The 346,129-nt window shown below is 66.5% G+C and carries 273 protein-coding genes and 4 pseudogenes (1 of these 277 only partly in view); 126 read left to right on the top strand and 151 right to left on the bottom strand.

Annotated elements, in window-relative coordinates; all coding sequences use genetic code 11:
* On the top strand, positions 1-684 hold a 684-nt coding region (locus BLU54_RS03150), incomplete at its 5' end, for a zinc-binding dehydrogenase (protein ID WP_139169440.1).
* 18 nt (positions 685-702) lie between these two features.
* Here BLU54_RS03150 and BLU54_RS03145 read toward each other — a convergent pair.
* Positions 703-1,755: a GlxA family transcriptional regulator gene (locus BLU54_RS03145; RefSeq protein ID WP_091904409.1), complete on the bottom strand. Its 1,053-nt coding sequence runs from the start codon at positions 1,753-1,755 to the stop codon at positions 703-705.
* 290 nt (positions 1,756-2,045) lie between these two features.
* A complete protein-coding gene (locus BLU54_RS03140) occupies positions 2,046-2,915 on the bottom strand; it encodes an NAD(P)-dependent oxidoreductase (protein ID WP_091904407.1) in 870 nt (289 codons plus the stop codon).
* A gap of 697 nt (positions 2,916-3,612) precedes the next feature.
* Between BLU54_RS03140 and BLU54_RS03135 the strand changes: the two genes are divergently transcribed.
* From BLU54_RS03135 to BLU54_RS03115, 4 genes are all read left to right on the top strand, one after another.
* Entirely contained in the window at positions 3,613-4,023 is a 411-nt protein-coding gene (locus tag BLU54_RS03135; protein WP_235837752.1) for a TetR/AcrR family transcriptional regulator, read from the top strand.
* A 357-nt stretch (positions 4,024-4,380) separates the two neighbouring features.
* A complete protein-coding gene (locus tag BLU54_RS03130) occupies positions 4,381-6,036 on the top strand; it encodes a methyl-accepting chemotaxis protein (RefSeq protein WP_091904405.1) in 1,656 nt (551 codons plus the stop codon).
* 258 nt (positions 6,037-6,294) lie between these two features.
* Positions 6,295-7,182 (top strand): alpha/beta fold hydrolase, encoded by an 888-nt coding sequence (locus BLU54_RS03125; RefSeq protein WP_091904403.1) that lies wholly within the window; start codon positions 6,295-6,297, stop codon positions 7,180-7,182.
* 354 nt (positions 7,183-7,536) lie between these two features.
* Positions 7,537-10,185 (top strand): ATP-binding cassette domain-containing protein, encoded by a 2,649-nt coding sequence (locus BLU54_RS03115; RefSeq protein ID WP_091904399.1) that lies wholly within the window; start codon positions 7,537-7,539, stop codon positions 10,183-10,185.
* Between the two features lie 161 nt (positions 10,186-10,346).
* On the opposite strand, the gene BLU54_RS03110 is transcribed toward BLU54_RS03115, so the two are convergent.
* The gene (locus tag BLU54_RS03110) at positions 10,347-12,743 is read right to left on the bottom strand and encodes a hybrid sensor histidine kinase/response regulator (RefSeq protein WP_091904397.1); all 2,397 of its coding nucleotides are present in this window, start codon (positions 12,741-12,743) and stop codon (positions 10,347-10,349) included.
* A 286-nt stretch (positions 12,744-13,029) separates the two neighbouring features.
* Here BLU54_RS03110 and BLU54_RS03105 point away from each other — a divergent pair, with 286 nt between their 5' ends.
* Together BLU54_RS03105 and BLU54_RS03100 are read left to right on the top strand one after the other, a co-directional pair.
* Complete coding sequence (locus tag BLU54_RS03105; RefSeq protein ID WP_091904395.1) at positions 13,030-13,518, top strand: nuclear transport factor 2 family protein; 489 nt, start codon at positions 13,030-13,032, stop codon at positions 13,516-13,518.
* 233 nt (positions 13,519-13,751) lie between these two features.
* Positions 13,752-14,162, top strand: a complete 411-nt coding sequence (locus BLU54_RS03100; RefSeq protein WP_091904393.1) for a hypothetical protein — start codon at positions 13,752-13,754, stop codon at positions 14,160-14,162.
* Between the two features lie 211 nt (positions 14,163-14,373).
* Here BLU54_RS03100 and BLU54_RS03095 read toward each other — a convergent pair whose 3' ends face one another.
* The 4 genes from BLU54_RS03095 to BLU54_RS03080 form a co-directional block, all read right to left on the bottom strand.
* On the bottom strand, positions 14,374-16,299 hold the full coding sequence (locus tag BLU54_RS03095) for a hybrid sensor histidine kinase/response regulator (RefSeq protein ID WP_091904559.1): 1,926 nt from the start codon (positions 16,297-16,299) through the stop codon (positions 14,374-14,376).
* A gap of 611 nt (positions 16,300-16,910) precedes the next feature.
* Positions 16,911-18,512 carry a peptide chain release factor 3 gene (locus tag BLU54_RS03090; RefSeq protein ID WP_091904391.1) on the bottom strand — a complete coding sequence of 534 codons (1,602 nt, stop codon included), beginning with the start codon at positions 18,510-18,512 and terminating at the stop codon, positions 16,911-16,913.
* 432 nt (positions 18,513-18,944) lie between these two features.
* Complete coding sequence (locus BLU54_RS03085) at positions 18,945-19,541, bottom strand: hypothetical protein (protein WP_091904389.1); 597 nt, start codon at positions 19,539-19,541, stop codon at positions 18,945-18,947.
* A gap of 25 nt (positions 19,542-19,566) precedes the next feature.
* Positions 19,567-20,736, bottom strand: coding sequence for a zinc-dependent alcohol dehydrogenase (locus BLU54_RS03080; RefSeq protein ID WP_091904387.1), 1,170 nt, complete (start codon positions 20,734-20,736; stop codon positions 19,567-19,569).
* Between the two features lie 167 nt (positions 20,737-20,903).
* On the opposite strand from BLU54_RS03080, the gene BLU54_RS03075 reads away from it, so the two are divergent.
* Entirely contained in the window at positions 20,904-22,136 is a 1,233-nt protein-coding gene (locus BLU54_RS03075; protein WP_091904385.1) for a serine hydrolase domain-containing protein, read from the top strand.
* A gap of 181 nt (positions 22,137-22,317) precedes the next feature.
* Here the strand turns inward: BLU54_RS03075 and BLU54_RS03070 are convergent, their stop codons facing one another.
* From BLU54_RS03070 to BLU54_RS03055, 4 genes are all read right to left on the bottom strand, one after another.
* Positions 22,318-23,475, bottom strand: a complete 1,158-nt coding sequence (locus BLU54_RS03070; protein ID WP_091904383.1) for a glycerate kinase — start codon at positions 23,473-23,475, stop codon at positions 22,318-22,320.
* A gap of 260 nt (positions 23,476-23,735) precedes the next feature.
* Positions 23,736-25,163, bottom strand: coding sequence for an ATP-dependent RNA helicase DbpA (gene dbpA, locus BLU54_RS03065; RefSeq protein ID WP_091904381.1), 1,428 nt, complete (start codon positions 25,161-25,163; stop codon positions 23,736-23,738).
* Positions 25,160-25,423 (bottom strand): hypothetical protein, encoded by a 264-nt coding sequence (locus tag BLU54_RS03060; protein ID WP_091904379.1) that lies wholly within the window; start codon positions 25,421-25,423, stop codon positions 25,160-25,162. Before BLU54_RS03060 ends, dbpA begins: the two co-directional genes overlap by 4 nt.
* Before the next feature lie 345 nt (positions 25,424-25,768).
* The gene (locus tag BLU54_RS03055; RefSeq protein WP_091904377.1) at positions 25,769-26,923 is read right to left on the bottom strand and encodes an MFS transporter; all 1,155 of its coding nucleotides are present in this window, start codon (positions 26,921-26,923) and stop codon (positions 25,769-25,771) included.
* Between the two features lie 167 nt (positions 26,924-27,090).
* Between BLU54_RS03055 and BLU54_RS03050 the strand changes: the two genes are divergently transcribed.
* Entirely contained in the window at positions 27,091-27,657 is a 567-nt protein-coding gene (locus BLU54_RS03050) for a TetR/AcrR family transcriptional regulator (RefSeq protein WP_091904375.1), read from the top strand.
* Between the two features lie 221 nt (positions 27,658-27,878).
* Here the strand turns inward: BLU54_RS03050 and BLU54_RS03045 are convergent, their stop codons facing one another.
* Positions 27,879-28,871: a LacI family DNA-binding transcriptional regulator gene (locus BLU54_RS03045; protein WP_091904373.1), complete on the bottom strand. Its 993-nt coding sequence runs from the start codon at positions 28,869-28,871 to the stop codon at positions 27,879-27,881.
* Between the two features lie 353 nt (positions 28,872-29,224).
* Here BLU54_RS03045 and ptsP point away from each other — a divergent pair, with 353 nt between their 5' ends.
* The 6 genes from ptsP to BLU54_RS03020 all read left to right on the top strand — a co-directional run bounded on the left by ptsP (position 29,225) and on the right by BLU54_RS03020 (position 37,040).
* The gene (gene ptsP, locus BLU54_RS03040) at positions 29,225-32,377 is read left to right on the top strand and encodes a phosphoenolpyruvate--protein phosphotransferase (RefSeq protein ID WP_091904371.1); all 3,153 of its coding nucleotides are present in this window, start codon (positions 29,225-29,227) and stop codon (positions 32,375-32,377) included.
* Positions 32,374-33,447, top strand: a complete 1,074-nt coding sequence (locus BLU54_RS03035) for a 1-phosphofructokinase family hexose kinase (RefSeq protein WP_091904369.1) — start codon at positions 32,374-32,376, stop codon at positions 33,445-33,447. The genes ptsP and BLU54_RS03035 overlap by 4 nt, the downstream gene beginning before the upstream one ends.
* 122 nt (positions 33,448-33,569) lie before the next feature.
* The gene (locus tag BLU54_RS03030; protein WP_091904367.1) at positions 33,570-35,741 is read left to right on the top strand and encodes a PTS fructose transporter subunit IIC; all 2,172 of its coding nucleotides are present in this window, start codon (positions 33,570-33,572) and stop codon (positions 35,739-35,741) included.
* Positions 35,742-35,806: 65 nt separating this feature from the next.
* Entirely contained in the window at positions 35,807-36,097 is a 291-nt protein-coding gene (locus BLU54_RS23090; protein ID WP_139169436.1) for a hypothetical protein, read from the top strand.
* A gap of 332 nt (positions 36,098-36,429) precedes the next feature.
* Positions 36,430-36,771 carry a type II toxin-antitoxin system RelE/ParE family toxin gene (locus tag BLU54_RS03025; RefSeq protein ID WP_091904557.1) on the top strand — a complete coding sequence of 114 codons (342 nt, stop codon included), beginning with the start codon at positions 36,430-36,432 and terminating at the stop codon, positions 36,769-36,771.
* The gene (locus tag BLU54_RS03020; RefSeq protein ID WP_091904365.1) at positions 36,768-37,040 is read left to right on the top strand and encodes a helix-turn-helix domain-containing protein; all 273 of its coding nucleotides are present in this window, start codon (positions 36,768-36,770) and stop codon (positions 37,038-37,040) included. Before BLU54_RS03025 ends, BLU54_RS03020 begins: the two co-directional genes overlap by 4 nt.
* Before the next feature lie 592 nt (positions 37,041-37,632).
* On the opposite strand, the gene BLU54_RS03015 is transcribed toward BLU54_RS03020, so the two are convergent.
* Complete coding sequence (locus BLU54_RS03015) at positions 37,633-39,285, bottom strand: UdgX family uracil-DNA binding protein (RefSeq protein WP_091904363.1); 1,653 nt, start codon at positions 39,283-39,285, stop codon at positions 37,633-37,635.
* Positions 39,286-39,330: 45 nt separating this feature from the next.
* A complete protein-coding gene (locus BLU54_RS03010; RefSeq protein WP_091904555.1) occupies positions 39,331-40,644 on the bottom strand; it encodes a putative DNA modification/repair radical SAM protein in 1,314 nt (437 codons plus the stop codon).
* An 828-nt stretch (positions 40,645-41,472) separates the two neighbouring features.
* Here BLU54_RS03010 and BLU54_RS03000 point away from each other — a divergent pair.
* The 8 genes from BLU54_RS03000 to BLU54_RS02965 all read left to right on the top strand — a co-directional run bounded on the left by BLU54_RS03000 (position 41,473) and on the right by BLU54_RS02965 (position 50,205).
* A complete protein-coding gene (locus tag BLU54_RS03000) occupies positions 41,473-42,504 on the top strand; it encodes a glycosyltransferase family 4 protein (RefSeq protein ID WP_091904361.1) in 1,032 nt (343 codons plus the stop codon).
* A gap of 192 nt (positions 42,505-42,696) precedes the next feature.
* Positions 42,697-43,686, top strand: coding sequence for a MurR/RpiR family transcriptional regulator (locus BLU54_RS02995; RefSeq protein ID WP_091904359.1), 990 nt, complete (start codon positions 42,697-42,699; stop codon positions 43,684-43,686).
* Positions 43,643-44,770, top strand: coding sequence for an ABC transporter substrate-binding protein (locus BLU54_RS02990; protein WP_091904358.1), 1,128 nt, complete (start codon positions 43,643-43,645; stop codon positions 44,768-44,770). Before BLU54_RS02995 ends, BLU54_RS02990 begins: the two co-directional genes overlap by 44 nt.
* Positions 44,740-45,900, top strand: a complete 1,161-nt coding sequence (locus tag BLU54_RS02985) for an ABC transporter ATP-binding protein (RefSeq protein ID WP_235837751.1) — start codon at positions 44,740-44,742, stop codon at positions 45,898-45,900. Before BLU54_RS02990 ends, BLU54_RS02985 begins: the two co-directional genes overlap by 31 nt.
* Complete coding sequence (locus BLU54_RS02980) at positions 45,897-46,772, top strand: ABC transporter permease (protein WP_235837750.1); 876 nt, start codon at positions 45,897-45,899, stop codon at positions 46,770-46,772. Before BLU54_RS02985 ends, BLU54_RS02980 begins: the two co-directional genes overlap by 4 nt.
* Positions 46,769-47,566, top strand: coding sequence for an ABC transporter permease (locus tag BLU54_RS02975; protein ID WP_091904354.1), 798 nt, complete (start codon positions 46,769-46,771; stop codon positions 47,564-47,566). The genes BLU54_RS02980 and BLU54_RS02975 overlap by 4 nt, the downstream gene beginning before the upstream one ends.
* A gap of 48 nt (positions 47,567-47,614) precedes the next feature.
* Complete coding sequence (locus BLU54_RS02970) at positions 47,615-48,754, top strand: M24 family metallopeptidase (protein ID WP_091904352.1); 1,140 nt, start codon at positions 47,615-47,617, stop codon at positions 48,752-48,754.
* Between the two features lie 8 nt (positions 48,755-48,762).
* Positions 48,763-50,205, top strand: coding sequence for a M81 family metallopeptidase (locus tag BLU54_RS02965; protein ID WP_091904350.1), 1,443 nt, complete (start codon positions 48,763-48,765; stop codon positions 50,203-50,205).
* Between the two features lie 44 nt (positions 50,206-50,249).
* On the opposite strand, the gene BLU54_RS02960 is transcribed toward BLU54_RS02965, so the two are convergent.
* The 3 genes from BLU54_RS02960 to BLU54_RS02950 form a co-directional block, all read right to left on the bottom strand.
* Entirely contained in the window at positions 50,250-51,365 is a 1,116-nt protein-coding gene (locus BLU54_RS02960) for a transporter (RefSeq protein ID WP_091904348.1), read from the bottom strand.
* Between the two features lie 384 nt (positions 51,366-51,749).
* Complete coding sequence (locus BLU54_RS02955; RefSeq protein ID WP_091904346.1) at positions 51,750-53,174, bottom strand: type II toxin-antitoxin system HipA family toxin; 1,425 nt, start codon at positions 53,172-53,174, stop codon at positions 51,750-51,752.
* A complete protein-coding gene (locus BLU54_RS02950; RefSeq protein ID WP_091904344.1) occupies positions 53,171-53,461 on the bottom strand; it encodes a helix-turn-helix domain-containing protein in 291 nt (96 codons plus the stop codon). Before BLU54_RS02950 ends, BLU54_RS02955 begins: the two co-directional genes overlap by 4 nt.
* Before the next feature lie 785 nt (positions 53,462-54,246).
* On the opposite strand from BLU54_RS02950, the gene BLU54_RS02945 reads away from it, so the two are divergent.
* The gene (locus BLU54_RS02945) at positions 54,247-54,675 is read left to right on the top strand and encodes a TOBE domain-containing protein (protein ID WP_091904342.1); all 429 of its coding nucleotides are present in this window, start codon (positions 54,247-54,249) and stop codon (positions 54,673-54,675) included.
* Between the two features lie 125 nt (positions 54,676-54,800).
* Here BLU54_RS02945 and BLU54_RS02940 read toward each other — a convergent pair whose 3' ends face one another.
* The 3 genes and pseudogenes from BLU54_RS02940 to BLU54_RS02930 all read right to left on the bottom strand — a co-directional run.
* Positions 54,801-55,505, bottom strand: coding sequence for a DJ-1/PfpI family protein (locus tag BLU54_RS02940; RefSeq protein ID WP_091904340.1), 705 nt, complete (start codon positions 55,503-55,505; stop codon positions 54,801-54,803).
* 105 nt (positions 55,506-55,610) lie between these two features.
* A pseudogene (locus BLU54_RS02935) lies at positions 55,611-56,243 on the bottom strand (GNAT family N-acetyltransferase); the annotation flags it as partial.
* Between the two features lie 171 nt (positions 56,244-56,414).
* Positions 56,415-57,065: pseudogene (locus tag BLU54_RS02930) on the bottom strand (pyridoxamine 5'-phosphate oxidase family protein); the annotation flags it as partial.
* A 177-nt stretch (positions 57,066-57,242) separates the two neighbouring features.
* On the opposite strand from BLU54_RS02930, the gene pdxR reads away from it, so the two are divergent.
* Together pdxR and BLU54_RS02920 are read left to right on the top strand one after the other, a co-directional pair.
* Positions 57,243-58,745 carry a MocR-like pyridoxine biosynthesis transcription factor PdxR gene (pdxR, locus tag BLU54_RS02925; RefSeq protein WP_091904338.1) on the top strand — a complete coding sequence of 501 codons (1,503 nt, stop codon included), beginning with the start codon at positions 57,243-57,245 and terminating at the stop codon, positions 58,743-58,745.
* A gap of 111 nt (positions 58,746-58,856) precedes the next feature.
* Entirely contained in the window at positions 58,857-59,750 is an 894-nt protein-coding gene (locus BLU54_RS02920; protein WP_091904335.1) for a LysR family transcriptional regulator, read from the top strand.
* A gap of 150 nt (positions 59,751-59,900) precedes the next feature.
* Here BLU54_RS02920 and urtE read toward each other — a convergent pair whose 3' ends face one another.
* From urtE to BLU54_RS02875, 9 genes and pseudogenes are all read right to left on the bottom strand, one after another.
* Positions 59,901-60,593, bottom strand: coding sequence for an urea ABC transporter ATP-binding subunit UrtE (gene urtE, locus BLU54_RS02915; RefSeq protein ID WP_091904549.1), 693 nt, complete (start codon positions 60,591-60,593; stop codon positions 59,901-59,903).
* A 101-nt stretch (positions 60,594-60,694) separates the two neighbouring features.
* A pseudogene (gene urtD, locus BLU54_RS02910) lies at positions 60,695-61,483 on the bottom strand (urea ABC transporter ATP-binding protein UrtD); the annotation flags it as partial.
* 68 nt (positions 61,484-61,551) lie between these two features.
* Positions 61,552-62,847 (bottom strand): urea ABC transporter permease subunit UrtC, encoded by a 1,296-nt coding sequence (urtC, locus tag BLU54_RS02905; RefSeq protein ID WP_091904331.1) that lies wholly within the window; start codon positions 62,845-62,847, stop codon positions 61,552-61,554.
* Complete coding sequence (urtB, locus tag BLU54_RS02900; protein WP_091904329.1) at positions 62,847-64,709, bottom strand: urea ABC transporter permease subunit UrtB; 1,863 nt, start codon at positions 64,707-64,709, stop codon at positions 62,847-62,849. Before urtB ends, urtC begins: the two co-directional genes overlap by 1 nt.
* A gap of 144 nt (positions 64,710-64,853) precedes the next feature.
* Positions 64,854-66,152, bottom strand: coding sequence for an urea ABC transporter substrate-binding protein (gene urtA, locus BLU54_RS02895; RefSeq protein WP_091904547.1), 1,299 nt, complete (start codon positions 66,150-66,152; stop codon positions 64,854-64,856).
* Between the two features lie 453 nt (positions 66,153-66,605).
* Positions 66,606-67,307 (bottom strand): GntR family transcriptional regulator, encoded by a 702-nt coding sequence (locus BLU54_RS02890; protein ID WP_091904327.1) that lies wholly within the window; start codon positions 67,305-67,307, stop codon positions 66,606-66,608.
* A gap of 80 nt (positions 67,308-67,387) precedes the next feature.
* Positions 67,388-71,050 carry an urea carboxylase gene (gene uca / locus BLU54_RS02885; protein WP_091904325.1) on the bottom strand — a complete coding sequence of 1,221 codons (3,663 nt, stop codon included), beginning with the start codon at positions 71,048-71,050 and terminating at the stop codon, positions 67,388-67,390.
* Positions 71,051-71,060: 10 nt separating this feature from the next.
* Positions 71,061-72,995: an allophanate hydrolase gene (gene atzF / locus BLU54_RS02880; protein WP_091904323.1), complete on the bottom strand. Its 1,935-nt coding sequence runs from the start codon at positions 72,993-72,995 to the stop codon at positions 71,061-71,063.
* A 693-nt stretch (positions 72,996-73,688) separates the two neighbouring features.
* Positions 73,689-76,253, bottom strand: coding sequence for a phosphoketolase family protein (locus BLU54_RS02875; RefSeq protein WP_091904321.1), 2,565 nt, complete (start codon positions 76,251-76,253; stop codon positions 73,689-73,691).
* Positions 76,254-76,653: 400 nt separating this feature from the next.
* Here BLU54_RS02875 and BLU54_RS02865 point away from each other — a divergent pair, with 400 nt between their 5' ends.
* From BLU54_RS02865 to BLU54_RS02830, 7 genes are all read left to right on the top strand, one after another.
* Entirely contained in the window at positions 76,654-77,844 is a 1,191-nt protein-coding gene (locus BLU54_RS02865; RefSeq protein ID WP_091904545.1) for an acetate/propionate family kinase, read from the top strand.
* A gap of 71 nt (positions 77,845-77,915) precedes the next feature.
* Complete coding sequence (locus BLU54_RS02860; RefSeq protein ID WP_091904317.1) at positions 77,916-78,431, top strand: gamma-glutamylcyclotransferase family protein; 516 nt, start codon at positions 77,916-77,918, stop codon at positions 78,429-78,431.
* Positions 78,431-79,411: an aldo/keto reductase gene (locus BLU54_RS02855; protein WP_091904543.1), complete on the top strand. Its 981-nt coding sequence runs from the start codon at positions 78,431-78,433 to the stop codon at positions 79,409-79,411. The genes BLU54_RS02860 and BLU54_RS02855 overlap by 1 nt, the downstream gene beginning before the upstream one ends.
* A gap of 30 nt (positions 79,412-79,441) precedes the next feature.
* Positions 79,442-79,771, top strand: coding sequence for a DMT family transporter (locus BLU54_RS02850; RefSeq protein WP_091904315.1), 330 nt, complete (start codon positions 79,442-79,444; stop codon positions 79,769-79,771).
* Between the two features lie 61 nt (positions 79,772-79,832).
* Positions 79,833-80,759 carry a PIG-L deacetylase family protein gene (locus BLU54_RS02845; protein WP_170844994.1) on the top strand — a complete coding sequence of 309 codons (927 nt, stop codon included), beginning with the start codon at positions 79,833-79,835 and terminating at the stop codon, positions 80,757-80,759.
* A 472-nt stretch (positions 80,760-81,231) separates the two neighbouring features.
* Complete coding sequence (locus BLU54_RS02835) at positions 81,232-82,083, top strand: amidohydrolase family protein (RefSeq protein ID WP_091904309.1); 852 nt, start codon at positions 81,232-81,234, stop codon at positions 82,081-82,083.
* Between the two features lie 74 nt (positions 82,084-82,157).
* Positions 82,158-83,459 (top strand): MFS transporter, encoded by a 1,302-nt coding sequence (locus tag BLU54_RS02830; protein WP_091904307.1) that lies wholly within the window; start codon positions 82,158-82,160, stop codon positions 83,457-83,459.
* 138 nt (positions 83,460-83,597) lie between these two features.
* On the opposite strand, the gene BLU54_RS02825 is transcribed toward BLU54_RS02830, so the two are convergent.
* The 4 genes from BLU54_RS02825 to BLU54_RS02810 form a co-directional block, all read right to left on the bottom strand.
* Positions 83,598-84,545: a LysR family transcriptional regulator gene (locus BLU54_RS02825; RefSeq protein WP_170844993.1), complete on the bottom strand. Its 948-nt coding sequence runs from the start codon at positions 84,543-84,545 to the stop codon at positions 83,598-83,600.
* A gap of 95 nt (positions 84,546-84,640) precedes the next feature.
* Positions 84,641-85,723, bottom strand: coding sequence for an Lnb N-terminal periplasmic domain-containing protein (locus BLU54_RS02820; protein WP_091904303.1), 1,083 nt, complete (start codon positions 85,721-85,723; stop codon positions 84,641-84,643).
* Positions 85,724-85,979: 256 nt separating this feature from the next.
* Positions 85,980-86,858, bottom strand: a complete 879-nt coding sequence (locus BLU54_RS02815) for an endonuclease/exonuclease/phosphatase family protein (RefSeq protein WP_091904541.1) — start codon at positions 86,856-86,858, stop codon at positions 85,980-85,982.
* 366 nt (positions 86,859-87,224) lie between these two features.
* Positions 87,225-88,115: a LysR family transcriptional regulator gene (locus tag BLU54_RS02810; RefSeq protein WP_091904301.1), complete on the bottom strand. Its 891-nt coding sequence runs from the start codon at positions 88,113-88,115 to the stop codon at positions 87,225-87,227.
* Between the two features lie 112 nt (positions 88,116-88,227).
* Here BLU54_RS02810 and BLU54_RS02805 point away from each other — a divergent pair, with 112 nt between their 5' ends.
* Positions 88,228-89,058: an SDR family oxidoreductase gene (locus BLU54_RS02805; protein ID WP_091904299.1), complete on the top strand. Its 831-nt coding sequence runs from the start codon at positions 88,228-88,230 to the stop codon at positions 89,056-89,058.
* Positions 89,059-89,083: 25 nt separating this feature from the next.
* On the opposite strand, the gene BLU54_RS02800 is transcribed toward BLU54_RS02805, so the two are convergent.
* The 3 genes from BLU54_RS02800 to waaC form a co-directional block, all read right to left on the bottom strand.
* Positions 89,084-90,814, bottom strand: a complete 1,731-nt coding sequence (locus tag BLU54_RS02800; RefSeq protein ID WP_091904296.1) for a chloride channel protein — start codon at positions 90,812-90,814, stop codon at positions 89,084-89,086.
* A 3-nt stretch (positions 90,815-90,817) separates the two neighbouring features.
* Positions 90,818-91,243, bottom strand: coding sequence for a MarR family winged helix-turn-helix transcriptional regulator (locus BLU54_RS02795; protein WP_407919392.1), 426 nt, complete (start codon positions 91,241-91,243; stop codon positions 90,818-90,820).
* 526 nt (positions 91,244-91,769) lie between these two features.
* Positions 91,770-92,759: a lipopolysaccharide heptosyltransferase I gene (gene waaC, locus BLU54_RS02790; RefSeq protein WP_091904537.1), complete on the bottom strand. Its 990-nt coding sequence runs from the start codon at positions 92,757-92,759 to the stop codon at positions 91,770-91,772.
* A gap of 247 nt (positions 92,760-93,006) precedes the next feature.
* On the opposite strand from waaC, the gene BLU54_RS02785 reads away from it, so the two are divergent.
* Complete coding sequence (locus tag BLU54_RS02785) at positions 93,007-93,933, top strand: pyridoxal-phosphate dependent enzyme (RefSeq protein WP_091904294.1); 927 nt, start codon at positions 93,007-93,009, stop codon at positions 93,931-93,933.
* A 58-nt stretch (positions 93,934-93,991) separates the two neighbouring features.
* Here the strand turns inward: BLU54_RS02785 and BLU54_RS02780 are convergent, their stop codons facing one another.
* Together BLU54_RS02780 and BLU54_RS02775 are read right to left on the bottom strand one after the other, a co-directional pair.
* Positions 93,992-95,041, bottom strand: a complete 1,050-nt coding sequence (locus tag BLU54_RS02780; protein WP_091904291.1) for a ProQ/FinO family protein — start codon at positions 95,039-95,041, stop codon at positions 93,992-93,994.
* A 121-nt stretch (positions 95,042-95,162) separates the two neighbouring features.
* Complete coding sequence (locus BLU54_RS02775) at positions 95,163-95,510, bottom strand: hypothetical protein (protein WP_091904289.1); 348 nt, start codon at positions 95,508-95,510, stop codon at positions 95,163-95,165.
* 497 nt (positions 95,511-96,007) lie between these two features.
* On the opposite strand from BLU54_RS02775, the gene BLU54_RS02765 reads away from it, so the two are divergent.
* Entirely contained in the window at positions 96,008-97,291 is a 1,284-nt protein-coding gene (locus BLU54_RS02765; RefSeq protein WP_091904535.1) for an arsenic transporter, read from the top strand.
* Between the two features lie 171 nt (positions 97,292-97,462).
* Positions 97,463-97,996, top strand: coding sequence for a YbaK/EbsC family protein (locus tag BLU54_RS02760; RefSeq protein ID WP_091904283.1), 534 nt, complete (start codon positions 97,463-97,465; stop codon positions 97,994-97,996).
* Between the two features lie 66 nt (positions 97,997-98,062).
* On the opposite strand, the gene BLU54_RS02755 is transcribed toward BLU54_RS02760, so the two are convergent.
* The 4 genes from BLU54_RS02755 to BLU54_RS02740 form a co-directional block, all read right to left on the bottom strand.
* The gene (locus tag BLU54_RS02755) at positions 98,063-98,314 is read right to left on the bottom strand and encodes a GlsB/YeaQ/YmgE family stress response membrane protein (RefSeq protein ID WP_091904533.1); all 252 of its coding nucleotides are present in this window, start codon (positions 98,312-98,314) and stop codon (positions 98,063-98,065) included.
* A gap of 104 nt (positions 98,315-98,418) precedes the next feature.
* Positions 98,419-99,084, bottom strand: a complete 666-nt coding sequence (locus tag BLU54_RS02750) for a ParB/Srx family N-terminal domain-containing protein (RefSeq protein WP_170844992.1) — start codon at positions 99,082-99,084, stop codon at positions 98,419-98,421.
* 349 nt (positions 99,085-99,433) lie between these two features.
* Positions 99,434-99,742, bottom strand: a complete 309-nt coding sequence (locus tag BLU54_RS02745) for a chaperone modulator CbpM (protein ID WP_091904279.1) — start codon at positions 99,740-99,742, stop codon at positions 99,434-99,436.
* 6 nt (positions 99,743-99,748) lie between these two features.
* A complete protein-coding gene (locus BLU54_RS02740) occupies positions 99,749-100,681 on the bottom strand; it encodes a DnaJ C-terminal domain-containing protein (RefSeq protein WP_091904277.1) in 933 nt (310 codons plus the stop codon).
* 702 nt (positions 100,682-101,383) lie between these two features.
* On the opposite strand from BLU54_RS02740, the gene BLU54_RS02735 reads away from it, so the two are divergent.
* Complete coding sequence (locus tag BLU54_RS02735; RefSeq protein ID WP_211435286.1) at positions 101,384-102,703, top strand: Nramp family divalent metal transporter; 1,320 nt, start codon at positions 101,384-101,386, stop codon at positions 102,701-102,703.
* Positions 102,704-102,939: 236 nt separating this feature from the next.
* Here BLU54_RS02735 and BLU54_RS02730 read toward each other — a convergent pair whose 3' ends face one another.
* From BLU54_RS02730 to BLU54_RS02710, 5 genes are all read right to left on the bottom strand, one after another.
* Positions 102,940-104,250, bottom strand: coding sequence for an MFS transporter (locus BLU54_RS02730; RefSeq protein WP_091904274.1), 1,311 nt, complete (start codon positions 104,248-104,250; stop codon positions 102,940-102,942).
* A 32-nt stretch (positions 104,251-104,282) separates the two neighbouring features.
* Positions 104,283-105,221, bottom strand: coding sequence for an amidohydrolase family protein (locus BLU54_RS02725; RefSeq protein WP_091904272.1), 939 nt, complete (start codon positions 105,219-105,221; stop codon positions 104,283-104,285).
* Between the two features lie 190 nt (positions 105,222-105,411).
* Entirely contained in the window at positions 105,412-106,446 is a 1,035-nt protein-coding gene (locus tag BLU54_RS02720) for an amidohydrolase family protein (protein WP_091904270.1), read from the bottom strand.
* Complete coding sequence (locus BLU54_RS02715) at positions 106,443-107,771, bottom strand: MFS transporter (protein ID WP_091904268.1); 1,329 nt, start codon at positions 107,769-107,771, stop codon at positions 106,443-106,445. Before BLU54_RS02715 ends, BLU54_RS02720 begins: the two co-directional genes overlap by 4 nt.
* A gap of 113 nt (positions 107,772-107,884) precedes the next feature.
* Positions 107,885-109,261 (bottom strand): NAD(P)H-dependent oxidoreductase, encoded by a 1,377-nt coding sequence (locus BLU54_RS02710; protein WP_091904266.1) that lies wholly within the window; start codon positions 109,259-109,261, stop codon positions 107,885-107,887.
* A gap of 415 nt (positions 109,262-109,676) precedes the next feature.
* Between BLU54_RS02710 and BLU54_RS02705 the strand changes: the two genes are divergently transcribed.
* Positions 109,677-110,417 (top strand): GntR family transcriptional regulator, encoded by a 741-nt coding sequence (locus BLU54_RS02705; protein WP_091904529.1) that lies wholly within the window; start codon positions 109,677-109,679, stop codon positions 110,415-110,417.
* Positions 110,418-110,671: 254 nt separating this feature from the next.
* On the opposite strand, the gene BLU54_RS02700 is transcribed toward BLU54_RS02705, so the two are convergent.
* Positions 110,672-112,066 carry a diguanylate cyclase gene (locus tag BLU54_RS02700; protein ID WP_091904264.1) on the bottom strand — a complete coding sequence of 465 codons (1,395 nt, stop codon included), beginning with the start codon at positions 112,064-112,066 and terminating at the stop codon, positions 110,672-110,674.
* A gap of 223 nt (positions 112,067-112,289) precedes the next feature.
* Here BLU54_RS02700 and BLU54_RS02695 point away from each other — a divergent pair, with 223 nt between their 5' ends.
* On the top strand, positions 112,290-112,907 hold the full coding sequence (locus BLU54_RS02695; RefSeq protein ID WP_139169433.1) for a FecR/PupR family sigma factor regulator: 618 nt from the start codon (positions 112,290-112,292) through the stop codon (positions 112,905-112,907).
* Between the two features lie 126 nt (positions 112,908-113,033).
* Here BLU54_RS02695 and BLU54_RS02690 read toward each other — a convergent pair whose 3' ends face one another.
* Positions 113,034-114,137: a DUF1176 domain-containing protein gene (locus tag BLU54_RS02690; RefSeq protein WP_170844991.1), complete on the bottom strand. Its 1,104-nt coding sequence runs from the start codon at positions 114,135-114,137 to the stop codon at positions 113,034-113,036.
* 280 nt (positions 114,138-114,417) lie between these two features.
* Between BLU54_RS02690 and BLU54_RS02685 the strand changes: the two genes are divergently transcribed.
* Positions 114,418-115,023, top strand: a complete 606-nt coding sequence (locus BLU54_RS02685) for a cupin (RefSeq protein ID WP_235837748.1) — start codon at positions 114,418-114,420, stop codon at positions 115,021-115,023.
* Positions 115,024-115,036: 13 nt separating this feature from the next.
* On the opposite strand, the gene BLU54_RS02680 is transcribed toward BLU54_RS02685, so the two are convergent.
* A complete protein-coding gene (locus BLU54_RS02680; RefSeq protein ID WP_091904258.1) occupies positions 115,037-116,821 on the bottom strand; it encodes an alpha/beta hydrolase in 1,785 nt (594 codons plus the stop codon).
* Positions 116,822-117,036: 215 nt separating this feature from the next.
* On the opposite strand from BLU54_RS02680, the gene BLU54_RS02675 reads away from it, so the two are divergent.
* The 3 genes from BLU54_RS02675 (at position 117,037) to BLU54_RS02665 (ending at position 121,553) form a co-directional block, all read left to right on the top strand.
* Positions 117,037-118,329 (top strand): solute carrier family 23 protein, encoded by a 1,293-nt coding sequence (locus BLU54_RS02675; protein ID WP_091904256.1) that lies wholly within the window; start codon positions 117,037-117,039, stop codon positions 118,327-118,329.
* 624 nt (positions 118,330-118,953) lie between these two features.
* Positions 118,954-120,123: a YncE family protein gene (locus BLU54_RS02670; RefSeq protein WP_091904254.1), complete on the top strand. Its 1,170-nt coding sequence runs from the start codon at positions 118,954-118,956 to the stop codon at positions 120,121-120,123.
* A gap of 335 nt (positions 120,124-120,458) precedes the next feature.
* Positions 120,459-121,553, top strand: coding sequence for a calcium:cation antiporter (locus BLU54_RS02665; protein ID WP_091904252.1), 1,095 nt, complete (start codon positions 120,459-120,461; stop codon positions 121,551-121,553).
* A 34-nt stretch (positions 121,554-121,587) separates the two neighbouring features.
* On the opposite strand, the gene BLU54_RS02660 is transcribed toward BLU54_RS02665, so the two are convergent.
* Complete coding sequence (locus tag BLU54_RS02660) at positions 121,588-122,919, bottom strand: MFS transporter (RefSeq protein ID WP_091904250.1); 1,332 nt, start codon at positions 122,917-122,919, stop codon at positions 121,588-121,590.
* 114 nt (positions 122,920-123,033) lie between these two features.
* The gene (locus BLU54_RS02655) at positions 123,034-124,656 is read right to left on the bottom strand and encodes a gamma-glutamyltransferase family protein (RefSeq protein ID WP_091904248.1); all 1,623 of its coding nucleotides are present in this window, start codon (positions 124,654-124,656) and stop codon (positions 123,034-123,036) included.
* Between the two features lie 170 nt (positions 124,657-124,826).
* Between BLU54_RS02655 and BLU54_RS02650 the strand changes: the two genes are divergently transcribed.
* Positions 124,827-125,732 (top strand): LysR family transcriptional regulator, encoded by a 906-nt coding sequence (locus BLU54_RS02650; protein WP_091904246.1) that lies wholly within the window; start codon positions 124,827-124,829, stop codon positions 125,730-125,732.
* Between the two features lie 246 nt (positions 125,733-125,978).
* Positions 125,979-127,076, top strand: a complete 1,098-nt coding sequence (locus BLU54_RS02645; protein WP_139169431.1) for a D-2-hydroxyacid dehydrogenase — start codon at positions 125,979-125,981, stop codon at positions 127,074-127,076.
* 24 nt (positions 127,077-127,100) lie between these two features.
* Here BLU54_RS02645 and BLU54_RS02640 read toward each other — a convergent pair whose 3' ends face one another.
* The 6 genes from BLU54_RS02640 to BLU54_RS02615 form a co-directional block, all read right to left on the bottom strand.
* Positions 127,101-128,171, bottom strand: coding sequence for an aldo/keto reductase (locus BLU54_RS02640; RefSeq protein WP_091904525.1), 1,071 nt, complete (start codon positions 128,169-128,171; stop codon positions 127,101-127,103).
* A gap of 114 nt (positions 128,172-128,285) precedes the next feature.
* Positions 128,286-129,398: a flagellar motor protein MotB gene (gene motB / locus BLU54_RS02635; RefSeq protein WP_091904242.1), complete on the bottom strand. Its 1,113-nt coding sequence runs from the start codon at positions 129,396-129,398 to the stop codon at positions 128,286-128,288.
* Positions 129,399-129,462: 64 nt separating this feature from the next.
* Positions 129,463-130,326 (bottom strand): flagellar motor stator protein MotA, encoded by an 864-nt coding sequence (motA, locus tag BLU54_RS02630; protein WP_091904240.1) that lies wholly within the window; start codon positions 130,324-130,326, stop codon positions 129,463-129,465.
* Positions 130,327-130,869: 543 nt separating this feature from the next.
* The gene (locus BLU54_RS02625; RefSeq protein WP_091904238.1) at positions 130,870-131,925 is read right to left on the bottom strand and encodes an alkene reductase; all 1,056 of its coding nucleotides are present in this window, start codon (positions 131,923-131,925) and stop codon (positions 130,870-130,872) included.
* Positions 131,926-132,014: 89 nt separating this feature from the next.
* Entirely contained in the window at positions 132,015-133,187 is a 1,173-nt protein-coding gene (locus BLU54_RS02620; RefSeq protein ID WP_091904236.1) for an MFS transporter, read from the bottom strand.
* A 148-nt stretch (positions 133,188-133,335) separates the two neighbouring features.
* Positions 133,336-133,656 carry an ArsR/SmtB family transcription factor gene (locus BLU54_RS02615; protein WP_091904234.1) on the bottom strand — a complete coding sequence of 107 codons (321 nt, stop codon included), beginning with the start codon at positions 133,654-133,656 and terminating at the stop codon, positions 133,336-133,338.
* Between the two features lie 250 nt (positions 133,657-133,906).
* Between BLU54_RS02615 and ypfJ the strand changes: the two genes are divergently transcribed.
* The 3 genes from ypfJ (at position 133,907) to BLU54_RS02600 (ending at position 137,690) form a co-directional block, all read left to right on the top strand.
* Complete coding sequence (gene ypfJ, locus BLU54_RS02610; protein ID WP_091904232.1) at positions 133,907-134,782, top strand: KPN_02809 family neutral zinc metallopeptidase; 876 nt, start codon at positions 133,907-133,909, stop codon at positions 134,780-134,782.
* 597 nt (positions 134,783-135,379) lie between these two features.
* Positions 135,380-136,711 (top strand): MFS family transporter, encoded by a 1,332-nt coding sequence (locus BLU54_RS02605; RefSeq protein WP_091904230.1) that lies wholly within the window; start codon positions 135,380-135,382, stop codon positions 136,709-136,711.
* A gap of 349 nt (positions 136,712-137,060) precedes the next feature.
* Entirely contained in the window at positions 137,061-137,690 is a 630-nt protein-coding gene (locus tag BLU54_RS02600) for a LysE family translocator (RefSeq protein ID WP_091904227.1), read from the top strand.
* A gap of 141 nt (positions 137,691-137,831) precedes the next feature.
* On the opposite strand, the gene BLU54_RS24340 is transcribed toward BLU54_RS02600, so the two are convergent.
* The 4 genes from BLU54_RS24340 to BLU54_RS02580 form a co-directional block, all read right to left on the bottom strand.
* Complete coding sequence (locus BLU54_RS24340; protein WP_268874487.1) at positions 137,832-137,960, bottom strand: hypothetical protein; 129 nt, start codon at positions 137,958-137,960, stop codon at positions 137,832-137,834.
* A gap of 221 nt (positions 137,961-138,181) precedes the next feature.
* Positions 138,182-140,161: a PhoX family protein gene (locus tag BLU54_RS02590; protein WP_091904225.1), complete on the bottom strand. Its 1,980-nt coding sequence runs from the start codon at positions 140,159-140,161 to the stop codon at positions 138,182-138,184.
* Between the two features lie 126 nt (positions 140,162-140,287).
* Positions 140,288-142,531 carry an ATP-binding cassette domain-containing protein gene (locus BLU54_RS23580; protein ID WP_170844990.1) on the bottom strand — a complete coding sequence of 748 codons (2,244 nt, stop codon included), beginning with the start codon at positions 142,529-142,531 and terminating at the stop codon, positions 140,288-140,290.
* Position 142,532: 1 nt separating this feature from the next.
* Positions 142,533-143,411 (bottom strand): extracellular solute-binding protein, encoded by an 879-nt coding sequence (locus tag BLU54_RS02580; protein WP_091904223.1) that lies wholly within the window; start codon positions 143,409-143,411, stop codon positions 142,533-142,535.
* A 407-nt stretch (positions 143,412-143,818) separates the two neighbouring features.
* Between BLU54_RS02580 and BLU54_RS02575 the strand changes: the two genes are divergently transcribed.
* Positions 143,819-144,955, top strand: a complete 1,137-nt coding sequence (locus tag BLU54_RS02575) for a DUF4062 domain-containing protein (RefSeq protein WP_091904221.1) — start codon at positions 143,819-143,821, stop codon at positions 144,953-144,955.
* 27 nt (positions 144,956-144,982) lie between these two features.
* Here the strand turns inward: BLU54_RS02575 and BLU54_RS02570 are convergent, their stop codons facing one another.
* Positions 144,983-146,467, bottom strand: coding sequence for an EAL and HDOD domain-containing protein (locus tag BLU54_RS02570; RefSeq protein ID WP_091904219.1), 1,485 nt, complete (start codon positions 146,465-146,467; stop codon positions 144,983-144,985).
* Positions 146,468-147,208: 741 nt separating this feature from the next.
* Between BLU54_RS02570 and flhD the strand changes: the two genes are divergently transcribed.
* The 13 genes and pseudogenes from flhD to cheZ all read left to right on the top strand — a co-directional run bounded on the left by flhD (position 147,209) and on the right by cheZ (position 160,063).
* Positions 147,209-147,529 (top strand): flagellar transcriptional regulator FlhD, encoded by a 321-nt coding sequence (flhD, locus tag BLU54_RS02565; protein ID WP_091904217.1) that lies wholly within the window; start codon positions 147,209-147,211, stop codon positions 147,527-147,529.
* 8 nt (positions 147,530-147,537) lie between these two features.
* Positions 147,538-148,059, top strand: a pseudogene (gene flhC, locus BLU54_RS02560) (flagellar transcriptional regulator FlhC); the annotation flags it as partial.
* 386 nt (positions 148,060-148,445) lie between these two features.
* Positions 148,446-149,318, top strand: coding sequence for a flagellar motor stator protein MotA (motA, locus tag BLU54_RS02555; protein WP_091904523.1), 873 nt, complete (start codon positions 148,446-148,448; stop codon positions 149,316-149,318).
* Complete coding sequence (gene motB / locus BLU54_RS02550; RefSeq protein WP_091904213.1) at positions 149,315-150,232, top strand: flagellar motor protein MotB; 918 nt, start codon at positions 149,315-149,317, stop codon at positions 150,230-150,232. Before motA (BLU54_RS02555) ends, motB (BLU54_RS02550) begins: the two co-directional genes overlap by 4 nt.
* Positions 150,229-150,612 carry a response regulator gene (locus BLU54_RS02545; RefSeq protein ID WP_091904211.1) on the top strand — a complete coding sequence of 128 codons (384 nt, stop codon included), beginning with the start codon at positions 150,229-150,231 and terminating at the stop codon, positions 150,610-150,612. The genes motB (BLU54_RS02550) and BLU54_RS02545 overlap by 4 nt, the downstream gene beginning before the upstream one ends.
* Positions 150,613-150,692: 80 nt before the next feature.
* Entirely contained in the window at positions 150,693-152,990 is a 2,298-nt protein-coding gene (cheA, locus tag BLU54_RS02540; protein WP_091904210.1) for a chemotaxis protein CheA, read from the top strand.
* Positions 152,983-153,498, top strand: a complete 516-nt coding sequence (gene cheW / locus BLU54_RS02535; RefSeq protein WP_091904208.1) for a chemotaxis protein CheW — start codon at positions 152,983-152,985, stop codon at positions 153,496-153,498. The genes cheA and cheW overlap by 8 nt, the downstream gene beginning before the upstream one ends.
* Before the next feature lie 130 nt (positions 153,499-153,628).
* A complete protein-coding gene (locus tag BLU54_RS24420) occupies positions 153,629-155,887 on the top strand; it encodes a methyl-accepting chemotaxis protein (protein ID WP_091904206.1) in 2,259 nt (752 codons plus the stop codon).
* A 32-nt stretch (positions 155,888-155,919) separates the two neighbouring features.
* On the top strand, positions 155,920-156,939 hold the full coding sequence (locus BLU54_RS02525) for a CheR family methyltransferase (protein ID WP_091904204.1): 1,020 nt from the start codon (positions 155,920-155,922) through the stop codon (positions 156,937-156,939).
* A 2-nt stretch (positions 156,940-156,941) separates the two neighbouring features.
* Positions 156,942-157,631, top strand: a complete 690-nt coding sequence (cheD, locus tag BLU54_RS02520) for a chemoreceptor glutamine deamidase CheD (RefSeq protein WP_091904202.1) — start codon at positions 156,942-156,944, stop codon at positions 157,629-157,631.
* 64 nt (positions 157,632-157,695) lie between these two features.
* A complete protein-coding gene (locus BLU54_RS02515; RefSeq protein ID WP_091904200.1) occupies positions 157,696-158,817 on the top strand; it encodes a protein-glutamate methylesterase/protein-glutamine glutaminase in 1,122 nt (373 codons plus the stop codon).
* Between the two features lie 153 nt (positions 158,818-158,970).
* Entirely contained in the window at positions 158,971-159,366 is a 396-nt protein-coding gene (cheY, locus tag BLU54_RS02510; RefSeq protein WP_091904198.1) for a chemotaxis response regulator CheY, read from the top strand.
* Between the two features lies 1 nt (position 159,367).
* The gene (gene cheZ / locus BLU54_RS02505) at positions 159,368-160,063 is read left to right on the top strand and encodes a protein phosphatase CheZ (RefSeq protein ID WP_091904196.1); all 696 of its coding nucleotides are present in this window, start codon (positions 159,368-159,370) and stop codon (positions 160,061-160,063) included.
* Between the two features lie 12 nt (positions 160,064-160,075).
* Here the strand turns inward: cheZ and BLU54_RS23940 are convergent, their stop codons facing one another.
* Positions 160,076-160,630: a protease inhibitor I42 family protein gene (locus BLU54_RS23940; RefSeq protein WP_091904195.1), complete on the bottom strand. Its 555-nt coding sequence runs from the start codon at positions 160,628-160,630 to the stop codon at positions 160,076-160,078.
* A gap of 672 nt (positions 160,631-161,302) precedes the next feature.
* On the opposite strand from BLU54_RS23940, the gene flhB reads away from it, so the two are divergent.
* The 7 genes from flhB (at position 161,303) to BLU54_RS02465 (ending at position 175,626) form a co-directional block, all read left to right on the top strand.
* Positions 161,303-162,694: a flagellar biosynthesis protein FlhB gene (flhB, locus tag BLU54_RS02495; protein WP_091904193.1), complete on the top strand. Its 1,392-nt coding sequence runs from the start codon at positions 161,303-161,305 to the stop codon at positions 162,692-162,694.
* On the top strand, positions 162,691-164,787 hold the full coding sequence (flhA, locus tag BLU54_RS02490; RefSeq protein WP_091904191.1) for a flagellar biosynthesis protein FlhA: 2,097 nt from the start codon (positions 162,691-162,693) through the stop codon (positions 164,785-164,787). The genes flhB and flhA overlap by 4 nt, the downstream gene beginning before the upstream one ends.
* Positions 164,784-167,816 carry a flagellar biosynthesis protein FlhF gene (flhF, locus tag BLU54_RS24095; protein ID WP_235837747.1) on the top strand — a complete coding sequence of 1,011 codons (3,033 nt, stop codon included), beginning with the start codon at positions 164,784-164,786 and terminating at the stop codon, positions 167,814-167,816. The genes flhA and flhF overlap by 4 nt, the downstream gene beginning before the upstream one ends.
* Before the next feature lies 1 nt (position 167,817).
* The gene (locus BLU54_RS02480; RefSeq protein WP_091904189.1) at positions 167,818-168,657 is read left to right on the top strand and encodes a MinD/ParA family ATP-binding protein; all 840 of its coding nucleotides are present in this window, start codon (positions 167,818-167,820) and stop codon (positions 168,655-168,657) included.
* A 13-nt stretch (positions 168,658-168,670) separates the two neighbouring features.
* A complete protein-coding gene (locus BLU54_RS02475; protein WP_091904187.1) occupies positions 168,671-169,399 on the top strand; it encodes an RNA polymerase sigma factor FliA in 729 nt (242 codons plus the stop codon).
* Between the two features lie 562 nt (positions 169,400-169,961).
* Positions 169,962-171,812 carry a dihydroxy-acid dehydratase gene (ilvD, locus tag BLU54_RS02470; protein ID WP_091904185.1) on the top strand — a complete coding sequence of 617 codons (1,851 nt, stop codon included), beginning with the start codon at positions 169,962-169,964 and terminating at the stop codon, positions 171,810-171,812.
* Between the two features lie 679 nt (positions 171,813-172,491).
* Positions 172,492-175,626, top strand: coding sequence for an NEL-type E3 ubiquitin ligase domain-containing protein (locus tag BLU54_RS02465; RefSeq protein ID WP_170844988.1), 3,135 nt, complete (start codon positions 172,492-172,494; stop codon positions 175,624-175,626).
* A gap of 939 nt (positions 175,627-176,565) precedes the next feature.
* Here BLU54_RS02465 and BLU54_RS02460 read toward each other — a convergent pair.
* From BLU54_RS02460 to BLU54_RS02450, 3 genes are all read right to left on the bottom strand, one after another.
* Positions 176,566-177,729, bottom strand: coding sequence for a Fic family protein (locus tag BLU54_RS02460; RefSeq protein WP_091904519.1), 1,164 nt, complete (start codon positions 177,727-177,729; stop codon positions 176,566-176,568).
* 623 nt (positions 177,730-178,352) lie between these two features.
* On the bottom strand, positions 178,353-179,240 hold the full coding sequence (mmsB, locus tag BLU54_RS02455; RefSeq protein ID WP_091904181.1) for a 3-hydroxyisobutyrate dehydrogenase: 888 nt from the start codon (positions 179,238-179,240) through the stop codon (positions 178,353-178,355).
* Between the two features lie 67 nt (positions 179,241-179,307).
* Positions 179,308-180,921: a CoA-acylating methylmalonate-semialdehyde dehydrogenase gene (locus BLU54_RS02450; RefSeq protein WP_091904179.1), complete on the bottom strand. Its 1,614-nt coding sequence runs from the start codon at positions 180,919-180,921 to the stop codon at positions 179,308-179,310.
* A 348-nt stretch (positions 180,922-181,269) separates the two neighbouring features.
* Between BLU54_RS02450 and BLU54_RS23570 the strand changes: the two genes are divergently transcribed.
* Positions 181,270-181,419, top strand: coding sequence for a hypothetical protein (locus BLU54_RS23570; RefSeq protein ID WP_170844987.1), 150 nt, complete (start codon positions 181,270-181,272; stop codon positions 181,417-181,419).
* Between the two features lie 85 nt (positions 181,420-181,504).
* A complete protein-coding gene (locus BLU54_RS02445) occupies positions 181,505-182,467 on the top strand; it encodes a LysR family transcriptional regulator (protein ID WP_091904177.1) in 963 nt (320 codons plus the stop codon).
* Between the two features lie 252 nt (positions 182,468-182,719).
* Here BLU54_RS02445 and BLU54_RS02440 read toward each other — a convergent pair whose 3' ends face one another.
* The 3 genes from BLU54_RS02440 to flgA form a co-directional block, all read right to left on the bottom strand.
* Positions 182,720-183,196: a flagella synthesis protein FlgN gene (locus tag BLU54_RS02440; protein ID WP_091904175.1), complete on the bottom strand. Its 477-nt coding sequence runs from the start codon at positions 183,194-183,196 to the stop codon at positions 182,720-182,722.
* Between the two features lie 34 nt (positions 183,197-183,230).
* Complete coding sequence (gene flgM / locus BLU54_RS02435; protein ID WP_091904174.1) at positions 183,231-183,584, bottom strand: flagellar biosynthesis anti-sigma factor FlgM; 354 nt, start codon at positions 183,582-183,584, stop codon at positions 183,231-183,233.
* Positions 183,585-183,729: 145 nt separating this feature from the next.
* A complete protein-coding gene (gene flgA, locus BLU54_RS02430; RefSeq protein WP_407919391.1) occupies positions 183,730-184,482 on the bottom strand; it encodes a flagellar basal body P-ring formation chaperone FlgA in 753 nt (250 codons plus the stop codon).
* Between the two features lie 206 nt (positions 184,483-184,688).
* Here flgA and flgB point away from each other — a divergent pair, with 206 nt between their 5' ends.
* From flgB to flgL, 11 genes are all read left to right on the top strand, one after another.
* Positions 184,689-185,174: a flagellar basal body rod protein FlgB gene (gene flgB / locus BLU54_RS02425; RefSeq protein ID WP_091904170.1), complete on the top strand. Its 486-nt coding sequence runs from the start codon at positions 184,689-184,691 to the stop codon at positions 185,172-185,174.
* A gap of 97 nt (positions 185,175-185,271) precedes the next feature.
* Positions 185,272-185,712 (top strand): flagellar basal body rod protein FlgC, encoded by a 441-nt coding sequence (gene flgC, locus BLU54_RS02420; RefSeq protein WP_091904168.1) that lies wholly within the window; start codon positions 185,272-185,274, stop codon positions 185,710-185,712.
* A gap of 49 nt (positions 185,713-185,761) precedes the next feature.
* Positions 185,762-186,490 (top strand): flagellar hook assembly protein FlgD, encoded by a 729-nt coding sequence (locus BLU54_RS02415; RefSeq protein ID WP_091904166.1) that lies wholly within the window; start codon positions 185,762-185,764, stop codon positions 186,488-186,490.
* A gap of 43 nt (positions 186,491-186,533) precedes the next feature.
* Entirely contained in the window at positions 186,534-187,772 is a 1,239-nt protein-coding gene (gene flgE, locus BLU54_RS02410; RefSeq protein ID WP_091904164.1) for a flagellar hook protein FlgE, read from the top strand.
* 13 nt (positions 187,773-187,785) lie between these two features.
* Complete coding sequence (gene flgF / locus BLU54_RS02405) at positions 187,786-188,535, top strand: flagellar basal-body rod protein FlgF (RefSeq protein ID WP_091904161.1); 750 nt, start codon at positions 187,786-187,788, stop codon at positions 188,533-188,535.
* A gap of 130 nt (positions 188,536-188,665) precedes the next feature.
* Positions 188,666-189,454 carry a flagellar basal-body rod protein FlgG gene (flgG, locus tag BLU54_RS02400; protein WP_091904517.1) on the top strand — a complete coding sequence of 263 codons (789 nt, stop codon included), beginning with the start codon at positions 188,666-188,668 and terminating at the stop codon, positions 189,452-189,454.
* A gap of 16 nt (positions 189,455-189,470) precedes the next feature.
* Complete coding sequence (locus BLU54_RS02395; protein ID WP_091904159.1) at positions 189,471-190,196, top strand: flagellar basal body L-ring protein FlgH; 726 nt, start codon at positions 189,471-189,473, stop codon at positions 190,194-190,196.
* A 10-nt stretch (positions 190,197-190,206) separates the two neighbouring features.
* Positions 190,207-191,412 (top strand): flagellar basal body P-ring protein FlgI, encoded by a 1,206-nt coding sequence (locus tag BLU54_RS02390; RefSeq protein WP_091904157.1) that lies wholly within the window; start codon positions 190,207-190,209, stop codon positions 191,410-191,412.
* A gap of 7 nt (positions 191,413-191,419) precedes the next feature.
* Entirely contained in the window at positions 191,420-192,352 is a 933-nt protein-coding gene (gene flgJ / locus BLU54_RS02385; RefSeq protein ID WP_091904155.1) for a flagellar assembly peptidoglycan hydrolase FlgJ, read from the top strand.
* A gap of 426 nt (positions 192,353-192,778) precedes the next feature.
* Positions 192,779-194,710, top strand: coding sequence for a flagellar hook-associated protein FlgK (gene flgK / locus BLU54_RS02375; protein ID WP_091904151.1), 1,932 nt, complete (start codon positions 192,779-192,781; stop codon positions 194,708-194,710).
* A gap of 28 nt (positions 194,711-194,738) precedes the next feature.
* Positions 194,739-195,962, top strand: a complete 1,224-nt coding sequence (gene flgL / locus BLU54_RS02370) for a flagellar hook-associated protein FlgL (RefSeq protein WP_091904149.1) — start codon at positions 194,739-194,741, stop codon at positions 195,960-195,962.
* A 102-nt stretch (positions 195,963-196,064) separates the two neighbouring features.
* Here the strand turns inward: flgL and BLU54_RS02365 are convergent, their stop codons facing one another.
* Positions 196,065-198,140 (bottom strand): hypothetical protein, encoded by a 2,076-nt coding sequence (locus tag BLU54_RS02365; RefSeq protein ID WP_091904146.1) that lies wholly within the window; start codon positions 198,138-198,140, stop codon positions 196,065-196,067.
* A 317-nt stretch (positions 198,141-198,457) separates the two neighbouring features.
* Here BLU54_RS02365 and BLU54_RS02360 point away from each other — a divergent pair, with 317 nt between their 5' ends.
* Both BLU54_RS02360 and BLU54_RS02355 read left to right on the top strand, forming a co-directional pair.
* Positions 198,458-199,792 carry a hypothetical protein gene (locus tag BLU54_RS02360; protein ID WP_139169428.1) on the top strand — a complete coding sequence of 445 codons (1,335 nt, stop codon included), beginning with the start codon at positions 198,458-198,460 and terminating at the stop codon, positions 199,790-199,792.
* A 341-nt stretch (positions 199,793-200,133) separates the two neighbouring features.
* Positions 200,134-201,261: a hypothetical protein gene (locus BLU54_RS02355; protein ID WP_139169426.1), complete on the top strand. Its 1,128-nt coding sequence runs from the start codon at positions 200,134-200,136 to the stop codon at positions 201,259-201,261.
* Between the two features lie 9 nt (positions 201,262-201,270).
* Here BLU54_RS02355 and fliR read toward each other — a convergent pair whose 3' ends face one another.
* The 13 genes from fliR to fliF form a co-directional block, all read right to left on the bottom strand.
* The gene (fliR, locus tag BLU54_RS02350; RefSeq protein ID WP_091904140.1) at positions 201,271-202,065 is read right to left on the bottom strand and encodes a flagellar biosynthetic protein FliR; all 795 of its coding nucleotides are present in this window, start codon (positions 202,063-202,065) and stop codon (positions 201,271-201,273) included.
* Positions 202,065-202,334, bottom strand: coding sequence for a flagellar biosynthesis protein FliQ (gene fliQ / locus BLU54_RS02345; protein ID WP_091904137.1), 270 nt, complete (start codon positions 202,332-202,334; stop codon positions 202,065-202,067). Before fliQ ends, fliR begins: the two co-directional genes overlap by 1 nt.
* Before the next feature lie 55 nt (positions 202,335-202,389).
* Positions 202,390-203,262, bottom strand: a complete 873-nt coding sequence (gene fliP / locus BLU54_RS02340) for a flagellar type III secretion system pore protein FliP (RefSeq protein ID WP_091904515.1) — start codon at positions 203,260-203,262, stop codon at positions 202,390-202,392.
* A gap of 75 nt (positions 203,263-203,337) precedes the next feature.
* On the bottom strand, positions 203,338-204,363 hold the full coding sequence (fliO, locus tag BLU54_RS02335) for a flagellar biosynthetic protein FliO (RefSeq protein WP_091904135.1): 1,026 nt from the start codon (positions 204,361-204,363) through the stop codon (positions 203,338-203,340).
* Positions 204,360-204,746 (bottom strand): flagellar motor switch protein FliN, encoded by a 387-nt coding sequence (gene fliN / locus BLU54_RS02330; protein WP_091904133.1) that lies wholly within the window; start codon positions 204,744-204,746, stop codon positions 204,360-204,362. Before fliN ends, fliO begins: the two co-directional genes overlap by 4 nt.
* Positions 204,739-205,734 (bottom strand): flagellar motor switch protein FliM, encoded by a 996-nt coding sequence (fliM, locus tag BLU54_RS02325; RefSeq protein WP_091904131.1) that lies wholly within the window; start codon positions 205,732-205,734, stop codon positions 204,739-204,741. Before fliM ends, fliN begins: the two co-directional genes overlap by 8 nt.
* A 224-nt stretch (positions 205,735-205,958) precedes the next feature.
* On the bottom strand, positions 205,959-206,441 hold the full coding sequence (fliL, locus tag BLU54_RS02320; protein ID WP_091904129.1) for a flagellar basal body-associated protein FliL: 483 nt from the start codon (positions 206,439-206,441) through the stop codon (positions 205,959-205,961).
* Positions 206,442-206,812: 371 nt separating this feature from the next.
* Entirely contained in the window at positions 206,813-208,342 is a 1,530-nt protein-coding gene (locus BLU54_RS02315) for a flagellar hook-length control protein FliK (RefSeq protein WP_139169424.1), read from the bottom strand.
* Positions 208,343-208,346: 4 nt separating this feature from the next.
* Complete coding sequence (fliJ, locus tag BLU54_RS02310) at positions 208,347-208,796, bottom strand: flagellar export protein FliJ (protein ID WP_091904125.1); 450 nt, start codon at positions 208,794-208,796, stop codon at positions 208,347-208,349.
* A gap of 11 nt (positions 208,797-208,807) precedes the next feature.
* The gene (gene fliI / locus BLU54_RS02305; protein WP_407919390.1) at positions 208,808-210,472 is read right to left on the bottom strand and encodes a flagellar protein export ATPase FliI; all 1,665 of its coding nucleotides are present in this window, start codon (positions 210,470-210,472) and stop codon (positions 208,808-208,810) included.
* Positions 210,466-211,110 carry a flagellar assembly protein FliH gene (locus BLU54_RS02300; protein WP_091904123.1) on the bottom strand — a complete coding sequence of 215 codons (645 nt, stop codon included), beginning with the start codon at positions 211,108-211,110 and terminating at the stop codon, positions 210,466-210,468. The genes fliI and BLU54_RS02300 overlap by 7 nt, the downstream gene beginning before the upstream one ends.
* Positions 211,103-212,098, bottom strand: a complete 996-nt coding sequence (fliG, locus tag BLU54_RS02295; RefSeq protein WP_091904121.1) for a flagellar motor switch protein FliG — start codon at positions 212,096-212,098, stop codon at positions 211,103-211,105. Before fliG ends, BLU54_RS02300 begins: the two co-directional genes overlap by 8 nt.
* The gene (gene fliF, locus BLU54_RS02290) at positions 212,088-213,797 is read right to left on the bottom strand and encodes a flagellar basal-body MS-ring/collar protein FliF (RefSeq protein ID WP_170844985.1); all 1,710 of its coding nucleotides are present in this window, start codon (positions 213,795-213,797) and stop codon (positions 212,088-212,090) included. Before fliF ends, fliG begins: the two co-directional genes overlap by 11 nt.
* 252 nt (positions 213,798-214,049) lie before the next feature.
* Between fliF and fliE the strand changes: the two genes are divergently transcribed.
* Positions 214,050-214,430, top strand: a complete 381-nt coding sequence (gene fliE / locus BLU54_RS02285; protein ID WP_091904117.1) for a flagellar hook-basal body complex protein FliE — start codon at positions 214,050-214,052, stop codon at positions 214,428-214,430.
* An 11-nt stretch (positions 214,431-214,441) separates the two neighbouring features.
* On the opposite strand, the gene BLU54_RS02280 is transcribed toward fliE, so the two are convergent.
* The 5 genes from BLU54_RS02280 to fliD all read right to left on the bottom strand — a co-directional run bounded on the left by BLU54_RS02280 (position 214,442) and on the right by fliD (position 218,778).
* On the bottom strand, positions 214,442-214,729 hold the full coding sequence (locus BLU54_RS02280) for an EscU/YscU/HrcU family type III secretion system export apparatus switch protein (RefSeq protein ID WP_091904115.1): 288 nt from the start codon (positions 214,727-214,729) through the stop codon (positions 214,442-214,444).
* Entirely contained in the window at positions 214,726-215,856 is a 1,131-nt protein-coding gene (gene fliK / locus BLU54_RS02275; protein ID WP_091904113.1) for a flagellar hook-length control protein FliK, read from the bottom strand. Before fliK ends, BLU54_RS02280 begins: the two co-directional genes overlap by 4 nt.
* Before the next feature lie 61 nt (positions 215,857-215,917).
* A complete protein-coding gene (locus tag BLU54_RS02270; protein WP_091904111.1) occupies positions 215,918-216,271 on the bottom strand; it encodes a flagellar protein FliT in 354 nt (117 codons plus the stop codon).
* Positions 216,268-216,714, bottom strand: coding sequence for a flagellar export chaperone FliS (fliS, locus tag BLU54_RS02265; protein WP_091904108.1), 447 nt, complete (start codon positions 216,712-216,714; stop codon positions 216,268-216,270). The genes BLU54_RS02270 and fliS overlap by 4 nt, the downstream gene beginning before the upstream one ends.
* A 57-nt stretch (positions 216,715-216,771) precedes the next feature.
* The gene (fliD, locus tag BLU54_RS02260; protein ID WP_170844984.1) at positions 216,772-218,778 is read right to left on the bottom strand and encodes a flagellar filament capping protein FliD; all 2,007 of its coding nucleotides are present in this window, start codon (positions 218,776-218,778) and stop codon (positions 216,772-216,774) included.
* Between fliD and BLU54_RS23565 the strand changes: the two genes are divergently transcribed.
* Entirely contained in the window at positions 218,750-219,190 is a 441-nt protein-coding gene (locus BLU54_RS23565; protein ID WP_170844983.1) for a hypothetical protein, read from the top strand. The two genes, fliD and BLU54_RS23565, sit on opposite strands and share 29 nt — an antisense overlap.
* A 65-nt stretch (positions 219,191-219,255) precedes the next feature.
* On the opposite strand, the gene BLU54_RS02255 is transcribed toward BLU54_RS23565, so the two are convergent.
* The gene (locus BLU54_RS02255; protein WP_091904104.1) at positions 219,256-221,148 is read right to left on the bottom strand and encodes a flagellin N-terminal helical domain-containing protein; all 1,893 of its coding nucleotides are present in this window, start codon (positions 221,146-221,148) and stop codon (positions 219,256-219,258) included.
* 671 nt (positions 221,149-221,819) lie between these two features.
* Between BLU54_RS02255 and BLU54_RS02250 the strand changes: the two genes are divergently transcribed.
* The gene (locus BLU54_RS02250) at positions 221,820-222,092 is read left to right on the top strand and encodes a hypothetical protein (RefSeq protein ID WP_139169422.1); all 273 of its coding nucleotides are present in this window, start codon (positions 221,820-221,822) and stop codon (positions 222,090-222,092) included.
* Positions 222,093-222,250: 158 nt separating this feature from the next.
* On the opposite strand, the gene BLU54_RS02245 is transcribed toward BLU54_RS02250, so the two are convergent.
* Complete coding sequence (locus BLU54_RS02245) at positions 222,251-222,901, bottom strand: response regulator (protein ID WP_091904099.1); 651 nt, start codon at positions 222,899-222,901, stop codon at positions 222,251-222,253.
* 156 nt (positions 222,902-223,057) lie between these two features.
* The gene (locus BLU54_RS02240) at positions 223,058-223,861 is read right to left on the bottom strand and encodes a sensor histidine kinase (protein WP_091904097.1); all 804 of its coding nucleotides are present in this window, start codon (positions 223,859-223,861) and stop codon (positions 223,058-223,060) included.
* Between the two features lie 506 nt (positions 223,862-224,367).
* On the opposite strand from BLU54_RS02240, the gene BLU54_RS02235 reads away from it, so the two are divergent.
* The 10 genes from BLU54_RS02235 to BLU54_RS02185 all read left to right on the top strand — a co-directional run bounded on the left by BLU54_RS02235 (position 224,368) and on the right by BLU54_RS02185 (position 239,461).
* Positions 224,368-226,698, top strand: a complete 2,331-nt coding sequence (locus BLU54_RS02235) for a tetratricopeptide repeat protein (protein ID WP_211435285.1) — start codon at positions 224,368-224,370, stop codon at positions 226,696-226,698.
* 838 nt (positions 226,699-227,536) lie between these two features.
* Complete coding sequence (locus tag BLU54_RS02225) at positions 227,537-228,508, top strand: ChuX/HutX family heme-like substrate-binding protein (protein ID WP_139169417.1); 972 nt, start codon at positions 227,537-227,539, stop codon at positions 228,506-228,508.
* A gap of 1,222 nt (positions 228,509-229,730) precedes the next feature.
* Positions 229,731-230,999 carry an amino acid deaminase gene (locus tag BLU54_RS02220; protein WP_091904089.1) on the top strand — a complete coding sequence of 423 codons (1,269 nt, stop codon included), beginning with the start codon at positions 229,731-229,733 and terminating at the stop codon, positions 230,997-230,999.
* A gap of 13 nt (positions 231,000-231,012) precedes the next feature.
* Positions 231,013-231,879 (top strand): MurR/RpiR family transcriptional regulator, encoded by an 867-nt coding sequence (locus BLU54_RS02215; RefSeq protein WP_091904087.1) that lies wholly within the window; start codon positions 231,013-231,015, stop codon positions 231,877-231,879.
* Positions 231,880-231,891: 12 nt separating this feature from the next.
* Positions 231,892-233,388, top strand: coding sequence for an N-acyl-D-amino-acid deacylase family protein (locus BLU54_RS02210; protein WP_091904084.1), 1,497 nt, complete (start codon positions 231,892-231,894; stop codon positions 233,386-233,388).
* Between the two features lie 26 nt (positions 233,389-233,414).
* Positions 233,415-233,807 (top strand): RidA family protein, encoded by a 393-nt coding sequence (locus tag BLU54_RS02205; RefSeq protein WP_091904082.1) that lies wholly within the window; start codon positions 233,415-233,417, stop codon positions 233,805-233,807.
* Between the two features lie 62 nt (positions 233,808-233,869).
* The gene (locus tag BLU54_RS02200; protein ID WP_091904080.1) at positions 233,870-235,228 is read left to right on the top strand and encodes a GntT/GntP/DsdX family permease; all 1,359 of its coding nucleotides are present in this window, start codon (positions 233,870-233,872) and stop codon (positions 235,226-235,228) included.
* A 150-nt stretch (positions 235,229-235,378) separates the two neighbouring features.
* On the top strand, positions 235,379-236,437 hold the full coding sequence (locus tag BLU54_RS02195; RefSeq protein WP_091904078.1) for a 4-hydroxythreonine-4-phosphate dehydrogenase PdxA: 1,059 nt from the start codon (positions 235,379-235,381) through the stop codon (positions 236,435-236,437).
* Positions 236,438-236,902: 465 nt separating this feature from the next.
* Entirely contained in the window at positions 236,903-237,928 is a 1,026-nt protein-coding gene (locus BLU54_RS02190; protein WP_091904076.1) for a LysR family transcriptional regulator, read from the top strand.
* A gap of 279 nt (positions 237,929-238,207) precedes the next feature.
* Positions 238,208-239,461 (top strand): MFS transporter, encoded by a 1,254-nt coding sequence (locus BLU54_RS02185; protein ID WP_091904074.1) that lies wholly within the window; start codon positions 238,208-238,210, stop codon positions 239,459-239,461.
* Positions 239,462-239,650: 189 nt separating this feature from the next.
* Here the strand turns inward: BLU54_RS02185 and BLU54_RS02180 are convergent, their stop codons facing one another.
* From BLU54_RS02180 to BLU54_RS02055, 26 genes are all read right to left on the bottom strand, one after another.
* Positions 239,651-240,265, bottom strand: a complete 615-nt coding sequence (locus BLU54_RS02180) for a superoxide dismutase (RefSeq protein WP_091904072.1) — start codon at positions 240,263-240,265, stop codon at positions 239,651-239,653.
* 484 nt (positions 240,266-240,749) lie between these two features.
* The gene (locus BLU54_RS02175) at positions 240,750-242,096 is read right to left on the bottom strand and encodes a hypothetical protein (RefSeq protein ID WP_091904070.1); all 1,347 of its coding nucleotides are present in this window, start codon (positions 242,094-242,096) and stop codon (positions 240,750-240,752) included.
* Positions 242,097-242,167: 71 nt separating this feature from the next.
* Entirely contained in the window at positions 242,168-243,697 is a 1,530-nt protein-coding gene (locus BLU54_RS02170) for a type II secretion system protein (RefSeq protein WP_139169415.1), read from the bottom strand.
* Complete coding sequence (locus tag BLU54_RS02165; RefSeq protein WP_170844982.1) at positions 243,672-245,180, bottom strand: hypothetical protein; 1,509 nt, start codon at positions 245,178-245,180, stop codon at positions 243,672-243,674. Before BLU54_RS02165 ends, BLU54_RS02170 begins: the two co-directional genes overlap by 26 nt.
* Complete coding sequence (locus tag BLU54_RS02160) at positions 245,177-245,683, bottom strand: hypothetical protein (protein WP_091904064.1); 507 nt, start codon at positions 245,681-245,683, stop codon at positions 245,177-245,179. Before BLU54_RS02160 ends, BLU54_RS02165 begins: the two co-directional genes overlap by 4 nt.
* 14 nt (positions 245,684-245,697) lie before the next feature.
* On the bottom strand, positions 245,698-246,144 hold the full coding sequence (locus tag BLU54_RS02155; RefSeq protein ID WP_091904062.1) for a lytic transglycosylase domain-containing protein: 447 nt from the start codon (positions 246,142-246,144) through the stop codon (positions 245,698-245,700).
* On the bottom strand, positions 246,132-246,914 hold the full coding sequence (locus BLU54_RS02150; protein WP_091904060.1) for a prepilin peptidase: 783 nt from the start codon (positions 246,912-246,914) through the stop codon (positions 246,132-246,134). Before BLU54_RS02150 ends, BLU54_RS02155 begins: the two co-directional genes overlap by 13 nt.
* Before the next feature lie 4 nt (positions 246,915-246,918).
* Positions 246,919-247,935 (bottom strand): ATPase, T2SS/T4P/T4SS family, encoded by a 1,017-nt coding sequence (locus BLU54_RS02145; RefSeq protein ID WP_235837746.1) that lies wholly within the window; start codon positions 247,933-247,935, stop codon positions 246,919-246,921.
* 19 nt (positions 247,936-247,954) lie between these two features.
* Positions 247,955-249,106: a type II secretion system F family protein gene (locus tag BLU54_RS02140; protein ID WP_091904056.1), complete on the bottom strand. Its 1,152-nt coding sequence runs from the start codon at positions 249,104-249,106 to the stop codon at positions 247,955-247,957.
* A complete protein-coding gene (locus BLU54_RS02135) occupies positions 249,103-250,740 on the bottom strand; it encodes a GspE/PulE family protein (protein ID WP_211435284.1) in 1,638 nt (545 codons plus the stop codon). The genes BLU54_RS02140 and BLU54_RS02135 overlap by 4 nt, the downstream gene beginning before the upstream one ends.
* Positions 250,741-250,782: 42 nt before the next feature.
* Entirely contained in the window at positions 250,783-251,235 is a 453-nt protein-coding gene (locus BLU54_RS02130) for a hypothetical protein (RefSeq protein ID WP_139169411.1), read from the bottom strand.
* A 200-nt stretch (positions 251,236-251,435) separates the two neighbouring features.
* Positions 251,436-252,689 carry a type 4b pilus protein PilO2 gene (locus BLU54_RS02125; protein WP_091904050.1) on the bottom strand — a complete coding sequence of 418 codons (1,254 nt, stop codon included), beginning with the start codon at positions 252,687-252,689 and terminating at the stop codon, positions 251,436-251,438.
* A 3-nt stretch (positions 252,690-252,692) separates the two neighbouring features.
* Entirely contained in the window at positions 252,693-254,399 is a 1,707-nt protein-coding gene (locus BLU54_RS02120; RefSeq protein ID WP_091904048.1) for a secretin N-terminal domain-containing protein, read from the bottom strand.
* Positions 254,400-254,439: 40 nt separating this feature from the next.
* Positions 254,440-255,012 (bottom strand): toxin co-regulated pilus biosynthesis Q family protein, encoded by a 573-nt coding sequence (locus BLU54_RS02115; protein ID WP_091904046.1) that lies wholly within the window; start codon positions 255,010-255,012, stop codon positions 254,440-254,442.
* Positions 255,013-255,229: 217 nt separating this feature from the next.
* A complete protein-coding gene (locus tag BLU54_RS02110; RefSeq protein WP_170844980.1) occupies positions 255,230-255,769 on the bottom strand; it encodes a type 4 pilus major pilin in 540 nt (179 codons plus the stop codon).
* A gap of 804 nt (positions 255,770-256,573) precedes the next feature.
* Positions 256,574-257,347, bottom strand: coding sequence for an alpha-amylase family protein (locus BLU54_RS02105; RefSeq protein ID WP_235837745.1), 774 nt, complete (start codon positions 257,345-257,347; stop codon positions 256,574-256,576).
* Positions 257,348-258,122: 775 nt separating this feature from the next.
* Positions 258,123-261,212 (bottom strand): NfrA family protein, encoded by a 3,090-nt coding sequence (locus BLU54_RS02100; protein WP_091904042.1) that lies wholly within the window; start codon positions 261,210-261,212, stop codon positions 258,123-258,125.
* On the bottom strand, positions 261,209-263,347 hold the full coding sequence (locus tag BLU54_RS02095) for a glycosyl transferase family protein (RefSeq protein WP_235837744.1): 2,139 nt from the start codon (positions 263,345-263,347) through the stop codon (positions 261,209-261,211). The genes BLU54_RS02100 and BLU54_RS02095 overlap by 4 nt, the downstream gene beginning before the upstream one ends.
* Position 263,348: 1 nt before the next feature.
* Complete coding sequence (locus BLU54_RS02090; protein WP_091904040.1) at positions 263,349-265,607, bottom strand: serine/threonine-protein kinase; 2,259 nt, start codon at positions 265,605-265,607, stop codon at positions 263,349-263,351.
* Between the two features lie 38 nt (positions 265,608-265,645).
* Positions 265,646-266,971 carry a non-hydrolyzing UDP-N-acetylglucosamine 2-epimerase gene (gene wecB, locus BLU54_RS02085; protein ID WP_091904038.1) on the bottom strand — a complete coding sequence of 442 codons (1,326 nt, stop codon included), beginning with the start codon at positions 266,969-266,971 and terminating at the stop codon, positions 265,646-265,648.
* Between the two features lie 1,133 nt (positions 266,972-268,104).
* Positions 268,105-268,527 carry a PIN domain-containing protein gene (locus BLU54_RS02080; protein ID WP_091904036.1) on the bottom strand — a complete coding sequence of 141 codons (423 nt, stop codon included), beginning with the start codon at positions 268,525-268,527 and terminating at the stop codon, positions 268,105-268,107.
* Entirely contained in the window at positions 268,524-268,766 is a 243-nt protein-coding gene (locus tag BLU54_RS02075) for an AbrB/MazE/SpoVT family DNA-binding domain-containing protein (protein WP_091904034.1), read from the bottom strand. The genes BLU54_RS02080 and BLU54_RS02075 overlap by 4 nt, the downstream gene beginning before the upstream one ends.
* A 246-nt stretch (positions 268,767-269,012) precedes the next feature.
* Positions 269,013-269,861, bottom strand: coding sequence for a 3-hydroxybutyryl-CoA dehydrogenase (locus BLU54_RS02070; protein ID WP_091904032.1), 849 nt, complete (start codon positions 269,859-269,861; stop codon positions 269,013-269,015).
* Between the two features lie 6 nt (positions 269,862-269,867).
* The gene (locus BLU54_RS02065) at positions 269,868-271,553 is read right to left on the bottom strand and encodes an electron transfer flavoprotein-ubiquinone oxidoreductase (protein WP_091904031.1); all 1,686 of its coding nucleotides are present in this window, start codon (positions 271,551-271,553) and stop codon (positions 269,868-269,870) included.
* Complete coding sequence (locus BLU54_RS02060; protein WP_091904029.1) at positions 271,550-272,797, bottom strand: CaiB/BaiF CoA transferase family protein; 1,248 nt, start codon at positions 272,795-272,797, stop codon at positions 271,550-271,552. The genes BLU54_RS02065 and BLU54_RS02060 overlap by 4 nt, the downstream gene beginning before the upstream one ends.
* A 1-nt stretch (position 272,798) precedes the next feature.
* Complete coding sequence (locus BLU54_RS02055; RefSeq protein ID WP_091904026.1) at positions 272,799-273,986, bottom strand: acyl-CoA dehydrogenase; 1,188 nt, start codon at positions 273,984-273,986, stop codon at positions 272,799-272,801.
* A gap of 131 nt (positions 273,987-274,117) precedes the next feature.
* Between BLU54_RS02055 and BLU54_RS02050 the strand changes: the two genes are divergently transcribed.
* Positions 274,118-275,029 carry a LysR family transcriptional regulator gene (locus tag BLU54_RS02050; RefSeq protein ID WP_091904024.1) on the top strand — a complete coding sequence of 304 codons (912 nt, stop codon included), beginning with the start codon at positions 274,118-274,120 and terminating at the stop codon, positions 275,027-275,029.
* Positions 275,030-275,069: 40 nt separating this feature from the next.
* Here BLU54_RS02050 and BLU54_RS02045 read toward each other — a convergent pair whose 3' ends face one another.
* The 8 genes from BLU54_RS02045 to BLU54_RS02010 all read right to left on the bottom strand — a co-directional run bounded on the left by BLU54_RS02045 (position 275,070) and on the right by BLU54_RS02010 (position 283,218).
* A complete protein-coding gene (locus BLU54_RS02045; RefSeq protein ID WP_091904022.1) occupies positions 275,070-276,002 on the bottom strand; it encodes an electron transfer flavoprotein subunit alpha/FixB family protein in 933 nt (310 codons plus the stop codon).
* 15 nt (positions 276,003-276,017) lie between these two features.
* Positions 276,018-276,767, bottom strand: a complete 750-nt coding sequence (locus BLU54_RS02040) for an electron transfer flavoprotein subunit beta/FixA family protein (RefSeq protein WP_091904020.1) — start codon at positions 276,765-276,767, stop codon at positions 276,018-276,020.
* 73 nt (positions 276,768-276,840) lie between these two features.
* Positions 276,841-278,001: a porin gene (locus BLU54_RS02035; protein WP_091904017.1), complete on the bottom strand. Its 1,161-nt coding sequence runs from the start codon at positions 277,999-278,001 to the stop codon at positions 276,841-276,843.
* 223 nt (positions 278,002-278,224) lie between these two features.
* Complete coding sequence (locus BLU54_RS02030) at positions 278,225-279,097, bottom strand: isocitrate lyase/PEP mutase family protein (protein ID WP_091904507.1); 873 nt, start codon at positions 279,095-279,097, stop codon at positions 278,225-278,227.
* A gap of 5 nt (positions 279,098-279,102) precedes the next feature.
* The gene (locus tag BLU54_RS02025; RefSeq protein WP_407919389.1) at positions 279,103-280,509 is read right to left on the bottom strand and encodes an FAD-dependent oxidoreductase; all 1,407 of its coding nucleotides are present in this window, start codon (positions 280,507-280,509) and stop codon (positions 279,103-279,105) included.
* Position 280,510: 1 nt separating this feature from the next.
* Positions 280,511-281,029 carry a LeuD/DmdB family oxidoreductase small subunit gene (locus tag BLU54_RS02020; RefSeq protein ID WP_407919388.1) on the bottom strand — a complete coding sequence of 173 codons (519 nt, stop codon included), beginning with the start codon at positions 281,027-281,029 and terminating at the stop codon, positions 280,511-280,513.
* On the bottom strand, positions 281,026-282,291 hold the full coding sequence (locus BLU54_RS02015; RefSeq protein WP_091904015.1) for a 3-isopropylmalate dehydratase large subunit: 1,266 nt from the start codon (positions 282,289-282,291) through the stop codon (positions 281,026-281,028). The genes BLU54_RS02020 and BLU54_RS02015 overlap by 4 nt, the downstream gene beginning before the upstream one ends.
* Before the next feature lie 147 nt (positions 282,292-282,438).
* Positions 282,439-283,218, bottom strand: coding sequence for a GntR family transcriptional regulator (locus tag BLU54_RS02010; RefSeq protein WP_091904500.1), 780 nt, complete (start codon positions 283,216-283,218; stop codon positions 282,439-282,441).
* A gap of 199 nt (positions 283,219-283,417) precedes the next feature.
* On the opposite strand from BLU54_RS02010, the gene BLU54_RS02005 reads away from it, so the two are divergent.
* The 6 genes from BLU54_RS02005 to BLU54_RS01980 all read left to right on the top strand — a co-directional run bounded on the left by BLU54_RS02005 (position 283,418) and on the right by BLU54_RS01980 (position 289,995).
* On the top strand, positions 283,418-284,779 hold the full coding sequence (locus tag BLU54_RS02005) for an MmgE/PrpD family protein (protein WP_091904013.1): 1,362 nt from the start codon (positions 283,418-283,420) through the stop codon (positions 284,777-284,779).
* A 178-nt stretch (positions 284,780-284,957) separates the two neighbouring features.
* Entirely contained in the window at positions 284,958-285,695 is a 738-nt protein-coding gene (locus BLU54_RS02000) for an isochorismatase family protein (RefSeq protein ID WP_235837743.1), read from the top strand.
* A complete protein-coding gene (locus BLU54_RS01995) occupies positions 285,692-286,606 on the top strand; it encodes a polysaccharide deacetylase family protein (protein WP_091904008.1) in 915 nt (304 codons plus the stop codon). Before BLU54_RS02000 ends, BLU54_RS01995 begins: the two co-directional genes overlap by 4 nt.
* The gene (locus BLU54_RS01990; RefSeq protein ID WP_091904006.1) at positions 286,603-287,532 is read left to right on the top strand and encodes a polysaccharide deacetylase family protein; all 930 of its coding nucleotides are present in this window, start codon (positions 286,603-286,605) and stop codon (positions 287,530-287,532) included. The genes BLU54_RS01995 and BLU54_RS01990 overlap by 4 nt, the downstream gene beginning before the upstream one ends.
* Before the next feature lie 59 nt (positions 287,533-287,591).
* A complete protein-coding gene (locus BLU54_RS01985) occupies positions 287,592-288,389 on the top strand; it encodes an aspartate/glutamate racemase family protein (protein ID WP_211435283.1) in 798 nt (265 codons plus the stop codon).
* 286 nt (positions 288,390-288,675) lie between these two features.
* A complete protein-coding gene (locus BLU54_RS01980; RefSeq protein WP_091904004.1) occupies positions 288,676-289,995 on the top strand; it encodes an MFS transporter in 1,320 nt (439 codons plus the stop codon).
* A 424-nt stretch (positions 289,996-290,419) separates the two neighbouring features.
* On the opposite strand, the gene acuI is transcribed toward BLU54_RS01980, so the two are convergent.
* The 7 genes from acuI to BLU54_RS01945 form a co-directional block, all read right to left on the bottom strand.
* Complete coding sequence (gene acuI, locus BLU54_RS01975) at positions 290,420-291,418, bottom strand: acrylyl-CoA reductase (NADPH) (protein ID WP_091904002.1); 999 nt, start codon at positions 291,416-291,418, stop codon at positions 290,420-290,422.
* Between the two features lie 30 nt (positions 291,419-291,448).
* The gene (locus BLU54_RS01970; RefSeq protein WP_091904000.1) at positions 291,449-292,216 is read right to left on the bottom strand and encodes an enoyl-CoA hydratase/isomerase family protein; all 768 of its coding nucleotides are present in this window, start codon (positions 292,214-292,216) and stop codon (positions 291,449-291,451) included.
* Between the two features lie 97 nt (positions 292,217-292,313).
* Positions 292,314-293,948, bottom strand: coding sequence for a class I adenylate-forming enzyme family protein (locus BLU54_RS01965; RefSeq protein ID WP_091903998.1), 1,635 nt, complete (start codon positions 293,946-293,948; stop codon positions 292,314-292,316).
* Between the two features lie 24 nt (positions 293,949-293,972).
* Complete coding sequence (locus tag BLU54_RS01960) at positions 293,973-294,779, bottom strand: ABC transporter permease (protein WP_091903996.1); 807 nt, start codon at positions 294,777-294,779, stop codon at positions 293,973-293,975.
* The gene (locus BLU54_RS01955) at positions 294,776-295,690 is read right to left on the bottom strand and encodes an ABC transporter permease (RefSeq protein WP_170844979.1); all 915 of its coding nucleotides are present in this window, start codon (positions 295,688-295,690) and stop codon (positions 294,776-294,778) included. The genes BLU54_RS01960 and BLU54_RS01955 overlap by 4 nt, the downstream gene beginning before the upstream one ends.
* A gap of 2 nt (positions 295,691-295,692) precedes the next feature.
* A complete protein-coding gene (locus BLU54_RS01950) occupies positions 295,693-296,748 on the bottom strand; it encodes an ABC transporter substrate-binding protein (RefSeq protein WP_091903992.1) in 1,056 nt (351 codons plus the stop codon).
* Between the two features lie 30 nt (positions 296,749-296,778).
* Positions 296,779-297,846 carry an ABC transporter ATP-binding protein gene (locus tag BLU54_RS01945; RefSeq protein WP_091903990.1) on the bottom strand — a complete coding sequence of 356 codons (1,068 nt, stop codon included), beginning with the start codon at positions 297,844-297,846 and terminating at the stop codon, positions 296,779-296,781.
* A 179-nt stretch (positions 297,847-298,025) separates the two neighbouring features.
* Between BLU54_RS01945 and BLU54_RS01940 the strand changes: the two genes are divergently transcribed.
* Positions 298,026-298,769: a TetR/AcrR family transcriptional regulator gene (locus BLU54_RS01940; protein WP_091903989.1), complete on the top strand. Its 744-nt coding sequence runs from the start codon at positions 298,026-298,028 to the stop codon at positions 298,767-298,769.
* Positions 298,770-299,277: 508 nt separating this feature from the next.
* Here BLU54_RS01940 and BLU54_RS01930 read toward each other — a convergent pair.
* Positions 299,278-300,129 carry an IclR family transcriptional regulator gene (locus BLU54_RS01930; protein WP_091904496.1) on the bottom strand — a complete coding sequence of 284 codons (852 nt, stop codon included), beginning with the start codon at positions 300,127-300,129 and terminating at the stop codon, positions 299,278-299,280.
* A gap of 220 nt (positions 300,130-300,349) precedes the next feature.
* Here BLU54_RS01930 and BLU54_RS01925 point away from each other — a divergent pair, with 220 nt between their 5' ends.
* From BLU54_RS01925 to BLU54_RS01890, 8 genes are all read left to right on the top strand, one after another.
* Complete coding sequence (locus BLU54_RS01925; RefSeq protein ID WP_091903985.1) at positions 300,350-301,945, top strand: ABC transporter substrate-binding protein; 1,596 nt, start codon at positions 300,350-300,352, stop codon at positions 301,943-301,945.
* 74 nt (positions 301,946-302,019) lie between these two features.
* A complete protein-coding gene (locus BLU54_RS01920; protein WP_091903983.1) occupies positions 302,020-302,991 on the top strand; it encodes an ABC transporter permease in 972 nt (323 codons plus the stop codon).
* Entirely contained in the window at positions 302,988-303,977 is a 990-nt protein-coding gene (locus BLU54_RS01915) for an ABC transporter permease (RefSeq protein WP_091903981.1), read from the top strand. Before BLU54_RS01920 ends, BLU54_RS01915 begins: the two co-directional genes overlap by 4 nt.
* Positions 303,974-304,996 (top strand): ABC transporter ATP-binding protein, encoded by a 1,023-nt coding sequence (locus BLU54_RS01910; RefSeq protein WP_091903979.1) that lies wholly within the window; start codon positions 303,974-303,976, stop codon positions 304,994-304,996. The genes BLU54_RS01915 and BLU54_RS01910 overlap by 4 nt, the downstream gene beginning before the upstream one ends.
* Positions 304,986-305,966, top strand: a complete 981-nt coding sequence (locus tag BLU54_RS01905; RefSeq protein WP_091903977.1) for an ABC transporter ATP-binding protein — start codon at positions 304,986-304,988, stop codon at positions 305,964-305,966. Before BLU54_RS01910 ends, BLU54_RS01905 begins: the two co-directional genes overlap by 11 nt.
* On the top strand, positions 305,963-307,255 hold the full coding sequence (locus BLU54_RS01900) for an acyl-CoA dehydrogenase family protein (protein WP_211435282.1): 1,293 nt from the start codon (positions 305,963-305,965) through the stop codon (positions 307,253-307,255). The genes BLU54_RS01905 and BLU54_RS01900 overlap by 4 nt, the downstream gene beginning before the upstream one ends.
* A gap of 5 nt (positions 307,256-307,260) precedes the next feature.
* Positions 307,261-308,451 carry an LLM class flavin-dependent oxidoreductase gene (locus BLU54_RS01895; RefSeq protein ID WP_091903973.1) on the top strand — a complete coding sequence of 397 codons (1,191 nt, stop codon included), beginning with the start codon at positions 307,261-307,263 and terminating at the stop codon, positions 308,449-308,451.
* A gap of 35 nt (positions 308,452-308,486) precedes the next feature.
* Positions 308,487-310,085 (top strand): ABC transporter substrate-binding protein, encoded by a 1,599-nt coding sequence (locus BLU54_RS01890; protein WP_091903971.1) that lies wholly within the window; start codon positions 308,487-308,489, stop codon positions 310,083-310,085.
* 726 nt (positions 310,086-310,811) lie between these two features.
* Here the strand turns inward: BLU54_RS01890 and BLU54_RS01880 are convergent.
* The 4 genes from BLU54_RS01880 to BLU54_RS01865 form a co-directional block, all read right to left on the bottom strand.
* Positions 310,812-312,113, bottom strand: a complete 1,302-nt coding sequence (locus tag BLU54_RS01880) for an MFS transporter (protein WP_091903967.1) — start codon at positions 312,111-312,113, stop codon at positions 310,812-310,814.
* A 182-nt stretch (positions 312,114-312,295) separates the two neighbouring features.
* On the bottom strand, positions 312,296-313,216 hold the full coding sequence (locus BLU54_RS01875; protein WP_091903965.1) for an NAD(P)-dependent oxidoreductase: 921 nt from the start codon (positions 313,214-313,216) through the stop codon (positions 312,296-312,298).
* Positions 313,213-314,970, bottom strand: a complete 1,758-nt coding sequence (ilvD, locus tag BLU54_RS01870; protein WP_091903964.1) for a dihydroxy-acid dehydratase — start codon at positions 314,968-314,970, stop codon at positions 313,213-313,215. Before ilvD (BLU54_RS01870) ends, BLU54_RS01875 begins: the two co-directional genes overlap by 4 nt.
* A 68-nt stretch (positions 314,971-315,038) precedes the next feature.
* Complete coding sequence (locus BLU54_RS01865; RefSeq protein WP_091903962.1) at positions 315,039-315,848, bottom strand: SDR family NAD(P)-dependent oxidoreductase; 810 nt, start codon at positions 315,846-315,848, stop codon at positions 315,039-315,041.
* 294 nt (positions 315,849-316,142) lie between these two features.
* On the opposite strand from BLU54_RS01865, the gene BLU54_RS01860 reads away from it, so the two are divergent.
* Complete coding sequence (locus BLU54_RS01860) at positions 316,143-317,093, top strand: LysR family transcriptional regulator (protein ID WP_091903961.1); 951 nt, start codon at positions 316,143-316,145, stop codon at positions 317,091-317,093.
* Between the two features lie 84 nt (positions 317,094-317,177).
* On the opposite strand, the gene BLU54_RS01855 is transcribed toward BLU54_RS01860, so the two are convergent.
* A complete protein-coding gene (locus BLU54_RS01855; RefSeq protein WP_091903959.1) occupies positions 317,178-318,125 on the bottom strand; it encodes a LysR substrate-binding domain-containing protein in 948 nt (315 codons plus the stop codon).
* A 181-nt stretch (positions 318,126-318,306) separates the two neighbouring features.
* On the opposite strand from BLU54_RS01855, the gene BLU54_RS01850 reads away from it, so the two are divergent.
* Together BLU54_RS01850 and BLU54_RS01845 are read left to right on the top strand one after the other, a co-directional pair.
* Positions 318,307-319,650 carry an MFS transporter gene (locus BLU54_RS01850; protein ID WP_091903957.1) on the top strand — a complete coding sequence of 448 codons (1,344 nt, stop codon included), beginning with the start codon at positions 318,307-318,309 and terminating at the stop codon, positions 319,648-319,650.
* A gap of 54 nt (positions 319,651-319,704) precedes the next feature.
* On the top strand, positions 319,705-321,264 hold the full coding sequence (locus tag BLU54_RS01845) for a sulfatase-like hydrolase/transferase (RefSeq protein WP_091903955.1): 1,560 nt from the start codon (positions 319,705-319,707) through the stop codon (positions 321,262-321,264).
* Positions 321,265-321,332: 68 nt separating this feature from the next.
* On the opposite strand, the gene BLU54_RS01840 is transcribed toward BLU54_RS01845, so the two are convergent.
* The 4 genes from BLU54_RS01840 to BLU54_RS23075 form a co-directional block, all read right to left on the bottom strand.
* A complete protein-coding gene (locus BLU54_RS01840) occupies positions 321,333-321,956 on the bottom strand; it encodes a DUF4198 domain-containing protein (protein ID WP_091904494.1) in 624 nt (207 codons plus the stop codon).
* Positions 321,957-322,043: 87 nt separating this feature from the next.
* Entirely contained in the window at positions 322,044-323,333 is a 1,290-nt protein-coding gene (locus BLU54_RS01835) for a histidine-type phosphatase (protein WP_091903952.1), read from the bottom strand.
* A 534-nt stretch (positions 323,334-323,867) separates the two neighbouring features.
* Entirely contained in the window at positions 323,868-324,671 is an 804-nt protein-coding gene (locus BLU54_RS01830) for an EAL domain-containing protein (protein ID WP_091903950.1), read from the bottom strand.
* Positions 324,672-324,903: 232 nt separating this feature from the next.
* A complete protein-coding gene (locus BLU54_RS23075; RefSeq protein ID WP_139169405.1) occupies positions 324,904-325,116 on the bottom strand; it encodes a hypothetical protein in 213 nt (70 codons plus the stop codon).
* Positions 325,117-325,306: 190 nt separating this feature from the next.
* Here BLU54_RS23075 and BLU54_RS01825 point away from each other — a divergent pair, with 190 nt between their 5' ends.
* Entirely contained in the window at positions 325,307-326,326 is a 1,020-nt protein-coding gene (locus tag BLU54_RS01825; RefSeq protein WP_091903948.1) for a LysR substrate-binding domain-containing protein, read from the top strand.
* Positions 326,327-326,457: 131 nt separating this feature from the next.
* Here the strand turns inward: BLU54_RS01825 and BLU54_RS01820 are convergent, their stop codons facing one another.
* Entirely contained in the window at positions 326,458-327,456 is a 999-nt protein-coding gene (locus tag BLU54_RS01820) for a LysR substrate-binding domain-containing protein (RefSeq protein WP_091904492.1), read from the bottom strand.
* Between the two features lie 183 nt (positions 327,457-327,639).
* Here BLU54_RS01820 and BLU54_RS01815 point away from each other — a divergent pair, with 183 nt between their 5' ends.
* Positions 327,640-328,893 (top strand): MFS transporter, encoded by a 1,254-nt coding sequence (locus tag BLU54_RS01815; protein WP_235837742.1) that lies wholly within the window; start codon positions 327,640-327,642, stop codon positions 328,891-328,893.
* Between the two features lie 106 nt (positions 328,894-328,999).
* On the opposite strand, the gene BLU54_RS01810 is transcribed toward BLU54_RS01815, so the two are convergent.
* Both BLU54_RS01810 and BLU54_RS01805 read right to left on the bottom strand, forming a co-directional pair.
* Positions 329,000-330,067 carry an NAD(P)-dependent alcohol dehydrogenase gene (locus tag BLU54_RS01810; RefSeq protein WP_091903944.1) on the bottom strand — a complete coding sequence of 356 codons (1,068 nt, stop codon included), beginning with the start codon at positions 330,065-330,067 and terminating at the stop codon, positions 329,000-329,002.
* 627 nt (positions 330,068-330,694) lie between these two features.
* Positions 330,695-331,696: a rhodanese-like domain-containing protein gene (locus tag BLU54_RS01805; RefSeq protein ID WP_091904490.1), complete on the bottom strand. Its 1,002-nt coding sequence runs from the start codon at positions 331,694-331,696 to the stop codon at positions 330,695-330,697.
* 1,883 nt (positions 331,697-333,579) lie between these two features.
* On the opposite strand from BLU54_RS01805, the gene BLU54_RS01800 reads away from it, so the two are divergent.
* The 7 genes from BLU54_RS01800 (at position 333,580) to BLU54_RS01765 (ending at position 341,856) form a co-directional block, all read left to right on the top strand.
* Positions 333,580-334,431, top strand: coding sequence for a cytochrome c oxidase assembly protein (locus BLU54_RS01800; RefSeq protein ID WP_091903942.1), 852 nt, complete (start codon positions 333,580-333,582; stop codon positions 334,429-334,431).
* Positions 334,432-334,516: 85 nt separating this feature from the next.
* On the top strand, positions 334,517-334,993 hold the full coding sequence (locus BLU54_RS01795) for a hypothetical protein (protein WP_139169402.1): 477 nt from the start codon (positions 334,517-334,519) through the stop codon (positions 334,991-334,993).
* 1,410 nt (positions 334,994-336,403) lie between these two features.
* Complete coding sequence (locus tag BLU54_RS01785; RefSeq protein WP_091903937.1) at positions 336,404-337,069, top strand: PadR family transcriptional regulator; 666 nt, start codon at positions 336,404-336,406, stop codon at positions 337,067-337,069.
* 106 nt (positions 337,070-337,175) lie between these two features.
* Positions 337,176-337,985, top strand: coding sequence for a siderophore-interacting protein (locus BLU54_RS01780; protein WP_091904488.1), 810 nt, complete (start codon positions 337,176-337,178; stop codon positions 337,983-337,985).
* Positions 337,986-338,200: 215 nt separating this feature from the next.
* A complete protein-coding gene (locus tag BLU54_RS01775; RefSeq protein WP_091903936.1) occupies positions 338,201-338,842 on the top strand; it encodes a homoserine/threonine efflux transporter in 642 nt (213 codons plus the stop codon).
* Between the two features lie 497 nt (positions 338,843-339,339).
* Positions 339,340-341,256 carry an ABC transporter ATP-binding protein gene (locus BLU54_RS01770; protein ID WP_091903934.1) on the top strand — a complete coding sequence of 639 codons (1,917 nt, stop codon included), beginning with the start codon at positions 339,340-339,342 and terminating at the stop codon, positions 341,254-341,256.
* 33 nt (positions 341,257-341,289) lie between these two features.
* Entirely contained in the window at positions 341,290-341,856 is a 567-nt protein-coding gene (locus BLU54_RS01765) for a hypothetical protein (protein WP_211435281.1), read from the top strand.
* 170 nt (positions 341,857-342,026) lie between these two features.
* Here the strand turns inward: BLU54_RS01765 and map are convergent, their stop codons facing one another.
* The 5 genes from map to BLU54_RS01735 form a co-directional block, all read right to left on the bottom strand.
* A complete protein-coding gene (gene map, locus BLU54_RS01760) occupies positions 342,027-342,794 on the bottom strand; it encodes a type I methionyl aminopeptidase (RefSeq protein WP_091903932.1) in 768 nt (255 codons plus the stop codon).
* Positions 342,791-343,003, bottom strand: coding sequence for a ParD-like family protein (locus BLU54_RS01755; protein WP_091903930.1), 213 nt, complete (start codon positions 343,001-343,003; stop codon positions 342,791-342,793). The genes map and BLU54_RS01755 overlap by 4 nt, the downstream gene beginning before the upstream one ends.
* 311 nt (positions 343,004-343,314) lie before the next feature.
* Positions 343,315-343,767: a phosphoribosyl-AMP cyclohydrolase gene (gene hisI / locus BLU54_RS01750; protein WP_407919387.1), complete on the bottom strand. Its 453-nt coding sequence runs from the start codon at positions 343,765-343,767 to the stop codon at positions 343,315-343,317.
* Positions 343,768-344,085: 318 nt separating this feature from the next.
* Positions 344,086-345,450: a dihydroorotase gene (locus BLU54_RS01745; RefSeq protein ID WP_091903926.1), complete on the bottom strand. Its 1,365-nt coding sequence runs from the start codon at positions 345,448-345,450 to the stop codon at positions 344,086-344,088.
* Between the two features lie 463 nt (positions 345,451-345,913).
* A protein-coding gene (locus BLU54_RS01735; RefSeq protein ID WP_091903922.1) for a gamma carbonic anhydrase family protein crosses the window boundary here: on the bottom strand, positions 345,914-346,129 show its 3' portion. It continues 345 nt past the right edge of the window; only the last 216 of its 561 coding nucleotides appear in the window; the start codon falls outside the window, past its right edge; its stop codon occupies positions 345,914-345,916.

Genomic DNA, 346,129 nt, shown 5'->3' with positions numbered 1-346,129 from the left:
TCGAATTTCATCGTGGTGCCGGAGATCGCGCTGGCGAAGATCCGCCCGGACGCGCCGTTCGACAAGGTCTGCTACATCGGCTGCGGGGTGACGACCGGGGTCGGGGCGGTGGTGTTCTCGGCGAAGGTGGAGGCGGGCGCGAACGTGGTGGTGTTCGGGCTGGGCGGGATCGGGCTGAACGTGATCCAGGGCGCGAAGATGGTCGGGGCGGACAAGATCATCGGCATCGACCTGAACCCGGGGCGCGAGGCGCTGGCGCGCCAGTTCGGCATGACGCACTTCATCAATCCGGGCGAGGTCGAGAATGTGGTCGACACGATCGTGCAGCTGACCGACGGTGGGGCGGACTATTCCTTCGAGTGCATCGGCAACACGAAGACGATGCGCCAGGCGCTGGAGTGCTGCCACAAGGGCTGGGGGCAGTCGTTCATCATCGGGGTGGCGGAGGCGGGCGCGGAGATCAGCACGCGGCCATTCCAGCTGGTGACCGGGCGCGAGTGGAAGGGTTCGGCGTTTGGCGGTGCGCGCGGGCGCACGGACGTGCCGAAGATCGTCGACTGGTATATGGAAGGCAAGCTCAACATCGACGACTTGATCACGCACCGGCTGGCGCTGGAGGACATCAACGAGGGCTTCGCGCTGATGAAGCGCGGCGAGTCGATCCGCTCGGTCGTGCTCTACTGAGCGTCGCCGCGCAACGGGTCAGACGCCGTCGCCGGCATCGCTGTCGACGCCGGGACGCTGCGCCGCCGTGGCGAAGCGGCGGCGGTACTCGCTCGGCGTCATGCCGAGGCGTTTCTGGAACGCGAGACGCATCGGTCCGTAAGCGCGAAAGCCGACGCTGTCGGCAATCGCCTTGAGCGGTTCGAGGCCGTCTTCCAGTGCCCTGCGGGCGGCCTCCACGCGGGCGCGCTCGACGAAATCCATCGGCGACATGCCGGTTTCGCGGCGGAACACACGCGCGAAGTTGCGCGCGCTCATTGCCGAGCGTGCCGCCATGTCGGCCACCGACAGCGACGTGGCGAGGTGGCGCAGCACCCAGTCCTGCACAGCGGCAATGCCATCGTGGCCGGTGCGCTGGCTGCTCAGGTGCATGCTGAATTGCGACTGACCGCCCGGGCGCTTCAGGTAGACGACCAGTTCGCCAGCGACTTCCAGCGCAACCTCCTTGCCGAAATCCTGTTCGACCAGGGCGAGCGCGAGATCGATGCCGGCCGTGACGCCGGCCGAGGTCCACAGCCGGCCTTGCTGAATGAAGATCCGTTCGGCATCGACAAGCACATGCGGATGTCGCGACTGAAGCAGCGGGGCGAGCGCCCAATGCGTGGTCGCGCGCTTGCCATCCAACAGGCCGGCAGCCGCCAGAAAGAACGTGCCGGTGCACAGGGCGGCGAGGCGGGGCACGCGCGCGCCCGTCTTGCCGAGCCATTCGACGACTTCCGCCGATGCGTCGAGTGCTTTCTCGATATCGCGCGCGCCGACGATGATGGCGGTGTCCGGCAGGTTGAGCGCATCGAGGCGTTTGTCGGCTTGCAGCGTCATCTGCATGTCCGATGCGACGGCGCCCGTTGCAGCGGCCGCGATCCGCACGTCGTAACGCCGAGCGACGCCACGGCGTTGCAGATGCTGGTTCGCATAATCGAACACGCTCATCGGGCCGATCGCCTCCAGCGCCTTGAAGCCCGGATAGACAATCAGGTCGACGGTGATCGATTCTGTGGCTTCGTTTTTCAGCGGAATGGGATCGGCAGTCATCGGAAAGGCGGAACGAGCGGCGAGGCCGTCGCGGCGCGCCGTCCGAATTCTCGCATGAGTCGAGCGGTGCGGACCGGTGAGCCGGCGCGCCAGGACCCGTCAGGCGTTGCGTCGGTGCCATCCACGAGGCGGGCCGGCTGTCTGTCGGCCGGCGGCCCGTACGCTTGGCGCTTTGGGACGCGTTCGGCAGCCGCTGCCTTGGGTGGACGCGCGCTACGACTGCACCGCGGGACGCCCTGTTGTTCGCAAGGCGCCGCCGCTGCGCGTGATGATGGCGTCGCTTCCAGGGATCACGGCTTCCCTTCGCGAGCGCTCGCCGCCCTCAACGTGTAGTCCGCCATCACTGACCAGTCGCGATCCGCGCCACCGGCTGCGACGGCCTTGCGCATTTGCTCATGCACGGCCTCCAGAGCGGGCAGCGGCGCCGCCAATGTTTGCGACGCTTCGCGTGCCAGCCGCAGGTCCTTGAGCCCTAGACTCGCCTTGAAGCCTGGTTGGTACTGGCCCTCGACGATCAGGCCGGAATACACCTGGTAGGAGCGGCTGCCGAACAGCGTGCCCAGGATCAGTTCGAAGAAGTCGGCGCGCGGCACGCCATTCGCGTCGGTCAGCGCGGCGGCTTCCGCCATTGCTTCGATGGCCATCGCGATCATCATGTTGCAGGCGATCTTGGCTGCATGCGCGCCGGGCGGGTGATCGCCAAGTGGCCAGGTGCGCTTCCCGATCACCTCGAACAGCGGTTGCAGTCGTTGCAGTGCGGCTGGCGCACCAGCGGCGAGGACGTTCAGCTCGCCTTTTGCCGCCACGTCCGGCCGGCCAAGGACCGGTGCGGCCACATAGTCGATGCCGGCCTGCCGGTGATGCTGGACCAATTCCTCGGAGAAGGCCACCGACACAGTGGAGGCGACGGCGTGGACCATGCCCGGTTTCGCCTGCGCGAGCACGTTGCCCTCGATCAACACCTCGCGGATTGCCGCATCGTCCGACAACAGCGTGAACACGGCATCCGCCTGGAATGCCTCGGCTGGCGTCAGCACCATGTCCACGCCAGCCACGTCGCCGCCCGAGCGGTTCCAACATCTCACCCGGTGACCGGCTGCGACCAGATTTTCCGCGATCGCGCGCGCCATCGCGCCCAGTCCTATCAATCCAACGTCCATTCGTTGCTCCGGCTCATCAAGCGTGGTTCGATCGGCCGCGCCGTACCGCAGGCGCGGGTTGAATCCAGTCCGATCGCGGCGCCAGCGCCGGCTCGGCGCTGGTTGCGACGAGCGGCCCGCACCCGCTGCCGCGCCCTGGACACTCGGCCGCGGGCCGATCGCCACAGCGGTGCGCGGGAGAAGGCTGAACACTGCTGCGGGCGAGGGTGCGTCCAATACCGGCGTAGCGGCCTGGCAAGGGCAGGCAAACCACGGGACTTATGGATTGACCGATACAAAGGTGGTTTGAAAAAGCCGCGTCGGCGGCAGTTTATTCAAGGCAATCGCTCAAAAGGCAAGCGTTAGGCCGTAGTCCTTCGATCGCAATCGACCGCCTGCATTGGCGAGGCTCGCGCATCCTCTCGACCCGCAACCATTTATGTAGCGATCGATATAAATATAACGCGGCAGCGCGATGTGATCAACGACTTATGTGCCGAGTAGCATCGATGTCGGTCGGGAGCACATCATGGCGCAAATGGGCAGGCCTCGGAGGTTCGATCGCGACGCGGCCGTCGAACAAGCATTGCATCTCTGCTAGGAGCAGGGGGACGACTCGGCGTCTTCGAGCCAACTGAAGGCCGCGATCGGTGGTGGCATCTCGGCGCCGAGCTTCTATGCGGCATTCGGCTCGAAGGAAGCGCTCTTCCAGGAATGCGTGTCGCGCTACCTCGCTACCTATGCGCACGTCACCGAGTCTTTGCGGGATACGAGTCTGCCGCCGCGCCAGGCATTGGAACAGGCGCTCAGGCGTTCGGCGCGCATGCAGTGTGAGCGTGGCCATCCGAAGGGCTGCATGGTCGGCCTGGGTGTGTCGAGCGCGTCCAATCCGGATCTCGCCACCGTGGCAGCGCCGCTGACGCGTTTGCGCGCGGGCACCCGTGCCGGTATCGACGCCTGCATCGCACGAGGCATCGCTGCAGGCCAGCTTCGAGACGACGTGGACCCGAACGCGCTGGGCTGTGTGTTCGATAGTTTCCTGATCGGCCTGTCGACGCTTGCCCGGGATGGCATCGGTCGCGGGGCGATGGAGGCCGCCATCTCGCAGGCGATGGCGGTGTGGGATTAAAACGCCGCTACGACGCAGCGGCAGGTGTCCAAGGACTGAAGCGCGCGGCGCCCGCAGGGTTGGCAGGTAAGGGCGTGCTGCGGCCGGCACGGACGGGATGGGCTAGGCAGGCTTACCTAGCGTGGACGCTTCGCGGCGCAAGCGCACGGCAACTGGAGCCGCGCCGCCGCACCAACGACCAACGCACCGCCTCACCGACGCATCGGTGCAACAGGCGGGCGTCGGATTGGCGAGTCCTTGCCAGCAAGGCGTCCGCGACACCTTGCGCGGCCCTAAGGAACTGCCCGCGCCAGCCGTAAACCGGATAGGCGGCGCCATTCTGTGCGCCGCACGACCGTTCTTCTATCCGAGACGCGAATGAACCGCTTGAGCCTGAGTCAAAAACTGTGGCTGCCGCTGCTGCTGGCGTGGGTGGGGCTGTTGGCCCTGACCATTTGGGATGCGACGCAGACGCGCCGGCTCCAGCTTGCCGAACGCGAGCAGGCGCTGGCCGATATCGTCGAGATGGCGTACACGACTGCCGCTGGTCTGGAGAAGGCGGGTGCCGCCGGCACCCTGACCCCGGAGGCCGCGAAGGCTGACGCGATTGCCCGCATCGCCGACATGCGCTTCACCGGCAACGGCTATCTCACCATCGTCGGCACGAATTCGGCGGTCGTGATGCATCCGATCAATCCGAAGCTCAATGGCAAGGACATGTCGGCCTGGCAGGACGCCAAGGGCGATTACCTGTACCGCAACATTGCCGCGCTGGGCAGCTCGCCGCAGGGCGCCGGATATCTTGAATATTGGTGGCCGCGGCCGGGCGCATCCGACCCGAGTCCGAAGATGGGCTATGTCAAGCGCTTCCAGCCGTGGGGCTGGGATTTCATCGCTGGTGCCTACAAGGACGACATCGAAGCAAGCTTCCGCGCCACCTTGCGCAATTCGATCGCGATGCTGGTGGTGCTGGGTATCCTGATCTCCAGCCTGGCCGCCATGGCGATCCGCAGCGTGCGCCGCTCGCTGGGCGGCGAGCCGGTCGAGGCAGCACGTCTGGCTCGTGAGATCGCGGCCGGAGATCTGACCGGCACGATCGACGTCAAGGCCGGTGACGACGCAAGTGTCGTTGCCGCCATCGCCTACACGCGCGATACGCTGGCCAGCACCGTCGCGCGGGTCAAGCAGGTGGCCGACGCGATCAACGTTGCCGCGGGCGAGATCGCCGCTGGCAACGCCGACCTGTCGAGCCGCACCGAGGAGCAGGCCGCCTCGCTTGAGGAGACTGCCGCCGCAATGGACCAACTGACCGCGACCGTGCGTCAGAACGCCGACAATGCCGCGCAGGCGAGCCGACTGGCCGGCGACGCGTCGTCCGAGGCGAGCAACGGCGGGCAGGTGGTCGAGCAGGTCGTCAGCGACGTGCGGGCGATTGCCGAGAGTTCCAAGCAAGTGGCCGACATCACGTCGGTGATCGACGGCATTGCTTTCCAGACCAATATCCTGGCGCTCAACGCGGCGGTCGAGGCGGCCCGCGCCGGCGAGAACGGGCGCGGCTTCGCGGTCGTGGCGGGCGAGGTGCGCAATCTTGCCCAGCGCAGTGCGGCGGCGGCAAAAGAGATACGCGTGTTGATCGATGCCTCGCTGTCGCGGATCGAGGCCGGCGCCGACCGCGCGGAGAGTGCGGGGCAGGCAATGGGCGACATCGTCCGCGCGGTGGCCCGCGTGACGACGATCGTCGACGAAATCGCGTCCGCGTCGAAGCAACAGAGCCTGGGCATCGAGGAGATCAACCGCGCCGTCTCGCAGATGGACGGCACCACCCAACGCAACGCCGCGCTGGTCGAGGAGGCCGCCGCAGCAGCCGCGCAATTGAAGGAACAGGCGGCACATCTCGGCGAGGTGACGGCGGTGTTCCGGCTGAACCGCGCTGTGCATGGCGGCCGGACGTCGGACCTGGACGCCGCGGTCGATGGTGGGCGCGGCGCGTTGGGTGGCTGGACGGGCGCGGCTGGCGACGTACGTTTCGCGTGAGCGGCTGCGCGGCTGGGGGCATGCCGCGCTGATCAGTGCTTCACCGTCCGTGCGGCGCATGTGCACGCCGGCCACGCCGCCATGAGGTGCCCTCGCTCGCGGATGCCATCCGCGCGCCAGTCGAGCGCCGGTCGAGCGCCTCGCTCGCGATTGGCGCGTTGCATGCTTGCGTTGAGATCGGTCGCCGTGGGATGTCGGGTCGGGGCGGTGATCGCCAACTAGCTGCCGACCGGACCGCGGTCGCAAGGAGAGCGCACGATGACGCAGGTGAAAACCGGGGTGCTGGAGGTCGAGGTTGCATGCGCGGGGCCGGACGACGGCACGCCGGTGTTGCTGCTCCACGGCTGGCCCGATGCGCCACGTGGCTGGAGCGCAATCGCGGCGCGGCTGCACGCCGCCGGGTACCGGACAATCGTGCCGACGTTGCGCGGCACGGGCGGCACTCGCTTCCTGTCGAGCGCGACCGTACGTGACGGCTCGGCCGTTGCGCTGACGCAGGACGCGATCGACGTGCTCGACGCGCTGGGCGTGGCGCGCGTCGACGTCGTCGGCCATGACTGGGGCGGTCGCGCCGCGTTCACGCTGGCGGCCCTCCATTCCGATCGAATCCGCCGAATCGTCTCGCTGAGCGTGGCTTTCCAGCCGTACGGGCGTTTCGTCATACCGGCCACCTTTACCCAGTCGCGTCACTATTGGTATCAGTGGTTCATGTCGCTCGACGGCGGCCCCCAGGCGATCGCGGCCGACCCGATCGGATTCGCACGTAGCCAGTGGGATGGCTGGTCGCCACCCGGCTGGTTCGACGAGGCAGAGTTCAGCGCAACAGCGGCGGCGTTCCGCAATCCGGATTGGTTGCCGATCACGTTGAACGCATATCGACGTCGTTGGCGTAACGACGAGGCGTCCGATCCGCGCTACGCAGCCGCCACCGAGCGACTGGCGCAGATCGGACAAATCGACGTTCCGACGCTCGTCGTGCAGGGGGCAAGCGATACCTGCACCGAGCCTGCCACGACCAGCGGGCAGGAAGCGTGCTTCACTGCGGGCTACACCCGCCTTGTGCTGGACGGCGTCGGACACTTTCCGGCGCGGGAAGCTCCTCAGCAGGTCGCCGACGCGGTGATCGCGTATTTCCGCGCACGCTGAGCACTCTGGATTCGCATCGCAACGGCGCGCCTCGCATAGCGGCGCACGTGCCTTGCGCGACGCGAAGCAATTCGGCAACGGCATCGACGGCACCCGTGCTGGCCCCCAGAGCAAACGGGGCAACCGCGCCGGCCAGGGTTTGCCTCGCCAAAGCGCGCCGCGTTCCGGCGAGGCAGCCATCCGGTCGGCCCCTCGCGCGCGCCCCGGCCAAGACCGACGCGGCGCGGCGCGCTGCTCGGAATACCTCTTGCTTCCAACCGCGCGTCCGGCGCAGCCGTCCACCGCCGTCCACCGCCGTCTACCGCCGTCTACCGCCGTCCACTCGCGCCCGGAGGGCGTCTCGATGATCGAATCATGACTGCCACCACTTCCGCCCGGGCTTCCGTGCGCCGTCGCCTGTTCCGAGATCTTTGGCAGGCGATCTGGGCGTTCCGCGGCCGCACGCTGGCCGCCGCCGCTTTGATGGTAGGCGCCAAGCTGGCGGGCGTATCGGTGCCGCTGCTGCTGCGTGAACTCGTCGACGAACTGGCGCATCCGGCAGCCATGGTGCTGTTTCCGGTCTTCCTGGTGCTGGCCTACGCCATTGTGCGCTTCCTGGGCGACGCGCTCGGCGAAGCCCGGGACGTGACGTTCAGCCTGGTCACGCAGCGCACGGTGGCCGCGTTCACGTCCCGGGTCGTCAGCCATCTGCACACGATGGGCGCGCGCTTCCATGCCCGACGCGAGACCGGCGCGGTCGTGCGCGACGTGCAGAAGGGCGCGGACGGAATCGGCTACCTGCTTGGTACTGCGCTGTTCACGATCGTGCCGGCGTTGATCGAGATCGGCGCGGTAGTGGCGATCATGGTCGCAGGCTATCCGTTCAATTTCATCCTGATCATCGCCGCCACTTTCGTCGCCTATGCGGTGTGCACGACGATCTTCACGCGTCGGCGCATGGTCGTTCAGCGCACGGTCAACCAGCTCGAAGCGCAGTCCGACAGCCGGCTGGTCGACAGCCTGCTGAATCAAGACACGGTCAAGTATTTCGCGACCGAGCATGTCGAGTCCGAACGCCTGAATGCGATTCTGGAGCGCTGGGTACATGCGCGGCTGGCGAATCAGCGCGCGCTCACGCAATTGCACGTCGCGCAGAGCGCGGTCATCGCGCTGGGCATCGCCGCGATGATGCTTCTCGCGGTGCAGCACGTCGCGGTCGGACGCATGAGCGTGGGCGATCTGGTGCTGGTCAACGCTTACATCATCCAGGTCTGCATGCCGCTGAATGCGCTCGGTTTCGTGTTTCGGGAGACGAACGACGCGCTGGTGAACGTCGAGCGCATGTTCGCGATACTCGACGCCGAGCGACGGCCAGGCGAGGACGTCGACGACCCCGACGCGCAGCCGCTTCGCCTGCAGGCCGGCGACATCGTGTTCGACAACGTCAGCTTCGGCTACGAGGCCAGCCGCCCGATCCTGCGCGACGTAAGTTTTCGCGCCTACGCGGGCAAGACGCTCGCCGTCGTCGGTGGCAGCGGCTCGGGCAAGTCGACGCTCGTCAAGCTGCTGTTCCGGCTGTACGCCCCGGATGCCGGCGCCATCACCATCGACGGGCAGGACCTGCGCGGCCTGACGCAGCGCAGCCTGCGCGAGGCGATCGGCATCGTGCCGCAGGATACCGTGCTGTTCAACGAGACGATCGCCTACAACATCGCCTACGGACGGCCCGATGCGACGCGCGCCGAGATTGTGCGCGCCGCCCGCGCGGCGCAACTCGACGAATTCATCGAGCGCTTGCCCGACCACTACGACACCCGCGTCGGCGAACGGGGCGTACGCCTGTCGGGCGGCGAGCGGCAGCGCATCGCGATCGCCCGTGCGATTTTGAAAGATCCCCGCATCATCGTCTTCGATGAGGCCACCTCGGCCCTCGACACGCGTTCCGAACGCGCGATCCAGAACGAGCTGACCTCGCTGGCCGAAGGGCGCACGTCGGTCGTGATTGCACATCGACTGTCGACCGTCGTGGACGCGGACTGGATCCTGGTGATGGAGTTCGGACGCGTGGTCGAGCAGGGCACGCATCAGCAGTTGATCGCGCAGGGCGGGGTCTATGCGCAGATGTGGTCCCTGCAGCGCCAGCAGGGCGAGTTGGAACACGCACAGCGCAAGCTGGGCGCCGAGCCTGTCGCGCTGGCGGCCTTCGTGGCTGGTGTCGCCGATGCACTGGCGCCTGAGATTGCGGACGCGCAGGTGCGGCTTGAGACGGTCGTCGCGACCGGGCAGTTGAGCGCCACAGCCAACCCCGAGCAATTGCAACGGGCGATCGTCCGGCTGTGCGAGGCGGAAATCGAGCGTGCGGCCCCGGGCGATACGATCGAACTGCGGATCGATCGGCGGGACAACGACGCGCTGCTCAGTGCGGTCGGCAGTCATCCCGAACCGGCGCCGATTTCCGCACAGTTGGCGCGCCGCATCGAGGCGGGCCTCGCGGCCTTCGGCGGCACGCTCGGTCTTGCGACCATCGAAGGGCGGGTTGCCTATCAAGCCGTGCTGCCGCTACGGCCCGTCATCGAAGCGCCGGCACTGCCGGCAGGCGCGCCACTGCGCGGCTGCACGCTGCTGGTGGTCGACGACCAGGAAGAGGCGCGCGACGCCCTGGAGGCGCTGCTGGACAGTTATGGCGCGCAGGTGCTGCTGGCCGGTTCGGCAACCGAAGCCTTGCAGCTGCTGACCGACCTGCCCGACGCCGACTGGCCGCATGTGGTGCTGTGCGACATCGTGCTCGGCGATTCGCCAAACGGTTATGCGTTGTTGGGACAGGTCAGGAGCCTTGAGGCGACACGTGGCGTGGCGGCAGCGGCACGCGTGCCCGCGATTGCGATGACCGGTTATTCGGACGTGCAGGACCGCGACGCTGCCCGCGAAGCCGGCTTTACCGCGTCGCTCACCAAGCCAGTGCTGGCGGAGACGCTGCTCGGCGAGATCGCCTTGGCGCGCCGCCCGCCGCGCGCGTCGAACTGAGGCCCTGCCGGCGCACCAGCGGTGCTGCCCAGGCAGGACGTCAGCGGCGCACCATCGCCGACGCACCGCTTGGCCTTCGAGGGGCGTCCTGCCGCTGCAGCCGCTGCACTCGCTGCGCCCCGTCCGGGCTTACGCTGGCGACGCTGCGGCCGAAGCCGGTCTCATGGCGAATCGATCAGTTGCTTGATCCGCACGGCCAGGCTGTCGATTGCAAATGGCTTGGACATCACGTGCATGCCGGGATCGAGGTTGCCATTGCCGACCACTGCATTTTCCGCATAACCGGTGATGAACAGCACCTTCAGGGTCGGTCGGCGTACACGCGCGGCATCCGCCATCTGTCGGCCGTTCATGCCGCCGGGTAGTCCCACGTCAGTGACGAGAAGGTCGATGTGCGCATCCGAATTCAAGATGGACAGACCGCCCGCGCCGTCGGTCGCTTCGAGTGCGTGATAGCCCAGGTCCTGCAATGTCTCCGTGATCACCATGCGGATCGCCGGCTCGTCGTCCACCACCAGCACGGTTTCTCCCTGGCCGGCCGGCGTCACCGGCGCCACGGCCGCGACCCCGTGGACGATCGCCTCGTCATAGCGGTGGCGCGGCAGATACAGGCTTACCGTGGTGCCCTGGCCCGGCTCGCTGTAGATTCGCACCTGACCGCCGGTCTGCCGCGCGAAGCCGTAGATCATCGACAGACCTAGGCCGGTGCCCATGCCGAGCGGCTTGGTGGTGAAGAACGGGTCGAAGGCCTTCGCCGCCACGTCGGCCGTCATGCCGGCGCCGGTGTCCGACACGCTCAGCGCGATATATTGGCCGGGCGCGACGTCGAACGTGCCGGCCGCCTTCGCGTCGAGCCACCGGTTGGCGGTCTCGACCGTGAGCCGACCGCCGCCCGGCATTGCGTCGCGCGCGTTGATGCACAGATTGAGCAGCGCGTTTTCAAGCTGGTTCGGATCGACCAGCGTCGGCCACAGGCCCGGATCCGCACTGACGGTGAGCTCGATCGCGGGGCCGACCGTACGGCGCACGATGTCCTCCATGCCGGCGACGAGGCGGTTCACGTCGGTCGGCTTGGGGTCGAGCGTCTGTCTCCTGGAAAAGGCGAGCAGACGATGCGTCAGCGCGGCTGCGCGGCTCGCGGCGCTCTGCGCGGTGCCGATATAGCGCGATGCCTCGTCCTGACGGCCCTGATCGAGCCGTGCCTGCAGGAGATCGAGGCTGCCGGTAATGCTGGTCAGCAGATTGTTGAAATCGTGGGCGAGTCCGCCCGTCAACTGGCCCACCGCTTCCATCTTCTGACTCTGGCGCAGTTGCGCTTCGGCCCGCTCCAGGGCGGCGATCCGTTCCTTGTCTTCGCTGATGTCGCGGCCGACCGCATTCAGTACCTCATCCGCCGCGCGCGCCGACCAGTCGATCCAGCGGTATCCGCCGCCGCGGGTCCGGTAGCGATTTTCGAAACGCGACAACGCCTCGCCGCGCTTGCAGTAGGTCATCGCGTCGCGCGTCGCCTTGATGTCGTCGGGGTGGATCAGGTCGAGGATGTTCGCTCCGATCAACTGGCTCTCGGTCCAGCCCAGCGTGTCGGCCCACGCCGGATTGACCGCGAGAATGCGTCCGTCGAGCCGGCAGCGCAGCATGATGTCGGTCGACAATTCCCAAAGCTGGTTGCGGTCGCGGGTACGCGTCTCCACTTCCTGTTGCAACGACTCGGTCAGGCGCTGCAGCGCCAGCTCGGCACGACGGCGGTTCGAGATGTCGTTGAACAGGATGGCGACGTGGCGCTTGGCCGGATCGCCGATCCGTAGTGCGTGGACGTCGTACCAGCGTCCAAGCGCCTCGGCGACATTTTCGAAGCGCGCCGGCTTGCCGGTCAGCGCAACGTCGCCATAGGTGCGGAACCAATGCTCCTCGTGTTCGGGCGCAAGCTCGCGCATCCAGTGGCCCGCTGCGTTTCGCAGGCCGGTCTGTATTTCGAACGCGGGGTTGGTTTCGAGAAACAGGTAGTCGCTGGCTTTGCCGGTTTCGTCGAACTTCATTTCGACCACGCAGAAGCCGGCGTCGATGGCCTCGAACAGGGTCTGATAGCGCGATTCGCTCGCCCTCAATTCCTGGGAGGTGTGCCGCGCCTCGGTGCGGTCGCTCAACGACTTGACGAGGCCGACCACGCGGCCGGTCTGATCGCGCAGCGGCCGCATTTCGCCGCATGCCCAGAACCGGCTGCCGTCGGCGCGCACGTGCCAGCGCTCGTCCGGTGCGCGGCCCTCGCGCAACGCTTCCGCGATCTCGTCCCGCGGGCGGCCTGCAGCCTGGTCCTCCGGCGTGAAGACGCGCGCAAGAGACTCGCCGAGCATGGCGTCCCGCGTCCAGCCGAACACTGCCCGCGCGCCTTCGCCCCACTCGACGACGATCCCGTCCAGATCGATGACGACGATTGCGTGGTCCTTGACTGCTTCGAGCAGCGCGCAGATTTCCGCGCGGCCGGGTGCCGTGCCGGCGCGCAGGCGCGCGTTCTCGGCTTCCAGCGCCGCGAGGCGGCTCCGCAATTGTGCTTCATCCATGCTCGAACAGTCCCCTCGTCGCCGTTCGCGTAGCGAATGCCCGTCGTCGGCGCCCCCGAGCGGTCCGACGTCCTTTTCGCGAAGCCGACAGGATACCGCGCCCGTGCGTCCGGCAACGCAATTAGATACCGAAGTGTATCGGGCGCGCCGCACTCCAGCTGCGCCATTTGCGCAAGCGCGCGCTCAATCAGCACTTTGCCCGGTGCTAGAATCGCTCGCATGCCGGCGCTGACGTGCGAGCGCGCGTTGCGCTAACGGCATCGTTCTCAACGCCCGGAGCCCTGATATGACCGATGCCACGGCCGCGCCCGCCGTTCGCCCCCCGCTGCCGCCGTTCACGCGCGAGACCGCGCTGCAGAAGGTGCGGGCGGCCGAGGATGCCTGGAACACACGCGACCCCCAGCGCGTCGCGCAGGCGTACACGATCGATACGCGGTGGCGGAATCGCGACGAATTCCTGCAGGGGCGCGCCGCCGTCGAAGCGTTTCTCACGCGCAAGTGGCAGCGAGAGCAGGACTACAAGCTGATCAAAGGGTTGTGGGCCTTCGACGACGCGCGGATCGCGGTCCGGTTCGCCTACGAGTGGCATGACGCGCAGGGCAACTGGTTCCGCTCATATGGCAACGAAAACTGGTTGTTCGACGCAAACGGCCTGATGGCGCAACGTCACGCCAGCATCAACGATGTGGCGATCGCCGCCAGCGAGCGCCGGCTGACCTGGGCCGAGGGCCCGCGGCCACAGGACTTCGCGGCGCTCGACGCGCTGGGTCTCTGAGAGGAGGCACTGACCGACCGGCTGGGGAAGCGACCCACGGGGCGTCGCACGACGGGTTGCGCACTGGTACGGCGCGCAGCTCGCTCCGGCGTGCTTCGATTGCACTCCATGCGCGGCTGAGGGGCCAATCCATTTCCCGCTGTCGGTGCCGCGGCGGCCGCGCTAGAATCGGAGCGCGCCGTCTGGCGCCGGTCGGGTGCGGGGCCTGACCGCCACCGTGGAGACTTGAGATCGTGACGCGCAACAACAATATCGACAAGACAAGGGCAAGCGGTCGGGGCCTGGGTTCGCGGCCGCATGGCGCGCTGCTGGCGCTGCTGGCGGCCACCGCACTGGCTGGCTGTCAGCGCGAGTGGGTCAAGCCGGGCGCGTCCCAGCAGGACTTCCGCACCGCCCACGCACGTTGCGAAGCCGATGCGTATCAACGCCTGCCGGCTGCGACAGTGCCGCAACAGATCACTCCGGCGGGTTACACCTCGGGCGGCATCGAGTGCACGCGCAACTCGGCGGGCGGCAACGACTGCAAACAGAAGCAAGTCTGGCGCGACGCGACCTATACGACGCGGGACGCCAATGCCGACGGACGTTCCGCGTTGATCCGGAACTGCATGATCCAGTCGGGATGGACCGAGAAGGGCGACTGAGCGCTGGGCCGGCTGCCCCGGCGCGCCGGCCGCCTGCCGGCAGACCGGCGAGGCGCCGAGTGGAGCGCCGGGCAAGGCGCCGGGTGACGTGGGCCGCTTCTGCCGTTTGCCACACGCGCCGTCGCCGGTCGTCCCGTTCGATTGCGAGGGGTGCGCACGCTTGACGCGGTGCGATCCCGTGCGCAAATGTTCACTGCCGCCGCGTGCGGTATCAGTGCAGCGTACGCAGCTTGCGCGCCAGGTCGGACAGTCGGTACGGCTTGTTCACCAGCACGAACTCGTCGAGTGCGCCGTGCTGCGCGGCCAGCGCCGGCAGCGGATAGCCCGAGGCAAGCAGCACGCGCATTTGCGGCCGCAACGCCCGCGCCTTGCGAGCGAGCTGAATGCCGTCCATTCCGCCCGGCATCGTCACGTCCGTGAACAGTAGATCGATGCGCGGTTCGCGTTCGAGAACCGCCAGCGCATCGCGGCCATTGCTCGCGGTCAGCACCTCGAAGCCGAGGCTGCGGAACAGTTGGGTGGCGACCTCCATCACTGTTTCCTCGTCTTCGACGATCAGCACGCGTTCCGCCGCCCCGGCTTCGGGATCGGTGGGCATGGACGGCGCGGCGGCCGCCGTGCCGGCCGGCAGGTAGATCGCCACCGTCGTGCCGGCGCCGGGTGTGCTGTCGATGTGAAGGTCGCCGCCCGACTGCGTGATGAAGCCGTAAACCTGGCTCAGGCCCAGGCCGGTGCCCTTGCCCGGTGGCTTGGTGGTGAAGAACGGTTCGAGCACGCGCTGCACCGTGCGCTCGTCCATGCCGACGCCGGTGTCGCGCACCGACACACACACGTAGTTGCCGGCGGCCAGCGTGCCGACTTCGTTGGCTTGCAGCGCGACCAGCGCCGTGCGCAAGCGCAGCGTGCCGCCATCCGGCATCGCATCGCGTGCGTTCACCACCAGGTTCAACAGCGCCGCTTCGAAACGCGCCGCATCGACCGAAACGGCCGGCAGCTCGGCGGCCAGATCGATGTCGAATGTGATCGAGGCGTTGCTGGCCCGCCGCAGCATCGATTCGAAGCCGCCGATCAGGGAATTCAGATTGTGTGCCTCGACCTGCAGCGGTTGTTTGCGCGCGAACGACAGCAGTTGCTGGGTCAGCGCCGCACCGCGGTCGACCGCGTGATGGATGCCGTCCAGCAGGCGCCGCTCGGACGGCTCGTGCAGGCGCGCCGCGAGCAGGTCGACGCTGCTGCCGACCACCGCCAGCAGGTTGTTGAAGTCATGCGCGATGCCGCCGGTAAGCTGACCGATCGCTTCCATCTTCTGCGACTGGAACAGGGCCGCGTTGGCCCGTTCGAGCGCCGCCATCGCTTCCTTGCGCTCCGTGACGTCGCGAGTGATCTTCGCGAAGCCGATCAAGGTGCCGGCCGGATCGTGGATCGCGTCGATCACGACGTGGGCCCAGAAGCGCGAACCATCCTTGCGCACGCGCCAGCCTTCCTGCTCGTAGCGTCCGACCTCCGCCGCGGTGCGCAGCGCACGGCCTGGGGCATCGTCGGCGCGATCGGTGTCGGTGTAGAAGCGCGAGAAGTGCGTGTCGATCACTTCCTCGAACGCGTAGCCCTTGATGCGCTGCGCGCCGACGTTCCAGTTCGTGATCACGCCCTGCGGCGAGAGCATGTACAACGCGTAGTCGGTCACGCCCTGCACCAGCATCCGGAATCGCTGTTCACTGTCGCGCAACGCCTGCTGCGCGGCATGCTCGGCGGTAACGTCGCGGATTACCTTGGCAAAGCCGACCTGTTGACCCGCGGCGTCGTACACCGGATCGAGCACGACGCTGGCCCAGAAGCGCGAGCCGTCGGGGCGTACCCGCCAGCCCTCGGTTCCGAAATGGCCGTGCTCGCGCGCGTGGCGCAGGTTGCGCTCGGGAACACCGGCTGCGCGGTCTTCGGCAGTATGGAACAGCGAATAGGGCTGGCCGATGATCGCTTCATCGGCCGCGCCGCTGAGCTGGCGCGCCGCCCGATTGCAGCTGGTGACCAAGCCGTCGAGGTCGACGAGATAGACCGCGGTTTTGGAGGGATCGGTCGGCGCTGCCGGCTGCGCATCGGCGGCGGCAGTGTTGCGGGGAAGTGGGCGCTCGTTGGACATCGGGTCGGCATCTGATTGGACGAAGGCCAGCGGCCGGGCGCGTACTGCCTGGGACAGGCTGAAATCGGCCGGATGCCTGGCCAACGACCGCACATCCAGCGAACGACCGCTTGCCGGCAGGAGCCGGCTCGCGACGCGCGTTCCATCATACGCGACTCGGGCACGGAAGCGTGGACCCTCGCGCCGGTCCGTGCACGGTGCCCGCATGCATCGCGGCGAGCGGGTGATGGGTAGCCGGTGGCGGGTAGCGGACGGCCGGGTGATGCGCGGGCAGGACGGTGACCACGGTGTGCCTGGAGACGCGGTTCGCGCCCGACCGCCGGCGCGAAACTGGCAGTGCCCGGCCGCCGCGATGCCTCTCTCGGCGGTCGACAACGCTGCTCGCGCTGGTGCGCCTGCCTTCGGAACCGGCGTCGGCCCGTGCGGCGCTCACCCTTGCCGACGAGACCCTGCGCTACCGGCATGTTCGCGAACGAGAGGGCTCAGCCGCTCGCCTCCGCCGTTCGTCGGTCAGCCAGCCAGCGAGCCAGCGAGCCAGCGATGCCGCGCCTGGGCTGATGGCGTGTGCGACGACTCGCCGGTGCCAGGCTGGTCACGCCGCGCCGCCGGCTTCAGCGTGTCTTCTTGAAGGGCTGGCCGGACCGCTCGCGCAGCTCGTTGAAGACGATCTTCGGCCACAATTTCTGCGCCACTTCGATCTCGGAGCCGTGCGTGGCCAGATAGGTGGGGGCGTCGGCGGCGTCCAGCGCCATCCGCGCCGCGTATGAGTCCGAGAAACGGCGCAGCTCGGCGGGGTCGTCGCACGTTACCCACCGCGACATTCGATAGCGGGCCGGCGAGATCCGCACTTCCACCTTGTATTCGGCGGCCAGCCGGTGCTTGACCACCTCGAACTGCAACTGGCCCACTGCGCCGAGCACCAGACTGCCGCCGAGCACCGGGCGAAACACCTGGATTGCGCCTTCATCCCCGAACTGTCGAAGCGCCTCGCCGAGCTGCTTGGCGCGCATCGGATCGACGACCTCGATGGTCTGGAAAATTTCGGGTGCGAAGAAAGGCAGGCCGATGAACTGAAGATCCTCACCCTCGGTCAGCGTGTCGCCTAGACTGAGCGTGCCGTGATTGGGGATGCCGATGATGTCGCCCGGATAGGCCTCGCTGATCGTCTCGCGGCGCTGCGACAGGAAGGCGACGACGTTGTTGGCCCGAAAGGTCTTGCCGGTGCGCGACACCTTCAGCGCCATGCCCCGCTCGAAGCGACCCGAGCAGACGCGGATGAACGCCACGCGGTCCCGGTGCGCAAGGTCCATGTTGGCCTGGACCTTAAAGACCACACCGGTGAATTTCGGCTCCGCCGGATCGACCGGCCGTTGTACTGTCATGCGGGCCGAGGGCGGCGGCGCGAGTTCGACCATCGTGTCGAGGATTTCCTTCACGCCGAAGTTGTTGATCGCCGAACCGAACAGCACCGGCGATTGGTCGCCGCGCAGGAACGCTTCCTTGTCAAAAGCAGGGGACGCGCCGGTGATCAGCTCGACCTCCTCGCGGGTGCGCAGCCACGCCGGACCGAAACGGCGCTCGCCGTCCGCATCGCCCAAGCCCTGCAGCGTCTCGACCGCACCGTCGAGGGTCTCCTGACCCGCGCGAAATACGCGCACCTGGTCGTGGCGGATGTCATAGACACCCTGGAATTCCTTGCCCATGCCGATCGGCCAGGTGAACGGAACGGCGGCGACGCCGAGATGCTGTTCGATCTCATCGAGCAGATCGAGCGGCTGACGCACTTCGCGGTCGAGCTTGTTGATGAAGGTGATGATCGGGGTCTTGCGGCTGCGACAGACTTCCAGCAGCTTGAGCGTTTGTGCTTCAACGCCGTTGGCGCCGTCGATCACCATGATCGCCGCGTCGACGGCGGTCAACACGCGATACGTATCCTCGGAGAAGTCTTCGTGGCCCGGGGTGTCGAGCAGATTCATCACCGCATCGCCGTACTCGAACTGCATCACCGAGCTGGCGACCGAAATGCCACGCTGCTTTTCGATGTCCATCCAGTCGGAGGTCGCGAAGCGGCTGCTCTTGCGCCCCTTGACCGTCCCGGCAATCTGAATCGCGCCCGAGAACAGCAACAGCTTCTCGGTCAGCGTGGTCTTGCCCGCGTCAGGGTGGGAAATGACCGCGAAGGTGCGGCGTCGTTTGAGTTCTGAGACTGACATGCGATGAGGGCGGAGCGGTCCAACCCGGTCAGGCCGCGACACATGCCGCAAGCATGCGCGAGGAACCGGGCAGGAGAGTAAATGGAGCGTGGCCGGATCATACACGTCATCGGCGCGACCCTGCCGCTTACTGCTGCGGCTTACCGCTGCAGTTCGCCGCTGCCGTTCACCGCTGCCGTTCACCGCTGCCGTTCACCGCTGCCGTTCACCGCCAGCGCTGCGCGCAGCTGCCCTTTAGCGCAAGCGTCGACCGTTGCGGCACAAGCGTCGACTGTCACTGCATAAACGTCGACCACTGCGTGCAACAGTCACTGCGCCGGCTGACCATGCGGCGCTTGTCACGTGGCTGTCGGCCCGACCGGTCGGGCCCGCGCGCCGCCATCGTCGCCGGCTTTGCCGGCGCGTTGCCGCGCCGTTTCGACCAAGTCTCGCTCAGCGCTGTGCGTTCGGGAAGCGTTCGGTCGACCGCGGCGGCCTGCCATACGCGCGCAACGCGTCCGGGGTGGCCATGTCGCGCGGCACGGTGAAGTCGCGGCTGGCCTCGCCACGCATCGCCTCGGCAACGCGGGGGAAGCCGCTGCGCGACACGTAGCGGCGGGCCGCATTGGCCGACACCGCGCCGCCGGCGCTGCGGCGTCGGCCGCGGCGCTGTTCGTATTCCAGTGCGGCAGCCGTGCCGAGGTCCAGCGTGGCCACCCCGGCCAGTCCTACCGCGGCCACGGCGGCGCGTTGGCGCGCCTGCGCGCTGGCGCCCGCGTCGGCACCGACGGTGGCGAGGTCCACCGCATCGCCCGCCAGGCGCGCCCAGACGAAACCGCGCGGGTTGTTGGCGCGCAGCAGGCCGATCCCGCAAGCGATCTCGCGCAGGCCATACAGGCGGACCCGGCCAGGTGACGCGGTGCTGCCGGCGAATGCCGCCACGGCGCGCGGCACCAGCAGTTCGGTGACGCCCAGCGCGATGCTGAACCAGCCGAGGCCGCGTGCGACGGTGGGCGCCGCGCTACTTGCCTTTTGCAACGTTGAAGCCATGTCGATCCTCCGATGGACGCGGATGTTAGGGCTTGAGCACGACCTTGATGCAGCCGTCCTCCTTGTCACGGAAGGTCTTGTACATCGCCGGTCCTTCCTCCAGCGAAACGGTATGGGTAATCACGAACGAGGGATCGATCTGACCCGATTCGATGCGCTTGAGCAGGTCGTCGGTCCAGCGATTGACGTGCGTCTGGCCCATCCGGAACGTGAGGCCCTTGTTCATCGCCATGCCGAACGGCACTTTGTCGATCAGGCCACCGTACACGCCTGGAATCGACAGGATGCCGGCCGGGCGACACACGTACATCATCTCGCGCAGCACGTGCGGCCGATCGCTTTCGAGCATCACCGCCTGCTTGACGCGGTCGTACATCGAGTCCAGCGAGCGCGTTGCGTGTGCTTCCATGCCGACCGCGTCGATGCACTTCTCCGGACCCTTGCCCTGGGTCAGGTCCTTCAGCCGTTCCAGCACGCTTTCTTCGTCCAAGTTGATTGGCACTGCACCGCCGGCTTCGGCCATCGCCAGGCGCTCCGGCACGTTGTCGATCGAGATCACCTGCTTGGCGCCGAGCAGCACGGCACTGCGGATCGCCATCTGGCCGACCGGCCCCGCGCCCCAGATCGCCACGGTGTCGGTCGGCTCGATGTCGCATTGCACGGCCGCCTGCCAGCCGGTCGGGAAGATGTCGCCCAGGAACAGCACCTGTTCGTCGGTCAGCCCCTCCGGGATCTTCACGTGGGTCTTGTCGGCGAACGGCACCCGCACGTACTCGGCCTGACCACCCGGGTAGCCGCCGGTCAAATGCGTGTAGCCGAACAAGCCGGCCGTCGTGTGCCCGAACATCTTGTCGGCGAGATCCTTGTTGCGGTTGCTGCGCTCGCACACGGAGAAGTTGCCGCGCTTGCACTGGTCGCAATCGCCGCAAAAGATCGTGAACGGCACGACGACGCGATCGCCTTTCTTCAGCGCCTTGTTTTCGCTGCCGACCTCGACGACCTCGCCCATGAACTCGTGCCCCATGATGTCGCCGCATTTCATGCCGGGCATGAAGCCATCGAACAGGTGCAGATCGGAGCCGCAAATCGCGCAGCTCGTGACCTTGATGATCGCGTCGCGCGGCTCCTCGATGGTCGGGTCCGGGACGTTGTCACATCGGATGTCTTTCTTGCCATGCCAGCGGAGCGCTTTCATCGGGAATCTCTCTTCTCAGTGAACGAAAAGGCCAGCATGGCTGACCGCTGGGGTTCGATCAGCAATCGTCATACCGCCTCGCGCCGCGGGTATGATCCGAGCGATCCACCACGCCGGCTGGTCCATGTGAGGCTGTCCGGTCTTTCCCTAGCTCAGGAGACGTCAGCATGTCCTTACACATCGACCGTCGTCGCTTCATCGGCGCGACGGGCGCCCTGGCCGCCGGTCTCGTGCTGCCAGGCACCGCGCGTGCAGCGGGCGCGCCGAATCCGACAAACCCGCCGAAGGCCGCAGGCGCCTGCACGACCAGCGTGACCGGCAATGCCGGCATCGACGCGCTGGCAAAGTGCTTCATCGAACGGTGGAACATGCCGGGCATGTCGCTGTCGTTCGGTCGGGGCGGGCAGATCTTCTACGAGCAGGCTTACGGATACACCGAATTCCACGGCACGATACCGGTGACGACCGACACGCGTTTCCGTATTGCAAGCGTGACCAAGCCATTCACCTCGGCGGCAATCTTTCAATTGATCGAGGCGGGCGAGCTGACGCTGGAAACGCCCGTCTTCACCGGCGAGGGCGTGCTCAACCAGTTCGCGGACGTGCCGGCGAAGACGCCGCGCAAGGTCGACGCGATTCAGATCCAGCATCTGCTGCGGCACCTCTGCGGCGGCTGGTCCAGCGACGGCAACGATCCGATGTTCCTTCGCCAGTACTGGGACCTAGATCACGACGCGCTGATCCGCAAGACGTTGGCGACGCAAGGGCTGGCCTATATGCCGGGACAGTGCTACGCCTATTCGAACTTCGGCTACTGCCTGCTCGGACGGGTAATCGAGAAGATCACTGGGCAACCGTATGACACGTACGTGCGGAACGCAGTGCTTGCGCCGATCGGGGTGGACGACATGGTGATCGCGACGTCCGGCTCGCAGCCGCCGGAGGCCGGGTACTACGACCCCGACGACTCGGCTTTCCCGTATCAGTTTCCGATCACGCGGATGGACTCGCATGGCGGCTGGATCGCCCGCGCCAGCGACCTGGTGCGCTTCGGTGCCGCGGTGTTCGCCGCAACCGACAAGATGGGTGGTCCAGCGCTGCTCAAGCCCAGCAGCATCGCGACGATCACCAGCGTCAACGCCTTGAGCACCGCTTGCAACAAGGCCTACACGCCCTACGGCTGCGGCTGGAGCATCTACACCGGCGGCCCCAACGCCTTCCACTTCGGCAGTCTGTCCGGCACGACCAGTGTGCTCGTGCATACGCACACGGGTCTGGTCTGGTCAGCATTGCTCAATTCGCGGCCGGAGGACGGCACGCAGGAGGCGATGCAGAACGAGCTGGACGCCTTGATGTGGGCGATGGCGGCCTGTCGTCCGGACTGGCAGGCTGGCGCCTGACGGAGCAATCCCGGGCGGGCGCCACCTCAGCCAGGACATGGCTGAGGTTTCGCCTGCCGGCAGTGCGGGCATGGCCCGACTGCTTTCCGATGCGTCGGCCGGCCGCCGGGTGCGCACCGGCGCTGCCGCTGGACGCTCGCGCCTCGCAGCGTCGCAGCGTCGCAGGCGCCGGGAACGTCGTTCAGCGCGTGCGCGATCGCGCAAAGCGAAGCAGGGCCAGCTGTCGGCCCGCGTCGCGCAGCAGTGACGCGGCGTCGCGGATCGCCTCGTCAAGACTCAGCGGCCCGGGCGCCGGCGAAAAGCAGCCGTCGAAGTGCTCTGACAACAGCGGCAATGCGGCGCGGTCGATGCCGCCCGACAGCAGGCTGACCGGCACGCCAGCATCGCGGGCATGTCGCGCTGCTACGAAAGGCGCCTTGCCGCGCAGCGTTTGCGCGTCGGAGCGGCCTTCGCCGGTGATCATCCAGTCCGCGTCCGCCAGCGCCGCGTCCAGACCGATCTCGCGTGCCACGACCTCCGCGCCGGGTTCGAAACGCGCGTTCAGCAGGTGCAGCGCGAACCCGAGTCCGCCCGCTGCCCCCGCACCCGCGCGCTCGCGCGTGCCCGGTGCACCGAACGCCGCTTCCGCGCAGTTGGCGAAGCCCGCGAGTGCCGCGTCGAAGGCTTCGACCTGCGCCGCGCCGACGCCTTTCTGCGGACCGAAGACCGCGCTTGCGCCATGCGGTCCGAGCAGCGGGTTGTCGACGTCGGACAGGCCGACCAGCTCGACCGACGCGAGACGGGGATCAAGTCCGCTCAGGTCCAGCCGCGCCGCCCGGGACAATGCCGCGGGTGCGGGTTCGAGCGGACGCCCGTCGGCATCGCTGAGGATCGCGCCCAGCGCGACCAGCATGCCGGCGCCGCCGTCGTTGGTACTGGAGCCGCCCAGCGCCAGATAGATCGTTTGCGCGCCCGCGTCGAGCGACGCGCGAATGGCTTCGCCAACGCCGCGCGTGCTGCGCTCGGCGACTGGCGCAGCCATGCCGACCGGGTCGGTGATACCGACGATCTGCGCCGACTCGATGACGGCGGCGCCATTGTCGAGCATTCCGAGCGCGGCGCGGCAGCGCGCGCCGCTTGCGCCCGACACGTCGAGCGCCCGTCGAACGCCGCCGGCGGCAAGCAGCGCGTCCAGCGTGCCTTCCCCGCCGTCGGCCATCGGCAGCAGCCGGACTGCGACGTGCGGGCACGCCGTGCGCACACCATCGGCAATCGCGTTGGCCACGCCTTCCGCGTCCAGCGAGCCCTTGAATGAGTCGGGGGCGACAACGACGACCGGCGAACGAGCGGGAGCAGTCATGGTGGGAACCGGGCGAATAAGTGAAAACGAAGGAACGCGCGGGCCGAATCGGCGGTGTGCACCCGCACAGGCCATTCGGTGTCCACGCTCGACCGCGGGGCCGCGCGTAACAGCCGGCGTGACGCGGTCGAGGCTGGGTGGCGCGGCTGTCGCGGGGCTATGACGGGGCTATCGCGGGGCTGCGGCGGCGGGGGCCAGCGAGCACGCGACGACATGCCGTGGATCGCCTCGGGGCGCGCCGTCCGATCCCCGCGCCCCCATTACAGGAGACGCGCCTTGACCTTGCGGCCCTTGAGCTTGCCTTCGCTCAGGCGCTTCACGGCCTCTGCCGCCTGCTCGCGCGCGATGGCGACGTAGCTGGCCATGTCGGTGATGGCGATCTTGCCGACACTGCTGGCGGGCAATCCGGCCTCGCCGGTCAGCGCGCCGAGCACATCGCCCGGCCGGATCTTCTCCTTGCGGCCGCCGAGGATCTGCAGCGTCGTCATCGGCGGGCGCAGGCGGCCGCCATCGGCCGGCGTCAACTCAGCAAGCGTGTGCCATTTCAGTGAGCGGCCGCTGGCCGCTTCGATCGCCGCGGCGCGCCCCATTTCGTCGACGCTGACCAGCGTGTAAGCGGCACCCTGCGCATCGGCGCGGCCGGTGCGGCCGATCCGGTGGACGTGAACCTCAGCCTCGGGTGTCACGTCGACATTGATCACCGCCTCCAACTGCGCAATGTCGAGCCCGCGCGCGGCCACGTCGGTGGCCACCAGCACCGACACACTGCGGTTCGCAAAGCGGATCAACACCTGGTCGCGGTCGCGCTGGTCGAGCTCGCCATGCAACGCGACCGCTTCGAAGCCCTGCGCATTGAGCACCTCGACCAGATCGCGGCAACGCTGGCGGGTATTGCAAAACGCCAGCGTGCTGGTCGGACGGAAATGATTCAGCAGCAGACCCACCGCGTGCAGCCGCTGGTCCTCGTCGACCTCATAAAAGCGTTCGGAGATCGTGCGTGCATCATGCTGCTCCGCCAGCTTCACTTCGACCGGCTGCCGCAGAAAGCGGCGGCCCAGGCGCGCAATGCCCTCGGGATAGGTCGCTGAAAATAGCAGCGTCTGACGCTCGGGCGGGCACTGGTCGGCGATCGCGACGATGTCGTCATGGAAGCCCATGTCCAACATGCGATCCGCCTCGTCCAGCACCAACGTGCGCAGGGTGGCGCAACGCAGCGCGCCGCGGCCCAGGACATCGAGAATGCGGCCCGGCGTACCGACGACCACGTGGGCGCCGTGTTCGAGGCTGGCCAGTTGCGGACGCATCGGCGTGCCGCCGCACAGCGTCAGGATCTTGACGTTGTCCTCGGCGCGGGCCAGCCGGCGCAGTTCCTGGCTGACCTGTTCGGCCAACTCGCGGGTCGGGCATAACACCAGGCCCTGCAACAGCGGACCGGCGGCATCCTGCGCCCGCACATCGATGCGCGCCAGCAGCGCGAGCCCGAACGCCGCGGTCTTGCCGCTGCCGGTCTTGGCCTGCGCGAGGATATCGCGTCCCGACAGCGCCAGCGGCAGGCTGGCGGCCTGAATCGGCGTCATCGTCGCGTAGCCGAGTCGCGCGAGGTTCTCGAGCACCGGCGCCGGCAGATCGAGCGAGGCGAAGTCGAGACTCGACGAGTGGTCCGTGGACTGCGGTGGTTGCGCGCTCATCGCGGGGTGCCCTTGCGTCGGATCGACGCCGTACCGGGCGCCGCCGCGGCTTCCCGCGCCGCGCGTCGGGCGCCGGTGACCGGCACCAATTCGTCGGTCTGTTCATAGCGAACGATACCGTCGGCGCCGTCGTGGCGAATTACCGGGTTGCGCGCGCCGCAGATCGGGCAACGGAACAGCAGACCTTGCCCTTCGTTTTCAATGTCGATGTCGGACAATTGCCATTCGGCGCGACATGGCTGGTTTCGGCAGGTGAACATGGTCGTGGGGGCTGCGTGGTCGTTGCCGCGACGGTGCGGCGCAGACGAAGTGTACGCGTGTCTGCGCGGCGCCGGCTGTGATTGTGATGCATCTATGTAGTATGCCAATCGCATGGCTGAACCGCACCAAGCATGCGGCCGCCAGCGAGCCCGCAGCCGGCCCGCGCAACACGGTTGGCGCGGCGAGCGTCGCCCACGCTTGCGCGCATTGGCGTGGACAGCGGGTGGCGGTGGCCTATGGTGGCTGCGTGGCTGCGTGGCTGCGTGACCGCGTGACCGCGGGCGCACGGCGTTCGGCGCGGCAGACATCCGGACAAGGTTGCGCGCACCTGCCTGTCCAGCCGGTCAGCCTCGCTCGGCCGACGTGCCGACCTGCCTGAACAGGAGGACAGTGGCCAGCAGTGCCAATACCGAAATCACCGTGCCGTAAACGTTCACCGCCGTCAGCAAGCCGACCTGCTGGGCCAGATAGCCAACGGCGATGGTCGGCACGGCGTGTGCCAGATAGCTTTCGATATAGAACACGCCCATCAGTGTGGCGCGTTCGTGGGGCTGCGCCAGCGGCAGCACGCTGCGCACCGCGCCAAGGAAGCTTGCGCCGAAACCGAAGCCGGCCAGGACCGATCCGACCAGCAGCAATGCGGCCTGGCCGTAGTTGGCCGCCGTCAGGATCACCGCCATCCCGGCGACCAGGGTCAGTTCGCCCGTCAGGAGGATCGTGAAGGTTTTCAGCTTGCGCGCGCCAAGCACTGCGGCGGCGCCGGTGAGGGTCAGCGCCGCGACGACAAGGCCGCCCAGCCAGGGCGTGTTGACGTGGGTCGTCGCGATGATCAGCGACGGCATCAGCGACAGATAGAACCCGCCCAACATCCAGACCGCGACATTGGCCGGCGTCACCGCAAGGAACACCTTGCGCGCCTGCATCGGCACCGCCAGGCGTGGCCGCAGGCTCGCCCATGAACCGGCGCGGTGCCGGACTGTCTCGGGCGCGCGCCATGTCAACGCAAGCAGTGCCACGAACACGCTCAGCAGCACAGCGAACACGGTGTGCAACGGGCTGGGCGCAAGCACCATCAGCGCGGTGCTGCCTAGTGCGCCGGTCGCCATGCCAAACATCGGCGCGACGCTGTTTATCAGCGCGCCGCGTTCGTGGCCGAGGTCCAGCAATGCCGCACCGACGGCGGCCGTCGCCATGCCGGTCGCGAAGCCCTGCAGGGTTCGCACGGCCAGCAGCCAGCCCGGTCCATCGGCATAGAGAAAACCGACCATGGCAGCAAGCTCGAGCGTCAGCGCAAGCGCAATCACCGGCCTGCGCCCGATGTGGTCGGACAACCGTCCGAGTAACAGGAGTGCGAGCAGCAGCGCCAGTGCATAGGCGGCGAACACCAGCGTCAGCAAGGTGGCGCTGAAGCCCCATTGCTGTTGGTAGAGGCGGTACAGCGGGGTGGGGGCGCTGGAAGCGGCAAGGAAGGCGATCAATGTCGCGGAATGAAGCACCATGGCACCGGTTCCTGCGCGCGGCCCGTGGGTCGACTGACCGCCTGGAACGGGGGACTGCGTGGACATGGCCTCTCCTTTAAAGCAAAATGTTCGCTTTAAAGATGATAGCGACGCGCTTCGACTAAAGCAAATGTTTTGCTTTAGTTGCGGTGGTCCTGAGCGTAGCCATGAGCGATAGAACTGGCCCGCGTCCTGGCGGGCGCAGTGCCCGCGTGCAGGCCGCGGTTCATCGAGCCGTCCGTGAACTGCAGCAGGAGCGTGACCGCGCCGCATTGACGGTGCCGGTGATTGCCACGCGCGCTGGCGTCACCCCATCGACGATCTACCGTCGCTGGGGCGATCTGGCCGGTCTTCTCGCCGACGTGGCCGTTGAGCGAATGCGGCCCGACCAGGTTCCGGCGGACACCGGAAGCTTTCGCGGCGACGTGCTGGCATGGCTCACGCAATACGCCGACGAAATGGCATCGGCACCCGGCCGCGCGATGCTTCGCGACGTACTGGGGACCGAAGCCTACGTCGGTGCGTGCAAGTGCGATGGCTTCTTGCGCGAGCATGTCGAGTCGCTTCGCGAGCGTGCGCGCGCGCGCGGGGAACAGCCTCCGCCGGTGAGTCTCCTGGTCGAGCGGATCGTGGCGCCGTTGCTGTACGGCATCCTGTTCACCAACGAGACGCCGACTGCGGAACTGCTGGAGGCGCTGTTCGACCAGATGATGCTCGACCACAAACACCGCTGAACGCGCGCGCAGCGGTGACAATCGACAGGGTAAAGCGACATGCGGCGATTGCCTGCAGCCGCAAGCGACCTCGTATCACGCATGCCGATACTGCCGTCTCTGTCGCTCCCTTCGCCAAGCGGCGCGCGCGCATGTCTCCGCGATCGCGAACGTATCGGCGCCGAAGCGCCTGGCGTGTCGCGATCGTCGCGCGCGTCGGGTGGCGGATGTCGGGTCGACGATCAGGCCGCGTTTCCGTCGCGCACAATCAGTTCGCCGGCCAGCACCACCGTCCGGCGCGGCGAATCGGGCGCGGCGAGGCGTTCGGCCAGCAGCGCCATGGCGTGACGGCCAATCTCGTAGACCGGCTGTGCGAGAACGGTCAGCGGCGGTTCGACAAGCGCGGTCCAGTCTTCGTTGTCGAAGCCAACCAGCAGCGGCGCGGCGCCGTCGTGGCTCTCCTGCCAGGCACGGCAGGCTCGATAGGCCCCCAGCAGCAGGCGGCCATTGCTTGCGACGACCGCGTCGGGTGGCGTGTCGGCGCGCAGCCAGGACGCGACGCGTGTCTGCGCCGCGTCCGGTCGCGGCGGCAGGAAGGCGCTGTGGCAGAGTGTGGCCCGTCGTCCCGCTGCCTGCAGCGCATCGACGACACCTGCGCGGCGCGCATCGCCGGTGGTGCTGGCGTTGCCGAAGACGCCTGCCACGCGCGAGCAGCCGCGCGCGATCAAGTGCTGCGTCAAGCGCGCCGCCTCCGCGCGGTTGTCGATCGTCACGGCATCGGCGACGTGGGGCGCTCCCGCGCGGTCGACCATGACCACCGGGAAGCGGAATGCATTCGACGCGAAGGTTTCCAGCGCCGTACGGGTCGGGGAATAGATGACGCCGGCCACGCGCTCTTCGCGCATCAGGCGTAGGTACATCGCTTCCTTGTCCGGGTCCTCGTCGGTATTGCACAGCAGGACGCGCGAACCCCGTTGGTAGGCGCAATCCTCGACCGCGCGGCTCAGTTCCGTGAAGAACGGGTTGCGAATGTCGGACACGACCAGCCCGACCGTGCTGGTATGGCCGGAGCGCAGGCGCTGCGCGGCGGCATTCGGTCGGTAGTCCAAAGCGTGCATTGCGGCCGTCACCCGTTCGCGCAGTTCGTGGCGCACTGGCCCCTTGCCCGAGAGGACGCGCGAGACGGTCGCCACCGAGACATTTGCGATGGCGGCGACGTCTTTTATCGATGCCATATCACTGTCGTGGTCCCACTCCCGCGTTCGCGCTATCGGATTCGCGTCGTCGCGGCCACGCCGGATCGCGCAGTTTCTGACGTGTGCCTGTCTGAAGTTTCGTCAACAATGTGCACTTCAACGAGAAACATGAGATGTGAGATCGTCGAATGCGCCGGGCGCGTCAGCCCAACGTTTGCACGGTAAAGCGATGGAAATGGGTTGTTCAATCGCCATCCGATCCGGCCGGTCGGCCAGTTTAAGCGATTCCCGGTTCTAGTGACAAAATCATCGTAACTGATATCGTTTTCACTCCGAACGATTGGCGGGGCGCTGCGATGGCACCGCCTGACATAACAAAGGGGACGGAAACGATGTCGATCACTCTCGACCCGGCCTGCGTGCGCCTGAACGCGACTGCAGACGACCGATACGGCGCGATCCTGATGGCCGGGCGTTTGTTGGTCGACGCGGGCTGCATCGCGCCGCACTACGTCGACAGCATGGTGGCCCGCGAGCGCGCCGCGACGACGTACCTCGGCGCCGGCGTGGCGATTCCGCATGGCTTGCCTGCCGAGCGAGGTGCGATCCATCGGACCGGCATTGCGGTCTTGCGCCTCTCGCGCGCGGTCGAATGGGCGGTGGGACGTGGCTCGGCGCGCGATGCGGTGCACTTCGGCACGGCGGTCGAAACGATGTTCGAGGCGGCCCGAAAACTCGAGCGCGACGGCCCGCCCGCCGCCGACGCGGGCAACGAGCAGGCGGAGCCGGTTCGCCTCATCGTCGCGATTGCCGCTGCGTCGGACGAACATCTCGCGGTGCTACAGCAGTTGACCCGAATGATCGGCGATCCGGAGCGAATGGCCGAGGCCATGGCCGCACCGGATGTGGCCAGCATCATCGCGACAATGAGCGGTGCGCCGGTCGGGCGCGCGCCGTCGAGCGACGAGGTGGCCGAGCCTTGCGACCTGGCGGCGCGCCGGGTCGTCATCCTCGACTACCCGAACGGTTTGCACGCGCGGCCGGCCAGCGCCTGGGCCGCCTGCGCCAAACGCTTCGCGGCGCGGATGCGGGTACGGCATGGGGCCGTTTGCGCGGATCCGCGTAGTGTCGTCGAGCTCCTGCAACTGGGCGCCAGCGCCAACGCGGAGCTGGTTATCTCGGCGCATGGAGAGGACGCCGAGGCCGCGCTCGCCGCCTTGACCGACACCATTGTCGGCCTACACGCCGAGGAGCACCGGCGGGCCGTCGCCGCGCACGGAGCGAGTGCACGCGCGGGCGGTACCACCGGCGTCGGCTGCGCCGCGTCTCACCGGGCCGGCGCGCGCGGCGCCGCGTGCTGGACGCCGCGCGATCCGGCCCGCTCGTTCAGCGGGATTGGCGTCGGTCCGGGCCTGGCGATCGGCGTCATACAGCGAGTTTGCGGTCCGGTCAGCGCGGTGGCCGACGTACCACGCGGCAGGGCGCGCGATGGCGCGGCACTGGATGCTGCCCTGGAGCAGACGCTGGCCGAACTGGAACGCCTGGCGTTGGAAACAGCGGAGCGTCTTGGTCCCTCGGAGGGCGAGATATTCACCGCACAGGCGCATTTCCTCGACGATCAGGCGTTGCTCTCCGATGCCGCTGGCGGGATTCTGGATGGGCACGGTGCGGCGTGGAGCTGGCGCGAAGCGGTACGCAGGCAGGCGAATCTGCTGAGCGCGCTTCCCGATCCGTTGCTGGCCGGCCGTGCGGCCGACCTGCAGGACGTGGGCGCGCGCGTGCTCCGCCGTCTGTGTGACGAAAGCAGCGAATGCAGCGGCGGCAGCGAGACCGGATCCGCGACGCCATTCGGTTCGATGCCCGCTGCGGCGTCTGCCACGGTGTCAGCCGAGGCGCCCGCCGCGGAAGCCGCCAACGCGTGGTTGCGTTCGGCGGGCCCGGTCGTCGTGCTTGCGCAGGAGCTGGCGCCCTCCGACGCGGTCGGCCTGGATCCGGCCACGACGGCAGGTTTCTGCACCGCGGCGGGCGGGCCGAGCTCGCACACTGCGATTCTGGCGCGCACGCTGGGGCTGCCGGCCGCCGTCGCGTGCGGTGATGCCGTGATGACACTCCCTGATGGTGCGCTCGTCGTGCTGGATGGAGATGCGGGCGTACTGTACGCGGACGTCTCCGAACGTGATCTGGAGCGGGCGCGGGCAGCACAGCGCGCGGTCCAGGACGCCACCGCCCGGCTTGCGCGCGACTGCATGCGCCCGGCGATGACCCGCGACGGTCGACGCATCGAGGTCGGCGTGAACGTGACGCGTCCCGACCAGGTCGCGCCGGCCCTGGCTGCGGGCGCGGACGGCGTGGGTCTGATGCGCACCGAATTTCTGTTCCTGGGACGCGACCGCGCGCCCAGCGAGGACGAACAGTTCGACGCGTATCGCGCGCTGGTCGAGGCGAGCGGAGGGCGGCGCTTGATCATCCGCACGCTCGACATCGGTGGCGACAAGCAGGTGCCCTATCTGGACCTTCCGCACGAGACCAACCCGTTCCTCGGCGTACGCGGACTGCGTCTGTGCCTGCGTCGTCCCGACCTGTTTCTGCCACAGTTGCGCGCGCTATATCGGGCCGCCCGCCATGGGCCGCTCTCGATCATGTTTCCGATGGTCAGCGACCTGGACGAGGCGCGCCGCGCGGTGCAATTGGCCGGGATCGTGCGAAGCGAGGTCGATGGGCCGCAGGTGCCGCTTGGCATCATGATCGAGACGCCGTCGGCGGCCGTGCTCGCCGAGGCGTTTGCCGGGATCGTGGATTTCTTTTCGATCGGCACCAACGACCTGACCCAGTACGCGCTGGCCATCGATCGCGAGCATCCGACACTGGCCGCGCAGGCGGACAGCCTCCATCCGGCCGTGTTGCGCCTGATCTCGCTCGCGGTGGACGGCGCACAGCGCGGCGGCGCTTGGGTGGGCGTGTGCGGCGGACTCGCCGGCGAGCCGCTCGGCGCAGCGATTCTCGCAGGGCTCGGGGTCGACGAAATCTCGATGAGCGTTGGCGACATCGCGGCCGTGAAGGCTCGGATTCGACAGGCGTCGCTGCCCGCGCTGCAGGCGTTGGCGCAGCGGGCGCTGCGCTGCGGCGATAACGCAGCGGTGCGCGCGCTTGCCCAGGATGCATTCGAGATGGTGCGTGACGACGAGGCTGCGCCCCCGCTGCGCGATGTGGCCGCAGCGCGTCGATGCGGCGGCGGGCGGGGCGGTTGTGCCGACGCGTCGGCAGGCGACGCCGCCGAGCGGGACCGGCACAGCAAGGAAAACGACTGCTGCCACGGTGGTCAGCACCGTAGCGGCACTGAGCGCGCGGCGTGGTGCGAGCCAGCCGAAGACAGGGGCCGTCACGACTCTGACGACCATCCCGTCGGCGACCGGACCGGGGGCGCGGCGTGCGCTGAAGGTGGCGCGCACGCTCGCCACTTGCCGGCGCGCGCGGCGCACGTCGCGACCGCGCCACCGCCCACGCGTCAGGAGGCCGGGCCGCCCGCCACGGCGTTGCGTCGATGAACGACGAACCACAGCGCAAGACGGCGGGCCGCGCGCAAGCGCCTGGCTGCCGGCAGCCGGTCGTTTGCGTGACCGCGCATCCGGCACTGGACCAGACGGTGCAGTTGGCGCGTCTGGTTGCAGGCGAGGTGCACCGGGCGTCATCGTCACGGCTCGACGCCGGCGGCAAGGGCGTGAATGTCGCGGCGTGTCTGGCCGATTACGACTGTGAAACGATCTCGACCGGACTGCTCGGCACGCTGAACGCTGCGCCTTTCGAAGCGCTGTTCGCTGCGAAAGGCATGAGCGAGTGCTTCCTTCGTGGCCCGGCGTCCTGCCGCACGAACATCAAGATCGTCGATCTGGCGCGCGGCGAGACGACCGATATCAATGTGCCCGGTACGGTGGCGGACAGCGACCGGCTGGCAGCGTTGGCGGACCGCGTCGTCGCGCTGGCCGAGCCTGGGCGCTGGATCGTGTTGGCCGGCAGCCTGCCGCCCGGCGCGCCCGAGGACTGGTACGGCAGCCTGCTGCCTCGACTGCGCGCCCGGGGCGCACTTGTCGCACTGGACACCAGTGGCGCGCCGCTTCGGTTGGCGTTGCAGGCAGACCGCCAGGCGCTGCCGACGCTGATCAAGCCCAATCGCGCGGAGCTCAGCGAGCTGCTTGGCGCGCCACTCGGCGACGAGGCCAGTCTGCGCGCAGCGGCCGAGACGCTGCTGGCGCGCGGTGTGGCCGCCGTGGTGGTGTCGCTCGGCGCCGCTGGCGCCTTCGGCCTGCGGCGCGCGCCCGCGGCCGACTGGGACTGCGAAGGCTTCGTCGCAACGCCGCTCCCGGTCGAACCGCTCAGCACGGTCGGCGCTGGCGACGCGTTCCTGGCGGGTTTGATCGCGAGCCTGATCGAGCAGCGCGAGTGGGCGGAGTGCGGCCGTCGCGCCACCGCCTTTGCCGCCGGAAAACTCGCGCGCATCGGTCCCCATCTGCCGTCTCGCGACACGCTCGATGCGTTGGCCGCGCGGGTCAGGGTGCGTGCGTTCCGATGCGCGTTGTATGGAACCGCATCGGTGGCCGGCAGCAGCGGCACAACCTGAAGACGCACGCGACGCATGTTACGCACGCCACGTCGAGATGATGCCGAGGTCCGGGTTGACCCCTGCGCGGCACGGCGGCATGGTCGTCACGAACGGACGGGCCGAGCGCCCGGGAGGAGACAATGGAGACAACACGTATCGTTATCGTGGTCGTCGCACCGCGGCGCCGCGCCTGCCTGACCCTGGCGGTGGAGTCGTTACGCCGCGCCGCCGCCGGCGCTGGACTGCACGCGTCGTTCGAGACGCGCGGCCCCGCTGGCAGCGGCGAACGGCTTGATCCTGCCGAATGCAACGGTGCGCTTGGCGCGCTGTTTGTCATTGACGGCGATGCGTCAGCCGATGCGGTGCGACTTCCCGGTATCCATCGGTTTCATCGCTGCAACCTTGATGATGTCCTGGCAGACGCGGACGCGGCCCTGGCGGCCGCGCTTGCCGCGCTGGGTCGAGCGGTGCCGAAGCGAGTCGGGGCGGACGGCGTTGCATCGAGAGAAGCGGTGGCCGCGCACGCTGGAAAAGCCGTGACATTGAGTGACCGGCATGCGGCAGCGGAGGGCACGGGCATTGTCCGCAGCGATCGCCTGTCCCACGCGCTACCGGACGGCGCCGAAAGCGATAGCGCCAGCTCGGCGCGGCAGCGCCGTGTGGTCGGCGTGACGTCCTGTCCCACCGGCATCGCGCATACGTTCATGGCGGCCGAAGCGCTGAAGCGAGCCGGCGCAGCGCTCGGGTATGCGATGCGGGTCGAAACGCGTGGCTCGGTCGGTGCGCAGGATGCGCTTACCGACGACGAGATCGCCGCGGCCGACGTCGTTATCGTGGCGGCCGACACACAAGTCGATCTGTCCCGCTTCGCAGGCAAACGTGTGTACCGCAGTGGCACCAAGGCGGCAATCCGGAATGGCAGCGCCGTGATCGAGGCCGCGTTGACCGAGGCCCATCTGTTCGACGACCCGGTCGAAGGGCGCTTGGCAGCAACCGTCGCCACTGACCACACGGCCCGCGATCGAGCCGTCGCGCGTGGACCGGACGCCGGCACTGGCAGTATTGGCGTCGGCGTCGGCGTCGGCGTTGGCGTTGGCGTCGGCGGCGCGACCGCGGCCATCGCGCGTGCGCGCCAGGCAGCCGGCATACCGCTCGCGCACCTTGTCATGCGACTGCCGGTGGTCCGAGACTTCTACCGTCACCTGATGACCGGCGTCTCGCACATGCTGCCGTTCATCGTAGCCGGCGGCCTATTGATCGCGCTCTCGTTCGCAGCCGAGGGCGTCGATACCGCGGCCGCGGCGCCGCAAGGCAGCCTGGCGTGGTCGCTGCGCGAGATTGGCGCACGCGCCGCGTTCGCGCTGATCGTCCCGGCACTGGCCGGCTTCATTGCATTTTCGATCGCCGACCGCCCGGGGCTTGCGCCGGGCATGATCGGTGGCTGGCTTGCCGCCAGCAGCGGCGCCGGCTTCCTCGGCGGCATCGTGGCCGGTTTTGTGGCCGGCTATGCCGCGCGCGCGGTGGCGCGCTGGCTCACGCTGCCGAAGCCGCTCGCCGGCCTGAAGCCCGTGCTGCTGATACCGCTGCTCGCGACCGCGATCGTCGGCTTCACGATGCTCTACCTCGTCGGCGAGCCGGTCGCGCTTGCGTTGCGCGCGCTCGAAGCCTGGCTCGGCAGCCTGCAGGCCGGCAGCGCGCTTGCGTTCGGCGCGCTGCTCGGCGGCATGATGTCGATCGACATGGGCGGCCCTGTCAACAAGACGGTGTACGCGTTCAGCAGCGGTCTGCTGGCCAGCGCGGTGTATACGCCCATGGCAGCCACAATGGCTGCCGGCATGACAGCACCGCTTGGCATCGCGCTCGCGACGCTGCTGTTCCGCAGCCGCTTCGCCGCGGACGAGCGCGAAGCTGGCAAGGCGGCAGGACTGCTTGGTCTCGCTTTCGTCAGCGAAGGCGCACTGCCTTTCGCGGCCCGCGATCCGTTGCGAACCATTCCCGCATGCGTCGTCGGCTCCGCAGTGACCGGCGCGATCTGCATGCGCATGGGCGTCCAACTGCGGGTTCCGCACGGCGGCGTGTTTGTACAATTGATCCCGCATGCTGTCACGCCACTGCTGCCCTACGCATTGGCGATCGTGACCGGTAGCGTTCTGACCGCCTTGCTACTGGTGCTGGCGCGAGGGATTGGCCCGGACGCAGCGGCCGGCGATGGAACGAGCGCCGAGGGCCGGGGCACGGCTGGCGGCGCGCTCTGCGGCGGCAGTGCTGGCACCGGAACGGCGGGACACACCGGGGCGGCAACTTCGCGTTGAGCGATGCGCGTTCGTATGCTCGCGGGAAGGTTGCAACGTGGAGGCGGCGCGTCGGCCGCGACAGAATGGCGAGCGTGCTGGGGCAGACCGTCGTGGCGAGGGCGAGCAGCTACCCATTGGCGGTCAAGCGGCAGCACGTAAGGACGGTGCTTCCCGCGCACATCGACGATATAACCCGCACGTCAACCATTCCACGCATCCGTTTCCACTGCATGGCCGGACGCGTGCCGTCGACCGCCCTGTGCGCTTCGAAAGGCAAACGCTTCAGAACCGGCTTCCGCCGTTCGATCGAGTGCCTGGCGCGTGATCGGCAATCAAGCATTCAGATCTGCATTCGCCTCGCGGATCGCGGCTGATCATTCCGAGCGGCTTCGCGTCACCCCAGATCGCCTTGAACTGTCAGCAGACCGGGAAGACGGGGCGGCGCGGTCGACGACATTGCCAAGTGAGACCCCGGTACGCAAGTCGTGCCATCGACTCCGCGCGTCGGTCGCTCGAGCGACGCTCAAGGGATGGGACGCTCAGGGGATGGGACGCTCAGGGGATGGGACGCTCAGGGGATGGGACGCTCAGGGGATGGGACGCTCAGGGGACGCCCAGCTTCTGTGCGATCGGTCTCAACCTACCGCGCAACGTCCAACTGCGCAGATCCCTTGCGCATATATACAAGATTTTGTATGATGTCGGCATGGATAGGGTTGTGAAAACCGTCGTTTTTCGAGGCGGAGCGCTGGACGATCTGCGACGTTTTCCGGAGGGGGCGCGGCGTGAGGCAGGTTACCAACTCGATAAGGTTCAAAGCGGCCACGAACCTAGCGACTGGAAACCGATGCATACGGTTGGGCAGGGCGTTCGGGAAATCAGGATCCGGGACGTCGGGGGCGCGTTTCGTATCATCTATGTCGCGAAGTTCGCTGATGCGGTGTATGTCCTCCATTGCTTTCAAAAAAAAACACAGGCGACCGGCAAGGCAGACCTCGATATGGCCGCGAACCGATACCGAGATTTGGTCAGGGAGCTGGGCTTATGAGCAACGAACGTTTTACCAGTGTATGGGATGCCATCGAGGACACGACCGCAGCCGACAACATGAAGCTGCGTTCAGCACTGATGATGGCAGTTGAACAGCGCATCAAAGAACGGGGCTGGACCCAGGCGCAAGCGGCGCGGCAACTCGGCGTCACCCAGCCTCGCATCTCAGATCTCTTGCGCGGCAAAATCGATCTATTCAGCCTCGACACGTTGGTGAACATGGTGTCGGCTGCTGGTTTGCATCTCGAATTTCGAATTGCAGCTTAATGGCCGCTCGGCGACGAGATGAGGATCGAGTCTGCCAACCGCGCGTCGCCGTACTGCGGCTGTTGTTCGTTACAAGCCGCGTTGTATCAGACGCACCCGTCTCGCCGGCGCATCGCTGTGCAAGGGCTAGCATAGGCGCGGATGATTCCATCTGCTGTGTCACACCGCTGATCACCTGCGCGGGAAACGCTCTGCATCTGCAACCAGCGGTCAGGCGTCCTGCGCGGCTTGAGACGTCTGTTGACCGGCATCGCATGACCGCTTGGTGGTGCCGTCTCACAGCACCGCCGCGAGACCGCCAACCGTCGGTAACATCACAGTTCTAGTAACGGATCGCGCCAGCGCTTGCGACAGGATGAGGACTTCCCAAGCTGGCCTTCGGCGCTGTATCCAAGTGAGTCACTCATCGCAGGACGGCTAACAACGCACGAGTTGAGCCGGACCGCTGCGATCTGCCGCTCTGGTCTGCCGCTGGAGTCCGCCGATTCCGTCGAGGAGCGGCTGATCCTTGCGTCGGCGAGGACGCTAAGCCCGAGTGCCCACGCCGGCGCAGCGTCCCCCGGCAATATTCGACTACGTTCCCCGGCCGCCGTCACGTACCGTGCGCTTCGAGCAATTCGCGGGCGCGTGCCAGCGCCTCGACGATCGTGCGTTCGGCGGCCGCGCGCGCCTCGGCATCCGGTACGCGCAGCGCGTAGGACGGATGGTAAGTCGGAACGATCCACATGCCATCTTGTTCATACGGTTGGTTCAGCACGCTGGACAGCTTCGCCTTTGCAGCGCTGAGGGACTTCAATGCCGTCGCGCCGAGCGCTACGACGACGCGTGGCCGGTGAGCCGCGATTTCCTGTTCGAGCCACACATGGCAGGCGTCGATTTCGCGTTGCGCCGGCGTCTTGTGCAGCCGCCGCTTGCCACGTGGCTCCCATTTGAAGTGCTTCACCGCGTTGGTGACGTAGACGCGCTCGCGCGGCACGTCGGCGCTGGCCATCGCGCGGTCGAGAAGTTGGCCGGCCGGGCCGACGAAAGGTTTGCCGCTCAGGTCCTCCTGATCGCCCGGTTGTTCGCCAACCAGCATCAACGTCGCGTTGGCCGGTCCGACGCCGCCGACGGCTTGCGTTGCATGCTCCCACAGCGGGCATCGCCGGCAGGTGTCGAGCGACGTTGCGGCGTCGCGCTGCGGCTGCGCGTCGTGCGCGCTGACGGCGACCTGCTTGCCGGTATTGCCGCGCAGCGTGGGCGCCTGTGCGTGACGGCGCTGTCCGGTAGTCGCCTCGGCGGCCAGCCTCGGAATCAAGTCTCCCTCGGGCAGATGCTTCCAATACCGCAGCGGCAGATGCTGGCGGGTCAGCGCGGGGTTGACGCGGGCCGGGTTGAATATGCTTCGGAAATAGGTGCGCCACAGTTGTTCGACTTCGTCCTGGGACGCAGGCCGTTTCTGCGGCGCGGAGCGATCGATGTCCAAGCCATCGCGGTCGTGGCGGGCCACCCCGTCCGGCGTCGCGATCATCCACCGGGCGCGGCCAAGCCGCTTCTCGAAATAACGCGCCAGCGGCTCGAGAATGTCGTGCTCGGGTTCGCACCAAGCGACCAACGCGGGCGCTGCGGCCGGGTCGGTTGCCCCGCTAGCGGCCACGGGCAACGCCGCTTCGGCGGCGTCGGTCGATGCCGACGCCGCAGCGTCGTCGGCGTCCGACGTTTCGCTAAAGCGGAGGAATGCGCGCCAATGATGGAATTCACGTGTGACCTGTCGGGCCATCCGCGTCAAACGCTCGCCGTCGATATCGCCTGGCAGCACGGCGGCATGGTCGCCGTGGGCATAACGCCACACGACGCGATAGAGAAAAGACCAGCGCTGCGGGTCGGACGCACGTGCGGCGGTGCGAATCCGCTTGAGCACGTCGCGGGGCACGGCAAACCCTGCGGTCGCGTCGGATGCATTCGTTTCATCGGCCGGCGCGACGCCCACGGCGTCCACCGCGTCGCCTGCCTCGACCAGGGCGGGCATACGCGACACCGCAGTGCTGCCGGTGCGGACCGTTTCGGACGCGGCGAGGCACGGTGCTGTCGTCTCTGGCAGCGGGTCGTCGAACAGGAAGCCTGCGCGCGGCTGCCTTGCGTCAGCAGCAGGCCCACTATCGGTAGTGCGCCACTCGATCTGATCGGGCGCGAGTTGCGCGATCAGAGCACGGCGCGCCGCCGTCCGCCAACTGCCGAAATCGTCATCTATCGTTACCGTTTGCATCGTCGTCTCCTTGAGCGGAACGCTTGCGACGCGACCCGCCAGCCGTCACCAGAGTGAGGCTTGCACCGGCGCGGGACGCGCTGTCGCCAACGACCGCCGCAACGCCTCGCTACCCGTCTCGGCCGTCGCCGGCCGCCAATCGTCCACGACAATGAACGGACGGGCGTTGCGCAGACCGCAGCGCAGTCTCACCAGATCGTCGTACCGCAAGCGCCGCTCCCGACGCAGCGCGACAATCCGTTCCGCATTGCGTAGCCCGATGCCCGGCACGCGCGCGATCATGCTGCGATCGGCTCGGTTCAGGTCGACTGGAAAAAACTGGCGGTGCGAGAGCGCCCAGGCGAGCTTGGGATCGACGTCGAGCGCCAGATCGGTTTTCGTGCCGAGGATTTCCGCCGCATTGAAGCCATATTGCCGGATCAGAAAATCCGCCTGATACAAGCGGTGTTCACGCTGCAGCGGTGGCGGGGCGAGTGGTACGCTGGTGGGACTGTCAGGAATCGGGCTGAACGCCGAGTAATAGACCCGCTTGAGCCGATACGACAGATACAGCGTTTCGGCGGTGCCGAGAATCGTCCGGTCATCGGTGGCGTCCGCGCCGACGATCATCTGCGTGCTCTGTCCGCCGGGGGCAAACCGCGACCCGCCATTGCGCCGCTTCGGCGACGGCGTTCGGCCCCCGGCCGGCGCAGATTCGGTGGCCGATGCGGCCGGCTGTGCGAGGAGGGCGCCGGTGCTACCCGATTCGTCGGCGACGCCTTCAAGCCGGTGCCGGATGCGCGCCATCGCCCGGCGGATGGTTCCCGCGCTTTTTTCTGGCGCCAGCCGAGCAATGGAAATCTCGGTCGGCAGTTCAATGTTCACGCTGAGCCGGTCCGCATAGCGACCCGCGAGATCGATCAGTTCCGGCGAGGCGTCCGGAATCGTCTTCAGGTGAATGTAGCCGCGAAAATGATGATCCTCGCGCAGACTGCGCGCCACCTCGACCAATTGCTCCATCGTGTAGTCGGACGATCGGATGACGCCCGAGCTAAGGAACAGTCCCTCGATGTAATTACGGCGATAAAAGTCAAGCGTCAACGCGACCACTTCGTGTGGCGCAAAGCGTGCACGCTGAACGTTGCTACTGCGCCGGTTCACGCAATACTGGCAATCGTATTGGCAGAAGTTCGTCAGCAGCAGCTTGAGAAGCGAAACGCAGCGGCCGTCGGGGGTGTAGCTGTGGCAGATTCCATGAGAGGTCGAGACGCCCATGCCATCACGTCCAACCGAATCCCGTTTCGGCGCGCCGCTGCTTGCGCACGATGCGTCGTATTTCGCCGCGTCCGCAAGAATCTCGAGTTTTTTGCCCCGTTCCATCGCCACCGCCCGTAACTGTATGGATAAACAGTAGTATAGCGATATTTTCACGGGCGAGCGCGATGCCGCGATGCCGAGATGCCGGTAAGTGCTGGGGTTAGTGTCCGCCTCCGCCCCATCCGGGTCCCGGACCCCGCCCGCCCGCATTGCGGCCGGGACCTGGCCCGCGCCATCCTGGGCCGGGACCGCCGGGACCGGGGCCGCCCGGCCGCGGCCCATTCCACCCTGGCCCTGGCCGCGGGCCGCCCCAGCCCGGCCCCGGGCCCCAGCGCGGGCCGGGCCCCCAGCCGGGTCCGAAGCGCGGTGGCGGCCCCACGTACACCGGCCCGCCATAGCCGTAATAGGGCGCCGGCGCCCACACTGCCGGCGGCGGGCCATCGGGCACCACCACGCATCCGCCCAGCATCAGGCTCGCTCCGACGGTCGCCGCGATCGCGAGCGCGCGAATCGACAACCGGTGCCCTTGCCGGGCGGCACTGGGTCTATATCTGGCTTTCGGGCAACCCGGCATCTCGGTTCTCCAGCGATATCGCGGGGATCCGCGATATTTTCAGCATGCGCGTCTTTGTCACACCGGGTGTTACCGGCAGTCTGGAATGTGACAAACGATTTCAACGGGTACGGTTGCTGCAGCACCCGAGCCCGCACCGCGGCCGCAACGTAGCAGACGCTTACAAGCATCGCGCGATCCCGAGCTGTTTTGCGGGGGATCGGACGGACACCGCATGCGACGCCGGCGCATCTCGTCTTGCGTGGCTTTGCCTGCCTAAGCGGCCTGCTCGGCTGCTGTTGGCTTCCCAACGTTGAACATTGTCAGGAGTAGCGTGCATGCGTATCGCCCAGGTTGCCCCTCTCTACGAAAGCGTTCCGCCGCGTGCCTACGGCGCGACAGAGCGCGTCGTGTCGTTCCTGACCGAAGCATTGACGCATGCGGGCCATCGAGTGACGCTGTTCGCGACCGGCGATTCCACCACCGCCGCGGAGCTGGTGCCGATCTGCCCGCGGGGCCTGTGGCGCGACGTCGACGTCTGGGACACGCTGACCCATCATGTCCGGCAGTTGGAAGCGGTCGCCGCGCGCGCCGCAGACTTCGATGTCGTCCATTTCCACGGCGACCCATTCCATTTTCCGCTGGCGCGCCGCCTGCCGTTCGCCCACCTGACGACGATGCACGGCCAGTTGCTGGCCGCGGACCACGGCCCCTTGTTCGAGGCGTTTCCCGACGCGCCGCTGGTATCGATCTCCGACAATCAACGGCGGCCGCTGCCGCACGCGAACTGGCGCGCCACGGTGCATCACGGCATGCCGCTGGACGCGCTGCAATTTCATGCCGGGCGTGGCGACTATCTACTTTTTCTTGGGCGGATGATGGGTGAGAAACGCCCGGATCGCGCGATCGAAATCGCCCGGCGCGCCGGCTTGCCGCTGAAGATGGCGGCAAAGGTTCATCCGGGAGAAGTCGAGTACTTCCGCAACGAGGTCGAGCCGATGCTGCGGGCCAATGCCGACATCGTCGAATACCTTGGCGAGGTCGGCGGCGCGCAACGCGCAGCGCTGATTGGCAACGCGCGCGCGCTGCTGTTCCCGGTCGATTGGCCAGAGCCGTTCGGCATGGTCATGATTGAAGCGATGGCGAGCGGCACGCCGGTGGTTGCCTGGCGCCGGGGCGCGGTGCCGGAAGTGCTTGACGAAGGCGAGACCGGCTTCATCGTGGAGGATGTCGATGCGGCGGTCGACGCGGTGGCGCGCGTTGCTAGTCTTGACCGGCGGCGGTGCCGCGCGGTATTCGAGCGGCGCTTTGATGCCACGCGGATGGCCGCGGACTATGTCGCGGTCTACGAGGGATTGCTTGCGCGATAGGCCGGGCCGCGACCGCTCCGCACCGTCGCTGCGGGCGGAGCGGCCGGCAATCACACGCTTCGCGTGCGGCTGCTGCCGGCCGAAGAACTCCGCCTGCGCGCGATTATTTTTTCCCGATTGACGGCGTCTGTCGCAAACGTTACAGTGCATTGAAATTCTGTAGCGAACGCTACAACACCGGAACCTACCTTCGTGCTCTTCGTAGACGCAGTCAAGGCGGCGTCGGCGCAGTTGACGCCGTCGCAAAAGCAGTTGGCGCGCCACATTCTCGACCACAGCGAGCAAATCGCGTTCGCGACGGCAAAACAGGTCGGCGACGCCGCGGGTGTCAGCGACGCCGCGGTGGTGCGCTTTGCGCGCGCCCTCGGTTATGACGGCTTCCCCGCGATGCGCATGGCGTTGCGCGACGGGCTGCTGGAGCGGGTGGGTTCGGTCGGCATGCGGTCGATCGGCCATCCGACATCCAGTGGCGAAGACCTGCGGCGCGCGGTCTTTGCCAACGACGCCGCGTTGATCGAGGCGACCGAGCAGTTGAATTCGACCGCGCTGGCCGAAACCGTCGTCGACCTGATGAGCCGCGCGCGCCGCATTTGGATCGTTGGTCATGGCACGACGTACCCGCTCGCGTTGATGCTGTCGATGCAGTTGAACCAGGCCTTCGGCAATGCCGACGTGCTCAACGTCGGCAACGGCGATCTCGCCGACCGGCTGCGCCACGTCGGGAAGGGCGACGTGCTGATCGGCATCGGCTATGCCCGCTACCTGCCTTATACGCTCGACGTGATGCGCATCGGCGGGCGCTTCGGCGCGCACGTGATCGCGATCACGGACAAGCCGTCGTCCCCGCTGGCCGAACTCGCGCAGCACACCTTCGTTGTCGGACGCAGCGGTGCGGCAATCGCCTGGTGGTCCCAGGCCGGCACGCTCGCGCTGGTGAACTGGCTCGTCGAGATTGCACTGCACAGGAACGGGCCGGCAGTGACCGAATGGCTGCGCCGCTCCGACGAAGTGTGGCGCGAGCTCGGTCATTGGAACAGTGACGGCAACTCTCCGGACGACCGCTCGTTGGTCGACCATCTGAAGGCTCAGGAATCCGCAGCGCAAGCATTCGCCTCGCAATCAACCAAGGAGCACTCCAATGAAGGATCGGAAGTCCAAGTCGGCCGGCGCAAGCGCCGTTGAACTGCCCGGCAACGTCCAGCGCCGCGCGTTTCTGAAGACGGGCGTGGGGCTGGCCGCGGCCGGCACGCTGTCGCTCTCCGCGCCGGCAGTGCTGGCCCAACGCGGCAACGGCCGGGTGGTCGTGCGCGGTCTCGGCGGGGCGTACCAGGACGCGATGACGGCGGCGATCTACAAGCCGTTCACCGCGGCGACGGGTATCGAGGTGGTGGTGCAGCCGGCGACCGCCGCGCAGATCAGGGCCATGGTGCAGGCCAAGCGCGTCAGCCTGGACGTCGTCGACCTGACGGACATCGCGCAGGTGGCGCTGGACAAGGTCGGCGCGCTCGCGCCGATCGATTATGCCGGCATGAAATATACAAACCCCGACGATATCCAGGCAGTGGTGCGCAAGCCGAACATGGTCGGCAACCTGATCTTCTCGACGGTGATGGTCTACAACACCGACGTGTTCAAGGGCGGCAACCATCCGAAGACGTGGAGCGAATTCTGGGACGCAAAGCGCTTTCCGGGCAAACGCACGCTTGCCGACCAACAATCCGGTTCTGCCGAATTGGAATTCGCACTCCTAGCCGATGGCGTGCCGATGGACAAGCTCTACCCGCTGGACGTGCCGCGCGCGTTGCGTGTGCTGGCGAAGATCAAGCCGGAAATCGTGATGTGGTGGAACACGGGCGCCGCGTCGGCCCAGTTGATGGAGCGTCGCGATGCCGTGCTCGGCGGGTTGTGGAACGGCCGCGCGCAAGACCTGATCGACAAGGGCGCGCCGCTCGCAATCGAATGGAATCAGGCGAAGCGGCAAACGCAGGCGCTGAGCATCATCAAGGATTCGCCAAACGCCGCCAACGCGCAGAAGTTCATCGACTTTGCGCTGCAGCCGAAGGTGCAGGCCGAAGTGGTGCGGCACATCGCTTACGGTCCGACCAACCGCCAGGCGCTGAAATTGTTGAAGCCGGAGGAACTCGCGAAGCTGCCGAGTTCGAAGGAGCACTTCGCCCAGTCGTTCCAGCAGGATCCGGAATGGTGGTCCGAGAATCTTTCCTCCGTCGGCCAGCAATGGCAGTCGTGGGTCTTGCAGCGTTCGTGAGTCTCGATATGTCGGTTACACGCCAGTTCTCCGGTGCGGCCCTGCGCCTGCAGGGTATTAGCAAGTTCTACGGCGACGCAGCGGCGGTCCGCGCGCTCGATTTGGATATCGCACCCGGCGAATTCGTTACGCTGCTCGGCGCGAGTGGTTCGGGGAAGACGACCACCTTGATGATGCTCGCGGGCTTCGTCGAGCCCAGCGAGGGGCGGATCCTGATCGGCGATCAGGACGTGACCACGCTGCCGCCGGCCAAGCGCGAACTGGGGGTGGTCTTCCAGAACTACTCGCTGTTCCCGCACCTGAGCGTCGCGCAGAACCTCGCGTTCCCGCTGGAGATGCGGGGCCTGGGCCGACATGTGATCAGAGAGCGCGTACAAGCCTTGCTCGAGATGGTGCAATTGCCGCAGATGGCGCAGCGCTATCCGCGCGAGATGTCGGGTGGCCAGCAACAGCGTGTCGCACTGGCGCGAGCGCTGATCTTCGAGCCGCGCGCCTTGCTGCTCGACGAACCGCTCGGCGCGCTCGACAAGAATCTCCGCGAGCACATGCAAACGGAGATCAAGAGCCTGCACGCTTCTCTTGGCACCACGATGGTGATGGTCACGCATGATCAGGAGGAGGCGCTGACCCTGTCGGACCGCGTCGCCGTCATGCACGATGGCGCGATCGCCCAGATTGGTACGCCGGCGACGCTCTACGAACGGCCGGTCAACCGCTGGGTGGCGGAATTCATCGGCCAGTCGAATTTGCTGGACGGCTCGGTCGAGTCGATCGACGATGCGCGCGCGGTGGTGCGACTCGACAGCGGTGCCCGATTGGTCGCGCCGCGTGCCGCCGGTTTGGCCGCGGGCGCGCGGGCGAGCGCGCTATTGCGTCCGGAGCGGCTGCGGCTGGAACGCAAGGGTCAGACGACGGCAATCGACGCGACGGTGCTCGACGGGACCGTCCTGGATCTCGTCTATCTCGGGCACACGGTGAAATACCGCGTGCGCCTGCCGGATGGGCAGACGTTGATCGCGCAGATTCCGAATACGGGCGAACCCGGCAGGCCGCAGTCCGGCGATCTCGTCACGCTGCGTCTCAGCGCCGATTGCGCATGGCTGATGCCGTGCGAAGGAGCGGCGTCGTGAGCACCGTCGTCGTTTCGGGCGCTAGACGTCGCCGCGAGCCGCGGCGACGGACCGCGCTCTGGCTGCTGCTGCCTTTGCTCGGCTTCCTCGCCGTTTTCTTTCTTTATCCGTTGGGCGCGATGCTGTCGCGCAGCGTGTACGCGGATGGCGCGTTCACGACGCGCTTTTTTCAGCGCGTCATCGACGATCCGGCCTATCTGCAAGTTCTCTGGACCACTTTCGAGATCGCCGCGATGGTGACGGTCGCGACGCTGGTGCTCGGTTATCCGCTGGCCTACTTCCTGTCGCGCCGCCGCCCCCGCACCGCGGCGCTGCTGATGATTCTGGTGGTCGTGCCTTACTTCACCAGCGTGCTGGTGCGCACCTATGCGTGGATGGTGTTGCTCGGCTCGCATGGCCTGATCAACGAGGGGCTGCTCGCACTCGGCGTGATCGACCGGCCGTTGACGCTGCTGTACAACCGCGTCGGCGTGCTGATCGGCATGACCTACATGCTGCTGCCGTACATGGTGCTGGCGCTCTACAGCGTGATGCGGTCGATCGATACCAGCCTGTTGCGCGCGGCTGAAAGTCTCGGTGCGAGCCGCTTGCGTGCGTTCTGGCGCGTGTTCTTCCCGCTCTCGCGCCCGGGGCTGGCGTCGGGGTCCTTGCTGGTATTCATCCTCGCACTCGGTTACTTCATCACGCCGGCACTGATGGGCAGCCAGCAGGACAGCCTGATTTCGATGGTGATCGAAGCGCAGGTCGAGACCTACTTCGACTGGAACTTCGCGTCAGCGCTTGCCGCGCTTCTGCTCGGCAGCACGCTGGTGCTCTTTGCGCTGTACGAGCGGCTGGTCGGGCTCAATCGTCTATTCGAGTCGAAACTGTGAAACAACATACGACCGGATTCCCGGTGTCCTGTGTCGCGGTGGCGGTGCTCGTGTTCCTGGCCGCGCCGATCCTGCTGGTCTTCCCGCTCGCGCTGAATACGTCGGAATACCTGTCCTTTCCGCCGAAGGGGCTGACGCTGCGCTGGGTTACCGACGTACTGAGCGACACCGCGTGGCTCGACTCGATCTGGCTCAGCGCCCGCGTGGCCGCCTTGGCCACCGTACTGACGCTGCTGCTGTCGCTGCTCGCGTCGCTGGCCCTGGTGCGCGAACGTTTCCCGTTCAAGCGCTTGGTGTACGCGGTGGTGCTGCTGCCGATGATCGTCCCGAACATCATCGCGGCGATCGCCATGTTCTTTTTCTTCGCGGACATGCCGTCGCTCGGCAGCGTCGCATCGATCGTGCTGGGCCACGCGGTGGTGTCCGCGCCGATTGCCGTGATCATCCTCTCGTCAACGCTGCAAGCCTTCGACATGCGGCTCGAGAACGCCGCGATGAGCCTCGGCGCGAGCCGGGTCACCGCTTTCCGGCGAATCACGCTGCCGATGATTGCGCCCGGACTCGCGTCCGCCTTCATCTTCGCGTTCCTGACCTCGTTCGACGAGTTGTTGATTGCGCTGTTTCTGTCGGGCACCGGTGCGCAGACCTTGCCAGTACGCATCTGGAACGCGGTGCTGTTCCAGCTCGATCCGAAGATCGCCGCGGTCAGCGCGTTGCTGGTGATCGTCTCGGCGTTGACGCTGGCACTGGCGTCCCTGTTTTCGCGCCGCGGCCCGGACGCGGCCGATCGCTGAACGCGTCCGCCGCGCCGGTGGCCCATTCCCTGGAGCTGTAGAGCAGTCATGACCGCACATAAGACATTGCCTTTCACGATCGAAGAATATCGCGCCCGCCTTGAGCAGGTGCGCAGCGCGATGCGGGAGCGCGGGCTGGATCTCGCGCTGATCGATCAGACCGACTTCCTGTTCCACCTGACCGGCTTCGGCATCTCGGAGAATATGTATCGCGCCTGCGTCGTCCCGCTGGAGGGCGAGCCGGTGTTCATGCTGCGCGCGATGGACCAACTGCCTTTCCAGGAGTCGACGTGGCTTACCGAGTACGTCGATTTTTCGGACTGGGAGGATCCGATCGAGGTGCTTGCCCGCTTGCTTGCCCGCAAGGGTTGGCACGACAAGCGGATCGGTATCGACGGCGACTCCTACTGCATGACCTTGAATCGCTATCGCCGCTTGCAGGCGGCGTTGCCCGCCGTCGACTTCGCCGATTTCTCCGGCGTGCTGGAAGTGATCCGCGCGATCAAGTCGCCGCAGGAGATCGCCTATCTGCGTCGCGCGGCGGCGATCGGCGACATTGCGATGGAGGCCGCCTTCGCGGCCGCCGGCGTCGGCAAGAGCGAGCGTGACGCTGCCGCCGCGGTGAGCTATGCGTTCATGACGAACGGCGGCGACGGCGGGCGTACCGGCCCGATCACGCAAGGCATCGGCGACGCTTTCCTGCACGGCAATCTGCATGACCGTCCGCTGCAGCAGGGCGACATCCTGCATCTGGAGTTGCTGCCGTTCTTCAATGGCTACAGCGCCCGCCTGATGCGTCCGGCGGTGATGGGAGAGGCAAGCGCTGCGCAGCGCGCGCTGGCCGAGCAGCTGCTTGCGATCCAGGACGCCCAGTTCGCCGCGATGCGCCCGGGTGTGCCGGCGCGCGAGGTCGATCGGCTCGCGCGCGAGCCGATCATGGCGGCGAAGCTTCGTCCGTCCTACCCGAACATCACTGGCTACACGCTCGGCTACTACCCCCAGTCCACGCCGCACACCAGCGATTTCACTCGTGTCTTCCTGCCGACCTCGGAATGGGTGCTGCAGGCGGGCATGGTGTTCCACATGTATGTCTCGGCGGACGGCATCGCCTTCAGCGAAACGGTGCTCGTGACCGACGACGGCATCGAGCTGTTGACCCGTAGCCCGCGCCGTCTGACGGTGGTGTGAGCCACGCAATGATACGAATTGCGATCGGTGGGCTGCAGCACGAGACCAACACGTTTTCGCCGACGCCGGCAACGTTGCGGGATTTCATGGAGGGAGGCGGCTGGCCGGGCCTGCAGGACGGCGCCGCGATGTTCGACGGTCTGCGCGGTCTGAATCTGCCGATTACCGGCGCGCTCGAGTGCTTCGAAAGCTCGCCCGAAGTCGGGCGAGCGGGTTTGCAGCCCTTGCTGTGGGCGGCTGCGACGCCGTCGGGCCGGGTGGCGGACGACGCGTTCGAGACGCTGGCCGCACGGATGGTGACGGCGCTGGCGGCGGCCGGACCACTCGACGGGCTTTATCTCGATCTGCACGGCGCGATGGCGTGTACGAGCCACGACGACGGCGAAGGGGCACTGTTGACGCGACTGCGCGCGGCATTGGGTCCGGATGTGCCGCTCGTCGCCAGCCTCGATATGCACGCGAACGTCAGCGACGCGATGATCGCGTGCTGCGACGCGCTGGTGGTCTACCGCACCTATCCGCACGTCGACATGGCGGAGACCGGGGCACGTGCCGCGCGCCTGTTGCTGGAGCGCATTGCGTCCCGTGCGGCCGGTCGGCCCTGGCACAAGGCGGTGGCCCGGGTCGACTACGTTGCGCCGCTCACCGCGCAGTGCACGCTGGGCGAACCGGCTGCCTCGGTATGCGCGGAAGCGCTGGCGTTCGAGAATGCGCCGCACGTGGCATCGGTGTCTTGGGCGTGCGCGTTTCCGCTTGCCGAGATCGACGACGCGCGGCAGTGCGTGCTCGCATATGGCGAGGACGCGACGCGCGCGAATGCCGCCGTGGACGCGCTTCGCGCCTCGCTGCTGACGCGTCGCGAGGCATTCGAACAGGTGCTGTACACGCCTGCCGAAGCCGCGTCGCAAGCCGTTGCATTGGCGAGGCATGCGACGCTGCCCGTCGTGCTCGTCGACACGAACGACAATCCGGGGGGCGGCGGATCGTCGGACACCACCGGCGTGCTGCGCGCATTGCTGACGGCACAGGCGCCCTCGGCCGTCGTGGCGATCCTGTGCGACGCAGCGGCGGCCGAGGCCGCGCATCGCGCGGGCGTCGGTGCCAGTCTGACGCTCGACCTGGGCGGGAAGGTGTCGGGCGGGCCGCCGTTGCACGGCTGCTACGAGGTGCTACGTCTGGGCGACGGGTGTTTCGTCGGGACCGGCCCGATGTGGGGCGGGACGCCGATCAACCTGGGGCCGATGGCGCTGTTGCGCATCGACGGCGTGCGCGTGATCGTTTCCTCACGGAAAATGCAGGCCGGCGATCGGTCGATCTTCGCGCACCTGGGCATCGATCCGGCCAACGAGAAGATCCTGTCGTTGAAGAGTTCGGTGCACTTTCGGGCCGATTTCGACGCGATCACCTCCACCCGGCTCATCGTCGACGCGCCGGGCCTCTGCGGCCGCTAGCACCTTGACGCCCGGCCGGCGCATCGCGCAACCGGGCAAGCGCGTCAGCGCCAGAAGCGGTCGCGCAGCCGACGCGCACTGCGTTCGTCTCGCTCGTCGCGCGCGTCGAACGACTGCGCCGCGCGCCGGCGCGGGCCGATTTGGCGGCGGAAGATCCACCAGCCCGCGGCCGCGGTCGAACTCGCGACGAGTACCACCATCAGCCAGAAACCGTGGGCATTGCTTGAAAACGGAATGCCGCCGACGTTCATGCCGAAAAACCCGGCAATGATGTTGACCGGCAACGCGAGGACGGTCACGAGCGTGAGCGTGAACAGCGTGCGCGTGTTCTGTTCCTCCAGCCGGGCGGCGACTTCTTCCTGCAGCAGGCGGATGCGCTCGACCAGGCCGGCGAGGTCGCCCAGCACCAGCGAGAATTCTTCGGTCGATTCGCGCAAATCCTGAACGTCGTCGGCGTGCAGCCAGCGCGGCGGCCGCGCCAGCAGCCGGAAGATCGAACCCGGTTCCGGCGCCAGCATGCGCTGCAACCGCACCAGAATGCGCCGCATCGCGCCGAGGTCGAAGCGGTTGACGCTTTCGCGCGCCGACACGAATCGGTCCTCGGTGAGATCGACCTCCAGGCTGGTGTGACGGACGATCCGCACCAGCAGGTCGGCCTGATCCCGCATCAGGTACACCAGCAGTTCAACGGTGGATCGAAACGTCTCGCCGCGCCGGATTGCCGCTCGCAGGCTGTCCACCGACCGCAGCGGCGTATGGCGGGCCGTGATCATCACCGGGCCGCGTGCGCAGATCCACAGCGTCGAGACGTCCGCCGGCGAAAATTCGAGATCGAACGTGACGTCGTTGACGATGGCCAGCAGCGCGCCTTCCTGTTGCTCGATACGCGTCGAATGCGATCCTTCGCGCAGCAGCTCGAAAAAGCCGTCGGGCAGTTCAAGATGGCTGCGCAGCCAGTTCTCGCTGGCCGCGTGTGCGAGGTTGAAGTGCAGCCAGACGAACTCCTCGGAGCGCGCCTGTTGATCGCCTTGACGCTCGAGCCAGTCGAGCACCGCCGGCAGGTCGAGCGGCACGCCGGCGTGATCCGGCAGGAAGCGGAAGGCGCAGAGCAGACCGACGACGTCGATCTCGGGTGGCAGTGTGGCGTAGTCGCGTTCCATTGCGCATTCTTTGTTGCACTGCTTGACAGGGTGCCACAAGCAGACGATTCGAGGGTGACGGCGCGCCGCGTGGCGTCGCCATGGCGATCGGGCGAGCGTGAGCGCTGCCGGTGGGCGGTGCCGACGTGCGCTTGCGGGACGACCGGGAGATCGCTTGCGAGCGCTGCCGGCGTGCATTTCGCGATGGTGTCGCGTGACCGTTCCCGTGCATTGCCTGCATTGCCTGCATGACTCGGCCTTGCAGGCGTGCCGATGGCAGCGGCCCGGCAGGCGAGACGAACAATACGCGATAAAGCGATCCGTTTCACCATCGGCGCGGCACGCCGCGTCGAGGTGTTGCGCCCACGCCTGCTTTCCTGCGGACCGGGCGTGCCGCCGGCGTTGTCAGTCAGCCGATGCCTCGGCGCGCTGGCCCCGGCGGCGCAACGAGACAATCAGCGGGTGCGCTTCGAGGTGCGCTTCGAGATTAGCCTTCTGACGCGTCGTCAGGGGCGCGTCGGCGATCATCCGCGGCCAGTGTTTGCTTGCCGCCAGTACGGTCTTGCGGATCACCGCGGAGGCGGGCCGTTCCAGCAGGCCCAGCCGGTTGCAGAAGGTGCGCAACATCGCGGGACTCAGGGCCGGCTTGCCGGCGGGCAGGGCGCCCCTGTCCGTGCCGACCGCGTCCTGCTCGACGGTGGTGCCGGCGCCCGCCGTCTTGGCGGATGGGCCGCGCGGTGGCAGGCGCGGTGGCAAGATGAACAGCGCGTGACCGCTGCGCCGTTGGTACGCGCTGTAGGCGACGATATCGTACGCGGGGGACAGCGACGGAGTGCGACCGTCGCGGTAGATCACGCCAATGTTCTTGAGGTGCATGTCCGGATTGCCCAGCAGCTCGTTCACCGTCATGCGGCGCAAGAGTTCGTGCACCGCGGCCTCGCCCATCGATGGGATGGCCAGCATCACGGCGGCCACTTCCAGATAGCTGCGGCTGTACTTGTCCTCTGGCTGGACACCCAGAATCTGCGCGAAGTCTTCGACGTGAAATCGCGTGCCAGGCGCTCGGTCGAAACGGGTGACCGCGAGAAACGCGGTCTGGGCGCCGGCCTGGCCAAGATCGTAACGGTGCTCGACGGCAAGCTTGGCGAGCGGTTCCAGCCGTGCCTCGCAGGCGTCGACGCCTGCGGCCCGTGCGAGTTCCAGGGACAGCGCCTCCAGCTCGGGCAGAAGTGCATAACCCACCACCGGGAGTTTCGCGATGATATGCGTATCGCGCATTCGCGTTCGCCCGACATAGCGGTCGCCGTCACGGATCACGCCGACCTTCGGTTGTACGCCGGATACCGAGACGCCGTCGTCCATCGGTTCCGCGGTCACCGTCATCTCCAGCGAATCCGCATCCTGCGTGACGAGGTGAGTCAGTTGCTCGCGGTCCAGCACGACGGGACGCGCGTACACGTTGCCGGGCAGATCGCGTCCGCATGCCGCCAGCATTTCAAAATGATCGCGCGGATCGCAGCCGCGCACGGCCGCGACATGATCGCGGAACACGCCTTCAGGCAACAGGCCTTGGAAGAAGGGCGGCAGCAGCCAGCCGTTTCGATTCGAATAACGGCCGTTGAACAGACGCGACGTGACGTTCGCCCATAGCGCGCGCTGTGCTTCGGGGCGGTCCGCCAACATCGAAAGCGAGAGCACCGGCGTCTCGTCGGCGCGCGCGTAACCGTCGTCCGCCACGAAGCGCAAGATGGGCTGGACGTCGTCGCCGTACCGGAAGAGCGTGCCCAGCCTCGCATCGCCGAGGTAGATCCCTAGCGCCTTGACGTTCACGTCTCGTCTCCGAGCTGATCGAGCGCGGCCTGCACGCGCGTACGCACTTCATTCTGCGGCTCGCTCGGCATGCCTGCCGCCGCTTCGCGTGGCACCAACGTCAGTTCGAGCCCAAGGCGATCTGCAATAGCCAGCAGCGTCGACACCTTGTAATCCTGCTCCCCACCCAGCACGTGGTTCAAGGTGCGATAGGTCACGCCGGCGTCATGCGCCAACTCAAGCTTGCCGACCACCATTCGGTTGAAGCGGCGCAGCAGGATCTCGGATATCTCTTTCAAGGTACGCATGTGATATCAAAGTACCATTTAATAGATAAATGATACTTTGATACCTTTTACAAGGCAAATTGATATGATACTAAAGTATCATTTAGGAGTGAAATGATACTTTAGTATCTCTTTCTATGCAGAAAGACGGCACGGTGGCAACCATATTCCAGGGAACAGGGTGGCAGGGTTGCCGCTAAGGTTCGGCATGCCACCCTCCGTCGTCGTTCGCGGATGGCCCTACCTCTTTACGTCAGCAAGTACGCCTTCAGGCGTCGCAAACTCGCGAACATCCGACCTGCTCGACGATCCGCGTTCCGGCGCCGGCTCGCCGACCTGCCGCTCCCTGGGAAAACTCCGACGAAACTCACAGCGCCACATTGTTTCTCGCCACGTCGGCCACGCTGAAGAAATAACGCTTCTCTATCTGCTCGTTTGAAACAAGACGTGTTGCGATGCCCCATGACGCCTCCGTGCGCAACGATCAGCGCTGATTACTGTGTTTTTATACAGTATAGTCCGACGTTTTTCGAACCGGCAAGCGCTGCTTGCGAATTTTGAGGTTTGCTTTGACCATGCGCTGACGCGGCCGCCGCCCGCACGGGAGGTGCGAGCATGGTCGCCCCGCAGTGGGTCGACGCTTCGGATCGGCCCGCACCCGCCTGCACTCGCTGTCCTTTTTACGTCAGCCGCCTCGGGAACGGGCTACACTGGCGACGCATCATCGAACCACTGGACGGAACGCGCCGGATCGCCGCGCGCAATGGATCCGCCTGTGTCCCCAGCCATCTCGTTCAAGGAAGAGCATGCGTACCAGCGCTCGTAACCAATTTCCAGGCACGGTCGTATCCGTTGCACACGGCGCCGTACTCGATGAAGTCGTGTTGCGCGTCGACGAGGGCTTCGAGATCGTCGCGTCGATCACTCAGGACAGCGCGACGCGGCTTCGTCTTGAACCGGGGCGCGCTGCGTTCGCACTGATCAAGGCCTCATCGGTCATCGTCATGGTCGATGTGGCGCCCTCGCAGGTTTCGGCGCGCAACGTCGTCGCGGGAACGCTGTCACAGGTGAAGCCAGGAGTCGTGACGTCCGAGGTTGTACTGACCACGGCCGCGGGCACCGAAGTTGTCGCGACGGTCACGCAAGCCAGTGCCGAGCGGATGGGGTTGGCCGCCGGACGCCAGGCGTGTGCGATCTTCAAGGCCTCGTCGGTGATTGTCGGCGTCGACGACTGACGGTAGCGGCAGGGCGGTGCGCGGCGCTTGCGCTGCACTTGCCCGGCCGGCCCGGCCGGCCCGGGCGCCTGGCCCTTGGCGCATCACGCGCCGATGAACGGACCGGCCGTCAGAGGCGAAGCAATTCAGACCGGTTGCCAGTCGTACTGCATCTGACGTGCCGTGGCGACCGCACACGCTTGCCCCATGATCCGCGAGACCAGATGCAGGCTCATGCCGATCCCTGCGGAGATGCCGGCCGAAGTCACGATCGTGCCGGCGTCGACGAAAGGGACGTCGCCGACGACGTTTGTATCGGGCAGGGCTGTGCGCAGGTCGGCGAGATCTTCCCAGTGGGTGGTCGCGGTGCGTCCACGCAGCAAGCCGGCCTTGCCTAGCACGAATGCGCCGGTGCACACCGAGGCTGTCAGCCGCGCGTTCGCGGCGGTGTGCCTGACCCATTCGATGGTGCGAGCCTCCGCGAGGGGTGCATCGACGACACCACCCGGTACCAGCAGGAGATCGGCCGTCGGATGCGTTTCGAATCCATAGCGAGCCACCACGTCCAAGCCGTGCCGTGCGCGGACCACGCCTGGGCTCACGGCGATCGTGTCGACCTCGAATGCTGCATGCGCCAGCGCGAAATGACGTCTCGCCACGCGTGACGCAACGGAGAACACCTCATACGGACCCGCGAAATCGAGGATTTCGACGTCTGGAAACAGCAGCAGTGCCACACGGAGCGTGCGGGTGGCGGCCAGCGCGGCAAGCGTTTCGTCGCGTGCTTCTGCGTTGTTACCGCGCAGCGCGGGGCTGACGTTGGCGCTGTCGCCGTCGGAAAAAGCGGTCATGCAACACTCCTTGCTGAGAGGGAACAATTGGATCCTGCGGCTATGCCGGTCGGCGTGCGTGCGTGCGCGTGGGTAGGTGGGTGGTGGCGCTGTGCGACGGCCGGTTCAGGCAGCACCGCGTGGCGCCGCTCGATCCTCCAGTACTACCGCCACATCCTTCATTGCCGCGCGTTGTCGTCCGGTCTCATCGAAGTTGGCCGGCGCCAACCACGCGCGATGGCGTGCGCGAACCTGCGGCCATTCCTCGTCGGTCAAGGCAAACCAGGCGGTATCACGGCTGCGGTGCTTGTAGACGACGGCCTGCCGGAACAGTCCTTCGAGGCGGAAGCCAAAACGATCCGCCGCGCGGCACGAACGCGCGTTCAGCGCATCGCACTTCCATTCGAGCCGCCGATTACCGAGTGTGTCGAACGCCTCCGCCATCAACAGGTGCACGGCTTCGGTGGCCGCCGGGCTGCGCTGCATCCGGGGCGAGAACGTTACGTGGCCGATTTCGATCGCGCCGTTGCCCTCGTCGATCCGCATGAACGCAATCGTCCCGACCGCTTCGCCGGTGGTGCGTTCCACTACCGCGAAGTGCAGTGCATCGCGGCTTGCCGCGGCGTCTTCCAGGTAGGCGAGGTAGGCCTGCCTGTCGGTGAACGGGCCGACCGACAGATAGGTCCAGTCGCGCGCGGCACGTTCGCCGACCAGCGCGTTCGCCAGCGCCGTACCGTGCCTGGCCGGATCGAGCGGTTCGAGCCGCACGCGATTGCCCTCAATCGCCTCGCGCCGCGGCGCACGCGCGCCGCGCCATTGCGGCAGCGGACGGCCCACGGGCTGGCCGCAATCGTTCCTAGGCACGGCTGTGTCAGGCGCGCCGACATCGGCGCGCAGGTCGCGCGCGGTGCCCGGCGACAGGCTGGCCAGTCGCCATTGCAGCACGTGCGCCGGCTCCTCGACGACGGTGGGCGTGGCGTCCGCAAGCGCCTGTCGAGGGGCGCCGGGTCGCACTGCAAGCGGCAGCACGCCGGCCCAGACAGGATGCCCGAGGTCGGCTTCGTCGTCTTTCGGTCCGCCTTCGCGGACCTTGCAGGCGAATTCGTCGAGCGGCAGGCGCAGGATCGTCGTTGCCGCCAGCTCGTTGCGGTCGGGCGCGCGGACCTGCGTTGCCCGTCCGGCCGCAATGTGTTCCATCAGTCCGTCGAGTGCCGCGCTTTTGCGCTCGTCGGACAGAAGTTCGAAAATGCCGTAGATGACTGCGCTGCGGTAGTTCATCGAATGGTGGAACGCGGAGCGCGCCAGCACCAGTCCATCGAGATGAGTCACCGTGACACACGCCTGCGCGCCGGCCGCCAGCGCACGCACCATCCGACTGCCATTCGAGCCATGTATCAACAGCCCGTCGCCTTCCCGCCAGCAGACGGTTGGAAGGCAATGCGTATGGCCACGTTCGTCCTGGAAGGCGACGTGGCAGACGTAGGCCGCATCCAGAATCGCGAGCAGCGTGGTGCGGTCATAGCGGCCGCGCTCAGCGGCGCGGCGCACTGTGGTACGTGGGGTTGCGGGCGGGGTCGACATGGATCGAAACGTCCAGGAAAGCGGGGATCGGGTGCTCGATCGGCGGCGAGCATGGCGCAGGGTGGGCGCGGTCCGCTGCGCGTCGGGCGTGACGCGCTAGCGGTGCGAACGGCGCCAGATTAAGCGATGCGTGGTACCGTGCAAAGACCCACAAATGTCGCTTCTGATGGAGCCACGATGGAACTGGACCTGACGCTGGCCATGCAGACCGCCGTCCCACAAGCGGCGGACTCCACGCGGCAGCGACGGCTCTACGAAACCCTGCGTGATGCGATTCTGGACGGCCGCTTGTCCGGCGGGGCGCGTCTGCCGGCTTCGCGCGCCTTGGCGGAGCAGCTTGGCTGCGCCCGCAACACCGTCCTGCGTGTCTACGAACGCCTCGCCGACGAAGGGCTGCTGCTGGCCGACCGGCAAGGCTCGCGCGTGCCCCGTTTCACGCATCTGCGAGGAGAGACGCAGGGCGCCGCGGCGGTCGCGCCGCTGGCTACCCTCGAAGCCGCGGCGCCCGCCCGCCTGGACGACGCGCCACTGTGCGATGTGCGGGCGCGAGCGGCCGCTTCGGGACTGCGCCCGGGCATTCCCGCGCTGGACGCGTTTCCCTTGCCGCAATGGCGCAAATGCGTGGCCCGCGCTTGGCGCGCAATCGACGCGGATCTGCTTGGCTATGGCGGCGACCGCGAAGCGGTCGGTCATCCGGCGCTGCGCCGGTCGATCGCCGCGTATCTGCGTGTCGTCCGGCAGGTTCAATGCGAAGCCGACCAGATCATCGTCACCGACGGCACGCAGACCGGTCTCGATTTGTGTGCCCGCGTGCTCGCGAAACCAGGCGATGGCGTCTGGATGGAAGACCCTGGCTACGATGGCGCACGCGCTGCGTTCATGGGGGCAGGCCTGCGGGTCGAGCCGATCGCGGTCGACGCGGACGGCATGGCGCCGCGACCGGCTGATTGGACCTGCCGGCCGCCTCGTCTCATTTTCGTCACGCCGTCGCATCAATACCCATTGGGCGCGGTGCTTTCGCTGCAGCGTCGGCTGGCCTTGCTCGAACGTGCACGGGCCGTCGGCGCATGGATCGTGGAGGACGATTACGACTGCGAGTTCCGCTATCGGGGCGCGACGTTGCCGTCGGTGCAAGGACTGACGCGCGATGCGCCGGTCGTCTACGCCGGGACCTTCAGCAAGACGATGTTCCCGGCGCTGCGTCTCGCATTCCTGGTGGTGCCGCGCGCAGTCCAGGCGACGATCGCGGCCGGGCTGGCGCGACAAGGACGCGAAGGTAGGATTGCGGACCAACTGGCGTTGGCCGACTTCATCGACAGCGGGCAATACGCGCGGCATCTGCGCCGCATGCGCACGCTGTACCGCGAGCGGCGCGACGCCCTGATCGCCGCCATCGAGCGGCACCTGCCCGACGTGCTCGAGCTATCCGGCGGCGCGGGCGGCATGCATTTCAGCGCCCGCTTGCGCGTCTCGGTGAGCGATGTCGCCATTTGCGATGCCGCGGCCAAAGAAGGCCTGCGCGTGAAAGCGCTCAGTGGCTACCGGCTGCGTGGCGTGAACGGTCGCGAGCACAACGGTTTCGTGCTCGGCTACGCGAATCTGCCGGCAGAAAGTGCCGATCTCATCGTCGCGCAGCTGGCACGGCTGATTGCCGCTGCGCGACCTCGGGCGGGCGGCTGAATGCGCACGCGACCGCCGGCAGTCCCGGTCCGGCGCAAAGGCCGCATCGCGATAATCAATCGCGGTACATAGTCACGATACGATAGCGGACCTGTCCGCGAATCTCGTCCGATGGATCTCAAACAAATGCGCCAGTTTCTCGCCGTTGCGGAGGAACTGAATTTTAGCCGCGCGGCGCAGCGGCTGCACATGGCGCAACCGCCCTTGACGCGTCAGATCCACGCGCTCGAAGACGAACTTGGCGTCGCGCTGTTCGTGCGCACGGCGCGCGGCGCCGAACTGACCGACGCCGGACGCGCATTGCTGGCGGAGGTGCCGAACATCCTCGCCTTGAGCCGCCGTGCTGCCGAGCAGGCGCAATTGGCGGGCATGGGCTTGATCGGTCGTCTCGACGTTGGAATCTTCAGCGCGGGGGTGCTGCAGGCAATCCCTCAACTGCTCGCCTCGTTCCATGCGGCTCGCCCGCAAATCAAGATTGGTCTGCACAATCTGTCGAAGGCACAGCAGATCGAAGCGTTGCGTCAGCGCCGGATCACCGTCGGCTTCAACCGATTGGTGCCGGAGGAAGAAGACATTGCGGTGGAGACCGTCCTGCAAGAACCCTTCCTCGTCGCGTTGAACGAGCGGCATCCGTTGTGCAGGAAAGACGTTGTCGCGCTGTCGGACCTCGATGGCGAACCGATGATCCTCTACCCGAATGCGCCGATCCACGGTCTGGCCCAGGAGGTCGCGGCTGCGTTCGCGGACGAGGGGCTGGACCTGGTCGCCGAACAGGAAGTGGAGGACGTGGTCACCTGCATCGCACTGGTGGCGAGCGGTTTTGGCGCGAGCATCACCACCGGCTCGGCAGCCAACCTGCGGCTGCCCGGCGTCGTCTATCGTCCGCTGCGGTCCCGGCGCCTCAAGCACATCGAGCTGAGCTGCCTGTACCGCAGGCACGACACCAGCCCGATTCTCCAGTCGTTTCTGGAGGTCGTACGGGCATCGCGCGCCGTGCCGCGCTGACGTACACGGTGTCGGACGCGGCATGGTTGCCGGCGCGCCGGGCGTCGGCGCTTTGCAACGCGCGCACCGGATCGTGCATTTGAACGCGCATTGCAAGGCGCACAAGGGTGCGCATCGAAGCGCGTCCGGAACCGAACCTCAAGCCGCACCTCAAACCGCCACCATGTCCCGTATGCCGGCCTCGTCCATGTCGGCGCGCGCGCCCTGGGCGACGATCCGGCCGCGGCTCATCACCCGGTAATGATCGGCCAGTTCGCGTGCGAAGTCGTAGTACTGTTCGACCAACAGAATGGTCATGCGATCTTCGTCAACCAACCGTCGCAGTGTTCGGCCAATGTCCTGGATGATCGAGGGTTGGATGCCCTCGGTCGGTTCGTCGAGAATCAACAAGCTCGGTTGCGCCATCAACGCGCGCCCGATCGCCAACTGCTGTTGCTGCCCGCCCGACAGATCGCCGCCGCGCCGCGTGCGCATGTCGCGCAGCACAGGGAACAGCGTGTAGATGCGCTCCGGAACAACGCGCGTCGCGCGCCGGCTTGCCGCGCCGACCAGCAGGTTCTCCTCGACGGTCAGGCGAGGAAAGATTTCGCGGCCTTGCGGCACGTAGGCAAGTCCCTGCGCCACGCGCGCATGCGGCGCAAGACCGGCCAAGGTCTTGCCACGCCACCGCACGACCCCGGTGCGAGTCGGCACCACGCCCATCAGACAGCGCAGCAGTGTCGTCTTGCCGACGCCATTGCGACCAAGCAGCACGGTCAGTGCGCCGTCGGGCGCGGACATCCTGACGTCTCTCAGGATGTGGCTGCCACCGTAATATTGGTTGAGGCCGTCGATTTCCAGCATGGTAGTCGCGCTCGGAGGAGTGTGGACGTCGCAATTGGCGTCCTGTTGTTCGTCGCCGCGATGCTGCGCGTTGCCACGCAACCGCAGCATCGATCGATCGTTCAGCGGCCGAGATACGACACGATGACGCGTTCGTCGCGCTTGACCGCATCCAGCGTGCCTTCGGCAAGAACCCGGCCGTCTGCCATCACGGTCACCATGCCTGTCTCGCCGGCCAAGGCGGCGACGAACGCCATGTCATGTTCGACCACCATCATCGAGCAGGTGCCCCGAAGTGCGTCGAGCAGACGTGCAAGCTCCATGGTTTCCTGGTCGGTCATGCCCGCCGCCGGCTCGTCCAGCAGCAGCAGCGCCGGCTGCTGCATCAGCAGCATGCCAATCTCGAGGCGTTGTTTCTGTCCATGCGACAGCTCGCCGGCCAGGCGATAGGCGGCGCTCTCCAGGTCGATCAGCGCGAGCGTCGCTTCGAGCTTTGCCTGCGCGGCGCGGTCCAGGCGCGCACGCAGCGAAGCCAGCCAGCGCTTGTCCGCCTTCATCGCGAGTTCAAGATTCTCCCAGACAGGGTGATTCTCGAAAACCGTCGGCTTCTGGAATTTCCGGCCGATGCCGGCGGTCGCAATGGCCGGTTCCCGCAGTCGGGTCAGGTCGATCGTCTGGCCAAGGAAGGCCGATCCGCTGTCGGGCCGGGTCTTGCCGCTTACCACGTCCATCATCGTGGTCTTGCCCGCGCCGTTCGGCCCGATCACGCAGCGCAGTTCCCCCGGTGCGATCGATAGCGTCAAACCGTCGAGCGCGCGAAAGCCGTCGAAGCTGACCGTCACGTCGTCCAGGTACAAAATCGTGCCATGCGACACGTCGATGACGCCGGGTTCCAACACGTGCCCGAGACCGGTAACAGCACCATTGGGATTGGCCTCGCTGTTCTCGACAGCGCTCGCTGTCCGCTGCTCATGTGACCTCATTGTGGACGCTCCGTGCCGCGCAGGGCAGTGCCGCGCTGCGAACGACGTCGCTGCCACGCGAGTCCGTCCGCAACGATGCCGACGATGCCGCGCGGCAGCAGCAGCGGCACCAGCACGAAGATCGCGCCAAGGAAGAACAGCCAGTACTCGGCGAAGTAGGCGGTGAACACGCTTTTGGCACCGTTGACCGCGAGCGCACCGATGATCGGGCCGATCAGCGTGCCGCGACCGCCAATGGCGACCCAGATCGCCATCTCGATCGAGTTGCCGGGCGACATCTCGCCCGGATTGATGATGCCGACCTGTGGCACGTAAAGCGCGCCCGCGATGCCGCACAGCACCGCCGAAAAGGTCCAGACGAACAGCTTGTAGGGCAGCGGGTTGTAGCCGACGAACATCAGGCGCGCCTCTCCGTCTCGGATGGCAGTGACCACCCGGCCCAGCTTCGACGTGATGATCCAGCGCGTCAGAATGAAGGCGGCGATCAGCGTGGCGAAGGTGAGCAGCAACAGGGCGGTACGGGTGCCCGCCGCCGTGACCGGCCAACCCGCGATACGCTTGAAATCGGTGAAGCCGTTATTGCCGCCGAAACCCGTTTCGTTGCGGTAGAACAGCAGCATCGCGGCGAACGTCATTGCCTGCGTAATGATCGACAGATACACGCCTTTCACACGCGAACGGAACGCGAAGAAGCCGAACAGCCACGCCACCGCGGCCGGCACCAGCACTACGAGCAGCAACGCGTAAGCGATGTGCTCGGTGCCGCGCCAGAACCATGGCAGCGCATGCCAGTCGAGGAAGACCATGAAGTCCGGCAGGTCGCTCTGGTATTTTCCTTCATGGCCGATCGCCCGCATCAGGTACATGCCCATTGCGTAGCCGCCCAGCGCGAAGAAGAGGCCATGACCCAGGCTCAGGATGCCGCAGTAGCCCCAGACGAGGTCCAGGGCAAGCGCGCCCAGCGCGTAGCACAGCAGTTTTCCGGCGAGCGTCATGCCGTACGCAGACAGGTGCAATGCATGGCCTTCAGGCACCAGCAATGCACAGAACGGCACACCGACGGCCACCGCTGCCGACAATGCGCACAGCGCAAGCCATGCCGCGCGCGGCAGCAGCGGCGCGCGCGCGGGCAAGCCGAGCGCGAAGCCGGTTCGGCGCGCGGCGTCCGCAGGCGTCAGGGTGTCGAGCGGGCCGCCCGCAGCGCCGTCTGGCAGGCGGCCACCGCGCGTGCCGCCAGTGACCAACGGATCGACGGTCTCGGACAGCGGCGGTACTTTTTCGGTCGACTTCATCATGCCTCCGCACTGCGCCCTTTGAGCGCGAACATGCCCTGAGGACGTCGCTGAATGAACAACACGACGAGCACCAGCACCACGATCTTGGCCAGCACTGCGCCCCAGAATGGTTCGATGCCCTTGCTGACCAGACCAAGTCCAAGACTGCCGACGATCGTGCCGGCCAGTTGCCCAACCCCGCCCAGAACGACCGCCATGAACGAATCGATGATGTAGTTCTGGCCAAGATCCGGGCCGACGTTGCCAATCTGGGACAGCGCGCAACCGCCGAGGCCGGCGATCCCGGCGCCGAACGCGAACGCGTAGGAATCGACCAGGCCGGTACGCACGCCGACGCACGCCGCCATGCGTCGATTCTGCGTGACCGCGCGTACGAACAGACCGAGTCGCGTGCGTGTCAGCACCAACCAGGCAATTGCCACCACCAGCGCGGAAAACGCGATGATTGCGACGCGGTTGTAGGGAAGGATCAGCCCTTGCATGATCGAACCGCCGCCGGACATCCACGACGGGTTGCGCACCTGCACGTTCTGCGCGCCGAACAGCACGCGCACGCCCTGCATCAACAACAGACTGATGCCGAACGTCGTCAGCAGCGTTTCGAGCGGTCGGCCATAGAGCTGGCGCAATACCAGCCGCTCGATCACCGCACCGATCAACGCGGTGACCAGGAAGGCGGCCGGAACGGCGGCCAGCAGGTACCAGTCGAAACCGCCCGGCCAGTAGCGCTGGAACGCATTCTGGGTGACGTAGGTGGTGTAGGCGCCGATCATCAGCAATTCGCCGTGGGCCATGTTGATGACGCCGATCAGGCCATAGGTGATGGCGAGTCCGAGCGCAGCGAGCAATAACACGCTGCCGAGCGACAGACCCGCGAAGACGGTACCGACGAATGCGGCGCGATCGCGTGCTGTATCGAGTCGGTCCAGTCCGCGTTGAGCCGCGGCGCGCACGCGCGCATCGGCTTCCAGCCAGGCACCGTTCGCCGCTTTGCCGGTCAATGGACGGAGCAGTTCGTAGCTGTCAGATTCGCCGCGTGTCGCGACCAGTTCGGTCGCGTGAAGTCGAACCGCGGGGTCGGCGTCGTGCAGCGCCGTCATGGCCCACAACGTATCGAGCTTGCGACGCAGCGCCGAATCATGCTCGCCGGCACGCGCTGCATCGACCCATGCCTTGAACGTCGGATCCGGATTCGCGAGCAGGGCGTCGATGGCGGCCGCGCGCGTCGCCCGGTCCGCCGCCCCCAACTGACGTGCCTGCGCCGCGCCTGCGACGCGTGCGCGCAATGTATTCGGTAACGCGACCGGCTGCGCGTCGTTACCGGCTTGTACCGTCCGCCCCGACAGCGGGTCCCGCATGACGTCGCCTTCGGTGATGTACAGGTGTCCGGCGTCATCGGCCAACACCCTGTCGTCGGCGAGCGCTCGGAGCAGGTCGGCGGCGCGCGGGTCGCGGCTTGCGATAAGCGTGTCGACGGCTTGCGACCTGGCGTCGAATTCGTCGCCTGCCAGTGCGGTCAAGGCCTGTACGCTCAGATTGCCCGGCACGCCGGCGAGGGTCGCGGACTGGGCCGGCGCTGCTTGCTCGGCGACAGCAGACGCACCGGCGGTCAGCGCGAATGACGACAGGACCACCCCTAACAACAGCCGTTTGCGTGCGCCGCGCCGCACCTGTGTGCTCGCACTGTCAGGTCGAGGCACACGCGCTCGACTGGCCGGATCAGCCGCGCGTCGCAGCGCGTCGAGCGCGGCAACGGCCGGCTGCGCCGCAGCCGCGCAGGACGACGGCGAGGTGCGCGATGCCTTCGCGCATCGACGCACCGCATGAAAACCGAGTGAGACCAATGACAGGACGTTCATGCGGACTCGCTCGTGCTGGATCGGATGATGGAGGACGACGTAGGATGGCGAGCCGGCTGACCGGCGAAGCACGCCGCCCGACGTGCCGGCGGGTCCGGCTCGCCATATCAGCGCGCAACCTGCCGATGGCGGGCTCGCCAGACGTCAGGCGAAGCGCCGACGCAACAAGGACGGCAACGCGCTGACCGTGTCGGGCTTGCCCTGGTTGCCCGGGATGAACGGGCTCCACGGTTGCGCGCGTACCGTGGATTTGGTACGCCAGACGACGTTGAACTGTCCGTCCGCACGGACCTCCCCGATCATCACCGGCTTGCGCAGATGGTGATTACCGTCCATTTCGAGCGTGAAGCCCGACGGCGCCGCGAACTTCTGCCCGATCATCGCCGCGCGCACCTTGTCGACGTCCGTGCTTTTTGCTTTCTCCACCGCCTGCTTCCACATGTGCATGCCGACGTACGTCGCCTCCATCGGATCGTTCGTCACCCGCTTGGCGCCGCCCGGAAGATTGTTCTTCTTCACCCAGTCCGCGAACATCGCCTTGAATTTCGAATTCTCGGCATTGCGCAGCGACATGAAGTAGTTCCACGCGGCAAGGTTGCCGACCAACGGCTTCGTGTCGATGCCTCGCAGCTCTTCCTCGCCGACGGAGAACGCCACGACCGGCACCTCGGTCGCTTTCAGGCCCTGATTGCCCAGTTCCTTGTAGAACGGCACGTTGGAGTCGCCATTGACGGTCGAGATCACGCACGTCTTGCCGCCCTGCGCGAAGGTCTTGATATTGGCGACGATGGTTTGGTAGTCGCTGTGGCCGAACGGTGTGTACACCTCCTGAATGTCGGCGTCCTGCACACCCTTGGCGTGCAGAAAGGCCCGCAGGATCTTGTTCGTGGTGCGCGGATACACGTAGTCGGTACCAAGCAGGAAGAAGCGCTTCGCGCCGCCGCCTTCCTTGCTCATCAGGTACTCCGTCGCGGGGATCGCCTGTTGGTTCGGCGCAGCGCCGGTGTAGAAGACATTGCGCGACATCTCTTCGCCTTCGTACTGCACCGGATAGAACAGCAATCCGTTCAATTCCTCGAACACCGGCAGTACGGACTTGCGCGACACCGACGTCCAGCAACCGAATACGGCGGCCACTTTGTCCTGCGTGATCAACTGACGCGCCTTCTCGGCGAACAACGGCCAGTTCGACGCCGGGTCGACGACCACCGGTTCGAGCTTGCGGCCGAGTACGCCGCCGCTAGCGTTGATTTCCGCGATTGTCATCAACGCGACGTCCTTCAAGGACGTTTCCGAGATCGCCATCGTGCCCGACAGCGAGTGCAGGACGCCGACCTTGATCGGCCCGTTCGCCCCCGCTTGTGCCAATGCCGCCGGAACGCGCGCCGCCAAACCGGCGACGCCGGCCGCGGACGCGGCCTTCAGGAAATCGCGCTTTTTCATTGCTCGTCCTTTCAGGTAATTGTTGGATTTCGTCTTGGATACAAGACGCGAGCGAAACGCAACTTCCAGGCCATCGGTAGGCAACGCGGGCGCGCCGTGCATTCGTGCAAGGAACTGCCCACTTCGCCGCACCGCGGTGTTCAGCAACGGTGCATGGCTGGCCTTAACTTGGTGCGACATGCACGTTCACGACGCGGGCGCGCGCCGCCGCATGGCACAGCATGGATCGGCACACCACGCACTACGCTTTCACCAGAGTCGCTCCGCGTCGGTGCCGCGGTCGCGCAGCGGGCTTCAAGGCGGCAGCAGTCGACCCGCGCCTGCATTGCAGCGCGGGCATCGGACCGGAGAGGAGCGGTGGGACGGGTGCGTGTGCATCCGCCGCGCCGAATCGAGGCGCGCGCAGCCTGTGCTGGCGGTCTCCACGTCACCGCCGACAGTATGCGATGCGCCTCAGCGCTCGGCGCGCACGCTGAACCGCTCGCGGGCGGCCTGCATCATATAGAGCGTGATCTGGCGAACTTCTTCCTGGCTCTGCGCGATGTGTGCCCTGATCCGGGTTTGGGCGTCCACCGCGTCGTCGGCCAGCAGCGCATCGATGATCGTCGCATGCTCGCGATAGGTCGCCTTGATGCGGGGCGGTTTGGTGAAGTCGAGCCGCCGAACGATGCGGATTCGTTCCGTGACGTCGTGGTGGATTCGCGCCATCTCGCGATTGCCCACCGCCTCGACGAGCTGGCTGTGAAAGGCTTCGTCCAGTGCCGCCACGGCAGCGGGATCGGTCAACTGCTTGCGCGTGGACACGCACCACGCGCTGCGCAAGGTCTGCAAGCGGTCTTGCAGGCCGTCAGCCACGATCCGCTCGATCGCCGCGGTTTCCATCATGACTCGGACTTCGTACAGGTCTTCGAAGAACTTGAAATCGAAGTTGCGCACTTGCCAGCCGCTGCGAAAGTGGACGTCGACATAGCCGTCGTGCTGCAGCCAGAACAGCGCCTGGCGCACCGGCGTGCGGCTCACCTTCATGCGCGCCGCAATGTCCCCTTCGCTGAACTTGTCCCCCGGCAGTAGCCGAAAGTCGAAAATGTCTGCCTTCAGTTGCGCGTAGATCTGTGCGGCCAGACTGTTCTGCGGCGTTGCGGACGGCTTGGACATCTCTTTTCCTGCGGGCGACGGAAGGGCAGCCGCGAACGGAAGTCACGGCGCGGTCGGCGAACGCCGAGCTCAGCCGGCGTCTAGGTCGCTTCGATCGACAACAGCGGCGCACCGGCATCGATCATCATACCCGGCCTGCAGTGGAACGCGCTGATCACGCCAGAGCACGGCGACAGAATCGGAAACTCCATTTTCATCGCTTCCAGAATCAGCAACGGCTCGCCAGCGTGGACCGTGGCGCCAGGTTCGACCAGCAGCTTCCAGACGTTGCCGGTGATGTCGGCCGAGACGACCAGGCCTGCGTCGCCGTCGGGCAGGCGAAGGCCGTCGCTGCCCGGCGAGTCGGCCGTGTCCTCGGCATATGCTTCGCTTGCCCAGTGCGCGATTTCCTCATCGAAGGCGGCCTTCTGTTCCTTCCGGAACACATCGAGTTCGGGACGGATGCGGTCGAGGAACGCATTGTATTCGCCGAGGTCGAACACTTCCTCCTCGATCCGCAGGCCGGTACGTCCCTCCCGAAAATCGTCGCGCAAGCGTGTCAGTTCCGCTTCGCTGACCGGGTAGAAGCGCACCTGGTCGAAGAAGCGTAGCAGCCAGGGCTTGCCTTCCACGAATACGGCATTCTTCAGGAATTTGTTCCAGATCGGCAGCGTGCGGCCAATCAACTGATAGCCGCCGGGCGAATCCATGCCGTAGATGCACATGTACACGCCGCCGATGCCGACTGTCCCCTCGGCCGTAAAGGTGCGCGCGGGATTGTACTTGGATGTCAGCAGCCGATGCCTCGGGTCGACAGGCACCGCGCATGGCGCACCCAGGTAGACGTCGCCCAGACCAAGCACCATGTAGCTGGTTTCGAAGACAATGTCCTGCACCGCGCGTGCCGATGACAGACCGTTGATGCGCCGGATGAACTCGGTGTTGCTCGGTAGCCATGGCGCGGTGTCGCGCACCGACTGCCGGTAGCGCGCGACCGCCTCCAGCGTGGCGCTGTCCTCGTAGGCCATCGGCAGATACAGGACGCGGCTGGCGACGCGCTGCGTCGAGACGCCGGTCAACGTCCTGTCTCGGTTCAGCAAGGCCTTGACCAGCGTGCGTTGATCGAGCACCCGGCTGTCGTAGCGTACCTGCAATGAACGCACCCCTGGCGACAGTTCCAGCACGCCGGCGATCGGCGCGGCACGCAGCGACTCCATCAACGCGTGCACGCGGAAGCGTAGATTGAGGTCGAGCACGTTCTCGCCGTATTCGATCAACACATATGTGTCGCCCGCCTGGCGAATCACCATTTTCGGCCGCGCTTCAGCTGCTACAGTCGCGCCGGTCGCGCCGACGGCGTCCGGCACTGCGGTCGCCAAGATCGGCGAAGCGGGCGCGCTGCCGGTTTCAAGCGACGCGTCGGCAAGCGCGTCGGGCACGGCACCGTCGAACGCGCAAAGGAACGCGTCCTGCTGCCGCTGTAGACGCAACGCCTGGTCAAAGTCGCTCGGCACGAACCGAATGGTGTCGCCCGGCTTGACCTGACCGACTTTCCACAGCTCCGCCTTTGCGATGGTCACCGGACAGACGAAGCCGCCCAGGCTCGGGCCGTCTCGCGTCAGGATGACCGGCATGTCGCCGGTGAAATTCACACTGCCGATCGCGTACTCGCAGTCGTGAATGTTCGAAGGGTGCAGCCCCGCCTCGCCGCCATCGAAGCGGGCCCATTCCGGTTTGGGTCCGTTGAGGCGAATGCCGAGACGGTTGGAGTTGTAATGCACCGCCCAGTCGGTACTGAAAAACGCGTCGATGGATGCCTGGGTAAAGAAGTCCGGCGCCCCATGGGGACCGTACAGCACGCCGATGCGCCAGTGTCGACCGTAGGTGGGCACCGCTGCCTCAGGCAGCGGAAGCGGCGCATAAGGGGCGGCCTCGGTGGCTGGTTCGATCAGTAACAGATCGCCGGCGCGCAGCGTACGTCCCGCATGCCCGCCGAATTGCCCGAGTGCGAAGGTCGAGCGACTGCCCAGGTAGTGCGGCACGTCCAGGCCGCCGCGTATCGCGATATAGCAGCGGCAGCCTGTGGTGCTCTTGCCGACGCGCAATGTCTGTCCCGCCTGCACGGTCACGGGCTGCCAGAACGGTACGGGCTTGCCATCCAGCGAGGCGTCGCTCGGCGCGCCGGCAAGCGCGATCACCGCTGCGGTGTGGAAGCGCATGACTGGGCCAAGCACCGTTGCCTCGATGCCGGCCGCGGACTCCGCGTTGCCGACGATCCGATTGGCGACCCGGAACGCCCAGTCATCCATCGGCCCGGAGGGCGGCACACCGATGTCCCAATAACCGACGCGTCCTGGATAATCCTGCACGGTCGTATAGGTGCCGGGCTCCAATACCTCGACACCGGCCGGGCGATAATCGAAGGTGTCGAGGAAGCGGGTCGACACGTCGCCGCGCATGAAGGCCTCGCTGCGGAGCACTTGGCGGAGATAGTCGAGATTGGTGGCGATGCCCGCGAGCCTCGTGTCGTCCAGCGCGCGCTGCATCGCCGCGACGGCCTGTTCGCGATCCGCGGCGTGCACGATCAGCTTGGCCAGCATCGGATCGTAGTGCGCGCTCACTTCGGTGCCTGTCTCGACCCAGGTGTCCACACGATGTCCGGCCGGGAAGACAACCTCCGTCAGGGTGCCGGGACTGGGCGCAAACTGTCGCAACGGATTCTCCGCGTACAGCCGCACTTCGATCGACGCACCGCCGGGCGCCTCGGCTGGCACCGCGTCGTCGTCGATGCCGCCCAGTGCCGGTGGCTGGCCGGCCGCGGTGAGGACCATCCATTCGACGAGGTCGATGCCGGTCACCGCTTCGGTGATCGCATGTTCAACCTGCAGTCGCGCGTTGACCTCCAGGAAATAGAACGCCTCGCGCTGCGCATCGTAGATGAATTCGACTGTTCCGGCCGAGCGGTAGGCGACGGCTCGGCCGAGGCGTTCCGCCGCCGCACAGAGCGCGGTGCGGACCTGTTCAGGGAGACGCGGCGCGGGCGTCTCCTCGACGACCTTCTGGTTGCGCCGCTGCAGCGAGCAGTCACGCTCCCCGAGTGCGCGCACGTTGCCGCGGCCGTCACCGAAGATCTGAACTTCGATGTGTCTGGCGTTGGCGACGAAGCGCTCGACGAACACGCCCCCGTTCGCGAAAAACGACGTGCCCTGGTGACGCACCGATTCGAACGCGGCATCCAGTTGCGAGACGTCGTCGCAACGCGTCAGGCCGATGCCACCGCCGCCTGCGGTGCTCTTCAGCATCACCGGATAGCCGACTGCCTCGGCCGCCGCGCGCGCGGACCGGAGATCGTCCAGCAGCTCGGAGCCGGGCGAGAGTGGCACGCCCGCTTCCCGGGCAAGCGCGCGTGCAGCATGCTTCAAGCCGAAGCGCGCCATTTGCTCCGGCGTGGGTCCAATAAAGACGAGGCCTTCCGCCTCGCATCGTTCGGCGAATGCCGCGTTTTCCGCCAGGAAGCCGTATCCCGGAATGACGGCCTGCGCGCCCTGCGCCTTGGCGGCGGCGATGATGCGCTCGGCCTGAAGGTAACTGTCCGCCGCGCTGTTGCCACTCAACGGAACCGCGACGTCGGCTGCTCTGACGTGCGCGCTGTTGCGGTCGCTGTCCGAATAAACGGCGATTGAGCGAATGTTCATACGCCGCAACGTGCGCGCGATGCGGCATGCGATCTCGCCACGATTGGCGATGAGAACGGTGTCGAACATGACGATCCTGTCAGGAAGGGAAGGAGGGTGCATCGGACGCTTCTGTGCCTTCTGCAAGGAATGCTTTCCAGCCACCGAATGCGGTGATGTCACGCGCGCCGTCCAGCGCCGCCGGCTCGCAGATGAAGCCTTTCACCGCGCTGTCATCGTCGAGCAGCAGCGTGCCGATGCCGAGCGGCGCGGGAATGCCCTGCACGAAACCGCCGAAGCGGTCCGCCGGGACGTCCCACAATTCGAGGTCGATGGCTGCGCCGTCGTGACCTCGTACCAATCCCGGTTTCGGCGGGGTGGTGCCGGGCAATGCGTAGAGGCGGTAGCAGCTCGCGGTCCGCGCCGCCTTGACGAAGCGCGCCCCTCTGCTGGTCAGCTCGTGGTTCAGTGGCATGCCCCGCAGATGGGCGCCGACAACGGCGACGCGGATCGACTCGACGGCGACGGTGGCCACCGACGGCACGGCGGCGGTGGCGGAGGCAGCGGAGGCAGCAGCGGGGATCGCTGCGGATGCAGGGGTGGCAGACGGTGCCGTGCGGCCCGCGGGCAAGCGGCGCTGCGTTGCGCCAAGCGGCAAGCCGCGCGTTGCATGCCACGCGCGGGCATAGCGTGACAGCGCGCGTTCGCGCCAACTGTCGGAGATCAGTGTCACGCCGAAAGGCAGGCCGTCGACCCGCAGCGCGGCCGGCACGGATACCGCGCTCCAGTCCAGCAGGTTGACGAAGTTCGTGTATTTGCCCAACTGACTGTTCAGTCGGATCGGCTCGCGGAGCACATCGGCGATGCGGAGGTGAGTGGGCGCAGTCGGTACCAGGAGCGCATCGACTTGTGCGAGCAGCCCCTCGGCGCGTCGTTTCAGGTCGGCAAGGCGATAGAGGCCGTCAAACGCATCGGCGGCGGAGAAGCGCTGTGCCGTGAAGATGACGTCGCGAACGACCGGGTCGATCGCGGCTTCGTTGCGCGCCGCAAATGCGCGGATCGCCGCGTAGCGCTCCGCAACCCACGGACCCTCGTACAGCAACGCCGCCACCTCGTCGAAAATGCTGAAGTCGAGCGGCACGCATGTCGCGCCACTGGCCGAGACAGCCGCCAGTACCGCGTCGAACGCGTCCGCCGACATGGCGTCGCCGAAGAATTCCGGTGTGGCCGGCACGCCGAAGCGTGGCGTCACCGGCAAGTCCTGGTCGCTGCCGTCCGGAGAAGCGCGTGACATGCCGTCTCGCGCGTCGAAGCCGATGCAACTGTCGTAGACACGCAGCGCGTCGTCGCCGTCCAGCGCGAAGATCGACACGCAGTCGAGCGTCCGGCATGCCGGTACCACGCCAACGTTGCTCAGCGCGCCCCGCGTCGGCTTGATCGCAAAAAGGTTGTTCAGTCCGGCAGGCACGCGTCCGGAGCCGGCGGTGTCGGTGCCCAGCGAGAATGGCACCTGCCCTTGCGCGACGAGCACCGCCGAGCCGGAACTGGAGCCGCCCGACACATAGCTGCGATCGAACGTATTGCATGGGATGCCAAAAGGCGTGCGCGTGCCGACCAGCCCCGTGGCGAATTGATCGAGGTTGGCCTTGCCGACCGGAATCGCGCCGGCGCGAACCAGACGTTCGACGACTGCGGCGTCTTGCTGCGGACGATAGGCGAAGGCCGGGCAGCCCGCGCTTGTATCGAAACCGGCAACGTCGATGTTGTCCTTCACCGCGAACGGCACGCCGTACAGGGGCAGGACGTCTTTCTTGTGCGGTCGGGCGGCGCACATTGCTTCCAGCGCAGCGATGCGCGCGTCGAGCCCCGCGTCGTCGATCACCGCGATCCACGCCGCGTCCGCCTCGCCGCGCGCGTCGTTCGCCAGGCGGTTCGGCTCGTTTCGCAACTGCGCACGCCATGCCCGCAGCAACTCGGCTGGCGTTGCGCCGTCACGGTAGGCAGCCAGCCATTCAGCGATCGTCCAGCCAAGCATCTCGTATCCCTTCTTGTGTACAAGTTGCAGAACGCAACACAAGACTCATGCCACTCGAACGGCTGGGAGCGGCAATGTACGGGAAAGGCTTGTCCAAGCGGCGTTCGCGGTGCGATGCGCGCAGCGCTGTCCTGAAAGCCATCAAGCCGCAGGCCGATGCCGTTGCACTGCGCTGGCGCGGCGTGCACCTGTCGTGTGCGCGACCGGGCGCGCAATCCGGGCAACGCGCCATCGCGGTGCGCGGGTCGGCAAGACGTCGTCGAGGGTGCGGCGCGTGCCGTCGCGAGCTGCGCGTGGGCGGCGGGGAGAAAGGCTGGCCCACTGGACAGGGCGCGGAGCGTCAGGTCCGACCGTGAGCGCCGGGGAGGGGTTGCAGTGGTTGCAGTGGTCGCAGCGGGCGCCGTGGCGGCGCCGAGCCGCCGCTCGGCGATGCAACGCAGGGTGCGCTGCGGTGAACGGGGCCACGCAAGTCACCGGGCGTCGGACAGCGCGGCGTTGCGGGCGTGGGATCAGCGCGCCGAGGGCGCAGTGTCGATTACGTGCCGGCCATCGCGCCCACGAGTCCATGAGCCGCAGTGAAACGCCGGCGCCGGATGATCGGCACGGACGGATCTCTGCGCTCGGCGCTGCGCGCTGCCCGAGAAGGCGCTTGTCCCCTCGCGCCCGGCAGGACGCGAGGACCGCGTGGACGCCTCAGGCGTCCGAGAACGTCTGCGCGCGGGGATGGCCCTTGGCCAGCGGCGGCGGCGTGTCCGACTCGCTGAAGTCGTCGGTCCACCGCCAGTTGCGGATCTCCGGCATATCCTCGAAGTGCTCGCGGATGTAGGCGTCGTGACGCCGCAGCTGCGCCGAGAAGAAGTCCGACGCGTCGCTGGCGCTGGAGCGCAAGCGCGGTACATGACGCAGTGCGTCGATGGCCAGATGGTATCGGCTCATGCGGTTCAGCACGACCATGTCGAACGGCGTGGTGGTGGTGCCGTAGTCCGCGAAACCGCGCACGTGGAAGCGGGCCTCGTTGGCGCGCCCGTGCACCATCGAGTGAATGATCCACGTCGAGCCGTGGTACGCGAAGATCACCGGCACGTCCTGGGTGAACAGGGCCTCGAAGGACTGGTGATCCATGCCATGAGGGCGCGCCTCGGGGCTGGCCAGCACGCCGAGATCGACGACGTTGACGACGCGCACACGGATGCCGGGCACGTGCTTCTGCAGCAGCCACGATGCAGCCACCGCTTCGGTGGTTGGCACGTCGCCCGCGCAGGCCAGCACCACGTCCGGCTCGCCGTCGCCATCGCTGCTGGCAAAGTCCCATGCCGACGCGCCGCGCGAGCAGTGCTCCAGCGCCGCCTCGAAGGTCAGCCACTGGAAATCAGGCTGTTTGCCCACCGTTACGACGTTGACGTAGTTCCGGCTGCGGAGGCAGTGGTCGAACACATTCACAAGACAGTTCGAGTCGGGCGGGTAGTACACGCGCACGACATCCGCGCGCCGCTGCAGCACATTGTCCACGAACCCCGTCGACTGATGGCTGAAACCGTTGTGATCGTTGCGCCACGCGTGGCTCGTCAGCAGCACGTTCAACGACGCGAGCGGGCGGCGCCACGCGAATTCCCTGCACTGCTGCAACCACTTCGCGTGCTGCGTCACCATCGAGTCGACGACCTGCGCAAACGCTTCGTATGTCGACCACATGCCGTGTCGGCCGGTCAGCAAATAGCCCTCGAGCCAGCCTTCGCACAGGTGCTCGCTGAGCACCTCCATCACGCGGCCGCCCGCCGAGATGTGATCGTCGATCGGCAGCGTCGGCCCAAACGCCGTGCGATCGCTCGCTTCGAATACTGCGTTGAGGCGGTTCGAATTCGTCTCGTCCGGACCGAATACGCGGAAGTTGCGTGGATTGCGCCGCATGATGTCGCGCAGGAACTCGCCGAGTTTGCGCGGTGCCTCGGCGATCACGCGGCCGGGGCCGGGCACCTCCAACGCATAGTCGCCGAACTCGGGCATTTCCAGCGCAGTCAGCAGGCGTCCGCCGTTGGCGTAGGGGATCGCGCCCATGCGGAGCTTGGCTGGCGGCGTCAGGGCTCGCAGCGGCTCGATCAGCGCGCCGTCGCGGTCGAACAGCGCTTCCGGCGCATAGCTGCGCATCCATGCTTCGAGCTGCGCAAGGTGCGCCGGGTTCTCGTTGACGCCCGCCAGCGGCACCTGGTGCGCGCGGAACGTCCCTTCGACTGGCAATCCGTCGACTTCCTTGGGCCCGGTCCACCCCTTCGGGCTGCGCAGAATGATCATTGGCCAGCGTACCGCATCGGTGCGGCCGGCATCGCCCACCGGCGCTTCGCCGCGTCGCGCCCTGTCCTGTATGTCACGGATGCCGGCGTGGCAGCGATCCAGCGCCGCCGCGAAGCGTTGATGCATGCCGGGCAGGTCGTCGCCTTCGACGATGATCGGCTCGTAGCCGCGGCCGCGGTAGAGGTCGACGAGGGCCGCGTTCTCGGTGCGGGCCTCGAGCGTCGGACCGGAAATCTTGTAGCCGTTCAGATGCAGGATGGGCAGCACCGCGCCGTCGCGACGTGGGTCGAGGAAGCGCACGCTTTTCCAGCTGCCTTCGAGCGGGCAGGTTTCCGCTTCGCCGTCGCCCACCACGCAGGCGGCGATCAGGCCGGGGTGATCGAATACCGCGCCGAAGGCATGGACCAGCGAATAGCCGAGCTCGCCGCCTTCGTGCATCGAGTTCGGCGTATGCGGGCCGCAGTGCGACGGGATGCCGCCGGGGGTCGAGAAGCTTCGGAACAGCGCGCGCATGCCATGCACGTCGGGCGTGATGTCAGGATGTACCTCGCTGTAACTGCCCTCGAGCCACGCGCAGGCGTTGAGCGTGGGGCCGCCGTGCCCAGGACCGGAGATGTACAGGATTTCGCATCGCTGTTCGCTGATCAAGCGGTTCAGGTGCACATAGATGAAGTTCTGGCCGGCCGAAGTACCCCAGTGCCCGAGCAGGCGCGGCTTGATGTGCGCGGTAAGCAACGGCTCCCGCAGCAGCGGATTGTCCTTCAGGTAGATCTGGCCGACGCACAGGTAATTGGCCGCTTGCCAGTAACGGTGCATCCGGTCGAGCAGGTCGTCGCTGAGCGGCCCCGCCGCGATGCCTTGCTGCGACGCCTGTCGGAAGGCTTGTTCGGAGGCCTCCGGCGAGACCTCCGGCGTATCGCTGGTGCTACCCAGATCCGCGCTGGACAGACGCGCATTGAATGTGTACATGCTGGCTCCGGTTTATGGGACGGAAACAGACGGCAAGCGTGCGACGTGCCGGCCGGCACGCTGGCATCCTGTTTCATGCTGCCAAGGCTTGCGAGAAAGTGCAACCGTGCGTCAGCGCGCCGGCCATCCGCTGGCCGCGCGACATCGCACTGTGCGATGCTGCGAAGGGCTGGTGCAGCGGGGCCGCCAAGGTCATGTTGGCGGCGCAGCGGCGACCGCGCTCGCGCCGCTCGTGCGTAGAATGGAGCCCGCGCCGTCGCGCCCGGCCGCGGCGGGCCCTGCTGGCCCGCGACGGGCTTGCGCCGCGCGGGTGCAACCTCGGCCTTTCGTCGTTGCGTCCTTGCGCCGTTGCGTCGTTGCGTGCTTGAGCAGCGTTTCCTCCGTATTCCCGTCCGAGGTCCTGATGGAGACACTCTTCGTAGTCAATGCCGGCAGTTCCAGTCTCAAATTCCGATTGTTCGAGCGGCGCAGCGACGGACTGCACGTGTGCCTGCGCGGCCAGTTGAGCGGTATCGGCAGTGCCGAACCGGCCTTCGAGGCGGCGGATCACGAGGGCGGCGAACTGGTTCGTCGCGCGCTGGCGCCCGCGCAAGCACATGACGCGGCCCAAGCCCAGTCGATCCTCGGCGAATGGCTGCACGACCATCTGGGCGCGCCGCCATCCGCGGTGGCGCATCGCGTCGTGCACGGCGGGCCTGACATCGGCGAAGCGCGGCTGATCGACGAGGCGCTGCTGGCGCAGCTGGAACAGCTCGTGCCGTTGGCCCCGCTGCATCAGCCTGCGGCCCTCGCCGTCATCCGCACCGTGCAGCGCATGGCGCCCGGCGTGCCGCAGATCGCCTGTTTCGACACCGCTTTTCACCGCAGCCATCCCCCGGTGGCGGACCGCTTCGCGTTGCCGCGCCGCTTCTATGCCGAGGGCGTGCGGCGTTACGGTTTCCATGGCCTATCATACGAATACATTGCGTCGCAGCTGCGCACGCATTGGCCGGCGCTCGCGGCCGGGCGCGTTGCGGCGGCCCATTTGGGCGCGGGCGCGTCGGTGTGCGGACTGGTCGATGGCCGCAGTGTCAGCAGCAGCATGGGTTTCAGCGCGCTCGACGGTATTCCGATGGCCACGCGGCCCGGTCAGCTCGACCCCGGCGTGGTGCTGTGGATGCTGGACCGGGGTATGAACGCACGCGAAATCGAAGCGCTCCTGTACAAGCAAAGCGGTCTGGCGGGATTGTCCGGCACCAGCGGCGACATGCGCGAGTTGATCGGCAACGACAGCGCCGATGCCCGGTTGGCACTCGACTACTTCGCCCTCTATACCGCGCAGGCGCTGGCAGCGCTTGGCACGGCGATGGGCGGCCTCGACGCGCTGGTCTTCACGGCCGGCATCGGCGAGCATGCCGCGCCGGTGCGCGCTTCGATCTGCGCGCACCTTGCCTGGCTGGGCGTGCGACTGGACGCTGCGCGCAACGTGGCGCACGCATCGCGCATTTCGAGCGACGACAGCGCGATCGAGGTGCGCGTGATACCGACCAATGAGGAAGAGGTGATCGCCCGCCACGCGCATGAAGTCCTCGAAGCGCGCGCCTGGACCTGACTGACGGGCGAAGCCGCACGCTTGCCGCCAGACGGTGAGAGAATGGTTCTTTGCGTGAGCGGCGCCGAGCCATGCCGGAACATACGTTGGTTGATCTGTTCGTCTACGGCACGTTGCGTGAGGGCGAATGCAACGATCTTGCGGTGGCAGCCGCCACGCACAGCCTGCCGGCACCGATTGCGCTCGGTCGCGGCGCGTTGCCCGGCACGCTCGTCGATTTCGGCGCCTGGCCGGGCATGCTGGCCGCTCAGGACGTCGGCGTGTCCAGCGCCGCGGCGGCCGGCATGGTACGCGGCGAGGTGTACCGGATCGATGTACGGCTGTTGCCGGTGGTCGATGCGATCGAGGGATATGACGCGTCCGCGCCGCAACGGCCGAGCTGCTTCGTACGGCGCGTCGCCGCCGTCGCTGTCGTGGATGGCGTTCGCCCCTGTCAGTTCTATCCTGTCGACCCTGCCTTTGCCGTCGGCAAGCCGCCGATCGCGGGTGGCGACTGGGTAGCTTACCGCCGTGCCCGTGATTCGCAAGGCATGGCGGCCCGGACGTTGCCGGACGGCGCGTCCCCTTCACAAACGCGGAGACCATGATGCAATACGTGAAGCTCGGTGCCACCGGTGTGGACGTATCGAAACTGTGCCTTGGTTGCATGACGTACGGCGAGCCGGACCGCGGCAAGCATCCGTGGACCATGACTGAGCAGGACAGCCGGCCGCTGCTGAAGCAGGCGCTCGACGCCGGCATCAATTTCTTCGACACCGCCAACAGCTATTCGGACGGTACCAGCGAGGAAATCGTCGGTCGTGCGCTGATCGACTACGCGCGACGCGACGACATCGTGCTGGCAACGAAAGTGTTTTTTCCGATGCGGCCCGGACCGAACGGCGGCGGGCTGTCGCGCAAGGCAATCATGCAGTCGATCGACGACAGTCTGCGCAGGCTCGGCACCGAGTACGTCGATCTGTACCAGATTCACCGGTGGGACTACACGACGCCCATCGAGGAAACGCTGGAGGCGCTGCACGACGTCGTCAAGGCAGGCAAGGCGCGCTACATCGGCGCTTCGTCGATGTACGCGTGGCAATTCTCGAAAGCGTTGTATCTGGCCGAGAAGCACGGTTGGACCCGTTTCGTGACCATGCAGGATCACTACAACCTGCTGCAGCGCGAGGAAGAGCGCGAGATGCATCCGCTTTGTCTCGATCAGCGTATCGGCGTGCTGCCGTGGAGTCCGCTGGCGCGTGGTCGCCTGGCGCGGGCCTGGGCCGAGGATACCGAGCGGATCGCGCGTGACGAGGTCGGTCTGGCGCTCTACACGGCGAACGAGACGGCGCAACGCGGCATCGTAGATGCGGTCGGCGCGATAGCGGAGGCGCGCGGTGTGTCGCGCGCGCAGGTCGCGCTCGCGTGGCTTCTGTCGAAGCCCGTCGTCAGCGCGCCGATCGTCGGCGCATCGCGGCCGCAGCAGCTCGAAGACGCGGTGGCGGCGCTCGATCTGGTGCTGAGCGCCGATGAGATCGCGGCACTCGAACGGCATTACGCGCCGCAGGCGCCGGCAGGCTTCAAGTAGGACCGTATCACGGAGTTTCAGGACGGAATCATGCAGTGGGTCTTTCTCGGTATCGCAATCGTCGCGGAGATCATCGCGACCTCCGCATTGAAAGCGTCGGACGGCTTCACTCGGCCCATGCCGGCCGCTCTCGTGGTGCTGGGTTATGGCTGCTCGTTCTATTTCCTCTCGTTGACGTTGCGAACGGTGCCGCTCGGCACCGCTTACGCGATGTGGTCCGGCATCGGTATTGTGCTGATCTCGATCGTCGGCTGGATCATGTTCGGACAGCGCCTCGATGCGGCCGCGATCGCAGGCATGGCGTTGATCGTGGCCGGCGTGCTGGTCATCAACCTGCTGTCGAAGACCGCAGGACATTGACGACTGCGACGTGCCTGGGCACCATGGCGCGCCCGCTGCCAGACCCTCATCGATGACATCCGTGACGAATCCGCTTCCTGAGTTGCCCGACGACGCGTCGCCACCCGACGTTTTCATGACCTTCGTACGTCGGCATCGGGCCTTGCTGGCCGCATCGCTGCCGCTGGACGATGGCGTCGCCCCAGTGCTCGTCGCGCGTCCGGTGGCCGCCAAAGCCGTTGATACGGCGGCCGCTCCGGTGGTGATGTTGATTTCGCCGCATCCGGACGACGAGTGCCTGGTCGGCGGCCTCGCCATGCGCTTGCAACGAGAATCCGGTTTCCAGGTGGTCAACGTAGCCGCGACGCTCGGCAGCAACGTGGCGCGCCAGGCAGCGCGGTGGCACGAACTGCAGCGAGCCTGCGCGACCCTCGCATTCGACCTCGTCGACGCTGCGCTGCCTGGCCGCCAGCCGCTGACCCTCGCGCGTCGTGGCGCCGATCCAGCCGGCTGGCGCACCGATGCCGCGCGGCTGGCGGAATTGTTCGCGCAATATCGCCCACAGGTGGTGATCTGTCCGCACGGTGGCGACGGCTCTGCAACGCACATCGGCACGCACGCGCTCACTATCGATGCGCTTCGGCTGCATGCGCGACCGCTGTGTCTGGCGCAGAGCGAATTCTGGGGTACGCTGCCGCTGCCCAACTGCCTGCTCGAACTGGCAGACCGGCACGTGGCGGACATGCTGCGTGCGCTGGTCTGTCATCGCAAGGAAGTCGCGCGCAACCCCTACCATCTCCGACTGCCTGCATGGCTGGCGGACAGCGTTCGCCGTGGCGGCGAGAGCGTCTTCGGTGCCGGCTCGACGCCGCCGTCATTTGCGTTCGGCGCGCTTTACCGCTTCGACTGGTGGGACGGCAGCATGCTGCAGCCGCCTGCTGCGCCGGTGGCCATTGACGTCGCACAGCCTGCCAGCCGATTGCTCGAACGCCTTGCCGTGTCAGGGTGAGCGAGCGCGACGGCAGCGCGGAGCAATCCGCGCCCGGGCTGATGTGAGCGCGCTGCCCGGAACACGGTGAGCTTACGCTATCGCCGTCGCTTGTTGCGGTCGCTTGTTGCGGTCGCTTGTTGCGGTCGCTTGTTGCGGTCGCTTGTTGCGGTCGCTTGTTGCGGTCTGTTGGGCAGGCCCGCGCCGTCGATCCCGCGATCGTCTAGGAACGGCGGCGCCTGGCTTGCCGACGTCGCTACGGATGCGCCGAGACGCTGCACGCGTGCTACCGCGCGGCATATTGGAAAAACTCATCGTTTTTCCACCGAACTTCCAATTAGACAAATCGAATCACGGTGCGTAGATTCGGCGTCGCAGTGATGCATGCGCACCGGTGCGGCTGACAGTGCGTGTCCCGGTCGTGCATCTCGCATATTCGGGCGCCTTGAACGTATCGCGACGCGCCGACATGTCGAAAAGGAGAGCAGGGTAGATGCCGCATACACAGGCTGGGCAGCCCGGAGTGACGCCGACGTTCACCGGCGCCAGCGAGGTAGGTCGCGTGGACTGCCACGCGCACATCATGACCACGCGCCATGCGCTGGTGGCCGACCGCCACTCCGAGCCCAAGCACGATATTCACGTCGAGGACTTTCTCGCGCTGCTGGCGCTGAACGGGTTATCACACGGCGTCCTGACGCAGCCGAGCTTCTACGGCACGGACAACAGCCTGCTGCTCGATGCGTTGTCGCGTTATCCAGAGCAACTGCGCGGCACTGCGATCGTCTCGCCGGATATCGCGGAAGCCGAAATGGCCGCGCTGTACGCGAGCGGCATACGCGGGGTGCGTCTGAACTGGTTTCGACGCGACACGTTACCGGATGCCGCCGGAGCGGAATATCAACGGCTGTTCACGCGCGCCAGGGACGCCGGCCTGCACGTCGAACTGTATGTCGAAGGGGAAAAGCTCGCCTGGTTGCTGCCAACGATTCGCCGCAGCGGCGCCAACGTGGTCGTCGACCATTTTGGCGCGCCAGAGCCACGGAGCGGGACGCAAGGCGCGGGCTTCCGGGCCCTGCTCGACGCGCTGGCGGGTGGCGGCACCTGGGTGAAGCTGTCGGCGCCCTATCGGTTGGGCGGCGCGCCCGCTGCCGACTATGCGCGCGCCTTGCTGGCCGCGGGCGGCGCGCAGCGCTTGGTGTGGGGCAGCGACTGGCCCTGGGTTTCGCATGAGGAAGGCCAGCGCTATGCGCAATGCCTGTCCGACCTTGAAGCGTGGGTGCCGGACATAGCCGACCGCACCACCATTCTGCGCGACACGCCGCGCGCGCTGTTCGGGTTCTGAAGTCGGCGCTCATGCGGCCCCCGAGCCCGCGCGCCGCAGTCGCTATCAAAAAAGAACGAATTCTGGAGGAGACGATGCGAGAACATATCGAGGACCCGCAGCAGCAAGCCGAACAGGCTGTCATCCGCAAGGTCGCCTGGCGCTTCCTGCCCATGCTGATCGTCGGCTATCTGCTGAACTATCTGGACCGAAGCAACATCGGTTTCGCGGCGCTGACGATGAACCGCGAGCTGGGTCTGACCGCCAGCCAGTTCGGTCTGGGCGCAGGCCTGTTCTTCGTCGCATATTGCATCTGCGAGATTCCCAGCAACGTGATGCTGTTTCGGGTGGGTGCGCGTCTTTGGCTGGCGCGCATCATGATTACCTGGGGCCTGCTTTCTGCATTGATGGCCTTTGTCGTCGGCCCGTACAGCTATTACGGGGCGCGCGTCCTGCTGGGCATGTCCGAAGCCGGTTTCTTCCCCGGCGTGACCTTCTTCCTGTCGAGCTGGTTCCCGGCGAAGTATCGCACCAGCATACTTGCGTGGTTCCTGTTGGCCATCCCGCTCTCCTCGTTGATCGGCGGTCCGCTCTCGGGTTCGCTGCTGTACCTCGATGGATGGCTTGGCATGAGCGGCTGGAAGTGGATGTTCGTCCTGGAAGGAACGCCGACGGCACTGGTTGGCATCTGGGCGCTGTACGTGCTGGCCGATAGTCCGGCCAAGGCGCGGTGGCTCACGCCCGACGAGCGGGAACTGATCCAGCGCATGCTTGCCAGCGAACAGCGCGAGAAGCCGCGCAAGGACTTCGGCGCGGCATTGCGCGATCCGCGCGTGCACCTGTTGGCCCTGATCCAGTTCGGCTTCACCGTCGGTTCGTATGGCGTCGGCATCTGGTTGCCGCAAATCCTCAAGCAATTCCTGTCGACGCCGCTGGAAATCGGCCTGGTCTCGGCGATTCCCTACGCATTTGCAAGCGTCGGCATGCTGCTCTGGGCACGCCGATCCGACCGCAGCGGTAACGCACTTGGCAACTTGGCGGCCAGCTGTGCGGTCGGTGCCATCGGTCTGGCCTGCTCGGTATTCGCGCACGGCGTGTCGGCGTCGATGGTCGGCTTGACCATCGCGCTGATCGGCGTGACCGCCGCGCGTGCGATCTTCTGGGCGATTCCCGGCCGCATCATGACCGGTATCGGCGCGGCGGCTGGCTTCGCCTACATCAACTGCATTGCCGCGCTGGGCGGTTTCGCCGGTCCCTACGTGATCGGCTGGGCGAAGGAGCGGACCGGCAGTTTCACTGCGGGATTGGTGGTGATGGCCGTAGTGCTGACCGTCACCGTCGTGCTGGTGCTGCCCTTGCATCTCGTTGGACAACGCAGTCGCCGGGCCGCTGGCTGACAGTGCGCCACGGCTTCGTTCGTGCGGCGATTGGGCGACGCGTGCCGGCCGAGGCGGGTGCGCTTGCGCTTCGGGTTGCCTGCCTGTTGTTGCCTGCCTGTTGCCTGCCTGTTGCCTTCCGGTAGCCTGGCTGTCGCCTTAGCGCCGTGCAGTGGCGCTCGGCAATATCACCCGCGTGGCGGGCGCCGGGGCGAGCGGCGAGTCGGCGATCACTGCACGCGCAATCTCGATAATGATTTCGTTGGCGCGGCCTCTGGCACCGATGTGCGACGCCGCGTAGATGGTCCACTGCGCAAGCGTCGGCACGGCATGATGCCGCTCGACCTCGCCGCTGCTCAGTTCGTCCGCCAGCAGGCAGGCGGGCACGACTGCGATGGCCACCCCCAGCTTGACCAGCCTGACCAGCGTCGCCATGTCGTTGCAGATATCCAGCGTGGGCAACGGCACGTGCGCGTGCGCAAACCATTGTGAGATCACTGCGTGGATCGGCGAGGGCGCCGGCATCGTCACGATGCGGTGATCGCGGGCCTCGCGGGGTGTCAATGGCTGTTGTGGGTCGAGCATGCCTCGCCGTGAAAACCAGGCGATATCGCACGCGGCCAGCGGCTCGACGACGAAGTGCGGTCCGGCCAGCGCATCGACGAGGAACGCAATATCCAGTTGCTGGGCATCGAGCAGGCTGCGCAGCGTACTGCTGTTGCTGATCGTCAGTTCGACCCGCAGGCGGGGATGCCGCGCTTCCAGCGTGCGGAGCAGCGCCGGCAGGCAACTGAGCGCGAAGGTGTTCGAGGCGCCGAGACGCAGCGAACCGGAGAGCGGGTCGCCACTGCTCAGACGCCGTTCCATCTCGTCGAGCACTTCGATGCTGCGCTCTGCATACTGCCGCGCGAGCAGGCCCGCTTCCGTGCAGCGCACGCCGCCCTTGCCACGCTCGAGCAAGCCGGTGCCCAACGCCGATTCCAGTTCACGAATGCGCAGCGAGATCGAAGGCTGGGTCACGCCCAGCCGTTCGGCGGCGACTCTGAACGAGCCACTTTCGACCACGGCGAGGAACGCTTCGAGCTGGGCGATCGTGTAACGCTTCATTCGACAAGTGGCCGATGCATGGAGCCCGCGATCTGTGGCGGGCCAGGGTGAGGGATTGTAACGCGCCGGCGCCGTCATTCCCGCGCCGCGCGTCTTCAACGCGGCAGCGCAAGCGCCGTCTCGTCGCTGCCATCGGCGACGCCCGGCACGCCGCGTCTGATGTCGCGGGAGAAGCTGCGCGACGGGTCGGGTGAAAGGTCGTGTGAAGGGTCGTGTGACAGGTCGTGTGACAGGTCGGGCCGTGAAGCGCGGGCGCGCTCGGTAAAGCGCCCCAAGCGACGATAGGTCGCCATGTCGTGCGTGCCGCTCAATGCACCGATGCGGGCCAGATAGTCGGGCAGATAACCGGTGGCAAGGAGCCGGTAGTCCAGCGGCAACCCAGGCACGATGCGTCGTGCCATCTGGAACACCAGTGTCGTGCAGTTGGCCGTCAACGTATTGTAGAAACGCGGTCTGTCACGCAGCCGGTTCGCTTCTTCAAGATACGCTTCGAGCAGCGATACGCGCGCCGTGGGCGTCATCTTCACGCGAAACAGCTCGCCTTCCTCTCCGCGCAGGTTCGTGCGCACCTTGACGATGTCGTCCTCGTCCGCCGCAACGATACAGCGTTCGTACTGTCGGAAGAACCCGCCCAGCTCGGAAAAGCGGTCGCCGCGTTTGCGGCGGATTTCGACCGAAAACGCCAGATGCCGGCCGTCTGCAAAGCCAAACGAAACCATTACATGTGCAATTGCCGGCCGCCCCCAGCTTGAAAGCAGAAGGTCGACGCTGCACAGCCTATCAAGGTCGTAGCGGCGGGTTTCCCAGCGTTCGATGCAGTCGTCGTCCAGGCCCGTGCCATACCAAGCGAAGTGCCGCACGTTGTGCAGCGTGACGATGCGCCCTTCGCGGACCGAGGACAGCAGCCTCGACACCTCCGGCAGCCAGTCGCGTGCGTTGGAGGGGCGCAACGTGCACCACCATGCCAGCAGCGGCGTGACGGCGAGCGCAAACAAGCCGGCACCGGCCACTCGCATTGGCGAGTCGAACAAACGCGTCGTGACGAACAGCGTTGCACTGAGCACCAGCAAGCCGATGAACACGCGGCTGACATGCCTGCCGAGCGGTGCGCGCACGTGCAGGGCCAACACTCCCCATAGCGTGAGCACCGACGCCAATGCCGCTTCAACAATCGCCATTCGATTCATTCACGACTAAGGCAGCGGTTCGGCGGCGGTTCGGCGGCACGCAGCGCACCGCCGAGCGCGGGACACGTTCTGCCTTGCCGGACGTGGTGGCAGCGATGCGGGCCGCTCAGGACGGTCAGCGGTGGTGTGCACGGTAGCCATTGCCAAGCAGGCACGGCAGGCGCGCAGCGGCCCGCACTGAGCCAACGGAACGGATGCGCCAGACCAGCGCCGCTGGTCCACGGAGGCGCGTGCGAGCGGGCGCGGTTTAGCCGCGTGCATGGCCATCGTTCAGGTGGAGCACCATCGGCTGATGGTCCGACGCGTCGCTGTTCGGGTCGACGTCACAGGCGATGAGCCGAGGCAGCATACTGAAACTCAGGAAAACGTAGTCGCAGCAGAACGATCCGTCGGGCCATTGCTCGCGGTCGAAGCAACCCACGGTCGGCGCGCGCTGTCGTCCGGCGTTCGCCTCCGACCAGGCGTCGACGAAACCGGCTTCCCCGCCAAGTGGTGCGAGCATGGTGGCGTACGGTGCTTCGCCGAGCCGGGTGTTGAAGTCGCCGCAGATTACGGTGCGTTCAACGCCCGGCGCGCCGGCGAACGCGGCTTGGGTGTCGGCGGCGGTGGGCAGCGCGCAGGCCTCGGCATGATGCGTGCGGATCGCATCGACCTGCGCCAGCCGCTGCCGCGCGGAACGATATTCGAGATGGGTCGTGACCACGCGCAGCAGGCCATCCTGCGTTTCGAGCACCGCTTCCAGCGCCAGGCGCTGCATGGTCTCGATCTCACCATCCGGCGGGCGTGGCAGGCTCAGGCGCACGACTTCCTTCACCGGCAAGCGACTGACGATGGCGACGCCAAACTGACGTCGGCGGTGTTCCGCGTCGCGTCCCGGCAGATCAAGTGCGATGCCTTCGACAACCTCGAAGCCGGGCAGCAGTGCGCGCAACTCGTCGAACTGGTCTCGCGACGGGCCACCAGGCAGGCCGCCGAGGGTTTCGGGTACGTCGAAGCCTCGGGACACCTCCTGCAGGCATAGCACATCGAAGTCGGCGAGACGCCGCGCGTGCTCGATCGTGCGCGCGAGATCGACCCGGCCGTCGGCGCCGCGACCCCACTGGATGTTCCAGTTGATCAGAATCATGCTGTACTCGTATAGTCGTCCGGCAGCCGGTGCGCGGGCGCCCGGCGCCGCGCGCCAGATGCGGCGTCGTCGATGCGCCGCGCGAAAGGTGACCGCTGGCGGTGCTTGCCGCGAGGCTGGCATGGCGGACCGCCGCTCTGTTTCACAGACTGGTTCGTTCGCAGCCCTCGTTCTTGCGGAGACGGCGTGCAGGCATCGCGACGGTCCGTGTGCCTCGCTGCATTCTACGGCCTTCGACGTCATCCTTCGCGCTGCCTCGTTCCCCCCAGGCGGCGCACTTGCCCGCCTGCCTGCCGACCCGCCAGGCGTGGCGCGCCGCCTACGGCCGACGAAGGCGCCGCGTGCCGTCCGCGCGCGGCATTGCGATTACCGAGCCGACCGCACCAGATCGATCAATGCCCGCAATGCCGGCGGCACATGCCGGTTGGCTGGATAGTAGAGACGCAGGCCATCGGTCGGGCTGCACCACGCTTCGCATACGGTGAGCAACGCGCCAGCGTCCAGGAGCCGCCGCGCATACGGCTCAGGGACGTAGGCGATGCCGAGTCCATCGGCGGCTGCCTCGACCATCAACTGGCTGTTGTCGAGCGTCAATGCACCGTTCACGTCGATTGCGCGGGTCTCGCCCTGCCGCTCGAACTCCCAGCGATATCGCTTGCCGCTCGGCAGGCGCTGCCGGATGCAGCGGTGCGACAGGAGTCCGTCCGGGGTGGCCGGGGGCGGGTGCCTGGCGAGGTAGGCCGGCGAAGCGACCGCCAGGAAGCGGACGTCGCCGCCGAGCGGGACCGCGATCATGTCCTTCGGCACGGCTTCGGCGAGACGCACGCCCGCGTCGAAGCCATCGGCCACGATATCGACGAACTGGCCCTGCGCGACCAGGTCCACTTCGACAGCCGGATAACGCGACAGGTACACCGGGATCACGGTCTGCAGCAGCATGCGAATGGCCGCCTCATTGCCATTGACGCGCAGCGTGCCGGAAGGCTGGCCGGCGGCGGCGCTGGCGTCGCCGAGGGCCGCGTCGAGATCGGCCAGCAGTGGCGCCAACCGGGCCAGCAGGCGCTGGCCTTCGGGTGTCAATGAAACGCTGCGCGTCGTGCGGTTGAGCAGCCGGAGCCCCAGGTCGGCTTCCAGGCCACGCATCGCGTGGCTCAACGACGAGCGTGACACGCCGATCAGATCGGCGGCACGGCGGAAGCTCCGCTGCGTGGCGACAGCGGCGAAGGCGTGGAGATCGTGCAGCGTGGGACGAGGCATGGCGAGACCGATTGGTGTGCACGTTTCAACACGTCATGCCGACTGGCGGGACTTCCGGCGGCGCTGGCGCAAGCCTAGGATCGTACTCTCCAAGGCCGACCGCAGGAGCGACATGAGCAAGAATTGGTTTATCACCGGCACCTCGGCCGGTTTCGGGCGCGTACTCACGGAGCGCTTGCTCGCGCGCGGCGATCGCGTTTTCGCCACGATACGTCGCGACGGAGCGCTGGACGATCTGTGCGTCCGGCACGGCGAGCGACTCGTCGTCTTGAAACTGGACATGACGGACGCGGCCGCCGTCGCGGCGACGATCGATGCGACGTTCGCCCGCGCCGGACGCATCGATGCGATCGTGAGCAATGCCGGTTACGGCTTGTTCGGTGCTGCCGAGGAAGTTTCCGACACGCAACTCGAACGACAACTGGCGACCAATCTCACCGGTGCGATACGGCTCATCAAGTCCGCGCTGCCCCACCTTCGCCGGCAGGGCGGCGGCCGCATCGTGCAGTTATCGTCAGAAGGCGGACAGATTGCGTATCCGGCATTCAGCCTGTACCACGCGAGCAAGTGGGGAATCGAAGGTTTCATCGAAGCGGTGGCGCAGGAAGTCGCGTCGTTCGGCATCGACTTCGTGCTGGTCGAACCAGGTCCGACCGGCACCCAATTCGGTATGAACCTCGATCTGGGCAGGCCGCTTCCGTGTTACGACGCCACGCCTGCCGGTGACATGTGGCGGGCATTGAAGGAGAACACGTTCGACCTGCGCGGCGACCTGCAGCGCAGCGTGGACGCGATGCTGCCGTTTCTGGACATGGCGAACCCGCCGCTGCGCCTGCCGCTCGGCAGTCTCGCGTTCGAGCACATCCGCGCGGCCCTGCGCGAGCGGCTCGTCGCGCTGGAAGCGCTGGAGGCGGTCGCGCGCGCGGCGGACAAGCTGCCATAGCAGTTGAACTGCCGCGCGCGCCGGGTCAGAAGCGCTCGCGCCGGTGTTCGTCGTCGAAATGGCTGGCCGACGGTTTCAGGAGATCGCTGCGCGTGACGATTCCGAGCAAGCGCCGGGTCCGAACGTCGTCGACGACAGCGGCGCGTTCGACACCGTGCGCGGCGAGCCGCGATGCGAGTTGCCGGCAGGTCTCGGTTGGCAGCGCGAGGTTGAGTTCGGCCGGCGCGAGCACGTCCCGAACCACCCTCTGTCGTGCGTCGTCGCCAACGCCCTGCAAGGTCTGGCGATCGATGAAGCCTAACACCGTCTCGCCGTCCACCACTGGATAGGCGCGATGCAATTGCGTTGCACCGAAATGCGTGGCCAGCGCGTCGTGCACCGCGGCGCTGCCATCGACGGTCTGCACCTGGCGGGACATGATTTCGTCGACGTGATGTCGTTCGAGCGGATCGACTCCGTATTCCCGGAACACATGGCGGCCGCGCCGCGCGATCTTCTCGGTCATGATCGAGCGCCGCATCGTGAGCGCGACGAAGCCGTGCGCCGTTAGCGTGGCGGCGAGCAGCGGCAACAGCGCCTGTGCGTCGTGCGTGACACCGAACGCGAACACGATGGCGGTCAGCGGGGCGCCCAGCGTCGCGCCGAGCGTGGCGGCCATGCAGACCAGCGGCCACAGCGTGGCATCGCCGCCGGGCAAGATGTGGGAGAGCACGACGCCGAGCCCGGCGCCGAGCATCAGCAGCGGCGCCAGCACTCCGCCCGACGTGCCCGACGCCAGTGCGACCACCCAAATCACTGCCTTCACCGCAAGCAGCGCGACCACGACTTGCAGCGCCAGGTGTTGATGCAGCAGGTCGCCAATCACGTCATAGCCGACGCCGAGTGCCCGCGGTTCGATCAGGCCGCCGATGCCTACCGCGATGCCGGCGAGCGCCGGCCACCACATCCAGTGAACCGGCAGTTTGCTGAACAGGTCTTCGGTGCGGTACAGCAGGGTCGACAAGCCTGCGGCAAGCGCGCCCGACAGCAGGCCGGCGAGCAGGCAGGAAAGCAGCCCGGTGACGTCCGGCGCGGCGGTCTGCAGCGCGAACAGCGGCTCCGTCCCGAACAGGGCCGCGCGGCCGAACCCGGCTACCGCGCAGGCGAGCGCCACTGGCAAGAAACTGCGCGGCCGCCATTCGAACAGCAGCAGTTCCACGGCCAGCAGTACAGCCGCCACCGGTGTGCCGAACACGGCAGTCATGCCCGCCGTCGCACCGGCGACCAGCATCGTCTTGCGCTCGGCCGCGGTCAGGGCCACGCGCTGCGCAAGCAGCGAGCCAAGCGCGCCGCCCGTCATGATGATGGGGCCTTCGGCCCCGAACGGCCCGCCGCTGCCGATCGCGATGCCGGATGCGAGCGGTTTCAGGACGGCGACCTTGGCGGACATGCGGCTTTTCCCGTAAAGGATTGCCTCGATCGCTTCCGGAATGCCGTGGCCGCGGATTTGGCTCGAGCCAAAGCGCGCGATCAGACCGACGATCAGACCGCCGAGTATCGGGATGAACGCCGCCCACATGCCTGGCGTGTGTTCCGCCGGTGAGCGATCGGCGAACGACCAGCTGCCGAAGTAGAACAGGTTGGTGAACAGGTGAATCAGCGCGAGGAGCACCGCCGCCGCCAGCGTGGCGAGCACGCCGATGACGACCGCCAGCGCGATCAGGACGGCTAGCCGGTCGGCGCGCGCAAAGTCGCGTTTGTGATGGGCGAGAGGCATGATTCAGAGCTCGATGGTGGGAACCGTGAACCTGCCGGCGAGAGATTTGAGTTCCGCGCGGTGCAATTGCGCGAGGCGCACGAGCACCTGTTCGCCGGCCGGTTCGAGGTGCACTTCGACCTGTCGGCGGTCACTTGCGCTCTCGCGCCGGACCACCAGGCCGAGGGTTTCGCAACGGCTGACCAAGGCGACTACGCCGTGATGCTGCGCCTGCAGCCGTTCGGCCAATTCGCCGACCGACGCCCAACTGCGGCCGGGAAAGCCCTTGATGTGCAGCAGCAGCAAGTACTGCAACGGCGTGATGCCCTCGCTTTTCGCGGCGCTTTCGGAGAAGCGCTCGAAGCGGCGGATTTGATAGCGAAATTCGGAGAGCTGCTCGAAGTCCTGTTTGGCCAGTGGTTTTTCGGTTCGCGTCATCGGCGTCGCCATCAGGAAAAAGACAATTTATATCATAAAATGATATTTAAGATCGCGTCTCGATTTGCCCGGTCGAATGGCCCGCGAGCGTTTATCCGGGTACGGGCAGCTGAGAAGACCGAAGGAGAAGGAGAGGAGGAGGGCGGTGTGCGACTGGACGCGGATGCCCGCGCGGTCCCGGGTCACCGATCGATGTTGGCAGCGGGTGGCGGGGACATCGGTTGCGCGTTGCGGGACGGAATGTCCAAAGGGGATGCGTCTCGCGATCGCGCAGTCGCGGCGCCGACTGCCGACGTTGCAGGCGCTCCGACGTCATGGCGGGCGCCCGCGGATCGGACACATGCCGCCGATCCTCGGGCAACCGGCGACTCGCCCATCCACGGCCTCAGGGAGCGCTACCGTCGCCTGCCGGCGGATTCTCGACGAGCGGCCAACGCCATGCATCGCGCGTACATCGCGCGTCTGGCGGCAGGCGCTGCTTTCGGCGATGTTTTCGGCGCTGCTCGCGGGCAGTCGTCGGCAAGGCTTGACTGCGAAGCTAGCGAGGCACGCGCAGTTGGCCGTCAGGCGCGGGCCGCACGGCCGCGATCGCTTCGCGCACCGCATCCACCGAGGGCGGCGTGCCCTCTTCGCCGACCGAGATGCCGCTGCCCAGACGGTCGATGCCGTAGAGCTCGCGCGACGTCGCGACGAAGATCATTACGGTGGGACGACCGAACGCGTTCGCCAGGTGTGTGAGTCCGGTGTCGACGCCGACCACCACAGTCGCGCTGGCAAGCAGGCGGCCCAGATCGGCAACGCTCAGGCGGGGCAGCAGCACGGCTTCCGGCACCGCGGCGGCAATCGCCGCGGCGTCACGTTGCTCCGCCGGGGCATGCCAGGGCAGCAGGGGCGTCACGCCATCCAGCACGAGGGCGCGTGCAACTTGCTGCCAATGCTTGATCGGCCATTTCTTTTCGTCACCGCTGGCGGCGTGCAGCAGCACCGCATAGGACCCGGCGACCGCGACGGGCAGCGGGCCCTCTGTCGGTGCCACGAGGCCGAAATCGGCGTCATGGCTGACGCTGTAGCCGAGCGCCTGACCGACGGTTTCGCGCACGCCCTGCCACGCGGTGTGACCGGGCTGTCTCGAAAATCGTCGCGAATAAGCGAAGGCGGCGCCGCGCTCGCCGAGGTCACGCGCGCGGTAACCGTATCGGTGCCGCGCGCGCGCCAGGAAGCTGATGATCGCGCTCTTGTAGACGCCGTGTACGTCCAGCACCGCGTCGTAACGCACGCGTCGCAGTTCGCCGATCGACGCGGCGATCGCGCGCATGTCCGACAAGCTGCGCGCCGACTTGAAGCGGCGCAACGGCGCGCTGAGCACCCGGTCGACGCCGGGGTTCCAGCGTGGAATGTCCGCGAACGCGGCATCGAGCGCCCAGTCGATGCCGATTCCTGGAAACGCGCGGCGCAAGTCGGCGACGAGAGGCTGACAGTGCACGACGTCGCCAAGCGATGTGACCTTGACGATCAGTGCACGTTTCATGGCGAATGTCCTGAAAATGGCTGCCGGTGGCAGGCCGACCGCATTTGGAACGAGCGGAAGGCCGGAATCCGCGCAGGGCGACATGATGAACGTTTCCGAACGTTTCTGCCTGAGTCGTAATGCTTGCTTACAGATTCGAAACCAGCATTCCTTGATTTCCACGTCTCGGCGGTGCGTCCGATCGAGAGCGCGCTTGCCGCTACAATGCGCACGTCCGCCGTTGCCCGGCTCCGCCAATGCAAACCTCATGCCGCTGCATATCGAAACACCACTGATCGAGTCGCGCGCCATCGGCGCCATTGCACGCCGTCGCGTGCGCCTGAAGATGGAAGCGCTACAGCCGCCGGGTTCGTTCAAGATCCGCGGCGTCGGACATGCTTGCGAACACTACGCGCGCCAAGGCAAGCGGCGTTTCGTTTCGTCGTCCGGCGGCAACGCCGGCATCGCCGCGGCTTATGCGGGCCGCCAACTGGGCCTGCCGGTCACCGTCGTAGTGCCCGAAACCACTACCGAACTTGCCAGGCAATTGATCCGCAACGAAGCTGCCGAACTGGTGGTGCATGGCGCGAGCTGGGCCGAAGCGAATGCTTTGGCCGGCTCGCTGCTCGGCGACGAGGTTGCGTTCATCCATCCCTTCGACGACCCGCTGCTGTGGACAGGGCATGCGTCGATGATCGACGAAGCCGCGCGGCAAGGCGGCAAGCCGGATGCGGTGGTGCTGTCGGTCGGGGGCGGCGGACTGATGTGCGGCGTCATCGAAGGACTGCGCCGCAATGACTGGGCGGACGTGCCGGTCATCGCCGCCGAGACCGATGGGACGGCATCGCTGGCAAGCGCGATGGCCGCCGGCAGGCGCGTGACGCTGGACGCGATCGACAGCGTGGCCACGTCGCTGGGCGCGAAGCAGATCTGCACGCGTGCGTGGCAGTGGACCGGCGCCCATCCGGTGCGAAGCGGCGTGGTCAGCGATGCCGACGCGCTCGACGCGTGCGAACGTTTCCTGGACGACCACCGCGTACTGGTCGAGCCGGCTTGCGGCGCGGCGTTGGCGCTGACCTATGGCAATGTCCCGGCGCTCTCGGCGTTCGAGGACATCCTCGTCATCGTTTGCGGCGGGGCGACGGCTTCGCTCGACCAGATCCGCGCGTGGCGCGCGGCGCTCGGCGGACGCTGAGCCGGCTGCGGCCGGCGGACCGCGTCGCCGGGTCGCTGGACGCCAGCGCCTCGGTGGCTCAGCGCGCCGCGTCCGACCCGCCGTCCGTGGGCTCGCTATGCGCCGCCGTTTCGACGGCGGTATCGGCGGCAATATCGGCGGCAGTATCGCCGGCAGTTACGGCGTGATCGGCCGCGCCGTCGCGGGGCTCGCCAGCGTCGTGATCGGTGTCTTGCGCCGTGGACGCTGCGGCAGGCTGCTGGCTTCGAACTGCGGGCGCTGCGGCGGTGCCCGTGTCGGCGTCCGCCGTGTCGACAGCGGACGTCGTGGCGTCGGCCGACTGCGATGCTGGCGCAGTATCGCCGGCGGCGGCCTCACCTGCCGTCTGGCCTTCCTCCGCAGCCTTCTCGTCGTCGCGCTTCTTGGCGCGGCGCGGCCCGCCGCGGTGCGATGCAAGACTGCGCGCGCGCGCGGCTTCGGCCGGCAACACGGTCCCGGCCGGCTCGCCGTCCAGTCCGATACGCGTCGCACCTTCGACCAGGCAGGCCCAGTAGCGGCTGCCACGGCACCAAGTCTTGATTGCTTCCTTGAGGTCTGCTTCGCTCAAGCCAAGCGACTCCGATTGCGCATACAGTTCGCGATGGACGCCGAGTTTCAGTGGCAGCTTCGGAGCGGGGCTCTTCGGGAATGCCTTCGGGAAACGCTTCTGCAGGCGTCCGATGGTCACGACGACCGGGTCGACCGGCTCGCGCGGCGCGCTGCGGGCCGGATTGGCCGCGCGCTCCTGTGCGCCGCGGCGTGGCTCTCCTCGCCCTGCCTGGCCACGCGGGCCGGCCGAGCGCGCGCCCGCTTTGGCGCCGCCGAGGCTCGCGCCGCCTGCATTGGCTGCGTGGCCGTCGCCGACGGGCGCGGCCGCGGCACGACCGCCGCTACGCGTTTCCGGCGCGTGCTCGCGGGGGCGCGCTTCGCGCGCCGGCGTGCCTTGCCCAGCCTGCCCGTCCTGCCGGCCATGCCCGCTCTTGCGCTGCTGCTGCCGACGCGGACGCGCTTCCTGCGTGTCCTGGCCGGCTGCCTTGCGCGCCTCCTGCAGCTGGCGTTTGAGTTCGGCAAGTGCCTCGAAACCGCTCATGTCGTCGAATTAGAGTTCGTTGGAAGGGCTCGATTGTATCAATCGCGCGTAGTGGGAGTCGCGCGCGCGCCAACGCAACGGCGCGCTGCCGGCCGGAAGGCCTGCGCAATGGCCGCTTTGATCATTGCGTCGACTCGTTCCGGCCACTTTCGTGCAGCAGGACGAGCAGCCGCGCGCGTTGCCGAGCGACATCCGTCTCGGGCACTGCAGGCCAGTCGAGGATGATGCCGCGTGCCAGCGTGCGGCGCACAAGGTCCGCATAGTCCGTCTTGCCCATTTGGCCGCCGCGCATCGCCTCGGCTGTCGCGTCGCGAAGATCGGCCGGCATGGACGGAAAGGCGACGACCAACGCTGCGTACTGTCGCGCATCCACTTCCGACGACTCGCGGCGCACCGCCCACGTGGAGACCAGCACCAGCGCGAGAAACGGTACGGCGGTGTAGCGAAGCACGAAACGCGGCAGCGTCATCGGCCTGGCGGAGCGAGAGCGGCGAGGGGTCACGGAACGGGGGCGGCGCGGATCGTAAAACCGTCGCCGTTCGCGGACCTGGTGCGAGAGACGACGGTTGCCCTGCGCGCCAATATGGCCGCGCGCACTGCTGCGCATTATAGAAGCTTATTTGCACCAAGCGCTGGCGGTCGTATCGCGTCTCAGCCATGGCTGTGCCGTGGCCGCCTCGCGACGGCGCCGCATCGCGTCGTGCCGCGTCGCGTCGCGCGCGTATGATGCGGCGTCGCCCGCTCGATCGCCAAGGCGCGGCCGCCGCGGACATGCCAAGATGGCAGGCAGCGCCCGGCGGTCGATTCGCGCGGGCGCTGGACCGTCTCCCATGTCGCCGTCCCTGTTCGCGAGCCATGCAGGCCTGCGCTCAGGTGGGCGCCGACCACCGTTGCCGTTGCGATTGCCCGGCGGTCAGTTCGACGCGGGGCACGCGTCGGCTGAGCCGTTATCACACCATCCGTCCGATGCTGCTTGCGCTTTCCATCTTCGTTGTTACGCTCGTTCTCGTAGTCTGGCAGCCGTTCGGTCTCGGCGTGGGGTGGAGCGCCACCTTCGGCGCGGTGCTGGCGCTGCTCACTGGCGTGATTGGCTGGTCCGACGTGCCGACGGTTTGGCATATCGTCTGGAACGCCACCGGCACCTTCATCGCGCTCATCGTGATCAGCCTGTTGTTGGAAGCGGCCGGCTCGTTCGAGTGGGCAGCGCGACACGTTGCCCGCTGGGGACGTGGACGCGGCTCGTTGCTGTTCGTCGCGATCATTCTGCTTGGCGCGGCCGTCTCGACGGTCTTCGCGAACGACGGCGCCGCCTTGATCTTGACGCCGATCGTGGTCGCGATGTTGCTGGCGTTGCGCTTCCCGCCGCAGGCAACCCTGGCCTTCGTGTTCGCGACCGGCTTCGTCGCCGACAGTGCGAGCCTGCCGCTGGTGGTGTCCAACCTCGTGAACATCGTGTCGGCCGACTTTTTCCATGTCGACGCGAAGGCCTACGCGGCCGTGATGGTGCCTGTCGATCTCGCCAGCATTGCGGCAACGCTGTTGGTCCTCTATCTGTTCTTTCGGCGCGACATTCCCGCGCGCTACGCGCTGGACGGCGTCGCCACGCCTGCGTCGGCGATTCGCGACCGCCCCACCTTCATTGCGGGATGGGTGGTCCTCGCGCTGTTGCTGGCGGGGCTGTTCGCGACCGAGGCGTTTGGCATCCCGGTCAGTGCGTTGGCATTGGTCTGCGCGGTGGCGCTGATCGTCGTCGCGGCGCGCAGCCGCGCGATCGAAACACGTCGCATCCTTGCCTCGGCGCCCTGGCACATCGTGGTCTTTTCGCTTGGCATGTATCTGGTGGTCTACGGCCTGCGCAATGCGGGCCTGACTGCGTGGCTCAGCCGGCTGCTGGACCAGTTTGCCGCGGCCGGCGTGTGGGGCGCCGCGTTCGGCACCGGCGTCACAGCGGCGCTGCTCTCGTCCGTGATGAACAACCTGCCAAGCGTGTTGGTGGGCGCGCTGGCCATCGACGGCAGCCATGCGACAGGCGCAGTGCGCACGGCGATGGTCTATGCAAACCTGATCGGCGCGGACATCGGACCGAAAATCACACCCATCGGCAGCCTCGCGACGCTGCTGTGGCTGCACGTGTTGGCAGGCAAGGGCGTCAGGATCGGCTGGCTACAGTATTGCCGCGTGGGTCTGGTGCTGGTGCCGCCCGTTCTCGTCGCCGCGCTGGCCGCGCTTGCCTGGCGCCTGGCGCCGTGAAGACAGCGCAGCGGCGCTGGCTTCGCTATCATGACGATCGCACCGGCTTTGGTGCTCGCTGCCGAATGTAATCTGCATGCGGGTGGTCTGCATGCGGTGGTCCGCGCGCGACGTGCGCTCCGCAGGCCGCGACCTCGGCACCGTGATCCGTTCGCTTGATGGGAAACTCTGATGCGTGCCTTGGCCGACGCCCTGATCGACCCCGCAGCCTACGCGGCGCACCTGCCTGCTCGCGTCGTCGCGGCACTGCCGGCCGATGCGGTCGCGTTCACCGTCACCGACGATGCGTCGGACACCGCTGCATTCAGCGCGCACTACGGCTTTGCACTCGACGATTGCGCAAATACGATCGTGATTCGCTACCGAGCGGGCGGAGTGGAGAAGTATGCAGCGGTGGTCTGCCTCGGTTCGCGCCGCCTTGACGTGAACGGCGCCCTCAAGGCGGCGTTGGGTGCGCAACGCCTGTCTTTCGCGAAACGGGAAGACGCGGTGGCGTTGAGCGGAATGGCGTTCGGAGCGATCACGCTATTCGGGCTGCCCGCCGACTGGCGTGTGCTGGTCGACGAGGCAGTCGTATCGCGCGAGCGCGTGGTGATGGGGGCAGGCGTGCGGGAAGCGAAGCTGCTGCTGCCGGCGCGCACGCTCGCAGCGCTGCCGGGCGTTCAAATCGCGGCGCTGAGCGCCGCCAGCGCGCCGGACACCTGATCTGGCGCCGCTGCCGCCGCCCGCGGGTGGCCACGCCGCAAGTGCGCGGCGTGCCGGATCGGGCGATTAGCGGCGGCGCGCGATCATGCCGTAGATCACCAGCACGACGATCGCGCCGATCACCGACGCAATCCAACCCGCTGGCTGGCCGGGACCATACCAGCCCAGTGCGCGGCCGACATAGCCGGCGATCAGCGAGCCCGCCACGCCGAGCAGGATGGTCATGATCCAGCCCATCCGGTCATCGCCAGGCTTCAATGCCCGGGCGATGAGGCCGACGACGAATCCGACGATAAGGGTGCCGATAAAAGTGAACATGGTTTCCTCCTCCTGAAAAAAACTCAAATCCCGGCCAACGCCGCGGGCTTGCGTGCGTCGTCGCCGCGTAGTGGGTCAGTGCCGCATCAGTTCCGCGTCAGTGTTCAGCCTTGCCGTGCGCCGTCCGGCTCGCTGCGTTTTGCGCTTCCCGTCTTGTGCGCGTCGCGCTGCCCGACGCCGATATAGCCAGGCAAGGCCTGCGCTTCCGGCGCGTGGGCAAGGCAGATCGCGTCGGCGAGGACCGCGGCAAATCCCGCGATGCTGGCGAAGTCGCCGCTGAGGCGAGCCCGGAAGAAGTCGGCCCACTCGAAGGTCGCGTTGTATTCGCCCGGATTCTCGAAGATGCCGGCGTCGCGCACGAACGCAGCGATGCTGTGATACGGGTCGTCGTGCAGATCGGCGATCGACTCCGGAATCGCCTCGATGTCCACGTTCCTGCCATGCTCGTCGACCGGATGAAACCAGTTGCGCTCGCGCATTGCAGCGACGAAGCCGGTATGGTCCAGGCTGCCGAAGTCTTCCGCGATCGCGATCGGCACCTGCTGAAAGCCCAGCTCGTACCACGCCCGCGCCCAGTGGTGATGGTCGATGATGTATAGCGCGTCGTCGGGCGCGCGGACCACCTTCAACGGTTTGTCGTCCATGAACGACTGTGCGTGATGCGGCGGGACAGCGCGCGTCGCCGCCATCTTGGTCCTCATGTGTTCCAGTCCCAGCGTGACTTGCGTAGGGCGCAACTGCTCGAAGGTAGCGTTAGAAGGATTGGGCACAAAGGTGTCCTCGCAAGGGTGTGCCCTGCAACAGCAAGAACGATGCCGTAGAGGTAAGGCGACTGTAATGCCGTCACCGGCGTGTCATGCGATGGCGAGTCGCGTCGCGCACTTTGCAGTCCGTGCGCGTCGCGCTTCACCGCCTGCTTCACAGCCCACTTCACAGCCCACTTCACAGCCCGCTTTTCAGCCCGCTTTTCAGCCCGCTTTTCAGCCCGCCGCGGCGCGATACGTTCCAGCAGGGCCGCAACGCGCGGCGGGCAGCCGTGCCGGAGCGCGAGCGAGCGCCGCCGTGACACCTCGCGTGCCCCGGCGCCTTGGTAGTAGCCGTACCGTCGGTCGTCGCGCGCTAGCGCAGCCGGGCGCGCAGGCGCTCGATCTGGTCGAGGAGGTCGAGCGCCAGCGCGACGCCAGGCGGTTCGATGTCGAGATCGCGGCTGAGCCGTACCGCGATACGCGCGCGGCGCAGGGAACTGCCGCCGAAGCGCCAGCCGGTCGGCACGTCGTTGTGCCGTTCGAGTGGGTCGAGCGCGCCTTCGGCGACCCACAGCGTGAGTTGCTGCTCCGATGCACCGCTTGCACGGCACAGCTCGACCAGCGTCAATTCGATGTCTTCTTCGACGATCTGGCCATGAAGGCTGGAAGTCGTTTCTCTCATCGTGTGCTACCCGTTCAGGTTGATGCGCGGGTTGAAATCGAACGCGCGCTGCATCGCTTCATAGGCCTGCCGTGCCTGATCGCTGTCGGCCGCCGGCAACGCGATCGAGAGCACGACGTAGAAATCGCCCGGCGGATTGCCAGGGATGCCCTTGCCCTTGAGCCGCAACTTGCGGCCGGACGCCGAGCCGGCGGGCACCGTGACTTCCACCGTGCCGTCCGGCAATGGCACCGGTATCCGCGCGCCGAGCGCGGCTTCCCAAGGCGCGACGGGGATCTCTATCGACACATCGCGGCCGTCGACCTGGTAGCGATTGTTCGCGGCAAACGCGATCTCCAGGAACAGGTCACCCGCGGGTCCCTGGCCGATGCCCGGACCGCCCTGTCCGGCCAGCCGGAGATGCTGGCCGGCGCGCACGCCTTTCGGAATCGTCACGTCCAGTGTGCGTTGCTGCGTCGTCTGCCGCCCGCTGGCATCGATGCCTGGCATCTGCAGGCTGAAGGTGCGCTTCGCGCCACGATAGCTGTCGGCCAGATCGATCACGATGCGCGCGTGATGATCCTGCCCGCTGGCATGAGACTGCCGATAGCTACGTCCCGCGCCGCGCTGGCCGAACAGACTCTCGAAGAAGTCGCTGAAATCCTCGCCGCCGCCGTTCCCCTGGCCCGTGAACTCGAAGCCGGCATCCCAGTTGGGCGGCGGTCTGAAGTCCTGGCCGGCCTGCCAGTTCGCGCCCATGCGATCGTAGGCGGCCCGCTTTTCGGGATCGCGCAACACCTGATAGGCCTCGTTCATCTCCTTGAAGCGGGCCTCGGCGTCGGCTTCCTTGTTCACGTCAGGATGGAACTTGCGCGCCAGCTTGCGATGCGCGCTCTTGATCTCGTCCTGGCTCGCCGTACGGGGCACTCCCAGGGTGTCGTAATAATCCTTGTATTTCATCGGCGAGACCTGTGATTCCGGCTTGGGCTGGGACTAGGGTACAGCGGACAGGGCGCGACATCGTCGAGCGAAAATCGAGGCGCCACGGCGGCGACCGCTGCCACGGCGCGTCGAGCGCTGCAACGTCCGACGGGAGCGCTGCAACGTTGCGCCGCTTGCGCTGCCGCGCGCCGTCAGGCATGCGATCGGGCCTGCCATCGCGCATGCGCTGCTGCGCCTACCGTAGTTTATCGTAGCGCGATCGGCAGCGACTGGCAGCGATTGGCAGCAATCGCCAGCAATCGATGGACCCATGGCTGGCGGCCGAATCCTTTTGTCGCGGGCACCCCGCCTGGCCCCAGGTTGTCCACAGATGATGTTGACAACATTGTCGATTACTCGTCTCGAAACGCGCTAAGCCACTGTAAGGGAATCAGTTTTTGGGGCTGCCTCGACGCTGCGCATTTGCTGCCTGCGGTGGACATCGCAGGTCCCCGGCACCCGCTGTTCGCAGTGGGAGCGCAACGGGCCGGGCGGCGTCGAGGCGAGATGGCGAGATGGCGAGATGGCGAGATGTCGGCAGACGCTGTCGTGCGACGAGCGATGCGCGACGTTGCGGTGACGTCCCGCTGCATGAATCATCGGCTGTCGAAACGGGGCAGGAGCGCCACGTGCTTGTGTGTATCATCGACAGCTTACCCTCAACGATGCAGGCACGATTGGATGGAGCAGCACAAAGAGCCCGCCGACGTCGACGGCATGTCGCAACGAACCGCCGCGTCGATCCGCGAGGTGCTGGCCGGACGACGACGCGGATGGTCTTCGTTCCTGCTTTTCGTGGGACCGGCGGTCATCGCCTCGATCGCCTACGTCGACCCCGGTAATTTCGCGACGAACATTCAGGCCGGCGCCAAGTTCGGCTACACGCTGCTTTGGGTCGTGGTCATGGCCAACGTCATCGCGATGCTGTTCCAGGCACTGTCCGCGAAGCTTGGCATCGTGACCGGACGCAATCTGGCGGAGATGTGTCGCGATCAGTTTCCGCGCCCCGTGGTGTGGGCGATGTGGGCGGTCAGCGAGGTCGCCGCGATGGCGACGGACCTGGCCGAGTTCCTCGGCGGCGCGATCGGACTATCACTGCTGTTCGGGCTGCCGCTGTTCTGGGGCATGGTAGTCACGGCCATCGTCACCTACGCGATCCTGCTGCTCGAGAAACGCGGTTTCAGGCCGATGGAACTGGCCATCGGCGCGCTGATGGCGGTGATCAGTCTGTGTTACCTGCTCGAACTGGTGATCGCACGCATCGATTGGCCGGCCGCGGCCTACCACATGGTGACGCCGCAGATGCCAGGCGTCGAGGCCTTGACGATCGCGGTCGGCATCATCGGTGCGACCGTGATGCCACACGCGGTGTACCTGCATTCGGGATTGACGCAGCACCGCGCGCCCGGCCGCGACGACGCCGACCGCCGCACGCTGCTGCGCTATTCGAATCTCGAAGTGGTCGTCGCGCTCGCCATCGCGGGGCTGATCAACATGGCGATCGTGATGACGGCGTCGGCCGCCTTCCATAGCGGTCATGCCGACGTCGCTGAGATCGAGACCGCGTATCACACACTGACGCCGCTGCTCGGGGCGGGCGCGGCGACACTGTTCCTGATCTCGTTGATCGCATCGGGGGTGTCGAGTTCGGTGGTCGGCACGATGTCGGGGCAGATGATCATGCAGGGCTTCGTGCATTTCCAGATTCCGATCTGGCTGCGCCGCCTGATCACGATGGCGCCGGCATTCGCCGTCGTCGGCCTGGGCGTGAACGCGACGCGGGCCCTGGTATTGAGCCAGGTCGTGCTCAGCTTCGCGCTGCCGATCCCGATGATCGCGCTGCTGATCTTCACGCGACGCCGCGACATCATGGGCGTGTTCGCGAATCGTCCGCTCACCAATGCGGCTGCCATGCTCGGCGCGGCAGTCGTCCTGGTCCTGAATGCCTTCCTGCTGCTACAGGCTTTCGATGTGCCACTGCCAGGACTGTCCGTCGGCTGATCGGTGACGGGGCAGTCGTTGGCCCGGGGTACTGAGTGAGTGCGCGGGACATGTGCCGCGGCCAAGCGTCCTGTGCGGAGGAGGCGCGGGGCGGGGCAGAGGCGCATCGGAGCCGATGCGCAGCAGGTGCGTTGGCGTGCGCTAGTGGCTTGCTGCCGGGCGGCGGCGTCCGGCCGACGCCGGGCCAGGCGGGGCGGTCGCCGGCCACGCCGGCACCGCCCCGACGCAAGCGGGCTTCAGTTACCGGTTAGCGCCGCGCGGGCAGGCTGGCGTGAACGACCGGCGACCGCGGCAACCAGGACCAGGCCGAGGATCAGAATCGCGCTGACCACGTACAACGCCATGTCGGTGCGGCCGGTGGCCGTTTTCAGATAACCGACCAGATAGGGCGCGGCGAAGCCGGCCAGGTTGCCGAGGGCGTTGATCATCGCGATGCCCGCCGCCGCCGCGACGCCGGTCAACAGGGCGGTCGGCAGGCTCCAGAACAACGCGGGAATCGACAGCACGCCCATGTTCGCGAGGCAAAGCGCCGCTACACCGAGCACCGGCTGGTTCTGCCACACGGCACACAGCACGAAGCCGATCGCCGCCATCAGGAACGCGACGATCAGATGCCATTTGCGCTCACCGTGCCGATCCGCGCTGTAGCCGAAGATCACCATCGAGACGATGGCGCAGACACCGGGGAGCGCGGACAGCACGCCGACGGTCAGATTGTCGGCGACGCCCATTTTCTGGATCAAGGTCGGCATCCAGAAACTGATCGCATACAGTCCCATGTTGTACGAGAAGTAGATCAGCACCAGCGTCCAGACGCGCCCGTTCGAAAACACCGCGCGAAAGTCGACGTGCGGCTTGGCCTTTTCCTCGGCTTCCAGCAGGCCGCTCAGATGGCGCCGCTCGGCATCGGTCAGCCAGTCGGCCCGTGCCACGCCTTCGCTCATCCGGAAGAAGATGTAGGCGCCGAGCAGCAGCGTCGGGACACCTTCGCAAAGGATCAGCCATTGCCAGCCACGCAGCCCGCCCAGCCCGCTCATGAAGCGGAGAATCGAGCCGGACAGCAAGCCACCGATGACGCCCGACGCAGCCAGCGCGATGTAGAACGTGCCCCATGCGCGGCCACGCCGCGCCGCCGGATACCACTGGCTCATGTAGTAGATGGCGCCAGGGATGAAGCCGGCCTCGGCGAGTCCGAGCAGGAAGCGCATCACGTAGAACTGCATCGGCGTCTTGACGAAGATCGTCAGGCAGGACAGCACGCCCCAGGTCAGCATGATCCGCGAGATCCAGCGGCGCGCGCCGACCCGATGCAGGATCACGTTGCTGGGCACCTCCAGCAGGAAGTAACCGAGAAAGAAGATGCCGGCGCCGAAACCGTACACCGCGTCGCTGAACTGCAGGTCATCGGCCATTTGCAGTTTCGCGAAACCAACGTTCACACGGTTCAGATAGCACAGAAAGAACCCGAGCATCAGTACGGGCAGAATGCGCCACGATATTTTCGAGAACAGCTTGTCTTCGTCCAGCGGTCGCATGGTCGTCTCCATCGTTTCACCTATCGTTGTTGTCCGGCGTCGGGTCAGATGGCCAGCCGGTAGAAATCTCGCGCCGTGCCGGCGAAGATGCGTCGCAGCGTCGTCTCGTCGGCGCCCGGCAGGGCAGCCAGAATGTCGGCGACAATGGCCAGGAAGGTCGTGGACAGACGGGCGACCGGCAGGTTGCTCGCGAACATGGCACGCTCCGCGCCGAACATCTCGACGGCTTCGGCGATCACGCGACGGTTGCTCACGCTGTCCCAGCGGCCCCCGTACAGTCCCAGTTCCGACACCTTCAGGTAGACGTTCGGACAGTCGGCCAGCGCGCGCATGCCTTCGCGCCAGATCGCGAGGCCTTCGGGCGAGCGGTCGAGCGGCAGGCCGAGGTGGTTCAGGACGATCGCGGTGTCCGGGAATGCGCGTGCTACCTCGGCGGCTTCAACCAGGTGCCAGTACGGCACGCGCAGATCCCACGACAGGCCGAGCGGCGCGAGCTTGCTCAGCCCTTCCAGCCATGCCGGGTCCTGCATGGTGCCGGGCTGGCCGGCGACCGATGCCGTCGGGCCATTCGAGATGATCGGCTTCGAGCGGACCCCGCGCACCAGCGGATCGGCGGCGTGCGCGGCCAGCACCGCGTCGCGGTCCGGCTGCACGAAGTAGACGTGGCCGACGATCGCGGAAGGCAAGCCGGTACGCGCGTGCAGCTCGCCGAGGAACTGGTTTTCCTGCACCTGCTCGCTGCGCGACCGCTCCGCCTCGACGTGCACGGTGCCGAGCACGTTGAACCCGGCAGTGGCCTGGCGATAGTGCGCCGGCAGGAAGTCCTGGCACATGCTGCGATAATCGCCGAGGAAGAACGTCTCGTCGTACTCGTCCGTCAACCAGGGGTAATGACCGGCGTCCAGCTTCCAGAAATGGTGATGCGCATCGATGATCGGCAGATCGAAGCCGAGAGGGTTGCCGGTCTCAGTGGAGTTGCTCATGATGAGTCGTGAGGTTTAAAAATCGGAATCCTGAAAAACGGCGGCGGAGCAACCGCGCGGACACGTGGTCACTGCGGGGCTGAATGCGGCGAAGGGCGCGGCGGCGCGGTGGCGTCGCGCACGGTCCCGCAGCGTGTCCCCGAGCGCGCCGTGTCGTGGCGCGCGCTCTGCGTCGCCGGAAGCGCGCGTCTCATTGGGGGGCGTCGGTGCGCGCGTCGTCCGCATTGGGCATCACCGGCCGGTAGATACGCAACGCGGTGTCATGAAAGAACGCGCGCTGCTGTGCCTCGGGCCGATCGGCCAGCAAGGCCTTGAAATCGTCGAGCAGCGTACCGAGGGTGACGAACAGGCCGTCGACCGGGAAGTTGCTGCCGAACATCAGTCGCTCGGCGCCAAAGCGGTCGAACAGCGCATCGAGGATCGCTGTCTGGCGATCGCGCCGCCAGGGATGGTCGGCCTCGCACAGACCTGACACCTTGACGAACACATTCGGCAACGGCGCGATGGCGTCGAGCGCGCGACGCCAGCCGTCGAGCGTTGGCGCCTCGCGGCTGCCCGGAACGCCGGCGTGGTTCACGATCAGCGTTGTCGCGGGGAAGTCGCGCGCCAGCAGGGCGGCCTCGTGCAGTTGCCACCACGGCACCTGCAGATCGAAATGAAGCCCGTGCGCGGCCAGTTGCGCATAGCCGCGTCGCCATTGCGGCGCTGACATCAAGCTTCGCTCGCCGGCCAGCGCTGCCTCGGGCGTGGCCGCGGCACCGGGCTTGTGGCGAACGCTCCGCACCAACGGCGCCGCCGCCTGGGCGGCCAGCATCGCTCCGGCGTCGTCATGGTCCAGCCAGGCCTGCGCCACCATGGCGTTGGGCAAGCCGGTCCGCGCGTGGAGCGCATGGACGAAGCGCGTTTCCTCAAGGCCGTCGGTCGGATCCCATTCCGCGTCGACATAAATGCTTGCAATGATACGGTGCGGCCCGGCATCGCGACGGTAATCGTCAGGCAGGTAATCGTGCTTGACCGCCTCGTAGTCGCCGTAGCGATGCGGCACGCGCACGCCTGGCGCGAGCCACGGGTGCTTGCCCAGCGTCAGATCCCAGAAGTGCTGGTGGGCGTCGATGATCGGGCCGTCATACCTGCCCGACGAGGATGTCGTGTGAGCCGGATCGGCGACGCCGGCGGCCGAAGCGCTGGCGGCAGGGCGGGTCGTGGCAACACGCGTCGTGGTCATTCGGCGGCTCCCGGCGCGGCACGACGCTCACGGGCGGCGCCGTAGCCGAAGTCGATGAACAGCGAACCGATCAGATACGCGGCCGCGCAGGCGGCGAAAAACAGGATGACTGCGTTGAATCCGCCGCTGGCATCGACGATCAGGCCGACCGCAATCGGGACCACGATGCCCGCGCCCGTGCCCGCGAAATTCATGATGCCGCCGACCCGCCCGACCTGTTCCTGCGGCGCCAGCATGGCAGGGATCAGCCAGTAGAGCCCGCCCCAGAGATGGAAGAAAACGCCGATCGACAGCACGGCCACGGCAATCCGCACGTCGGCAATGGCTGGCAGGCACAGCAGGCAAACCAGCGAAGCGCCGCCGGAGATCGCGAACAGCACCTTGAAGGCACGGCTCGCACCGAAGCGGCGTTGCATGCGGTCGGCGATGTAACCCGAGGACATTTCGCCGATGGCGCCCGCCAGGAAGATCAGGAACGTCGCGAAACCCATGCTGCGGATGTCCAGGCCGCGGCCCGCCGACAAGTAATTCGGTCCCCAAGTGACCAGGCCGAAGAACACCATCGCCCATCCGATACGACCGACGACCATCGCGGCCACGATGCGCGTCGGCAGCGGGACGCGGACCTCACCGGCGCGTTCGCCGGCAGCGGCCTTGCGCGCCGCGATATAGTCGCGCTCAGCCGCGTCGATGCGTGGGTGTTGCTCCGGTTTGTCGCGCAGCAGCAGATACGTCAACAGGCCGAAGGCAATCGTGAGCGCGCCGACCACGATGAAAGCGGTGCGCCATGAGCCGGTGGCGCCGATCAGCGCACTGATTGCCAGTCCGCCGAGCGCGGAGCCCAGCGGGGCGCCACTGTCGATCAAGGTCACGCCGCGCGCCCGCTCGGTCGGTGGCAGCCATGACGCGGTCAGCTTGCTCGCCGCCGGCATGTAAGGCGCTTCGAACACGCCCAGACCGATCCGGCACAACAACAACGACACGCCGTTCGAGACGAATGCACAGGCGCACTGGAAGGCGCCCCACAGCGTCGCCGCGATGCCGATCACGCGTCGCGCGCCCCAGCGGTCCGCGGCCCAGCCGCCCGGAATCTGGAACGTGCTGTAGGTCCAGAAGAAAGCACTCAACACGAGGCCTTGCAGCGTGGCGCTCATGTGGAAATCGCGCACGATGCTCGGCAACGCGACCGACAGCGACATGCGGTCGATGCAGTTGATCGTATAGAGCACGAACAGCAGCATGACCATCCGCCATCGCGTGGTACGCAGCAGGCCCAGGGTCGGCGAGCCGGCCGTGTGTGAATCAACGCGATCGGTCTGCGGCATGTCGTGTCTCCGTTTCTTGTAGTGGACTATGCTGTGCTGGATGCAGCGGCGCTGCGGCGCTTACGCGCGGTGCATGCACGCGTGCCCACACCGCCTGCGTGTCGACGCGCGCGTCACGCCGCGCCGAGCCGCCAGGCGTCGGCGAGAACCGACTCGCCGATTTCGACCGCATCGATCGGCACGACGTCGCCCTGCTTCACGTCGCGGACCAGCCGCTTGTTCGCCGCGAGATAGAACGGCGCCAGCCCATGTGCCTCGGCGGTCGGCCGAAGCAGCGGCGCGATGCCGTCGATGGTGTGGTGGTGTCCACCCATCACGAGGGTTTCCCCGGCGTGCCAGTCGCGCTCGGCGCGCGCCACCATCACCGCATGGCGGGCCTGCTCGGCGCTGCCAGAACTGCGCTTGTGCAGCACCGCCGAGAACAGGCTGATCGGCGTCTCGATGCCCATCAAGTGGAACGGCGTGTAGATGCATGCATATTTGCCGCTCTGGCTGACCAGATGTCCCTTCTCGCGCAGCAGCGTCCAGGTGGCGGCGTCGTTGCAGCGGACCACCACGAACACGCCGCCGGCGAAACTGGTTTCGTCCGGGCGTCGCAGACAGTTGAAGACATCGACGATGCCGGTGCGGGTCAGGATGCCGCCGTCCTCGACTGGAACGAAGACTTCCGCCAATTCCGCCGGACGGCAGATCGGGTAGTTCAGCGTATCGACCGCGGGCACCAGGCCGGTCGAGTTCGCGACCACGTTCATCTCGCAATAGTCGGGGGTCGCGCTCAGCGGCAGTCCGGCGAGCGCTTCCCGTCGCGCCGCCAATACGGCGCGCGCATTGCGTTGCACGGCCTCCAGCGACCACGTGTCGGCCAGGCCGGGGGCGGCCTGCTGCTGACCGGCATAGTGCACCGTCGACGTTTGCGGATCGAACAGGTAGTCATATTCGCTGGATTTGCCCGCTGCGACCACGTCGAAGCCCAGCACGCGCGCCCACGTAACGAGGTTGATCAGATTGCTCGGCTGATCGCCGTCCGGCGTCGTGTACACGACGCCGTGCTCGACAGCCAGGCGATTCAGATAGGGACCCGCGACCGAATCCGTTTCCTTGGTCGCCATCGCCACGTGGACGCCACGTTCGATCGCACGCTTCGCGATTTGCACGCTCGTCTCCGGGTGCCCAGTGGCCTCCACGACGATGTCGCAAGGCACGGCGTCGAGCAGCCGGAAATCGCTGATCAGCACCGTCGCGCCGGCAGCCGCTGCCGCGCGCACTGCGTGCTCGTCGGTACAGACCTTGACATCGTTCACCGGGTAGCCGAGTTGTTCCAAGGTGGCCAGCGTGCCGTCGATGTCCAGATCGCACAGCGCAGCCACGCGCAGACTCTTGATCTGGCGGCACTGCGCCAGCAGCGAGCGCCCGAAGCCGCCCTTCGGTCCGACCAGCGCCATGCTGATCGTTTTGCCATTCAACTCGCCAAACAGGTGTTGATAGTTCATGCCTTTCTCGTTGCGCGGGCGGGGCGCCGCGAGTGGCCGGCCCCGCACGATGTGTTGCCTATGGCGTGTCGCGCCGCGTCCTGCCAAGCCGACACTTGGAAAATGGAATACCAAAACAAGGCGGATGGCCCACTGCACCGCCCGTTCCCGTGAACCAGCCATCCAACCCTTGTTTTACAAGCGACGAGCGCCATTGGAGGGCGTCGAATGCTGCCGTCTCCGACCTGTCGCTGGGGCGAGCTGGATTGTCGTTGCAATTTTGGTATACCAAAATGTAAAAGGTCTGGCGATGCGCCGTCAAGCCGCGCCGCCCTAGGGAAAACCCTTGTTCGGGTGTGCGTGACCGCTTGAACACGAAACACGCGCTATTAACGTTATGCTTACGCCTTCCCCACCAATGCGTTGCCGCGCGAAGATGTTCGACGAAGAATCCGGCACAGCGGCCGAAGAACTGGGCCGTCGGCCCGCCGAGGGCAGCACGGACCTCACCCACGATGCCGCGCTGCTGTCTCATCAAATTGCCGCGCGCTTGCGCAACCTGATCGCCAGTGACGAGCTGAAACCCGGTCAACGGTTGCGGGAACGCGCGCTGGCCGACCGGCTCAACGTTTCTCGCACCCCGCTGCGCGAGGCGTTGAAGGAACTCGCCGGGGATGGCCTGGTAACGATGTCGCCGAAGCGTGGCGCGGTGGTGACCGAGCTCAGCGCGGCTCAGATTGGCGAGAAGCTCGACGTGCTCGGCGCGATCGAGGCGTTCGCCGGCGCGCAGGCGTGCCGGATGGCGAGCGACACTGAAATCGCGGAGATCCGCGCGCTGCACCACGAAATGCTTGCCGCGTACGAGCGGCGCGACAGGGCGAACTACTTCCGGCTCAACCAGGAAATCCATCTGCATCTGATCGCGGCTGCGCACAATGAGACGCTGCGGCAGGTGCATGAACAGATCAACCGGCAGCTCTTCCACTACCGCTACCAGAGCAGCAGCGATGTGAGCACCTGGCATACGGCGATTGCCGAGCACGAGACCATTCTGCAGTTGCTCAATGCGCGCGACGCGAGCGCGTTGGGCGCGTGCCTGCAGCGTCACGTGCACAGCACCTGGGAACAGCTCAGTGCAAGCGGCATTGGTTCATCCGCGGGGCCAGTAGCGGTCTAGGCCGCGCCGCCGGATGGGCGGGCACCGTTGTGGCGGGCGCTGTAGGTTCGCTGGAAGAGGTCCACTGGAGGTCCGCTCCAGGTCCGCTGCGGAGGCGGCTGTGACTCATCGCAACGGGTGTTGCGGAACCGCGGTGATGCCCGTGGTGAGTCGCGCGTTGAATGCGCTACCCGCGCTGGCGCCATGCGCCAGCTTGAGGGAAGCGGCGTCGTGCACGAGCGCCCGCCGTCAGCCTGGCCCGGCCATCTCGCCGTTCAGAAGGCGCATTCGGTGCGGTTCCGTCCGTTCTTCTTGGCGCGATACAGCGCCTCGTCCGCGGCCGAGATGGTCCTTTCGTAGTCCGGGTGACCGGTGTGCATCGCCAACCCGATGCTGATGGTCACCTTGATGCCTTCGCCGGACTTGCTTGAGATGGTTTCCTGCTCGACACGTTTCCGCAGGCTCTCCGCGATCGTGCGCGCCTGGCTTTCGGTCGTTTCGACCAGCACCAGCAGGAATTCTTCACCGCCATAGCGGAACGCATAGTCGCTGCCGCGCACGTTGTGCACCAGCAGTGCGGCCACTGTCTGCAGCGCGAGATCGCCCGCGTCGTGTCCGTACTGGTCGTTGATCGCCTTGAAATGGTCGATGTCGACCATCAGTACCGAAAAGGTGGTGCGCGACTGCGCGGCCAATACCACCTCGCGACGCAATACGGTGGGAATGAAACGCCGGTTCAGCAGGTGGGTCAGCGCATCTCGTCCGGTTTCGAGCTCCGCGATCTGCTCGAACAGCGCGCCGAGCAGATATTTGAGCTGGCCGACCGCATCGCGCACGAGATTGAGCAGCGCAATGCGCGCGGCCATCGGTTCGACGGACTGGGGGACTGCCGCGGCCGCCATTGCGGCATCCATGGCCTCGTCGATCTCCACGATCAGCCGGGCGACCGACTGCGCTTCGCGGCTGTCCCCGAACGCGGGCTGGCCCTTGTGATGGAACCAGAGGCCGAAGTCCGACGCGGCCATCTTTTGCAGCTCGTCCAGTTGCGCATTGATGGCAATGCGGTAGACGAAAGCGTTTTCCCAGTCCAGCAGCGCGGCGCGCTGGCGTTCCCGTTCGGTGCCGACGTTCTGCATCACCGAGAACAGGCGGTACGCTTCGTCGGTTTTCGCCGACTGCTCGCGCGAGCGCGAGTACGAGGCCGTCATGACCTCCAGAGCGATGTCCGTCGCCTGCGACACGTAGATCAGTGCGCTCGACCGGTCGTCGCTCGGCGGCATCCGGGCGATCAGCGCGTCATACAGCGCGCGTTTGAGCCGGCGTGTCGCGCGCGCCACCAGGTTGACCGGGATGCCGATCCGGGCGTGCACGTCGCCGACCATGCGCTGCAAGGCGATCAAGCCGTTCATGTCGTCGGCCGCCGCAGTCAGCACCGCGGCCAGCCAGCGCTGCAGCGAGGCATGCAGACGGTCGCGCACCTGCTCATTCGAGATGAACATCGAGGCATGCGGATCCGCCAGCATGTGCTCATAGAACAGGTCCGCCAGGCCAGGAAGCTGTTCATCGGCGGCGGCGGCCAGGACTGCTCGTGCCGCCGGGCGCGTTTGGGCGATCAGTTCGCGCCATTCGGCGGCCGCCTGGGATTCGGACAGGAACTGACTCGTTGGCATCGGTGCGGCACACGGAGCGGGCGGGGTGAGGGCGGAATGAGGGCGGCGCCATCTTACACCGCCCCGGCACGCGCGGCCGTTCAGCGTGGGCAGCCGTCGCCAACGGACAACGGCTTGCGGAAACGTGGCGCGGCCGGGCACCACCTTGGTTGGATGGTTCGCCGACGCCCGCGCGTCGCCGTCGTCCAGGCGCGACTGGCGTGCCGGCCAACGCTTGTATAAAATGAGAATCATTATCAAAACAATGATGCGGGGCGGCGATGGGGAAAACGCGGACTACCAGTGTTTCGGGTGTGCCGACTGGGAAAGCGAGACGCAACGCACCGGGTGCGAGCCGTCGATGAGCCGTGTGCCGAGTGGGCGGTCGGTGATCGCGGCGTCGGCCAGCGGCTGTCCGCCGGAGGCGATCGATCAAGCGCTGGCGTGGCTGCTGCGCATGGGGCGCAGCAACATCGACCCGGTGGAGCGCGGTGCCTTCCAAGCCTGGCGTCACGCCAAGCCTGAGAACGAACGCGCATGGATGCGCGTCATCCTGCTCTGCAGCGGCGGCCAGGCCAGCGCGCGTCGCGATGCGGCCGGGGAACGGCGTGGCGAAGCCGGGGGCGAGGCGCGCGGGCGAGCGGGTGCCGTTATCTGCGAGATGGTCGAGGCTGCGGCGAGGGGCCGGCGCGCGTTGCCGCGCTCGGCACGGACCTGCGCTGCGTTTAGCGCGGAGCGCGATGCCGCCTTGCGAGCGTGGCAGGCGCGCAAGGCGCGCGCGGCCCAGGCGGGACATGCCGTCGTCACGCTCTGCCGTCGTGTCTGGCTGTGCCTGCGGGACGAGGGGCGCATCCTGCACTAGACGCGGCGCCTCTTCGCTCTTGATGCCGATCGGCTGCGGCGTGCGATGCGTCTACCGAGAACGATGCCGGTTGCGCATGGCGGCCGGCCGTCGTCTGCATTTGCAAGCCGGTCCCGGCGACGATCGTCAACGAACGGCGGCGCGATAGGTGGTCGGCCATGCATCCATCGGTACGCCCTTGCAGACCGGCATCGCGCTGCGCGCAACCTCTACCAATGCAGTGCCGGTCCAGGCCAGATCGCTCGACGCGCCACAGTCGCCGATGCCACGCCCCTTGTCGAAGGTGCTCAGCGTCTTGCCGTCCTTGTTGAGCCAGGGATTGGTCAGGCTGTCGCCTGCGACCGGCGCGCCGTTCTTCCGACTGCCACCGGTTGTCTTCGCCGCGGTGCTGGGCAGATACATCGTGTAGCTCATGTTGTAAGCGCCGCCGATCTCGCAAACGCCATAGAGCATCGCGCCTCGCGCGTCTTGGAACGCAATCGGCTCGGTCCCTTGGGGACAGTCCTCGTTGGCCTTCGGCAATTGCTTCGCCGACGCCGGCAGTGTTTTTGGAACGGTCAACGTCAGGGCCTGGACCTGCGGCAGCGCGGGCACATCGGGTATCGTCGCGATGGCGCGCGTGCCGCGACGAAGCAGCGCGCTGGGCGTGCCGATGCGCTGTTGCCGGTCGTCGACGTAGAGCAGGGCGGCGGCGGAGCCCTTCAGCGAGACGACGGACGCGTCGGTCGGCACCTTGGCACGTAGCGCGACTGTCAGCGTCTTCGCGTCACGCAGCGCATCGATGAATCGCATTGCGTCCGCGCCGCGCAACGTCGCGATGCAGAAGTCGTCTTCGCAACGCGACCCAAAGCTGCCTTGCTGGGAAGCATCCTTGGCGGGGGCGGGCGTGGTGACGATTTGTGGGTTGCCGACCTTCTTGTCCGTGTAGTACGCAATCGTCACGGTGGGCAAGTCGTCGCGCACGCCGCTCCGCGCGATGCGCACATAAGCACCGATCTGACCGTCCTCGGACGGCATACCGATTGCGACACAACTGCGCTGGTTGTCGCATCCCACGACCCAGTCGCCGAACGTTGCCGGTTCCTGCTGCTCTTTCGCGATGGCTTGCCCGGAGGCGAGCAGGACGCCCGCAGCGAGGGTGGCGGCAAGCCGTTCCGACGTGCTCGCGCGACGACGCGGCGGTGCCTGGCGGTCGCCGCCGACGAAAGGCGAGAGGGTAAGGCGAGACATCCCTGTTTCTCCAGTGGAAGGGTGAGCCGGCCGGACAGGGCCGGAGACGGTCGGACAAGGCCGGATAGGGCCGGACAGGGCCGGACAGGGCCGGACAGCGCCGGTCGGGCACGTCAGGCTGCGTGCGGTCTGGCTGCCATGCACGCGGTGCCGGCCGAATGCAGTCGGCCTGCCGTGGAAGCGGTGCCAGCGCCGCGTGGGTCCGGCGACAAGCCATTCTGCCAGGGCTCGCGCGCCGCGGGGCCGCCAGACACATCGTTTTACGCCGAGGACTCGAACCATGACGAAAGCGCCACCCGATCACGCCACGCCGCATCAGCCCGTGCAGCCCGATGAACACACTGCCGCGGCCGTCAGCGACACGGGTACCACGCCCGTATGGCTGGCACGCCGTTTCGGCCCGAGCGATTGGGTGCCCAACCATCCGACGCTGCCGGTACTGATCTATCGTGACGCCGTTTCCCTGCGGGAGGACGCCGACGCCGTGGCGCGCCGTTTCGAGCGTTGCTTGGCAGCGAATGGCTGGCCGCCGCAGTGGCGCGACGGCATCTACGACTATCACCACTATCACTCGACCGCGCACGAAGTCCTCGGCTGCGCGGCTGGCTCCGCCCGCGTACAGGTCGGTGGTCCGGACGGGGACGTCGTCCGGTTGGCGGCCGGCATGGCCTTGCTGCTGCCGGCCGGGACGGGGCACCGACGCGTGAGCGCCAGCGCCGACTTCATGGTGGTAGGCGCCTATCCCGCTGGACAGGCGTTCGACATCTGTCGTTCCGCCGCCACGCCGGCGATGCTGGCCCGCATCGCCGCCTTGCCCTTTCCGTCGTGCGATCCGATCGACGGAGCGGGCGGACGGCTCACGCGGACATGGCACGCCCACGGCTGAGCCGCCGCATCCCTTACTGCTGCAGCTCCCGGCGCCGCTGTTCGATACGTTCCTGCGTCGTCTCGGGATGAAGGAATTGCGGTGCCACGCTCGATTTCTGCGTTGCCGTCGTCTCGCTGCTTGCGCCCAGCACCGGCACCGAGCATTCCGTATTGCGGGCCGGCTGCGTGCCGTAGGCGAAGTAGTTGCCGACGGTGACATCGACGCAGGCGATCTGGGACGGGAAGATCCCGTGCGTGTTGTCGTTCTGAACCAGGATCATGCTGGCTTTCGGCAGGTAGCCAAGCGTGCGTTGCGCGCCGGCGAGCGGGGTCTTGGGGTCATACTGACCTTGCACCATCAGCATTGCCGGGGCCTGCTGGGCGCCAGTGATCGACGGCTTCTGCACCGACGGCGTGCCCCAGCTCAGGCAGGGGTTGGCTGTCGTGCCACCGCCGTAGAGCGGCGCCTGCGTCAGCAGCGAGTTGCCAAGGTCGATCCAGTACTGCGTATCCTGCGAAACGGGCGCGTCATTGCACTTGACAACGATGTTGACGGCCGATTCCGCAGGTATCACCTCATTGGCGGCGCTGCTGGACGTAGTCGTGATCGCGCCGTTCGCCGCATACAGGTCCAGATACGCCGACGCGTCAGCCGCCTTTTGCGCGACCAGCGCGTTCGCCAAGTCGCTCGTCGCGAAACGATGGCTCGCGATGCGGTCGCGCAGCGTCGTGCCGTCCAGGCCGGGCTCGGTGGCCAGAATCTCCGTGATGCCGCGCACCGCGGCCAACACGATCACGACGTTGTCCGCCAGCGAGCGCACGCCGAGTGGCAGATAGATGTTGTTCGCCACGTACTGCTTGGCCCAGATCGGCGCGTTGGGCACGATCGCGCGTACTTCGTCGACCGTTGCACCGACGTCGAACACCGACGAAAGCGACGCCGCATACGGCGCGATGACCTGATCCAGCACGACCTGCGCGGCCACCGCCTGATCGGCGTCGACCGCCAGTGCCAGCGGTCGTTCGATGTCCACCGTGCCGTCGAGCATCATCTTGCCGACGTTCTCGGGGAACAGACGTGCGTACCAGGTACCGAGCGCGGTGCCGTACGAATAGCCGAGGTAGTCCAGCTTGCTCTCGTTCAGGACACTGCGGATGATGTCCAGGTCGCGCGCGGCCGTATCGGTATTGATGAACGGTGTCAGCGGGTTCGCCTTGCAGGCATCGGCCGCCAGCTTGACGTTGTAGATGGCGTTCGCGAGGTTTGACGCGCTGCGGTCCTCGCCGAGGAAGGCGACGAACTTCTCGCTTTCCGTGAGCGCGCAGTTCAATTGGGACGCGTTGACCGTGCCGCGCGGCGAGAAGCCGACGAGGTCGTAGCGCTGCGACATCTGGTACAGGCCGGTATAGAGCGGGTTGTCCGGGCTGACGTCGCGCAGGATCAGCGCCAGGCTGAGCCCTTCGCGGAGGCCGTCAGCGCCCGGGCCACCCGGATTGATTAGGATCGAACCCTGATGGTTGGCGGTGTCCGGCGCGCTCACGCGCATCAGCGAAAGGGTCAGTTGGCTACCTTCCGGATTGCTGTAATCAGTGGGCACTACGATTTGCGCGCATTGCAGCGCACTGCCCAACTGCGCGGCGGCTGACGTGTAATTGCCCAACTGCTCGGTCGCGCAGGTGGTCCACGACACGGCCTGCTTGCGGTAGGTGTCGAGCGGGTCCGGCGTCGGCGTCGGGTTGTCGATGGGTACGTCGTGGCCGCCGCAGCCGGTGAGCAAGAGGGCGGCGAGCGAAAAGGCTTTCCAGGTCGTTTTCATTGTGCGAGGGCGGCAGCCCGAGGACGCGCGTCCGGCGCGCGATGTTATGTTTCGATTTGTTACGGAAAAGCTGGATCGGACTGTAGCGGGGAGTCCGCCGCGCGTAAAGCGCTTTGCGAAAACCGCGTCCGACGCGCCACGGTGAACAGTTTCCAAAGCCACTCGCAGTCGTTATGCTGCGCGCTGCCTGCCCGCTTCGACCCACCGAGTTACCGATGAACAAAACCTGGTTTCCCCAATGGCGCCGCGTTTCCGCAGAGGCGGGCGTGGTCGCTCCCGACGAATGCCTGGGCGCGGGCCAGACCTTCGTGATGGGCGCGCAGCACACCGTCGCGATGTTCGGTTCGACAGTGCTGGCGCCATTGCTGATGGGTTTTGACCCGAACCTCGCGCTGCTGATGTCGGGGCTGGGCACGTTGATCTTCTTCGTGATCGTCGGCGGCCGGGTACCGAGCTATCTCGGGTCGAGTTTCGGCTTCATCGGCGTGGTGATCGCGCTGACCGGCTACGCCGGCCACGGGCCGAATCCGAACGTGGCGACCGCGCTGGGCGGCATCATCGCCTCGGGCGCCCTGTGCATCGCGGTCGGCGCCCTGGTGATGGCGGCCGGCACGCGCTGGATCGAGGCCCTGATGCCGCCCGTGGTCACCGGCGCCGTGGTCGCGGTGATCGGCTTGAATCTCGCGCCAGTGGCGATCCGCAGCGTGTCGGCAACCCAGTTCGAAAGTGTGATGGCGCTACTCACGGTGCTGTGCGTGGGCGGGGTTGCCGTGTTTGCCAGGGGAATGTGGCAGCGGCTGCTGATCCTGCTCGGCCTGCTGCTGGCGTACGCGGTTTATGTCGTACTGTGCAACGGCCTGGGGCTGGGCAAGCCGGTCGACTTCACCGCCGTCGCGGCGGCGTCCTGGCTCGGCTTGCCGCATCCGGTCGCGCCGCGCTTCAGCGCGGAAGCGCTCGGTCTGATTGCGCCGGTCGCCGTGATCCTGATCGCCGAGAACCTTGGACACGTGAAAGCGGTCGGCGCGATGGCGGGCCGCGACCTGGACCCCTACATCGGGCGCGCGTTCATCGGCGATGGGGTCGCGACCGTCGTGTCGGCATCGCTTGGCGGTACCGGTGTGACGACCTATGCCGAGAATATCGGGGTGATGGCCGTCACTCGCGTGTACTCGACGCTGGTGTTCGTCGCCGCGGCCTGCATCGCGCTCGTGCTCGGCCTGTCGCCGAAGTTCGGCGCGTTGGTCAACACCATCCCGGGGCCGGTGCTCGGCGGGACGTCGATCGTCGTTTTCGGTCTGATCGCGGTATCCGGCGCGCGCATCTGGATGCAGAACAAGGTCGATTTCTCGCAGAATCGCAACCTGATCGTGGCCGCGGTGACGCTGATCCTGGGGGCGGGCGACTTCACCTTGCGGATCGGCGGCTTCCCGCTCGGTGGCATCGGCACCGCGACGTTCGGGGCGATCCTGCTCAACGCGCTGCTTGCATTCGGCCGTCGCCCGCGCTAACCGTTGCGGCACGGCCCCGGCACGCGGGCAGGGCAATCAAACCCGGCGGCCACCGTCACGGATGCAGGGCGGACGCACCGCCGGTGCGCCGCTCGCTCGTCAACCGGGCTTCTCGCAACGGCACCGCACGGCGGCAACGGCGCGCAAGACGCAGGCAAGTTGACGCATTCGGACGCGAAGCGCGCTCGGCGCGGTATCCTATGCGGCGTTGGCGACTGCAGCAACGAGCGATGCAGTGCCTGCGGTAGCGCTTGCCGCAACACAGCAACCATCCAGATCCGCGGTCACGCGTCGTCGTGCGGTGCGCTGCGCGCGTCTGTCCAGTCCCCGCTCGACCATGCGCACGCTGCCGCGCGGCCGCCGGGACACTAGCTATAGCCGCCTGTACCGCCTGTACCGCCCGTACCGCCTGTACCGCCGGTGGCGCCGGTGGCGGCAGCGCGTCGCCAGCTTCGATTCCGTCAATTCGATTCCACGTCAATCCAGAGAGGAGCGGTTTTGTTTCGACCTCGATCTGTCCCGAGTTCTCGCGCCCTGGCGCCATGCACGCATCCGCCCGCCGACGATTGTCGCCGACACGTCGCCCCGGCCGGCCGCGCCATCGACCGTCGGCCAACGCTGCCGATGCGCGCGTCGCTTGCGCTTTCGTGCTGCGCGATCCTCGCCGCGTGCGCGGTGCCGCCGGCGGCACAGGATGCCAGCGGCCCGACCACGTCGCAGGATGCGCCGGCGTTGTCTGCCGCCGCCGCGCCCGCCGGCCCGCAGGCGCCGTCTGTTCAGGGCACCTATGCGATCGCCACCGGCAAGGGCGGCACGCGTCTGGCGGTCAGCCAGGACGGTCGACTGATTTTCGTCGCGGATCATGCCGCCAATACCGTTTCGGTGATCGACGCACGGCGCCGCCGCGCGGTCGCCACGATTCGCGGCGGCGGCGAAATGGATCGTTCGGCTGACGGCGGCGGCAGGGGGGTGTGGGACGTGGCGCCGAGCAGCAACGGGCGCCTGATCTATGTCAGTGCGATGCGCGATCGGTTGGTATCGATCGTGGACCTGAGCACGCGTCGGATGATCGGACAGATCCGCGTCGGCACCTTGCCGAGCGACATGCTGCTGAACCGTAACGATCGCAGGTTGTACGTGATCGACGCCGCCGAGAACGCGCTGCGCGTGGTCGATACCGCGCGCCGCCACGTCATCGGTTCGCCGGTGCCGCTCGGCGCATCGGTTACCGCGCCCGGCGCCGCGCCGCAGCCAGCGGCCACGCGCGTGCGTTCGGCCGGGCTGGGGTTGTCGCCGGACGGCCGGCGTCTTTATGCGACCGATCGTGCCGGCGGCGCGCTCGTCGTGATCGACCCCGACAAGCGCGCCGTGCTGGCGCGTGTGCCGGTCGGCCCGAACCCGGTCTCCATCGTGGTGGCACGGGATACCGGCGCCGTCTACGTGCTCGACGATGCCGGCGTCGTCGCGGTCGATACGAATGCCGAACCGGCGAATGTGCGGCGCGTGCTGCAATGTCCGGCCGGTGCGTTGAATGCGCTCGCGGACGGTCGCGACGGCCGTTACCTGCTGGCCGTGGCGTCGCAAAGCAACCGGGTGTTCGTGATCGATCGTCATTCGGGCCGGATCGGCGGGCAGGCGGCCACCGGCGCGCGACCGCGAGACGCACGAGCGAGCGGCGGCACGGTCTATACGGTGGACGGCGATGCCGCGAGCGTCAGCGCGATCCCCGGGCCGCCCGATGCAACGCGCGCGTGGCCCGCTGCCGACGACGCGCTCGGCTGCCGGCCGGCATGACGCCTGCCATCGAGCGGGGCTGGCCTCGACCCGAAGGCCAGCCCGCGCGACGCGCCGAGCGTTTCGTCTTTTCGGGATGTAACGCCGGTTGCATCGATCGGCGCGAGGGTGGCATGCAGGGCAGCGTGTAGCGCCAGCACGGCAGCACGGCAGCACGGCATCGCCGGCGCCGGCGCGTGCCGCCCCCCGGCCGTGGGCCCATGTCGGCAGGCGGCGCCGGGAGCGGGCAGAATAGACGGAGCGCTCGGCTCCGCCACGCCGCCGCCCGGCGTGGCCGCAAGCGCACCTGACGCGTCGCATCCGCGCCGCCGCTACCCGCCTCTGTCACGAGAACGATGTTCGCCCTGCTCAAACAAGAAAAGAATCTGCTGATCGCCCTGGTGGTGACCGTGCTCGCCTACTTCGTCGAGCACACGGTGCTGGCCGGTGGCCGCGGCCCCGCACTGATTGCCACACTGGTTTTGATCGTCACCATCGTGCTGGCCTCGCTGCGCGTTGCGCATCACGCCGAGCAGCTCGCACATCATGTGGGCGAGCCGTATGGCACGATGATCCTGACGCTTTCGGCGGTCTTCGTCGAAGTGGTGATCCTGGCGATCATGATGACCCACACCACGTCGCCGACGCTCGTGCGCGACACGATCTACTCGGCCGTGATGCTGGACATCAACGGCATCCTCGGCATCGCGGCGATCATCGGCGGCCTCAAGCACGGTGAACAGCCGTACAACGTCGATTCCGGCAACACCTATATCGTAATGATCCTGACCGCGATGGGGGTGTCGATGGTCGTGCCGGAGTTCGTGCCGATCCGGCACTGGCAGGCCTATTCGATTTTCAGCATCGTCTTGATGGCAGTGCTGTACGGCATGTTCCTGCGGCTCCAGACCGGTCAGCACAGCCACTTCTTTCGCTACAAATACGCCGAGGCCCGTCGCACGCCCGCCGCGGTTGGCCACGAACACGACGCGCCCGCCCCGGTGGGCGTGTCGGCGGGCTGCCTGGCGGCCGGCATCATCCTGATCGGCTTGCTTGCCGAAGTGATGTCCAAGACGCTCGAAATGGGCATCGAAGGCAGCGGCGTGCCACCGATCGTGGCCGCGCTGCTGGTCGCGGCCATCTCCGCCAGTCCGGAAGTGCTGACCGCCATGCGGGCCTCGCTGCGCAACCGGATGCAGCCGGTCGTCAATATCGCGCTTGGCGCATCGCTCTCGACGGTGATCCTGACCGTGCCGGTCATCGAGGCGCTTGCCCTCTTCACCGACCGTCAGATCGAGATGGCGATGACGCCCGCGCAGACGGTGATGGCGACGCTCACGCTGCTGGTGGCGGCGATCAACCTGCACGACGGCGAAACGAATGCGATCGAGGGACTGACCCACTTCGTGCTGTTCGCCGCCTTCCTGATGCTGGCGGTCCTGGGCGTGTAAGCCGCGCTGCGCCGCTACCGGAGATCGGGCGCGCTCAACGCATGCAACGCATACGACGCTGGCGCAGGCCGACCACGATCAGCGCGATGCCGCTCAGGATGGCCGCGGCGAGCACGTAGTACGCGGGGGCGAGCTTGTTGCCGGTGACCCCGATCACCCATGTCACGATGAACGGTGCAAAGCCACCGAACACCGTGACACCGAGGCTGTAAGCCAGTGACAGTCCGGTCGAGCGCACCTTGGTCGGGAAGATCTCGGACATCAGCGCCGGCATCGGACCCGAGTAGGCGGCCTTCATGATTCCCGAGAACGCCATCAGCATCATCAGCGTCGGGACGGTCGGATGCTTCTGGAGCAGGGCGAACAACGGGTAGATCAGGAGCAGCATCAACAGCGAGGCGCCCAGCATGATGCGGATGCGGCCGATGCGATCCGACCACGCGCCCATCACGGGAGTGAAGATCATCTGCAGTCCACCGTTGAGCACGACCACCGCGAAGGAGGTGGCGACGGGCAGGCCGAGCTGCTTGGCGGCGTAGGTCGGCATGTACAGCTGCAGCACGTACACCGAGACCGTGGATTGGGCAACGATGCCGATCGCCAGCAGCAGGTTCAGCCAGTGACTGGAGAACAGCGCCGGTTGCGCTGGCGCTTGCGGATGTTCCGGTTCGCCGACCTCGCGCCGTTGCGCCGCGATGAATTCCGGCGTCTCGTCGAGATGGCTGCGGATGTACCAGCCCACCGGCCCGACCAGCAGGCCGATCACGAAGGGCAGGCGCCACCCCCACTGCTGCAGCGCGTCGGCGGGCATCGAAGCGCTCAACACCGCGCCGATGCCGGAGGCCGCGATGGCCGCCATGCCCTGGCTGGCGAACTGCCAGCTGGCGTAGTAGCCGCGATTCGCCGCGCTGTGTTCGACCATGAAGGCCGTCGCGCTGCCGAATTCGCCGCCCACCGCGAAACCCTGAACCAGCCGCGCACAGAGCACGGCGATCGGCGCCACGATGCCGATCTGGGCGTACGACGGCATCGCTGCCACCACGAACGTACCCAGCACCATCAGGCCGATTGACACCGACAGGGCCGCGCGCCGGCCGCGCCGGTCGGCATAGAGTCCGAGCACCAGGGCGCCGATCGGCCGGGTCAGGAACGACAGGCTGAAGGAGCCGATGGCCAGCAGCATCGAGACGAACTCGTTGTGGGCCGGGAAGATCTGACTTGCGATGGCGGACGCGAAAAAGCCGTACACCAGGAAGTCATACCATTCCAGGGCATTGCCGATCGACGAGGAAATGATGATGCGGCGCGCGCTGGGCGACTTATTGGGCAGCGCCGGCGCGGCCGGGTACGAAGGGTTGACTGGCATGATCTGAGCGAGTGGGCGCGACAGGGAGCCGCCCGGAGCCGCCCGGCGTCGGCCGGGCGTCCAGAGCAGGAAACACGACGCGGCCGCGCACGGCAGCCGCTTGGCATCAGGCGCTCAGAAGCCGACCGCGTGGCCGTCGCGCCGGCTGTCCGACGCCGCCACGTAGCCGTGGTCGGGGTCGTCGGACAGGCGCCAGATGAACTGGCCGGAGCCGAAATCCATGTAGGGGTCTTCCACCGACTTCAGGCGGTGGCCCATGGCCTGCAGCGCGGCCACCGTGTCGGGGTTCATCGTGCCTTCGACGTCCAGCGAATAGTCGCGATTGACCTTCCACCGCGGTGCATCGCAGGCCGCTTGCGGCTGCTGCCGGTAGTCGAGCATCCGCACCAGCGTTTGCACGTGGCCTTGCGGTTGCATGTCGCCGCCCATCACGCCAAAGCTCATGACTGGCTGACCGCCGCGCATCAGGAAGCCGGGAATGATGGTGTGGAACGGCCGCTTACCGGGTGCGACGACATTGGCCGAACGCGGATCCATCGAGAAGCCGACGCCCCGGTTCTGCAGGCTGATGCCGAGGCCGGGAACGACAACACCGGAGCCGAAGCCCATGTAGTTCGACTGGATGAACGAGACCATCATGCCTTGCTCGTCGGCCGCGCTCAGGTACACCGTGCCGCCGGCGCGCGGCATGCCCGGCGATACCTGGCTGGCGCGCGCCGGATCGATCAGGCGGGCGCGCGAGTCGAGATAGGCGTCGTCGAGCATTTCCGCCGGTGTTACTTCCATCGCGCGTGGGTCGGCCACGTAACGGTAGAGATCCGCGAACGCGAGTTTCATCGCCTCGATCTGCAGGTGCTGCGAACGCGCCGAGTCCACCGGCAGCTCCGCCAGATCGAAGCGCGACAGGATGCCCAGCGCGACCAGCGCCGCGATGCCCTGGCCGCTCGGCGGGATCTCGTGCACGTCGTAGCCGCGATAGCCCTTGTGGACTGTGTCGACCCACTCCGGGCGATAGTCGCGCAGATCGTCCAGCGTCAGCGAGCCGCCTGTCTGGCGCGCATACGCCACGATGCGCTCGGCCAATTCCCCTTCGTAGAAGATGCGCGCGCCTTGCTGGCCCATCATGCGCAGCGCCTTGGCGTGGCCTGGCAGCACGCACTTCTCGCCCACGCGCGGCGCCCGGCCGTGCGGCATGAAGGTCTCGGCGAAGCCCGGCTGGCTGTGCAGATCGGGGATCGCGGCTTGCCACTTGTGCGCCACTACCGGCGCGATGGTGTGACCGCGCTCGGCGATCTCCGCGGCCGGCTCCAGCACATCGGCGAGGGGCAGCTTACCGAACTTCTCGTGCAGCGCGGCCCAGGCGGAAATGGCACCGGGCACGGTCACGGTGTCCCAGCCACGCGTCGGGCGTTTCGCGCAATCGTTGCCGTCCACCCCGTACTTGTCGGCGAAGTACGCCGGATTCCACGCGCGCGGCGCGACACCGGACGCATTCAGGCCGTGCAGCTGCTTGCCGTCCCAGAGAATGGCGAAGGCGTCACTGCCCAGCCCGTTGGACACCGGCTCGACGACGGTCAGCATGGCCGCCGCGGCGATCGCCGCATCGACCGCGCTACCGCCGGCAAGCAGCATGCGCACGCCAGCCTGCGCCGCAAGCGGGTGAGACGTCGCCACCGCATTGCGTGCAAACAGCGGAATGCGGACCGTGGGGTAGGGGTTGGACCAATCGAAAGTCATGGATATCGTCTGCGAAAGGCGGCCCCGACAACGCCTGGGGTGCCGTGTGCGGAAAAGGTAGGGCCATTATTTTGGAAAAAATTTCTTTTATAAAACCAATAATTCTTGTGTCTCAATAAGGAAATTATTTAAGATCGGTGCTCGTTTACCGCGGCCTTGCCGGAGGTCCGATGAGCTCGATTCGTGTCCTGCGCACCTTTCTCGCGATCGCGCGGCATGGCTCCTTCGCTGCGGCGGCGGAGCACGTTGCGTTGACGCAGGCCGCCGTCGGCCTGCAGATGCGTACCTTGGAACAGGACCTGAACCAAGCGCTGTTCGACCGGCGCGGCCGTACGGTGACGTTGAGCGCCAACGGCTACGCGCTGTTGCCGCGTGTCGAGGAACTGGTCGCCCGCTATGCCGCGCTGGCCTCGCAGGGCGGCTCGGACACCGATGCCGCGTTCAGCGGTACGCTGAGCATCGGCGCCGTGGTGTCGGTGATGGGCATGATGGCGCTGCGCGTCGCACGGATGAAAACTTCGCATCCGCAGCTGGCCGTGCGCCTGTTCAGCGGCAAGTCGTTCGAACTGTTCGACCGGCTCGAGCGCGGCGAGGTCGACGCGGCCGTCGTGGCGCAGCCGACGGCAAGGCTGCCCCAGCGCTTGCAGTGGATCACGCTGTACGACGAGCCGATGGTGCTGCTGGCTCACCGTGACACGGCGCCGCTCGATGCGCCCTCGCTGCTGGCGAGCCGGCCGTTCCTGCGCTTCGATCCCAGTCAACGCACCGGTGTGCTGATCGAGCAGGCGTTGCGTCGCCAGCGAGTTGTGGTGCAAAGCCTGCTCGAGCTGAATTCGCTGGAAACCATCGCCGAACTGGTTCGGCAGGATGCCGGTGTCGCCATCGTGCCACGCCTGCGCCATTCATCCTGGGGTACCGACCCGCTGCTGCGGGTGCTGCCGTTGCCTGCGGAGACCGCGCCTCGCACGGTTGGCGTGCTGACCCGGCCCGAGGCGTTGGGACCGGTGCGCGTGCTGCTCAACGGGCAATTCGATGCCGGGTCGACGTCCCGTAGCGCGGCACAGACGCGTGGCTGAAGCGCACGCGCCTGTGCCGCGCTGGCCTGCGCCCGCGAGGGCAAGCGCGGCGCGCGATGCGCGCATCCGCCGGGTGGCACGCAGGCGAGCGTCCGCCGAGGAACGGGGAGAAAGCCTGGCGACCCGGCTGCCGCGTGGTGCACGGCATGGCCCGACGGTGTAACGTGAGCTGCTGGCCGCACTGACACTTTTCTAACCGCGCGACCACCGGCCGCGCACGCTGATTGACCAGATTGGGAGACCGCATTGATTGCTAGACCGGACAGCAAGGGCGACGCGCCCGAACGCATGAGCGGATCGACTGCCGCGGGCACGCGCGCGGTGATTTACGCCGAAAACGTCGACCGTCGCCCGGCATACCGGCTCGAACGCGACCAGGTCGTGAGCGCGCTCGCCAAGGCCTGGCTGGGCGATGCCGCGCATGACGAAGCCGCGGTGGCGGACGCGAAGGGCATGGTGGAGCGCACGTTCGAGATCGTCGTTTGCGACGGCGATGCGCCCGATCTGGATGCGTTGTCACGCGCCCGCTACGTCGCTGCGCTGCGGTTCGACGTGTCGCGTCTGCGCGAGCACGCCGGCGCCGTCGAGATGGTGCACTGCCTGAACGCGGGCGTCGAGCGCTACGCGCCGTTCGACTGGCTGCCGGCCGAGGCTTGGCTGACCAATAGCAGTGGCATCCACGCACATCGTGTTGGCGAATACGTGACGATGGCGGTGCTGATGCTGCACCAGGGCATGCATCGGATGTGGGCGGCACAGCGGGATCACCGTTGGGCGCCGGTATGGACGCACCCGGTTGCCGGTCGCCGCGCCCTGATCGTCGGCACGGGCGGCTTGGGACAGGCGGCGGCCATCGCATTGTCGCGGCTTGGCTTGACGGTGGACGGCGTCAGCCGCAGCGGCCGCGCGGTCGCCGGTTTCGACACCGTCGACACCGTCGCGTCGCTCGATGCACGCCTACCCACGGCGGATTTCGTGGTCGTCGCCTGCCCGTTGACCGCGGAGACACGCGGCCTGTTCGGGCGCGAGCGCTTGGCGCGCTGCAAGGCGGGCGCAAGCCTGATCAATGTCGGCCGTGGCCCGATCGTCGACTCGGATGCGCTGATCGAGGCACTGGCCAGCGGCCATCTCAATGGCGCGATGCTGGATGTGTTCGACGCCGAACCGCTGGCGTCGGACTCGCCGCTGTGGGACTGCCCGAACGCGGTGTTGACGCCACACATTTCCTGCGACGTTCCGGATGGCTACGTCGAGTTGGGCTTGGCCGTCTTCGCCGAGAACGTCGCGCGTCGCCAGCGGGGCGAAGACCCGATCAATATCGTCGATCGGCAGCTAGGGTATTGAACCGCCGGCGCGGCCGCGCACGCGTCATCGCGTGTCGGATGGCGACCGCCCGGCACTGGCGGCCTGCGCAAGTTGCTCACGACGCGGGCCGCCCTGACGTTCGATCATCCAGCCCGGATACTCGGGCGGCAGGGCGCTGACGCGGCCGAGGCGCGCAAGCTCGTCGCCATCGAGCGCGACGTTCGTCGCGGCCAGATTGTCGTCGAGCTGGTCGAGCCGCTTGGCGCCAACGATCACGCTGGTCACCACCGGCTGATGCAGCAGCCAGGCGAGGGCGATCTGCGCGACCGAGACGCCTTTCGCGTCCGCGATTTCGCGCATTACGTCGACGCAATCGAACGCGCGGTCGCGGTCGACCGGCGGGAAGTCGAAGCTCGCGCGCCGCGTGCCGGCTTCCGCGGACTGTTCACGTCCCACCTTGCCGCTCAGCAGGCCCCCGGCCAGCGGGCTCCACACCATCAGGCCCAGTCCTTCGCTCTGCAGCATCGGCACCAGTTCCCGTTCGAGGTCGCGGCCGGCGATCGTGTAGTACGCCTGCAAGGTCTCGAAACGCGCCCAGCCCCGGCGCTCCGCGATGCCCAGCGCCTTGACGATCTGCCAGGCCGCCCAGTTCGACACCCCGATGTAGCGCACGTGGCCGTGCTTGACGAGGGTGTCGAGGGCGCCCAGCGTCTCCTCGATCGGCGTGGCGGGGTCGAAGCCGTGGATCTGGTAGAGATCGATGTGGTCCAGTTGCAGTCGCCGCAGGCTGGCCTTCACGCCGTCCAGGATGTGCACGCGCGACGCGCCTCGGGAATTGGTACCGTCGCCGGTCGGGCCGAACACCTTGGTGGCGACGACCACGTTCTCGCGAGGCACCTTCAGGTTGCGCAGCGCCTGGCCGGTGATGATCTCGCTGCGACCCTCCGCGTAGACGTCGGCCGTATCGATGAAATTGATGCCGGCATCGAGGGCGCGGCCCACCAGGCTGTCGGCCTCCGCTTGCTGAAGCTGGCCGATCTGCCCCCACATGCCGCCGCTGCCGCCGAACGTCATGGTGCCCAGGCACAGTTCCGAGACGAACAGGCCGGTGTTACCGAGTCGCTTGTTGCGCATGGTCGTACGCTCCGCTTCGCAATCGAAACGAACAGCATAGCGCATCGCTTCCGATCGCTTCCGATCGCTTCCGTGCGCCACGCGCTGATGCGGCGCGGGCCGACAGCGGCTGCGTCAGTGTGCTGCGGGCTTGGCGGCCGTCGCCACCGTACTCGATGCCACGGCCGCCGGTGCCTGTGCCCCCGGCTTCGACACAGCGTCGTTCGCTGCGCTCGTCACCGGCTTCGTCAACGGATGCGTCGCCGTGCTCGTGGCTGCGTTGGTGGCTGCGTACGTGCCCGTGTTCGCCGCCGCGCTGGCCGCGATCGCGTCGGACGCTTCCTGCGAAGTGTTGACGTCGACGCGGCCTCGATCGCGCATGAAGCCGGCCTCGGTCTGGCGATTCAGCACGACGATGCTGATGCGCCGGTTCATCGGCGCGAGCGGATCTGCCGGGTCGAGTGGCAACGCGTCGGCCAAACCCCGTACCTGGATGATCTTGCGCTCGTTCATGCCGCCGGCGATCAGTTCGCGCCGTGCCGCGTTCGCGCGCTCCGACGAGAGTTCCCAATTCGAATAGCCGGCGGCGCCGCCGCTGTACGGCGCGGCGTCAGTGTGCCCGGCGATCGACACGCGGTTGTCGACGTCGTTCAACGCCACGCCGATCTCGCGCAGGATGTCATGCGTGTACGGTTGCAGGCGGGTGCTGCCCGTGGCGAACATGGGCCGGTTCTGCGAGTCGACGATCTGGATGCGTAGCCCTTCGCTGGTGATGTCGATCTTGATCTGGTCACTGAACGGCTTGAGCTTCGGGTTGCGATCGATCAACGATTCGATCCGCGTCTTCAACGCCCGCAGGCGGCGCAGTTCCTCGCCGTCGCGCCGCTTCTTTGCCGCGGCGTCATCGGCGCTGGCCTTGCCGCGCTGGCTGGCGCTCTGGGCGGCCTTCGCATCGCCGATTTGCGCGCGCGTGATGTCCGGACCACCGCCCGGCAGCACGCTGGTCGCGCCACCCGAATAGTCGCCGCCCGCGAGCGCCACGGTAAGCGGCGTGTTGAAATAGTCGGCGATGCCTTGTCGGTCGCCTTTGGTCGTCGAGCCGAGCAGCCACATCAGCAGGAAGAAGGCCATCATCGCGGTCACGAAGTCCGCGTACGCGATCTTCCATGCGCCGCCGTGGTGGGCGGCGTGGCCGCCCTTGCGCTTGCGCCGGATGACGGTCAGCGAGACGCGTTCGTTGCCTGCCATCACCGTGCTCCGGATGCCGGCCGGCTGCTGCGAGCGAGCAGCGTGGCTGGACGCTTTGCGACGCTCATTTCGGCTGGCGGGTCGCCTTCACGGCGGCCTCGAGTTCGGCAAAGCTGGGACGATCGACCGAGAACAGCACCTTGCGGCCGAACTCGACCGCGACGCTGGGCGGGTAGCCACCCATCGCGGCCAGCAGCACGCACTTCACGCACTCGAAGGGTTTCGCCGCTTCCTTGGCCTTCGCGTTCAGCAGGCTGGCAAGCGGACCGACGAAACCGTACGCCAGCAGAATGCCGAGGAAGGTGCCGACCAGCGCGCCGGCAATCATCTTGCCGAGTACGGCGGGCGCGGCGCCGACCGAGCCCATCGTGTGGACCACGCCCATCACCGCGGCAACGATGCCGAAGGCCGGCAGTCCATCCGCCACGCCCTGAATCGCGCCAGCCGGAATCGCCATCTCCTCGTGGTGCGTCTCCAGCTCCGCTTCCATCAGCTCCTGGATCTCGTGCACGTTCAGGTTGCCGCTGGACATCATTCGTAGATAATCGAGGATGAAGTCCAGCAGATGGTGATCGGCCATGATCGCCGGATACTTGTTGAAGATCGTGCTGGACTCGGGCGTTTCGACGTCGGCTTCGAGCGCCATCATGCCGTCCTTGCGCGCCTTCTGCAGCAATTCGAACAGCAGCGACACCAACTCCAGGTAGCGCGCCTTGTCGTAGCTCTTGCCCTTGAAGCAGAGCGGCAGCGCCTTGAGCGTGGCGCGCAGGGTCTTGCCGGGATTGCTGACCACGAAAGCGCCAATCGCCGCGCCAGCGATACAGAGCAGTTCGAGCGGTTGCAACAGCGCAGCCAGATGCCCGCCCGCACCGATGAAACTGCCAACCACACAGGCCACGACGACGACCCACCCGACTACGACTAACATGGGAAACCTTGTACAGAGGGGCCTGAGACCCGGATGAAACGTGTCGGCTGGCGCGATCCGGGTCCTGCAGGACCGGAACGGCTGGCCGGAGGCTGGCGGCAGTGCGAGGAGCCGCCGCCGTTGTATCGAATAACGGCCGGTGGCAGGGAAACTTGAGTCGACTGCGGCGGCCCGTCGCAGGGTGGCGACGCGGGTTGCAACGGGTGCTTGCCGGGATCGGTGGCCACGGTCCGCTGGCCTGGCCAATGACGGCTCGATGGCCGTGCGATGACAGAGGATGAAGGAAGGCGACGGCGGGCCGACGGCGAAATGACGGCCCGCTGCGAAAGGACGGCGGACGTCACGGGCTGCTTGCGAGGCCCCGACACTCATTGGGGCGTCATTGCGGCCGGCCGGGGAGCACGCGCCCCGGCGGTGGGCCCCGGCCGGCCGCCCGACTGCGCGTCGCCTGGCGGCAGCGCGCAGTCGGGCGTCGACCTCAGGCGTCGACCTCAGGCGTCGACCTCAGGCGTCGACCTCAGGCGTCGACCTCAGGCGTCGACCTCAGGCGAGGGCCGGATAGTCGGTGTAGCCTTCCGCGCCGCTGCTGTAGAACAGGTCGGGCTTGGGGGCGTTCAGCGGCGCATCGTCCCGGAAGCGGCGCGGCAGGTCCGGATTGGCGATGAACGCCTGCCCAAACGCGGCGGCGTCGGCTTCTCCGGCATCGAGCAGGCGCTGAGCGGTCGCCTTGTCGAGTCCCTCGTTGGCCACGTAGATGCCGCCGAAGGCCTGCTTCAGGGCGGGGCCGAGGCGCGGCTGGGCCTGGCTCTCGCGGGCGCAGATGAACGCGATGCCACGCTGGCCGAGCGCCGTTGCGACATAGCCGAAGGTCTGCGCGCCATTGCTGTCGCTGATGTCGTGTGCGTCGCTGCGCGGCGCCAGGTGCATGCCGACTCGCGAGGCACCCCAGACGCCGATGCAGGCGTCCGTCACCTCCAGCATCAGACGCGCGCGATTCTCGATCGAGCCGCCGTATTCGTCGTCGCGCCGGTTGCTGCCATCCTGCAGGAACTGGTCGAGCAGATAGCCGTTGGCACCATGGATTTCCACGCCATCGAAACCGGCGGCTTGTGCATTCTCCGCGCCCTTGCGGTACGCGGCGACGATGCCAGGCAGTTCGTCCGTGCGCAGCGCACGCGGCGTCGGGTAGGGACGCTGCGGCCGCACCAGGCTGACGTGGCCCGCCGGTTGGATGGCGCTCGGCGCGACAGGCGCGTCGCCATTCAGGAAACTGGGGTCCGAGATGCGTCCGACGTGCCAAAGTTGCAGGAAGATGTGGCCGCCCGCCGCGTGAACCGCGTCGGTGATGTGCTTCCAGCCCGCTACCTGTTCGTCGGACCAGATGCCGGGCGTGTCGGCGTAGCCGACGCCTTGCGGGGTGACCGAGGTCGCTTCGCTCAGGATCAGGCCGGCGGAGGCCCGCTGAACGTAGTAATCGCGCATCAGTGCATTCGGCACGCGCGCGCCGCCGGTGGCACGCGAGCGGGTCAGCGGTGCCATGAAAACGCGATTCGGCAGGTCGAGATCGCCGACGCGAATCGGATCGAGGAGTTGCGGCATTGCGTTTTTCCTTATGACTTGCGTTACAAACGGGCCAAAGGCCCACTGGAAGTGCGTGACGCCCTGCGCCACGCGCTGGATTCTGTTGCTCAGCTGGTTGCGCAGTCGGGCTGGGCTGGCAGGTCTCGCGCCAGGCGTCCCGAGAGACTGCTGGCGAACACGCCGAGCAGCGCCAGCGCGGCCGCGGCCAACGGCGTCGCCTGCAGACCCAGGTTGGCGCTCAGCACAAGACCGCCGACCCACGCGCCGAACGCGTTGCCCAGGTTGAAGGCGCCGATGTTCAAGGTCGATATCAGGTTCGGCGCGGCGGCGCCGAAGCGCATCACGTTGACCTGCAGTGCCGGCACCGCCGCGAACGCGGCGACCGCCCACAGGAACAGGTTCGCCTCCGAAGGCCACAGCCAGGGCGCGGTCCAGTGCAATGCGAGCGAGGTGGCGCACAGCGCGATCAGCACCAGCGACAGCGCCTTCGACAGGTTCCAGTCCGCCAGGCGTCCGCCGAGCGCGTTGCCGATCGTGAGTCCCACGCCCATCGCGAACAGCGTCCACGACACGCCGCGCGGCGTCACACCGGTGACCTGCAGCAGAAGCGGTGCGATGTAGGTGAAGAGCGCGAACATTGCTGCCGAAAAGCAGACCGTCGTGCCCAGCGCCAACCAGACCCCGGTGCTGCGCAGTCCCCGCAGTTCCCGGCGCAGGTCGGCCGGGGTTTCGTCGCTGCGCACCGGCAACGCGCGCCGCAGACCGGCGAACGACAGCAGTCCAAGCGCCACCACGGCCCAGAACGGTGTCCGCCAGCCGGCGGCCTGTCCGAGCGCCGTGCCGAGCGGTACGCCCAACACGTTGGCCAGCGTGAGTCCGGTAAACATCAGGGCGACGGCGCGGGCGCGGCGGTTCGGCTCGACCAGACCCGCCGCGGTGACGGAACCGATGCCGAAGAAAGCGCCGTGACATAACGCGGTCACGACGCGGGCCAGCACCAGCAAGCCGTAGTTCGCGGCGATCGCGCAGAACAGGTTGCCGAGTACGAAGATGACCATCAGCGAGAGCAAGGCCGTGCGTCGCCGCCAGCGGGCCGTGATCATCGCCATGACCGGCGCGCCGAAGGCGACTGCCAGCGCATAGGCGCTGATCAGCCAGCCGGCCGCCGGCAGCGACACGGACAGGTCGTGCGCCACATCGGGCAGCAGGCCCATGATGACGAACTCCGTCGTGCCGATTGCGAAGGCGCTGAGTGACAGGACAAGTAGAGCTAGGGGCATGAATACGAGGTGTCTTGAGTGAAAAAGGCTGAGGCCGGCCGGTCCGATGTCGCGCAATATCGGCGTGCGCGTGGCGGCCAGGCGCGCTGCGTCGGGGCACACGGCTTCGTCACCGGCCTGCGTCGCACGCTGTCGTCACACGCTGTTGTTACAAATTCTCGCGCACCCGTTCCAGAAAGGCGGCGATGGTGGGCTCGCAGCGGCGGTAGAAAATCCATTGGCCGACCTTGCGGGACGTGATCAAGCCAGCACGTTGCAGCGTTGCGAGGTGCGCTGATACCGTCGATTGCGAGAGACCGGCCTTCTCGTCGAGCAGGCCGGCGCACACGCCGAAATCGAGCGGGTGCTCCTGCATCGCGAAATGTTGCTCGGCGTCGCGGAGCCAAGCCAGAATCTGCCGCCGGAGCGGGTTGGCCAAGGCCTTGTGAATTGCATCGACATCAAGGTCGACGGCTTCGCGGTCATTCATATCGGAACTTTACGAAACGAATATCGGGAAATCCTGAAATCAATATCGTCATCATACGATATACGGGATAACCCTGACGCGAGGTGGGTGATGGCGCTTGGCCAGGCTCGACGCAGGAGGGGTTGCGCTGCCTTACCGCAGGCGTGCTCGCGCGCTGCCGAGCGCCGTTCGTGCGCAAGGTGCGTGCCGCTGGACCGGAACATGCTTGTCTGCGCAACAATGCATGACCGCAACGGTCGGGAGTAATAGCGTGCGTCTTGATAACGAATCGGAAAGCAACCGCGTCGAGGATCGGCGCGGTGGCGGTGGCGGCTTCCCAATTGGCGGACGCTCGATCGGCATCGGTACGGTGGTGATCGCCTTCGTGGCCGCGTACTTCTTTGGAGTCGATCCGTCCGTGATCCTCAACGGGGCGAGCCAGTCGAACCCGTCGAGTGTTTCGCAGCAGCGCGCCGCGCCGCAGAACGCGCCGGCAAACGATGAAATGACCGTGTTTGTTCGACGCGTGCTCGGCAACACCGAGCGCACGTGGACGCAGATCATGCGCACGCAGTTCAATCGCGACTATCCGGCGCCCACGCTGGTACTGTTCAGCGGCGGTACGCAAACCGGCTGCGGCTACGGCCAGGCGGCGATGGGTCCGTTCTATTGCCCTGCGGATCAGAAGGTCTACATCGACCTGTCGTTTTACCAGGAGATGCGACAACGTTTCGGCGTTGCAGGCGACTTTGCGCAAGCCTACGTGATCGCCCACGAGGTTGGGCACCATGTCCAGAAAGTGCTCGGCATCTCCGATCAGGTCGACCGGCTGCGCCAGCGTCTGTCGCGCGCCGATGCCAATGCGCTGTCGGTGCGTGTCGAACTGCAGGCGGATTGCTTTGCCGGGGTCTGGGCGGCGACCGCGCAGCGCAACAATCAGCAGTTGATCGAGCCGGGCGATTTCGAGAATGGTCTGCAGGCTGCGGCGGCGATTGGCGACGATCGGTTGCAACGACAGTCGCAGGGGCGGGTGGTGCCCGAATCCTTCACGCATGGCTCCAGCGAGCAACGGCAGCGGTGGCTGCAGCGTGGTTTGAGCACGGCGGACGCGCGCCAGTGCAATACGTTCGGCGCCGAGACGCTCTGAGCGTCACGCGGCCGCGCGTCGCGGGCGATGCGCCTGTCGCGCCCCGGCGAGCGCTCGATCGCCAGCCGAATGGAAGAAAATTGGACGCTGAAATCCATGGTCGACATGACGGCGAAGGCGAACGCGACGGCGACGGCGACGGCGGGCGGTACGGCGGCGCGCCCAATTTTTCGGGTAGGTCGAGACATCCGACGCGTTGCACGGGGAACGGGGCAGGACGGCGCATGTTCAAGTCTAATCAGCGGCGACGGCCTCGGGCAGGATCGCAGTGTCCGGCGGAGCGCATCAGCGGGCAGAGTGTGCGACGAGCGCGTGCGGTGGCGCACCTGGCGTCACTCTGACTTTCGGCCGGGCGCGAATGCCCCTACACTGTGTCGCGTCGCGGTCCACAAGTCTCGCGGCGCAGTCGTGTCGGATCAGGCGAACGCATGCTCGGACGCGCGGTAGCGCCATGGCGGTCGTGCGTGTCGGTCACGCACTCAGCGTGCACTTGGGATCGTGGCAGCCGTCGACGGCGCCACGCGCGATGGCTGCCAGACAGTTTCCGCCCGGCTCGCGATGGCCGGTGCTCCGCGTTCACAACCAAAACACTGAGACATGGCAACGCAAGACAACCTACCGCAAGACGCGTCGGCGCACGACAACCACTACACGCCCGAAGAGCGCCGCTCGCGAATATTCGCGATTGTCGGCGCGTCCTCCGGCAATCTCGTCGAGTGGTTTGATTTCTACGTCTACGCCTTCACAGCGCTGTACTTCGCCAAGGCCTTCTTCCCGTCGGGAAATCCGACGACCCAGTTGCTCAATACGGCGGGGGTGTTCGCGGCCGGCTTCCTGATGCGGCCGATCGGCGGCTGGATGTTTGGCCGTATCGCCGACAAGCAGGGCCGGCGCACTGCGATGCTGATCTCCGTGATGATGATGTGTGCCGGCTCGCTGCTGATTGCGTGCCTGCCGACCTACGCGACGATCGGTACCGCTGCCCCCGTTCTGCTGCTGCTCGCGCGACTGTTTCAGGGGCTGTCGGTGGGCGGCGAGTATGGCACCAGCGCGACCTACATGAGTGAAGTCGCGATGCGGGGCGAACGCGGCTTTCTCGCGTCCTTCCAGTACGTGACGCTGATCGGTGGGCAATTGCTGGCGGTGCTGGTGATCGTCATTCTGCAGTTTGCGCTCGACGACGCGCAACTTCGCGCCTGGGGCTGGCGCATTCCGTTCGTCGTCGGTGCGATTGCCGCGGTGATCTCCCTGTTCCTGCGTCGCTCGTTGACTGAAACGGCCGACGCCACGACGCGTCAACGCAAGGAGGCCGGTTCGATCCTCGCGCTGTTCCGCGATCACAAGCGGCCATTCTTCACCGTGCTGGGCTTTACCGCCGGCGGCTCGCTGATCTTCTACACGTTCACCACCTATATGCAGAAGTATCTGGTGAACACGGCGGGCATGAATGCGAAGACAGCAAGCGGCGTGATGACGGCTTCGTTGCTGGTCTACATGCTGATGCAGCCGTTGTTCGGCGCCCTGTCGGACCGCATCGGACGGCGCGCGAACATGCTGTTGTTCGGCGCGCTCGGCGCATTGTTCACGTTCCCGATCCTGCTGGCGCTGAAGACCGTGACCAGCCCGGTCATCGCATTCATGCTGATCATTGCCGGGCAGGCCATCGTGAGTCTTTATACGTCGATCAGCGGTTTGATCAAGGCGGAGATGTTCCCGCCCGAGGTGCGCGCGCTGGGCGTTGGTCTGTCCTATGCCGTCGCCAATGCGGTGTTCGGCGGTTCCGCCGAGTACGTGGCACTTTGGTTCAAGCAAGCCGGCTCCGAGAACAGTTTCTACTGGTACGTGACTGCCTTGATGGTGCTCGCCTTCGTCGTGTGCCTGTTCATGGGCGACCTCAAGAAGAAGAGTTATCTGAACAGCGAGCGTTGAGATTGCACGCGGCTTTGCCAGCGGAGCGAGGCCGGGCGACGCCGGTCGTGCCTGCCACCGCGCACGCTGGCACACGCTGTCGGCGCGCGCGCCTTGCCGTTACCGGGCAGGCGCAACGCGCGCGCACCGGGTCGATGCGGTGACGAACCACGGTCCGCTCCAGGCTGGGACCGAGCCCGAAGGCGAGCCGATGCTGGCCGGGGCGGGTCCGCGCCACTCCGGTTGTAACCGCGCCTGTTTCGGCGCTGTGCGCGCCCGACGCGTTGCGCTAAGATGCGGCATCGGCCAGCCAGCCCGCGCTAGCCAATCCTGGGTGGCGCACGCGCTGTGATGCCATCGATGGTTTGACATGTCCCTCCACGACTATCTTCTTTTCTTGCCCGCCTGCTTCGCGCTGAATATGGTGTTCGGGCCGAACAATGCGCTGGCCATCGGCAACAGTGTGCGTAATGGCGTGACGGTTGCGGTTCTCGCCGCCAGCGGGCGGTTGCTGGCATTCGCGGCGATGATCGTGGTCGCGGGGCTGGGCCTCGGCGCGCTGTTGGCAGGTTCCGAGACGTTGTTCGCGCTGGTGAAGTGGATCGGCGCCGCATATCTGGTCTTCATCGGCATCAAGCTGTGGCGTGGCGCCCCGGCGGCGGCCGCCGCGGCGTCCGCGCAGCAGGCCGCACCGCCCGCCAGTCTCGGACGCCTTGCACGGCAGGAGGGCCTGGTCGCCATCGGCAATCCGAAGGCCATCCTGATTTTCACCGCGTTCCTGCCGCAGTTCGTGGATCCGAACCATTACGCGCTCAGCTATACCATCGTCGGCATGACCTTCCTGGTGCTGGAGGTATTTGCGATCGCGATCTATGCCGTGGTCGGGTTGCGTATCGCCAAGGCAGTGCGGGGCGGCCGTGCCTTTCTTTGGTTCAATCGCACGAGCGGCGTGTTGATGATGGTATTCGGCGCGGCGCTCGCTTTCGCGCGGCGGCCCTAGCCGGAGCTGGGGCCGACCCGGTTCGGGGTGGACTGACGGACCACGTCGTCTCGCCTCGGCATCAGCGCTGTGCAATGAAAAAGCCCACCGGCGCTTGCGTGTCGGTGGGCTTTTCGCGTCATACCCGTGCGGGCATCGGCGTCATGGCTGGCGTTGTCCGCCCTGATGCATCGGCTGCTTCTGCTGATTCTGCTGCTGTTGGCCCTGCGGCTGGCCCTTTTGTTCGTGCGGGTTCTGCGGCTGGTTGTTGTTCAACTTCGATTGGCTCATCGCTGCCTCCTTCGGTTGGACGTGTCTTACCAGCAGCAAGCCGCATTCCCGTGCCCGTGCCGACGCCGTGGCACCGAATGAAGAAGCGCCGCGCATCGCTTGTCGATGCGCGGCGCGCGGGAACAGCCGGCGCGACCTTGGCCGAGTCAGCGCGAAGTCAGCGCCATCTCAGCGCCGAGTCAGGGACGAATGAGCGCCGAGCGGGCGCAAACAGCGTGCACTCAAGCGGTCGGTTCGAGTTGCGCCATGGTCAGGTAGCCGACCGATGCGCCGAACTTGTCGCGGTAATTCGCCCGAACCAGCGGGTCGAGCGTCGGGGAAACCTTGCCGTGCAGCGCGGCTTCCCAATCGCCGGCGTGCTGGAAGTTGCTCATTACGTAGGTCCAGCCGTTGATCTCGTCGACTGCGTGCAAACCCGTCGATTCGGCGCCGGACGGCGTCGACAGCACGCGCGTCAGCGTCTTCTGGTCGACGTTGTACGCCCACAGGAAGTTGTTGACGTGCATGCCGCTGTCCTCGCCGATGAACAGGGTGCGGAGTTTCTCGGAAAACTTCAGGTTGTCCGGGTTGGCGATCTTGTCCGGATTGGCAAGGTTGCCCAGCGCGTCCGCCGCCGCCAGGTCTTCGCCGACGAGCGCTGCCGGCGGTGCCATGTCGATCGGCACCCATTCGCTGTCGATCGCAGTGCCGCTCGAATCGGTCTGGCCACCACGCAGATTCAGCGCGTAGACCGCGCCCGCCTTCGGGCCCTCGACCTTCACGTCGCCCGAGCCATCGAGCATCGAGCTTTGAATGTACGACATGGCCGAGTACGAGATCTTGTCTTTCGTGTTGACGGTCGTGCCTTCCAGCTTGGTGAAGCCCATGCTGCCGCCTTTGAGCGCGGCATAGCGGTGAGTTTCGAGAAACGCCATCGCCTGTTCCTTGCCCGGCTTGATTTTCACCCACTGCGTCTTGCCCGAGAACGGGATGCGCGTGAAAGTGGCATCGCCCGGATCGGTCGACGACCATTCGAAGATGTCGGCCGCGGTATTCGCGTTGGCCAGTGCTTCAATCTCGGCACTGGTGGCGTGGCCCAGCCGGATCCAGGTCAACGTCGCCGCGCCTGGGCCGGTGCTGGATGTCTGATGCCACTTCGCGACGTACAGCGTGCCGGCGGACAGGTCCGCTTCACGATCGGCCACGAACATGAACAGGCCGCCGTTGGTCGCGTCGTCGCCCATCAGCAGCGTGCGCTTGTCCGGCATCGCTTGCACCAGTTCGTGCGAGATACGGCCGACGCAGTAGTGCTTGACGATCGAGCCAGTGCCGTCCGCGTTCACGGTCACTTCCGGGAGATGACCGTAATGGTAGGGGTTGGCCTTGCTGGCGTCGCCGTACAGACGTTCGCTGAATGCCTGGAACTGCGTGTTGGTGGCAATCGCCGTGGCATCCGGCTCGTATTCCTCGCTCGACAGATGCGTGTTCCACGGCGACAGGCTCGCACCGCAGGTGATCCACAGGCCATTCGCCGACGACGTGTCGACGTTGTGGTACTTGACCAGCGAAAGGTGCCCGGTCGCCGGGTCCTGGTCCAACGTCAAGACGGCGATCGGCGAGGGCAACTGACCGTAGGTCGAGGTGCCGGCCTGGTCCTTCGTGGTGTACTCGAATTGCACCACCGCGAATACGGCGTTGCCTTTCACGCCAGTCACCGACGGATTGTCGAGGCTCAGCAGCGAGGTCCCGTCCGGGCAGTCGGAGAAGAATTGGCGCGACTTGCCAGAGACCGAATTGTCGATGATCGGCTTGTTGTTGATATCGTAATAGCCGCCGGCGAGGATCGTGCCGCCCTTGCCGTCCGACACCATGTCGCCGGTCATGAAGAACGGCTGGTAGCCGAGCTGTACGGTCTCGTTGCTGCCGTCGCTGTAGGCGAGGCGCAGCGATGACTTGACCGTCGTCGTCGCCATCTCCGCGGCGTTGGCGAGTGACGGCGCGGCCATGCCGACGAACGCCGCGGAAACGAACTTCGCGGTGGTCGGCGTCGTGCCGCTGCCCGGCGTCGCGCCGCTCGCCGGTGTGGCGGCACCGGTGCGGTTGACGTCGCCGCCGCCGCCGCAGGCGGAGAGTGCGAGCGCCGAACCGGTCAGCGGCAGCAACGGGCCGCCGGCCAGCAATTTGAGAATACGTCGGCGGGAAGCGAGGCTGTCTACAGTCATTTCGGATCGTCCGGTGTGTGGGTGCCGTGATCCTAGGGGACGCGTATGGCAGCTTGATGACGCGTCATATTCCATGCCATGCCGCGCATCCGCATGGCGCGACGCTTGGCCACACGCTTGCGGGAATTACGTGGGCGCGCGCGCGCGTGCCGGCGGCGCGGCGGGCGTAGCGAGTGCGGCGGGGTTGGCTACCTGCGCCGGCGTTGCGCCGGCGGTCGCCGCTTCATGCGCGGCAGGCCAGCAATCGAGGCGCGCCACGTCGATCGCCAAGGTGAGGCGCGCGCCAGCCGCGACCGTGGACGTGCCGCGGTAGGCACACTCGAGCGTGCGATCGCCCACGGCGCAGCGCAGCCACTGACCGTCGGCGGTTGGGTAAACCGATTCGACGAGCGCAGAGAGGTGGGCATGCGCTTGCGGCGCCACTTCGGTCGGGCCGTCGGATGCGGCGGGCGACGTATCGGTGCGAAGCGAGCGCGGTTCCGGCGTGGCAATCGCCACCACATGCACCGCATCGGTCGGAATGCGCAGCAGGCAATCGGCCTGCTCGGCCTGTTCGGCGGGCGCGGTGGCGCCAGGCAGCATGCGATCCGTCGGCATGCGCAGCGCGACGTGGCCGTCCGACTGATTTCCCCATGCGATGGCGCCGTCGGCGGTGCGACGGACCGGCAGCACATTGCGAACGTCGAGCAGGCGGGCGACCGACAAGGTCGCCGGCCGGCGCAGGACATCGGCTGTGCGACCCTGCTGCAGGACGCGGCCCGCATCCATCACGACAATCTCGTCTGCGAGTTCCAACGCGTCCTGCGGATCGTGACTAACCACGATCGTGGTCGCGTCGATGCGCGTTTGCAGTTCACGCAACGCGCGGCGCAGTTGGCTGCGCAGCGGCGTGTCCAAGGCCGAGCACGGTTCGTCGAGAAGAATCAATCGGCTCGGCCGCGCCAGCGCCCGTACCAATGCCGCTCGCTGTTGCTGCCCGAGCGAGAGCGCCGCCGGCCGACGCTCCAGAAGCGTGTCAAGCCCGAGCGCCTTGGCCCAGCGCGCCACCTTGCCCGCATCCGCGTCGGGTGCCAGCAGGCACTGCTCGGCAAGCGACAGATGGGGAAAGAGCGCGTAGTTCTGCGGCACGTAGGCGATGCGGCGGGCTTCCGCATTCACCTGTTCCAGTGCGACGCCGTCGATGCGGATCAGGTTGGCCGCATCCACATCGGCGGTGCGTCGGCGCCGATGTGCACGCCGCAGGGCACGCCGATCTGCTCGCTGGGGCGCCACGCCGGCCACCAGCTTCAGGCTCAGCGACTTGCCGCACCCGGACGGGCCAACGATGGCGAGGCGGCGCGCGTTGCTGGTGATCGAGACGTCGAGCGCGAAGCCCGGGTAGCGGTGGCGCAGCCGTAGTTGCAAGCTCGCCGCGCGATGGTCGGGCGCGGCCGCGCCGGCGTCGCTGTTAGGCGACGCCGGCGTGAGTTGCGCGTCCGCGTCCGTGGCGGCGCCCTTGTTCGAGGGCGGATCGGCGAGCGGCGCAGCGTCCACCTCGGCGTCGATCTCGGCGTCCATGAGTCGCTGTCGCGCTAGGCGGGCGCCCCGGCCGCTGCGCCGCAGATTGGCGCTCTGCACGCCTGCCGCCAGCGCGACGACCGCAAGCGTGGCGAGCAGGGTCGGCAACAGCACCGGCAGCATCGCGTCGAGCCCCTGACTGCCAAAGCTCACGAAGGTGAAGACCGGCAACGAGTACGGATGGTAGGCGACCATCACGGTCGCGCCGAATTCTCCGATCGCTCGGAGCCAGGCGAGCAGCAGCCCTGCGGCAATGCCGCGCGCCGCCAGCGGCAGCGCAACTTTCATGAAACGTTGCGCCGGACGCAGGCCGAGCGTCGCTGCAACTTCCTCAAGGCCGGGGTCGAGGGCGGCGAACGCGGAGCGGGCGGCGATGACCGCGAACGGCGCGGCGACGAAGACCTGCGCGAGCACTACGCCTGCGAACGCGTCGGTCAATTGCAGCCCGGCATCGCTGAACAAGGTACCCAATGGGGCGTACGGTCCGATCAGAAAGAGCAGCAACACGCCGGAAACGAGCGGCGGCAGCGCAAGCGGCGCCTGCACGATGAAAGCGAGCGTGCGGGCCAGTGCACCGGTGTGGCGCGCCAGGTAGTAGCCGAGCGGCACGCCGCCCAGTGCGATCAGAACGGTGGCGAGGGTGGCACCGCCGAACGAGACGAGCGCCGCTTGCCAGAGCGCGCGATCGCTCAGCACATGCCAGTCCGCGGAGCCGAGTGCCGGCAATGCGGCAAGCAACGGCGCAAGCAGGTAGGCCGCGAGCAGCACCGCGAGCGCACGCAGCGCCCGCGGCAGGCCAGGCCGTGTCGGCACCTTACTGCGCGCGCGGTGCGGGCAAGGCCACTTGCAAGGCTGGCGGCACCGCGCCGGCGTCGCCTGTCACCACGGGCGTCGGCAGTACATCGACGCCAGAATCACGCAGCAGCTTGCGGCCCGCATCGCTCAGCAGGAAGTTGACGAAACGCGCCGCGCCTTCGGCATTGGGTGCCCGGTTGACAACGGTGACCGTATATCGCGCCTTGATGTCGAAATCCGCCGGCAAGCGAATCGCCGGGATGTTGAGGTCGCTCGTCTCGGTCGAGTAGAAGAAGCCGGCGTCCAGCTGGCCCGACTGCAAGCGGCCGACCAGCGTTTCTTCCGGAAGGACCTGCTGCGGGTTGTCGGGGGCGCCCAGCATACGCTGCGACAAGCCCGGCGCCTGATACACGCGCTCCGCCTCTTCGAGCAACTGCATCGTATAAGCGCCCTTCGGATCGAGCTTCGGATCGGTACGGCCGATGCGGATACCCGGCGTGGTCAGCGCGCGGTCCCATCGTTCCGTCTGCAGCGTCTTCGCGAAGCGGCTGCGCGGGTTGTAGCCGATCAGCAGCGGCGATTCGGCAAAATTCGCATACCAGCCCACCCAGTCGCCGTTCGACTCGCCCATCAACGTCTTGTTCACCGCCGGGTTGGCGCTGATAAAGACGTCGGCACGACGCAGCTTGCCCTTGATCTCGTTGGCAAGCTTATTCGAGCCGCCTGCGTAGCCACGAAAGGTGGTGCCGGTCGCCTTCTCGAACGCCGGGCCGATCCGTTGTTCCATCAGATGGACAAGCGACCCCGCGTACATCACGTTGACCGTATCGGCGCGCGCGGCGATGGGCGCGCTGAAAGAGAGAGCGACGAGCAGTCCGGCGAGCCACTTTTTCTTCATTGTTTGAATTCTCCTTGCTGGTTTGGGTGACGGTGGCACGAAAGCGCTATGTATCGAAGTATATAGCGTTACCGCCGCTGCTCGGCAGGCGTGCGGCTTCTGGCCGATCAAGCGCGGGGCGAGGACAGCGCGAGCGGCGATCGCGCCTTCGCTCGCTCGCGCCTTCGCGCCGACGGTGCGTCGGCGGCGGGGCAGTGGCGCGGTGGGGACGTAATAGTGAGGACTTCGGCGGGCGCGGACTTGGCAGCGGCGTCGATGAGCCGCACTATTGCGGGACGGCGAGCAGGGCGATGGCGCGCGGGGTGGGCGGTGCGCGCGCCGCTGCGATGCAGCGCCACGTCTGCAGCAGTGGCCGCAGCAGTGAACGCAGCGTTTTCTGCACTACACCGAACCACCGAGGGAGAACGATGGCGAGCAGTCAACCAATCAGGGTCATGCTGTCCAGCCGATGCGCGGATCGGTTCTCGGAGGCCGAACCGGTCGCGTTGACGACGGTCCGACGCGAGTTGAAGCGCGACATCGAGGCTGCCGGGCTGTTTGGCGCGCAGCTGTTCCAGGTTTGGATCAACGAGGACGCCGAGGCACTGGATCACACCGCGGACAGTTGGGAGCACTGCCTGCGGCAGGTGAACGACTGCGACATCCTGATCGTGCTCTACAACGGCAATGCGGGCTGGGCCAAGACGGGCGAGGACATCGGCATCTGTCACGCGGAGTACGCTGAGGGGCTGAAATACGCGCCGGGCAAGGTGAGACTGATCGAGCTGCCGGACGCCGGCCCTGCGAGCGGGCCTGCCCAGGCGGCGCGGAACGCGCGTTTCGCAGCGTTCAAGGCGTCGGCCGCCGGGTTCCGCGGCGGCGCAGCGTTGACCCGCGCCGCATTGCGCGAGCAGGTACAGAAGGCGATCGTCGACGCGGTGTTGACGCAGACGCGACGCGGCGCCGAGGGTGCGAAAGGCGGACGCTTCGATCTCGGCGCGGCGCTGGCGTGGAGTCGGCTCGACTTCGCCGGGCGGCGTGCCGCAATGGTTGCCGAGCTGAAGGCCGTGTTGGCCGGCCGGCAACACGCGCGGCCTGCAAAGGCTGACGAAGACCGCCTGCCCGCGCTGGCGCTCGACGGCCGCACGATCGTCGTGCAACTGCATGCGGTGCCGGCCGCCTTCTCCGTCGCGCCGGCGCGCGAGCAGCTTGGCCGGCCGCATCTGCAGGACCATCGGCTGGCGACCCGGTTGGCGGGCCTTGCCGGTCCGCTGCACCTCGTCGCCTGTCACCGCGGGGTAACCGAGACGCAGGCTACCGGCCTGCTTGGCTTTCCGGATGCGACGGTCGTCGCGGCGCCGTTCGGTATCTACCTCGCCGATGACGTCCAGAAGACGCAGTTCGTGTTTCTCGCGAATTGCCGCGATCCGGTGCAGACGCGGCTGGCGGTGCAACGCTTCATCGAATGGGTGGATCAGGCAGGCGAGGGCAGCCGGCTGGCCGATCGCGCAGCCGCGCGCGCCCGGATCGTCGCGGCGATCGCACGGGAGCAAGGCATCGTGTAAGGGGCGCCTGTCCCGTGCGCGTCGCCGTCAGCTGGCTTGCGCGTTGCGCGTCATCCAGCGCACGGCATCGAAGGCCAGCCGCGTCGCCGCTTCGCCGGTCAGCAAGCCGCCGTCGCGGCAAACCTGATCGATGTGCGCTTCGTCGCCGCTTTCGATCGCTTCGGCCACGTCGAGCAGTGCGCCGAGTTTGCCGCCGCGGTGTTCGATTGCTTCACGCACCCATGGCGACAGCCGCAGTTCGCTCAGCACGTCGCCGCCGCCTTCGCCGAACATGGCTTCGGCCATCGAGAACACGCCTGTCATGAATGCTTCGTCGGCGAAGCCGTCATCCATCGGCTTCAGATGGTCAGCGGCCAGTTCCATGAAGCGCGCCCGCGTGCCGACAAGTTGTACCACCGGGTCAGCGTCGATGCTCAGCCCGACGTCGTCGTTCGCGTACAGCATCAGTTGCGCCCATCGCGCAATCTGCCGCGTGCCGACCGCGAGCGTTGCTTCGCGCAACGTCGACACGCGGCGCGTGCGGCCGTTGCTGTTCGCGTAGCGCAGCAATTGCACGATCAGCTTCGGGATGCGCTTCAGTTCACCCTCGATCTGCTTGATCTCCGGCTCGCGTCCGAGCAGGCCGAGCAGCGCGAGCAGGGCGGAGCGGTCGGAGACCAGACGCCGCGTCGACAGCACTTCCGGACGGGCGAAGTAATAGCCCTGGAATAGTTGGAAGCCGTGCTCCAGTGCCAGCCGGTAATCGTCGGCCGTCTCGACCTTTTCGGCCAGCGGCACGCGGCCGCGCCGGCGTATCAGCGCGACGATCGACTGCAGTTCGCTGCGGTCGACAATGCCGAAATCGACCTTGACGATATCCACTGCCGACAGGTCGCGCATGTTCGGCGTATCGGCCGAGCCAACATCGTCGAGGGCGATCCGGAAACCCGCCTCGCGCAGCGTTGCGCAGCGTGCGCGCAGGACGTCGTCGATCTCGACCGATTCGAGGACTTCGAGAACGAAGCGATGCGCGGGCAGGACGGTGATCAGCTCGCCGAGCAGCACTTCGCGATTGACGTTGATGTAACCCGCGTGGCCGCCCAGCACTGTCTCGATGCCGAAGTGCCCGATCATGCTTGCCACCACGTGAGAGGTGGCGCGCGTGTTGTCGTCGACGATCGCGGCGTTGATTGCGCTGGAGCGGAACAGCAGCTCGTAGGCGACGATCCAGCCGCTCGAATTCAAGATCGGCTGGCGGCCGAGATAGACGTTTTCCGCGTGAGGATCGTCGTGGCCACCCGCGCCTGCGCCGTCGGCACCGTCATCCGTCGGCCTGCTCTCCAAAGCACGGGGCGGCGCTTTACCCGGCGCAGCCAGGTGCGGAACGTTCGCAGCGTCGCCGGCGGCGGGCAGTCGCTCCGCCGCGCCGACGCGTGGCAGCGCCACGCTTCCGCCGGTAAAGGCCGCGTCGCCGGGAAGCAGCGTTCCAGCACTGCGCGCTTGCGTAACCGAAGAACTGAAGGAGAATCTCATACCGACAATGGACGGATCGGGTCCCCGCTGCCGGGTCGCGGACCGCCGCCGCGCACTCACGGTCTGCCGGCCCGGCTCGGGGCCGTTTGGTTATCTTTGCAAGGCTCCCACTGTATCAGTATTCGACGGCCGCAAGCGGCGCCAGCCATCCCGCTTTCGGCGTACCCATCTTCGTCTGCCACGGGCAGGCACGAACGGTCCGAACGCGCGTCCATTCCGGATGGTCGGGCGTGCCAGCGAGCGGACGGCCCGTGGGCATTGACTTCCCGACGCTGGCCGGCGGCCAGCAGCGTTTGCACCGCGCGCGCGCGGGCTCCCACGATGCGTCGCACGCGGCTGTTGAAGCACGGTGCGCCGTTACAGACTCTTACGCTTTTGTGTGGGGCAACGCACGTTTCCCGGCCGTCAAAGTGGTTATGATCTACGCTTGCCCTATCAAGCATTCGTGGCGTCGCGGTTTTGTGTTCGTTTTTCACGACACTGTCGGTTCGCTGGCGAACTTTCTTGTCATGCCTAGGGGTGTGGACGACCGGCCAAAATTACCCGGCATGTCCAAATATTCCCTTGTGTTACAGGCTATCCGCGCGTTTGTAGGAAAAACGCCTACATGCGCGCGCCCGTCCTCCTACGGCGGGTCGGCGGTTCCTTCCTATATCGCCCATTTCGGCCGTTCGCGAAAATGGCTCCCGTGTTGCCCGCTGTCGTCGCTCTCGCGGCACAGGCGCGGCGCGGAGCCAAGCAATGAATATCAGCCAGTCGACGCTGGACGAAGTCCGGGAACTGAATCTGTCCTACCTGCTGCTCGCCCAGCGTCTGCTGCGCGAGGACAAGGCAAGCGCGATGTTCCGGCTTGGCCTGGCAAGTGAAGTGGCCGATGTCCTGACCGCGCTGAGTCTCGCGCAGACTGTGCGCCTCGCGTCATCCAGCCAGCTTCTGTGCCGGTTCCGCTTCGACGATCACGCGTTGCTGTCGTCGCTCACCCATGCCACCCGCTCGGCCGACACTGCTGCGTCCCACGCGGCGATCTTGCTCGCCGGCCAGTCCGCAGAGCAGATCGGTTGAGGACCGCAATGGCCATCAAGAGCGTCATGTCGGAAGCGCGCGAGATTACCCTCGCGATCGAATTGATCGAACTGGGTGCCCGTCTCCAGATGCTGGAAGCCGAGGTCAACCTCAGCCGGGATCGGCTCATCCGTCTGTACAAGGAAGTCCGCGGCGTCTCGCCACCGAAGGGAATGTTGCCGTTCTCGACCGACTGGTTCATGACCTGGCAGCCGAACGTGCACGCCTCGCTGTTCTACAACATGTTCTGCTTCATGCGGGACGAAGCGGGCTGCGACGCAATCCAATCGACGATCAAGGCCTACCGCCTGTACGTCGAGCACGTGATGCTCAACGGCAGCGAAGAGCCGTTGCTCGGGCTGACGCGTGCCTGGACGCTGCTGCGATTCTTCGACAGCGGCATGCTCAGCCTCCAGCCATGTAGCCGCTGCGGTGGCAAGTTCGTGACCCATGCGCACGAGCCGTCGCGCGGCGCCGTGTGCGGGCTGTGCCAGCCGCCTTCGCGAGCCGGCAAGACGCGCGCTGCCGCGGAATCGAAACGGGTAGCGGAAGCGCGTGCCGCCGAACCCATCGAAGTCGCGCCCGAGGCATTGGCGGCGCTGGCGCAAGCCGCGCAAGGCACGCCTGGGACTGTTTGCGCCGAGGCGCCGACTGTCGTCCAGACCGGCATCGGCGCGCTGCTCGCCGCACAGACCACCGCGCGGCGGCGCCGCGAACTGCGCGGTCATCACTGACCGCCGCACGCCGCGCGCCGTCTGCCGCGGCGTGCGCACGCCCGGCGCCGCGCCGCATCCGATGCGCGCGGCGTTCCCGAAAATTCCCCTTTAGTTTCCGTCGGCCGCGCCGTTAAACGATGCAACGGGCTTTGCGTCGCCGAGCGCGCGCACGCCGACCCTTAGCAGCGAGGTTGCAAGGCGTGCTGGTCTTTCTCGGTTACGTGGTCACGGTGGTATCGGTCTTCGGCGGCTATGCGCTCGCCGGCGGCCACCTTGCGGCGTTGCTGCAGCCGGTCGAGTTCCTGATGATCGCGGGCGCCGGCTTCGGCGCGTTCCTGGTCGGCAACAACACCAAGGCGATCCGCGCAACGTTTCGCGCGCTGCCGCAGCTGCTGCGGCGCACGCGCTACACGAAGCCGGTGTACATGGACCTGATGGCGGTGCTGTTCCTGCTGTTGACGAAGGCGCGCCGCGACGGACTGATGTCGCTCGAGGACGACATCGAGGCGCCGGCGGACAGCGCGTTGTTCAAGACATATCCGCGCATCCTCGGCGACGCATTGCTGATGGACTTCCTGACGGACTATTTCAGGTTGATGGTGAGCGGCAACATGAACGCCTTCGAGCTGGAAAACCTGATGGACGAGGAAATCGAGACGCATCACCAGGAGAGCACGATGCCCGCGCACTGCCTGACCAAGGTCGGCGACGCGATGCCCGCGTTCGGCATCGTCGCCGCGGTGATGGGCGTGGTGCACACGATGGCGTCGGCGAGCCTGCCGCCGGCCCGGCTCGGCGAACTGCTCGCGCAGGCGCTGGTCGGCACCTTCCTCGGCATCCTGCTCGCATATGGCTTCATCGCGCCGCTGGCGCAGGCGATCGAACAGCGGGTCGAGGAATCGACCAAGATCCTGCAGTGCATCAAGGTCGGCATCCTCGCCAGCCTGAACGGCTATCCCCCGTCGGTTGCGGTCGAATTCAGCCGCAAGGTGCTGTTCAGCACCGAACGACCGACCTTCGCGGAACTCGAAGCGCACGTCAAGCAGGTCCGCGGCGAGGCGCGCAGGCGATGAAGCAGGACGCGCACCGCCCGATCGTCATCCGACGCGGCAACCCCCGGCGTCGCGATACGCATGGCGGCAGCTGGAAGCTGGCGTACGCCGACTTCATGACCGCGATGATGGCGTTCTTCCTGCTGATGTGGCTGCTGGGCTCGGTCAATCCGGAGGCCGGACGCGGCATCGCCGACTATTTCAAGACGCCGCTGAAGACCGCCTTGCTGGGTGGCGCGCAGACCAGCGAGGGCAGCAACGTGCTGCCTGGCGGCGGTGCCGATCCGACGCGTCGCGACGGTGACCGGCAGCGCGGCGACGCTAGCCGCCGCACGCCAGCCACGGCCGACGACGCCGCGCAACTGTTGCGCTTGAAGACCCGCATCGAAGACAGCTTCGCCGGCAAGCCGTCACTGAAGCCGTTCCTGTCGCAAATCATGCTGGACGTCACGGACGAGGGATTGCGCGTGCAGATCGTCGATTCGCAGAACCGGCCGATGTTCGCGCGCGCCAGTGCCGAGGTCGAGCCCTACATGCGCGACATCCTGCGCGAGCTCGGCGATGCGTTGAACGATGTGCCGAACCGCATCGTGGTCGCCGGCCACACCGACGCCCAGACATACGCGGGCGGCGAAAAGGGCTACAGCAACTGGGAGCTGTCGACGGACCGCGCGAACGCGTCGCGGCGCGAGCTGGTCGCGGGCGGCCTGGACGATGGCAAGGTGTTGCGCGTCGTCGGCATGGCCGCGACCAGTCGCTTCAACGACAGCGACGCGAACGACCCGCGCAACCGTCGCATCAGTGTCATCGTGCTGAACCGGCGCGTGGGCAGCGAGCTTGCCGCGCGCCGCACCGCGTCGGTCGACGATGCTCGTCTCGATACAGCAGGGCCGCCGTCGGCTACCTCCGCTCCGTCAGGAACACAACAACCATGAGCAAGCGTGTACTCGCCGTCGATGATTCCACCTCGATGCGGCTGATTCTGGAAGCCACGCTGGTCGAAGCCGGTTACGACGCGACCGTCGCGGTGGATGGACGGGATGCGCTGGCGCGCGCGGTCGCCGCATCCGCGCCGTTCGATCTGGTGCTGACCGATCACAACATGCCCGGCCTGACCGGCCTGGAACTGATCGCGGCACTACGCGAACTCGCGCCTTATGCGACCACGCCGATTCTGCTGCTGACCACCGAGGAAGGCGATGGCTTCAAGGCGCGCGCGCGGGAGGCCGGCGCAAGCGGCTGGCTGCTCAAGCCGCTCGACCCGCAACTGCTGACCGATGTGCTGGCGCAGTTGCTGGCGCCGGCGCCGGGCTGACGCACCGCGCCGCCGTCGACCCCGCATCCCATACATCCTTACGAAGCCCGCTCACCGATCGCTCTGCGACCCGAACCGGTATGACGCTCGATATCACTCAGTTTTATCAGACCTTCTTCGACGAGGCCGACGAACTGCTCGCCGACATGGAAGGGCATCTGCTCGCGCTGGACGTTAATGCGCCCGATCCCGAGCAGCTCAACGCGATCTTCCGGGCCGCGCATTCGATCAAGGGTGGCGCCGCGACGTTCGGTTTCAACGTGCTGACGGAAACCACGCACGTGCTCGAATCGGTGCTCGATCTCGCGCGCAATAACGAGCTGCAGCTGACGACCGCGATGGTCGACGTCTTTCTCGAAGCGAAGGACGTCCTCGTCGAGCAGATGCAGGCATACCGTGCATCGAGCGAGCCGGATGAAGCGCGCGGCACGCGTCTGGCCGAAAAACTGCGCGCCATCGCCAGCGGCGAGGCACCGGATGCCCCGGATGCCCCGGATGCCCCGGATGCTGCGGACGCCACGGTGGCAGCGGCGCCAGCCGCCGGCGACGACGCTGGCGCGGTCGCCGCGGACAGCGTGGCGGCAGCAACCGTCGACGAGCCGGGCGCGCCGCCGGCGCGCGTGATCGCGCAATTGCAGGAGATCGCCGGCTATGCGCCATCGGCCGACGCGGCGGCGCCGGCGAGCCGCGCCGAACCGGACGCGCAGCGTGCACCGGCTGCAAACAGTGGCAAGACCTGCCTGCGGGTGCGCTTTGTCGGGGTCGCCGAGAAGGACTGCGCATTGTTGACCGAGGAGCTGGCCAACCTCGGCACCATCGTCGCCCAGGCGACGGAGGCGGGCGTGCCGACGGTGTGGCTCGATTCCGACTGCGCGCCCGACGACATCATTGCCGTGTGCTGCTTCGTGATCGATGCCGACCAGATCGAGGTCGACACCGCAAGCGCACCCGCGAAGCCGGTTGCCGCCGTCGCGGATGCCGCGCCGGCAGCCTCGGCGAGCCCCGCTGCGCCGCCTGCGGATGCGGCTTCGGTGGCCGCGGTCAGCGCGGTGATCGCGGCAGCCGAGGAAGCGGTCAGCAGCGCGGCCGCACCGACCATCATCGCACCGCAAGTGATCCATGCTTCGCCGATCGACGCAGACCGACCGCGCGCGACGGCGGTTGCCCCGGCCGCGGGGCACGAGGCAGGCTCGATTCGCGTCGGCGTGGAGAAGGTCGATCAGTTGATCAATCTGGTCGGCGAACTGGTCATCACGCAGGCCATGCTTGCCCAGACCGCCGGGCAGTTCGATCCGGTGCAGCATACCGGCCTGTTCAACGGTCTGGCACTGCTGGAGCGCAACGCGCGCGACCTGCAGGAAGCGGTAATGTCGATCCGCATGATGCCGATGGATTATGTGTTCAGCCGTTTCCCGCGGCTGGTGCGCGACCTGGCCTCGAAGCTTGGCAAGCGCGTCGAATTGGTGACGTTCGGTCAGGCCACCGAGCTCGACAAGAGTCTGATCGAGCGCATCGTCGATCCGATGACGCACCTGGTGCGCAACAGCCTGGACCACGGTATCGAGACACCAGAGCGGCGCGCCGCGGCGGGCAAGGACCCGGTGGGGCAACTCGTGCTGTCCGCCGAGCATCAGGGCGGCAACATCGTGATCGAGGTGTCCGACGACGGTGCCGGCCTGAGCCGCGAGCGCATTCTCGCGAAGGCGCAGCGCCAGGGCATGAGCGTGCACGACGCGATGAGCGACGAGGAAGTCTGGCAATTGATTTTCCTGCCTGGTTTCTCGACTGCCGAACAGGTCACCGACGTATCCGGGCGTGGCGTCGGCATGGACGTCGTGCGGCGGAACATCCAGCAGATGGGCGGCCACGTGCAGATCCAGTCGCAGGCGGGGCTGGGCAGCACGATACGCATCATGCTGCCGCTGACGCTGGCGATTCTCGATGGCATGTCGGTGCGCGTCGGGGGCGAGACCTTCATCGTGCCGCTTTCGGCCGTGATGGAGTCGTTGCAGCCGACGGCCGCCGACATCTACACCATCGCCGGGGGCGACACCGTGTTGCGCGTACGCGGCGAATACCTGCCGATCGTCGCGATGCACGAGGTGTTCGGCGTGGCGCAGGCGCGCACCGATCCCACGCAGGCGATCGCGATCATCCTGCAGGCCGAAGGCCGCCGCTTCGCGTTGCTCGTCGACGAACTGGTCGGCCAGCACCAGGTGGTCGTGAAGAATCTCGAAACCAATTACCGCAAGGTGTTCGGCATCTCGGCCGCGACCATCCTCGGCGACGGCAGTGTCGCGCTGATCGTGGACGTGCCTGCCCTGAACCGGACACGCCAGCGGCCCCAATCTTCCAGCAAGGAGCTTGAACATGTCTGAACTGCAAACGACGCGCGGCACCTCGCTGGCGCTGGTCGAAACCGGGACCGAGGGTCCCGGCAATGAATTCCTCGCCTTCACCCTGGGCGGCGAAGAGTACGGCATCGACATTCTGAAGGTGCAGGAGATCCGCGGCTACGAGACCGTCACGCGCATCGCCAACACGCCCGCGTTCATCAAGGGCGTGATCAATCTGCGTGGCGTGATTGTGCCGATCGTCGACATGCGGATCAAGTTCTCGCTGGGCCGCGTGGAATACGACCATCAGACGGTCGTGATCATCCTGAACGTCGCCAACCGCGTGGTGGGCATGGTGGTCGACGGCGTGTCCGACGTGCTGACGCTGGCACCGAATCAGATCAAGCCCGCGCCGGAATTCGGCGCGACGCTGAGCACCGAGTACCTGACGGGCCTGGGTACGGTGGACGATCGCCTGCTGATCCTGATGGACATCGAGCGACTGATGACAAGCGACGAGATGGCGCTGGTCGAGGCGGCGGCCGCCTGACGAAAGCGCCGGTCCGACGACGCACGGGGGGCGTCGGGGCGCCTGGCGGTGGCAGGAGACGAGCGGCCGCACAGCGGCCGCGACGATAACAGTGCGTCCGCAAGAGGACGCCGCAGACTTGAGAACCGCAATGAGAGACAACCAGCCGGTCAACAACGACGAAACGGTTCTGCGCGAAGATCACTTCCTGATCTCGCGCACCGATCTCAACGGCCGCATCGTCTTTGCCAACGACGCTTTCGTGGCGGTCAGCGGCTTCACCCGGGACGAGTTGATCGGCCAGCCGCACAATCTCGTGCGGCATCCGGACATGCCGCCGCCGGTCTTCGGCGAGATGTGGCGCATGCTGAAGGCCGACCAGGTGTGGACCGGCGAAGTGAAGAATCGCCGCAAGGACGGCGGTTACTACTGGGTGCACGCGACGGTCTCGCCGACGATTGCCGATGGCCGCAAGGTCGGCTACACCTCGGTGCGCATTCCGCTTGACGCGGCGCGGCGCGCCACCGCCGAAACAAACTACCGCAAGGTGCGCGAGACCGGCATGCGCGGCTTCGCCTTCTACCGCGGCGCACTGGTCCGGCGCGGGCCGCTGGTCTGGTTGCGGCGGCGGCTGGCGATCAACACATCGCTGCGCGCCCGCCTCGCCGTTCTCGTCGGCGTGACAGGCGTGTCCCTCGCACTGATTGCCGGCGTGGCACTGAGCGCGTTGTATCTGGCGCAGGCCAGAGCCCAGTCGATGTTCGCCGCCGGCCTGGTACCGGTGGTCGAACTCAACGAATTCGCCAGTCGCATCGACCGGCAGCGCGCCGTGCTGGTCGACGTGATCGCCAATCCGTCGCTGGACGGCATCAAGCACGCGACCGCCGCGCTGCCGCAGGACCGCGAGCAAGCCAATCGCCACTGGCAGCAGGCCGTGTCGGCCGGCGTGCCGGCGGCGCTGCGCGCGCGTTTCGACGCGGTAGCGGCCGATCGCAGCCGTTACGACAAGGCGCTGCTGGCGGAAATCGACGCGGTTTCGTCGGGCAGCCTGGAAGGCGCGACGACGATCTTTTCCGAACAGGTGCAGCCCGCGTACCAGGCGCTGCGCCAACATCTCTCCGAGCTGCTCGCTGCGGAGGTCGCGCAGGCCCGCGTGCTCAACGAGAACATCGACCGCGACGTGCAGCAGGCGCAGATCGTCATCGCCGCGGTGTTTGTCGCGGTGTTGCTCGGCCTGATCTGGTACACGGGCCGCTTGAGCCGCCGCATTCTCGGCTCTGTCGAGGCGCTGTCGGCGATGTCGAAACGCGTTGCCGCCGGCGACCTCAGTGCCACCGTTAGCAGCCAGTCCAAGGACGAGATCGGCCGGCTGATGTTCGGCCTGTCCGTGATGCAAAAGACGCTGCGCGCGACAGTCGGGCAAGTGCGCGGCAATGTGGAAACGATCGTCGGCGCGTCGCGCGAGATCGCGGCGGGCAACACGGATCTGTCGTCGCGCACCGAGCAGCAAGCCGCGTCGCTGCAGGAGACGGCATCGAGCATGGACGAGCTGACCGCGACGGTGAAGCAGAACGCGGACAACGCCCGCGCGGCCAGTCAGCTGGCGGTGAACGCGTCGGGCCTGGCCAGCCGGGGCGGCGAGGTGGTCGGCGACGTGGTCGAGACGATGGGCGGCATCTCGGCGAGCTCGAAGAAAATGGCCGACATCATCGGCGTGATCGAAGGCATCGCGTTCCAGACCAACATCCTGGCGCTGAACGCGGCGGTCGAGGCAGCGCGCGCGGGCGAACAGGGCCGCGGCTTCGCGGTGGTGGCGGGCGAGGTGCGCACGCTGGCGCAGCGCTCGGCAACGGCGGCCAAGGAAATCAAGGGGCTGATCGGCGAGTCGGGACAGCGCATCGAAGCGGGGCAGGCGCTGGTCGAACGCGCGGGCCAGACGATGCAGGAGATCGTGCAGGCCGTGGCGCGGGTCACCGACATCATGGGCGAGATCTCCGCGGCGTCGGAAGAACAATCCGGCGGCATCGAGCAGGTGAACCGCGCGATCACGCAGATGGACGAAGTGACGCAGCAAAACGCGGCGCTGGTCGAAGAGGCCGCTGCCGCGGCGGCGTCGCTGCAGAGTCAGGCGCAGCAGCTGACCGAAGCCGTCTCGCAATTCCGGCTGGCCGACGGAAGCGCCCGCCATACGAGCGTCGTCGCCAGCGACGCGACGGCGCGTGCGGCCGCGCCGCGCGCCAAGGCAGGCGCGCGCCCGGCTGCCGTTCCTGGCAGCGGCACCGGCAGCGGCACCGGCAGCGCGTCGGGCGGTGCGTCGGGCGGTGTGGCCGCGCCGACGCCGGTTGCGAGTCCGGCTTTCGCACCGACACCGCGGCCCGCGATGGCCGGCGGTGATTGGGAAACCTTCTGACCAGGCGCCGGAACGGCCTGAACGAGTCATCCATGAACGCTCGCAAGGGCCTTTCCCCCGGGGCCACGTCCGTGACCAGCCGAACCGCGCCAACACGCGAAACGCCGTCCGCCATCGGCGCAGCGCGGCCGTCGCCGCAGCCGGGCAACATCGCGCACCCCGTTCCGACGCGGCAGGCGCTGTCGGAGGCGGCAGCCGGGGCGGTCCGCGATTTCCGCTTCACCGACCACGACTTCGAGCGCGTCAGGCGCCTGATCTATCGCGAAGCCGGCATCTCGCTGTCCGAGGCCAAGCGCGACATGGTCTACAGCCGCCTTGCGCGCCGCCTGCGAGCGTTGGGCCTGGACGATTTCGGTGCCTATCTCGACCGGCTGGAACGCGATGCGTCGGAGTTCGAGCCGTTCACCAACGCGCTGACCACCAACCTGACCGCCTTCTTCCGCGAGTCCCACCATTTTCCGGTGCTGGCCGACTACGCCGCCGCGCTGCGCAGGCCGCTGTCGATCTGGTGTTGCGCGGCATCGACCGGCGAGGAACCGTATTCGATCGCCATGACGTTGGTCGACAAGCTCGGCGACAGCGGCTACCAGAGCCGCATCCTGGCCAGCGACATCGACACCGCGGCCCTCGGCACGGCCAGCGCGGGCGTTTATGCGGCCGACGGGGTCAAGGCGCTGCCGACCGCGCAATTGCAGCGCCACTTCCTGCGCGGCCGCGGCGCGCATGACGGTCAGGTGCGCGTGAACGACCGGCTGCGCGGCATGATCGAGTTCGAGCAGATGAACCTCGTCGCGGAGCGCTGGCAGGCGGCCAGCCGCGTCGCGCCCTTCGACGTCATCTTCTGTCGCAATGTGATGATCTACTTCGACAAGCCGACCCAGGCCAGGATACTCGCGCGCTTCGCGCCGCTGCTGCGGGTCGGCGGCCTGATGTTCGCGGGCCACTCCGAGAACTTCTCGCAGATGACGCGCCTGTTCCGGCTGCGCGGGCATACCGTGTACGAACGGGTCGCGGACGCGAGCGCCGATCGGCGCGGCGCGACGGTGACCTGATCGTGGCCGCCACCCTGCCGATCGCCAATCACTTCTATCGCGACCACGAGCTGGGTCGCGACGGCGTCAAGCTGCTCGCCAACGAGTACTTCGTCACGCGCGAGGACATGGTGGTGCAGACCGTGCTCGGCTCCTGCGTCGCGGCCTGCATCCGCGACGCCGGTGCGGGCATCGGCGGCATGAATCATTTCCTGTTGCCCGACAGCGGCGACCCGACGCTCGCCAACTCGGACGCGATGCGCTATGGCGCATTCGCGATGGAAATGCTAATCAACGCGCTGCTCAAGGGCGGCGCGCGGCGCAACCGGTTGGAGGCCAAGGTCTTCGGCGGCGGCGCGGTGTTGCGCCGGATGCGCACGATCAACGTGGGCGAGGAGAACGCGCGCTTCGTGCGCAAGTATCTCGCCCTCGAACAGATTCCGATCGTCGCCGAGGACTTGCTCGGCGAACACCCGCGCAAGGTGGCTTATCTGCCGGCGACCGGGCAGGTACTGGTGCGCAAGCTGCCCCTCGAACAGCGCGAGACGCTGGAGGAAGTGCGTGCGCGGGAAGCGGCGATGGCCGATGCGTTGCGCACCGCGTCGCGCGAGCCCGTCGGGCGCGTCGAGATGTTCGCACGCCCGGCCGCGCGACCGCGACCCCAGGTCGAACTCTTCGCCACGCCGCGCCCGCCACGGGCGCCGACGGCATGAGCGAACCGGCAAACGAGGTCCGCGGCCGCGCGTCGTGGACCAGGCAACCCAGAATGGACTAGCAATGCAAGTCGCCTCGAAGAAAATCCGCGTGCTGTGCGTCGACGACTCGGCGTTGGTGCGCCGCTTGATGACCGAGATCATCGACGCGGAACCCGACATGACGGTGGTCGCGACGGCACCCGACCCATTGGTCGCGCGCGAGCTGATCAAGCAGCATAATCCGGACGTCCTGACGCTGGACGTCGAGATGCCGCGCATGGACGGCCTGGATTTTCTCGAAAAACTGATGCGGCTCAGACCGATGCCGGTGGTGATGGTCTCGTCGTTGACCGAGCGCGGTTCGGAAATCACGCTGCGGGCGCTGGAGCTTGGCGCCGTCGATTTCGTGTCGAAGCCGCGTGTCGGCATCCGCGATGGCATGCTCGAGTACGCGGCGACGATCGCCGACAAGGTACGCGCCGCCGCCCGCGCGCGCCTTCGCCTGCCGCCGCACGGCGTGGTGCCGCATGTCGCCGGCGCGGGCGCGGCGGCGTCCGCCGTGCCTTCCGCCGCGCGTCTTGCCCCGATGATCGGCGACCGGTTGGTTTCCACCGAAAAGCTCCTGATCGTCGGCGCATCGACCGGCGGCACCGAAGCGATCCGCGAACTGCTCGTGCCGTTGCCGCCCGATGCGCCCGGTGTCTTGATCACGCAGCACATGCCGCCCGGCTTCACGCGCTCGTTCGCGAAGCGGCTGGATTCGCTGTGCCGCATTTCGGTCAAGGAAGCGGAGCACGGCGAGCGCGTACTGCCTGGCCACGCCTACATCGCACCGGGCGATCGACATTTGCGGCTGGCGCGCAGCGGGGCCAACTACATCGCCGTGTTGGACGACGGCGAGCCGGTCAACCGGCATCGCCCGTCGGTCGACGTGCTGTTCCAGTCAGCCGCCGCCTTCGCCGGCAAGAACGCGATCGGCGTGATATTGACCGGCATGGGGCGGGACGGCGCGTCGGGCATGCTGGAGATGCGGCGCAGCGGTGCGTACACGCTGGCGCAGGACGAGGCAAGTTGCGTGGTCTACGGCATGCCGCGCGAAGCGGTGCTGGCCGGGGGCGTCGACGAAGTGGCCCCGCTTGCCGAGATGACGAACCGGGTCATGGCGAGGCTGGCGACAATGGGAGAGCGCGCGCACCGCGTTTGAGGCCGCCGCCGGCGCGCGCGCCGAAAAATTTGAGAAACTTCACTTCGGAAAGCCGCGCGGCTGCCGTTATACGTGATCAACAGGGGACCGCCGGGCTGTGCCGGCGACGTCGCCGGCGGCTTGCGGGCCGCCCACCCGGACAGGAAACGAGGAATGGATACCAATATCAAGATTCTGGTTGTCGACGACTTCCCGACGATCCGGCGCATCGTGCGCAACCTGCTCAAGGAGCTGGGCTACGGCAACGTCGACGAAGCCGAAGACGGCGCGATGGGGCTGGCCAAGCTGAAGGGCGGGGGCTATGACTTCGTGATTTCCGACTGGAACATGCCGAACATGGACGGTCTCGAAATGCTCAAGGCAGTGCGCGCGGACGCGGCCTTGAAGGACCTTCCGGTCTTGATGGTGACCGCCGAGGCCAAGAAGGAGAACATCATTGCCGCCGCGCAGGCGGGGGCCAGCGGTTATGTGGTCAAACCGTTCACCGCCGCGACCCTGGACGAGAAGATCAGCAAGATCCGCGAGAAGATGGCGAAGGTGGGAGCCTGACATGTCGACGATCGAAGTAGCAATGGCAGACGAGTGGGCGGAAGCCGGCGATCCGTCGGAGCGCATGGTCAACCGCATCGGGCAACTGATGCGCATGTTGCGCGACAGCATGCGCGAGCTGGGCCTGGACAAGCAGGTCGAGCGGGCGGCCGAGGCGATTCCCGATGCGCGGGACCGTCTGCATTACATTGCGGCGATGACCGAGCAGGCGGCCGAGCGGGCGCTCAACGCGATCGAGATCGCCAAGCCGGTGGCGGAGCAGATGCAGGACGATGCCAGCGCGCTCGACACACGCTGGCAGAACTGGTTCGACGCGCCGCAGGACGCGGGCGAGGCGCGTGCGTTGGTCAGCGAGACGCGTGACTTCATCCAGCGCGTGCCGCTCCAGTCGCAGGCCATCAACGTGCAGCTGATGGAAATCATGCTGGCGCAGGACTTCCAGGATCTGACCGGTCAGGTGATCAAGAAGATCATGGACATGGTCCACAACATCGAACAGCAGTTGCTGGCGGTGCTGCTCGAAAACATCTCGCCGGAGCGACGCGCGGAACTCGTCGCGATCGTCAGCGGGGTCGGCACGAGCGACGAGAGCAGCACCAGCCTGACCAATGGGCCGCAGGTCAAGCCCGAAGGGCGTACCGACGTGGTCACCGATCAGACGCAGGTGGACGATCTGCTCACCAGCCTCGGCTTCTGAACGAGGGTCGGTTCAGCGCACCGTGAAGCGGCATTCGACCCGCTTCACGTCGTCCACGGCACCCGGCGCTGCACCTTGCTCCCAAGGGCGGCGATATTCGGCGCGCAACGCGCCTTCGCCGGGCTGCGCCGCGCGCAGTCGCCATTGGGTGAGGCGCGCACCGCCGATGGCCGCGGCCTGGGCGGGCGCGACTTCGACAGGCTCGCCGTCGGGTTCGAGCAAAGGTTTCGGATCGACCAATACCCACCGATAGCCGGTGCCTGCATTGCCGGGGAGCGCCAACACGATCACCTGCCCGACGCTCAGGTCCAGCGGTGCGCAACTGCCGTCCGGCTCCGGTGTCACGGTCGCCGGTGGCGGCGTCGCGGCAATAGCCGCTCCTGGCGCGGGGCTGGGTTGCGGTGCGAAGTTTTCCTGTGTCGGTGTGGCCGGCTGCGCCCACGCGAACGCAGGAAGCAGGCCCGCGAGGCAGCCGGCCACGATGCCGCGGGCAAGCTGGCTGCGGCTCGGGCCAGGGCGCCTTTCGACTCGCGAACGCGTCTTTCGGCTGGACAGGCGGGATGGCATGGCGCGACTCCTTCATCGATGGAAGCACAGCGGTGACGACGCTGCGAGGCCGAGTGGGCTGATGACCGGATGGGCGGATGGGCGGGCATTGGCCCAGGTAACGCAAGATCCATGCGGAGCTACGGCTGCACGCATCGGGTATTGTCCCTCCCTGGCGCGGTACGGCGGTCTGGCCCGAACGGCTTGGCTGTGCCGGTCCCGGAGGCGGTGGGCGGCGGGCGGAAGGCGGTGCGCGGCAGCAGCCGGAGGCCGAAGCAGGCCGCCAGACGTGGCGCCATCCTTGAACACGCTCGCACACGCCCGCGCACTCTTAAACAAGCCGACAGAAGCGCGAACAATCAGGACGGGCATCGGCGGCGCGCAGGTTTGAGACGGCGCGGTGTCATCCGATCTCCGCTCCAGAGCGGACTGTCGCCGAGCTGGCGAGGCCGCGGCAAGCGGTGCCGACGCCGGCGCCGGCCAATGGCGCCGTGGCCTGGTCGCTCGCTCATCGCACAGGGGTGCCGCGACGGCCCACTGCGCGTCCGCCCGGCCGGGCGCACACGCACGAGCGCCATCGCACGAATTGCCGGGAAATCCGCCGTTTGCTCGTTCGATCGCGCCTTGACGCTTGCGGCAATAATCCGTTCCGCTGCCCGTGGCTTCCTGCCCGTGGCGGATGGAGCGTAGCAAGTGGCTGAGGACAGCGATCTCGAGAAGACCGAATCCGCCTCTCCCCGGCGCCTGGAACAGGCGCGCGAGGATGGGCAGATCGCGCGTTCGCGCGAACTGGCGACGTTTGCCTTGCTGGCGGTCGGCTTCGGCGGCGCCTACGCGACTGGCGGAGCGTTGTTCGGCGGCTTCAGCACGCTTCTGCGCAATGCGCTGAGCTTCGACCGTGGCGCCGGCTTCGACACCAGCCAGATGCTCGACCGCGCCGGCCAGTCCGGCATGTCGGCGCTGCTCTCGGTAGGCCCGCTGTTGCTGGCGATGACGCTGGCCGCGTTGCTCGCGCCGCTCGCCCTGGGCGGCTGGCTGTTCAGCACCAAGGCGCTCGCGCCCAAGTTCAGCCGGCTCGACCCGATTGCCGGTCTCGGGCGCATGTTTTCGGTGCAAAGCCTGGCGCAACTCGTGTTGGCGCTGGCCAAGTGCCTGGTCGTGGGCCTGGTCGCCTACCGCGTCGCGCTGAGCCACCGCGAGGAGATTCTCGCCCTGATGCGTGAGCCGGTGGCCATCGCACTGCCGCACGCGGCGCGTGTCATCGGGGTGTGCTGCGCGGCGACGGTCGCCGCGATGCTGCTGATCGTCCTTGCCGACATTCCGTACCAGCTGTGGCAGCACGCGAAAAAGCTGCGCATGACCAAGGAGGAGGTCAAGCGCGAATTCAAGGAAAGCGAGGGTGACCCGCACGTGAAGGGTCGCATTCGCGAACAGCAGCGCCAGTTCGCGCGCCGCCGGATGATGCAGGCCGTGCCGGCCGCGGATGTGATCTTGACCAATCCGACCCATTACGCGGTGGCCTTGCGCTACGCCGAGGACGCGATGCGTGCGCCGCGGGTGGTGGCGAAGGGACGTGATCGTGTCGCACTGCGCATTCGCGCGCTGGCCGAAGCGCATGGCGTGCCGATTCTCGAAGCGCCGCCGCTGGCGCGCGCGATCTACAAGCACACGCGCCTGGACCGCGAGATTCCAGCCGGTCTGTACGGCGCGGTCGCCGAAGTGCTAGCCTGGGTTTACCAACTGCGCCGCTGGCGCACCGAGGGTGGCGAGCGGCCGAGCGTCCCGGATGCGCTATCGGTGCCCGACGCGCTGGCCGTGCCGGCCGACGACGACGCGCTCGACCTCGATCCGTTCGAGCCGCATCCGCTCGACGCGTCAGGTGCCGCGGCGCCCGCCGCGAGCGACGCCGCCGGCGCGAACGCGGATGGCGGCATGGTCGGCGTCGGTAATCACAACAACGTCGACCGCAGCGACAGCAGCAACAGCAGCGAAGTCGCCAGCAGCGAAGGCGATAGCAGCGACCGCGATAGCAGCGACCGCGACGTGCGCGTCAGCGTGCGCGGCAACGACGGAGGTCCGCGATGAGCGCCCGTCCGAGCGGCCTGGTGCGCCTGCAGGGCGCGCTCACCGGCGGCGACTTCCGCGCGCTGGCCGGCCCGATCCTGATCGTGCTGATCCTCGGCATGATGATCCTGCCGTTGCCGACGTTCGCGCTCGACCTGCTGTTCACCTTCAACATCGCACTGTCGGTGATGGTGCTGCTGGTGAGCCTCTACACGCAGAAGCCGCTCGACTTCTCCGCGTTCCCGACCGTCCTGCTGTTCTCGACGCTGCTACGGCTGTCGCTGAACGTGGCCTCGACGCGGGTCGTGCTGATGAACGGGCACAGCGGCGGAGACGCGGCAGGCAAGGTGATCGAGGCGTTCGGCCATTTCCTGGTCGGCGGCAACTATGCGGTCGGCATCGTCGTCTTCGTGATCCTGGTCACGATCAACTTCATGGTGATCACCAAGGGCGCGGGGCGTATCGCCGAGGTGTCGGCGCGCTTCACGCTCGACGCGATGCCGGGCAAGCAGATGGCGATCGATGCCGACCTGAACGCCGGCCTGATCGACGAGAGCACGGCGAAGAAGCGTCGCACCGCGGTCACACAGGAAGCCGAATTCTACGGTTCGATGGACGGCGCATCGAAATTCGTGCGTGGCGACGCGGTCGCCGGCGTGATGATCATGGTCATCAACGTGATCGGCGGCCTGATCATCGGCATGGTTCAGCACGACATGGACTTCGGCCGCGCGGCGACCACCTACACGCTGCTCGCGATCGGCGACGGTCTGGTCGCACAGATTCCGGCGCTGGTGATCTCGACCGCGGCCGGCGTAATCGTTTCCCGGGTGGCAACCGACGAAGACGTCGGCACGCAAATGATCGGGCAACTGTTCACCAACCCGCGCGTGCTGTTCATCACCGGCGGCATCGTGGCGGGCATGGGCCTGATCCCGGGCATGCCGCATTTCGCGTTTCTGCTGCTCGGCGGCGGACTCATCTGGCTGGGCCGCAAGCTGGCCGCGCGTGCCGCCGCCAGCGCCGCGGCGGCGGCTGCCGGCGCGGCCACGCCGGAGGCAATCACCGCGCCGACCGAAGCGCCCGATGCCAGTTGGGACGACGTGCAGATGGTCGATCCGCTCGGCCTGGAAATTGGTTACCGCCTGATTCCGCTGGTCGACGCGGCGCAGGACGGCGAACTGCTCAAGCGCATCAAGGGCATTCGCAAGAAGTTCGCGCAGGAAGTCGGCTTCCTGGCGCCGGTGGTACACATCCGCGACAACCTCGACCTGCGCCCGAACAACTACCGCATCGCGCTCAATGGCGTCGAGATCGGTTCCGGCGAGGCGTTCCCAGGCCAATGGCTGGCGATCAACCCGGGTCAGGTCAGCGGACCGCTGCCGGGCACACCGACCCGCGACCCGGCCTTTGGGCTGCCGGCCGTCTGGATCGAGACCGCGATGCGCGAACAGGCGCAGTTGCTGGGCTATACGGTGGTCGATGCCGGCACGGTGGTGGCGACGCATCTGAATCACCTGATTACCAGTCACGCGGCCGAGCTGTTGGGCCGCCAGGAAGTCCAGCAGCTGCTCGACCGCATCGGCCGCGACGCGCCGAAGCTGATCGAGGACCTGGTACCGAAGACCATCGCGCTCGCGACGCTGCAGAAGGTGCTGCAGAGTTTGCTCGAAGAGGGCGTGCCGATTCGCGACATGCGCACCATCCTCGACACGCTGGCCGAGCATGCACCGCGCGTCGGCGATCCGCATGAACTGACGGCGCTCACGCGTCTCGCCCTGGGCCGTGCGATCACGCAGCAACTGTTCCCGGGCAGCGGCGAGATGAACGTGATCGGCCTCGACCCGTCGCTGGAACGCCTGCTCGGCCAGGCGCTGGGTGGCAGCGGGCTGGAACCCGGCCTGGCCGCGACGCTGCTCGACCAGGCGCGTCAGGCCGTCGACATGCAACAGAACCAGGGGCTGCCGGCCGTGCTGCTGGTGCAGCACGCGCTGCGGCCGATGTTGTCCCGTTTCCTGCGGCGTAGCCTGCCGCAATTGAAGGTGTTGAGCTACGCCGAAGTGCCCGATACACGCGTGGTCCGCGTGACGACCACGATTGGAGGTCAGGTTTGAACATCAGAAAATTCTTCGCGCCCTCGTCTCGGGAAGCGCTGCGTCTGGTGCGCGAAGCACTGGGCGCCGATGCGGTGGTGCTGTCGAATCGCACGGTCGATGGTGGCGTGGAACTCGTGGCGCTGGCCGAGGACGACCTCGGTACGCTGGTCGAGCCGCAGGCAGCGGGCGCCGACACGCGGTCTGCCGAGCCGGAAGTGCGGGCATTCGATGCTGCCGTCGCGCAGGAAGTCGCGACAGCGTCGCACGCGCCGGAGGCGTTGGTGCCCGCGGTCGCCGCCGCGCCGCAGCCGGCGGTCATATCGTCGAGCGCTTTCGCCGGCGCCGCCACCTTCGAGGCTGCCGATGTCGACGAGGGCGACGAGGGCGACGAGCTGGGCGAGGCCGACGACGAAGCCGACATGGGCGCGGTCTACACGCCGTCCAGCCGCGCGGTCGCGGCGTCCTTGCGTCCGTCGCCCGCTGCGGCGCCGCCGTCGCCCCAGTCGCCCCAGTCGCCCCAGTCGCCCCAGTCGCCCCAGTCGCCCCAGTCGCCTCAGTCGCCGCCATCGTCGCAGTCGTCACCGGCTGCGGCACCGCTGGCACGCGCGGAGATCGCGCAACCGTTGGCGCCGCAGCGCGCTCAGATGACGACCATGCCGCCGGAGCGCCTCTCGTCGGCCGCATTCGCGCGCGCGCCGCGCAGTTCGCGCCAGGACTTCTGGGAGCGCATCGACACGCAGCGACGCGAGGAAGCATTGCGCGCCGCCACGCCGCCGACGGTGCTGGGTCTGTCGCGTCCGGAACGGGCGGGCGATGCGGTGGATCCGGCTCGCGTGCTGGGGCTCGCCCGCCCCGAGCGACGCGACGGCAGCGAGCCATCCCGTCGACCGGCCTCGCTGGCCGCTGCGGCCTTGCCGCCGCTCACGCCGGCCCAGGCTCGCGCACTCGGCCTGGGCGCGCCTGGCGAGCCCGTGCGCACGCAGGCGGACACGCGAGCCAGCGGCGCCACTGGCACGCCGGCGGTGGTCGAGCCCGCAATCGAATCGGCACCGGCGGCGACCGTCGCGCACGCACAAGCCGCGACGTGTTCGCCCGTGAACCCGGCCGACGTCCAAGACGTCGTCACCGAGGCACCGGCCAGCGAACCGGTGCGGCCGCAGGCCGGCGACACGGCGCTGCAGGCCCGCGCGCAGGCAAACGACCAAGCCGACCATCGCGCAGGCGCCTCGGCCGCAAGCGCAAGCGCGGGCAATGCGAACGACGCGCCGGTCGGCGGCGAAATCGCGATCGACGCCGCCCCGCCCGTTGATGACGTGTCCGTCGATGAGGTTTCGGCGCGGGCGCCGGCCGTGGAGTCGGCTGCCGCGGTGATCGGCGCCGCAGCCGTGTCCGCTCCCGAGGACGCGAGCCCGGCGGGCGCGGACAGCTCGCTCACGCCCCGCAGTACTTTCGCCCACGCGTCGTACGCGGTGTCCGCGCAGACCTTCGCGGCAGGCGTGACGTCGTTGCGCTTCGCTCACGCGCCGTCGCTGCCGACGTTTGCATTGCGCGGCGCCAGCGTGGCCGCAACGCCGTCAGGCCTGGCGTCCGCGCCGGTTGTTGCGCCGGTTGTTGCGCCGGTGGTTGGGCCGGTTGATGGGCCGGTTGATGGACCGGTTGATGGAGCGGTGATTGAGCCGCTCGTGGCACCGGCCGATGTGGCGGCTGTTGCGCTGGCGGATGCGCAGGCCGCGAGCGCGGTCGCTGCGACTGGCGAAACGGCGAGCGCAATTTCGAGCGGAATTACTAGCCGAATTTCGAGCGATAGCGCGACCAGTACGGTAGCCGGCACCGTGGCGCACCAGACACCAGCCGAAGCGGTCGCAGCTGCCAAACAAGGCGAGGGCGAGATGCCGACCGGCACGATCGCAGCGCTTGTGGACGCCAACGCCAACGCCGACGCCGACGCCGACGCCGACGCCGACGCCGACGCGCGGTCGCGATCCGGGTCGGCGGGCGGTTCCCCGTTCGATCTGTTCGCCGCTGGGCAGCAGCGCGCGACGCAGCAGGCGTCTGGCATCCTGGTCGACAGCGTCCTGGCTGAAATGCGTTCGCTGTGCGGCAGTCTGGGCGAACGGCTTGCGTCGATCTCGGCCGCGCCGCGTCTCGACCCAGTGCGCGCGGCACTGACGCGACGCCTGCTGGGCGCTGGTTTCTCGTCGCAATTGACCGGCTTGCTGCTTGAGCGCATGCCCGCGTTGCCGGACGAAGCCCAGGCGCTGAGCTGGGTCAAGGCGACGTTCGAACGCAATCTTCCGGTCCTCGACAATGAGGATGCGCTGCTGAGCCGTGGCGGCGTGTTCGCGCTGATGGGCCCGACCGGCGTCGGCAAGACGACGACGACGGCGAAGCTGGCGGCCCGCGCCGTGATGCGGCATGGCGCCGACCGCGTCGCGTTGCTGACGACCGACTCGTACCGGATCGGCGCGCATGAGCAACTGCGCATCTACGGTCGCATTCTCGGCGTCGCGGTGCATGCGGTGAAGGATGCGGCCGATCTCGCGCTGGCGCTCTCCGAGTTGCGCAACAAGCACATGGTGCTGATCGACACGATCGGCATGAGCCAGCGCGATCGTGCCGTGCCGGAGCAGGTGTCGATGCTGTGCGGCACGCAGTTGCCGGTCCAGCGCCTGCTGCTGCTCAATGCGACCAGCCACGGCGACACGCTCAACGAGGTGGTGGGCGCCTATGGCAGCCGCGAAGGTGGCGTGGCAAGCGCCAGCGGCCTGGCTGGATGCATCATCACCAAGCTGGACGAGGCGAATGGTATTGGCGCGGCGCTCGACACCGTGATGCGACACCGGCTCCCCGTGCACTATCTGTCCAACGGACAGAAGGTGCCGGAGGATCTGCAACTGGCGACACGCGCGGCACTGATCGAGCAGGCGTTCGACACGCCGCGTCACGGTGCCCTGTTCCAACCCGATTTCGATGAACTGTCGGCGCTGCTTGCGCCGCGGGCCGAGGCGGCTGCCGCGCAGGCGCGCGTCGAGGTGAACCTTGGATAAGATGGTGCTCGACCAGGCCGACGGCCTGCGGCGGCTGCTGGCCGGCCAGTCCCTGCGAGTCATCGCGCTGCTGGCGCCGGAGGCCGCTGCGCAAAGCGCCGGTGTGGCAGTCAATCTCGCGGCTGCGCTCGCCTACCAGGGCAAGCGGGTGGTGGTTGTCGACGAGTCTGCCGATGCGGCATCGCCCGGCACGCTTGCCGATGTCGTCGAAGGGCGTCTCTCGCTCGACGTGGCGGCGCGGCAAGCGGGCGACAACGTCGCCGTGCTCGCCGCCGGCGTCGTCCGCGGTTTGCATGTGCAGACGATCCACGACTGTCTGCGCGATCAGGCTGACGTGGTGTTGATCGGCGCGGCACTCGGTGCAGATGGTCTGTCGGCATTGGCAGCGCAGGCGCATGACATGGTGATCGTGATGCGGGCGCACGCCGCGGCCATCACGCCGGCATACGCGACGATCAAGCGCCTGCACCTGGTCCACGCGCTCAAACAATTCCGGGTCTTGTTCGAAGGGGTCGAGTCGAGCGCCGACGCACGGGCGATTTTCCAGAACCTGGCCGGCGTGGCCAGCCGCTATCTTGGCATCTCGTTGCTGCCGGCGGGGGTGGTCGGGGCCGATGGCGAGGCGCTCGCACGCGCCCAGGCGTTGGGCCGAAGCGTCGTCGACGCGTTTCCGGCGGCGCGCGCATCGGCCGCTTTCCGGCGCATCGCGGGCGAGATGCTGCACTGGCCGTGGCGGCCGATCGCCGCGCGCCCGGTCCCCGTCGGCGCCTCGGCGGCGTCTGCGTCGGCTTGTGCGTCGCTAGCGCGTCGGGAACTGGCGTCCGCGACGTCGGGCGCTTGATCGGGAGCCGACGATGTATACCGCTTCAGGCAAACGCGACCCGTCCGACGCCGTCAAGCGCTTCGCACCGCTGGTCCGCCGACTGGCGTTGCAACTCGCGGCCAAGTTGCCGTCGAGCGTCGATCTCGACGACCTGATCCAGGCGGGCATGATCGGCCTGCTCGATGCGACGCAGCGCTACCAGGGCGACCAGGGCGCGCAGTTCGAGACGTACGCGACGCAGCGCGTGCGCGGCGCCATGCTGGACCAGCTGCGCGAGAACGACTGGCTGCCGCGCAGCATGCGCAGCAATGCGCGGCGCGTCGAGCGCGCAATCCAGGCGCTGGAACAGCAACTGGGACAAGCGCCCAGCGAAAGCGCGGTTGCGGAATCGCTGGAAATGCCGTTGGACGAATACCAGTCGTTGCTCGGCGACCTGCACGGCTCGCAACTGGTCTATTACGAGGATTTCGACCAGCGCGGCGGCGATGAACCGTTCCTCGACCGGCACTGTGTCGATCCGAACGACCCGTTGGCGACATTGCTCGACGGCGCATTCCGGCAGGCCTTGATCGACGCGATCGAACGCCTGCCCGATCGCGAGAAGCTGCTGCTCAGCCTGTATTACGAACAGGGCCTGAACCTGCGCGAGATCGGGGCCGTCATCGAAGTGAGCGAGTCGCGCGTCTGTCAGTTGCACAGCCAGGCAATGGCGCGCCTGCGCGCCCGCCTGCGCGACTTTGCGGCGGCTGACGTGAGCTGACGCCGCCACGTCACCCGCGCCCGGCGACCCGCATGCGGAAGTGCGCGGCAGTGCGCGCGCGTTCGCGGCAGTAAGCGGCCGTATTCGTTACCGCAGGGCACGGCACGGCACGGCACGATACGGTAAGACAGGGCACGACAGGGCACGACAGGGCAGTGCCGAACATCCGGGACGAGGCTTGCGCGCGCTGCGGGGAGAGCGGGCCTAGGGAAGACACCTAGCACCGGCAGCGCGCACGGCACGTTCCGACGCAGATGGCGGCCAGCGACCAGCGGCCCGCATTGACCCGTCGGCATCGCGTTGGGCGATGCATCCCCGCCCACGGCCCAGTCTGGACGGGGCCGCGACGCAAGCGGCGGCGGGTAGGCGTGAGGGCCGCACACCCGCCGCACACCCGCCGCACACCAGCGACTTGCAAGTCACCTGCAAGGCTTCCGAATCTCGTCGCAGATCGCGCGTCGGATGCCGCGGGCGGTCAAAAAGTCCATTCGCATGCGCGACCCGCGGGCTAGGGTCTAAAATGCCGGATTCGACCAAGAATATCCCCACCCGGAGCCATCGCATGCCCCAGTATCGTTCCCGCACTTCGACCGCTGGCCGCAACATGGCCGGTGCGCGCGCCCTGTGGCGTGCCACAGGCATGACGGATGCGGACTTCCAGAAGCCGATCATCGCGATCGCCAACAGCTTCACGCAGTTCGTGCCGGGGCACGTCCATCTGAAGGACCTAGGGCAGCTGGTCGCGCGCGAGATCGAGGCGGCGGGCGGCGTGGCGAAGGAATTCAACACGATCGCGGTCGACGACGGCATTGCAATGGGCCACGGTGGCATGCTGTATTCGTTGCCGTCGCGGGATCTGATCGCCGACAGCGTCGAGTACATGGTGAATGCCCACACCGCCGACGCGCTGGTGTGTATCTCGAATTGCGACAAGATCACGCCGGGCATGCTGATGGCCGCGCTGCGCCTGAACATCCCGGTGATCTTCGTGTCGGGCGGGCCGATGGAAGCAGGCAAGGCGAAGATCGAGGGCAAGGTGATTTCGCTCGATCTGGTCGACGCGATGGTGAAGGCGGCCGACAAGAACTGCTCCGACGAAGAGGTCACCGTCATCGAGCGCTCCGCGTGCCCGACCTGCGGCTCGTGCTCCGGCATGTTCACGGCCAATTCGATGAACTGTCTGACCGAGGCGCTCGGCCTGTCGTTGCCCGGCAATGGCACGGTGGTCGCGACGCACGCGGACCGGGAGCGTCTGTTCCGCGAGGCCGGCCGCCGCATCGTCGGCCTCGCCAAGCAATATTACGAACAGGACGATGCGCGGGTCCTGCCGCGCAATATCGCGACGTTCCAGGCGTTCGAGAACGCGGTCGCGCTTGATGTGGCGATGGGCGGCTCGACGAACACCGTGCTGCACCTGCTCGCCGCCGCGCGCGAAGCCGAAGTGCCGTTCACGATGGCCGACATCGATCGCATGTCCCGGCGCGTCCCGTGTCTGAGCAAGATCGCCCCGGCGGTACCCGACGTGCACATCGAAGACGTGCACCGGGCCGGCGGCATCATGGCCATCCTCGGCGAACTGTCCCGCGGTGGACTGCTGCACACGGATGTTTTCACCGTGCACAGCGAGACGCTGGGCGACGCACTCTCGAAGTGGGACGTGAAGGCCAGCGCCGACGACGCGGTCCATGCGTTCTACAAGGCGGCGCCGGGCGGCGTGCCGACGCAGGTCGCGTTCTCGCAGGACAGCCGTTGGAAGGCGCTGGACCTCGACCGTGAAAAGGGCGTGATCCGTTCGACGGAGCACGCGTTCACGAAGGACGGCGGTCTCGCAGTGCTGTATGGCAACATCGCCGAGAAGGGGTGCATCGTCAAGACCGCCGGTGTCGACGAGTCGATCTGGAAGTTCACCGGCAAGGCGCGCGTCTACGAGAGCCAGGAAGCCGCCGTCGACGGCATTCTGGCCGAGGAAGTGCAAGCCGGGGACGTCGTGGTGATTCGCTACGAGGGTCCGAAGGGCGGGCCGGGCATGCAGGAAATGCTCTACCCGACGTCCTACCTGAAGAGCCGGGGCCTCGGCAAGCAATGCGCGTTGCTCACCGACGGTCGCTTCTCCGGCGGCACGTCCGGCCTGTCGATCGGCCACGTTTCGCCGGAAGCCGCGATGGGCGGCGCAATCGCCCTGGTCGAGAACGGCGATGCGATCGAGATCGACATCCCGAACCGTACGATCAACCTGGCAGTGCCGGCGCAGGTGCTGGCCGAACGCCGCGCTGCGATGGAAGCGAAGGGCGAGCGTGCATGGCAGCCGGCGCATCGCGAGCGCCATGTGTCGGCCGCGTTGCAGGCCTATGCGGCGCTGACGACGTCCGCCGACACCGGTGCGGTGCGTGACCTGTCGCAATTGAAGCGTTGAGCGCGTCGCAGCAGCTGCGATGAAGAAGGCGTTGGACCTGGGTCCGGCGCCTTTTTGTTTGGTGCGCGTCTGGCTCGCGCTTGGCCGCGGTCCGCGGTTCTACTTCCGACGTCCGACGTCCGACGTCCGACGTCCGACTGACGGCTAACGACTGACGGCTCACGGCTCACGGCTCACGGCTCACGGCTCACGGCTCACGGCCTCGTTTCACCATGTGTCGGCGCAGTCGCGTGCTGGTGCAGCAATCCCAACACCGGCGCGGTCGCAGCGCTTGCTCGGCGATGAGTCGGAGCGGCCGATACTCACGGCACGTCCACGTCCACGCCGCGTGGAATTCCAGGCTCGGTCTTAGTGTCCTGCTTTGCCTGCATGCGTGGTCCTGGCGCAGGGCGCGACGCTCGAATTAGGTACCGTGACGGCGCGCAGCTGCCGCGCGCATCTATTCGAGCATCGGCGCGATACGCAAGCCGTCGCAGTCGCGGCACGGCACGCATGCGGGCGGACCAGGCGTTCGTTGCGCCGTCGGCGCCAAGACAGCCTCGGCGTGGCCACGCGCCGTTGTTGAGCCCCTCACTGGTTTGCATCCGTTTACATCGGAACGGCCGGTACTGAACAGAGCGAAAGGCCGAAAGGTAGGATGCTCCGGACTACCTGGACCGATATCGAATATCCGCAACCGATGGACCCTTTACGTCGCAGCCTATCTCCGAATCCGCACGTCCGCTCGCTCGACCAGGGGCCGAGCAACCGTGCCGAGTATCTCGAAAGCTGGGCTCGCTGGCGACGCGATGCGCCGGCGGACGAAGTCGAGGCGAGGGCGATCGCCTTCGAGCGAGTGCGCGAGTTTCCCAATAACAACCGCCTCGAAGCCGAGAATGAGCTGGACCTGCGTTGTCTGGGGCTGACCACGCTGCCCGATCGATTTCCGGATACCCTCGGTTGTCTTCGTGTGAACCACAACCGTCTGTCACGGTTGCCGGACGAGCTGCCTGAGTCGCTTCACAAGCTCTACGCGGGGAGCAACAGACTGACGTGCTTGCCCGTCAGATTGCCGTTCGAACTTACCGTCCTGTCGGTACCTTACAACTTACTCGACTCGTTGCCCAACCCATTGCCCGGCAACTTGCGTGAGCTGTGTCTAGATGGCAACCGGCTGCGAGCGTTACCGCCGTTGCCGGACTCGCTTATCGATTTGACGGCCTCCTCCAACGTCCTGTCGGTGTTTCCGACGCCTCTACCGGCCGGCATTGACGTCCTGGTTCTGGACAGTAACCTCATTACCGCGCTGCCTGACGTTGCTCCCGACCACTCCGTGACATTATCGGTTTGTAACAACCTGATTACCGAGGTACCGGAATCGTTCGTGTGCTACTCAAGACGCGAGACGGTGTACCTTGACGACAATCCGCTCGCCGAGCGCGCCATGCGCCTGCTCTTCGACCCTGACAATGTTTCGAGCGATTCGGACAGTGACGACCTGGACAGCGACGACTCGACCGTGTCCGAGACCGGCCCCCGCACTCCGACGCCGCCACGCTTGGAATGTGCGGTCGAGGCTTTGCTGGGCGAAGCGATGTCGCAGCCGACGCAGCAGCATTGGCAAGCGATCTCGAGTGAAGACAACGCCTCCGCCTTTGCGCGGTTCCTGCAGCGTCTGGGCGGCACCATCAGCGCGCAATCCGACCCTGCGTTCCGGCAGGGTCTCCAACCGTGGCTGCGGCAGCTGGCGGACGCGCCGGCGCTTCGGCAGCAGACATTCTTGATTGCACAGGACGCCACTCAGACATGCGAAGACAGGGTGACGTTGAAATTCAACGAGATGCAGGTCGCGGCCCTGGTCTACGAGGTCGAGCATAGCCGCGATCAGCATCGCATTGATTCGGTGATCAGCGCCGGGCTGGAGATCTTTCGTCTGGAAGCGTTGGAAAAGATCGCGCGCGAGCACGCGAGCCGTATCGGCGCACGCGATGAACTGGAAGTCTATCTCGCTTTCCAGACAGGGCTGCGAAGTCATTTACCGCTCCATACCGTCGCGCCAAGAATGGCGTTCCAAAACGCGTCGGGGGTCAGCCCGGATGACTTGAGGCAGGCGCTGGCGCGGGTACGCGAGGGCGAGGCCGCCGGATTCGCCGATTGGTTCTTTCGCTGGCCGCCATGGCGAAATGCGCTTCGCCACATTGCGCCGGGCTCTCATGAACGGATCGCGCGCCATTTCGAGGCAACTCACGAGAGTGAGTGCGTGCGTCGCACGCAGACTCGTCTCAGCGAATTGAAGTTGGATGGCGACCCGGATGCCGAGGTGGCGGTGGGCAGGCAGGTGATGGACGAGCTCGAGTGCGCGATGGGTCGCGCATTGACCGAAGCCTTCATCATCGAGCAGTTTCAACGGTCGCTCCGAGCCGCCGAACCGGGCATGCCCAGGCCCATCAGTACCCGCGGTGGCACGAGCGCTGACCCAAGCGGCGGCGTTATCGACGTCGTTGCCGGCACGAGCGGGCATGCCGGCGCGGCGGCAAGCGCAAGGGCGGGTGCAACGGCAAGTGCGACTGGGGGTGCGAGCGCGACTGCAAGTGCGCCCGCGAGTCTGCCGGCTGTCTGCCTGAGATGGATCGAGAACCTGCTTGGCTTTGCCGTACGCGTGCCGGCCATCGCGAGCCTAGCCGCCTGCGCGCGTGACGCGCAAGGCAATCACATTGGCAGTCAAATCGCGAAGCTGGTGGCGCAGGGCGGCCCGTCTCCGCTGGCGGAAGCTTACCTTTCGTTGCTCCGCGCACTGCTCGCCAGGCAGCATCTGGCGGCTGACGCCGCAATCGAGCTTGTGCTGCCGAGCCGAAGCGATGACCCGGTCGAGTCGTTGGCACATGCTGTTGTCGGTTCGGCATGGGACTCGGCCGCCACCCGAACCTTGTGCGCGTTATTGGCGGATGTTGCGTCAGTGGCGCCCATGCAACGGCCGGAACTGCTCAGGCGCATGTCGTTGCAGCAGGCCGGCTACGACTTCCCGAATCTCCACCTGGAACAGCGCGCCGATTTCTACAAGCGGGCCAAACGCGCCGATGCGATGGACGGCAACGCCGAGGCGATTGCGTTGCTGCGGCAGGCATCGCTGATTCCGGCCGATCGCGAGCTTTATCGGCGCGGCAGGATGGACGACCTTGCCGCTGCGACGCCGGTCGAGGACTATGCTGCGTTGTTGCGCCGGGTCAAGGCGCAGATCGGCCCCGCCGTGTCGGCAATGACCGCGTCGCGTGCGGTCGAACGCGCTCAATTGGCAGACGCGAGTCGCGCAGCGCAACAGTGGCTGCAGCAGCAAGACGACACGCAACGCGAAGCGAGTCGGGCGCGCGCGGAAACCGCAGCCCGCGCGAACGCAGCTCTGCTGGCCAGCCGTCTCGCGGATCATGTCTTGAGCGAAAGTCGGCGCAGGGCCGCCGCCGGTGCGGGCAGCAATCCGCAAAACAGGCGAGGTGCGTTCGGCCCGCACTCATCAAGCACTGCCGAGCCGTCGTCGGCTGGGTCCGCGCTCGCGCAAACGGGCTCGCTGAATCGAGCGGCGATGGATGCCGCCCTTGCTTGGCGATCGCCAACCGCTGGACGTGTGTCCAACCCGACCGAGCGCGAGTCTGGGCAAATGCTGATTCACGAGGCCGACGAGCACATCAGGCGACGTCTTGACGAACTGCGCGGTCACGACGCCGACGAGAGCATCAGGCAACGTCTGCTCAGGCTCCGAACGCCGGATTCGGCGGAAACGACGCGCGCGCGCAGTCGCGCCGGGCGAGACGAACTGGCGCCGCCGTTGCCGCGCGACTGATCGGTGGACAGCGCTGCGCGATGGTGCGCGCCATATGCCGCATCGCGCATTCATCGACGATTGAACTGTCTGCGTTTGGCGATAGCGATACCGTCACGCCCAATCCATTCGATGAGGCAATGCACTGGCTCCGAAAGAGCCTGGGTGAGAGCGGTCACGCTACGCAGCAAGAGCGGCCGAGTATGCGATGTTCAAGCGATTCCAGCTGCGTGTCCCGCGTCCGACTGCCTTCGGACAGAGACTCAAGTGCCCGTTGGATGAAGTCAAGGCTGGCAGGAGCGATGGAAAACGGTGTATGGTCGGAGTCAACGCCTATTTGCATGGCGAGCCGCGGTAACGAAATGCCGAACAAAACAGTTTCGCCGCGGTATGTGAAGCAACTTGACCCGGTGGCATGCGGGCTGGCTTGCGTTGCAAGTCTAGCCGGTGTGCGTTATGAGTCTGTCCGCCGGCGGGCGTTCGACATATTCGATTGGTCAAGATGCGCCCGCACCAAATCTCGTCATTTGCGGACGCTGTTGCGAACGTTCGGCATTGAGACGCTGCAGGGGCGAGCGGTGCGAAAATGGGCTTCGGTACCGGACCGTGCCATCGTCGCAATCAACCCGATAGGCGACAGATGGCATTGGGTCGTGCACCACCGGACAGATGGCTGCGCGATGGTGATGGATCCGAACGCTAAGCGTCCGGGCCGAACCGATTTCGGTCGTATGAGGCTGCGATCCTATGTGGCGATCGTTTGACCGCATGGGAAGGACGATCGCACTACCCAATTGGCTCGCGATCAGCAGCGCCTGCATCGGCCGTCAGTAGGATGCGGACGGCATTCGCAAATTCAGGCCGTGCCCTTGCTAGGCTCGAACCGGGCATGAGAAAGTCGGAACTTGCGAGCGGGAAGACATCGCCGAATCCGGCGGATGGGTCCGACGATTGTCTGTGTCATATTCGTGATCCAGCGTTGGCGGGGTACAGATTGGGAAACCATCGCTCGGCCACGTCGACCGGGAAAGCCAGACGCAACGGCGCGCGGTGCGTCACAGTGGTCAGCATCCCGCGTTCGACCAAGCCAGCCGTGACATTGCGGGCACCACGGTCCGTGTAGCCGGTTAGCAATGGAATCTGTGAGCGCTCGACCTCGCCACGCATTACGGCTTCGCGCAGTACCGCGAAGCTGCCACGGTGCAGCCGCTTCGCCCGCACCTCCTCTTCGATATGAAGTTCGATGCGGGTCAGCAGCGTCGCCGGTTCCAGCAGCCCGCTCATGAAACGGATCTGGTCAACCGAGCGATCGAGAAAAAATTTGCTGAATTCGATCAGTCCGCGCTGAGTTAGGTTGCCGCGCCCGTCGAGGTCGCCTTGGCGCGGTCTATCGGCATTCGCGAGCAACGCCTTATAGCGAGCCTCGTCGCGCGCCAGGTCCCGTGCCACTGGCCAGAGACTGGTTCCGACCTCAAGCCGTTTGAATAGGGCATGGGACATCAGCCGAGCGACCCGGCCATTGCCGTCTAGGAATGGGTGAATCCAAAGGAGGCGATGATGGACTGCGCCGACAGTCTGAAGCTGCCGAAGTTTGGTAAGCGGCGGCGAGCCATAGGCCGCATCAAAACGCGACATGGAGCGAGGCAGGTCTTCGTGCGGTGGCGGAATGTGCTGGCCAACCTGCACGTCCCGCTTGCGCCATTCGCCAGGAACGATCTCGAGCTGCTTCCCAGTCTTTTCGTCTGTGACGAACAGCATTTCCGGCGGTAGCTGCGAGCAGAACGCCTTGTGCAGCCACGACGCATAGGTCGCGGACGCTGGCCAAGCATCGGGATCGCGTCCAGTGTCGATCAAACGCTGAACGTGAATATGGGCGACCGCTTTCTTTTGCAGGTCACGCTTCCGAGGTTCGGTCGAAAAATCGTTGGCAAGCGCCCGGTCAATGTCGCGTGGATGAGTATCATGACCTTCGATCAGATTGGAGTAATAGCAGTTCATCGAACGAACCAAATCACCAATCGAATCTCGCAGGATGGGGTGGAGCCGGCCCGCCAGTTGATGCGCTTCCGCCACAAGCGGCAAGAGGTCATCGTCAAGGAGCCGCGATGTTTCTTCGGGGACCATCGGTGCCATGCTCGTCGTATGCACGGCGACGGCGTACCGGATGGATTGCCGGATAAAAACTAAATGTTTTTCATACAATTCATGGCCATACGACGTGAATCCATAGAATGGGAACCGGCTTTTGTGCCGGTTTGAAAGTGCACTTTTATACTGCCGCTGCCAAGGTTCTTTCAGGCCATCCGAACCTTTCGGGCGTCGGTCGCCAGCTCAGGACGCTGGCAACCGGCGACGCCAGCTGATCAGTTGCACGTTGTTGTAGCTCGCTGGCAGCGCCTTGAAGAATCTTTACACAGCACAGCGCGCCGATTCCGCGGACCCCCGATGCCATCGACGCACCCCGAGCTCGCTGCGCGTCAGTATCAGCCTGCGCTCATTCCGGCCAACCATGGGCGCGCGTCCAATCTGACTGAGCGCGACGCCGGGCAACTCCTATTCACGAGGTGGACGAGCACGGCACATGACGTGTCGACGGACTGGGTGGCCGCGACACCGGCAAGCGCGTCAGCCACGATCTGTCGCCGATTCGTCCCGATCTGCTTCGTTGGCGACTGCATGCGTCGCGCCTGTTTCGCCGCGCGCGGACGCCCGCCACACCCGCCATATCAGCACGGCGCAGTCGTCTGTCAGCCGGCATCGCCGTACTGCCGGATCACCGACGAGAAATCGAGACTGCCATCGCCGTGGCGGCTGCTCCGCCGGTAGGTCTGTTCGGCAAGTGCGCCCAGGGGCAGGGCGAGCCGCGCGGCGCGAGCGGCGTCCACCGCCAGGCCGAGATCCTTGAGCATCAGGTCGACGCCGAAGCCGCCGCGATATGCGCGCGATGCCGGTGCATTGGCGACGATGCCGGGCACCGGGTTGCACACCTCGGCGCTCCAGCAGCGGCCGGTGGAGGTGTTGATGATGCCGGCCAGCACCTGTGCGTCGATGCCAAGCGCCTCGCCCAGGCTCATTGCCTCGGCGACGCCGATCATCGAGATGCCGAGCAGCAGGTTGTTGCACAGCTTTGCGACCTGTCCGGTGCCGGTGTCGCCGCAGCGCACCACGTTGCGTCCCATCTGAGCGAGCACCGGCGCGATCCGCTCGAGCAAGGCCGGATCGGCGCCCACCATGAAGGTCAGGGTGCCGGCCTGGGCGCCGACGGTGCCGCCGGAGACCGGTGCGTCGACAAACGGATTGCCCTGACGGGCGGCGGCATCGGCCAAGGCGGCCACCGTCGCGGGGTCGATCGTGCTGGAGTCGATCAGCGGTATCCCGGCCGGGACGCTCGCCAGCACGCCGTGCTCGCCCTGGTAGACCGCGCGCACGTGCGCTGCCGCCGGCAGCATCGTCATCACCAGTTCGGCATCGCTCGCCGCGTCGGCCGGATTGGCGGCGCGCGTCGCGCCTTGCGCGCATGCGGCGTCGATGGCCGCCTCGCTGAGGTCGCAGACCCGCAGGGCATGGCCGGCAGCCAGCAGATTGGCCGCCATCGGCGCGCCCATGTTGCCCAGCCCGATGAAAGCGATTTGCATGAGATGACTCCATTGCACCCGGGTGGGCCGGGCGGGAAGGGTGGCAGGAGTGGCAGGAGTGGGGCGCTCAACCGAGCGAGATCGTGGTGTTGATCGGGTGCCGTGCGGCGTCTCCAGCGCGAATGGAGGTTTCGCTCGCTTGGTTAGCGCTGGCGGCGCAGGCGTCGTCCGGCTCGTCGAACCAGCGCGAGGTGACCGTCTTGGTCTGCGTGTAGAACTGCACCGCCTGCTTGCCGTAGGGGCCGAGGTCGCCGAGCTTGGACCCGCGCGATCCGGTGAAGCTGAAGAACGGCACCGGAACCGGGATCGGAATGTTGATGCCGACCTGCCCGACGTCGATTTCGTGCTGGAAGCGGCGCGCCGTTGCGCCACTGCGGGTGAAGATGCCGACGCCGTTGCCCATCGGATTCCGATTGATCAGCGCGATCGCGTCGTCCAGCGTATCGACGCTCATCACGACAGCGACCGGGCCAAAGATTTCGGTACGGTAGACGCTCATCTCGCAATCGACGTCGCTCAGCACGGTCGGTCCGATGAAATTGCCGTGCTCGAAGCCGGGCACCGCGATGCCGCGACCGTCCAGACACAATGTTGCGCCGGCCGCCACGCCTTCGGCGATCAACCCTTCGATGCGTTCGCGCGCGGCGACCGAAATCACCGGGCCGAGGTCGCTGCCGGGCGCGTCTCCGGGGCCGATCTTGAGGCCGCGGGCGCGCGCCACGAAATCGTCGAGCCATGCGTTGGCGGCGCCGACGAAGACCACGACCGACGTCGCCATGCAACGCTGCCCGGCTGCCCCGAATGCCGCGCCGACCAGGGCGTTGAGTGCGGCTTCACGGTTCGCGTCGGGCATCACCACGGCGTGATTCTTGGCGCCCATCATCGCCTGCACCCGTTTGCCGTGCTGGCTGGCGAGCGCGTGCACATGCCGGCCAACCGCCGTCGAGCCCACGAACGATACCGCGCGTATGCGCGGGTCGGTGCAGAGCGTGTCGACCGCTTCGCGGCCGCCGTGCACGACATTCAGTACGCCGGGCGGGACTCCGGCCTCCACCGCCAGCTCGACCAGTGCCATCGTCGACAGCGGATCCTGCTCGGACGGCTTGAGGACGAAGGTGTTGCCGCAGGCGATGGCCATCGGAAACATCCACAGCGGGATCATCGCGGGAAAATTGAACGGCGTGATGCCCGCGCAAACGCCGAGCGGCTGCAACAGGGTGTAGGTGTCGACACCCGCCGCGACGTCCTCGACGAATTCGCCCATCTGCAATGTGCCGATCGAGCAGGCATGTTCGACCACCTCCAGACCGCGGACGATATCGTCCTCGGCATCGGCCAGCGTCTTGCCTTGCTCGGCGCTCAACAACGCGGCGATCGGTTTCAGTTGCGCCCGGATCAGTGCCTGCATGCGAAGCATGATCCGCATGCGGGTGGCAATCGGTGTGTTTCGCCAGGCAGGAAACGCGCGGGCTGCGGCGCCGATCGCGGCATCGAGCTCGTCGCCGGTCGCGAACGGTACCCGACCGACCACCGCTTGCGTGGCGGGATTGACGATGTCGCGCCAGCGATCGCTGCGCGACTCGATGAATTGACCGTCGATCAGCAGGCGGGCGGTACGCGACGCGGCCGGCGCGTCGCGCGGGTCGGATCGAGTGCTTGCGTCAGGGGCGTCGAGTGGCATGGCAATCTCCGGTGGAAGGCGCAAAGGGATCGGAATAGCGAAGGGGGCGCGGTAGTGGGCGTGGCTGTGCGTGGCGGCAAGCCGACGCCGGTACGCGACGGGTGGCGCGCGGCGCCGAAGCGGCAACGGAACTGGCAATGAGGGAGAACGTCGATGCAGGCGACCGCAGGAAGGGGCTGTGGCGTCGCGGTGGCGGCGCGGCAGTCGACGCACCGCGCATGCGGCGTCGTCGCGGCGCACGGGAGACCGCTGCGCGTCGCGGTGATGGTCGCACCCATGGCCCCGTCAGTGGCCCCCTCAGTGACCCCGCCAGTGACCCCGCCAGTGACCTCGCCAGTGGCGACCGCGATGAGCACGGTAACAGGCAAGGGGCAGGGCAGCCCGGGCTCCGTACCGCTGGCGGAAGGCAATCGGGATCGTGTGCGAACGCCACTCGTGTCTCCTGGCGCGCAGCACGTCGGCATCGTGCCGGGCTGCGTCGAAACGGCCGCACGCTAGGCGTTTTCGCGCGTAGGCGGGCTTCTTACGGCTGAGTATAGTCAGGCGGACAGGCCCCAACCACCGGCAAATTCACCGGTTCGATATGCAAAAACACACGGAGGCTGCGACCCCGCGCTCGACCGAGGCCGTGCCCGAGCGGCTGGACTGGGACGATCTGCGCTACTTTCTTGAAGTGGCGCGGGTGGGGCGGGCCACTGCGGCGGCACGGCGGCTTGGCGTTGACTACACGACGGTCGCGCGCCGGATCCGCGCGCTGGAAGCCGCGCTCGGCACCTTGCTGTTCGACAAGTCGCGCGCCGACGGCTTCGTACTGACCGGCGAGGGCCAGCGCCTGATGGCCTATGCCGACGCGATCGAGAGCACGGTCGGCTCGGCTTACGAACGGCTGGCCAACAGCGGGCAGGCGCTCTCCGGCCAATTGCGGGTGGCCGCCACCGAGGGATTCGGCGCCTCGTTCCTGGCGCCGCGGCTGGCGCGATTCCAGGCCAACCATCCATTGATCAACGTCGAGCTGATCGCGGTCCCGCATTTCGTCAGCCTGTCGAAGCGCGAGGCCGATCTGGCGGTCACCATCGAGCGGCCCGCGCGGGGTCCCTATATCTGCACCAAGTTGACCGACTACCGGCTCAAGCTATACGCGACCCCGGCATATCTGCAGCGCCATGCGCCGATCCGCGGCGTTGCCGATCTCGCAGGGCACCGCTTCGTCAGTTACGTCGAAGGCCTCGCCTTCAGCCAGGAGCTGCTGTATCTCGAACACGCGGTGCCGGGTGCGCAGGTGGTCTGGCGCAGCACCAGCGTCATCGCACAGCATCAGGCAGTGCGCAGCGGCGAGGCGATGGGCATCCTGCCATGTTTCCTGGCGCGCGATGATCCAGCGCTGCAGGTCGTGCTCCCCGACGCACTGTCAGTCACGCGAACGTTCTGGCTGTACTGCGTGGAAGAGCAGCGGCGCTTGCGCCGGATGAGCGAGTTGTGGGGGTTCCTGCGTGCGGAGGCGGATGCCGCCCGCGCCTTGTTGCTCGATGAGCCGACGACGGGCTGAGCCGCGCGATGGCGCCTGGCTTGCGGGGCGGTCCGGCGGGCAGACAGTGTCGCAGTTGAGCGCGGGAGCGCGGCGCAGCCGTGTGACGAGAGGCCGGTGAGAGGCCGGTGAGAGGCCGGTGAGCGGGGTGGCGAGCGGCCGGTGACGGGTGCCAGTCGAGATCACGGATGCATGCGACCGGCAACCGGCAACCTCCGACCCGGCTACGTCTGACAGTATCGAAAAGTCAGCACGGCGCGGCGCGAGAGCGCGTCAGCGCGGCACCAGACGCCCGTTCGCGCCATACACCGGCGACGGCGTATCGCCGTCGCGGCCGGCGAGCAGTGCGTCCAGGGCGGCACGGTTGTAATGCAGACGCGTCGTCACGAGGCGGCCATTGCCGTCGTTCTCGGCACGCGCACGCGCGGCCAGCGCGCTGACTTCTGACCATTGCGCGGCCAACCCAGGGTCGGCGTCGAGGGCACGTTTGAACGCGGCGGGCAACCCGTCCGCCGCCACGCCCAGGCGCGCGGGCAACGCTGCATCGAGTGCGCGCAAGGTCTCGGCGGCCGACTGCTTGCGGCGCAACGCGTCCGGCAGCGCCGCCATCGCGTCGCCACCGCGCGCCAGCGCCTGTTGCTCGTCGATCAGCGACGCGAGGATCGCTTCCAGCGCTTCGCGCTCGGCGCTCAGCCATGCGCCAAGCGCGGCGCCTGCCGGCGCGACGGTGGATTGCGGGGCGTCGCTCATCGGATCGTCGTCGGTCTTGCGTTGCGACCCGACGTCAGGCGCGGCTGCTGTTGCCCAGCAGGTCGCGTACCGTATCGATCAGACCGTCGGCGATCTTCGCCGGGTTCACCGACAACGTGCCGTCGGCAATCGCGGCCCGGATCTGCGCGACCCGTTCCGTATCGATGTCGCGGCTCGAATCGACGGCGGAAGCACGCAACGACGCGGAGGTCGTCGAGAGCTGCACCGCATCGCCGCCGGCGGTGGTGGGCGCGGAGACCGTGCCGGCCGTGGTGGCCGCACTCGCTGCGCTGCCGCTGGCGACGTTCGACGCCTGACCGGTCTTGACGTCAGCGACGGAGGACCGGTTGCTCAGCGGGGCTTTCGACAGGGTTTTGCTAACGTCCATGCTCACAGGATGTCTCGGTGTTTTCCAGGCTTAACGGCAGGCGCCGGTGAAACTTTAGCGCATTGCGTGCCAGCGCCGCCAACGCGGTCGGTCGGTAGCCGCCGGCGCGGCCTCCCACGTCGGACCCACGGCCGGCCCACGCCTATTATCGGCTCACGTCGACGGAGCCGTCTTCCCGCGCCCGACCGCTCACGACCGTGCCGGATTCGGTGCGGACCCGGACCGGCTGGCCGGCCGACGCATTGCCAAGCGCGCTGCCCTCGGCGGTGATGGCGAAGCCGGGGCCCTCGGCAACCAGCCGGACCGGCTGACCCGCGCGCACCGCCAGTGCCGCGCGCACCAGGTCGCCCCGCACCGGCAGGCCGGCATTGATCCGGTTCGACGCCACGCCGCCGATTGCCTGTGCGGGGTCGGTGAGGACCGACACCGGCAACAGTGTCAGGTCGCCGTCACGCGGTGTCAGGTCCGCCGCACTGAGCGTTTCGCCAGGCTCGATGTTACGTGCCGCGACGTAATAGGTACCCGTGACGGACACGCGCGCCTGCAGGTAGACGGTCCACGGTCGCGGCCCCAGACAGCGCACGCCGATTGTCGCGCGTCCCCACAGACGGCCGCCGGGCGGCAGGAACGGTTCGAGCGACGCGCAGGCCGCGAGGCCGCGCGGCGCCGGCGCGGTGATCGCGACCTCGACGCGGCCCGGCAATCCGGCCGCCTGCTCGCGGGCAAAGGCTTCGGCTGTCGCGCGGATCGCTTCCGGATCCTGTCGCTCGGCGCCCGCTTGCGCCGCACACACTCCTGGCGCCAGCGCCAGCCATGCCATGACGCAGGCAGCCGCCATGCGTGCGCGCCGGACCGGCGCCGTATGGCCCGTGTCGTCGTGCCTGCCTGCCTCTGCCATGCCTTGCCGCTCCATCGTCAATCCATGCCGAGCCTGCATTCTAGGCCGCGAGCGGCCCATGGATCACCTGAAGTGGCCCTGCATCTCCCCTCTAATCGCCGCATTGCGCCCGAGGCCGGGCCGCTACCATCTGCTGGCATCGGAAATAGACCGTCTAGCGTCTCGCCAGCCCGCGGGCCGGCGGCGCGCACCTGGGAGCACGAGCATTGGACAAGCTGGACGCCGAGCTGCGTTTCGGACGCGAAGCCTTGAACCTGCGCGCGTATCGGCAGGAACTGCTGTCATCGAACATCGCGAACGTCGACACGCCCGGCTACAAGTCGCGCGATGTCGATTTCGCCGCGTCGCTTGGCCGGGCGCTGGGCGGCGCGCAGGACGAGGGCGCCGGCGTGGCGGGTGGCAGCGCCGGCAGGCTGCCGCTGGCCGCGTCGCAGAACGGTGCCGTGCAGCCGGCGGTGCTCGCGATGAGCGCGACCAGCGGCGCGCATCTGGCCGGCCTGGCGACCGCGGCGAGCGCACGCTACGGCACGCCGCAATACCGCACGCCGGCGCAGTCGAGCCTCGACGGTAACACGGTCGAGCTGGATGCCGAACGCGTGAACTTCGCGGACAACGCACTGCATTACCAGACCGGCATGACGGTGGTGAGCCAGCAGATCAAGACCATGCTCGCCGCGCTGGGCAACGGCTGATGCGAGCGGCCCGGACCGTACTTACTCGGACCGCACTCACTCGGACAGTACGCAATTTCGCGCGCGGCCCGGCCGTGCGCTGCAACGGAGTGTCGCGATGACCTCGATGATGAACATCTTTGCGGTGGCCGGTTCGGCGATGTCCGCGGAGTCGCAGCGCCTGAACGTGACGGCCAGCAACCTGGCCAATGCGAACAGCGTGGCCGGTCCGGACGGGCAGGCCTATCGCGCGAAGCAGGTCACCTTCGCGGTGAAGCCGCTCGCCGGCGCGGTACGCGGCGCGGGCGTGGCGGCCGCCGCCAACCAGATCGGCGGCGTTTCGGTGACGGGCGTGGTCGAGGACAGTTCGCCGATGAAGACCGTCTACGATCCGTCGAACGCCGCCGCCGACGAGCGTGGCTACGTGACGATGCCGAACGTCAATCCGGTCAACGAGATGGTCAACATGATCTCGGCGGCACGTTCCTATCAAGCGAACGTCGAGACGCTCAACACCGCGAAGACGCTGATGCTGAAGACGCTGACCATCGGACAGTAAGCCCGGCTGTCGGGCAAACGGACAATCGAGACACTACAAGACAGAAGACATGACGACGATCTCAGGCAGTGGCAGCGCGCTGACGAGCACCCTGCTCGACACGGTGAACGGTACCGGTTCGACCAGCAGCACCAGCAGCACCAGCAGCACCAGCAGTTCCACGTCGGCGACCAGCACGTCGTCGACCGACCTGCAGGCGACGTTCCTGAAGCTGCTCGTCGCCGAGATGAAGAATCAGGACCCGACCAACCCGATGGACAGCTCGCAGATGACCTCGCAGCTGGCCCAGATCAATACCGTGTCGGGGATCGGCGCGCTGAACACGACGCTGAGTTCGCTCGCGACGCAGATCAACGCGGGGCAGCAGGTCTCGGCAAGCACGCTGATCGGCAAGAACGTGTTGGCGACCGGCAGCGATCTGACCGTCGCGTCCGGTACCGCGACCGCCGCCGGTGTGAAGCTGGATTCGGCGGCCTCGGCGGTCACGGTCTCGATCGTCGACGCGTCCGGCAAGACCGTGCGCACGTTGAACCTGGGCGCGACCGCGGCCGGGGTCACGCCGGTCAGCTGGGACGGCAAGGACGACACCGGCAGCACGGTGTCGGACGGCAGCTATACGCTCAAGGCAAGCGCGGTCAACGGCACCACCAGCGTGACGGCGACGCCGCTCGCGCAGGCGCAGGTGGCCAGCGTCATCCAGCAGTCCAGCGGCACGCCGGGCCTCGTGCTCAGCACCGGTTCGACGGTGAGCCTGAGCGCCGTCGCGCAGATTCTCTGAGCGCGGTCTCGCCGCGCCCCAACAGTCAACACAGGAGCCCGTCATGGGTTATTCGCAAGGTTTGAGCGGCTTGTCCGCCGCGTCGAGCGATCTCGACGTGATCGGCAACAACATCTCCAACGCCAACACGGTCGGCTACAAGCAGAGCGGCACGCAGTTCGCGGCGGTCTACGCGAATGCGTTGGCGACCGCCTCCGGCAATGGCGCGGGCATCGGCACCAGCGTCGCGAAGGTTGCCCAGTCCTTTACGCAGGGCACCATCGCGACCACCGGCTCGACGTTGGACCTTGCGATCAACGGCAACGGCTTCTTCACCTTGTCGAACAACGGCACTACGGTCTATTCGCGCAACGGCGAATTCTCGTTGAACAGTGCCGGCCAGATCGTCAATGCGCAGGGCATGCAGCTGACTGGCTACAACGCGGACGCGAACGGCAACATCAGCACGGCCGCGCCGGCGCCGCTGTCGATTCCGAGCGGCGCCATGCAGGCCGCGGTCAGTACCTCGCTCGCCGCGCAGGTGAACCTGCCGTCGGACGCGACCGCCGTCGTCACCACCGGCACCGGCGCGGTCACCTTCGACCCGAGCAACACGGCAAGCTACACCAACTCGACCTCGACAACGGTCTACGATTCGCTGGGCAGCGCGCACACGCTCGGCCTCTATTTCGTGAAGACCAACAACACTGCCGGCGACACGGTGTGGCAGACCTACACCACGATCGACGGCACGGCCAGCGGCACCGAGCCGGCCGCGACGCTGAGTTTCGACACCAGCGGCAAGGTCACCGGCACGACCACCGGCACGGTGACGTTCTCGCCCACCGACGGCGCGGCCGCCAACCAGTCGATCGCGCTGGACTTCTCGCAGGTCACGCAATACGGCACGGCGTTCGCGACCACGTCGCTCACCACCGACGGCTACAGCGCCGGCCAGCTGTCGTCGTTCGCGATCGACAAGACCGGCACGCTGACGGGCACTTACTCGAACGGCAAGACCGCGACGCTGGGGCAGATCGCCCTCAGCAACTTCGCCAACCCGGAAGGCCTGGTCAATCTGGGCAACAACGTGTTCGCGCAGAGCGCGACGTCCGGCATCCCGGTGGCCGGCACCGCCGGGACCGGCTCGCTGGGCTCGCTGCAATCGGGCGCGACCGAGTCGTCGAACGTCGACCTCACGTCGTCGCTGGTCGATCTGATCACCGCGCAGCGCTTCTACCAGGCCAATGCACAGACGATCAAGACGCAGCAGGCGGTCGACCAGACCCTGATGAACCTGTAACCGCGAGCGCGCGATGGACCGATTGATCTACGTCGCGGCAAGCGGCGCCTCGCAGGCGCTGGACCAGCAGGCGACGATCGCCAACAACCTGGCGAACACCTCGACCGCCGGTTTCCGTGCGCAGCTTGCCGCGTACCGGGCCGTGCCGGTCGAGCGTGAGGCCGGCAACGATCTGACCACGCGGACCTATGCGCTGACCACCGTGCCGACCAGCGATTTCACGCCCGGCCCGGTGCAACCGACCGGCAACGCGCTCGACGTCGCGATCCAGGGCAGCGGCTGGATCGCGGTGCAGGCGGCCGACGGCAGCGAGGCCTATACGCGCGCCGGCAACCTGCACCTCGATGCGAACGGACAACTGGTGACCGGCGGCGGGTTGCCGGTGATCGGCAACGGCGGGCCGATCGCGGTACCGCCCGCGACGCAGATCGACATCGCGAACGACGGCACGATCTCGACGCGCGGCGCCGGCGACACGCCGACGGCCGTTGCGGTGGTCGACAAGATCAAGCTGGTCAATCCGCCCGCGGCCTCGCTCACGCGCGGCGACGACGGCCTGTTTCGCGCCGGCGAGGAAGCAGTCGAGGTCGATCCGACGGTGCGCGTCACCTCCGGCGCGGTCGAGGGCAGCAATGTCAACCCGGTCACCGCGATGGTCGCGATGATCGACAACGCGCGGGCGTTCCAGATGCACATGAAGGTGCTCGACATGGCCGCGACCAACGAGCAGACCGCCAATCAGTTGCTGAACTTCAGCGGCTGACCGCGCCGGTCCCGGCCGCGTCCGGGCCGGCGGCGATCGATCGATGCGTCGCCGCTCAGCGGGTCGGGCGACGAAACCAACGCTGCCGCGCTTGCGCGGCAAAAACCAACGCCAACGCCAACGCCAACGCATGAACCGCTCTCTGTATATCGCCGCGACCGGCATGAATGCCCAGCAGTCCAATATGGACACAATCTCGAACAACCTGGCCAACGTCAGCACGACGGGCTTCAAGGGGTCGCGAGCGGTCTTCAACGATCTGCTGTACCAGACGGTTCGCCAGCCGGGTGCCGCGTCGAGCGAGGACACCACGTTGCCGTCGGGTCTGCAGATGGGTACCGGCGTGCAGCAAGTGGCGAGCGAGCGCCTGTACACCCAGGGCAACCTCAGCCAGACCGGCAACTCGAAGGACCTGGCTATCTCCGGCCAGGGCTTCTTCCAGGTCCAGATGCCTGACGGCACCACGGCCTACACGCGCGATGGCGGCTTCCAGACCAACCAGAACGGCCAGTTGGTGACGTCGGCCGGCTATCAGGTGCTGCCGGCGATCACCATCCCGGCGACGGCCACGTCGTTCACCGTGTCGAACGACGGCGTCGTTTCGGTGACGCAGCAGGGCTCGGCCGCGACGCAGCAGGTCGGCAACATCACGCTGGCCACGTTCATCAATCCGGCCGGCCTGCAGGCGCTCGGTCAGAACCTGTTCGCGGAGAGCGCCTCGTCGGGTGCGCCGAACGTGACGGTGCCGGGCAGCAATGGCGCGGGCACGCTGAGCCAGGGCTATACCGAGGCGTCGAACGTGAACGTTGTCGAAGAGTTGGTCAACATGATCCAGACGCAGCGGGCGTACGAGATCAACAGCAAGGCGGTGCAGACTTCCGACCAGATGCTGCAGACCCTCAGCCAGTTGAACGTCTGAGCGCGGCCTGTCGATCATGTTTCGCATTCTCGTTTCCGCCGCCGCGCTGGCGTTTCGCGGCACCCGCGCAGTGCGCAGCGCCGGGCTGCTGGTGGCCACCGGCGCGCTGTTGCTCGGCGCCTGCGCGCAGTTGCCGCGCGAGCCGCTGACCGCGCAGCCGATGACCGCCGCGCCCGCCCCGCGCACCTTGCCGGCGGCGACAGCCGGGTCGATCTACAACCCGAGCTACGGCGATCGGCCGCTGTTCGAAGACCCGCGGCCGCGCCAGATCGGCGACGTGTTGACGATCGTCATCAACGAGAACGTCAACGCGACCAAGTCGTCGGCGACCAACACCAGCCGGGCGGGCAACGCGAGCTTCACGCCGACGACCACGCCGGGCCTGCTGCGCGGCCTGTTCGGCAGCGCGGGCACCTCGATGTCCGGCGACAACGTGCTGAAGGCATCGGGTGGCGCGAATGCCCAGAACACCTTCACCGGCACGCTGACGGTGACGGTGACGCAGGTGCTCGCCAACGGCAATCTGGCGGTGTCGGGCGAAAAGCAGATGCTGATCAACCAGGGCCGCGAGTTCATCCGTTTCTCGGGCGTGGTCAATCCGACCACCATCACCGGCGCGAACACGGTCTACTCGACGCAGGTTGCCGATGCGCGCATCGAATACAGCGCGAAAGGCTACATCGACGAGGCGCAGACGATGGGTTGGCTGCAACGCTTCTTCCTGAACATTTCGCCGTTCTAGCAGGCTTGTCATGTCTTCGTCGTCTCGCATCGTTTTCCCGCTCCGCTCGCACGCGTCGCATTCGTCGCATTCGTCGCCGGCGTCGACACTGCGCGCGCACGCGCTTGGGCTGCGCGGCGTGCTGGCCCGCGCGGGCCTCGCGTTGGCGTTGGCGCTGGCCTGCCAGCCGGCCAATGCCGAGCGCGTGCGCGACCTGGCCAGCGTGCAAGGCGTGCGCGACAACCCGCTGATCGGCTATGGCCTGGTCGTGGGCCTCGACGGCACCGGCGACCAGACGATGCAGACGCCGTTCACGACGCAGAGCCTGTCGAACATGCTCTCGCAACTCGGCATCACCCTGCCAGCCGGCACCAATATGCAGCTGAAGAACGTCGCGGCGGTGATGGTCACCGCGACGCTGCCGTCGTTCGTGCGTCCGGGCCAGGCGATCGACGTCACGGTTTCGTCGATGGGCAGTGCGAAGAGCCTGCGCGGCGGCACGCTCCTGATGACGCCGTTGAAGGGCGCCGATGGCCAGGTTTATGCGATTTCCCAGGGCAATCTGCTGGTTGGCGGCGCCGGCGCGTCGGCCAATGGCAGCCGCGTGCAGGTGAACCAGCTCGCGGTGGGCCGTATCGCTGGGGGCGCGATCGTCGAACGTGCGGTGCCGACCACGCTGGCGCAGGACGGCATGATGCGCCTGGAAATGAACGACACCAATTTCGACACGGTGACACGGGTGGTCGCCGCGCTGAACGAGCGCTTCGGCGGCGGCACCGCGCTTGCGCTGGACGGGCGCACGGTCGGTCTGCGCACGCCGGTGGATCCCGGACAGCAGGTGGCCTTCCTGGCCGCCGTGCAGGAACTGGACGTGACGCCCGGCGAAAGTCCCGCGCGCGTGGTCCTGAACGCACGCACCGGCTCGATCGTGATGAACCGAATGGTGAGCCTGCAGAGCTGCGCGGTCGCGCACGGCAATCTGTCCGTCGTCGTCAACACCACGCCGTCGGTCAGCCAGCCGGGCGCGCTGTCGGGCGGCCGGACCGTGGTGACCCGCCAGTCGCAGATCCAGGTCACCCAGGACGCCGGCGCGCTGCGCATGGTCGGCCCGGGCGCCTCGCTGGCCGAGGTGGTGAAGGCGCTCAACGCGCTCGGCGCAACGCCGGCCGATCTGATCTCGATCCTGCAGGCGATGAAGGCGGCGGGTGCGCTGAAGGCCGAGCTGGACATCATCTGAGAACGCTATGAACGACGGCAACACGACGGTCAGCAGTACGAGCGGCGACATCTCGCGCCGCTTCGCGCTCGACACGCAAGGCCTCGACGCGCTTCGGCGCGCCGCGCGCAGCGATCCGCAACAGGCGGCCCGTGCCGCCGCCAAGCAGTTCGACGCCGCCTTCCTGCAGATGATGCTCAAGAGCATGCGAGACGCGACGCCGTCGGACGGACTGCTCGACAGCCAGGGCGGCTCGATGGTGACGTCGATGCTCGACCAGCAGCTGGCGCAGCAGCTCTCGTCGAAGGGCGTGGGGCTGGCGGACATGATGGTGCAGCAACTCGCGCGCGCTCAGGGCGGCGCGGGTGCGTCGGCGGGCACGGCGGCGGGCGGCGCCACCGGGGCGCAGGCTTACGCGACCCAGGGCGGCTCGCTCGGCGGCGCGCGTGCATTCAGCGCCGACGGTAGCGAGACCAGCACGCCGTTGCTCAAGGGGCGCAGCAGTTCCGCCGCCGCCAACGACTTCATCGAGCGGCTCGCGCCGGCGGCGCAGGCCGCCAGCGAGTCGACCGGCATCCCGGCGCACTACATTCTCTCGCAGGTCGCGCTGGAGTCCGGCTGGGGCAAGCGCGAGATCCGCACCCGCGACGGCAGCCGCAGCCACAACGTGCTGGGCGTCAAGGCCGGCGGCGATTGGAGCGGTCCGACGGTCGACGTCACGACCACCGAATACGTGAACGGCCGGCCGCATCGCACGGTGGCGAAGTTCCGGGCCTACGGCTCGTACCACGAGGCGCTGCAGGACTATGCAAACGTGTTGAAGAACAACAGCCGGTATCAGCCGGTGCTGCGCGCGGCCAGCAACCCTGCCGCGTTCGCGCATGGCCTGCAAAAGGCGGGCTATGCCACCGACCCGCACTACGGCAAGAAGCTGCTGGCGATCATCAAGCAGATGGTCTGATCACGCCGGGGCCCGCGCCCACCGCGTGCGGGGCGCCCGTCGGGCAACCGGGCGGCACCACGGCATTGGTGCTGCGCGGGCTCAAGTCTGACGTTGCGCTGCCGTTAAACAGCCAGGCGGGCGCCTGCTTCGCGCAGGACGGCGAAGCGGTGGTCCGGACGCCGCCCGGCCTGCCGACTGTGTCGGTGGTGATTCTGTTGGGGTTGGTTGTGTTGGTTGTGTTGGCTGGTTGTGTTGGCGGTACCGGCTGCACGGGCCGCCGGCAGGGTCTCGGTCGCTGGCCGCGGCGCGCTGCCGCGCTTCGCTGCCACCGCGCCGCCACCGCGCCGGGGAGCAGCGCCACGCAACGCTGCTGAGCGGCACCTTTCTAACGACGCGAACGACGCGGGCCCGGCAGGGCCGCGGCGGGCGCGACAGGATGGCACGATGTCCAGTTCACTTTTCGGTATTGGCCTGTCCGGTATCAACGCGGCGCAGTATGGGCTGACCACCACCGGGCAGAACATCAGCAACGCGTCGACCGACGGCTACACCCGTGAGTCGGTCTCGCTGAAGCAGTCCAGCGCTCAATACACGGGCGCGGGCTACCTGGGCACCGGCGTCTCGGTCGAGACGGTCACGCGCGCGTACAGCCAGACGCTGACCACGCAGTTGAACAATGCGCAGTCCACCGGCAGTGCGCTGGACGCCTATCAGACGCTGTCGTCGTCGCTCGATTCGCTGCTCGGCGATCCGTCCGCCGGCATTGGCGCGCAGATGGACAACTTTCTGACCGCGGCCTCGACGGTGGCCAGCAACCCGTCGAGCGCGGCGGCGCGCGAAAGCCTGCTGGGCCAGGCCAATACGCTGGCCAGCCTGATCACGTCCACCGCCACGCAGTTGCAGTCGCTGCGCGACAGCGTCAATTCGCAACTCGACAGCGCGGTGTCGGGCATCAACGCGGCGGCGGCGAGCATTGCCTCACTCAATACGCAGATCCAGGCCGCGTCGGCTACCGGACAGACGCCGAACAGCCTGCTCGACGAACGCGATCGGCAGGTGGCGGCGCTGAGCAAGCTGGTCAATGTCAGCGTGGTCACGCAGTCCGACGGTTCGTACGGCGTTTATGTCGGTTCGGGCCAGACGCTGGTGATGGGCAGCCGTTCCTACGCGCTTGCCGCTGTGCCGTCGACCAGCGAAGCGGGCGAACAGACCGTCGCCTACGTGTCCGGGACCGGCGACGCCACCCAGTATCTCGACGAGTCGACGCTCAGCGGCGGCACGCTCGGCGGCTTGCTGAGCTTCCGCCGCGAGATGCTCGATCCGGTCAGCGACCGGGTCGGCGTGGTGGCCGCCGCCTTCGCCGGCGCAGTGAACGGGCAGAACGAGGCAGGCCTGACGCTCGGCGGCAGCCAGGGTGGCGCGCTGTTCACGGTCGGCCAACCGTCGGTGACGGCGGCCCCCGGCAATGCCGGCAATGCCGCGCTCGGCGCCTCGATCGGCGACGCGACCGCGCTGACCGGCGACAACTACACGCTGTCCTACGACGGAAAAAGCTATACGCTGACGAACCAGACGACCGGCGCGACGTCGTCGCCCGATCTGTCCACCGGCAGCGTGACCGTCGACGGCGTGTCCTACACGCTCAGCGGCACGATGCAGGCCGGAGACCGTTTCAGCATCGCGCCAACACGCAACGCGGCCGCTGGCTTCGCGGTGGCGACGAGCGACACGTCGGCGATTGCCGCGGCGTCGCCGGTCACGACCGCGGCGGCCTCGACCAACGCGGGGACCGGCACCATCAGCGCGAGTGCCGACGCCAGCTACTTCGGCTCGCCGCTTGCCTCGGCCGTGACGCTGAGCTACAGCGGTACCGACGGCACGTTGTCCGGCTTTCCGTCAGCCGTCACGGTCAGCACCGGGAGCAGCACGACCACTTATCCCGCCGGCAGCGCCGTGCCGTACACGGCGGGCGCGAGCTACGCGTTCGGCGGCGTGACGCTGACCCTGGCGGGTACGCCGAAGACGGGCGACAGCTTCACCGTCGCGGCCAATACGGCGCTATCCGGTGACGGCAGCAATGCAACGGCGATCGGCAAACTGGCCGATGCGAAGGTGATCGGCGGCAGCACCCTGAGCGACGCCTATGCCAACCTCGTCACCCAGGTCGGGACGCTTGCGGCGCGGGTCGAATCCAGCAACACGACGCAGACCACGCTGATCACCTCGTTGTCGACGCAGCAGCAGTCGGTGTCGGGCGTGAACCTGGACGAGGAGGCGGCCAACCTGCTGCAGTACCAGCAGATGTACCAGGCCAGCAGCAAGATCATCCAGACCGCCACGACCCTGTTCGACACGATACTCGGCCTCAGCAACTGAAGCGGCACCGGCCTGACGGAGCAATACGATGCGCATCGCCACCAGCACGATCTATTCGACCAACCTCGCCACGATGGCCAAGCAGGAATCGACGCTCGTCGATCTGCAGAACAAGATCGGCAGCGGCAAGCGGGTATTGACCGCGAGCGACGACCCCGAAGGCGCGGCCGAGATTGCGCGCCTGACCAGCGCGCAGACGCAGTTGGCGCAGTATTCGACCAATCTGTCGACCGCGGCGACGACACTGGGCCAGGAAGACAGCACCTTCAGCAGTCTCACGACGCTGGTTCAGCAGGCGCAAACCCTGGTCGTGTCGGCCGGCAATCCGTCGCTCGACGACTCGACGCGCGCCACGCTCGCCACGCAGATCGATTCCGTGCGCGACCAGATCCTGGCGCTCGCGAACAGTACCGATGCCACCGGCGGCTATCTGTTCGGCGGCACCGACACGGGTTCCACGCCGTTCGCCAGCAATGCGGATGGCAGCGCGACCTACCAGGGCAGCGGCAGCAGCCGCAGCGTGCAGGTGAGCAGCGGCCGCGCGATCACGGTCGGCGAGGTCGGCAGCGCGGTGTTTCAAGGCGTGCAGCCGAGCGCGGCGGCGGTGGCGAGCGCGGGCACCACGAATACGGGTTCGGTGACCTACGGCGCCGTGTCGGTCACCGACGCATCGGACGCCGCCGCCGGTCATGCGTTCACGCTGAGCTTCGCGAAGGACGGCGACGCCACTACCTACACCGTCCACGACGAGACGACCGGACAGGACGTGGCGCCGGTCGGACGCAGCTACACCAGCGGCAGCGCGGTCACCTTCGGGGGCTTGAGCGTGACCCTGTCCGGCACGCCGGAGGCGGGGGACACGGTCTCCGTCGGACCCGCGGCGCAGGCGGGCGCAGACATCTTCTCGACGCTGACCGCTGCCGCCACGGCCTTGCGCGACGGCACGCGCGGCAGTGCCGGCAACGCCGCGTTCACCAACACGATGACGACCGTCGGCGTAAAGCTCTCCAACGCGCTTGACAATGTGCTCACCGTGCAGGCAGCCGTTGGCGCGCGCGAGCAGGAAGTGACCGCGTTGCAGTCGCAGAACGCGGCCAGCACGCTGCAGGTGGCCACCCGTTTGTCGGACGTGAGCAGCAGCGATATCGCCACCGCCTATGGGCAATTGGTACAGACCCAGACCACGCTGGAAGCGGCCCAGAAGACCTTCATCCAGGTTCAGAGCCTGTCGCTGTTCGATCTGATCAAGTGATTCGCTGGCGGGGCGGCATCCCGAGCGGGACCCCGAGCGGGACCCCGAGCGGCACCCCCAGGCGGCACCCCCAGGCGGCACCCCGGCCGGCGCCGCGGCGCGTCAGCGCTGCTGATAGCAGCTGTCGCCGCCCGGCAGCGTCTGGTTGGTCAGACGGTAGCCGCTGGTCGTGGTCGAACCAGGGATGCCGAGCACCACGACGCCGTTCTTGCGGCGCGCGATCTCGGTGATCAGCAGCGGCTTGAGGGCCGCCTCCTGCTGCGCGCGCTCGGCGCCCACGATGCGACGGATGTGTGACAGGCTCTCGTGGTACCAACCGGTGAACGGACGGTAGGCAGGGCCGGCATAGTGGCTGTCGATGATCAGGAACGGGTCGTAGGCCCGTACCTGCGCGGGCGTCTGCTTGCCGTAGTAGCTCATGAAGTCCGCGGCCAGCCGCGAGCCGGCCTGGCCGGCCGTCTCGATCTGGTACTTGGCGCCGTCCGGACCGTTGGCGAATTCGCTCAGGCGCTTGCCAGTCCAGGTCACCACGTGGTTCAACGAGTACTTGCTGGCGTCGCTCTTTTCCGGCGCGACCGACAGGATGTAGAGCAGATCGCCGGTTTGTAGGTAACGCAGCTTGGCCGCCGGGTTGGCAAGCGCCTCGTCAGTGGTCGCGGATCCGGCGAACACGTTCTTCGCGTCGATGTCGATCAGCACGCCGGGTTGCGAAGCCTCGCAGGCCTGCGTGCCGATCGCGCCGCTCAACTGGTTGCCGGTCAGGCCGCTGACGTTGTAGATCCACGCCGTGAAGTTCGAACAATCGACGCCCTGCCATTGGATCTGGCTATCGTCCGGCTTGGTGGTCACGCTCGGCGCGAGTTGCGAGCCGTCGATCAGGCGGGTGGCCGCGCAGGTCATGCCGGAGCTGTCGCCGCCGGAGGTGTGGTTGCCCAGCAGCGCGACCCTGTAGTACGTCGAGTCGGCCGGCGGCAGCCAGCCAGGCACGTGATGATGGCAGTAGTTGATCCCCTGATCCACCCAGTAGGTCTCGTTCGCGACCACCCAGGCCCGTTGGAAGTCCAACGGTGTCGCGGCGCATGCCGCCGGCGTGGCGATCGACGCGTAGTTCGCCGCCGGCGGCCCATAGATGCCGAAGACGGTCTTGTCGTTCGAGCCGGGGAAGCCTTTCCAGTTGGCAACCGTCACGCCGCGTCCGATTGCCGCCTGCATCTCGTTGGCACGATTGCTCATGATCGACGTGCCGTTCGCATCCAGCAGGCCGAGCGGATCGACGCAAGCCGCCGCATCGGCCGCCTGCGGCGTCTGGACCTGGCCGCGCACCGTGTCGGTCGTCGCGTAGTTGGCCGATTTGATCGGCCCCAGATTGTTGGCCGACACCGCGAACTGCGCCGCTGCGAGCGGCATCATGCACGAGGCCGGCAACGGGGCGTCGAGCGTGCCGCTGGCGTTCGGATTGCCGGCCCCCGCGTTGCACGCCGCCAACGAACTGCCCTGGCCGGCTTCCGCAACGATTGCGGAGACGCTGTCGGTGACCAGCGGATCGAACAAGGACCGGAACTCGGACTCGGCGCCGAGCGCAAAGGCCATCAACTGCGCCGTGCTCGGCGCGGCGCCGTCCGCGGCGGCCGTCGCGCTTGCACCGTAGTCCGGCACTGTCGACTGCGGATCGGCGCCGCCGATGAAGCCGCCGATCAGCGCGCTGGCACTCGCCACGTTGGCCGTGTTCAGGCCCCCGGCGGCGAGGGCGCTCTGCACGACCGCGCTGGAGTAGGGGGAGACCACCAGCGTGCCGCTCGGCGCGGCGGTCAGCACCGCGCGCACGGTCTGAGCGGCCAGCGAGTTGCTGCTTCCTGTCGCCAAGTCGGTATACGTGCCACCCGTGGCGGCAACGACCACCGGCCACTGCGCCGGCATCGCCAGCGTGAACGCGCCAGTCGCGTCGGTGGTGGTGCTCGCCAACGCGCCGGCGCCGATGCTGCCGTCGGCGTTGACCGGCAGCACGGAGACCGTCGCGCCGTTGACGGCGCCCAGTTGTACGGTCCCGCTCAGGGTGGCCGGCGTGGGGGGCGGCGTCGGTGTCTGACTGGTCTGATTCGTGCTGCCGCCGCAAGCAGCGAGTGCCGCGGCAACGGCAAGCGCACCGGCGCGCAGCGGAAAGCGGATCATGGTTCTCATCTGGCCTGCTGCTATCAAGGAGGATGCCTGATTGTTCGCCATCGCACAGAACTGCGCACCTCGGCAATACCCGCGTTGCCTGACCTGTTGCTGTTGCTGTTGCTGTTGCTGTTGCTGTTGCTGTTGCGATTGCGATTGCGGTGGCGATTGCGGTGGCGGGGGCGGTGGCGGTGGCGGTGGCGGTGGCGGTGGCGATTGCAGTGGCGCTAGGGCGACCATCGGCGCGCCGTTTGCGACTCGGGGCGAGGGGTGTGCGCATCGCTTCGTGCGAGCGGCGCCGGTGCCGTCCGGCTAGCATCGGCGTCCTGCCTTGCGCCATGCCCGCCATGCTTGGTTCGATCATCTTGCCGCCTAATGCACTGAACGCACTGAACGCACTGAATGCACTCAATGCGCTGGGCGCTGCCGCGCCGCCGGTCGCGCCGGTCGCGCCGAGCGCATTGAGCCTGCTGGCCGACACGGGTCTGCGCGCGCGGATCGGCGAAGTCGCAAGGGCCGGCCCGCAACTGCCGTGGCCGCCGAGCGAGGCGGGGCCATCGGGCTGGCCGAGACGCCACGGCGCGCGTCCGGCAGCGCCGGCGCAGGCGCTCGCCTACCGGCGCCAGCGCCCGTCCGCCGCCGTTGCCGGACTGCCCGCGGCCGCATCGGCGACGGTCGCAGCGGTGCTGGCCGAGGAAGGGCTCGAACTCGTCGCCGCTGATCGGTCGGTCCTGCAACACGCATATCCCCGCCAGCACGCGTTCTTCCGCCACGCCAAGGCCAATGCGTTGCGGTTGGCGAAGGCGGCGCGGCGTGCATTGCACGCTCTGCCGCCACCGACCGCTGGGGCAGCGTGCGCGCCGCCCGAATGTCTGGCGGCCTTCGGCTTCATGGACAGCCCGGCGCTGCGCGCCCGGCTGCGGACCGGTCTTCGGCGCATGGTGCGCTGCCTCGAACTGGACGAGCCGCCGTTGCGCGTGGCGGTCGCGCGCATGACTGCGGCAGGCCTCGCGCGTGAACGCCTGTTCGGCCACGCGTATGCAATGCTTCGCCACAGCGCGGACGGGCTGCAGTTGGTGCTCACACCCCGCTTTTTCGGCGAATGCCCAATCGCAGCGGCGGCCATCTTGCTCACCGAACTCAGTCATGCCTTCCTTGGCGCGCAGGACTATTTCTCGTTGCCGCGCGAGCCGCGATGCGCGGGACCGGGAACGTCCGGGCACAGCGTCGCTACGCCACTCGCCGCGCAACTCGACGACGTGGAATTCGGGCAGCGCGCGTTGGCCGAGCATCTGCGGGCGGATTGTTTCTCGCGCGATCCGATCGCGCGGGAACTGTTGTACGGCAGTTACCAGTATCAGCCGGGTCAGGCGTACGAACCCGAGACGCTCGACCTGCCGCGCCTGGTGGCGCGGTTCCGGCGCGAACCGGCCGTGCGCGGCGAGCTCAATGCGCGCAATGCCGATTCGCTCGGACATCTGATCGTCTCGCTGGCCAACCTGCGCTTCAAGTCGCGGGGCGCTGTTCCGCTGCTCGACGCCTCCGCGGCGTTGACGCGCGGCGGCAGGCGGAGCACAAGCCGGTGGCAGCGTCGCTTCGTGCGCGCGGTCGCATCGACCGCTCGCTACGATGGGACGCATCGCAACCTGATCAACGTGGGAGGCTTTCGATGAACAATTCGCTGACGCCGTGCTCAGCCGGGGCCGGTGCTCCCTGCACCGTTTTTTTGCCACCGATACACGTTGCCCCGCACGCGCTGACGATCCTGGCTGACCTCGCCAGCGTCCGTGCCGCCAACGTGCCGTCCGCCATACCGTATGGCACTTTTGACCGCATTTCGGACAGCGCGCCGTACCCTGCGTCGGACGGATCGCCGGCCCGCGCAAATGCGGCGAAGCGTCCGGGCGAACGTCCGAAGAAGGCTCGCCGAAACGCACCCCGGACACGCGCAACCGGTGGCGCGAGTGACGCACGAGAAAGCGCGACGACGCGTCCAAGCGCATTCGTGCAGAACATGTTTCAAGCCGTCTCGAGCGCTGCGCGAAACCTGCTCAACGCCGGCCTCAAGCCGAATGAGGAGGACGTCGGGCGTCACGCGAAAGCCGATGCCAATGCCGACAAACGTACGACGCGCGAGGTCGGCGCCGACGGTGACGGAGCGGGCATCAGCGCGGTGCAGGGCACGCGCGTGCGGCGCGCGACGCAACAGGCGGCGTGTCGTGAGCCGACGGCCGCCGTCAGCGCAATCCTGGCGGCCGAAGATCTGCAACTCGATGCGGCTGATCTGTCATGCCTGCGGGATCGCGAGCCGACGCGTTACGAGGCGTTCGAGCGCGCGAAGGCCGACACCACGAAGATGGTGAAAGCGGCGTTGCACGTGCTATCGGAAATGGAAGAGGCGGCCGACAAGGGTAGGGTCTGCGCGGGACGCCGTTGCCTTGCCACGTTTGGCTTTGCCGACACGCCCCGGCTACGCAGTCAACTGCGTACCGGTCTGCACGAACTGGCGCGCTGCCTGGAGATCGACAATCCGAGCCTGCGTGTCGCGACTGCCTGGACCGTACCGCATCGTTCGGACAGTGCCGAGCGGGCGCGGGGCGTCTCCAATGATGCGGACGCACTGGCGCGGCAGTCGGAGGACGGCGTTCAATTGGTGGTGACCGAGCGGTTCTTCGACCTGTGCCCGGTCGAAGCGGCGACCAGCCTGCTGCGCGAGTTCAGCAAGGTGTTCCTGGGCGGCGCGGATTATTTCAGTGTGGCCAGCGGCCGCGAATGCCTGCTGCCACGCGGCGAGCACCGCGCCGAAAAGTCACCGGGGGCGCAACTCAATGACGTCGAGCAGCGCCTGCGGACGGTCAGCCACCATTTCGCGGCCAGCGACCTGTCCGCGGACGCAAATGCGCGGGAAGTTCTGTATGCCGCGCTGCAATACGAACCGGGCGGCGAGTACGCGCCGGAGCGGCTGGACGTGCAGGGCGTGGCCGAGCGGTTTCGCGCTGACGCGAGCGCACGCGCCGACATGAACCAGGCGAATGCCGATTCCCTGGCCCACCTGGTCGCGTCGCTCGCCAATCTGCATTTCAGGGAGCGCGGTGCGGCGCCGCTCTATGGCAGTGCGCGTCGGAATGACGGCCGGGCCTGAGCTCGAGCTTCAGCGCGCCATCGCGCCGAGAACGCGCTCGGCCATGCCAAAGCCATTGTCGAACAGTCCGGCGACGAACGGGCCGGCGCTCGGCAGCATCAGGTCGAGCATCAACAGACCGACCAGCAGCGTGATCGCGAAGCCAACCTGGAAGACGCCGACCTGAGGCGCGGCGCGGTTGAGAATGCCAAGCGCGAGGTTGGCAATCAGCAGCGCGGCGACCACCGGCAGTGCCAGCATCAGGCCGGCCCAGAACACGCTGGCGCCCCAGTCCGCCAGCAAGCGCCACGCGCCGGCGTTGAACATCGGCGCGGCGGCGGGATCGAGCGGCAGGGTGCGGAAGCTGTCGGCGAGCGTGCCGAGCAGGCGCAGATGACCGTCGAGCGACAGAAAGATCAGCAACGCAAACATTTCCAGCAAGCGCGCCAGCGCGGTCGACGCGCTGTCGGCGCCGGGCGAGATCAACTGAGCGAACGACAGACCCATCTGCATGCCGGCATAGTCGCCGGCCGCGGTGACCGTGGCGGTCACGACGCGCATCGCGAAGCCGATCGCGGCGCCGATCATCAACTGCTGCACCAGCAGCCAGAGGCCCGCACCGCTGCCCACCGCGATCGCGGGCGGCGGCGGCAGGGTCGGCGCAATCAGCATGGCGGCACCCGCGGCAAGCGCGATCTTGACGCGCGTCGGCAGCGACCGATGACTCAGCACCGGTGCGGTGCTGATCAGCGCCAGGAAGCGCACGAACGGCCAGACGAACGCGCCCAGCCACGCGTCGAGCTGTGCCGACGTGACGGTCAGCACTAGCCGACCATCCCGGGGATCGACGTGAAGACCTGGCGCATGTAATCGACCATCGTGTTGATCATCCAGGGTCCGGCAATGACACCGGTGGCGAGCACCGCGAGCAGTTTCGGGATGAAGGAGAGCGTCGCTTCGTTGATCTGGGTCGCGGCCTGGAACAGACTTACCACCAGGCCGACGGCCAGTGCGACGAGCAGCAGCGGCGCTGCGAGCAGCAAGGCGATCTGCATCGCCTGGTGCGTCAGCGACATTACGGTTTCGGGTGTCATCTCGGGACTGGGACTGGGGCTGGGATCGCGATCGGGTTTGCGGCGGCGGGGCGCTTCATCCGCCGAAGCTTTGCGCGAGGGAGCCGACCAGCAACTGCCAGCCGTCGACGAGCACGAACAGCATCAGCTTGAACGGCAGCGAGATGGTGGCGGGCGAGACCATCATCATGCCCATCGACATCAGCACGCTCGCGACGACCAGATCGATGATGAGAAAGGGCACGAAGATCGTGAAGCCGATCTGGAAGCCGGTCTTCAGTTCGCTGGTCGCGAACGCCGGCACCAGCAGGCGCAGCGGCACATCCTCCGGGCCCGCCATCGGCGCGGCATGCGCGATGCGCGCGAACATCGCGAGATCGGACTGGCGGGTCTGCCGCAGCATGAACTGCTTGAACGGCGCCACGCCCAGTTCGGCCGCGCGTTCGACGCCGATGGTGCCTTGCGAGAACGGCACGTAGGCGTCGCGGTAGGCACGGTCGAACACTGGCGACATCACGAAGAACGTCAGGAACATCGCGAGCCCCACCAACACCTGGTTCGGCGGCGTCGCCGCCGTGCCGATGGCCTGCCTGAGCAGCGACATCACGATGATGATCCGTGTGAAGCTGGTCATCATCAGCAGCAACGCCGGCAGGAACGACAGCATGGTCAGCACCAGCAGCGTCTGCACCGAAAGGCTGTAGCTGGTGCCGCCGTTGGGTCCAGGGCTGCTGGTGAAGGCCGGGATGCCAGCGCTCTGCGCATGGGCGCTGCCGGCAGCGAGCACAACGGCGGCCAGCGCGAGCAGGGCAGCGCTCACGACCGGCGCGCGACGCCTGGCTGCGGATGACGCGACGGGTGCGGCGGGCGTGGTCGACGGGGCGGCCAAGCCGGCCGGGGACGAGGCGCGCGGCGCGCGGTCAGTGCTCAATGGAAGGCTCTGGATCATGATCGATTCGGCCGGCGCCGCGCTGCGGTCCGGCGGTCTTGCTTGCATTTCGAGACGGCGTGTCGCGTGCGCCGGTCAGGCGTCGTCGCGTCGTCGTTGCAGGCGGTCGCGGACTTGCGCGCGCAGGGCTTCGCCAAAGCTGGGCGGCCGGTCGGCGGCCGCAGCCGCCGTGGCGGCACCGGCAGCATCGTTAGAGGGGCTGCCGCGCAGGCTTGCGTCGCCGCTCGTGGCTGTCATCCCTGCGTCCGCGCCGGAAGTAACCGAGGCGCGCGGCACGTCGCTGGCGGCGCGCGCGGCGGCGGGCAGCGTGTGCAGCGTGGTGATGCCGCCGGGCGTCACGCCGAGCACCAGCCAGGTGTCGGCAATTTCGACGACCGCGACGCGCTCGCGATTGCCCAGTGAAACGCCGCCCACGACGCGGGCGAGCCGCCCGGACGACACGCCCCGAGCATTCAGCCGGCGCGCCAGCCAGCCGCATGCGAGCACAGCGAGCAACACCGCGGCCAGCCCAAGCAGCGTGCGCAGCACGCTGCCGACACCAAAGCCGGGAACCGTCGCGCCGGGCACGGCGGCCGGGGCCGGCGACGAGGCGGGGGAGACCGCCGCGCCGAACGCGGCCGGCGCCGCCGGCCCAGCGGCGCTCGGAGTTGGCGTCGCCGGCAGGGAAGCCGCACGGGGCATTTCCGGGGTGCTGACCGGCGATACGACGGCCGAGGCGTTGCCGGCCGTTGGCGGCGTGCCCGGCAGTGTGCCTGTGCCGACTGCCGCGTTGGCGGCGTTGTTCGGCGCGATCGTCGTGTTGGTCGTGTTGGGCGCGTTGGTCGTGCCGGGCGTATTGACCGTAGCGGACGAGCCACCGGTCGCCGTCGTCGGGTCGGACGGCAGCGCCGCCTGGCTGCCCGCGCCGCCCGTCGACACGACCGGCACGCTGGCGAGCCGTGTATCGGGGCGAGCCGACCAGTCGCCGGCGGTCGGCACCGCGAGTGCGGCGGCCGATACGCCCGCCAGCACCGTGGCCGCCAGGCGTCCGGTCCACGAACCGCCCGAGGCGGCACGGTGAGCAGGCCTGCCGGCGCGGGCGACGCGGCGACACGGTCTCATCGGTTCAACTTGCGGATGCGCTCGGACGGCGTGATGACGTCGGTCAGCCGGATGCCGAACTTGTCGTTGACCACGACGACTTCGCCCTGCGCGATCAGACAGCCGTTCACCAGCACGTCCATCGGCTCGCCAGCCAGTCCATCCAGCTCGACGACCGAGCCCTGCGCAAGCTGCAACAGGTTCTTGATCGCGATCTTCGTGCGGCCCAGTTCGACGGTGAGTTGCACCGGGATGTCGAGAATCATCTCGATATCATGATGCGTGTCCGCGTTCGGCCCGCCGGTCAGCGGCTGGAACACGCCGCCCGCCGCCGGATCGAGAGCGGTGCCGTTTTGTTCGGCCAGCGCGCTGGCCCAGTCGTCCAGGCTGGTTTGCTCAGTCATAACCGTTTTCCTTTGAATCGGTCGAGCCGATCATGCGCGATACGCGCAACGCGTATTGCCCGTTGAAGATGCCATAGGTGCAGTCCATGACCGGAACCCCGTCCACCTTCGCGGTGACGGTCTCGGGCATGTCGATCGGGATCACGTCGCCGGCGCGCATGCCGACGATGTCGCGGAAGGTGGTGCGGATCTGCGCAAGATCGACCTGCAGTTCCACCTCGGCGGCCTGCACCTGTTGCGACAGCAAGCGTACCCAGCGCTTGTCGACCTCGAGCGCCTCGCCTTGCAGCGGGCTCGAGAGCAGATCGCGTACCGGCTCGATCATCGAGTACGGCGTGCAGATGTGCAGGTTGCCGCCCTGCGCGCCGAACTCGATCGCAAAGCTCGTCGAGACCACCACTTCGTTCGGCGTTGCGACATTGGCGAACTGCGTGTGCAGTTCCGCGCGCACATACTGGAACTCGACGGGGAAAACCGGCTTCCAGGAGGCGCCATAGTTTTCGAGCACGAGGTTGACCAGTTTGCGGATGATGCGTTGCTCGGTCGGCGTGAAGTCGCGCCCCTCGACCCGCATGTGGAAACGCCCGTCGCCGCCGAACAGCGTGTCGACGACCAGGAAGATCAGTTGCGGATCGAAAATGAACAGCGCCGTGCCGCGCAGCGGCTTGATGTGGATCAGATTCAGATTGGTCGGGACGGGCAGGTTGCGGATGAACTCGCTGTACTTCTGCACCTTCACCGGGCCGACGGAAATCTCGGCGCTGCGCCGCATGAAATTGAAGATGCCGGCCCGCAGCAGGCGGGCGAAACGCTCGTTGATGATTTCGAGCGTCGGCATCCGGCCACGGACGATGCGTTCCTGGGTGGCCAGATCGTACGGACGAACGCCGCCGGCCAGAGGCGTCTCCGGCGCTGCATCGGCCTCGCCGGTTACGCCCTTGAGCAGGGCATCGACTTCCTCCTGCGAGAGAAACTCTTCTTGCGACATGAGCGGTCTGGCGGCACGGCCGCGCCGGTGGGCGGGCTGGAACGACGGGAAGGAAACGCAAATCGAACAGGGCGGCCGCGGCACAATGGCCACCGGCCCTGTCCAGGGGCGCCGTGCGTGCAAACGGCACGACGCGCTCCGAGATTGTCATCATCGCCGACCCGGTCCCGCTTCGATCGCGGGAACAGAGCCGGCATTGACAGGCAGTTTGCTGCTTTGGCGGCTTACTGGATCACGAAATCGGTCAGCAGGACGCTGTCGACGCGGGCCGGTTCGCCACCCTTCGCGAACGGCTGCTCGGCGGCGCGCTTGATCTCCGCGGCCAGCGTGCGCTTGCCGTCCATCGTGCCCAGGTCGCTGGCGTGCTTGGACGAAAGCAGCAGCAGGATGCGGCTGCGCAATTCGGGCAGGTATTCCGCCAACTGGGCCTGCGTCTTCGCGTCGGCCACTTTCAGCGTGAGGCCGATGTGCGCGTAGCGGGAATCGTCGCCGTCGCTGCCGGCCAGATTGACCGTGAACGGTTCGAGCGCGTAGAAGACCGGCGGCTCCTGTTTGACGGGCTTGGCCACGCCTGCCTTGGGCATCAGGAAGAAGTAAACGCCCGCGCCGGCGCCGGCGATCAGGACGAGCGCGGCGACGGCGATCAGGATGAACAGCTTGGCGCGAGACTTCGGCGGCGCGGCGTTGGGAACGGCGGTGGTGCTCATGGAAAACGGTCGGACGTGGCGGGTGGAGTTGGACGGGCGCGGCGGCGGCACGGCGACAGGTGATGCCGGGGGCGGCGCACGAACCCCATGTCACGCATGATGCCCCGTCGCCGCGCGCGACGATCGCCCGAACAGGGCGGGCATCCCTGCCCAGCTTGGCGTTTTGCCTGTCCGGCGGACGACGTTGCACGGCAACGCGGCGATGCCGGTCACCGCCAGACGGACGACGGCGCGAGAGACAGGGCGAGAGACAGGGCGAGAGACAGCACGAGAGACAGCACGAGAGACAGCACGAGAGACAGCACGAGAGACAGCACGAGAGGCGGCGCGAGCGGCGGCGCTGGCTGCCGGCTCGCGCGGAAGCAGCCGGATCAGATGAACGTGTCGATGGCCGGCGCGTCGCCGCTTGACGCGCTTGTCAGGACCGACCGCGCGGCACTGTCGAGTTGCTGGCTTGCCGATGTGTGCGATGGGGCGATCGCCGTCAAGCCCGGACGCCGCTGCAACGTGCCGCGGCCGCGCGTATCGGCTTGCGCGCCGCTGCCCGCGCTGTTACCCGCGCTGTTGTCCATACCGTTACCCGAAGCGCTGTCGAAAACGCTGCCGTCCGACCCGTAGGACGCGGCGAGCGTCGGCGCATCGGCGATCTGCGTCTGGCCCAGCGTCATGCCGCTGGCGTCCAGTCGCTCGCGCAGTTGCGGCAGCGCGGCGGCCACCGCCTCGCGGACCGCGGCATGCGGCGACAGAATCTGCGCGCTGACCTGGCGATCCACCACCTGCAGGACGATCTGCAGCGGACCCAGTTCGGGTGGATTGAGCGAAAGCCTGATGTCGGTCGCGGCGCCGCGCGCGTGCACCGCAACCCGCGAGGAGAAGTCAGCGCCCCAGCGCGCGTCGCCGAGCGGGGTCGCGACGCCGCCGGTGGCATCGTCGAGATCGGCGATGCGGGCGAGCGAATCGGTGAGGCGCGACGGCGCGCTGGCGGTAGCAGTGTCGCGGACGGCACTGCCGGGCGTGGACGCTGACGTGTCGCGCGCGGATATGGCTGCATGAGCGGCTGCATGAGCGGCTGACGAGCCGGTACTCGACGCCGCTGCAACTGATGTCCCCCCGGCAACGATGGCGTCCTTCGATGAGTCGGCGTCGCCGGCCGCGTCGCTCGCGCCGGACGCCGCCAGGGCGGCGGCGCGCGGCGCACTGCCGACGTTGCGGGCGGAATCCCGCGCGCCGTCCGGGTCGACGCCAGCCGTCCTGTCGTCGCTGGCCGACTGTGCGTCGCCGGCCGGCGTGCGTGGCGCGATCGTGGCGTTGCCGCCGGCCGCCACGTCGACCGGCGGGATCGGCGTTGGCGTGACCGTGGCAGTCGTGGTTGCCTGCGCGTCGGATCGATCGCCGGAAGCTTGCAAGCCACGCGTCTTGCGTGCCGCCGAGGCTTCCGGATCGGCATCGTCGTCGCCGCTGACGCGACCGCCTTGTGCGGACGCCGCCGGGCTGGCCGCGTTGCGCTGTTCGGCGGCGCGCTGGCCAGCGCGGTCGATCAGTTCGAGCGCTTGCCGGTGCCATTGCGCGGTGCGTTCGTTCTGCGCCGCGCGCGCATCGCGTAGCTGCCCCGCCCGTTCGGCCGCGCCGTGCGATGCACGTGTGTCGCGCACGGCGTCGAGCTTCGCGTCCTGCGTGTCCTGGCGCGCCTGCGCCTCGCGCAGGGCGTCTCCAAAGCCTTGCGACGGGGTGCCCTCGCCGCTGCCGCGCAGCGCGCGTTTCGCGTTGGCAGCAGCAGTCGCGCTGGCCGCATCGGCTGCCTCGTCGCGCGTCTGCGCGGCCGCGCGCCGCTCGGCCGTCGCATTGGCGTGGATCGACGCCGTGGCTGCGCTGCGCGTGACCAAGAGATCGTTGTTGTTCATCGTGTCATTCCGCCGCTTGTCGGTCACGCGCGCGGCGCGCCGCGAACTCGTCGGTCTGCCGTTGCTCGACGCGCGCTTGCCGCGCTGCCGCGGCCCGGCTCGCGCGTTCGGCGAGCGCCTGGTAAGAGTTCAATTTCAGTTGCTTGGCCTGCAGGGTGCGCATCGCCGTCTCGACCAGCCGCTCCTGCGCCGCAACATCGCCCCGGTGCCGGATCTGGACATCGTCGAGATTGGCCAGGAACTGATGATAGTTGCGCAGCGACGCCATCGTCATGCCCTGGCTTGCTTCGGCGCGCATGCGGCCGGCGTACTCTGCGCGGTAGCTGTTCAGGCCGTCGCCTTGCTGGCGCATCGCGTCTAGGCGGCTTTGCTGCGCGCCGAGCGCGCTTGCGGCGGCGTCCACCTCGCGCTGGGCGAGATCGATCAGCATCGGGAACGGCAGACCGTGCGCCATCGCAGCGGACCTCAGGCGGTTTCGCCCAGCAAGGCGGTGAGTTGCGCGACGGCTTCGCCGTGGCCGCAGCGCTCGCGATGGCGCTGTTGCAGATAGGCCTCCATCTGCGGATACAGCGCGATGGCCCGGTCGAGCAGGGGATCGCGTCCACTCTGATAGGCACCGACGTTGATCAGGTCGCGATTGCGCTGATAGCGCGACAGCATCTGCTTGAACAAGCGGACCTTGTCGAACGCGCGGTCGTCAAGCAGCGCCGACATCACGCGGCTGATCGAGGCCTCGATGTCGATGGCCGGATAGTGGCCCGCTTCGGCCAGCGTGCGCGACAGGACGATGTGCCCGTCAAGAATGGCGCGCGCCGAATCGGCGATCGGGTCCTGCTGATCGTCGCCTTCGGTCAGCACCGTGTAGAAGGCGGTGATCCCGCCGCCGCCAGCGGGCCCGTTGCCGGCTCGTTCGACCAGTGCCGGCAGCTTGGCGAAGACCGAGGGCGGATAACCCTTGGTGGCCGGCGCCTCGCCGATCGCCAACGCAATCTCACGTTGCGCCATCGCGTAGCGCGTCAGCGAATCCATGATAAGCAGCACCTGCTTGCCCTGGTCGCGGAAATATTCGGCCAGCGAGGTGGCATACGCGGCGCCCTGCATGCGCAGCAGCGGCGATACATCGGCGGGCGCGGCCACCACGACGGCGCGTGCGCGCCCCTCGGCGCCGAGGATCTCCTCGATGAACTCCTTCACTTCCCGGCCCCGCTCGCCGATCAGCCCGACCACCACCACTTCGGCTGCGGTGAAGCGGGCCATCATGCCGAGCAGCATCGACTTGCCGACGCCGGAGCCCGCGAACAGGCCCATGCGCTGCCCGCGCCCGACGGTCAGCAACGCGTTGATCGCACGCACGCCGACGTCGAGCACCTGGTGAATCGGCTCCCGTTCGAGCGGGTTGAGCACCGGCGCACCGAGCGGTGCGCTGGCCTGGGCATCGATCGGTCCCTTGCCGTCCAGCGGCTGGCCGGCGGCGTCGACCACGCGTCCGAGCATGCCGAAGCCGACTGGCAGACGCTTCGCTTCGACCGGGCCACAGAGGCCGGCATCGGCCGGCACGACGCGCGCACCGGGCGCCAGCCCGGACAGGTCGCTGGTGGGCATCAGGAACAGCCGCTCGCCGTTGAAGCCGACCACCTCCGCTTCCGCGTGGCTGGCGGCAACGCGCGGACCGCCCGGCACCGGCCGGGCCAACGTATTGGGCAGTTCGATCAGGCAGGTTGCGCCGAGCGGCAGCGTCAGCCCGGTCGCTTCGAGCACCAGGCCGGCGGCGCGCACGATGCGCCCGCTGCGCGCGTAGGGCAGCACGCGTGCGCTCTGTTCACCCAGGGCGCCGATGCAGGTCCGCCACCGGGCGGCGTGCGCGGCGGCCGCCGCGTTCAGCGGCACCGGCGGCTGCGCCGGCGCGGCATCCAAAGCGGCCGCGCCGTGCTGCGACGGCTGCCGCAGCGGCTCGGCGTAGGCGTCGCCGTCGGCGGCGCCAGCGGCCGAGTCGTCGACCGCGCCCCACCGCAGGCCCGCCGACGCGAGAATTGCCGGATCGATCGGGTCCGCGCCGTTCTCGACCGCGACGGCGCGCATGGCGGGTGCGGCCGGTGCGGCCGGTACGGCCGGTCGCGCCGGCGTCACCACGGACGGTCCTTGCCGAGGGCGGTCACCACGCGGGTCCAGCGCGTCGCCAGTGTCGCATCGATCTCGCCGCTGCCCGCCTTGGCACGGCAGTCGCCGCGCGCGATCGTGATATCGCTGCGCACCGACCAACCGGCTGCGGCGAGATCGCCGGCCAGATAAGCGTCGACCACCGGCAGGTCCGCCGGGTTGACCAACAGGACCGGTGCGCCGAGCAGCGGCGGCTCGCTGTCGAGCAGTTCGCGCGCCGCGCCGAGGACCACGGTCGGGTCGGTCTGCAGCGCTTGCCGGACCACGCTATGGGCGATGTCCATCGCGGCGGCGCCGAGCGCCTCGGCCACTTCCTGGCTCAGCGCGTCGGCTGCCGCGGTGAACGCGTCGGCCAGCTCGGCGAGGCGCGCCGCGTTTTCGCGAGCCAGCGCGTGGCCGGCCGCCAAGCCCTCGGCGTGACCGGCGGCGTAGCCTTCGGCCAGGCCGGCCTGCCGCCCGGCGGCAAAGCCCTGCGCCTCGGCCGCGGCGCGCGCCACGGCGAGCGGATCGATCTCGGGCGCGGGCGGCGGGGGCGGCGGCGGATCGAACGACGCCATTTCCCAGCGCTGAAACGCACTGAGCTTTTCCTTCGGGATGATGGACTCAGACATAGGAGTCTTCCGCCTTGCCGCCGATCACGATCGTGCCGGCGTCGGCCAGGCGGCGCACCGTCTGGAGGATCTGCTTCTGCTGCGTCTCGACTTCCGACACGCGCACCGGGCCGCGCGTCTCCAGGTCCTCGCGGAACAGGTCGGCCGCACGCTGCGACATGTTGCGCAGGAACTTGTCGCGCAACTCTGGCGGCGCGCCCTTGAGCGCGACGATCAGCGATTCCGACTCCACTTCCTTGAGCAGCGTCTGGATGCCGCGGTCGTCCACCTCGAGCAGGTTCTCGAACAGGAACATCTCGTCGACGATCTTCTGCGCCAAGTCGCCGTCATAGCGCTTGACGTTCTCGATCACCGATTCCTCGTTGGCGCCGCCCATGAAGTTCAGGATTTCCGCAGCGGTGCGCGCGCCACCCAGCGGCGTGCGCCTGATGTTATCGCTGCCCGACAGCAGCTTGGTCAGCACGTCGTTGAGCTCGCGCAGCGCCGCGGGCTGGATGCCGTCGAGCGTCGCGATGCGCAGCACGACGTCGTTGCGCAAACGTTCGACGAAGCACTCCAGCACCTCGGAAGCCTGATCGCGATCCAGGTGGACGAGGATCGTCGCGATGATCTGCGGATGCTCGTTGCGGATCAGCTCGGCAACGGCGGACGACTCCATCCACTTCAGGCCTTCGATGCCGCTGGTGTCGCCGCCTTCGAGGATGCGTTCGATCAGGCCGGCCGCCTTGTCGTTGCCAAGCGCCTTGGTCAACACCGCACGGATGTAGGTGCCGGAATCGAGATTCAGCGCGGTGTGCTGCTTGGCTTCGTCGACGAAGTCCGCCAGCACCGAATCGATCTGGTCGCGCGACACGGTCTTGAGCTGGGCCATCGCGGCGCCCAGGCGCTGCACCTCGCGCGGGGCCAGGTATTTGAAGACCTCGGCCGCCTCGTCCTCGCCGAGCGACATCAGCAGGATGGCACTGCGTTGGAGTCCTTCAGCGTTCATCGCTTATCCAGCTCTTGACGACGGTGGCGACCACCTTGGGATCCTGCTGCGCGATCTGCTTCGCGAACTGCAGGTTGCGGTCGTGCCCGGCCAGCGCGGGCGTCTCGTCCGCGTCGGTGGCCACGCCGACCGGCGTGGCGACGAGCGGTTCCGCATTGGCCAGCGCGGGCGCCGCGACCGGCGCCTCCAACGCGGGCACCGGCGGCTTCAGCAGCTTCTTCAGCGACGGACGCAGCACACCGAAGAACAGGTACAGGCCGAGCAGGCCAATCAGTGCGTATTTCCCGGCGTCCTTCGCGAGCGCGATGTTCTCCGGCTGGCGCCACGCCGGCAGCGCGTCGCCGACCGGCGCGTCGTTGCCCGAGAACGCGCTGTTCACGACGTTGACCGTGTCGCCGCGCTTCGGATCGAAGCCCATCGCTTCCTTGACCAAGGCCTCGGTCTGCGCCAGTTGTTCCGGCGTGAGCGCGGTTGCGACGGTCTTGCCGGCGGCGTTCACCGATTGACGGTAGTTGACGACGACCGCCGCCGACAGCCGCTTGACGCCGCCCATCGGCTGCTCGATGTGGCGGACCGTGCGATCGACTTCGTAGTTGGTGGTGGCATCGCGCCGCGTGCTCGACGGCCCGTTGGCGGTCTGCGCTTCGCTCGCCGCCGTCGCGGCGCCCGGACCCTGCGCGGCGCCGCGCGGCCCCGCGTTGGTGACCGGCGCGCTTGGCGCGGCCTGCGGTTCGTTCGACAGGGCGCCGGGCACGCCGCCGGGCGGCGCCATGCCGATGTCGCGCGTCTCGCTGGTTTGCTGACTGCGCACGGCGGCTTGCGGTTGCGGATTCGGCTGGAACAGTTCCGCGGTCTGCTCGCTTTGCGAGAAGTCGACGTCGGCGCTGACCTGCGCATGGGCATTGCCCGGTCCGAACAACGGCGAGAGGATCGCCTCGATGCGTTGCTTGGTGTTCTGCTCGATCTGCTGCACGTATTTGAGCTGGCCCGCGTCGAGGCCGCTGCCGGCCTGCTGGGCGGTGAGCAGGTCGCCGTTCTGATCCACCACGGTGACGTTCTTGGCGGACATGCCCGGTACCGCCGACGCGACCATGTGCACCACGGCGCTGACTTGCGCGTCGCCGAGGGCGCGGCCGGCGAACAGGTTGAGCACGATCGACGCCGACGGCTTCTGCTGTTCGCGCACGAACACGGTCGGCTTCGGAATCGCCAGGTGTACGCGCGCGGACTGCACCGACGCGATCGATTCGATGGTGCGGGCCAGTTCGCCTTCCAGCGCGCGCTGGTAATTGACCTGCTCCGCGAACTGGCTGATGCCGAATTTCTGCGCGTCGAGCAATTCGAAACCGACCGAGCCGCCCTTCGGCAGGCCTTGCGAGGCCAGGCGCAGACGCGCCTCGTGGACCGATTCGGCCGGCACCAGGATGGCGCCGCCGTTGCCCGAGAACTGGTACGGCACGTTCATCTGCTGCAGTTGCGCGATGATCGCGCCGCCGTCGCGATCCGACAGGTTGCTGTACAGCACCTTGTAATCGGGTGCGCGGCCCCACAGGATCAGGACCACGATGGCGGCCAGCGCCGCCGCGGCCGCAACGATCAGCGGCAGACGACGGTTGGCGCGCAGGCGGGCGATGATCGGCGCGCGCGCGTCGATCTCGCGCGGCGCCGGCGCGCTCGTGGCCGGCGGCAGGGTGCTCATCTGGAACGTCTCATCGGCTGACTCCGGCGGGCGGCGGTCCCGCGCGGCGGGTAGGATTCTGGGGTGGCCGGCGGCACGCGCCATGGCGACTGTCGGGGCCGATTATCCACGCGCGGGGCGCGGCTCGATCGGCCGATAAGCGGCTGCTTATCGTGCCAAATGCGACGATCGACTCGCCACGGCGCCGCGTACAGTGCAAACTCGTCCAATCCGGCGGACCGCGTCGCAGCGCGCCCCGCCCCGAACCGCGCGATGGAATCCTCGATCAATCCGATGGGCAGTGCGTTGTCGCAATTGCGTGCGCTGGCGAGCGAAGCGGCAGGCGTGCCGGCGACTGGGCGCGCGGGCAAGGCCGCGGGCGTCGGCAAGACCGATGGCGCGGGCCTCGACGAGGCGGGCGGCGTCGGCGGTACGGACTTCGCGAGCGTGCTGAAACAATCGTTGGACAAGGTCAACGCGTCGCAACAGAGCGCGCTCGGACAGGCGCGCGCATTCGAGATGGGCAGCAGCGACGTCAGTCTCAGCGACGTGATGATCGACATGCAGAAGGCCAATATCAATTTCCAGACCGCGGTGCAGGTGCGCAACAAGCTGGTCAGCGCCTACTCCGAGATCATGCAGATGCAAGTCTGAGCACGGCCGGCTTAGGGCATCGTGGCCTCCGGCGCCTCGTGGCCGGCTTCCAACTGGTACAGCCAGGCCAGCAGCTCCGCCACCGCCTGATAGAGGGCTGGCGGTATTTCCCGATCCAGGCCGACGTTCATTAACAGCGAGACCAATTCGGGCGATTCGTGCACGTGCAGTCCGGCCGCCTTGGCGCGCGCGACGATCTGCTCGGCCACCAGACCGTAGCCCTTGGCGACGACGGTCGGCGCGCTTTCGCCGGTGCGGTCGTAGCCGAGCGCGACCGCGGTGCGGCGGGCGCCGCTCACGTGCCGCCCCGTACGGCGAATTCGCGCACGCTCAAGGTCTTCAGTTCGATGCCGGCCGCCTGGATGCGACGGCGCAGGGCTTCGCTCGCGTGCAGCAGCGTGGCCGCGCTGTGCGGCGATGCCTTCAGCTTCGCGCTGAGCCGCGCATCCTGCAGTTGCAGCTCGACATCGACCGCGCCCAGCGCCGGCAGGTCCAGGCGCAACTGCATCCGCCAGTTGCCGCCATCCGCGTCCTGACCGGCGCCGCCATCGCCGCCATCGCTATTGCGCCGCTCCGATTGCTCGATTTCCCAGGCCATCGATGTGCCGGGCCACGCTTCGCCGTGCCAGCGGAGCAGGGGTGTCTGCAGTAGCTCCAACTGTTGTCTGACGAGGCGCTGCAGCGCTTCGGGCACATTGGCAATCGCGGCGTCACCGCTTCCTTTCGCTGTGCCACCGGTTGGGTCCGCGCTTCCGTCCAGGTCCAGGCCGGTGAAGGCGGACAAGGCCGACAGCGTGTCGGCCAAGGGCGCGCGCAGCGTAGCCAGCAAGGACGGCGGCGTGTCGGCCTGCGCCCCGCCGGGCGTCGACGCCTGTGCCTGGAAGCGGGCCTGCGGCTCGCCGTCGAGCAACGTTCGGTCGCGCTGGCCGGTTGCCCACTGGGCCAGATGCGATTCGTAGAACAGGCCGCTGCTTTCCAGCGTGGTCACCAGCGCCCGCGCCAGCAGCGCGGTGAATTGCGTGCCGGCGACGACCTGCGCGTGCGGGTCGTCGGGCAGCGCGGCGCGCGCCGCCGACGGCGAGACCGGGCAGAGCGGGCGGTCGGCGTCGATCACGGGGGCTTCGCCCGGCAGGCGCAGCAGGGCGTCGAGCGTGCGGGCATCGGCGCTCAACACGGCACGGCTCGCGGCCGTCGCCTGCGCGTCATAGGCCGCCGCGCCCGCACCGCGCGCGGTCCGACCGTCGCCCTGCGATGGCGTGCCCTGCGTCAGCGCGGTATTGAGCTGCTGATGCAACTGTTTTTGCAACTGCTGGCCACCGCCCACGCCAGCGTCGGTGTTGAGCGCGGCCCGGCCGCCGGTGACGCCGCCGAGCGCATCGGTGCGAACGGGTGCCACCGGCGTGACGATGCGGTCGATGCCATTCATCGTGTTCCTCGTGTCGGCGGACGGCCGCGCGACGGCGCGGCCGCCGGTCGGATGCCGTCGCTCAGTCGCGGCGCGCGCCGTACGCCGATTGCATCGCGCGGCCTTGCCGGCCGGTGGCGAGCAAGGCGGACAGGCGCGCCAGTTCCGGGTGGAGCAGGTCGCGAATCTTCGCGTCGTCGTCGAGGATGCGACGGATCACGTCGTGCTTGCGCGCGCGTTCCTGCGCGTTCAACGGCGCCGAGCGGTCGCTGCCGTCGTCGACCGCGTCGAGGCGCAGCGCGTCGACCAGACCGGAGTAGCGCGACTGGACGCTGGCCAGCCAGTCCCACTGCGCGCTGTCGGCCGCTTGACGCATTTCCTGCATCATGTCGGCCAGCGCTTCGTAGCGGACCATCATGTGTTGGAAGTCGCTCATGCCGTATACCCCACCGGGCGATGGCCGGCGGTCGCTTGGGCAACCGGCGCCTGGGGCGGCACGGCGGTGCGCCAGGCGTTTTCCAGCACCGCCAGCATCTGATCGACGTTGGCGAGGCGCGTCTCGTCATTGCCGAGGTTGGCTTCGGTCAGCTGCTGCAGCATCGAATCGTAGTGGCCGACCAGACGCGCGGCGAGGTCGCCGCCGTTGTCCGTGTCCAGGCCTTCCTTCAGGCCCCCGCCGATGATGCGGACTGCCTTCGCGATGGCCACGCCTTTCTCGGCGAGGCGTCCGGCGCGCAGGTGCAGGCGCGCTTGTGCGATCGCCGTGCGGCTGGCTTCGAACATCATGATGGTCAGCCGCTGGGGGCTGGCACCAACCACGCCCGTGTCGGTGCCGATGCGGGCGTAGGCGTTGGCGCCGAAGGAGGAGGGGGCGTACATGGTTTGCTCCGTCGAAACGATGGGGTCGAGTGTGGCGTCGCCGCGAGGTGGCGCCGATCAGCTGCTCGTCGTGCTGTTGAACTGCGCATCGAGCAGGCTCGACGCGGTCTTCATCTTGGTCAATAGTGCGTTCAGCGCGGTGAACTGCGCTTCGTACTTGGCCTGCACCTGGTCCAGGTGAGCCTGAAACTTGGTCATCTGCGTGGTGATCGCGGTTACCTTGTCGTCCAGCGTGCCGGTGGCCGTCGCGATGGCGCCGCTCGTGCTCGTCACGTCGGCGACGTACGAGTAGAACTGCGCGGCGAAGCCGACCGAGTAGGACACCGTGCCGCGCTCGCCGGTCGTGTCGCCGCTGACTTCGACGGCGAGGCCCGCCACCGCGGTGCCGGTCTGGCCGGTCAGCGTCTGCCCGGAGCCGGTGGCCTGGAAGCCGCCGATGGTGCCCGCGACGTCGACGCCATCCGTGGCGCTGAGGCTGCTCGTGCCGAACAATGCCGAGGCCGACAGACCCGTCACCGTCAACTTGGAAGCCGAACCGTACGCGGTGGAACCGATCGTCAGCGTCCCGTCGCTGTTCGCCGACACGTTGACGGCACTCCCCGCCGTCTTGAACGTGCTGTCGTCGTTGATCGCCGTCTGCACTGCCTTCGCCAGTTCATCGGCGCTGGTGTAGGTCGCTTGCGGGATCGAGATATTGACGGTCGCGCCGTTGAGCGCGACCGTCAGCGAGATCTTGCTCGACGAGGCCGACGTCAGGTTGGCCGCGGCGGTGCCGCTTGCGCTGGCCTGCGTGGCGGCGCGCGTGATGTCGATCTTGTACGTGCCGGCCTGCGTGCTGGAGCCGGCGGCCAAATACGAAACGCGCGCATCGGTCGTCGTGCCGGCCGTGCCGAACAACGCCGCGAAGTCCGACAGATTGCTGGACAGCTTGCTTTTCAGCGTGGTGGCGTCGAGCGACAGGCTGCCGTCGCTGCCGTAGCTGATGCCGACGTCGGCCAGGGTCTTGAGCGTGCCGCCGCCGTCGATCGAGCTGGTCGCGATGCGCTGCAGCAGGCTCTTGATGTTGTTGACCGTCGAATCGCCCAGCAGCGCGCCGTTCTTCGACGAATCGTTGGCGTCGTAGTTGGTCAGCGTGTTGATCGACGTCAGCAGCGTGTTGTACGCATCGACGAAGGTCGCGATGTTGGTTGCGATCGTGTCGGTGTCGTTACTGACGGTGAGCGTGGTCGAGCCGGTCTGCGCGAGGCTCAACGTGAAGCCCGGCAGCGAACCGGACACCGTATTCGTCGCGCTGCTCAGCGATAGGCCGTTCACGGTCAGCTTCGCGTCCTGGGCGGCCACCGTCTGCGTCATGCCCTGCGAGCCGGTGCTGGCCGGGTCGTAGGCGAGCATGCCGGCGACCGTGCTGTCGCCGCTCGCGCTGATCTTCAGCCCGCTCGCCGCGCCGGTGGTGTTCGACGTGATCACCAGTCGGTAGGGCGTGTCGCTGCCATCGTTGACGATCGAGGCGGTGACCCCGAGGCTCGCCCCGTTGATCGCGTCGCGGATACCGGCGAGCGTGTTGTTGGTGCTGTCGATCGTCAGCGTCTTGGTGGTACCGGCCGACGTGAAGCTGCTGCTGGAGGTCGCGTTGCCGTCCGCGTCGGTGCCCGTCGTCGTGCTGACCGTGCCGAAATCGAACGTCAGTGTCGTGCTGGTGTTGCCGCCGATCGCGGTGGACAGGCTGCTCTGGCCGCTGGCGACCAGCGTCTGTGCCTGCGCGAGTTGCGACACCGCCACCGTATAGCTGCCGGCCGACGCACCGGTGTAGACCGACGCTGTCGCGACACTGGTGTTGCTGGAGCTCGCCGCGAGCGACTTGAAGTTGGCCGACAGCGTGAGGTTGCTGATCGCGGTCTGGAAGGTGGTCAGCGCGGAACTGAGCGTGCCGTAGGCCGAGATCTCGGTGTTGACGCTGTCCTTGTTGGCCTGATACGTCGTCAGCGGAATGCTCGCGACCTGCATCAGCCCGGTGAGCAGCGACGACAGCGAGAGCGTGGTGCCGATGCCGAGCGAGGAGATCACCGACGCCGCGCTCGAACTCTTGGTGGTGCTGGCGCTGCTGGTCGTGCCGGACGAAGTCGACGTGCTGGACGAGGCGGTGGAGGCCGTCGTGGCGGTGCTCGACGTCGACGTGATCGTGGTGGCCATCGGTTCGCATCCGGAGACCGATGCCCGAGACCGAGGGTCCGGGCGCCGGCGAGTCAAACGTGCCGCCGTTGCGCGCCGGCGCCCCTGCAGGGCGGCCGCACGCGCGCGGCGGATGAAACCCGAGCCGTTGGACGTCGCGCGCGGCGCCTGGCGCCGCCGGTGGTCCGGCCCTGTCCCCGTCCTGGCTGTCGCCGCTGCGGCGCCACGCTCCAGACCGGGACGACCCGCCGAGGCGGATCATCGATTCGTGCCGCGTCGACCGAAGCCGACGCGGGTGTTGCGGTGACCGGCGCGGGGCGGGCGAACCCGCCGCGTGTCGAGTCGGCGGGGCGAACCCGCCGAGCGAAGCGCTTACTGCAGGAGCTTCATGATCTGCGCCGGCTGCTGGTTGGCCTTCGAGACCATCGCGATGCCGGCCTGTTGCAGCACGTCGGCCGTCGACAGCGTCGAGGCAACCGACGAGTAGTCCGCGTCGGTGATCGTCGACTGCGCCGAGGTCACGTTCTGGACCGTCGCGTTCAGGTTCGAGATCGTCGAGTCGAAGCGGTTCTGAATCGCGCCGACGCTGCCTTGCAGGTCGCTGATGGTCGACAGCGCCGCGTCGATCGACTGGATCGCCGAGGTGGCGCCCGACGCGGTCGAGATGTCGAGGTCGGCGAGCGTGCTCGACTTCAGGCCGATCGTGTTGTTGCCGGCGACGGCCGGCTTGGCTGCGGTGGCCGCAACCGCGTCGGCGCCGTTGGTCGTCGAAGAGTCCGCCACGCCCAGCGAGGTCGATGCGCCCGCGACCGAGAAGTTGCCCGCCGCGCCGGCGGTGCCGGCTGCAATGGTCAGCGTGCCGCCAGTGTTCGTGACGCTGAACGCGCCCGCGCCGAAGCCGGTGGTCGCGTCGTTCAGCATCGTCTGGACGGCCGTCGCCAGCGCGTCGGCATCGGCGTACGCGGCTGCGGTGTCGAGCGAGAACGTCTTCGTGCCAGCCGCCGTCGTGACCGAGAACGAGTTCGCGGCGCCAGGCGCGGTGTAGTCCAGCGCGGCGGCGCTGGTGCCGGCGACCGATGCGGCGACCGCGGCGCTGCCGGCGGTCGCTGCGGTAGCGGCGGTCGAGCCGTTGATGCTCGCGGCTCCCGTACCGCCGATGGTGATCGCGCTCGAGGCCGACAGGCTCAGCGTGCCTTGCAGGGCCGTGCCGATCTTCGCGGCGTTGGTGCCCGTCGACGTCAGGATGCTGTCCGCGGCAGCCGTGCCGGTCACGTTCGAGTTCGACTGCGTGACGGTGATGTTGCGGCCGTCGGCGGCGCTCAGGACCAGCGAACCCGTGTCGCTCAGCGCGGCGGAGACGCCGGTATCGCCCGACACCGAGTTGATCTGCGCGACGAGGTCGCCGGCGCTGAGGCTGGTCTGGTCGGCGCTGAACGTGTAGCCGTCGTCGCCGAAGACCTTCACGCCGTTGATCGTCATGTTGACGGTATCGCCGGTCGTGCCGGTGATCGCGCCCGACGCCGAGCCGTTCAGTGCGAACGTCTGCTGGTTGCTGGCCGTGGCGGTCAGGCCCGACACGTTCGCGTCGTTGATGGCAACTGCGGCGGCGTAGGCGCTGTTCGCGTCCTGGCCGACCGATGCGCCGGTGACGGCGGAGCCGACCGAATACACCGTGCCGTCACCGACCTGGATCGACAGCGTCTTGCCAGCCAGGCCAGTGCCGGTCACGTTGGTCGTGGCCGCTGCCGTTTGGCCGATCTGGTTCGTCTTGACGCCCTGGCTCAGGTTGACCGTCGACGTTTGGCCGGCGTTCGCGCCGGTCTGGAAGCTGGCGGTGCCGAAGCTGCCGTCGAGCAGGGTCTGGCCGTTGTACTGGGTCTGCGTAGCGATCGTGTTGACCTGCGCGAGCAGCTGCTGCGCCTGCTGGTTCAGCGACGCACGGTCCGAGGCCGAATACGTCGAGTTGGCCGACTGCACGGCGAGCGTACGGACCGACTGCAGGTTGGCCGTGATCTGCGACAGCGCCGAGTCAGCGGTCTGGGCCAAGGCGATGCCGTCGTTGGCGTTGGCGATCGCCTGGGTGCCACCGTTGATTTGCGCCTGCATCCGGCCCGAGATGGCCAGGCCGGCGGAGTTGTCCGCCGCGCTGCTGACCTTCTTGCCCGACGAGAGCTGGGAGATCGCCGAAGTGTACGTCGCCTGCGACTTGTTCAGGTTGCTTTGCGCGATCAGCGAAGCGGTATTGGTGCTGATGATCTGGGCCATGAGGCGCTCCTTTATCCATTGGGTGGTGCATGCCGGCAGTTCGCCGCAACGGTTGTCGCGTTCCGGTCGAGTTGCCGTACGCCGCCGTTGTATGGGTTATCGGACGCAATCGGCAAAGCTTTAGACCCGCTTCGCAAATTCGTTGCGACGCCGTCCGGCCGTCCGCCCCTGGAGGGCGCGCCGCCTTGGCTGTCACGCGAATGACCGCCATCTTAGGCGCGGGCGCGCGGCGGCCATCCCTGAAACAACGGGTAAAGAGCAGGCCAATTCGGCGCCGAGGCGCGGTCGCGGGCGCCCGGCGCAGTTTCGCTGTTCGCAGGCGTTCGCGACGGAGCCGGCCATCGCCGCCGGGTGGGGCGGGGGCGGGGCGGCCGCGCGTCGAGGTGATCGCTCGCCCGTGCGGCGTGACGCGTGCCGATGCTAGGATGCGACCTCGCCGGCAGCGCGCTCGCCTCGCGCGGTTGGCAAGGTCGGCGGAATCAGCAGAGGCGGCAGAGGCGGCAGAGGCGACGTGGCGCGGCGCGGTGCGCGACTGCCGTCGCCATGCCAACGGCGGCGTCAGGCTGCGCGCCTTACCTGCTCGACGCTGCGACCGACCATGCGGCCAGAGCGTGGCGGCATGCGCGACTGAATGCGCGACTGAACGCGTGATCCAATACCGGAGCCGATCCTTGAAGAAACGAAGCCCAGCGGGCGCGCGACGCATGAGCGACGCGGCCGCCTTCCTGCGGGTAACAGCCTGGACCTGGCTGGGCATCTGGGTGGCGGGGTCGGCGGGTCTGGTCCTCACCGCGGCGCGGCTCGGCTACGACGCGCCGGTGGTCCCGACCTCATGGGCCGCCATTGTGTCCATGCGCCACGTCGTATGGCTGCTTGCCGGCCTCGGGGGGTTTCTTGTGCTGCGCCTGGCGGCTGCGGTGCTGGGCGCGATCAGCGGCAACTGACTGCGGCATTTCGACATGTCGCTCCGCGTCGGCGGTGCCGACGCTGTGCCCGACCCGGCCGACTGTCACTGAGACCGACCGGTTGCGCGTCCTAGCGCGCCGCGCGCGCGCGCCGTGGCCGCTACGGCCGCTACGGCCGTTATGGCCGTCACGGCACTTCAGGCCTGCGCCGGGCCCAGGTCGACGAGACGGTTGTGCATCACGTAATACGTCAGCTCAGCGTTGTTGGCGAGGTTGAGCTTCTCCAGCAGGCGCGTGCGATAGACGCTGACGGTCTTGACCGACAGCGACAGCATGTTCGCGACATCGGTGAGACGCTTGCCGGAGCCCAGCATGCACAGGGTCTGGTATTCACGATGCGACAGGCGCTCGTGAGCCATCTGTCCCGAGTTGGTGGCGACATAGCTGACCAACGCGTCGGCCAGCGATTGACTGACGTATTTGCGCCCACTCAACACCTGCCGCACCGCGGCAAGCATCTCGCCGGTACTGGCGGCCTTGCTCAGATAGCCAGCGGCGCCGGACTTCAGCGCCCGCACCCCGTACTGTTCTTCGTGGTACATCGAGAAGATCAATACGGGCAACTGTGGCCAATGCCGCTTGATGCGTTGCAGCACGTCGATGCCGCTGATGTCCGGCAGCGAAATATCCAGCATGACCATGTCGCACCGGGTCTGCTCCAGCATCGCGAGCGCCTCCGCGCCGCTCGCCGCCTCCACCGCCTGATCGATGGCCTTGCGGTCACTCAGGAGCTGAGCGACGCCCTGGCGGATGATGGCATGGTCGTCGACGAGGAGGAGCGTGGTCATAGAGGGCGGTCGAGGGGCTGCAATGATCGGGGCGGTCGGCGTGCAGGGTGGCACTGAAGCACCGTGGCAACGGTTTTGCTGTCCGGAATCGAGAAATCCGCGCAGCGGCTCGGGATCGGGCTACGCTGACCGACGGTGGCGGTATTGGTCTCGATGTCAGTGGGTGCGGCTCGGCACCGGACTTGGAAGCGGAGCCGGCGCATGCAGCGGCGCGTTCAATGTGATCTCGGTGCCGTGCGGTCCGCTCGCTATCGAAAGGGAACCGCCGAGCGCCTTCGCGCGGTGCCGCATTGCCGCGCAGTCGCCGGCACGCGGCGCGAAACCGCAGCCGTCGTCGCACACCCGCACGCTCAACTGTTCGCGCTGCGCCGACACTTCGATCGTCAGTTCACCCGCGCGGCCGTGTCGCGCGGCATTGCTGCAGGCTTCTTGAACGAGACGGAGCACGTCGAGCGCCATGTGACGGTCGAGCCGCGCATCGAGGCAGCCGCTGAGACGAAGGTCGATGGCGATTCCGGTGCGCTGGCCGAACTCGCCGGTCCAACGCCGCATTGCGGCACTGATCGACGCGTCGAGCTGCGTGGTCCGCAAGCCGTCCACCGCGCGACGCATCGCCGAGCATGCATCGTCGAGCGTACGTTCCGCCGTGTGCAACGCTTCGCTGCAGGCGCGCGGTGCGTCGGCCGGCAGAAAGGTCTCGATGCGAGCCAGGGCGAAGCGCAGTGCCGTGAGCTGCGCGCCGAGGTCGTCGTGTAATTCCGCAGCCAGCGCGGCGCGCACGGCTTCGCGAGTGGTTCGTTCGACAGTCAGCACGTCGACGGCCGAAGGCACCGCGTTGCCTGCCAGCGCCGCGGCAGCGTCGGACGGCGGGGCGGCCGTAACGTCAAGCGAAAGCCCGTTGCCGATCGTCGCACGCATGCCGCCGCCGACTTCGATAGAGTCCAGAATGACTTGCCGCACGTGTTCTTTCCCGAGAGTTGGTACTGTCGTTGAAACGCGCCCGCCCGGCCTGCCATTGCGGGTTTAAACCGTAATGCCGTGTAGGAAAAAGACCTATCGCTGGGTAGGTCCGAAACCGACAGGGCGCGATATTATCTTAAAAATGTGTTTGCAGCATGACGCCGATCAAGCGTGTGCTTTTGCGCCAACAGGCGGTTGCAACGATGGCGGCAGCGAGAGCGGGCGGCGTGCTCGATAGAATGGCGTCATTCCGCTTTCAACAGTGCTTTCCCGGCCGCCATGCACCGTCTTTTCCACCTGTCAGCGTCATCCGCCAGCCCGCACCGAAGGGGCTCGGTAGCCAGTCGAGGGCCCGGCTCGCCGATCCCGCTGTCCGAGCAGCCGCTTGACGTCGGCAGCGCATCGTTCGATCCGGCTGTCACACGTGCCCGCGCAATCACGCGTGCCCGCGCAACGCGATGAAGGACGAACCGCATGATGATGCGGCGTCTGCGGAGCGCAGAACATTGCCTGCGTCACCCGTGACGGAGGCCATGCCGGCCGCAACGGACGCACAGCGCGGCGCAAGCGTTCTTCGTTGCGGCGTGGCGGCCGGCCAGACCGACCAGACCGACCAGACCGACCAGACCGACCAGACCGGCCAGAGCGGCCAGAGCGACCAGACCGACGCCGCCGATCGTGGCGCGGTGGTGACGACCCTGGTCGCGCTTGCCAAGGTCCACCTCGACGAGGACGCGGCCGACAAGGCGTGCGTGCTGCTCGATGCGGCGCTCTTGCTGCGGGCGGGCGATCGCGTCGCGGCACGCTTGCGGGCTCGCGCGCTGCGTTTTCTGGGACGAAACGAAGAGGCTGCCCAAGGCCTGGAACTTCTGTCGCAGCCTGCCTCGGTGAGCGCCGTGCCCGGCCTGCCGGAACCGTCGGCTCGCAGTCTCTCGATGGCATCGTCGGGCACGGCGGTGGACGTGCCATCGCGGTTCGCACCCGACGACTGGGCGACCTGCATTGAACTGGCTCATGCGCTGGCCGTGCCACGCACCGGTGAGCCGCGCCGCGCGCGCGTCCTGCTGGATCAGGTGCCGTTGGCGGCGCGCGACTTCGACTGGCTGCTTGCGCACGCCGCCGCCGAATCGGCGCTGCGGCGCCCGGTGGCCGCGCTGGAGGGGTTTCGGGACGCATTGAAGCTTGCCGGGACGCCGGTGGCGGCGCTCGAAGCGACGCTCGGTGCCGCCCAGGCACTGCTCGACATCGATCGGCCCTTGCGGGCGATCCAGGCTCTGGACGAGGGCGGGGCGCGGGCGCTTGCCGTGCGGCGCGCCGCGGGGACAGACGGCGAAGTGACGGCATCGGAGGTCGGTGCAGGCAGCGACGCGCGTTCGCCGGCGGCCGATCCACATGACGAGGGCATCGCGTTGTGGATGCGTTTCGGCCAACGCGGGGCGCAGGCGCTCACGCTTTATGGCATGGCATTGGCACGCCTGGGCGAGGCGGGACACGCGGTGTTCGTCCTGGAGCAGGCAACCCGCGCAGCGCCGAATTACGCCGACGCGTACCGGCAGTTGGCCGGCGCGCTGCTGCTGCTCGGCGAAAGCGATGCGGCGCTCGCATGCCTCGCCTCGGCGCGACGGATTCGACCCGACTGGCCAGAGGCCTGGCTGGACGAAGCAGGTGTCCGGCTGCGGCGGGGCGAGCTCGAAGCCGGTTTCGCGGCTTACGAGCGGCGCGAGTCGGCACGCGAAGCGGCGCGCCGCTCGGAACAGTACTGGCACGGCCAGTTCGATCTGCGCGGCAAGTCCTGCCTGGTCCTGGCCGAACAGGGTTTCGGTGACACGCTGCACTTTATAAGATATATACCGATATTGCGGGCACATACCGATCGCGTCATCGTCGAGGTCCAACGCGCCCTTTGGCCGGTCGTGGCGCCGATGGCTGCGCAGTGGGATGTCACCGTCATTGCGCGAGGCGAACCTCTGCCTGATGCCGACGCATTCACCTTGTTGATGACCTTGCCGCACGCATTGCGCACGCGACTCGACAGCATTCCCGATAGGGTGCCGTATCTCTTTGCGCCGGCGCGCGAGCGTTTTCGTGCCGCATGCGCGCCGCCGCTGGCCGGCAATCGATGCGGTGAGCGGTCCGAGGCGGCGAATGTGCCGTCAAAGCCTGGGTCGGCCTGGCTGGCCGACCCAGCGGCGACGGCCAGCCCGGTGCCGACAAACCCGCCCGCCGACGGTGGGCACGCCGATCCCGCTGCTACCGCAATTCCCACGGGGCACGAAGCAGCCGAGCCGGACACAGAGACGAAGAGGGGGCTGTCCGGCGTGCCGGCAAGGACCGTTGCCGACCGACGCCGCTTGCAGGTCGGCATTGTGGTCTCCGGTAATCCGGAATACGGCAACGACGCGATGCGCTCGATGCCGCTGCAGGCCTTGCTGGCGCTGGCGACGCTGCCCGACGTCGACTATCACTGGGTCCAACCCGAGCCAAGACAAGCCGATGCCGCCGTCGCCGCAGCGTCCTGGCCATCGCTGCGCCAGCCCGAGGCGCTGATCGACTTCAGCGACACCGCGCGGCTGTTATCGAGGCTCGATCTGATCATCACGGTGGACACCGCGGTCGCTCATCTCGCCGGCGCGATGGCACGGCCCGTCTGGATCATGCTGCCCGCGCTGGCGGACTGGCGCTGGCTGACCGATCGTGCCGACTCGCCGTGGTATCCCACCGCGCGGCTGTTCAGGCAGCCCAAGGCGGGTGACTGGGCGTCGGTCGCAGCGGCTGTGCATGACGCGCTGACGGAGTTCTCGGCCGCAACGCTCGGGCTGCCGCCGCATCGCTCGTGAGCGTCGGAAGGTGACGCTCATCGACGGCAGGTTGCGCCCGTCGGAGCGATTTGCGAGGGCTTCGGTCCCTTGCTTGCGCATTTGGCGTGGCGGACTGCATCGATGCAGGGCGGCGTCTGCCGCAGTAGGTGACCATGCCGACGCTCGATCTTCTGGGCGCGCGTGACGTTTCTTGTCCCTCAACCCGCGAAAAGCGGACGCACTGCGTCGCCGTTGGTTGGTCCGCAACGGCGCGCGCGGCCGCGCGCGCAGCGCTGCGGCGGCGCCTTGCTCGACTCGATGCCGACGCCCCCGGACCAGCGGCCGCCACGTCGGCACAAATGCGTCGACTGCGCGCCGCAGCAAGTCGGACGTCTGGGCAGAAACGGTCATTGGAACGCGCTCCGGCGCGAGCTGGCGGCGACCAACTCACTGACGCGCGATACATGACTAAGCTGTCGTTCAAAGCGCGTCACAATTCACGCGGTGTCACGCGGTTTGAGGCCGCGCCAGCGGCTGCGGCTGCGGGACGGTGCGGACCAGCAAGGCGCCACCGTGCGTCGCCGCAGCCGGGCCCAGTCGATCGCGCTTGACCGTTGGTTGAGGGGGGGCGGTGCTCAATCACCACGCGAATGGACGGTCGCGCGCAGTGCGTGCCGCGGCGCTCCACGGTCCGAATGTTTGGGCGTCATGGCGGCAGGCTGCGAACCATGCGTCTTGCCGGGTGCAGTTGACCGGGCAAATTGATCGTCTGGCGGCGTCTGACCGCCGGGGCAGTGCGACACCTCGCCAAGCCGCGCTGCACCCGGCAGCGCGCTGGCGTTTGCGCCGGCAAGAAGGCGGTAATCGGAACGCGGATGTGCCTCTTTACCCGATAGATCAAACCGCGCATGCCGTGGGCGTTGCGCGCACAAGCGACCCATGCGCGACGGCCGCGCCAAGAGCGAGATGCCTGCGTGACGCGCTGCGTGCAGTCGGCGCGGCCGCGATCGACTGCGAGACGTTTACCGAAAACAACGGCGCGAATCTGCGCGTCGCCGGCACCTATGCGCATGTCTGCGCCGGCGGTCATCTGGTTTTGCAGCCCGGCGGCGTCGACCTCCGCATCATCCCCGGTACCGTCGACACCGTCGACTTCCACGACCCGGGCGCTGGGCTACGGCAGCGAGCGGTCCTGCTCAGCGGGGGCAGGGCGGTCCACCGGGCGACATTTCGATTGGCGGACGGCAGCGACACGCTGAGCGATTGGCGCGGTCGACATGCGCTGTCATCGCGCCGCATTGCTTTGCCGAGCTACCGCGCCGATGACAGCATCGAAGCATTGTGGCGAGCGCTCACCGATATCCACCATTTCGAACCCATGCTGCGCAGCCGCGGCATCGAGCGGTTGGCGGCTTACCGGACCGTACCCGAAGACCTTGCCTGCTGCATTCCGACAGATGCTGTGCGTGCGCTGCTGTACGCGCTCGACCGAATGCAGATGACGTTCATGGCGTTTGTCGGCAACGCAGCGGTCGTCCAGATCTTCACCGGGCGCATCGTGAAGCTGGTCGAACTGCCGCGGTGTGGACAGCTGATTCTGCATGGTCGGACGCAGAACGGATCGGCGGCGGTACTCCGCCTGTCCGAACGGGCGGTGGCGGAAGTCTGGCTGGTGCGACATTTCTCGCGCGACGGTCCGATAGAGAGCCTTGAGGTATTCGATGGCGCGGGCAAGCTGCTGGTGCAGTTCTTTGACGCCAGGACAGAGGGGCGCCCGCAAAGCGCGGTTTGGCAGCGCCTGCTTGGCGAACTGAAGGGCGCGGCTGCAGGGTGGCGTACCGGCGCCTGACCGCGCGGCGGTCGAGATAAGAGGAGGGCGTCGGCCTGTTATCGCATGACTGGCCGGACTTATCGCATGCTATTATGCTTAATATATATACTGAATATAAAAAAGATAATATATACAAAAGCATAGCGATGATGTTTAGTATCCGGAATTCAATTGGCTTGGATCTTCCTCATCGGGCGGACTGGCTCGGCAACGCGAGTGGCGTCTGCTCATCCAGATCGTTATAAGCGGGGTGTAAGGCGCTGTTCCACGAGGACAACCGTCAAAGGGGGCGTGCGTCAGCGACACGAAGACCGACCCACCGAGCCCGCATGCCACAAAGTCCCGGCAATTTTGCATCCCCGAAAGGCACCGAACCTCAAGAAAAGTATTAGGTCCGTTAAACAAGGCGATGTTGTGCAAGGACAAAACGGAAATATTGAAACACTGGTTCGATGATATGTCATAACGGTTCTCAAGAACCAGATGCAAGACATTGATAAAAAGAGATCTTTATAACGCCCGGGAAATTCGGGGCCGTGGGAACACAGATTCGAAACACCTGAAGTATCGCCACCAAGGTGTTGATAAACGGTAAGTAGTTGGCCGATCGACGCGGCTTGCGTGTCGACCTCTCTCTAGCATGCCCGTTGCGGCGCATGTGGCGTCAAGTCGCCTTCCAAAAACCAGTCGAGCATCGTGCCGGATCCGGAACGCCTTTCTTGCCACATGCTAGTCAGGCATCCGAAGGTACATGGCAATGGTACGGAAGCAGCGCGCAGGTGAATGTCTATGGGCCGACAAGGCCGCGCACCGATGCCGGCCGTGTGCCGGGCCGTTCTTCTAGCCAATCGAGCGTGCCAGTGCCGCTCCGCGCGACCGCCACGCGGTAATTTCCCGGTCGATTTCAGTTGGCGAGCCCGCACTCGTGGTCACGCCTGCGTTGGCCGCGCCGGTCGGAAGGGCAACGACCGCGCGGTGCGAGCATCGTCGCGGGCGAACGATGGAAACCGTACCGTCCGCATTCACTTTTCGGCCCGCATAGGTGCCAAGCGCACAACGCACGTTCACCTCTGGCGGCCGCTGGCGCCGTCCGGTCTTCCACCCACGCTGGGATGATGGCCACTTGCGAGCTGCCGAAAGATCGGCGGCGCAAAGAAAATATGAAAATTATTTTCTTACGATCTGGTAATTTTCGCTTCCAAGCGGTATTTTTCGCTGGTTACCGTCGCGCGGAGGCACCATGCCTGAAATTAAGTTTCAACCTGGACCCCTTGATCTTGAAACGAAGGGTATTGGCGCGGCGCCGGCCGGCATGGCCATCGATGCGGTAGGACAATTGGGTTGGTCGGTCCTTGCGGAAGATGTCAGCCTGCCCGTCGCCGTGCTTCGCGACGCCCGCATCGAACACAATCTCCAGTGGATGCAGACCTTCATCGAGCGGTATGGGGTTTCGCTTGCACCGCACGGCAAAACGACGATGAGCCCGGCACTGTTCCGGCGCCAGATCGAGCACGGCGCCTGGGGCATCACGTTGGCGACGGCGCCGCAGGTCAATGCCGCTTACCGACACGGCGTGCGTCGCGTGCTGATGGCCAATCAGCTGGTTGGACGCGGCAACATGGCCATCATCGCCGACCTCCAGCGTGACGACACGTTCAGCTTCTGCTGCTGCGTCGACTCCGCCGACAATGTCGATGCATTGGGACGCTTCTTCGCGGAGCGCGGTCAGCGTCTGCGCGTCCTGCTGGAATACGGCGTCGCGGGTGGCCGGACCGGCGTGCGAGACGAGGCGCAGGAGCTCGCCGTACGTGAGGAAATCGCTCGCTGGCCGCAGTCGCTGTCCCTGGTCGGCGTCGAGGTGTACGAGGGCGTGCTGAAGGAAGAGGCGGCCATCCGCACCTTTCTTCGCAAGGTGGTGGCCAGAACGACGACGATTGCCGCGGCGGGCGAGTTCGCCGAGCCGAGGGTCTTGCTTTCGGGCGCCGGCTCTGCATGGTTCGACGTCGTCGCCGAGGAGTTCGCCGGGCAGGACGTCGGCATGCCGCTGGATGTCGTGCTGCGCCCCGGCTGCTACTTGACGCACGACGTCGGCATCTACCGCGAGGCGGAAACGCGCATCCAGGCGGAGAATCCGGTCGCGCGCGAGATCGGGCGGTCGCTGCTACCGGCGCTGCAGGTCTGGGCCAACGTTCAATCGCTGCCCGAGCCGGGCCGCGCAATCATCGCGCTCGGCAAGCGCGACGCGGCGTTCGACGCGGGCCTGCCGATCCCTTCGCTGCATTACCGGCCGGGCGATGCCGCGCCGGTCGCCGCGCCGGAAACCTGGGCGGTCACCGCGATGATGGATCAGCATGCATTCATGTCGATCCCACACGATGCACCGCTGCGGGTCGGCGACATGATTGCGTTCGATATCTCCCATCCCTGCCTGACCTTCGACAAATGGCGGCAACTGCTGACCGTCGACGAAGCGTATCGGGTGACGGGCGCGGTCGCGACGTTCTTCTGAGGCGGCGGCGTCAATGGACCTCGTTTACCGCCTGCGCACGCGACGCGAGCAGCTGAGCCGGACCGAGTGCAAGATCGCCGACGCGGTGCTGGACGACGTTGCATTCGCGGCGTCGGCCAGCATCGATCAGCTGGCCGAGAAGGCGGGCGTCAGCCGCTCGGCCTTGACGCGGTTTGCGCAGTCGCTCGGCTGCGGCGACATACGCGGCCTGCGCATGCAACTCGCGCAGGCCAGCGCGGTCGGCCAGCGCTTCCTCGACACCGCGCCGGCCGTGCCCGAGACCTCGGCGTTCTTCGGCCAGATCGTCGGCGACATCGGCGCGACGCTCGAACGTCATTTGCGGCATTTCGACGAGGCGCGGTTTTCGACGGCCGCGGCACGACTGGCGACTGCGCGGATGACCTATGCGTTCGGCATGGGCGGCTGCTCGACGATCTTCTCGTCGGAACTGCAACATCGCCTGGTGCGGCTCGGACGGCCGGTGGCCGCGTATCACGATCCGGTGCTGATGCGCATCGCGGCCGCCACGCTCGGGCCGGACGACGCGCTCGTCCTGCTCTCGACCACCGGCGTGACGCCGGAGATGATCGAGGTCGCCCGCCTGGCGCGCGGCTATGACGCCCGGCTCGTCGTGGTCGCGCCGCCGGCTTCGCCGCTGGCCGCGCTTGGCGATGTGGTTCTACCGATCCTGCTCGACGAGACCGATTTCATCTACAAGCCGACTGCCGCGCGTTATGGCATGTTGTTGGCTATCGACCTGCTGGCCACCGAGGTCGCATTGCAGACCGCCGAGGGTAGCCGCGAATCGCTGCGACGCGTGAAGCTGGCGCTCGACGATTACCGTGGCGAGCAGCATGCGCGTTTGCCCCTCGGCGACTGACCCATACTCACCATGCATTACGACACGCTCATTCGCAACGCGCTCCTGCTCGACGGCAGCGGGGCGCCCGGCGCCATTGGCGACCTCGGCATCATCGGCGAGCGCATCGCCTTCATCGGCCGCGCTGGCGCCGACGATACGGCGGCCGATGTCATCGACGCCACCGGACTGGCCCTGGCGCCGGGCTTCATCGACGCGCACACGCACGACGACACGATCGTGATTCGCGATCCCGCGATGCTGCCCAAGCTGTCGCAGGGCGTGACGACGGTGATCGTCGGCAACTGCGGCATCAGCGCGGCACCGGTGACCTTGCGCGGCGAGCCACCGGATCCGATGAACCTGCTCGGCCCCGCCGCCGCGTTCTGCTTTCCGTCGTTCGCGGACTACCGCGCGGCCGTCGACGCCGCCGTGCCCGCGCTCAATGTCGCGGCGCTGGTCGGCCACACCGCGTTGCGCAACAACGTGATGCCGGCGCTGGACCGCACCGCGACCGACGCGGAGATCGCCGCGATGCGCACGCAGTTGCGCGAAAGCCTGGACGCCGGCGCGCTCGGCCTGAGCACCGGTCTTGCCTATGCGAATGCCCATCAGGCGACGACCGACGAAGTGGTGGCGCTGGCTGGCGAGCTCGACCGGGTCGGCGGACTGTACGCGACGCACCTGCGCAGCGAATTCGAACCAGTGCTCGAAGCAATAGAGGAGGCCTGCGAGATCGGCCAGCGCGCCAGCGCGCCTGTAATCGTCTCGCATCTGAAATGCGCGGGTGCCGGTAACTGGGGGCGCAGCCCGCAACTGCTTGGCGCTTTGGAACAGGCGGGGCGGTATCAAGCCGTCGGCTGCGACTGCTACCCGTACGCAGCCAGTTCGTCGACGCTGGATATGAAACAGGTCACCAGCGACTTCCCGATCACCATCACCTGGTCCACGCCGCATCCCGAAATGGGCGGGCGCCAGCTGGCGGACGTCGCGGCTGAATGGCAGGTGTCGTTGCACGAGGCGGCGCAACGGCTGCAGCCCGCGGGCGCCGTCTATTACGGGATGTCAGAGGACGACGTTCGCCGCATCCTGTCCCATCCGTTGACGATGGTCGGTTCGGACGGGCTGCCGGACGATCCGCTGCCGCATCCGCGGCTGTGGGGCGCGTTCGCGCGTGTGCTGGGTCACTACAGCCGCGATGTCGGCTTGTTTCCGCTGCACGAGGCGGTCCACAAGATGACCGGGCTGCCGGCGCGCCGCTTCGGCCTGGCCGGCCGCGGCGTGCTGGCGGCAGGCAATTGGGCGGACCTCGTGATGTTCCATCCGGAGCACATCGCGGATCGCGCCCGTTTCGACGACCCGGTGCAGCCGGCCGCCGGTATTCACGGCGTCTGGGTCAACGGCGTGCCCGCCTACCGCGACGGCGTGCCGCTGGCCCGCAATGGCCGCTTCCTCGCCCGCGAGCACGATTTGCGCGACGGTTTCGCGGCGGCATCGCCGCCGCGGCCGACGCAATCGCAAAGCAACTGAATCAGATCTGCAACAGGAGTGACACGATGAGCATCAAACGTTATGGCGTCGCCGGCGGGTCCGGCACCGGCGGGCAACATCTGCCGTTTGCGCGGGCGACCGAAGCGGACGGCTGGCTGTATGTATCCGGACAGACGCCGATGGTCGACGGCGAGGTGATCGAAGGCGGCATCGTTGCGCAGAGCCACCAGGCGATCCGCAATGTCCTGGCAATCCTCGAGGAAGCCGGCTACGGTCCCGAGCACGTGATGCGCTGCGGCGTATGGCTCGACGACCCGCGCGACTTCATGTCGTTCAACAAGGTCTTCAAGGAATATTTCGGCGCCAATCCGCCCGCGCGCGCCTGCGTGGTGTCGAGCATGGTCATCGACTGCAAGGTCGAAGTGGACTGCGTCGCCTACAAGAAACCGGCCGCCTGAGCCGGCCGCGGGGCGCCACGGCCCTGCCGATTTCAATTCGACTCTCGTCACGAGGAGACATCATGCCCGCTGTGCACGGCAGCCTGCTCTTGCTGTATGCATTGATCGCGGTGATCGCGTTGGTGGTGCTGATCGCCCGCTTCAAGCTCAATCCCTTCATCACCTTGATGGTGGTGTCCATCCTGCTGGCGATCGCCGTCGGCATGCCGATTCCGACCATCGTCAAGTCGTTCGAGACCGGCGTCGGGGGGGCGCTCGGGCACATCGCGATCGTCGTGGGGCTGGGCACCATGCTCGGCAAGATGATGGCCGAATCGGGCGGCGCCGAGCGTATCGCGCGCACGCTGATCGGCTTCTTCGGCCCAAAGAACGTGCACTGGGCGATGATGTGCGTCGCCTTCCTGGTCGGCTTGCCGGTGTTCTTCGAGGTGGGCTTCGTGCTGCTGATCCCGATCGCCTTCAACGTGGCGCGGCGCACCGGCACCTCGATGATCCGCGTCGGCATCCCGATGGTGGCCGGCTTGTCGGTCGTGCATGGCCTGGTGCCGCCGCACCCGGCCGCACTGCTGGCGGTCACCGCCTACAATGCGGACATCGGCCGCACCGTGCTTTTCGCACTGATCGTGGGCATCCCGACCGCGGTCATCGCCGGTCCGCTGTTCGCGCGGCTGATCGAGAAATACGTCGTGCTGAGCGGCGAGAACCCGATCGCCGACCAGTTCGTCGAGCAGGAGGCAGCCAATGCGGGGCGTGCGTTGCCGGGCTTCGGCATCACGCTGCTGACCGTGCTGTTACCGGTGGTGCTGATGTTGCTCGGCAGCTGGGCGGACGTGATCGCGGCGCCGAAGACTCCACTCAATGATCTGCTGCGCCTGATCGGGCATCCGGACATGGCGCTGTTGCTCGCGGTGCTGCTGAGCTTCTATACCTTCGGCAAGGCGCGCGGCTTCAGTCGCGACAGCATTCTGAAGTTCACCAACGAGTGTCTGGCCCCGACCGCCGGCATTACCCTGGTGGTCGGCGCGGGCGCCGGCTTCGGACGCATCCTGATGGACAGTGGCGTGTCGACCGCCATCGTCGACGTTGCCACCGGCGCGCACGTGCCGCTGCTGTTGCTGGCATGGCTGGTGGCGGCGCTGATCCGCGTGGCGACCGGCTCCGCAACGGTGGCGATGACCACTGCCGCCGGCATCATCGCGCCGATCGCCGCCGCGGCGACGGGCACGCGCCCCGAGTTGCTGGTGCTGGCTACCGGCGCTGGCTCGGTCGTGCTTTCGCACGTCAACGACGGCGGCTTCTGGCTGATCAAGGAGTACTTCAACATGAGTGTGCCGCAGACATTCAAGACATGGACCGTCTGCGAAACGATCATCTCCGTGACCGCGCTGCTGCTGACGATGGGGCTTGCGACGGTCGTCTGACGGCGGCCGCCGCGCCAGCCTCGGCCAGCGTTCACGACCGGTGAACGCTGGCCGCGCGAATCGCTGATGGCAATCGCCACGGCTTGCGCTCATAGTGTTTGCAAAGTCAAGGCGGGCCGTTCCTGGCCCGCGTTCGCAAGGAACACAATAATGAGCGCCGAAGTCTCCCAACCGCTGGAAAGCGATTCCCTCCGCAGCGCCGCGCCCGGCGCACAGACGGCTGGCGCCAAGGACGCGCGTCCGCACATCGCGCTCTGCATCGGCGACCCCGCCGGCGTTGGCCCCGAGATTATCGTCAGCCTGCTGGCCGACGCAGCGCTGGGCGAGCGGGCCCGCGTGACGCTGATCGGCAACGGCCCGGCCTTGGAGGCGGCTGCCGCGTCGCGCAAGCTACCGGTGCCGGTGTCGAACGACTGGCTCACGGTGATCGACTGGCGTGGCTATGACCGCCATTTCACGCCGGCCACCGTCGGCGCCGACAACGGCGCGTTCATCCTCGAATCGCTCCAGCTCGGCACGCGTCTGGTCACCGAGGGCGATGCGGACGCGCTGTGCTTCGGCCCGCTGAACAAGGGCGCGATGCGCAAGGGCGGCATGCAGGAAGAGGACGAGATGCGCTGGTTCGCGCGGATCCTCAACTATGGCGGCACCTGCGGCGAGTTCAACGTGCTCGACAAGCTGTGGACGGCGCGCGTCACGTCGCATGTGCCGCTGGCGTCGGTGTCGTCGTTGCTGACCGCCGAGAAGGTCGCCGGCGCGATTCAGATGCTGCACGGCGCACTGGTGGCATCGGGCAACCAAGCCCCGCGCATCGGCGTCTGCGGACTGAATCCGCACAACGGCGACAACGGCAACTACGGCAGCGAGGAAGGCGACATCATTGCCCCGGGTATCGAACTGGCGGCGGAGCGTGGCGTCACGGCGGAAGGTCCGTTCCCGGCGGACACGATCTTCCTGCGCGCGCGCGCCGGCCAGCTCGACGGCATCGTCACGATGTATCACGACCAGGGCCAGATCGCGACCAAGCTGCTCGGTTTCGACATTGGCGTGACGGTGCAGGGTGGCCTGCCGATCCCCGTCACGACGCCGGCCCACGGCACTGCCTACGACATCGTCGGCAAGGGCATCGCCCAGACCACCGCGATGGTCAACGCGTTCGACCTCGCCTGCCGGATGGGCCTCGGCAGTCGCGCGCAGCGCGGCAGGTAAGGGCAGCAGATGAGCGCAGTCCCGACCTGGTTCGGTCGGCCCGCCGCGCGAATCGCCGCAAGCCGCGCAGGTCGCAGGTAGCAGGTAGCAGGTAGCAGGTAGCAGGTCGTTCGGGCGCGGCGTACAGGCAGCGTCCGTCCCGCCTCGGCTTGTATCGCCGCGGTGCTGCGACTCGCGGAGCGCATGTCCGCCGGCGGGCAGACCGCCTTGCGCGACCCGCCGCGGCGTCAGGTTCGGTCCGCTGGGTAACCGTTGGACAACCGCTGAGCAACTCAGCGAGACCCGACCGTAGCCCGTTCCGCGGTGATACGAAGCCGCCGATGCGCACGGCGCAGACGATCGGCGGCAAGCGTTCCGTTCATGCCGCCATCGGCGCGCACCGGGCATAACGGCGGGACGGCACGGCGGCTATCTTAGAATGGCGGTCTCAGCCAGCGGCACGCGCCGCGCCGACTCCGAGCCGCCATGCCGCCGCACCCCTCCGATCCGAAGCCAGACCCCGCCAACGCTCCGGCCTCGGCGCCTGCGCCGGCCCGCAGCGAGCCGTCCGCTGGCGGCAAGCAGTCGCCCGCCCTCCGCGCCGGCGTGCGTTTCGACCTGACGACGATGCGCCTGTTCGCGGCGACTGCGGAGCTGGGCAACATCACGCACGCCTCCGGCCGCTTGCACCTGGTGCCCGCCGCCGCTTCGCGGCGCATCCGGGAGCTGGAGGAGCAGCTTGGTCTACCGCTTTTCGTCCGGTTGCCGCACGGCATGGCGCTGACCGATGCGGGCCGCGCCATGCTCGCCCATGCGCGCAGCCTGCTGCATGCGGTCGAGCGCATGCAGGACGACGCGGCCGCCTTCCTGCACGGCGAACGCGGCATCGTCCGCGTTGCGGCCTGCACGTCCGCGGTGCTGCAGTTCCTGCCAAGCGATATCGCGGCATGCGCCGCCTTGCACCCGGATATCCGCATCGATCTGCAGGAGATGAACAGCGAGCGGGTAATTCAGGCGGTCCGGCGCGGCGTCGCCGACCTTGGCGTCTACGAGCCGTCGGTCGGCAGCGTGCGCCTGCCGACGCATGCATACCGGGCGGACCGGCTGTGCGCGGTGGCCCTGCGCAGCCATCCGCTGGCGGCCCGCGCAGCCGCCGGCGTGACGATCGAGATGCTGCTCGACCACGATCTGATTGGCTTGACGGAGGGCGCTTCGGTGTCGATCACGCTGGCGCGACTCGCCGAGGCCGCTGGCAGGGCGCTTCGCATGCGCATCCGCGTCGGCAGCTTCGACAGCATGGCCGCCATGATCGCCGGCGGCTTCGGCATCGGTCTGATGCCGGAGGCGGTCGCTCGTCAGATTGCCGCCGCCGAGCAGTTCGTCCATCTGCCCATCGACGGCGAATGGGCGGCGCGTCGCTTCGTGCTGTGTCACCAACCGCGCGACTCGCTGGCGCTCGCCGCCGAGCCTGTCATCGCCTCCCTGATCGGCGCACCCCTCGCGCCGGGCTGATACTGCGTTCACCAAGCGTCAACGCTGCCGGCGCAAATCGCTGATGGCATCGCGGTAGCGGCTCGCGGCATAGTGCGGCACGGAGGCGGGCACGCTCGCCATTCAAATCAAAAACCACCGGCCGGGAGGCGTGGCACCCCGCTTGCCGTGCGTATCCCCGCGGCCGGTTCGCGTGGTCGTGGGCACGAGCCCGCCCACGCGGCGCGGCATGCTTGCGGCCGTGCACGACAAGACAGGAGACGTCCCTTGGGCAACCAGCAATCGCACGTCAGCCGGAATATGCTCGCCATATTCTGCGCGATGTCGTTCATCCTCTATCTCGACCGCGTGAATCTCGCGGCTGCGGCGGGCCCCATCAAGGCCGAGCTCGGCCTGAGCAACACCACGCTTGGCCTGGCGTTTTCGGCCTTCGGCTACACCTACGCGATCTTCCAGTTGGTCGGAGGCTGGGTCGCCGACCGTTTCGGCGCGCGGCGCACGCTGCTGGTTTGCGGCAGCCTGTGGGTCGTCGCAACCATCGCCACCGGCATGATCGGCGGCTTGGTGTCATTGTGTCTGGCGCGGCTGCTGCTCGGCGTGGGCGAGGGCGCGGCGCTGCCCGCGCAGGCACGCGCCATCACCAACTGGGTCGCGAAGCCGCAGCGGGGCATGGTGCAGGGCCTGACGCACTCGTTCTCGCGTCTTGGCAATGCCGTTGCGCCGCCGCTCGTGGCGGTGCTCATCGCATTGCACTCGTGGCGCGCGGCGTTCTTCGTGGTCGGCGCGATGACCGCGGTCTGGCTGGTGATCTGGTTCCTGTATTACCGCGACGACCCGCGTCAGCACCCCGGCGTCAGTCAGGCGGAACTTGCCCGCCTGCCGATTGCCGAGACGCTTGCCGCCAACGATGCCGAGCCGCGTGCCCGCTGGGGCGCAATCCTGCGCCGCATGCGGCCGACGATCGGCGTCTACTTCTGCATGGTCTGGTCGAACACGCTGTTCTTCAGCTGGATGCCGATCTTCTTCATGCAGTCGCAGCACTTGAACATCAAGGACTCGGCGCTCTATTCGTCGGGCGTGTTCCTGGCCGGTGTCGTCGGAGACCTGCTCGGCGGCGTAATCAGCGACCAATTGTTGAAGCGCACCGGACGCCTGGCCTTCGCACGCCAAAGCGTCATCGTGGTCAGCATGCTGGGTGGCCTGGCCTGCTTCATCCCAGTCCTGATCAGCCATGACGTGGTGGTCATCGCGTCCTGCCTGAGCGGCGCGTTCTTCTTCCTCGAACTGACGATCGGACCGATCTGGGCGGTGCCGATGGACATCGCACCACGTGAAGCCGGCACGGCCAGCGGCATGCTGAACTTCGGCGCCGCGATGGCGACGATCATTTCGCCGATCGTCTTCGGTGCGGTGATCGATTACACGGGCAGCTGGACGCTGCCGTTCGCCGGTGCGATCGGCTTCCTGGTCCTGGGTGCGATCCTGGCGCTGTTCATTCGTCCGGACCGCAAGGTGGTCCGCGACCTGCCGCCGGTCGCGACGGTGCGCCCCTGACGGAAGGCGTCGGCGCCGCTCCATTGCGGACCTAGCCGACCCACGAAAACAAACGGCCCCGTATGGGGCCGTTTGTCTTCCTGCGCGTGCTGTCGAAGCGGCAAGAAGCGAAGAATCCTGCCTCCGCCGCATCGATCTACTGTTCGGCATGGGGACAGCCGGCGGCACAGGCGCCGCCGACGCGTGCCATCAGCTGGCCCGCGCCTCGTCGAAGCGGCGCGTCACCTCCGGCCAATTCACGACGTTGTAGAACGCGGCGATATATTCCGGTCGGCGGTTCTGATAGCGCAAATAGTACGCGTGCTCCCAGACGTCGAGGCCGAGGATCGGCTTGGTGCCGGTCATCAGCGGGCTGTCCTGGTTGGCGGTGCTCTCGACTGCCAGCTTGCCGTCCTTGCCGACCGTGAGCCAGGCCCAGCCGCTGCCGAAGCGACTGAGGGCCGCCTTCGTGAAGGCCTCCTTGAACGCATCGAAGCCGCCCAGATCGCGCTCGATGGCCTCGCCCAAGGCGTCGCGGGGCGCACCGCCGCCATTCGGCGTCATCACGGTCCAGAACAGCGAGTGGTTGGCGTGGCCACCGCCGTTGTTGCGCACCGCACCGCGGATCTTTTCCGGCAAGCTATCGATCTGCGCAATCAACTGCTCGACCGGCTGCTCGGGCACGCCGCTGCCTTCCAGCGCCGCATTCAGATTGTTGATGTAGGTTTGGTGGTGTTTCGTGTAGTGGATTTCCATCGTCTGCGCATCGATGTTCGGCTCGAGCGCGTCGTAGGCATACGGCAACTTGGGAAGCGTGTAGGGCACGTGTGTTCTCCTTTTTGACGAAACGGAAACCTTTACATTAAACGGTTCTCATTTCCCTGATGATGACGGGGGTTCTTGCGGATTGTCCTCGGCCTGTGCCGGACGGTTTGACGGCTGCGCCGGTTGTCCCGAAGTCGCGGTTCTGTGAGGATCTACGGCGCGCTTGAAAGAGGGGCCGCATGTCGAGAGGTCTGCTGACATGCGCATCTTTCGGGTATCGAAGCCAGCTTCCGTCCGAACCTCCACGTCTCGTTCCAATCCGACTGACCAGCCGTCTTGCAGCAAGAAGCGCGCCCCGGCCGGTGGCAGCCCCGCGCCTCAATGGGTCAACCATCCCAACGCTTCGTGACAACGGTTTCGCAAACCGCACCTCGCCTGCCTGAAGGTAACCTCGCGTGCGCCGGACTCGCAACCACCGACAACGCTGTGCCATTCGCGCATTGGGGGAGTGAGAAGCGCTAGCGGGCATTGCGCCGTTGGCCGATCAACCAGCCGAGATCAACTGGATTTCGCCAGGTTGCAACTGCCATTGAAAAGATCTCGACGTGCCGACAACGGCCTCGCCAAGCCTCGCTTGCGCACGCACGCTGGTTAATTCGGCCAGTGAAATCTTCCTTAGAATGACCGAGAGTCCCAGCGAAGATGCCCGTGGATAGTCGTAGTTCGGAGATACACCCGGCTTCGTGTCGGTGACGTGGAAGCGAAAATGCTGCCACGGCGACGCCGATCCATCTGGCGATCGTACGTCGAAGTCGATATACACGTCGTCTCGCAAGAAACGTCCATGGTCCTTGCCATCGTAAGCTTTGAAATCGAGATTCCGCAGATAAGCGACCAGGTTCCTCTGCGACCATTCGCTGGTGGCGGTACTGTCGATGCCAACGCTCGCAATCATGCGATAACGGTTTGCTTGGGGATATCCGGCCATCACCTTGATCGGTTCAGTATCGGCACTCGAGACATCGAGGCCGGTGCCGCGAGCGCGGACGCGTGCGACGATGCGTTGCTCCAGCCAGCACCGCTGGAGCGGAATTTCAATTGACGTGGTCTGAGACGAGCGCGAAGCGTCCTCGTGAATTTCAACGGATTTGCAGGCCGTGGGATCGACGGTCTCGACCGAGACGTGGTAACGCAGTGCGCCACGAGCACGGACGCGTAGCTTGAGCGAGTCGCTTTCCCAGACTGGTCGCCAAGGCGCACCTAGTGCCGCGACATGGTGCTGGCCCTCGCTGCCGTACAGGCTCTCGAGGTGAAGCCTGACTTGGGTGCCGGTGCCCGCGTCTGCCAGCGCGACCGCGGCGACATGCTCGTCATTCGTGAGCTCGTCAGGCGACAACCAGGCGTCCCGCTCTTCCGTCCATTGCGCGCCGGTGCCGATGAAGGCCCCGGCGCGCAATACGCCAGCCGTGGCCCCGATCATGCGTGCAACCTTGTTGTTCCAGACGGCATCGCGCTTTCCTTCCCGCCAAGCGAGGACCATTCCTTTGCTATGCCGCATCGCCAACTCGGTCGGGTCGGCGTGCTCGCTGCCTTTCGCCTCGTCGAGACGCATCTTCGTCTGCAGCCGCACGCCCGGCGGCAGCTTGATCGCGCTTTCGCTCAGCAAGCCTGCCTTGACGAGTCGGGCGAGGGGAACCTCAAGCGCCTCCGCAGCGCCGACCTTCAATGACGCGCCTTCGATGCGTCCATATCGCGATAGCGCGGTCGCCACGTCTTGCATTGACTTTGCCAGGATCCGCTGCTCTTGCGCCTGCCGCGCATTGGCGATCCACGTTTGACTGATAAGCGCAAGCAGGGCAAGCAGCCCAGCCCACAGCACCGAGTCAAGCATGGACAGACCACGCGAGCGGTTGCCGGCTCGGTGACCTCGCGGACGTCTAATGCCGCAGAAATTTTGCATTGCTAAAGTGTCTTTTCGAAGGTTTGCTGCTTGAAGTCGTTGTAGCCCTCTTCATCGGCTGTCCAGCGACGGGAGAAAACCGGATAGTTCTCGGATTTCCCCGATGCGTGGATGATCACCATGCCGCCGTTCAAATGTACGCTGTCGTGGGTATGACACTTCTTGATGAAGGTGTGCATCCAGGCCGATGAGGAGCCGGGGCCGACGACCTGCCCGACCCGTGCCAACGAACGGATTTTCAGGACTGGCCAGGTGTAGCTGTTATTGGGTTCGCTCGGACCAGCCAGCCATGAGCCTTGAAAAAGCGACTTTGGCGTGGAGTAGGAAGTCAACTGGAAGTCGAACGGTTCGAGAAATATCAGCGTCTCCGGCCTTGCCAGTGCGGCGTTTCGGGGCACCAGAACGACTTCCTCCGCGAGCAGCTGGGAGTTGTAGATAGCAGACGCGGCCCCCGCCCCGGCATTGTTGTAGTTGCATCCCTCATCGCTGCGGCTTTGCGGCTTTTGCGACGAGAAGGAATGGTAGCGGGCCTTGATTCGATCAATTGGCGGCTTCGGATAGCGTCCGACGGAAAAACGTTTGCTCATGCCGTCTACCAGTGCCGCGCCGTTGTCGACCTGGGGGCGGATCACAAAGTACAGCGTCCGGCCGAACCATTCCGTCCTTGGCGCAATGCGGATGGTTCTTTCCGTCACATCCCTTCGGCTCCACTCGGGAGAGGGCTTGTCCGCGTCGTAAAGCATGATGGTCGCGCTTTCGGCGCCGACCAGCCGCCAGTTCAATTCAAGATCGTCACTGGTGTAGAGCGGCGTCCACTGTTGCGGATTGAGGCCACTGGTTTCGGCCGCATTGCGGACGGTGTATTCGACCGACGTAACGGCTGGCACCAAGGTCGTGGCGCGTCCGGCGTGTGCGACAAGCACGGCGAGTTGACCGTTTCCAACCTGCGGCCAGATGCCCCGCTCGGCCAGCCACGACTGCGACAGTCCCGACAGCGCCCCTCCGGATCGGGCCCGGTGCCCGCCTGCCGTGCCAATCAACTTGACGACGCGACCTGCCTGAACATCGGTGCCGGTGAAGTCATCGGTAGTGACCAGGCCGACGAAGGTGTCCGTACCCGTGACCGGATTGCGGTCGTGGCGAACCCATGCGCTGATCTTCGTGCGGGTATGCTCCGCGTCCGGAACGCGATGGGGTAGGTAGGTCGCGCTCAGCAGCGCCGTCACGTCTCGCTCTGCGCCGATGGGGATCGCACTCAGTTCAGCAGGTCGGCCAGCGCCCAGCAGTTGATCGAGCGCTTGTGCGTACTGCTGTAACGTAGTGGCCAGACTTCGCGCGCGCAGCGCCTCGGCGTCGTCGCGTAGCAGGTATGCCAGACCTGAGAGCGCCAGGCTGATGCAAATCAGCGCAAGGATCGTTTCGAGCGCGGAAATGCCACGCTGGAGAGCGGCACGACGAACGTGCGGCGCCGCTTGCCGCTCCAACGTGGGCGACGTCCGACCGCGCTCAATCGAGATAGATTTCACTTGCATCGTTGAAACTGTGCTCGGTGGGCGGTCCGTTCGCGGCGAATGGCTGTCGCAAGTAGCCGTCCTTGATCGCAACCACTTCGTAGGGCTTTACGCCGCCGTTGATGCCAGCGCGCAGGTCCACGACGAATGCATCTTCATGACGGCAGTTGTAAACAAGCTTGCGCATCCGTTGTTGCTGTTCAAGATCGGAGACGTTCGCCTTGTCCCACCTGTCGCTAGGAGCGTGCAGTTTCAAGACGATCGATCCGGATTGAGGGGTGCCATGCGATTCGGCTATGCTCCCGAGACCGCGGTCCCGGCGCACGTCGAATCGAAATTGCAGCTCGAACGGGCGCAGGTACCTCGCTTCGCGTGGCACGTTGTACCGATTCGGCGCGGCGATTTCGATCTGCTCAAGCCCAACGTACATATTGGTCTCCGGAAACCGGGTTTCTAGATAGAGCAGGCAGATGGCGTCCCGGCCGTTCAGACGCTCTCTGTCCGACGCGGTCCAGACCTTGTATTTCAGCGAAATCTTGCTCACTGGCGCACCGTCGTAATCGCTGACGCGGATCGGTCCGGTCGTCGCCGGCCGCAGCGTCTCGACGTCGTCGCTGAACGGCGTGACGCGCGCCACGATCGATTTGCCGAGCATGTCCGGCACCGGAGTGAGCACGTAGGCCGTCTTTCCTTCGAGCACCTCGTTGACATACACCCGAGGTTCCTCGTCCAACGCGATGACCTCGAGCCGCACCCGTGGCACGTTCTTCGCCTGCCACGTGATGCGCATGGTGTCGGTGGAATACAGCGGTTGCCACACGCCCGCATCGCGACCCTGGGCTCTCGCGGCACTTTGCGGTTCGTAGTGCAGATCGGAGACGGCGGGGGAACTGATTACGCGCGCCCGTTCGGGAAGCGTAAATACCATTGCGACCGGCCGGCTCGCCTGCGGTACCCTGTTCCAATCGGCGGAGACGGTGCGCCAATTGCCCGCGATCCCGGTCACTTCACCGCGATCGTTCACGGCGCCCCCGCCAAACTCGACACGGCTTGCGATCGACCCGAGCGTCTTCTCCGGGAACGGCGCCCCGTCCACTACTGCGACGAGTCCTTCCGCTTGCCTCAGGGTGCACTTCGGATCAACGCATCGGGCACGCACCAAGGTTCGAATCGAGCGTCCGTCAGCCCGCTTGCTTTGCCAATGGCGGGCTACGTAGTTGCCATCGCGTAACGCTGCACTGATGTCGATCACGCCTTTGTCGCCGTCGGCCAGGAGCTTCTCCGCGTGATCTTCGAGGTAGCTGCGGGTCGCGCGAGCGTAGAGCGTGATCCACTCCGCCACATTGCGTTCGTCCAAGGCCCGCGTCATTGCAGCGCGTGTCTGAAACCAGCCCATTAGCAGGGTGGATATCAATAGCAGGGCGAAAGCCACTTCTGTCATTGAGATACCGCGCTGAAGCCGCGAGCGGGCTGCAACGCGCGTGGCGCGGGTTGTGAGGCTCAATCCCATAGTGTAAGAATGACTGGATCGTCCAGGGACAGGCCGAGTTGCGCAATAGCGGTCCTGAATTCGTTGCGCACCTCGCCGGTCTGCATCGTCACTTCGCCGTTCAAGTCGGTCACCTTGCCGATTAGACTGGCATCCCCAAACAGCGTGGTCAGTCGTTCACGTACGTTGACAGAGCCGGTTTCAGTGGCCGCTGCTTTGAGCAGAGCCGTCGCCACACCGCTCTTATTGCACAACGAGACGATGCGCCGGGCGAAGCCGCCCTGCCTGAGTGCCTGCGGCAAGAACGCGCTGGAGTCCATGCGCCAGGTCGCGTCGAGATCGCACTGGATGGGCCGCGCGTCGGTCAGGTAGCGCAGCGCGGCCGTGTGCTGACCGCCCATGCTCTCCGCGAGGGCAGCACTGCGCCGTAACTCGACGTTGCGGCTCAGATCGCCTTGAATCATGCTGACCGATTGAAGCGCGAACACCAGCGCCATCAGCAAAAACAGGATCGGCATCGGCAATGGCTCCGTTACCGCTGTGCGGTGGTGGCAGCCGAGCGTCTGCTTGCGATGCGCCGGTGAATGCGCCGCACGCGCTGACGGTACGACTCTGCGAAACGTGGCGTACGCGAGTGATAAAAACCGACGCCTTGCCATACATCGCCGTGAGCGCTTTCAATCGCGCGCGCAAGAATCCAGCCGCCGACCGCCACGTTGTAGCAGGAATCGTCGCGCAGGCGTGTGTATGCGCGGCTTGCATCGCCACCCGCATGCGCCCGCGCGACGTGCTGCAGCCAGGCCGAGGTGTTGATCTGCATGACACCCAGATCCTCGCTGCCGTTGCGGTTGCGGGATGCTGCACCGATGTCGCCGCGTTCGGCGATGATCACGGCCGCCAGCACGTCGGGCGGCAAACCGTTGACATGGGCCGCCTGCAGCACGCAGGCGACGAAGGTATTGGCGATCAGAGCAGGCATAGCGCAAAGGACAGCGACAGGGCAGGGCCGAACGGCATCCAGACGCGACCGGATCGGCGCGCCGGCAATGCGTAGACGAGGAAGCCGAGCGCGGCGAGAATCAGGAACATGGGCAGATGGGTCCAGCCCAGCCACGCACCGGCCGCACTGACGAGCGCGACGTCTCCCCCCGCGAACGCGTCGATCCGTTTCAGGCGGCTGGTGAGCGCCATTGCCGCCCACGTCGCACCGAATCCCAGTGCGCCGCCCACGGCGCGGCTCCAGATGTCCGGCTCGAAGGGCGACGCCAGCAACCCGGTCCAGAACAGCGGCAGGGTCACCACCGCCGGCAGCCACTGTTCGCACGCGTCGATCCAGGCGAGAAACAGCAGCACCAGCCACAATGCTGCGGCCCACACGGCATGCTGCTGCGTGCCGAAATGCAGCACACTGGCGCAGGCGAGCAAACCACCGGCCACTTCCATGGTCGGGTAGCGCAGCCGCACCCGCATGCCGCAATGGCCGCAGCGGCCCTTGGCGAAGAAGTAGCCAAGCACCGGGAGCAGCCGCAGCCATCCGACGCGGTGACCGCAGCCGTCGCAGCGCGACGCGGGCCGCACGATGCTCAAGCCCGGCATCGGATCGTCCCGCCAGCCGAGTTGATGCGGCAGGCGGTCGACGACCACGCCGGCGAAGCTCATTGCGATTGCGCCGAACCAGAACGCGGTCGCATAGCGCAGCCATGCGAGGCCGGGTGCCGAGGCAAAGGTGAGGGCGATGTCGTCGAGCATCGCTTCACCGTGCGACGGGTAGCATGCCGCGCGCGATCTTCATCCGCTGCGCCTCGATGTCCGTACTGAGATGCTCCAGCTTGCCGCTGCGAATCTTGGCGCGCAGGCCATGGTCGTCGCCAAGGCAGAGCATCTGAGCATGCAACGCGCGCTTGCCGGGCTCCGATTCGAGCGGGCGCAATTCCTGGTGGAGCACCGCCAGCAAGCCGTCGGCCAGGATCGAGCGGGCGAGGTCGGTGGAACCAGTCGCCGCGGCTGCGATCTGCTGCAGCGCCAGGATCGCGCCCGGGATGGAGTTGCCGTGGATCGTCGCGACGACGAGGTGGCCGTTCACCGCGGCGCGAATCGCCTCGTTCGCCACGCTGGGCGCGCGTACCTCGCCGACGAACACGAAGCGCGGGTTGTAGCGCATCGCGGCGATCATCGCGGCCTCGTAGCCGCCAGCCTGCTTGGCGTCGATCTGATACCAGAGCCCCTGCCGCCGCTCGCCGTAGCTGCCCTGCACGGGGATCTCGGGCGGATCCTCGATCGCGATGATGATGTCGCCAAGTCGGGTTGCGTAGTCGTCGAGCAGCGAGTAGATCGTGGTGGTCTTCCCGGAACCTGTCGCGCCGGCCATCAGGATCATGCCGTGCCGGTCGCCAAGCGCGCGCAGCATGTCGACCATTGCCGGTTTCATGCCAAGCGCTTCAAGCTTCGGCACGGGATAGCGTGCGCGGCGCAGGAAGAAACCGTGCCCATCGATGGTCTGCACGCGTGCCACCCGGTAAGGCACGCCATCGTGCATCACGAAGAATTCGCGTTTGTCGGCCTCGGCGTCCAGCCGTTCCCGAATGCGTTGCACGTCGTCTTCATAGCCGCTTGGCAACGGCACGACCGGTCCGGGATGACCGTGCACGTGACGCAGGAACGCATCGCCATTGCCCCAGATCATCAGATCCGCGAACTGCAGGTCGCACAGGCGCTGCTCGGAACATGACGGGCCGGCCATGCCGTTTGGATGGGAGGGGAGTCGAGTCATCGCACTGCTCAAGAAGATTTCACGTCGCGGCGGCGGAAACCTGTTGCTGAAGTTCGAACATCGAGGAGATGATCCAGCCGAACACGCCGGCCATGAGGATGATCGCGCCGGTGCGCATTGCTGCCGTCTGCGACTGGATCGCCCTGACGGACTCGCTGAGCCATTGCCGGGAAAGCTTCTCCAGCATCTCCTCGAAGCCGTCGAGCGCCGCGTACGCGCGGATGTCCATCACCATGTCGCGGCTCGGAAAGTCGTAGCCCGCCCGGTACATCGCGTCGCCGACATCGTTTGCACCGTTGAGCAGCGCGCGTCGGATCGCGGCCACGCGCTGCGCGTACCACGGGTTGGCGTTCTGGTACATGAGCTTGAGCGCCGTCGGGGCGGGCACGCCGGCGTGCAGCAAGGCACTGAGCGACGCCATGAACCCGCAACCCGCGGCGGTCCGGTACACGGACCAAGGCGGAAATCGTTCGAGATGCCGACGCAGCGGTCCGGTCCAGCGCGGCAGCGACGCGAGCGCGAAGCACAGCAGCGCGATCACGGCGGCGAGCGTCGGCCACAGGCCGCCGTTGACGAAACGTGCGAGGCCGGCGAGCGTCGCCGCGTTGCCTTCCCAACGATCGACCGGCAGGATTTGCGCGAACACCGGCACCACCTGCGTGCCGAAGATCCACATGAAGAACACGGTGCATGAGAGCAGCACCAGCGGATACAACAGGCCGCCCAGCGCGCTGCGAATCTGTTTGGAGGCGGTATTGAGAAACAGCACGTCTTCGAGCGCCTTGTCGAGACGCCCCGACATTTCTCCGGCCTGCACCAGCGAGCGCTCCATGGTCGGCGCCCAGCCCTGCAGCGACTGACTGAGTGTCTGACCGTTGCGCAAGGCGCTGCGCCAACTGTCGACCGCAACGGCACTCGACGTCTTCGGCTTCCGCCCCTCGAACGACACATGCAGATACAGCTCGTCCAGCGCGTGCGTGAGCGGAACCCCGTTCGCGACGAAGCGCGCGAGCTTCTCGTAAAGCCGCATGCGCTGCGCGGTCGTGAACTGAATTCTGACAAAACGCCGCTCGAGGCCGGACACCTGCGAGCGTTTCGTGGCCGCGCCGTCCGGACCGGTTACGGCAGCTCGACGCGGTGACAAGCGAAACCATTTCCTCAGATCAATCATAGGTCGTCCCGAATAGCGATCAAGCCCAGTTGCGCAAAGTCGCGTTGTCGTTCCGCGACCGGTGCCGAGATCGGCCCTAGGCGGCTCAACAGGTCCGCAGGATCGACATGGCCGTTCACCAGTTGCACCCAGCCGTGCTCGGCAATCGACACGCCACCGAGGGCGTCGCGCCAATAGCTTTCGGCTTCGTTGCGCTGCCCGCGCACGGCTAGATCGAGGAAGGTCTGGTCTGGACAGATCACTTCCGCCACCACGCGACGGCCCGCATAACCGCCACGACACGCGTCACAGCCCGCGGGCGAGTGCACACGGATCTGCTCATGGAGTCCGCCGGCGAGCACCGGCAGGTGCTCGTGGAGGGCGTCGCCGAGTTGCGCCCGTGCTTGTGCGCCAGACAGACGGATGATTGGCACGCTACAGTGCGGGCACACCAGGCGAACCAGACGCTGCGCAATCAGCCCTGTCAACAGCCTGGGGTCGGTCAGCTTGAAGGTATCCACGCTTTGGTCGCGCAGGCGGTCGATGATCGCCATCGCACTATTCGCATGGAGCGACGTCCAGACCTGGTGACCCGTCATCGCGGCGGTGAACACGAGCGCGATGATCGAGGCGTCGCGCGCCTCGCCTGGCATGATGACGTCCGGGTCCGAACGCAGCGCCGCGACGATCGCCTTGCGATAGGCCGCGGCCCGTTGTTCCTCCGATTCGACGTTGGTCACCGGCAACTGAGCGGCGCCGGCGATCTCGTATTCGGGCGGGTCCTCGATGCTCAGCATGTTGATCCGCTTGTGCCGCTCGCGGTACAGCTGTTCGAGGATCACCTTCAACGTGGTCGATTTACCGGAACCAGTCGGTCCCGACACGAAGTTGGCGCCTTCCGGCAACTGGCGCAGATGGGCAAGCTGTTCGACGTGCACTGGCAGGAAGCCCAGTTGCTGGAGCGTCACCCGGTGCCCCCACTGCTTCTCCGCGTACAGCAGGCGCGCCACCAGATGTCGTCCGCCGCCCGCCAGCGGATTGAATTGCAAGCGGATGGATTGCACGTTCGGCGGCAGCGGGATGCGCGAGGTCGCCGAGATCCGCGCGGCTTGATAATCGTATACGCGGTATGTCGCGTCGGCGTCGTCCGACCCGTTGAAAAGGGTTGCGAGTAATGCGTGGGCATGACGCGCCTCGATCTGCCGCACCCGCATCATCTGGCCGTCCGACCGGAAGAACAGTTCGGCCTCGTGGCTATGGATTTTGATATGGATGTCGCTGGCGTGCGCGCTGGCCGCCTCCTTGATCAACTGGGCCACCGCGGCTTCCATCGGTTCGACATCCCTGCGCGCGTGACCCACTCCGCTAGACGTGCCGCGCTCGGCATTCTCGTAAAGCAGACGTACGACCGCGAGGTCCACCAGGTAGACGGTGTGCACGCGCACGCCGCGCCGCGCCGCAGTCTCCCGCAGGGCCAACACGTTGGCGTCGCGCTGCGCCATGCGGTCGACCACCATCACCCCGTCTTCGTATAACGCGCAGGCACGTCTTTGCGCGGGCGAGGCTTCAAGCAGACCGCCGCGCGCGCTGATCATCCGTTGTGAGCGCTCGAACAGCTCCCGCACATGTGCATCCGTCGCGTCGATCGACGCCATTCCACCGCGACCGTTTTCGGACGTATGCCGGCGCATGATTGTTCAGGACTCCGTGCCCGTCGTCGACGGCGCCTGGGCGGTGCCGAAGGGCAGCACATAGCGCCGCCCCTTTCGTTGCAGTACGACGCCGTTCGCGCTGATTTGGGCGACGCGCCAACCGTTGCCGACGAGATCGCCGGTGACGATCTGGAGCGTGCCTTGACCCCGCAACCAGATCTGTGCGCGGGCCGCATCGCCGCGGGCGCCCACCCAGTTCGTCAGGGCGCCCTGCAGGCTGTCGGCATCGTCGGCGTCGATACTGGCCGCGCCCGAATTGAGTTTGGCCAGACCAGCTTCCAGTTTCTGGTTTTCGAGTCGCAGGCGCAGCACCTCGTTCGTGCGCCGCAGACGCTGCATTTCTTCCAGGTCCGCGCGGTAACGCACCAGGTCCGGCATGGCGAGCGGCGGAGCTTGCGTGGCTGACGAGGGGGCAGGGGTGGCCGCCGGCGTATTCATCGTGGTGTCCGCGTCGACCTGCCCAGCCGATGCTGCGGTCAATGCGGCTGCGCTGCCGGCATGCAGGGCGAAGCCGCATACGACGAAGAGAACAGCGCGGTTCAGCCGCCGGCCTGACACCGACGCGTAGACCGACGCGCTAAGCCGCACCAACGGCGGCGACAGTAGGGCGGGAAAGGGGCACTCGAGCTCGTATCGCATCATGGGAGCGCTGGGTCGGTTGGGGAGACGGGACGGGGATAGAGGGCTGCCGTGACACGCCAAGAGTCGGTCAGCACGTCGTATGTGATTTCCCGAAGCACCGCGTTTCGGATTGGCTCAAACACCGAGGCGAATGGCAGCATGTCGCCCTGCACGTTGAACGACACATGGAGGACGTCGCTTGGCTCATGCTCGAGCCGGCCATCCAGTTCGACCCCGGCTTCCTCGAACTGAGCCTGCAGGTACCGCAAGGCCTCGCGCAACGGCGGCTCATCGGACAACTGCTCCAGTACTGGCGCTGGCGGCAGCGGACGGCTCACGGTCAGCGCGCTGTGCGTGCCCGTCACGTTCAGGTCCCCCGGGATCGAGCGCAGCGCATAGTCTGCCCAGCCACGCGTCCCTGTCGTGCGCACTAGGCCGAAACGCACCGACTTGCCGTCGCAGCGGCCGGCCTCGCCGAGTTTCCAGCCCGGTATGCTGAGCAGGCCGAAACCGTCGCGGCGCAGTGCACGTTCGCACGCCAGCAAGGCCGGTAGCAGCCGCGGCGCACCGGCCCAGGGCCGGCTGGCCTTGGGTGAGTGCAAGACCGGCTTACCGGGCACCTGCGCCTTTTCCTGTGACTTTAGGAGATACAGCACGCCACCTGCAGCCAAGACGGTCAGCAACGACACGGCACCGAGGCGGAGCACGCGATTGCGAGCGCCGCGCGGCGTCTGCAAGAGCACCTTCTTGGCCCGCAGATAGCTGGCGAGCGGCGCGTCTGTGGTGCTCGGGTTCGACCAGTGGGACGGACAAATCCGTTCGGTCCATTCGTCCGTCAAATGATCGAGGAAAGCCGTTGCCGCGTCGGATTCGTGCGCAAAGGCCTTGTCGCACACGATCGTGTTGTCGTCACGAATGGCGATCACCACCCAGGCGCCGCCGGTGGTTCGCCAGGCGGCCAGCAGCGAGTTCAAACAGCCGGCCGCTATGCTAGGGGCGAGTGCGGCAAGACCGTGTCGATGCCCAAGCAGCAGCTCGCCCAGGCCGTACTGCGTGACCCCTCCCGGATCTCGCGCCGGATAAAGGCAGAGGACACCCGCCTGCAATCGCGACGCGCTCTCGCGGGCCTCGGCGGCCAGCGCTTGCGGTGTGCACGCCGTATGCCAGATCAAGCTGACTGCGTACTGTCGCCCACTCTCCGTGACGACGCCGACCAGTTTGTTTTCTTCAGCGGCTCGATCGAGCCCGGGCGCGAGGTTCAACGCACTCATGCCTCAGCCGCCGGCTCGCGCGAAGCGTGCTTCGCGACGGTGTACTTTCGGCGTGATGCAGATGACGATCAGTTGTCGCTTGCGGGACGCGCTACTGCCGCCGCCAAACGCCTTGAACGACGTGCTGCCCTTGCCGTCCTCCTGCATCGTTTCGTTCACGTGTTGAAACCCGGCCATGACCAGCGTTGAGCCGTTATGCAGCAGGCTCTCCTGCACGAATGAGCGTTGATCCACGTTTGGCAGCGACAACTCCGGCTCCTTGTCTCCCAACCGGATCCGGTCAAAGCCGCCGTCCTTGCCAACCAGGGCGGAGATGTTGACGCCGTATTGCAACAACACCTCGCCTGAATCAAGCACCTTAGGTAGCACGTTCAACGCGAAACCGGTTGTCACGGTGGAGGTCGTGACCTCCCGCTGCGTAGTGATCTGGTTCATCACCGTGCCGATCTTCGAGACGTAGCCGCGTGCGTTCGAGACCTGCAGTGGCACTGGCTGGCCCGACATCGTCGTGACCGAGGCGTTGGTCACGACACTGACGCGACCCGTCTGGTCCAGCAGCTTCAGCAGGCCGCTGATGTTGCCGTTCCGGCCGTCGAGCACGCCCGCTGAGATCGTGTCGCCGGAGAGCGCGTTGCCAGGGTCGTTCACCCCCGCCAGGAATCTGCCGCTGGCGAACAGCCCATGCAGCGAGAAGCGCCGTTCGGACGCGTCGTCGAGCGTCACGCTATACACCGCGACATTTACCGTCACCTGCCGTTCAAGCTGCCGATTCACGCTCTCAACGTACTTGGAGACATCGTCCATCAGGCGTGGCGCGGCGGTCACGGTCAAAGCTGAGAGCCCGCGCGACAAGGTGTAGGCGCCTTGGCCGCCCAGGATGGTCTTGACGGTGGCATCGATGTCTTTCCACAGATCAAACGCCACCTGTACCGACGCGCTCTGTTGCACACCGGACTTCGAACCGCTGTTGCTGTTGCTGCCGTTGCCGCCGCCGCTGTTGTCACCGACTTCGGACGTCAAACCGATGTTCAGATCCGCCTGTGCCGTCACCAGCGATGGCAGGGCGGCAATCGGGAACGTCCGCGTAATCGAGCGGGCCAGGTGGAGCGTGCCATTCTCATATCGCCAGCCGACGTTGAAGTAACTTTCGATCAGCCGCAGGAACTGCGAAAGCGGTCCCTGGAAGCGCACGTCCATGCGCTGCCGATCGGAGAGCGGCGCCGGCGCCGCGAACGCGGAGGGCGTGCGACCGCTCGTCACCGCGCGTGGTGCCACATTGGACAGCGCTTCTCCGATCCGCGCGGCGTCGTACTGGTCGTTGCCGCGGGCCGTGGTCGCGGCGCCGTCTCGCGAAGTGCCAGCGGACTCGTCGATGGCAACCGGGATGCCGGTCACCCGGGTGAGCAGTGAAGCGATGCCGGGCAGATCCAACGGCGCGGCTGCCGCGAGCGTTACCCCGCTGCGGCGTTCCAACGTATCGGGCAGACGCCGATAGGCGGGAACGCGCGACGCCTGCAAAGCGACGTACGATCGCGGCTCGATCGCAAATGGTGCGGCGGAGGCGACGGGCGCGGGCTCCGCTGCCTCGTCGAACGATGCGTTCGTCGTGTCGAGCGCATCGTTCTGGCTCGATCGGACCTCATCGCGCAAGGTGCTGCACGCGCCCAGCGCTGCAAGGATGGCGGCAGTCGCAACAACTCTTGGCTTCATTGGCGGTAAAGTGGTTGAAGAGATTGGTCGCGTCGAATCGTCAGTCTTCCCAAGTATCGCGAACGACAACTACACGGTTTCCGGCATACAGACGTAGGTAGACTTGCCCACCTGCAGTACGCACCGAGTCCAGCAGTGACTTCAACGCGCTTTCGAAAGGCCCCGTGAAGCGGGCGCCGGCGCGCAAGCGGAAGTCGTAGTCGCTGTTCCACACGACGCTCCATCCGGCACGCTCCGCCCAGGCAATCAAGGTTTCTCGCAACTCGCTGCCGCTGTCGGCTACCCAGACCGTAGAGAGCGGATCCGATCTTGCCGCAGCAGACGTCGCATCTGCGGGGGCGGTGACATCGCTGCCGCCCAGGGCGTCGGCAGGGGCACTGGCCACCCTGGGGATCGAGGCGTCGGCTTCGCCTGAACCGAGTGCCGTGGCTACCTGCGCAAGCGGATCCCGAAGCGTTTTGTCTTCGGACACCGGGGCCGGGCGCACACGCACCGGCTCGGGCGCAGGGGGCGATGCCGCGAGCGCGGCATGCGCTACCGGCCATGCGGCGAGCACGGCGGCCGTAAGCGCTACCATGCGCGCGCGATGCGAGAGACCACCGGATTGATTCATCTTTCCCAAGGCCAAAAAAAGGTTTCCATGACTGAAGCGCCGATTGGGCGAACCGAGGGCCGCGGGTCGAACGATCCAAGCGGCACGAACGCAGGATTGCCGTCATGAGCCAGTTGGTTGCCTGGCGGGCGAGGCTATCTCCAGAACGCGGCGCCGAGCGGCGGCCACGCGTCGGCCTGCGACAGTCGATTCGCAGGGCCGCGCCCGTCGTATCGGCTCAATACAGCTCCCAGACCATCGGTACTGCGGCGCCGCCGTCCGTGCTGCATGCCTCGTCGTATGCATCTCCGGATACATCCTGTCCGTTGATCTTGAAACTGACCAGGTTGGTGCCGAAATCGTTGTGGGCGAGCATCAGACAGAGTGCTGGTTTGACGTTGTCTACCTGCACCGTGTATTTGGTGCCGGTGCCCTTAACGGTGAAGGTGCCACCGTGCGGCGAGAGCAATTTCTTGTTCTTGGAATCGACCAGATGCGCGGGCAACATGCCGGACGAAGCCAGCGTGGCATCGGTCAAGCCGTCGTAAGTGCCTTTGCTTGCGTAGAGTGAATCGACGGTCGAGACGATCGTCTGCAACGCACCGTTGGTCGCCACGTTCTTGCTACGCTGCGACGCCATCTGGTAGTACGCGACCGCGCCGCCAATCACCACGGCGGCAAGCGCAAGCACCATCGACGCCTCGATCAGGGACAGGCCGCGTTCGGCACGGCGACGCGTCTGCGCCGCGCGTGGGTGTGAAAGAGAAAAGTGTTGCATCTTGTTCATTCTGCGTAGTTGACGAAAGCCTTTGCGCGATCTCCGCAAGGCGGTTTTCGAGCGCGCTCATGCGAAAATTCTTATTTATCGTTAGGGCAACGGCATCATGCGCCAGTGCAGCGCCGCGATATATGATTGCAACTTGATTGAAGTTGTCGGAGTCGATCGAACTGATTAGCGCAACAAAGGATCGGCGCCGCACGGCTCGCGTGGTCCCCGGTGTGAGCGGCCATGGCGCTGGTCTGACGTGGTGGCGCCGCGTGGCAGGCATGTCGGCATGCCGCCGTGAGCGTAGGTGCTGTCGCGCTGTGAAGGTGCCGGCCGTGTGTTGCCGGTAATGTGTGTTGCAGGTAACGTGTGTTGCCGGTAATGTGTGTTGCCGGTAATACGAGGCGCGACCGGGCTCAATACCGAGAGACGGCGTAACCGGCGTTCGATTCGCTGTCCGGATGCGGCCACGTCGGATGCGGCCACCTCTCGATCGTGCCGTAATCGTTTAGCGCCGGAACTGGGCCCGGCATCGCGGAAAGGAGCGGGCCGCGCCGTTGGCCTGCCTTCGTCTGCGCCGGAACGGGTCGACCCAAGGCGGCAGCACGCGTCATGGCAGCGGTAGACGGTGGGCGCGAAACCGAACTGAAGGCGTTCGTCGCTGCGGTGCGCGCGCCGAACAGGCGGGCCGCAAGCGCCGGGGCCACGCGCAGGGATCAGCCGCCGCGGGACGCTGGCACGACGTCATGGTCTGAGGTCGTTGCGGCCCGAACGGCGGTGAGTGACGAGATAAGGAAGAGCGAAGCGACGGCTGTTTCAGCGACAGCCTTGACCGGCGCCAAGCGCGACGAGCTCGCGGATCAGATCGGCATTGACGTAGTGGGGTCCGTCGAACAACCAGACCGACCTGCCGGCATAGCTGCGCAACTGTTCGGCCAACTCCGCCGCGGTTGCGCTGCGCACACCGCCCCCGAAACGTGGCCGGAATGCTTCGGCGATGATCCGCACGCGTGCCTTGCCGCGTGTCGCGATCAAGGCATCGGCATACTGCAGCGCGACGTCCGGCGAGCGCGTGTAGAGGCCGACACCATCCTGGAAATAGACCCCGATGTCCGCTGGCAGCCACTTGTTGACCCAGGCGGCGAGCGCCTGCGGTCCGATGTTACTGTTGTCGTAGACACTGATCCACAACGGTCTCGGCAGACCCGCCAGGATGCGGCCGAACGCGGCGACGTCGGTCCAGGTCGGATCGGCCTCGACTGGGAAGTAGTAGCCGCCGATGCGCAGCGCGGGCGTCGGACGCGGCAGGCTCAGCGACAACGCCGCCAACGCGCCCGCCTGCGCCCGAGCCTGCGGCTCGTTGAAACGGCCGGCCAGCCCTAGCACGGTCTCGTGGGCCCACGGCTCGCGGGCGATGCGCTCCCAGTCCGGCATAGCGCCAAGGGTGGACAGCTTGGTACCGTCGATTAACGCAATGTTGTCCACCACGGTCCACTGCACGAGCAGACGCTTGATGCCCAGCTTTTGCCAGTCCCCGACTGGCTTCAGGTGGTCGGCGTCGGGTTGCCAGACAACGCCTTCGGCGCACAACGGCGCGCCGGCGGCCAGCGCACTGCTGATCCCGACAGATGCGCCGACAGATGCGGCAACAACTGCACCAACAAATGCGCCGAACAGCGCGCGGAAAGGTGTGCCGGAAAGGGCGCTGAGGATTGACCGAGCACGCGCCGCGTGTCGCCACCGGGCCGGCCGAGAGAAATTCATTGGATGACTGACTGCACGCGCCGACGCGCGCGCTGCTTGCGGAGAGCCGGGCTGAAAACGGGGCTGAAACCTGATGACCATGCGCGTCTTGTTGAAGCTGACTTCGGTGCGCGCGGCGGGCGGTAAGCAAGCGGGGGGCGTGCCCCGCTTGCCTGTCGATGCCCGATACGGCGGCCGTCGCGTCGCTTGATGTTTTACGGGTCTACAGCATAACCGCCGGCCATCCAGGCGTCACCTGTCGCAAAGAAACCGGGCTCGAAATGAAGGGCATGCCGGGTGGCGGCAAAGAACCGGCGCAGCCTGCGTGCCGGCGCACCACGGCGGCGCAATCCGCAAACAGGCGCATGGCCAATGCGCGGCGCATTGACCGAACCGTGGCCTGTGCCTTTGCGCCTCGTCGGCTCCCCGGCTCCCCGGCGCCCAACGCGTGCGCCCGTGTCTCTCGTCGGCCGGCCACGCAGCGGATGCCGTGACCCGCGTCTGGCTCGGCGGGCGAGCCGCCAGGCAACAGCGCTCGCGGTTCGACGGTGCAACGCAAAGCAGTGCAAGGCAATACAGAGCGGCGAGCGCCGTGCGTGCCGTTGCCTGCCTTACTGCACGGTCAGTAGGAGAGGGTGGCTCTCACGAACACACCGTTGTTGCGGTCGTCGCCATTGACCTTGATGCGGTACTGGACGGCCAGCTCGAACACCGAGCGCGGCGCGGTCCACGCGTCCTGCCGGAATGAGTAGCGCACCGCCACGCCCGGACCCGTGCCGACCGAGAGGCGTCGTGCATTGGCGGAGTCGTAATCGGCGGCCATCACCCAATGCGGCATCACCACTAGCGTCGGCCAGGCGCTGCTGACACGCATGCTGCGGCCGAGCCGAGCCTCGACGTCGGCATAATTGCGCGACTGCTGGAGGTAACGCCCCGCCTCGGCATAGAGCTGGCCGGTCCACCACTGGTCGCGGTCCACGCGCAGGTCCGTGCCGAAGCCGGTCGAGTAAGCCGCGCGTACCAGCCAGTCGCCGCGCACGCCGCTGCCCAGCGGCACGATGCGTTCGAGCGCGAAGACGGCGTCGAACGGCAGCGGACGAATGCGGATACCGGCACTGGCTTGCAGCGAACGCGACAGAGACTGACTGTCGCGACGCGCGTACAACGTGTCGTACAGGCGCCCGTAGACCTCCAGCCGTGATCCGTAACGGAGCGACGGCCGGTAGTAGATCTCGGCGCCAGCCTGCAGCGCGTCGCCGCCGTCGGTGGTGGGCAAGCCGATGCCGCCGACCGCGGCCGAGCCGCCATAGGTCAGCGACGCGATGGCACCCCACCGACGCGTCAAGGTGTCGACCGCGCGCCGCACTTCGAAGGTTTCCTGCGGGCCCAGCTGTGGCAGGCGACCATCGTTGCGCGCGTCGATCGCCGAGCGGAACGCGCTGACCGCTGCCTCTGGCCGGCCCGCCGCCTGCGCCGCATAGCCGCTGTCCAACAAGGCGCTGTCCGGCAGCTTGCCGTCGGCACGTGCACGGGTGAACGCCGCGTCGGCGGTCTTTGCATCGCCGGCCTGCGCGGCCACGTAGCCGAGCGCCAGCGGCGACATCCGATCGAGCTCGCCGTTCCGCCGTGCGGTGTCGTAGGCGGCGCGCGCCTCGCGCCGCCGGCCACTCGTCGCCAGCAATGAGATTCGCTCCGCGGTATCGAGCCCCTCGGGTTGCGCAAGCGCGCGATCGGCGTCGGCGCGGGCGCCCTTGGGGTCGCCGTTGGCCTGGCGCAGCCGGGCGCGGGCCGCAAGCAGACGAGCGACGTCACCGTCCCGCGCGATGGCGGCGTCTGCAGCGGCGAGCGCCGCATCGTCGTGGCCCGCAGCGTGTTCCGCATCGATCAACAACAACGCATGCCCGATATTGTCCGGGGAGGCGGCGAGCGCGCGCCGCGCGGCGTCGGCCGCGAGTTCCGGATGGCCGGCGCGCAACGCCGCGTAGCCTTCGCTAGCCGCCTGGAAGCCCGGATCGCGGGGCCAGTCCCCGGCCCGCGTGTAACAGAACAGGCCGTCGTTGCGGTTGCGGCAGGCAAGCCGTGGGGCGGGCGGCACGGGCGCGCGGGCGAAGGCTGCCAACGCGTCGAGGCGCTGACCTGCCGCCGTGAGCAGGCGCGTGCGCCGGGCTGCGTCGTCCTGCGCAGGCGTGGTTCTGCTGGTCCTGACGCTGGCGCTGCCGCGAAGACCGCCGGGGCCATTGCGCGACGGCAGCACGCCAGCGCTTTCGGCCGTGTTGTCGTCATCGTCGTCGCCCGTGGCCTCGGTGAGGTCTGGCGTTGCCGACTGCCTCGCCGCGACTTCCGCGTTCGCGCCGCTGCCATTGCTCGCGTCACTGCTCGCGTCACTGGTCGCGTCACTGGTCGCGTCACTGGTCGCGTCACTGCTCGCGTCACTGCTCGCGTTGTTCGTGGCGTTGTTCTTGGCATAGTTGCTCGCGTCGCCGCCGTTCGCCGTTGTGCCGGTCGCCGTTTCCCTGTCGGTCGCCCTGGCGTTCGTCACGTCAGGCGCAGCGGCCGCCGCACCATGGTCTGACGCCGCTTGCACCCCCGCGCCGTTGGAGACGCCGCCTGCGGCCGCCGCGTCCGCCGTACCGACCTCGCGCAGGCCTGCCTGCAGCGTCATCAGCGCCTTGCGTGCGCGTGCCCGGTCGCCGACGGCAAGGTACAGGTCCGCTGCCAGCAGGCGCCGCTGTGCCGCGCGGGTGGCGGCGCTGAACGGCGCCTCGGGCGTTACGGCGAGGCGGGCCGACGTGTCGCCCACCTCCACGCGGGTGGCGCTGTCCGCCAGTTCGTCGGCGTGTGCAGCGATGCGCGCGCGCTGCGCCGTGGCACCGTCATCGCCGGATGGGCTGAGGCCGCGGCTGGCATCGAACGCATCCCAGGCGAGTGCGTCCGCGTCGTGCGGATCGCGCGCCAACCAGTCCGCGACACGCGTGCGGGCGTCGACAATGGCGCCAGGACGCGCGCTGCGCAGACCGGCATCGACCAGCAACAGGGCCCAGGCGTGCTGCTCGTCGGCATCCCCACAGTCCTCGCCAGCGTCGAGCGCGAACGCTGCGCCCGCGTGCGCTCTGACCAGATCGTCGCGCGTCAAGGCCCGCCAGCTCAGTTGCGCTGCCTGCCGGGCCAGTGCACAGGTGGCACGCGGCCGGCTGACGGCCTGATTCTCCATCACGTCGAGGGCAGCTTCGCTGGCGTTCAGGAAGCGCCGGTCCTGGCTCGCGTAGTAGGCCGAGGCGAGCAGCAGGCGGTAATCCACGTTGTCGGGCGACCGCGCAATGGCGCGCTCGGCAGCCGCCGCCGCGGCTGGGTAGTCGCCACGGTCATAGGCGGCGTAGCCAAGCCGCGCGTCGTCGTAGCCCGCAGGCGCCGGTTCGCCTGCGCCTGCTGAGCCGCCACCGCTGGGCGGCGGCGCGAGAATCGCGGCGCGCTGGCTGCGCAGGCGGGTAACGTCCGGCCGCAGCCTGATCGCCTGGTCGATCTTGCGCAGCGCCTCGTCGCGCCGTCCGGCGCGCAGCGCGGCTTGAGCCTCGGTGGCCAATCGGTAGGCGGGTCCGCTGAGCGGCAGTTCAATCGTATAGCTAACGTCGCGTGCGGCCGCGGCGGTCGCGCCATGCGCCGCCGCCGGCAGCAGCGTAGCTGCGACGGCGAGTGTCAAAAGCGTTTGTTTCATGCGCCAACTTGTCCTTCGCGCCGATGGCGCTGTTCGAGCAGAGCACGTTCGACCGACTGCGGCTCAAGCACGCCGGTCCGCACCAGGTGATCGCCGATGCGCCCATCGCGCTCCGGCCGATACCCCTCCAGTGCCTTCTCGAAAGTCCGTCTGGCCAGCAGCCCCATCTCGATCAGCAGGTCGCCCAACAGCGGCACCGCATTCTCGACCGTGCCGCTGGGGTCGCCACGCAGCACGCGCAGGCCCGCGGCAATCTCGCTTTCGCGCGCCACGCCTTGCTGCCATACGATGCCGGCGGGAAGCGTGGCCAGGGCCTCGGGCGGCAGCGGCGCCGCCACGGCCAGCCAGTGGTCGCCCGTCTCGTTGCTGCCGATATCGATCGCGCGCCAGCGCACCTGGAAATCTACCGGGACGGTGGTTCGTTCCCGCTCCCGGCGCAGCCGCGCCATGTCGACGTGCACGCGCGGCAACTCGCTTTGATAGGAGATCGCTTCCGCAAGGGTTTCTTCGTCGATCGCGCCATCGGCGATCAGCGCGCGCCCCAGCGGCAGGTCGCGCCGCGACTGTCGATTCAGGCCGCGCTCCAGCTGCTCGTTGCTGATCGCGCGCCAGGACAGAAGCAACTCGCCCAGGCGCAGGCGACGGCGTTCGCCGATCAACTGGTCGGCGGATGGGAAGTCGTGCATCGTCTTGTCCCACACAAGACGGCGTCCGGTCACCAGGTGCGTCAGGAACATCCGCCAGGCGCGCGCGACGGCGAGGAAGTTGATGAAGTTGCCGATCGCCATGCGCGGCACCGACAGCAGCGCATGCTCCCAGCCGTAGAGCCGCTTCACGAAGATGATGCGTTGCGACACGCGCTGGAAGAGGGCGATCAGATTGGCGTAGAACACCCAGCGCATCACCCCGTCCGGGGCGAACAGCGGTGGGAAGCGGACCGGCAGCCAGCCAAAGACGTTCGCGAAGTAGAACAGCGCGAACTGCAGTACCAGCACGTAGGCGAGCACGCCGACGAATGCGGTGACGACGCCCTTGCGGTCGCGGAACAGCAGATAGCGGGCTGCCAGCGAGCCGCTCCAGCCGAGTTGCTGCCAGCTTTGCAGGCCGATGCCCAGCGTCCAGCGCGCCTTCTGGCGGTAGGCGGTGCGCACCGTGTCTGGGAAGAACTCCCGCACGCAAAGCGGCATTTCGATCTCGAAATCCTTGGCCGGACCCAGGCCGAACCACGTTTTGCGCCGAGTCTGGTAGCGGACCGGAAAACGCGCGAAGATCGAACGCATGCCCAGCTTAGACAGGCGCGCGCCGACGTCGTAATCCTCGGTAAGGCTGTCGGTATTGAAAGGCTGTTGGTTGGTGGCATCCGCCAACGCATGCATCGCGCGATGCGAGAAGCAGGTGCCGACTCCCGCGGACGGAACCGACCCGGTCAGGCTCTCGCGGACCACCAGATCCTTGGCGTGCCATTCCGCGAACTCGTCCATATAGGTGCCGGCCACGAATTCGTACCAGCTCCGTTCGAGCGACGCCACCGGCAACTGGACCATGTCCTTGCGCGGCAGCAGGTAATTGAAGAAACGCAATTCGAGCGCGTGCAGCACGTCCTCGCTGTCGTGCAACACGACGCCAGCATACGGCGTGCCGTTTTCGCGCTCCTTCAGGAAGATCGCCTGGATCACCCAATTCAGACAATCGGCCTTGCAGGTCGGCCCCTCGTGGGGCACCTCGACGCGATGCAGGTGCTTGTAGCGCCGACGCATGCGTTCGACTTCGGCGATGGTCTGCGCGTCGTTCGGATAGGTGCCGACGAAGATCGCGTAGTTCTCATAGTCGAGGGTTTCGACCATGTTCTCGACCATGGCCGCGATCACGTCGTACTCGTGCCACGCCGGGATCATGATCGCGATCGGCTGCTCGTCGCGCTCCATCAACTGCGCGACCGTCAGACTGGGATAGCGACGCTTGACCGTCAGCGAACGCCAGACCTCGCGTACCCAGAAGTAGACGTCGATAAAGACGTCGTCGATGCTGGAGATGAGGATGACCAGCGCGAAGAAGCCCGCCGACCACTGCAGCAGCGTGTAGTAGTCGGCGATCCAGAACGGACCGTATAGCGTCCACAATGTCGGCAGGCTCAACTCATTCCCCCTGACGCGGCTTGCGGCGACGCACCACCAGTGCGGCCAACAGCCCGATCAAAATCAACACGGCCGCGAGGATGCCCAAACTCCACAGCACCGGATGCGCACGGAACGCACCGCGGAAACCGGTGCCGGCAAGCGGACGGGACGGCGCGAGCGTGTCGACACTCGCCAGCACATCGCGTGGGCCGACCAGTGCGACGGTGGCGAGCGGCAGGGTTGCCGGCAGTGCTTCATCCGACTTGTAGGACGTCAGGGTCCGCCAGGCGACCCCGGCCTGGCCCGCCGCGCGCGTGACCGCCGCGACCGCGATGCCGCCCAGACCGCGGGCGTCGAACAGCGTGTCGCCGTCGCGCGTCACCGTTACCCGTCCATCGTCGTTCAGTTGCGCGTCGGCCTTCGGCTCGTCGAGCTTCACATCGACCGAGACGAAGGCGCCGGCTGGTTTCACCACCGTATCGTTCGGCACAAGGTGCAAGGCGGCACGCGTCGGCGTCACGCCGGCGGCCAGCGACAACGACACGGCGCGCGGCAGCGTCTGCGCCGCGTGTGCACGGTCGGCGTCACGTACGTACACGTCCGCGCCGCTGGCCAGCCGCACCGCAACGCCCGGGAAAGTGTCGAGCGGCGCGACGCTGCCAAGTACCAGATGGCTGCTAGGCAGGATCGCGACCGGATAGGCCACCGCTTCGCCGCAATGTTCGCCCGGAATCTGGCGCTGGAAGCGCACTCGCAGGAAGTTGCGGCTCGCCAGCGCGTAGGCCGGAATCGACACGGTCAACTGCTGGCGTTTGCCCGGCTCGTCGAGCATGATCGCGCCGAGCAGGTAGTCGTTCCAGAACACGGAAGCGACCGCGCCCTGGCCGTCGCTGCCAGGCGCGGCAGCAATGTCGAGCACCGCTTCGACCGGTGCCCGATCGCCAATCGGCAGCCGAGCAAGGTCGAAACTGCCGGTCCATTCACCATTGCGGGCAACGTCCACTGTACCGGCACCGGCGTCGGGCGTTTCAAAGGGCAGGATGTCGCGCGTCGGTTTGGTAGCGGCGGTTGCAGGCGAGGCGGCCTGCAGACGCTCGGCAAGCAGAGTGCGGCGCCACGGCGCATCGAACAGTGCGGCGATGCGGCTCGGGCGATCCGCGAACGCGATGGCCGGCTGGCCGGCCCAGCGCGTGAGCGCGGCGTCGGCGGTCACCGGGCCGCGTTGTGCGGCGCCTGGCCAAGCGCGCGCCAGCCATGCGTCGAACGCGGGCAACGCGTCCGGCGCGGCGCCCTGAACCTGCGCGCGCAGCGCCGCAAAGGCTTGCGAAAGCTGATTGCGCAGCGCCTCGTCCGCGAGCAACACGTCGGCGTGCCATGTGGTCTTGCCGGCGACGGCGAGCAGGGCGCCGACCTCGGCGGGGCTGGCAAGGCGGTGACGGCCACCGCCCGCCAGCGACGCGAACGCGGGCAGCCCGCGCAGGTCGGCAGGTACGGCGTCGGCGCCGATCTCGACGGTCTCGCCGGGCGCCGGCAGTGCCACATATTTTGGATGGAAACCACTGCGTTGCAGCAGCATGCCGGTACGCCACGCACTCTCGTAGGCGTTCGCGGTCAGCGTGCCGCCTGCCACCAGCAGCGTCGGCTCAGTCGGCAGTGCGCTCCAGGCGGTGGCGAGGTCGGTGATGCGCGCGCCGTCGTAGCGATAACGGAACACGCTGTCGGGATAGACGCGGAGCAGGTTGGCAATCGACGTTTCGTCGTCGCAGCGCTTTTCGCTGACGATCGAGCTCCAACGCAGTCCGAGGCGTAGATAGCCGCTGTCGCGCGGCGTCCCGTCGACCGTCAGGTCGGCGCTGGCGTCGCCCTGCTCGCCGGAGAATCCGCGCGCAAGCGTCGGATCGCCGTCAAGCGACAACACCATCGATGTGCGGCCGCCGTCGCCGCGCATATAGCCTGCATTCACGTGCAAGGCTGCGTTGCTCAGGGGCACGCCAGCGGGTACCGGCAGATACAGCTCACGCCCGGAATCGACACGCGACAGCACCATCGGGCGGCGCACGCCCAGAGCGGACAGCGGCACCTCGCGGGCGACGGTGGTGTCTGCGTCAAGCCGCTGGAAGCCTGCCGCGGCATTGCTCTGCGCCAAGGCTGGCGCGGTGCAGGCAGCGAGGAAGAGGAGGGAGGCGTTGGCAACGCGATGCAGCGTGGCGCGCTGGACCGACGGCGCCGAACGGCGCGCGCCACGCGCACCGTCCGGGAAAACGGAATTGAAATGCATGTGTCGGGAAGAGTACGGTGGAGATCGGAATGATGGATTCAGGAAACCTTGCTCGCTGCCGCCCCGACACTGGCGACAAGCGAGCGCGTGCCGCCTGACGGAAAGGATGGCCCGTGCGTCGGGTTAGACAACGGCACCGGCGTCGGTGCGGACTTCGGCATCGTGATCGGGGCACGCCGGCGCGCGTTGCGGTGCACGGCGGCCGCCCGGGCATGAGACGGTGCGCGGAAGGGTTCGCATTCGCGGCCTGCCAGCAGCGCGGCAATTCGCTCGCTGGCGCGACCGTCGCCGTACGGATTCTGCGCGGCGATATCGCGCCGCATGGCCTGATGACGCGCGGCCGGTTCTGACAGGAGTCGCGCCACCGCCTGCACGATATCGCCCGCGTCGGTGCCGACGAGCCGAGCGGCGCCGGAGGCCACGGCTTCTGGACGCTCGGTGACGTCGCGCATCACCAGCACCGGTACGCCGAGCGCCGGCGCTTCCTCCTGAACACCGCCCGAGTCCGTCAGGATCACCGATGCGCGGCGCATCAGATAGACGAAGTCGGGGTAATCCAGCGGCGACAGCAAATGTACGCGCGGCAGCCCTTGCAGACGTTCGAGCACCGGGCCGCGCACATTCGGGTTCAAGTGCACTGGATAGACCAGTTGAATGTCGTCGCGTTGCGCCAGTTCAGCCAGCGCATCGCAGATCGCGTCGAACCCGCCGCCGAAATTCTCGCGCCGATGTCCGGTGACCAGCACCATCCGTCGGCTCGGGTCTAGAAAGTCGTAGCGAGCGGCCAGGATTGCGGACAACACCGTATCCGAATCCAGTTTGCGCGCCATCCACTGCAGCGCGTCCACGACGGTATTGCCAGTGAGAAGGATACGGCCAGCCGCGCCTGCCGATTGCAGGTTGTCGACGGCAGCCGGTGTCGGCGCGAACATCGAAGACGCGACCAGATCGACGAAACAACGGTTCATCTCTTCGGGAAACGGACGGCTGAGGTCGCCCGTGCGCAAACCGGCTTCTACGTGCGCGACCGGAATGCCGCGATGAAAGGCCGCCAATGCGGCTGCAAATGCCGTGCTGGTGTCGCCGTGGACCATCACGGTATCCGGCTTGATCGTTTCCAGGAGGGGATCCAACGAACCAAGAATGCGGCCTACCAGGGGATTCAAGCCGGGCGCGCCATCCATTGCCGACAGGTTGTAGTCGCCCGTGAGCTCGAAGGTAGCCAATGCCTGCGACAGCATTGTGGTGTGTTGACCGCTCAGGCAAACGACCGACTCGAGCCCGGGTTCCGCACGCAACGCACGGACGACGGGTGCCATCTTGATGGCTTCCGGACGGGTGCCGAACACTGACAGGATTTTCATCAACACGTCTCCACTGCGCTGTTATTCCGGCGACCGCCGGCGCAAGCGCGTTAGGCCCGATTCAAGGGCGAAACTTAAGGTTAGGAATGCAGATCGGATCGAGATGCGGCGTGCACCGGGCTGTCTCGTTCGCGCAGCCAATCAGACGTTGAGGTGCGCTTTCATGATCCACGCGTGGCATACACCGCGGTGATATAACCGAGGCCGGCGGAGCGGTGCCCCCGCTTGCGCGTGCACCGGCTTCCTCACACCATGTCTGGCATCGAAGAAGGGCGCAACGGCAAGCGCGCATGACGGAACACCATGGGTCACCGCACGGCGGGCTGCTGGCCTCGTCGACAAGCCGGGTATGCGGCTGTCGACAGAAATCGATTTAGCGAAAGCGAGGAACGGCTTCAATCTATTTAGGCTTCGCGCGAAGCGTCGGTCGCTCTCACCATCGGAGCGCAAGGCACGACCCCCTCGGGCGCGTACGTGAGGGCGTCACATGTTCGTCAAAAAACGTTTCCGGATCACCGGTGCGGGTTTACTAGCAGGACGCATGCCATTCATGTTCATTTGCTTCTGTGGAAGCCAGAATCTCCCGTAGTTGCGGGCGTCGTAACCTTGCATCGCAGAATTCACCTGACGGTCGATTGGCGATGGTCGACCTTCCGTTTTTTACGAAAGGGCCGATGCCGTGGCAACTTCGGCAGGCGTTGCGGTTGTAAAAGATCCGATTTTTAGGGTGATCGCGGATGCGGATACGCGCGCCTCAGTCGGTTTCAGAACTGTAAGGTTCAGAAAATGAAGCATAAATCGGGGGTGACGAAAAGCTAGCTCGTGATTTCCGGTCGGATAAACAACTCAGTCAGCGCTTGATGAGACTCGGAACCTGGAGTTCGACAGCTTTAGCCTCAGCGAATACTGGCCCGGCTAGGTCGATCTATGGCCGGACAGGAGGCGTCTCCAGATCTGGTTCCGGTAACGGGCGCGCAGCGATGTGATGTCTACGTTGCCAAGATTTCGACGAAACCGATAATTGTGATTATGACAAATAAAATTAGATCAAGCGCTGGATCTGAATCGGCCTGGCGCATAGGTGATACGCGCTAACTCAAGCGCCAGGCCCGAAATTGCTAGCGAGAGGCCGATTACAGAAATGGATTGATCACAGTCAGCTTGTCGAGAATGACCTGACCGTGGTGCATGTCTTCGCTGTAGAGCAACTCGCACCCTGCGAGCAATGCGAAAGCAAGGATGCAGGAATCGTAAAATCTGAATCCGTAGTACGCAGCGATTCGACGCGCTTCCTTGTGCACGTCGAGGGTCAAAGGTACAACGTCGCATAGCACTTCGACGTCTTCCAAAATGCGCTCGATTTCAGCCCACGATAGGCGCATCTTCCGGCTCATTACGAGCGTGACTTCGTTCATGACCTGGGTACTGATAACCGGCCTGAAATTTCCGCCAGTCATCAATCTTTCCGCCCGCTCGGCCTTTGCGACGTCGCCAGAAAACAGATAAATGATGACATTGCTGTCGACGGCGAACCGCATCGGGGTCGTCGGCGTCATCCGGCGTTGTCCCGGTCATCGAGTGATTCACGATCGAACTTGAAGTCCGCGGGTAAGCGTCCGCGGAATTTGCGCAAGCGCTCGATCCGCTCGGCAACGGTGGGTATTTTGCTAACCGAAAACGCGCCGCATCGGTCAGCGTAAATCTCGATGTCGTCGCCCTCCTTCAATTCAAGCGCTTCGACCACGCTCGCGGGGAGTCGGACGGCAAGACTGTTGCCCCATTTTGCAACCTGCATGTCGGCCTCCTTGGATACACATATGGGGAATTGTATATCCAAGCATGCGGCCTCTCAACTGAGATTCGTCCCGTGGCGCCGTTACGGGGCTTGGCCATGAGGAGGCTCTCTGCACCCGGCGGTCGGACGGCGACGCCGCCAAGTACGAAAACGTGATCTGACGCCGGCTGCAAACCTACAAACGTTGCGCCACCTACGGCCCAATATCCCATCGGTTGCAGCGCCAGCCCGCCAGGCTTCCGCCATTCAATACGTGTGGAACCCTCGCCCGCTCTTTCTTCCCAGATACCCGGCATCCACCATTTCCTTGAGCAACGGTGCGGGCCGGTATTTTGAGTCGTTGAAGTCGCGGTACAGCACGTCCATGATCGCGAGCACGGTGTCCAATCCGATCAGGTCGGCCAGCGCGAGCGGACCGATCGGATGGTTTGCGCCGAGCTTCATGCCGGCATCGATTTCCTCGGCACTTGCGAGGCGCTCCTGCAGCACGAAGACGGCTTCGTTGATCATCGGGACCAGGATGCGATTGACCGCGAAGCCCGGTGAATTCCTGATGTCGATCGCCGTCTTGCCGATGCGCCTGGCCAGCGCCACCGTCACCTCGAATGTCGCGTCGCTGGTCTGGATGCCACGGATCACTTCGACCAGTTCCATCACTGGCACCGGGTTGAAGAAGTGCATGCCAATGAAGCGCGCCGGATTGGCCAGCGTCGCAGCGAGCTTGGTGATCGAGACCGACGACGTATTGGTCGCGATGATCGCATCCGGCCGGAGAACGGTGTCGAGCTGCTTCAGGATCTCCTGCTTGATCCGCACGCTTTCTGTCGCGCCCTCGATCACGAAGTCGCACGCGGCAAGGCCTTCCGGCGCGACGCAGCGCGCAATGCGGCTCACCGCGGCCGACGCATGCGCCGCGGACAGCTTTTCCTTCGACACCAAACGGTCCAGGCTGGCCGCGATGCGGTCGAAACCGCGCTGGACCGCTTCGTCGTTGATGTCGTTGAGCACGACATTCAGGCCGGCTACCGCGCAAACTTGAGCAATGCCGCTGCCCATCTGGCCCGCGCCGACGATTCCGATTGTTTGCATTTCCATTGGCTGTCACATGTTCGGGTAGTTAGGCCCGCCACCGCCTTCCGGCGTCACCCACACGATGTTCTGTGTCGGGTCCTTGATGTCGCAGGTCTTGCAGTGTACGCAGTTCTGCGCGTTGATGACCAGTCGGTCGCCGCTCTCGCCGTCCCTGACGAACTCGTAGACGGCAGCCGGGCAGAAGCGCGCCTCGGGGCCAGCGTAGGTCCGCAGGTTCACGTCGACCGGCACGCTGGCGTCCTTGAGCGTCAGATGCGCTGGCTGGTTCTCTTCATGATTCGTATTCGAGATAAATACGGACGAGAGCCGATCGAAGGTCAGCTTGCCATCGGGCTTCGGATACTCGATCGGCTTGCACAGCGAGGCGGGCCGCAGCATTTCGTGATCGCGGTGCTGGTGATGCAGTGTCCACGGCACCTTGCCGCCCAGCAGCTTCTGCTCGATACCAACCATCAGCGTGCCGACATACAAGCCCTTGCTCATCCACTGCTTGAAGTTGCGCGCGCGATGCAGCTCGTCATGCAGCCATGAGCGCTTGAAAGCCTCTGGATAAGCGCTGAGCGCGTCGCCCTCGCGGCCTGCCTGTATTGCGCCGAATGCAGCTTCCGCCGCCAGCATGCCGGTCTTGATCGCCGCGTGGCTGCCCTTGATGCGCGAGGCATTCAAAAAACCGGCATCGTCGCCCACCAGCGCGCCACCCGGGAAGACAAACTTTGGCAGGGACATCAGACCGCCCGCCGTGATCGCGCGTGCGCCGTACGAGACGCGCTTGCCACCTTCCAGGAATTTGCGGATTTCCGGATGCGTTTTGTAGCGCTGGAATTCCTCGAACGGCGAGAGGTACGGGTTCTGGTAGCCGAGCCCGACCACGAAGCCGATCGCCACCTGGTTCGCGTTCATGTGATACAGGAACGAGCCGCCGTAGGTGCTGGTGTCCAGCGGCCAGCCGGCGGTGTGGATCACCAGGCCGGGCTGGTGCTGCGCAGAATCGATTTGCCACAGTTCCTTGATGCCGATGCCGTACGTCTGTGGATCGGCCTCGCTGTCGAGCCTGAACCGTTCATTCAATTGCCGGCCGAGATGCCCGCGCGCGCCTTCGCAGAAAAGGGTGTACTTCGCGTGCAGTTCCATGCCGAGCTGGAAGTTGCCGGTAGGCTCGCCGTCCTTGCCAACACCGACGTTGCCCGTCGCCACGCCCTTCACCGAACCATTGTCGTGGTACAGAACCTCGGCGGCCGGGAAACCGGGAAAGATTTCAACACCAAGCGCCTCGGCTTGCTGGCCGAGCCAGCGCGTGACGTTGGCGAGGCTGACCACATAGTTGCCGTGATTCTTGAAATTGTCGGGCAGCGCCCAGTTCGGGGTCCGCACGGCGCCCCGCTCCGTCAGAAACAGGAATCGGTCTTCGCTGACCTCGACGTTCAGCGGTGCGCCCTGCTCCTTCCAGTCGGGAATCAGCTCGCTGATGGCGCGCGGGTCCATCACCGCGCCCGACAGAATGTGGGCGCCGATTTCCGAGCCCTTTTCCAGTACGCAAACGCCGATCTCGACGCCCTTCTCGGCAGCCAACTGCTTGAGCCGGATGGCGGCCGACAGTCCGGCCGGGCCACCGCCGACGATCACGACGTCGTATTCCATCGTTTCGCGCGGGCCGTACTGCGCGATGAGTTGCATGGTGTCGCTGGCACGCGTCATACGATTCTTTTCTGGTGCAGATCGGCGATGTCCGCCTGCGTCATCTCAAGCCAGCCGCTCAGCACCTCAGCCGTGTGCTCGCCGAGCGTCGGCGGCGGACGCCGGTATTGCACCGGCGACTCGGACATCCGTATCGGGTTCGCGACGAGTGGCACCTGTTCCGCCAGCGCATGAGGCATCTCGATGCGCATCTCCCGAGCCTGCACGTGAGGATCGGCGAATACCTTGTCGAGGCTGTTGATCGGCCCGCACGGCACGCCTGCGGCTTCCATCACTGCAATCCACTCGCCAGTGGGACGGCCGACGGTAACGCCGCGAATCAGCTCGATCAAGTCGTCCCGGTGCTTGACGCGCTGGGGATTGGTCGCGAAGCGCGCGTCGGCGGCCCAATCAGGCCTGCCCAGCGACTTGCACAGCTTGCCGAACTGCCCGTCATTGCCCACCGCAATGATCATGTAGCCATCGGCCGTCGGGAAGTCCTGGTAGGGCACGATGCTCGGGTGCGCGTTGCCCATGCGTCGCGGAACCATGCCACCGACCAGAAAGTTCGCGGCCTGGTTCGCGAGGCATGCGATCTGCACGTCGAGCAGCGCCAGATCGATGTGCTGGCCCTCGCCCGAACGCTCGCGGCGCGCCAGCGCCGCCAGGACCGCGACCGTCGCGTAGAGCCCTGTCATTACATCCGTCAGCGCCACGCCCACCTTCATCGGCCCCTCGCCTTCGCTGCCGTCGGCACGACCGGTCAGGCTCATCAGGCCGCCCATGCCCTGGATCAGGAAGTCATACCCCGCTCGCGCCGCGTACGGCCCGGTCTGGCCGAAGCCAGTGATCGAGCAATAGATGAGTCGCGGATTCGCTGCCTTGAGGCTCGCGTAATCGAGACCGTACTGCGCCAGCCCGCCGACCTTGAAATTCTCGAGCACGACGTCCGCCTTGCTGGCGAGTTGCCTGACGATCTGCTGGCCTTCCGGGTCGCTGAGATCGATGGTGATCGAGCGCTTGTTGCGATTGGCGCTCAGATAGTAGGCGGACTCGCTGGTGGCCTGCCCTTCCGCGTCGCTGAGCCAGGGCGGGCCCCATGCACGCGTGTCGTCGCCGGCGCCGGGACGCTCCACCTTGACCACGTCCGCGCCGAGATCGGCGAGCAACTGGCCGGCCCACGGGCCGGCCAGCACCCGGGAAAGATCGAGCACGCGCAGCCCGCTCAACGCGCCCGGTTGCAAGGTGTCGTTGATGGACGGCATATCAGAACGCGGCGATGCCGGTGATCGCGCGTCCGAGAATCAACGCGTGGATGTCGTGCGTGCCTTCGTACGTGTTGACGACTTCGAGATTGACCAGGTGCCGCGCCACGCCGAATTCGTCGCTGATGCCGTTGCCGCCCAGCATGTCGCGCGCGACGCGGGCGATATCGAGCGCCTTGCCGCACGAATTGCGCTTCATGATCGACGTGATCTCGACCGCCGCCGTACCCTCGTCCTTCATGCGGCCCAAACGCAGGCAGCCTTGCAAACCGAGCGTGATTTCCGTCTGCATATCGGCGAGCTTCTTCTGGACCAACTGGTTTGCCGCCAGCGGCTTGCCGAACTGCCTGCGATCCAGCACATATTGGCGCGCCCGATGCCAGCAATCCTCGGCCGCACCCAGTGCGCCCCAGGCGATGCCGTAGCGGGCGCTGTTCAGGCAGGTGAACGGTCCCTTCAGACCGCGCACGTCGGGGAACGCGTTCTCTTCAGGACAGAACACTTCGTCCATCACGATCTCGCCAGTGATCGACGCGCGCAGGCCGACCTTGCCGTGGATCGCGGGCGCCGACAATCCCTTCCAACCCTTCTCCAGCACGAAGCCTCGGATCTTGCCCTCGTCGTCCTTGGCCCAGACGACGAACACGTCGGCGATCGGGCTGTTGGTGATCCACATCTTGCTGCCTGAGAGTTGATAGCCGCCGGGCACCTTCTTCGCCCGCGTCATCATGTTGCCGGGGTCGGAACCATGATTCGGCTCGGTCAGGCCGAAGCAACCGATCCACTCGCCGGCCGCGAGCTTCGGCAGGTACTTCTGCTTCGTCGCCTCGTTGCCGAACGTTTCGATCGGCACCATCACGAGCGACGATTGCACGCTCATCATCGAGCGATATCCGGAATCGACACGCTCCACCTCGCGCGCCACCAGCCCGTAGCAAACGTAGTTCAGCCCTGCGCCACCGTAGGCCTCGGAAATCGTCGCGCCCAGCAGGCCCAGCTCGCCCATCTCACGGAAGATCTTCGGGTCGGTGCTTTCGTTGCGAAAAGCATCCAGCACGCGCGGCGCCAGTCGTTCCTGGCAATACGTATGCGCGGAATCGCGGACCATGCGCTCGTCTTCCGTCAACTGCTGATCGAGAAGGAGCGGATCGTCCCATTGGAACGCTGCCGACTTGTGTTGATTGCTCATTTCTAACTCGCAGGAGAATGGGTCGCGTTGCTAATCTATCGATGTCGATATGCTGGGGCAAACGATTTGTTCGCACTAACCTGTGCCAAAATTGCACAAGTCAGTTACTTCCCGCCACAGCCTACGCCGCCATGCGCCGCAAAATCCCGTCCACCACCGCCCTTTCCGCATTCGAAGCCGCGGCTCGCCACCAAAGCTTCACCAAGGCCGCGGACGAACTGGCCGTCACGCAGGGCGCGGTCTGCCGACAGATCGCCGCGCTGGAGGAGTTTCTTGGTTTGAAACTGTTTCGCCGCGACCGGCGCGGCGTGGCGCTGACCGACGCGGGACAGGCGTACAGCCGCAAGGTCGCGCTGCGCCTCGACGACGTCGAGCAGGACACGCTCGACGTCATGGCCAAGGGTGGCCACGGCGGCACGCTCGAACTCGCCGTCGTGCCGACCTTCGCGACCAAGTGGCTGTTGCCGCGATTGCCGGACTTCATTGCCGCGCACCCGGAAATCACCGTCAATCTGACCGCCAGCACACGCCCGTTCCTGTTCGACGACACGCAGTTCGATGCGGCGATCCACGCGGGCGTCGCGATCTGGCCAGGCACGGAGGGGCGCTTCCTGATGAGCGAAACGCTGCTCGCCGTGTGCAGCCCGGCCCTCATCGCGCCACGGTCGACTCTGGCAGCCACCGACTGGCAGCGCTATCCGCTGCTGCAGCAGAGCACGCGCCCCTACGCATGGCGCGACTGGTTCGCGTCACGCGGGCTGCAAGTGGCCGGTGACATGTCGGGCCCCAAGCTCGAGCTTTTTTCGATGCTGGCCGAGGCGGCCGTGTATGGCGTCGGCATTGCATTGATTCCACGCCTGCTGATCGAGGATGAGCTACGACGCGGTGCCCTTGTGCCCGCGGATCAATACGAACAGTTGAGCGATCGCTCCTACCATTTTCTCTACCCCGAGCGAAAGTCCGAGAACACCGCACTGACGGTGTTTCGGGATTGGCTGGAGCAGCAGGCAGGTCAATACGGGACGGCCTCGCGTTCGGCGTAAGCCATGCGCTGCCGCCCGCTTCGTCGAGGGCCAGCCGCGATCAGACCGCGTTGGCAAGCTCGGGCACGGCCGCGAACAAATCGCCGACCAGACCGTAGTCGGCCACGCCGAAGATCGGCGCTTCCCCGTCCTTGTTGATCGCGACGATCACTTTCGAATCCTTCATGCCTGCCAGGTGCTGGATTGCTCCTGAGATGCCCACCGCGATGTAAAGCTGCGGCGCCACGATCTTGCCGGTCTGACCAACCTGGTAGTCGTTCGGCGCGAAGCCCGCATCCACAGCCGCGCGCGAGGCACCCAACGCAGCGTTGAGCTTGTCCGCAAGCGGTTCCAGCACCCGCGTGTACTGCTCGCCGCTACCGAGACCGCGGCCGCCCGACACGATGATCTTCGCGCTGGTCAGTTCCGGGCGGTCGAGTTTCGTGACCTCGCGGCTGATGAACTGAGAGCGCCCGCTGTCTGCCGCCGCTTCGAGCGCTTCGATCACAGCGCCGCCGCCAACCGCCGCGACGGGCTCGAATGCCGTCGTACGAACCGTGATGACCTTGATCGCATCGGCGGACTGCACGGTCGCGATCGCATTGCCCGCGTAGATCGGGCGTTCGAAAGTATCCGACGTGAGCACGGCCGTGATGTCACTGATCTGCGCAACGTCAAGCTTCGCGGCGATGCGCGGCGCGACGTTCCTGCCTGCCGGCGTTGCCGGTGCCAGAATGTGTGAATAGTCTCTTGCAATCGCCAGCACGGTCGCCTCGACATTCTCGGCCAGCCCGTGTTCGAGCTGCGGTGCATCGGCCAGCCACACCTTCGCAACGCCAGCGATGGTGGCGGCGGACTCGGCAACGCCTTGCGCATTGCGACCGGCCACCAGCACGTGTACCTCGCCGCCCAACCGCTGTGCCGCCGCTACGGCGTTGAGCGTCACCGCCTTGAGCGACTGATTGTCGTGTTCCGCAATAACGAGATTGGTCATTCCGCTCTGTCTCCCTTACAGCGCATTCGCTTCTTTGCGAAGCTTGTCAACCAGCGTTGCGACATCCGGCACGCGGACCCCAGCGGCGCGGCGCGGCGGCTCAACGACTCGCAGCGTCTTGACGCGCGGCGCCACGTCCACCCCAAGTGCTTCAGGTGTAATGGTCTGCAACGGCTTCTTCTTCGCCTTCATGATGTTCGGCAGCGTCACATAGCGCGGCTCGTTCAGACGCAGATCGGTCGTCACCACTGCCGGCAAGGACAGCGATAGCGTTTCCGTGCCGCCATCGACCTCTCTTGAAACGGCAATCCTGCCGTCGGCGAAGGTCACCTTCGATGCGAATGTCGCTTGCGGCAGGCTTGCCAACGCGGCCAGCATCTGGCCAGTCTGGTTCGAGTCGTCATCGATGGCCTGCTTGCCAAGGATGATCAACGACGGTTGCTCGGTGTCAACGAGCGCCTTGAGCACCTTCGCCACGGCCAGCGGTTGCAGCTCCGCGTCCGAGGCAACGTGGATCGCGCGATCCGCACCGATCGCCAGTGCGGCGCGCAGCGTTTCCTGTACGGGCGTGATGCCGCAGGAGACCGCCACCACTTCAGTCGCCACGCCCGCGTCCTTCAGCCGCACGGCCTCTTCCACGGCGATTTCGTCGAACGGATTCATCGACATCTTGGTATTTCCGATGTCGACACCGGACCCGTCGTACTTCACGCCCACTTTCACGTTCGGATCGACGACCCGTTTTACTGCAACAAGAACTTTCATCTCGGAAGTCGATTTATTTGATGAAGGCCGTATCTCGCGCCAACCGACTGGCGAGCAGCCGGTCCGTTGCTTCCTAGAAGCGGTGACGAATCGCCAGCCGAACCAGCACCTGCTTGTTCGTCGACGAATCGCCGAGATTGCTGATATTTGCCACCGCACGCTGTCCCAGCGAATTCTTCCCTGAGGCGATCTGGTAGCCGATCGCACCATAGATGTCGGTTCGCTTGGAAAGCAGATAATCGGTGGCCCAGGAGAACTGGTTGTAGTGCTGGTTGCCTACATCGCCATCGCCCGCTTTCCCAACAGCCGCGCCCTTCAGGTAGTCGTACGCCAGACCTGTCGAAAGGAACGGGCTGATCCTGTACGAGATCGCAACATCGAAATTGTGGAATTTCGCGGCGCTGTTGCTGAAACTTCCACCGAGATTGCCGTACTCGGTGTTCGAATAAGAGCCAGCAACCGTCCACTTGTCGGTAATCACATAGCTGGCCGCGACCATCGCCACCTGGTATGACTGAGCGACCTGGTAACCGGAGTTCAGCGAACCGCTCAGGTTCGATGCGCCGCTCTGGTTGTCCGTAAACAGGCCCCTGCCTGCCGTGGCCGTGGGGTTCTTGAAGAACTGATACGCTGCCGCTACCTTGAATCCACCGGTCGTGTAACCGGCGCCCAGCGAATAGCCACTTTGCGAGGTGAAGTCGCCCGCCACACCACCGAAGCTGTATAGGCCGCCGAACGTGAAGCCGCGAAACGACGGGCTCATGTAGCGGACGGTGTTGTTCCACCGAATCGAGTTCGCCGCGTTGTCGAGATCCCCTGGATGCACGGAAGTCGGCCCCCCCATCAGCGCATACCCGGAAATGAATTCCGGGAAATAGAACACCATGTCGTACTGACGACCCATGGTCACGCTGCCGTATTGGGCGCTCTTGATCCCGACGAACGCCTGGCGACCGAACATCGTTCCCCCCTGCGCCGACTGTCCGCTGGGCATGTTGATGCCCGATTCAACGGTGAAGATCGCCTGGACCCCGCCACCCAGATCTTCCGCGCCCGTGATGCCCCAACGACTGCCGTACGGGCCCGACACCGAATCCATCGAAAATTTCTTGCCGGCGCCCGCATTGTTTTGAAAATGCAGGCCTTCGTCCAGGATGCCGTACAACGTCACCGAAGACTGGGCATTGGCGAACAGGGGCACCACGCCCAAAACGGTCAAGACGAACTTCTTCATCGCGAGTCTCCACTCCTATTTTTTATTGAATTCGTACTACTACAGGTCGTGCGTGCTCAATCACCGCATCGAAAGATGCGCGTGTCGGGCTCAAGCTGATCGACTTCGGTGGCGTCTTACGCGGTCGGCGACGGTATCGCCGCAGCCGCAAGCGGTGGACGCCGACCGAGGATCAGGCGCGGAATTAAAAGCAAATCGCGACCGACCGCAACGCAGCTCGAAATTAGGCCGCGCCGTCGTATTTCTGGCCCGTCGCCATCAATTCTGGCGTGCCGATCAACTCGTTGAGGGCATCGAAATCGAGCATGCGATCGCGCCAAGGCAAGGTGCACCGTTGCCGGTGCAGACTGCCGTAATAGTCGCGCAGCATGAATGCGGCGGCGCGCGCCGTGCCGCCTGGGAAAATCACGATTCGGAAACCGATCGAACTCAGCTCGTCCGCGCTTTTTACAGGTGTCTTGCCGCCCTCGACCATGTTCGCCAACAACGGAATCCGCTGGGCGAAGCGGTCGCATGCCTGCTTCATCTGCTCTGGAGTACGTAGCGCTTCGATGAAAAGAGCATCCACTCCGCATTCGAGATAGGCTTCGGCCCGTTCCAGCGCCTGCTCAAACCCCTCGACCGCCAATGCATCGGTGCGGGCGAGTATCAGGGTCTGCTCGGACTGGCGGGCATCGAGCGCGGCGCGCAGCTTGCCGCACATCTCGGCTGCGGGAATCACGCCCTTGCCGTTCAAATGACCGCAGCGTTTCGGGAAGGTCTGATCCTCGAGCTGGATCATGGCTGCGCCGGCCCGCTCGAACGCGCGCACCGTGCGCTGTGTATTGAGTGCATTCCCGAAGCCGGTATCGCCATCCACGATGACCGGCGTGGCGACCCGCTCGGTGATCCGCGCCAGCGTGTCCGCCACTTCCGTCGCGGTCGTGAGACCGACGTCCGAGCGGCCCAACCGAGTGTAGGCGATCGACGCGCCCGACAGATACAGCGCGCCGAAGCCCGCCTGCTCCGCAATCAGCGCAGTGAACGCATCGTAAACGCCCGGGGCGAGCACTGCCGTCTCGCCGGAGAGTTGATCCTTCAAGCTGTTGTTCGTCATGATGGTCATTTCTGGATGTGTGCCGCGGCCGTCGCGCCGGCGACCCAGCCACCGCCGACGGCGCTGAGCAGACCGTTGCCCGACAGATAGCCCCATACGTCATTGCCCGATACGCCGCGCGCGGCACCGCCCGCGGCCAGCAGATTCGGGAACGGCGAGCCGTCCTCGCGGAGCACATGACATTCGGCGTCGATGTCGAGCCCGCCCTGCGTATGGAACAGCGCACCGGTGACCTTCACCGCGTAGTACGGCGCTTGCAGCGAACGCTTGAAGGTTCGCCCGAATGCATCCGTGCGGCCGGCCGCGATGCCATCGAGCGTGCGCTGCAGCGTCTCCACCGAGCAGCCAATCAGGGCTGCCAGCGCGGGCACATCCCCGGCTGTCCGAAGCGCACCCGCCTTCTCTGCCTCGACGTAGTCGGGGAACGTGCGTGCAAGCGTCAGAACCGGTTCGTCGAACACATTCCAGGCGAGTGAGCCGGGCTGCGCAAGGACGCCCGTCGCGGCCTCGGAATAGCCGTTGTTCTCGTTCTGGAAGCGCTCGCCGCGTGCGTTGATCTGCACGCCGCCCTCCATCATCACGGCCCACGTCATCAGCGCACCCTGCGGTGTAATCCACGAGCCGTGCCCCTGGTAGCCGCCGAGGTCGGCCGTGCGCGCGTTGAGCGCGCGTCCCCAGGCGATCGCCGAGCCGTCGTTGCCGGTATGACCCGCGAAAGTGGCATCGCGCATGGCGGGGAGAAGCGCGTGCACCATTGCGGCATTGCCGCCGAAGCCGTTGCACGCGAGAATCAGCACGTCGCATGCGACATACGCGATCGTGCCATCCGGTGACGCATAGCCGACGCCCAGCACGCGATCGTCCTCGTCGAGCCAGAGCTCGCGCACGACCGACTCCACCAGCACGTCCGCGCCGGCGGCCGTGGCGGTACGTTCCAGAGACGCCATCAGCGCCGCGCCCGTGCGCTCGGGCGTCGTATGCATACGCCGCGCACGGTGACCCGGATACAGAAAGCCATCCAGGATTTCCAGCTTGATACCGAGACGTTCGAACGTATCGATCGCGCCCGTCACGCCGCGCGTGTAAGCCTGGACCAGGTGCGGCGCCGCCTGCCCGTGAGTTTTCTCGGTGACGTCTTCCGCGAACCGCGTCTGAGAATCGTCGATGCCCAGTTCGCGTTGCAGCCGAGTCTCCGCAGCGGGAATGAAGCCCGACGACAGTGCGGTCGAGCCGCTCGGTATCGAGTCGCGCTCCAGCAAGAGACAATCGATACCGGCGTCGCGCAGCCGAATGGCGGCGGTCAGGCCGCAGGCGCCGGCGCCGACGATGACGGCAGGGATGGCGGGCGTGTCGTCCGGCATCTCGGCAGCGCGCACGATACGGGCTGGATGTTCAGCGAAGTTGTACGTCATCTCACAGTTCCTTGGGCGCTTGACCGAACCGGGCTCGCAGTTGATTGAGCAAACCGCCGGCAGCCACCATGTCGAGCAGAAATGCCGGAATCGGCTCGCAGTCGAGGGTCTTGCCGTTCCCAAGGCGGACGACCGGGCGCGTGTCCTCGACACTCAGGCCCACCGTCTCGCCGTCGCGCAGCTGCGCGGTATCCGGGCAGGTGATCAGAAGCAATCCGAGGTTGAAGGCGTTGCGAAAATACAGTCCGTTGAATGAAGGCGCGATGACCGCCCTGACACCCAACCGCACGAGCGCGCCGGCCGCCTGTTCACGGGACGAACCGATGCCGAAATTCGGGCCGGCGGCGATCACGTCACCGGGCCGGACTTCCGCAGCGAATTCCGGCCGGACCGCTTCGAGGCAATGCGGCGCAATGCCCTCGAGACCCAGCTTCATGTAGGCACCGGGGGCCAACTGGTCGGTATCGATGTCCGCTCCTACCGCCCAGACGCGCGCATCTTGAACGTTGATGGTGTTCACGCCAACACCTCGCGCGGATCGGCGATGCGGCCTTGCAGCGCCGATGCGGCGACCGTGTAGGGAGAGGCCAGATAGACCTGCGCGCTGGCCGATCCCATGCGCCCCTTGAAATTGCGCGCGGTGGTGGCGATCACATTGGCATGGTCGGGAATGCTGCCGCCGTAACCGGAGCACGCGCCACACGCGGTGGGCAGCACTTCGGCGCCGGCCTGGCGCAGCACTTCCATCACACCCTCTGCTTCGGCCTGCCGTTGATCCTGAACACTGGCCGGCGCGACCATCAGCCGGACGCCGGCCGCGGCACGCCGTCCAGCCAGTATCTTCGCTGCGGCGCGCAGATCGTCGAGCTTCGCGCCAGTGCAGGCGCCGATGTAAGCGGCCTGCACGGCGACGTTGTCATACGCGTGGACCGGACGCGTGTTGGCCGGGCTATGCGGTGCGGCCACCTGAGGCGCCAGGTCAGCGGCATTGAAACGATGCGTGGTTGCCTCGGCGTCCTCGTCGCTTTGCCACGGGGCGGTGTCGACGTCGTCGACGCCGACACCTTGCAGCCATGCCCGCGTGGTCTCATCCGCAGCGATCAGTCCCACCTGAGAGCCCATCTCGGCGCTCATATTCGATAACGTCATGCGCTCCTGCATCGATAGCGCCCGCACCGCCTCACCGCAGAACTCGATCGCTTGATATTTACCGCCGTTCATGCCGAAGCGAGCAATCATGTGCAGCGCCATATCCTTGGCCGTCACGCCATCTGGCAAGCGCCCGTCCCACTGCATGCGAATGGTCTCGGGCACGCGCACCCATATTTCCCCGGTCACGACCACGCCGAGCATTTCGGTACTGCCCACGCCGAACATATAGGCACCGAATGCGCCACCTGTCGGCGAATGCGAATCTCCCCCGACACAAAACATCGAGGGCCGGATGTGTCCCTTCTGCGGCAGGACGACGTGGCAGATGCCTTCGCTGTCGTAGACGTTGGGCAATTGCTGCTCGGCCGCCCAGTCCCGCGCAATGCGTACGATGCGGCGCGAATCCTCGTCCTGTGCCGGCACGTAGTGATCGAGGACCAGCACGATCCGCGACTTGTCCCACACCTGCGCTCCCAATTCTTCGAGCATCGGTTTCAGGCGACGCGGGCCCGAGGAATCGTGGAACATCGCCAGGTCGACCTTGCACTTCACGATTTCGCCGGGTACGACATGCGAACGACCGCTGGCCCGGGCAATCAGCTTCTGGGCCAAGTTGGCTGGAGGAGTCATATAAATCGAATGCTCAAGCTGTTATCGGTGGTGCTTCTCGCAGGCACCTTGGTTGCGTCTCGGCATGCGTCGATGCGGCACGTTGGCTGCCCAACCTCAGCCACGTGACGCAAGGCGGCACGACTTGGAATGAGCGCTGCAACGGCTTCAGGGCGTGATTTCGCCCTCGGCGACGCGTGCGTCGATCTCGCCGAACTGCGTCAGTTCCATTTGATATTCGTAGCGGTCCGGACGGTATAGGCCATGGAGCAGTTGCACCGGTCGATCGTTGTTGTCGTAGACCAGCCGTCGGACCGATAGCAACGCGGCGCCGATCGCAACGTCCAGTTCCGCGGCAACGGTTGCGTCGGCCTGACTGGCCGAAATGGTCTGACGGGCTCGCCCCCATTCGACGCCTGATTCCTCAAGCAACTGCAGGACCGGCTTGCGCGCCACGTCGGCGCGCGTGAAATCCGCGGCGCGCTCTACGGGCAGATGGGTGGTGATCAGCGATACCGGGCCCGCGTTGGTACTACGCGTGCGCACGATCTTTCGCACGTCCGCCCCTTCCGCGACCTGCAATGCTTGCGCGAGGGTCGGTGAAGCGCGGATGATGCTCCATTCGAGCACCTTGATCGAGGTTCGACGGCTCGCCTGCACGATGTTGTTCAGCAACCCGCCGAGCCTCAAATTGACGTTGTCGCCTTGCGCGGCCGCTTCCTGCTGCTCGCCGCGCGGCGCCGGCCAGGTGCCACGCCCAGCCTCGCGGACAATCAGTCCCTCGTTGACCAGTTCCTCCAGCGCACGGCGCACAGTGACGCGACCGACGCCAAACTGTTGCGCCAGTTCCTTTTCGGGCGGCACGCCATCGTCGTACTGACCCTCGTCCAGTTTCTGTCGCAGGACGAGGTAGATCTGATGGTATTTCGGGAGCGGCAACGAGTCCATTGTCGGCCTTGCCGCCGTGACCGTCGAGGCGCGTGCCTGCGGAGTGCGCTTCACTTGGAGTTCCAATTGATCGTCGTGCACGCAACCATCGCACGAAGTGATGAACGTTGGTAAATGGTTTATTGTTCTGACGATAGGACAGCTTTGCTAGACTGTCAAGCGCGGACTACGCGCATCGCCTTTCAACCGGAGGAGACACATGCATTATCTCGATACGCTCGGCGCCTTCGCTGCCGACCTGCACTACGCAGCCCTTCCGCAACCTGTTCGCCAGCAATTGGCCTGGGTTCTCGTTGACACGTTGGGCGCGATTGTCGGCGGCTCCGGCGAGCCCGAACTGCGTGCCATGGCACAAGGCGTTTGCCACGGCGAAGGTGCGACATTCATCGGGCTCGGCATGGCAGGTAGTCCGATGGAAGCCGCATTGATCAACGGCACTGCTGGCACGTTCCTGGAGATGGACGAAGGCAACCGGTTCTCGCGCGGTCACCCCGCGATTCATGTTCTTCCAGCGGTGCTTGCGCTGAGCGAAGCGCAGGGCGCCGACGCGCACCGCTTTCTTTCCGGCCTGGCAGTTGGCTATGAGATCGGCTCACGGTTCGGTGCATCGGCACAGTTGCGAGACGCGATGCACGTGCATGGCACGTGGGGCACGTTGGGCGCAGCCGCTGGAAGCGCTCATCTGTTCGGCGCCGACGCCAACCGTATCCGCGAGAGCGTGAATGTCGCATCGTCGATGAGTATCGCAACGTCCAAGAAGACGATGCTGCAAGGCGGTCTGGTTCGCAACGTGTATGCGGGACTTTCCAATAGCAACGGCCTGTTGGCCGCGCAACTGGTTTTGTGCGGTTTCCAGGGCGAAGCAGACGGTCCGGCGTCACTGTTCGGTGAGATCGTCTCGGAGCGTTTCGATCAGGCCACGCTGCTGCGTGGCTTGGGCGACGAATGGCACGTGATGCAGAACTATTTCAAGCTGCATTCGTGCTGCCGCTACAACCACGGTACCTTGGATGCACTCGACGTTCTGGCGGCACGCGGCACCCTGCCAGCCGCGGCCGAGATTTCGTCGGTCGCGGTAACGACCTACAGCTACGCGGCCGAGCTTACCGATCCTTCACCGCGCAACACGTTGGGCGCCAAGTTCTCTGTCCCATTTGCCGTGGCTACGCGCATCGTCAACGGCAGCAGCGGTCTATCCAGTTTCACGGGTGAGGCGATCCGCAATCCCGAAGTGCTCGCGCTGGCTGCCAAGGTGTCGGTCACCGAAGATCCTTCGATGACTGCGCGCCTGCCGCAAGAGCGCCCTGCACGCGTGCGCGTCGTCGACAGCAAAGGCCAGGTCCACGAGGCCGAAGTCGGCGTCAATCGCGGCGACGACGCCTCGCCTTACACGACGCAAGAATTGTCGAGCAAGTTTCTCGATCTGTGCGAGCGCGTGTGGCCGCGTTCGCATGCCGACGCGGTGCTCGACAGCACACTGGCCCTTGGCGATGCGAAGGCGGGTGACGCCGCGAGCTTCCAGAACTGGCTGCAGATGCTGCGCCGTCCAGCCGATCGCTAGCCGATCGCAGGGCGAGCCATCTTGCGACGGCAACCCGCATCGACGTTGCAAATGCCATGGAACATTGACTCCGGCAAAGCGCGGATAAATGTTCTATTGACAGGATAATAATGCACTCGCATCATCACCCCGAGGTATTTCTCGTGCGCTCGGTCCGCCTGACTGGCAGCCATGCTGCGTGATCCGCGACGCCGCCCAACGCTCCCACCACGCCCCCAACACCAAAGACAAGCACATGGAGACTTCCGACAAAACCGCCCGGCAACTGTTCGAGGCGTTCAAGGCGAATCCCACGCGCAAACGCTTCGGCTTCGGCCGGACACCCGCGCTGATCAACGTCGATCCACAAAAGGCCTATACGAGCGTTGGCGAATTCGCGACGGCGTATGAGACCGACCCCAAGCAGATGGAATACACGAACCAGCTTGCCGACGCGTTTCGCGCGAAGGGCTTCCCGGTCGTGTGGACTTACGTCGCCTACATGGACTCGGGCGAGGATTGCGGCATCTGGGGCACGCGCAGTAACACGCCGGACTCGCTGCAGAAAATCAAGGTGGGCTCGGCCCGTTCGCAGTTCGATCCGCGCCTTGTGATCGACCATAAACGCGACATCATCGTCAACAAGCGGATGGCGTCGGCATTCTTCGAAACCAATCTGTCTTCGATCTTCACGTTTCACGGCGTCGATACCGTGGTTGTCACCGGTGGGTCGACGTCGGGCTGCGTGCGCGCCACGGTGGTCGACAGCCTGCAGCGCAGCTTCCGCACGATCGTCGCCGAAGAATGCGTAGCCGACAAACACGAGAGCCCGCACTTCGCGAATCTCTACGATATGGCGGTGAAGTATGCCGACGTGCTGTCCGTGCGCGAGATTCTGGATTCGATCGCCAAGATGCCGGCCAAGGAAGCACGATGAAGCGCGATCCGGATTTCTACGATTACCTGCCCTACGATGCGCGGCCGCGGATCGAGTGGCCGAACGGCGCACGCGTGGCCTTCTGGGTTGCGCCGAACGTCGAGTTCTACGAGCTGAATCCGCCGCGCAATCCGTCGCGCGCTGCATGGTCGCGCCCCGCGCCGGACGTGCAGAACTACTCGTATCGCGACTATGGCAACCGCGTCGGCTTCTGGCGCATGCTCGATGTCATGAAACGCTGTGGCATGCGCGGCTCGGTGTCGCTGAACGTCGCCATGTGCGAGCACCATCCGGAAGTCATCGCGGCCTGCGCTGAAAACGGCTGGGAATTCTATTCTCACGGCACGTACAACACGCGCTATTTGATGGGCATGGATGAGGCGCAGGAACGCGCCGTGATCCAGGATTCCATCGACACGATCAAGAAGCACACCGGCCAGCGCCTCGACGGCTGGTTGGCGCCGGCGCTGACGTACACCGATCGCACGATGGACCTGGTGGCCGAAATGGGCCTGACCTATGTGTGCGACCTGTTCCATGACGATCAACCGGGCCCGGTCAAGACAGCGAAGGGAAAGCTTGCCTCGATCCCTTACTCGCTCGAAATGAACGACACGATCGTCTACAACGTGAATCAGGTTTCGCCTCGTCGTTACGGCGACATCATCAAACGCCAATTCGACCGACTGTATCGCGAAGGCGAGCGCTCGGGCACGGTGATGTGTATTCCGCTGCATCCCTATCTTATCGGCCAGCCGTATCGACTCGCGGCCTTCGAGGAAGCTTTGCAGTACATCACTAGCCACGACAAGGTCTGGCTGGCGACCGGCCGCGAGATCGCCGAGCACTTCAACACCCACTACTACGACGCGTTCGCGAAGGCAGCGCATGCTGTCGGAGAAGCACCATGAGCCTCGACGAAGCCTATCTGGACTATCCGCTGCGCCGCTATGGGATGGATCACGAGCGCTATGCGTGGTCGATGTTGCCGCAGCGTCAGGGCGTGCGTTGGGGCAACGGCAATCGCGTCGCGCTGTGGATCGTCCCGGCCCTCGAATGGTTCCCGCTGAACATGCAAGGCAAGCCGTTCAAGCCCATGGGCGCGATGCAAACGGCCTACCCGGATTTTCGGCACTATACGCTGCGCGACTACGGCAACCGTGTCGGCATCTTCCGCATCATGGCGGCCCTCGAAAGGCACGGACTCAAGGCGACGGCCGCGATGAACGCCGCTGTCGCCGCGCGGTATCCCGCCTTGGTGAAGGCGTGCGTCGATCGCGGCTGGGAAATCATCGCGAACGGCCTCGATATGGATCACCTGCACCACGGTGGCTTGGGCGAGGATGAAGAACGCGACCTCATCGCACGCTCTCTCGCCATCCTACGCGCAGCGTCCGGTCAGGCGGTGCGCGGCTGGCTGAGTCCGGCCAAGTCGGAATCGTGGCATACGCCCGATCTGCTCAAGGAAGCCGGCGTCGATTATCTCTGCGACTGGGTCAATGATGATCTGCCCTACGCGATGAACACGCGCGCGGGCCAGATCCACGCGATGCCACACCCGATCGACATCGATGACGCGACGATCCTGGTTCAAAACCACCACACCGAAGACGATTTCCGCGACCAACTGATCGACCAATTCGATCTCGTTTACAAGGAATCGAGCACGGAAGCGGGTCGTGTGATGGCGATCTCCCTGCATCCGTGGGTGATCGGGCAGCCGTATCGCATTCGCGCCCTCGAAGAAGCCCTGGCTCATATCACGCGACACCGTGGTGTGTGGTCGGCGACAGGCAGCGAAATCCTCGATGCCTGGAAGGCCGGCCAGCCCGCCTGATGAAGAACGCCGGTGTAGAACAGCACCGGCGTTTCTAGCTACCGTTTCCACATATTTCCATGACTGAATCGCAGAACGAAGTGCGCCGTGTCCTGGTGGTCGTGCCATTCGCGATGAGCAGCGCGAATCTGGCGCTGCGCGAGTCGCAACTGCAAGGCCTTCAATTCGGCGACGACATCCGCTTCGAATACCGAGCGGTCAAATCGGGACCTGCGAATTACGCAAGCCATCATGACTTCGCGCTGGCCGACGTGGCCAACTTCGAAGCAGGATGCCGTGCGCAGGACGAAGGCTACGACGCGGTGTGCATCGACACGATGAGCGATTCGGGCGTCCACGCACTGCGCTCGGTTCTCGACATCCCGGTTTTCGGCCCGGGCAGGGCTTCGATGCTCACCGCGCTGATGCTGGGCGACAAGTTCTCGATTTTGACCATGGCGAGCCATTGGAAGCCCTTGTACAAGAAGGCGCTGGATGAACTCGGCATGCATCACAAGTGCGCTTCGGTACGCGCGATCGAAGCGCCGACCAACAATCAAAGCCTGCTGTCAGGCAAGGAAGACGAAGTTTATCCGCGCCTGCTCGATGCGGCGATGAGGGCGGTTGAAGAAGACGGGGCGGAGTGTCTGATTCTCGGATCGACGACCATGCACCAGTCGCACGCGTGGCTACAACCACGTCTTCCGGTGCCGATCATCAATCCCGGGCCGCTGTCCTACAAAATCGCCGCCTCGATGCTCGACTTGAAACTGAAACACAGCGCGGTAGGCTACCCACGCCCGCAGAATCCGCGTTTGGAGATGCTGAGCGCAATGCTCGACGCGGGTGCAACACAACTGGCCACAGGCAAGACTTAGGCGCTCGAGCCGCCGGCAGCATAGTCGATCACGGCTGAGCACGCCATGCCCCAGGACGGCGCGCTTGCGTCCCCTGGTTCGAACGCGCAACAAAAGAGCCGCGTGCGACGGGCTGTTGGAACCCCGATCGCAGCAAGCATGACCTGACGGACGCAGAGACGGAGACAGACGATCACTTCCGTATCGGCCACTCACCCGCCGCGCGCGCGGCCCGGGCGGCCCGGTTCGATCGTTCGCTGCGCCGTGTCGTACAGGTCCATCAAATAACAATTTCGAAGGTGCTTCCATGAGCTACGTTGAAGATTCGCCATCCACGCAGGGTGTGAAGCCTGTGAAGTGGATGGCGCTGCAGATCGCGGTCGTTGTGCTCTGTACCGTCATGAATGGTCTCGATGGCATGGATCTGCTCATCGTGTCCTACATTGCGCCCGCCATGGCGGCTGACTGGCATATCAGTCTGGCTCAGCTCGGCGTGGTGTTCTCGGCGGGCATGACCGGCATGGTGCTAGGCTGCATCGTGGTTGCGCCGTTTGCGGACTCGTGGGGACGGCGCCCGATCATTCTGCTGGCGCTGGTGCTCATGACGCTGGGTTCATTGGGGTCGGGACTCACTCACAATTTGCACATGTTCTCGGCGATGCGTGTCTTGACCGGACTGGGTCTGGGAACGCTGCTGGCCTCGGTCGGTGCGCTGGTCAGCGAATACGCGCCGCCGGGCCGCCGCAGTCTCGCGGTCGGCATTTTCCAGGCGGGCTATCCGGTGGGCGCAGTGCTGACCGGGGTCGCGGCGATTTTTGCAATACCGGCGTTCGGATGGCAGGCAACGATGCTCGGCGCCGCGATCATCACGTTTGCACTGTTGCCGGTCGTATGGCTCGCACTGCCCGAATCGGTGGCCTTTCTCGAATCGCGTCAACCGAGAAATGCGCTGCAACGCTCGAATGCGCTGCGCGCGCGTCTGGGCATGCCGCAGATCAGCGCCCTGCCCGCACGCGCGCAAAAAGGCAATTTGCCGAAGCCGCGGGATTTGTTCAGCGCTGAACTCTACAAAGGAACGCTCGCCCTGTGGATGGCGACCTTCCTGAGCTACGGCGTGCTGTACTTCCTGATGAGTTGGGTGCCGAAGATTTCGGTGATGGCCGGGCTGAGCCAATCCAATGCCATCTGGGCTGGCAGTCTGACGAACCTCGGCGGGGTCTTCGGCGACGTGATCATTGGCTACCTGGCAATCCGCCGCGACATTGGCAAGCTGATCGCGCTGTTCTTCGTCGTCTGCGCCGGCATGATGATGCTGTTCGTGCAGCAACTGCCGCTCGCTGCCACGCTCCTAACTGCGTTCGGCATGGGCTTTACGCTGATGGGCGGCTTCAGCGGCTTCTACTCGCTCGCGGCCCTGATCTACCCGGCACGTCTGCGTAGCTCCGGCATTGGCTGGGCCGGCGGTTTCGGTCGCTTCGGCGCCATCATCGGACCGATGATCGGCGGCGCGCTGCTCTCCGCGAACACCCCACTGTCGTCGACGTTTGGCTATTTTGCGGTTCCACTCGTCATTTCCGGCGGTTTCGCGATACTGGCGACATTCTACGGGCCCAAGGCGGTTGACTGATCACCGCTGCGCGGTCGTGGCAAATGACGGAGAGCAGGCGGTGTTTGCGCCTCACCTGAGGCGGGCACCCGTGCTGCCACAGCGCAGTCGCCCAAAAAAAGGCACGGCGCCTTGCGGGCCGCGCTTTTGAGATCCATGTTCCGGGCTTGACTTACGCGGTTCGGGCCTTGCGTGGCATGCGGCGCAGCCGACCTCCCGCGCCGACGCTGCGACCAGGATTTCCTCTGGACATGGCTTCGGCCAGAGCTGCCACCGGCAGTCCCATCGCCAGACGGGCCGGTGTCGCCGGCCATGCCATCCGTGCGAGGCACGTTCGAGGCAAAGCCCGCGCTGGCGATTTTGGGATTCCAGCGAATCGCCGTCGGTGCAGGCCGCGATGGACGCAAGCGCGCACTCGCACACGACGGTGCCTTGCCAAGACCGTTCAGATTGTCACGACGACCCGGCCGCTCATCTGCCCACTGCCGAACTTCGCAGCGGTGTCGATCACCTCGCCCAGCGAGATGCTGCGCGTGATCTGCGCCAGCTTGTTACGATCGAGCTCGGTCGCCAACCTCGCCCATGCCTGCTGCCGGCGGTCGATTGGGCACATGACCGAATCGATACCCACCAGGGTCACGCCTCTCAAGATAAACGGCGCCACCGTGGTCGTGAGATCCATGCCCTGCGCCAGGCCGCAGGCCGCCACAGCGCCGCCATAACGCGTCTGCGCGCAGGCATTCGCCAGCGTGTGCGAGCCGACCGTGTCGATGACACCCGCCCAACGCTCCTTCTGCAGCGGTTTGCCGGCAACCGACAAGGTATCCCGCGCAATCAGCGAGCTGGCGCCCAGCGTTTCGAGGAACCCGCCTTCCTGCGGCTTTCCGGTCGATGCCGCCACCGTGTAGCCGAGCGTGCTCAGTAACGCGATGGCAAAGGTGCCGACACCGCCCGTCGCGCCGGTGACGAGCACTTCTCCGTCCGCAGGCCGGACGCCGTGCGCCTGCAACGCCATGCAGCACAGCATCGCGGTGTAGCCGGCCGTGCCGATCGACATGCATTCGGCCGCGGACAGCGTGGCCGGCACGCGTTGCAGCTGCACACCTGGCAAGCGGGCCTTCTCCGCCAGACAGCCCCAATGCGTCTCGCCCAACCCCCAGCCATTGATGAAAACGGGGTCGCCTGGCTGCCAGTTCGGATCGGCGGACTCGATCACTTCACCAGCACCATCGATGCCGGCGACCATCGGCCACTTGCGCACCACCGGTCCACGATTGGCGATGGCCAGTCCGTCCTTGTAGTTGAGCGTCGAATGCGTGACGCGCAGCAGCACGTCGCCCGCGGCGACCGGATTGTCGTCGAGCGCCGAATCGTCCAGCGTGGCAAGCTCGGCGTGGAATCCGGTAGCCTCGTCCTTTTCCAGATAAATGGCTTTGAATGACATCGGGGTTTCTCCGCAAAACGGTGTGCCGCCTCAGGCGACGTTGGTGAACACGGGCCTGCGTTTCTCGAAGAAGGCTTTGACGCCCTCCACCGCGTCCGACGCTTTTTCCAGTGCACGCGCGGTCACCTGCTCGTACTGCTCCGCCTGCGAGACCCCTGCGGTCTCCGCGAGCAGCACGCCCCGCTTGACCGCACTGACGACTGCCGGCGCATTCGCCGCGATCAGCTCGGCGAGCCCCAGCGCGGCGTCCAAGGCCCCGCCAGCGGGCACCAGGCGACTGACGAAACCGGTGCGGAACGCGTCGAGCGCGGTCAACGGCGCGCCGGTCATCATCATCTCGATCGCTGCGGCGCGGCCCATCAGCAGCGGCAGCCTGCCGAGCTGTCCGCCCTCGGGCAGCATGCCCAGCCGCGCGCCAGGCGACCCGAACGTCGCATTCTCGCTCGCGACGCGCAGGTCGCACGACATGGCCAACATCAGCGCAGCAGCGTAACAGTGCCCATTGACCGCGGCGATGACCGGCTTCTTCATCGTCAGCGGCTTCAGCACCGGGCCCTCATCGGCGCCACCCTCGGCTTCGGCCCCAGTGGCCAGATGATTCAGATCGTGACCACTCGAGAAAGCCAGATCGCCGGCGCCGGTAACGACCACCGCGCGGATTGCCGGATCCGCGTCGGCGCGCTCGAATTCGGCCAGCAGGTCTGCCGACATCGCCCCCTCGAACGCGTTGCGCTTCGGTTCGTTGCTGATGGTCAGGATGCGGATCGCATTGTGCGTCGCTACGCGAATTTCGGCCATGGCCACTCCGTTGTTGCTCTGTTGTCAGTTAAGCAGCGGTTGTCACCGCTCGCCCGCGCGGCAAGATTGCGCCGCAGAAATCCGAAGCACGAGCGCGTCAGCGCCAGCAGTCCTCTTTCAGGTCGTACGCGCCGACTCTCAGGTCGGGCTTTTCGGTCCGCAGCACTTTCTTCTGGACGCGTTGCGAATCGGTCAGCGGCAGGGAATCGCGATATTCCACGTAGCGCGGCAGCTTGAACGCTGCCAGCCGCGGTTTGCAGTAGGCGGCGATATGCTGCGGCGTGACGGTGTGTGCGTCGTACCCGGGTGCCAGCTGGATATACGCCTTCACCTCCTCGTCGTGGTACGGATCGGGCACGGCGATCACCGCGGCGTCCTGCACCTCGGGCATGCTGCGCAGCACGCTCTCGACCTCGCGCGCCGAAATGTTCTCGCCGTTTCGCCGCACCATGTCCTTCAGCCGCCCGATGATGAACAGATAACCCGCCGCGTCGCGGCGCGCGATGTCCCCGGTCCGGAACCAGCCATCGAGGAATGCGTCGCGGGTCGCCTCGGCTTGCTTGTAGTAACCCTGGAACAGCGCGCGCCCGCGCACCATCAATTCGCCTGGCTCGCCGGCCGCAACCGGCTGGCCGGTTTCGTCGGCCACCTTCAGTTCGCGAAAGGGCGCCGCAATGCCGCAACTACCCGAGCCGCTCATCTGCTCCAGCGCCGTCGCCGGCATGTACGCCGCGCCGCCGATCTCCGTCATCCCGTAATACTCCTGGCCGCGGACGTCGAAGCGCCGTTCGAAATCGCGATGGTGCGCCGGGGAGAAGGCAAAAATAGTTGCGATCTTCAAAGCGTTGCGCGCATCGCCAGGCGACGCCGGCTGCTTGTAAACCATGTCGAACAGCGCACAGTAGTCGCATGCATGGGCCGACACGTCAGGCATGAAGCGCTTGGCGCCCGCCTTGCGGGGCAGGAAGGCGCAACCACCGCTGACCATTGCGTTCAGGAAGATGCGCTGTCCGACCATGTAGAACAGGCTCGATCCGACGTAGAAGCGCTTGAGCGGCGTGCCAAAGAACGCCGTCGAGGTATGCGCGAGGACCAACCAGTAATCGTGCGTGAGCATGCACGCCTTGGAGAAGCCCGTGGTACCGGACGTGTACTGCAGGTTGAGCAGACTGTCCCGGTTGCGCGGGACCTCCGATGCAGGCTCGTCACCGGCCAGCGCCATGACCTCTGCCCACGTCCGTGCGTCCTCCGGCGCATGCCCGTTGACGACCACGACCCGCTGCCAGGACACGCGCATCGCCGCGAGTTCGGCCAGCCGCGGCACGAACTCGGCGTCCACGACCAGGAAGGTCGCATCGGACGTTTCAAGCACGTAGTCGATCTCGCGCGCCGTATAGGTAGCGTTGACGGGCACGATGACCGCCTGCTGTCGCGCGAGCGCCAGCCAGGTGAGGACGAATTCCTCGCAGTTCCACGTCATCACCGCAACGTGGCTGCCCGGCTTCACGCCGAGTTTTTCCAGCGCGCAGGCGGTGCGGTCGACGCTTCGCAGCACTTCGCGCCACGTCTGCTTCGCACTGCTGGTGTCGCTGTCGATGAAATGCCAGGCAGGCGCATCGCCGTGCCGCATCGCGGTGTCGCGCAACTGATCGTACAGCGAGTCGGGCAACGGCGCCGCTTCCAGACGGCGCCGCAACGATTCGGGATCTTCGGTATCGAAATCGGAGAACATGGCAGACAGGTGGCAGTGGTTGGATCAACTGGTGCGGGCGGCGCGGCCGGATCGGTGCAACACCCATTCGGACAGAAGCACTGCCAGGACCGTCGCAAAAATCAGCAGGCTGGCCACCGCCGCGACCACGGGCGTCAGATCGTCCCGCACGTTGGCCCATATCCGCATCGGCAGCGTTTCGTTACGTCCCATGATGAACAGCGCGACGACCAGCTCGTCGAAGGACACAAAGAAAGCGAAGATCGCCGAGGTCGTGATCGAAGCCCGCAGGGACGGCAGCGTCACGTACCAGAACGCCTGCAACGGGTTGGCGCCCATCACGCGTGCAGCGAGCGCCAGGGTCTCGCCACGCTGGCGCAGCGCGCTCGCGACGTTGACCACCACGAACGGCAGCGCGAGGATGGCGTGCGCCATGACGATGCCTACCATCGAGCCGTACAGATGGAAACGGTTGTAGATCAGCATGATGCCCAGCGCGACGATGATCACCGGCACCACCTGCGGACTCAGGAAGGCGCCGGCGATCAGGCGGTCGAGTCGCGTCGAGCGGCGCAGCGCGAGCGCCGTCATCGTGCCGAGCACGGTGGCCAGCAAGGCCGACCAGAAGCCGATCGAGACACTGCGCACGGTTGCCGCAATCCATGCCGGACTGTCGAAATAGCTGCCGAACCATTTCAACGTGAAGCCGGTCGGCGGGAACTTGAGATAGCTCGTTTCGCTGACCGACATCGGCACGACCAGGCAGACGGGCAGCACCAGGAAGGCGAGCACCGCGCCAACATAAGCCGGCAACAGCCAGCCGCGCCGCGTTTCGTGATGCACCGGGTTCATCGCGTGCCTCCTTCGCTGCTCAGCGAGGTGAACCGTCTCATCACCACGCCGGTGACGGCCACGACGGCCAGTCCCACGACCAGCAACGTCATGCCAAGCGCCGAGCCGAGGCCCCAGTCGAGGGTCTCGCTGATCTGCTGCGCGATGACGTTGGCGATCATCGCATCCTTCGGGCCGCCCACCAGCGCGGGCGTGATGAAGAAGCCCAGCGACAGAACGAACGTCAGCACGCCTGCCGAGACCGCACCGCTGGCGCTCAGGGGCAGGAATACGCGCAGGAACGCGCGCCCCGGTGTTGCCCCCAGAATGCGCGCGGCACTCAGCAAGGCGCGATTGATCGATGACATGGACGAGAACATGGTCAGGATCGCGATCGGCAACAGCACCTGGATCATCGCCGCATATACCGCCCCACGCGTGTAGAGCAGGTGCAGCGGTGTGTCGGACAGGCCCCACGCCTTCACGAGACTGTTGATCAGCCCTTCGCGCCCAAGCAGCACGATCCAGCTGTAGGTCCGAATCAGGACACTGACCCATAGCGGAATCGTGATGAACAGCAGCAGCAGCCGCTGCTGACGTGGCGTGCGTGTGGTCAGGAAATACGCCACCGGATAACCGAACGCGACGCACGCCACCCCGACGGTCAGAGAAAGCCGCAGGGTGCTGCCGAGAATGGTCCGGAACGGTCCATCGGCGACGACCTGCTGCACATTCGACAGACCCCAGCCTGCTTCGCCGCGTACGCTCCAGATGGCCACCTCGCCGACCGGCACCACGAAGACCAGAAGAAACAGCAGTGCGGCCGGCAGTAGCGGCCAATACCGCCACCGCAGCGCGCGCGCGAAGGCGCCGGGCGCGGCCGCGGGCGCGGCCGGCGCTATTCTTTCGGCACGCACGCTCACGTCGGGCATCGTCATTTCAGCCGCCATGCCTGCCAGCGCGCGAACAGCGCTTTCTGGTTGTCGGCCCAGAAGTTGGCATCGAAGGTGAATTGCAGCGGTGCATTCGCCGGTGCGGTCGGCAGCGACTTCGCCTCGTCGCTGTTCAGCGACTTGTACATGTCCGCGTTGAACCCCGAATAAGGCATGCCGCGCGCGATCTGCGCCAGGCGTTGCGGATCGTTCCAGCAGAACTTCATGAACTGCATCGCTGCTTTCGCGTTCTGCGCGCCTTTCTGGATCGAGTAGTAGCTGACGGTCTGCGAGCCACCGTCCCACACGATGGACACGGGTACCTTGTCCTTCTGCAACTGACTGATTCGGCCGTTGAATGCGGTAACGTAGAAGGCATCCCCGCTGGCCAGCAATTGCACCGGCTGCTGCCCGGTCGTCCACCACACGGTGATGGCAGGCTTGATCGCGTCAAGCTTGCGGAACGCACGGTCGATACCGCCCGGCGCCTTCAGCACCTCGTATACCTTGCTGACCGGCACGCCATCCGCGATCAACGCGAACTCGAGATTCTCCATCGGCGAGTCGCGCAACGAACGCGGCCCCGGGAAATTCTTGGTGTCCCAGAAGTCGCGCCAGCCGCTGAACCGCTTGCCTTGCGGCACCTTGTCGGTGCGATAGCCGATCGCCGTCGTGTATGCCACCGCCCCGATCGCATACGGCTGACGGGCGATCGCGGCGAGTTTATGGTCCGGATCGACGACCTGCCAGTCGATCGGCACGAGCCAGTTGTTGCGCTGCGCCACCGGCAGCGACGGCCCTTCGGTTGGTGAAATGTCCCAGAGGACATTGCCGGTGGTCTGCTGCACACGAATCTGCGCCAGCGAGTCGCCGGTGGAAGCCTGCGTGACTGTGATTCCGGTCTCCTTCGCGAACGGATCGGTGCAGACCGTCTTCAGCAGGCTCGCCCACGCACCGCCGTAATTCGCCAGAACCAGCGATTCGGCATGTGCCGGGGCCGCGAGCAGCAGCAGCGCCGCCGACGCGGCACAGGTCAGCTTTGAACAGTAGGATGTCATCGACGGCTCCGGATAAGCGTGGGGAGTGGGTCAGAGGTCCGGGACAAGCGCGGCATCGTCCGGGGAGAAAACCAGTGACACGGCGTCGCCGCGGCGCAGTTGTGCCGCGCTCGGGCTGCGTGGCTCGCGGAAGTGAATCGCCGCGCCGCTGCTGTGGCGCGCGCTGAAGTCGATCACGTCGCCAAGAAAAATCGTCTCGTCAAGCGTCACGTCGATGCGGATGTCCTGAGTGCTGCCGGCACGACGCGAGAAATGCTCGGGGCGCACGCTGACGCAGTACGGCACGCCGACGGCGGCGTTTCCCGCAGCCGGCCAGGCAATGCCCAGCGCCGGTATCGAGATGCGGCCGGCGGCGTCGATGTCCGCGGCGAACAGATTGGTCTGACCAATGAATTGCGCGACGAAACGGCTGCCCGGCTTGTCATACATGTCGCGTGGGCTGCCGACCTGCGCGATCCGTCCGTCGCGCAGCACGACGATCCGGTCGGACATCGCGAGCGCCTCGCGCTGATCGTGCGTGACATAGACCACCGTGCAACCGAGTTGATGCTGGATCGATTTGATTTCGAACTGCAGTGCCTCGCGCAGTTTCAAATCGAGCGCGCCAAGCGGCTCGTCCATCAGCAGCACGGACGGCTCGAAAACGATCGCACGCGCAATGGCGACGCGTTGCTGCTGTCCACCGGACAATTCGCGCGGCATCCGCGCGGCGTAGGCATCGAGGCGCACGGCCTGCAACGCCCGCTTCACGCGCTCATCGACTTCCTTGCGACCGACCCCACGCATCTTCAGCGGAAACGCGACATTCGCCGCGACGCTCATGTGCGGGAACAGCGAGTAATTCTGGAATACCATGCCGAGGTTGCGGCGCTCCGGCGGTAGCCCGACCACCGACTGCCCGCCAATGGCAATGTCGCCGGAGGAGATCGGCATGAAACCAGCCAGCGCGTTGAGCGCAGTGGTCTTGCCCGAGCCGCTGCTGCCGAGGATGGTGATGAACTCGCCAGCGTCGACCGACAGGGAAAAGTCGTGCAAAGCCGTGACCGCACCGTAGTGCTTGTTGACACGGCTGAACTCGATGGTGGACCCGTTCTTCATTTCCCTACCCTCGTGTCGAACGTCTCGGAACACCCGGGACGCGGCGCTTGCAGGCCTGGCGGACGCGCCATGGTGTAAAATGACCAAAAGTTCATTTTTGAACAAAGTGTCATTTGTAAACGGTAAGTAGAAAAAAATCGCGCGTCAAGGCCTGGTGCCACGACGCGATGAGGACAGGTATGCCCACCGAACAAGCCACGCCGGAAAGGGTGCCGTCGCCGCTCGACGAGTTGGTCATCGATCAGAACGAGCGTTTCGACGAGTTGCTGGACGCCCGCAGCCGCGACCGCACGCTTCCGAAACGCGAACGCACGCGCTGCGCGGTATTGGCGTGCGTGGCGCGGCAGTTGTTGGCGGAACCCGGGCGGCGCCCGATGATCGAATCGATCCTGAACGACACCGGTCTTTCACGCGGCACGTTCTACAATTATTTCGACGACATCGATCAGGCTGTCGAAGCCCTGCTGATGGCCTTCTTCAGGGCGTTGTGGTCGCGCCCGGGACCGCGCCGGAAGAAGCCAGCCGCAGCGAGATCGGAGGACGCGGTCTACGCGACGAATCTTTGGTATTGCCGCGCATACGAAGCGAACGCAGGGTTGTTCGCGGCCTTCTCGCACGTCTCGGCGTACACGCCGTCGTTGGTACGGATGCGTGAAGAGATGAACGCGGTGTGGGTCGACCGCGTGATCGACGCCGTTGCGCGCGACGATGCGATCGAGTTCGGCGCGGCGCTGCGTCGCGAATTCAAGGGGGCGCTGCGCCTGCTGATCGCGATGTCGATCGAGGCGCTGCGCGAGCGCCACGTCCACCGCGACGACCTGCTGTTGAAGTCCTTCCGCGACGCCGAAGAATTGGCCGCCGGCCTGAGCAATATCTGGAAGGAAGTGATCGCGGGCTTTGTGGCCCGCGCCCGACGTCGCTGATGCCGCTGATGCCGCTGATGCCGCTGATGCCGCTGATGCCGCTGATGCCGCTACGCCGTTGCCGACGCCGCGCACGCCGCATCGGAACGCGATGATGGTCGCGATACGCCACGCCAGGCGGCGACGATGATGTACGTCAGTGACGCTGCTTGGCGCCGCGGCAGCGATCGGCGCACGGTTCGGCACGGTCGACCGGAACAAGCGCACGGCACGGGCGCCGGAACCAAGGGCCCGGTATGTGCCCCCGGTATGTGCCCCCGGAAAGGGCGCGCAGAATACCGGCGCGGACCACCGAACGGCTCGATGCGAGCATGGACGTGATGACCGAAGCCGACCGTTCGGCGGGCGTGCTGGCGGTCGTTTTCCAGCGAAATTCGCAGTCGGCCGGCCTTGGCGCAGACTCGCGGAACCGCTGGGATTCGAGGGAAGCCATCGCCGTGCCGTTCGCTTCGCCGCCCCTCTGCGGCGTGCGGCGGGCGAGCTACGTCTCGCGCCCGCACCTGCCGACCTAGAGACTCAGGAAACGCGCAACGGCCCGCACTGACATCGACATTGCGCTCAGCATGTGGGCGACGCGTCGAACATCCTCTGCGATGGCGTCGCGTCGCTCCGCCCCGAAGAAGGTATCCGGTCCGGTGAGCACAATCGCGCCAATCGCCCGCCCGGACGGTGCGACCAGCGGCGCACCGATCGCGCAGATGCCCATCACGTTCTCGTTGAAGTTGGTCGCCAATCCAGACGCCTCGACCTCCGCCAGTGCATCGTCGAGCGCGGCGCGCGTCGTGATCGTGTGTCGGGTGCGAGCCGGATACGGCGCATCGCCCAACAACCGTTGGCGATCGGCCTCCGGCAGGTCGGCCAGCAGAATCTTCCCCGACACGGACGCGTGGGCCGGTGCACTGATGCGCGTGTCGAAATACGGCGCGACGCTGTAGGCCCCCGGCGCGAAGTCGACCACCATGCGTTTTTCGCCGAGAAAGGCCACCAGCAGTACCGATGGCCCATGCCGTGCCTGCAGCTCGCGAAGCATTTCCGCGGCATCGCGCCTGAGCACTTGCAACGGGTGATCGAGGCCTAGTGGGAACAGCGCCCGCGGTGCAAGACAGTATCGGCCCTGCGCGTTCTTGTAGACCTGCTCGCACTGCGACAGCGTGTGCAGCAGGCGATGCGTGGTGCTGGCCGCGATGCCGCTTGCTTCCGCGATCTCCGAAAGGCTCAACGGACGGCTCGCGTCGCTCATCACCGCAAGAAGCTGCAGGCCCCGCGTCAGCGCGCCAGTCTCCGCGCCTCGACTCACGACTGCCGCACTGTCCCGCGTCTCCTCGCCGAGCGCGTGGCCGCTCGTTTCTTTGTTCGTCATCACATCCATAGGTTTTCGAGACAGCGCGAATTCAAAGTTGCAAACCTCACGACCGTCCCGCCGCAGCTGCAATGGTACAGCGCCACCTGTTCGGGCCGGCCCGGCAGCCTGCATATCGTTATCTGAATTCCTTGGTTGGTTCCGTAATTATCGTTGATATGCTTAAAAAAACGGAATTTATTTTCCACTCTATCGCCATCCTGGAACTGATACCCGCTCCATGACCTCGCGCCGGACCTTCCTTGTTTCCGCTGCCTCGCTCGCCGGTGCCGGCTTGCTGCCCGGCGTCACCGCCCCGGCCTTTGGCGCGGACCGATCGGTGTTGTATGCGAACACCTTGCCCGAACCGGCAGGACTCGTCACCGGCGCGACGCCGGCCAATCCGACCAACGTGATCTCGGGGAACCTGTTCGACGGCCTCGTTACCTACGACAAGAACTTCAAGCCGGTTCCGCAACTGGCCGAGTCCTGGCAGGAGAGCGACGGCGGCAAGACGATCACGTTCCGCTTGCGGAGGGACGTGAAGTGGCACGACGGCACGCCGTTCACCTCGGCCGACGTGCGGTACTCTGTCCTGGAGGTGCTGAAGAAGGTTCATCCGATCGCGCGACCGACGCTCGCTCAAGTCGCCGACGTCGAAACGCCGGACCCGCACACGGCAATCTTCCGGCTGTCGAGCCCGTCGCGGGTGATCTGGGCCTATCTCGATACCTCGGGCACCTTCATCTTCCCGAAGCATCTTTACGAAGGCACCGACCCGCTGACAAATCCATACAACGTGAAGCCGGTCGGCAACGGTCCCTTCGTCTTCAAGGAATGGGTGCGCGGCAGCCACGTGACGCTGGTGCGCAACCCCGCGTACTGGGACCACGGCAAGCCCCATGTCGACGAGCTGGTCTTCAGGATCATTCCGGATGCGGGCGCGCGCAGCGCGGCGCTGGAGACTGGCGCGCTCCACTACGCGCCACTCACGCCCGTGTCCCTGGTCGAAGCAAAGCGGCTCGCGCAGAACCCTCAGATCGTGCTCGAGACACGCGGCTGGGAAGCCAACGCGCCGATGTTCTTCCTGGACTTCAATCTTCGCAAGCCCGTGTTCCAGGACATCCGCGTGCGTCAGGCCGTGGCACACGCGATTAACCGCGAAGTGCTCGCGCGAGCGGTGTTCCAGGGTTTCGCCACGGCAGCGACCGGTCCCGTCCCCAGCTACCAGAAACAGTTCTACACGGCTGCGACGCAACAGTACCCGTTCGATCCCGCGAAGGCCGAAGCCCTTCTCGACGCAGCGGGCTTTCCCCGCCAGCGCGACGGCGTGAGACTGCGCTTCAATCACCTGAATCACACCTATGGCGACGAATACAAGCGCGCCGGCGAGCTGTTCCAGCAGCAGCTGAAACGCGTCGGCATCGAGTTGACATTGGTCAATTACGACCTGCCGACCTATCTGCGCAAGGTTTACAGCGAACACGACTTCGACACCATGAATGTGTTCTACGCAGCGTTCGCCGATCCGCAGATCGGGGTGCATCGCCGCTTCTGGTCGAAGGCGATCATCAAGGGCGCACCGTGGAGTAACGGCAGCGGCTATACGTCCGCGGAGATGGACTCGATCATCGAAGCCACTCATGCCGAGGTCGACGTCGCCAAGCGCCAGGCCTTGATTCACCGGATGCAGGCGCTCGCGCAAAAGGACCTGCCGTCGATCAGCCTGCTCGAACTGAAGTTCTTCCGGCTGTATTCGAAGCGTCTCGAAGGCGTCAATGTCACGCCGATCGGCGTGTACGCGTCGCTCGGTGATGTGTCGGTGCGGTCGCGCTGACACCGCCGAGCGCCGTGCCGCTGCCCTGCTGTCCTGCTGTCCCGCCGACCTCGCCCTGAACGCAAGGAGCCGCCATGCCGTTTGCCTATGTGCTGCGCCGCCTGTTGCAGGTGGTGCCGGTGGTGCTCGCCATCGCCGTCCTCAACTTCTTCCTGCTGCGCCTCGCGCCTGGCGACATGGCGGACGTGATGGCAGGCGAAGCAGGCGCCGCCACCCCCGAATATCTGGCCCAGCTGCGCGCGCAGTTCGGCATCGACCAGCCCCTCGGTACGCAGTTCGCCAGCTACATCGGCAAGCTGCTGCGCCTGGACCTGGGTTGGTCGTTCCGCAATGGGCAGTCCGTCATCAGTCTCATCCTCGAACGCCTGCCCGCCACCGCGCTGCTGATGATTCTGTCGCTCGCGCTGGCGACGGCAATCGGATGCGCGCTTGGCACGCTGGCTGGCGCCACGCGCTGGCGCTGGCTCGACATGACGATCTCGACGGTCGCGACGGTCGGTTTCGCGACGCCGTTGTTCTGGCTGGGTCTGATGCTGATCGTATTGTTCTCGGTACGGCTCGGCTGGTTACCGTCGAGCGGCATGGTCACGCTTGGCGTCACACAGACCGGATGGACCCGCGTGATCGACGTCGCGCGTCACCTGGTTCTTCCCGCGGCTTGCCTCACCGTCTATTACATCGCGATCTATGCGCGCCTGATGCGCACGTCGGTCAGCGAAGTGAGCCGGCTCGATTTCGTGCGCACCGCGCGCGCAAAGGGGTTGACCTCCGGGGCCACGCTGCGCGGCCACATCGTGCCGAATGCGCTGCTGCCAATCGTGACGATGACGGCCCTCCAGTTCGGCGCATTGTTCAGCGGCTCGGTTGCAATCGAAACGGTATTCGGCTGGCCGGGGCTCGGGCAACTGGCGCTGAGCGCCGTGACCTCACGCGATCTGAATCTGCTGTTGGGCATCCTCTTCGTCAGCTCGCTGTTCGTGCTGTTGGTGAACCTGCTTACCGACCTCGTCTATGCGTGGTTCGACCCGCGAGTTGAATTGAAATGACCCGATCCGTCGAGACTGCCACGCGAGCAGCGCCCGAGCGAGCGAGCGTCGCCGCATTGGATGCGGACCGCTCGCCGAGGTTACTGCCGCAATCGCCGCCAGCGCAACGGGCCGGTGCCCGGCCGACGCGTGCGTCCGCCGGACGCCGCCTGCGGGACGCGCTGCGCTACCCACTGTCGTCCGCCAGCTTCGTCACCGGCTTCGTCCTGTTGCTTCTGATCGCGCTGGCAGCGCTGTTTGCAGGCCGATTGGCCGGGCCGGATCCGCTCGACATGGTCGCCGCGCCGTTCCTGTGGCCCGGTCAAGACGCGGCCAATCCGCTGGGCACCGACATGATGGGTCGCGACATGCTGGCCGGCATCATCTATGGCGCGCGTGTTTCGTTGCAGATCGGTCTGCTTGCGGGGGTGCTCGCCTCGGTGGTTGGCTTGCTCGTCGGCGCGGCATCGGGCTATTTCGGCGGCTGGGTCGACGACGTGTTGATGCGCGTCACCGAGGTTTTCCAGACCATGCCAGCCTTGCTGTTCACCATCGTGCTGGTCGTCGTGCTGCAACCGACCATCGCGAGCATCGTGCTGGGCTTGTCGCTGACGAGCTGGCCACAAGTGGCCCGCCTGGTACGCGCCGACACCTTGCGCTTGCGGCACAGCGAATTCGTGCAGGCCGCCGTGGGCCTGGGCATGGGCGACTTCGCCATCCTGCGCACGCATGTTCTGCCCAATGTACTGCCTGCCGCCGTCGCAATGATCTCGCTGCTGGCAGGCAACGCGATCTTGACCGAAGCGGTGTTGGCCTTCCTCGGTCTGGGGGATCCGAACGTCGTCAGCTGGGGCAGCATGATCGGCTCCGGTCGCGAAGCGCTGCGCACTGCCTGGTACATGACCGCGCTGCCCGGCGCCGCCGTATTCGTCACGGTGATCGCGTTGAACTTGCTCGGCAACGGACTGAACGACCTCGTCAACCCGCGCAACCGGAGACGTCGATGAACCATGCAAGCCATCCCGCGACCGTACTGCTCGACGTCCAGTCGCTGCAGGTCCGTTTCGGTGCGACCGCCGCGCCCGCGGTGGACGGTCTGTCGTTTGCCGTCGGCCGTGGCGAGACCGTGGCGCTGGTCGGCGAGTCGGGGTGCGGCAAGTCAACCGCGGCGCTGGCCCTGATGGGCCTGCTGCCGCGTTACGAGGCCAGCGTGTCGGCCGATGCGCTGACACTCGACGGCGAAGACCTGCGCCGCGCATCGGAACGGCGCCTGTGCCAATTGCGTGGCGGGGAGATTGCGATGATCTTCCAGGATCCGCTCTCTGCGCTCAATCCAGTGCGCACCGTAGGCCGACAAATTACCGAGGCGCTGGGTCTTCATCGCGGCCTGCGCGGGCGTGCGGCACGCGCCGAAGCGGTCGGGCTACTGCGCCAGGTGCAGATCCCGGAGCCCGAGCGGCGTCTCGACGAATATCCGCACAGGCTCTCGGGCGGCATGCGTCAGCGTGTGCTGATTGCGATGGCACTCGCCGGCCGACCGCGCCTGCTGGTTGCCGACGAACCGACCACGGCGCTCGACGTCACGATCCAGGCGCAGATCCTGGCACTGCTGAAGGATCTGCAACGCACTACCGAGATGGCGATCCTGCTGATCACGCACGACCTTGGCGTGGTCGCCGGCATGGCCGACCGCGTGGTCGTGATGTACGCCGGCGGCGCGGTGGAATCTCGTGCCACTGCCGATCTGCTCCACGCCCCGGCGCACCCATACACCGCGAAACTGCTCCAGGCGCGTCCTCGGGGCCAATCGAGGGCGCGTCTGGCCGAAATACCCGGCGCCGTGCCCGCGCCCGGCGCGGTGCCGACCGGTTGCCGCTACGCGCCGCGTTGCGAGTTCGCGCACGATGCCTGCCGCCAGGCGTTGCCGGCCGCCGAGCCAGTCGGCGACGGCTTCGTGCGCTGCCTGGAGTGGCGCGCCGTGTCGCGCGAGCGCACCGATTCGGAGGCACATCGACATGTTGCTTGAAGTGGAAGACCTGCTGGTGCGTTACCGTACCTCGCGCGGCACCCTGTCCGCGGTCGACGGCGTGTCGATCGCGCTGGCACGCGGCGAAACGGTCGGCCTGGTGGGTGAATCGGGCTGCGGCAAGAGTTCCCTCGGCAAGGCCATCACCCGCCTGGTACCGGCGGAAAGCGGCGCGATCCGGCTGGACGGCACGGACCTTGCCCCCCTCAGCCGGCGTGCGATGAAGCGCCACAGGCCGCGTCTCCAAATGATGTTCCAGGATTCGTTGTCGGCATTCGACCCTCGGCGCAGCATCGGTCAATCGTTGCGACAGCCACTCGACGTGCACCGCGTCGGCGACCGGCTAAGCCGGCAACACAAGATCGACATGCGTCTCGAGCGAGTCGGCCTCCCCGCGTCGGTGCAGAGCCGCTTGCCGCATGAATTCTCCGGTGGTCAACGGCAGCGCCTGAATCTGGCGCGCGCCCTGATGCTCGATCCGGACGTCGTGGTTTGCGACGAGCCGGTCGCCGCGCTCGACGTATCGCTGCAGGCGCAGGTGCTCAACCTGATGCGCGAGCTGCAACAGGAACTCGGCATCGCCTACCTGTTCATCAGCCACGACCTGGCGGTGGTGGGCTACATGGCGGACCGGATCGCGGTGATGTATCTGGGCGTGATCGTCGAAACGCTGCCGCGTACACGCCTGTGGGATGCCAGCCTGCATCCGTATACGCAGATCCTGATCGCCTCCGTCCCCGATGTCGAGCGCCCGGCCGCGCTGAGCGCGCCGCCCACTGGCGAGCTGCCCAGCCCGTTCTCGCCGCCATCCGGGTGCCGCTTCAGAACGCGCTGCCCGTATGCGTTCGCCGCGTGCGACAGCGCCCCCCCGCTACGGGAGGTCGAGCCGGCGCACTGGGTCGCATGCCATCTTCATGCGCCGCTCGCCTCCCCACGCGCGCTGCCCTCTACCACTGGAGCAAGACCTTGAGCCTTTCGACACCGATCGATGAGGACGTGCCTGTCGCAACCGGCGCAGCGACGCACGAGGCGACCGCCGCGTCGCGACGTCATCCCGACCGTATCCCGAGCGATGGCGGCGCACTGCTGCGCGCCGGACGGGAGATCGCCAGTCAGATCGGCGCGGACGCAGCGGCAGCCGATCGCGACCGCGTGCTGCCGCATGCTGCCTTCGATATGATCCGTCGCGAAGGACTGGGCGCGGCACGCATCGATGCCGCGCGCGGTGGCCCCGGCGCGAGCGTGGAAGATCTGACGCGATTGTCGATCGTCCTTGCGGAAGCCGACTCCAATGTCGCCCAGGCTTTGCTGCCGCATTGGGTGTCGCTTGAGCGCCTGCTGCTGATGAGCAGCCCAGCGCAACGGCGCAAGGTTGAAAACGATGTGCTGGCTGGCGTGCTGTACGGCAACGGCACCACCGAACGCGGCACGCTGCGGCCGCTGGACGTCGAGACGCGCTTGCAACGTACTGGCGACGGCTATCGACTGCGCGGCCGCAAGTTCTACAGCACCGGCTCGTTGATGGCCGACCAGACGGTGATTCTCGCGCGCGACGACGCCGACGAACTCGTTTACGTACTCCTGCCCATCCAGCGCGCGGGCGTGCAGTTGCTCGACGACTGGCACGGCATGGGTCAACGCCTGACCGCCAGCGGCACGACCGTCCTCGATGACGTCCAGGTGTACCCCGACGACATCGTCGGCCTCAAGACGTGGTTCGACAACCGCCATTACACGGGCGCGTTCTCGCAGTTGATCCATTGCAGCATCGAGGTCGGCATCGCACGCGCCGCGCTGGCCGATGGTATCGCATGGGCCCACGACGGCGCGCGACCGGTCAAGGAAAGCGGCGTCGATTCGGTACTGAAGGACCCGTACGTCGTTCAACTCGTCGGCGACCTTGCGACCGACGTCTACGCCGCCGAAACAGCGACGCTGGCCGCGGCGCGCGATGTGGACGCAGCAGCGCGCCTGCAACGCGACGGCGGCGCCCACCCAGCCGCGCTCGAAGCCCGCTTGATTGCCGCCTCGATTGCGGTGTCGCATGCAAAGATCATCAGCACCAAGGCTGCGTTGCGCGTCGCGACCCATTTCTACGAGGTGGGCGGCGCCTCCGGTGCATTGGCCAAACACGCTTTCGATCGGCATTGGCGCAACGCGCGCACGCACACCTTGCACGATCCGGTCGCATACAAATACAAGGCGGTCGGCGACTTTCATCTGAACGGCATCGCGCCGCCCGTCGGCTTCGTCTACTGAACGCGATGACCACCACGCAACTGTTACCGGAGGCGCCCACGCAGGCCTTGCCCCCGCCTCCGCCCGCTCCCGCGACCTTCGCCGACAGCCCGCTCGCCCGTGTGCTGCGTCAACCGTTCCTGCTCGGCTTGTTCCTGCCGATCCAGGATGGCGGTTGGTCGATCTCGACGCTGCCGCGCTCGACGGACTGGCACTTTGACTACAACCTGGCGCTGACGCGCGAAGCGGAGGCCCTCGGTTTCGACCTCGTGTTCGGTCTTGCGCAGTGGCTTGGCAAGAATGGCCATGGCGGCGCAATGAAATACCGGGAACAGTCGCTCGACTCGTTCATCGCGACCGCGGCGCTGGCCAGCGCGACCGAGCGGATCTTGCTGATCTCGACGCTGCACGTGCTCTACGGACCGTGGCATCCATTGCACCTTGCGAAATTCGGCGCAACGCTCGATCACATCTCCGGCGGCCGCTGGGGCATCAACATGGTGACCGGCCACATCCGCTCCGAGGCGGAGATGTTCGGCATGCAGACACCGGAACACGACCTGCGTTACGAGATGGCCGACGAGTTCGTCAGCGTAGCCAAGTCCCTCTGGCGCAGCGATGACAACCTGACCTTCGACGGCCGCTTCTGGCACCTGAAGGAGGCTTTCGTATCGCCCCGCCCACGCTTCGGCCGCCCGATTCTGGTCAACGCCACCAGTTCGCAAGCAGGCATGCATTACGCGGCACGGCACTCGGATATCGTCTTCATCACCAGCCCGGGCGGCGCCGAGATCGAGGCGGCCCTGGCGACGCTGCCGGCCCACATCGCACAACTCCGCGCGGTTGCAGCTAGCGAAGGTCGGCAGATCCGCACGCTGATCAACCCCACCGTGGTTTGCCGGCCGACCACCAGCGAGGCCTGGGCCTACCACGACGCGATCGTCGCGCATGCGGATCAGGCCGCGGTCGACGGCTTCATCGGCACATTCGCGCGCAGCGACGCAAAAGCATGGCGCAACCACCAGCGCGAACAGCGCATCGTCGGCGGCAACCTGCACCTGGTCGGCAGCCCCGAGGAGATCGTCGACTACCTGCTGCGCCTGAAGGCCGCCGGCGTCGACGGCGTGCAACTGACTTTCTACGACTTCCGCGAGGACCTGCGTGCCTTCGGGGAAACGGTCCTGCCCTTGATGAAACAAGCCGGCCTGCGTCTCTGACGCGCCGTTCCCAAACAACACAGACAAGGAAAACGATGAGTTTCAATCGACGCGAGTTCTTCAAACTGCTGGCTGCTGGTGCCGGTGCGACCGTGATGCCTGGCGTGTCGCTGGCTGCCGGCAAGGGCGACTCGTCCGTGCTGTATGCGAACGTCGTGCCGGAGCCGGCGGGATGGGTCGCGGGCCTGAACATCTCAAACCCGGCGGTGATCGTCTCGGCCAACCTGTTCGACGGCCTGATCACCTTCGACAACGACTACAAGCCCGTGCCGCAACTCGCGTCGTCGTGGGAAGAGTCGGCTGACCACAAGACCATCACCTTCCATCTGCGCGACGGCGTGACGTGGCACGACGGGAAGCCGTTCACGTCGGCCGACGTGGCCTATTCGCTGCTCGAAGTCACGAAGAAATTGCATCCGCGCGGCAATGCCACGTTCGGTTCGCTGGACGCCGTGTTGACGCCCGATGCGCATACCGCCGTGCTGAAATTCTCGCAACCCGCGCCGGCGGTATGGGCCGCGCTGGGCGGCTTCGAGACGCAGATCCTGCCGAAGCACATCTATCAGGGCAGCGCGCCACTCACGCACCCGATCAACAGCCGTCCGGTCGGCAACGGCCCGTTCATTTTCAAGGAATGGGTACGCGGTTCTCACGTCACACTCGAACGCAACCCGAATTATTGGGACAAGAACAACCAGCCGCATCTGCAGACCATCATCTTCCGGATCATTCCGGACGCCGGCGCACGGCTGGCCGCGCTCGAATCCGGTGAGTTGCTGTATGCGCCAACCGACGCCGTGCCGCTGCCCGACCTGGTGCGTCTGCGCAAGGACCCGCGCTTCGTGGTGACCAGCCAGCCGTACGCCGGGCTGGCACCGATCGGCTTTTTCGACTTCAACCTGCGTCGGAAGACATTTCAGGACGTGCGCGTCCGTCGTGCGTTCGCACATGCGATCAACCGGGACCTGTTGGTGAAGACGGTCTGGTATGGGCTGGCGAAGGCCGCGACCGGGCCGATTGCCAGTCACCAGAAGCAGTTCTATACGCCGAACACGCCGCAGTACGAGTACAACCCCGCGAAGGCGGAACAATTGCTCGACGCCGCCGGTTACAAGCGTGGCGCCGACGGCGTGCGGCTGCGCATCAACAATTTGCCGCTGCCGTTCGGTAATCAATACGTGCTGACCGCCGAATTCATCCGTGCGCAACTGAAACGCATCGGGGTCGAGCTGACGTTGATTCCGAACGACCTGCCGACCTATAACCGTCGCGCCTATCTGGATTACGACTTCGACACGACCACCAGTTGGTATTCGGCGTTCTCCGACCCGCAGCTGGGCGTGATCCGTCGCTACTGGACGGAGGCCATCAAGCCCGGCACGGTCTCGAGCAACTCCACCGGCTACTCCACGCCGGAGATGGACAATGTGATCAAGGGCATTCGTTTCGAGGCCGACGCAGCGAAGCGCAAGACCTTCATCGAGCAGTTGCAGGTCATCGCGCAGCGCGACGTACCGTCGGTCAACCTGCTCGAAATTCAGCTGTATTCGATCTATTCCAGCCGGCTTGCGGGCGTCTCGAAGAGCCCGTTCGGCGCCTACGATTCGCTGGCCGGCGTCACCATCAAGTCATGAGACCGCCGCCATCCCGAAAATTGCCTCTGCTGCGTTGACGCCGGACGCCCTCGTCGCAGCACGTGCCGATGGCAACGAGGTCGCGCTGCTCGACGTGCGCGAGAACGGCGCACACGTGCGACGTCATCTGCTGTTCGCGGCTTTCGCGCCGCTGAGGCAGAAATCGTCGATCGCCCTCACCTCGACGGACGGGTGCTCGCGAATCGCATCGCCGCGGGGTTGACCCGGCAAGGCGTCACAGGCCTCGCAGCCGTGCTGGGCGGCAATCGTGCCTGGTACGCGACCGGCCTGCCAGGGCGACCGGCACGGACGGCCTGTCGAGCGGCGACGATGATGTCTGGTACGGACCGTACGTCTACAGCAGCGTCGCGGAGCGCGACCGTCGCTTCGACGACTGTCTCGATCGGGAACTGCGCCTGATCGAGCAACTGGCGCGGGACGGCGGTTTTCGAGCCGATATCTCGGCCTCGCGTAGCGCAAGCCAGGCAGCTTGACTCTGCTGAAGAAAGCTTGGACGTGGTAAGTCCAAGCAAGCGTAGGGCGGCTCACGCCGAACGTCTCGACATCGACATCGAAGTCGACATCGACATCGGTGTCGGAATTAAGTGACGGCTCGGCAAGCCAATGCCGGGCGGTGCAGCGCAAGGTCGTGCGCAACGGTCGCTCCGGCCAGTCTCACCCCGAGCACGCATGCGGCGGTCCGCTTGCGCGGACCGCCGTCCGGTATCACGCCACGCCGATCTTGCCGCTCATCCCCTTCAACGCGAACGTCGCGAAGAAGGTCAGGATCGCGCAGCCGACCATGAAGTATGCAGGAGCGCTCAGGTCGCCGGTGCGTTCGATCAGCCAGGTGCCGATCAGCGGCGCAGTCCCGCTGAAGATCGTGAAACTCAGATTGAACGAGATCGCGACGCCGCTGAAGCGCACGCGCGTCGGGAACATGTCGGCGATGATGCAGGCGAACGTCCCGTTGATCAGCGCCGCGCCCAGACCGCCGAGCAGCATCAGCACGATCAGGTCGAAATGGTGGGCGACGGCCGCATTGTAGAAGGGAATGCTCAGCACGATCAGCAGGAATGCGCCCGCACGCATCAAATGGCGGCGTGGCACGGCGTCGCTGATACGCCCGACGATCAGAATGCCGATCGACGCGGTGGCGAGCGCGATGTTCTGCGCCAGCGCGACAGTGCGCGGCTCGTAGTGCAGCACCTTGTCGAGGTAAGCAGGCATGTGCGCGAACAGCAGGCCGTTGTACGCGGCGGTGGCTGCCGTCGTCACAATGCCGAGCAAAACGGCGCGCCAGTGCTCGCGCATCAGTTCCGCGAACGGGTGCTTCGATGCCATGCCCTTCATGTGCGCGAATTCGGGTGTCTCCTCCAGCTTGCGACGCAACCAGAAGCCGAGCAGACCGATGACGCCGCCAAAGATGAAGGCGATGCGCCAGCCATACAGTGGCACGGCATCGGCCGGCAGCACGGCGTGCACCGCGAGGTTCACCGCGGCGGCGAGCAGCACACCGAAATTGACGCAGAAGAACACGATGCCGCAAACGAAGCCCGCGCGCCGCGGTACCGTCTCGACCACGTAGGTGATCGAGCCCGGTAGTTCGCCGCCGAGACAGAAACCCTGGATCAGGCGCAGCCCGATCATCGTGAATGTCGCGGCCAGACCCCAGCTCGCATACGTCGGCACCAGTCCCATCCCGATCGTCGACAGCGAGACGACGATCACCGACACGATGAAGACCTTGCGTCGACCATAGCGGTCACCGAACCAACTGAGCACCGCGCCGCCGATCGGGCGCGACAGGTAGCCAATCGCAAAGACCGCGAACGACATGACCAGCGCCACCATCGGGTCCAGCATCGAGAAGAATGCCCGCCCGATGAATTGCGCGAAGACCCCGTAGACAACGAAGTCGTAGAATTCCAGCGCACCGCCGAGACTGGCCAATATGATCAGGCGCCACTGACTGGCGCTCAGGCGCTCGTTGCTCGTGCCGAGCGCGCGCGATTCGAGGGTGGGCATCCGTTTCTCCTTTCGCTTGTCGTTGATTATCTTGATGCTCGGGACCCAGGACCCCGCATCAACTGGCCGCCGGGCCGCGCGCGAGCCGACCGCTCGCCTTGCACGCACCAGCCACCCTCTCCAGCCTGCTTTCCGGCCTGCTCACCGGCCGTACCCCGCCCGCACGCCGTTGGCGGCAGCGCTCAGTCCGGGGCAACCTGTACGATCTGGGACACATCCGCCTCCGCCAACCCATGCTCGACTGCACGCGCGAGCCACCGACGCACCAGCGAAGCAAGCGGCAGCGCAATGCCGTGCTCTGCAGCGAAGGCCTCGATCGCATCGAAATCCTTCAGCATCGTGCGGATCGACCCGGTTGCTTGCGCGGGCGGTGCGAGCATGCGCGGCTGGACGCTCTGCAACAGAACCGAGTCGGCCCAGCCGCCTTGCAGCGCCGCCGGCAGGCGTGCCGCATCGATGCCGGTGCCGCGCGCCAGGCGCGTTGCCTCGGCCAGTGCCGCGATGGTCGTCATCACGATGACCTGGTTCGCGAGCTTGCTTGCCTGCCCTGCGCCGGACTCGCCCATTCGCGTGATCCGCGCCGCATAGGCGGCGAGCAAAGGCCGGGCAGCGTCCAGTCGCGCTTCATCGCCCCCTGCCATTACCGCCAAGGTACCTGCTGCGGCGCCAGCAGTGCCACCCGAAACGGGCGCGTCGAGCCAGCGTCCGCCTGTCTGCGCATGCCATCGATCGGCGAGGCTGCGCGTCAGCGTGGGCGCGAGCGTCGAATGGTCGATCAGCAGCGCGCCAGGCCGGGCGGCCGACGCCAAACCGTCGTCACCAAACACCACCGCTGCCACCGACGGGGCATCGGCAAGACACAGCAACATGACATCGCAGTGCTGCGCCAAGCGGGCCGGCGACTCGTCCACCGCGCATAGCGACGGCGAAGCGTGCCGCAACTCACGTGCTTTGTCCAGCGTCCGGTTCCAGACATGCAGCGCTTGGCCGGACGACAGGATCCTGCGTGCCATCGGCAGCCCCATCTTGCCGAGCCCGCAGAAGCCGACGGCGGGTCGGATCGAGCTGGGCTGGGCTGGCACATCAAGTGGCGTCGCGGTCATGGCTTCCAGTCCGGAGTACTGGCGTCGTACGGCCAGTCCAGATTGCCCGAATGCGTCACCGCGCCGAGATGCGCGGGACGCACCAGCGCCGCGTACTTCTCCAACACACCGGCGAGACGCTTCGGCTCGCGCGGCGTGAAAGCCGCGCGCCGCCGCGTCAGTTCCCCGTCGGACACGTCGACCTGCAACAGTCCCGCATGCGCATCGATGCGAATCGGATCGCCTTCGCGCAGCAGCGCGATCGGTCCACCGGCCGCGGCCTCCGGCCCGACGTAGCCGATGCACATGCCACGCGTCGCGCCCGAGAAGCGGCCATCCGTCAGCAAGGCAACCTTCTCGCCCATGCCCTGCCCGTAGATCGCCGCGGTGACGCTGAGCATCTCGCGCATGCCGGGACCGCCTTTCGGACCCTCGTTGCGGATCACCAGCACATCGCCTTCGCGATACGTACCGGCGGCGACCACTGCCATGCAGTCCTCTTCGCATTCGAAGATTCGCGCGCGTCCCGAAAACGTCAACGACTTGAGACCGGCGATCTTCAGGCAGGCGCCATCCGGCGCGAGATTGCCACGCAGGATCACGAGGCCGCCATCTGCGGAAAGCGGCGCATCGCACGGCCGCACGACTTCGCCGTCGGGTCCCGGCCATTCGCGCAGCGCCGACTCGAGCGTCGAGCCGTCGAGCGTCAGCACGTCGCCATGCAGGTAGCCGGCGCTCAGCAAGGCATTCAAGACGGCCGGGACGCCACCAGCGTGGTGCAGGTCCTGCGCGAGATAGCGGCCGCCCGGTTGCAGGTCGCCGATCAGCGGGATGCGCGCGAACACGCGCTCGACGTCGTCCAGCGTAAAGCGAATACCCGCCTCGTGCGCGATCGCCGGGATATGAAGCGCGGCATTGGTCGAGCCTCCGGTCGCCGCCACCGCGGCGCACGCGTTTTCGAGACTTTTCAGCGTCACCAGGTCGCGCGGCAATGGTCCGCCGGCGCGCAGCGCGTGCATCACGGTCTCGCCCGCGCGCCGCGCGATCGCGATGCGTTCGCTGTAGACAGCCGGCACCATCGCCGAACCGAGCGGCGCAAGACCCAGCGCTTCCGCAACCATCGCCATGGTGTTCGCCGTGAATTGCCCCGGGCATGAACCGACGGTGGGCGTACAACGTTTCTCGATCGCGTCGAGCTCGGCGCGCGACAGGTCGCCGCGCTGCGCGCCGCCGACCGCCTCGATGGCAGTGAGAATCGTTGCCTGACGCTGCAGCCCGTGACCCTGCCCGCCCGGCAGTGCGCCGGGCGCCGTCCCCGGCAGCATCGCGCCGCCGAACAGGAAGGCACCGGGCACATTGACCCGTACCATGCCCATCAGCACGCCGGGCAGTGTCTTGTCGCAGCCCGCGACGCCAACCAACGCATCGTAGGCGTGGGCGCGCACGAACAACTCGACGCTGTCCGCGACGACTTCACGCGATACGAGACTCATGCGCATGCCGGCATGGTTCATCGAGGTCCCGTCCGACACCGAGATTGCCGATCCGCGAATCGGCACGCCACCGCCAGCCGCGACGCCGAGCCGGACATTGTCGGAGACCTGATTCAGCGACATCGAGCACGGCGTGTTCTCGCCGAAGGTGTCCACGATGGCGACGAACGGCTTTTGCATGGCCGCGTCGTCGAGGCCCGTGGCACGCAGGAAGGCGCGGTGCGGCGCACGTGTGACGCCGTCGGTCACCATGCGCGAGCGGTGTTTGTGGAGATCTGTCATCGGTTTTCTTGATTGTAGGGATGCCGAGCGGCGGGCTTCCCGGACGGTCGCACCCGCGGCGACGCGCGTCAGGACGCTGCGACCAGCAGTCCGTTATCGGCAGCGATCACCTGGCCGGTGATGGCCGGTGCCTGGGTCGCCAGGAACCATGCAAGTTCTGCGATCTCGGCCGGTTGCGCGACGCGCTTGAGGGGCGCGTTCGTCGTCATCCGATCGATCACGCCCGCATAGGCGTCGGCCTCCAGTGCGCGCAGCAGCAGGCCGTCGTCGACCATGCCCGGCGCGATCGCGTTGACGCGAACGTGCGGCGCCAGCGAGCGCGCCAGCGATAGCGTGATCGTGTTCACCGCACCTTTCGACGCGGCATAGGCGATCGACGAGCCCGTGCCGTTCAGACCCGCAAGCGAGGAAATGTTGACGACGCTGGTGCTTATGCTGCCGTCACCGTCACCGCCGCCGCGGCCGGTCTCGCGCAACAAGGGCGCGGCCGCGCGCGTCATCTGGAACAGGCCGATCGTGTTGACGCGGTAGATGCGTTCGAACTCGGCGGCATCGATCGCGTCCAGGTCATGATGCGGGATCACGCGCGTCGTGCCGGCGCAGTTGACGAGCGCGTCGGCCCGATGCCAGCGCGCGGTGATCGCGGCGACGGCCTGCCGGCAGGCTTCATCGTCGCCGACGTCGACGTCGAAGACGAGCGCATCGGCGCCGTGTGCACGGCAGTCGGCTTCGACGCTCAGCGCCGCGCCACGCGTGCTGTCGTTGAAGTTACCGATGGCGACCGACCAGCCGCCGCGCGCAAAACGCAGCGCTGTTGCCGCGCCGATGCCGGTCGCCGCACCGGTGACGATGCAAACGGGTTTGCTCGAATTGCTCATGCCCTGCCTCCGCGCCCAGTGCTGCGAAAGTGCCCGGACAAGCGCGCGCAGGCTGCGGCGCGCGTTGGAAAGCTGGCTTGCATGTTGTCTCCTTGGGTGGCGCCGCGAACCCGCCCTGCAGGGCGGGCGCGTCCCTGCAGGGCGCGCAGGTGCCGATTTCGTTATGCTCCGTTCCGCTCTTCGACGGACGGCAAACAATTTGCGCTAGATTAGCCGGCCCGCATGCCATCTCGCAAATCACTCTTTGCGCCGGTAACATTACCGGACGGTTATGCCGATCTAGGGGAAACACTGATGCAGAGCAGCGAACCCGTCGAACGTTTCTTCCGCAAGGGCCTGAAACTGCCTCACTTGCGCGTGTTGGTCGCGCTTGCCGACATGGGGCAGGTGACGAAGGTGGCGCATGCGTTTCATGTCACCCAACCCGCGATCTCGAAACAGATCGCCGAAATCGAGACGGCACTGGGCCTGGCGGTGGTGAGCCGTACCGGCAACGCCGTCGCGTTGACCGGCATCGGCCAGGTCATCGTGGCTTGCGGCCGCGAGATCCTGCGTCATCTGGAAATCGCCCGGCGGGACGTCAGTGCATTGGCCGCCGGCACCGGCGGCCACGTGCGCTTCGGCGCCGTCGTGACCACCACCGAACCGCTCACTGCCAACGCCGTGCAATTGTTTCTGCGGCGTGCCCCCGCTGCTTCCCTGTCCTTTGTCGAGGGCACGCTGGACCGTCTGCTGCGGATGCTCGACGAAGGCGAACTCGACATTGCGATCGGACGCAATCGCGTTGCCGCCATGCCCGCCGCGCTCCGCCAGGAGACCTTGCACAGCGAGCCTTTCGTGTTCGTGGCCGGCGCGCAGCACGCGCTCGGCCCGCTCGATGGGCCGGTGCAGTGGGACGACCTGCGACAATGCCGCTGGATCACGCCGTTGCATGGCTCGCCGGCGTACGCGACATTGCTTGAAACGTTGACCGCTCACGATGTCTCGCCGGCCGGCGGCGGAGTGGAATCGAGCTCGCTCGCACTGAACGTGTCGCTGCTCGCCAGCGGCGATTTCGTGTCCATTCTGCCGCTCGGCACGGCGCGCCAACATGCGATGCGCGGCCAGATGCGCATCCTGCCGCTGGCGCCGCTGCAACCCCTCGAGGAAGTGGTCGCGTACTGGCGCGCCGACGCCAGCCACGCTGCCGGCGAATTGTTTCTCGCCTGTCTGCGCGAGGCCGGCAACGATCTCAACGTCGAATAGGCCTGGCAGGCCGGCGCGTCGGGTGCCGCCCGTGCGGACCCGCCGATTGCCGCGGCTGCACCGCGCCGCGCCTATCCATCCGATTCACCCATCGGATTCAAACGCCATCGCGGCCGCGACGGCCCGCAGACAGTCCTGAAACACGGCCAACGCCGTCGGCGCGGCGACGTCATCGCGCCACACCATGCCGACGGGACCCAGCAGCGTGCCGAGTTCGAGCGGCGCGATCCAGAAAGCCGCGTCCACCACCAGCCTAGTCGCCAACGAACGCGGCATGATTGCCAGGCGCTGACTGTCCCGAATCAGCGAGACGTGATCGTTGTCGCATTCGATCACGTCCGACGGTGGTGGCAGACCGTGTCGCGCGAGAACGGAGAGCAGTCGGCGATGCATCGGCGCGCTCACGGTCGGCAGTATCCATGCGGCGCCCGCCAGATCCGCCCATGCCAGCGCGGGGAACCGCGCGAGCGGATGCTCGCGCGCCGCGACGATCACGGACGGGTCATCGAACAATGCTTCGAAGGACAGCGTTGCGTCGTCGAGCGTGTCCTTGGCGATCCGGCCGACCACCAGGTCGAGACGTCCCGACTGCAGGGCTGGAAGCAAGCGGTCCAGCGTGCCCTCGTGAAGCGCCACCGTGGTGGTCGGCGCGCGGGACTTGAACTGTACCGTGGCGCGGGGCAGCAGCACGGGCGAGGCAACCGAAAGCATGCCCACTTCCAGCCGCCCGCCCAAGCCGTTCGCCAGCGCTGAAAGCGTATCGCTGGCGCGTTGCGCCTGCGCGAGCATGTCACGCGCGTGACGGACGAGATGAGCGCCGGCTCCGGTGGGCCGGATTCTCCGACCGTCCTTCTCGAATAGCGCCACGCCGAGCCCGCGTTCCAGGTCCGCGATCATGCGCGACACAGCCGGCTGCGTGACGTGCAGAAGCTTCGCGACCCGCTCGACCGTCGGCAGGTCCGCCAACGCCACCAGCAAATGCAGATGACGCACTTTCAGTTGCCGGAAGAAGAACTGGTCGATCTGCGTCATAGATCGATAATGCTTTCGTTATGGATTGCGCATCATATCTCATTAGACGCTGGCGATTTGTCTGCGCAGAATCGTCGATGAGCCAGGCGCCCGGGCGGCGCACGCCGCCCCGCTTGCTCATCGCTCCCCCAAAAAATCGCGACATTCGGATCGCGGCATCCCGCGCAACGGAGACACTGCAATGTCCATCCCCGCCCCGCATCGGCGCGCCATTGTCGCCGCGACGATAGGCAACGCGTTCGAATGGTACGACTTCATCGTCTTCGGCTTCCTGTCAGTCATCATTGCGCGCCAATTCTTTCCGACGACCGACCCGACGACTTCGGCATTGCTGACCACGGCCAGCTTCGGCAGCGCGTTTCTGATGCGGCCGATCGGCGGCATCCTGATCGGCCTCTACGCGGACCGCGTCGGTCGCAAGGCGGCGCTGTCACTGGTCATCCTGTTGATGACGATCGCATCGGCAATCATGGCGTTCACGCCAAGCTACCGCAGCATCGGCATCGCTGCGCCGGTGCTGATCGTCCTGGCGAGATTGCTGCAGGGGCTGTCGGCCGGCGGCGAGTTCGGCAGCGCCACGTCGATGCTGATCGAGCACGCACCGTCCGCCCGGCGCGGTTTCTACGGCAGTTGGCAGAACTTCGGTCAGTTCTGCGCCGCCGTGGTTGCCGCCGCGATGGGAGCGCTGGTGACGCGCTCACTGTCCCCTGAAGCGCTCGATGCATGGGGATGGCGCATTCCGTTCGTGTTCGGCCTGCTGATCGGCCCGGTCGGGCTGTACATTCGCACGCGGGTGCCAGAGGTGCCGGCGGCAGTGGCCAAACCGGCGATCGCGGCGGCCGGCGGCACCGGCACGGCATCGGTATTGCGCGATGTGTTCTCGCGCTACCGCGGCGCGCTGCTCATTGCGTTCGGACTGACGGTGTTCAGTTCGGTCGCACAGTACGTGTTGAACGTGTACTTGCCGATCTACGCGGTGCAGCAGTTGAAGCTGCGCATCGATGCGCCGTTCATCGTGCTGATGTTCACCGGCACCGCGCGCATGGCATTGATTCCGTTGTTCGGCTTGCTGTCGGACCGGGTTGGGCGCAAGCCGGTGATGGGGGCCGCGATGACCGGCTATGTGCTCACGCTCTATCCACTTTTTTCCTGGCTGATTGCGGAACCCAGCCTGCTGCGTCTGCTGGCTGTCGAAACCGTCTTTGCGGTGTTGATGGCGGCCGCGTTCGGGCCGGCATCGACTGCGTTGGCCGAGCTGTTTCCAAGCCGTACCCGGGCGACCGGGCTGTCAATCTCGTACAACCTCGCAAATACGTTGTTCGGCGGCGTGTCGCCGTTCCTGGTCGCCTGGTTGGTCGCCATCACCGGCAACAAGATGATGCCCTCGCACTTCGTGACGGTGGCCGCGCTGGTCGGACTGCTCGCGCTCTGGGCAATGCGAGAGAGCGCGCCTGCCGTGGGCGGACGCGATGCCGACGACGTGCCCGAAGCGCCGGCGCCGCCGCACCGCACGCCCTCTTCCTGACGCATCGCGCCCGCGGCGCCTCGCCACCTTTCCGTCTGACGCCCATCCACGCCAATGACCCGAAACGTACTCTTCATCATGTGCGACCAGCTCCGCGCCGACCATCTGGCGTGTTACGGTCATCCGTATCTGCGCACGCCCAACATCGACCTGCTCGCGTCACGTGGCAATCGGTTCTCGAACGCGTTCGTGCAGTCCGGCGTGTGCGGTCCGTCGCGCATGTCGTTCTATACCGGGCGCTACGTGTCGAGCCACGGCGCAAGCTGGAACTGCGTGCCGCTGTCGATCGGCGAGATGACGCTCGGCGCGCATTTGGCGGAGAGCGGCAGGCGCCTCGCGCTATGCGGCAAAAGCCATTTCACCGCCGATCAGGCAGCCATGAAGCGGCTGGCCATCGATGGCGACAGTGAGCTTGGCGTGCTGCTTCGCGAAGGCCACTTCACGCTGGTCGACCGCTACGATGGCCATCGCGCCGAACCGGTCGGCAGCTATGCGCAGTACCTGCGCGGCCGCGGTTACGACAGTGAGGATCCATGGAGCGATTTCGTGATCTCGGCCGAGGACGAGAACGGTCAGGTAGTGAACGGGTGGCACATGCGGCATGCCCGCCTGCCGGCCCGCGTCGCGGAGGCGGACTCGGAGACCGCCTATACGACGCGTCAGGCGATCGACTTCATCGAACGGCATCGCGACGCGCCATGGGTGCTGCATCTGTCTTACGTGAAGCCACACTGGCCGTACATCGCGCCGGCGCCGTACCATGATCGCTATTCGCCGGAACAGTGCCTGCCGGTCGTCAGGCGGCCAGATGAGCGCGACGGAGCCCATCCTGTCACGGCCGCGTACCGGCAGCACGAAGAGAGCCGCAACTTCGCCCGCGACGAGGTCATCCGAACCGTTCGCCCGGCCTATCAGGGACTGATCGAACAGATCGACGATCATCTGGGAGAATTGTGGGAGGCATTGGATCGCGTCGACGGCTGGCGCGATACGTTGATCGTCTTCACCTCCGATCACGGCGACTTCCTGGGCGACCACTGGCTGGGCGAAAAGGAGCTGTTCTACGATACCGTGCAGCGTGTACCGTTCATCGTGTACGACCCGTCGCCCGAAGCGGACGCGACGCGCGGACAGGTCCGGGACGAGTTGGTCGAAGCCATCGACACCGTGCCGACGATACTCGACGCGCTCGAGTTGCCGCCCGTGCGAGAGCGCATCGAGGGACGCTCGCTCCTGACCCTGACGCGGCAGCGTGGCGTTCACGAGCCGTGGCGCGATGCGGTTTTCTCTGAACTGGACTACGCGTTTCGCGAGGCCCGGCTGCTGCTTGGCCGTGCGCCGGATGCCTGCAGAGGCTGGATGGTCCGCACGTCGCAATGGAAGTACCTGCACTGGCAGGGTTTTGCGCCGCAACTCTACGACCTCGCCAACGACCCGCAGGAGTTTCACGACCTGGCGGGGGAAGCGTCGATGGCTGGAGTGATCGACGATATGCGCGCTCGCCTGCTGCAGTGGTTTTGCGAGCGACATACGCGCACCACGATTTCCGACGCGGCGGTGGCCGCGGACACGCACCGCGACCGCCAGGCCGGCGTCTACTATGGACTCTGGTGAGCCGGCCCCGTGGCGCGCCGGGCTTGCCGCGCACGCCTGCCGCAGGGCGACGCGCGTGCCATGGCGACCTAGCGTTTGATGAAGGTGAGCGTGGCGACGTAGCGGGCGCTCTGATACGCCTTGCCGTCCCAGCTTCCCGCGCGCGCCTTGTCGGCGTGCGAGACCTCGGCAACGTACTGACCTGGCCAGGGCGTTTCGATGCTGACGCGCCCGTCTGCATCGCTGTAAAACGACTTCTCCCATTTGGGCGGACCAAACACGGTCACCTTCGTCTTCGGCAGCGGTTTGCCATCGAACATCAGTGTGAAGGTGTTCGCATTCGGTTCGGTCGGCACCAATTCCAGCGTCAATCGGGCGGTGGTATCGGTGCGACCGGCACGGGCCTGATAGAGATAGGCGGTACCGTCCTTACCCACGAAGCCGCTGCTCAGACGGGCGTCCGCTTGCGCCGCGACCGGCGCGAGAAAGCCGTCGTCGACACGTTTCGCCGGCGTCAGCGTACCCTTCCCGTCGACTGAGTGTGCAGTGGTGAGCAAGCCGAGATGGCCGCTTGCCGACTCGCGCAAGTCCTCCTGCCACTCGCCGAAATACGCCTTCGCCTGCCCGTCGCTCGAAGGCTCCAGCCATACGTAGTGAGCATTCGCTGCACTTGCGACGCACAAGGCAGAGACAAATAGAAGCTGCTTGAACACGGTATCCCCTTCGCCGGACCGGGCCGTCCGGCCCAACCTTTCTTGATGAAAGGTTGCAAGCCTAGCTGGATTTGCCCCTGTGGGCAATCATTCCCCGCGTGAAGCGGTTGCGACAGGGCTCGCATACGATGCAGGGAAGGTTGCGCTCCAGTCGATCGCCGCGCTGATCAGGGCGTCGAAGCGGCTGCGCGGCAACCTACCGTCGGGTCCCGCGCCGGCTGGAAGGAAGGTCACCGACAAGGGCGCCGCCTTGCCGCTCAGGACCGTGAGGCCACGCAGTTGATCCAGACTCTGCGCCACGTAACGAACGCGCACAGAGATGCGATCGCGTGCGTTCTCCGCGGTGTCTCGCCAGCGCTCGAAGACGAGCATACCGCCTGGCACCGGGTCGTTTTCGGGATAGCCGGACAGTTGCCAGTCGAACCCAAGCAGGCTGCGCAATTGTGCGATGTTGCCGTCGTGACCGACGAATATCAGAAGACGCGCATCGGCAGGTGGCGAACCGACGGCACGGTCGTCGTCAATCGCCGCAAGAACCTGGCTCATCAGCTGCGAGCCGCCGCGCTGCGCGAGATAAGGCACGGTGTCGAGCACCGCATACTTTGCCGCGCGCAGTGCCATCCACTGCTTGACGTCGGCTGCCTTCGTGACCGCGCCAAACGCCACCTCGCCAAGCGGCCACCCGTCCGCATACTGCATCCGGATGGTCTCGCCCATCACCGCACCGACGCGCAGCGGCCCGGCTACATCGGCCTTGTGGGCGCTGGTGCGGACTTCCCACGGCAAGCCCGACAGGCCGCAGGGCGAGTTCTCGCAAGCCGCTGGCTTGCCGACAAGCGCCTCCATTGCACGAACGTCGCCCGCACCGCTCTGCCGGGCTGTGTCGAGACCGCCGCCCATCGCGGCTAACACGGCGGCGCGGGCTCGCGCGGGATCCAGTCTGACCCGGCGAGACTCCAGCGGATGAAACAATCCGTCGTCTGCCACGCTGGACGCATGCCCGAAGGCCGTCGCGCAATTCGGCAGCAATGCATCGAGAAACGCGCGGGCCGTGTCCCTGGTCCGCGGCAGCGGGCTGGCCCACGCGAACACCATACCGGCCGCAGGGCAGGCCGCCCCGTTCAACAGACCTGCGTGCAGCAGCCAGTCGCGCTGCCAGGCGCCGAGGCGCGCGATCGCTTCACCGCCATGTCGCGTCAACATGCCCGGCGCTGCCTCGAAGGCAGGCCATCGTTTCCGCGACACCGCCTGAATGCGCGTCGCGCCTGTGCCGGCACGTATGCCGTGCCGCATCACCAGAACAACTTTGTCGAGTGCCCACCGCTGCGGCGTTGCCGCTGCCGAAGCATTGCCGGCGGACAGACCGAGCGCGAGCATTGCAAGGCACCAGACGCCTCTTTGCCACAGTGTTCTCGAAGCCGGATGTCGGAGAGCGTTCCAAGCACCGACAGCCGTGCCTGCCCGTCGCCGGGCGGTTGACGGCAAATCCCGCTTGCCAATCTGCGGCCAGGCCGCTTCGTCGATGCGCATAGGACCGAGGTGTAGCCGGACCGGCAACGTCCGCTGCGACGCGCAGCACGGCGCCAGCCATGTACAGGCGCCCCCAGGCCGCGCAAACGAGTGTCGTACGCCTGAGTTGGCCGAGCCGCGCTCGCAGCGAGCCGGACAGTTTAAGCGGAAACGTGATCGGCGCACGCAATCCGAGCGCGCGCTGTGGGCACAATACGGGGGCAATACGCGCGTGTGATTTGCCGCAATAGGGGCGCAATAGGGGCGCAACAAAGGCGTGATCAAGGCCGTGATCAAGGGCGTGATCAAGGCCGTGATCAAGAGCGTAATCAAGGACGTGATAGAGCCGGCCGACGCTGCTCGCGCGTCCGCGGGGCACGGAAGCGCCCGCGGGCATCGGCTTCAGGCGTGCGCCGGCGCTGCCATCTCGATATAGCGCGCGCCCAGCCCGTGAAGCTGGGCGACGGCATCGGCGTCCGCAACCCCGTCGAACACCAGCCGCAGGCCAAAGCGAGCGGCGTAGTCGAGCGCTGGTCTCACCAGCGCACCGCGAATGGCCGAGCTCGCATCAAGCACGACATAGTCGGGCGCGTCCGGGGATTGCAGGGTGAGCAGACGGCCGGCGTCGGCCACGTTCGCCGCAACCTGAAAACCGTGCGCGCGATAACTGCCGGTCACGTACGCCAGCAGTGTCGGATGAGCAGCGGCGGCCGGCGGAATTTCGATCACGATCCGCGCCGGGTCAATATCGAGACTGCGCAGCACCCCCGCGAAATGCTTGCCATGATCGTAACGCACGCTTTTGAGCAGCCGTTCGTGCACCGGCAGCAGCAGACGCGTCGCCACGTCGGCGACGCCACGGTTCTCGAAGTTCAGCGTGTGCACGATGCGCAGGATGCGATCCGCGTCGATCAACTGCTGGGTGTCTTCGATACGATCGAGCGGATCGACCGATACCGCGTCGCGCGACGATTGGGCCTCCGGCCGCGCGTGCGCGTGCAAGGCCACCGACACCGGCGAAGCGAGATCGTCGATGCGCAAGACCGGGGCAAAGCGGCTGCCCTGACGCGCACCGGCGATTTCGGCATACGCTTCCCCCCGACTGTCGAAACCGATCGCTTCGGAAAGCTGCGGATGAGCGCCGAGCCGGCTGGCACCGGCCAAACGCGGCGACGCGTCCCCGTCTGGCGTCGCAATGGTGGACATGAGGCGTTTTCCTCGAACAATTGCCGTCCCGCAGGCTGCAGCAATCCTGCGCCCAGCCGGCAGCGTTCGGACAGCGCTTGCGGCACGTGGCGCGATGCTGTCCGAGACTGGCTTGAAACCGGCTTGCGGGGTGGCTTGCGAGACTAAACGCTCACCTTAGAGTGTGCGCGCAGCGCTGACAACGAAGAATTCGGCCGAAGCTTATAACCGGGGAGCACGGTCGACGCGACGCTCAGGGTCGCATGGGCAGGTCGGGGCCAGACGTGAAGGTCTCGTATGCGTATTGCTGATGGAAGTAGCCGCATTCCGCACACGTATCCACGGTGCGCGGGGCGGCGCTGTCGCCCACTGCGTGCCGCGCCGCGTTGACAGGATCGCTACGGTCCAGCCTCAAATCATCTGCCGCGACGGCGGCGGCTGTGGAGGATCTCAGAAAGCGCAGCATCGTCGTGCTCCGGTGAGAGGCGGCGGAGCCGGAAAAACCCGGCAGTGCCCATCGCGTGACCGCGTAGCCGCGCGACGCTCTTCGAATGTAGACAATGGTGCGCCGAAGCACAAGGTGCCCGAGGGGACTGTCGATTGACAAGCCGTGCGCTTCAGGCAAGCATGACAGCACCTGCCACTGACACGCGCCGATGAGACGCATCCCGAATTTCGTGCTGTTGCGCGCGTTCGAAGCAGCCGCCAGGCTGCAGAGTTTCACGCTGGCTGCCGACGAGCTTCACCTTACGCCCTCGGCAATCAGCCATCAGATCAAGGAACTGGAGATCTACTTCGGCCGCGCGCTGTTCCACCGACGCAACCGACGGGTGGAAACGACCTCGGAAGGCGTGCGCCTGCAGGCGAGTCTGGCGCGCGTGTTCGATGTCATCGAAGCCGCCTGCGCGGAAGTCGCGCTATCGCCGAACGCCGAAGTGCTCGCGGTGCATGCCGCCCCCACGTTCGCGGTCAAATGGCTCGGCCCTCGCCTCGCCGGCTTCATGCACGCCCACCCGGACGTCACGATCCGCCTCACCTCGGACGCGGAGCCGGCTGATCTGACGCAAGCAAGGGAGATCGACATCGCCATCTCGTATGGTTTCGCGCGCGAGCGTGCCGGCATTGTCACCCGCGCACTTGGCGCCGAGCGCATCGTGCCGCTCTGCTCTCCCTCGCTGCTGAGACCTGGCGTTGCGGTCGAAAGCCTGATCTGCAAGCTGACCCTGATCGACTCGCAGCTCAGCCGAGTGACCTGGCAGGATTGGTTCGCATCGAACGGGCTCACGCTGCCGGCGCGCGCTCGGCCATCGTTCGATCGCGCAGCGTTGTCGGTGTCGGCAGCGGTGGATGGCATGGGCGTCGCGCTCGAAACAGAGCGCTTCGCGGAGCGCGAACTGCTGCGTGGCGACCTGATCGAACTGGGGGCGGACGTTTTCGTGCCGTTGCGCCGTGAGACTCATTTTCTGTCGTACCGCGCGAATGCGGGCGACAAGATTCGGACGTTCCGCGACTGGCTGTTGCGCGAAGCGGGCATTGATGAAGACGACAACAAAAACGAACGCGAAACCGGCAGCGAAATCGGCAGCGAAATCGGCAGCGAAATCGGCAGCGAAAGCGACGACGAGGACCAGCACCGTCATTACGACGTGGGCAAGACTGCCGCACCGCGGCGCTGAGCGGCTGCCACCGGCCGGCCAGCGAGACAGCCGCGCCGGCGTACCACATTCGTGAAGCCGCGCGCGGGCGACAGCGCAGCGCATCCACGGCGCTCCGATCCGGTGCCCGGCTAGCGCAACGGTGCGCGCGGTCAGGCAGGCAGCACGGACTCGTCCGCGCGCGTCGTCGCCCCTTCGTGCTCGTCTCGACCGTCCTGATCGAAGGACAGCGCCGGCGACGACGCCGCGTCGGTCAGCACACCGTTTGCACGTATGGCCATTTCCGTCGCCGCGTCGATCAGCATCGCCGCGAGCCGTCGACACGCCGGCGAGCGCGCAGTTTCGAACGAAGATCCGCGCAAGGACAGGCCGAGGGTTGGCAGCGGCGGCAAGCCGGCTTCGTCGGCGTCGAGCACGCGCAGCGACGCAGGCAGCCCGATCCGCGTTCGAACGGTGAGCGCAAGCCCGGCGGCAGCCGCCGCCCACAGCGCGGCCACGCTCGCGCTGCCCAAGACCTGACGCCAGGGCCGCCCGGCCCCGTCGAGGGCCGAAATCGCGATCGTGCGCAATGGGCAAGGTGCATCCATCAGCGCCACCGGCAGCGGCGCCGCGTCGGACACCGGAATGCGCATCGCATTGCCAATCCAGTGCAGTGGCACGTCGGCCAGGCGGCGCTCACCGGCGGCCGCTTCTCCCACGCTCCACAGCAAGGCCAGATCGAGGCGACCGTCGTCGACCTGCGCTTGCAGATCGCTGCTACGGGCGATGTTGACGCGCAATGCCACGCCCGGGTGCGCTCTCCCGAAGCGGGCCAGCACGGCCGGCAGCGCGTGTTCGCCGAAGTCGGCCTGCAGTCCGATCCTGACCTCGCCGGCGAGTCCGTCGCCGCGCAACGCCATGCTGACTTCATCGTTCAGTTCGAGCATGCGACGCGCATAGTCGAGCAGGCGCTCGCCCGCGTCGGTCAACGCGAGGCCGCGGCCGGCCTTGATGAATAGCGTCTGGTCGACCTGCGTCTCGAGCTTGCGCAACTGCGCGCTGAGCGCCGAGGTCGAACGGCCGAGCCGGTCGGCGGCGCGAGCGAAGCTGCCCAATTCAACGCCGGCCACGAAACTGCGCAGCGCATCGAGGTCAAGATTGGTCTTGCGCATCATCGTCCCGGTTTATGGAATGGTATGCCCTGAATTATCTGATATTCAAAGCAATACCGCTGGTGGAAAATTCCTGCCAAGGTTGCACTCCTCTCACGGCTTCCCTCGAGGAATTCGCGCATGTCATCACCCTGTGTCAGCACCCGGCTGCCGTCACGCCGGTGGCTTATTTTGGCTGTCGGCGTGGCAGCCAACACCGCGTTTTCCGCCACGTTCAACGGTCTCCCAACAGCCGCCATTGCGCTGCGCGCGCAGTTTGGACTCGATGCTGTCCAGCTCGGTTGGCTGCTCGGCGCCATGGGCCTGGGCATCGCCGTCAGCGAGTTGCCGTGGGGGGCGCTCACGGATCGGTGGGGCGACCGCCCGGTGCTGATCACCGGCCTCGGCGGCACGGCACTGATGCTTGGCGTGTTGGCGTGGGCCAGTGCCGCTGTTCCGGGCGGCAGCGGTGCCCGCGTGGCGCTCGGGGCCGGCCTTTTCGTGTTGGGTGTTTTCGGTGGCAGTGTGAACGGCGCGAGCGGCCGCGCGATCCTGCAGAACTTTCCACCGCATGAGCGTGGCATGGCAATGAGCGTTCGGCAGACGGCAATCCCGTTGGGCGGTGCGCTGGGCGCGCTGCTGCTGCCGGTACTTTGCAATCGTTATGGGATGGCGGCGGGCTTTACGATGCTGGCCGCGCTCACGGCCGGCAGCCTGGCCGCGGTCGTGATCTGGCTGAAGGAGGCGGCACCGGTAAGCGGTTCGAGTCCCGCCGACGAACGCCATCGTGTCGGCCGCAAGACATTGCTGGCATCAGCCGATGGACCACGTGCAGCGTTGCGCGACCGCGAGATCTGGCGGCTGGCGCTGGGTACGGGCCTGCTGTGTGCGCCGCAATTCGCGGTGCTCGCGTTCGGCGTGCTGTTTCTGCATGATCACGCCGGTCTGAGTGCCGCGCACGCAGCGCTGGTGATCGTCGCACTGCAGGTCGCATCGATGGTTGCCCGCATCCTGTGCGGACGGCGTAGCGACCGTCGCGGCGACCGACGCGCCTTTTTGCGCAGGGCCTGCCTGTTGAACGCAGCGGTGTTCGCGGTGCTCGGCCTGTCGGCGTTCGATCCGGTTGCGCGCGTGATGCACGGCGTCCCCGGTGGCGGCGCCGCGTTCTGTGTGCTGATGCTGTTCCTGAGCGGCGTATGCATTTCCGCCTGGCACGGCGTGGCGTACGCGGAGGTGGGCGGCGTCGCGGGCGTCAACCGGGCGGGCACGGCCCTCGGCATCACGAACACCGCTGTGTTCCTTGCGAACTTCGCCGCGCCGGTGGCATGCGCACAATTTCTCACTCACCTCGGCTGGCCCGCGGTCTGGCTCGCGGCGGCCGTGTGCGCGCTGTCGGTGCGCCCCCTGTTCGGCGGCCGCGAACAGCACGAGCGGCTTGCGCAAGGCGGCGACCGCTGAACTGCGGGCCCGCAACAGTGCGTGCCCCCCGCCGCCGCGCCACCGTGCCGCTTCCTCGAGCGTCAGCGGCACGGTGGCTGACTTCGCCTCGCGGCGGCTGCCGCGCTCAGCTCGCCTGCGCGGACAGTGTCGACATGTCGATGACGAAGCGGTACTTCACGTCGCTGTGCGTCATGCGTTGATACGCGGTGTCGATCTGTTCGATAGCGATCTTCTCGATGTCCGACGTGATGCCGTGCTGTCCGCAGAAATCCAGCATCTCCTGCGTTTCGGCAATGCCGCCGATCAACGACCCCGCCAGCGCACGCCGCTTGAAGATCAGGTTGGCGACAGTCGGCGACGGGTGCGGATGTTCGGGCACGCCGACCAGTGTCATGGTGCCGTCACGCTTGAGCAACGCCAGGAACGCATCGAGGTTGTGCGATGCGGCGACCGTGTTGAGGATGAAATCGAACGAATTGGCGTGAGCGGCCATCTGCTCGGCATCCTTCGACACCACGACCTCTTTCGCGCCGAGGCGCTTCGCGTCTTCCGTCTTGCCAGGCGAGGTGGTGAACAACACGACATGGGCTCCCATCGCCGCGGCGAGCTTCACACCCATGTGACCGAGGCCGCCGAGACCGACGATGCCGACCTTCTGTCCCGGCCCGACCTTCCAGTGCCGCAGTGGCGAATAGGTGGTGATACCCGCGCACAGCAGCGGCGCGGCCGCCGCGGGGTCGAGGTTGTCCGGAATCGTCAGCGTGTAGGCCTCGTCTACGACGATCGACGACGAATAACCACCGTATGTGACGCCGCCGAGGTGCTTGTCCGAGGCGTTGTAAGTGCCGATGAAACCCTCCGGCGCTTCACAGTATTGCTCCAGCCCTTCCTGACACGAGGGGCAGGTGCGACACGAATCGACCATGCAGCCGACACCGGCCAGCTGTCCGACTTTGAACTTGCTCACCTGCCCGCCCACCGCAGTGACACGGCCGATGATTTCGTGCCCGGGCACGACCGGGTAGACAGTGCCTTCCCATTCGCTGCGCGCGGTGTGCAGGTCGGAATGGCACACGCCGCAAAACAGGATTTCGATCTGGACGTCGTAGGGCCCGGGTTCGCGCCGCTCGAACGTGATCGGTGCGAAGGGCTTGTCAGCCGCGTAAGCCGCGAAACCGTAGGCTTGACTCATGTTGGTTTTGCTCCGGGGTTCTGGATGAACAATGACGTTCGTCATCGGAAAGGATCAGGCGATCGCATTGCGCGACACAGGCCGCCTCGGGCGGGCGCTGCCGGGGGTGGCACAGCCGTGAGTCCAGCAGGCATGGTAAACCCGTGGCGACAATTATGTTTGCCACCGTCGCACCACTCGGCGACTGTCGGGCAGTAACGTCGAGATACCGCGCTCGCTCGACACACGGAATGCCCGCGCACCCGCAACGCGCGTTCCATCAATCGACGCGTTGCCGAACGCGGACCACGCCAATGAGGGCAGTATTCGAGACAGGTGTCGCCGCGCGAGATTCGGGCGCTCGGCCGACAGTCGCCTGCCACACCCGGCCAACCATGGCCTGACGCTGGACTACCGACGGACTACCGACGACATGACGAACGGCTAACGATCCGCTAACGATCCAGTTTGCAAGGGAGCTGGCGCAGTCCGCGTCGCTTGGCGGCCATCGGCGGCCATCGGCGGCCACGCGCCAGCCCGCCGGGCGCTGCCGCCCACAACATGCGGCGGCAGACCGCGGCATCGGTCCTGCCGTCGCGCTTCTACGGTCCGCCTGCGACGAAACATGCGGGCATCGCCATACGGCATTCACCCGCCAGCGCCACCTGCGCTGGCAAGGCGAGGTGCACCGCCGACCGCCTGTTGAGTCAGCGACTCCGCATCCATCGGATAGCCCGCTGCCCGCCATGCGTCGGCGCCGCCGCGAAGCACATGAACGGTCGCAAAACCGGCGGCGCGCAGGCGCTGCGCAACCTGCGCCGCGGACACTTCGTTCGGACAGGCACAGTAGACGACGATTGCACGCTCGCGCGGCACGTGCTTCAGCGTCGCAGGGTCCGCACCACGCTCGTAGACCTGCGCGCCCCGGATCATTTCGCCATCGAAACCGCGCGTGTGTGCGGTGCGCACGTCCAGCACGAGCGGCGTCAGCTCCGCCTCCATCATTTCGTAAAGCGTGTCGACATCGATCCGCACGGCGTCGATTTCGCGAAGCAGCATGCGGCGACGCCAAAAACGATAAGCGATGTAGAGCGCAACCAGAACGACGGCTACCAGCGCCGCGTCCCGACCCGTTTCGGCAATGAACGACAGCACGCCGTCGAGTTGACGTGCAAACAGTGCACCGACGGCCACGCCGACCGCCGCCCACAAGGCGGCGCCGATCACCGCGTAGGTGGCGAAGGCACGCAACGGCACCCGCATGGCGCCGGCCAACGGCACAGCCACCATCGACAGGCCCGGAATGAACTTCGCCACCGCGAGGACCCGTACGCCCCACTGGATGAAGAAGCGCTCGGTCTGCCGCACGCACGTGTCGCGCGAGAGCGACATCCGGCAAAGCGTTTTGAGCGTCGTCAGGCCATAGCGCCCGCCCAACAGATACCAGACGCCGTCGCCGATCATGCTGGCGAACAGCGAGGCGAAAAACACGGCGAGCAGAGACCACTGCGGCGTTGCCGTTGCCGTCGCGATTCCCGCGGCAACCACGATAACCGTCGGCAGCGCCGGGATGGGCAAGCCGAGCGTCGTCGCGAGCACGCTGGCGAACACCAGTAGAACGCCATACTGACTGCTGAGCTGCGTGAGCATGTCGTGCCTCCGTTGCGGCGAAGACGATGTCGCCTCGCGTCGTTTGCCATCGTTGATGTTTGCCTGACGACCGTTGCACGCGGTCGCGCGCTGCACCTGCTTCACGCGGTCGCTCGCGTACGGCACGGCGGTCAGAGAGTCATGCACGCAGTGGCCTACCATGTCGAGGCGGATCGGCAGAAATCAAGATGCCGGAGAAGCGGCTCAATGGCTGTCCGAGGTAGCCACGATGCGACGACAGCGTCCCCATTGCCTTCCCTCTGCCACCCTATTGCCGCTTTGTCGCCACTCCCATTGCCACTCTATCGCCACTCCGGACCGTCAGGCTGGCAGCCCGGACGGGCCCGACGCTGCCTCCCGATAGCTACCTTCGCGCGGCCTGTGCCAGTCGAGTGATCGGCGTTGCCGGATTCGCATGCATTGTCCGACGCCGCGACGGCCACGTCCATAGCAGGGCAAACACGCACCTCGCCGCGCGTCGCGCGCACCATCGCACGCTCGCGCCGGTCGATGATCTCGGCAAGCGTTCTTGGAACGTGTGCTCGTTGGCCTGTAGGATCGATACGCTTCCGCGATCTATCCGACGTCGTTACGCGCGCTGCCCCGGCTGCTTCGTCGCCTACACGTCGCCTATACGTCGCCTACACGTCGTCTATACGTCGCCTGGGCGTCGCGTCGACTGTGAGACCACCTGGACGCAGCGAACTGCGATCGTCAGAGCCAAGTGGCTGGCGCAACGACACTGAGACACCACGTGATGCAGCCCTCTCGATCCGCGCCACGTCCGGGCCGTGCGTTCGGACGGAACTTGAAGAACCACCATCCGATGCGCCCAATGGGCCGCCTACTTGGTCGCTTTTCGTTTATCAGCGCGTCGCACCACACTGCCGCGCAGGCCCGCCGTCGGCACACCGGCATTCGCGTGCCGGGCATAGCGGCTTGGTTTAGTTCAGTTTGGCAAAGGCGTCCGCATTTAAAAGCTGTCGAATAGCGGCACTGCTGTTCTGCCGGCTAAACGGTGGGAAATTTCGTGAGGCTTGTCGTCGCATATTGTATTTGAAACCATGCAGTATATATCCCACTACTCCCGCCCTCCGTCGCGTCGCCGCAGTCGGAACGTGCCTCCTGCGCACAGTACTGACGCAGCAGTGATAAAACCACACGGGCGACGCAGAGACATCGTGCCGGCGGCAGGCGGCCGGCGGTGCGGAACGCGCGCACTTCGCCGGCGTCGATTCGCCTCGGTCAGATCAAGAGCGGCCAGTGTGAAGGCACTAGCGACACGGACTGCATGAAGCGCAGGAAGCGTCGCGCCGATCGCAGCGTCTGTCAGCGCTCGGCCCCTCTCCGCTCGGCAGCGCCCGTATGCTGGGGTCAACTCGCCGCAGGCGGATCCCGACATGGCGCCTAGCCTACCAACAGCGTTGCCAACTTTCGCCTTTGCGACTCGCGCCGCTTGTCGCGCGAAACAACCCGCCTGCCGCCCGGCGGTACGACCGGCGAACCCTTTGGCGGACCCTTTGACGGACCAATCGTCGGCCCATTCGGCAAGAGTCGCGGTAGATGTGCAAGACCGCGGCCCGATCGCCCAAGCGCGCGGCGGCGCTACTACGGCGCTACTACGGCGGTACTACGGCGGTACTACGCGGTGCTACGGCGGTACTACGCGGTGCTACGGCGGTACTACGCGGTGCTACGGCGGTGGTGCGATGGTGCGGCGGATGGCGCACGATGTCACGCGCCTCGTCAGTCGCGCGGTGGCGCGCCGCTGGCGCCGTCGATCATTCCGCGCGCGGCGGGTGCGCCTCCCCACCTGCGGGTTCGGACACCGGTTGATCGCCTGGTTGCTACACTGCGGGCTGCGTCCAAGGCGGTAACCTGTCATGCAGTGGCTTTCTTTCTTCGTTCCGTGGGAACCGTCGGCCCCGTTGGTGCTGGTGATCGCGCTCGCCGGCTGGCTGTTCGCGCGCGGCGCCAGGCGCCATTGCATTAAAGCGGGCCGCCATGTCGCCTTCTGGAGCGGCCTGCTGCTGTTCTATGTGTTGCTCCACACGCACCTCGATTACTACGCGGAGCATCAATTTTTCATGCATCGGCTGCAGCACCTTGGCTTGCACCATCTCGCGCCGCTGCTGTTGATGGCGGCCTTTCCCGCCGAAGTGTTGCGCGGCGGATTGCCGCTGCGGTGGCGCCGGATGACGCGTACCGTCGGCCGGCATCCGTTGTGGAAGCGCACAACGGCGGTGACGATGAATCCGTTCCTCGTCACGATTCTTTTCATCGTCGCGGTGCTGTTCTGGTTGGTGCCATCCGTGCAGTTCGTCTCGATGCTCGACTGGCGCATCTACCATGCGATGAATTGGAGCGTTGCCGTCACGGGCTTGATGTACTGGGCGCTAATTCTCGATCATCGGCCCTCGCCGCCTGCGCGGATGCGGCCCGGCGGACGGGTCATGTCACCCATCGTGACGATGGTGCCGCAGATTCTCGCCGGCGCTGTGATTACCTTCACAGAGCGCGACCTGTATCCGATCTTCGACCTCTGCGGCCGGGCGTTTTTCCTGACACCGCTGTTCGATCAGAGTCTTGGCGGATTGATCATGTGGGTGCCTGCCGCGGGCTTCGAGGCACTAGGAACCTTGATCGCGCTGCGTCATTTGATGCGGCTGTCGCAGACGCCGCGAGCTCGCCAACGCGTGTCACGTTTTCGGCCGGCCGGCCCGGTCGCGCGCTGATCTGCCGCCACTCGCAGCAGTCGATCGCGTTGCTTAGCGAGCATGATTCCTGCTTCAGCCATGCATGACTTATGGATACACCATCATGCAAATCTCGAAGCTGTTCGACGCCCATCAACACGAACCTGTCGTCCTGAGCCAGCGCCGCGCCGGCATCCGGCGCAACGTGGCCGCTTTCGCATTGGCCGCGGTTTGTACTAGCGCGTGGGCCGTGACGCCGGTGACGAACCAGCCGGGTCCACACGCGACCGGCGAGGAGTTCACGACCAACGCCCCGCCGAATGCTACCGGCATGGGCCAGACCAGCAGCACGACCGATCCGGACGCAAGTCGCACATTGTCGACTGCGGCGCAACGCGGGTCTGAAGTACCGACCGCGAGTACCGTATCGAACGGCAACAGCACATCGACCACTGCCATTCACGAGGGATCGGAGAAGCCCGCGAAGCAGGCGTCCGGGCGCGGTGGGAAGAAGCGTAGCAAGCACGCCGGCAAAACGTCGGATGGTGCCGGCGGCTTCCAGAATGGTCTCTACGGGACGGGCGCTGGCGGCTCCGACTGATACAGGCCACTTTTCTACGTAGAAACACGCGCTCAAGACGCCGCAACGCTCGACCGGTGCGGCGCGGCCCTTACCGGAGCGCGCGCTGGCCTGATACGGCGCCGCCGCCCTCGCTTTGGGTTCGTCTAAGCGCTGTTGCCATCTATGCCCTTCCTACACCGTCTCACGCATTCGTGCCAGAGGCGAGGCGTGCCAGCGGCAGCATTGGCCCGGCATTAACGGAAGGTGCACAGCACGGTCGCGCGCAATGTGCATTCGGTGCGAGGCGACCACACGTCGAATCAACCCTGTGCCGATGCCGACCGCGCAAGCGAGCGGTTGCGTCAGCGGCAGCGGCAGCGGCCGGTTCGCCGCAGACTCAAGCAGTTTCTTTGGTTCGCAAGCTATCTGCCCTTCCCTGGCAAATAAGCCGTCGCCTGACGCGCTCGCGGCAAGCGGCTCCTCCCGCAACCGGCCCGTGGAATGCTCGCGGAGAAGTCTCTCTCTTTGGAAGCCGCGGGAACGCCCCGGCTTGGCAGTCGATAAACAGGGATGGACCTACGGTCTGACCTCTGTTTTCTTTCCTCGGCGCCCTCTTACTTGGACGTCCGACCCAACCTTGCGGTGAGCGCCCCAGCCGCGCAACGCACTGGTGGGCGCAGCGCAACGGGGCCGGTGACGGACTGTCTGTTGTGCTCGCCGCGCCGCATCGACGGCCGTGAGGCGTCAGCTAGGACCCTCTGGCGTGACAGTTGGCGGTGAGCAGTTGGCCGTGAGCAGTTGGCGATGCGAAGTCGGCCGTGAGCAGTTGGCCGTGAGCAGTTGGCCGTGAGCAGTTGGCCGTGGGCAGTTGGCCGTGGGCAGCTGGCCGTGGGCAGTTGGCCGCGAGCAGTTGGCGGTGCAAAGTCGACGGTGAGAAGTCGGCCGGGGCAAGTCAGCCATGACGATTGAATCATAACTGTCCAGCCACGCGCGTTGGCAAGGCTCCTTACAGCATCGCTTGGCGGACTGCCCGGCCTTTTCTCGCCCGGGCGTCGCGTCGCCTGCTCGCTCCATGGAACCGGACGAGGTGTAACGGCCGCGATGCTACGCCGCCAGCATGGTGTTGCTCGCGCCTCGATTTTCGTTCTGGCCCCCGCAGCGCTGTCGCGCTGGGTCGACAGCGCAAGCCACGGGAGGCGGCGGCATGAGGCGGCGGCATGAGGGGGCAGGGCCAGCAGCGGCTCTTCTTATCTAACGCGGTGGCATCCCGCTGATTCCACGAGACAGGCGTTCCCCGCAGCGTCGCGCCGGATCGCCGCGCACGTCAAACTTGATTCAGCTTTCCGTTGCTGCTCCGTACCTGTTTTGCGAACGAGAAACGATACCGCCCGCTTGACTAAAAGAATCTCAAGATATATCTTTAGACACATCTAACGATATGGAGTTTGTATGAGACACCATTGGTTCCAACACGAACACATGCGTCAAAGGATGCTGCATCGCATGGGCGGCCGAGGCGACATCGGTGGCCGAGGGCGCTTCGCAACCGATGAAGAACCGTTGGTCCGCGGCCGACGCTTTTCTTCCGACGATCTTCAGCTTCTGCTGCTTGCGGAGCTGGGCCTGCAGCCCAGCCACGGATACGAACTGATCAAGGCCATCGATGCACGCGCGCGCGGTTGTTATCGCCCGAGTCCTGGCGTGCTGTACCCAGCACTGGCGTTTCTCGAAGACACCGGCCTGGTGGAGGCGCGGGTCGATCAAAACAGAAAGTCCTATTCCCTGACCGACGCGGGCCGCAAGCATTTGGCGGCTGAAGCGGAGAGCATTGCCCTGCTTCACGCCCGCCTGGCGCATCTGGCGCGCAGGATGGAGCGCATGCAGCGCGCACTGTCGGCTGCGGAGGGCAACGGCGACGACGCACCACCCTCCGACGGCTGGCTGGACGAGTATGTTGACGCGCGCCGCGCCCTCAAGCGCGCGCTGCTGTTGCGAGACGGTGCCGGACACGAGGAACAGCGACGCATCGCGGCACTCCTGCGCGAGACGGTCAAGCGGATCGAAGCGTCCGATCCGCGCACCAATCCGCGCACCAACCCGCCCTCCGACGAGTGACGCGCAGCGACCGGGCCGTCACGGCAGTATGCGTCGACGCCGCCGGCCGCCGCGTCTCGAATTCCACCCTATGCCGTGGCGCTTCGCCACCCAGGAGCCACCTTTCATGACCATCGACATCGACAACGCCGTGAGTCGCGTGCGGCACGATCTGAAATTCCGGCGCATCGAAGTGCAGACGGTACGCCATGTATCCCCTCACCTGCTCTCGGTTACCTTCACTGGCGACGATCTGAAGGACTTCGTGTCCTCATCGTTCGACGATCACATCAAGCTTTTCCTGCCGCCACCCGGCGAACCACTGGTGCTTCCAAGCATGGGAGAGCGCGGACCGGTCTTCCCGGACGGCGCGCCGCGCCCGGTGGCGCGCGATTACACGCCGCGTCGTTACGACAACGCGGCAGGCACGCTTGACATCGAGTTCGTGCTGCACGGCGACGGCCCCGCCTCGACATGGGCGGCGCAGGCGGCTCCAGGCCAGACACTCGGCATTGGCGGACCGCGCGGATCGTTCGTGGTATCGGATGAGTTGAACTGGTACCTGCTGATCGGCGACGCGACCGCGCTGCCCGCCATCGGCCGTCGCATCGAATCGCTGCCAGCCAGTGCGCGCGCCTTCGTCGTTGCCGCGGTAGCCGACGTGGCCGACCGACTCGACTTCAGGAGCGCGGCCGATGTACAGACCACATGGGTCACCACCGAAGCAGACGGCAGTGCGCCGGCACTGGTCGATGCGGTAGCGGCACTTGATCTCCCCGACGGCATCGGACACGCTTGGGCCGGTGGCGAAAGCACGACGATGCGTGCTGTCCGACAGCACCTGCTCGAAGTCCGGCGTATGGACAAGCGGCTGGTCCGAGCGTCGAGCTATTGGAAACGGGGCGCCAGCGGCGTGCATGAATCGCTCGACGATTGAGACGGATGGGTCAGCGACCGGCTGTTACGCGCCGGGCCCGGCGGCTGCGGACCGGGGACTACCGGCTGCGATCGGAGGGCTGAGGGCTGAGGGCTGAGGGAGGGCACGATGGAAGACACTCACGAACGGATCAAATACGAATCAAATTCCCAGCCCGTCTTCGATCGCCTATCATCGGGTGACCAACTACCCTACCGTGCTCCGCGAGTGTCTCGATGTCATTTCATATCGTGTTTGTAGCCGTCGGCCTCTTTGCCCTGACGTTCCTGAGTCCGGGTCCGAACCTGTTGGTCGTCGTGCAGACCAGCCTGGCACACGGACGAACCGGTGGCATGATGGCAGGTCTTGGCGTGGCGGCCGGGGACGCGATCTATGCGGGACTCGGACTACTCGGCATGGCGACGCTGATCGCGGACGGCGGCGTTCTTTTTTCACTGGTGAAGATCGGCGGCGGGGCCTATCTATTCTGGTACGGCATGCGCGCGTTGCTCGCCAGACGCGCAGCGCCGCAGGACATCGCTTCGCATGCGGACACGTTCCCGGCGTCAGCATCTCGTGGCGCCCTGTTTCGTCGCGGCCTGTTGACCGATCTGGCGAATCCGCAGACGGTCCTGTTCTTTGCGAGCATCTTTTCGGTCACGCTGAAGCCGGACACCGACTGGCGGGTGCGACTCGCAACCTGGGCCGGCATCGTGCTGACGTCTGCGATCTGGCGCGTCGTGGTGAGCAGCGCTTTTTCCCGCCCGGCATTGCGGCGCGGCTACGCGCGCGCCGGACAGACCCTGGAGCGCGTGGTCGGCGTGGCACTGGCCGGTTTCGGCCTGCGCCTGATCCACCAAGGCATCCACCGCCAGTGATGATGCGCGGGCGGCGCGCCCTGGCCAGCCTCACGGCGGCCGCCCGAGTCAAAGCTGTGTGCACGAGGTTCGCTTGCACAACGCGGATTCGACCTCATATACGCGGTATCAATTTTCGTATGTGACTCGTCCGGTCGCTCTGCATGGTGCGTGATAGACGCTTGCCGACTGAGAGGTCGTGTTAGCGTCGGCTGCCTGCGCTTGGTGTCACGCGGCTGGTCAACGTTGCAGCAACGGCGCATTGCCGACGCACTATCCACGCATTACCGACCCCTTGTTCGGCGTGCCATAGGCCGGCAGCCGGCGCCCCGTGGACGCGACGTGGTCGATTTCAGGGCGGCCCTCGAAGCATGCTGGCAACCCACGCGAAGTATGTCCGGATCGGCCGTGTCAGAGACGCACACCACGGTGCCGACGCGCTGCCGCCGGCCTTTTGATTTTGAATTTGAGCCGCGCGGTGTCTCGAACACTGCGCGGTTCGACCGCCTTGCCATCGAATGTCTTCTTCCCGCCTGACTTCCCGCCTGACGCCGCGCTCTACCTCCCGTGCTCAGGTTTTCCGCGACGTCTTGACGTTCGTCTTCGGCCACTGGACCCGCCAGCCCGCGCGCTTCGGCGTGGTGGGCGCGCTCGCGCTGCTCGCCGCGCTGACCGAGGTTCTCATCCCGATTTTCGCCGGGCGGCTTGTCGATGCGGTCGCGACCGGTGTGCCCGCCGACCACGCCGTCTGGCATGAAGCGCTGCATGCGCTCGGCCTGCTGCTGGCCCTCGGCCTGCTGGGCACGGTGTTCCGCCAGGCGATGTACCGGAACATCATCACCTTCACGTTACGCATCATGACCGGCATCGCGGCGGACGCGTTCCACCGTCTGCAACGCTTCTCCAGCGACTGGCACGCCAACAGCTTTGCGGGGTCGACGGTACGCATGGTCACGCGCGGCATGTGGGCGGTCGACTTGCTGGACGATACGATGCTGCTGTCGCTGCTGCCATCGGTCGTCATGCTCAGTGGCGCGACCATCGTGCTCGGCGTGCGGTGGCCTTTGATGGGTGCCGTACTGGGTATCTGCGCGCTGATTTTCATCGCCGTGACCGTCGTGCTCTCGCTGGCCTATGTAGCCCCTGCGGCGCGGCTGGGCAATGCATGGGACACGCGCCTGGGTGGCGCACTCGCCGATGCGGTGACATGCAACGCAGTGGTGAAGGCCTTCGGCGCGGAGTCGCGCGAGGAGGCAAGGCTTGGCCGCATCATCGACAAATGGCGGCGCCGGACGCGTCTGTCGTGGTCCCGCGCGACGCTGAACGGCGGCGTGCAGGGCGCGATGCTGCTGGTGCTGCAGGCGGCGATGCTGGGCGTCTGCCTGTTGTTATGGGCGCGCCACCAGGCGAGTGCTGGCGATATCACCTTTGCCTTGACGATGTACTTCATGCTGCGTGGCTATCTGCGGGACGTCGGCATGCACGTGCGCAACCTGCAGCGTTCAGTCAACGACATGGAAGAACTCGTCGCACTTTCGCGTCGTCCGCTCGGCGTCGAAGACGTGCCCGGCGCGCCGGCGCTGACCGTGCTACGTGGCGAGATCCGCTTCGAGCACGTCGATTTCCGCTACAGCGGTGCGCCCTCGTCGCAGCCGCCGCTATTCAAGGATTTCTCCCTGCGCATCGCGCCGGGAGAGCGCATCGGGCTGGTTGGTCATTCCGGTTCCGGCAAGACGACGTTCATCAAGTTGATTCAGCGGCTGCACGATTTGAGCGGCGGCCGCATCACCATCGACGGCCAGGACATCGCGCACGTGCAGCAGGCATCGCTAAGACGGCAGATCGCGATCGTGCAGCAGGAGCCCATCTTGTTCCACCGCACGCTTGGCGAGAACATCGCGTATGGCCGTCCGGGTGCCAGCCAGGCACAGATCGAGCACGCGGCCCGCCTGGCGAGCGCGCACGAGTTCATCGCCGCGCTGCCGCACGGCTACGACACGTTGGTGGGAGAGCGCGGCGTCAAGTTATCCGGCGGCGAGCGCCAGCGCATCGCGATCGCGCGCGCATTCCTGGCCGACGCACCGATCCTCGTGCTCGACGAGGCAACGTCCAGCCTCGACAGCGAAAGCGAAGTGCTGATCCAACAGGCCATGGAGCGGCTGATGGTCGGACGCACGACGATTGTGGTTGCGCACCGTCTGTCTACGGTGCGACGGCTCGATCGGCTGCTGGTCATGTCGCGCGGGCGTGTGGTCGAAGAAGGCAGTCATGATGCGCTGGTCCGGCGAACCGATGGACTGTACCGTCGACTGTTCGAACGGCAAGCCCTCGATCTCGCCGAGGAAGTCGGGCCCGCCACGCAAGCGAAACCAGCCGCGTCGCAGGTATTGCCGAACGTTGTCGGCGAGTCGACGCCCGCGTCTGGGCCGGGTTAGACTGCCACTCTTGTTCAAGCGACGGAGGACGCAATGGGCGCATTGGCTCGTGCCATCGAAACGTACATCGCCGCGAAGGACGGCAACCGCCCACATCGCATCGGCGATGCGTTCGAGCCCGACGCCACGTTGCGCATGACTGTGCGGACCGAAGCCGTGGCTTTTCCGGCCGTCACGCACGGTGCGTCCGAGATTGCCCGCATCCTGAGCAGCGACTTCGGTCGCCGCTACGAGAATGTGTACACGTTTTGCATCGGCACGCCGCCGGCATCCGAGGTCCAGGCGCTTACGTGCGACTGGCTTGTCTGCATGTCCGAGAAAGATGGCGGCGCGTTGCGCGTCGGCTGGGGAACGTATCAGTGGACGCTGTCACAGGCAGGCCGCATCGCCGACCTTCACATCGTCATCGAAGCGATGACGGTCCTGCCGGCTCGGCGCGCCGCCGAAGTGTTCCGGTGGGCCGGTGCGCTACCCTACCCGTGGTGTGCGGCACAGGCCTTGCCGCCAGCACGACGGACGGACGCCGCGCCGTCCTGGCTGGGGTCTGAACCGGAGGCGGAAGCGATGATGCAGACGCTTGCCGCGCGCCATACGGCCTGACGCCTGCTGACGGGCGCTTGGCCGTTGGCCTGGGCCAGCCGGCTCGCGCGAAGCCGATCGCACTGCACGCCTTGCCGTACGACACGAAACGGGATCAGGGCAGACGGCGTCTGGAGCCCGTCCTCGGCGTGTCGGACGGGCGTGTCAGACGGGCGTGTCAGACGGGCGTGTCAGACGGGCGCGGCTTCGTCGGCGCGCAGCGTCAGGACGCGCACGCCGTCATGCGTCACCGCTGCCGTGTGTTCGAACTGTGCCGACAGCTGACCATCGCAGGTAACGACGGTCCAGCCATCATCCTCCGTGCGTACTGCATCCCGACCCTGGTTGATCATCGGCTCGATGGTAAAGACCATCCCTTCACGCAGGGCCAAACCGGTGTGCCGCTGCCCCCAGTGCAGCACTTCCGGGGCCTCGTGCATTTCGCGGCCGATGCCATGGCCGCAGTACTCCCTGACGACCGAATAGCCGTTGCGGCGCGCATGCCGCTCGATCGCATAGCCCACGTCGCCCAGCCGCGCCCCCGGCCGCACCGCACGGATGCCGTTCCACATTGCTTCATAGGTCACCTGGACCAGCCGCCTGGCGGCCGCGCTCACCTCGCCGACCAGATAGGTCTTGCTCGAGTCCGCGATGAAGCCGTTCTTTTCGAGCGTGATGTCGAAATTCACGATGTCGCCGCTGCACAGCACGTCGGCATCGGAAGGCACGCCATGGCAGACCACGTTGTTGCGCGATGCGTTGAGCGCATACGCATAGCCATACTGCCCCTTGCTTGCCGGCCGTGCGCCCAGCGTCTCGACGATGAAGCGATCGGCCCTGTCGTTGATCTGCATCGTCGACATGCCAAGCAACGCCAACCCGTCCAGATGACCGAACACCGCCGCGAGCAGCCGTCCGGCCTCTGCCAGCAACGCAATTTCTTCCGGGCGTTTGGTCATGCCGACGCCGCTTTGATGGCCTGCGCCACGACGCCAGCCGCTCGCAGCTCATGCGCGACGATCTCGTTGAAGCTTTGCGACGGATTCATCTCGCAAAGCATGCCGATCTTGATCCAGAACGCGGCCTGCGCGTTGATTGAACGGCAGCTCACTACGCTGGCCTTGCGCAACTGATCGTGCAGCTCGTCGTCGATGTTTACGATGCCCATGCCTGTCTGGATCTGCGTCTATATGAAACGTATATGGACCATACATGATTCTCGGCAGGGCGTACGGTCCTCGGCCACTCATCGATCCGGCCGCGCCGGGCGGAAGTGCCGGTCATCGCCCATGATCGGGCGAAGCGAGCCGGTCCGTGCGGCGCTCGCAGCCAAGCAGAGCAGGCTCGTTGCGCGTACCGCGGAACAGGAAGCCTGGCGCTGTTGGCGACCTGGCCGGTAATGCGCGGGTCCCCGAGACCCGACGACGCGCTGCAACCAGCGGACCGTGCGCTGGGTCCACCCGGAAACACAGCGCCGATTCAAAGCACGGTCGGGTTCGCAACGTCGCCATAGACTTCTGCAGGGTCGAAGGTCTTGTGCTCCTCGGTAAAGACCAGATCGTGTCCGGCGCTACGTTCGTTGCCCGTCCGCACGCGTCTGTAAAAGCACGAGCGGTAACCAACATGGCAACTTGCCCCAGATCCCGCAACGCGGACGCGGAGCCATACCGCGTCCTGGTCGTCGTCGATGCGCATTTCAACCACGCTCTGCGTCAGCCCGCTCGTCGCCCCTTTGCGCCAAAGCACCTGTCGGGCACGGCTCCAGTAGTGCGCGTCTCCGGTCTCGATCGTGCGCTCCAGCGCCTCGCGGTTCATATATCCGACCATCAAGACGTCGCCGCTTGTCACGTCGGTGGTCACGCAAGCAATCAGGCCATCGCTGTCGAATCTGGGCGCCAACTGCACCCCCTCCTCCACCTGCGCGACGGACACCCGTCCATGCAGTTTGAGTCGCCCGTCTTCCGCACCGCTATGCGATGTCTCGCTATATTGGTCCATTCACTTGCCTCTGCTTGTCGTTCATCTTGCGTTGACGGATCTCAGCGCCATTGGGTCGCATTTGGGTCGCATTTGGGTCGCATTTGGGTCGCATTTGGGTCGCATTTGGGTCGCATTTGGGTCGCCTTTGGGTCGCCTTTGGCGCAGCCAAGGAAACCATCGTCCGATGCGAAACTGCCTCCCCCGGCACTGCTTGATTGCGGGTGGCAAATTCGGAGGTCTTTCACTGTGCAAAGGCCACGCGATCGTCGGTTACGCTTCGAGGAAGCACACTTCCTGTCCAGTTGGCTCGCCAACCAATAACTCGTCACGGACCGCGCAACGGCCCCGCACGATAGTGTGGATCGGCCAGCCGGTGACCTGTCGGCCGTCATAGGGCGTCCAACCGCTCACGCTTGCGATCCATTCGTTGCGAATCTTGCGTCGCGCTTTGAGATCGACGACACTCAGGTCCGCGTCATAGCCCAGCGCGATCCGTCCCTTGCCCTCCAGGCCGAACACACGCGCCGGTCCGGCGCTGGTCAGATCGACCAGCCGCAAGAGGTTGAGCCGACCGGCGTTGACGTGATCGAGCATCAGCGGCAGCAGCGTCTGCACGCCGGTCATACCGCTCGGCGACGCCGGATACCGCCTGGCTTTTTCGTGCAAAGTATGGGGCGCGTGGTCGCTTCCGATCACATCCACCATACCGTCACGGATCGCCTGCCAGAGCGCGTCCTGGTGAAATCGCTCGCGAACCGGCGGATTCATCTGCGCCAGCGTGCCCAGCCGCTCGTAACAATCGGGCGCGTGCATGCTGAGATGATGGGGCGTGACCTCGACCGTGACTCTTCGCCGATGCTCACGCAGGAAGGCCATCTCGTCAGCGGTGGACACGTGCAGAATATGTAACCGCCGTCCGGTTGCCGCGGCGAGACGGACGACCCGCTGCGTTGCCAACAGCGCGCTTCCCACGTCGCGCCAAACGTGATGGTCACGTACGTCGCCGCTTGCTTCGACGATCGCCCTGCGTGCCCGCAAGCGCGCCTCGTCCTCGGCATGCACGGCAACACGCCGCGATCCGCAGCCAAGGATGCTGCGCAGTACCGCGTCGTCGTCCGCCAGCAGATCGCCGAACGAGCTGCCCATGAAAACCTTGACGCCAGCGCAAGCTGGCAGCCGCTCAAGCGACGCCAATTGCGCCGCGTTCGCCGCGGAGCCCCCGATGTAGAACGCAAAGTCACACCAAGCGCGTCCACTGGCCGCAGCGCGCTTTGCGTCGAGATCGACGGCATGCAGCGTCAACGGATCCGTGTTGGGCATCTCGAACACGGTCGTCACGCCGCCGAGTACCGCGCCACGCGTGCCGGCTTCGAGGTTTTCCTTGTGCAGCAAACCCGGTTCGCGAAAATGCACCTGGCTGTCGATGATGCCCGGCAGCACATGCAGACCGGTGGCGTCGAGCATCGTGTCGGCGCTCCAATCCCATTTCAGCTGGCCCAAGGCCACGATGCGGCCATCCGTGCTGGCCACATCGATCCGTTCCGCGCCATTCGGCGTCAGCACCGTCCCGCCATACACGATCAGATCGGCATGCCGGCTCGACGCCGGCGGAAACGATTGAATGGCGCCGTTCATACGGCGCCCGCCGGTTCGCGCCACGCAAGCCACTGTGGCGGCGTCGCCAGCCGCGCCAGCGGACCTGTCATGCACCGCTGAGGCCAACATGGCACGTGCAGATCCTGCGATCTACGTCTGGCACGTGATTTTGACTTCGGAGCCTTGACGGCGACGACGGCTCGCTGACGCGACATCGGTGCTGGACGCGAAGCGGCACGCTGCGCCGCTCCGATCTCGATGAAGCGTTCGAACGACGCCAACAAGCGGTACGGGGCGGCCAACCGCCCAACCGGCGCGCCGGCCGAAAGGCGAGCGCGACGTGTCAGGCCCATCACCGCCGCAGCACCGGCGACCAATGCCGCTGGCGCAAACGCGGGTTGCCGCCGATCAGGCAAGGCGACGCTGTAGCGATGCACTGGCTGATCCCTGCTGATGTCAGTCGCCGTCTTGATATTTCGTGCCACTTCGACCTCGGCAAGGTTCAGAACTCGTTCTGGATGCGCTTGTAGCCGTGTACCAATTCATTGTTGGTACGCGCCACGTCCTCCGAGAATTCGCTGGCATCGACCGAAACCTGCGAAAGCGTGGCCAAGTCGGTCTCCGGCCCGATCCGTTCGGTCGATCGCACGTAGAAACCCCGCGGCAGATGAACGCCGTCGACCACCGCGTTGTAACGAACAACGCAGCCGTCGTCGAT

Source organism: Chitinasiproducens palmae (assembly GCF_900095735.1).
GTDB classification, from domain to species: domain Bacteria; phylum Pseudomonadota; class Gammaproteobacteria; order Burkholderiales; family Burkholderiaceae; genus Chitinasiproducens; species Chitinasiproducens palmae.
Note: the sequence above shows the minus strand (reverse complement) of the source record. Positions and strands in the feature narration are given on the sequence as shown.

Coding starts and splice junctions, on each gene's coding strand:
- BLU54_RS03145 (WP_091904409.1), bottom strand. CDS start 1,755: ATGACTGCCGATCCCATTCCGCTGAAAAACGAAGCCACAGAATCGATC.
- BLU54_RS03140 (WP_091904407.1), bottom strand. CDS start 2,915: ATGGACGTTGGATTGATAGGACTGGGCGCGATGGCGCGCGCGATCGCG.
- BLU54_RS03130 (WP_091904405.1), top strand. CDS start 4,381: ATGAACCGCTTGAGCCTGAGTCAAAAACTGTGGCTGCCGCTGCTGCTG.
- BLU54_RS03125 (WP_091904403.1), top strand. CDS start 6,295: ATGACGCAGGTGAAAACCGGGGTGCTGGAGGTCGAGGTTGCATGCGCG.
- BLU54_RS03115 (WP_091904399.1), top strand. CDS start 7,537: ATGACTGCCACCACTTCCGCCCGGGCTTCCGTGCGCCGTCGCCTGTTC.
- BLU54_RS03110 (WP_091904397.1), bottom strand. CDS start 12,743: ATGGATGAAGCACAATTGCGGAGCCGCCTCGCGGCGCTGGAAGCCGAG.
- BLU54_RS03105 (WP_091904395.1), top strand. CDS start 13,030: ATGACCGATGCCACGGCCGCGCCCGCCGTTCGCCCCCCGCTGCCGCCG.
- BLU54_RS03095 (WP_091904559.1), bottom strand. CDS start 16,299: ATGTCCAACGAGCGCCCACTTCCCCGCAACACTGCCGCCGCCGATGCG.
- BLU54_RS03090 (WP_091904391.1), bottom strand. CDS start 18,512: ATGTCAGTCTCAGAACTCAAACGACGCCGCACCTTCGCGGTCATTTCC.
- BLU54_RS03085 (WP_091904389.1), bottom strand. CDS start 19,541: ATGGCTTCAACGTTGCAAAAGGCAAGTAGCGCGGCGCCCACCGTCGCA.
- BLU54_RS03080 (WP_091904387.1), bottom strand. CDS start 20,736: ATGAAAGCGCTCCGCTGGCATGGCAAGAAAGACATCCGATGTGACAAC.
- BLU54_RS03075 (WP_091904385.1), top strand. CDS start 20,904: ATGTCCTTACACATCGACCGTCGTCGCTTCATCGGCGCGACGGGCGCC.
- BLU54_RS03070 (WP_091904383.1), bottom strand. CDS start 23,475: ATGACTGCTCCCGCTCGTTCGCCGGTCGTCGTTGTCGCCCCCGACTCA.
- dbpA (WP_091904381.1), bottom strand. CDS start 25,163: ATGAGCGCGCAACCACCGCAGTCCACGGACCACTCGTCGAGTCTCGAC.
- BLU54_RS03060 (WP_091904379.1), bottom strand. CDS start 25,423: ATGTTCACCTGCCGAAACCAGCCATGTCGCGCCGAATGGCAATTGTCC.
- BLU54_RS03055 (WP_091904377.1), bottom strand. CDS start 26,923: ATGGTGCTTCATTCCGCGACATTGATCGCCTTCCTTGCCGCTTCCAGC.
- BLU54_RS03050 (WP_091904375.1), top strand. CDS start 27,091: ATGAGCGATAGAACTGGCCCGCGTCCTGGCGGGCGCAGTGCCCGCGTG.
- BLU54_RS03045 (WP_091904373.1), bottom strand. CDS start 28,871: ATGGCATCGATAAAAGACGTCGCCGCCATCGCAAATGTCTCGGTGGCG.
- ptsP (WP_091904371.1), top strand. CDS start 29,225: ATGTCGATCACTCTCGACCCGGCCTGCGTGCGCCTGAACGCGACTGCA.
- BLU54_RS03035 (WP_091904369.1), top strand. CDS start 32,374: ATGAACGACGAACCACAGCGCAAGACGGCGGGCCGCGCGCAAGCGCCT.
- BLU54_RS03030 (WP_091904367.1), top strand. CDS start 33,570: ATGGAGACAACACGTATCGTTATCGTGGTCGTCGCACCGCGGCGCCGC.
- BLU54_RS23090 (WP_139169436.1), top strand. CDS start 35,807: ATGGCGAGCGTGCTGGGGCAGACCGTCGTGGCGAGGGCGAGCAGCTAC.
- BLU54_RS03025 (WP_091904557.1), top strand. CDS start 36,430: ATGGATAGGGTTGTGAAAACCGTCGTTTTTCGAGGCGGAGCGCTGGAC.
- BLU54_RS03020 (WP_091904365.1), top strand. CDS start 36,768: ATGAGCAACGAACGTTTTACCAGTGTATGGGATGCCATCGAGGACACG.
- BLU54_RS03015 (WP_091904363.1), bottom strand. CDS start 39,285: ATGCAAACGGTAACGATAGATGACGATTTCGGCAGTTGGCGGACGGCG.
- BLU54_RS03010 (WP_091904555.1), bottom strand. CDS start 40,644: ATGGAACGGGGCAAAAAACTCGAGATTCTTGCGGACGCGGCGAAATAC.
- BLU54_RS03000 (WP_091904361.1), top strand. CDS start 41,473: ATGCGTATCGCCCAGGTTGCCCCTCTCTACGAAAGCGTTCCGCCGCGT.
- BLU54_RS02990 (WP_091904358.1), top strand. CDS start 43,643: ATGAAGGATCGGAAGTCCAAGTCGGCCGGCGCAAGCGCCGTTGAACTG.
- BLU54_RS02985 (WP_235837751.1), top strand. CDS start 44,740: ATGGCAGTCGTGGGTCTTGCAGCGTTCGTGAGTCTCGATATGTCGGTT.
- BLU54_RS02970 (WP_091904352.1), top strand. CDS start 47,615: ATGACCGCACATAAGACATTGCCTTTCACGATCGAAGAATATCGCGCC.
- BLU54_RS02965 (WP_091904350.1), top strand. CDS start 48,763: ATGATACGAATTGCGATCGGTGGGCTGCAGCACGAGACCAACACGTTT.
- BLU54_RS02960 (WP_091904348.1), bottom strand. CDS start 51,365: ATGGAACGCGACTACGCCACACTGCCACCCGAGATCGACGTCGTCGGT.
- BLU54_RS02950 (WP_091904344.1), bottom strand. CDS start 53,461: ATGCGTACCTTGAAAGAGATATCCGAGATCCTGCTGCGCCGCTTCAAC.
- BLU54_RS02945 (WP_091904342.1), top strand. CDS start 54,247: ATGCGTACCAGCGCTCGTAACCAATTTCCAGGCACGGTCGTATCCGTT.
- BLU54_RS02940 (WP_091904340.1), bottom strand. CDS start 55,505: ATGACCGCTTTTTCCGACGGCGACAGCGCCAACGTCAGCCCCGCGCTG.
- pdxR (WP_091904338.1), top strand. CDS start 57,243: ATGGAACTGGACCTGACGCTGGCCATGCAGACCGCCGTCCCACAAGCG.
- BLU54_RS02920 (WP_091904335.1), top strand. CDS start 58,857: ATGGATCTCAAACAAATGCGCCAGTTTCTCGCCGTTGCGGAGGAACTG.
- urtE (WP_091904549.1), bottom strand. CDS start 60,593: ATGCTGGAAATCGACGGCCTCAACCAATATTACGGTGGCAGCCACATC.
- urtC (WP_091904331.1), bottom strand. CDS start 62,847: ATGAAGTCGACCGAAAAAGTACCGCCGCTGTCCGAGACCGTCGATCCG.
- urtB (WP_091904329.1), bottom strand. CDS start 64,709: ATGAACGTCCTGTCATTGGTCTCACTCGGTTTTCATGCGGTGCGTCGA.
- urtA (WP_091904547.1), bottom strand. CDS start 66,152: ATGAAAAAGCGCGATTTCCTGAAGGCCGCGTCCGCGGCCGGCGTCGCC.
- BLU54_RS02890 (WP_091904327.1), bottom strand. CDS start 67,307: ATGTCCAAGCCGTCCGCAACGCCGCAGAACAGTCTGGCCGCACAGATC.
- uca (WP_091904325.1), bottom strand. CDS start 71,050: ATGTTCGACACCGTTCTCATCGCCAATCGTGGCGAGATCGCATGCCGC.
- atzF (WP_091904323.1), bottom strand. CDS start 72,995: ATGCTTGGCTGGACGATCGCTGAATGGCTGGCTGCCTACCGTGACGGC.
- BLU54_RS02875 (WP_091904321.1), bottom strand. CDS start 76,253: ATGTACACATTCAATGCGCGTCTGTCCAGCGCGGATCTGGGTAGCACC.
- BLU54_RS02860 (WP_091904317.1), top strand. CDS start 77,916: ATGCCGGAACATACGTTGGTTGATCTGTTCGTCTACGGCACGTTGCGT.
- BLU54_RS02855 (WP_091904543.1), top strand. CDS start 78,431: ATGCAATACGTGAAGCTCGGTGCCACCGGTGTGGACGTATCGAAACTG.
- BLU54_RS02850 (WP_091904315.1), top strand. CDS start 79,442: ATGCAGTGGGTCTTTCTCGGTATCGCAATCGTCGCGGAGATCATCGCG.
- BLU54_RS02835 (WP_091904309.1), top strand. CDS start 81,232: ATGCCGCATACACAGGCTGGGCAGCCCGGAGTGACGCCGACGTTCACC.
- BLU54_RS02830 (WP_091904307.1), top strand. CDS start 82,158: ATGCGAGAACATATCGAGGACCCGCAGCAGCAAGCCGAACAGGCTGTC.
- BLU54_RS02825 (WP_170844993.1), bottom strand. CDS start 84,545: ATGAAGCGTTACACGATCGCCCAGCTCGAAGCGTTCCTCGCCGTGGTC.
- BLU54_RS02820 (WP_091904303.1), bottom strand. CDS start 85,723: ATGGCGATTGTTGAAGCGGCATTGGCGTCGGTGCTCACGCTATGGGGA.
- BLU54_RS02815 (WP_091904541.1), bottom strand. CDS start 86,858: ATGATTCTGATCAACTGGAACATCCAGTGGGGTCGCGGCGCCGACGGC.
- BLU54_RS02810 (WP_091904301.1), bottom strand. CDS start 88,115: ATGCCTCGTCCCACGCTGCACGATCTCCACGCCTTCGCCGCTGTCGCC.
- BLU54_RS02805 (WP_091904299.1), top strand. CDS start 88,228: ATGAGCAAGAATTGGTTTATCACCGGCACCTCGGCCGGTTTCGGGCGC.
- BLU54_RS02800 (WP_091904296.1), bottom strand. CDS start 90,814: ATGCCTCTCGCCCATCACAAACGCGACTTTGCGCGCGCCGACCGGCTA.
- BLU54_RS02795 (WP_407919392.1), bottom strand. CDS start 91,243: ATGGCGACGCCGATGACGCGAACCGAAAAACCACTGGCCAAACAGGAC.
- waaC (WP_091904537.1), bottom strand. CDS start 92,759: ATGAAACGTGCACTGATCGTCAAGGTCACATCGCTTGGCGACGTCGTG.
- BLU54_RS02785 (WP_091904294.1), top strand. CDS start 93,007: ATGCCGCTGCATATCGAAACACCACTGATCGAGTCGCGCGCCATCGGC.
- BLU54_RS02780 (WP_091904291.1), bottom strand. CDS start 95,041: ATGAGCGGTTTCGAGGCACTTGCCGAACTCAAACGCCAGCTGCAGGAG.
- BLU54_RS02775 (WP_091904289.1), bottom strand. CDS start 95,510: ATGACGCTGCCGCGTTTCGTGCTTCGCTACACCGCCGTACCGTTTCTC.
- BLU54_RS02765 (WP_091904535.1), top strand. CDS start 96,008: ATGCTGCTTGCGCTTTCCATCTTCGTTGTTACGCTCGTTCTCGTAGTC.
- BLU54_RS02760 (WP_091904283.1), top strand. CDS start 97,463: ATGCGTGCCTTGGCCGACGCCCTGATCGACCCCGCAGCCTACGCGGCG.
- BLU54_RS02755 (WP_091904533.1), bottom strand. CDS start 98,314: ATGTTCACTTTTATCGGCACCCTTATCGTCGGATTCGTCGTCGGCCTC.
- BLU54_RS02745 (WP_091904279.1), bottom strand. CDS start 99,742: ATGAGAGAAACGACTTCCAGCCTTCATGGCCAGATCGTCGAAGAAGAC.
- BLU54_RS02740 (WP_091904277.1), bottom strand. CDS start 100,681: ATGAAATACAAGGATTATTACGACACCCTGGGAGTGCCCCGTACGGCG.
- BLU54_RS02735 (WP_211435286.1), top strand. CDS start 101,384: ATGGAGCAGCACAAAGAGCCCGCCGACGTCGACGGCATGTCGCAACGA.
- BLU54_RS02730 (WP_091904274.1), bottom strand. CDS start 104,250: ATGGAGACGACCATGCGACCGCTGGACGAAGACAAGCTGTTCTCGAAA.
- BLU54_RS02725 (WP_091904272.1), bottom strand. CDS start 105,221: ATGAGCAACTCCACTGAGACCGGCAACCCTCTCGGCTTCGATCTGCCG.
- BLU54_RS02720 (WP_091904270.1), bottom strand. CDS start 106,446: ATGACCACGACGCGTGTTGCCACGACCCGCCCTGCCGCCAGCGCTTCG.
- BLU54_RS02715 (WP_091904268.1), bottom strand. CDS start 107,771: ATGCCGCAGACCGATCGCGTTGATTCACACACGGCCGGCTCGCCGACC.
- BLU54_RS02710 (WP_091904266.1), bottom strand. CDS start 109,261: ATGAACTATCAACACCTGTTTGGCGAGTTGAATGGCAAAACGATCAGC.
- BLU54_RS02705 (WP_091904529.1), top strand. CDS start 109,677: ATGTTCGACGAAGAATCCGGCACAGCGGCCGAAGAACTGGGCCGTCGG.
- BLU54_RS02700 (WP_091904264.1), bottom strand. CDS start 112,066: ATGCCAACGAGTCAGTTCCTGTCCGAATCCCAGGCGGCCGCCGAATGG.
- BLU54_RS02695 (WP_139169433.1), top strand. CDS start 112,290: ATGAGAATCATTATCAAAACAATGATGCGGGGCGGCGATGGGGAAAAC.
- BLU54_RS02690 (WP_170844991.1), bottom strand. CDS start 114,137: ATGTCTCGCCTTACCCTCTCGCCTTTCGTCGGCGGCGACCGCCAGGCA.
- BLU54_RS02685 (WP_235837748.1), top strand. CDS start 114,418: ATGACGAAAGCGCCACCCGATCACGCCACGCCGCATCAGCCCGTGCAG.
- BLU54_RS02680 (WP_091904258.1), bottom strand. CDS start 116,821: ATGAAAACGACCTGGAAAGCCTTTTCGCTCGCCGCCCTCTTGCTCACC.
- BLU54_RS02675 (WP_091904256.1), top strand. CDS start 117,037: ATGAACAAAACCTGGTTTCCCCAATGGCGCCGCGTTTCCGCAGAGGCG.
- BLU54_RS02670 (WP_091904254.1), top strand. CDS start 118,954: ATGCGCGCGTCGCTTGCGCTTTCGTGCTGCGCGATCCTCGCCGCGTGC.
- BLU54_RS02665 (WP_091904252.1), top strand. CDS start 120,459: ATGTTCGCCCTGCTCAAACAAGAAAAGAATCTGCTGATCGCCCTGGTG.
- BLU54_RS02660 (WP_091904250.1), bottom strand. CDS start 122,919: ATGCCAGTCAACCCTTCGTACCCGGCCGCGCCGGCGCTGCCCAATAAG.
- BLU54_RS02655 (WP_091904248.1), bottom strand. CDS start 124,656: ATGACTTTCGATTGGTCCAACCCCTACCCCACGGTCCGCATTCCGCTG.
- BLU54_RS02650 (WP_091904246.1), top strand. CDS start 124,827: ATGAGCTCGATTCGTGTCCTGCGCACCTTTCTCGCGATCGCGCGGCAT.
- BLU54_RS02640 (WP_091904525.1), bottom strand. CDS start 128,171: ATGCGCAACAAGCGACTCGGTAACACCGGCCTGTTCGTCTCGGAACTG.
- motB (WP_091904242.1), bottom strand. CDS start 129,398: ATGGCAGGCAACGAACGCGTCTCGCTGACCGTCATCCGGCGCAAGCGC.
- motA (WP_091904240.1), bottom strand. CDS start 130,326: ATGTTAGTCGTAGTCGGGTGGGTCGTCGTCGTGGCCTGTGTGGTTGGC.
- BLU54_RS02625 (WP_091904238.1), bottom strand. CDS start 131,925: ATGCCGCAACTCCTCGATCCGATTCGCGTCGGCGATCTCGACCTGCCG.
- BLU54_RS02620 (WP_091904236.1), bottom strand. CDS start 133,187: ATGCCCCTAGCTCTACTTGTCCTGTCACTCAGCGCCTTCGCAATCGGC.
- BLU54_RS02615 (WP_091904234.1), bottom strand. CDS start 133,656: ATGAATGACCGCGAAGCCGTCGACCTTGATGTCGATGCAATTCACAAG.
- BLU54_RS02605 (WP_091904230.1), top strand. CDS start 135,380: ATGGCAACGCAAGACAACCTACCGCAAGACGCGTCGGCGCACGACAAC.
- BLU54_RS02600 (WP_091904227.1), top strand. CDS start 137,061: ATGTCCCTCCACGACTATCTTCTTTTCTTGCCCGCCTGCTTCGCGCTG.
- BLU54_RS24340 (WP_268874487.1), bottom strand. CDS start 137,960: ATGAGCCAATCGAAGTTGAACAACAACCAGCCGCAGAACCCGCACGAA.
- BLU54_RS02590 (WP_091904225.1), bottom strand. CDS start 140,161: ATGACTGTAGACAGCCTCGCTTCCCGCCGACGTATTCTCAAATTGCTG.
- BLU54_RS02580 (WP_091904223.1), bottom strand. CDS start 143,411: ATGAAGAAAAAGTGGCTCGCCGGACTGCTCGTCGCTCTCTCTTTCAGC.
- BLU54_RS02575 (WP_091904221.1), top strand. CDS start 143,819: ATGGCGAGCAGTCAACCAATCAGGGTCATGCTGTCCAGCCGATGCGCG.
- BLU54_RS02570 (WP_091904219.1), bottom strand. CDS start 146,467: ATGAGATTCTCCTTCAGTTCTTCGGTTACGCAAGCGCGCAGTGCTGGA.
- flhD (WP_091904217.1), top strand. CDS start 147,209: ATGAATATCAGCCAGTCGACGCTGGACGAAGTCCGGGAACTGAATCTG.
- motB (WP_091904213.1), top strand. CDS start 149,315: ATGAAGCAGGACGCGCACCGCCCGATCGTCATCCGACGCGGCAACCCC.
- BLU54_RS02545 (WP_091904211.1), top strand. CDS start 150,229: ATGAGCAAGCGTGTACTCGCCGTCGATGATTCCACCTCGATGCGGCTG.
- cheA (WP_091904210.1), top strand. CDS start 150,693: ATGACGCTCGATATCACTCAGTTTTATCAGACCTTCTTCGACGAGGCC.
- cheW (WP_091904208.1), top strand. CDS start 152,983: ATGTCTGAACTGCAAACGACGCGCGGCACCTCGCTGGCGCTGGTCGAA.
- BLU54_RS24420 (WP_091904206.1), top strand. CDS start 153,629: ATGAGAGACAACCAGCCGGTCAACAACGACGAAACGGTTCTGCGCGAA.
- BLU54_RS02525 (WP_091904204.1), top strand. CDS start 155,920: ATGAACGCTCGCAAGGGCCTTTCCCCCGGGGCCACGTCCGTGACCAGC.
- BLU54_RS02515 (WP_091904200.1), top strand. CDS start 157,696: ATGCAAGTCGCCTCGAAGAAAATCCGCGTGCTGTGCGTCGACGACTCG.
- cheY (WP_091904198.1), top strand. CDS start 158,971: ATGGATACCAATATCAAGATTCTGGTTGTCGACGACTTCCCGACGATC.
- cheZ (WP_091904196.1), top strand. CDS start 159,368: ATGTCGACGATCGAAGTAGCAATGGCAGACGAGTGGGCGGAAGCCGGC.
- BLU54_RS23940 (WP_091904195.1), bottom strand. CDS start 160,630: ATGCCATCCCGCCTGTCCAGCCGAAAGACGCGTTCGCGAGTCGAAAGG.
- flhA (WP_091904191.1), top strand. CDS start 162,691: ATGAGCGCCCGTCCGAGCGGCCTGGTGCGCCTGCAGGGCGCGCTCACC.
- BLU54_RS02480 (WP_091904189.1), top strand. CDS start 167,818: ATGGTGCTCGACCAGGCCGACGGCCTGCGGCGGCTGCTGGCCGGCCAG.
- BLU54_RS02475 (WP_091904187.1), top strand. CDS start 168,671: ATGTATACCGCTTCAGGCAAACGCGACCCGTCCGACGCCGTCAAGCGC.
- ilvD (WP_091904185.1), top strand. CDS start 169,962: ATGCCCCAGTATCGTTCCCGCACTTCGACCGCTGGCCGCAACATGGCC.
- BLU54_RS02465 (WP_170844988.1), top strand. CDS start 172,492: ATGGACCCTTTACGTCGCAGCCTATCTCCGAATCCGCACGTCCGCTCG.
- BLU54_RS02460 (WP_091904519.1), bottom strand. CDS start 177,729: ATGGTCCCCGAAGAAACATCGCGGCTCCTTGACGATGACCTCTTGCCG.
- mmsB (WP_091904181.1), bottom strand. CDS start 179,240: ATGCAAATCGCTTTCATCGGGCTGGGCAACATGGGCGCGCCGATGGCG.
- BLU54_RS02450 (WP_091904179.1), bottom strand. CDS start 180,921: ATGCCACTCGACGCCCCTGACGCAAGCACTCGATCCGACCCGCGCGAC.
- BLU54_RS23570 (WP_170844987.1), top strand. CDS start 181,270: ATGAGCACGGTAACAGGCAAGGGGCAGGGCAGCCCGGGCTCCGTACCG.
- BLU54_RS02445 (WP_091904177.1), top strand. CDS start 181,505: ATGCAAAAACACACGGAGGCTGCGACCCCGCGCTCGACCGAGGCCGTG.
- BLU54_RS02440 (WP_091904175.1), bottom strand. CDS start 183,196: ATGAGCGACGCCCCGCAATCCACCGTCGCGCCGGCAGGCGCCGCGCTT.
- flgM (WP_091904174.1), bottom strand. CDS start 183,584: ATGGACGTTAGCAAAACCCTGTCGAAAGCCCCGCTGAGCAACCGGTCC.
- flgA (WP_407919391.1), bottom strand. CDS start 184,482: ATGGCAGAGGCAGGCAGGCACGACGACACGGGCCATACGGCGCCGGTC.
- flgC (WP_091904168.1), top strand. CDS start 185,272: ATGACCTCGATGATGAACATCTTTGCGGTGGCCGGTTCGGCGATGTCC.
- BLU54_RS02415 (WP_091904166.1), top strand. CDS start 185,762: ATGACGACGATCTCAGGCAGTGGCAGCGCGCTGACGAGCACCCTGCTC.
- flgE (WP_091904164.1), top strand. CDS start 186,534: ATGGGTTATTCGCAAGGTTTGAGCGGCTTGTCCGCCGCGTCGAGCGAT.
- flgF (WP_091904161.1), top strand. CDS start 187,786: ATGGACCGATTGATCTACGTCGCGGCAAGCGGCGCCTCGCAGGCGCTG.
- flgG (WP_091904517.1), top strand. CDS start 188,666: ATGAACCGCTCTCTGTATATCGCCGCGACCGGCATGAATGCCCAGCAG.
- BLU54_RS02395 (WP_091904159.1), top strand. CDS start 189,471: ATGTTTCGCATTCTCGTTTCCGCCGCCGCGCTGGCGTTTCGCGGCACC.
- BLU54_RS02390 (WP_091904157.1), top strand. CDS start 190,207: ATGTCTTCGTCGTCTCGCATCGTTTTCCCGCTCCGCTCGCACGCGTCG.
- flgJ (WP_091904155.1), top strand. CDS start 191,420: ATGAACGACGGCAACACGACGGTCAGCAGTACGAGCGGCGACATCTCG.
- flgK (WP_091904151.1), top strand. CDS start 192,779: ATGTCCAGTTCACTTTTCGGTATTGGCCTGTCCGGTATCAACGCGGCG.
- flgL (WP_091904149.1), top strand. CDS start 194,739: ATGCGCATCGCCACCAGCACGATCTATTCGACCAACCTCGCCACGATG.
- BLU54_RS02365 (WP_091904146.1), bottom strand. CDS start 198,140: ATGAGAACCATGATCCGCTTTCCGCTGCGCGCCGGTGCGCTTGCCGTT.
- BLU54_RS02360 (WP_139169428.1), top strand. CDS start 198,458: ATGCCCGCCATGCTTGGTTCGATCATCTTGCCGCCTAATGCACTGAAC.
- BLU54_RS02355 (WP_139169426.1), top strand. CDS start 200,134: ATGTTTCAAGCCGTCTCGAGCGCTGCGCGAAACCTGCTCAACGCCGGC.
- fliQ (WP_091904137.1), bottom strand. CDS start 202,334: ATGACACCCGAAACCGTAATGTCGCTGACGCACCAGGCGATGCAGATC.
- fliP (WP_091904515.1), bottom strand. CDS start 203,262: ATGATCCAGAGCCTTCCATTGAGCACTGACCGCGCGCCGCGCGCCTCG.
- fliO (WP_091904135.1), bottom strand. CDS start 204,363: ATGAGACCGTGTCGCCGCGTCGCCCGCGCCGGCAGGCCTGCTCACCGT.
- fliN (WP_091904133.1), bottom strand. CDS start 204,746: ATGACTGAGCAAACCAGCCTGGACGACTGGGCCAGCGCGCTGGCCGAA.
- fliM (WP_091904131.1), bottom strand. CDS start 205,734: ATGTCGCAAGAAGAGTTTCTCTCGCAGGAGGAAGTCGATGCCCTGCTC.
- fliL (WP_091904129.1), bottom strand. CDS start 206,441: ATGAGCACCACCGCCGTTCCCAACGCCGCGCCGCCGAAGTCTCGCGCC.
- BLU54_RS02315 (WP_139169424.1), bottom strand. CDS start 208,342: ATGAACAACAACGATCTCTTGGTCACGCGCAGCGCAGCCACGGCGTCG.
- fliJ (WP_091904125.1), bottom strand. CDS start 208,796: ATGGCGCACGGTCTGCCGTTCCCGATGCTGATCGATCTCGCCCAGCGC.
- BLU54_RS02300 (WP_091904123.1), bottom strand. CDS start 211,110: ATGTCTGAGTCCATCATCCCGAAGGAAAAGCTCAGTGCGTTTCAGCGC.
- fliG (WP_091904121.1), bottom strand. CDS start 212,098: ATGAACGCTGAAGGACTCCAACGCAGTGCCATCCTGCTGATGTCGCTC.
- fliF (WP_170844985.1), bottom strand. CDS start 213,797: ATGAGCACCCTGCCGCCGGCCACGAGCGCGCCGGCGCCGCGCGAGATC.
- fliE (WP_091904117.1), top strand. CDS start 214,050: ATGGAATCCTCGATCAATCCGATGGGCAGTGCGTTGTCGCAATTGCGT.
- fliK (WP_091904113.1), bottom strand. CDS start 215,856: ATGAATGGCATCGACCGCATCGTCACGCCGGTGGCACCCGTTCGCACC.
- BLU54_RS02270 (WP_091904111.1), bottom strand. CDS start 216,271: ATGAGCGACTTCCAACACATGATGGTCCGCTACGAAGCGCTGGCCGAC.
- fliS (WP_091904108.1), bottom strand. CDS start 216,714: ATGTACGCCCCCTCCTCCTTCGGCGCCAACGCCTACGCCCGCATCGGC.
- BLU54_RS02255 (WP_091904104.1), bottom strand. CDS start 221,148: ATGGCCCAGATCATCAGCACCAATACCGCTTCGCTGATCGCGCAAAGC.
- BLU54_RS02245 (WP_091904099.1), bottom strand. CDS start 222,901: ATGACCACGCTCCTCCTCGTCGACGACCATGCCATCATCCGCCAGGGC.
- BLU54_RS02220 (WP_091904089.1), top strand. CDS start 229,731: ATGCCTGAAATTAAGTTTCAACCTGGACCCCTTGATCTTGAAACGAAG.
- BLU54_RS02215 (WP_091904087.1), top strand. CDS start 231,013: ATGGACCTCGTTTACCGCCTGCGCACGCGACGCGAGCAGCTGAGCCGG.
- BLU54_RS02210 (WP_091904084.1), top strand. CDS start 231,892: ATGCATTACGACACGCTCATTCGCAACGCGCTCCTGCTCGACGGCAGC.
- BLU54_RS02205 (WP_091904082.1), top strand. CDS start 233,415: ATGAGCATCAAACGTTATGGCGTCGCCGGCGGGTCCGGCACCGGCGGG.
- BLU54_RS02200 (WP_091904080.1), top strand. CDS start 233,870: ATGCCCGCTGTGCACGGCAGCCTGCTCTTGCTGTATGCATTGATCGCG.
- BLU54_RS02195 (WP_091904078.1), top strand. CDS start 235,379: ATGAGCGCCGAAGTCTCCCAACCGCTGGAAAGCGATTCCCTCCGCAGC.
- BLU54_RS02190 (WP_091904076.1), top strand. CDS start 236,903: ATGCCGCCGCACCCCTCCGATCCGAAGCCAGACCCCGCCAACGCTCCG.
- BLU54_RS02185 (WP_091904074.1), top strand. CDS start 238,208: ATGCTCGCCATATTCTGCGCGATGTCGTTCATCCTCTATCTCGACCGC.
- BLU54_RS02175 (WP_091904070.1), bottom strand. CDS start 242,096: ATGCTTGACTCGGTGCTGTGGGCTGGGCTGCTTGCCCTGCTTGCGCTT.
- BLU54_RS02170 (WP_139169415.1), bottom strand. CDS start 243,697: ATGCAAGTGAAATCTATCTCGATTGAGCGCGGTCGGACGTCGCCCACG.
- BLU54_RS02160 (WP_091904064.1), bottom strand. CDS start 245,683: ATGCCGATCCTGTTTTTGCTGATGGCGCTGGTGTTCGCGCTTCAATCG.
- BLU54_RS02155 (WP_091904062.1), bottom strand. CDS start 246,144: ATGCCTGCTCTGATCGCCAATACCTTCGTCGCCTGCGTGCTGCAGGCG.
- BLU54_RS02150 (WP_091904060.1), bottom strand. CDS start 246,914: ATGCTCGACGACATCGCCCTCACCTTTGCCTCGGCACCCGGCCTCGCA.
- BLU54_RS02145 (WP_235837746.1), bottom strand. CDS start 247,935: ATGACTCGACTCCCCTCCCATCCAAACGGCATGGCCGGCCCGTCATGT.
- BLU54_RS02140 (WP_091904056.1), bottom strand. CDS start 249,106: ATGATTGATCTGAGGAAATGGTTTCGCTTGTCACCGCGTCGAGCTGCC.
- BLU54_RS02135 (WP_211435284.1), bottom strand. CDS start 250,740: ATGGCGTCGATCGACGCGACGGATGCACATGTGCGGGAGCTGTTCGAG.
- BLU54_RS02130 (WP_139169411.1), bottom strand. CDS start 251,235: ATGAATACGCCGGCGGCCACCCCTGCCCCCTCGTCAGCCACGCAAGCT.
- BLU54_RS02125 (WP_091904050.1), bottom strand. CDS start 252,689: ATGAGTGCGTTGAACCTCGCGCCCGGGCTCGATCGAGCCGCTGAAGAA.
- BLU54_RS02120 (WP_091904048.1), bottom strand. CDS start 254,399: ATGAAGCCAAGAGTTGTTGCGACTGCCGCCATCCTTGCAGCGCTGGGC.
- BLU54_RS02115 (WP_091904046.1), bottom strand. CDS start 255,012: ATGAATCAATCCGGTGGTCTCTCGCATCGCGCGCGCATGGTAGCGCTT.
- BLU54_RS02110 (WP_170844980.1), bottom strand. CDS start 255,769: ATGCAACACTTTTCTCTTTCACACCCACGCGCGGCGCAGACGCGTCGC.
- BLU54_RS02100 (WP_091904042.1), bottom strand. CDS start 261,212: ATGAAACAAACGCTTTTGACACTCGCCGTCGCAGCTACGCTGCTGCCG.
- BLU54_RS02090 (WP_091904040.1), bottom strand. CDS start 265,607: ATGCATTTCAATTCCGTTTTCCCGGACGGTGCGCGTGGCGCGCGCCGT.
- wecB (WP_091904038.1), bottom strand. CDS start 266,971: ATGAAAATCCTGTCAGTGTTCGGCACCCGTCCGGAAGCCATCAAGATG.
- BLU54_RS02080 (WP_091904036.1), bottom strand. CDS start 268,527: ATGACGCCGACGACCCCGATGCGGTTCGCCGTCGACAGCAATGTCATC.
- BLU54_RS02075 (WP_091904034.1), bottom strand. CDS start 268,766: ATGCAGGTTGCAAAATGGGGCAACAGTCTTGCCGTCCGACTCCCCGCG.
- BLU54_RS02070 (WP_091904032.1), bottom strand. CDS start 269,861: ATGGAAATGCAAACAATCGGAATCGTCGGCGCGGGCCAGATGGGCAGC.
- BLU54_RS02065 (WP_091904031.1), bottom strand. CDS start 271,553: ATGACGCGTGCCAGCGACACCATGCAACTCATCGCGCAGTACGGCCCG.
- BLU54_RS02060 (WP_091904029.1), bottom strand. CDS start 272,797: ATGCCGTCCATCAACGACACCTTGCAACCGGGCGCGTTGAGCGGGCTG.
- BLU54_RS02055 (WP_091904026.1), bottom strand. CDS start 273,986: ATGAGCAATCAACACAAGTCGGCAGCGTTCCAATGGGACGATCCGCTC.
- BLU54_RS02050 (WP_091904024.1), top strand. CDS start 274,118: ATGCGCCGCAAAATCCCGTCCACCACCGCCCTTTCCGCATTCGAAGCC.
- BLU54_RS02045 (WP_091904022.1), bottom strand. CDS start 276,002: ATGACCAATCTCGTTATTGCGGAACACGACAATCAGTCGCTCAAGGCG.
- BLU54_RS02040 (WP_091904020.1), bottom strand. CDS start 276,767: ATGAAAGTTCTTGTTGCAGTAAAACGGGTCGTCGATCCGAACGTGAAA.
- BLU54_RS02035 (WP_091904017.1), bottom strand. CDS start 278,001: ATGAAGAAGTTCGTCTTGACCGTTTTGGGCGTGGTGCCCCTGTTCGCC.
- BLU54_RS02030 (WP_091904507.1), bottom strand. CDS start 279,097: ATGACGAACAACAGCTTGAAGGATCAACTCTCCGGCGAGACGGCAGTG.
- BLU54_RS02025 (WP_407919389.1), bottom strand. CDS start 280,509: ATGACGTACAACTTCGCTGAACATCCAGCCCGTATCGTGCGCGCTGCC.
- BLU54_RS02015 (WP_091904015.1), bottom strand. CDS start 282,291: ATGACTCCTCCAGCCAACTTGGCCCAGAAGCTGATTGCCCGGGCCAGC.
- BLU54_RS02010 (WP_091904500.1), bottom strand. CDS start 283,218: ATGGACTCGTTGCCGCTCCCGAAATACCATCAGATCTACCTCGTCCTG.
- BLU54_RS02005 (WP_091904013.1), top strand. CDS start 283,418: ATGCATTATCTCGATACGCTCGGCGCCTTCGCTGCCGACCTGCACTAC.
- BLU54_RS01995 (WP_091904008.1), top strand. CDS start 285,692: ATGAAGCGCGATCCGGATTTCTACGATTACCTGCCCTACGATGCGCGG.
- BLU54_RS01990 (WP_091904006.1), top strand. CDS start 286,603: ATGAGCCTCGACGAAGCCTATCTGGACTATCCGCTGCGCCGCTATGGG.
- BLU54_RS01985 (WP_211435283.1), top strand. CDS start 287,592: ATGACTGAATCGCAGAACGAAGTGCGCCGTGTCCTGGTGGTCGTGCCA.
- BLU54_RS01980 (WP_091904004.1), top strand. CDS start 288,676: ATGAGCTACGTTGAAGATTCGCCATCCACGCAGGGTGTGAAGCCTGTG.
- acuI (WP_091904002.1), bottom strand. CDS start 291,418: ATGTCATTCAAAGCCATTTATCTGGAAAAGGACGAGGCTACCGGATTC.
- BLU54_RS01970 (WP_091904000.1), bottom strand. CDS start 292,216: ATGGCCGAAATTCGCGTAGCGACGCACAATGCGATCCGCATCCTGACC.
- BLU54_RS01965 (WP_091903998.1), bottom strand. CDS start 293,948: ATGTTCTCCGATTTCGATACCGAAGATCCCGAATCGTTGCGGCGCCGT.
- BLU54_RS01960 (WP_091903996.1), bottom strand. CDS start 294,779: ATGAACCCGGTGCATCACGAAACGCGGCGCGGCTGGCTGTTGCCGGCT.
- BLU54_RS01955 (WP_170844979.1), bottom strand. CDS start 295,690: ATGCCCGACGTGAGCGTGCGTGCCGAAAGAATAGCGCCGGCCGCGCCC.
- BLU54_RS01950 (WP_091903992.1), bottom strand. CDS start 296,748: ATGACATCCTACTGTTCAAAGCTGACCTGTGCCGCGTCGGCGGCGCTG.
- BLU54_RS01945 (WP_091903990.1), bottom strand. CDS start 297,846: ATGAAGAACGGGTCCACCATCGAGTTCAGCCGTGTCAACAAGCACTAC.
- BLU54_RS01940 (WP_091903989.1), top strand. CDS start 298,026: ATGCCCACCGAACAAGCCACGCCGGAAAGGGTGCCGTCGCCGCTCGAC.
- BLU54_RS01930 (WP_091904496.1), bottom strand. CDS start 300,129: ATGACGAACAAAGAAACGAGCGGCCACGCGCTCGGCGAGGAGACGCGG.
- BLU54_RS01925 (WP_091903985.1), top strand. CDS start 300,350: ATGACCTCGCGCCGGACCTTCCTTGTTTCCGCTGCCTCGCTCGCCGGT.
- BLU54_RS01920 (WP_091903983.1), top strand. CDS start 302,020: ATGCCGTTTGCCTATGTGCTGCGCCGCCTGTTGCAGGTGGTGCCGGTG.
- BLU54_RS01915 (WP_091903981.1), top strand. CDS start 302,988: ATGACCCGATCCGTCGAGACTGCCACGCGAGCAGCGCCCGAGCGAGCG.
- BLU54_RS01910 (WP_091903979.1), top strand. CDS start 303,974: ATGAACCATGCAAGCCATCCCGCGACCGTACTGCTCGACGTCCAGTCG.
- BLU54_RS01905 (WP_091903977.1), top strand. CDS start 304,986: ATGTTGCTTGAAGTGGAAGACCTGCTGGTGCGTTACCGTACCTCGCGC.
- BLU54_RS01895 (WP_091903973.1), top strand. CDS start 307,261: ATGACCACCACGCAACTGTTACCGGAGGCGCCCACGCAGGCCTTGCCC.
- BLU54_RS01890 (WP_091903971.1), top strand. CDS start 308,487: ATGAGTTTCAATCGACGCGAGTTCTTCAAACTGCTGGCTGCTGGTGCC.
- BLU54_RS01880 (WP_091903967.1), bottom strand. CDS start 312,113: ATGCCCACCCTCGAATCGCGCGCGCTCGGCACGAGCAACGAGCGCCTG.
- BLU54_RS01875 (WP_091903965.1), bottom strand. CDS start 313,216: ATGACCGCGACGCCACTTGATGTGCCAGCCCAGCCCAGCTCGATCCGA.
- ilvD (WP_091903964.1), bottom strand. CDS start 314,970: ATGACAGATCTCCACAAACACCGCTCGCGCATGGTGACCGACGGCGTC.
- BLU54_RS01865 (WP_091903962.1), bottom strand. CDS start 315,848: ATGAGCAATTCGAGCAAACCCGTTTGCATCGTCACCGGTGCGGCGACC.
- BLU54_RS01860 (WP_091903961.1), top strand. CDS start 316,143: ATGCAGAGCAGCGAACCCGTCGAACGTTTCTTCCGCAAGGGCCTGAAA.
- BLU54_RS01855 (WP_091903959.1), bottom strand. CDS start 318,125: ATGACGCAGATCGACCAGTTCTTCTTCCGGCAACTGAAAGTGCGTCAT.
- BLU54_RS01850 (WP_091903957.1), top strand. CDS start 318,307: ATGTCCATCCCCGCCCCGCATCGGCGCGCCATTGTCGCCGCGACGATA.
- BLU54_RS01845 (WP_091903955.1), top strand. CDS start 319,705: ATGACCCGAAACGTACTCTTCATCATGTGCGACCAGCTCCGCGCCGAC.
- BLU54_RS01835 (WP_091903952.1), bottom strand. CDS start 323,333: ATGCTCGCGCTCGGTCTGTCCGCCGGCAATGCTTCGGCAGCGGCAACG.
- BLU54_RS01830 (WP_091903950.1), bottom strand. CDS start 324,671: ATGTCCACCATTGCGACGCCAGACGGGGACGCGTCGCCGCGTTTGGCC.
- BLU54_RS23075 (WP_139169405.1), bottom strand. CDS start 325,116: ATGCTGCGCTTTCTGAGATCCTCCACAGCCGCCGCCGTCGCGGCAGAT.
- BLU54_RS01825 (WP_091903948.1), top strand. CDS start 325,307: ATGAGACGCATCCCGAATTTCGTGCTGTTGCGCGCGTTCGAAGCAGCC.
- BLU54_RS01820 (WP_091904492.1), bottom strand. CDS start 327,456: ATGCGCAAGACCAATCTTGACCTCGATGCGCTGCGCAGTTTCGTGGCC.
- BLU54_RS01810 (WP_091903944.1), bottom strand. CDS start 330,067: ATGAGTCAAGCCTACGGTTTCGCGGCTTACGCGGCTGACAAGCCCTTC.
- BLU54_RS01805 (WP_091904490.1), bottom strand. CDS start 331,696: ATGCTCACGCAGCTCAGCAGTCAGTATGGCGTTCTACTGGTGTTCGCC.
- BLU54_RS01800 (WP_091903942.1), top strand. CDS start 333,580: ATGCAGTGGCTTTCTTTCTTCGTTCCGTGGGAACCGTCGGCCCCGTTG.
- BLU54_RS01795 (WP_139169402.1), top strand. CDS start 334,517: ATGCAAATCTCGAAGCTGTTCGACGCCCATCAACACGAACCTGTCGTC.
- BLU54_RS01785 (WP_091903937.1), top strand. CDS start 336,404: ATGAGACACCATTGGTTCCAACACGAACACATGCGTCAAAGGATGCTG.
- BLU54_RS01780 (WP_091904488.1), top strand. CDS start 337,176: ATGACCATCGACATCGACAACGCCGTGAGTCGCGTGCGGCACGATCTG.
- BLU54_RS01775 (WP_091903936.1), top strand. CDS start 338,201: ATGTCATTTCATATCGTGTTTGTAGCCGTCGGCCTCTTTGCCCTGACG.
- BLU54_RS01770 (WP_091903934.1), top strand. CDS start 339,340: ATGTCTTCTTCCCGCCTGACTTCCCGCCTGACGCCGCGCTCTACCTCC.
- BLU54_RS01765 (WP_211435281.1), top strand. CDS start 341,290: ATGGGCGCATTGGCTCGTGCCATCGAAACGTACATCGCCGCGAAGGAC.
- map (WP_091903932.1), bottom strand. CDS start 342,794: ATGACCAAACGCCCGGAAGAAATTGCGTTGCTGGCAGAGGCCGGACGG.
- BLU54_RS01755 (WP_091903930.1), bottom strand. CDS start 343,003: ATGGGCATCGTAAACATCGACGACGAGCTGCACGATCAGTTGCGCAAG.
- BLU54_RS01745 (WP_091903926.1), bottom strand. CDS start 345,450: ATGAACGGCGCCATTCAATCGTTTCCGCCGGCGTCGAGCCGGCATGCC.